The organism is Pseudomonas sp. TE3895 (assembly GCF_056278855.1).
Genome location: NZ_JBWBQE010000001.1, coordinates 5,761,962 through 6,176,361 on the forward strand (window position 1 = coordinate 5,761,962; position 414,400 = coordinate 6,176,361).

The 414,400-nt window shown below is 62.5% G+C and carries 371 protein-coding genes, 1 tRNA gene, 1 other RNA gene and 6 pseudogenes (1 of these 379 running past the window's edge); 157 read left to right on the forward strand and 222 right to left on the reverse strand.

The features are described from left to right. Both ACZ889_RS26060 and ACZ889_RS26065 read left to right on the forward strand, forming a co-directional pair. Window positions 1-386, forward strand: partial view of a Yip1 family protein gene (locus ACZ889_RS26060; RefSeq protein ID WP_003252385.1) — the 3' portion only. Its footprint begins 214 nt before the window's first position; the window shows 386 of its 600 coding nt (coding positions 215-600); its start codon lies off the left edge, out of view; it ends in the stop codon at window positions 384-386. A gap of 131 nt (window positions 387-517) precedes the next feature. Further along, window positions 518-1,012, forward strand: a complete 495-nt coding sequence (locus ACZ889_RS26065) for a SprT family zinc-dependent metalloprotease (protein WP_010952701.1) — start codon at window positions 518-520, stop codon at window positions 1,010-1,012. Window positions 1,013-1,179: 167 nt separating this feature from the next. Here ACZ889_RS26065 and fpr read toward each other — a convergent pair whose 3' ends face one another. Further along, complete coding sequence (fpr, locus tag ACZ889_RS26070; protein ID WP_003252381.1) at window positions 1,180-1,959, reverse strand: ferredoxin-NADP reductase; 780 nt, start codon at window positions 1,957-1,959, stop codon at window positions 1,180-1,182. A 117-nt stretch (window positions 1,960-2,076) separates the two neighbouring features. On the opposite strand from fpr, the gene finR reads away from it, so the two are divergent. After that, window positions 2,077-3,003, forward strand: a complete 927-nt coding sequence (finR, locus tag ACZ889_RS26075; RefSeq protein ID WP_004574844.1) for a LysR family transcriptional regulator FinR — start codon at window positions 2,077-2,079, stop codon at window positions 3,001-3,003. On the opposite strand, the gene ACZ889_RS26080 is transcribed toward finR, so the two are convergent. The 3 genes from ACZ889_RS26080 to ACZ889_RS26090 form a co-directional block, all read right to left on the reverse strand. Beyond that, window positions 3,000-3,365, reverse strand: coding sequence for a diacylglycerol kinase (locus ACZ889_RS26080; RefSeq protein WP_003252377.1), 366 nt, complete (start codon window positions 3,363-3,365; stop codon window positions 3,000-3,002). The genes finR and ACZ889_RS26080 overlap by 4 nt on opposite strands. A gap of 73 nt (window positions 3,366-3,438) precedes the next feature. Continuing rightward, window positions 3,439-4,089, reverse strand: a complete 651-nt coding sequence (gene erdR, locus ACZ889_RS26085; RefSeq protein WP_003252375.1) for a response regulator transcription factor ErdR — start codon at window positions 4,087-4,089, stop codon at window positions 3,439-3,441. A gap of 179 nt (window positions 4,090-4,268) precedes the next feature. Next, window positions 4,269-4,979, reverse strand: a complete 711-nt coding sequence (locus ACZ889_RS26090) for a tRNA-uridine aminocarboxypropyltransferase (RefSeq protein WP_004574842.1) — start codon at window positions 4,977-4,979, stop codon at window positions 4,269-4,271. Between the two features lie 216 nt (window positions 4,980-5,195). Between ACZ889_RS26090 and ACZ889_RS26095 the strand changes: the two genes are divergently transcribed. Beyond that, window positions 5,196-5,615 carry a quorum-sensing-regulated virulence factor family protein gene (locus ACZ889_RS26095; protein ID WP_003252372.1) on the forward strand — a complete coding sequence of 140 codons (420 nt, stop codon included), beginning with the start codon at window positions 5,196-5,198 and terminating at the stop codon, window positions 5,613-5,615. Window positions 5,616-5,629: 14 nt separating this feature from the next. On the opposite strand, the gene ACZ889_RS26100 is transcribed toward ACZ889_RS26095, so the two are convergent. Next, a complete protein-coding gene (locus tag ACZ889_RS26100) occupies window positions 5,630-5,839 on the reverse strand; it encodes a hypothetical protein (protein WP_003252370.1) in 210 nt (69 codons plus the stop codon). A gap of 160 nt (window positions 5,840-5,999) precedes the next feature. Between ACZ889_RS26100 and ACZ889_RS26105 the strand changes: the two genes are divergently transcribed. Then, window positions 6,000-7,118 (forward strand): LOG family protein, encoded by a 1,119-nt coding sequence (locus ACZ889_RS26105; RefSeq protein ID WP_003252368.1) that lies wholly within the window; start codon window positions 6,000-6,002, stop codon window positions 7,116-7,118. A 266-nt stretch (window positions 7,119-7,384) separates the two neighbouring features. Here ACZ889_RS26105 and recX read toward each other — a convergent pair whose 3' ends face one another. From recX to ACZ889_RS26125, 4 genes are all read right to left on the reverse strand, one after another. Continuing rightward, window positions 7,385-7,855, reverse strand: a complete 471-nt coding sequence (recX, locus tag ACZ889_RS26110) for a recombination regulator RecX (protein ID WP_003252366.1) — start codon at window positions 7,853-7,855, stop codon at window positions 7,385-7,387. A gap of 21 nt (window positions 7,856-7,876) precedes the next feature. Next, a complete protein-coding gene (gene recA / locus ACZ889_RS26115) occupies window positions 7,877-8,944 on the reverse strand; it encodes a recombinase RecA (protein ID WP_003252365.1) in 1,068 nt (355 codons plus the stop codon). 103 nt (window positions 8,945-9,047) lie between these two features. After that, window positions 9,048-9,530: a CinA family protein gene (locus ACZ889_RS26120; protein ID WP_180689374.1), complete on the reverse strand. Its 483-nt coding sequence runs from the start codon at window positions 9,528-9,530 to the stop codon at window positions 9,048-9,050. Between the two features lie 56 nt (window positions 9,531-9,586). After that, window positions 9,587-10,654 carry a hypothetical protein gene (locus tag ACZ889_RS26125; protein WP_180689373.1) on the reverse strand — a complete coding sequence of 356 codons (1,068 nt, stop codon included), beginning with the start codon at window positions 10,652-10,654 and terminating at the stop codon, window positions 9,587-9,589. Between the two features lie 184 nt (window positions 10,655-10,838). Here ACZ889_RS26125 and mutS point away from each other — a divergent pair, with 184 nt between their 5' ends. Together mutS and fdxA are read left to right on the forward strand one after the other, a co-directional pair. After that, complete coding sequence (gene mutS, locus ACZ889_RS26130) at window positions 10,839-13,412, forward strand: DNA mismatch repair protein MutS (RefSeq protein WP_003252357.1); 2,574 nt, start codon at window positions 10,839-10,841, stop codon at window positions 13,410-13,412. A 140-nt stretch (window positions 13,413-13,552) separates the two neighbouring features. Next, entirely contained in the window at window positions 13,553-13,876 is a 324-nt protein-coding gene (gene fdxA / locus ACZ889_RS26135; protein WP_003252355.1) for a ferredoxin FdxA, read from the forward strand. A 535-nt stretch (window positions 13,877-14,411) separates the two neighbouring features. On the opposite strand, the gene rpoS is transcribed toward fdxA, so the two are convergent. The 8 genes from rpoS to ACZ889_RS26175 all read right to left on the reverse strand — a co-directional run bounded on the left by rpoS (window position 14,412) and on the right by ACZ889_RS26175 (window position 21,615). Next, a complete protein-coding gene (gene rpoS / locus ACZ889_RS26140) occupies window positions 14,412-15,419 on the reverse strand; it encodes an RNA polymerase sigma factor RpoS (protein ID WP_003252351.1) in 1,008 nt (335 codons plus the stop codon). A 108-nt stretch (window positions 15,420-15,527) separates the two neighbouring features. Beyond that, window positions 15,528-16,385, reverse strand: coding sequence for a peptidoglycan DD-metalloendopeptidase family protein (locus ACZ889_RS26145; RefSeq protein WP_476258040.1), 858 nt, complete (start codon window positions 16,383-16,385; stop codon window positions 15,528-15,530). Window positions 16,386-16,622: 237 nt separating this feature from the next. Continuing rightward, window positions 16,623-17,261 (reverse strand): protein-L-isoaspartate(D-aspartate) O-methyltransferase, encoded by a 639-nt coding sequence (locus ACZ889_RS26150; RefSeq protein WP_003252348.1) that lies wholly within the window; start codon window positions 17,259-17,261, stop codon window positions 16,623-16,625. A gap of 35 nt (window positions 17,262-17,296) precedes the next feature. Then, window positions 17,297-18,046 carry a 5'/3'-nucleotidase SurE gene (gene surE / locus ACZ889_RS26155; RefSeq protein ID WP_003252346.1) on the reverse strand — a complete coding sequence of 250 codons (750 nt, stop codon included), beginning with the start codon at window positions 18,044-18,046 and terminating at the stop codon, window positions 17,297-17,299. After that, on the reverse strand, window positions 18,034-19,092 hold the full coding sequence (gene truD, locus ACZ889_RS26160) for a tRNA pseudouridine(13) synthase TruD (RefSeq protein WP_004574838.1): 1,059 nt from the start codon (window positions 19,090-19,092) through the stop codon (window positions 18,034-18,036). The genes surE and truD overlap by 13 nt, the downstream gene beginning before the upstream one ends. Then, a complete protein-coding gene (ispF, locus tag ACZ889_RS26165) occupies window positions 19,089-19,562 on the reverse strand; it encodes a 2-C-methyl-D-erythritol 2,4-cyclodiphosphate synthase (protein ID WP_476257961.1) in 474 nt (157 codons plus the stop codon). Before ispF ends, truD begins: the two co-directional genes overlap by 4 nt. A gap of 77 nt (window positions 19,563-19,639) precedes the next feature. Then, on the reverse strand, window positions 19,640-20,494 hold the full coding sequence (gene fghA / locus ACZ889_RS26170) for an S-formylglutathione hydrolase (protein ID WP_003252340.1): 855 nt from the start codon (window positions 20,492-20,494) through the stop codon (window positions 19,640-19,642). 8 nt (window positions 20,495-20,502) lie between these two features. Further along, window positions 20,503-21,615, reverse strand: coding sequence for an S-(hydroxymethyl)glutathione dehydrogenase/class III alcohol dehydrogenase (locus ACZ889_RS26175; protein WP_014592131.1), 1,113 nt, complete (start codon window positions 21,613-21,615; stop codon window positions 20,503-20,505). Between the two features lie 107 nt (window positions 21,616-21,722). Between ACZ889_RS26175 and ACZ889_RS26180 the strand changes: the two genes are divergently transcribed. Further along, window positions 21,723-22,619, forward strand: coding sequence for a LysR substrate-binding domain-containing protein (locus ACZ889_RS26180; protein ID WP_003252336.1), 897 nt, complete (start codon window positions 21,723-21,725; stop codon window positions 22,617-22,619). Window positions 22,620-23,077: 458 nt separating this feature from the next. Here ACZ889_RS26180 and ispD read toward each other — a convergent pair whose 3' ends face one another. The 23 genes from ispD to rpsB all read right to left on the reverse strand — a co-directional run bounded on the left by ispD (window position 23,078) and on the right by rpsB (window position 49,221). Then, the gene (gene ispD / locus ACZ889_RS26185; RefSeq protein WP_003252335.1) at window positions 23,078-23,785 is read right to left on the reverse strand and encodes a 2-C-methyl-D-erythritol 4-phosphate cytidylyltransferase; all 708 of its coding nucleotides are present in this window, start codon (window positions 23,783-23,785) and stop codon (window positions 23,078-23,080) included. Then, entirely contained in the window at window positions 23,782-24,063 is a 282-nt protein-coding gene (gene ftsB, locus ACZ889_RS26190) for a cell division protein FtsB (RefSeq protein ID WP_004576849.1), read from the reverse strand. Before ftsB ends, ispD begins: the two co-directional genes overlap by 4 nt. Before the next feature lie 165 nt (window positions 24,064-24,228). Beyond that, window positions 24,229-25,518: a phosphopyruvate hydratase gene (gene eno, locus ACZ889_RS26195; RefSeq protein WP_003252333.1), complete on the reverse strand. Its 1,290-nt coding sequence runs from the start codon at window positions 25,516-25,518 to the stop codon at window positions 24,229-24,231. Window positions 25,519-25,672: 154 nt separating this feature from the next. Next, window positions 25,673-26,518, reverse strand: coding sequence for a 3-deoxy-8-phosphooctulonate synthase (gene kdsA / locus ACZ889_RS26200; protein WP_010952685.1), 846 nt, complete (start codon window positions 26,516-26,518; stop codon window positions 25,673-25,675). Window positions 26,519-26,521: 3 nt separating this feature from the next. Then, window positions 26,522-28,150, reverse strand: a complete 1,629-nt coding sequence (locus tag ACZ889_RS26205; RefSeq protein ID WP_012270851.1) for a CTP synthase — start codon at window positions 28,148-28,150, stop codon at window positions 26,522-26,524. A 267-nt stretch (window positions 28,151-28,417) separates the two neighbouring features. Next, window positions 28,418-29,701 (reverse strand): tRNA lysidine(34) synthetase TilS, encoded by a 1,284-nt coding sequence (gene tilS / locus ACZ889_RS26210; RefSeq protein WP_180689367.1) that lies wholly within the window; start codon window positions 29,699-29,701, stop codon window positions 28,418-28,420. 171 nt (window positions 29,702-29,872) lie between these two features. After that, window positions 29,873-30,820 (reverse strand): acetyl-CoA carboxylase carboxyltransferase subunit alpha, encoded by a 948-nt coding sequence (locus ACZ889_RS26215; RefSeq protein ID WP_003252323.1) that lies wholly within the window; start codon window positions 30,818-30,820, stop codon window positions 29,873-29,875. A 106-nt stretch (window positions 30,821-30,926) separates the two neighbouring features. Next, window positions 30,927-34,451 (reverse strand): DNA polymerase III subunit alpha, encoded by a 3,525-nt coding sequence (dnaE, locus tag ACZ889_RS26220; RefSeq protein ID WP_054888937.1) that lies wholly within the window; start codon window positions 34,449-34,451, stop codon window positions 30,927-30,929. 186 nt (window positions 34,452-34,637) lie between these two features. Further along, window positions 34,638-35,261, reverse strand: a complete 624-nt coding sequence (gene rnhB, locus ACZ889_RS26225; RefSeq protein WP_003252319.1) for a ribonuclease HII — start codon at window positions 35,259-35,261, stop codon at window positions 34,638-34,640. Window position 35,262: 1 nt separating this feature from the next. After that, window positions 35,263-36,390: a lipid-A-disaccharide synthase gene (lpxB, locus tag ACZ889_RS26230; RefSeq protein WP_088513564.1), complete on the reverse strand. Its 1,128-nt coding sequence runs from the start codon at window positions 36,388-36,390 to the stop codon at window positions 35,263-35,265. 1 nt (window position 36,391) lies between these two features. Continuing rightward, window positions 36,392-37,168 (reverse strand): acyl-ACP--UDP-N-acetylglucosamine O-acyltransferase, encoded by a 777-nt coding sequence (gene lpxA / locus ACZ889_RS26235; protein WP_003252316.1) that lies wholly within the window; start codon window positions 37,166-37,168, stop codon window positions 36,392-36,394. After that, window positions 37,165-37,605: a 3-hydroxyacyl-ACP dehydratase FabZ gene (gene fabZ / locus ACZ889_RS26240; RefSeq protein WP_003252314.1), complete on the reverse strand. Its 441-nt coding sequence runs from the start codon at window positions 37,603-37,605 to the stop codon at window positions 37,165-37,167. Before fabZ ends, lpxA begins: the two co-directional genes overlap by 4 nt. A 114-nt stretch (window positions 37,606-37,719) precedes the next feature. Then, window positions 37,720-38,775, reverse strand: a complete 1,056-nt coding sequence (gene lpxD, locus ACZ889_RS26245; RefSeq protein ID WP_003252312.1) for a UDP-3-O-(3-hydroxymyristoyl)glucosamine N-acyltransferase — start codon at window positions 38,773-38,775, stop codon at window positions 37,720-37,722. A gap of 1 nt (window position 38,776) precedes the next feature. Beyond that, the gene (locus tag ACZ889_RS26250; RefSeq protein ID WP_003252311.1) at window positions 38,777-39,280 is read right to left on the reverse strand and encodes an OmpH/Skp family outer membrane protein; all 504 of its coding nucleotides are present in this window, start codon (window positions 39,278-39,280) and stop codon (window positions 38,777-38,779) included. A 44-nt stretch (window positions 39,281-39,324) separates the two neighbouring features. Next, complete coding sequence (bamA, locus tag ACZ889_RS26255; RefSeq protein ID WP_003252308.1) at window positions 39,325-41,685, reverse strand: outer membrane protein assembly factor BamA; 2,361 nt, start codon at window positions 41,683-41,685, stop codon at window positions 39,325-39,327. A gap of 73 nt (window positions 41,686-41,758) precedes the next feature. Then, window positions 41,759-43,111 (reverse strand): RIP metalloprotease RseP, encoded by a 1,353-nt coding sequence (gene rseP, locus ACZ889_RS26260; protein WP_029615616.1) that lies wholly within the window; start codon window positions 43,109-43,111, stop codon window positions 41,759-41,761. A 71-nt stretch (window positions 43,112-43,182) separates the two neighbouring features. After that, a complete protein-coding gene (ispC, locus tag ACZ889_RS26265; protein WP_088513367.1) occupies window positions 43,183-44,373 on the reverse strand; it encodes a 1-deoxy-D-xylulose-5-phosphate reductoisomerase in 1,191 nt (396 codons plus the stop codon). Next, a complete protein-coding gene (locus tag ACZ889_RS26270) occupies window positions 44,370-45,185 on the reverse strand; it encodes a phosphatidate cytidylyltransferase (RefSeq protein ID WP_476257962.1) in 816 nt (271 codons plus the stop codon). Before ACZ889_RS26270 ends, ispC begins: the two co-directional genes overlap by 4 nt. Beyond that, entirely contained in the window at window positions 45,185-45,940 is a 756-nt protein-coding gene (gene uppS / locus ACZ889_RS26275) for a polyprenyl diphosphate synthase (protein ID WP_010952675.1), read from the reverse strand. The genes ACZ889_RS26270 and uppS overlap by 1 nt, the downstream gene beginning before the upstream one ends. 15 nt (window positions 45,941-45,955) lie before the next feature. Beyond that, a complete protein-coding gene (frr, locus tag ACZ889_RS26280; RefSeq protein WP_003252296.1) occupies window positions 45,956-46,513 on the reverse strand; it encodes a ribosome recycling factor in 558 nt (185 codons plus the stop codon). Next, window positions 46,510-47,253, reverse strand: a complete 744-nt coding sequence (gene pyrH / locus ACZ889_RS26285; RefSeq protein ID WP_003252294.1) for a UMP kinase — start codon at window positions 47,251-47,253, stop codon at window positions 46,510-46,512. The genes frr and pyrH overlap by 4 nt, the downstream gene beginning before the upstream one ends. 181 nt (window positions 47,254-47,434) lie before the next feature. Beyond that, entirely contained in the window at window positions 47,435-48,298 is an 864-nt protein-coding gene (gene tsf / locus ACZ889_RS26290; protein ID WP_010952674.1) for a translation elongation factor Ts, read from the reverse strand. Between the two features lie 185 nt (window positions 48,299-48,483). Beyond that, window positions 48,484-49,221, reverse strand: a complete 738-nt coding sequence (gene rpsB, locus ACZ889_RS26295; protein WP_003252287.1) for a 30S ribosomal protein S2 — start codon at window positions 49,219-49,221, stop codon at window positions 48,484-48,486. Between the two features lie 346 nt (window positions 49,222-49,567). On the opposite strand from rpsB, the gene map reads away from it, so the two are divergent. Genes map through dapC form a run of 3 tightly spaced genes read left to right on the forward strand, consistent with a single transcriptional unit; the run spans window position 49,568 to window position 54,321 of the window. Beyond that, complete coding sequence (map, locus tag ACZ889_RS26300) at window positions 49,568-50,350, forward strand: type I methionyl aminopeptidase (protein ID WP_047604494.1); 783 nt, start codon at window positions 49,568-49,570, stop codon at window positions 50,348-50,350. A 41-nt stretch (window positions 50,351-50,391) separates the two neighbouring features. Continuing rightward, the gene (locus ACZ889_RS26305) at window positions 50,392-53,094 is read left to right on the forward strand and encodes a [protein-PII] uridylyltransferase (protein ID WP_476257963.1); all 2,703 of its coding nucleotides are present in this window, start codon (window positions 50,392-50,394) and stop codon (window positions 53,092-53,094) included. A gap of 30 nt (window positions 53,095-53,124) precedes the next feature. Further along, window positions 53,125-54,321: a succinyldiaminopimelate transaminase gene (gene dapC, locus ACZ889_RS26310; RefSeq protein ID WP_003252280.1), complete on the forward strand. Its 1,197-nt coding sequence runs from the start codon at window positions 53,125-53,127 to the stop codon at window positions 54,319-54,321. 119 nt (window positions 54,322-54,440) lie between these two features. On the opposite strand, the gene ACZ889_RS26315 is transcribed toward dapC, so the two are convergent. Continuing rightward, the gene (locus ACZ889_RS26315) at window positions 54,441-56,087 is read right to left on the reverse strand and encodes a Na+/H+ antiporter (RefSeq protein ID WP_476257964.1); all 1,647 of its coding nucleotides are present in this window, start codon (window positions 56,085-56,087) and stop codon (window positions 54,441-54,443) included. 973 nt (window positions 56,088-57,060) lie between these two features. Here ACZ889_RS26315 and ACZ889_RS26320 point away from each other — a divergent pair. The 4 genes from ACZ889_RS26320 (at window position 57,061) to ACZ889_RS26335 (ending at window position 60,168) form a co-directional block, all read left to right on the forward strand. Continuing rightward, on the forward strand, window positions 57,061-57,408 hold the full coding sequence (locus ACZ889_RS26320) for an ArsC family reductase (RefSeq protein WP_176682752.1): 348 nt from the start codon (window positions 57,061-57,063) through the stop codon (window positions 57,406-57,408). A gap of 31 nt (window positions 57,409-57,439) precedes the next feature. Next, complete coding sequence (gene dapD / locus ACZ889_RS26325; protein WP_004574732.1) at window positions 57,440-58,474, forward strand: 2,3,4,5-tetrahydropyridine-2,6-dicarboxylate N-succinyltransferase; 1,035 nt, start codon at window positions 57,440-57,442, stop codon at window positions 58,472-58,474. Between the two features lie 81 nt (window positions 58,475-58,555). After that, window positions 58,556-59,761 (forward strand): cysteine desulfurase, encoded by a 1,206-nt coding sequence (locus ACZ889_RS26330; RefSeq protein WP_476257965.1) that lies wholly within the window; start codon window positions 58,556-58,558, stop codon window positions 59,759-59,761. Beyond that, window positions 59,758-60,168: a SufE family protein gene (locus ACZ889_RS26335; protein WP_003252266.1), complete on the forward strand. Its 411-nt coding sequence runs from the start codon at window positions 59,758-59,760 to the stop codon at window positions 60,166-60,168. The genes ACZ889_RS26330 and ACZ889_RS26335 overlap by 4 nt, the downstream gene beginning before the upstream one ends. 50 nt (window positions 60,169-60,218) lie before the next feature. On the opposite strand, the gene tcdA is transcribed toward ACZ889_RS26335, so the two are convergent. Then, on the reverse strand, window positions 60,219-61,028 hold the full coding sequence (gene tcdA, locus ACZ889_RS26340; RefSeq protein ID WP_003252264.1) for a tRNA cyclic N6-threonylcarbamoyladenosine(37) synthase TcdA: 810 nt from the start codon (window positions 61,026-61,028) through the stop codon (window positions 60,219-60,221). Window positions 61,029-61,147: 119 nt separating this feature from the next. On the opposite strand from tcdA, the gene ACZ889_RS26345 reads away from it, so the two are divergent. The 4 genes from ACZ889_RS26345 (at window position 61,148) to ACZ889_RS26360 (ending at window position 66,226) form a co-directional block, all read left to right on the forward strand. Continuing rightward, window positions 61,148-63,739 carry a glycosyltransferase gene (locus ACZ889_RS26345; RefSeq protein WP_180689359.1) on the forward strand — a complete coding sequence of 864 codons (2,592 nt, stop codon included), beginning with the start codon at window positions 61,148-61,150 and terminating at the stop codon, window positions 63,737-63,739. A gap of 128 nt (window positions 63,740-63,867) precedes the next feature. Next, window positions 63,868-65,019, forward strand: coding sequence for a succinyl-diaminopimelate desuccinylase (gene dapE / locus ACZ889_RS26350; RefSeq protein ID WP_004574734.1), 1,152 nt, complete (start codon window positions 63,868-63,870; stop codon window positions 65,017-65,019). Then, window positions 65,019-65,831: a putative RNA methyltransferase gene (locus tag ACZ889_RS26355; RefSeq protein ID WP_014754288.1), complete on the forward strand. Its 813-nt coding sequence runs from the start codon at window positions 65,019-65,021 to the stop codon at window positions 65,829-65,831. Before dapE ends, ACZ889_RS26355 begins: the two co-directional genes overlap by 1 nt. Window positions 65,832-65,848: 17 nt before the next feature. Next, the gene (locus ACZ889_RS26360) at window positions 65,849-66,226 is read left to right on the forward strand and encodes a hypothetical protein (protein ID WP_003252257.1); all 378 of its coding nucleotides are present in this window, start codon (window positions 65,849-65,851) and stop codon (window positions 66,224-66,226) included. Between the two features lie 122 nt (window positions 66,227-66,348). Here ACZ889_RS26360 and ACZ889_RS26365 read toward each other — a convergent pair whose 3' ends face one another. Beyond that, on the reverse strand, window positions 66,349-66,558 hold the full coding sequence (locus tag ACZ889_RS26365; RefSeq protein ID WP_003252255.1) for a cold-shock protein: 210 nt from the start codon (window positions 66,556-66,558) through the stop codon (window positions 66,349-66,351). Window positions 66,559-66,791: 233 nt separating this feature from the next. On the opposite strand from ACZ889_RS26365, the gene plsB reads away from it, so the two are divergent. The 3 genes from plsB to ACZ889_RS26380 all read left to right on the forward strand — a co-directional run bounded on the left by plsB (window position 66,792) and on the right by ACZ889_RS26380 (window position 70,473). After that, a complete protein-coding gene (plsB, locus tag ACZ889_RS26370; protein WP_180689358.1) occupies window positions 66,792-69,278 on the forward strand; it encodes a glycerol-3-phosphate 1-O-acyltransferase PlsB in 2,487 nt (828 codons plus the stop codon). Between the two features lie 76 nt (window positions 69,279-69,354). Then, window positions 69,355-69,753, forward strand: coding sequence for a YbaY family lipoprotein (locus tag ACZ889_RS26375; RefSeq protein WP_003252249.1), 399 nt, complete (start codon window positions 69,355-69,357; stop codon window positions 69,751-69,753). A gap of 33 nt (window positions 69,754-69,786) precedes the next feature. After that, window positions 69,787-70,473, forward strand: coding sequence for a DUF4197 domain-containing protein (locus tag ACZ889_RS26380; RefSeq protein ID WP_003252248.1), 687 nt, complete (start codon window positions 69,787-69,789; stop codon window positions 70,471-70,473). A gap of 329 nt (window positions 70,474-70,802) precedes the next feature. On the opposite strand, the gene ACZ889_RS26385 is transcribed toward ACZ889_RS26380, so the two are convergent. Beyond that, entirely contained in the window at window positions 70,803-73,868 is a 3,066-nt protein-coding gene (locus ACZ889_RS26385) for an efflux RND transporter permease subunit (protein WP_180689357.1), read from the reverse strand. Between the two features lie 6 nt (window positions 73,869-73,874). Further along, the gene (locus tag ACZ889_RS26390) at window positions 73,875-74,975 is read right to left on the reverse strand and encodes an efflux RND transporter periplasmic adaptor subunit (RefSeq protein WP_010952607.1); all 1,101 of its coding nucleotides are present in this window, start codon (window positions 74,973-74,975) and stop codon (window positions 73,875-73,877) included. A 250-nt stretch (window positions 74,976-75,225) separates the two neighbouring features. On the opposite strand from ACZ889_RS26390, the gene ACZ889_RS26395 reads away from it, so the two are divergent. Next, window positions 75,226-75,867, forward strand: a complete 642-nt coding sequence (locus ACZ889_RS26395; RefSeq protein WP_476257966.1) for a TetR/AcrR family transcriptional regulator — start codon at window positions 75,226-75,228, stop codon at window positions 75,865-75,867. Window positions 75,868-75,953: 86 nt separating this feature from the next. Here the strand turns inward: ACZ889_RS26395 and ACZ889_RS26400 are convergent, their stop codons facing one another. Together ACZ889_RS26400 and ACZ889_RS26405 are read right to left on the reverse strand one after the other, a co-directional pair. Further along, entirely contained in the window at window positions 75,954-76,910 is a 957-nt protein-coding gene (locus ACZ889_RS26400) for an RHS repeat-associated core domain-containing protein (RefSeq protein ID WP_180689355.1), read from the reverse strand. 192 nt (window positions 76,911-77,102) lie between these two features. Then, complete coding sequence (locus ACZ889_RS26405) at window positions 77,103-77,879, reverse strand: class I SAM-dependent methyltransferase (protein ID WP_180689354.1); 777 nt, start codon at window positions 77,877-77,879, stop codon at window positions 77,103-77,105. 104 nt (window positions 77,880-77,983) lie between these two features. On the opposite strand from ACZ889_RS26405, the gene ACZ889_RS26410 reads away from it, so the two are divergent. Further along, window positions 77,984-78,604, forward strand: a complete 621-nt coding sequence (locus tag ACZ889_RS26410; RefSeq protein ID WP_103469414.1) for an energy transducer TonB — start codon at window positions 77,984-77,986, stop codon at window positions 78,602-78,604. Window positions 78,605-78,606: 2 nt separating this feature from the next. Here the strand turns inward: ACZ889_RS26410 and ACZ889_RS26415 are convergent, their stop codons facing one another. The 7 genes from ACZ889_RS26415 to ppc all read right to left on the reverse strand — a co-directional run bounded on the left by ACZ889_RS26415 (window position 78,607) and on the right by ppc (window position 85,931). Further along, window positions 78,607-79,296, reverse strand: coding sequence for an extensin-like domain-containing protein (locus tag ACZ889_RS26415; RefSeq protein ID WP_180689353.1), 690 nt, complete (start codon window positions 79,294-79,296; stop codon window positions 78,607-78,609). Next, complete coding sequence (locus ACZ889_RS26420; protein ID WP_014592159.1) at window positions 79,296-80,126, reverse strand: isocitrate lyase/PEP mutase family protein; 831 nt, start codon at window positions 80,124-80,126, stop codon at window positions 79,296-79,298. Before ACZ889_RS26420 ends, ACZ889_RS26415 begins: the two co-directional genes overlap by 1 nt. A gap of 28 nt (window positions 80,127-80,154) precedes the next feature. Further along, complete coding sequence (locus ACZ889_RS26425) at window positions 80,155-81,024, reverse strand: DUF72 domain-containing protein (RefSeq protein ID WP_476257967.1); 870 nt, start codon at window positions 81,022-81,024, stop codon at window positions 80,155-80,157. 3 nt (window positions 81,025-81,027) lie between these two features. Continuing rightward, window positions 81,028-81,318: a hypothetical protein gene (locus ACZ889_RS26430; protein WP_012053565.1), complete on the reverse strand. Its 291-nt coding sequence runs from the start codon at window positions 81,316-81,318 to the stop codon at window positions 81,028-81,030. A 131-nt stretch (window positions 81,319-81,449) separates the two neighbouring features. Continuing rightward, window positions 81,450-82,124 (reverse strand): tRNA (adenosine(37)-N6)-threonylcarbamoyltransferase complex dimerization subunit type 1 TsaB, encoded by a 675-nt coding sequence (gene tsaB / locus ACZ889_RS26435; RefSeq protein ID WP_084850407.1) that lies wholly within the window; start codon window positions 82,122-82,124, stop codon window positions 81,450-81,452. A 271-nt stretch (window positions 82,125-82,395) separates the two neighbouring features. Further along, entirely contained in the window at window positions 82,396-83,046 is a 651-nt protein-coding gene (adk, locus tag ACZ889_RS26440; RefSeq protein ID WP_004575467.1) for an adenylate kinase, read from the reverse strand. 257 nt (window positions 83,047-83,303) lie between these two features. Then, a complete protein-coding gene (gene ppc / locus ACZ889_RS26445) occupies window positions 83,304-85,931 on the reverse strand; it encodes a phosphoenolpyruvate carboxylase (protein WP_010952597.1) in 2,628 nt (875 codons plus the stop codon). A 181-nt stretch (window positions 85,932-86,112) separates the two neighbouring features. On the opposite strand from ppc, the gene ACZ889_RS26450 reads away from it, so the two are divergent. From ACZ889_RS26450 to lptF, 3 genes are all read left to right on the forward strand, one after another. Next, a complete protein-coding gene (locus ACZ889_RS26450; RefSeq protein ID WP_180689350.1) occupies window positions 86,113-86,457 on the forward strand; it encodes a pilin assembly protein in 345 nt (114 codons plus the stop codon). A gap of 276 nt (window positions 86,458-86,733) precedes the next feature. Next, on the forward strand, window positions 86,734-87,147 hold the full coding sequence (locus tag ACZ889_RS26455; RefSeq protein ID WP_003252223.1) for a DUF4398 domain-containing protein: 414 nt from the start codon (window positions 86,734-86,736) through the stop codon (window positions 87,145-87,147). 50 nt (window positions 87,148-87,197) lie between these two features. Continuing rightward, window positions 87,198-87,989 carry a lipotoxin F family OmpA-related lipoprotein LptF gene (gene lptF, locus ACZ889_RS26460; RefSeq protein ID WP_003252221.1) on the forward strand — a complete coding sequence of 264 codons (792 nt, stop codon included), beginning with the start codon at window positions 87,198-87,200 and terminating at the stop codon, window positions 87,987-87,989. A gap of 140 nt (window positions 87,990-88,129) precedes the next feature. Here lptF and ACZ889_RS26465 read toward each other — a convergent pair whose 3' ends face one another. From ACZ889_RS26465 to ACZ889_RS26535, 15 genes are all read right to left on the reverse strand, one after another. After that, window positions 88,130-88,456 carry a PA3694 family proteiin gene (locus tag ACZ889_RS26465; protein ID WP_003252219.1) on the reverse strand — a complete coding sequence of 109 codons (327 nt, stop codon included), beginning with the start codon at window positions 88,454-88,456 and terminating at the stop codon, window positions 88,130-88,132. Next, window positions 88,453-89,376, reverse strand: a complete 924-nt coding sequence (locus tag ACZ889_RS26470; RefSeq protein ID WP_003252217.1) for an alpha/beta hydrolase — start codon at window positions 89,374-89,376, stop codon at window positions 88,453-88,455. Before ACZ889_RS26470 ends, ACZ889_RS26465 begins: the two co-directional genes overlap by 4 nt. After that, window positions 89,348-90,625: a flavohemoglobin expression-modulating QEGLA motif protein gene (locus tag ACZ889_RS26475; RefSeq protein ID WP_003252215.1), complete on the reverse strand. Its 1,278-nt coding sequence runs from the start codon at window positions 90,623-90,625 to the stop codon at window positions 89,348-89,350. The genes ACZ889_RS26470 and ACZ889_RS26475 overlap by 29 nt, the downstream gene beginning before the upstream one ends. Window positions 90,626-90,764: 139 nt before the next feature. Continuing rightward, the gene (locus ACZ889_RS26480) at window positions 90,765-91,313 is read right to left on the reverse strand and encodes a hypothetical protein (protein WP_476257968.1); all 549 of its coding nucleotides are present in this window, start codon (window positions 91,311-91,313) and stop codon (window positions 90,765-90,767) included. 30 nt (window positions 91,314-91,343) lie between these two features. Next, window positions 91,344-92,048 carry a TetR/AcrR family transcriptional regulator gene (locus ACZ889_RS26485; RefSeq protein WP_003252210.1) on the reverse strand — a complete coding sequence of 235 codons (705 nt, stop codon included), beginning with the start codon at window positions 92,046-92,048 and terminating at the stop codon, window positions 91,344-91,346. Window positions 92,049-92,227: 179 nt separating this feature from the next. Next, window positions 92,228-93,730, reverse strand: coding sequence for a lysine--tRNA ligase (lysS, locus tag ACZ889_RS26490; protein ID WP_476257969.1), 1,503 nt, complete (start codon window positions 93,728-93,730; stop codon window positions 92,228-92,230). A 93-nt stretch (window positions 93,731-93,823) separates the two neighbouring features. After that, window positions 93,824-94,919, reverse strand: a protein-coding gene (prfB, locus tag ACZ889_RS26495; RefSeq protein WP_061405587.1) for a peptide chain release factor 2 whose coding sequence is annotated in 2 segments (ribosomal slippage) — window positions 93,824-94,846 and window positions 94,848-94,919 — 1,095 coding nt in all. Because the reading frame shifts where the segments join, the coding sequence is not laid out codon by codon here. Window positions 94,920-95,056: 137 nt separating this feature from the next. Further along, the gene (wspR, locus tag ACZ889_RS26500; protein ID WP_004575465.1) at window positions 95,057-96,061 is read right to left on the reverse strand and encodes a Wsp signal transduction system regulator diguanylate cyclase WspR; all 1,005 of its coding nucleotides are present in this window, start codon (window positions 96,059-96,061) and stop codon (window positions 95,057-95,059) included. A 51-nt stretch (window positions 96,062-96,112) separates the two neighbouring features. Beyond that, complete coding sequence (gene wspF, locus ACZ889_RS26505) at window positions 96,113-97,126, reverse strand: Wsp signal transduction system protein-glutamate methylesterase WspF (RefSeq protein WP_476257970.1); 1,014 nt, start codon at window positions 97,124-97,126, stop codon at window positions 96,113-96,115. Beyond that, window positions 97,123-99,420 carry a response regulator gene (locus ACZ889_RS26510; protein ID WP_476257971.1) on the reverse strand — a complete coding sequence of 766 codons (2,298 nt, stop codon included), beginning with the start codon at window positions 99,418-99,420 and terminating at the stop codon, window positions 97,123-97,125. Before ACZ889_RS26510 ends, wspF begins: the two co-directional genes overlap by 4 nt. Next, complete coding sequence (locus ACZ889_RS26515; protein WP_180689348.1) at window positions 99,417-100,082, reverse strand: chemotaxis protein CheW; 666 nt, start codon at window positions 100,080-100,082, stop codon at window positions 99,417-99,419. The genes ACZ889_RS26510 and ACZ889_RS26515 overlap by 4 nt, the downstream gene beginning before the upstream one ends. Then, the gene (locus tag ACZ889_RS26520; RefSeq protein WP_476257972.1) at window positions 100,079-101,353 is read right to left on the reverse strand and encodes a CheR family methyltransferase; all 1,275 of its coding nucleotides are present in this window, start codon (window positions 101,351-101,353) and stop codon (window positions 100,079-100,081) included. Before ACZ889_RS26520 ends, ACZ889_RS26515 begins: the two co-directional genes overlap by 4 nt. Then, window positions 101,350-101,856: a chemotaxis protein CheW gene (locus ACZ889_RS26525; protein ID WP_180689346.1), complete on the reverse strand. Its 507-nt coding sequence runs from the start codon at window positions 101,854-101,856 to the stop codon at window positions 101,350-101,352. The genes ACZ889_RS26520 and ACZ889_RS26525 overlap by 4 nt, the downstream gene beginning before the upstream one ends. Before the next feature lie 5 nt (window positions 101,857-101,861). Continuing rightward, window positions 101,862-103,484, reverse strand: a complete 1,623-nt coding sequence (locus ACZ889_RS26530) for a methyl-accepting chemotaxis protein (protein WP_014860537.1) — start codon at window positions 103,482-103,484, stop codon at window positions 101,862-101,864. A 169-nt stretch (window positions 103,485-103,653) separates the two neighbouring features. After that, complete coding sequence (locus ACZ889_RS26535) at window positions 103,654-104,337, reverse strand: tellurite resistance TerB family protein (RefSeq protein ID WP_180689344.1); 684 nt, start codon at window positions 104,335-104,337, stop codon at window positions 103,654-103,656. A 216-nt stretch (window positions 104,338-104,553) separates the two neighbouring features. Here ACZ889_RS26535 and ydcS point away from each other — a divergent pair, with 216 nt between their 5' ends. The 5 genes from ydcS (at window position 104,554) to ACZ889_RS26560 (ending at window position 110,038) form a co-directional block, all read left to right on the forward strand. Beyond that, the gene (ydcS, locus tag ACZ889_RS26540; RefSeq protein WP_003252185.1) at window positions 104,554-105,705 is read left to right on the forward strand and encodes a putative ABC transporter substrate-binding protein YdcS; all 1,152 of its coding nucleotides are present in this window, start codon (window positions 104,554-104,556) and stop codon (window positions 105,703-105,705) included. 150 nt (window positions 105,706-105,855) lie between these two features. After that, entirely contained in the window at window positions 105,856-106,887 is a 1,032-nt protein-coding gene (locus ACZ889_RS26545) for an ABC transporter ATP-binding protein (protein ID WP_180689342.1), read from the forward strand. Window position 106,888: 1 nt separating this feature from the next. After that, entirely contained in the window at window positions 106,889-107,800 is a 912-nt protein-coding gene (locus tag ACZ889_RS26550; RefSeq protein WP_003252181.1) for an ABC transporter permease, read from the forward strand. After that, a complete protein-coding gene (locus ACZ889_RS26555; RefSeq protein ID WP_003252179.1) occupies window positions 107,790-108,596 on the forward strand; it encodes an ABC transporter permease in 807 nt (268 codons plus the stop codon). The genes ACZ889_RS26550 and ACZ889_RS26555 overlap by 11 nt, the downstream gene beginning before the upstream one ends. Before the next feature lie 17 nt (window positions 108,597-108,613). Further along, the gene (locus ACZ889_RS26560) at window positions 108,614-110,038 is read left to right on the forward strand and encodes a gamma-aminobutyraldehyde dehydrogenase (protein ID WP_047604480.1); all 1,425 of its coding nucleotides are present in this window, start codon (window positions 108,614-108,616) and stop codon (window positions 110,036-110,038) included. Between the two features lie 118 nt (window positions 110,039-110,156). Here ACZ889_RS26560 and ACZ889_RS26565 read toward each other — a convergent pair whose 3' ends face one another. The 3 genes from ACZ889_RS26565 to ACZ889_RS26575 form a co-directional block, all read right to left on the reverse strand. Next, window positions 110,157-111,263 (reverse strand): NADH:flavin oxidoreductase/NADH oxidase, encoded by a 1,107-nt coding sequence (locus ACZ889_RS26565; RefSeq protein WP_100774325.1) that lies wholly within the window; start codon window positions 111,261-111,263, stop codon window positions 110,157-110,159. A 248-nt stretch (window positions 111,264-111,511) separates the two neighbouring features. Further along, complete coding sequence (gene recJ / locus ACZ889_RS26570) at window positions 111,512-113,221, reverse strand: single-stranded-DNA-specific exonuclease RecJ (protein WP_180689340.1); 1,710 nt, start codon at window positions 113,219-113,221, stop codon at window positions 111,512-111,514. Window positions 113,222-113,229: 8 nt separating this feature from the next. Continuing rightward, window positions 113,230-113,772, reverse strand: a complete 543-nt coding sequence (locus ACZ889_RS26575; protein WP_003252169.1) for a YaeQ family protein — start codon at window positions 113,770-113,772, stop codon at window positions 113,230-113,232. Between the two features lie 130 nt (window positions 113,773-113,902). Here ACZ889_RS26575 and ACZ889_RS26580 point away from each other — a divergent pair, with 130 nt between their 5' ends. Next, entirely contained in the window at window positions 113,903-115,102 is a 1,200-nt protein-coding gene (locus ACZ889_RS26580; RefSeq protein ID WP_010952569.1) for a CaiB/BaiF CoA transferase family protein, read from the forward strand. A 20-nt stretch (window positions 115,103-115,122) separates the two neighbouring features. Beyond that, window positions 115,123-115,998: a TIGR02285 family protein gene (locus ACZ889_RS26585; RefSeq protein ID WP_476257973.1), complete on the forward strand. Its 876-nt coding sequence runs from the start codon at window positions 115,123-115,125 to the stop codon at window positions 115,996-115,998. A 187-nt stretch (window positions 115,999-116,185) separates the two neighbouring features. Here the strand turns inward: ACZ889_RS26585 and ACZ889_RS26590 are convergent, their stop codons facing one another. The 6 genes from ACZ889_RS26590 to xerD all read right to left on the reverse strand — a co-directional run bounded on the left by ACZ889_RS26590 (window position 116,186) and on the right by xerD (window position 121,747). Further along, complete coding sequence (locus tag ACZ889_RS26590) at window positions 116,186-116,467, reverse strand: DUF3509 domain-containing protein (RefSeq protein ID WP_003252163.1); 282 nt, start codon at window positions 116,465-116,467, stop codon at window positions 116,186-116,188. Window positions 116,468-116,546: 79 nt separating this feature from the next. Then, a complete protein-coding gene (locus ACZ889_RS26595) occupies window positions 116,547-116,966 on the reverse strand; it encodes an ANTAR domain-containing protein (protein ID WP_020192997.1) in 420 nt (139 codons plus the stop codon). A gap of 130 nt (window positions 116,967-117,096) precedes the next feature. Next, complete coding sequence (thrC, locus tag ACZ889_RS26600; RefSeq protein WP_003252159.1) at window positions 117,097-118,506, reverse strand: threonine synthase; 1,410 nt, start codon at window positions 118,504-118,506, stop codon at window positions 117,097-117,099. A gap of 59 nt (window positions 118,507-118,565) precedes the next feature. Further along, window positions 118,566-119,870: a homoserine dehydrogenase gene (locus tag ACZ889_RS26605; protein WP_003252157.1), complete on the reverse strand. Its 1,305-nt coding sequence runs from the start codon at window positions 119,868-119,870 to the stop codon at window positions 118,566-118,568. An 83-nt stretch (window positions 119,871-119,953) separates the two neighbouring features. Then, window positions 119,954-120,697: a thioredoxin fold domain-containing protein gene (locus ACZ889_RS26610; protein ID WP_003252155.1), complete on the reverse strand. Its 744-nt coding sequence runs from the start codon at window positions 120,695-120,697 to the stop codon at window positions 119,954-119,956. A 153-nt stretch (window positions 120,698-120,850) separates the two neighbouring features. Next, complete coding sequence (gene xerD, locus ACZ889_RS26615; RefSeq protein ID WP_003252154.1) at window positions 120,851-121,747, reverse strand: site-specific tyrosine recombinase XerD; 897 nt, start codon at window positions 121,745-121,747, stop codon at window positions 120,851-120,853. Between the two features lie 68 nt (window positions 121,748-121,815). Here xerD and ACZ889_RS26620 point away from each other — a divergent pair, with 68 nt between their 5' ends. Beyond that, the gene (locus ACZ889_RS26620; protein ID WP_476257974.1) at window positions 121,816-123,621 is read left to right on the forward strand and encodes a cation:proton antiporter; all 1,806 of its coding nucleotides are present in this window, start codon (window positions 121,816-121,818) and stop codon (window positions 123,619-123,621) included. A 3-nt stretch (window positions 123,622-123,624) separates the two neighbouring features. Here ACZ889_RS26620 and ACZ889_RS26625 read toward each other — a convergent pair whose 3' ends face one another. From ACZ889_RS26625 to ffh, 6 genes are all read right to left on the reverse strand, one after another. After that, a complete protein-coding gene (locus ACZ889_RS26625; RefSeq protein WP_004575447.1) occupies window positions 123,625-124,032 on the reverse strand; it encodes an acyl-CoA thioesterase in 408 nt (135 codons plus the stop codon). A gap of 94 nt (window positions 124,033-124,126) precedes the next feature. Beyond that, window positions 124,127-124,477 carry a 50S ribosomal protein L19 gene (rplS, locus tag ACZ889_RS26630; RefSeq protein WP_003252148.1) on the reverse strand — a complete coding sequence of 117 codons (351 nt, stop codon included), beginning with the start codon at window positions 124,475-124,477 and terminating at the stop codon, window positions 124,127-124,129. A gap of 42 nt (window positions 124,478-124,519) precedes the next feature. After that, window positions 124,520-125,272: a tRNA (guanosine(37)-N1)-methyltransferase TrmD gene (gene trmD, locus ACZ889_RS26635; protein WP_003252146.1), complete on the reverse strand. Its 753-nt coding sequence runs from the start codon at window positions 125,270-125,272 to the stop codon at window positions 124,520-124,522. 3 nt (window positions 125,273-125,275) lie between these two features. Further along, complete coding sequence (gene rimM, locus ACZ889_RS26640) at window positions 125,276-125,812, reverse strand: ribosome maturation factor RimM (RefSeq protein WP_003252144.1); 537 nt, start codon at window positions 125,810-125,812, stop codon at window positions 125,276-125,278. A 5-nt stretch (window positions 125,813-125,817) separates the two neighbouring features. Beyond that, window positions 125,818-126,069 (reverse strand): 30S ribosomal protein S16, encoded by a 252-nt coding sequence (gene rpsP / locus ACZ889_RS26645; RefSeq protein ID WP_003252142.1) that lies wholly within the window; start codon window positions 126,067-126,069, stop codon window positions 125,818-125,820. A gap of 259 nt (window positions 126,070-126,328) precedes the next feature. Beyond that, window positions 126,329-127,705, reverse strand: a complete 1,377-nt coding sequence (ffh, locus tag ACZ889_RS26650; RefSeq protein WP_003252139.1) for a signal recognition particle protein — start codon at window positions 127,703-127,705, stop codon at window positions 126,329-126,331. Window positions 127,706-128,017: 312 nt separating this feature from the next. On the opposite strand from ffh, the gene ACZ889_RS26655 reads away from it, so the two are divergent. The 3 genes from ACZ889_RS26655 (at window position 128,018) to ACZ889_RS26665 (ending at window position 131,609) form a co-directional block, all read left to right on the forward strand. Continuing rightward, a complete protein-coding gene (locus ACZ889_RS26655; RefSeq protein WP_003252138.1) occupies window positions 128,018-128,827 on the forward strand; it encodes a cytochrome C assembly family protein in 810 nt (269 codons plus the stop codon). A 9-nt stretch (window positions 128,828-128,836) separates the two neighbouring features. After that, on the forward strand, window positions 128,837-130,042 hold the full coding sequence (locus ACZ889_RS26660; RefSeq protein ID WP_003252136.1) for a transporter associated domain-containing protein: 1,206 nt from the start codon (window positions 128,837-128,839) through the stop codon (window positions 130,040-130,042). A 268-nt stretch (window positions 130,043-130,310) separates the two neighbouring features. Next, window positions 130,311-131,609 (forward strand): MFS transporter, encoded by a 1,299-nt coding sequence (locus tag ACZ889_RS26665; RefSeq protein WP_003252134.1) that lies wholly within the window; start codon window positions 130,311-130,313, stop codon window positions 131,607-131,609. A 136-nt stretch (window positions 131,610-131,745) separates the two neighbouring features. On the opposite strand, the gene purT is transcribed toward ACZ889_RS26665, so the two are convergent. The 5 genes from purT to ACZ889_RS26690 all read right to left on the reverse strand — a co-directional run bounded on the left by purT (window position 131,746) and on the right by ACZ889_RS26690 (window position 134,910). Then, on the reverse strand, window positions 131,746-132,927 hold the full coding sequence (purT, locus tag ACZ889_RS26670; protein ID WP_010952557.1) for a formate-dependent phosphoribosylglycinamide formyltransferase: 1,182 nt from the start codon (window positions 132,925-132,927) through the stop codon (window positions 131,746-131,748). A gap of 76 nt (window positions 132,928-133,003) precedes the next feature. Continuing rightward, the gene (locus ACZ889_RS26675) at window positions 133,004-133,471 is read right to left on the reverse strand and encodes a 7-cyano-7-deazaguanine/7-aminomethyl-7-deazaguanine transporter (RefSeq protein ID WP_014592198.1); all 468 of its coding nucleotides are present in this window, start codon (window positions 133,469-133,471) and stop codon (window positions 133,004-133,006) included. Between the two features lie 77 nt (window positions 133,472-133,548). Further along, on the reverse strand, window positions 133,549-133,752 hold the full coding sequence (locus tag ACZ889_RS26680; protein ID WP_012053591.1) for a DUF1289 domain-containing protein: 204 nt from the start codon (window positions 133,750-133,752) through the stop codon (window positions 133,549-133,551). Beyond that, window positions 133,742-134,266, reverse strand: coding sequence for a gamma carbonic anhydrase family protein (locus ACZ889_RS26685; RefSeq protein ID WP_003252127.1), 525 nt, complete (start codon window positions 134,264-134,266; stop codon window positions 133,742-133,744). Before ACZ889_RS26685 ends, ACZ889_RS26680 begins: the two co-directional genes overlap by 11 nt. 44 nt (window positions 134,267-134,310) lie before the next feature. After that, complete coding sequence (locus ACZ889_RS26690; RefSeq protein ID WP_003252125.1) at window positions 134,311-134,910, reverse strand: CoA pyrophosphatase; 600 nt, start codon at window positions 134,908-134,910, stop codon at window positions 134,311-134,313. 123 nt (window positions 134,911-135,033) lie between these two features. Here ACZ889_RS26690 and ACZ889_RS26695 point away from each other — a divergent pair, with 123 nt between their 5' ends. The 4 genes from ACZ889_RS26695 (at window position 135,034) to ACZ889_RS26710 (ending at window position 142,559) form a co-directional block, all read left to right on the forward strand. Continuing rightward, entirely contained in the window at window positions 135,034-135,585 is a 552-nt protein-coding gene (locus ACZ889_RS26695) for an NUDIX hydrolase (RefSeq protein WP_021785719.1), read from the forward strand. 22 nt (window positions 135,586-135,607) lie between these two features. Beyond that, window positions 135,608-136,162, forward strand: coding sequence for a L,D-transpeptidase family protein (locus ACZ889_RS26700; protein WP_003252119.1), 555 nt, complete (start codon window positions 135,608-135,610; stop codon window positions 136,160-136,162). Window positions 136,163-136,322: 160 nt separating this feature from the next. Then, window positions 136,323-138,005, forward strand: a complete 1,683-nt coding sequence (locus ACZ889_RS26705; RefSeq protein ID WP_180689335.1) for a ShlB/FhaC/HecB family hemolysin secretion/activation protein — start codon at window positions 136,323-136,325, stop codon at window positions 138,003-138,005. A gap of 27 nt (window positions 138,006-138,032) precedes the next feature. Continuing rightward, entirely contained in the window at window positions 138,033-142,559 is a 4,527-nt protein-coding gene (locus ACZ889_RS26710; protein ID WP_476257975.1) for a hemagglutinin repeat-containing protein, read from the forward strand. A gap of 163 nt (window positions 142,560-142,722) precedes the next feature. Here the strand turns inward: ACZ889_RS26710 and ACZ889_RS26715 are convergent, their stop codons facing one another. Continuing rightward, a complete protein-coding gene (locus ACZ889_RS26715) occupies window positions 142,723-143,358 on the reverse strand; it encodes a Pr6Pr family membrane protein (RefSeq protein WP_004575440.1) in 636 nt (211 codons plus the stop codon). Window position 143,359: 1 nt separating this feature from the next. Further along, window positions 143,360-143,581, reverse strand: a complete 222-nt coding sequence (locus ACZ889_RS26720) for a VF530 family protein (RefSeq protein ID WP_003252112.1) — start codon at window positions 143,579-143,581, stop codon at window positions 143,360-143,362. A 164-nt stretch (window positions 143,582-143,745) separates the two neighbouring features. Here ACZ889_RS26720 and ACZ889_RS26725 point away from each other — a divergent pair, with 164 nt between their 5' ends. From ACZ889_RS26725 to cmoB, 7 genes are all read left to right on the forward strand, one after another. Continuing rightward, window positions 143,746-145,791, forward strand: coding sequence for a TonB-dependent receptor (locus ACZ889_RS26725; protein ID WP_476257976.1), 2,046 nt, complete (start codon window positions 143,746-143,748; stop codon window positions 145,789-145,791). 295 nt (window positions 145,792-146,086) lie between these two features. Then, complete coding sequence (locus ACZ889_RS26730; RefSeq protein ID WP_180689332.1) at window positions 146,087-147,421, forward strand: carbohydrate porin; 1,335 nt, start codon at window positions 146,087-146,089, stop codon at window positions 147,419-147,421. A gap of 30 nt (window positions 147,422-147,451) precedes the next feature. Beyond that, window positions 147,452-149,863 carry a glucose/quinate/shikimate family membrane-bound PQQ-dependent dehydrogenase gene (locus tag ACZ889_RS26735; RefSeq protein WP_019752450.1) on the forward strand — a complete coding sequence of 804 codons (2,412 nt, stop codon included), beginning with the start codon at window positions 147,452-147,454 and terminating at the stop codon, window positions 149,861-149,863. A gap of 203 nt (window positions 149,864-150,066) precedes the next feature. Further along, entirely contained in the window at window positions 150,067-152,484 is a 2,418-nt protein-coding gene (gene lon, locus ACZ889_RS26740; protein WP_012053599.1) for an endopeptidase La, read from the forward strand. A 151-nt stretch (window positions 152,485-152,635) separates the two neighbouring features. Continuing rightward, window positions 152,636-153,028: a protease inhibitor I42 family protein gene (locus ACZ889_RS26745; RefSeq protein WP_476257977.1), complete on the forward strand. Its 393-nt coding sequence runs from the start codon at window positions 152,636-152,638 to the stop codon at window positions 153,026-153,028. 89 nt (window positions 153,029-153,117) lie between these two features. Further along, window positions 153,118-153,861, forward strand: a complete 744-nt coding sequence (gene cmoA, locus ACZ889_RS26750) for a carboxy-S-adenosyl-L-methionine synthase CmoA (RefSeq protein ID WP_004575434.1) — start codon at window positions 153,118-153,120, stop codon at window positions 153,859-153,861. Next, entirely contained in the window at window positions 153,858-154,814 is a 957-nt protein-coding gene (gene cmoB, locus ACZ889_RS26755) for a tRNA 5-methoxyuridine(34)/uridine 5-oxyacetic acid(34) synthase CmoB (protein ID WP_004575433.1), read from the forward strand. Before cmoA ends, cmoB begins: the two co-directional genes overlap by 4 nt. 69 nt (window positions 154,815-154,883) lie before the next feature. Here cmoB and ACZ889_RS26760 read toward each other — a convergent pair whose 3' ends face one another. Then, on the reverse strand, window positions 154,884-155,087 hold the full coding sequence (locus ACZ889_RS26760; RefSeq protein ID WP_003252072.1) for a hypothetical protein: 204 nt from the start codon (window positions 155,085-155,087) through the stop codon (window positions 154,884-154,886). A gap of 310 nt (window positions 155,088-155,397) precedes the next feature. Between ACZ889_RS26760 and ACZ889_RS26765 the strand changes: the two genes are divergently transcribed. Then, window positions 155,398-156,072 (forward strand): heavy metal response regulator transcription factor, encoded by a 675-nt coding sequence (locus ACZ889_RS26765; RefSeq protein WP_003252070.1) that lies wholly within the window; start codon window positions 155,398-155,400, stop codon window positions 156,070-156,072. Then, on the forward strand, window positions 156,069-157,451 hold the full coding sequence (locus ACZ889_RS26770) for a heavy metal sensor histidine kinase (RefSeq protein ID WP_319902128.1): 1,383 nt from the start codon (window positions 156,069-156,071) through the stop codon (window positions 157,449-157,451). The genes ACZ889_RS26765 and ACZ889_RS26770 overlap by 4 nt, the downstream gene beginning before the upstream one ends. Before the next feature lie 65 nt (window positions 157,452-157,516). Here ACZ889_RS26770 and pdxJ read toward each other — a convergent pair whose 3' ends face one another. The 10 genes from pdxJ to rpoE form a co-directional block, all read right to left on the reverse strand. Then, a complete protein-coding gene (pdxJ, locus tag ACZ889_RS26775) occupies window positions 157,517-158,239 on the reverse strand; it encodes a pyridoxine 5'-phosphate synthase (RefSeq protein ID WP_476258041.1) in 723 nt (240 codons plus the stop codon). Window positions 158,240-158,300: 61 nt separating this feature from the next. Next, the gene (recO, locus tag ACZ889_RS26780) at window positions 158,301-158,984 is read right to left on the reverse strand and encodes a DNA repair protein RecO (protein ID WP_010952537.1); all 684 of its coding nucleotides are present in this window, start codon (window positions 158,982-158,984) and stop codon (window positions 158,301-158,303) included. A gap of 169 nt (window positions 158,985-159,153) precedes the next feature. Further along, window positions 159,154-160,056 (reverse strand): GTPase Era, encoded by a 903-nt coding sequence (gene era / locus ACZ889_RS26785; RefSeq protein ID WP_003252061.1) that lies wholly within the window; start codon window positions 160,054-160,056, stop codon window positions 159,154-159,156. Continuing rightward, window positions 160,049-160,738, reverse strand: a complete 690-nt coding sequence (gene rnc / locus ACZ889_RS26790) for a ribonuclease III (protein ID WP_003252059.1) — start codon at window positions 160,736-160,738, stop codon at window positions 160,049-160,051. The genes era and rnc overlap by 8 nt, the downstream gene beginning before the upstream one ends. A 163-nt stretch (window positions 160,739-160,901) precedes the next feature. Beyond that, window positions 160,902-161,756, reverse strand: coding sequence for a signal peptidase I (gene lepB / locus ACZ889_RS26795; protein WP_003252057.1), 855 nt, complete (start codon window positions 161,754-161,756; stop codon window positions 160,902-160,904). Between the two features lie 5 nt (window positions 161,757-161,761). Beyond that, on the reverse strand, window positions 161,762-163,561 hold the full coding sequence (gene lepA, locus ACZ889_RS26800) for a translation elongation factor 4 (RefSeq protein WP_010952535.1): 1,800 nt from the start codon (window positions 163,559-163,561) through the stop codon (window positions 161,762-161,764). Window positions 163,562-163,741: 180 nt separating this feature from the next. Beyond that, on the reverse strand, window positions 163,742-165,145 hold the full coding sequence (locus ACZ889_RS26805; RefSeq protein WP_374222556.1) for a DegQ family serine endoprotease: 1,404 nt from the start codon (window positions 165,143-165,145) through the stop codon (window positions 163,742-163,744). A 205-nt stretch (window positions 165,146-165,350) separates the two neighbouring features. Then, window positions 165,351-166,316, reverse strand: coding sequence for a MucB/RseB C-terminal domain-containing protein (locus tag ACZ889_RS26810; RefSeq protein WP_121784021.1), 966 nt, complete (start codon window positions 166,314-166,316; stop codon window positions 165,351-165,353). A gap of 12 nt (window positions 166,317-166,328) precedes the next feature. Beyond that, a complete protein-coding gene (locus ACZ889_RS26815) occupies window positions 166,329-166,919 on the reverse strand; it encodes a sigma-E factor negative regulatory protein (RefSeq protein ID WP_047604456.1) in 591 nt (196 codons plus the stop codon). Window positions 166,920-166,952: 33 nt separating this feature from the next. Continuing rightward, a complete protein-coding gene (gene rpoE, locus ACZ889_RS26820) occupies window positions 166,953-167,534 on the reverse strand; it encodes an RNA polymerase sigma factor RpoE/AlgU (protein ID WP_003252049.1) in 582 nt (193 codons plus the stop codon). Window positions 167,535-167,970: 436 nt separating this feature from the next. On the opposite strand from rpoE, the gene nadB reads away from it, so the two are divergent. Further along, window positions 167,971-169,575: an L-aspartate oxidase gene (gene nadB, locus ACZ889_RS26825; protein WP_003252045.1), complete on the forward strand. Its 1,605-nt coding sequence runs from the start codon at window positions 167,971-167,973 to the stop codon at window positions 169,573-169,575. A 121-nt stretch (window positions 169,576-169,696) separates the two neighbouring features. Here nadB and ACZ889_RS26830 read toward each other — a convergent pair whose 3' ends face one another. Together ACZ889_RS26830 and ACZ889_RS26835 are read right to left on the reverse strand one after the other, a co-directional pair. Continuing rightward, window positions 169,697-170,155 (reverse strand): protein YgfX, encoded by a 459-nt coding sequence (locus tag ACZ889_RS26830; protein ID WP_108191194.1) that lies wholly within the window; start codon window positions 170,153-170,155, stop codon window positions 169,697-169,699. Then, a complete protein-coding gene (locus tag ACZ889_RS26835; RefSeq protein ID WP_003252043.1) occupies window positions 170,139-170,393 on the reverse strand; it encodes an FAD assembly factor SdhE in 255 nt (84 codons plus the stop codon). The genes ACZ889_RS26830 and ACZ889_RS26835 overlap by 17 nt, the downstream gene beginning before the upstream one ends. 133 nt (window positions 170,394-170,526) lie before the next feature. On the opposite strand from ACZ889_RS26835, the gene ygfZ reads away from it, so the two are divergent. Together ygfZ and ACZ889_RS26845 are read left to right on the forward strand one after the other, a co-directional pair. After that, window positions 170,527-171,468: a CAF17-like 4Fe-4S cluster assembly/insertion protein YgfZ gene (gene ygfZ / locus ACZ889_RS26840; protein ID WP_409259816.1), complete on the forward strand. Its 942-nt coding sequence runs from the start codon at window positions 170,527-170,529 to the stop codon at window positions 171,466-171,468. A 55-nt stretch (window positions 171,469-171,523) separates the two neighbouring features. Then, complete coding sequence (locus tag ACZ889_RS26845) at window positions 171,524-172,330, forward strand: HDOD domain-containing protein (protein WP_180689326.1); 807 nt, start codon at window positions 171,524-171,526, stop codon at window positions 172,328-172,330. Between the two features lie 65 nt (window positions 172,331-172,395). On the opposite strand, the gene ACZ889_RS26850 is transcribed toward ACZ889_RS26845, so the two are convergent. Beyond that, window positions 172,396-173,775, reverse strand: a complete 1,380-nt coding sequence (locus tag ACZ889_RS26850; protein ID WP_003252031.1) for a sensor histidine kinase — start codon at window positions 173,773-173,775, stop codon at window positions 172,396-172,398. Further along, entirely contained in the window at window positions 173,768-174,439 is a 672-nt protein-coding gene (locus ACZ889_RS26855; RefSeq protein WP_003252029.1) for a response regulator, read from the reverse strand. Before ACZ889_RS26855 ends, ACZ889_RS26850 begins: the two co-directional genes overlap by 8 nt. 200 nt (window positions 174,440-174,639) lie before the next feature. Between ACZ889_RS26855 and ACZ889_RS26860 the strand changes: the two genes are divergently transcribed. From ACZ889_RS26860 to ACZ889_RS26885, 6 genes are all read left to right on the forward strand, one after another. Further along, window positions 174,640-175,929, forward strand: coding sequence for an OprD family porin (locus ACZ889_RS26860; RefSeq protein ID WP_003252026.1), 1,290 nt, complete (start codon window positions 174,640-174,642; stop codon window positions 175,927-175,929). 46 nt (window positions 175,930-175,975) lie between these two features. Then, the gene (locus tag ACZ889_RS26865; RefSeq protein WP_003252023.1) at window positions 175,976-176,956 is read left to right on the forward strand and encodes a Bug family tripartite tricarboxylate transporter substrate binding protein; all 981 of its coding nucleotides are present in this window, start codon (window positions 175,976-175,978) and stop codon (window positions 176,954-176,956) included. A 199-nt stretch (window positions 176,957-177,155) separates the two neighbouring features. After that, window positions 177,156-177,614, forward strand: coding sequence for a tripartite tricarboxylate transporter TctB family protein (locus tag ACZ889_RS26870; RefSeq protein WP_014859157.1), 459 nt, complete (start codon window positions 177,156-177,158; stop codon window positions 177,612-177,614). Between the two features lies 1 nt (window position 177,615). Then, window positions 177,616-179,130 (forward strand): tripartite tricarboxylate transporter permease, encoded by a 1,515-nt coding sequence (locus ACZ889_RS26875; protein WP_003252019.1) that lies wholly within the window; start codon window positions 177,616-177,618, stop codon window positions 179,128-179,130. Then, the gene (locus ACZ889_RS26880; protein ID WP_033725750.1) at window positions 179,123-180,178 is read left to right on the forward strand and encodes an AbrB family transcriptional regulator; all 1,056 of its coding nucleotides are present in this window, start codon (window positions 179,123-179,125) and stop codon (window positions 180,176-180,178) included. Before ACZ889_RS26875 ends, ACZ889_RS26880 begins: the two co-directional genes overlap by 8 nt. A 90-nt stretch (window positions 180,179-180,268) precedes the next feature. Further along, a complete protein-coding gene (locus ACZ889_RS26885) occupies window positions 180,269-181,951 on the forward strand; it encodes a bifunctional metallophosphatase/5'-nucleotidase (RefSeq protein ID WP_476257978.1) in 1,683 nt (560 codons plus the stop codon). 26 nt (window positions 181,952-181,977) lie between these two features. Here the strand turns inward: ACZ889_RS26885 and ung are convergent, their stop codons facing one another. Then, the gene (gene ung, locus ACZ889_RS26890) at window positions 181,978-182,670 is read right to left on the reverse strand and encodes a uracil-DNA glycosylase (protein ID WP_476257979.1); all 693 of its coding nucleotides are present in this window, start codon (window positions 182,668-182,670) and stop codon (window positions 181,978-181,980) included. A 126-nt stretch (window positions 182,671-182,796) separates the two neighbouring features. On the opposite strand from ung, the gene ACZ889_RS26895 reads away from it, so the two are divergent. Further along, window positions 182,797-183,903 (forward strand): enoyl-CoA hydratase/isomerase family protein, encoded by a 1,107-nt coding sequence (locus ACZ889_RS26895; protein ID WP_180689321.1) that lies wholly within the window; start codon window positions 182,797-182,799, stop codon window positions 183,901-183,903. A 44-nt stretch (window positions 183,904-183,947) separates the two neighbouring features. Here the strand turns inward: ACZ889_RS26895 and ACZ889_RS26900 are convergent, their stop codons facing one another. Next, entirely contained in the window at window positions 183,948-184,397 is a 450-nt protein-coding gene (locus ACZ889_RS26900) for a hypothetical protein (RefSeq protein ID WP_014859154.1), read from the reverse strand. A 212-nt stretch (window positions 184,398-184,609) separates the two neighbouring features. Here ACZ889_RS26900 and ACZ889_RS26905 point away from each other — a divergent pair, with 212 nt between their 5' ends. From ACZ889_RS26905 to ACZ889_RS26935, 7 genes are all read left to right on the forward strand, one after another. Beyond that, the gene (locus ACZ889_RS26905) at window positions 184,610-186,091 is read left to right on the forward strand and encodes a sensor domain-containing diguanylate cyclase (RefSeq protein ID WP_180689320.1); all 1,482 of its coding nucleotides are present in this window, start codon (window positions 184,610-184,612) and stop codon (window positions 186,089-186,091) included. Then, the gene (locus ACZ889_RS26910; RefSeq protein ID WP_003252007.1) at window positions 186,084-186,296 is read left to right on the forward strand and encodes a cysteine-rich CWC family protein; all 213 of its coding nucleotides are present in this window, start codon (window positions 186,084-186,086) and stop codon (window positions 186,294-186,296) included. Before ACZ889_RS26905 ends, ACZ889_RS26910 begins: the two co-directional genes overlap by 8 nt. Before the next feature lie 8 nt (window positions 186,297-186,304). Then, the gene (locus tag ACZ889_RS26915; protein WP_180689319.1) at window positions 186,305-186,997 is read left to right on the forward strand and encodes a pseudouridine synthase; all 693 of its coding nucleotides are present in this window, start codon (window positions 186,305-186,307) and stop codon (window positions 186,995-186,997) included. Window positions 186,998-187,340: 343 nt separating this feature from the next. Continuing rightward, window positions 187,341-188,228 carry a (R)-3-hydroxydecanoyl-ACP:CoA transacylase gene (gene phaG / locus ACZ889_RS26920; RefSeq protein WP_003252003.1) on the forward strand — a complete coding sequence of 296 codons (888 nt, stop codon included), beginning with the start codon at window positions 187,341-187,343 and terminating at the stop codon, window positions 188,226-188,228. A 111-nt stretch (window positions 188,229-188,339) separates the two neighbouring features. Next, window positions 188,340-188,413: transfer RNA gene (locus ACZ889_RS26925), tRNA-Gly, on the forward strand. Between the two features lie 210 nt (window positions 188,414-188,623). Continuing rightward, window positions 188,624-190,330 carry a SulP family inorganic anion transporter gene (locus ACZ889_RS26930; protein WP_341782905.1) on the forward strand — a complete coding sequence of 569 codons (1,707 nt, stop codon included), beginning with the start codon at window positions 188,624-188,626 and terminating at the stop codon, window positions 190,328-190,330. Between the two features lie 203 nt (window positions 190,331-190,533). Then, window positions 190,534-191,544 (forward strand): DUF4917 family protein, encoded by a 1,011-nt coding sequence (locus tag ACZ889_RS26935; RefSeq protein ID WP_180689318.1) that lies wholly within the window; start codon window positions 190,534-190,536, stop codon window positions 191,542-191,544. 33 nt (window positions 191,545-191,577) lie between these two features. On the opposite strand, the gene ACZ889_RS26940 is transcribed toward ACZ889_RS26935, so the two are convergent. Both ACZ889_RS26940 and ACZ889_RS26945 read right to left on the reverse strand, forming a co-directional pair. Further along, the gene (locus ACZ889_RS26940) at window positions 191,578-192,792 is read right to left on the reverse strand and encodes a class I SAM-dependent methyltransferase (RefSeq protein WP_014754346.1); all 1,215 of its coding nucleotides are present in this window, start codon (window positions 192,790-192,792) and stop codon (window positions 191,578-191,580) included. 165 nt (window positions 192,793-192,957) lie between these two features. Beyond that, window positions 192,958-193,575 (reverse strand): TPM domain-containing protein, encoded by a 618-nt coding sequence (locus ACZ889_RS26945; RefSeq protein ID WP_180689317.1) that lies wholly within the window; start codon window positions 193,573-193,575, stop codon window positions 192,958-192,960. Between the two features lie 186 nt (window positions 193,576-193,761). Between ACZ889_RS26945 and bglX the strand changes: the two genes are divergently transcribed. From bglX to ACZ889_RS26975, 6 genes are all read left to right on the forward strand, one after another. Continuing rightward, the gene (bglX, locus tag ACZ889_RS26950) at window positions 193,762-196,053 is read left to right on the forward strand and encodes a beta-glucosidase BglX (protein ID WP_476257980.1); all 2,292 of its coding nucleotides are present in this window, start codon (window positions 193,762-193,764) and stop codon (window positions 196,051-196,053) included. 130 nt (window positions 196,054-196,183) lie between these two features. After that, window positions 196,184-197,941, forward strand: a complete 1,758-nt coding sequence (locus ACZ889_RS26955; protein WP_070096161.1) for an ATP-binding protein — start codon at window positions 196,184-196,186, stop codon at window positions 197,939-197,941. Then, a complete protein-coding gene (locus tag ACZ889_RS26960; protein ID WP_003251989.1) occupies window positions 197,935-199,269 on the forward strand; it encodes a sigma-54-dependent transcriptional regulator in 1,335 nt (444 codons plus the stop codon). Before ACZ889_RS26955 ends, ACZ889_RS26960 begins: the two co-directional genes overlap by 7 nt. A gap of 254 nt (window positions 199,270-199,523) precedes the next feature. Then, entirely contained in the window at window positions 199,524-200,843 is a 1,320-nt protein-coding gene (locus ACZ889_RS26965) for an MFS transporter (protein ID WP_003251986.1), read from the forward strand. Window positions 200,844-201,143: 300 nt separating this feature from the next. Beyond that, window positions 201,144-201,509 carry a heme utilization protein gene (locus ACZ889_RS26970; protein WP_180689315.1) on the forward strand — a complete coding sequence of 122 codons (366 nt, stop codon included), beginning with the start codon at window positions 201,144-201,146 and terminating at the stop codon, window positions 201,507-201,509. A 119-nt stretch (window positions 201,510-201,628) separates the two neighbouring features. Next, the gene (locus ACZ889_RS26975) at window positions 201,629-202,234 is read left to right on the forward strand and encodes a flavin reductase family protein (RefSeq protein ID WP_004575149.1); all 606 of its coding nucleotides are present in this window, start codon (window positions 201,629-201,631) and stop codon (window positions 202,232-202,234) included. On the opposite strand, the gene ACZ889_RS26980 is transcribed toward ACZ889_RS26975, so the two are convergent. After that, window positions 202,235-202,501: a hypothetical protein gene (locus tag ACZ889_RS26980; RefSeq protein WP_180689314.1), complete on the reverse strand. Its 267-nt coding sequence runs from the start codon at window positions 202,499-202,501 to the stop codon at window positions 202,235-202,237. Window positions 202,502-202,517: 16 nt separating this feature from the next. Further along, on the reverse strand, window positions 202,518-202,811 hold the full coding sequence (locus tag ACZ889_RS26985; protein WP_003251976.1) for a putative quinol monooxygenase: 294 nt from the start codon (window positions 202,809-202,811) through the stop codon (window positions 202,518-202,520). Between the two features lie 202 nt (window positions 202,812-203,013). Between ACZ889_RS26985 and ACZ889_RS26990 the strand changes: the two genes are divergently transcribed. Further along, window positions 203,014-203,934 carry an AraC family transcriptional regulator gene (locus ACZ889_RS26990; protein WP_003251974.1) on the forward strand — a complete coding sequence of 307 codons (921 nt, stop codon included), beginning with the start codon at window positions 203,014-203,016 and terminating at the stop codon, window positions 203,932-203,934. 136 nt (window positions 203,935-204,070) lie between these two features. On the opposite strand, the gene ACZ889_RS26995 is transcribed toward ACZ889_RS26990, so the two are convergent. Then, window positions 204,071-205,708, reverse strand: coding sequence for a 5-guanidino-2-oxopentanoate decarboxylase (locus tag ACZ889_RS26995; RefSeq protein WP_173881098.1), 1,638 nt, complete (start codon window positions 205,706-205,708; stop codon window positions 204,071-204,073). A 114-nt stretch (window positions 205,709-205,822) separates the two neighbouring features. Here ACZ889_RS26995 and ACZ889_RS27000 point away from each other — a divergent pair, with 114 nt between their 5' ends. Next, window positions 205,823-206,698, forward strand: a complete 876-nt coding sequence (locus ACZ889_RS27000; protein WP_012053627.1) for a LysR substrate-binding domain-containing protein — start codon at window positions 205,823-205,825, stop codon at window positions 206,696-206,698. Window positions 206,699-206,717: 19 nt separating this feature from the next. Here the strand turns inward: ACZ889_RS27000 and ACZ889_RS27005 are convergent, their stop codons facing one another. Next, window positions 206,718-207,332, reverse strand: a complete 615-nt coding sequence (locus ACZ889_RS27005) for an NAD(P)-dependent oxidoreductase (RefSeq protein ID WP_003251968.1) — start codon at window positions 207,330-207,332, stop codon at window positions 206,718-206,720. A gap of 183 nt (window positions 207,333-207,515) precedes the next feature. Between ACZ889_RS27005 and ACZ889_RS27010 the strand changes: the two genes are divergently transcribed. After that, window positions 207,516-208,424, forward strand: coding sequence for a LysR family transcriptional regulator (locus ACZ889_RS27010; RefSeq protein ID WP_047604432.1), 909 nt, complete (start codon window positions 207,516-207,518; stop codon window positions 208,422-208,424). Window positions 208,425-208,656: 232 nt separating this feature from the next. Here ACZ889_RS27010 and ACZ889_RS27015 read toward each other — a convergent pair whose 3' ends face one another. Then, window positions 208,657-209,526: an isocitrate lyase/PEP mutase family protein gene (locus ACZ889_RS27015; protein ID WP_003251963.1), complete on the reverse strand. Its 870-nt coding sequence runs from the start codon at window positions 209,524-209,526 to the stop codon at window positions 208,657-208,659. A gap of 381 nt (window positions 209,527-209,907) precedes the next feature. Here ACZ889_RS27015 and ACZ889_RS27020 point away from each other — a divergent pair, with 381 nt between their 5' ends. Further along, window positions 209,908-211,359: an MDR family MFS transporter gene (locus ACZ889_RS27020; protein WP_476257981.1), complete on the forward strand. Its 1,452-nt coding sequence runs from the start codon at window positions 209,908-209,910 to the stop codon at window positions 211,357-211,359. Window positions 211,360-211,470: 111 nt separating this feature from the next. Here ACZ889_RS27020 and ttgR read toward each other — a convergent pair whose 3' ends face one another. Beyond that, window positions 211,471-212,103 (reverse strand): efflux transport transcriptional regulator TtgR, encoded by a 633-nt coding sequence (ttgR, locus tag ACZ889_RS27025; protein WP_012053630.1) that lies wholly within the window; start codon window positions 212,101-212,103, stop codon window positions 211,471-211,473. 257 nt (window positions 212,104-212,360) lie between these two features. On the opposite strand from ttgR, the gene ttgA reads away from it, so the two are divergent. From ttgA to ACZ889_RS27050, 5 genes are all read left to right on the forward strand, one after another. Then, window positions 212,361-213,515 (forward strand): toluene efflux RND transporter periplasmic adaptor subunit TtgA, encoded by a 1,155-nt coding sequence (ttgA, locus tag ACZ889_RS27030; RefSeq protein WP_014592249.1) that lies wholly within the window; start codon window positions 212,361-212,363, stop codon window positions 213,513-213,515. Window positions 213,516-213,518: 3 nt separating this feature from the next. After that, entirely contained in the window at window positions 213,519-216,671 is a 3,153-nt protein-coding gene (gene ttgB / locus ACZ889_RS27035; RefSeq protein WP_014754360.1) for a multidrug efflux RND transporter permease subunit TtgB, read from the forward strand. After that, on the forward strand, window positions 216,668-218,122 hold the full coding sequence (locus ACZ889_RS27040; protein ID WP_003251955.1) for an AdeC/AdeK/OprM family multidrug efflux complex outer membrane factor: 1,455 nt from the start codon (window positions 216,668-216,670) through the stop codon (window positions 218,120-218,122). Before ttgB ends, ACZ889_RS27040 begins: the two co-directional genes overlap by 4 nt. A 407-nt stretch (window positions 218,123-218,529) precedes the next feature. Continuing rightward, window positions 218,530-219,786, forward strand: coding sequence for an OprD family porin (locus ACZ889_RS27045; RefSeq protein ID WP_014754361.1), 1,257 nt, complete (start codon window positions 218,530-218,532; stop codon window positions 219,784-219,786). 243 nt (window positions 219,787-220,029) lie between these two features. Then, on the forward strand, window positions 220,030-220,554 hold the full coding sequence (locus ACZ889_RS27050; protein ID WP_003251951.1) for an Mpo1 family 2-hydroxy fatty acid dioxygenase: 525 nt from the start codon (window positions 220,030-220,032) through the stop codon (window positions 220,552-220,554). Window positions 220,555-220,607: 53 nt separating this feature from the next. On the opposite strand, the gene pcaC is transcribed toward ACZ889_RS27050, so the two are convergent. The 7 genes from pcaC to pcaR form a co-directional block, all read right to left on the reverse strand. Beyond that, window positions 220,608-221,000, reverse strand: a complete 393-nt coding sequence (gene pcaC / locus ACZ889_RS27055; protein ID WP_003251949.1) for a 4-carboxymuconolactone decarboxylase — start codon at window positions 220,998-221,000, stop codon at window positions 220,608-220,610. 10 nt (window positions 221,001-221,010) lie between these two features. After that, window positions 221,011-221,802, reverse strand: coding sequence for a 3-oxoadipate enol-lactonase (gene pcaD, locus ACZ889_RS27060; protein WP_108078100.1), 792 nt, complete (start codon window positions 221,800-221,802; stop codon window positions 221,011-221,013). 11 nt (window positions 221,803-221,813) lie between these two features. Beyond that, the gene (locus ACZ889_RS27065) at window positions 221,814-223,166 is read right to left on the reverse strand and encodes a 3-carboxy-cis,cis-muconate cycloisomerase (RefSeq protein WP_441253064.1); all 1,353 of its coding nucleotides are present in this window, start codon (window positions 223,164-223,166) and stop codon (window positions 221,814-221,816) included. Window positions 223,167-223,175: 9 nt separating this feature from the next. Further along, a complete protein-coding gene (locus tag ACZ889_RS27070) occupies window positions 223,176-224,465 on the reverse strand; it encodes an MFS family transporter (RefSeq protein WP_180689307.1) in 1,290 nt (429 codons plus the stop codon). Between the two features lie 187 nt (window positions 224,466-224,652). Next, entirely contained in the window at window positions 224,653-225,858 is a 1,206-nt protein-coding gene (pcaF, locus tag ACZ889_RS27075) for a 3-oxoadipyl-CoA thiolase (RefSeq protein WP_172830960.1), read from the reverse strand. A 324-nt stretch (window positions 225,859-226,182) separates the two neighbouring features. After that, window positions 226,183-227,529 carry a 4-hydroxybenzoate transporter PcaK gene (pcaK, locus tag ACZ889_RS27080; protein ID WP_003251942.1) on the reverse strand — a complete coding sequence of 449 codons (1,347 nt, stop codon included), beginning with the start codon at window positions 227,527-227,529 and terminating at the stop codon, window positions 226,183-226,185. A 320-nt stretch (window positions 227,530-227,849) separates the two neighbouring features. Further along, window positions 227,850-228,725, reverse strand: coding sequence for a pca regulon transcriptional regulator PcaR (gene pcaR / locus ACZ889_RS27085; RefSeq protein WP_003251938.1), 876 nt, complete (start codon window positions 228,723-228,725; stop codon window positions 227,850-227,852). Between the two features lie 478 nt (window positions 228,726-229,203). On the opposite strand from pcaR, the gene ACZ889_RS27090 reads away from it, so the two are divergent. Further along, window positions 229,204-229,404 (forward strand): hypothetical protein, encoded by a 201-nt coding sequence (locus tag ACZ889_RS27090; protein WP_003251937.1) that lies wholly within the window; start codon window positions 229,204-229,206, stop codon window positions 229,402-229,404. A 312-nt stretch (window positions 229,405-229,716) separates the two neighbouring features. Further along, window positions 229,717-231,189 (forward strand): inorganic phosphate transporter, encoded by a 1,473-nt coding sequence (locus ACZ889_RS27095; RefSeq protein WP_129932871.1) that lies wholly within the window; start codon window positions 229,717-229,719, stop codon window positions 231,187-231,189. 105 nt (window positions 231,190-231,294) lie between these two features. Here the strand turns inward: ACZ889_RS27095 and ACZ889_RS27100 are convergent, their stop codons facing one another. After that, a complete protein-coding gene (locus ACZ889_RS27100) occupies window positions 231,295-232,770 on the reverse strand; it encodes a helicase HerA-like domain-containing protein (RefSeq protein WP_476257982.1) in 1,476 nt (491 codons plus the stop codon). Between the two features lie 169 nt (window positions 232,771-232,939). Here ACZ889_RS27100 and ACZ889_RS27105 point away from each other — a divergent pair. The 5 genes and pseudogenes from ACZ889_RS27105 to ACZ889_RS27125 all read left to right on the forward strand — a co-directional run. Further along, a pseudogene (locus ACZ889_RS27105) lies at window positions 232,940-233,956 on the forward strand (cache domain-containing protein); the annotation flags it as partial. A gap of 261 nt (window positions 233,957-234,217) precedes the next feature. Further along, window positions 234,218-234,814 (forward strand): annotated as a pseudogene (locus ACZ889_RS27110) (methyl-accepting chemotaxis protein); the annotation flags it as partial. A gap of 167 nt (window positions 234,815-234,981) precedes the next feature. Beyond that, the gene (locus ACZ889_RS27115) at window positions 234,982-236,103 is read left to right on the forward strand and encodes a glycosyltransferase family 4 protein (protein ID WP_180689305.1); all 1,122 of its coding nucleotides are present in this window, start codon (window positions 234,982-234,984) and stop codon (window positions 236,101-236,103) included. Beyond that, window positions 236,096-236,860, forward strand: a complete 765-nt coding sequence (locus tag ACZ889_RS27120; RefSeq protein WP_180689304.1) for a DUF2334 domain-containing protein — start codon at window positions 236,096-236,098, stop codon at window positions 236,858-236,860. The genes ACZ889_RS27115 and ACZ889_RS27120 overlap by 8 nt, the downstream gene beginning before the upstream one ends. Continuing rightward, window positions 236,857-237,849, forward strand: coding sequence for a lysylphosphatidylglycerol synthase transmembrane domain-containing protein (locus tag ACZ889_RS27125; RefSeq protein WP_003251923.1), 993 nt, complete (start codon window positions 236,857-236,859; stop codon window positions 237,847-237,849). The genes ACZ889_RS27120 and ACZ889_RS27125 overlap by 4 nt, the downstream gene beginning before the upstream one ends. Window positions 237,850-238,080: 231 nt before the next feature. Here the strand turns inward: ACZ889_RS27125 and purU are convergent, their stop codons facing one another. Beyond that, window positions 238,081-238,932 (reverse strand): formyltetrahydrofolate deformylase, encoded by an 852-nt coding sequence (gene purU, locus ACZ889_RS27130; protein WP_003251921.1) that lies wholly within the window; start codon window positions 238,930-238,932, stop codon window positions 238,081-238,083. Between the two features lie 284 nt (window positions 238,933-239,216). Here purU and mvaT point away from each other — a divergent pair, with 284 nt between their 5' ends. Further along, window positions 239,217-239,594 (forward strand): histone-like nucleoid-structuring protein MvaT, encoded by a 378-nt coding sequence (gene mvaT / locus ACZ889_RS27135; RefSeq protein WP_003251920.1) that lies wholly within the window; start codon window positions 239,217-239,219, stop codon window positions 239,592-239,594. 72 nt (window positions 239,595-239,666) lie between these two features. Here mvaT and sbcB read toward each other — a convergent pair whose 3' ends face one another. The 3 genes from sbcB to ACZ889_RS27150 form a co-directional block, all read right to left on the reverse strand. Beyond that, complete coding sequence (gene sbcB / locus ACZ889_RS27140; RefSeq protein ID WP_161774402.1) at window positions 239,667-241,100, reverse strand: exodeoxyribonuclease I; 1,434 nt, start codon at window positions 241,098-241,100, stop codon at window positions 239,667-239,669. 57 nt (window positions 241,101-241,157) lie between these two features. After that, window positions 241,158-241,517, reverse strand: a complete 360-nt coding sequence (locus ACZ889_RS27145; protein WP_012053641.1) for a PilZ domain-containing protein — start codon at window positions 241,515-241,517, stop codon at window positions 241,158-241,160. Window positions 241,518-241,640: 123 nt separating this feature from the next. Then, on the reverse strand, window positions 241,641-242,027 hold the full coding sequence (locus ACZ889_RS27150; protein ID WP_003251914.1) for a tol-pal system YbgF family protein: 387 nt from the start codon (window positions 242,025-242,027) through the stop codon (window positions 241,641-241,643). A 180-nt stretch (window positions 242,028-242,207) separates the two neighbouring features. Here ACZ889_RS27150 and pyk point away from each other — a divergent pair, with 180 nt between their 5' ends. Then, window positions 242,208-243,662 carry a pyruvate kinase gene (pyk, locus tag ACZ889_RS27155; RefSeq protein ID WP_003251912.1) on the forward strand — a complete coding sequence of 485 codons (1,455 nt, stop codon included), beginning with the start codon at window positions 242,208-242,210 and terminating at the stop codon, window positions 243,660-243,662. A 125-nt stretch (window positions 243,663-243,787) separates the two neighbouring features. Here pyk and groL read toward each other — a convergent pair whose 3' ends face one another. The 5 genes from groL to ACZ889_RS27180 form a co-directional block, all read right to left on the reverse strand. Then, window positions 243,788-245,428: a chaperonin GroEL gene (gene groL, locus ACZ889_RS27160; protein WP_003251907.1), complete on the reverse strand. Its 1,641-nt coding sequence runs from the start codon at window positions 245,426-245,428 to the stop codon at window positions 243,788-243,790. A 49-nt stretch (window positions 245,429-245,477) separates the two neighbouring features. After that, on the reverse strand, window positions 245,478-245,771 hold the full coding sequence (locus tag ACZ889_RS27165) for a co-chaperone GroES (protein ID WP_003251905.1): 294 nt from the start codon (window positions 245,769-245,771) through the stop codon (window positions 245,478-245,480). A 241-nt stretch (window positions 245,772-246,012) separates the two neighbouring features. Beyond that, entirely contained in the window at window positions 246,013-246,474 is a 462-nt protein-coding gene (locus ACZ889_RS27170) for an FxsA family protein (protein ID WP_003251903.1), read from the reverse strand. 65 nt (window positions 246,475-246,539) lie between these two features. Further along, window positions 246,540-247,271 carry a HugZ family pyridoxamine 5'-phosphate oxidase gene (locus tag ACZ889_RS27175; protein WP_476257983.1) on the reverse strand — a complete coding sequence of 244 codons (732 nt, stop codon included), beginning with the start codon at window positions 247,269-247,271 and terminating at the stop codon, window positions 246,540-246,542. Between the two features lie 82 nt (window positions 247,272-247,353). After that, window positions 247,354-248,364 carry a DUF481 domain-containing protein gene (locus tag ACZ889_RS27180; RefSeq protein WP_129932867.1) on the reverse strand — a complete coding sequence of 337 codons (1,011 nt, stop codon included), beginning with the start codon at window positions 248,362-248,364 and terminating at the stop codon, window positions 247,354-247,356. 164 nt (window positions 248,365-248,528) lie between these two features. Here ACZ889_RS27180 and ACZ889_RS27185 point away from each other — a divergent pair, with 164 nt between their 5' ends. Both ACZ889_RS27185 and ACZ889_RS27190 read left to right on the forward strand, forming a co-directional pair. Continuing rightward, the gene (locus ACZ889_RS27185) at window positions 248,529-248,882 is read left to right on the forward strand and encodes an MGMT family protein (protein ID WP_020191618.1); all 354 of its coding nucleotides are present in this window, start codon (window positions 248,529-248,531) and stop codon (window positions 248,880-248,882) included. Between the two features lie 43 nt (window positions 248,883-248,925). Further along, window positions 248,926-250,473 (forward strand): AmpG family muropeptide MFS transporter, encoded by a 1,548-nt coding sequence (locus tag ACZ889_RS27190; RefSeq protein ID WP_012053644.1) that lies wholly within the window; start codon window positions 248,926-248,928, stop codon window positions 250,471-250,473. A 157-nt stretch (window positions 250,474-250,630) separates the two neighbouring features. Here ACZ889_RS27190 and ACZ889_RS27195 read toward each other — a convergent pair whose 3' ends face one another. The 3 genes from ACZ889_RS27195 to ACZ889_RS27205 form a co-directional block, all read right to left on the reverse strand. Beyond that, window positions 250,631-251,875, reverse strand: coding sequence for an MFS transporter (locus ACZ889_RS27195; protein WP_180689300.1), 1,245 nt, complete (start codon window positions 251,873-251,875; stop codon window positions 250,631-250,633). 210 nt (window positions 251,876-252,085) lie between these two features. Next, window positions 252,086-252,928, reverse strand: coding sequence for a mechanosensitive ion channel family protein (locus ACZ889_RS27200; RefSeq protein ID WP_003251892.1), 843 nt, complete (start codon window positions 252,926-252,928; stop codon window positions 252,086-252,088). 114 nt (window positions 252,929-253,042) lie between these two features. Next, window positions 253,043-253,528 (reverse strand): YajQ family cyclic di-GMP-binding protein, encoded by a 486-nt coding sequence (locus ACZ889_RS27205; protein WP_003251890.1) that lies wholly within the window; start codon window positions 253,526-253,528, stop codon window positions 253,043-253,045. Between the two features lie 100 nt (window positions 253,529-253,628). Between ACZ889_RS27205 and ACZ889_RS27210 the strand changes: the two genes are divergently transcribed. The 3 genes from ACZ889_RS27210 to ACZ889_RS27220 are packed head-to-tail and all read left to right on the forward strand — an operon-like array spanning window position 253,629 to window position 257,182. After that, window positions 253,629-254,546 carry a putative 2-dehydropantoate 2-reductase gene (locus tag ACZ889_RS27210; protein ID WP_054888620.1) on the forward strand — a complete coding sequence of 306 codons (918 nt, stop codon included), beginning with the start codon at window positions 253,629-253,631 and terminating at the stop codon, window positions 254,544-254,546. A 37-nt stretch (window positions 254,547-254,583) separates the two neighbouring features. Beyond that, a complete protein-coding gene (locus tag ACZ889_RS27215) occupies window positions 254,584-256,614 on the forward strand; it encodes a sensor histidine kinase (protein ID WP_180690092.1) in 2,031 nt (676 codons plus the stop codon). Between the two features lies 1 nt (window position 256,615). Beyond that, entirely contained in the window at window positions 256,616-257,182 is a 567-nt protein-coding gene (locus tag ACZ889_RS27220; protein WP_004575125.1) for a cob(I)yrinic acid a,c-diamide adenosyltransferase, read from the forward strand. Between the two features lie 78 nt (window positions 257,183-257,260). Here the strand turns inward: ACZ889_RS27220 and ACZ889_RS27225 are convergent, their stop codons facing one another. The 4 genes from ACZ889_RS27225 to secA all read right to left on the reverse strand — a co-directional run bounded on the left by ACZ889_RS27225 (window position 257,261) and on the right by secA (window position 263,125). Then, window positions 257,261-258,205: a Nudix family hydrolase gene (locus tag ACZ889_RS27225; RefSeq protein WP_180689299.1), complete on the reverse strand. Its 945-nt coding sequence runs from the start codon at window positions 258,203-258,205 to the stop codon at window positions 257,261-257,263. Beyond that, on the reverse strand, window positions 258,202-258,834 hold the full coding sequence (locus ACZ889_RS27230) for a glutathione S-transferase family protein (RefSeq protein WP_054888618.1): 633 nt from the start codon (window positions 258,832-258,834) through the stop codon (window positions 258,202-258,204). The genes ACZ889_RS27225 and ACZ889_RS27230 overlap by 4 nt, the downstream gene beginning before the upstream one ends. A 155-nt stretch (window positions 258,835-258,989) precedes the next feature. Next, on the reverse strand, window positions 258,990-260,207 hold the full coding sequence (gene argJ, locus ACZ889_RS27235; RefSeq protein ID WP_010952461.1) for a bifunctional glutamate N-acetyltransferase/amino-acid acetyltransferase ArgJ: 1,218 nt from the start codon (window positions 260,205-260,207) through the stop codon (window positions 258,990-258,992). A gap of 182 nt (window positions 260,208-260,389) precedes the next feature. Next, window positions 260,390-263,125: a preprotein translocase subunit SecA gene (secA, locus tag ACZ889_RS27240; RefSeq protein ID WP_180689298.1), complete on the reverse strand. Its 2,736-nt coding sequence runs from the start codon at window positions 263,123-263,125 to the stop codon at window positions 260,390-260,392. 372 nt (window positions 263,126-263,497) lie between these two features. On the opposite strand from secA, the gene ACZ889_RS27245 reads away from it, so the two are divergent. Then, a complete protein-coding gene (locus ACZ889_RS27245; RefSeq protein ID WP_003251875.1) occupies window positions 263,498-263,953 on the forward strand; it encodes a DUF721 domain-containing protein in 456 nt (151 codons plus the stop codon). A 47-nt stretch (window positions 263,954-264,000) separates the two neighbouring features. On the opposite strand, the gene lpxC is transcribed toward ACZ889_RS27245, so the two are convergent. The 18 genes and pseudogenes from lpxC to rsmI all read right to left on the reverse strand — a co-directional run bounded on the left by lpxC (window position 264,001) and on the right by rsmI (window position 283,447). Next, window positions 264,001-264,912: a UDP-3-O-acyl-N-acetylglucosamine deacetylase gene (lpxC, locus tag ACZ889_RS27250; RefSeq protein WP_003251873.1), complete on the reverse strand. Its 912-nt coding sequence runs from the start codon at window positions 264,910-264,912 to the stop codon at window positions 264,001-264,003. A gap of 112 nt (window positions 264,913-265,024) precedes the next feature. Next, complete coding sequence (gene ftsZ / locus ACZ889_RS27255; RefSeq protein WP_003251871.1) at window positions 265,025-266,221, reverse strand: cell division protein FtsZ; 1,197 nt, start codon at window positions 266,219-266,221, stop codon at window positions 265,025-265,027. Window positions 266,222-266,276: 55 nt separating this feature from the next. Further along, the gene (gene ftsA, locus ACZ889_RS27260) at window positions 266,277-267,539 is read right to left on the reverse strand and encodes a cell division protein FtsA (protein ID WP_003251867.1); all 1,263 of its coding nucleotides are present in this window, start codon (window positions 267,537-267,539) and stop codon (window positions 266,277-266,279) included. 14 nt (window positions 267,540-267,553) lie between these two features. Next, window positions 267,554-268,423, reverse strand: coding sequence for a cell division protein FtsQ/DivIB (locus ACZ889_RS27265; protein WP_003251865.1), 870 nt, complete (start codon window positions 268,421-268,423; stop codon window positions 267,554-267,556). 5 nt (window positions 268,424-268,428) lie between these two features. Next, a complete protein-coding gene (locus tag ACZ889_RS27270) occupies window positions 268,429-269,385 on the reverse strand; it encodes a D-alanine--D-alanine ligase (protein WP_180689296.1) in 957 nt (318 codons plus the stop codon). Next, window positions 269,382-270,831 (reverse strand): annotated as a pseudogene (gene murC, locus ACZ889_RS27275) (UDP-N-acetylmuramate--L-alanine ligase). The gene ACZ889_RS27270 and the pseudogene murC overlap by 4 nt, the downstream one beginning before the upstream one ends. Then, window positions 270,824-271,903 carry an undecaprenyldiphospho-muramoylpentapeptide beta-N-acetylglucosaminyltransferase gene (gene murG / locus ACZ889_RS27280; protein WP_476257984.1) on the reverse strand — a complete coding sequence of 360 codons (1,080 nt, stop codon included), beginning with the start codon at window positions 271,901-271,903 and terminating at the stop codon, window positions 270,824-270,826. The pseudogene murC and the gene murG overlap by 8 nt, the downstream one beginning before the upstream one ends. Further along, entirely contained in the window at window positions 271,893-273,107 is a 1,215-nt protein-coding gene (ftsW, locus tag ACZ889_RS27285; protein ID WP_003251856.1) for a putative lipid II flippase FtsW, read from the reverse strand. Before ftsW ends, murG begins: the two co-directional genes overlap by 11 nt. Then, window positions 273,104-274,450, reverse strand: coding sequence for a UDP-N-acetylmuramoyl-L-alanine--D-glutamate ligase (murD, locus tag ACZ889_RS27290; RefSeq protein ID WP_180689294.1), 1,347 nt, complete (start codon window positions 274,448-274,450; stop codon window positions 273,104-273,106). The genes ftsW and murD overlap by 4 nt, the downstream gene beginning before the upstream one ends. A gap of 6 nt (window positions 274,451-274,456) precedes the next feature. Continuing rightward, window positions 274,457-275,539 carry a phospho-N-acetylmuramoyl-pentapeptide-transferase gene (gene mraY / locus ACZ889_RS27295; protein WP_003251852.1) on the reverse strand — a complete coding sequence of 361 codons (1,083 nt, stop codon included), beginning with the start codon at window positions 275,537-275,539 and terminating at the stop codon, window positions 274,457-274,459. Continuing rightward, complete coding sequence (locus tag ACZ889_RS27300) at window positions 275,539-276,906, reverse strand: UDP-N-acetylmuramoyl-tripeptide--D-alanyl-D-alanine ligase (RefSeq protein WP_476257985.1); 1,368 nt, start codon at window positions 276,904-276,906, stop codon at window positions 275,539-275,541. The genes mraY and ACZ889_RS27300 overlap by 1 nt, the downstream gene beginning before the upstream one ends. Next, window positions 276,899-278,389, reverse strand: a complete 1,491-nt coding sequence (locus ACZ889_RS27305; protein ID WP_476257986.1) for a UDP-N-acetylmuramoyl-L-alanyl-D-glutamate--2,6-diaminopimelate ligase — start codon at window positions 278,387-278,389, stop codon at window positions 276,899-276,901. Before ACZ889_RS27305 ends, ACZ889_RS27300 begins: the two co-directional genes overlap by 8 nt. Continuing rightward, window positions 278,386-280,131, reverse strand: coding sequence for a peptidoglycan D,D-transpeptidase FtsI family protein (locus ACZ889_RS27310; RefSeq protein ID WP_180690091.1), 1,746 nt, complete (start codon window positions 280,129-280,131; stop codon window positions 278,386-278,388). Before ACZ889_RS27310 ends, ACZ889_RS27305 begins: the two co-directional genes overlap by 4 nt. Continuing rightward, window positions 280,131-280,424, reverse strand: coding sequence for a cell division protein FtsL (ftsL, locus tag ACZ889_RS27315; protein WP_180689292.1), 294 nt, complete (start codon window positions 280,422-280,424; stop codon window positions 280,131-280,133). The genes ACZ889_RS27310 and ftsL overlap by 1 nt, the downstream gene beginning before the upstream one ends. Next, on the reverse strand, window positions 280,421-281,368 hold the full coding sequence (gene rsmH, locus ACZ889_RS27320) for a 16S rRNA (cytosine(1402)-N(4))-methyltransferase RsmH (RefSeq protein WP_003251843.1): 948 nt from the start codon (window positions 281,366-281,368) through the stop codon (window positions 280,421-280,423). The genes ftsL and rsmH overlap by 4 nt, the downstream gene beginning before the upstream one ends. Then, entirely contained in the window at window positions 281,365-281,820 is a 456-nt protein-coding gene (mraZ, locus tag ACZ889_RS27325; protein WP_004575120.1) for a division/cell wall cluster transcriptional repressor MraZ, read from the reverse strand. Before mraZ ends, rsmH begins: the two co-directional genes overlap by 4 nt. A 308-nt stretch (window positions 281,821-282,128) precedes the next feature. Further along, window positions 282,129-282,504: RNase P RNA component class A (rnpB, locus tag ACZ889_RS27330), an RNA gene on the reverse strand. 67 nt (window positions 282,505-282,571) lie between these two features. Beyond that, window positions 282,572-283,447: a 16S rRNA (cytidine(1402)-2'-O)-methyltransferase gene (rsmI, locus tag ACZ889_RS27335; protein WP_003251840.1), complete on the reverse strand. Its 876-nt coding sequence runs from the start codon at window positions 283,445-283,447 to the stop codon at window positions 282,572-282,574. A 186-nt stretch (window positions 283,448-283,633) separates the two neighbouring features. Between rsmI and ACZ889_RS27340 the strand changes: the two genes are divergently transcribed. The 4 genes from ACZ889_RS27340 (at window position 283,634) to ACZ889_RS27355 (ending at window position 287,077) form a co-directional block, all read left to right on the forward strand. Beyond that, complete coding sequence (locus ACZ889_RS27340; protein ID WP_070095543.1) at window positions 283,634-285,451, forward strand: penicillin-binding protein activator; 1,818 nt, start codon at window positions 283,634-283,636, stop codon at window positions 285,449-285,451. Next, the gene (locus ACZ889_RS27345) at window positions 285,451-285,822 is read left to right on the forward strand and encodes a YraN family protein (protein WP_003251836.1); all 372 of its coding nucleotides are present in this window, start codon (window positions 285,451-285,453) and stop codon (window positions 285,820-285,822) included. Before ACZ889_RS27340 ends, ACZ889_RS27345 begins: the two co-directional genes overlap by 1 nt. Window positions 285,823-285,908: 86 nt before the next feature. Beyond that, a complete protein-coding gene (locus tag ACZ889_RS27350; RefSeq protein WP_012053657.1) occupies window positions 285,909-286,502 on the forward strand; it encodes a phosphoheptose isomerase in 594 nt (197 codons plus the stop codon). Then, the gene (locus ACZ889_RS27355; RefSeq protein ID WP_003251832.1) at window positions 286,499-287,077 is read left to right on the forward strand and encodes a BON domain-containing protein; all 579 of its coding nucleotides are present in this window, start codon (window positions 286,499-286,501) and stop codon (window positions 287,075-287,077) included. The genes ACZ889_RS27350 and ACZ889_RS27355 overlap by 4 nt, the downstream gene beginning before the upstream one ends. Window positions 287,078-287,137: 60 nt before the next feature. Here the strand turns inward: ACZ889_RS27355 and ACZ889_RS27360 are convergent, their stop codons facing one another. The 7 genes from ACZ889_RS27360 to rplM all read right to left on the reverse strand — a co-directional run bounded on the left by ACZ889_RS27360 (window position 287,138) and on the right by rplM (window position 292,001). Continuing rightward, window positions 287,138-287,569 carry a ClpXP protease specificity-enhancing factor gene (locus ACZ889_RS27360; RefSeq protein WP_003251830.1) on the reverse strand — a complete coding sequence of 144 codons (432 nt, stop codon included), beginning with the start codon at window positions 287,567-287,569 and terminating at the stop codon, window positions 287,138-287,140. 10 nt (window positions 287,570-287,579) lie between these two features. Further along, a complete protein-coding gene (locus ACZ889_RS27365; RefSeq protein ID WP_003251828.1) occupies window positions 287,580-288,203 on the reverse strand; it encodes a glutathione S-transferase N-terminal domain-containing protein in 624 nt (207 codons plus the stop codon). 116 nt (window positions 288,204-288,319) lie between these two features. Continuing rightward, on the reverse strand, window positions 288,320-289,099 hold the full coding sequence (locus ACZ889_RS27370) for a cytochrome c1 (protein ID WP_176682603.1): 780 nt from the start codon (window positions 289,097-289,099) through the stop codon (window positions 288,320-288,322). Beyond that, window positions 289,099-290,310 carry a cytochrome b gene (locus ACZ889_RS27375; RefSeq protein ID WP_003251825.1) on the reverse strand — a complete coding sequence of 404 codons (1,212 nt, stop codon included), beginning with the start codon at window positions 290,308-290,310 and terminating at the stop codon, window positions 289,099-289,101. Before ACZ889_RS27375 ends, ACZ889_RS27370 begins: the two co-directional genes overlap by 1 nt. Beyond that, window positions 290,310-290,903 (reverse strand): ubiquinol-cytochrome c reductase iron-sulfur subunit, encoded by a 594-nt coding sequence (gene petA, locus ACZ889_RS27380; protein ID WP_003251823.1) that lies wholly within the window; start codon window positions 290,901-290,903, stop codon window positions 290,310-290,312. Before petA ends, ACZ889_RS27375 begins: the two co-directional genes overlap by 1 nt. 262 nt (window positions 290,904-291,165) lie before the next feature. Continuing rightward, complete coding sequence (rpsI, locus tag ACZ889_RS27385) at window positions 291,166-291,558, reverse strand: 30S ribosomal protein S9 (RefSeq protein WP_003251821.1); 393 nt, start codon at window positions 291,556-291,558, stop codon at window positions 291,166-291,168. Window positions 291,559-291,572: 14 nt separating this feature from the next. Further along, window positions 291,573-292,001, reverse strand: coding sequence for a 50S ribosomal protein L13 (rplM, locus tag ACZ889_RS27390; RefSeq protein WP_003251819.1), 429 nt, complete (start codon window positions 291,999-292,001; stop codon window positions 291,573-291,575). A gap of 258 nt (window positions 292,002-292,259) precedes the next feature. On the opposite strand from rplM, the gene ACZ889_RS27395 reads away from it, so the two are divergent. Both ACZ889_RS27395 and ACZ889_RS27400 read left to right on the forward strand, forming a co-directional pair. Continuing rightward, a complete protein-coding gene (locus ACZ889_RS27395; protein ID WP_003251817.1) occupies window positions 292,260-293,300 on the forward strand; it encodes an NADP(H)-dependent aldo-keto reductase in 1,041 nt (346 codons plus the stop codon). A 190-nt stretch (window positions 293,301-293,490) separates the two neighbouring features. Then, a complete protein-coding gene (locus ACZ889_RS27400; protein ID WP_173881439.1) occupies window positions 293,491-294,411 on the forward strand; it encodes a GlxA family transcriptional regulator in 921 nt (306 codons plus the stop codon). Between the two features lie 106 nt (window positions 294,412-294,517). On the opposite strand, the gene zapE is transcribed toward ACZ889_RS27400, so the two are convergent. The 3 genes from zapE to ACZ889_RS27415 all read right to left on the reverse strand — a co-directional run bounded on the left by zapE (window position 294,518) and on the right by ACZ889_RS27415 (window position 297,788). After that, complete coding sequence (gene zapE / locus ACZ889_RS27405) at window positions 294,518-295,612, reverse strand: cell division protein ZapE (protein WP_003251813.1); 1,095 nt, start codon at window positions 295,610-295,612, stop codon at window positions 294,518-294,520. 165 nt (window positions 295,613-295,777) lie between these two features. After that, window positions 295,778-297,127: a tryptophan--tRNA ligase gene (locus ACZ889_RS27410; RefSeq protein WP_476257987.1), complete on the reverse strand. Its 1,350-nt coding sequence runs from the start codon at window positions 297,125-297,127 to the stop codon at window positions 295,778-295,780. Window positions 297,128-297,152: 25 nt separating this feature from the next. Continuing rightward, on the reverse strand, window positions 297,153-297,788 hold the full coding sequence (locus ACZ889_RS27415) for an alpha/beta hydrolase (RefSeq protein WP_004575116.1): 636 nt from the start codon (window positions 297,786-297,788) through the stop codon (window positions 297,153-297,155). Between the two features lie 135 nt (window positions 297,789-297,923). On the opposite strand from ACZ889_RS27415, the gene ACZ889_RS27420 reads away from it, so the two are divergent. Continuing rightward, on the forward strand, window positions 297,924-298,361 hold the full coding sequence (locus ACZ889_RS27420; RefSeq protein WP_003251807.1) for a Z-ring associated ZapG family protein: 438 nt from the start codon (window positions 297,924-297,926) through the stop codon (window positions 298,359-298,361). A 163-nt stretch (window positions 298,362-298,524) separates the two neighbouring features. Here the strand turns inward: ACZ889_RS27420 and ACZ889_RS27425 are convergent, their stop codons facing one another. Next, window positions 298,525-299,721, reverse strand: a complete 1,197-nt coding sequence (locus tag ACZ889_RS27425; protein WP_014859327.1) for a methionine gamma-lyase — start codon at window positions 299,719-299,721, stop codon at window positions 298,525-298,527. A gap of 127 nt (window positions 299,722-299,848) precedes the next feature. On the opposite strand from ACZ889_RS27425, the gene ACZ889_RS27430 reads away from it, so the two are divergent. Continuing rightward, a complete protein-coding gene (locus ACZ889_RS27430; protein WP_003251803.1) occupies window positions 299,849-300,328 on the forward strand; it encodes an Lrp/AsnC family transcriptional regulator in 480 nt (159 codons plus the stop codon). Window positions 300,329-300,413: 85 nt separating this feature from the next. Here the strand turns inward: ACZ889_RS27430 and cysN are convergent, their stop codons facing one another. The 3 genes from cysN to ACZ889_RS27445 form a co-directional block, all read right to left on the reverse strand. Further along, window positions 300,414-302,315: a sulfate adenylyltransferase subunit CysN gene (cysN, locus tag ACZ889_RS27435; RefSeq protein ID WP_003251801.1), complete on the reverse strand. Its 1,902-nt coding sequence runs from the start codon at window positions 302,313-302,315 to the stop codon at window positions 300,414-300,416. Window positions 302,316-302,331: 16 nt separating this feature from the next. Further along, window positions 302,332-303,249 carry a sulfate adenylyltransferase subunit CysD gene (gene cysD, locus ACZ889_RS27440; RefSeq protein WP_003251799.1) on the reverse strand — a complete coding sequence of 306 codons (918 nt, stop codon included), beginning with the start codon at window positions 303,247-303,249 and terminating at the stop codon, window positions 302,332-302,334. Between the two features lie 223 nt (window positions 303,250-303,472). Continuing rightward, on the reverse strand, window positions 303,473-304,231 hold the full coding sequence (locus tag ACZ889_RS27445; RefSeq protein ID WP_003251795.1) for a Nif3-like dinuclear metal center hexameric protein: 759 nt from the start codon (window positions 304,229-304,231) through the stop codon (window positions 303,473-303,475). A 168-nt stretch (window positions 304,232-304,399) separates the two neighbouring features. On the opposite strand from ACZ889_RS27445, the gene algW reads away from it, so the two are divergent. Next, the gene (gene algW, locus ACZ889_RS27450; protein WP_003251794.1) at window positions 304,400-305,560 is read left to right on the forward strand and encodes a Do family serine endopeptidase AlgW; all 1,161 of its coding nucleotides are present in this window, start codon (window positions 304,400-304,402) and stop codon (window positions 305,558-305,560) included. A 171-nt stretch (window positions 305,561-305,731) separates the two neighbouring features. Here algW and ACZ889_RS27455 read toward each other — a convergent pair whose 3' ends face one another. The 4 genes from ACZ889_RS27455 to ACZ889_RS27470 all read right to left on the reverse strand — a co-directional run bounded on the left by ACZ889_RS27455 (window position 305,732) and on the right by ACZ889_RS27470 (window position 309,889). Beyond that, complete coding sequence (locus ACZ889_RS27455; protein ID WP_003251792.1) at window positions 305,732-306,496, reverse strand: amino acid ABC transporter ATP-binding protein; 765 nt, start codon at window positions 306,494-306,496, stop codon at window positions 305,732-305,734. A gap of 10 nt (window positions 306,497-306,506) precedes the next feature. After that, complete coding sequence (locus tag ACZ889_RS27460; protein ID WP_010952426.1) at window positions 306,507-307,604, reverse strand: amino acid ABC transporter permease; 1,098 nt, start codon at window positions 307,602-307,604, stop codon at window positions 306,507-306,509. Between the two features lie 10 nt (window positions 307,605-307,614). After that, window positions 307,615-308,793: an amino acid ABC transporter permease gene (locus ACZ889_RS27465; RefSeq protein WP_064490722.1), complete on the reverse strand. Its 1,179-nt coding sequence runs from the start codon at window positions 308,791-308,793 to the stop codon at window positions 307,615-307,617. A 67-nt stretch (window positions 308,794-308,860) separates the two neighbouring features. Then, the gene (locus ACZ889_RS27470; protein WP_014859324.1) at window positions 308,861-309,889 is read right to left on the reverse strand and encodes an amino acid ABC transporter substrate-binding protein; all 1,029 of its coding nucleotides are present in this window, start codon (window positions 309,887-309,889) and stop codon (window positions 308,861-308,863) included. 332 nt (window positions 309,890-310,221) lie between these two features. Here ACZ889_RS27470 and ACZ889_RS27475 point away from each other — a divergent pair, with 332 nt between their 5' ends. Next, window positions 310,222-310,878, forward strand: a complete 657-nt coding sequence (locus ACZ889_RS27475) for an alpha/beta hydrolase (protein WP_004575112.1) — start codon at window positions 310,222-310,224, stop codon at window positions 310,876-310,878. Between the two features lie 100 nt (window positions 310,879-310,978). Beyond that, complete coding sequence (rhlB, locus tag ACZ889_RS27480) at window positions 310,979-312,421, forward strand: ATP-dependent RNA helicase RhlB (RefSeq protein ID WP_003251780.1); 1,443 nt, start codon at window positions 310,979-310,981, stop codon at window positions 312,419-312,421. 208 nt (window positions 312,422-312,629) lie between these two features. On the opposite strand, the gene moaE is transcribed toward rhlB, so the two are convergent. The 5 genes from moaE to ACZ889_RS27505 all read right to left on the reverse strand — a co-directional run bounded on the left by moaE (window position 312,630) and on the right by ACZ889_RS27505 (window position 316,793). Continuing rightward, on the reverse strand, window positions 312,630-313,076 hold the full coding sequence (gene moaE, locus ACZ889_RS27485) for a molybdopterin synthase catalytic subunit MoaE (protein ID WP_010952421.1): 447 nt from the start codon (window positions 313,074-313,076) through the stop codon (window positions 312,630-312,632). Between the two features lie 2 nt (window positions 313,077-313,078). After that, window positions 313,079-313,324, reverse strand: a complete 246-nt coding sequence (gene moaD, locus ACZ889_RS27490; RefSeq protein WP_047604399.1) for a molybdopterin converting factor subunit 1 — start codon at window positions 313,322-313,324, stop codon at window positions 313,079-313,081. Next, the gene (moaC, locus tag ACZ889_RS27495) at window positions 313,324-313,794 is read right to left on the reverse strand and encodes a cyclic pyranopterin monophosphate synthase MoaC (protein WP_047604397.1); all 471 of its coding nucleotides are present in this window, start codon (window positions 313,792-313,794) and stop codon (window positions 313,324-313,326) included. Before moaC ends, moaD begins: the two co-directional genes overlap by 1 nt. Window positions 313,795-313,989: 195 nt before the next feature. Then, window positions 313,990-315,384, reverse strand: coding sequence for a PhoH family protein (locus ACZ889_RS27500; RefSeq protein WP_003251772.1), 1,395 nt, complete (start codon window positions 315,382-315,384; stop codon window positions 313,990-313,992). 281 nt (window positions 315,385-315,665) lie between these two features. Then, window positions 315,666-316,793, reverse strand: a complete 1,128-nt coding sequence (locus ACZ889_RS27505; RefSeq protein WP_180689286.1) for a polysaccharide deacetylase family protein — start codon at window positions 316,791-316,793, stop codon at window positions 315,666-315,668. Between the two features lie 137 nt (window positions 316,794-316,930). On the opposite strand from ACZ889_RS27505, the gene yaaA reads away from it, so the two are divergent. The 13 genes from yaaA to ACZ889_RS27570 all read left to right on the forward strand — a co-directional run bounded on the left by yaaA (window position 316,931) and on the right by ACZ889_RS27570 (window position 334,674). Further along, on the forward strand, window positions 316,931-317,710 hold the full coding sequence (gene yaaA / locus ACZ889_RS27510) for a peroxide stress protein YaaA (protein WP_180689285.1): 780 nt from the start codon (window positions 316,931-316,933) through the stop codon (window positions 317,708-317,710). Window positions 317,711-318,552: 842 nt separating this feature from the next. Then, the gene (locus tag ACZ889_RS27515; RefSeq protein WP_003251764.1) at window positions 318,553-319,869 is read left to right on the forward strand and encodes a nucleotide sugar dehydrogenase; all 1,317 of its coding nucleotides are present in this window, start codon (window positions 318,553-318,555) and stop codon (window positions 319,867-319,869) included. Window positions 319,870-319,955: 86 nt separating this feature from the next. Beyond that, a complete protein-coding gene (locus ACZ889_RS27520) occupies window positions 319,956-321,437 on the forward strand; it encodes a glycosyltransferase family 2 protein (protein WP_003251762.1) in 1,482 nt (493 codons plus the stop codon). A 37-nt stretch (window positions 321,438-321,474) separates the two neighbouring features. Further along, window positions 321,475-322,641: a PilZ domain-containing protein gene (locus tag ACZ889_RS27525; RefSeq protein ID WP_047604392.1), complete on the forward strand. Its 1,167-nt coding sequence runs from the start codon at window positions 321,475-321,477 to the stop codon at window positions 322,639-322,641. A 10-nt stretch (window positions 322,642-322,651) separates the two neighbouring features. Beyond that, window positions 322,652-324,085, forward strand: a complete 1,434-nt coding sequence (gene algK, locus ACZ889_RS27530) for an alginate biosynthesis TPR repeat lipoprotein AlgK (RefSeq protein ID WP_476257988.1) — start codon at window positions 322,652-322,654, stop codon at window positions 324,083-324,085. Continuing rightward, window positions 324,082-325,560 (forward strand): alginate export family protein, encoded by a 1,479-nt coding sequence (locus ACZ889_RS27535; RefSeq protein WP_003251756.1) that lies wholly within the window; start codon window positions 324,082-324,084, stop codon window positions 325,558-325,560. Before algK ends, ACZ889_RS27535 begins: the two co-directional genes overlap by 4 nt. 22 nt (window positions 325,561-325,582) lie before the next feature. Beyond that, the gene (gene algG, locus ACZ889_RS27540; RefSeq protein WP_003251754.1) at window positions 325,583-327,142 is read left to right on the forward strand and encodes a mannuronan 5-epimerase AlgG; all 1,560 of its coding nucleotides are present in this window, start codon (window positions 325,583-325,585) and stop codon (window positions 327,140-327,142) included. Window positions 327,143-327,155: 13 nt separating this feature from the next. Further along, window positions 327,156-328,595, forward strand: coding sequence for an alginate O-acetyltransferase (locus ACZ889_RS27545; protein WP_476257989.1), 1,440 nt, complete (start codon window positions 327,156-327,158; stop codon window positions 328,593-328,595). Between the two features lie 8 nt (window positions 328,596-328,603). Next, complete coding sequence (locus tag ACZ889_RS27550; RefSeq protein ID WP_180689282.1) at window positions 328,604-329,707, forward strand: mannuronate-specific alginate lyase; 1,104 nt, start codon at window positions 328,604-328,606, stop codon at window positions 329,705-329,707. A gap of 182 nt (window positions 329,708-329,889) precedes the next feature. Then, window positions 329,890-331,347 carry an MBOAT family O-acyltransferase gene (locus tag ACZ889_RS27555; protein WP_047604385.1) on the forward strand — a complete coding sequence of 486 codons (1,458 nt, stop codon included), beginning with the start codon at window positions 329,890-329,892 and terminating at the stop codon, window positions 331,345-331,347. Window positions 331,348-331,358: 11 nt separating this feature from the next. Then, window positions 331,359-332,516 carry an alginate O-acetyltransferase gene (locus tag ACZ889_RS27560; RefSeq protein WP_003251747.1) on the forward strand — a complete coding sequence of 386 codons (1,158 nt, stop codon included), beginning with the start codon at window positions 331,359-331,361 and terminating at the stop codon, window positions 332,514-332,516. Between the two features lie 20 nt (window positions 332,517-332,536). After that, window positions 332,537-333,184 (forward strand): alginate O-acetyltransferase AlgF, encoded by a 648-nt coding sequence (locus ACZ889_RS27565; protein WP_003251744.1) that lies wholly within the window; start codon window positions 332,537-332,539, stop codon window positions 333,182-333,184. Between the two features lie 35 nt (window positions 333,185-333,219). After that, the gene (locus tag ACZ889_RS27570; RefSeq protein WP_003251742.1) at window positions 333,220-334,674 is read left to right on the forward strand and encodes a mannose-1-phosphate guanylyltransferase/mannose-6-phosphate isomerase; all 1,455 of its coding nucleotides are present in this window, start codon (window positions 333,220-333,222) and stop codon (window positions 334,672-334,674) included. Between the two features lie 39 nt (window positions 334,675-334,713). On the opposite strand, the gene ACZ889_RS27575 is transcribed toward ACZ889_RS27570, so the two are convergent. Further along, window positions 334,714-335,166: a hypothetical protein gene (locus tag ACZ889_RS27575; protein ID WP_319902152.1), complete on the reverse strand. Its 453-nt coding sequence runs from the start codon at window positions 335,164-335,166 to the stop codon at window positions 334,714-334,716. Between the two features lie 169 nt (window positions 335,167-335,335). On the opposite strand from ACZ889_RS27575, the gene ACZ889_RS27580 reads away from it, so the two are divergent. Beyond that, window positions 335,336-335,800, forward strand: a complete 465-nt coding sequence (locus tag ACZ889_RS27580) for a hypothetical protein (protein ID WP_004577148.1) — start codon at window positions 335,336-335,338, stop codon at window positions 335,798-335,800. A 31-nt stretch (window positions 335,801-335,831) separates the two neighbouring features. After that, window positions 335,832-336,644: an SDR family oxidoreductase gene (locus tag ACZ889_RS27585; RefSeq protein ID WP_180689280.1), complete on the forward strand. Its 813-nt coding sequence runs from the start codon at window positions 335,832-335,834 to the stop codon at window positions 336,642-336,644. A 234-nt stretch (window positions 336,645-336,878) separates the two neighbouring features. Here ACZ889_RS27585 and ACZ889_RS27590 read toward each other — a convergent pair whose 3' ends face one another. The 4 genes from ACZ889_RS27590 to ACZ889_RS27605 form a co-directional block, all read right to left on the reverse strand. Further along, on the reverse strand, window positions 336,879-338,333 hold the full coding sequence (locus ACZ889_RS27590; protein ID WP_476257990.1) for an efflux transporter outer membrane subunit: 1,455 nt from the start codon (window positions 338,331-338,333) through the stop codon (window positions 336,879-336,881). After that, window positions 338,330-339,391, reverse strand: a complete 1,062-nt coding sequence (locus ACZ889_RS27595; RefSeq protein WP_003251732.1) for an HlyD family secretion protein — start codon at window positions 339,389-339,391, stop codon at window positions 338,330-338,332. The genes ACZ889_RS27590 and ACZ889_RS27595 overlap by 4 nt, the downstream gene beginning before the upstream one ends. Before the next feature lie 28 nt (window positions 339,392-339,419). Next, a complete protein-coding gene (locus ACZ889_RS27600; RefSeq protein ID WP_003251730.1) occupies window positions 339,420-340,961 on the reverse strand; it encodes an MFS transporter in 1,542 nt (513 codons plus the stop codon). A gap of 135 nt (window positions 340,962-341,096) precedes the next feature. Then, window positions 341,097-342,002 carry a LysR family transcriptional regulator gene (locus tag ACZ889_RS27605; RefSeq protein ID WP_003251728.1) on the reverse strand — a complete coding sequence of 302 codons (906 nt, stop codon included), beginning with the start codon at window positions 342,000-342,002 and terminating at the stop codon, window positions 341,097-341,099. Between the two features lie 217 nt (window positions 342,003-342,219). Between ACZ889_RS27605 and ACZ889_RS27610 the strand changes: the two genes are divergently transcribed. Continuing rightward, window positions 342,220-342,672 (forward strand): universal stress protein, encoded by a 453-nt coding sequence (locus ACZ889_RS27610; RefSeq protein ID WP_476257991.1) that lies wholly within the window; start codon window positions 342,220-342,222, stop codon window positions 342,670-342,672. 71 nt (window positions 342,673-342,743) lie between these two features. On the opposite strand, the gene ACZ889_RS27615 is transcribed toward ACZ889_RS27610, so the two are convergent. Genes ACZ889_RS27615 through ACZ889_RS27630 form a run of 4 tightly spaced genes read right to left on the reverse strand, consistent with a single transcriptional unit; the run spans window position 342,744 to window position 347,508 of the window. Next, window positions 342,744-343,604: an efflux RND transporter periplasmic adaptor subunit gene (locus tag ACZ889_RS27615; protein WP_012053682.1), complete on the reverse strand. Its 861-nt coding sequence runs from the start codon at window positions 343,602-343,604 to the stop codon at window positions 342,744-342,746. A 10-nt stretch (window positions 343,605-343,614) separates the two neighbouring features. Next, window positions 343,615-343,815, reverse strand: a complete 201-nt coding sequence (locus ACZ889_RS27620; protein ID WP_003251718.1) for a DUF1656 domain-containing protein — start codon at window positions 343,813-343,815, stop codon at window positions 343,615-343,617. Beyond that, complete coding sequence (locus ACZ889_RS27625; protein WP_003251716.1) at window positions 343,805-345,982, reverse strand: FUSC family protein; 2,178 nt, start codon at window positions 345,980-345,982, stop codon at window positions 343,805-343,807. Before ACZ889_RS27625 ends, ACZ889_RS27620 begins: the two co-directional genes overlap by 11 nt. Then, a complete protein-coding gene (locus ACZ889_RS27630; protein ID WP_476257992.1) occupies window positions 345,979-347,508 on the reverse strand; it encodes an efflux transporter outer membrane subunit in 1,530 nt (509 codons plus the stop codon). The genes ACZ889_RS27625 and ACZ889_RS27630 overlap by 4 nt, the downstream gene beginning before the upstream one ends. Before the next feature lie 192 nt (window positions 347,509-347,700). Here ACZ889_RS27630 and ACZ889_RS27635 point away from each other — a divergent pair, with 192 nt between their 5' ends. Continuing rightward, complete coding sequence (locus ACZ889_RS27635; RefSeq protein ID WP_003251712.1) at window positions 347,701-348,648, forward strand: LysR family transcriptional regulator; 948 nt, start codon at window positions 347,701-347,703, stop codon at window positions 348,646-348,648. Window positions 348,649-348,823: 175 nt separating this feature from the next. Then, a complete protein-coding gene (locus ACZ889_RS27640) occupies window positions 348,824-349,798 on the forward strand; it encodes a 2-hydroxyacid dehydrogenase (protein ID WP_020193821.1) in 975 nt (324 codons plus the stop codon). A 453-nt stretch (window positions 349,799-350,251) separates the two neighbouring features. On the opposite strand, the gene ACZ889_RS27645 is transcribed toward ACZ889_RS27640, so the two are convergent. Continuing rightward, window positions 350,252-351,154, reverse strand: a complete 903-nt coding sequence (locus ACZ889_RS27645) for a DMT family transporter (protein ID WP_180689277.1) — start codon at window positions 351,152-351,154, stop codon at window positions 350,252-350,254. A 185-nt stretch (window positions 351,155-351,339) separates the two neighbouring features. On the opposite strand from ACZ889_RS27645, the gene ACZ889_RS27650 reads away from it, so the two are divergent. Next, a complete protein-coding gene (locus tag ACZ889_RS27650; RefSeq protein ID WP_054889258.1) occupies window positions 351,340-352,215 on the forward strand; it encodes a helix-turn-helix domain-containing protein in 876 nt (291 codons plus the stop codon). Between the two features lie 29 nt (window positions 352,216-352,244). Here ACZ889_RS27650 and ACZ889_RS27655 read toward each other — a convergent pair whose 3' ends face one another. From ACZ889_RS27655 to ACZ889_RS27680, 6 genes are all read right to left on the reverse strand, one after another. Further along, window positions 352,245-354,635, reverse strand: coding sequence for a TonB-dependent siderophore receptor (locus ACZ889_RS27655; RefSeq protein WP_476257993.1), 2,391 nt, complete (start codon window positions 354,633-354,635; stop codon window positions 352,245-352,247). 175 nt (window positions 354,636-354,810) lie between these two features. Beyond that, complete coding sequence (locus tag ACZ889_RS27660; protein WP_476257994.1) at window positions 354,811-355,791, reverse strand: FecR family protein; 981 nt, start codon at window positions 355,789-355,791, stop codon at window positions 354,811-354,813. Continuing rightward, a complete protein-coding gene (locus ACZ889_RS27665; RefSeq protein ID WP_010955272.1) occupies window positions 355,788-356,363 on the reverse strand; it encodes an RNA polymerase sigma factor in 576 nt (191 codons plus the stop codon). Before ACZ889_RS27665 ends, ACZ889_RS27660 begins: the two co-directional genes overlap by 4 nt. Before the next feature lie 5 nt (window positions 356,364-356,368). Next, entirely contained in the window at window positions 356,369-356,695 is a 327-nt protein-coding gene (locus ACZ889_RS27670; protein ID WP_476257995.1) for a DUF3325 domain-containing protein, read from the reverse strand. Then, window positions 356,695-358,272 carry a PepSY-associated TM helix domain-containing protein gene (locus ACZ889_RS27675; protein WP_476257996.1) on the reverse strand — a complete coding sequence of 526 codons (1,578 nt, stop codon included), beginning with the start codon at window positions 358,270-358,272 and terminating at the stop codon, window positions 356,695-356,697. Before ACZ889_RS27675 ends, ACZ889_RS27670 begins: the two co-directional genes overlap by 1 nt. After that, window positions 358,269-358,574, reverse strand: coding sequence for a DUF3649 domain-containing protein (locus ACZ889_RS27680; protein WP_020191458.1), 306 nt, complete (start codon window positions 358,572-358,574; stop codon window positions 358,269-358,271). Before ACZ889_RS27680 ends, ACZ889_RS27675 begins: the two co-directional genes overlap by 4 nt. Window positions 358,575-358,713: 139 nt before the next feature. On the opposite strand from ACZ889_RS27680, the gene ACZ889_RS27685 reads away from it, so the two are divergent. From ACZ889_RS27685 to ACZ889_RS27705, 5 genes are all read left to right on the forward strand, one after another. Continuing rightward, window positions 358,714-359,226 (forward strand): sigma-70 family RNA polymerase sigma factor, encoded by a 513-nt coding sequence (locus ACZ889_RS27685; RefSeq protein ID WP_274147020.1) that lies wholly within the window; start codon window positions 358,714-358,716, stop codon window positions 359,224-359,226. Next, on the forward strand, window positions 359,223-360,149 hold the full coding sequence (locus tag ACZ889_RS27690; protein WP_274147019.1) for a FecR domain-containing protein: 927 nt from the start codon (window positions 359,223-359,225) through the stop codon (window positions 360,147-360,149). Before ACZ889_RS27685 ends, ACZ889_RS27690 begins: the two co-directional genes overlap by 4 nt. A gap of 94 nt (window positions 360,150-360,243) precedes the next feature. Continuing rightward, window positions 360,244-362,568, forward strand: a complete 2,325-nt coding sequence (gene fecA / locus ACZ889_RS27695) for a TonB-dependent Fe(3+) dicitrate receptor FecA (RefSeq protein WP_476257997.1) — start codon at window positions 360,244-360,246, stop codon at window positions 362,566-362,568. A gap of 177 nt (window positions 362,569-362,745) precedes the next feature. After that, a complete protein-coding gene (locus ACZ889_RS27700; protein WP_003251689.1) occupies window positions 362,746-363,093 on the forward strand; it encodes an HPF/RaiA family ribosome-associated protein in 348 nt (115 codons plus the stop codon). Between the two features lie 121 nt (window positions 363,094-363,214). Then, a complete protein-coding gene (locus ACZ889_RS27705; RefSeq protein WP_003251688.1) occupies window positions 363,215-363,505 on the forward strand; it encodes a DUF3509 domain-containing protein in 291 nt (96 codons plus the stop codon). A gap of 3 nt (window positions 363,506-363,508) precedes the next feature. Here ACZ889_RS27705 and ACZ889_RS27710 read toward each other — a convergent pair whose 3' ends face one another. Next, complete coding sequence (locus tag ACZ889_RS27710) at window positions 363,509-363,979, reverse strand: phosphate-starvation-inducible protein PsiE (RefSeq protein WP_003251685.1); 471 nt, start codon at window positions 363,977-363,979, stop codon at window positions 363,509-363,511. Between the two features lie 448 nt (window positions 363,980-364,427). On the opposite strand from ACZ889_RS27710, the gene ACZ889_RS27715 reads away from it, so the two are divergent. The 3 genes from ACZ889_RS27715 to ACZ889_RS27725 all read left to right on the forward strand — a co-directional run bounded on the left by ACZ889_RS27715 (window position 364,428) and on the right by ACZ889_RS27725 (window position 365,643). Then, the gene (locus ACZ889_RS27715) at window positions 364,428-364,670 is read left to right on the forward strand and encodes a hypothetical protein (RefSeq protein WP_003251683.1); all 243 of its coding nucleotides are present in this window, start codon (window positions 364,428-364,430) and stop codon (window positions 364,668-364,670) included. Window positions 364,671-364,762: 92 nt separating this feature from the next. After that, a complete protein-coding gene (locus tag ACZ889_RS27720) occupies window positions 364,763-365,026 on the forward strand; it encodes a DUF3077 domain-containing protein (RefSeq protein ID WP_180689270.1) in 264 nt (87 codons plus the stop codon). A 353-nt stretch (window positions 365,027-365,379) separates the two neighbouring features. Next, window positions 365,380-365,643 (forward strand): YebG family protein, encoded by a 264-nt coding sequence (locus ACZ889_RS27725; protein ID WP_003251679.1) that lies wholly within the window; start codon window positions 365,380-365,382, stop codon window positions 365,641-365,643. Window positions 365,644-365,701: 58 nt separating this feature from the next. Here the strand turns inward: ACZ889_RS27725 and ACZ889_RS27730 are convergent. Continuing rightward, window positions 365,702-366,722: pseudogene (locus ACZ889_RS27730) on the reverse strand (Leu/Phe/Val dehydrogenase). Window positions 366,723-366,846: 124 nt separating this feature from the next. Here ACZ889_RS27730 and ACZ889_RS27735 point away from each other — a divergent pair. Beyond that, window positions 366,847-367,653: a SirB1 family protein gene (locus ACZ889_RS27735; RefSeq protein ID WP_010955280.1), complete on the forward strand. Its 807-nt coding sequence runs from the start codon at window positions 366,847-366,849 to the stop codon at window positions 367,651-367,653. On the opposite strand, the gene maiA is transcribed toward ACZ889_RS27735, so the two are convergent. From maiA to hmgA, 3 genes are read right to left on the reverse strand one after another with little or no spacing between them, the layout of a single operon-like run. Then, on the reverse strand, window positions 367,647-368,279 hold the full coding sequence (gene maiA, locus ACZ889_RS27740; protein WP_476257998.1) for a maleylacetoacetate isomerase: 633 nt from the start codon (window positions 368,277-368,279) through the stop codon (window positions 367,647-367,649). The two genes, ACZ889_RS27735 and maiA, sit on opposite strands and share 7 nt — an antisense overlap. Window positions 368,280-368,291: 12 nt before the next feature. Then, the gene (gene fahA, locus ACZ889_RS27745) at window positions 368,292-369,584 is read right to left on the reverse strand and encodes a fumarylacetoacetase (protein WP_476257999.1); all 1,293 of its coding nucleotides are present in this window, start codon (window positions 369,582-369,584) and stop codon (window positions 368,292-368,294) included. 3 nt (window positions 369,585-369,587) lie between these two features. Beyond that, window positions 369,588-370,889 carry a homogentisate 1,2-dioxygenase gene (gene hmgA / locus ACZ889_RS27750; RefSeq protein ID WP_003251670.1) on the reverse strand — a complete coding sequence of 434 codons (1,302 nt, stop codon included), beginning with the start codon at window positions 370,887-370,889 and terminating at the stop codon, window positions 369,588-369,590. 112 nt (window positions 370,890-371,001) lie between these two features. Between hmgA and ACZ889_RS27755 the strand changes: the two genes are divergently transcribed. Beyond that, window positions 371,002-371,835: an IclR family transcriptional regulator gene (locus tag ACZ889_RS27755; protein WP_180689266.1), complete on the forward strand. Its 834-nt coding sequence runs from the start codon at window positions 371,002-371,004 to the stop codon at window positions 371,833-371,835. On the opposite strand, the gene ACZ889_RS27760 is transcribed toward ACZ889_RS27755, so the two are convergent. The 4 genes and pseudogenes from ACZ889_RS27760 to ACZ889_RS27775 form a co-directional block, all read right to left on the reverse strand. Next, window positions 371,766-374,987, reverse strand: coding sequence for a hypothetical protein (locus ACZ889_RS27760; protein WP_476258000.1), 3,222 nt, complete (start codon window positions 374,985-374,987; stop codon window positions 371,766-371,768). The two genes, ACZ889_RS27755 and ACZ889_RS27760, sit on opposite strands and share 70 nt — an antisense overlap. A gap of 391 nt (window positions 374,988-375,378) precedes the next feature. After that, on the reverse strand, window positions 375,379-376,284 hold the full coding sequence (locus ACZ889_RS27765; RefSeq protein ID WP_180689264.1) for an alpha/beta fold hydrolase: 906 nt from the start codon (window positions 376,282-376,284) through the stop codon (window positions 375,379-375,381). A 176-nt stretch (window positions 376,285-376,460) separates the two neighbouring features. Continuing rightward, window positions 376,461-377,146: pseudogene (locus ACZ889_RS27770) on the reverse strand (LrgB family protein). Next, complete coding sequence (locus tag ACZ889_RS27775; RefSeq protein ID WP_180689263.1) at window positions 377,136-377,522, reverse strand: CidA/LrgA family protein; 387 nt, start codon at window positions 377,520-377,522, stop codon at window positions 377,136-377,138. The pseudogene ACZ889_RS27770 and the gene ACZ889_RS27775 overlap by 11 nt, the downstream one beginning before the upstream one ends. Before the next feature lie 97 nt (window positions 377,523-377,619). Between ACZ889_RS27775 and ACZ889_RS27780 the strand changes: the two genes are divergently transcribed. After that, entirely contained in the window at window positions 377,620-378,501 is an 882-nt protein-coding gene (locus ACZ889_RS27780; protein ID WP_003251658.1) for a LysR family transcriptional regulator, read from the forward strand. 21 nt (window positions 378,502-378,522) lie between these two features. Here ACZ889_RS27780 and ACZ889_RS27785 read toward each other — a convergent pair whose 3' ends face one another. Beyond that, the gene (locus tag ACZ889_RS27785; RefSeq protein WP_003251656.1) at window positions 378,523-378,978 is read right to left on the reverse strand and encodes a flavodoxin; all 456 of its coding nucleotides are present in this window, start codon (window positions 378,976-378,978) and stop codon (window positions 378,523-378,525) included. A 115-nt stretch (window positions 378,979-379,093) separates the two neighbouring features. Between ACZ889_RS27785 and ACZ889_RS27790 the strand changes: the two genes are divergently transcribed. Beyond that, window positions 379,094-379,522 (forward strand): PAS sensor domain-containing protein, encoded by a 429-nt coding sequence (locus tag ACZ889_RS27790; protein ID WP_003251655.1) that lies wholly within the window; start codon window positions 379,094-379,096, stop codon window positions 379,520-379,522. A 59-nt stretch (window positions 379,523-379,581) separates the two neighbouring features. Further along, window positions 379,582-380,199 (forward strand): hypothetical protein, encoded by a 618-nt coding sequence (locus ACZ889_RS27795; RefSeq protein WP_060546326.1) that lies wholly within the window; start codon window positions 379,582-379,584, stop codon window positions 380,197-380,199. Here ACZ889_RS27795 and ACZ889_RS27800 read toward each other — a convergent pair. Beyond that, the gene (locus ACZ889_RS27800; protein WP_060546324.1) at window positions 380,184-381,119 is read right to left on the reverse strand and encodes a MerR family transcriptional regulator; all 936 of its coding nucleotides are present in this window, start codon (window positions 381,117-381,119) and stop codon (window positions 380,184-380,186) included. The two genes, ACZ889_RS27795 and ACZ889_RS27800, sit on opposite strands and share 16 nt — an antisense overlap. Before the next feature lie 220 nt (window positions 381,120-381,339). Between ACZ889_RS27800 and ACZ889_RS27805 the strand changes: the two genes are divergently transcribed. Genes ACZ889_RS27805 through ACZ889_RS27820 form a run of 4 tightly spaced genes read left to right on the forward strand, consistent with a single transcriptional unit; the run spans window position 381,340 to window position 383,312 of the window. Next, complete coding sequence (locus ACZ889_RS27805) at window positions 381,340-381,900, forward strand: putative antibiotic biosynthesis monooxygenase (RefSeq protein WP_003251651.1); 561 nt, start codon at window positions 381,340-381,342, stop codon at window positions 381,898-381,900. A 33-nt stretch (window positions 381,901-381,933) separates the two neighbouring features. Continuing rightward, window positions 381,934-382,671 carry a dihydromonapterin reductase gene (gene folM / locus ACZ889_RS27810; RefSeq protein ID WP_010955293.1) on the forward strand — a complete coding sequence of 246 codons (738 nt, stop codon included), beginning with the start codon at window positions 381,934-381,936 and terminating at the stop codon, window positions 382,669-382,671. Window positions 382,672-382,680: 9 nt separating this feature from the next. Then, entirely contained in the window at window positions 382,681-382,974 is a 294-nt protein-coding gene (locus tag ACZ889_RS27815; RefSeq protein ID WP_003251648.1) for a DUF1244 domain-containing protein, read from the forward strand. After that, a complete protein-coding gene (locus tag ACZ889_RS27820; protein WP_003251646.1) occupies window positions 382,971-383,312 on the forward strand; it encodes a HopJ type III effector protein in 342 nt (113 codons plus the stop codon). Before ACZ889_RS27815 ends, ACZ889_RS27820 begins: the two co-directional genes overlap by 4 nt. 44 nt (window positions 383,313-383,356) lie before the next feature. On the opposite strand, the gene ACZ889_RS27825 is transcribed toward ACZ889_RS27820, so the two are convergent. Both ACZ889_RS27825 and fabV read right to left on the reverse strand, forming a co-directional pair. Continuing rightward, entirely contained in the window at window positions 383,357-384,265 is a 909-nt protein-coding gene (locus ACZ889_RS27825; protein WP_476258001.1) for an alpha/beta hydrolase family protein, read from the reverse strand. Between the two features lie 143 nt (window positions 384,266-384,408). Further along, window positions 384,409-385,620, reverse strand: a complete 1,212-nt coding sequence (gene fabV, locus ACZ889_RS27830) for an enoyl-ACP reductase FabV (RefSeq protein WP_003251642.1) — start codon at window positions 385,618-385,620, stop codon at window positions 384,409-384,411. Window positions 385,621-385,921: 301 nt separating this feature from the next. On the opposite strand from fabV, the gene ACZ889_RS27835 reads away from it, so the two are divergent. Next, on the forward strand, window positions 385,922-387,100 hold the full coding sequence (locus tag ACZ889_RS27835) for an acetyl-CoA C-acetyltransferase (protein ID WP_019752537.1): 1,179 nt from the start codon (window positions 385,922-385,924) through the stop codon (window positions 387,098-387,100). A gap of 436 nt (window positions 387,101-387,536) precedes the next feature. Here ACZ889_RS27835 and ACZ889_RS27840 read toward each other — a convergent pair whose 3' ends face one another. Next, on the reverse strand, window positions 387,537-388,361 hold the full coding sequence (locus ACZ889_RS27840) for a 5-methyltetrahydropteroyltriglutamate--homocysteine methyltransferase (protein WP_180689261.1): 825 nt from the start codon (window positions 388,359-388,361) through the stop codon (window positions 387,537-387,539). A 228-nt stretch (window positions 388,362-388,589) separates the two neighbouring features. Here ACZ889_RS27840 and ACZ889_RS27845 point away from each other — a divergent pair, with 228 nt between their 5' ends. Beyond that, the gene (locus tag ACZ889_RS27845; RefSeq protein ID WP_180689260.1) at window positions 388,590-390,077 is read left to right on the forward strand and encodes a methylenetetrahydrofolate reductase C-terminal domain-containing protein; all 1,488 of its coding nucleotides are present in this window, start codon (window positions 388,590-388,592) and stop codon (window positions 390,075-390,077) included. Here ACZ889_RS27845 and yjiA read toward each other — a convergent pair. From yjiA to ACZ889_RS27860, 3 genes are all read right to left on the reverse strand, one after another. Then, complete coding sequence (gene yjiA, locus ACZ889_RS27850) at window positions 390,037-391,014, reverse strand: GTPase (protein ID WP_476258002.1); 978 nt, start codon at window positions 391,012-391,014, stop codon at window positions 390,037-390,039. The two genes, ACZ889_RS27845 and yjiA, sit on opposite strands and share 41 nt — an antisense overlap. A 77-nt stretch (window positions 391,015-391,091) precedes the next feature. Next, window positions 391,092-391,289: a YbdD/YjiX family protein gene (locus tag ACZ889_RS27855; RefSeq protein WP_003251633.1), complete on the reverse strand. Its 198-nt coding sequence runs from the start codon at window positions 391,287-391,289 to the stop codon at window positions 391,092-391,094. 17 nt (window positions 391,290-391,306) lie between these two features. Further along, window positions 391,307-393,373, reverse strand: coding sequence for a carbon starvation CstA family protein (locus tag ACZ889_RS27860; protein WP_476258003.1), 2,067 nt, complete (start codon window positions 393,371-393,373; stop codon window positions 391,307-391,309). Window positions 393,374-393,550: 177 nt separating this feature from the next. Between ACZ889_RS27860 and ACZ889_RS27865 the strand changes: the two genes are divergently transcribed. Both ACZ889_RS27865 and ACZ889_RS27870 read left to right on the forward strand, forming a co-directional pair. Then, complete coding sequence (locus ACZ889_RS27865; RefSeq protein ID WP_476258004.1) at window positions 393,551-393,913, forward strand: PilZ domain-containing protein; 363 nt, start codon at window positions 393,551-393,553, stop codon at window positions 393,911-393,913. Between the two features lie 263 nt (window positions 393,914-394,176). After that, a complete protein-coding gene (locus ACZ889_RS27870; protein ID WP_003251628.1) occupies window positions 394,177-395,694 on the forward strand; it encodes a nucleobase:cation symporter-2 family protein in 1,518 nt (505 codons plus the stop codon). Window positions 395,695-395,729: 35 nt separating this feature from the next. Here ACZ889_RS27870 and radA read toward each other — a convergent pair whose 3' ends face one another. Further along, a complete protein-coding gene (radA, locus tag ACZ889_RS27875; protein ID WP_003251626.1) occupies window positions 395,730-397,100 on the reverse strand; it encodes a DNA repair protein RadA in 1,371 nt (456 codons plus the stop codon). A 176-nt stretch (window positions 397,101-397,276) separates the two neighbouring features. Here radA and mscL point away from each other — a divergent pair, with 176 nt between their 5' ends. Continuing rightward, entirely contained in the window at window positions 397,277-397,696 is a 420-nt protein-coding gene (gene mscL, locus ACZ889_RS27880) for a large-conductance mechanosensitive channel protein MscL (RefSeq protein ID WP_014592354.1), read from the forward strand. Window positions 397,697-397,971: 275 nt separating this feature from the next. Here the strand turns inward: mscL and ACZ889_RS27885 are convergent, their stop codons facing one another. Next, window positions 397,972-398,748, reverse strand: a complete 777-nt coding sequence (locus ACZ889_RS27885; protein ID WP_003251619.1) for a ferredoxin--NADP reductase — start codon at window positions 398,746-398,748, stop codon at window positions 397,972-397,974. A 215-nt stretch (window positions 398,749-398,963) separates the two neighbouring features. On the opposite strand from ACZ889_RS27885, the gene ACZ889_RS27890 reads away from it, so the two are divergent. Both ACZ889_RS27890 and ACZ889_RS27895 read left to right on the forward strand, forming a co-directional pair. Next, window positions 398,964-399,671, forward strand: coding sequence for an autoinducer binding domain-containing protein (locus tag ACZ889_RS27890; protein ID WP_180689256.1), 708 nt, complete (start codon window positions 398,964-398,966; stop codon window positions 399,669-399,671). Between the two features lie 96 nt (window positions 399,672-399,767). Then, entirely contained in the window at window positions 399,768-400,892 is a 1,125-nt protein-coding gene (locus ACZ889_RS27895; protein WP_010955306.1) for a methyltransferase, read from the forward strand. 105 nt (window positions 400,893-400,997) lie between these two features. On the opposite strand, the gene ACZ889_RS27900 is transcribed toward ACZ889_RS27895, so the two are convergent. The 3 genes and pseudogenes from ACZ889_RS27900 to ACZ889_RS27910 form a co-directional block, all read right to left on the reverse strand. Next, a complete protein-coding gene (locus ACZ889_RS27900; RefSeq protein ID WP_003251614.1) occupies window positions 400,998-401,153 on the reverse strand; it encodes a DUF2474 domain-containing protein in 156 nt (51 codons plus the stop codon). A 9-nt stretch (window positions 401,154-401,162) separates the two neighbouring features. Further along, window positions 401,163-402,170 (reverse strand): cytochrome d ubiquinol oxidase subunit II, encoded by a 1,008-nt coding sequence (gene cydB, locus ACZ889_RS27905; RefSeq protein ID WP_003251612.1) that lies wholly within the window; start codon window positions 402,168-402,170, stop codon window positions 401,163-401,165. A gap of 3 nt (window positions 402,171-402,173) precedes the next feature. Beyond that, window positions 402,174-403,665: pseudogene (locus ACZ889_RS27910) on the reverse strand (cytochrome ubiquinol oxidase subunit I). 343 nt (window positions 403,666-404,008) lie between these two features. Between ACZ889_RS27910 and ACZ889_RS27915 the strand changes: the two are divergent. The 3 genes from ACZ889_RS27915 to trmA all read left to right on the forward strand — a co-directional run bounded on the left by ACZ889_RS27915 (window position 404,009) and on the right by trmA (window position 407,836). After that, a complete protein-coding gene (locus ACZ889_RS27915) occupies window positions 404,009-405,229 on the forward strand; it encodes an MFS transporter (protein ID WP_476258005.1) in 1,221 nt (406 codons plus the stop codon). Between the two features lie 229 nt (window positions 405,230-405,458). Further along, the gene (locus ACZ889_RS27920) at window positions 405,459-406,754 is read left to right on the forward strand and encodes an NCS2 family permease (protein ID WP_003251606.1); all 1,296 of its coding nucleotides are present in this window, start codon (window positions 405,459-405,461) and stop codon (window positions 406,752-406,754) included. After that, a complete protein-coding gene (trmA, locus tag ACZ889_RS27925; protein ID WP_476258006.1) occupies window positions 406,751-407,836 on the forward strand; it encodes a tRNA (uridine(54)-C5)-methyltransferase TrmA in 1,086 nt (361 codons plus the stop codon). Before ACZ889_RS27920 ends, trmA begins: the two co-directional genes overlap by 4 nt. 169 nt (window positions 407,837-408,005) lie before the next feature. Here the strand turns inward: trmA and pcaG are convergent, their stop codons facing one another. Continuing rightward, window positions 408,006-408,611, reverse strand: coding sequence for a protocatechuate 3,4-dioxygenase subunit alpha (pcaG, locus tag ACZ889_RS27930; RefSeq protein WP_003251601.1), 606 nt, complete (start codon window positions 408,609-408,611; stop codon window positions 408,006-408,008). A gap of 10 nt (window positions 408,612-408,621) precedes the next feature. Next, entirely contained in the window at window positions 408,622-409,341 is a 720-nt protein-coding gene (pcaH, locus tag ACZ889_RS27935; RefSeq protein WP_003251597.1) for a protocatechuate 3,4-dioxygenase subunit beta, read from the reverse strand. A gap of 199 nt (window positions 409,342-409,540) precedes the next feature. Here pcaH and ypfJ point away from each other — a divergent pair, with 199 nt between their 5' ends. Together ypfJ and ACZ889_RS27945 are read left to right on the forward strand one after the other, a co-directional pair. Continuing rightward, the gene (gene ypfJ / locus ACZ889_RS27940) at window positions 409,541-410,431 is read left to right on the forward strand and encodes a KPN_02809 family neutral zinc metallopeptidase (RefSeq protein WP_003251596.1); all 891 of its coding nucleotides are present in this window, start codon (window positions 409,541-409,543) and stop codon (window positions 410,429-410,431) included. 171 nt (window positions 410,432-410,602) lie between these two features. After that, complete coding sequence (locus ACZ889_RS27945; RefSeq protein ID WP_003251595.1) at window positions 410,603-412,522, forward strand: methyl-accepting chemotaxis protein; 1,920 nt, start codon at window positions 410,603-410,605, stop codon at window positions 412,520-412,522. Between the two features lie 121 nt (window positions 412,523-412,643). Here ACZ889_RS27945 and ggt read toward each other — a convergent pair whose 3' ends face one another. Beyond that, on the reverse strand, window positions 412,644-414,311 hold the full coding sequence (gene ggt / locus ACZ889_RS27950) for a gamma-glutamyltransferase (RefSeq protein WP_019752545.1): 1,668 nt from the start codon (window positions 414,309-414,311) through the stop codon (window positions 412,644-412,646). Between the last annotated feature and the right edge of the window lie 89 nt (window positions 414,312-414,400).

Consider the following 414,400-nt stretch of genomic DNA (forward strand, 5'->3'; position numbering starts at 1 on the left):
TGAGCATCATGTCCTACCTGGCCATGCTCGCCGGGGTGGCGGTAATGGGCGCGTTCATCCACTGGATGGCCCGCACCTACGATGCCAACCCGTCCATGGCGCAATGCATCGCTTTTGCCACCTACACCGCCACCCCCTTGTTCATCGGCGGCCTGGCGGCGCTTTACCCGCACCTGTGGCTGGGCATGCTGATCGGCACTGCCGCCATCTGCTACACGGTGTACCTGCTGTATGTCGGCTTGCCGACGTTCATGAACATACCGTCGGATGAAGGCTTCCTGTTCTCCAGCTCGGTGCTGGCAGTGGGCTTGGTGGTACTGGTGGCTATCATGGCCGCTACCGTGATTATCTGGGGACTGGGCGTGGGGCCCGTCTACACCAACTAGAACAGACCGAACCAACACTGGGGCATCAACCAGGGGCCGCCGCAAGGCGGCCTCTGGCTGTGCGCTGACCGGTGACTCGGCAAGCCACCTGCGCTTGCGGCATAATGCCTGGTCAGGAGAACCGCCCCGCCATGCCCGAGCAGCTCAAACAACGCGTCGAAACCTGTTACCAGCAAGCCGAAGCCTTTTTCAAACGCCGCTTCCCGCGCCCCGAAGTCAGCTTCAAACTGCGCGGGCAAAAAGCCGGCGTCGCCCACCTGCACGAGAATCTGCTGCGCTTCAACCTGCAGCTCTATCGCGAAAACCAGGAAGACTTCCTGCGCCAGACCGTTGCCCATGAAGTGGCACACCTGGTTGCTCACCAGCTGTTTGGCGACCGCATCCAGGCGCATGGTGAAGAGTGGCAGTTGATCATGCGCGGGGTGTATGAACTGCCGCCCAATCGTTGCCACAACTATGACGTGCAACGGCGCGCAGTGACCCGCTACATCTACCGCTGCCCGTGCCCGCAAAGCGACTTCCCGTTTACCGCGCAGCGGCACAAGCTGGTGCACCAAGGGCGGCGATACCTGTGCAAGCGGTGCCGGGAAGTCCTGGTGTACAGCGGCGAGACGCGGGTCGAATAGATCGGGGGTCGCCTGCACCGGCCCTTTCGCGGGCAAGCCCGCTCCTACGGGGTTTGCGCAATTCCCGGGACGTGCGCTGCACCCGTAAAGGGCTGGAACAGGCAATACACAAATCCCAGGCATAAGAAAGGCGACCCGAGAGTCGCCTTCCTGTACCCGCCTGCGCCTTACTTCTCGACGAAGGCACGCTCGATCAGGTAGTCACCCGGCTCGCGCATGCGCGGGGAGATCTTCAGGCCGAAGCTGTCCAGCACTTCGCTGGTCTCGTCGAGCATGCTCGGGCTGCCACAGATCATCGCGCGGTCGTCTTGCGGGTTGATCGGCGGCAGGCCGATGTCGCTGAACAGCTTGCCGCTGCGCATCAGGTCGGTCAGACGGCCCTGGTTTTCGAACGGCTCGCGGGTCACGGTTGGGTAGTAGATCAGCTTGTCGCGAACCGACTCACCGAAGAACTCGTTCTGCGGCAGGTGCTCGGTGATGAACTCGCGGTAGGCCACTTCGTTCACGTAGCGCACGCCGTGCACCAGGATCACTTTTTCAAAGCGCTCGTAGGTTTCCGGGTCCTGGATGACGCTCATGAACGGCGCCAGGCCAGTGCCGGTGCTCAGCAGGTACAGGTGCTTGCCAGGATTCAGGTCGTCGAGCACCAGGGTGCCGGTAGGCTTCTTGCTGATGATGATCTCATCGCCTTCCTTCAGGTGCTGCAGCTGCGAGGTCAGCGGGCCGTCCGGCACCTTGATGCTGAAGAATTCAAGGTGCTCTTCCCAGTTTGGCGAAGCGATGGAGTAGGCACGCATGAGCGGACGGCCGTTGTCCTGCTGCAGGCCGATCATCACGAACTGACCGTTCTCGAAGCGCAGGCCCGGGTCGCGGGTGCACTTGAAGCTGAACAGGGTGTCGTTCCAGTGGTGCACACTGAGGACACGTTCGTGGTTCATGTTGCTCATCGATGGGGCTCCTGAAGAAAAACGCGCGCGCAAAGCGCACAGTTGCGCAATAGTTTAGGGGCAGCGACAATATCTGTTAACTGGATTATCAAGATATGTGTTATCGGTTATATCGATATGCGATTCACACTCCGTCAAATGCAAGTCTTCGTCGCCGTCGCCCAGCACCAAAGCGTCTCTCGGGCCGCCAGCCTGTTGGCGCTGTCGCAGTCGGCCGCCAGTACCTCTATCACGGAACTGGAGCGGCAATCGAGCTGCCAGCTGTTCGACCGTGCCGGCAAACGCCTGGCCCTCAATGCCCTGGGCCATCAATTGCTGCCACAAGCAGTAGCCCTGCTTGACCAGGCCAAGGAAATCGAAGACCTGCTCAACGGCAAATCCGGTTTCGGCTCACTGGCGGTCGGCGCCACCCTCACCATCGGCAACTACCTGGCCACCCTGCTGATCGGCAACTACATGCAGACACACCCGGAAAGCCAGGTAAAACTGCATGTTCAAAATACTGCGCATATCGTGCAACAGGTCGCGCACTACGAAATTGATCTGGGTCTAATCGAAGGTGACTGCAATCACCCCGACCTGGAAGTTCAGCCGTGGGTCGAGGACGAACTGGTGGTGTTCTGTGCGCCACAGCACCCACTGGCGAAACTGGGCCGCGCCGATATCGAAAGCCTTTCGCAGGAGGCGTGGATCCTGCGCGAACAAGGCTCAGGCACGCGCCTGACCTTCGACCAGGCCATGCGCCATCACCGCGCCAACCTTAATATTCGCCTGGAGCTGGAGCACACCGAAGCGATCAAGCGCGCGGTGGAGTCGGGCCTGGGCATCGGTTGCATTTCACGTCTGGCCCTGCGCGACGCCTTCCGCCGTGGCAGCCTGGTACCTGTGGAAACACCGGAGCTGGACCTGCTGCGCCAGTTCTACTTCATCTGGCACAAACAGAAGTACCAGACCTCGGCCATGCGTGAGTTTCTGGAGCTATGCCGCAGCTTCACTGCGGGCTTTACCCGCAGTGACGAGATCGTGCTGCCGCCGATCGCTTAAAGCAGGATCACTCCCCACACCAGCGCCACCATGGTCAGTGCCACCAACTGTGCGGCGCTGCCCATGTCCTTGGCATTTTTCGACAGCGGGTGGCGCTCCAGCGAAATGCGATCGATGGCCGCCTCCACCGCCGAGTTGAACAGCTCGACGATCAGCCCCAACAGGCAAACGGCGATCATGATTGCCCGCTCGGCGCGGCTGACCGGCAGCCAGAAGGCGATCGGGATCAGCACCACGTTGAGCAGCACCAGCTGGCGGAATGCGGCTTCGCCCTTGAAGGCGGCACGCAGACCGTCCAGCGAGTAACCAGCGGCGTTGAAGATGCGTTTGAGGCCGGTCTGGCCCTTGAATGGCGATGTCATGTGAGTCACTTCACAGCAGAAAGGCCAGCAGACTAGACCGGCTCGGGTCAAAAAAGCGTGAAGCCATGCGCAGTCAGTTGCTGGCAACCGATTCAAGTTGTTGCAGCAGCAATGCAGCCTGGGTCCGGGTACGCACGCCCAGCTTGCGGAAGATCGCGGTCACGTGGGCCTTGATGGTCGCTTCCGACACGCTCAGCTCATAGGCGATCTGCTTGTTCAGCAAGCCTTCGCAGACCATGGTCAGTACGCGGAACTGCTGCGGCGTGAGGCTGGCCAAGCCTTCGCTGGCGGCCTTGGCCTCGGCCGAAACATCGACCTTTTCGAACGCCTGCGGCGGCCACCAGACCTCGCCATCAAGCACCTTGCGTACCGCATCCTGGATCACTTCCAGGGTGCTGGACTTGGGAATGAAACCACTGGCGCCAAACTCGCGGGACTTGACCACCACGGCGGCCTCTTCCTGTGCCGAAACCATCACCACGGGGATCTGCGGGTACTGCCCGCGGAGCAGCACCAGACCGGAAAAACCGTAGGCACCCGGCATGTTCAAGTCCAGCAGCACCAGGTCCCAGTCGGCTTTTTCGCTCAGGCGGGTTTCCAGTTCGGCAATGCTCGCGACTTCGACCAGACGCACATCGGGGCCAAGCCCGAGGGTAACGGCCTGGCGCAGGGCGCCACGGAACAGTGGGTGGTCATCGGCAATCAGGATTTCGTATGTGGCCATCGATCTAAGGATCCTGTTCTGTGCCAGGCACTCGAGTGGAAGGGAAGCGCCCGGCGGGGAATCGGCGCCAAGGATGCCGAGCACGGTCAAGGGAGATCAAGCCAATCGCCCTGCCGTCTCGCCCACCCTGGCTGCCAGCTCCGTCATTATGAACCAAAGCAGGGGTTGTGCCCCTTGGACTATAGGAAGGTATGCAAACGCTGGTGGGTGTCGTCCTGCTCGTCAAGCGGTAGCCGCCGTTTGCCGCTCAGGTAATGCAGGCTGAACACATCAAGGTAAGCATCCAGCGCCTGCGAAGCCTGGCTATCGCCAGCAAGGTCCAGGCACATGGCCGCAACTTCTGCCGTACAGAAATGATCATCGCGCTTGGAGCGCCGCAGGCGGTAGCGCGACATCTGCTCGGCTTGCAGGCTCAACACCGGGAAGCGGTCCAGGTACGGGCTTTTGCGGAACATCTTGCGCGCTTCGGTCCAGGTGGCATCCAGCAGGATGAACAGTGGACGCTTGCCCGGCTCGCGCACCACCTCGCTGACCACCCGCTCCTGGGCAACGAACTCGCCCGGAAAAACGATATAGGGCTGCCAGCGCGGGTCATCGAGCAAGGCCAGCAGGCGCTCGTCAACCGCGGTGCGCAACCAGCCGAAGGCCCAGGTGTCTTCAATCAGGTCGGCAATCAACCAGCCGGTGTTGGTGGGCTTCAGCGGCTCGGTGTCGTGCATCAGCAGGCACACACCTGCGTCAGCCTGCACCCTAGGCTTCCAGGCACACAGGCAATGGGTGGCGATGACCCGGCAATCCGGGCAACGCTCGGCACGCGAGCCACGGGCGATGAAAGGCTTGTTGCTGCGGGCCAGGCGTTCGGCGCGCAGACGCGCTACCGCATGGCTCATGCCGGCAGGCCTCTGGACAGATTGAAAATGGGCACAAGGATGACTCGGAGAAAACAAGGCGGCCAGTCTACCAGAACAGGTGGCAATTGCTGTGCAGCCGGCAATGCGCTCCTTATAATCGGGTTTCTACCGTGCCGGTCCTCGCCACGCGTAATTTTACGGAACGCCGTTGACCCGCGCATGTCAAAGCGCCAGTCATCGAACCAGGAGAGATTCATGCTGCGCCTTATCGCCCCCGCCCTGAGCCTGCTGCTGGCCCTGCCTCTGGCAGCCCAGGCGGCATCCAAGCAGGATTACGACCTGAACACCCTGCTGCAGAAGGTCGCCAAAGAGAGCAGCGTCGGCACCCCACGCGCAATCAACGAGGACATCCTCGATCAGGGTTACACCGTTGAAGGCAAGGCGCTGGTCAACCACCTGAGCGTACGCCAGAGCCACGCAGCACGCATGCAGGCCAACCCTGAGCAGGTGCGCAGCCAGCTAGGCGACAGCGTGTGCCGCAACAACGGCTTCCGCAACCTGATGTCCAAGGGCGCCGTCATGGTCTACCGCTTCACGGTCTACAAGACCAACCAGCCAGTCATGGACCAGGCCTTCGACAACGCCAGCTGCGTGGCCGGCAACAAGAAGAAGTAAGCACAGCGTTAACGCTACACCTTCTCGTCCTCATGAGCGCGCCAGCGCCCTTCAACGGCATCGGCGCGCATCTCCGCCAACAGCGCCTGCAAGTATCGCGACCGACACTCCAGCCCCGACAGCCTGCGGCGGCACTCGGCTTCAAGGCTCAGGTGATGCACCTGGGCCGCGTTCTCCAGCTGCTGGTAGAGCTGCCAGTCCACTTCGATGACCAAGCGATGCATACCGCCACCTCCTGCATCGACACGTTTCACTCTACCAGTTAACCAAACCCGTGCTGCCGATGGCCGCAGGCCGACAGGCGGCTGCGCCGAACACCTCGGCACGATCGGGCGCAAGGGTCTAGATTGAGGTCAGAGGTATTGGTGCAGAAGGAGACGTCGCATGCCTTACCATTCGAATGAACTGCTGTTCAGCCATTTCCGCGACAACAATATCGACCTGAGCAATATCGAAGCACAACTGCAACTGGTTGCCCCCAACAGCCCTAACCTGCCGCTCTACCGCGACATGATGCTGACCATCCTGCGCATGGCCCATGACGACAGCGACCGCTGGAGCGCCAAGATCACCCTGCAGGCCCTGCGCGAACTGGACCAGTCGTTCCGCACCCTGCAGCGCTACAAGGGCCGACGCAAAGTGACCGTGTTCGGCTCGGCACGCACCCCGCTCGAGCATCCGATGTACGCGCTGGCCCGCGAGCTAGGTGCCACTCTGGCGCGCTCCGACCTGATGGTTATCACCGGCGCCGGCGGCGGCATCATGGCGGCCGCCCACGAAGGCGCCGGCAGCGAGCACAGCCTGGGTTTCAACATCACCTTACCCTTCGAACAACATGCCAACCCGACGGTGAACGGTACCGACAAACTACTGCCGTTCCACTTTTTCTTCATCCGCAAGCTGTTCTTCGTCAAGGAGGCCGATGGCCTGGTGCTGTGCCCTGGCGGCTTCGGCACCCTGGATGAAGCGCTGGAAGTGCTGACCCTGATCCAGACCGGCAAAAGCCCACTGGTGCCGGTGGTGCTGCTGGACTCACCGGGCGGCAGCTTCTGGCGTGACTGCCTGGACTTCATCAGCCGCCAGTTGGAAGAAAACCGCTACATCCTGCCCAGCGACCTGAAGCTGGTGCGCCTGGTACACAGCGCTGACGAAGCGGTTGAGGAAATCAACCAGTTCTACAGCAACTACCACTCCAGCCGCTGGCTGAAGAGCCAGTTCGTGATCCGCATGCACCATGCGCTCAGCGAAGCGGCGTTGTATGACATTCAGGAAGGGTTTGCCGATTTGCGCCTGAGTGGCAAATATCACCAGCAAGCGGATAGCAGTGCCGAGCACGAAGTTGGCAATTACAGCCATCTGACCCGCCTTTCATTCGCCTTCAACGGCCGAGATCAGGGCCGCTTGCGTGAGCTGGTGGATTTCATCAACCTGCCGGAGAACTGGGCCAAGCCGCAACCCATGCATACCACGCAGAGGGCCAGGCAGGCGCTGAAAGTGAGTTGAGGCTTCGCTGTAACAGCTCGCGTGATACCTGCAGGAGCAACCTCAGGCTGCTCCTGCACCGGATTGGTTGTTGGACGCAGACCGTCGTAGGAGCGGGTTTACCCGCGAAAGGGCCGGACCTGCTGCCCAATCTCCCCGGCCATTCGCCGCCGCAGCCGCCACCGTATTCGCGGGTGAACCCGCGCCTACAATGGAATGGAGACAGCCTGGGGCATTTGGCAAAACAGATTATCCGCGACGTGCACGTGCCACTGTGGTTTCGAGCGTCAATAATCGTCGAGATCACGCCCGCTGAGCAGACGACCGATCATGTCCATGGGGAACCCACGGTAAGCCAGGAACCGGGTCTGCTGGGCGCGGCTACGCGGATCTTGCGGGCGCTGCCCGGCAAACTTGCGCTGCCACACATCTCGCATACGCTCGCCCCAATTCACCTCGCTTTCACGCAGGGCCTGGTCGATATCTGCACGCGCCAAACCACGCTGACACAGCTCTTCGCGAATACGCGCAGGGCCATAGCCAGAGCCGGAACGATAACGAATGAAACTCTCGAGGTAGCGGGCTTCACTAAGCAGCCCTTCTTCGGCGAGCCGATCGAGTTCAGGCTCGATCAACTCGTCCGAAGCGCCGCGCTGACGCAACTTGCGCGTCAGCTCGACTCGACCGTGCTCACGTCGTGCAAGCAGGTCCATGGCTGTCCGCCGGATGGCGACGGGGGTGTCGAGTACGGCAGACATATTTGGCTATCTACTGCGCAATCAATAACCGGCGTCAGCGTCGGCCATGTCATCGGCATCAGCTTCGGCAGCCGCAGCTTTGCCGGCTTCAGCAGCAGCACCCGCTTTCAGCAACTTCTCACGAATCTGCTTCTCGATCTCGGCACCAATAGCCGGGTTCTCAGCCAGGTACTTGGCAGCGTTGGCTTTGCCTTGACCGATCTTGTTGCCTTGGTAGGCGTACCAGGCACCGGACTTCTCGACCAAGCCCTGAGATACCCCCAGATCAATGATCTCGCCGTTACGGTAGATACCTTTCCCGTAAAGAATCTGGAACTCAGCCTGACGGAACGGAGGCGAGACCTTGTTCTTGACGATCTTGACGCGGGTTTCGCTGCCGACCACTTCGTCGCCTTCCTTGACCGCGCCGGTACGGCGGATGTCCAGACGGACCGAAGCATAGAACTTCAGGGCGTTACCACCGGTAGTGGTTTCCGGGCTGCCGAACATCACACCGATCTTCATACGGATCTGGTTGATGAAGATGACCAGGCAGTTCGCGTTCTTGATGTTACCGGTGATCTTGCGCAGCGCCTGGGACATCAGCCGGGCCTGCAGGCCCACATGCATGTCACCCATCTCGCCTTCGATCTCGGCCTTCGGTACCAGCGCGGCAACGGAGTCGACAATGATCACGTCGACCGCGTTGGAACGCACCAGCATGTCGGTGATTTCAAGGGCCTGCTCACCGGTGTCCGGCTGCGAAACCAGCAGGTCATCGACGTTGACGCCCAGCTTGCCGGCGTACTCAGGGTCAAGGGCATGTTCGGCGTCGACGAAGGCGCAGGTAGCACCGTTCTTCTGCGCTTCAGCGATGACAGACAGGGTCAGCGTGGTCTTACCCGACGATTCCGGGCCGTAGATCTCGACGATACGGCCTTTTGGCAGACCGCCGATGCCCAGGGCGATATCCAGGCCCAGCGAGCCGGTGGAGATGGCCGGAATGCCTTGACGCTCATGGTCACCCATGCGCATGACCGCGCCTTTACCGAATTGGCGTTCGATCTGACCCAGGGCCGCAGCCAAGGCGCGCTTCTTGTTGTCGTCCATTGAAATCCTCACGTGTTCGACTTGGCCCTGACGGCCGGAATACCTGTATAAGTAGCCAGTATTATTCCACAGGCAGACGCCCGCGCAAACCCCTGTCGTCGATTTACTCGGCACCAAGCTGTAACAAGCCGTCTAACGCGGCGATCACCGTCTGTCGGCGCACCGCCTCGCGGTCACCGTCGAACTGCCGACGCTCGCTGAACACCCGGCTACCGTCACCCCAGGCCAGCCACACAGTGCCCACTGGTTTGGCTGGCGAGCCGCCGTCCGGCCCGGCCACACCACTCACCGCCACGGCAAACCGTGCGCCACTGGCAGCCTGAGCCCCACGGGCCATGGCTTCAACCACTTCCTGGCTGACTGCCCCCACCTGACCGAACAACGCTTCAGGCACCCCCAACTGGCGGGTTTTCTGGGCATTGGAATAGGTGACGTAACCGGCTTCGAACCAGGCCGAGCTGCCAGGTATGCGGGTGATGGCTTCGGCAATGCCACCACCGGTGCATGATTCGGCGGTAGTTACCTGCGCATTGAATCGGCGCAGGTGCTCACCCAGGCGGGTGGCGAGCGTGGTGATCGGGTCCATGCAGGGTGCTCCTTGAGGGCGGCTCTCTACCCTACCACCCTGCTTCGGGCTCTGGCTTAGGAAACTTTCAGGCTGGCCCGGGCGATTTCGCTGAACGCCAGTTCGTCACGCTGCCCCAGCCGCGGCAGCCCGTCAGGCCACTCCCGGCTCCAGTCAAAGCCGCCCAGCGTGCGCATGTCCTCGATTGCCGAACGCCACCAGACCACCTTGCACGCGCGCTGGTAGTCATCACCACTCATCACACTGCCGTAGAGCAACTTGCGGCCGATGCCACGCAGTTCCCGGGGTACATGCCTGAGGCTCCATTTCACCGAGAGCCGAGCCAACCACGAGGGCACCGGGCGATGTGCCGGCACCTTCAGGGCCAGACCTGGCATCTTCGAATGAAAATGCTCGCCATGCCGGGCAAAGAAGATTTCTAGAATGGCATGCACGTACTGCTTCATCGCAAAGTAATGGCTGATCACGCCGCGCGCCTCGTTGATCGGCGCGCTATGCAATTCGAAGGAAAAGGCGATCTGCTCGATCGTATGCAAGTCACGGGCATACGGCGTCCAGTCGTCAATCCGGACGATGGCGCGCTCGGCGATGCCAACGTTGTCGCGGGTAAAGCCCATGACACCGCTGTTACACAGCCGCAAGTCATCGGCCGGTGCTTCGCCCGACTCCGCAAGCCCCTCGACGAAGCTGCGGTAATAGCTGCTGCGCGAGGCCTCGGCCCAGCTCATTTCCACCTCGTCGACCAAGAATTGCCCGGTATCGACCTGGCTGAACAGCTTTTGCGGCGACTGCAGAAATACCGTATCGGTATCGATGAACACGGTCTTGTCCGCCCACTGCCCGGCCTGGGCAATGGCGCAGGCCTTGCGCCGATGGGTGTAGCCGCCGTCGCCGGCCCAGGCCTGCAAGGTCTGCTCGTCCAGTGTGATCACTTCCACCGGCCAGCCGGCAAAGGCCTGTGGCTGGTCGGTAAGCACGCGGATCACCGGCAACTCAGCCGGCTTGCAACGAGCCAGGGCGGTAAGGATGCTAAGTTTTGCCTCCAGCTGATAGATCCGGCACTTGCCATAAAGGAGGTAGATCAGCTGTTGCGTTACATAAGGGACAGGGCTGGACACATTCATCTTGCAGATCAGGGCTAGGGGCATTCGTCGAGGGGCGCGCATTCTAGAGGGTTACGCGGTGCAGCTCCACCATTGCCCGCCAGACTGCGCGCATGCCCCAAAGCACGCGCCTGCATCGCAACGAAAAAGCCTGTACCATTACGGGTTTACCATCGCCAACCAGATCCCCCCTGTAAGGCCCTGAATGTCAGATCTTTCCGCACACACACCGATGATGCAGCAGTACTGGAAGCTGAAAAACCAGCACCCGGACCAGCTGATGTTCTACCGCATGGGCGACTTCTACGAGATCTTCTACGAAGATGCGAAAAAGGCCGCGAAACTGCTGGATATCACCCTGACCGCCCGCGGTCAGTCGGCCGGCCAGTCCATCCCCATGTGCGGGATTCCGTTCCATTCGCTGGAGGGCTACCTGGCCAAGCTGGTCAAGCTCGGCGAGTCGGTGGTGATCTGTGAGCAGATCGGCGACCCCGCCACCAGCAAGGGCCCGGTGGAGCGCCAGGTGGTGCGCATCATCACCCCCGGCACGGTCAGCGACGAGGCACTGCTCGACGAGCGCCGCGACAACCTGATTGCCGCACTGCTCGGTGACGAGCGCCTGTTCGGCCTGGCGGTACTGGACATCACCAGCGGCAATTTCAGCGTGCAAGAAATCAAGGGCTGGGAAAACCTGCTGGCCGAACTCGAGCGCCTGAACCCGGTCGAGCTGTTGATCCCCGACGACTGGCCACGGGACCTGCCTGCGGAAAAACGCCCAGGCGCCCGCCGCCGCGCCCCCTGGGACTTCGACCGCGACTCGGCACGCAAGGCCCTGTGCCAACAGTTCGCGACCAAGGACCTCAAGGGCTTCGGCTGCGACAAGCTGACCCTGGCCATCGGTGCCGCCGGCTGCCTGCTGACCTACGCCAAGGAAACCCAGCGCACCGCGCTGCCGCACCTGCGCAGCCTGCGCCACGAGCGCCTGGACGATACGGTCATCCTCGATGGGGCCAGCCGCCGCAATCTGGAGCTGGACATCAACCTGGCCGGCGGGCGCGACAACACCCTGCAATCGGTGATCGACCGCTGCCAGACCGCCATGGCCAGCCGCCTGCTGAGCCGCTGGCTGAACCGCCCACTGCGCGACCTCAAGGTGCTGCAAGCACGCCAGGACTCGATCCGCTGCCTGCTCGACAGCTACCGCTTCGAGAAGCTGCAGCCGCAGCTGAAGGAGATTGGCGATATCGAGCGGATCCTCGCCCGTATTGGCCTGCGCAATGCCCGCCCGCGCGACCTGGCACGCCTGCGCGATGCACTGGGTGCGTTGCCAGAGCTGCAGAACGCCATGACCGAGCTCGAAGCGCCGCACCTGGCGCGTCTGGCGGCCATTACCGGTACCTATCCGGAACTGGCCAGCCTGTTGGAGCGGGCGATCATCGATAACCCGCCGGCGGTGATCCGCGACGGCGGTGTACTGAAAGCCGGCTATGACAACGAACTGGACGAGCTGCTGGCAATCAGCGAGAACGCCGGTCAGTTCCTGATCGACCTGGAAACCCGGGAAAAGGCCCGCACCGGCCTTGCCAACCTCAAGGTCGGCTACAACCGCGTGCACGGCTACTTCATCGAACTGCCGACCAAGCAGGCCGAGCAGGCCCCGGGCGACTACATCCGCCGCCAGACCCTCAAAGGCGCCGAGCGCTTCATCACCCCGGAGCTCAAGGCGTTCGAGGACAAGGCATTGTCGGCCAAGAGCCGCGCCCTGGCCCGCGAGAAGATGCTCTACGACGCGCTGCTGGAAACCCTGATCAGCCACCTGGCACCGCTGCAGGACAGCGCCGCCGCCCTGGCCGAACTGGATGTGCTCAGCAACTTGGCCGAGCGCGCACTGAACCTCGACCTGAGCTGCCCACGCTTTGTCGACGAGCCTTGCCTGCGCATCGAGCAGGGCCGCCACCCGGTGGTGGAACAGGTACTGACCACGCCGTTCGTGGCCAACGACCTGGGCCTGGACAACAGTACGCGCATGCTGATCATCACCGGCCCTAACATGGGCGGTAAATCGACCTACATGCGCCAGACTGCGCTTATCGTGCTCCTGGCCCACATCGGTAGCTTCGTGCCGGCAGCCAGCTGCGAGCTGTCGCTGGTCGACCGCATCTTCACCCGCATCGGCTCCAGTGACGACCTGGCCGGCGGGCGCTCGACCTTCATGGTGGAGATGAGCGAGACCGCCAACATCCTGCACAACGCCACCGACCGCAGCCTGGTGCTGATGGACGAAGTGGGCCGCGGTACCAGCACCTTCGATGGCCTGTCGCTGGCCTGGGCCGCCGCCGAGCGCCTGGCCCAGCTGCGTGCCTACACACTGTTCGCCACCCACTACTTCGAACTGACCGTGCTGCCGGAGAGCGAGCCGCTGGTGGCCAACGTGCACCTGAACGCCACCGAGCACAATGAACGCATCGTGTTCCTGCACCACGTGCTACCCGGCCCTGCCAGCCAAAGCTACGGCCTGGCCGTTGCACAGCTGGCCGGCGTACCGACGGCAGTGATCCAGCGTGCTCGCGAACACCTTGGCCGGCTGGAAACCACCAGCCTGCCCCATGAGCAGCCTGCGGCCCACAAGGCCAAGGACGCGCCACAAGTGCCACACCAGAGCGACTTGTTTGCCAGCCTCCCTCATCCAGCCATCGAGAAGCTGGGCAAGCTGCAGCTGGACGACATGACCCCGCGTCAAGCTATCGAAATGCTATATCAACTAAAGAACCTGTTATAACGGCGCCCATTACAAGCTGGTAGAATCCGCCGCGGTTTGCTGGTGCTGCAGGTTATTAGCCTGGCCTGCAGCCACATACCCGTAAACCGCGCGGCCCTGAGAGGAAGGGCCGCCGCCGTCGCCTGAGGAGAGAATTAGAAATGACCTTCGTCGTCACCGACAACTGCATCAAATGCAAATACACCGACTGCGTGGAAGTCTGTCCGGTGGACTGCTTCTACGAAGGCCCGAACTTCCTGGTCATCCACCCGGACGAGTGCATCGACTGCGCCTTGTGCGAGCCGGAGTGCCCAGCGCAAGCCATCTTCTCGGAAGACGAAGTGCCTTCTGGCATGGAAAACTTCATCGAGCTGAACGCCGAGCTGGCGGAAATCTGGCCGAATATCACCGAGCGTAAGGACGCCCTGCCGGACGCTGAAGAATGGGATGGCAAGCCTGGCAAGATTGCCGACCTGGAGCGCTGATAGCGCCCAGACGCGAAAAAGGCCCTTCGGGGCCTTTTTTGTTTTCCTACGGGCAAAAAAAGGGGCGGTTTGACCCGCCCACATTTTTTTCCGTAGTCCCTGCTTGTCCCAAACATCATCCTGATGAAATCGCTTCTTGCGATGTCCCTGGCCTTCATCCTGAAAGCCTGTGCATGTCCCTGTGCACAGTTCGAATACTAGCGGGTTCAGCCAGGCGAGCAAGCGATGGAGCTTGCAAGGTATTTCCGCGGACACATTTACTCACCGGTGAATAAACCATGCTTTTCAATGGGTTGTAAAAATTCAGCCTTTGGAAACGACTTTGATTTACTGAAGGTTGCATGGAAAGCTTACACAACGAGTAAGTAAAGGCTTACACGCGATGTTACTGGGGTAGCGCGGTACACATTTGATAGGTGTCTTGCCAGGTAGCGTCTGGGCGCCATGCGCCCCGGCAATCTGAAAGGGAACCTCGCTTTTCGCCACAAACAAAAACGCCCCGAGATCATCGGGGCGTCTTTTGTTACAGCGCTAGCTACTGGAACAATGACTCGCTGGACAGACCATTCTTTTCAAGGATCTCACGCAAACGCTTCAGCCCTTCTACCTGAATCTGCCGCACCCGTTCCCGGGTCAGGCCAATCTCCAGGCCAACATCTTCGAGGGTACTGCTTTCATGCCCTCGCAGGCCGAAGCGACGCACCACCACCTCGCGCTGCTTGTCGGTCAACTCACCCAGCCACTGGTCTATGCTCTGCGACAGGTCGTCATCCTGCAGCAGTTCGCACGGGTCCGTCGGGCGGTCGTCGGTCAGGGTATCGAGCAGCGTCTTGTCCGAATCCGGGCCAAGCGACACGTCTACCGAAGACACCCGTTCGTTCAGGCCGAGCATACGCTTGACCTCGGCGACCGGCTTTTCCAGCAAGGTGGCGATTTCTTCCGGCGAGGGCTCGTGGTCGAGTTTCTGCGTCAGCTCGCGCGCGGCGCGCAGGTAGACGTTCAGTTCCTTGACCACATGGATCGGCAGGCGAATGGTGCGAGTCTGGTTCATGATCGCCCGTTCGATGGTCTGGCGAATCCACCAGGTCGCGTAGGTCGAAAAACGGAAACCACGCTCCGGGTCGAACTTTTCGACCGCACGGATCAGCCCCAGGTTGCCCTCTTCGATCAGGTCGAGCAGCGACAGGCCACGGTTCACGTAACGACGGGCAATTTTGACAACCAGGCGCAGGTTGCTTTCGATCATGCGCTTGCGGCCGGCAGGGTCACCCTTTTGCGACAAGCGCGCAAAATGCACTTCTTCTTCCGGCGAAAGCAGCGGCGAGAAACCAATCTCGTTGAGATACAGCTGGGTGGCATCGAGCGCCCTGCTGTAATCGATGTACTTGTGTTGCTTGAGCGAAGAGCCCGATTTGGCCCTCGTCCGAACCGAAGATACAGCAGGTTCGTCTGACACCACATCCGTTTCCAAAACGATACCCGTCTCCATCAGGAGGACGTCATCGTCGATGTCAAACTCCGGCACTTCTTTACTGAGAGCCATTGTTATAATCCTTTGCTGAGTTCGAACTCAGACTCGAGCGGCACCTTTCTCCCTGGCAGCGCTTGAGCCTGTCCCCTCTACATCACAGGAACAGGCCGGGTACAACGGTCAACGACGTGGCAGGAACTGGAGTGGATCGACGGGTTTGCCCTGGCGGCGAATCTCGAAATGCAGCTTCACCCGATCTGTGCCCGTAGACCCCATTTCAGCAATCGACTGCCCTGCCTTGACCTGCTGCCCCTCCCGAACCAACAGCCTGCGGTTATGACCGTAGGCACTGACGTAGGTGTCGCTGTGCTTGATGATGATCAGCTCGCCGTAGCCCCTCAAACCACTCCCGGCATAAACCACCGCACCATCAGACGCAGCAAAAACAGGCTGTCCCAAATCACCGGCGATATCAATGCCTTTATTCAAACTACCGTTTGAAGCGAATTTTCCAATCAGTACACCGTTGGCAGGCCAGGTCCACCCACCTACCGCGCGCTCTGCGGCTGGTACGGTCGCAACCACAGGGGCAGGGGCGGAAGGCGCCGACGTGGCCGGTTTGCTGGTGCTGGCAGGCGCCGTGGCAGTGCTGCCCACAGGCCGCCGCGTGACCGTGGTGCGGCTTGACGAGGACGGGCTGGACACCACCGTGGTGCGGCTGCTGGAACCGCTGCTGAAACGAATCGCTTGGCCCGGGCGGATGGTATAAGGCGCCTGAATGCCGTTGCGTGCAGCCAGCTCCTTGTAGTCCCAGCCATAACGGAAGGCGATGGAGAACAGGGTGTCGCCTGGCTTGACGATGTATTGCCCAGAAGTCACCGCCGGGCGCTTGGGCACGCTGTTGTTGCGGTCGACCACCCGCGCGCTGTTGCTGCTGGTGCTTGAGCAACCCACCAGAAGCGTGCCCATGGCCAATGCAATCACCAGAAGCTTGAAACCCGACCCGTCCTTGCGCTGCCGAATGACTGTGTGACCCACCCGCGCTCCCCTCATGGTGCCGAAAATCGATATGAAGACAAGAAATGCAATATTGTTGCAATTATAACCAAGCCAGCCAGTAATGGCAGACGGGTTCAAAAGACGGGCATAAAACCCCGGTGCACGCTGTGCGTTAGCGCTTCGCACCGCCTGATAGACAGGGCGAAGCGACAAGAATTCGCCACCGGCACAAAAATACACCGCGCCTCATGCCTGCACAGCTCAGATCAACAGGCCTCAGGCCAGAGGCCCATTGAGCAGCGGCACGAAGCGCACAGCCCCCAGTACGCGACGGGAGAATCCATGCTCCTCGCGCACGATCAGCATCAGTTGCTGCGCTTCGCCGGCCGGCCCTACCGGGATGACCATGCGTCCACCGGGTGCCAGTTGGTCGAGCAGTGCCTGTGGCACTTCCGGCGCCACGGCGGTGACGATGATGCCGTTGTACGGCGCAAGCGCCGGCCACCCCTCACAACCGTCACCCCAGCGGAATACCACGTTGCGCAGGTTAAGCTCCACCAGGCGCTCTTTGGCCCGGTCCTGCAGCACCTTGATGCGCTCTACCGAAAACACCCGCTCGACCAGCTGAGCCAGGATCGCCGTCTGGTAGCCCGAACCGGTGCCAATCTCCAGCACCTTGTCCAGCGGCCCGGCCTCGAGCAACAGCTCGCTCATGTGAGCAACCATGAACGGCTGGGAGATGGTCTGGTTGTGGCCGATCGGCAGCGCGGTGTCTTCGTATGCTCGATGCGCCAGCGCCTCGTCGACGAACAGGTGGCGCGGCGTACGACGGATCACGTCGAGCACCTTGGTGTTCGAAACCCCCTCTTCGCACAAGCGCTGTATCAGCCGCTCCCGGGTACGCTGAGAGGTCATGCCGATGCCACGCCGCAGCATATCGTCCTCGCGCATCAGAGCAGGCCCTCCAGCCAACCATCGAGCTGCTCGAAGGCATCATTGAAGGTGCGGTCGAGCTGCAACGGGGTAATCGATACGTAGCCTTGCATCACCGCGTGGAAGTCGGTGCCCGGGCCGCCGTCCTCGGCATCACCGGCCACGGCAATCCAGTAGCCTTCCTTGCCACGCGGGTTGACCACCTTGGTGGGCGCCGCCGCCCGCGCCCGGTGACCGAGACGGGTGAGCTGGATGCCACGGATGTGCTCCAGTGGCAAGTTGGGAATATTGACGTTGAGTACGGTGCGTGGCGGCAACACCAGGCGCGACTGTGCCTCGACCAGACGACGGGCGATATAGGCCGCAGTCGGCAGGTTGTCCGGCTGGCGCGACAACAGCGAGAACGCCAGCGAGGTACCGCCGAGGAAGCGGCCTTCCAGCGCCGCAGCGACCGTTCCCGAATACAGCACGTCATCGCCCAGGTTGGCACCGAGGTTGATCCCCGACACGACCATGTCCGGCGTCTGCGGCAACAGCCCATTGAGCCCCAGGTGCACGCAGTCGGTCGGCGTGCCGTTGAGGCTGATGAAGCCATTGGCCAGGGTCTGCGGATGCAGTGGCCGGTCCAGCGTCAGCGAACTGCTGGCGCCGCTCTTGTCTTGATCCGGGGCGATCACCGCGCACTCGGCATAATCCACCAGCGCAGCGTGCAGCGCGGCGATGCCAGGTGCGGTAACACCGTCGTCATTCGAAATCAGAATACGCATGGGCTGTCCGTCTGCCCTGCCGACACCAGATCCACGACTTCACGCACCACCACGGTGGCGAAGCATCCGGCCGGCAGGACGAATTCCAGTTGCAGGATATCAGGCTCGGGATAATGCCACGTCAGGCCGCCAATAGGGAGCCGCAGAATTCGCCGTTCGTGATCCATGCCCGCCTGGGCCAGCCACTGGCAAAGTGCCGGCTGACGTGCGCCGATAGCGTTTTCCAGCTGGGCAGGCGCACCGCCAGCAGGTGAAGCGCCCTCCCCCCACATCGGGCCGGTTGGATGCAAGTCGAGAATCGCCAGGCGCGGGTCGGCACATTCCGCCTCACCCGCCGGGAAGAAACTGCGGCTGTCGGTGAACGCCAGCAGGTCCCCGACCTGGGCTCGGGCCCAGCTACCGTCAGCGACACGCGCAGCCAGCAACTGATTGAACAGGTAGCTGCGCCCGGCCGAAAGCAGCCGCGAACGCACGTTGCGCTGTTCAGGCAAAGCCTTGCGTGCGGCCCAATCGAGGGCGTCATGGACGTTGCCACCCCCGTGCCCGAAGCGCTGGGTGCCGAAATAGTTGGGCACACCTTGCTGCCTGAGCTGCTCCAGGCGCGCATCCACCGCCTGGTGATCGGCAGCCAGGGCGGTCAGGCGCAAGGTGAACCCGTTGGCCGAATGCGCGCCGCGCTGCAGTTTGCGCTGGTGACGCACCTGTTTGAGCACACGCAGGCTGGCATCCTCGGCACGCGACAGATCCGGGTCGGCCTTGCCCGGCAGGTGCAGGCTGAACCACTGGCGGGTCAGCGCCTGGCGGTCCTTCAGGCCGGCGTAGCTGATGCTGCGCACCGGCACGCCAGCGGCGCGGGCAAGGCGCCGGGCGGCTTCTTCAGTGTTCAGGTCACGCTTCTCGACCCACAGCCACAGGTGCTCGCCTTGGCCGGATAGCGGTATATCCAGAACTTCGTCAACCTGAAAGTCTTCGGCAACCGCTTTGAGGACGGCGGTGCCCAGGGGTTCGCCCGATGCACGCGGGCCCAGCAATTCCAGTTCGGTCATGCTGGCAGCAGCAGGGCGACCGAATGCACGGCAATGCCCTCCTCGCGGCCGGTAAAGCCAAGCTTCTCTGTGGTGGTGGCCTTGACATTGACCTGGTCGAGCTCGACCTGCAGGTCTTCGGCGATCAGCTGGCGCATGGTTTCGATGTGTGGGGCCATTTTCGGTGCCTGGGCGACGATGGTGGCGTCAACGTTGCCGACCTTCCAGCCCTTGGCCTTGACGATGCCGACCACATGGCGCAGCAGCGCGCGGCTGTCAGCCCCCTTGAACTGCGGGTCAGTGTCAGGGAAGTGCTTGCCGATGTCGCCCAGCGCCGCAGCGCCAAGCAAGGCATCGCTCAGGGCGTGCAACAGCACGTCACCGTCAGAATGGGCCAACAGGCCGTATTTGTGGGGGATACGCACCCCGCCCAGGGTAATGAAATCACCGTCGCCGAAACGGTGCACATCGTAGCCGTGGCCAATACGCATAAAAAAAACGCCCTGAATGAGTCAGGGCGTGATTCTACCTGCTTTGCTGCGGGTTTGGCGGCTTTTGGACCAGGGTGTTACACCCGCCCCAGTGCCACCGCATGATGGCGCAGGTGCTCCTCGATGAAGCTGGCAATGAAGTAGTAGCTATGGTCATAACCCGGCTGCATACGCAGGGTCATTGCATGGCCACCTTTGCGTGCCGCCTGTTCCAGCGCTTCAGGCTTGAGTTGCTTCTCGAGGAAGTCGTCACGGTCGCCCTGGTCCACCAGCAACGGCGGGCATTGGCCAGCAGGGGTTTCGGCCAGCAGCACACTGGCATCCCACTCACGCCAGCGCCCACGGTCTTCACCCAGGTAGCGGCTGAAGGCTTTCTCGCCCCACGGACAATCCATCGGATTGCTGATTGGCGAGAATGCCGACACCGAGCGGTAGCGCCCCGGATTGCGCAAGGCGCACACCAGCGCGCCATGCCCACCCATGGAGTGGCCGCTGATGCTGCGCTCGCCCGACGCCGGGAAGTGGGCCTCGATCAGGGCTGGCAACTCCTCCACCACATAGTCGTGCATGCGGTAGTGCTGGGCCCAGGGTTGCTGGGTGGCGTTGAGGTAGAAGCCAGCACCCAGGCCAAAGTCCCAGGCGCCGTCCGGATCGCCCGGCACCTGCTCGCCACGCGGGCTGGTATCGGGGGCAACGATGATCAGGCCCAGCTCGGCGGCCAGACGCTGGGCGCCGGCCTTCTGCATGAAGTTCTCGTCGGTGCAGGTGAGGCCGCTGAGCCAGTAAAGCACCGGCAGCTTTTCGCCCTGCTCGGCCTGCGGTGGCAGGTACACGGCGAACACCATATCGCAACCCAGCACCTTGGAATGATGCCGGTAACGCTTGTGCCAGCCGCCGAAGCTCTTCTGGCAGGAGATGTTATCCAGGCTCATGGCAGACCTCAGAAGTGGATCACGCTACGGATGCTCTTGCCTTCATGCATCAGGTCGAAGGCCTTGTTGATGTCTTCCAGACCCATCGTGTGGGTGATGAAGGTGTCCAGCGGGATCTCGCCTTTCTCGGACATTTCCACGTAGCTCGGCAGCTCGCTGCGGCCACGCACGCCACCGAACGCCGAACCACGCCAAACCCGACCAGTAACCAGCTGGAACGGACGCGTGGAAATTTCCTGGCCGGCGCCGGCCACACCGATGATGACCGACTCACCCCAGCCCTTGTGGCAGCATTCCAGGGCGGCGCGCATCAGTTGAACGTTGCCGATGCACTCGAAGGAGAAGTCCACGCCACCATCGGTGAGGTCGACGATCACTTCCTGGATCGGGCGATCGTAGTCTTTCGGGTTGACGCAATCGGTGGCACCCAGCTGGCGGGCGATTTCGAACTTGGCCGGGTTGATGTCGATGGCGATGATACGCGAAGCCTTGGCCTTGACCGCACCGATCACGGCCGACAGGCCGATGCCACCGAGGCCGAAGATGGCCACGGTATCACCTGGCTTGACCTTGGCAGTGTTGAGTACCGCGCCGATACCGGTGGTGACGCCGCAGCCCAGCAGGCAGACCTTTTCCAGTGGTGCTTCTTTCTGGATCTTGGCCACGGAAATTTCCGGCAGCACGGTGTATTCGGAAAACGTCGAGGTGCCCATGTAGTGGAACAGCTGCTGGCCCTTGTACGAGAAGCGCGTGGTGCCGTCCGGCATCAGGCCCTTGCCCTGGGTGGCGCGGATGGCCTGGCACAGGTTGGTCTTGCCCGAGAGGCAGAACTTGCACTTGCCGCATTCCGGGGTGTACAGCGGGATGACGTGGTCACCCACGGCGAGCGAGGTCACCCCCTCGCCCACCGCTTCGACGATGGCACCGCCTTCGTGGCCAAGGATCGACGGGAAGATACCTTCCGGGTCAGCACCGGACAGGGTATAGGCATCGGTGTGGCAGACACCGCTGGCGACCACGCGCAGCAGCACTTCACCGGCCTTTGGCATGGCCACGTCGACTTCGACGATTTCCAGGGGTTTCTTGGCTTCGAAGGCTACGGCAGCACGGGACTTGATCATCAAAGGTCTCCAGACAGTGGATCGATTCAGTCTTGCAGTGTAATTCAGCGCGTTTTGATGAATAATCAGGCCAAAGACAAAACATTATTGCCACACAGGGATAATCGATGAGCAGCCGATGGGAAGGCATCGACGAATTTGTCGCCGTGGCCGAATCGGGCCAGTTCACTGCCGCTGCCGAACGCCTGGGGGTTTCCTCATCGCACATCAGCCGGCAGATCGCCCGGCTGGAGGACCGCCTGCAAACGCGCTTGCTGTACCGCAGTACCCGCAGGGTAACCCTGAGCGAGGCAGGGCAGACTTTCCTGCAGCATTGCCAACGCTTGCAGGATGGCCGCGAGGAAGCGCTGCGCGCCATGGGCGACCTGGCCAGCGAACCCAAGGGCTTGCTGCGCATGACGTGCGCCGTGGCCTACGGCGAGCGCTTCATCGTGCCGCTGGTGACGCGATTCATGGCGCTGTACCCGCAGCTGCGCGTGGATGTGGAGCTGAGCAACCACACCCTCGACCTGCTGCATGAAGGCATGGACCTGGCCATCCGTCTTGGCCGCCTGGCCGACTCTCGCTTGGTGGCTACCCGCCTGGCGCCAAGGCGCATGTACCTGTGCGCCTCGCCGGCCTATCTTGAGCGCTATGGCCGGCCACACAGCCTGTCGGAGCTGGCGCGGCACAATTGCCTGGTGGGGAGTTCGGACTTGTGGGCGCTACAGCAGGATGGCCGTGAGATCAGCCAGCGGGTACAGGGTAACTGGCGCTGCAACAGTGGCCAGGCAGTGCTGGATGCGGCGCTGCAAGGGATCGGGTTGTGCCAGTTGCCGGATTACTACGTGCTGGAACACCTGAACAGTGGCGCGCTGGTGTCGCTGCTGGAGGCGCACCAACCGCCGAATACGGCGGTGTGGGCGCTGTATCCGCAGCAGAGGCACCTGTCGCCCAAGGTACGGCGGCTGGTGGATTACCTGAAGGAGGGGTTGGCGGGGTTGCCGGAGTATCGTTTCGGCTGACGGGATGTGCTGCATGTACTGGCCTCTTCGCGGGTGAACCCGCTCCTACGACGGCCTGTGTCCAAACACCGGTGTGTGTCTACCGCCGTGTAGGAGCGGGTTTACCCGCGAATACGGTGGCGGCGGCAACGGTGAACGGCGGGTGGAGATTGGCCAGCAGGCCCGGCCCTTTCGCGGGTGAACCCGCTCCTACGACGGCCTGTGCCCAACCACCGATGTGTGTCTACCACCGTGTAGGAGCGGGTTTACCCGCGAATACGGTGGCGGCGTCAACGGTGAACGGCGGATGGTGATTGGCCAGCAGGCCCGGCCCTTTCGCGGGTGAACCCGCTCCTACGACGGCCTGTGCCCAACCACCGGTGTGTGTCTACCACCGTGTAGGAGCGGGTTTACCCGCGAATACGGTGGCGGCGGCAACGGTGAACGGCGGGTGGAGATTGGCCAGCCCAGGAGAACGCTCAGCGTTTACCCGCCCAGCGCTGGCGCAACCATTCGAGATCTTCGGGCCGGGTTACCTTTATGTTGTCACTGCGCCCTTCCACCAGCCGCGGCGCCTGACCGGACCATTCGATGGCCGAGGCTTCATCGGTCACCACCACATCCGACACCAGGCACTCAGCCAGCGCCCGGTGCAACGCTCCCAGGCGGAACATCTGCGGTGTGTACGCCTGCCAGATCGTGCTGCGGTCCACGGTAGCACTCACCCGGCCATGGCTGTCGGCACGCTTGAGGGTATCGCGCGCCGGCACCGCCAGCAGGCCACCCACCGGGTCGTCCGCCAGCTCCGACAACAGCTTGTCCAGGTCGCTGCGCGCCAGGTTCGGCCGCGCAGCATCGTGCACCAGCACCCAGTCGCTGTCCCCCGCCCCCTGGGCATGCAGCACCAGCAAGGCGTTAAGCACCGAGTCAGCGCGTTCACGCCCGCCCGCCGCGCACTGGATGCGTGGGTCGCTGGCGTAGCGCAGGCCAGGCCAGTACGGGTCATCTTCGGCAATGCTGACCACCACGCCCTTAAGCGCTGGGTGGCCAAGAAAACAGTCGAGGCTGTGCTCGAGAAGGGTCTGCCCAGCCAGCTCCAGGTATTGCTTGGGGCGGTCGGCAGCCATGCGGGCACCTACACCCGCCGCAGGAATCACGGCCCAGAAGGCCGGCAAGGTATCGATCATTTTTGTGGCAACTGGAAGAGGGTTTCGCCCTCTTTGACCATCCCCAATTCGTGGCGGGCCCGTTCTTCAACGGTCTCCATGCCTTTTTTCAGCTCTAGCACTTCAGCATCGAGCACACGATTACGCTCGAGCAAGCGCTCGTTTTCGGCATGCTGATCGGCAATCTGCTGCTTCAGTTCGGTCACTTGCGCCAGGCTGCCGTTACCCACCCACAGGCGGTACTGCAGGCCACCCAACAGCAAGAGCAGAACGAGGAACAACCAATAGGGACTGCGCATCACGTTATCCAGGTTAAAAAGGCTGCCGCGTTTTTACTTCGGGGCCTCGAATAGCACGAAGCCTGGCCGAGGCCAGGCTTCGTCGACAGAAACCCGTTAGTACGTAGGAAAGTTCAGTACGAACGTTCCTACAACTTCGGCTGCTGCCTTTTTACCATCTCTTGCTTAGCCGCGAAACTCGGCACGACCGCGGTAAACCGCTTTGGCGCCCAGTTGCTCTTCGATGCGCAGCAGCTGGTTGTACTTGGAAACGCGGTCGGAACGGCACAGCGAGCCGGTCTTGATCTGGCCAGCAGCAGTACCCACAGCCAGGTCGGCAATGGTCGAGTCTTCGGTTTCACCGGAACGGTGCGAGATCACTGCAGTGTAACCAGCAGCCTTGGCCATCTGGATGGCTTCCAGGGTTTCGGTCAGCGAGCCGATCTGGTTGAACTTGATCAGGATCGAGTTACCGATGCCTTTCTCGATGCCTTCCTTGAGGATCTTGGTGTTGGTCACGAACAGGTCGTCACCGACCAGCTGGACTTTTTCACCGATCTTGTCAGTGAGGATTTTCCAGCCAGCCCAGTCGGACTCGTCCAGGCCGTCTTCGATCGAAATGATCGGGAAACGCTCGGTCAGGCCTTTCAGGTAGTCGGCGAAACCTTCGGCGTCGAACGACTTGCCTTCGCCGGACAGGTTGTACTTGCCGTCTTCGTAGAATTCAGAAGCCGCGCAGTCCAGAGCCAGGGTCACGTCGGTGCCCAGCTTGTAGCCGGCTTTTTCGACAGCTTCAGCGATGGCGCCCAGGGCGTCTTCGTTGGATGCCAGGTTCGGGGCGAAACCACCTTCATCACCTACGGCGGTGTTCAGGCCACGGGCCTTCAGGACGGCCTTGAGGTGGTGGAAGATTTCGGTACCCATACGCAGGCCGTCAGAGAAGGTCTTGGCGCCAACCGGCTGAACCATGAACTCCTGGATGTCGACGTTGTTGTCGGCGTGCTCGCCACCGTTGATGATGTTCATCATCGGAACCGGCATCGAGTACTGGCCCGGGGTGCCGTTCAGGTTGGCGATGTGCGCGTACAGCGGCAGGTCCTGGTCCTGGGCAGCAGCTTTGGCGGCAGCCAGGGAAACAGCCAGGATGGCGTTGGCGCCCAGCTTGGCCTTGTTCTCGGTACCGTCCAGTTCAATCATGGCGCGGTCCAGCGCCTTCTGGTCGGAAGGATCCTTGCCCAGCAGCAGGTCACGGATCGGGCCGTTGATGTTGGCGACGGCCTTCAGCACGCCCTTGCCCAGGTAACGGCTCTTGTCGCCATCACGCAGCTCCAGCGCTTCGCGCGAGCCGGTAGAAGCACCGGACGGCGCGCAAGCGCTGCCGATGATGCCGTTGTCGAGCAGTACATCGGCTTCCACAGTGGGGTTGCCACGCGAATCGAGAACTTCACGACCTTTGATGTCGACGATTTTTGCCATTGTTGTAAGCACTCCAGAATTTGACGAAAACAACTTAGCTTAGGAAATTCTTGCCGTTCACCGGGCGAACTTGCTTTGGGCAGGCCTGATGAAGGGAGCCCCTGACCGACTGGTCAGGGGTGGATCGGGCGGTACTTTACCCGAGAAATGAGCTTTACGCGGTTTCTACCGTCGGAAAACTTTTCACCAGGTCGTCCAATTGCTTGAGCTGGACCAGGAACGGCTCCAGTTTATCCAGGCGCAAGGCGCATGGGCCATCGCACTTGGCGTTGTCCGGGTCGGGGTGGGCTTCGAGGAAAAGCCCGGCCAGGCCCTGACTCATGCCGGCCTTGGCCAGGTCAGTGACCTGGGCCCGACGGCCGCCGGCGGAATCGGCGCGGCCACCCGGCATCTGCAGGGCGTGGGTCACGTCGAAGAACACCGGGTACTCGAACTGCTTCATGATGCCGAAGCCCAGCATGTCGACCACCAGGTTGTTGTAGCCGAAGCTCGAACCACGCTCGCAGAGTATCAGCTGGTCGTTACCGGCTTCTTCGCACTTGGCCAGGATGTGTTTCATTTCCTGAGGTGCGAGGAACTGAGCCTTCTTGATGTTGATCACCACGCCGGTCTTGGCCATGGCCACCACCAGGTCAGTCTGCCGCGACAGGAAAGCCGGCAACTGGATGATGTCGCATACCTTGGCGACGGGCTCGGCCTGGTAAGGCTCGTGCACGTCGGTGATCACCGGCACGTTGAAGGTGCGCTTGATCTCTTCGAAGATCTTCAGCCCCTCTTCCATGCCAGGGCCACGGTAGGACGTTACCGACGAACGGTTGGCCTTGTCGAAGCTGGCCTTGAACACGTACGGGATACCGAGCTTCTCGGTAACCCGCACGTACTCTTCGCAGACCTTCATCGCCAGGTCACGGGACTCCAGAACATTCATGCCGCCGAACAGGACGAAAGGCTTGTCGTTGGCGATTTCGATGTTACCGACGCGGATGATCTTCTGGGTCATCGATCAGGCCTTGTTCTTCTGAGCCAGGGCTGCCTTGACGAAGCCGCTGAACAGCGGGTGGCCGTCACGCGGCGTCGAAGTGAACTCCGGGTGGAACTGGCAAGCGACGAACCATGGGTGGTCCTTGGACTCGACCACTTCCACCAGCGCGCCGTCTTCGGAACGGCCCGAAACCACCAGACCAGCGTCCACCAGTTGTGGCAGCAGGTTGTTGTTCACTTCGTAGCGGTGACGGTGACGCTCGGTGATCACGTCCTTGCCGTAGCAGTCGTGCACCTTGGAACCGGCAGCCAGCTGGCAGTCCTGTGCGCCCAGGCGCATGGTGCCGCCCAGGTCGGAAGCCTCGTCGCGGGTCTCGACGGCACCGGTGGCATCGGCCCACTCGGTGATCAGGCCGACCACTGGGTGGCCGCTGTTACGGTCGAACTCGGTGGAGTTGGCGTCTTTCCAGCCCATCACGTTACGGGCGAATTCGATGACGGCCACCTGCATGCCCAGGCAGATACCCAGGTACGGCACCTTGTTCTCACGGGCGTATTGCACCGCGGTGATCTTGCCTTCCACACCGCGCAGGCCGAAACCGCCCGGTACCAGGATGGCATCGGCGCCTTCGAGCAGGCTGGTGCCCTGGTTCTCGATGTCTTCCGAATCGATGTAGCGCAGGTTGACCTTGGTCCGGTTGGTGATGCCAGCGTGGCTCATCGCTTCGATCAGCGATTTGTACGCATCCAGCAGCTCCATGTACTTGCCGACCATGGCGATGGTCACTTCGTGCTCCGGGTTGAGCTTGGCATCGACCACCTTGTCCCACTCGGACAGGTCGGCGCCATTGCACTGCAGGCCGAAGCGCTCGACGACGAAGTCGTCCAGGCCCTGAGCATGCAGCACGCCCGGGATCTTGTAGATGGTGTCGACGTCTTCCAGCGAAATCACCGCACGCTCTTCAACGTTGGTGAACAGCGCGATCTTGCGACGCGACGAAGCATCCACCGGGTGGTCGGAGCGGCAGATCAGCACGTCAGGCTGCAGGCCGATGGAGCGCAGCTCCTTGACCGAGTGCTGGGTCGGCTTGGTCTTGGTTTCGCCAGCGGTGGCGATGTACGGGACCAGGGTCAGGTGCATCAGCATGGCACGCTTGGAACCCACTTCGACACGCAGCTGGCGAATCGCCTCGAGGAACGGCTGCGACTCGATATCACCCACGGTACCGCCGATCTCCACCAGGGCCACGTCGGCATCGCCGGCACCCTTGATGATGCGACGCTTGATTTCGTCGGTGATGTGCGGGATGACCTGGATGGTCGCGCCCAGGTAATCACCACGACGCTCTTTGCGCAGCACGTGCTCGTAGATACGGCCGGTGGTGAAGTTGTTGTTCTGGGTCATGGTGGTGCGGATGAACCGCTCGTAGTGCCCCAGGTCGAGGTCGGTCTCGGCGCCATCGTGGGTGACGAACACTTCACCGTGCTGGAACGGGCTCATGGTGCCCGGGTCGACGTTGATGTACGGATCCAGCTTGAGCATGGTGACCTTCAGGCCCCGCGCTTCCAGGATGGCCGCCAGGGAAGCCGAGGCAATGCCTTTCCCCAATGAAGAAACAACACCGCCCGTGACGAATATGTAGCGCGTCATGAAAAACCCTAGAAGTCTGCGTTAAGGCGGCCAGCGCCGCCGGAGAAAGCGAAGGAAGGCCGAAGCCCCCGATCACCTGCGTCAATCACAGTGCATCTCGAAAAACTGCCGCGTCTGTACAGCCAGGGTATACCCGGCATGGCGTTCGCTCGTCATTTCCAGAATCAGCTCGGCAAAAAACTGCTTGGTAATCGGCAACTCCTGTGTTTTCGCGGAACCCACAGAAGTTGTATCAAGAAGGGAGGGTAGTCTACCGGAATGTACCCTTCAGCTCAAACCTTGCGCGTTCGTCGGTAACTGCCAGTGCAGTTGGCAATCCGCCTGCACCAGCCCGGGCAGGTTGGCCACCGCCAGCAGGCATTCGCCGTGATACAGCAACGGCAGGCGCGAGCGCAGGAAATGCGGCACCTGCTGTTCGTTGAGCAGGCGCTTGAGGTCCCGCCGACCACGGCCGGGAACCTCCAGCATTTCCCCCCCCTGACGGTAGGCAATGCGCAACCCGCTCGGCACGGCTGCGCCAACAAGACGCACGCAACCATTGCCCGGCAACCGCAACGGCCCATCAGGGTCGGGCCAGGCCAGCGAGCCAGCCGGTTGCTGTAGCCAATCACCGCTCAACCACCAGATGCGCCCGTGGCTACGCACCAACCGTCCATCGGCAAGCCGCCAGACTGGTTGGGCATCGGCAGCGGCATCGCGCAGGTCTGCCCAGCCGGCCCAGTGCCGGGTATCGGGCAAACGGGTGCGCTGGCTCAGCCAGTACTGCAAGGCATTGCGCTGACGGGCCGGCGATAACGCCAGCAGGGCGGCCAGGTCGAGGGAATCCAGCCCCGACCAGGCGATGGGCGCCCCCTTGCCCGCAAGCGCCAGATCCTCTTGGGCCAGTTCGTCCAGCAAACCCAGCGCCTCGCCCAGATGCTCTGCTGCCCGGGCGAAGTTCTGGCTGGCCTGTGGCCAACGTTGCTGCAAGTGCGGCATCACTTCGCCGCGCAGGTAGTTGCGAGCGAATTGTGTGTCGACGTTTGACGGGTCTTCGATCCAGGTCAGCCCTTGGGCTTGGGCATAATCCTGCAAATGTTGCCGGGAACAGGCCAGTAACGGCCTGACCAGGCTGCCCTGCCCCAGCGCCCGCTGCCCCGGCATTGCCGCCAGGCCACGCAGGCCGGCGCCGCGCAACAGGCGGAACAGCAGGGTCTCGGCCTGGTCGTCGCGGTGCTGGCCGGTGAACAGGATATCGCCCGGGCCGAGCACTTGCCTGAAGGCGGCATAGCGCGCATCTCGGGCCGCCTGTTCCAGGCTGGCGCCTGGGGAGACCTGGACGTGGATGACCTGGAGTTCAACGTCGAAATTGTCGCAGATGGCTTGGCAGTGGGCGGGCCAGGCGTCGGCAGCGGCTTGCAGGCCGTGGTGGATATGGATGGCGCGCAGCGGGGGGGATGCGTGGTTGCGGGCGTATTCGGCCAGCAGGTGCAGGAGGACGGTGGAATCGAGGCCGCCGGAGAAGGCGACGTGCCAGGTGGGGGCGTTGAGCCAAGGAGTGAGGTTGATCATCTAGCCCTCGCTCGATTCCAGAAAGCATTCGCGGGCATGCCCGCTCCCACACGTACGGCGCAAGCCTCAAGGGCAGCGCAATACCTGTAGGAGCGGGTTTACCCGCGAACACCGGCGAAGCCGGTGCCATCAATCACAAGGGCCGTAAAACGGCCCCGGGGCAAATCAGAATCAGAGGCCGTAGCTCATCAGGCGCTCGTAACGACGGGCCAGCAGCGCATCGTTGTCGAACTTGCCGAGCATGTCCAGCTGCTGCACCAGATCGGCACGGATGCTTTCGGACATCTTGGCCGGGTCACGGTGGGCGCCGCCCAGCGGCTCCTGGATGACCTTGTCGACAATGTTCAGGCTCTTCAGACGCTCGGCGGTGATGCCCATGGCCTCGGCCGCGTCTGCTGCTTTATCGGCCGTTTTCCACAGAATCGAAGCACAGCCTTCCGGCGAGATAACCGAGTAGGTGGAGTACTGCAGCATGTTCAGTTGGTCGCACACGCCAATGGCCAGTGCCCCACCGGAACCACCCTCACCGATCACGGTAGCGATGATCGGGGTTTTCAGGCGTGCCATGACCCGCAGGTTCCAGGCGATGGCTTCACTCTGGTTGCGCTCTTCGGCGTCGATGCCCGGGTAGGCGCCCGGCGTGTCGATGAAGGTCAGGATCGGCATCTTGAAGCGTTCGGCCATTTCCATCAGGCGACAGGCCTTGCGGTAGCCTTCCGGGCGCGGCATGCCGAAGTTGCGACGCACTTTCTCGCGCACTTCACGGCCCTTCTGGTGGCCAATGACCATGACCGGCTTGCCGTCCAGACGCGCAGTACCACCCACGATGGCGGCGTCGTCAGAGAAGTGACGGTCCCCGTGCAGCTCTTCGAACTCGGTGAAGATGTGCTCCAGGTAGTCCAAGGTGTATGGACGACGCGGGTGACGGGCCAGGCGGGCGATCTGCCAGCTGGTCAGGTTGCCGAAGATGCTTTCGGTCAGGGTGTTGCTCTTGTCTTGCAGACGGGCAATTTCATCGCTGATGTTCAGCGAGTTGTCGTTGCCCACCAGGCGCAGGCCTTCGATCTTGGCTTGCAGGTCGGCAATCGGCTGTTCGAAGTCGAGGAAATTCGGGTTCATAGTCATCCGTCTTGGGTCTACGGCCAGGCGGCCGGCCGGTTGATCCGTTTGGCGCCATACCTTAAGGGATCAGGCGCATTCAGGTCGAGATTAAATTTTTGTCGGTTCAACGATATTGCAGGAAGACGTTCTCACGCCCGAACTGGTCACGCAGCGCCTGAATCAGCCCATCGGCCGGATCGATCGCCCACTGCTCGCCAAACTGCAGCATGGCCTTGGCGTCGCTGCCGGTGTACTCCAGCGTGATCGGGCAGGCACCGCGATGGCGGGTGATCAGCTCGCCCAGCCACTTCAGCCGGTCGCCCTTCAGTGCGTCATGCGCCACCTTCAGGCGCAGGCTCTCGGCCAGCTTGGTGCGTGCGTCTTCCATGGTCATCACCTGCTTCACCCGCAGGCGCAAGCCCCCGGAGAAGTCGTCATTGCTGACCTCGCCTTCCACCACCACCATCGCATCGGTCTGCAGCAAGGACTGTGCCGCCATGAAGGCATCGGCAAACAGCGATGCCTCGATCCGCCCGGAACGGTCATCCAGGGTGACGAAGCCCATCTTGTCGCCCTTCTTGTTCTTCATCACCCGCAGCGCAATGATCATGCCCGCGATGGTCTGGGTTTCGCGCGACGGCTTGAGGTCGACGATGCGCTGGCGGGCGAAGCGACGGATCTCGGTCTCGTACTCGTCGATCGGGTGGCCGGTGAGGTACAGGCCAAGGGTGTCCTTCTCCCCCTTCAGACGCTCCTTGAGGGTGAGCTCGCGCACCTTGCGGTGGTTGGCATACACATCGACATCTGCCGCGTCGAACATGCTGCCGAACAGGTCGACATGACCACTGTCAGCGGTGTGTGCGGCCTGCTCGGCTGCCTTGATGGCCTCGCCCAGCGCCGACAGCAAGGTTGCCCGGTTGATGTCGATGTTGGCGTGGTAGGCCTTGATCTCGTCATGGAAGTGCGGGCCAAGGCGGTCCAGCGCGCCACTGCGCACCAGCGCATCAAGGGTACGTTTGTTGACCCGTTTGAGGTCGATGCGTTCACAGAAATCGAACAGGTCCTTGAAGGGACCGCCTTGGGCACGGGCCTCGACAATCGCCTCCACCGGGCCTTCGCCGACACCCTTGATGGCACCAAGGCCGTAGACGATACGGCCGTCGTTGTTGACGGTGAACTTGAAGTCCGAGAAGTTCACATCCGGCGCGTCGAGGCGCAGCTTCATGCTGCGCACCTCCTCCACCAGCACCACCACCTTGTCGGTGTTGTGCATATCCGCCGACAGGACCGCGGCCATGAACGGCGCCGGGTAGTGGGTTTTCAGCCAGGCGGTCTGGTACGACACCAGGCCATAGGCGGCGGAGTGGGATTTGTTGAAGCCGTAGCCCGCGAACTTCTCTACCAGGTCGAAGATGTTACCGGCGAGGTCCGCATCGATATTGTTGGCTACGCAACCTTCGATGAAACCACCGCGCTGCTTGGCCATTTCCTCGGGCTTTTTCTTACCCATGGCCCGGCGCAGCATGTCGGCGCCACCCAGGGTATAACCTGCCATCACCTGGGCGATCTGCATCACCTGTTCCTGGTACAGGATGATGCCGTAGGTTGGCGCCAGTACCGGCTTGAGGCCTTCGTACTGGTAGTCGGAGTGCGGGTAGGCCAGCTCGGCGCGGCCGTGCTTGCGGTTGATGAAGTCGTCCACCATGCCCGATTGCAGCGGGCCCGGGCGGAACAACGCAACCAGTGCGATCAGGTCTTCCAGGCAGTCGGGCTTGAGCTTCTTGATCAGCTCCTTCATGCCGCGCGATTCCAGCTGGAACACCGCCGTGGTTTCGGCCTTCTGCAGCAGCTCGTAGGTCTTGCGGTCGTCCAGCGGGATGAAGTCGATGTTGAGGTCGGGCAGGTTCTTCTTGGCCTGCTCGCGGTTGATGATCTCCATCGCCCACTTGATGATGGTCAAGGTACGCAGGCCGAGGAAGTCGAACTTCACCAGGCCGGCGGCCTCGACGTCATCCTTGTCGAACTGGGTTACCAGGCCACCACCCTCTTCATCACAGGCGATCGGCGAAAAGTCGGTGAGCTTGGTCGGTGCGATAACCACACCACCGGCGTGCTTGCCGGTACCCCGGGTCACACCCTCCAGCTTCAGGGCCATGTCCCAGATTTCACGGGCGTCTTCGTCGCCCTTGAGGAAGTCACGCAGGATTTCTTCCTGCTCGTAGGCCTTCTCCAGGGTCATGCCCACTTCGAAGGGGATCATCTTCGACAGGCGGTCGGCCAGGCCATAGGATTTGCCTTGCACCCGCGCCACGTCACGCACCACCGCCTTGGCGGCCATGGTACCGAAGGTGATGATCTGGCTCACCGCATTACGGCCGTAGGCCTCGGCCACGTAGTCGATCACCCGGTCACGGCCGTCCATGCAGAAGTCGACGTCGAAGTCGGGCATGGAAATACGTTCAGGGTTGAGGAAGCGCTCGAACAGCAGGTCATAGGCCAGCGGGTCGAGATCGGTGATCTTCAGTACATAGGCCACCAGCGAGCCAGCACCCGAACCGCGGCCCGGGCCAACCGGTACGTCGTTGTTCTTGGCCCACTTGATGAAGTCCATAACAATCAGGAAGTAACCGGGGAAGCCCATCTGGATGATGATGTCCAGCTCGAACTTCAGGCGGTCCAGGTAAACCTGACGCTTTTCTTCATAATTGGGCGTGGTCTCTTTCGGCCACAGCACGGCCAGGCGCTCTTCCAGGCCTTCGTGGGACACATGCCGCAGGTAGTCGTCGATGCCCATGCCGTTGGGCGTGGGGAAGTCAGGCAGGAAGTACTTGCCCAGCTGTACCTGGATGTTGCAGCGCTTGGCAATTTCGACGGTGTTGGCGATGGCGTCGGGCAGGTCGCTGAAGAGCTCGGCCATTTCCTCGGCCGACTTCAGGTACTGCTGGTCGCTGTAGCAACGCGGACGGCGCGGGTCATCGAGGGTCCAGCCCTCACCGATACAGACGCGGGTTTCGTGGGCGTCAAAGTCCGTCTGCTTGATGAAACGTACGTCGTTGGTAGCCACCAGCGGGGCGCCAAGCTTGTCGGCCAATGCCACCGCCGCGTGCACGTATTCTTCGTCGCGTGCGCGATTGGTGCGCTGCACTTCAACGTAGAAGCGCTCGGGGAACATGCCCATCCAGTCTTGAAGAAGCACTTCGGCTTCGTCTTGCCGACCCGCCAGCAGCGCCATGCCAATGTCGCCTTCCTTGCCCGCGGACAGGGCAATCAGGCCCTCGCTGGCCGGGGCGATCCATTCACGCTGGAGGATGACCAGGCCGTTGCGCTGGCCATCGGTCCAGCCGCGCGAGATCAGTTCGGTGAGGTTGCGATAGCCCTTGGGGTCCATGGCCAGGAAGCAGATGCGCGACAGCGGGGCTTCCGGGTCGGCACCGGCCAGCCACAGGTCGGCACCGCAGATCGGTTTGATGCCGGCGCCCATGGCCGTCTTGTAGAACTTCACCAGCGAGCACATGTTGCTCTGATCGGTGATCGCGACCGCCGGCATGTTCATCCCGGTCAGCGCCTTGGCCAGCGGTTTGATCCGCACCAGGCCGTCGACCAGCGAGAATTCGGAATGGACGCGCAGGTGAACGAAGGGAACCGACATGGAAGATCCTGTAGCAGAGCTTAACGACAAGGGCGGGATTGTAGCCTAACTAGGGGCTTTTTTTGGGGCTGCTTTGCAGCCCTTCGCGGGCACGCCCGCTCCCACAGGTACGGCCCCGCTACTCAGACCGATGAATCCTGTGGGAGCGGGCGTGCCCGCGAAGGGCCGCAAAGCGGCCCCAATAGGTCAGATAAGGGAATCGGTGACGCCTTCGCGCGCTTCCCAAGCAGCCCGCACCGGGGCGAAGGAACGCCGATGAATGGGCGTAGGCCCAAGGCGCGCCAACGCCTCGAGATGCACCGGGGTCGGGTAGCCCTTGTGCCCGCCAATGCCGTAACCCGGGTAGATCAGTTCGAACGCACTCATCTCCCGATCACGGGTCACCTTGGCCAGGATCGATGCCGCCGCAATGGCCGGCACCTGGCTATCCCCCTTGACCACCGGTGCTGCCGGCACCGCCAGTTTCGGGCAGCGATTGCCGTCGATCAGGGCCAGCTTTGGCGTAATGTGCAAGCCCTCCACTGCCCGCTGCATGGCCAGCATGGTGGCCTGCAGGATGTTCAGGCTGTCAATTTCCTCGACCTCGGCACGGGCGATGCAGAAGCTCAAGGCCTTTTCGCAGATCTCGTCGAACAGCGCCTCACGCCTGGCTTCGGTGAGTTTCTTCGAATCGTTCAGACCGAGAATCGGCCGCGCGGGATCAAGAATCACGGCCGCCGTTACCACCGCGCCGCACAACGGGCCACGACCCACTTCGTCAACGCCGGCGACCAGGTCTTCTACCAGGTTGAAGTCCAGTCCAATTTGCATGTCAGCGGTCCTTGAGCAGGGCCAGTACCGCCTCGGCCGCCTGATTGGAGGCGTCACGGCGCAGGGTGCGGTGAATTTCGTCGAAACGTTCGGTCTGCTGGCTTCCATCGCGCACCAGCGGCGCCAGGGTGTTGGCCAGCGCTTCACTGGTAGCGTCGTCCTGCAGCAACTCGGGCACCAGCTCTCGCTGGGCCAGCAGGTTCGGCAATGACACGTAAGGGCTTTTCACCAGACGCTTGAGAATCCAGAAAGTCAAAGGTGCCAGACGGTACGCCACCACCATCGGCCGCTTGTACAGCAGCGCCTCGAGGGTGGCGGTACCCGAGGCGATCAGCACCGCGTCACAGGCTGCCAAGGCTTGGTGCGACTGGCCATCGAGCAGGGTCAGCGGCAGTTGGCGCCCTTCAAGCATCTGTTCGATCTGGGCGCGCCGCGTGGCGTTGGCGCAGGGCAACACGAAGCGCACACCCGGCACTTGTTGGCAAAGGCGCTCGGCGGCGTCGAGGAACAACGCGCCCAGGCGCCCTACTTCGCCGCCCCGACTGCCCGGCATCAATGCCACCACCGGCCCCTCGCCCAGGCCCAGCGCGGCGCGCGCGGCCGGGCGGTCGGATTCAAGCGGGATGGTGTCTGCCAGCGGGTGGCCAACAAAACGCACTGGCACACCCTGCTCTTCGTAGAACCGCGCCTCGAACGGCAGCAGCGTCAGCATCAGGTCGCAGCCTTCGCGGATCTTCAGCACCCGCTTTTGCCGCCAGGCCCACACTGACGGGCTGACATAGTGCACGGTCTTGATCCCGGCCTGGCGCAGCTTCAGCTCGATGTTGAGGGTGAAGTCAGGGGCGTCGATGCCGATGAATACGTCGGGTTTTTCTTCGATCAGGGTCTGGATCAGCAGCTTGCGGCGCTTGAGCAGCTCGCGCAGACGCCCCAGTACCTCGACCAGCCCCATGACGGCCAGGCGCTCCATGGGGAAATAGGATTGCAGGCCCTCGGCCTCCATCAAAGGGCCGCCAACCCCGATGAACCGCACGTCGGGGTGGCGTGCCTTGAGGGCACGCATCAAGCCTGAACCAAGAATATCGCCACTGGCCTCACCCGCGACCAGCGCTACGCAAAGCTGGGCCATATCAGCGCGTGATGCCGCGAGCGGAGCTCAGGATCGACTGACGGAACAGCTCGACCTCAGGGTGTTGCGTGGCCGGTTCGGCCAGCTCCTTGAGCGCGTCTTCGACGGTCAGGCCCTGACGGTAGACAATCTTGTAGCAACGACGCAGCACATGGATCACCTCGTCGCTGAAACCGCGGCGGCGCATGCCCTCGAAGTTCATGCTGCGGGCTTCGGCGGGGCTGCCGAATACGGTAACGAAGGCCGGAACGTCCTTGCCAATGGCCGTGCCCATGCCGGAAAACGCGTGGGCGCCAATATGGCAGTACTGGTGAACCAGGGTGTAACCGGACAGGATCGCCCAGTCACCCACATGTACATGACCTGCCAACGCCGTGTTGTTGACCAGGATGCAGTGGTTGCCGATGACACTGTCGTGGCCAATGTGGGCATAGGCCATGATCAGGTTATGGTCACCCACGGTGGTTTCCGAGCGGTCCTGAACAGTACCGCGGTGGATGGTCACCCCTTCGCGAATCACATTGTGATCGCCGATCACCAGGCGCGTCGGCTCACCCTTGTACTTAAGGTCCGGGGTGTCTTCACCGATCGAGGAAAACTGAAAGATACGGTTGTGCTTGCCGATGCGGGTCGGGCCTTTGAGCACAACATGCGGGCCGATAACGGTGCCCTCCCCGATTTCTACATCAGGGCCAACGATCGACCAAGGGCCGACCTCGACGCCGTCGGCCAGCTTGGCCGACGGATCGATAATGGCCCGAGGATCAATCGAATTCATAGGGAGCGTTCCGCGCAGGTGATTTCTGCCGAGCAGACCGGCTTGCCATCGACAAGGGCGCGGCACTCGAACTTCCAGATCATGCTTTTACGGCTGAGGAACTTGGCTTCCAGCACAAGCTGGTCACCCGGCAGAACCGGCTGACGGAAACGCAGTTTGTCGGAACCGACAAAGTAGTACAGGGTGCCATCGGCCGGCTTGGCATCGAGCATCTTGAAACCAAGGATGCCGGCCGCCTGGGCCATGGCTTCGATGATCAGGACACCCGGCATGATCGGGTGTGCCGGGAAGTGGCCATTGAAAAACGGCTCATTGATGCTGACATTCTTGTAGGCACGAATGCTCTGGGCCTCGAAGTCCAGATCCGTCACACGGTCTACCAGCAGAAACGGGTAGCGGTGAGGCAGGTATTCGCGAATCTCGTTGATGTCCATCATTTCGGTGGGGAAGCCTGTAATAAGAATAGGGAGCGCAGGTGCTGACCACACGCTCCTTTTGCAATCCAAAGAGGAGCCAGCTAGCGACTGTTCACTCTTGCTCAGGGAATGGTATCAGCCTTCTGATGTCGGCAGGCCACCTGAGGTCACGGTATCGACGCGTTTTTCCAGCTGCTGGAGACGCTTGGCCATGTCGTCCAGGTGGCGGATACGCGCGGCGCTCTTGCGCCAGTCAGCCAGCGGCTGCATGGCAGTGCCGGAAGAATAGGAACCCGGTTCAGTGATCGAACGGGTAACCATGGTCATTCCGGAAACGAAAACGTTATCGCAAATATCGATGTGCCCAACCAGCCCCACGCCACCGGCCAGCATGCAGTGCTTGCCGATGCGCGTGCTGCCGGAGATCCCGACGCAAGCGGCCATGGCAGTGTGATCACCGATCTGCACGTTGTGAGCGATCTGGATCTGGTTATCCAGCTTGACCCCGTCGCCGATCCGAGTGTCGGACAGCGCGCCACGGTCGACAGCAGTATTGACGCCGATCTCCACGTCATCACCAATGGTGACGCCGCCGATCTGCGCAATCTTGCGCCAGATGCCCTTCTCGTTGGCAAAGCCGAAGCCCTCGCCGCCGATCACGGCACCCGACTGGATGACCACACGCTTACCGATGGTCACGTCGTGATACAGCGTGACCCGCGGTGCCAGCCAACCACCTTCACCGACCACACAGCGGGCACCGATGAAGCAGTGTGCGCCGATGCTGACGTTGGCGCCGATGCGCGCACCACTTTCGATGACCGCGAACGGCCCGATGCTGGCGCTGGCGTCCACCTGGGCATCTTCCGCCACCACGGCGCTGGGATGTATTCCCGCCTCAGCCTTGGGTTTGGGATCGAACAGGTGGGAAATCCGCGCGTAAGCCAGGTACGGGTCCGCCACGACCAGGGTATTGCCGGCAAAGCTTTCGGCATCCGCAGCCTTGAGCAGCACCGCGCCGGCCTGGCTGTTATCCAGGTACTTGCGGTACTGCGGGTTGGCGAGGAAGCTCAACTGCGTCGGGCCAGCCTCTTGCAAGGTGGCCAACCCGGTAATCTGCAGCGCCTCGGGCCCCTTGAGGGTAGCTCCGAGTACCTCGGCCAGCTGGCCTAGCGTCATGGTCACACTCATATCAACGGGCTTGGTTCATGCGCTCGATGACTTGGCGGGTGATGTCGTACTGAGGTTTGACATCGATGACCGCACCACGCTCGAGGACCAGGTCGTAGCCGCCCTTCTTGATCACTTCCTCGACAGCACCATCCAGCTTCGGCTTCAGTTGCTTGAGCATGTCGCGATCAGCAACGGCCTTGGCTTCGTTCAGTTCCTTGGACTGGAACTGGAAATCGCGGGCCTTTTGCTTGAACTCGAGCTCCAGGCGCTCACGCTCCTGCTGCTGCATCTTGTCGCCGCCCTTGATCAGGCGGTCCTGGATGCCCTTGGCACTGCTTTCCAGGCTTTTCAGCTTGGTCAGTTGCGGACCGAATTTCTTCTCGGCATCAACCGCATACTTCTTGGCGGCATCCGACTCGAGCAGGGCCATCTGGTAGTTCAGGACGGCAACCTTCATTTCGGCGAAAGCCGGGGTGGCGACCAGCGCCGCGGCCACTACGGCCAATTGAGCCAATTTACGCACGATGCACTCCTGGATAAACCGTTGTCATTAAGCAAGGGCCGACCTTAGAAGGTCTGGCCCAGAGAGAATTGGAACACCTGGGTATCGGCATCGTCCGGCTTCTTGACCGGCATTGCCAGGCTGAAGCTCAGCGGGCCCAGTGCGGTAATCCAGGTCACGCCCAGGCCGACCGAACTGGCCATGCCCGAGAACCCGACCTTCTCGCAATCAGGTTTGTTGCCGCAATTGGTGTCGAACACGTTACCCACGTCCCAGAACACAGAGGTGCGCAGTGAACGCTGGTCCTTGACGAACGGCAGCGGGAACAGCAGTTCGGCACCGCCTTGCACCAGCACGTTACCACCAAACGGCAACGGATCCTGATCCGGGTCGGCGATGGTGCCTGGCTTGCCACCTGCGGCCTCGCCGATGCTCGGGGTACTGCGCGGGCCCAGGCTGCTGTCCTTGAAGCCACGGACGGAGTTGAAACCACCCGCGAAATAGTTCTCGTAGAACGGCAGGCCGGAGGTGCTGCCGTAACCATCACCATAGCCCAGCTCGGTATGCAGGCGCAGGGTGTAGTCGCTGGTGATCGGCTTGAACAGCTGGCCACGGTAGTCAAGCTTGAAGAACGACAGGTCGCTGCCCGGAACGGTGGACTCCAGGGTCAGGCTTTGCGAGTGACCACGGGTGGCCAGTACGCCTTTGTTCAGGGTCGACTCGGACCAGCCGATCGAGGCCTTGAAGTTCAGGAAGTTGTCACCTTCCTGCTCGAGGAAGTCGAAGATCTCGTCAACGGTGTATTTGCCGGTCTTGATCTTGTCCTGCTGCACGCTCAGGCCGTAGGTCAGGCGCGAGGTTTCGCTGATCGGGTAGCCCAGGCTGACGCCGGCACCGTAGCTGTCCACCGCATAGCTGGCAACGTCGACGTCGAGGTCGTCGTAATCGGTGCTGCGGTAGAAGGCGTTGTAGCCCAGGCTGACGCCATCGGCGGTGAAGTAGGGATCAACGAAGCCGAAGTTGTAACGGGTCTGGTATTCCGAACGGGTCAGGCCGATGGATACCTTGTTACCGGTACCGAGGAAGTTGCTCTGGCTGATCGAACCACCCAGGATCAGGCCGGCGCTCTGGGCGAAACCGACGCTGGCGGTGATCGAGCCGGAGGCCTGCTCTTCGACGCTGTAGTTGACGTCGACCTGGTCGTCGGTGCCAGGCACCTGCGGGGTCTCGACGTTGACTTCCTTGAAGAAGCCCAGGCGCTCCAGGCGGGTCTTGGACTGGTCGATCAGGTAGGTCGACGCCCAGCCGCCTTCCATCTGGCGCATTTCGCGACGCAGCACTTCGTCTTCGGTCTTGGTGTTGCCGCGGTAGTTGATGCGGTTGACGTAGGCACGCTTGCCCGGGTCGACCACGAACATGATGTCGACCGTGTGGTCCTGATCGTTTGGTTGCGGCACGCCGTTGACGTTGGCGAAGGTGTAGCCTTCGTTACCCAGGCGGCGGGTGATCAGCTCGGACGTGGTGGTCATCACCTTGCGCGAGAATACCTGCCCCGGCTGCACCAGCAGCAGCGACTTGACCTGGTCTTCCGGCACCTTGAGGTCACCGGACAGCTTCACGTCGCGAACGGTGTATTTCTCGCCTTCGTTGATGTTGACGGTGATGTAGACGTGCTTCTTGTCCGGCGTGATGGACACCTGGGTGGAGGCGATGTCCATGTTGATGTAGCCGCGGTCCAGGTAGTAGGAACGCAGGCGCTCCAGGTCACCGGAGAGTTTTTCACGGGCGTACTTGTCGTCGTTCTTGAAGAACGACAGCCAGTTGGTGGTCTTCAGCTCGAACAGCTGCCCCAGGGTCTCATCATCGAATACGTTGTTGCCAACGATGTTGATGTGCTGGATGGCGGCGACGGTGCCTTCGTTGATCTTGATCTTCAGCGCCACACGGTTGCGCGGCTGCGGCACCACTTCGGCGTCGACCTCGGCCGAGTAGCGCCCCTGGGCCACGTACTGGCGCTGCAGCTCGTTACGCACACCTTCGAGGGTGGCACGCTGGAAGATCTCGCCTTCGGCCAGGCCCGATTGTTTCAGGCCCTTCATCAGGTCTTCGGTGCTGATCGCCTTGTTGCCTTCAATCTCGATGCTCGACACCGACGGGCGCTCGACCACGTTGATGATCAGCACATTGCCATCGCGGCTCAACTGGATGTCCTGGAAGAACCCGGTCTTGAACAGGGAACGAGTCGAGTCCACCAGGCGGCGGTCGTCGGCCTGGTCGCCAACGTTCAGCGGCAAGGCACCGAACACACTGCCAGCGGAAACCCGCTGCAGGCCGTTGACGCGAATATCGGAGATGGTGAAGGACTCGGCGTGAACTTCAGCGATCATCAGTGCGGACATGACCGCAGTTAGCAGCAGACGTTTCATGAAGTCCTTTTATTCCAACTGGCAATAAACAACCTGCCGTCTAAGAACGGCAGGTTCGCAATTGAGCGAAGCTTTATAGTCGACCCAGATCGTTGATCAGGGCGAGCAACATCACCCCTATGACCAAACTGATACCGATCTGAACCCCCCAACCTTGCACCCGATCCGACAGCGGACGACCGCGCGCCCACTCGACCAGGTAAAACAGCAAATGCCCCCCGTCCAGTACTGGAATGGGCAGCAGGTTAAGAACCCCCAGGCTTATGCTCAGGTAGGCCAGGAAATTCAGGAAATCCCCCACGCCGGACTGGGCTGAAGCGCCCGCCACTTTAGCAATGGTTATCGGTCCACTCAAGTTTTTTACCGAGAGCTCCCCGAACAGCATTTTCTTCAGCGATTCAAGGGTCAGGACGCTCATGTTCCAGGTACGCGACAAGCTCTCACCCACCGCATCCAGCGGGCCGTAGCTGATTTCGCGGAGCATGTTGGCAGGCCATTCGCCACCTTTGACACCAGCGCCAAGATAGCCACCGACTGCCTTGCCCTCCCCCTTGCGGGCCAAGGTCACCGGCAGCTCCAGGGCAGCGCCGTCGCGCTCCACTCGCACCATGACCTTGGCATCCGGACGGGCGCGCACGCGGTCGACTACCTGCTGCCATTCGGTCACTGCCACATCATCCAGAGCCAGCAGCTTGTCACCGGTTTTCAGGCCCGCAGCGGCAGCCGGCCCCTTCGGATCGATCTCGGCCAGCACCGGGGTGATCGCCGGGCGCCAAGGGCGCAGCCCCAGGGATTGAATCGGGTCCGGCTCGTCGGCGCCCTTGAGCCAACTGTCCAGCTTGACCTGCAGCTGGCGCTCGGCGCTGGCGCCCTCATCGCGCACGCCAATCTGCAAGGTACCGCTCTCGCCCAGACGACGAACCAGCTGCAAATTGACCGCCGACCAACCGTTGGTCGGCTTGCCATCTACAGAAACGATTTCCTGACCTGCGGTCAGCCCTGCAGATGCTGCCAGGCTGCCACTGTCGACCGCGCCGATAACCGGGCGGACTTGCTGGGTACCCAGCATCGCCAGCACCCAGAAAAACAGGATAGCCAGCAGAAAATTGGCGATAGGGCCTGCCGCGACAATCGCAATACGCTGGCGCACCGACTTGCGGTTGAACGACTGCCCGGCCAGCGCCGGCGGCACATCGCCTTCGCGCTCGTCGAGCATCTTGACGTAGCCACCCAGAGGAATGGCCGCAACAACGAACTCGGTGCCGTGGCGGTCATGCCACCGCAGCAGCGGCGTGCCGAAACCCACCGAGAAACGCAGCACCTTGACGCCGCAGCGGCGCGCCACCCAGAAGTGCCCGAATTCGTGGAAAGTGACCAGCACACCCAACGCCACGAGGGTGCCGATAATCATGTAGAGCGCTGTCATGTCCATCTCCGAATGATGTTCAGCGGGCCGGCATCCTGCCCAGCCCCCTCACGAACCTTGGCGGGCCTGCATCAGCGGCCGTGACGCCTCAGCCACTCACGGGAAAGCTCCCGGGCACGCTGATCGGCGGCAAATACCGCATCCAGCGACGGCAGCGGTACGACGGGTTCCTGGTCGAGTACCTGTTCGATCATACCCGCGATCTCCGGGAAGCGGATGCGCCGTTCAAGAAATGCCTGGACCGCGACTTCGTTGGCCGCATTGAGCACGGCAGGCGCGCTGTTGCCGGCCTCGGCAGCCTGCCGCGCAAGGCGCAGGCAAGGGAAGCGTTGTTCGTCGGGCGCCTGGAAATCCAGACGGGCGATGGCGAACAGGTCCAGAGGGGCAACCCCGGAATCGATCCGTTCCGGCCAGGCCAACGCGTTGGCGATCGGCGTACGCATGTCCGGGTTGCCCAACTGCGCGAGTACCGAACCGTCCACGTAGTCGACCAGCGAGTGAATCACGCTCTGCGGGTGCACCACCACCTCAACCTTGGACGGCACGGCATCGAACAACCAGCAGGCTTCGATCAACTCGAGGCCTTTGTTCATCATGCTGGCCGAATCCACGGAGATCTTGCGCCCCATGGACCAGTTGGGGTGCGCACAGGCTTGCTCCGGAGTCACGTCCAGCAGCGCCTCGACCGGCGTTTCGCGGAACGGCCCGCCGGACGCGGTAAGCAGGATCCGGCGCACACCGACGGCACTCAGGCCACGGGCGTAGTCGCCTGGCATGCACTGGAAGATAGCGTTATGTTCGCTGTCGATCGGCAGCAGCACGGCACCCTTTTGCCGCACCGCCTCCATGAACAGTGCGCCCGACATCACAAGTGCTTCCTTGTTGGCCAGCAACACCTTCTTGCCTGCCTCGACTGCCGCCAGCGTGGGGCGCAGGCCGGCAGCACCGACAATGGCTGCCATCACTGCATCCACTTCAGCGGCCGACGCCACTTGGCAAAGCCCGGCCTCACCTTCCAGCACCTCGGTGGTGCAGCCGGCGGCAGCCAGACCCGCACGCAACCTCACCGCCGCCTCAGTGCTCGGCACCACAGCGAATGCCGGGCGATGACGCACACATAAGGCCAACAGCTCGTCGATGCGCGAATAGCCAGTGAGGGCAAACGCTTGATAACGGTCAGGATGACGCGCAATCACATCCAGCGTGCTCAGGCCAATGGAGCCGGTGGCCCCGAGTACGGTAATACGCTGCGGGCGACTCACATCACACCCCATTCGGCAGCCCACAACAGCACGGCGAAGATCGGGATTGCCGCAGTCAGGCTGTCAATGCGATCGAGCACACCCCCATGCCCGGGCAACAGATTGCTGCTGTCCTTGATACCGGAGCGACGCTTGAACATGCTCTCGGTCAGGTCACCGACCACCGAGGACATCACCAGCAACGCAGCGCCCAACAGGCCCAGCAGGATCTGACCAAAGCCCCAGTCGCGGCTGATGCCGACACCCAGGGTAATCAACAGGCTGACCGCCAGGCCACCGTACACGCCTTCCCAGCTCTTGCCCGGACTGACCTGCGGAGCCAGCTTGCGCTTGCCGAATGCCCGGCCAGAGAAGTACGCACCGATGTCGGCGACCCACACCAGCACCATGACGGACAGGATCAGCCAGTTGCCCAGGGGCCAGTGCTTGAGCAGCACCAACCCTTGCCAGGCCGGCAGCAACACCAGCAGGCCGATCAGCAACCGACAGGCAGCACTGGCCCACAGGTCGCTGCTGCGCGGGTAGGTAAGCACCAGCCAGGTGGCCAGCCCCCACCAGATCACCGCAGCGCCCAGTACCCAGGGCGCCAGTTCCGGAAGGATGTACAGCAGCATCAGCGCCCCCGCGACCACCGCTGCATAGGCAATGCGCAGCGGCTGGGCCATCAGCCCGGCCAGGCGCGCCCACTCCCAGGCACCGAGGGTCACTACGAAGCCGATGAACAGGGCGAAATCCCCGCCATTGAGCAGGAAGAAACCACCCAGCGCGACCGGCAGCAGGATCAGCGCAGTAATGATGCGTTGTTTAAGCATTAAGCACGAGCTCCAGCCTCGACCTGCTCGCTGGTCTTACCGAAGCGGCGCTGGCGCGAAGCGAAATCGGCCAGGGCATTGCGCATGGCCTCGTGTTTGAAGTCCGGCCAGTAGAGGTCGGAGAAGTACAACTCGGCATAGGCCAGCTGCCACAACAGGAAATTGCTGATGCGGTGCTCGCCACCGGTGCGAATGCACAGGTCCGGTAACGGCAGGTCGCCGGTTGCCAGGCAGGTCTGCAGCAGACCCGGGGTGATGTCTTCCGGGCGCAGGTGCCCGGCTTGCACTTCCCGCGCCAGCCGCTGGGCAGCCTGGGCGATGTCCCACTGGCCACCGTAGTTGGCTGCTATCTGCAGAATGAAGCGGTTGTTGCCAGCGGTCACTGCCTCGGCCTCGCGCATGGCGGCCTGCAGCTCAGGATGGAAACGCGAACGGTCACCGATGATGCGCAGGCTGATATTGTTCTCGTCAAGGCGCTTGGCCTCACGGCGCAGCGCCGAGAAGAACAGCTCCATCAGCGCACCGACCTCTTCGGCAGGGCGCTGCCAGTTCTCGCTGGAGAAGGCGAACAGGGTCAGTACCTCGACCCCGGACTTGGCACAGACTTCGATGACCGCGCGAACGGCATCCACACCCGCCTTGTGCCCGGCCACGCCGGGCAGCAGGCGTTTTTTCGCCCAGCGGTTGTTGCCATCCATGATGATCGCGACATGACGCGGCACCGAGGACGGCGCCGCTGGCTTGGTCTTTTCCATTAAAAAACCCCGGCCTTAGACGGCCATCAGGTCCTTTTCCTTGGCTTTGAAGGCAGCATCCACTTCGGCGACGAACTTGTCGGTCAGCTTCTGGATCTCGTCCGCGGCGCGACGCTCTTCGTCTTCGCTGATTTCCTTGTCCTTGGTCAGCTTTTTCAGGTCAGCCAGGGCGTCGCGGCGCACGTTGCGCACGGCCACCTTGGCATCCTCGGCAACACCGCTGGCCTGCTTGGTGTAGCCCTTGCGGGTTTCCTCGGTCAGGGCCGGCATCGGCACACGGATGGTGGTACCGGCGCTGGACGGGTTAAGGCCCAGATCGGAGGTGAGGATGGCCTTTTCGATGGCAGCGCTGAGGTTCTTGTCGTGAGCGACGATCTTCAGGGTGCGGGCATCTTCGACGGTGATCGCGGCGACCTGGTTCAGCGGCATTTCGCTGCCCCAGGCGGTAACCTTGACGCTGTCCAGGATGCTTGGGTGAGCGCGACCGGTGCGGATTGCAGCCAGGTTGCGGGACAGGGCTTCGATGGACTTGCCCATGCGCTCCTGCGCGTCTTTCTTGATGTCGTTGATCATGCTTGGCCTTCCTCGATCAGTGTGCCTTCAGCGCCACCCACCACGATGTTCAGCAGGGCGCCAGGCTTGTTCATGTTGAATACCCGCAATGGCATCTTGTGGTCACGGCACAGGCAGATTGCGGTCAGGTCCATCACACCCAGCTTGCGATCCAGAACCTCATCGTAGGTCAGGTGATCGAATTTCTCGGCATGCGGGTCCTTGAATGGATCGGCAGTGTACACGCCATCGACCTTGGTCGCCTTCAGCACCACGTCAGCATCGATTTCGATGGCGCGCAGGCAGGCCGCGGAGTCGGTGGTGAAGAACGGGTTGCCGGTACCGGCGGAGAAAATTACCACATCCCCGGAGTTGAGGTGACGAATAGCTTTGCGGCGATCGTAATGATCGGTGACACCCACCATGGAAATGGCCGACATGACCAGGGCCGGGATGTTCGAGCGCTCCAGCGCATCGCGCATGGCCAGGCCGTTCATCACGGTAGCCAGCATCCCCATGTGGTCACCCGTGACGCGATCCATGCCGGCCGCGCTGAGCGCGGCGCCGCGGAACAGGTTGCCACCACCGATCACCAGGCCGACCTGGACGCCGATCCCTACCAACTGGCCAACTTCAAGCGCCATGCGATCCAGCACTTTCGGGTCGATCCCGAAGTCTTCCGAGCCCATCAGGGCCTCGCCGCTAAGTTTGAGCAAAATGCGTTTATAGCGAGGTTGGCGACCACTCACCTGCTGAGCCATTGCGAGTCTCTCCTGCGGCGTACTTTTAGAAAATTCGTGCGGGCTGTTTGCAGCCTGCTAACTGTAGCGTGGCACCGCTTCGGTGCCAGCGAAGAGGGAGTCGTATAAACCCCTCCCCGTTTTGACAAAGAGGCTGCGCGCGTGAGCGGGCAGCCTCTTTGGGGCGACAGACGGGGCTGTCTTACTGCTTGGCAGCAGCGACCTGAGCGGCAACTTCAGCAGCGAAGTCGTCGACTGGCTTCTCGATGCCTTCGCCTACTTTGAAGTAGGTGAAGGAAACGATTTCAGCACCGGCTTTCTTGGCCAGCTCGCCAACCTTGATTTCCGGGTTCATGACGAAGGCTTGCTCTTTCAGCGAGGCTTCGGCTTTGAACTTGGTGATACGACCGTTGATCATGTTCTCAACGATGTTTTCCGGCTTGCCGGCGATCTTGTCGGCGTTCAGCTGCAGGAAGACATTCTTCTCGCGCTCGATGGCCTCGGCGGAGATTTCCGACGAATCCAGGAACTCAGGGTTCGAAGCCGCAACGTGCATGGCGATGTTCTTCGCCAGCTCCACGTCACCGCCTTTCAGAACGACGACAGCGCCGATCTTGTTGCCGTGCAGGTAGGCACCGACAACGTCACCCTCAACGCGCACCAGGCGACGGATGTTGACGTTCTCGCCGCACTTGGCAACCAGGGCTTCACGAGCAGCTTCACGCGAGGCGATCAGCGGAGCGGCGTCGGTCAGCTTCTGGGCGAAGGCTTCTTCGAGGCTTTCGGCCACGAAGTTCTTGAAGTCGTCTTGCAGGGCCAGGAAGTCGGTCTGCGAGTTCACTTCCAGCAGGACGGCGGATGTACCGTCGGTCTTGACGGCGATAGCGCCTTCAGCAGCGACGTTGCCAGCCTTTTTGGCGGCCTTGATGGCGCCCGAGGCACGCATGTCGTCAATGGCTTTCTCGATGTCGCCGCCGGCCTTTTCCAGGGCCTTTTTGCAATCCATCATGCCTTCGCCGGTACGCTCGCGCAGTTCTTTTACCAGCGCTGCAGTAATTGCTGCCATTTCAAAATCCTCTTGGAAAGTTTTTCAACCATTCCACCCGTCAATCACGGGCGTTCAATTCTGCAAATCCGCTGTTTTCATTTCAGCAGGCCCATGATGCGGGGCCGATGCTGACAGCAGGATTTCAAGGTGGCAAAAAGGGGGCAAAGCCCCCTTTTTGCGTGCCAAGTAGACGCTAGCGCCTATTACTCAGCAGCAGGTGCAGCCGCTTCTTCAGCGTAAACTTCGGTGCCGCCGGCAACGTTGTTGCGGCCGCGGATGACTGCGTCAGCCATCGAAGTCATGTACAGCTCGATAGCGCGAATGGCGTCATCGTTACCTGGGATGATGTAGTCAACACCTTCCGGGCTGCTGTTGGTATCGACAACGCCGATAACCGGGATACCCAGCTTGTTGGCTTCGGTGATCGCGATGCGCTCGTGATCAACGTCGATAACGAACAGAGCGTCTGGCAGACCGCCCATGTCCTTGATGCCGCCCAGGCTGCGATCCAGTTTTTCCAGGTCGCGGGAGCGCATCAGGGCTTCTTTCTTGGTCAGCTTGGCGAAAGTGCCGTCTTCGGCCTGGGTTTCCAGGTCGCGCAGACGCTTGATCGAAGCGCGGATGGTCTTGTAGTTGGTCAGCATGCCGCCCAACCAACGGTGGTCAACGTACGGCGAACCGCAACGAGCTGCTTGCTCGGCGACGATCTTGCCGGCGGAACGCTTGGTGCCGACGAACAGGATCTTGTTCTTGCCCTGGGCCAGGCGTTCTACGAACGACAGAGCGTCGTTGAACATTGGCAGGGTTTTTTCCAGGTTGACGATGTGGATCTTGTTACGCGCGCCGAAAATGTACTTGCCCATTTTCGGGTTCCAGTAACGGGTCTGGTGGCCGAAGTGCACACCGGCCTTCAGCATATCGCGCATGTTGACTTGGGACATGATAGTTCCTTGATAAGTCGGGTTGGGCCTCCACGTATCCCAATGACCAACCCGCGAATTCTGCAACTCGGGGCACCCAGGTCATCGTGTCGACACGTGTGTGGGTTAAGTGCTGACGGGGTCGTCCCCGAAAGCGGCGCATTTTATACCACAGACCGCGAGCGAACGGAACCCGGATACTGTTGCGTCTGTCAGCACTTTTTGCAGCACCCCGGCTTTCGCGCCAGAATGCCAGCTGTAGACAACAGCATGGCCGCCTTTATCCCGACCGATCGGCGCCCTGCTCTGCTAGAATCCGGCCTTTCCCGTTTGTTCGCGCCGTGCACGGCGCCGTAGAGAGCCTGTAATGACCGTCACCATCAAGACCGCAGAAGACATCGAGAAGATGCGCATCGCTGGCCGCCTGGCCGCCGAAGTGCTGGAAATGATCGAAGAACACGTCAAGCCCGGTGTCACCACCGAAGAGCTCGACCGCCTGTGCCACGATTATATCGTCAACGTCCAGCAGGCCATCCCGGCACCGCTCAACTACAAGGGCTACCCGAAGTCGATCTGCACCTCCATCAACCATGTGGTCTGCCACGGCATCCCCAACGAAAAGCCGCTCAAGGACGGTGACACGCTCAATATCGACGTCACCGTGATCAAGGACGGCTACCACGGCGACACCAGCCGCATGTTCCACGTCGGTAACGTGCCGGTCTGGGCCGAGCGCCTGTCCAAGGTCACCCAGGAATGCATGTACAAGGCCATCGAGCTGGTCAAGCCGGGCTGCCGCCTGGGCGACATCGGTGAAGTGATCCAGAAGCACGCGGAAAAGAACGGTTTCTCGGTAGTGCGCGAGTTCTGCGGTCATGGCATCGGCAAGGTGTTCCACGAAGAGCCGCAGATCCTCCACTATGGCCGCGCTGGCACGGGCATGGAGCTGAAGGAAGGCATGACCTTCACCATCGAGCCGATGATCAACCAGGGCAAGGCCGACACCAAGGTGCTGGGCGACGGCTGGACCGCCATCACCAAGGACCGCAAGCTCTCGGCCCAGTGGGAACACACTTTGGTGGTGACCGCGACTGGCTACGAGATCTTCACCCTGCGCAAGGACGACACCATCCCGCGCACTTCGGCCTGACCGCACCCCGACAGGCCACCCCACGACAGGAACGTGACGCGATGCCCCAGGTGGACCCCGAGCTGTTCGACCGTGGCCAGTTCCAGGCGGAACTGGCCCTCAAGGCGAGCCCCATCGCCGCCTTCAAGAAAGCCATCCGCCTGGCCGGCGAGGTGCTCGACAAACGTTTTCGCGCCGGCAGCGACATCCGCCCGCTGATCGAGGCCCGCGCCTGGCTCGTCGACAATATCCTGCAACAGGCGTGGAACCAGTTCGACTGGGGCGACCAGAGCGGCATCGCCCTGGTTGCGGTGGGCGGCTACGGGCGCGGTGAACTGCACCCGCATTCGGACATCGACCTGCTGATTCTGCTGGGCGCTGCCGAGCACGAGCAGTACCGCGACGCCATCGAGCGCTTTCTGACCTTGCTGTGGGACATTGGCCTGGAAGTCGGCCAGAGCGTGCGCACCGTCGACGAGTGCGCCGAACAGGCCCGCGCCGACCTGACGGTGATCACCAACCTGATGGAAAGCCGCACCATCGCCGGCCCCGAGGCCTTGCGCCAGCGCATGCTGGAAGTCACCAGCACCGCGCACATGTGGCCGAGCAAGGAGTTCTTCCTGGCCAAGCGCGCCGAACTCAAGGCCCGCCACCACAAGTACAACGACACGGAGTACAACCTCGAACCCAACGTCAAGGGTTCGCCAGGTGGCCTGCGTGACATCCAGACGGTCCTTTGGGTGGCCCGCCGCCAGTACGGGACGCTCAACCTGCATGCACTGGCCGGCGAAGGCTTCTTGCTGGAAAGCGAGAATGAACTGCTGGCTTCGTCCCAGGACTTCCTCTGGAAAGTCCGTTATGCCCTGCACATGCTGGCCGGACGCGCCGAAGACCGCCTGCTGTTCGACCACCAGCGCAGCATCGCCACGCTGCTGGGCTACAGCGATGAAAACCCCAAGCGGGCGATCGAACAGTTCATGCAGCAGTACTACCGGGTGGTGATGAGCATCAGCCAGCTGTGCGACCTGATCATCCAGCACTTCGAAGAGGTTATCCTCGCCGATGAGGAAAGTGGCAGCACCCAGCCGCTGAACGCGCGGTTCCGCCTGCATGACGGCTACATCGAGGCCGCCCATCCGAACGTGTTCAAGCGCACGCCATTCGCCATGCTGGAAATCTTCGTGCTGATGGCCCAACACCCCGAGATCAAGGGCGTGCGTGCCGATACCGTGCGCCTGCTGCGCGAACACCGCCACCTGATCGACGACACGTTCCGCACCGATATCCGCAATACCAGCCTGTTCATCGAGCTGTTCAAGTGCGAAATCGGCATCCACCGCAACCTGCGCCGGATGAACCGCTACGGCATTCTTGGCCGTTACCTGCCAGAGTTCGGCCTGATCGTCGGGCAGATGCAGCATGACCTGTTCCACATCTATACGGTCGACGCGCATACCCTCAACCTCATCAAGCACCTGCGCAAGCTGCAATACACGCCGGTGTCCGAGAAATTCCCGCTGGCCAGCAAGCTCATGGGGCGCCTGCCCAAACCCGAGCTGATCTACCTGGCCGGCCTGTACCACGACATCGGCAAGGGTCGCCAGGGCGACCACTCGGAAATCGGTGCAGTGGACGCGCAGAAGTTCTGCGAACGGCACCAGTTGCCGGCCTGGGACAGCCGTCTGATCGTCTGGCTGGTGCAGAACCACCTGGTGATGTCGACCACCGCTCAGCGCAAGGACTTGTCCGACCCGCAGGTGATCAACGACTTTGCCCTGCACGTGGGCGACGAGACGCGCCTTGATTACCTGTACGTACTGACCGTGGCCGACATCAACGCCACCAACCCCAGCCTGTGGAATTCTTGGCGGGCCAGCCTGCTGCGCCAGCTGTACACCGAAACCAAGCGCGCCCTGCGCCGCGGCCTGGAAAACCCGCTGGACCGTGAAGAGCAGATTCGCCAGACCCAGTCTTCAGCGCTGGATATCCTGGTGCGCGAGGGCACCGACCCGGATGACGTCGAGCAGCTATGGGCGCAACTGGGCGATGACTATTTCCTCAAGCACACGGCCGCCGACGTGGCTTGGCACACGGATGCGATCCTGCAGCAACCGGCCGATGGCGGGCCGCTGGTGCTGATTAAGGAAACCACCCAGCGCGAGTTCGAAGGCGGCACGCAGATCTTCATCTATGCCCCCGACCAGCACGATTTCTTCGCCGTGACGGTGGCGGCCATGTCGCAGTTGAACCTGAACATCCACGACGCACGGATCATCACGTCGAGCAGCCAGTTCACCCTCGACACCTATATTGTGCTGGACAACGACGGTGGCTCGATCGGCGACAACCCACAGCGGGTCAAGCAGATTCGCGATGGCCTGACCGAAGCGCTGCGCAACCCCGAGGACTACCCGACCATCATCCAGCGCCGGGTACCGCGGCAGCTCAAGCACTTCGACTTCCCACCGCAAGTGACCATCCTCAACGATGCCCAGCGGCCGGTGACCATCCTCGAAATCACCGCGCCAGACCGCCCGGGCCTGCTGGCCCGGCTGGGGCGGATCTTCCTGGAGTTCGACCTGTCACTGCAAAACGCCAAGATCGCCACCCTCGGCGAGCGGGTAGAAGACGTGTTCTTCATTACCGATGCCGACAACCAGCCGCTGTCAGACCCGCAGCTGTGCAGGCGCCTGCAGGAAGCCATCGTGCAGCAACTGCAGGCCGGCCAAGGTAGCGACACCAGCCAGACCCGCGTGACCTTTTAACGATTAGACGATTGACGAGACCTTGCGCCGATGAACCATGCCTTGACCCAGCTTCAGCCCTATCCGTTCGAAAAGCTTCGCGCCCTGCTGGGCAGCGTGAAGCCTGCGGCGGACAAACGCGCCATCGCCCTGTCGATCGGTGAGCCGAAGCACGAATCGCCGGCGTTCGTTGCCCAGGCCATGGCCGACAACCTCGACAAGCTGGCGGTTTACCCCAGCACCCTTGGTTTGCCAGCCCTGCGCCAGGCCATCGGCCAGTGGTGCGAACGACGCTTTGGCGTGCCCGCCGGCTGGCTGGACGCCGACCGCCACATCCTCCCGGTCAACGGCACCCGTGAAGCGCTGTTCGCTTTCACCCAGGCCGTGGTCAACCGCGCCGATGACGGCCTGGTGATCAGCCCCAACCCGTTCTACCAGATCTACGAAGGCGCAGCGCTGCTGGCCGGTGCCACCCCGCACTACCTGCCGTGCCTGGAAAACAACGGTTTCAACCCGGACTTCGACGCCGTACCGGCCGAGGTGTGGAAGCGTTGCCAGATCCTGTTCCTGTGCTCGCCGGGCAACCCTACCGGTGCGCTGGTGCCGATGAACACCCTGAAGAAGCTGATTGCCCTGGCTGACGAACACGACTTCGTGATCGCCGCCGACGAGTGCTACAGCGAGCTGTACTTCGACGAGGATGCGCCACCGCCAGGCCTGCTGTCGGCATGCGCCGAGCTTGGCCGTAGCGATTTTGCGCGCTGCGTGGTGTTCCACAGCCTGTCCAAGCGCTCCAACCTGCCTGGGCTGCGCTCGGGCTTCGTCGCGGGCGATGCCCAGATCATCAAGCCGTTTCTGCTGTACCGCACCTACCACGGCTGCGCGATGCCGGTGCAAACCCAGCTGGCCAGCATCGCTGCCTGGCAGGACGAGGCGCATGTACGCGCGAACCGCGACCAATACCGGGCCAAGTACGATGCCGTGCTGGATATTCTGCAGCCGGTACTGGACGTGCAACGCCCGGACGGCAGTTTCTACCTGTGGGCCAAAGTACCGGGCGACGATGCCGAGTTCACCCGTGACCTGTTCGAAGCCCAGCATGTGACCGTGGTACCGGGGTCGTACCTGTCGCGTGAAGTGAATGGCGTGAACCCGGGTGCCGGGCGCGTGCGCATGGCACTGGTTGCACCGCTGGCCGAATGCATCGAAGCGGCGGAGCGGATTCGCGCCTTCCTGCAAAACCGCTGATCTGGCAGGGGCCTGTGGGAGCGGGTTACCAGCGCGGCACGGCCGGTGCCATTTACCGCGCTGGATTCTTCGCGGGTAAACCCGCTCCTACAGGGGCTGCAACGCAGCCCTCTTGGGATCTACTTGACTGAACCCAGGTTCGCCTCACTCATATCCAGCTCACCCAGTACTTGCCGCACCACCTCATCCCCCACCAGGTGCTGACGATGCAGGTTATACAATTCCAGCCGCTGCGCCCTCAGGGCACGCAAGCGTAAACGCCGCTCCAGCAAGTCCATCTGTGCGGCCAGGGCCTTGGCTTCGGCACTGTCGTCGTAGCTTTCCAGCTCATCCCGGTATTCAGCCATCAAGCGCGCCTTCAACTCGGTCGCCAACGTTGCCTGCGCAGCATCCTGCGGTGCGTTGCTGTCGATCACCTCTTCTGCCTCCAAGGCATGAATCGCCGCCTCGGCTGTGCGCCGCCAGGCTTCCTGCACCTCTTGGTGCAAGCGCTCGTCAGGGCTCTTGGTCACCCCTCGCAGTAACAGCGGCAGGGCAAGGCAGGCACTGATCAACGACAGCAGAATTACCCCCGCAGCAATGAAGATAAGCAGGTCACGCTCCGGGAACGCTGTACCAGCCCCTATCAGCAACGGGATCGACATGACACCCGCCAGGGTGACAGCGCCGCGCACACCCCCCAAGGTCAGCAACCAGCAGGAACGCGCCGTAGGCATCAGCACCAGTGCCGGCTTGCCGCGCCAGCGACGGACCACGCCGATCGAGCGCCAGATACTCTGGACCCAGATGAACCGCAACACAATCAGTGCGGCAAAGATCGCCACCACGTCCAGGCAGCGGTAGGCCAATGTCGGCCAGAGGGTCGCTTCGTGGCTGACCACAGCCTTGATGATGTCTGGCAACTGCAAGCCCAACAACAGGAAGATCAGGCCATTGAAGGCAAACTCCAGCAACGACCACACACTGCGGTTGAGCAGGCGGGTACTGGTCTGACGCGGCAGCAGGTCGAGCCAGCTCTGCATCATGCCGGCCGCCACCGCCGAGAGAATACCCGAAACGCCCAGGCGCTCGGCCAGCACGTAGGCTGCGAACGGCAGCAGCAACATGAACACCACATGGGTAGCCGGATCGTCCCAGCCCCGGGTGATCATCCACATGCGCAGGCGACCGATCAACCAGCTCAGTACCACGCCCACCGCAAGGCCGCCCAGTGCGACCAGCACGAAGCTGAAGCTGGCGTCAGCCAACGAAAACACCCCGGTGATCGCCGCCGCCAAGGCGAACTTGAAGGTTACCAGGCCCGACGCGTCGTTCATCAGCGCCTCGCCCTGCAGCATGTGCATCAGGGGAGTGGGCAGGCGGTCCTGGGCAATGGCCGAAACGGCCACGGCGTCGGTCGGCGAAAGCACTGCGGCCAGGGCGAAGGCCACCGGCAACGGGATGCTCGGCAGCAACCAGTGGATGAAGTAACCGGCGCCGACCACGGTGAACAACACCAGCCCCACGGCCAGCGCCACTACCGGGCCACGAATGCGCCATAACTCACGCTTGGGGATGCGCCAGCCGTCGGCGAACAGCAGCGGAGGCAGGAACAGGAACAGGAACAATTCGGGGTCAAGGGCTACATGCAGGCCCAGCGTCGGCCACGCCAGCAAGGCACCGGCGGCAATCTGTACCAGCGGCAATGGCAGCGGGATCACACGGCCGACCAGCTTCGACAGGCTGACCAGGGTCAGCAGGATGAGGACGGTGTAGGCGGACTGCATCCGGTAAGGCTTCCTTTGTGAACCAGAAACGACAACGGGGCGAAACATCGCCATTGAAACAATATGTTAGCGGCGATCGGCGAGCTGGGGCCGCTGCACGATAGTCGCAGGTGGCGGTTGAATATGTAACATGATGATACTTAGGTTTGATGGTAGGGCCTGCCTTGAGTCTTGTAGCGCCTTTGAGATCGAGCGTCGCCAGGTTCCCGGCTTAAGACATACAGCGCCTGCGAGATCGAGCGCCGCCAGGTTCCCGGCTTAAGAGATTCAGCGCCTGCGAGAACGAGCGCCGCCCGCGCGGCGCTTCGCGGGTAAACCCGCTCCTACGTTTGTTTCGGGCCAGTATCGCCTGTGCCAGACCCGCGCGACCGCCTTGTTTGTACGACGCGATATCGAGGCGTGCGCCAAGAGATCGAGCGCCGCCAGGTTCCCGGCTTAAAAGATTCAGCGCCTGCGAGAACGAGCGCCGCCCGCGCGGCGCTTCGCGGGTAAACCCGCTCCTACGTTTGTTTCGGGCCAGTATCGCCTGTGCCAGACCCGCGCGACCGCCTTGTTTGTACGACGCGATATCGAGGCGTGCGCCAAGGCGTTCGCGCGCAAATGCCACAGGCATAACTGGCCCGAAACAAACGTAGGAGCGGGTTTACCCGCGAAGCGCCGCGCGGGCGGCGCTCGATCTCAAAGGCGCTGAATCTCTTAAGCCGGGAACCTGGCGGCGCTCGTTCTCACAGGCGCTGAATATCTTAAGCCGGAACCTGGCGGCGCTCGATCTCACAGGCGCTGAATATCTTAAGCCGGAACCTGGCGGCGCTCGATCTCAAACGCGCTACAAGACTCAAGGCAGACCTAACCACGCCCCACCAACCTCCAAGACTTGCACACCCGTGGCGCTCCCAGTCTCGTTCCCGCATAATCCCGCGACTGACATCGAAAAACGGAGAGATTGGGGCAACCTGTATCCCCAATGTACACAATGACCTACACGCTCTACGGCATCAAAGCCTGTGACACCATGAAAAAGGCGCGTACCTGGCTCGAAGACAACGCCATCGCCTACGAATTCCATGATTACAAAACCCAAGGCATCGACCGTGACAGCCTGAACCGCTGGTGCGACGAACACGGCTGGGAAGTCATCCTCAACCGTGCCGGCACCACCTTCCGCAAGCTGGACGACGCCAGCAAGGCAGACCTCGATCAGGCCAAGGCCGTCGAGCTGATGCTGGCCCAGCCGTCGATGATCAAACGCCCGGTGCTCGACCTTGGCGCGCGTACCCTGGTTGGCTTCAAGCCCGACCTGTACGCCGCTGCCCTGGCCTGAGCCCCCACCCTATTTCGCACGAGGTAATCACATGTCCAATACCCTGTTCAGCCTGGCCTTCGGTGTCGGCTCCCAGAACCGCCAGGGCGCCTGGCTGGAAGTGTTCTACGCACAACCACTGCTCAACCCGAGCGCCGAACTGGTTGCTGCAGTAGCCCCTGTTCTCGGTTACGAAGGTGGCAACCAGGCCATCGCCTTCAGCAACGCCCAGGCCGCACAGCTGGCCGAAGCCCTGAAAGGCGTGGACGCTGCCCAGGCCGCCCTGCTGACCCGCCTGGCAGAGAGCCACAAGCCGCTGGTCGCCACCCTGCTGGCCGAAGACGCTGCCCTGAGCTCGACCCCAGAGGCCTACCTCAAGCTGCACCTGCTGTCGCACCGCCTGGTCAAGCCGCATGGCGTAAGCCTGGCCGGTATCTTCCCGCTGCTGCCTAACGTGGCCTGGACCAACCAGGGCGCGGTCGACCTGGGCGAACTGGCCGAGCTGCAACTGGAAGCACGCCTGAAGGGCGAGCTGCTGGAAGTGTTCTCGGTGGACAAGTTCCCGAAAATGACCGACTACGTGGTCCCGGCCGGCGTGCGTATCGCCGACACCGCCCGTGTGCGCCTGGGCGCCTACATTGGCGAAGGCACCACCATCATGCACGAAGGCTTCGTCAACTTTAACGCGGGTACCGAAGGCCCGGGCATGATCGAAGGCCGCGTTTCCGCTGGCGTATTCGTCGGCAAGGGCTCGGACCTGGGCGGCGGCTGCTCGACCATGGGCACCCTGTCTGGTGGCGGCAACATCGTCATCAAAGTCGGCGAGGGCTGCCTGATCGGCGCCAACGCCGGTATCGGTATTCCGTTGGGCGACCGCAACACCGTCGAAGCCGGCCTGTACATCACCGCGGGCACCAAGGTGAACCTGCTGGACGAGAACAACGAACTGGTCAAAGTGGTCAAGGCCCGCGACCTGGCCGGCCAGACCGACCTGCTGTTCCGCCGCAACTCGCTGAACGGCGCGGTAGAGTGCAAGACCCACAAGTCGGCCATCGAGCTGAACGAAGCGCTGCACGCTCACAACTGAGAACCCTGCCGGGTTTGAGGTGTTAAGATCGGGTCTGGCGCCAATGCACCAGACCCGATTTTCATTCCAGGCCTCGCAAACATGTTCCAGCCCTCTCCCTGGCGTGCCGACTTCCCCGCCATCGCCGCCCTGCAACGGCAGCACCAGACCTATCTGGACAGCGCCGCCACCACCCAGAAGCCGCAAGCCTTGCTCGATGCCCTGAGCCATTACTACGGCCATGGCGCAGCCAACGTGCACCGTGCCCAGCATTTGCCAGGTGCGCTAGCGACCCAGGCCTTCGAAACCAGCCGCGACAAGGTCGCCACCTGGCTCAATGCCGCAGACTCGCGGCAGATCGTGTTCACCCACGGCGCCACCTCGGCACTGAACCTGCTGGCCTATGGTCTGGAGCACCGCCTCGAAGCCGGTGACGAAATTGCCGTCAGTGCCCTGGAGCATCATGCCAACCTGCTGCCCTGGCAACAGCTGGCGCACCGGCGCAACCTGCGCCTGGTGGTGCTGCCACTGGACGCCCATGGTCGTATCGACCAGGACCAGGCACTGCAACTGATCGGCCCGCGCACCCGAGTGCTCGCCATCAGCCAGCTGTCCAACGTGCTGGGTACCTGGCAACCGCTGCCAGCGCTGCTGGCCTATGCCCGCGCCCAAGGCGCGCTGACGGTGGTCGATGGTGCCCAGGGCGTGGTGCATGGTCGCCAGGACATGCAGCAACTGGGCTGCGACTTCTATGTATTTTCAAGCCACAAGCTGTACGGTCCGGACGGCGTCGGCGTGCTCTATGGCCGCGCCCAGGCCCTGGAGCTGTTGCGCCACTGGCAGTTCGGTGGCGAGATGGTGCAGCTGGCCGAGTACCACAGCGCCAGCTTCCGTTCCGCGCCCCTGGGCTTCGAAGCGGGTACGCCGCCGATTGCCGGGGTGATCGGCCTGGGTGCAACGCTGGACTATCTGGCCAGCCTCGATGCCCATGCGGTCGCAGCGCATGAAGCCAGCCTGCACCAGCACCTGCTGCGTGGCCTGGGCGACCGCGAGGGCGTGCGGGTATTGGGCGCACCGCAGACGGCCCTGGCCAGTTTCGTCATCGAGGGCGTGCACAACGCCGATATCGCTCATTTGCTGACTGAACAGGGCATTGCCGTGCGTGCCGGCCACCACTGCGCCATGCCACTGCTGAAGGGGCTGGGATTGGAAGGCGCGATACGGGTATCGCTGGGTTTGTACAACGACAGCGATGACGTGCAGCGTTTCTTCGACGCGCTGGACCAAGGCCTGGAGCTGTTGCGATGAGCCTGCCGGAACAGGCGCACCAAGCGCTAGAAGCTTTTCAACAGGGCAAAGGCTGGGAACAGCGTGCGCGGCTGCTGATGCAGTGGGGTGACCGCCTGGAGCCGCTGGCTGATGCCGAAAAGACCGAGGCCAACCGGGTGCATGGCTGCGAGAGCCTGGTGTGGCTGGTGGCGGAGCAGATCGAGGGCGTGTGGCGGTTCAAGGCCAGCAGCGATGCCCGCTTGTTGCGTGGGCTGCTGGCGCTGTTGCTGGTGCGGGTGCAGGGACTGGCCAGTGAGGAGCTGGCCGGGATTGATCTGCGCGAGTGGTTTACCCAGCTCGGGCTGGAACGCCAACTGTCGCCGTCGCGCAGCAATGGGCTGCATGCGGTGTTGCAGCGGATGGCGGAGTTGGCGTCCAACCGCTGAATCGGCGCCGGTTTCTTCGCGGGCCTGCCCGCGAAGAAACCCACGCGGTCTTATTCAGGCTTGACCCGTTCCGACGGCCGGCGCGCTCCAGCCACCAGTTTTTCTATCGCCTTGCTCGCCGCTACCATGCCAAAGGTCGCAGTCACCATCATCACCGCACCAAAGCCACCCGAGCAGTCCAGCCGCACGCCTTCACCGACAAAGCTTTTCTGCAGGCAGACGCTGCCATCCCCCTTGGGGTAACGCAGCTGTTCACTGGAGAACACGCACGGCACGCCATAGTTGCGGCTGACATTACGCGAGAAGTTGTAGTCGCGGCGCAGGGTGGAACGCACCCGCGAAGCCAATGGGTCATTGAAGGTCTTGTTCAGGTCGGCGATCTGGATCTGCGTCGGGTCGATCTGCCCACCCGCGCCACCGGTAGTGACAATGGCAATCTTGCGCCGCCGACACCAGGCGATCAGCGCCGCCTTGGCCATGACGCTGTCGATGCAGTCGATCACGCAGTCGAGGTGCTCGGTGATGTACTCGGCCATGGTCTCGCGGGTGACGAAGTCGGCCACCGCATGCACCGTACACCCCGGGTTGATCGCCCGCAGGCGCTCGGCCATGACCTCGACCTTGGGCCGCCCCACCTGCCCTTCCAGCGCATGGGCCTGGCGGTTGGTGTTACTGACGCAGACATCGTCCAGGTCGAACAGGGTGATCTCGCCCACGCCGCTGCGTGCCAGTGCTTCGGCTACCCACGAGCCCACCCCGCCAATACCGACCACAGCCACATGGGCCTGGCCCAGACGTTGCAGCCCCTGGTCGCCATACAACCGGGCAACGCCGGCAAAGCGTGGATCTTCTGTGCTCATGTTCATACCCCAAAAAACCGGCGCGCATTATATGCCAGTGAACCCTTGGCCTGCATCGTTAGGAAAGAGACTGCCAACCCTGCTTTAATGTCCTATCACTTCCACATGAATGGACGACGATGTCTTCACGTAAATTCGGCCTGAACCTGGTAGTGGTGCTGGCCATCGCCGCACTGTTCACCGGGTTCTGGGCACTGATCAACCGCCCGGTCTCCGCCCCCGCCTGGCCAGAACAGATCTCTGGCTTTTCGTATTCGCCGTTCCGCCTGGGCGAAAGCCCACAGAAGGGTCAGTACCCCACTGACGACGAAATGCGCCAGGACCTGGAGCAACTGAGCAAACTGACCGACAGCATCCGTATCTATACCGTGGAAGGCACCCAGGCCGACGTCCCGCGCCTGGCCGAGGAGTTCGGCCTGCGGGTGACGCTGGGGATATGGATCAGCCCGGACCTGGAGCGCAACGAGCGCGAAATCGCCACGGCCATCCAGCTGGCCAACACGTCGCGCAGCGTGGTGCGGGTGGTGGTCGGCAACGAAGCGCTGTTCCGTGAAGAGGTCACACCGGAAAACCTGATCAAATATCTGGACCGGGTACGCGCAGCCGTGAAGGTGCCCGTGACCACCAGTGAACAATGGCACATCTGGAAGGAACATCCTGAGCTGGCCAGGCACGTCGACCTGATTGCCGCGCACATCCTGCCCTACTGGGAGTTCGTGCCGATGAAGGATTCGGTCGAGTTCGTCCTCGACCGCGCCCGTGAACTGAAGCACCAGTTCCCGCGCAAACCCCTGCTGCTGTCGGAAGTCGGCTGGCCGAGCAACGGCCGCATGCGCGGTGGTGCCGATGCCACACAGGCCGACCAGGCCATCTACTTGCGCACCCTGGTCAATACCCTCAACCGCCGTGGCTACAACTACTTTGTCATTGAAGCCTATGACCAACCCTGGAAGGCCAGCGACGAAGGGTCGGTAGGCGCCTACTGGGGCGTCTACAACGCCGAGCGCCAGCAGAAGTTCAACTTCGACGGCCCCGTGGTGGCGATCCCGCAGTGGCGGGCCCTGGCAGTGGCGTCGGTGGTGCTGGCAATGATCGCCCTGATGGTGCTGTTCATCGATGGCTCGGCCCTGCGCCAGCGTGGCCGTACCTTCCTGACGTTCATCACCTTCCTGTGCGGGTCGGTACTGGTGTGGATCGCCTATGACTACAGCCAGCAATACAGCACCTGGTTCAGCCTGACCGTGGGCGTGCTGCTGGCCCTCGGCGCGCTGGGCGTGTTCATCGTGTTGCTCACCGAGGCCCACGAACTGGCCGAGGCGGTCTGGATACACAAGCGCCGCCGCGAATTCCTGCCCGTGCAGGCCGACAGTGCCTACCGGCCCAAGGTGTCGGTGCATGTGCCGTGCTACAACGAACCACCTGAGATGGTAAAACAGACCCTGGACGCCTTGGCCGCCCTGGACTACCCCGACTACGAAGTGCTGGTGATCGACAACAACACCAAGGACCCGGCCGTTTGGGAGCCACTCAAGGCCCACTGCGAGAAGCTTGGCGAGCGCTTCAAGTTCTTCCACGTCGCGCCGCTGGCCGGCTTCAAGGGCGGTGCGTTGAACTACCTGATCCCGCACACGGCAAAGGACGCCGAAGTGATCGCGGTTATCGACTCGGACTACTGCGTGGACCGCAACTGGCTCAAGCACATGGTGCCCCACTTCGCCGACCCGAAAATTGCCGTGGTGCAGTCACCGCAGGATTACCGCGACCAGCACGAAAGCGCCTTCAAGAAGCTGTGCTACAGCGAATACAAGGGTTTCTTCCACATCGGTATGGTTACCCGCAACGACCGTGACGCAATCATCCAGCACGGCACCATGACCATGACCCGGCGCAGTGTGCTGGAAGAACTGGGCTGGGCCGAGTGGTGCATCTGCGAGGACGCCGAACTGGGCCTGCGTGTGTTCGAGAAAGGCCTGTCCGCCGCCTACGCCCACAACAGCTACGGCAAGGGCCTGATGCCCGACACCTTCATCGACTTCAAGAAGCAACGCTTCCGCTGGGCCTACGGCGCCATCCAGATCATCAAGCACCACGCCGGCGCGCTGCTGCGCGGCAAAGGCAGCCAGCTGACCCGTGGCCAGCGCTACCACTTCCTGGCCGGCTGGCTACCGTGGATCGCCGATGGCATGAACATCTTCTTCACCATCGGCGCGCTGCTGTGGTCGGCGGCGATGATCATCGTGCCGCATCGGGTCGATCCGCCCCTGATGATCTTCGCCATCCCGCCGCTGGCGCTGTTCTTCTTCAAGGTCGGCAAGATCATCTTCCTGTACCGCCGAGCGGTGGGGGTGAACCTCAAGGATGCCTTCGCAGCTGCGCTGGCCGGGCTGGCGCTGTCGCACACCATCGCCAAGGCGGTACTGTATGGTTTCTTCACCAGCAGCATGCCGTTCTTCCGCACGCCGAAGAACGCTGACAGCCATGGGTTGCTGGTGGCGATTTCCGAAGCCCGTGAAGAGCTGTTCATCATGTTGCTGCTGTGGGGCGCGGCGCTGGGCATCTACCTGGTTCAGGGGCTGCCGAGCTCGGACATGCGCTTCTGGGTGGCGATGTTGCTGGTGCAGTCGTTGCCTTATGTAGCAGCGCTGGTGATGGCGTTCCTGTCGTCGCTGCCCAAGCCCGCAGAAAAGGCTGCCGAAGCGCAGCAGGCTTGAAGTTGCCTGGGCTGACCTGTGCAGCCCATTCGCGGGCATGCCCGCGAATGGGCCGTGCTGCCCGAAACCATTTGATATAAGATAACGCCCCTCAGATTTCCCCGCCTTGCCTTGCCCCGGAGTCCCCCATGACGGCCCCTGCCGAGCTCTCGCCTACCCTTCAACTGGCCTGCGACCTGATCCGTCGCCCCTCGGTCACCCCCGTCGACGCCGATTGCCAGGCGCAGATGATGAACCGTCTGGGCGCCGTCGGTTTCCAGCTGGAGCCGATGCGCATTGAAGACGTCGACAACTTCTGGGCCACCCACGGCAGCCAGGACGGCCCGGTACTGTGTTTTGCCGGCCACACCGACGTGGTGCCTACCGGCCCGGTCCAGCAATGGCAGCATGAACCCTTCGAGGCACTGATCGACGCCGACGGCATGCTCTGTGGCCGTGGCGCCGCCGACATGAAGGGCAGCCTGGCGTCCATGGTCATCGCCAGCGAGCGCTTCGTGCAGGACTACCCGAACCACCGCGGCAAGGTCGCGTTTCTGATCACCAGCGACGAGGAAGGCCCGGCTCACCACGGCACCAAGGCGGTGGTCGAGCGCCTGAAAGCGCGCAACGAGCGCCTGGACTGGTGCATCGTCGGCGAACCGTCCAGCACCACCTTGCTGGGTGACGTGGTCAAGAACGGTCGCCGTGGTTCGCTGGGCGCCAAGCTGACCATACGCGGCAAACAGGGCCATGTGGCCTACCCGCATCTGGCGCGCAACCCGATCCACCTGGCCGCCCCGGCCCTGGCGGAACTGGCTGCCGAGCATTGGGACGAAGGCAATGCGTTCTTCCCACCCACCAGCTTCCAGATCTCCAACCTCAATTCCGGCACCGGCGCCACCAACGTGGTCCCGGGCGAGCTGACCGCGCTGTTCAACTTCCGCTTTTCCACCGAGTCCACCGTTGAAGGCTTGCAGGCGCGGGTGTCGGCGATTCTCGACAAGCATGAACTGGACTGGTCGGTCGACTGGGCATTGTCTGGCCTGCCGTTCCTGACCGAACCAGGCGAGCTGCTCGACGCCGTGGCGGCCAGCATCAAGGGCGTCACCGGCCGCGATACCCAGCCCTCCACCAGCGGCGGCACCTCCGATGGTCGCTTCATCGCAACCATGGGTACCCAGGTGGTCGAACTCGGCCCGGTCAACGCCACCATCCACCAGGTTGACGAGCGGATCCTGGCCAGCGACCTCGATCTGCTGACCGAAATCTACTACCAGACCCTGGTTCGGTTGCTCGCCTGATGCTTGCCTGCCCGCTTTGCCAGGCGCCGCTGAGCCGGCTCGACAATGGTGTGGTGTGCCCAGCCGGCCACCGCTTCGACCGCGCCCGCCAGGGTTACCTGAACCTGCTGCCGGTGCAGCACAAGAACAGCCGCGACCCCGGTGACAACCAGGCCATGGTCGAGGCACGCCGCGACTTTCTCGACGCTGGCCATTACGCGCCAGTCGCCCGCCGCCTGGCCGAGCTGGCCGCCGAGCGCCAGCCTGGCACCTGGCTGGACATCGGCTGCGGCGAGGGTTACTACACCGCACAGATCGCCCAGGCCTTGCCGGCCGCCGACGGCTATGCGCTGGACATCTCTCGCGAAGCGGTCAAGCGCGCCTGCCGCCGAGCACCGGCGGTCACCTGGATGGTCGCCAGCATGGCCCGCGTGCCGCTGACCGACGCCAGTTGCCAGTTCATCGCCAGCGTTTTCAGCCCGCTGGACTGGGCCGAGGCCAAGCGTTTGCTCAGCCCCGGCGGCGGCCTGATGCGGGTCGGCCCGACCAGCGGCCACCTGATGGAACTGCGTGAAGTGCTCTACGATGAAGTACGCCCTTACGCCGACGACAAGCACCTGGCCCTGGTCCCTGAAGGCATGGCCCATGCACACAGCGAAACCCTCGAGTTCCGCCTGAGCCTGGCCGCGCCCAAGGCCCGCGCCGATCTGCTGGCCATGACCCCACACGGCTGGCGCGCCAGCGCCGAAAAACGTGCCCGGGTGATCGACCAGCCCGAGCCGTTCGAGGTCACGGTTTCCATGCGTTATGACTATTTCGTGCGCCAAGACTGAGCACACCCGGAGCCCTTATGCGTCAACCTGATATCGAGATCTACCTGAAGGACGCCGACGTCGACCACAAGCAGATTGCCGAGTGGCTCGCCCAGGCAATCGGCCCGTGCACCGAGTGGAAGCAGAAAGGCCAAACCTTCAAATGCCAGGCCGGTAACATTCCGGTCACTTGGTTACCCAAGGCTGTAGGGAAATGGAACAGCCTGTACCTGGAAAGCGACCAGACGCCGTGGGCCGACGACGTTGCCTGCGCCCGCGCCGCATTTGCCGCGCTGGGTGTGGAAGTGCGCTGCGCGCCGGGTGGCTGGGTCGAGGAAGACGGGGAAGAAGATGCCGACCGCTGGGTCCGCATCAGCGCCGACGGTGAAGAGGAAATCACCTGGCGTACATCATGAAACGGCAGGCTTGCTCGTTTCTGTAGCAGCGGGCTTACCCGCGAACACGGGCCACGCCCGTGGCAGCCACCGTGGTGGCTGCTTCGCGGGCAACCCCGCTCCTACGGCTTGAAACCAGAGGCTCAGAGGCCCACTACGTCTTCGGCTTGCAGGCCTTTCTGGCCCTGCACGCAGGCGTACTCCACCCGCTGCCCTTCGACCAGGGTACGATGCCCCTCACCGCGGATCGCCCGATAGTGGACGAACACATCCGCACCACCTTCGCGCTGAATGAAGCCATAACCCTTGGCATCGTTGAACCACTTTACATTCCCAGTCTCACGAGACGACATCTGAACTACTCCGGATTTTTATTGTGAAGATCGCCTTGCAGGCATGAGGTCACCTGCCCCGTGCCAACGCCGCTTGCCGAAATATCCTGCAAGTGGCAGGCCGAGTATATGACACAGAACAAAAAAAATTGATGACGGCGCCGCCGTTGGCCGAATTTTGCTGAACTTACGCCGATACGGCAGACTAAATAGCAGAATACCCACCTGAACATCACACCCAGGGCACACACCCCATGACCCGTTCCCCCCTGCACCGCCTGATCTTCGGCGGCCTGCGTCGCCTGTTGTACCTGTGGGTGCGCTCCGAGACCATCAACCAGTCTTCCATGACCCTCAACCTCGACCGCAGCCGGCCGGTGTTCTATGCGTTGCCCTCGCCCGCGCTCACCGACCTGGCCGTGCTCGACCACGAGTGCACCAAGGCGGGGCTGCCGCGCCCGGTGCTGCCGGTAGCCGTGGGCCCACTGCAGGAACCCGCCGCGTTCTTCTACCTGACCCCCGACCCGGACTGGCTCGGCCGCCAGGACAAAAGCGGCGCCCCGCCCACGCTCGAGCGCCTGGTGGCTGCCGTCAGCCAGCATGCCGAAGAAGATGCGCAGATCATTCCTGTCAGCGTGTTCTGGGGCCAGACCCCGGCCAGCGAGTCCAGCCCCTGGAAGCTGCTGTTCGCCGACAGCTGGGCGGTAACCGGGCGCCTGCGCCGGCTGCTGACCGTACTGATCCTGGGGCGCAAGACTCGGGTACAGTTCTCCGCGCCAATCCACCTGCGCGAACTGGTGCAGCACAACAAAGGCCACGAGCGCACCGTGCGCATGGCCCAGCGCCTGATGCGCGTGCACTTTCGCAACCTCAAGACTGCCGTCATCGGCCCGGATATCTCGCACCGACGCACCCTGGTCAAAGGCCTGGTCCATGCCCCGCAAGTGCGCCAGGCGATTGCCGACGAAGCGCAGCGCGAGAACCTTCCGCTGGCCAAAGCCGAGGCCCAGGCACTGCGCTATGGCAACGAGATAGCCTCGGACTACACCTATACCGCCATCCGCTTCCTCGAAGTGGTGCTCAGCTGGTTCTGGAACAAGATCTACGACGGCATCAAGGTCAACCACATCGAACAGGTGCAGGGCATCGCCCCTGGCCATGAAGTGATCTACGTGCCGTGCCACCGCAGCCACATCGACTACCTGCTGCTGTCGTACCTGCTGTTCCGCAACGGCCTCACCCCGCCGCACGTGGCTGCAGGCATCAACCTCAACATGCCGGTGGTGGGCAACCTGCTACGCCGTGGTGGCGCCTTCTTCATGCGCCGCACGTTCAAGGGCAACCCGCTTTACACGGCAGTGTTCAACGAGTACCTGCACACCCTGTACACCAAGGGCTTCCCGGTCGAGTACTTCGTCGAAGGCGGTCGCTCGCGCACCGGGCGCATGTTGCAGCCGCGTACCGGGATGCTGGCCATTACCCTGCGCAGCTTCCTGCGTTCGTCGCGTACGCCAATCGTGTTCGTGCCGGTGTACATCGGCTACGAGCGCGTGCTCGAAGGCCGTACCTACCTGGGCGAACTGCGCGGCGCCAGCAAGAAGAAGGAGTCGGTGTTGGACATCTTCAAGGTGTTCGGCGCACTTAAGCAGCGCTTTGGCCAGGTCTACGTCAACTTCGGCGAACCCATCCGCCTGGCTGGCTTCCTCGACCAGCAGCAGCCCGGCTGGCGTGAACAGGATCACGGTCCGCAGTACCGACCGGACTGGCTCAACGCTACCACCGCTCGCCTGGGAGAAACCGTGGCCCGCCACCTCAACGAGGCGGCCGCCATCAACCCGGTCAACCTGGTGGCCCTGGCACTGCTGTCCACCAGCCGCCTTGCCCTGGACGAGCGCGCCCTGACCCGCGTTCTCGACCTGTACCTGGCGCTGCTGCGCCAAGTGCCCTACTCGCCGCACACCACCCTGCCCGAGGGCGACGGCCAGGCACTGATCGAACATGTGCGCAGCATGAACCTGGTGGCCGAGCAGAAGGACGCCCTGGGCCGCATCCTATACCTGGATGAAGGCAACGCGGTGCTGATGACCTACTACCGCAACAACGTGCTGCACATCTTCGCCCTGCCGGCGCTGCTGGCCAGCTTCTTCCTCAGCAGTTCCCGCATGAGCCGCCAACTGCTGGGCCAGTATGTGCATGCGCTTTATCCCTATCTGCAGGCCGAACTGTTCCTGCGCTGGACGCCAGAACAGCTGGACGAGGTCATCGACCAATGGCTGGTCGCGCTGGTGGAACAGGGCCTGCTGCGCCAGGACAACGACCTGTACGTGCGCCCGGCGCCCAGCTCGCGGCAGTTCGTGTTGCTGACCCTGCTGGCCCGCACCATCACCCAGACCCTGCAGCGCTTCTACATGGCAACCTCGCTGCTGATCAACAGCGGGCAGAACAGCCTGAGCGCCGAAGCGCTGGAAGACCTGTGCGTGATGATGGCCCAGCGCCTGTCGATCCTGCATGGCCTGAACGCACCGGAGTTCTTCGACAAGACGCTGTTCCGCCACTTCATCCAGACCCTGCTTCAGCAAGGCGTGCTGCACGCCGACGCGCAAGGCAAGCTGGGTTATCACGACAAGCTCGGCGAGCTGGCCGAGGGCGTGGCCAAGCGAGTACTGTCGGCCGAGCTGCGCCTGTCGATCCGCCAGGTGGCCCTGCACCGTGACGACGGGTTGGAAACTTCGACCCTCTAACGGTTCATCGGTCGGCAAAATCCGCTAAAGTCCGTGGGGTTGGCCACAAGCCAGCTCCAAGGACACCGGAGATTCCATGAAAAAGCTCTTTATGCTGTGTTGCGCATCCCTGCTTGCAGCCTGCTCCAGCCAAACCCCACCCAACCAGGCCAGCCTGGACGGTGAAGTCTTCTACCTGCAGCGCATTGCCCTGCCGCCTGCCGCCACCCTGAGCGTGGAACTGCAGGATGTGTCGCTGATGGACGCCCCTGCCGTGACCCTGGCGCGCCAGGCCGGCCCGGTCAAAGGCAACGTGCCGCTGCCGTTCCATCTCACCTATGACCCCGCGCAGGTCAAGCCTGGCCACCGCTATGCGGTGAGCGCGCGCATCGAGCTGAATGGCAAGTTGCTGTTCATCAATACCGAACACCACGGTGTCGCGCTTGATGGCAGTGACCCGCAATCGGTACGCATCAAGGTAGATCAGGTTCGCTGATACCCGTACTCATCCGTTTACAAGGAAAGCTTCATGATCCGCACTTCCCTGCGCTTCACCACCCTGTGCGCCGGCCTGCTGCTGTCGGCCAGTGCCCTGGCCCTGTCGCTGGGCGACCTCAGCCAGAAAGACGCCACCGGCGGCCTGAAAGATGCCCTGACCCAAGGTGCGCAGCTGGCCGTCAAGCAACTGAGCACCCCAGGCGGCTTCAGCAACAACCCGGACGTGCGCATCGAGCTGCCAGGCAACCTGGGCAAAGCCGCCAAGGCGATGAAAATGTTCGGCAAGGGTGAACAGGTCGAAGCCCTGGAAACCAGCATGAACAAAGCCGCCGAGGCAGCCGTGCCGCAGGCCCAGGCGATTCTGGTGGATGCCGTCAAGAACATGAGCGTGACCGATGCCAAGGGCATTCTCAGCGGCGGTGACGACTCGGCCACCCAGTACCTGAACAAGAGCAGCCGCGAGCAGATCCGCGCCAAGTTCCTGCCAATCGTCAAGCAGGCCACCGACAAGGTTGGCGTGGCCCAGCAGTACAATGCCTTCGCCGCCCAGGCCAAAGGCCTGGGGCTGGTCAAGGATGACGCCAATATCGAGAACTACGTGACCGAGAAGGCGCTGGATGGCCTGTTCGAGATGATCGGCAAACAGGAGCAGAGCATTCGCCAGAACCCGGCAGCTGCGGCTACCAGCCTGGCCAAGAAGGTCTTCGGCGCGCTGTAGGAGCGGGTTCACCCGCGAAAGGGCCGGGCCTGCTGGCCAATTTTCACCAGCCGTTCACCGTTGCTGCCGCTACCGTATTCGCGGGTAAACCCGCTCCTACAATGATCGAAAAGCCTGCGCGGTCCTCTGTAGGAGCGGGTTCACCCGCGAAAGGGCCGGGCCTGCTGGCCAATTTTCACCAGCCGCTCACCGTTGCTGCCGCCACCGTATTCGCGGGTAAACCCGCTCCTACACAGATCGGTGGTGGACACGCATCGGAGGTTGGACACAGGCCTTCGTAGGAGCGGGTTCACCCGCGAAGGGAGGGCCAAGCCCTCCCCCTGCGGTCTTCAGCCCTTCTTCACCCTGAACCAAGCCGCATACAACGCCGGCAGGAACAGCAGTGTAAGCACCGTGGCCACGATCAACCCGCCCATGATCGCCACCGCCATCGGTCCATAGAACACACTACGCGACAACGGGATCATGGCCAGCACCGCCGCCAGCGCGGTCAGCACGATCGGCCGGAAGCGCCGCACCGTAGCCTCGATGATCGCCTGCCAGCGCTCCATCCCCGCTGCGATGTCCTGCTCGATCTGGTCCACCAGGATCACCGAGTTGCGCATGATCATCCCCGCCAGGGCAATGGTGCCGAGCATGGCGACAAAGCCGAACGGCTGGCGGAACACCAGCAGGAACAGGGTCACACCGATCAGCCCCAGCGGCGCGGTGAGGAACACCATCACCGTGCGCGAGAAACTGCGCAGCTGGATCATCAGCAAGCTCAGGACTACCACGATGAACAGTGGCATACCGGCATTCACCGATTTCTGCCCCCGTTCGGAGTCCTCCACCGTGCCGCCCACCTCCAGCAGGTAGCCATCGGGCAGCTTGGCGCGGATTTCCTGCAGGGTCGGCAAAATCTGCTTCACCAGCGTCGCCGGCTGCTCCTGGTCGTAGATATCGGCACGCACGGTCACCGTCGGCAAGCGGTTGCGGTGCCAGATAATGCCTTCTTCAAAGCCGTATTCCAGGGTTGCCACCTGCGACAACGCCACGCTCTGGCCATTGTCGGTGGGCAACGCCAGGCTACCCAGGTTGGCCAGCTCGCTGCGCTCCTGGAGGGTGCCGCGCAGCAGGATCTCGATCAGTTCGTTGTCCTCGCGGTACTGGCTGACCGTGGTGCCGATCAGCGAGCTTTGCAGGAAGCTCGCCAGGTGCGAAGTGCTCACGCCCAGCGCACGGGCGCGGTCCTGGTCGATTTCGAGGAACACCGCCTTGCTGGGTTCTTCCCAGTCCAGGTGCACGTTCACCACATGCGGGTTCTCGCGCACCTTGTCCGCCACTTCACGGGCCAGTGCACGGGCCTTCTCGATATGCTCGCCAGTGACCCGGAACTGCACCGGGTAGCCCACGGGTGGGCCGTTTTCCAGGCGCGTGACCCGGGCGCGCAGGTCGGGGAACTGCTGGTCCACAGTGCTGATCAGCCAACTGCGCAGGCGTTCGCGGTCTTCCATCGACTTGGCCAGCACCACGAACTGGGCAAAGCTGGCTGCCGGCAGTTGCTGGTCCAGCGGCAGGTAGAAGCGCGGCGAGCCGGTGCCCACATAGGCCACGTAGTTGTCGATACCGTCCTGCTGCTTGAGCAGCGCCTCCAGCTGCTTGACCCGCTCGGCGGTATTGGCCAGCGAGGCGCCTTCGGCCAGCTTCAGGTCAACCATCAGCTCCGGGCGCCCGGAAGCCGGGAAGAACTGCTGGGGCACGAAGCGGAACAGCAGGAGGCTGCCGACAAAAGCGGCAACGGTCAGCAGGATTACCGTCTTGCGCCGCCGTACGCACCACTCCACCAGCCGTCGCACGCGCTGGTAGAACGGGGTGGCGTATGGGTCTGGAGCATGGCCGTCCTTGCCATGACGCGCCGCATGCAGCTTGGCCAGGTCGGGTAGCAGGCGCTCGCCCAGGTAAGGCACGAACACCACAGCCGCCACCCAAGAGGTCAGCAAAGCGATGGTTACCACCTGGAAGATCGACCGGGTGTATTCGCCCGTGCTGGAGGCCGCGGTGGCAATTGGCAGAAAGCCTGCTGCCGTGATCAGCGTCCCGGTGAGCATCGGGAAGGCCGTACTCGTCCAGGCATAGCTGGCTGCCTTGAGGCGGTCATAGCCCTGCTCCATCTTGATCGCCATCATCTCCACGGCAATGATCGCGTCGTCCACCAGCAAGCCCAGGGCCAGCACCAGCGCGCCAAGGGAAATCTTGTGCAGGCCGATGCCGAAGTAATGCATGGCGGCAAAGGTCATGGCCAACACCAGCGGAATGGCCAGCGCCACCACCAGGCCAGTGCGCAGGCCCAGCGAGAAGAAGCTCACCAGCAGCACAATGACCAACGCCTCGACCAGCACCTGCACGAACTCGCCCACGCCGGCCTTCACCGCCGCCGGTTGATCCGAAACCTTGCGCAGCGCCATGCCGGCAGGCAGGTTATGCGCCAGGCGCTCGAACTCGCCTTCCAGGGCCTTGCCCAGTACCAGGATGTCGCCACCGTCTTTCATCGACACCGCCAGGCCAATGGCATCCTCGCCCATGAAGCGCATGCGCGGTGCAGGTGGGTCGTTGAAGCCACGGTGCACCTCGGCGACATCACCAATCCGGAAGGTGCGATCACCCACGCGAATGGGGAACTGGCGGATCTGCTCGACACTGTCGAAACGCCCGCTCACGCGCAGTTGCAAGCGCTCGCTGGGCGTCTCGAAGAAACCGGCGGTGCTCACCGCGTTCTGCTCTTGCAACGCCTTCTGCACGGCTTCCAGCGGCACGCCGAGGGTGGCCAGCTTGAGGTTGGACAGCTCGATCCAGACTTTCTCGTCCTGCAGGCCGATCAGCTCGACTTTGCCCACATCCTTGACCCGCTGCAGCTGGATCTGGATACGGTCGGCGTAGTCCTTGAGCACCGCATAGTCAAAGCCTTCGCCAGTCAGCGCATAGATGTTGCCGAAGGTGGTGCCGAACTCGTCGTTGAAGAACGGGCCCTGGACCTCCGGCGGCAAGGTGTGGCGAATGTCCGCAACCTTCTTGCGGATCTGGTACCACAACGCGGGGATGTCCTTGGAGTGCAGCGAGTCGCGGGCCATGAAAGTAACCTGCGATTCGCCGGGGCGAGAGAACGAGACGATTCTCTCGTACTCACCGGTTTCCATCAGCTTCTTCTCGATGCGCTCGGTTACCTGCCGCGCCACTTCTTCAGCGCTGGCGCCTGGCCACAGGGTGCGGATGACCATGGCCTTGAAGGTGAATGGCGGGTCCTCGCTCTGGCCAAGTTTGGTGTACGACATGGCGCCAATGGCGGCCAGCAGGATCATCAGGAATAGGACGATCTGGCGGTTGCGCAGCGCCCAGGCAGAAAGGTTGAAACCCATCGGGACTTACTCCTTGGCCGTCAGGTTCACTACACGGTTGCTGCGGTCCACGGGGCGTACCTCCTGGCCCTCGCGCAGTACATGGCCACCAGCGGCAACCACCCAGTCACCCGGGTCCAGGCCTTCGAGCACCGGCACGCTGTCGCTGCCATAAGCCCCCAGGCGCACGGTCGCCCGCTCCAGGCGGCTTTCCTTGTTCACCCGCCAGACATAGGCCTGACCGTTTTCCGCAGTCACTGCCGACAGCGGTACCGCCAGCGGGATCAGCCCGTCCTTGGCGATGAACACCCGGGCGCTCTGGCCCAGCTCAGCCGGTACGGCGGCCGTGGTAAAGGCGATGCGCGCCGCGAACGTGCGCGAGCGCGGGTCGGCGGCCGGTGACAGCTCGCGAATGCGCCCCTGGAAACGCGCCTGCGGGTGCGACCACAGCTCCACGCTCACCGGTTGGCCCACAGCGAAGCGGGCAAACTGCTGCTCCGGCAGGCCGATGGCCACTTCTCGCTCGCCATCGGCGGCAAGGGTGAACACGGTCTGCCCGGCGGCGACCACTTGGCCCACTTCAACCTGGCGCTTGGCGATCACCCCGGCCTGCGGCGCACGCAATACGGCATATTCGGCCTGGTTGCCCGCCACATCGAACTCGGCCTTGGCCTGCTTCAGACGGGCAAGGCCGGCGCGGTAGAGGTTTTCGGCATTGTCGTACTGGGAGTGGCTGACCATCTGCCGCTCCAGCAGCTTCTGGTAGCGGTCGCGTTCGGCGCGCACCAATGCCAGGTTGGCCTCGGCAGCCGCCAGCTGGGCGCGGTTGGCTTCAAGTTGCAGGCGCACGTCCTGCGGGTCCAGCTCGGCCAGCGGCTGGTCGGCCTTGACCCGCTGCCCCTCCTCCACCAGACGCTTGCTGACCTTGCCGCCAATGCGGAAGGCCAGCTCCGGCTCGAAGCGCGCGCGCACTTCGCCGGGGTAACTGTCGGCAGCGGCTTCGGCAGGCTGCGGCTGCACCACCAGCGCCGGGCGAGGCGCGGCGGGTGGGGCGGCTTCCTGACCACACGCCGCCAGAAGCAGGGCAGCGGCGGCGGGCAGAGCGATGGACAAGGCATGGCGCAACATGATGAATCCTTTCGCGGAGTGCACATTTAATATTTGTACTGGCTGGTATATTAAATCAGCGCAACGATGCCGGGAAGGGCATGCGCTGGTTTTTCGACGACCTGGCTGGAGCCCTCTGGCGCCGGTGAGATCAAGCGGCGGCTGAACGCCCACCCTGTCGATCAACTGAACGCTGGCAGGCCGCAGGTAAATGTGAGCTAGTTTTAGCCGTATCGCAGCTGACCCGTTAAGATGGGGATTCTTAAACCAGATGCAGACCAAAATGCTCAACGACGCACCCATCGGCCCAGGCCGGCCAAAGGACCTGGCCAAGCGCGAGGCGATCCTCGAAGCGGCCAAGGCCCTGTTCCTCAGCCTTGGCTACGCCAACACCAGCATGGATGCGGTCGCTGCGGCGGCAGGTGTTTCAAAGCTCACCGTGTACAGCCACTTCACCGACAAGCAGACCCTGTTCTGCTCGGCGGTCATGGCCACCTGCCAGATCCAGTTGCCTGACCTGTTGTTCGAGTATCCCGAGGGGGTACCGGTGGAAGAAGTGCTGCTGACCATTGCCCGCAACTTCCAGGCGCTTATCAGCAGTGACGAAGCGATCAAGCTCAGCCGCCTGATCATGGCCCAGGGCAGCCTGGACCCGAGTTTTGGCGAGTACTTCTACGAGGCCGGGCCCAAGCGCGTGCTCGCAGGCATGGAAGCGCTACTGCGGGGAGCACATGAGCGCGGGCTGCTGCGCATCGACAACCCCTTGAGGGCGGCGGAGCATTTCTTCTGCCTGGTCAAAGGGGCACCGGATTACCGGTTGCTGCTGGGTTGCGCGGGGCCGCTGGAGGGCGATGAAGCCGAGGCGCATGTGCGCGAGGTGGTGGGGGTGTTCTTGCGAGCGTTCCAGCCTTGAAGGGTTGAAGTTACATACCGGCCCTGAAGTTCTGCCTCTGCCTTTCGTGGGCCATCTACGGAAGGCAGAGACAACTACTTAGACCATTAATCCAACAATCTCTGAATAATGCTATGCAACTGTTCAATAATCATGGCGTCTGTCGATGTGCTCATCCCGTCTCGCGTCCTGGCGTTAACCTCTTCCAATTCCGCAAAAGCCCTTTGAATTGCAGACTTCTTGTTGAGTTGCTCCTGTGCCGCCCTTCGTTCCGCCAAAGTTTTTCTGGGCCCGGAAACCGGAGAGGCGCCCGGAATGGTAATCTGCGACTTAGCAGCAATATTGTCAGTCAACGAACTCTCGTTTTGTAGCCAGATCGCATTTTGCTCATCAATCTGGATTTGATTAAAACCCTTCATGAACTGATCATCCGCACCACCTGTCTGCTGAGCGTTCGGAAATAAGGTACTGGTTTGGGCAGCTTGAATTGTGGCGCTTTGAGTCTCTGGAGCGAAAGTCTTCGTTACCTTTGGTGGCTTCGGCTTCAGCCGGAATAGTCTTCTAAAGAACTTTCCGATCCCCCAAAAGTGTCCAGTCGGATCAGTGCGATTAGTGGGGTCTCCCGCGCAGTACGCGTACGCGTTGAAACCACCTGCACCGAATGGGCTCCAACTGTCCGGGCTGCAAAAGCGCATCATGACCGGGCTGAATTGCCTGTAACCATTCCCCAGATGGTAAAGCCCCGAACTCGCATCCAGCCGCTCGCCACTGAAGGCAAGCAACGACAGCAAGCCGCTACCCTGATTGTGATGCCCATAGGGCGAGTAAGCCTGTGATTCCAGGCGTTTCTTTTCATAAATGAGTAGGACCGAGCGCTGCTGGTCGGATGCCGTCAGCATGCTGGACAAGCCCGAGGACTGATGATCTTTCTGAGCCAGCACCAGGTCATTAGCCTGAAAGAAACGCCAGCGGGCATCGCCATTCAATTCAGCAACTATCTTGCCGTTACAGTAAAAAAACTGGCGGCCAGCTTGCCGGGCATAAGGAGCAGGCGACATCAACATTACCCTCCATCAGGATCAAATGTCCGTTAGGATCGCGCCCTTAGCCAACTAATGACTACTGGCAGAAATAACAGGTCATTGTGGGAGCGAGTTTCCCGCGCAGGAGGCGCCGCAGTGGATGGCACCGGCGTTGCCGGTGTTCGCGGCTAAAGCCGCTCCTACAATCGTGCTAGCCGGCCAGATAGGGGCAGGTCAGGCCTTCAAAGCCTTCTTCGGATAGATGTCATACCGGCTCGACTTGCCTTCCAGGCTATGGCTGGGCTTCGGCCCGTCGATGATCGGTGCCTTGCGTGGGCGCTTCACCACCACACGGTGGCTGGCCAGCGCCAGGGCGGCTTCGAGCAGCGCCGGGGCATCCAGGTCATCGCCCACCAAGGGCCGGAACACGCGCATTTCCTTTTTCACCAGGGCGCTCTTGTCGCGGTGCGGGAACATCGGGTCGAGGTAGATCACCTGCGGCGCCTCCCCTTCCCAGGCACGCATGCGCTCGATGGCGTTGCCGGTCAGCAGGCGCATTCGCCCGACAATCGGGCCCACCTCTTCATCCGCCCGCGCCCGCGCCAGGCCGTCCTCCAGCAGCGCGGCAATCAGCGGCTGGCGCTCGATCAGGGTCATCTGGCAGCCAAGGCTGGCCAGCACGAACGCGTCCTTGCCCAGCCCCGCCGTGGCATCCAGCACCTGCGGCCGGATACCTTGGGCAATGCCCACGGCCTTGGCGATCATCTGCCCGTTGCCACCGCCAAACTGGCGGCGATGCGCAGCCTGGCCTTCGACGAAGTCCACACGCACCGGCCCAGGCGCCTGCGGGCCCAGTTGCTGAATCTGCAAGCCGTCGACGCCCACCTGCACAGCGAAGGCGGCGGTATCGTCCTGCAGCGGCAGGCCCAGGCGTTCAGCCCACGCCCTGGCCTGTTGCGCATACTCAGCTGCCATCGCCTCGACCCTGATACCCGTGCCTTGCTCTTCCATCGTTCACACCCGAAAAATCAAACCAAGCCCTTAATGAATCGGCAGCCACGGCCGATACAGGCAATATCCCGCTATTCTGCCAGAGCACAGCGCGCACGACTGCCATGTCAGATACTCTTCCCATCGGCTTGACCTATTTGTCGCCTGTCGGCAACTACAGTCAGCACAACACCCAGGCACTCGGGGGCGTCAGCCACCTGTGGCAGGATTTCTTTGCCCGGGCGATGGCCGAGCAGCAGGAAGAGCCCGTAGACGGCGTCAGCCAGTCGTTCGTGCAGTACGACCAGGACAGCGGTGAACCCATCGGCGGCGCCCGTGCACTGGCCTTGATCGACGCCCAACGCGCCTGCCCGGTGCACGACACCATCGTGGCGCCGCCCGAACCGTTGTTTCTGCCCAAGGCCGAACTTGAAGCCAAGCTGCTGCCGCCCGCCCCCGAGCCGTTCAGCGCCATGGAACTGATCGAGCAACAGCGCCAGCTCGACATCAACAACAGCTGGCTGCGCCCGGTGGTGATGAGCCAGGGTCAGCCGATCGCCGAACCCGGCCCTGGCCCCACGCCACGGTCACTGTTCCTGCCCATCGCCGAGCTGGAACGCAACCTGCTGGACCCGGCCCCGGAACCGTTCGACGACCCCACACTGGCCAAGCAGCAGAATGACCTGGAGTTCGACATCCACTGGGCGCGCCCTGTGGTGCTGAACAACGTGCGCGCTCACGCCTGAGGCTAGCGGCACACCTGCCAGCGCCCCATGTCCAGGTGAAAGTGATTGTGGTGAGCCGCGTTGTAGTCCGGCCCCAGCACCGTGCTGAAGCTCTCGCAAGCCGCCCGCTGCACCCGACGCAGGAATTCGGCCTTCTGCCCACCCGCCTGCCAGTCACGCGCCAGCACGATCCGCTGGCCGTCCTGCAGGCGGAAACCGCTGATGTCCAAGGCATTGGCCGTGGCATGCTGGCTCAAACGGCCCTGCTTGCGGTGGTAGACGTTGCGGCAGGCAAAGCTGCCCAGGTGATCAACCTGCGTCACCGGTTGCCCAAACACTTCCTGCGCCGCCGGCTGCAAGCCATGGTTTTCGAACAGTGCATAGGCCACCGCCAACGGGCAACTGGCCAGAAAGCTGCTGCTCAGCCGCGCCTGGCCGCCCTCGATGCGCCATACGTTCTGCAGTGGGCAGCTGGCCGACGCAGGGCTGTCGGCTTGTGCCCGGTAACGCAGGTGGCTGGTTTCCAGCGCCTGCCGGCACAGCGCTGGGTCATCGCGCAGGCGCGACAGTTTGTAGGGGGTCAGCAGGTTGGGCGGCTGGCGTACGTCCAGCGGCGCCCAGGGGTTCCATGTGGCAGGCAGGCGCCAGCCGAAGTGCCAGGCCAGGCCAGCCACCGTCAGCAGGCCGGCCAGTAGCGCCAGCACTGCCCGCATCAGCGGCGGAACAGGTCGTTCAGTTGGGCAAACGGCATTGCCTGCTCACCGTAGCCGAACGTGCCCTCATCGCGAATTTCCTGCGCGGCCCGGTAGAAGGCCCCGAGTGCAGCACGGGCCAGCGACGAGCCAACGCTGACGCGGCGCACGCCCAGGTCCTGCAACTGGTTGACGCTCAGCGGCACGCCCGCCATGCCCATCAGCACATTCACAGGGCGCGGTGCGACTGCCTGCACCACGGCACGGACTTCCTCCACGGTGCGCAGCCCGGGGGCGTAGAGCACGTCGGCACCGGCCTCGGCATAGGCTTGCAGGCGCAGGATTGTGTCGTCGAGGTCCATGCGTCCGTGCAGCAGGTTTTCTGCCCGGGCGCACAAGGTGAACGGGAATGGCAGGCTTCGCGCAGCCTGCACAGCGGCGCGCACGCGCTCCACAGCCAGCCCGAAGTCATAGATGGGCGCATCACTGCGGCCACTGGCATCTTCGATGGAGCCGCCCACCAGGCCAATTTCGGCGGCACGCAGAATGGTCTGGGCACAGTCTTCGGGCAAGTCGCCAAAGCCGTTTTCCAGATCGGCGGCCACCGGCAGCGCAGTGGCATCGACGATCTCGCCGGCATTGTCCAGTGTATCGTCCAGGCTCAAGGCGCCTTCGGCGTCTGGCCGGCCCAGGCTGAAGGCCAGGCCTGCACTGGTGGTAGCCAGCGCCTCGAAACCCAGGCTGGCGAGCAACTTGGCGGAGCCGGCATCCCACGGGTTGGGGATGACGAACGCGCCGTCGCGCTCGTGTAACGCCTTGAAGGCCTCAGCTCGTAGGGTTTGCACATCCATGGTTCAACCTCCGGCAGTCAGGGAAAGGTCAGAGTAGCCCCAATTGTTCGACCTCAGGGGCGCGCGGCAATTCCGGCAAAGGTGCCAGGCCCGGCAGGCGTGCCATCAGGCGCTGATGGAAACGCTGGGCCAGCGCCGCAGCCAGGCGATTGTCCGAGGTGTGCAGGAAAATATAGGGATTGCGGCCTTCTTCGATCCAGGCGGCGACTTTTTCTACCCAGGGGCTAAGGAAGGTGTGATTGGCCTCAAGTTCCGGATGGCCGATGAAGCGAACCTGCGGGTGCTGGCTGAAGGCTGCCGGACGCGGTGGCACCTTGGGCTTCTTCGACTGCGCATGCAGCACGGCAGGGTCGCGCGAGGTACAACTGAACAACGCACGCGGATCGAGGCAGATACGCTCTACACCGCGTGCGTGCAGCAGGCGATTGAGCAGGCGTTCTTCCTCACCCTTGGCAAAAAAGGCCTGGTTGCGCACTTCCACAGCCACGGGTACGGCAATCTGATCGAGGAAGTGACAAAGCTCACCCAGCCGCGCCGGGCCGAACTGGGCCGGCAACTGCAGCCAGTAGGGTGATACGCGCTGGCCCAGCGGGGCCATCAGCCGAGTGAAGTCGAAGGCAGGCTCAAGCTGGTCTCGCAGGTCGCCTTCATGGCTGACATCCCGCGGAAACTTGGCAGTGAAGCGAAAGTGCTCGGGCATGACCTGCGCCCAGCGGGCAATGGTGCCGGGAGCGGGACGTGCGTAGAACGTGGTGTTGCCTTCGACGGCGTTGAATACCTGGCTGTAGAAGCCAAGCATTTGATTGCTGTTGGCGTCAGCGGGGTACAGGTAGTCGCGCCAGGCGTTTTCGCTCCACGACGGGCAACCGAGAAAATAAGGCAGTGGTGAGGGATTCATCCATCAAATGTACAGGTCGAGCCCCAGTACTTCCATGTCCCAGTCAGTAAAGCCTGCAGTGCTCAGGTAGCTGGCCAGTGCGGTGGCGGTGCGGCGGTCACGGGCGCGAGGGAAAACCATGTCCTGCTGGCGGGCTGGCAGGCCACCACCAGGGCGGCGGGCGGTGGCTTCCTGCGGGGCGGCTTCTGCCTCCTCGATCACCTCGGCATCGTCGATGGCCTCGTCACGCACCGCTGCTTTGCGCGAGATGCGCTTGAGCGGGTAGGACTGCGATGAGAAACCGTCGATACGCATGGCATGAGCACTCAGGACCAATGATGGCAATTTAGCAGCATCAGGGTTCCGTCGCTAATGCTTGAGTGATAACTGGACCACAGATCGCGCAAAAGGTTTTAGCGTGTTCGGCGATAATCGACGAACAGCACTCAGTGCTTCTTGGGCGTGGCTACATTATCGCGCAGATAAACCGGTTGCGCCTGCTCGGCGACGATTGCCTCGCCACGGGCCCAGGCAAAGGTGGCCAGGCTGAGGACGTCGAGGGCGTTGGGCAAGGCACCCGGGTTGCTAGCCGCTACCTGTACCGCCAGGCGCTCGGCATAGCCCCATCCGGTACCGGCACCGAACCACTCGCCATTGCTGCCTGCCGGTAGCGCCACCTGCTCGGGCGGCAACACGGCTTCACGGCCGACCAGGCGCATTTCGCCCGCCGTGGCCTGATAGCAGCCCCAGTACACTTCATCCATGCGCGCATCGATGGCAGCTGCCACCTGCTGCACGCCATGCTCGCGCAATGCACCCTGGGCCAAAGCGGCCAGGTTGGACACCGGCAGCACTGGGCGTTCGAGGGCGAAGGCCAGGCCTTGCACAACACCGATAGCAATACGCACGCCGGTGAACGCGCCCGGGCCACGGCCAAAGGCAATGGCATCCAGCGCATTCAGTGCCACGCCAGAGTCGGCCAGCAGTTGCTTGATCATCGGCAGCAGCTTCTGGGCATGCATGCGCGGGATCACCTCGTAGTGGCTGGTCACCTTGCCGTCATGCAGCAGCGCGACGGAACAGGCTTCGGTGGCGGTATCCAGGGCCAGCAGGGTGGTCATCGAACGGGTATCCAGGTGCGAATGAAAAAGAGCGGCAGTATAGAGCAGCAGCGGCGTTGTGTCCCGAGGGGGCCGCTGTGCGGCCCATCACGCTGATTTCAAAGCCTGCACTGGCCCTGGAGGAGCGACCTTGCGTCGCGAAAAGGGCCGCAAAGCGGCCCCAGGGTTTCAGCGGTATCACACCATTGTCTGGGGCTGCTCTGCAGCCCTTTCGCGACACAAGGCCGCTCCCACAGAAGCGGGCCGTTGTCGAGGTGCGTCAGGCGCCGGATCAGCTCAGGGCTGCCAGGACCTTGGCGGTGATGGCTTCAACCGAGCCGACACCTTCGATGTGGCTGTACTTCGGCTTGCCGCCATTGGCAGCCGACAGCTTCTGGTAGAAATCCACCAGCGGCTTGGTCTGGCTGTGGTAGACCGACAGGCGATGGCGAACGGTTTCTTCCTTGTCGTCGTCACGCTGGATCAGGTCTTCACCGGTCTCGTCGTCCTTGCCTTCCACTTTCGGCGGGTTGTACTGAATGTGGTAGGTACGGCCCGAGGCCAGGTGCACGCGGCGGCCAGCCATGCGGCCGACGATTTCTTCGTCGTCCACGGCAATTTCGACCACGGCATCGATGTCGACACCGGCAGCGACCATGGCTTCGGCCTGTGGGATGGTGCGTGGGAAGCCGTCGAACAGGCAGCCGTTGGCGCAATCAGGTTGAGCGATGCGCTCCTTCACCAGGCTGATGATCAACTCGTCGGAGACCAGCTGGCCGGCATCCATGACTTTCTTCAGCTCCAGGCCCAGCGGGGTGCCAGCCTTGACGGCGGCACGCAGCATGTCACCGGTGGAGATCTGTGGAATACCGAACTTTTCGGTGATGAACTTTGCCTGAGTACCTTTACCGGCCCCGGGAGCTCCCAGCAGAATTACGCGCATCTCGTGCTCCTCAAATTTTTGTATGAAATTCAATGGATTCGGCGACCAGGGCCAAGTCCGGAAAATCGGGTATGACCATAAATCGGTCAGAAGGCTGCTCAAGATACACAGCGCCCGGCAGCCAGACAAGCGTCCCAAAGTTGCAGGAATGCGCCACTTGCGGCTGACCGGGCAGGCGGTTGCGCCAGGCGCAACCACTCTCCCCGTCATAGTGCCGGGCCTGGATGGCACGCGCCAGACATGACCCGGGCTTGCCCTTAGCCGGTGTTGCGCAGCCCGGCGGCAATACCCGCCACGGTCACCAGCAAGGCCTGCTCCAACGGGCTGTCCAGAGCGGCTTCGCGACTGCGCGAGCGGGCCAGCAACTCTGCCTGCAGGCGGTGCAACGGGTCCAGATAGGTATTGCGCAGGCTAATGAATTCCAGTGTCTCGGGGCTGTGCGCCAGTAGCACCGGCTGCCCGGTCAGACCCAGCACTACCTGGCATGACTGCGACAATAGGTCGCGCAGGTGCGCACCTAAAGGACGCAAGTGCGGTTGCACCAGACGTTCGTCGTAGGCCTCGGCAATTTGTGCATCCGCTTTGGCCAGTACCATTTCCAGCATGTCGATGCGGGTGCGGAAGAACGGCCATTGCTCGCGCATCTGTGCCAGCAACTCACCCTGACCTCGGGCCAAGGCATTGGTCAGCGCCGTTTCCCAGCCCAGCCAGGCCGGCAGCATCAGCCGGGTCTGGGTCCAGCCGAAGATCCACGGGATGGCCCGCAGGCTTTCGATGCCCCCGGCGCGACGTTTTGCCGGGCGGCTGCCCAACGGCAGGCGCCCCAGTTCCTGTTCTGGCGTCGACTGACGGAAGTACTCGACGAAATCGGGATTCTCCCGTACCACGCTGCGGTAGGCCTGGACACCATCGGCGGCCAACTGGTCCATCACTTCACGCCAGGCCGGCTGCGGGGGCGGTGGTGGCAACAGCGTGGCTTCAAGCACGGCAGCCAGGTACAGGTTGAGGTTTTGCTCGGCAATGCCCGGCAAGCCGAACTTGAAGCGGATCATTTCACCCTGCTCGGTGGTGCGGAAACGCCCCGCCACCGAACCCGGTGGCTGCGACAGGATCGCGGCATGGGCCGGGCCGCCGCCTCGCCCGACCGTACCGCCACGGCCGTGGAACAGCAGCAGCTCGACCTGATGCTCGGCACAGATACGCACCAGGTTTTCCTGAGCCCGGTACTGCGCCCAGGCAGCAGCCGTGGTGCCGGCGTCCTTGGCCGAATCGGAGTAGCCGATCATCACTTCCTGCGGGCCGCGCAGGCCCGCGCGGTAGCCCGGCAGGCCAAGCAGGCGCTGCATGACCGGGCCGGCGTTGTCGAGGTCGGCCAGGGTCTCGAACAGTGGCACCACGCGCATGGGGCGGGTCAGGCCGGCTTCCTTGAGCAACAGTTGCACCGCCAATACATCCGAGGCGGCACCGGCCATGGAGATGACGTAAGACCCCAGCGAGGCGGCCGGCGCAGCGGCCACTTCCCTGCAGGTCGCCAGCACTTCGGCGGTGTCCGCTTGCGGCTTGAAATGCGCAGGCAGCAGGGGCCGGCGGTTTTTCAGCTCGGCCTGGAGGAACGCGATGCGCTGCTCCTCATCCCAGTCGGCGTAACGCCCCAGGCCCAGGTAATCGGTAATCTCGGTCAGCGCATCACGGTGGCGGGCAGCGTCCTGGCGTACGTCCAGGCGGCCCAGGAACAGGCCGAAGGTCACCGCACGACGCAGGCAGTCAAGCAGCGGCCCCTCGGCGATCACGCCCATGCCGCATTCGTGCAGTGACTGGTAGCACAGCTCCAGCGGCGCGATCAGCTCGCGGTTGTCCACCAGCACGTCGGCACCGGCCGGTTGGTTGCTGGTCAAGGCCGAATGCGCCCATGCGCGTGTCGCACGCAGGCGGTCGCGCAGTTGCTTGAGCACAGCGCGGTAGGGTTCGGCACTGTCGCCAACCTGCTTGCGCAGGGTGTCGTTGGCCTGCTGCATGGACAACTCGGCGGCCAGTGCATCAATGTCGCGCAGGAACAGGTCGGCGGCCATCCAGCGCGCCAGCAGGAGTACTTCGCGGGTGACGGCAGCCGTCACATTGGGGTTGCCATCACGGTCCCCACCCATCCACGAGGCAAAGCGGATCGGCGCGGCCTCCAGCGGCAGGCGCAGGCCAGTGGCCTCCAGCAGGGCCTTGTCGACCTTGCGCAGGTGGCTGGGGATGGCATGCCACAGTGAATGCTCGATCACTGCGAAACCCCACTTGGCTTCGTCTACCGGCGTAGGCCGGGTACGGCGGATTTCCTCGGTGTGCCAGGCCTCGGCGATCAGCCGGCGCAGGCGCTCGCGCACTTGCTGGCGTTCTGCCGGGGTCAGGTCACGATGGTCCTGTGCGGCCAGTTGGCCGGCGATCGCGTCGTACTTCTGGATCAGCGTGCGGCGGGCCACTTCGGTGGGGTGTGCGGTGAGCACCAACTGGATATCGAGCTTGGCCAGTTGCCGGGCCAGGGCATCGTTGCTGTGGCCTGCCTGCTTCAAGCGCCCCAGCAGCTCGGGCAGTACCTGCGCTTCGAACGGCTCGGGCTGGTCGGCGTCGCGGCGGCGGATCAACTGGTACTGCTCGGCCATGTTGGCCAGGTTGAGGAACTGGTTGAAGGCCCTCGCTACGGGCAGCAGGTCTTCTTCGGCCAGGTCCGCCAAGGTTGAGCTCAGCTGCTCACCCGGGCCGCGACGGTCGGCCTTGGCACTGTGGCGGATGTCCTCGATTTTCTGCAGGAACGCATCGCCATGCTGCTGGCGAATGGTTTCGCCAAGCAGCTCACCCAACACATGGACATCTTCACGCAAACGCACATCGATATCGGTCATTGGCGCTCTCTCCGTTGCATCCCTATCAGCCTCAGCGCGCCCTGTGCAGGAGCGAGCGGTATCCCCCAAGAGTGCCCACAGCCGGGCGACGATGGCAAGCCGTGATCGGCCAAACCAAACTAAAGTGAAAGCACAGCACTCCCATGCAGTGCAGCCTTTCCAGGCGTCAACAGAGGTCATCATGAAAATCCGTGAACTCGCCCAGCACTGGGAACAGAATGCCGCCGGTACCCTCAGCCGTACCGGCCATGTCCTGCATCTGGACCTGGAGTCCGAAGCGCGCCTGGCCGCGCTGATCGACATGTACCCCAAGCGCACCGCCGAAGAACTGCTCGGCGAACTGGTCGCCGCCGCCCTTGAAGAACTAGAGGCAAGCTTCCCCTATGTGCAGGGCCGCCAGGTCATCGCCACCGACGAAGAAGGCGACCCGCTGTACGAAGACGTTGGTCCTACGCCGCGCTTTCTCTCCCTGTCCCGCCAGCACCTGCACAACTTGAGCAACACGACAGTCGACAGCGACAAATAATCCTGCGCTTCAGCATTCCGGGCCTGCTCAAGGCCCGGAATACCGCTCCAGCCTGGGAAAGTTCCAGGCAAATCGCACTGACCGATCAGTCAGAAATACTTATTCGATTACGGCGCTTTTTTCTGAACTATTCGAAAAACGTTCGAGTCGGAGCCAATAGCCATCACGCTAAAACCCTGCACACTGCCCTCGTGCACCGTTGAGCTGAAGCGCGCGGTTTTGTCAGGGATTGAGCGATGGACTGCTACGGACATCGTCGTTATCAGGAGTGATCCAATGGAGCTGACCACCATGAAGACCCGCACTAGCCAACTGTCATCCACTCATGTGCGCGGGTTCAAGCTGGCCGCGCTGGCGCTGGGCAGTAGCCTGGTCCTGGCCGGCTGTGCGGGCAATCCGCCCACCGAGCAGTATGCCGTTACCCAGTCCGCCGTGAACTCCGCCGTCAGCGCTGGCGGTACAGAGTTCGCCGCCGTGGAAATGAAAGCGGCTCAGGACAAGTTCAAGCAAGCCGAAATCGCCATGCACGACAAGAAGTACGACGAGGCCAAGCGCCTGGCCCAACAGGCCGAGTGGGATGCCCGCCTCGCCGAACGCAAGGCCCAGGCAGCCAAAGCCCAGAAGGCCGTGCAGGATGCCCGCCAGGGCGTTCAGGACGTACGTGAGGAAGGCCTGCGCAGCGCTCAGTGAGCCCTGCCCCGCCAACCTTAGCCTTCGCACACGATCAAAGGATGAACACTATGCGCAAACACGTCATGATTCCCGCCCTGCTGGCCCTGAGCGTCGGTCTTGCTGCCTGCTCGCACGATCCGAATGCCAACCTGGAATCGGCCCGCACCAACTTCTCCTCGCTGCAGAGCGACCCGCAAGCGAGCAAAGTCGCGGCACTGGAGACCAAGGACGCCCAGGACTGGCTGAACAAGGCCGACAAGGCCTACATGGACCGTGAAGACGAGAAGAAAGTCGACCAATTGGCCTACCTGACCAACCAGCGCGTCGAAGTGGCCAAGCAGACCATTGCCCTGCGCACCGCCGAAGCTGAACTGAAGAACGCCTCGGCCCAGCGCGCCCAAGCCAAGCTGGATGCCCGCGACGCGCAAATCGCCAAGCTGCAGGACAGCCTCAACGCCAAGCAGACCGACCGCGGAACGCTGGTGACCTTCGGCGACGTGCTGTTCGACTTCAACAAGGCCGAACTCAAGAGCAGCGCTTACCCGAACATCACCAAGCTGGCCCAGTTCCTTCAGGAAAACCCGGAACGCAAGGTGATCGTCGAGGGCTACACCGACAGCGTCGGCTCGGCCAACTACAACCAGACACTGTCCGAGCGCCGTGCCAACAGCGTGCGCATGGCACTGGTGCGTGCCGGGGTAGATCCGGCGCGTATCGTTTCCCAGGGCTATGGCAAGGAGTACCCGGTAGCGGACAACTCGAGCAACTCGGGACGTGCGCAGAACCGTCGGGTGGAGGTGACCATCTCCAACGACAACCAGCCGGTGGCACCACGCTCGGTGAGCCAGGTTCAGCGCTAAGGCTGGCTAGCTGAAAGGACAAGCCCCGCGATCGACGCGGGGCTTTCTTTTGCCTGTTCTGGCCTCTTCGCGGGTGAACCCGCTCCTACAGGGGGCAATGAAGTCGTCGCAGGCGCGGGCTTGCCCGCGAAAGGGCCGGCTCACTGTACCTGCTGCGGTGTTTCCTCGCCCATGCAGCGCACCGCGCGCTTGCGGTTGTCCACCAGCACGCCGGTCAGGCCTTTCTGCTGGGTGTCGAACAGCACCAGCACGCCGTCGACGCACTGGGCCACTTGCGGCGCCGGGTCCAGCGATACCTTGTAGTCCTCGCCGGGGATGGTCTTGAGCATGGTGAAGTCCTGCAGCAGCAGGGCATCTTCGGGCTTGGCGAAATGCAGGTAACCGTAATACCACAAGGCCCCCACCGTCACGATGATGCTGCCGACGCCGGTCAGGATCAGCGGGATGGCGTTGCGTTCTTCACTCATTGCTTGTTCTTCTCGTCAGGGAAATTGGGCACTTCGGCAAGCCGCCGCAGGCCGTTGAAATGGCTGGGGTCATCGAGAAACCGCAGCATCACCTGGCGCCAGGTAGGGTCGGCGAAGGTCTGCACGTGCCCCCCCCGGGTCAGTTGCAGCACCCGCGGTGGTGGCGCGTGCTGATACAGGCGGATGCCGTTGTCCATCGGCACCAGGTTGTCGTCGATGCTGTGGAAAAACAACTTGGGCGGGCTGCTCAATCGCTCGATCGAGCGGATCGCGCTGTCGCCGTCCGGCACTAGCCACGACAGCGGAACCTGCAATGGCCAGGTCATCCAGGAGGTGCTGAGCGCAAAGCGCCCCACCGCGCGGTAACTGGCCGGCACACCATCGAACACCAGGGCGCTGAAGCGCTGACGCTGCTCGGGGTGGGCCGCCAGGTAATGAATGGCCATGGCACCGCCCAGGCTCTGCCCCAGCAGTACCAGCGGCTTGCCCTTGACCTCGGGCGCCTGCTCCAGCCAGGCCATGGCTGCAGCAATGTCCTGGTACACCTCCGGCAGGCTCGGCTGGCCCTGAGACAAGCCATAGCCGCGGTAATCGATCATCAACACCTGGTAGCCCTGCTCCGGCAACCAGTAGCTACCCCCCAGGTGCCCTGGCAGGTTACCGCCGTTGCCGTGCAGGTGCAGCACCGTGCCCTTGACCTCGACCCCGGCCTTGGCTGGCAGCCACCAACCGTGAAGGCGGATGCCATCAGCAGTGGTCAGCGTGACATCGCGGTATTCCAGCTTGGCACGCTCCGGGGTGAAGGCCTGACCACGCTCGGGGTAGAACAACAGGCTGCTGCAGCCGCCAAGGCTCAGCAGGGCCAGGCCGAGGACGAGCAGGCGGCAGTGCTCAGAGAATGTTCGCGTAGTCGGCTTCAATGCGATCCAGGCTCAGGTGGTTGAGGAAGTTGGAGAAGCACATCCAGGCCGACAGCGCACTCAGGTCGCGGAACTGTTCAGGCAGGTACTTGGGCGGCTCGACCAACCCTTCTTCGACAAGTTGGCGCAGGGTGCGCATGTCTTCCAGGGTGGTCTTGCCACAGAACAGCAACGGGATCTGTTCCAGTTTGCCCTTCTTCACGGCCAACTGAATGTAGTTGTAAACCATGATGAAGCCCTTGAGGTAGGACAAGTCCTTGGTGAATGGCAGGCCGTTGGGTACCGAGCCGCGGAACACCCGGCTGGCGTTGCTGTAGCTCTGCGCCATCTCGAAGCCCTGCTCGCGGAAGAAACCGTAGACCTGCATGAAGTCTGCACCCTCCTCGACCATGTGGATGGCTCGGGTGCGGTTGGTGAGCTTGCGCAGGCGGCTGGGGTAGGAGGCAAAGGCGATCACCTCCATGAGAATCGCCAGGCCCTCCTGGGTTACCGTCGAGGAGGGCGGGCCCTTGGCCAGGAAGGTGCAGATCGGCTGGTTCAGGCCATTGAGCGTGGTGCCGACATGCACCAACCCTTCATGCACCTCCAGGGCGCGCACATCGCGGGCGTTGAACATGGCATCGGCACGCACCTTGATGTAGTCGGCACCGGCTGCGGCATCGGCGACGATACCGTCGGACTCGAACACGCGAATGGTCCCTTCAGCCTCGCCGAACACGTTGTTCAGCCGGTGCTGGAGGATCTCCACCGCCTCCTTGGCGGTGAGATTCTTTGGCTCATCCTTGAGGTCACCACGGCCATCGATGTTGTTCAGGTAGTCCGACAGCATCAGGCCAAGGTCGGCCAGGGTCGGATCACCGGCGTGGAAAGCATCCGAGGCGGCGCCGTACAGCTCCTGGGAGATCAGGCCGAAGTCCTCGGTACCGCGCGCTTCAAGCATGCGCACCACCATGCGGTATTCGCGGCACATGCGCTTCATGATCTGCCCGACCGGGTTGAACTGGCCCAACTGGCGAATGATGTCGCGCTCGATGCCCTGGAACTCGGCCTTGACCGCGCTGGAGTCGAACGACAGCGGACGCGATTGGTAGTAGGCTCGATCAACCGCCGGCGGCTCCTTGCCCTTGGCCTTGAGAAAGCCCTGGCGGATGTTGTCGTCCCACTTCACCGCGTCCAGGACCCGGATAGGCGTCTGTGCCGCGACGATGCGGTCGGACAGGGCGCGGATGGTTTGCTGGTATTCGTCCACCGGGGACTCCTTTCTAGTACACGAAACCTGTACCGGCCTCTTCGCGGGCAAGCCCGCTCCTACAGGGATATCAAGAAGCCCAGGCCTGGCAAGGCCCCTGTAGGAACGGGATTGCCCGCGAAGAGGCCGGTACAGGCCACTACTTGCTGGAACGCTGGAACCGCGCCACTTCAACGAACAGGTCGGAGTTGGCCGGGTCGTCCAGGTAGGCCAGCACCCGCGCCGCCGGGCTATCGATCAGCACGCCATCGCCGTTGTCGTCCGGCACTTCGGTACTGCGACCGGTCAGTTCCTTGTTGTCCACCGCCTGCTGTACCTGCTCGACATCCAGGTTGTAGACCACCAGCTCCTTGCCGTCGACGATATCGAAGCCGCCAATCAGGAAATTGCCACCCAGGCGCTTGGGCACGCCAGCCGACAAGTACCAGCGGTTGCCATGGCGTGACACGGTGAACACGTACTCTTCAGGCGCCTTGCCCTTGGCGGTGGCCACTGCCTTGTAGGCGTCGCCACCGCTACGGCTGATCACCAGTTTCAACGGTTCTCCCCAGGCGTCCTTGCTGCTCCACTTGCCGAGCAAGGCCTTGGGCGCTGCCTGGTTGCTGGGCAAAGGCTCATGGAAGGTCACCAGACAACCGCCCAGCAGCAGGAATGACAAAGTCAACAACACCACACGCCAGGCTCTCATCAGGTTCTCCTTGAAAAGGTCGTTCTCGGCTCAGGCCGATGCCAGCACCAGCTGCAGGTATCGGGTAAGCATAGCGAGCATCTGCCCATCGGCTTGCGCATTCGCTTGCTTGAGCAGGCCTTGATATTCCAACTGCTCGATAATCGCCGTCAACATCTGTGCATCCTGCTCCGGCTGCCGCGAGCCCACGACCTGCAGCAATTGCCGGGTGCCGTGCAGCAGGATCTGCTCATGAGCGCACACCAGCTCAGCCAGTCGCGGGCACAGCAATGCTTCCTGGCGGAAAGCCTGCTCGGCCATCAGGAAGTCACGGCGGTTCAGCAGTTGCCGCTGAACGTAGTCGGCGGTCATGCGCGCCACCTCGTCAGCCAGCCGCGCCCGGGCCTGCGGGCTGCCATCGCCCTGTGCCAGCAACTGGCGCAACACCACCTCGGTGTTGGCCCACAGCTTGGCCATGTAAGCCGCACTGCGCTCGACGTACTGGGCAAAGGTATCGGTGAGCAGGTCCTCGATGTCCTTGAAGTAGTAGGTGGTGGCCGACAATGGCACGCCGGCCTCGGCGGCCACTGCCCGGTGGCGCACACCGCGCACGCCATCGCGTACGACGATGCGCATGGCGGCATCGAGAATCAACTGGCGACGCTGTTCGCTGCCTTGGCGGGCAGTCTTGCGGCCTTGGTATTGCACGCTTTCGGCGACGGCGGTGGCGATGCCGGCGGCGCCTTGGTCAGGCATGGCGGGTGTCACGGGGGATACCTCATGGGCGGTGTTTCGTCAGTGCTGGCCCCTTCGCGGGTAAACCCGCTCCTACAAGGCCTTTGTAGGAGCGGGTTTACCCGCGAAGAGGCCGGTACTGACAACATAAAGCTTCAGGCAAGAAAAAGCCGCCTCGAAAGGCGGCTCGTTCAGCTCACTCAGGCCTGCGGACGCATGTGCGGGAACAGGATGACGTCGCGGATCGACGGCGAGTTGGTCAGCAGCATCACCAGGCGGTCGATGCCGATACCTTCACCGGCGGTCGGCGGCATGCCGTACTCCAGCGCACGAACGAAGTCGGCGTCATAGTGCATGGCTTCATCGTCACCCGCGTCCTTCTCGGCCACCTGGGCCAGGAAGCGCTCGGCCTGATCTTCGGCATCGTTGAGCTCGGAGTAGGCGTTGGCGATCTCGCGGCCACCGATGAACAGCTCGAAACGGTCGGTAACGGCCGGGTTGTCGTCGTTGCGACGGGCCAGCGGCGACACTTCGAACGGGTACTCGGTAATGAAGTGCGGCTGTTCCAGCTTGTGCTCGACCAGCTCTTCGAAAATCATCACCTGCAGCTTGCCCAGGCCTTCATGGCCCAGCACCTTGGCGCCGGCCTTCTTGGCAATCTCACGGGCGCGGTCGACGCCCTGCAGGTCGGCAGCGGTCAGCTCCGGGTTGTACTTGAGGATCGAGTCGAACACCGACAGGCGTACGAACGGCTCGCCGAAGTGGAAGACCTTGTCGCCGTACGGTACGTCGGTAGAGCCCAGTACCAGTTGCGCCAGCTCGCGGAACAGTTCCTCGGTGAGGTCCATGTTGTCGCGGTAGTCGGCGTAGGCCTGGTAGAACTCGAGCATGGTGAACTCAGGGTTGTGACGAGTCGAAACGCCTTCGTTGCGGAAGTTACGGTTGATCTCGAACACTTTTTCGAAGCCACCCACGACCAGGCGCTTGAGGTACAGCTCCGGCGCGATACGCAGGAACATGGCCATGTCCAGGGCGTTGTGGTGGGTTTCGAACGGCTTGGCTGCCGCACCGCCCGGGATGGTCTGCAGCATCGGCGTTTCGACTTCAAGGAAGTCGCGCTCGATGAGGAACTTGCGGATGTGCGAAATCACCTGCGAACGCACACGGAAGGTGTGGCGGGTTTCTTCGTTGACCATCAGGTCGACGTAGCGCTGGCGGTAGCGCTGCTCGGTGTCGGTCAGGCCGTGGTGCTTGTCGGGCAGCGGGCGCAGCGACTTGGTCAGCAGGCGCACGTTGGTCATTTCGACGTACAGGTCGCCCTTGCCGGAACGGGCCAGGGTGCCTTCGGCGCTGATGATGTCGCCCAGGTCCCAGGTCTTGACCGCGGCCAGGATTTCTTCCGGCAGGGTCTTGCGGTTGACGTAGACCTGAATACGGCCAGTCATGTCCTGGATAACCATGAACGAACCACGGTTGAGCATGATGCGGCCGGCGACCTTGACCGGGATCGCGGCTGCTTCCAGCTCTTCCTTGGTCTTGTCCGCGTATTGCTTCTGCAGGTCGTTGCAGTAGCTGTCGCGACGGAAGTCGTTGGGGAAGGCATTGCCCTTGGCACGCTCGGCGGCAAGTTTTTCCTTGCGCAGGGCGATCAGGGCGTTTTCTTCCTGTTGCAGGTCTTGCGATTCGGTCTTGAGGTCGCTCATGTCGTCATTCTTTCCATCAGGTATTCGTTGCCCGTTCCGGGCAGGGCACGCGCTACCGGCGGCTGGCCAGATAGCGCGGCATGGGGGTGCGAATTACAGGCCCTGCTTGAGGCTCGCTTCCAGATACTGGTCAAGGTCGCCGTCCAGGACTTTCTGGCAGTCGCTACGCTCGACGCCGGTACGCAAGTCCTTGATGCGCGAGTCATCCAGTACGTAAGAGCGGATCTGGTGGCCCCAGCCGATGTCCGACTTGCTGTCTTCCAGCGCCTGCGAAGCAGCGTTGCGCTTCTGCATTTCCAGCTCGTACAACTTGGCCCGCAGCATTTTCATGGCGGTGTCCTTGTTGGCGTGCTGGGAACGTTCGTTCTGGCAAGCCACCACGGTGTTGGTCGGTACGTGAGTGATACGTACTGCCGAGTCGGTGGTGTTCACGTGCTGGCCACCGGCACCGGAGGAACGGTAGGTGTCGATGCGCAGGTCGGACGGGTTGATCTCGATTTCGACCTTGTCGTCGATCTCGGGCGATACGAACACCGCCGAGAACGACGTGTGGCGACGGGCACCGGAGTCGAACGGGCTCTTGCGCACCAGGCGGTGCACGCCGATTTCGGTGCGCAGCCAGCCGAAGGCGTATTCACCCTTGATGTGCACGGTGGCACCTTTGATACCGGCCACTTCACCTTCGGAAAGCTCGATGATGGTGGCGTCGAAACCACGCTTGTCGGCCCAGCGCAGGTACATGCGCAGCAGGATGTTGGCCCAGTCCTGCGCCTCGGTACCACCGGAACCGGCCTGGATATCCAGGTAGGCGTTGTTCATGTCCATCTCGCCGCTGAACATGCGACGGAACTCAAGCTGGGCCAGGTTTTCTTCCAGGCTTTCCAGCTCGGTCACGACGTCGCCGACGGCGCCTTCGTCATTTTCTTCGACGGCCATGTCGAGCAGGTCCTGGCAGTCACCCAGGCCGTTGGACAGCTTGTCCAGGGTCTCGACGACCTGGGCCAGCATGGCACGCTCGCGGCCCAGTGCCTGGGCGTACTCAGGCTTGTTCCAGACGTTGGGGTCTTCCAGCTCGCGGTTGACTTCGATCAGGCGGTCATGCTTGTGATCGTAGTCAAAGATACCCCCGAATTGACTGGGAACGCTCGGTGAGGTCCTTGATGGTGTTCAGGATCGGTTGGATTTCCATGGGCGGGCTACTCGTGCGAATTCGGTGAAAAGCCCGCGAGTATAACCGAGTCCGCAGCATGGCGGCAGACCCGCCGGGCGGTCGTATGTAGATAGGGCAACCTGCGCTCCCACACAGGCCGCGCCGTCTCCAGGAGCTCAGGCGATGCCGACTTGGTTACGCCCACCGTTCTTGGCCAGGTAAAGACCTTTATCGGCCGCCGAAATCAGCTGCCGGCAATGGCTGCCGATAGCCGGAGTCTGGGTGGCCAGGCCGATGCTCACGGTCAAGAACGTATCAGCCGTCGGCGCAGTATGGGGGATGCCAAGGCCCAGCACGGTCTGGCGCAGTTTTTCAGCCACCAGCCGCGCCCCGCCTGGCGAGGTATTGGGCAGCACCAGGGCGAACTCTTCGCCGCCATAGCGCGCCGGCAGGTCGGTCGGCCGCGAGCACGAGCTACGGATGGCTTCGGCCACCTGGCGCAAGGCCTCGTCACCGGCCAGATGGCCAAAGCTGTCGTTGTAGACTTTGAAGTAATCCACGTCGATCATCAGCAACGACAACTGCTGCTGTTCACGCATGGCCCGGCGCCATTCCAGCTCCAGGTATTCGTCGAAGTGCCGGCGGTTGGACAGCCCGGTCAGGCCATCGGAGTTCATCAGCCGCTGCAGCATCAGGTTGGAATCAAGCAGCTGCTGCTGGCTGACGCGCAGGGCACGGTAGGCCTCGTCGCGCTGCAGCAGGGTCAGGTAGGAACGCGAGTGGTAGCGGATGCGGGCCACCAGTTCGATGGTGTCAGGCAGCTTGACCAGGTAGTCGTTGGCCCCGGCGGCAAATGCCGCACTCTTGACCAGCGGGTCTTCCTTGGTCGACAGGACGATGATCGGGATGTCCTGGGTCACCGGGTTGTTGCGGTACTCGCGCACCAGGGTCAAGCCGTCCAGGCCAGGCATGATCAGGTCTTGAAGAATGACCGTGGGCTTGATGCGCATGGCCTGGGCCACCGCCTGGTGCGGGTCGGCACAGAAGTGGAAGTCGATGTTGTCTTCATCGGCCAAGCCACGCCGCACCGCTTCGCCGATCATGGCCTGGTCATCGACCAGCAGCACCATCGCCGAGTTCTCGTTGGTGGTCGCGAAACCTTCGATCGGTAAATCATTCATCATTGTTCACCCGATCACTACCGGCCTGGCGGCGTGATTCAATACATTTCGTCATTTTGCGAAAAATTCAGTCAAGCGCCCGGCTATGCGTTCCAGCGGGCGAATTTCCACCGCGGCATCAATAGCCGCAGCAGCCTTGGGCATGCCGTACACCGCGCTGCTGGCCTGGTCCTGGGCAATGGTCAGAAAGCCCTGCTGACGCATCAGCTTCAGGCCTTGGGCACCGTCGCGGCCCATGCCGGTGAGCAGCACGCCCACCGCATCACCATTCCAGTAACGTGCCACGCTCTCAAAGAACACATCGATCGAGGGCCGGTAGATTTCATTCACAGGTTCGGCAGTGTAGGCCAGTTGGCCGCTCTGTAGCAGGCGAATGTGGTGGTTGGTACCGGCCAGGAGTACCTGCCCTGGCTGCGGCGGTTCGCCTTCACGGGCCAGGCGCACCGGCAGGCCTGCTGCGCTGCTGAGCCATTCGGCCATGCCTGCGGCAAACACCTGGTCCACATGCTGGACCAGCACGATGGCCGCCGGAAACGCTGCCGGCAAACCCTTGAGCAACACTTCGAGTGCTGCCGGGCCACCTGCCGAAGACCCGATTGCCACCAACCCGCGGCGCTGGGAAGCCTCGCGCAGCGGCGCAGCCACCGCCCTTGCGGCAGGTGCACGCTGCTGGCCGACCAGCCAGCCAATATTGAGGATCTTGCGCAGCAAGGGCGCCGCTGCTTCGCGGGCATCGCCAGCGCCCAGCGCAGGCGTGTCGACCACATCGAGAGCGCCATGGCCCATGGCCTCGAATACCCGGTGTACGTTCTGTTTACGGTCGACCGTGACGATGACGATGGCGCACGGGGTTTCGGCCATGATCCGCCGGGTCGCCTCGACACCGTCCATCACCGGCATGATCAGGTCCATGAGGATCAGGTCCGGTAACTGCTCGGTGCAGCGCTGCACCGCCTCGGCACCGTTGCTGGCCACCCACACAACCTGGTGTGCGGGCTCCAGGGCGACCGCCCGGCGCAACGCTTCGACGGCCAGGGGCATGTCATTGACGATGGCGATCTTCATCCCTGAGCACCTCCGATCAGCTCCACCACAGCATCCAGCAACGCATCGTCGTGGAAACTGGCCTTTGCCAAATAGTAGTCGGCGCCGGCGTCCAGGCCACGCCGTCGGTCTTCCTCACGGTCTTTATAGGACACCACCATCACCGGCAACGACTGCAGGCGCTGGTCGCGACGCACCAGGGTAACCAGCTCGATACCGTCCATGCGCGGCATGTCGATGTCGGTGATCAGCAGGTCGAAGTCCTCACTGCGCAGGGCGTTCCAGCCGTCCATGCCATCCACCGCCACCGCCACGTCGTAGCCACGGTTGCCCAGCAGCTTGCGCTGCAGCTCGCGTACGGTCAGCGAGTCGTCGACCACCAGGATGCGTTTGCGGACTACGCCACGGGCTCCGCTGCTGCCGCGTTCGATGCGCTCCAGGCTGCCCGTGCTGAGCAGTTTTTCCACCGAACGTAGCAAGTCTTCGACATCGACAATCAGGACCACCGAGCCATCATCGAGCAAGGCGCCGGAGGAAATGTCCTGCACCTTCCCCAGGCGTGGGTCGAGTGGCATCACGACCAGCACCCGCTCCCCCACCAGCCGCTCCACGGCCACCCCGTACAGCTGCTCGCGCTCACGAATCACCACTACCCGCAAGCTGGCTTCGTCGCTTTGCCCCGCCGGGCGATTGAGCAACTGGCTGGCCGCCACCAGGCCAATATGCCGGCCTTCGTGCCAGAAGTGCTGGCGCCCTTCGATCTGCACGATCTGTTCGGCGGTCACTTCCAGCGTGCGTTCGATATGCGCCAGCGGGAAGGCGTAAGCCTCCCCGCCCACCTCGACCACCAGGCTGCGAACGACCGACAGGGTCAGCGGCACCTGAAGATGGAAGCGACAGCCCTGCCCTGCCACCTGGGTCAATTCGATCGAGCCGCGCAGCTCGCGGATCAAGTGCTGCACCGCATCCAGCCCCACACCGCGCCCGGACACTTCGGTAACCTTGTCACGCAGGCTGAAACCGGGCAGGAACAGGAACGTCAGCAGCTCCGCCTCACTCATCCGCGTCACCGTGTCAGCGGGCGACAGGGCGCGCTCGACGATGCTGCTGCGCAGGCGCTCCAGGTCGATACCGGCGCCATCGTCGATCAGCTCCAGGCTGAGCATGCCCGCTTGGTGCGAAGCCCGCAGGCGGATCACCCCTTCGTCCGGCTTGCCCGCCAGCAAGCGCCGCTCGGGCAACTCGATGCCGTGGTCGACGGCATTGCGCAACAGGTGGGTCAGCGGTGCTTCGAGCTTTTCCAGCACATCGCGGTCGACCTGGGTCTTCTCCCCTTCCACCACCAGCCGCACCGGCTTGCCCAGCGAACGGCCCAGGTCGCGGACCATGCGGCTTTGCCCGGTCAGCACGTCGGCAAACGGCCGCATCCGACAGGCCAGGGCGGTGTCATACAACAACTGCGCACGCTGGCTGGCCTGCCAGCCGAACTCATCCAGGTCGGCCGCCTGCTGCTGCAGAATCTGCTGGGTCTCTGCCAACAGGCGCTGGGTCTGTGCCAAGGCTTCCAGCACCTCGCTGCCCTGCCCCGTGTCTTCCAGTTGCATGCGCAAGCCGTCAAGCGCCTGCATACCTTGGCCGTGCATGCGCTTGAGGCGCTGAAGGGTAGCCAGGTATGGCTTGAGCCGCTGGGTTTCCACCAGCGACTTGCTGGACAGGTCAAGCAGGCTATTAAGGCGGTCGGCGGTGACACGCAGTACCCGCTCGGCACCTTCGCCGGCACGCTTGCCAGCCTTGCGCCGCAGGGCGGGTTCGGGCTCTGGCTCCGGCGGTTCGGCTGGCATTACCCTAGGTGCAGGCGGCAGGGTTGCCAGCGGCGGTTCCGGCGGCACGGATGCCGCCAGTGGCACGACAGGCATGGCAGAGGCGCCCGGGTCGAGCAGGCTGGCCATTTGCGCAAGAAACACCGGCAAGGTCGCCTGCGCCCCGGCATCGCCGGGTGTGGCAATACGCATCAGCAGGTCGGTACCTTGCAACAGCGCGTCAATATGCTCGGCGGTCAGCCGCAGTCGGCCTTCCTGGGCCGCTACCAGGCAGTCTTCCATCACGTGGGCGACACTGACGCCAGCATCCACCCCGACAATGCGCGCAGCCCCCTTGAGCGAGTGGGCAGCGCGCATGCAGGCCTCGAGCTGGTCGGCCTGGGTAGGGTTGCGCTCCAGTGCCATCAGGCCGGCATTGAGCACTTGGGTCTGCGCCTCGGCCTCCAGGCTGAACAGTTCGAGCAACGATGCGTCGCGCATTTGCTCTGGGGTCATGACAGGCTCCGCTGCACGGCAGACAGTAAGTGTTGATCGTCCAGAACCCGCACGCTGCGGCCGCGCCACTGCAGGACTGCGGCGGTGAAGCGTGTGGCGTCCCGGCCACTGCCCAGCAACTGCGGGTCGAGCCGGTGAATACCGTCGATTTCCTCGACAGCCATCACCACCGGCCCGCCTTCGGCGGCCAGAATCAGCATACGTGGCATCGCCCGTGCGCTGCGTTGCTCGGTGGAGCCGGCCTGCACCCCGAGCAAGTCAGCCAGGGACAGACACGGCACCAACGCACCGCGTACATTGGCAACCCCGTGCAGCAGCCGCGAGCGCTGGTGCGGCAATGAATGCACCGCCTGCAACGGGGCGATTTCGGCCAGGCAGGCGGTAGCCAGCGCCAGCCACTCTTCGCCCAGACGGAACAGCAGCATGGAGCGACCGGTGTTTTCCGCGTCCGGCTGCACCGCTGTAGCCTGGTGCTCCTGCACCAGCGCATAGCGGTCGAGCAAGCGCGTGGCCGCAGCGGCATACACCTCGCAATTGCGGCAATGAACATGCCGCTCCAGCAGTGGGCACTGCTTGTCGCCGCGCACGCCAATGCGGTTCCAGCAGTCGTCGATGTGCGCGTCATCCTCGGCGAGCAACTGCATCGCGGATTCACTGTTCATCGTTCAGACTCCCGGCCAGCCCGCGCCGCGCGCTCCTGAAGGCGCCGAGCGCCGGCCAGGTCACCCTGGGCCGCCAGCAAGGCGGCCAGGTGCACCAGCGCCTCGGGGTGCTGTGGTTCCAGGTACAGGGCCTTGCGATAGTGGCTCAGCGCCTGCTGCGCATCGCCTTCGGTATCACTGAGCAACCCCAGCCAGTAGTACACCTGTGCCGACGGCGGGTACTGGCTCAGGTAGCGCTGGCATTCGCTACGGGCCTGCTCGCTGGCACCGGCATTGGCCAACCGGGCAATGTCGGCCAGCAATTCGCTGGCCCCCTCGTGCCTGTGCTCGCGGGCTGGCGCTGGCCTGGCAGCCACCGGCAGCACACGCAGCGAACGCGGCAACGGCACACTGGGCTGCGGATAAACCGGTGCGGGCAACGTCGCGAACGTACGCTTGGCGGGTTGGGCGGGTGCCGCCGCCAAGGGGGGGCTGTCGCCTTCGTGACGCACATAGGCAAACGACTGGGCGATCCCCAATGGACGCATGCCCATGCGTGCCAACAAGCTGCCTTCGGCCGGGCCGATGAACAGCACACCCTGCGGATGCAGCAAGCGCTTGAGCACTTCGAACACACGCTGCTGGGTCGGTACGTCGAAATAGATCAACAGGTTGCGACAGAACACGAAGTCATACAGGCCGTCGCGGCTGGCCAGCGCCGGGTCAAGCACATTGCCCACCCGCAGGCTGACTTGCTGGCGTACCCGCTCATGCAGGCGGTGGCCTTCGTCCAGAGCATCGAAGTAGCGCTCGCGAAAGCCCAGTTCGCTACCCCGGAACGCATTGCGCCCATATACCGCCTGCCCGGCCTTGGCTACTGAACTTGGGCTGATGTCCATTCCATCGACAAGGAATGCCCCTGGCGCCATGCCGGCGTCAAACAAGGCCATGGCCAGCGAATAGGGCTCCTCGCCAGTAGAACACGGCAGGCTGAGTAATCGCAGCGGGCGCGCGCCAGCCAGTTTAGCCAGGCGTTTATGGGCCAGGCTGGCCAGCGCAGTGAAGGATTCGGGGTAACGGAAAAACCAGGTTTCCGGGACGATCACCGCTTCGATCAGCGCCTGTTGCTCATCTGCCGACTGCTGCAGGCGCAGCCAGTAATCGTCCAGGTCCATCGCGCCCGCAGCCACGCAACGTTGGCGCAGCGCGCGTTCGACCATGGGCGCGCCCACCGACTCCACGTCCAGGCCAATACGCTCGCGCAAGAAGCGGAAGAAACGCTGTTCGTTCATGTTGGCATCCCTGTCGGGTCTTGCGTGTACAGCAATTGGTGCACGGTGTCGGGCAGCAGGTCATTGACTTCGATGCGCTGCAGCAGCCCCTGGGCATCCTGGCGCACCGGGCCCAGATAAGGCGCTTCACCGGTGTCCACCCCATAGGGCTGGAACTCGTCCGGTTGGCAACGCAGGGTTTCGGTGGCCTGCTCCAGGATCAGGCCAAGCTGCAGGCCGCCTCGGTAGTGCACCAGCACCAAGCGGGTGCTGGTGCGTTGCTCCGCCGGCTGGCCAAAGCTCAAGGCGGCAAGGTCGATGACCGGAACCAACTGGCCACGATGGGCGAGGATGCCCGCGACCCAGGCAGGTGCCTGGGCGATCGGCTTGAGCGGCTGACGCGGCAACACTTCGATCACCTCGTGCACGCTCAGGGCAAAACGCTGCGCTCTGATGCGAAACTGCAGGTACAACGCCCCCCCGGTGTTCGCCGCCCGCGCAGTGCGCAGTTGCAAGTCGTTCATCGCGGTCAGACTTTGAAGCGCGACACGCCGCCACGCAGGCCCGCGGCCACCTGGCTCAGCTCATCGATGGCATAGCTGGCCTGACGCAGCGACTCGACAGTCTGGGTGCTGGCATCGCTGAGCTGGGCCAGTGCCTGGTTGATCTGCTCGGCACCGGTGGCCTGGGCCTGCATGCCTTCGTTGACCATCAATACGCGCGGCGCCAACGCCTGCACCTGGTGAATGATCTGGCTGAGTTGCTCGCCCACCTGTTGCACCTCGAACATGCCGCGGCGCACTTCTTCGGAGAACTTGTCCATCCCCATGACACCGGCCGACACTGCCGACTGGATCTCGCGCACCATTTGCTCGATGTCGTAGGTGGCCACGGCGGTCTGGTCGGCAAGGCGGCGCACTTCGGTCGCGACCACGGCAAAGCCGCGGCCATATTCACCGGCCTTTTCCGCTTCGATGGCGGCGTTGAGCGACAGCAGATTGGTCTGGTCGGCAACCTTGACGATGGTTACCACCATCTGGGTGATGTTGCTGGCTTTCTCGTTGAGGATACCGAGCTTGGCATTGACCAGGTCGGCAGCGCCCATCACCTGATGCATGGTCTCTTCCATGCGTGCCAGGCCCTGCTGCCCGGAGCCTGCCAGACTGGATGCCTGATCAGCAGCCGTGGTCACTTCGGTCATGGTGCGCACCAGGTCCCGCGAAGTCGCGGCGATTTCCCGCGAGGTAGCGCCGATTTCGGTGGTGGTAGCGGCCGTCTCGGTGGCGGTGGCCTGCTGTTGCTTGGACGTGGCGGCAATTTCGGTGACCGAAGTGGTCACCTGCACCGACGAGCGTTGGGCCTGGGCCACCAGGTTGGCCAGAGCCTCGGCCATTTCGTTGAAGCCGCTTTCGATGGCGCCGAATTCGTCCTTGCGATCCAGGCTCAGGCGCATGCTCAGGTCACCGGAACGCAGCTTGTCGAGGGCATGCACGATACGCTGCATGGGCGCTGTGATAGCGCGCAGCAGCAACAGGCCGCAGATGCCGGCAGCGATGATTGCCAGCAACAGGGAAACCACCATGCTGCCTTTGGCCGTGTTGACCGCGTTGACGATCTCGTTGGTGGCGGCATCAGCAGAGGCCCGATTGTTCTCGATGACTTCATTGAGGTGCTCGCGCCCATCCTTCCAGGCCGGAGTGAGGACCTCGGTGATCAGCCGCTGGGCCTCGTCGTAGTTGCGCTGACCGTACGCATCCAGCACCTGGTTGACGATTTTGAGGTAGCTTTCTTCCAGTTGCACGAAGCTGTCGAAGCGGACCTGGTCGTCTTTGTCCTGGATGGTGGCCTGGTAGCTGGCCATGTATTGCTTCAGCCGGTTATCGAAGCTTCTGAACAGTTCCAGGTCGGCCGAAGTGATTTCACGATGGTTGGACAGGCCCACCAGTTGCTGGCTGGTGACGTAGCTGTCGACCCAGGCGCTGCGGATCATCGAGCTGTAGTAGACGCCGGGAATGCTGTCGGTCCCCACCGCCTCTTCGGCGGTTTCGATAGTCACCAACCGCGAGTAGGCGGCCACGATCATCAGCAGCATGATGGCGATGATCACGGCGAAACTTGCCAGGATCCGTTGGCGCAAGGTCCAGTTCTTCACATTCAGCCCTCAGGAATTCACAACGAGCGGGAAAAATCGCCGAAGTATAGCCCAGAGGTCTTACGGTTTATCGGGCGAAATGCGCGGATTGGGTAAAAGCTGGCAAGGCTTGCCGTGACATTTTCCGCGCTCGGTTCGACAAGCGCAGAAAATGTCCTGATAAGCGCTGCTACTGCGCAACCGCATCCCTCACCTGAGCCTCCAGCTCCTGGCGCAATCCCGGGTCCAGCCGCAGCTGACGTGCCAGCTCGTCCAGGTAGGCACGCTCCATGAAGTTTTCCTGATCGACCATCATCACGCTGGCCAGGTACATCTCAGCAGCCATCTCCGGCGTTTGCGCAGCGCGGGCCACTTCGGCCGGGTCCAGCGGTTTGTTCAGCTCGGCATGCAGCCAGTGCTGCAATTCGCGGTCGCTGTCCAGGCGCGTGAACTCGCCCTCGATCAGCGCCCGCTCGCGCTCGTCGATATGCCCATCGGACTTGGCCGCAGCCACCAGGGCGCGCAGTACCGCCTGGCTGTGCTGCTCGGCCTGGGCCGGCGGCAGGCGGTCTATCGTCTGAGGCTCGGCTGCGGCCACACGCTGGTTTGCCTGCCAGTTGCCATAAGCTTTATAGGCCAGCACCCCCAGCGCGGCGAGGCCACCGTAAGTCAGGGCTTTGCCACCGTACTTGCGGGCCTTCTTGCTACCCAGCAACAGGCCCAGAGCGCCGCCCCCCAAAAGACCGCCCCCTGCTCCGGACAATAACCCGCCAAGCCCGCCTGACGCGCTGCCAGGTTTGGTCGCGCCCCCCTGCTTCTCGAGCATTTGCTGGCCGGATTTGAGGAGTTGATCAAGCAAGCCCCGGGTATTCATTCGCGTGTCTCCACGTAAGAAGATTCAAACGCCAGAGTAAGGCTTGGCCGAGCACACGCCATGCAGGGATTTGCTTCAGGATGTTGCGTTAGCTGGCAAAAAGCCAACTAGACTCGATATCGCCAATACCTCGCACTCACGCACTACGCTTATAACAATTGCTTCACTGCTTGCCTCATGACTGCCCGAACAAGATCGCCAAGAAGAGGGAACACCATGTCAGTGCACAAGACCGCATTGCTCGGCGCCACCACCTGCGCCATGCTGGCCAGCGCCAGCCTGCAGGCCGCCGAAGCGCCCAAGGCCCTGGGGGCCGGCGAGGGGCGCCTGGACATCGTCGCCTGGCCCGGCTACATCGAACGCGGTGAAAGCGACAAGGCCTACGACTGGGTGACCGGTTTCGAAAAGGAAACCGGCTGCAAGGTCAGCGTGAAAACGGCCGCCACCTCGGACGAGATGGTCAGCCTGATGACCAAGGGCGGCTATGACCTGGTCACCGCCTCGGGTGATGCATCGCTGCGGCTGATTGCAGGCAAGCGCGTACAGCCGATCAACACCGCCTTGATCCCCAACTGGAAAACCATCGACCCGCGCCTGCAGAACGGTGGCTGGTATGTGGTCGACAAGCAGGTGTACGGCACGCCGTACCAGTGGGGGCCAAACGTGCTGCTGTACAACACCAACACCTTCAAGCAGGCCCCCACCAGCTGGAGCGTGGTGTTCGAGCCGCAGAACCTGCCCGACGGCAAGCCAAACAAGGGCCGCGTGCAAGCCTATGACGGGCCGATCTACATCGCCGATGCAGCGCTGTACCTGAAGTCGGCCAGGCCCGAACTGGGCATCAAGGACCCGTACGAACTGAACGAGGCACAATACAAGGCCGTGCTGGAACTGCTGCGCCAACAGCAACCGCTGATCCACCGCTATTGGCATGACGCCACGGTGCAGATGAGCGATGTGAAAAACGAAGGCGTGGTTGCCTCCAGCTCCTGGGGCTACATGGTCAATGGCCTCAAGGCCGAGAACCAGCCAGTGGCCTCGACCATTCCCAAGGAGGGCGCGACCGGCTGGGCCGACACCACCATGCTGCACGCCGAGGCCAAGCACCCCAATTGCGCCTACAAATGGATGGACTGGTCGTTGCAACCTAAGGTGCAAGGCGATGTGGCGGCCTGGTTCGGCTCGTTGCCGGCTGTGCCGGCGGCGTGCACCGGCAGCGAACTGCTGGGGGCCGAGGGCTGCAAGACCAACGGCTTTGACAACTTCGACAAGATTGCCTTCTGGAAAACACCGCAGGCCCAAGGCGGCAAGTTCGTGCCTTACAGCCGCTGGACCCAGGACTACATTGCGATCATGGGTGGTCGCTGAGGTTGTCTGAATGCCTGTACCGGCCTTTTCCCGGGCAAGCCCGCTCCCCCAGGTTCTTCACCGCCTGCAAGGGTGGCGCTCCACCTGTAGGAGCGGGCTTGCCCGCGAAGAGGCCGGCACAGGAGACATATTCATACCTGGAGTCCACGCATGCCCCTAGCCGTCCAGTTCACCCAGGTTTCCCGCACCTTCGGCGAGGTCAAGGCCGTCGACCAGGTCAGCATCGACATCATCGATGGCGAGTTCTTTTCCATGCTCGGCCCTTCCGGCTCGGGCAAAACCACCTGCCTGCGCCTGATCGCAGGCTTCGAGCAACCCTCCAGCGGCTCGATCCGCATCCAAGGGGTCGAGGCCGCTGGCCTGCCGCCCTACCAACGTGACGTCAACACAGTGTTCCAGGACTATGCGCTGTTCCCGCACATGAACGTGCTGGACAACATCGCTTATGGCCTGAAGGTAAAAGGCGCGGGCAAGGCCGAACGCTACAGCCGCGCCGAAGAAGCCCTGGCCATGGTGGCCCTGGCCGGCTATGGCGCGCGTAAGCCGGCACAGCTGTCTGGCGGCCAGCGTCAGCGCGTGGCCCTGGCCCGGGCGTTGGTCAACCGCCCGCGGGTGCTGCTGCTCGATGAGCCACTGGGCGCGCTGGACCTGAAATTGCGCGAACAGATGCAAGGCGAGCTGAAAAAGCTGCAACGCCAACTGGGCATCACCTTCATCTTCGTCACCCACGACCAGACCGAAGCGCTGTCGATGTCCGACCGGGTCGCGGTGTTCAACCGCGGCCGTATCGAACAGGTCGACACCCCGCGCAACCTGTACATGAAGCCCAGCACAACCTTCGTCGCTGAATTCGTCGGCACGTCCAACGTGGTGCGTGGCGAGCTGGCCATGCAGCTCAACGGCAGCCTTGCGCCCTTCTCCATCCGTCCCGAACACATTCGCCTGGGCGACCCGGTAGTGACCAGCCATGAGGTACAGGTCAGCGGCGTGCTGCACGATGTCCAGTACCAAGGCAGCGCCACACGCTACGAACTGCAGCTGGAAAACGGTCAACTGCTGGCAGTAAGCCAGGCCAATGACCGCTGGCAAAAGCAGGTGCAGGCCTGGCAGCCCGGGCAACGCCTGCAGGCGCACTGGCCCCGCGAGGCCATGACGGTGCTGCAGGAAACCGAGGGCCGCTGACATGAGCACACTGCGCGCCCTGTCCAACCTGCTGTACCGGCGCCCCAACCTGTACCTGGCACTGCTGTTGATCCCGCCGCTGACCTGGTTCGGCGCGATTTACCTGGGTTCGCTGCTGAACCTGCTGTGGCAGGGCTTCTATACCTTCGACGACTTCACCATGGCGGTGACCCCGGACCTGACCCTGGGCAACTTCGCCGCACTGTTCAACCCGTCGAACTTCGACATCATCCTGCGCACCCTGGGCATGGCGGTGGCGGTGTCGCTGGCCAGCGCGGTACTGGCCTTCCCCATCGCCTATTACATGGCGCGTTACACCAGCGGCAAGACCAAGGCGTTTTTCTACATCGCGGTGATGATGCCGATGTGGGCCAGCTACATCGTCAAGACCTATGCCTGGACCCTGCTATTGGCCAAGGGCGGTGTGGCCCAATGGTTCGTCCAGCAGTTGCACCTGGACGGCCTGCTGCAGGCGGTGCTGGCCGTGCCGGGCGTGGGCGGCAGCACGCTGTCGACTTCGCACCTGGGGCGCTTCCTGGTGTTCGTGTATATCTGGCTGCCGTTCATGATCCTGCCGATCCAGGCCTCGCTGGAGCGCTTGCCACCGTCGCTGCTGCAGGCTTCGGCGGACCTGGGCGCCCGGCCAGGGCAAACGTTCGTGCAGGTGATCCTGCCGCTGTCGATCCCCGGTATCGCCGCCGGCTCGATCTTCACTTTCTCGCTCACCCTGGGCGACTTCATCGTGCCGCAGCTGGTCGGGCCGCCCGGCTACTTCATCGGCAGCATGGTCTATGCCCAGCAAGGGGCGATCGGCAACATGCCGATGGCCGCCGCGTTCACCTTGGTGCCCATTGTGCTGATCGCGGTATACCTGGCCATCGTCAAGCGTCTGGGGGCCTTCGATGCACTCTGAAAAAGCGTCGGCAGGGCTGCGCCTGGCGGCCTGGGGCGGGTTGTTGTTCCTGCACTTCCCGATCCTGATCATCTTCCTGTACGCCTTCAACACCGAAGACGCGGCGTTCAGCTTTCCACCCAAGGGCTTTACCCTGAAGTGGATCGACGTGGCCTTTGCCCGGCCCGATGTGCTCGAGGCAATCAAGCTGTCACTGCAGGTGGCTTGCCTGGCCACTTTAATCGCACTGGTGCTCGGTACGCTGGCCTCGGCGGCGCTCTATCGGCGCAGCTTCTTCGGCAAGGAGAGCATTTCGCTGGTGCTGATCCTGCCCATTGCCCTGCCAGGCATCATCACCGGTATCGCCCTGCTCTCGGCGTTCAAGACGTTAGGGATAGAGCCCGGGGTGTTCACCATCGTAGTCGGCCACGCCACGTTCTGCGTGGTGATCGTCTACAACAACGTGATCGCCCGCCTGAGGCGTACCTCGCAAAGCCTGATCGAAGCCTCGATGGACCTTGGTGCCGACGGTTGGCAGACCTTCCGCTACATCGTCCTGCCCAACCTCGGCTCGGCGCTGCTGGCGGGCGGCATGCTGGCCTTTGCCTTGTCGTTCGATGAAATCATCGTCACCACGTTCACCGCCGGCCATGAGCGCACCCTGCCAATCTGGCTGCTCAACCAGCTCAGCCGCCCACGCGACGTGCCCGTGACCAACGTTGTCGCCATGCTGGTGATGCTGGTGACCATGCTGCCGATTCTTGGCGCCTATTACCTGACCCGTGGCGGAGACAGCGTCGCGGGCGGTGGAAAATGACCCTGGAGGAGTCCCCGATGCAAACGCAGATGCTGATCAATGGCCAGCTGATCGCTGGCCAAGGCCCGGCCTGGACCGTGCTCAACCCGGCGCTGGGCACTGCCCTGGCGCAGATCAACGAAGCCACCGAGGCACAGGTAGACAGCGCCGTGCGCGCTGCCGACCAAGCCTTCGACAGCTGGTCGCAAACCAGTCCTAAAGAACGTTCGCAGGCCTTGCTGGCGCTGGCCGACGCCATCGAAGCCCATGGCGATGAACTGGCCCGGCTGGAATCGCAGAACTGCGGCAAGCCCCTGAGCGCTGCACTGAATGACGAGATCCCGGCGATTGCCGACGTGTTCCGTTACTTTGCCGGTGCTGCGCGCTGCCTGGGCGGCTCGGCGGCTGGCGAGTACCTGCCGGGCCACACCTCGATGATCCGCCGCGACCCGTTGGGCGTGGTGGCTTCCATCGCGCCGTGGAACTACCCGCTGATGATGCTCGCCTGGAAGATCGCCCCGGCCCTGGCTGCCGGCAACACGGTGGTGATAAAGCCGTCCGAACTGACGCCACTGACGGCCCTGCGCCTGGGCGAGCTGGCCCAGGACCTGCTGCCGCCGGGGGTGCTGAACATTCTCTTCGGCCGCGGTCAGACGGTCGGCAACCCGTTGATAACCCACCCCAAGGTGCGCATGGTGTCGCTGACCGGCTCGATCCCCACTGGCGCGCACATCATCAGCGCCACCGCCGACAGCGTGAAACGCATGCACATGGAGCTGGGCGGCAAGGCGCCGGTGCTGGTGTTCGATGACGCTGACATCGATGCCGCCATCGACGGCATCCGAACCTTCGGCTTTTACAACGCCGGCCAGGACTGCACCGCAGCCTGCCGCCTGTATGTGCAGGACGGGATCTACGAGCGCTTCGTCGAGCGCCTGGGTGCAGCAGTAGCGAGCCTGAAACCTGGCCTGCAAGAGGCCGAGGACACCGAGCTGGGGCCATTGATCAGTGCCCAGCATCGCGACAAGGTGGCCGGGCTGGTGCAGCGGGCCATCGCCCAGCCACACATTCGCCTGGTGACGGGTGGCAAGGTGATTGATGGCGAGGGTTTCTACTTCGAGCCGACCGTGCTGGCCGACGCCCTGCAGGACGACGAGATCGTGCGCAACGAAGTGTTCGGCCCGGTGGTTTCGGTCACACGCTTCACAGACGAAGCGCAGGCGCTGGAATGGGCCAACGACTCCAACTACGGCCTGGCCTCATCGGTATGGACCCGCGACACCGGCCGCGCCCACCGCCTGGCGGCGCGCTTGCAGTACGGCTGCACCTGGGTGAACACCCACTTCATGCTGGTCAGCGAAATGCCCCATGGCGGGCAGAAGCATTCGGGGTATGGCAAGGACATGTCGATGTATGGGCTGGAGGACTACACCTGTGTGCGGCATGTGATGATCAAGCATTGAGGAGGCACAGGGGTACGTCGGTAGATTTGTAACGCCAACGAGATCGAGCGCCGCCCGCGCGGCGCTCGATCTCAGCCCCAAACAAAATCCTCGCCAACCCCCAGCAAACTCGACGCCCCTAGTCCCGCAAATCAGACTCGTGAATCGGGTTGGCCCTGCTCGTGGCGCGTTGGTACTGCGCAGGCCAGGTGGCCTTGTTGCCGCCCAGATCGTCATCGGCATGCAGCGGCCAGTACGGGTCGCGCAGCAGTTCGCGGGCCAGGAAGATGATATCGGCCTGCCCGGTGCGCAGGATGTGCTCGGCCTGGGCCGGTTCGGTGATCATGCCCACAGTGCCAGTGGCGATTTCCGATTCCTTGCGCACGCGCTCGGCGAAACGGGTCTGATAGCCGGGGCCGGTGGGGATTTCGGCGTTTACCGAGGTGCCGCCAGAGGACACATCGATCAGGTCCACACCCAAGCCCCGCAGGCGCCGGGCCAGTTCGACGGTTTCATCCGGGTTCCAACCATCTTCCACCCAGTCGGTTGCCGAAACCCGCACGAACAGTGGCAACTCCGGGGGCCAAACCTTGCGCACTGCCTCGACCACCTGCAAGGTCAGGCGGATGCGGTTTTCAAAGCTGCTACCGTACTCATCGCGGCGCTGGTTGCTCAGGGGTGATAGGAACTGGTGCAGCAAATAGCCGTGCGCGGCGTGGATCTCAACCACCTTGAAACCGGCCTTCAAGGCGCGCTCGGTCGAGGCGACGAAGGCGCCAATCACATCCTCAATCTCGTCCTGGCTCAACTCGCGCGGCGCGGTATGTTGCGGGTCGAAGGCGATTTTCGAGGGCCCCACCGGCTGCCAGCCGCCCTCTTCCAGTTTGACGCTACCTGGTTTGCCCAGCCATGGGCGATAGGTGCTGGCCTTGCGCCCGGCGTGGGCCAGCTGGATGCCAGCCACGGCGCCCTGGGCGGTGATGAAGCGGGTGATGCGTTGTAACGGGGCGATCTGCGCGTCGTCCCACAGGCCAAGGTCTTCGGCGGTGATGCGGCCATCGGCGGTAACCGCCACGGCTTCAGTGATCACCAGGCCGGCGCCACCGACGGCGCGGCTGCCAAGATGAACAAGGTGCCAGTCGTTGGCCAGGCCATCGACGGCGGAATACTGACACATCGGCGACACGGCGATGCGGTTGGGCAGGGTCAACTGACGCAGGGTGTAAGGCTCGAGCAGCAGGCTCATGAGGGCACCTCCCAAGGACTCCAATGGTGATCCGGCCTGGACACTCAATTACACGTCCCTGGCCCAGGTCCGGTCATAACTTCAGACTAGACCAGAATGGGTGGGGGGGAGGTTCCATGGGATTTTGGGTGGGGTGTGGGGTGCGGGTGTCAGGCTCTAAGGTGATGTCGCCGGTGAGATCGAGCGCCGCCCTCGCGGCGCTGGATTTCCGCTACACCACAAGAATCAAGGCAAGCCCCGCAAAACCGTCAGCGCGGCTCCATGTGGGCAATCATCAACTGCACAGTTTCATTGCCGCGAAACTCGTTCACATCCAGCTTGTACGCCAACTCGACCCAACGCACGGTCGGGTTCGGCCACACTTCGCGATCGACGCCGAAGGCAATGCCATCCAGCCGTACCGAGCCACACTCGCTCTTGAGCACCACCTTCAGGTGCCGCTCGCCAACCACACGCTGCTCCACCAGCTGGAACACGCCATGGAACAGCGGCTCTGGGAAGTGCTGGCCCCATGGGCCGGCATGGCGCAGGGCCTTGGCCAGGTCGAGGTGGAACTCCTCTACCGCCAGGCTGCCGTCGGACAACAGCCGGCCGGTCAGGTCTTCTTCGCGCAGTTGACGCCGCACTTCTTCGTCGAAGGCCTCGGCGAATGCCGGGAAGTTGCCTTCTGGCAACGACAAACCGGCAGCCATGGCGTGGCCGCCGAACTTGCTGATCAGTTGCGGGTGGCGCGCGGCCACGGCATCCAGCGCATCGCGAATATGGAAGCCCGGCACCGAGCGCGCCGAACCTTTGAGCATGCCGTCGCCAGCATCAGCGAACGCAATGGTCGGCCGGTGGTAACGTTCCTTCAGACGCGAAGCCAGAATACCGATCACCCCTTGGTGCCAATCGGCATCGAACAGGCACAAGCCGTAGGGCATGGACTCGATCGGCAGGTCCTTGAGCTGGGCCAGAGCCTCGCGTTGCATGCCTTGCTCGATGGACTTGCGGTCCTGGTTCAGGTCGTCCAGCTGCTGGGCCATGTCCTGGGCCAGGGTCGCGTCCTCACACAGCAGGCATTCGATACCCAGGCTCATGTCGTCCAGCCGCCCTGCGGCGTTCAACCGCGGGCCGAGGATGAAACCAAGGTCGGTCGAGGTGATGCGCCGGTGATCACGGCGGGCCACTTCGAGAATGGCCTTCAGCCCTGGTCGGGCTCGGCCGGCGCGGATGCGCTCGAGGCCTTGGTGCACCAGGATGCGGTTGTTGGCATCCAGCGGCACCACGTCAGCAACACTGCCCAGCGCCACCAGATCGAGCAGTTCGCCAATGTTCGGCTGTGGCTGTGCCTCGTACCGCCCAAGGCTGCGCAAGCGAGCGCGCAGGGCCATCAACACATAGAAGATCACCCCTACCCCGGCCAGTGACTTGCTCGGAAAGCTGCAGCCCGGCTGGTTGGGGTTGATGATGGCATCAGCGTCGGGCAACTGCTCGCCCGGCAGGTGGTGGTCGGTGACCAGCACCTTGAGCCCGGCGGCCTTGGCGGCCGCCACCCCGTCGACACTGGAAATGCCGTTGTCCACGGTAATCAGCAACTGCGGCTGGCGCTGCAGCGCCACCTCGACGATTTCCGGGGTCAGGCCGTAGCCATACTCGAAGCGGTTGGGCACCAGGTAATCGACATGGGCTGCCCCCAGCAGGCGCAGGCCCAGCACCCCGACGGTGCTGGCAGTGGCACCGTCGGCATCGAAGTCGCCGACGATGAGGATGCGCTGGCGCTGGTCGATGGCTTCGACCAGCAGGTCCACACCGGCCTCGATGCCCTTGAGCTGCTGGTACGGCAGCAGGCGTGCCAGGCTTTTGTCCAGCTCGGCCTCGCTCTGCACGCCGCGCGCGGCGTAAAGGCGGGTCAGCAAGGGTGGCAGGTTACCCAGAAATGGCAGGGTCGGCGGCAGCGGGCGAGGTTCGATACGCATGGGTTGCTTCAACCACGCTCACCGAGCAGCCACTGCAGTTGTACTTCATGCTGGCCACGGTCGTCAGTCACGAATACCGTACCTTCACTGATCATCACGTCCCACTTGATGCTACGCGGCATGTCGGTCGCCAGGGTTTCCAGCACCTCTTGCGGCACAGCGGCAATGCTCAGGTTTTTCAGGTTCTTGACCGCGCTCACCACTTTGCCTTCCCACACTCGCAGGCTGCCGTAAGCCAGCAAGCTGGTGCGTTCGGTACGACGCGAGCACCAGGTCAGACGATCGGCATCAGGCTGGCCAACTTCAATCCAGTGCAGCACGCGATCGTCCAGGCTCTTTTCCCACAGCGCTGGCTCATCGACATCCGACAGGCCGCGGCCAAACGACAAGTTCTCGTTGTACCAGAGCGCGTACGCCAACAAACGAACTGCCATGCGCTCTTCGGTTTCCGAAGGGTGCCGAGCGATCGTCTGTTTGACGCTTTCGTAGACGTTGCGATCAAGGTCGGTGAGATTCAATTCGAACTTGTAGGTGGTGGACGGCTGGGCCATGGTCGACGGGCTTCGTGCAAAAGAAAGTGGCACAGTCTACCCCATCCGCACCTTCCATGCCCCGCAGCAGTACCCGGCGAAACCGACGTGTGATAAAACCACGGCTCTGCCCAACTGCCACGGACACCCCATGTCGACGCCCAGCAAACCCCTCGCCGGCCTTAAAGTTGTCGAACTCGGTACCCTGATCGCCGGGCCGTTCGCCTCGCGTATCTGTGCCGAATTCGGCGCCGAAGTGGTCAAGGTCGAATCGCCCGATGGCGGCGACCCGCTGCGCAAGTGGCGCAAGCTGTACGAGGGCACCTCGCTGTGGTGGTTCGTGCAGGCCCGCAACAAGCAGTCGCTCACCCTTAACCTCAAGCACCCCGAGGGCCGCGATATCCTCAAGCGCCTGCTGGCCGAGGCCGACATCCTGATCGAAAACTTTCGCCCGGGCGTGCTGGAAAAACTTGGTTTGGGGTGGGATGTGCTGCATGCGCTGAACCCGCGCCTGGTGATGGTGCGCCTGTCGGGCTTTGGCCAGACCGGGCCGATGAAAGACCAGCCAGGCTTCGGTGCCGTAGGCGAGTCGATGGGCGGCCTGCGCTACATCACCGGTTTCGATGACCGCCCGCCGGTGCGCACCGGGATTTCCATCGGGGACTCGATTGCCGCCCTGTGGGGGGTGATCGGCGCGCTGATGGCGCTGCGCCACCGGGAAGTCAATGGCGGCCAGGGCCAGGTGGTGGACGTGGCCCTGTATGAGGCGATCTTTGCCATGATGGAGAGCATGGTCCCGGAATTCGATGTGTTCGGTTTCATCCGCGAACGCACCGGCAACATCATGCCAGGCATCACGCCCTCCTCCATCCACACAAGCGCCGACGGCAAGCATGTGCAGATCGGCGCCAACGGTGATGCGATCTTCAAGCGCTTCATGCAGGCCATCGGTCGCGATGACCTCGCCAACGACCCGACCCTGGCCAGCAACGACGGCCGCGACCTGCGTCGTGACGAGCTGTACGGGGTAATCGACCGCTGGGCCAACAGCCTGCCACTGGAGCAACTGATGCAGGTGCTGACCACTGCCGAAGTGCCGGCCAGCCGTATCTATTCGGCCGAAGACATGTTCAACGACCCCCAGTACCTGGCACGCGAGATGTTCCTGCAGGCCAAGCTGCCGGATGGCAAGCCATTCCACATGCCCGGCATCGTGCCCAAGCTGTCGGAAACACCCGGCTCTAGCGAATGGGTCGGCCCGGCCTTGGGCGAGCATACCGAGGCGCTGCTCGGCAGCCTGGGCTACGACGCAGCGGCCATCGCCAGCCTGCGCGCAGCGGGCACGGTCTGATCCTGGCGCTGACCGGTTCCATGTGCGCGCCCCGCTGCCTACGCCACCTGGTCCTGCTCTGCGGGCTGCTACCTGCGTTGCTGTTGCAGCCCGCAAATGCCAAGGAGCACCTCTTCTGGCTGGTACGCGACCTGCCACCGTTCACCATTTTTGATGGCCCGGAAGAAGGCCGGGGGGTCATCGACCAGTTGTTACCGCTGCTGATAAGGCAGATGCCCGAGTACGAACACAGCATCGTGCGGGTCAACCGCGCCCGCAGCCTCCAAATGCTGCAAGACCGTGACACCTTCACCTGCGACCCAACCCTGCTGTGGACACCGGAACGGGCCAAATATGTGCATTTTTCTGTTCCATCGCTGGGCGTACTCAGCGGCGGTCTGGTGTTGCGCAAGGAAAACCAGGCGCTGGTGGCACCCTACCTCGACGGCCAGCAGGTGGACCTGCATGGCCTGCTGAGCAAGGCGCCGCTAAAGCTTGGGATTGTCGCGGAACGCAGCTATGGCACGCAGATTGACAGCATCTTGCGCCAGTTACCCGACAGCGCGCTCAGCCGCCACTACGGCAACGAGGCCACCGCCAACCTGCTGCAGATGCAGCAGTTGGGGCGCCTGCGCCTCGTGCTCGGCTACTGGCCTGAAGTTCGCTACCTGATCCAACAACAAGGCGGGTCACTGGCTGACTACCAGTTTCATACTGTGCAGGGCGTGGATCGCTACCAGTTTCTGCATGTGGGCTGTTCAGACAGCGAATTGGGGCGTGCGGCAGTTGCCCACATCGACCAGTTGCTGCCCACCCTGCGCCGGGATGTGTTGCCAGGGTTGTATGCCCGCTGGCTGGACCTGGCATTGCGGGAGGACTATCTGGAGGAAAGCCGGCGTTTCTTTGAGGACAAATAAGCCTAACCGGTCTGCACGGTCGTTGCAGGAGCAGCCGAGGGATACGTGCCTGCCCAGAAAAAGAAACCCCAGGCGCTGGGGAAGACGCCCGGGGTCAAGCGAAAGCCCTTGAGGACTTCCCGTGACAGCCTTGCCAGCGCCGGAGCAAAGCACTGGCTGGCTGCCCTTACACTGTCTGATAAACCACTCAGGCAAAGGTTCCCTGCGGTTGCTGGCGATGCTGCAATGCTGCGATGACACACGGCTGCAACCGCCCCTCAGCTATCTGCAGGTCTCGGTGCAGGCCGTCCACGAGGTCGATCAGCAGGCGTTGCTCCTGCAATTGGCGCTCGCTAACCGTGCGCCGCAAGGTAATACCTGAGAGAGGGTCGTGAACGGTCAGTTGGCGATTACCACTGGGATCGGCGATGCCGAGGTGGGTCTGATAGGGCGTCAGGGCTTCGTTGAGCAGGCTGCAGATTCTTTCCATCCGGATCACTCGCTGCGTGGTGGGACCTAAAGTAACTGACCAGCAGGCGCCGCAGAAAGTTCGTCAAACCGCGCCCGCTTCAGTGAGCATGCGGGGCTGGCATGACAGTTTGAATACGCCTCCCTGGGCGCACCTGCAGTGTTTGCAAGGCATGCTGCAGGCGTGGCATCGACAGCGGCCAGGGCAACTCGTCGAGCACCCACATGCCGCGCTTTCTGGCCTCTTGGGCAAGGTTTTGACGCGTTGGGGCAGGCTGGCCGACGAACAGCAATGCGCGCGCTCGCTGCTGCTGGGCGAACAGGGCAAGGCCGGCCCGGGCTGGCATGGCGTGGTCGAGGATCAGCAGGTCGGGGCGACGCTCAGCGCAGAGGCAGGCGTCGAGGTCAGCGATGCTCTCGCTGATGCGCACGTTGAAGACGCCTTGGCCGTTAAGGGCCTGGTGCAAGAGGATCTGGTGGGATGGGCGAGCCTGGTGGATCAACACATAGGGCTGGTGCATGAGCCGCTCCTGATGGGAGGACCGGCTAATTTATGCGGGGTGCTCGGCAGGCCGAATAGGATGTTTCTGATAGACCTGAGGGAAAAGGCTGAGACGTTGGGGCTGCCCTGCAGCCCCAAACGCCATGCAGTTACAGCGGCTTGCCGCGGTTGCCGTGCTGGCTGACAAAGCCCTGTACAGCCTTCAGGTCGTTGGCCAGTACCGTGCAACGCTCTTCACGGCTGAACAGGTCGCTGAGGTGCGCGGGTAGCTCCAGCGCCTTGCCCACACCGGCCTTCTCCACCGCGTCCGGGAACTTGACCGGGTGCGCGGTACCCAGCACCACCATTGGCGTGTCCAGGCTGCGGCGGCACTCGCGGGCAGCCTTGACGCCGATTGCGGTATGCGGGTCGAGCACTTCACCGGTGGCGGCGAACACTTCTGCGATGGTCTCGCAGGTTTGCTCGTCGCTGACAGCCAGCGAGTCGAACAGTTTGCGGGCTTCGGTCCAGCGGTCTTGCTCGACGCTGAAGCCGCCACCTTGCTTGAAGTTGGCCATCAGCTCGGCAATCGCACCACCGTTGCGGCCATGCAGGTCGAACAGCAGGCGCTCGAAGTTGGACGAGACCATGATGTCCATCGACGGCGACAGGGTCGCGTGCAGGGTTTCCTTGACGTACTGGTTGCCGCTCATGAAGCGGTGCAGGATGTCGTTGCGGTTGGTGGCGACGATCAATTGGCTGACCGGCAGGCCCATGTTGCGCGCCAGGTAGCCGGCGAAGATGTCGCCGAAGTTGCCGGTCGGTACCGAGAACGCCACCGAGCGCGCCGGGCCACCCAGCTGCAAGGCTGCATGGAAGTAGTAGACGATCTGGGCCATGATCCGCGCCCAGTTGATCGAGTTGACGGCGACCAGGCGGGTGCCCTTGAGGAACGACTGGTCGGCGAAACTGGCCTTGACCATTTCCTGGCAGTCATCGAAGTTGCCTTCGATGGCGATGTTGTGGATGTTGTCGCCAAAGATGGTAGTCATCTGACGGCGCTGCACTTCCGACACACGCTGGTGCGGGTGCAGGATGAAGATGTCGACGTTGTCGCAACGGCGGCAGCCTTCGATCGCGGCAGAACCGGTATCACCGCTGGTGGCACCGATGATGACCACGCGCTCGTTGCGCTTGGCCAGCACATGGTCAAGCAGGCGGCCGAGCAACTGCAGGGCAAAGTCCTTGAACGCCAGGGTCGGGCCGTGGAACAGCTCCAGCACCCACTCGTTGCTGTTCAGCTGACGCAACGGGGCGACCGCAGCGTGGGCGAACTCGCCGTAGGTTTCTTCGAGGATCTTCTTGAAGTCGGCGTCGGCGATGCTGCCTTCGACGAACGGGCGCATCACGCGGAAGGCCAGCTCGTGGTAGGGCAAGCCGGCCCACGAGGCGATTTCTTCCTGGGTGAAGCGTGGCAGGTTTTCCGGCACGTAGAGGCCGCCGTCGCTGGCCAGGCCAGCCAGCAGCACGTCTTCGAAATTCAGGGCCGGTGCCTGGCCGCGGGTACTGATATAGCGCATGGGTGCAAACCTTCGATGCTGGGGCCGGGGCCGCGCGGGCGGCCCGTCGGCAATATTTGTTAGTTGAGCTGCTCGACGCGAATGCGCACAACCTTGCCGACCACGTCCTGCAGGGCTTCCAGGGCGACGATGGCGTCATTGATACGCTGCTCGACCACGCCATGGGTCACCAGGATCATTGGCACCAGGCCATCCTGCTCCTCGGCTTCCTTCTGCATGATCGACTCGATGTTGATACCGCGCTCCGAGAGGATGCTGGCGACCTGGGCCAGAACGCCCGGGTGATCCTTGGCCTGGATGCGCAGGTAGTAGGCGCTTTCGCAGGCTTCGATCGGCAGGATCGGATGGGCCGACAGCGAGTCTGGCTGGAAGGCCAGGTGCGGCACACGGTTTTCCGGGTCGGAGGTCATGGCACGGACCACGTCGACCAGGTCGCCGACCACTGACGAAGCGGTAGGCTCCATACCCGCGCCGGCACCGTAGTACAGGGTGGAGCCGGCAGCATCACCGTTGACCATGACAGCGTTCATCACGCCGTTGACGTTGGCGATCAAACGGTCGGCCGGGATCAGCGTCGGGTGCACGCGCAGCTCGATACCTTCGGCGGTGCGACGCGCCACACCCAGGTGCTTGATGCGGTAGCCCAAGGCCTCGGCGTAGTTCACGTCTGCCGTTGTCAGCTGGGTGATACCTTCGGTGTAGGCCTTGTCGAACTGCAGCGGGATACCGAACGCGATGGACGCCAGGATCGTCAGCTTGTGCGCAGCGTCGATGCCTTCTACGTCAAAGGTCGGGTCGGCTTCGGCGTAGCCCAGCGCCTGAGCTTCGGCCAGCACGTCCGGGAAGGCACGGCCCTTCTCACGCATTTCGGTGAGGATGAAGTTACCGGTGCCGTTGATGATGCCAGCCAGCCAGTTGATGCGGTTGGCCGACAGGCCTTCGCGGATGGCCTTGATCACCGGGATGCCACCGGCTACGGCCGCCTCGAAAGCGACAATCACGCCCTTCTCGCGAGCTTTGGCGAAGATTTCGTTGCCGTGCACGGCAATCAGCGCCTTGTTGGCAGTGACCACGTGCTTGCCGTTTTCGATGGCCTTCAGCACCAGGTCGCGGGCGATGGTATAGCCACCGATCAGCTCGATGACAATGTCGATCTCCGGGTTGCTTGCAACTTCGAACACGTCAGCGGTAATGGGGGTACCGGTAATCTGGCAGTTCGGGTTCTGCGAGCGCATGGCGATCTGTGCCACTTCAATACCGCGCCCGGCACGGCGGGCAATCTCCTCGGCGTTGCGCTGAAGTACATTGAAGGTTCCGCCACCGACGGTCCCCAACCCACAGATGCCTACTTTGACCGGTTTCACTGTGAACTCCCCATTGAACGGCCGACACGTTTGCCGACCGTGAAACTTGCCGTCACCCCATGACGACGGCGTACTGAACTGGATTACTTGGCAAGTGCCAGCTTGGCGACCTGCGGTGCCGGCTGGTAGCCCGGAATGACCTGGCCGCTTTCAAGAACAATGGCCGGCGTGCCGTTGACACCGATCGACTGACCCAGCTGGAACTGCTTGCTGACCGGGTTGGTGCACTTGGCGGCCTTGATTTCTTCACCTTCGACCATTTTGTCCATCGCCCCACGGCGGTCGCTGGAGCACCATACCGCCTGCAACTGCTGGTCACCCGCCGAACCGAGGCCCTGGCGCGGGAAGGCGACATAGCGCACTTCGATACCGCGACGGTTCAACTCAGGCACTTCGGCGTGCAGTTTGTGGCAGTACGGGCAGGTAGTGTCGGTGAACACGGTGATGTGCGACTTGGTCTCGCCTTTGGCAGGATAAACCACCATCTCGGCGGCTGGAATGCCGTTGATGAGCTTGGCGATACCTTGGCGTTCGGTTTTTTCGGTGAGGTTGACCGGCTTGCCGTCCTGGATCTGGAACAGGTAGCCCTGCATCACGAACTGGCCGTCAGCGCTGGCGTACAGCACGCGGCCGCCCTGCAGCTTGACTTCATACAGGCCGTTGAGCGGGCTGCTGGCCACGCTTTCCACAGGCACTTCCAACTCGAGGTTCTGCAACGATTTACGGATGGCCTGCTCGGCACCGGCGTTGCTATCGGTTGCCGCGGCAACGGCAAAGGTACTGGCCAGCGCCAACGCGGCGGCGGCGAAAAACTGGGTCACGCGCATGGGAACTCCTGAAGGCGGACAGGGGCCGGAGGGCGCCACCTGCGGAAAATACGCGGTGACCGTGCGGCCCTTGGTGCAAACCGCTCAAGCCTACCACATCACGCTGCCCGTGAAGGGGGTCGCAAGGACCGGTCGGCGGAACATGAAAAACATTCATCCACGAGGGTGGTGCTGGGCGTGCAACTGCTGCAGGCGCGCCTTGGCGACGTGGGTATAGATCTGCGTGGTCGACAGGTCACTGTGGCCCAGCAGCATCTGCACCACCCGCAAGTCGGCACCGTGGTTGAGCAGGTGGGTGGCGAAGGCATGCCGCAGGGTGTGCGGCGACAGCGGCTTGTCGATGCCGGCAACCCGTGCGTGGTGTTTGATACGGTGCCAGAAGGTCTGGCGCGTCATCTGCTCGCCGCGCTGACTGGGGAACAGCACGTCGCTGGGACGGCCATTGAGCAGTTCGGCGCGACCATCGCGCTGGTAGCGCTCCAACCACACCACCGCCTCTTCACCCATGGGCACCAGGCGTTCCTTGCTGCCCTTGCCCATCACCCGCAGCACACCCTGGCGCAGGTTGACCTGGTCGAGGGTCAGGCTGACCAGTTCGGTAACCCGAAGGCCGCACGCGTAGAGCACTTCGAGCATGGCACGGTCGCGCTGGCCAATGGCTTCGCCCAGGTCCGGAGCCTGCAACAGGGCTTCGACATCGGCTTCGGACAGCGACTTGGGTAGCGGCTTGCCCAATTGCGGCATGTCGACCTGCAGGGTCGGGTCGATGGCCACCAGCTTTTCCCGCAGCAGGTAACGGAAAAAGCCGCGCAGACCGGAGAGGAAACGCGCCGTGGAACGTGGCTTGTAGCCCTGATCCAGGCGCCAGGCCAGGTGATCGAGGATCAGGTCGCGGCCGGCGTCTGGCAGCGATACCGAATGCTCCTGCAGCCAGCCATTGAACAGGGCCAGGTCGCTGCGGTAGGACACGCGGGTGTTGTCGGACAGGCCTTTTTCCAGCCATAGGGCGTCAAGGAACTGGTCGATCAGGGGGTGGTCGAGGGCGGGCATGAAATCTCGGTGGCAAACGACGAAATGGCGCTTAGTCTTTCATAACAACGTCGGCATAGGGAGCCCGCATGAGCGAACAGCAGATCCTTCTGAGTGTGGGCGGCATCGGCGCAGCAGCGCTCGCCTGCCAGTGGCTGGCCTGGCGCCTGAAGCTGCCGGCGATTCTGTTTCTGTTGTTGGCCGGGATCCTTGCCGGCCCAGCGCTGGGATGGCTCGACCCCGAGGCGCTGTTCGGCCCATTGCTGATGCCGCTGGTGTCGCTGGCGGTAGCGCTGATTCTGTTCGAAGGCAGCCTGACCCTGCACCTGTCGCAGTGGCGCGAGATCGGCAGCGTGGTGCATCGCCTGGTCACGGTGGGCGCACTGGTCACCTGGCTGGTGATTGCACTGGCAACCCACTGGTTGCTCGGGTTCGACTGGCCGCTGGCGATTCTTTTCGGCACCTTGACCCTGGTGACTGGCCCCACGGTGATCGTGCCCATGCTGCGCGTGGTGCGGCCAAAGGCAGCGATCGCGAACATCCTGCGCTGGGAAGGGATCATGATCGACCCCATCGGCGCGCTGCTCGCCGTGGTGGTATACAGCTTCATCATCGCCAGCGCCGAGGGTAACGGCCTGAGCCAGAGCCTTATCACTTTTGCCGGTGTGATCTTCTGCGGTACCGCCCTGGGCGCGGCAGGGGGCTGGGTACTGGGGCAAATCATGCGCGAACAGTGGCTACCAGAATATCTGCACAATCTCGCGTCTTTGGCGGCGGTACTGGGCATTTTCATCGCCGCCAACCAGATCGTGCACGAGTCCGGGCTGCTGGCGGTGACCGTGATGGGCATGTGGCTGGCCAACATGCGCGGGGTTGATGTGCGGCAAATCCTGCACTTCAAGGAAAACCTCAGTGTGCTGCTGATATCCGGCCTGTTCATCCTGCTGGCTGCACGCCTTGACCTGCATGCCCTGCTGGGCCTTGGCCCTGCTGTGCTGGCATTGTTGCTGGTGATCCAGCTGCTGGCACGTCCGCTCAACGTTTGGCTGGCCACACTGGGCTCGACACTCAACTGGCGGGAGCGCGCGCTGCTGGCCTGGATTGCGCCACGCGGCATCGTTGCTGCGGCCGTTTCCGCTATTTTTGCCATCCGTCTGCACCAGGCCGGCCACCAGGATGCCTTGCTGCTGGTACCGTTGACCTTCGCGGTTATCATTGGCACGGTGGTACTGCAAAGCGCCACGGCCAGGCCGCTGGCACGCTTGCTCAAGGTCGCCGAACCGGCACCCAGCGGGTTTCTCATCGTCGGTGCCAACGAACCGGCCCGGGCCATCGCCAAAGCCCTTCAACAATTGGGCTGCCGGGTTTTGCTGACGGACTCCAGCTGGGAAAACATCCGCGCCGCACGCATGGACGGGCTCACGACCTACTTTGGCAACCCGGCCTCGCAGCATGCCGACGCCCATCTGGACCTGGTCGGCCTCGGGCACTTGCTGGGCCTCTCTCCCGCCGGCGAAATCAATGCCCTGGCCTGCGCCAGGTTCCGTCATGATTTCGGCCACAGCCGGCTGTTCGTGCTAGCCAGTGGCCTGGAGAAACAACGTAGCGACAAGCATCGGGCGGCCGAAGAACACCGTGGGCATCTATTGGGGGCCAAGCCGATGACCTATCTGCAACTGGCCAACCGTCTGCATCAAGGCGCCGAGCTGTATAGCACCAACCTGACCGAAGGCTTTGGCTGGGATGCCTACCAGGCACTGCATGGCGAACGGGCAAACTTGCTGTTCGCGCGCGATGGCCATGGCTGGGTCCATGTAGCCAGCCCTGATAACCCGCTGCAGCCACAACCGGGCTGGACCTTGGTGGCATTGATCGAGCCAGCAGCGCAACCGTAATGCTCAGGTGCCTGGCAGCACGGGCACCGGGCGCTTGTCCTCGTCGATGGCGACGAAGCTGAACACCCCATGGATCGCCCGTTCACGGCCATCCAGGTACATGTTCTCGACAAACACATCCACCTGCACCTGCAGGCTGGTATTGCCAACCTTGATCACCGTCCCCACCAGCTCGACGATCGAGCCCGCAGGAATCGGGTGCTTGAAATCGATGCGGTCTGTAGACACGGTAACCAATGGCAGGCGGCAGAAACGCGTGGCAGCGATGAACGACACTTCGTCCATCCAGGCCAGGGCGGTGCCGCCGAACAGGGTGTTGTGGTGGTTGGTGGTATTGGGGAACACCGCCTTGGTCACGCGGGTCACCGACAGTTCGGTGCGGCGCTGGATTTCCTGGTCTCGGGTCGTCATGGCAATCACATTTTCGGGGTTTCAAAACGCAAAAAAGCAGCCCGAAGGCTGCTTTTTTCTCGCTAGGCGGCCTCGGCCACCGGGCAAACTGCACTCAGGACAGTTTTTCCTTGATGCGAGCGGCTTTGCCGGACAGGTCGCGCAGGTAGTACAGCTTGGCTTTACGCACGTCACCACGACGTTTCACGGCCAGGCTGTCGATTTGCGGGCTGTAGGTCTGGAAGGTACGCTCTACGCCAACGCCGCTGGAGATCTTGCGCACGGTGAAGGCGCTGTTCAGACCGCGGTTACGCTTGGCGATAACGACGCCTTCGAACGCCTGCAGACGGGAACGCTCACCTTCCTTCACTTTAACCTGAACGACAACGGTGTCGCCTGGTGCGAAGGTCGGGATTTCCTTGCTCATCTGCTCGGCTTCGAGCTGCTGGATGATCTTGTTGGTCATGCTGTGCTCCTAAGATGGATACGCGATCCACCATCGATACGTTTAACTATCGTCCCGCTCGCGGAGATATTCCTCGAGCAGCTTCTTCTCTTCTCCAGAAAGTGAGCGACTTTCCAGAAGATCGGCGCGTCGTTCGAAGGTCCTACCAAGGGACTGCTTCATCCTCCAACGCCGGATATGTGCATGGTTGCCACTTAGCAACACGTCGGGAACACGCTGATCCGCATACACCTCAGGCCGGGTGTAGTGCGGGCAATCGAGCAGACCGTCGGTGAAGGAATCTTCTTCCGCCGAGTCCACATGCCCTAAAGCTCCGGGCAGCAGTCGCGTAACCGCATCGATCAGTACCATGGCCGGCAGCTCGCCACCGGAAAGCACATAGTCGCCAATCGACCACTCCTCATCGACATGAGCCTCGATAAAGCGCTCGTCGATGCCTTCATAACGACCGGCGATCAGGATCAACGATTCCTGCTCGGCCAGGCCTTTGACCGCCTGCTGAGTCAGCTTGCGGCCTTGTGGCGAAAGGTAGATCACCTTCGCCGCTGCTCCGGTCGCCTGCCTGGCGCTAACCAAGGCGTCTTCCAGAGGCTTGATTTTCATCACCATGCCCGGACCACCGCCAAACGGCCGATCATCTACCGTGTGGTGACGATCTGTGGTGTAGTCCCGCGGGTTCCAGCAAGTCACCTGAAGCAACCCTTGTTTCACCGCGCGGCTGGTAATGCCGTACTCCGTGATGGCCGAGAACATCTCGGGGAACAACGTGATGACGTCTACGCGAAGGTTACCCATCGTTTAGAAGTCCGCGTCCCATTCGACCCGCATCACGCCTGCTTCGAGGTCGATTGCCAGCACACATTGCTCCGTATAGGGCAACAGACGCTCGCGATCATCCAGGCTGCCTGCGCAGGGCTTGACCACCATTACATCGTTCGCACCGGTCTCCAACAGGTGATCGACCTTGCCGAACAGTTGTTCGTCCTGGTTGATGACCTTCAGACCTACCAACTGGTACCAGTAGTACTCGTCGGCAGCCAGGTTGGGCAAAAGGCTCCGCGGGATGCAGATTTCGTAACCGCTCAGAAGACGGGCTTCATCGCGATCGTCGAGACCTTTCAGCTTCACGACCAGGCCCTTTTGGGAGCCACGACCGCTGACCAGCTCGACCTGCTTTACCTTGCCTTCGTGCCGAAGCGTCCAGCGTGGATAATCCAACAGGTTTTCAATCGGATCGGTAAAGGAATACACCTTCACCTCGCCGCGAACGCCGTGAACCGAAAAAATCTTGCCAACGACGATGAGGTCGTCAGCCTTTTCTGGCGTCGCGTTCATACTATTCAGGCAGCAGCCTTGGCAGCTTCCTTCAGCAGCTGAGCAACACGCTCAGACGGCTGTGCACCCTGGCTCAGCCAGTAGGTGACGCGCTCTTGGTTGACCGACAGCTTAACTTCGGCGCCAGCAGCGATTGGGTTGAAGAAACCTACGCGCTCAACGAAACGGCCGTCACGGGCGTTACGCGAGTTGGTCACGGTCAGGTGGTAGAATGGGCGCTTTTTCGAGCCGCCACGGGCCAGACGAATGGTTACCATGTGAACATCGTTCCTATAGTCGGTGCTGCAGTTGATACAGCAGCTGGTACTGCAAATCTGAATGCCAAATAGGCACACGGGTGCCCAAAAGGCCGCATATTCTCGGGGAATACACGGACATTTGCAAATGACTTTTTCGGCAAGGCCTCGCCCTGCCGTCCAGATTTGCCGGTTGCGCCGCGAAATTCGCGGCCGTTGCCCCGCTACAGCGGGGGTTCTGGGCGCTTGCCCGACAAAAGGCAAGCACCCGAATCAGGGGTTACAGCTTTGGCATGCCGCCACCTGGCAGCATCCCACCGAGGCCGCGCATCATCTTGGCCATGCCGCCTTTGGCAGAAAACTTCTTCATCATCTTCTGCATCTGCTTGTGCTGCTTGATCAGCCGGCCGATGTCCTGCACCTGGGTACCGGACCCCAACGCAATACGGCGCTTGCGCGAACCGCTGATCAGGTCAGGGTCGCGGCGCTCGGCCGGGGTCATGGAGTTGATGATCGCTTCCATCTGCTTGAACTGCTTTTCGGCCGCGCCCTGGGCGTTGCCCATTTGTGACAGGTTGACCCCGCCGATGCTTGGCAGCTTGTCCATCAGGCCGCCGAGGCCGCCCATGTTCTTCATTTGCTGCAGCTGGTCACGGAAGTCTTCGAGGTCGAAGCCCTTGCCCTTCTTCAGCTTCTTGGCCAGCTTGTCGGCCTTGGCCTTGTCGATGGTCTGCTCAGCCTGCTCGATCAGGCTGAGCACGTCACCCATGCCGAGGATGCGCGAAGCGACGCGGTCGGGGTGGAACGGCTCGAGCGCCTCGGTCTTCTCACCCATACCGATGAACTTGATCGGTTTGCCGGTGATTGCGCGTACCGACAGCGCAGCACCGCCACGGGCGTCACCGTCAACCTTGGTCAGCACCACACCGGTCAGCGGCAGCGCCTCGCCAAAGGCCTTGGCGGTGTTGGCAGCGTCCTGGCCGGTCATGGCGTCGACCACGAACAGCGTCTCGATCGGTTTGACGGCAGCGTGCAGCGCCTTGATCTCGTCCATCATGTCGGCGTCGATGTGCAGACGGCCGGCGGTGTCGACAATGACCACGTCGATGAACTTCAGCTTGGCTTCACGGATGGCGGCTTCGGCGATGGCCACCGGCTTCTGGCTGATATCGGACGGGAAGAAGGTGACGCCGATATCGTTGGCCAGTGTTTCCAACTGCTTGATCGCCGCCGGACGATAGACGTCGGCAGACACCACCATCACGCTCTTTTTCTTGCGCTCTTTAAGAAAGCGCGCCAGCTTGCCGGCGGTGGTGGTCTTACCCGCGCCCTGCAGGCCCGCCATCAGCACGACAGCAGGCGGGGCGGCGTTCAGTGCCAGGTCTTCGTTGGCCGCGCCCATCAGGCTTTCCAGCTCGGCCTGGACGATCTTCACGAAGGCCTGGCCCGGGGTCAGGCTGCGCGACACCTCGGTACCGACCGCACGATCCTTGACGCTGTTGACGAAATCCTTGACTACCGGCAGGGCAACGTCGGCCTCGAGCAGCGCCATGCGCACTTCGCGCAGCGTGTCCTTGATGTTGTCTTCGGTCAGCTTGGCCTTGCCGGTGACATGGCGCAGCGTCTGTGACAGGCGGTCGGTCAGGTTTTCGAACATGGTGATCCTTTCAGGCCCAGTAAAGCCGAGGTTTGTCAGGTGCCAGGGGGGAAATACACACCCGCCGGGCACAGCAAGGCGGCGATTATAGCGAAGTGCAGCGGCGACGCACACCTTGGTAGATATTCGGTGGCTGTGCTGGCCTCTTCGCGGGCGCGCCCGCTCCCGCAGGATCTTCACTGCTTGCAGGCCTGGGCCGTACCTGTGGGAGCGGGCGTGCCCGCGAATGCCCTGACACAACCCTTCAGTCTTCCTAGAGCGGCAGAATCTATGCCAAACTCCGTCTCTTTAAAGGCTCGCCAACCAGGACTTATGGTCTCCTCTCCCAGCCTCATTCCCAACCTGATCGCCGCCGGCCTATATATAGCAGCGGCCATCTACCAGGGCTCTCACCTGGCCCAGGGCCGCAAGGCCGACAAGCGCCTGCTTGGCCTGCTGGGTGCCTTCGCGGTGCTGGCCCAGGCCGGCGCACTGTTCTTCCAGCTGATCACCCCGCTGGGGCTGAGCCTGGACTTCTTCAGCGCCGCCAGCCTAATCGCCGTGGCAGTCATTACCCTGACATTGCTGGCCTGCCTGCGCATACCGGTAGAAAACCTGCTGGTGCTGCTGTTCCCGCTGGGCGCGGTAACGGCACTGCTGGCGCAGTTCGCGCCCCCCGGTACGGTGCCGCTGATCAATGAAGAACCGGGCATCCTTGCGCATATCCTGTTGTCGATCCTGGCCTACGGGCTGTTCACCATCGCGGTGTTCCAGTCGCTGCTGTTGCTGCTGCAGGACCGCCAGCTGAAGAACAAGCACCCGTCCGGGCTGATCCGCAACTTCCCGCCACTGCAAACCATGGAAAGCCTGCTGTTCGGCTTCCTCTGGGCCGGTTGGTGCCTGTTGTCGCTGTCGCTGATCTCCGGCTGGCTGTTCCTCGACAACCTGTTTGCCCAGCACCTGGCGCACAAGACCTTGCTGGCCTGTGTCGCCTGGGTGGTGTTCAGCGTGCTGCTGTGGGGCCGCACCCGCCTGGGTTGGCGGGGCCACATGGCCATCCGCTGGACGCTGGCCGGTTTCTGCCTGCTGATGCTGGCCTATTTCGGCAGCAAGCTGGTTCGCGAATTCATCTTGCATATCTGACGGCCGCCCATGGACACCCTGCCGTACGCACCGCTATTCGGCACTCTGGCACTGGCCCTTTTGTGGTCAGCACTGTTCACCGCCGTGGAGGCTGCCCGCCTGCAGCTCAATGGCGCACTGCGCGCCGGCGAAGACGGCCATCCCGTGCTGCCGGCCCAGGCCTTGGTGCTGTGCGCCAGCCTGGGCAAGCTACTGGTGCTGGGGCTGGCCTGCCTGATGGGCCAGCGCCAGAGCGGCGAGCACGGCTTCTGGCTGGCGGGCCTGGCCGCGACCCTCGCCTTGCTGGTGTTTGCCGAATACCTGCCGCGGCGCCTGGCCCGACGTAACCCGCAGGCGTTCGTGAGCCTTGGCGCCAGCCTGCTGAAAGTGCCTCTCGCACTGCTGCAGCCACTGGCCTGCCTACTGGACGGCGCCGCCAAGCTCATGCTGCGCCCGTTCCGTGCACAGCCCACCGCTGTGGCCCTGCATACGCAGGATGCCGACGACTTTGATGAGGATGAACAGCACGAAGCACCTCGCCATGGCCTGCTCGACGGCCTGCAGTCGTTGGACAAGATCACCGTCAACGACATCCTGGTGCCGCGCAACGAAGTGGATGGCATCAACCTCGACGAGCCGATCGAACGCATCATCGAGCAGTTGATCGTCAGCCGCCACACCCGCCTGCCGGTCTACCACAACGACATCAACCAGGTCGAAGCGATCCTCAACACCAAGCTGATCAGCCACCTGCTGCCCAAGGCCGAGCTGACCCTGGAAGCGCTGCACAGCGCCTGCTACGAACCCTATTTCGTACCGGAAAGCACGCCCCTGCAAATGCAGTTGTTGAACTTCCACAAGCAGCAACGCCGCTTGGGCGTGGTGGTGGACGAGTACGGCGAAGTACTGGGTATCGTCACCCTGGAAGACATTCTCGAAGAGATCGTCGGTGAGTTCGAGGACGAGCAAAGCCTGGAAAACCCGCATGTGCACCCGCAACCTGATGGCACCTTCGTCATCGATGGCACCGCTTCGTTACGCGAAATCAACCGCACCCTGAGCTGGCACCTGCCCTGCGACGGCGGGCCGAAAACCCTCAACGGGCTGGTCACCGAAGCGCTGGAAAGCATCCCGGAAAGCGCTGTTTGCCTGAAGATAGGCCGCTATCGCCTGGAAATCCTTGAAACAGAGGACAATTGCGCCAGCAAGGTACTGGTGTGGACCGTGACCCGATAGCTATACTCGGGTCACGCTTACCCAGCCCCGCCGTCACGCCTGCTACCCGCACCCGGCGCTCCACGGCCAGTCCGCTCCACTGATACGCCCTGCGGTCCTGCGTCAACACCCCGAACAGTACCCGCCCCCGCCCCTACCCCCCTTGGGCCATCGTCAGTCGGGCGCACACAACAAAACGCTCCGGCGTCCGCGTCACCGTGCCTTTTACAGGGCACGCCACTGCGGGCCAAGCCCATGGAGCCGGACCAGACTGTCAGGGACCTATTCAATGACAAGCAGCACTTACGCCCAAGCGCCTGCCACACCCGTCAACTCGCCTGCGCGGGTCGCCACTGCCAGCTTCATCGGCACCGCCATCGAGTTCTATGATTTCTACGTCTACGCCACCGCCGCAGCCTTGGTGATCGGCCCGGTGTTCTTCCCGTCCGGGTCGGGCACCGCGCAAATGCTGGCCGCCTTCCTCACCTTCGGTATCGCCTTCCTCGCCCGGCCACTGGGCTCGGCGTTGTTCGGCCACTTCGGCGACCGCATTGGCCGCAAGTCGACGCTGGTCGCCTCGCTGCTGCTGATGGGCGTATCCACCACCGCCATTGGCGTGCTGCCGGGCTACGACAGCATTGGCGTGTGGGCGCCGATCATTCTCTGCCTGCTGCGTTTTGGCCAAGGCCTGGGCCTGGGCGGCGAATGGGGTGGCGCGGCCCTGCTGGCTACCGAAAACGCGCCGGAAGGCAAACGGGCCTGGTTCGGCATGTTCCCGCAGCTGGGGCCGTCAATCGGCTTCCTGGCGGCCAACGGCCTGTTCCTGACCCTGGCCCTGGTGCTCAGCGACGAGCAGTTCCGTGAGTGGGGCTGGCGCATTCCGTTCCTGCTCAGCGCCGCACTGGTACTGGTAGGCCTGTACGTGCGCCTGAAGCTCGAAGAGAGCCCGGTGTTCGCCAAGGCCGTTGCCCGCCACGAGCGGGTGAAAATGCCGGTGGTCGACCTGTTCTCGAAATACTGGCTGCCAACCCTGCTGGGCGCTGCGGCCATGGTGGTGTGCTATGCACTGTTCTACATTTCCACGGTGTTCTCGCTGAGCTACGGCGTAACCACACTGGGCTACAGCCGCGAAACGTTCCTTGGCCTGCTGTGCTTCGCGGTGGTGTTCATGGCACTGGCCACACCGTTGTCGGCCTGGCTCAGTGACCGTTACGGGCGCAAGCCGGTACTGATCGTCGGCGGCCTGCTGGCGATAGCTTCGGGCTTTACCATGGAACCGCTGCTGACCTCGGGATCGACTGCGGGGGTGGCGCTGTTCCTGGCCATCGAGCTGTTCCTGATGGGCGTGACCTTTGCGCCGATGGGGGCACTGCTGCCAGAGCTGTTCCCGACTCACGTGCGTTATACCGGTGCCTCGGCGGCGTATAACCTGGGCGGCATCGTTGGCGCCTCGGCGGCACCGTTCTTTGCCCAGAAGCTGGTGAGCATGGGGGGGTTGAGCTGGGTGGGGGGTTATGTGTCGGCGGCGGCGGTGATCAGCCTGATTGCCGTGCTGTGCCTGAAAGAGACGCGGGATACCGCGCTGTAAGCCACTGGGGCCGCTTTGCGGCCCTATCGCGACACAAGGCTCCCACAGGGATCGCGTAAGCCTGGAAGCTGCGCGATCCCTGTGGGAGCGGCCTTGTGTCGCGATAGGGCTGCAAAGCAGCCCCAGCACTCTCGGATCAGAACTCGACCTTGACCGCCTGCGAAGCACGAGTCGCCTTGGCCCGCGCCAGTTCGACCGACTCGTCACGCGCCAGGCACACGCCCATGCGGCGGGTACCGTTGATTTCCGGCTTGCCGAACAGGCGAATGGCGGTATCCGGCTCGCTCAGCGCTGCGCCCAGGTTGGCGAAGCTGGTCTGTTGGGACTGGCCTTCGGGCAAGATCACTGCCGAGGCCGACGGGCCGAACTGACGCACCACCGGAATCGGCAGGCCGAGAATGGCGCGGGCATGCAGGGCGAATTGCGACAGGTCCTGGGAAATCAGGGTGACCAGACCGGTGTCATGCGGGCGCGGCGACACTTCGCTGAACCACACCTGGTCGCCCTTCACGAACAGCTCCACACCAAACAGGCCGCGACCGCCGAGGGCATCGGTGACCGCCTTGGCCACGCGCTGCGATTCGGCCAGCGCCTTCGGGCTCATGGCCTGTGGCTGCCAGGACTCTTGGTAATCGCCCTTCTCCTGACGGTGCCCGACAGGTTCAAGGAAGGTGGTACCGCCCACGTGGCGCACGGTCAGCAGGGTGATTTCATATTCGAAGTCGATGAAACCTTCGACAATCACCCGGCCCTTACCAGCGCGGCCGCCCTCCTGGGCATAGTCCCACGACTTCTGCAGGTCAGCATCGCTGCGCAGCAGGCTCTGGCCCTTGCCCGACGAGCTCATCACCGGCTTGACCACGCACGGGTAACCCAGGTCGGCTACGGCCTTGGCGTAGTCTTCATAGGTGTCGGCGAAGTGGTACGGCGAGGTTGGCAGGTCCAGCTCTTCGGCAGCCAGGCGGCGGATGCCTTCGCGGTTCATGGTCAACTGGGTGGCGCGGGCGGTGGGCACCACGGTGAAGCCTTCGTTTTCCAGCTCGACCAGGGTGGCGGTGGCGATGGCTTCGATTTCCGGAACGATGTAGTGCGGCTTCTCGGCTTCGATCACCGCGCGCAGGGCAACGCCATCGAGCATGTTGACCACATGGCTGCGGTGCGCCACCTGCATTGCCGGAGCATTGGCGTAACGGTCGACGGCGATTACTTCGACGCCCAGGCGCTGCAGCTCGATTACCACTTCCTTGCCCAGCTCGCCACAGCCGCAGAGCAGTACACGGGTCGCGGTGGGCGACAATGGGGTTCCGATACGGGTCATTTCAGGTCCTCGAAGGCATCCGGGGCCGCGCCAGGCTAGGCGCCACCCGCTGAAAAAGGACCGCTATTCTACACCATCAACCGGCCACGGCGGCCCGCCGGGCGCGAAATGCCATGGCCAGCCACACCGCCGTTACACCGGCGAACTTCGAGGCCATCGCGGTGCCGATGACTGCCGGGGTCAAAGCGCCGATCATGCCGAAGAAAATGAAGGTATCCACCGGGATGCTCAGCGCCGAACTGAGCCACAGGCGGTCGCGCAGCGGCCGACGGGTGATGCTGAACACCAGCCAGTCGATCAGCTCGGAAATGAAGAACGCAGTGGCGCTGGCCAGGGCGATGGCCGGCTCCGAGGTGACATAGGACAACACCAGTGCCACCAGCATGGCGAACAGGGCGCCATGACCGAAACGGGTCTGCACCATGTCGCGCAGGATGAACACCAGGCCGCCCCAGGCGGACCAGATGATGTCCAGATGCGGGGCACTGGAGAAGGCGTAGTTGATCAGCACTACGCTGCTGATATAGGCAATCAGATAGAACATGGCGGGCTGTCTGTGGGCAAGCCGTACAGATTACCGCTGGGCCGTTCGCGGGTAAACCCGCCCCTACAGGGTTCGCGTCAGGCCTGCAAGATGAGGCCGGCTTCTACTGCCCGTTCATGGCAACGCTTGAGCACCGCCCGGCGCTCGTCGTTGTCCATCCGCCCCCAGCGGCCAATCTCGGCCACGGTACGCTGGCAGCCGGTGCAGATATCCTGCTCGTCCAGCGCGCAAATGCTCACGCACGGCGATGCCACCGGCCGCTCTGCTACATCACTCATCATCAACCACCAACGCTTGCGCATAACGCTGGGCATTATGCACGTAATGTGCAGCACTCGCTTCAAGCATGCGTTTCTGCTGCTCGGTCAGCTCGCGTACCACCTTGCCCGGCGAGCCCATCACCAGCGAACCGTCCGGGATTTCCTTGCCCTCGGCAATCAGTGCGTTGGCGCCGATGATGCAGTGCTTGCCAATGCGTGCGCCATTGAGGATCACTGCGTTGATACCGACCAGGCTGAAGTCGCCCACCGTGCAGCCATGCAACATGGCATTGTGGCCAACGGTCACGCCCTTGCCCAACGTCAGTGGCGAGCCCATGTCCGTGTGCATCACCGTGCCATCCTGCACGTTGCTGCCTTCGCCGATGTCGATCAGCTCGTTATCACCGCGCAACACCGCGCCAAACCACACACTGGCATTGGCTTGCAGGCGCACGTTGCCAATGAGCGTGGCGTTGGGGGCGGCCCAACTGGTGGGGTGGCTCTCGACCCGCAGGTCGCCCAGGCGATATTTCATGCTTGTTCCTCAGGCTGCGACGCAGACGGCGGGGTAGGCCCCGCTCAATTTTCGATGTAACGCTCCGGGGGTTGATGCAGGCTGATACCGGCATCGAACAGCAGGTTGACCAGCTCGACGATCATGATCGCCGACAACCCCCAGATCTTGTATTCACCATAGCGGTAACTTGGCACATACCAGCTACGCCCCTGGTAATCGATACGGTGGGTATGGTCACGCGGGTCCTGCCGGAAGAACTCCAGCGGCACGGTGAATACTGCCGCGATCTCGGCATCATTGGCGCGATACTCGACGAAGTCCGGGATAAGCCCGACGAATGGCGTCACTTTCAGGCCATGTAGCGAAATCAGCGGGCTGAGCGGGCCAATCACCTCCACCAGGCCAGGGGGCAGGCCGATTTCTTCTTCAGCCTCGCGCAGGGCAGTAAAGACCAGGTCCGGGTCTTCCGGGTCGCGGCGGCCACCGGGAAAGGCGACTTCACCACCGTGGGTAGAGAGGCCCTTGGCGCGCAGGGTCAAAACCAGTTCGGGCGCTTCGCTGCGGGTAATGGGCAAGAGGACCGCCGCTTCGGGGAACCGCCTGTCGGTTTCCAATGACGCGGGTTGGTGGTTGCTCATTCGGCGAAGTAGCTCGTCCAGCATTGCGCACGCTCGTATCCAGGTCCTGTGTTGCATCATGCACCAAAGCCGCGAAGCACCCAAGCCCCAGCGCTTGCGGCGGCACGGTGGCCGCGCCAAGATAGCCTTGAACATAAGGAACCACACATGAAATTCTGCAGCGCGTGCGGCCAACCGGTCACTCAGCAGATCCCCGAGGGCGACAGCCGCCTGCGGTACGTCTGCGGCTCTTGCCAGACCATCCACTACCAGAACCCCAACATCGTGGCCGGCGTATTGCCGACCTGGGGCAGCCAGGTGTTGCTGTGTCGCCGCGCCATCGAACCGCGCCGGGGTTTCTGGACCCTGCCCGCCGGTTTCATGGAAAACGGCGAAACCCTCGACCAGGCCGCGCGTCGCGAAACCGTCGAGGAAGCCTGCGCCCGGGTCGGGCCGACGTCCCTGTACCAGCTATTCGATCTGCCGCACATCAGCCAGGTGCATGTGTTCTTCCGCGCCGAGTTGGCGGACCTGGACTTTGCCGTCGGTGTCGAAAGCCTGGAGGTGCGGCTGTTCGAAGAACATGAGATACCGTGGGACGAGCTGGCTTTCCGCACCGTCACTCGCACACTAGAATGCTACTATCGCGACCGCATCGGCCAGCACTACCCCATAGGCCATGAATACCTGCCGCCGATGAACGTTTCGCCACACACCTAAACGCCTTCAGGGATACTGTTACATGCGCTGGTTGCTTGCCCTTTTCTGCCTTTGCGTTACCTCGGTGTCCCAGGCGGCCTTCACCGAAACCATCATCCGCAAGCCCGCGCCGGCAGCGCAAACCCCATCGCCTTCGCAGCAAGCCATGCAACCGTTGATCGACAAGGTACTGGTGATCAAGTCGGAGCGCCGCCTGCAGTTGATCAGCCGCGGCGAGCCGCTGAAAACCTACCGCATCTCGCTGGGCAAGCAGCCCAAGGGCGCCAAGGAACGCGAAGGCGACAAGAAAACCCCCGAGGGCTTGTACTGGCTGGACTGGCGCAAGCAAAGCGACCGCTTCAACCTGGCCATGCACATCAATTACCCGAACATCAGCGATGCCGCCCGCGCGACCCGGGCAGGGGTGAGTGCCGGCAGCATGATCATGATTCACGGCACGCCGATCAACGATGAATACCCGGAATGGTACTTCCATACCCTGGACTGGACGGATGGTTGCATTGCCATGCGCAACCGCGACATGCAGGAAGTGTGGGACTTGGTACGGGATGGAACGCTGATCGAGATCAGGCCTTGATATAGGGCCTTTCAGTACAGGTTGTAGGAACCTTCTCACCACTTTGCGAGAACTTGCCTGACAGTTGCTTAGGCAGGGTACTGCATCCAGGCGAGTGACTTAATTTTTAGCATCCACGCAGACGAGTACGAAAACCGTACATCATTTGCGGGGTGCTTCAATGCCGTGCCTGATTCACCGCATCGCCCATTGGCTGTCGGCCAGTTGCCTGTCAGGCGTGCTGTCCATTCCCCACGTGCTGGCCGACGACCCTGCCAGCCAGCAGTTGCGCGATCAACAGCATGGGCTGCGGCAACTGGAGCAACAGCAGCGGCTGGAGCGCTGGCGGCGCATCTCCGCCCCGACTGAACCGACCAACAGCACTTCCCAGCGACCGCACGATGATCGCTGCTGGGCAGTCGATGGCGTGCGCGTGGCGGGCATGCACCGGCTTTCGAGCTCGGCACTGGCGCCCACCCTCCGTGCGCTCACGCCTGCCTGCATGGGCATCGCCGACATCAATCGGCTGCTCAAAGCCATCACCCAACGTTATGTACAAGCCGGCTACCCAACCAGCCGACCCTACCTGCGACAGCCCCCAGAACAAGGCATGCCGTTGGACATCGTCATTGTCGAAGGCTTTGTCGAAACAATCGAACTGGCAGGGCCCGACCTGCCCCTGTCCCTCTCCAGTGCCTTCCCAGGCCTGCTCGGGCAGCCACTGTACCTGCCCGACCTTGAGCAAGGCCTGGACCAGCTCAACCGCCTACGCGCCTATGAACTGGGCGCCACCTTGCTGCCCGGCGAACTGCAAGGCGGCACCCGCGTGGTCGTGCAGCCGGGCAAGGTTGCTTCACGCTGGCACCTGGACAGCCGCTTCGACAACCGGGGCAGCGAGCTGACGGGCCGCCACCGCGTCAACCTCGGCATTGGCCTGGACAGCCCGCTTGGCCTCAATGATGAGCTGCGCCTGTCGTGGACCCGCACGGTGCTCGATACGCCCGGCCAAAGCCAAGGGATATCGTTGTACTACAGCATCCCCTACGGCGCCTGGACCTTTGCCCTCAGCGCCAGCCAGCTAAGCTATCAAGCCCCACTCCCCTACAGCGACAAGGCTGCCGACGGCAGCAGCAGCTATCAGGGCCTGAGTGTCGAGCGGGTGTTGTGGCGCAACCAGCAAGGCATGCTCAGCGCCAGCGCCCGGCTGGACCGCAAGCAGCTGATCAACCGCAGCGCTGGCGCAGTTATCGTCCAGCAGAGCCCGACGCTGGCCACGGTAGAGGCCGGCCTCAACCTGCTGTGGCTCGAAAATGGCTTGTGGAACGGCTACTTCGGCGTTGCCCAAGGCATTGACGCATTGGGTGCCGACCGCGCGCCCCTGGGTGCTCAACGCCTGCGCCCGGACTTTCGCAAATACCGCGCCAACCTGCTGCACCTGCGTCAGGGCCCGGCACCCAACCCTTGGCGCTGGCAGAGCGAGCTGGCCCTGCAGTACAGCCGCGACCTGTTGCCTGCCGTCGAACAACTGCTGGTCAGCGACGATTCGGCTGTCCGCGGCTTTCGTCTGCACACTTACTCCGGTGCCAGCAGCGCCGTCTGGCGCAATACGTTCAGCCAAGCGCTGCCACTGACCTGGGCCCACCCCTTCGAGATACGCCCCTACATCGGCCTGGACCAGGGCTGGGTTCGCACCGCCGAAGGCAAACCGTCACAGCGCCTGGCCGGGGCCGCCGCAGGGTTGGAACTGAGCCTGCCCGGCAGCCGCCTGCGCCTGGACTACCAACGCGCCTTGTACACCAGTGACCTGCCCCGCCCGCTGCTGGAGCCCGGCTTCTGGGTGCTGGACTGGGCCCTGAACATCTGATTCACCCACAACAAAGAGAACGAGAAAATGCAAACACTCTCGCAGTTACCGCCTGTTCGCCCGGATACCTTGCGCTGGGCAATCTTCCTCGCCGTGCTCGGGCCCAGCGCCGCACTGGCTCAGACAGGACTGGAAGCAGCCAGCGGCCCCGGGGGGACCCCGGTCATCCACAATGGCCACGGGGTGCCGGTGATCGACATCGTGCCGCCCAACGCCAAGGGGCTGTCACACAACCAGTTCATCGACTACAACGTGGCCACCCCTGGCCTGGTGCTGAACAACGCCACCGCAGCCGGGCAGTCGCAACTGGCCGGTGCCCTGGCGGCCAACCCGCAGTTCCAGGGCCAGGCCGCCTCGACCATTCTTAACGAAGTGGTCAGCCGCAACGCCTCGCTGATCGAGGGGCCGCAGGAAATCTTCGGGCGCCCGGCCGACTACATACTGGCCAACCCCAATGGCATCACCCTCAATGGCGGCAGTTTCATCAACACCACCCGCGCAGGCTTCGTGGTGGGCACCCCGCAATTCGAGGAACAACAGCTCAGGTATCTCGATACGCTCACGGCCAGTGGCACCCTGCAGGTACTGGAGCATGGCCAGGGCAATGCCGGTGGCGCACTCGAACTGATCGCACCACGCGTGGACAGCAAAGGCCTGCTCATGGCCAGCGAAACGCTCGACATCACCGTCGGTCGCAACCGTATCGACAGCCGCAGCGGCGAGGTGGTCGAACACCTGCCCAGCCCCTCGTCGAGCATTGATGCCAGCCTGTTCGGCGCCATGCGCGCCGGGCGTATCCGTGTGGTAAGTACCGCCGAAGGCGCGGGTGTGCGTGTGGGGGCCTCGCAGATTCTGGGCGCCGAGGGGGTCGACATCAGCTCGGCCGGGGGCCTGCATGTCAGTGGCAGTGCCGACCGCCCGACCGAGCTGCGCAGCGAGCGCGACGTGCTGAAACTCACCGCTGCCGATGACCTGATGCTTGAAACGGTCGACGGCCAGGCCCCGCGAATCGAAGCAAGGGCGGGCAAGAAACTCACACTGGACGCCAAGACAATCGAGCACATCAAGCACGACAGTGACAGCTGGAACAAGAAGTTCTGGTTCGTCACCCGCGAAACCTACAACAGCAAAACCACCACCACCCACCAGCAGCAACAGGGCAGTCAATTGCTGGGCACTGACAGCGTGCTGTTGCAGTCCGGCGACGACATGCGCATGACCGCAGCGAAGGTGGACGCCGGTAGCGAGCTGACGGTCGACAGCGGTGCCGGCCTGGACATCCTCGCCGGCATCGACAGCAAACGCACCGAACAGCAGGTGCGTCATCGCAAGGACTTATGGCGCGGTGACAGCGATAGCGACCAGCTCAAGGAAACCGCAAAGGGCAGTACCCTGAGCGCCGGGCACATGTCGATAAAGGCAAGCGACAACCTCAACGTGCAGGGCAGCAGCCTGCACAGCCGCGGCGATCTGGCTATCCAGGCAAAACAGGCCGACATCGGCACCACCACCTTGCAGGAACACGGTACCCAACGCGATTACCGAGGCGACCTGGTATCCGGTACATTCTTTGGCGATCGAAAAGGTAACGACACCGAGGGCCAGGTCGTCGCGGGCAGCACCATAACCAGCGATGGCGAGCTCACAGTCAGAGCCGACCAGGTCGCCATCAAAGGCAGTACCGTGTTCGGTAAAAAGGACGCGGTGCTCTACAGCGAGAACGGTTCGCTGGCCATCGCGGCGGACCATGGCAGCACGACCTCCACCCAGCGCACCAGTGACAGTAAGCTGTTCGGCCTGATCGGCAGCACGCACGAAAGCACGGACCGCAAACAGCAGGTACTGGTCAGCGACGTCAGCTCGACCAGCAACCTGCGCCTGGCCAGCGCCGAAGAGATGCGCATCCAGGGCGCCAAGGTTGCCGCTGGCAAGCATCTGCAAGTCGAGGCCAAAGGCGACCTGCTGATTGGCAGTGCGCAATCGGTCGATGAACGCGAAACCCGCGACCAACAACGGGGTTTCACGGCCAGCGCCAGACAGACCCAGGAAACCGAGGATGGCAAGCCCGAGTCTCGCCAATACGCGGCTGGCGTGGCGTATGAGGTCGTGACCACCACCAGCAAGCAGCGCGCGACCAGCCAGGTTGCCAGTGAGCTCAAGGGTGCCTCGGTGGGCATGAGCAGCAGCGCGCACCTGCAGGTCAACGGCAGCAAGGTCCAGGCCACTGCCGGCGACCTCGATGTGCAGGCGCGGGAAGTGACACTGGGGGCGACCCGCAACGACCGTGACGTAGTCACCAGCACCACCGAAAGTGGTGGCGGGCTGACGGTAACCGGTGGCATCGACCGCCTGGGCAGTTTGTTCGAAGGCCATCACAACCGCGAGGTGCAAGCCGAACGCGAAAGCAAGGTGCAGCGCAGCGAGTTGCAGGCCAGCGGCGATCTGAAATTGCGCAGTGATGCACTGCTCACCGAGGCCGCGCACGTCGAGGCCGGCAACACCCTGCAGGTGACCGCCAAACGCATCGACAACCGTGCAGTGCAGGATACCCATGAACATGAACAAAGCCGTGACGACTGGTCGGGTAGCCTGGGCGCCAGTATCGAATACCGCGACCTGACCCGCCCTATCGAACGCCTGGTGCTGGGTGAGGAAGCCGCGCGCTTCCAGCAAGCCTCGCCCGAAGACGCCATGGCACCGCCCAGCGTGGGTGCCGACATGACGGTTGAACACCTCAAGCGCCTGGAAAACCAGCGCCGTGGCATTGCTCAGGTCAGCGAGTTGTCCGCAGCAAAGGTCGAGGTCAAGGCTGACACACTGGCCGACCAGGGCACAGCCTGGCGGGCCAATGCCGGCTCGCTGAAAATCGAGGCGCAGCAGCACCAGGTGAGCGCCGCCGAAAATACCCAGGAAACCACCGTTCAACGCCTGGCCTATGGTGGCGACGCGCGCCTGGACACCAGCACCGGCGAGGACTTGAATGTACGCGCCGCCGGCAAAGGAGGGTCGCTGGATAAAAAGGATATCGCCAGCACCGCCGTGCCCGGCAGCCTTTACGGGCAACAGGGTATCCAGGTACAGCTAGGCAGCGATGGCCGCTACGAAGGGGCCCGCATCGATGGCGGTGAAGGCAGCGTGGTCATGCACAGTGCAGGGTCGTTGGCCCTACCCCAGGCGACCGACCAGGCCGAACAGCAGTCACGCCAGCTCGATGGCAATGCCTGGGCCAAAGTCGGCAACCGCCCGGGCAGCACCGGCGTCGATGGTCGGGGCTATCTGGACCATGGCCAGAAGCTGAGCACGCAGAGCAAGGCACAAGTGGCACAAATCGACGCCAAGGGCGAAGTTCAACTGACCAGCGCCGGCGACCTGTTGCTCGAAGGCACCCGCATTGGCAACCGCGAGGCCAAGGCCGGCGACATACGGGTGCAAAGCGGCGGCCAGTTGCAGGTCAAGGCGGCCAGCAACACCCAGCAGGCCACAGGCGCCAACCTGGGTGGCGGCATGGAGCTGGCGGCCAAGGCTGGCCAGACCCAGGGGGGAGCCATAGGCGGCCACTTCAGCCACGGCAAGCAGGACGAACATGCACGTCAGGCGGTCGATGCCCAGTTTGCCAGCAACGGCACACTGACCCTGACCAGCAGCGCCCGCGAGGACATCGCCCTGCACCTGCAAGGCCTGCAGGCCTCGGCCGAACAGATCACCCTCGACGCCTCGAATGGCGGCATGCTGGTTGAAGCCTCTTCCAGCCAGGAGCGACGCGACAACCTCGACATCTCGGCCGGCGCCGGTTTCAACATGGCCAAGGGCGCGTTGGACACCCGCGGCCTGCATGGCCGGCTCAAGGTAGAGCTCGACAAGCGCGACAACCTCACCTGGAATACCAGTGACCTGCGCGCCGAGCGCATCGACCTGCAAAGCCGCGGCGATACCCGTATCGAGAGTGCCACCCTGGATGCAAAGCACATTGGCGGCACAATCGACGGTGACCTGCGCATCGCCAGCCTCAAGGACAACGTCAACACCCTGAGCGTGAAGGGTGATGTCAGGCTGAGCCAGGAGAAAAACCCGCAGGGCTATGTCAACGCGGCCAAATCGGTGGCTGGCCCGCTGGGAGGCAAGGTCGAGAAAACGGCCGGTTCTGCCCTGAGCAAGGCAGACCCAGGGTTCTCGCCGACCGTCAGCCTCGACGTGTCGCATGCCCAGCGCGACAACGTGGCGCGTCAGACCACGCTTAAAAGCAGCGACGGCATCGACCTGCAGGTCGGTGGCAACGCTCATCTGGTAGGGGCACGCTTGCAGTCGGCCAAAGGCGACGTGAGGCTCGACGCCAACTCGGTCACCCAGGAAACGCTAAGCGGCAATGACTATCGCCGAGACCTGTCGCTCGATGCGTCCAACTCACCGGTGGATCTGGGCACGGCAATCGCCGAGATAGCCAAAAGCAAAATGGCGGCGGATGGGGAAAATGCGCTGGACCTGGGTGTGTTGAGAACCAGTGGGCATAGTCGCAGCGAGCAATGGGCTTCGAGCATGCAAGGGAAGAAGCACTAAGACGCAATCGCGGCCCTGGCAATTTGGGGGCATCAGAAATCTTGTGCCCTGCTGCTGATACCCAGGCACCGCGTGTCCCCCGCTTCCACAGCGAATACCACAGCCCCCTGGGCGTGTGATTGCTCTGTGGGAGCGGGCTTGCCCGCGAAGAGGCCGGTACAGGTCAAGCCAACCTGTGCAGCCCCCGCCACCGATCCAGCCCAAGCAACACCAGCCCTATCCCCCAGAAACCCGCCAGCACCCCAAGGGCGTTGAGCATCACCTGCCCATACCCCAGACTGGCCACATCAATGAACGGATAGGCATACACGCCAATCTCGCTCCCCCGCCACAACGCATAACCAAAGTAGACCGCCGGGTACACCGCCCACACCAGCAAATGCCATAGCCGCAACCTGCCCTTGGGCACCTCGCACCACCAGTACAGGGCATACAGCACCGGCATCACGTCGTGCAGCAACTCGTCCGCCAGCCATTGCCAACCCTGTGGTTGCCACAAATGACGCAGCAGCACGCTGTAGGCCAGCGCCACCAGCACGATACTGGCGGCCACCGCAGAGCTTACCGAGGGCGACAGGAAAAAGCGTTTTCCACGGCCTTCCCGGCCGAATGCGGCATAGCTGAGCACCGTTGCCACCAGGGTATTGGTCAGCACAGTGAAATAGCCAAACACATTGATCAGGCCGCCAATCAGGCTGGCCTGTTCCTGCCAACGCGCCAGCAGTACCAGGTTCACCTGCACGGCCAGGCCGAACCAGCCAAGCACAGCCATGCCGGTCAGCCAAGGGCGACGCGACATGTCAGGCCTGACGCTGCAGCTTCACGTACAGCTGCTCGACCTTTTCCCGCGCCCATGGCGTTTTGCGCAGAAAAGTCAGGCTCGACTTGATGGTCGGGTTGCTCTTGAAACAGCGCACGTCTATGCGCTCGGCCAGGCCCTGCCATTGGTAGTGCGCCACCAGCTCGGTGAGGATCTGTTCAAGGGTCTTGCCGTGCAGCGCGTTGTGTTGGGCCGTGCTCATGCTGTGCTCCGTAGGAAAGATGCGCACCTTACACGAGTGTAGTGGTGGGAGGGATCCGTCAAGTCGACAGAAAAATCGCTGGTCAGAGGCAAAACCTCTGTGATGGAATAGTTATGTTATGTTGTAACACTATAAAAGCCTCTGCCAAGGAACGCCCCATCCCCATGCTGCACACACCGCTTCGCCTCTCCCCCCTTGCCGTCGCACTCTGGCTGGCTGCATCCCCCAGCCAGGCCGTAGAGCTCGAACCCCAGGTCATCACCGCCAACCCGCTGGGTAACCGCCAACTGGCGGCTCCCAGCACCGTGCTCGAAGGCGACAACCTGCTGCAACAGCAGCACGGCAGCCTCGGTGAAACCCTGAACAAGCAGCCCGGTGTCGCCTCTACCTGGTTCGGCCCTGGCGCCAGCCGACCGGTCATTCGCGGCCTGGACGGCGACCGCATCCGCATTCTGCGCAACGGCGTCGGCGCCCTGGATGCCTCGTCGCTGTCCTATGACCACGCCGTGCCCCTAGACCCGGTGACGGTCGACCGCGTCGAAATCGTCCGTGGCCCGGCCGCCTTGCTGTATGGCGGTAACGCCATCGGCGGCGTGGTCAACACCTTCGACAACCGCATCCCGGACTCGCCGATCGAGGGCATCCACGGTGCCGGTGAACTGCGTTACGGCGGCGCGGACACCACCCGCAGCAGCGCCGGCAAGCTTGAGGCCGGTAACGGCGCCTTCGCCCTGCACCTGGACGCCAACAGCCGCCAGTTCAACGACCTGCGCATCCCGGGCTACGCACGCAGCGCCAAGGTGCGCGATGCCGACGAGCCCGGCAGTAAACACCGCCTGGAAAACAGCGACGGTCGCCAGGACGGCGGCGCAATCGGTGGTGCCTACCACTGGGACCACGGCTACGCCGGCCTGTCGTACAGCCGCTACGACAGCAACTACGGCTCGGTGGCCGAGTCCGGCGTGCGCCTGGACATGAAACAGGATCACTACGCCTTCGCCTCCGAACTGCGCGACCTCGACGGCCCGTTCAGCTCGGTCAAGGTAGATGCTGGTTACACCGACTACGAACACAGCGAAATCGAGGAAGGCGAGGTCCACACCACCTTCAAGAACAAGGGCTACGAAGCCCGCATCGAAGCCCGTCACCAGCCGCTCGGACCGGTGGAAGGGGTGATCGGTGCCCAGGTCAGCCGCAACGAATTCTCCGCCCTGGGCGAGGAAGCCTTCGTCCCGCATACCGATACCGACAGCGTGGCGCTGTTCATGCTGGAGCAGTGGCAAGCCACCGAACGCCTGAACCTGAGCCTGGGCGCGCGCATGGAGCACACCCGCGTAGACCCGGACGCCAAAGGCAACGAGAACTTCGTCGACGCCGACAGCGCCAGCAGCTTCAACGCCTTCAGCCTGTCGTCGGGGGCTGTGTACCAGCTCGACCCCATCTGGTCGCTGGCCGCCAACCTCGGCTACACCGAGCGCGCCCCTACCTTTTACGAGCTGTACGCCAATGGCGCGCACGTAGCCACCGGCGCGTTTGAAGTTGGTGACGCCAGCCTGAACAAGGAAAAGGCGATTTCCGCCGACCTGGCGCTGCGCTTCGACAACGGCACCCACAAAGGCAGTGTTGGGGTGTTCTACAGCCACTTTCGCAACTACATCGGCCTGATTGGCACCGGCAACCTGCGTGAGGGCGGGCATGATCACGACCATGACGAGGATGACCACGACCACGATCATGACGACGGCTTCCCGGAATACCAGTACCAAGGCGTGCGGGCGCGCTTCTACGGCATCGAGGCCCAGGACCGCTGGCAGTTGGCCGAGAACCGTTACGGCAGCTTTGCGCTGGAGTTGTCCGGTGACTACACCCGGGCCAAGAACCTGGACAGCGGCGAGCCACTGCCCCGCATCGCCCCGCTGCGCCTGAACAGCGGCCTGGTCTGGGAACTGGACCGCTGGCAGGCGCGGGTAGACGTGCAGCACGCTGCGTCGCAGCACCGCAAACCCGCCAACGAAACCAGCACCGATGGCTACACCACCTTGGGCGCGAGCGTTGGCTACCGCTTCGACATTGGCCAGAGCCAGTGGCTGGCGTTTGTACGCGGCGAAAACCTCACCGACCAGACCGTGCGCTACGCCAGTTCGATCCTGCGCGATATCGCACCGGCGCCGGGGCGCAGTGTGGAAGTCGGGTTGCGTACCACCTTCTGAACCACAAGCGACGAAGATCGGTGTAGGAACGGGTTCACCCGCGAAGACGATGGTAGGTCAACCGGCGCATTCGCGGGTGAACCCGCTCCTACACCGGCCTCGATTAATGACGACTGTTGCCCGTTCAACAACAATCCTCTGCGACAATTTGTCTTTTTTTCTTACAACTTCCCCTATATCCTCCCCGCCGCAAGCTGAAACGCTTCATCGAACAACCTTGTCGCCATATCCATTGAGGGGCTCGCCCTTCGATGCGCTTGCCGTTTTTTCAATAATCAAAAGATAGCGCTATCTCATGTTCCAACTGCCTAAAACCTGTTACATCGGCCTCGCCCTCAGTGCCTTGGCAACCCCCGCCAGCGCCAGCGAAATGTTCGCCAGCGACTCCCCGTGGATGCTCGGCGACTGGGGTGGAACCCGCAGCGAACTGCTGGAAAAGGGCTACGACTTTACCCTTGGCTACACCGGCGAGATGGGCAGCAACCTGCACGGCGGCTACGACCACGACCGCACAGCGCGCTATAGCGACCAGTTCACCTTTGGCAGCCACCTGGACCTGGACAAGATCCTCGGCTGGCACGACACCGAACTCCAGCTGACCGTCACCGAGCGTCACGGCGACAACATCAGCAACGACCGCATCAACGACCCGCGTGTCGGCGGCTTCACCTCCGCCCAGGAAGTCTGGGGCCGCGGCGAAACCTGGCGGTTGACGCAGATGTGGATCAAGCAGAAGTACTTCGACGGTGCGCTGGATGTGAAATTCGGCCGCTTCGGTGAAGGCGAGGACTTCAACAGCTTCCCTTGCGACTTCCAGAACCTGGCCTTCTGCGGCTCGCAGGTGGGCAACTGGGTAGGTGGCATCTGGTACAACTGGCCAGTCAGCCAGTGGGCCCTGCGCGTGCGCTACAACCTTACCTCTGAGCTGTACGCACAGGTCGGCGTCTTCGAGCAGAACCCTTCCAACCTTGAATCTGGCAATGGTTTCAAGCTCAGCGGCAGCGGCACCCAAGGTGCGGTAATGCCGTTCGAACTGGTATGGACCCCACGTATCCAAGGCCTGAAAGGGGAATATCGTGCCGGCTACTACTACAGTAATGCCAAAGCACAAGATGTTCTCAAGGACAGCAACGGTCAGCCGGCCGCCATCAGCGGCGCCGCCTACCGCAGCAGCTCGAGCAAGCACGGCTTGTGGATTGGCGCCCAGCAGCAGGTCACCTCGCTGGCGTCCGACCAGTCACGCGGCTTGAGCGTTTTCGCCAACGCCACCGTGCATGACAAGAAGACCAATGCCATCGACAACTATGTGCAGGCAGGACTGGTATTCAAAGGGCCCTTCGATGCCCGCGCCAAGGACGACATCGGTTTCGCCCTGGCCCGCGTGCACGTCAACCCTGCCTATCGCAAGAACGCCCGCCTGGCCAACCAGGCCGCCGGCCTCTACGACTACGACAACCCAGGCTTCCTGCCCGTGCAGGACACCGAGTACAGCGCCGAGCTGTACTACGGCATCCATTTGGCCGACTGGCTCACGGTACGCCCCAACCTGCAGTACATCCGCCACCCGGGCGGGGTGTCGCAGGTGGATGGCGCCCTGATCGGCGGCCTGAAGATCCAGAGCAGTTTCTAACCCCTTTTTTGACCTGACGGAGAACCTACGATGAGCACTGAAGGTGCGAACCAAGGAAGCCGCTGGCTACCGCGCCTGATTGGCGCGCTGCTGTTGCTGATGGGCCTGGCCCTGCTGGCCGGCGGTATCAAGCTGAGCCAGCTGGGCGGATCGCTGTACTACCTGATCGCCGGTATCGGCTTTGCCCTTTCGGGCATCCTGCTGCTGGCCCAACGCCAGATCGCCCTGGGCCTGTATGGCCTGGTGCTGCTGGGCAGCACCGTTTGGGCCCTGCTCGAAGTGGGCCTGGACTGGTGGCAACTGGTGCCCCGTCTGGCCATCTGGTTCGCCATCGGCGTGGTGCTGCTGCTTCCGTGGGCACGTCGCCCGCTGATCGGCCCGGCCAGCAAAGCCAATACTGCACTGCTCGGCCTGGCAGTGGTCGCTTCGGGCGCTTGCGCGCTGGGCAGCCAGTTCACCCATCCCGGTGAAGTGTTCGGCGAACTGGGCCGCGACAGCAGCGAAATGGCCAGTGCCGCACCGGCCATGCCCGACGGCGAATGGCAGGCTTACGGCCGTACCGAGCATGGCGACCGCTACTCGCCGCTGCACCAGATCACCCCGCAGAACGCCTACCGCCTGGAAGAGGCCTGGCGCATTCGCACCGGTGATCTGCCGACCGAAAACGACCCGGTGGAGCTGACCAACCAGAACACCCCGCTGAAGGTCAACGGCATGCTGTACGCCTGCACCGCGCACAGCCGCCTGCTGGCGCTGGACCCGGACACTGGCGCGGAAATCTGGCGCTACGACCCGCAGGTCAAGAGCCCGACCGGCACCTTCAAAGGCTTTGCCCACATGACGTGCCGTGGCGTCTCGTACTATGACGAAAACCGCTACGTCAGCCGCGACGGCAGCCCGGCGCCGAAAATTACCGACGCAGGCCAGGCCGTGGCCCAAGCCTGCCCACGTCGCCTCTACCTGCCGACTGCAGATGCCCGCCTGATCGCCATCAACGCCGACAACGGCAAGGTCTGCGAAGGCTTCGCCAACCAGGGCGTGATCGACCTCACCACCGGCATCGGCCCGTTCACCGCCGGCGGCTATTACTCCACCTCGCCTGCTGCGATTACCCGTGACCTGGTGATCATCGGTGGCCACGTCACCGACAACGAGTCGACCAATGAGCCGTCCGGGGTGATCCGCGCCTACGACGTGCACGACGGCCACCTGGTGTGGAACTGGGACAGCAACAACCCGGACGACACCAAGCCATTGGCTGCCGGCAAAATGTATAGCCGCAACTCGGCCAACATGTGGTCAATCGCCAGCGTCGACGAAGACCTTGGCATGATCTACCTGCCGCTGGGCAACCAGACCCCGGACCAGTGGGGCGCCGACCGCACCCCAGGCGCCGAGAAGTACAGTGCCGGCGTGGTCGCCCTTGACCTGGCCACCGGCAAGGCACGCTGGAACTATCAGTTCACCCATCACGACCTGTGGGACATGGACGTCGGCAGCCAGCCGACCCTGGTACACCTGAAAACCGACGATGGCGTGAAACCGGCAATCATCGTACCGACCAAGCAAGGCAGCCTGTACGTGCTCGACCGCCGCGACGGTACGCCAATCGTACCGATCCGCGAGATCCCCACCCCACAAGGCGCAGTGGAAGGCGACCACACCTCGCCAACCCAGGCTCGTTCCGACCTCAACCTGCTCGGCCCAGAGCTGACCGAACAGGCCATGTGGGGCGCCACGCCTTTCGACCAGATGCTGTGCCGCATCCAGTTCCGCGAGCTGCGCTACGAAGGCCAGTACACCCCGCCATCCGAACAAGGTTCGTTGGTCTACCCCGGCAACGTAGGTGTATTCAACTGGGGCAGCGTGTCGGTCGACCCGGTGCGCCAGCTGCTGTTCACTTCGCCCAACTACATGGCGTTCGTGTCGAAGATGGTTCCGCGTGAGCAGGTTGCCGAAGGCAGCAAGCGCGAAAGCGAGACCAGCGGCGTGCAACCGAACACCGGCGCACCGTATGCAGTGACCATGCACCCGTTCATGTCGCCGCTCGGCGTACCGTGCCAGGCACCCGCCTGGGGCTACGTCGCCGCCATCGACCTGTTCACCAACAAGGTGGTGTGGAAACACAAGAACGGCACCACCCGGGACAGCACTCCGGTGCCGATCGGCCTGCCGGTTGGCGTGCCAAGCATGGGTGGCTCGATCGTCACCGCCGGTGGCGTCGGTTTCCTCAGCGGCACGCTCGACCAGTACCTGCGCGCCTATGACGTGAACAACGGCAAGGAATTGTGGAAGGCACGCCTGCCAGCGGGTGGCCAGGCTACGCCGATGAGCTACACCGGCAAGGACGGCAAGCAGTACGTGCTGGTGACTGCCGGCGGCCATGGCTCGCTGGGCACCAAGATGGGCGATTACATCATCGCTTACAAATTAGCTGAGTAAGCGACACCGCTCCCGCAGGCTCAACCCTGTGGGAGCGGCCTTGTGTCGCGATTGGCTCGCGCAGCGGCCCCAACGCTCTAGAATGCTGGATGGATGCTGGGGCTGCTGCGCAGCCCAATCGCGACACAAGGCCACTCCCATACCATTGAAACCCATCCCCTCCCGCCCCATCTAAGCACCATAGTCATTCACGCAGGTGCCCCATGAGCGACCAGCAGGATTTCCCGGAACACCCGGACGAACACAGCGAAGTCGAACACACCCTCCAGGCCGAAACCGGCCACGCCCTCGCCCTGCCCGGCCAGCAGCTGCCGGACAAGGTCTACGTCATCCCGATCCACAACCGCCCGTTCTTCCCGGCCCAAGTACTGCCGGTCATCGTCAATGAAGAGCCCTGGGCCGAAACGCTCGACCTGGTGGCCAAGTCACCGGACCACTGCCTGGCGCTGTTCTTCATGGATACCCCGCCAGAGGACCACCGCCACTTCGACACCTCGGCACTGCCGCAGTACGGCACGCTGGTCAAGGTGCACCATGCCAGCCGCGAAAACGGCAAATTGCAGTTCGTCGCCCAGGGCCTGTCCCGGGTGCGCATCCGCAACTGGCTCAAGCACCACCGCCCACCCTACCTGGTCGAAGTCGAATACCCGCGCCAGCCCGCCGAGCCGACCGACGAGGTCAAAGCCTACGGTATGGCACTGATCAACGCGATCAAGGAGCTGCTGCCGCTCAACCCGCTGTACAGCGAAGAGCTGAAGAACTACCTCAACCGCTTCAGCCCCAACGACCCCTCGCCGCTCACCGACTTCGCCGCCGCGCTCACCTCGGCCACCGGCAACCAGTTGCAGGAAGTGCTCGACTGCGTGCCCATGCTCAAACGCATGGAAAAGGTACTGCCAATGCTGCGCAAAGAGGTGGAAGTCGCACGCTTGCAGAACGAGATCTCGGCCGAGGTCAACCGGCAGATCGGCGAGCACCAGCGCGAGTTTTTCCTCAAGGAACAACTCAAGGTCATCCAGCAAGAGCTGGGGCTGACCAAGGACGACCGCAGCGCCGACCTCGAACAGTTCGAACAGCGCCTGGAAGGCAAGACCCTGCCGCCCCAGGCACGCAAGCGCATCGATGAAGAGATGGGCAAACTGGCCATCCTGGAAACCGGCTCGCCCGAATACGCCGTCACCCGCAACTATCTGGAATGGGCCACCGCCCTGCCGTGGGGCGTGTACGGCAAAGACAAGCTCGACCTCAAACATGCGCGCAAAGTCCTCGACCAGTACCACGCTGGCCTCGACGACATCAAGGAGCGCATCCTCGAGTTCCTCGCCGTGGGAGCCTGGAAAGGCGAGATCAGCGGCTCGATCGTGCTGTTGGTGGGCCCGCCCGGGGTGGGCAAGACCAGCATCGGCAAGTCCATCGCCGAATCGCTCGGCCGGCCATTCTATCGCTTCAGCGTCGGCGGCATGCGTGACGAAGCCGAGATCAAGGGCCACCGCCGCACCTACATCGGTGCCCAGCCCGGCAAGCTGGTGCAGGCCCTGAAAGACGTCGAAGTGATGAACCCGGTGATCATGCTCGACGAAATCGACAAGATGGGCCAGAGCTATCAGGGTGACCCGGCATCAGCGTTGCTGGAAACCCTCGACCCCGAGCAAAACGTCGACTTCCTCGACCACTACCTCGACCTGCGCCTGGACTTGTCCAAGGTGCTGTTCGTGTGCACTGCCAACACCCTCGATTCGATACCCGGGCCGTTGCTCGACCGCATGGAAGTGATCCGCCTGTCCGGCTATATCACCGAAGAAAAAATGACCATCGCCAAGCGCCACCTGTGGCCCAAGCAGCTGGAAAAGGCCGGCGTTTCCAAGACCAGCCTCAGCATCAGCGACAGCGCACTGCGCCTGGTGATCGACGGTTATGCCCGCGAGGCCGGTGTGCGCCAGCTGGAGAAGCAACTGGGCAAACTGGTGCGCAAGGCCGTGGTCAAGCTGCTGGAAAACCCCGACGCCAAACTTAAGATCGGCACCAAAGACCTGGAGACCGCACTCGGCATACCGGTGTTCCGCAGCGAGCAGGTACTGGCTGGCAAAGGCGTTATCACCGGCCTGGCCTGGACCAGCATGGGCGGCGCCACGCTGCCGATCGAGGCGACCCGCATCCACACCCACAACCGCGGCTTCAAGCTGACGGGCAAACTGGGTGACGTGATGAAGGAGTCTGCCGAAATTGCCTACAGCTACATCAGCTCCAACCTCAAGCAATTTGGCGGGGATCCTGGTTTCTTCAACGAAGCGTTCATCCACCTGCACGTACCCGAAGGCGCCACGCCCAAAGACGGCCCCAGTGCCGGCATCACAATGGCCAGCGCGTTGCTTTCACTGGCCCGCGACCAGCCTGCCAAAAAGGGTGTCGCCATGACGGGCGAGCTGACCCTCACCGGCCAGGTACTGCCGATTGGCGGCGTGCGCGAGAAGGTGATTGCGGCGCGGCGGCAGAAGATTTTCGAACTGATCCTGCCGGAGCCCAACCGCGGCGACTTCGAAGAACTGCCGGACTACCTGCGCGAAGGCCTGACAGTGCATTTCGCCAAGCGCTTTGCCGACGTGGCGAAAGTGCTGTTCTAGCCTGTACCGGCCTCTTCGCGGGCAAGCCCGCACCTGCACGGGTACGCTATCCCTGCAGGCGCGGGCTTACTCGCGAAAGGGCCGGCACAGGCAACACAAATGTCCTCGATCATCGGTTATCCTCAGGCCATCGCCAGCCTTCGGAGCCACCATGACCTCTCCTCGTCTGCTCGTTCCCCTGAGCTTCGCCCTGCTTTCTGCCTGCGCTCAACAACCCTCGCAGCCTGTTGACCTGGACGCCGAAAGCGAATGCCCAAAGCGCCTGCAGGTCGGTCAGGTCCTCACGCTTACCCTGCCCAGCAACCCCACCACCGGCTACCGCTGGCTGTTACAGAACCCGGCGCCCAACATATTGCAAAGCCTTGGCCCCGAGGTTTACAGCGCGCCTGAAGACACCGGTATCGTCGGCAGCTCGGGCATGTCGACCTGGCGCTTCCAGGCCCGCGCTGCCGGCGAAGGGAACCTGGTATTGGTCTACCAGCAACCCTGGGCCCCGGAAGTGCGCCCGGTGCAGACCTTCAATTGCGCCATTCGGGTCAATTGAACGCACAGCGCTGGTCAGCCAACCATGCATCCCGGCTGCGGTTTGGCTAGAATGCGCCCCCTGCCTATCACCAGCCGCCTGGATTCGCCGTGAGCAAACAACCCGACCGCCTTTTCTCCCAACCCCTGGAGCAGGTGCCCGACTTCGTCTTCAACGAAGACGTCGTACGTGTGTTCCCGGACATGATCAAGCGCTCGGTGCCCGGTTACCCAACCATTGTCGAGAACCTCGGGGTTCTGGCCGCCCGGTTCGCCCAGCCAGGCACCGCACTGTACGATCTGGGCGCATCGCTGGGCGCCGTTACCCAGTCGCTGCGTCGCCATGTGCGCAGCGACGGCTGCAGGGTAATCGCGGTGGATAACTCCGCTGCCATGGTCGAGCGCTGCCGGCAGTACCTCACTGCACAAGATTCGATGTTCCAGGAGTTGCTGCCGGTGCACGTGCTGGAGGCCGATATCCTTGCCCTGCCCTTCGAGCCGGCCTCGGTAGTGGCGATGAACTTCACCCTGCAGTTCATTGCCCCTGACCAGCGCCTTGAACTGCTCGGGCGAATCCGCCAGGCGCTGCTGCCCGGCGGCGCGCTGATTCTGTCGGAGAAGCTGCGCTTCGCCGATGAGCAAGCGCAGGACCTGCTCAATGAACTGCACCTGGATTTCAAACGGGCCAATGGCTACAGCGAACTGGAGATCGCCCAGAAGCGCAGTGCCATCGAAAACGTGATGAAGCCCGATACACTCGAAACCCACCAGGAACGCCTGCGCGCAGCCGGCTTCTCGAAAGTGGTGCCTTGGTTCCAATGCCTTAACTTCGCCTCGTTGATAGCCCTGCCATGATCGATCTGTCTCCCCTCGTCCGCCGCCTGGCGGGCACGCCCCTGGCTTCCTGGTCGCAAGGCCTGCAAGCGCAACTGGACGCCAAGCTGGAAAAGGGTCACGGTGACCTCGACCGCTGGCGCGGGGCGCTGGAAGCCCTGCCCGCCCTGCAACCCAGTGAAGTCGACCTGGTCAACGGGTTGCGTCTGGATTGCGACTGCGACGACGCCACCCGCGCGCAGATGCGCCAGGCACTGATGGGCCTGTCGCCCTGGCGCAAAGGGCCGTTCGACCTGTTTGGCGTACACGTTGACACCGAATGGCGTTCGGACTGGAAGTGGTCGCGGGTCGGCCCGCACCTGGACCTCAAAGGCAAACGCGTACTCGACGTGGGCTGTGGCAATGGCTACTACCAATGGCGCATGCTCGGCGCCGGCGCAGACATGGTGGTCGGGGTCGACCCCAACTGGCTGTTCTTCTGCCAGTTCCAGGCCGTGCAGCAATACCTGCCGGAGTTACCGGCCTGGCACCTGCCGTTCGCCCTGGAAGACCTGCCCGCCAACCTTGAAGGTTTCGATACCGTGTTTTCCATGGGCGTGTTCTATCACCGCCGCTCGCCCATCGAGCACCTGCTGGCGCTCAAGGACTGCCTGGTCAAAGGTGGCGAGCTGGTGCTGGAAACGCTGGTTATCGAGGGCGACGAAAACCAGGTGCTGGTGCCTGAGGACCGCTACGCACAAATGCGCAACGTCTGGTACCTGCCGTCGGTACCGGCGTTGGCCCGCTGGTTGCGCCGTGCCGGCTTCAGCGATGTGCGCTGCGTCGACGTGAGCGTGACCAGCGTCGAGGAGCAGCGCAGCACCGATTGGATGCGCTACCAGTCGCTGAGCGACTTCCTCGACCCGAACGACCACAGCAAGACCGTCGAAGGCCTGCCTGCCCCACGCCGCGCCACCCTGCTGGCGCGCAAATAAAAAAGGCGCCCGCAGGGGCGCCTGAATACACCTGCGGCGAGGAGCCGTCGCGGCGCAGGTGTCGTTACCTCAATCCTTGGCCACCTCACGCGCCTTCTCTTGCGCCTTGCGCTCGCGCTCGGCAACAGCCTGTTGCTTGTCGCCATGCAGACGCTGCTGGTCTTCGCGGAAGGCTTGCCAGAACTGCTTCGAGCGCTCCGCACCGCCCTCGGCATAAACACTGGCGCTGCCCAGGGCAAGGGTGGCCAACAGCAGGTATTTGGTCAGGTTCATCGTGTTTGCCTCGTAATAACCGATCAGACACGGCCATCCTAGCGAGGGCTGGCTAACGGCAAGGTGAGGCGGGGATTACAGTCCTGCAATGTGGCCTTGTGTGGACTGTTCGAACCTCTTCGCGGGTAAACCCGTTCCTACAGGCGCGGGTTTACCCGCGAAGAGGCCCGAACAGACAGCCAGATAACAGCAGAATTACAAATCCGTTATCTGCACCGCAGGCCTTTTTTCATGCCGTAACATTGGAGCGCTTGACCCTGATGTCACTACAGGGTCAAGAATCGCCCCCTTTCAACACACCGAGCCCCCCATGCGCCTACTGATCATCGAGGACGAGCTGCGTACCGCCGACTACCTGCAACAGGGCCTTCGCGAGAACGGTTACGTGGTCGACTGCGCCCACACAGGCACCGACGGCCTGCACCTGGCACGCCAACAGGCCTATGACCTGGTCATCCTCGATGTCAACCTGCCCGAAATCGATGGCTGGACCGTGCTGCAGCGGCTACGTGCCGAATCGGCCACGCGTATCATGATGCTGACCGCCCACGGTCGCTTGGCCGACCGGGTAAAAGGCCTGGACCTGGGCGCGGATGACTACCTGCTCAAGCCCTTTGAGTTCCCTGAGCTACTGGCGCGCATCCGCAGCCTGCTACGCCGCAACGACCAGCAACTGCAGCCCAGCACCCTGCGCGTCGCTGACCTGGAACTGGACCCCGGCCGCCACCGCGCCTACCGCGCCGGGCAGCGCATCGACCTGACCGCCAAGGAGTTCGCCCTGCTGCACCTGCTAATGCGCCAGACTGGCGAAGTGTTGTCGCGCACGCAGATCATCTCGCTGGTGTGGGACATGAACTTCGACTGCGACACCAACGTGGTCGAGGTCTCGATCCGGCGCCTGCGGGCGAAGATCGACGACCCGTTCGACAACAAGCTGATCCATACCCTGCGTGGTGTGGGCTACGTACTTGAGGCTCGCCTTTGAAAAACGCCAGCCTGTCGTTACGCCTGGGCCTGAGCGTGACATTGATGGGCGCCGCACTGGTGCTGCTGCTGGCCTGCCTGGCCGTGTTTGCCCTGGATCACGAACTGGACAGCCGCGCGCGCAAGGATTTGGCGCGCAAGATGCTTCAGGTCGAGCACAACCTGCGTGTCGACCTGCGCAGCGAGGACCTGGGCAGCCGCGCCCATCCACTGCTGGACCTGGTGATGGGGCATGACAACCTAAGCCTCAGTGTGCTGGCTCTCGACGGCCGTCACCCCCACCTGCTCAGCCTCGGCCCGGCCCTGGAATCGCGGGTCGGTGAACTGCACACCGATGCGCGCCTGGCCTTTCACGCCTGGCGTGACAGCGGCGGTAACCAGATCCTCACCGTTACCCGGCTGATGCGCCTGCGCGACAACACCCCTGTCAAGGTAATGATGTCGCTCAACCGCGCCGACGACAACGCCCTGTTGCAAGCCTACCTGCACTCCACGTTGCTCGCTTTGCCACTGCTACTGGTTTTGATTGGTGCGGGGGCATGGTGGCTGATGCAGCGCGGCCTGAAACCATTGCGGCACTTCCGGCGCATTGCCGGGCAGGTGTCGGCCCAGGACCTGCAGCATCGTCTGCCCGCTACCGCCCTGCCGCAGGAACTGGCAGACCTGGCCGGCAGTATCAACGTGATGCTCGACCGACTCGACCAAGGTGTCAGGCAGCTGTCGCAGTTCTCTGACGACCTAGCCCATGAACTGCGCACACCGTTGAGCAACCTGATGGGCAAGGCGCAGGTGACACTGGCCCGTGAGCGGGACAACGCCAACTATCGGGAAGTGCTGGAAGACAGCATCGAAGAGCTGACCCGGCTCAACCGCATCATCAACGACATGCTGTTTCTTGCCCAGGTCAGCCAGCCGCATACGCAGGTTGCGTTGAAACCCTTGGCGCTGGCCGACGATGCAGCGCGGGTTGTCGAACTGTTTGCCTACAGTGCCGAGCTGAAAGAAATTGAGCTACGTGTTCAGGGCTGGGGGACAGCGCTGGGAGACCGGCTGATGTTTCAGCGGGCACTGTCGAACCTGTTGAGCAACGCCATACGGCACAGTCCCGAGGGTAAACCCGTGGCTCTGCGCATCGAACGCTCGGGCAGCGAAGTCAGGCTATCCGTGGAGAACCAGGGGCCGGGTGTGCCTGCAGAGCACCAGTCGCGCTTGTTCGAGCGGTTTTACCGGGTAGGTTCGGGGCGTTCGCGGCTGGAGGGCGGGACCGGGTTGGGGTTGGCGATCGTGAAGTCGATCATGCAGTTGCATGGCGGGCGGGTCGAGGTCAGCAGCTGCCCCCTGGGGCCTACCCGGTTTACCCTGGTGTTTCCTGCCGAGTGATCGGCCGCCTGTGCTGGCCTCTTCGCGGGCTTGCCCGCGAAAAGGCCGGTACAGGCGACCAACAATCAGCGCGAAGCCGCCACGATCAGCGCCTTCATCTCGGCCACAGCAGCCTTGAAGCCGACAAACAAGGCATGCGCCACCAGCGCATGGCCAATGTTCAGCTCATTGATACCCTTGATCGCCGCCACCGCCTCGACGTTGTGGTAGTGCAGCCCGTGACCGGCATTGACGATCAGCCCATGCCCCACGCCAAACGCCACACTCTCGACGATCCGCTTGAGCTCTTCAGCCAATTCGGTGGGGGTTTCGGCATCGGCATAACGGCCGGTGTGAAGCTCGATGGCCGGTGCGCCAACCCGACGCGAGGCCTCGATCTGCCGTTCGTCGGCGTCGATGAACAGCGACACCTCGGCACCGGTACGCGCCAGCCGTTCGACTGCAGCCTTGATCCGCGCTTCCTGGCCTGCCACATCCAGGCCACCTTCGGTGGTCAGCTCCTGACGGGTTTCGGGTACCAGGCAGATGTGCGCCGGGCGAATCTTCTCGGCAAAGGCCATCATCTCTTCGGTGACGCCCATTTCGAAGTTCATGCGGGTCTGCAGCACATCCTTGAGCAGCACAACGTCACGCTCCTGGATGTGCCGGCGGTCTTCACGCAGGTGCACGGTGATGCCATCGGCGCCTGCTTCCTCGGCGTCCAGGGCAGCCTTGACCGGGTCAGGGTAGCGCGTGCCACGGGCCTGGCGCAGGGTCGCCACGTGGTCGATGTTGACGCCAAGAAGCATGCGGTTGCTGTGAGTCACGAAAGGCTCTCCTGAAGATTGAGCCCAACAGCATACGTCCTGATCAGCGCTTGCGAAACAGTTCCCGGCTGACCAGCGGTTTTGCCCCCAGGTGAACTGCCAGTGCCTGGCGCATCAGCCGCTTTGCAGCGAGCAAGGCGCCAGGTGCGTCCCAGTCGGCTTCAGCCAGGGCCAGCAACTCGATCCCACGAAACAGGCCGGGCTGCAACAGCTCGACCCGCTCCAGGCCGGCATCCACGCGCAGGCGATACAGGCCGTCGGCGGCAATCGGCTGGTCGTTGACGTCTTGGTTCAATGAAAACGCATACCCGAGCTCATCAAGCAGCCGCCATTCGAACGAACGCAGCAGAGGTTCCAGCGGGCGGCCTTCAGCCAGGGCCTGCAAGGTCAGGGTGTAGTGTTCGAAAATGGTCGGAAACGGTGCTTCGGCGGGCAGCAGCCGCATCAGCAACTCATTCAGGTACAACCCGCTGAACAGCGCATCGCCGTGAAGCCAGGCGGCGATGCCGGTGCTGTCCATGCGGCTGACATTCTTCAGCTCGCCACGCCCACGCAGCTCCACCTCCAGCGACACGAACGGCCGCACCAGGCTGCCGCCCTTACTGCGCGCGCGACGCAACACGGCACGCATGCGGCCCTGCGGGGTGAAAAAGTCCACCAGCGCGCTGGTTTCCTTGTAGGCTCGGCTGTGCAGTACGTAGGCTGGCTGACCGACAGGTTGTTCCATTAAAAATCACTCGCGCCGAGGGTTGCACTGGCCCTTGTGGGAGCGGCCTTGTGTCGCGAAAAGGGCCGCAAAGCGGCCCCAGATTTTTAGCTTCGCAGCATAAATCGCCGGGGCTGCTGCGCAACCCTATCGCGACACAAGGCCGCCCCTACAGGGACCAGCGCGCGGCTTACAGGTCGCCGTAGCCCAGCGAACGCAGGGCGCGCTCGTCGTCGGACCAGCCGCCCTTCACCTTGACCCACAGGTTGAGCATGACCTTGGAATCGAACAGCACTTCCATGTCCTTGCGCGCCTCGGAACCGATGCGCTTGATGCGCTCACCCTTGTCACCAATGATGATTTTTTTCTGGCCATCGCGTTCAACCAGGATCAACGCGTGAATGTGCAGCACATGGCCCTGCTGCTTGAATTCTTCGATCTCCACGGTGATCTGGTACGGCAACTCCGCACCCAGCTGGCGCATGATCTTCTCGCGCACCAGTTCGGCGGCCAGGAAGCGGCTGCTACGGTCGGTGATCTGGTCTTCGGGGAAGAAATGATCGTTCTCGGGCAGGTGCTTGGCGATCTGTGCTTCCAGCGCTTCAAGGTTGTGCCCCTGCTGTGCGGAAATCGGCATCACCTCGGCGTTCGGCAGTTGCTCTTGCAGCCACTGCAGGTGCGGGATCAGCTCGGCTTTCTCTTCCATGCGGTCGGTCTTGTTGACCGCGATGATCAGCGGGCCGGTGACATACTGCACGCGCTCCAGAACCAGTTGGTCCTCGTCGGTCCACTTGGTACGGTCAACCACGAAGATAACCACGTCGACGTCCTTGAGGGCCGCCGAGGCGTTGCGGTTCATGTAACGGTTCAGGGCCTTGTCGTTGGCCTTGTGCATACCGGGGGTGTCGACGTAGATGGCCTGCACATCACCTTCGGTCTTGATGCCGAGCATGTTGTGGCGGGTGGTCTGCGGCTTGCGCGAGGTAATCGCCAGCTTCTGGCCCAGAATGTGGTTGAGCAGGGTCGACTTGCCGACGTTGGGACGGCCGACAATGGCTACGTAGCCGCAGCGGGTCGGGTTGCTATCAGTCATTGCCATTCTCCACGCCCAGGGCGATCAGTGCAGACGCGGCGGCGACTTGCTCGGCAATACGCCGACTAACGCCTTGACCACGGCTCTTGTTGTTCAGCAGTACCACTTCGCATTCGACGAAGAAGGTCCGGCAGTGTGGTTCACCCTGGATATCCACGACTTCGTAACGCGGCAGCTCACAGCTGCGCGACTGCAGGAACTCTTGCAGGCGGGTTTTTGGATCTTTATTGGTGTCGACCAGTGTCAGGCCTTCAAACTCATCGGCCAGCCAGGCCAGGATGCGCTCCCGGGCGGTGTCCATGTCAGCGTCCAGGTAGATGGCACCAATCAGTGCCTCCAGGGCGTCGGCCAGGATCGACTCGCGGCGAAAGCCGCCGCTCTTGAGTTCTCCGGAACCCAGGCGCAGGTAATCGCCCAGATCAAAACCACGGGCCAGACGGGCCAGGGTTTCACCCTTGACCAACCGCGCACGCAGCCGCGACAACTGGCCTTCGCGGGCCTGCGGAAAACGCTCGAACAGCGCTTCGCCGGCAACGAAGTTGAGAATGGCGTCACCGAGGAACTCCAGGCGCTCATTGTTGCGCCCGGCGTAACTGCGATGGGTCAGTGCCAGGAGCATCTGGTCCTGGTTCTTGAAGGTGTAACCGAGCTTTCGCTCCAGACCGGCAAGGGAAGCACTCATGCGGCCACCCGATCGTTGTTCAACGCGTTGTTCAAATCAACATCCTGAAAGACTGTTTGGCTGTGGTCCGCCGATTGATGTGTGGCGAATCTCCCGATCCCTGAGAACACAGCCTATGTCAGAAATGCATTCGGCGCTGTCTGCTGGACAGCGCCGATGGGTATCAATGGATCAGGCCAACCCGCGACAGGTTGGGCAAGTGGCTGAGTTTGGGCTCTGGCCAGCTCATCCACACCGCGAAGGCCTTGCCGACAATGTTCCGGTCCGGAACCATGCCGTGCAGTTCCTTGGGAATGTTCGGGTCATCCCAGAAACGGCTATCGTTGGAGTTGTCGCGGTTGTCGCCCATCATGAAGTAATGGCCCGCAGGCACGGTCCACTGCTGGTCCGGCGGCATGCGATAACGGCTCATTTCCTTGCGGATCAGGTGTTCGGCCGCGCCGAGCTTTTCCTTGTACAGCTGAGCACTGCCCAAGGTACCCGGCTCGCTGCCCACCAGTTGTTCGGCAACGGGCTGGCCGTTGACGAACAGCCGCTTGTCGTTGGTGTAACGGACTACGTCGCCCGGCAGGCCAACCACACGCTTGATGTAGTTGACATTCGGGTCGCTCGGGTAGCGGAACACCATCACATCCCCGCGTTGCGGGTCACCGACCTCGATGACCTTCTTGTCGATCACCGGCAGGCGAATGCCGTACGAGAATTTGTTCACCAGGATGAAGTCGCCCACTTCCAGGGTCGGTTTCATCGATCCCGAAGGGATCTGGAACGGCTCGACCAGGAACGAACGCAGCACCAGCACGATGAACAGCACCGGGAAGAACGACTTGCCGTACTCGACCAGCAACGGCTCCTTGTTCAGCCGTTCGACCACCGCCATCTCAGGCTGGCTGACGCTGCCCTGATAGTTGGCGATTGCCGCACGCCGGCGCGGGGCCAGGAACAGCAGGTCGATCAAGCCCAGCAGACCGCAGATGAAGACGGCGATGACCAGCAACAGCGGGAAATTTAGCGACATAGGACCTAGCTATCCAACCTGAGCACGGCGAGGAAGGCTTCTTGTGGAATTTCCACATTGCCCACCTGTTTCATGCGTTTCTTACCGGCCTTCTGCTTCTCCAGCAGCTTCTTCTTACGGCTGACGTCACCGCCGTAGCACTTGGCCAGTACGTTCTTTCTGAGCGCCTTGACGGTTGTCCGCGCAATGATCTGGCCGCCAATGGCTGCCTGGATCGCTACGTCGAACATCTGCCGAGGGATCAGTTCCTTCATCTTCTCGGTCAACGCACGGCCTTTGTAGGCCGCGTTGTCGCGGTGCACGATCAATGCCAGGGCATCGACCTTGTCGCCATTGATCAGTACGTCCAGCTTGACCAGGTTGGCCGACTGGTAGCGATCGAAATGATAATCCAGCGAAGCATAGCCGCGGCTGGTGGATTTGAGGCGGTCGAAGAAATCGAGCACCACTTCGTTCATCGGCATGTCGTAACGCACCTGCACCTGGCTGCCGAGGAACTGCATGTCGCGCTGTACGCCACGCTTCTCGATGCACAGGGTGATGACGTTGCCCAGGTGCTCCTGCGGAACCAGGATGGTCGCGGTGACGATCGGCTCGCGGAAGTCGGCCACAGCCGAGACGTCCGGCAGCTTGGACGGGTTGTCGACGACGATGGTTTCGCCGGTTTTCAACTCCAGCTCGTAGATCACGCTGGGTGCGGTGGTGATCAGGTCCAGGTCGTATTCACGCTCCAGGCGCTCCTGGATGATCTCCATGTGCAACATGCCCAGGAAACCGCAACGGAAGCCAAAGCCCAGCGCGTCGGAGCTTTCCGGCATGTACTGCAGCGAGGAGTCGTTCAGGGTCAGCTTCTGCAGAGCGTCGCGGAAATCCTCGAAGTCGTCGGAGCTGACCGGGAACAGGCCGGCATAGACCTGCGGCTGGATCTTCTTGAAGCCTGGCAACACCTCGACCTCAGGAGTCGAGGACAGGGTCAGGGTGTCACCAACCGGGGCACCGTGGATGTCCTTGATGCTGGCGATGATGAAGCCTACTTCGCCGGCTTTCAGATCGGCAGTCTGGGTGTGTTTCGGGGTGAAGACACCGACGCTGTCGACCAGGTGCACCTTGCCGGTGGACTTGACCAGGATCTTGTCGCCTTTCTTGACGCGGCCCTGGCGCACACGCACCAGCGAGACCACACCCAGGTAATTGTCGAACCAGGAGTCGATGATCAGCGCTTGCAGCGGTGCATCGATCTCACCTTCTGGCGCGGGGATGGTGTGCACCAGGCGCTCGAGCACCTCGTCAACGCCCATGCCGCTCTTGGCGCTGCAGGCGACGGCGTCGGTGGCGTCGATACCGATGATCTTCTCGATTTCGTCCTTGACGCGGTCCGGGTCGGCCTGGGGCAGGTCCATCTTGTTCAGGACCGGCATGACCTCCAGGCCCTGCTCGATGGCGGTGTAGCAGTTGGCTACGGACTGGGCCTCCACGCCCTGGCCGGCGTCAACCACCAGCAGTGCCCCCTCACAGGCCGCCAGCGAGCGCGAGACTTCGTAGGTGAAGTCGACGTGGCCGGGGGTATCGATGAAGTTCAGCTGGTAGGTCTTGCCGTCCTGCGCCTTGTAGTGAAGCGTGACGCTGTGGGCCTTGATGGTGATACCGCGCTCACGCTCCAGGTCCATGGAATCGAGCACCTGGGCTTCCATCTCGCGCGCCGACAGGCCACCGCACATCTGGATGAAACGGTCAGCCAGCGTCGACTTGCCATGGTCGATGTGGGCGATGATGGAGAAATTGCGGATATGACTCAAATCACTCACGGGTCAACACTCGAAAAGGCTGCGAGCCGGACGCCCGCCGAAAAATAGCCGGGAATTGTACCTTAAGCTGCTGGGTTATGGGAGATTCCTCTGTCCGACTGTACACAGCAATCATTCCGGCAATTGTGAATATTCATGAAAAAGGGCAGCCAAAGCTGCCCTTTCGCCTTGCGAAACCGCTTATTCAGCAAGCTTGAAGGTGATGAAGCTGGCACGGCCCTGACGCAGCACGCGCATCGACACGGAACGGTTCTTCGGCAGTTCCTTGGCGATTTCGGTGAATTCCTTCGCCGAACCGATAGCCTGGTTGTTCAGATGGCTGATGACATCACCCGGGCGCAAGCCGATCATGGCTGCCGGGCCATCCTGCACTTCCTTGATGACCACGCCACCTTTGAGCTCCAGGGACTTTTTCTGCTCGGCGGTCAGGTCGGCGACCGATACACCCAGGCGGTTGCTGCTGCGCTCGGCGCCACCTTCGGTGCCAGCGCCAATCTCAACGTCGTCATCCGGCAGTGCGCCGACGCTGATGTCCAGGTTCTGGCGCTTGCCGTTGCGGATGATTTCCAGCCTGGCCTTCTCGCCATCCTTGAGGCTGCCAACCAGGTGCGGCAGATCGGCCGACATGACGATTGGCTGGCCGTTCATGCTGAGGATCACGTCGCCCACCTGCAGGCCGCCTTTGGCTGCCGGGCCGTTTTCCAGCACCTGGGCCACCAGGGCGCCCGCCGGCTTGTCCAGGCCAAACGATTCAGCCAGGTCCTTGTTGACCTCCTGAATCACTACGCCCAGCCAGCCGCGGCTGACCTTGCCGTCTTTCTTCAGCTGGTTGGAGACATCAATCGCCACGTCAATCGGGATGGCGAACGACAGCCCCATGAAACCGCCAGAACGGGTGAAGATCTGCGAGTTGATCCCCACCACTTCGCCTTTCATGTTGAACAGGGGGCCGCCGGAGTTACCCGGGTTGATGGCCACGTCGGTCTGGATGAACGGTACGTAGGTGTCATTGGGCAGGGTCCGGCCCTTGGCGCTGACGATACCTTTGGTCACCGAATGGTCGAAGCCGAACGGCGAACCGATGGCCAGTACCCACTCGCCCACCTTGAGCTTCTCGGAGTCACCCAATTTCACCGTTGGCAAATTCTTGCCATCGACCTTCAGCAGCGCCACGTCAGTACGCGGGTCGGTACCCACCAGCTTGGCCTGGAGCTCGCTACGGTCCGACAGGCGGACGATGATCTCGTCGGCATCGGCCACCACATGGTTATTGGTGAGCACGTAGCCATCACTGGAGATGATGAAACCCGAGCCCAGCGACTGCGCCTCGCGCTGGCGGTCGCCGCGCGGCGAGCGCGGCTGCTGGGGCATGTTGCGCTCGAAGAACTCGCGGAACATCGGCGGCAGGCCTTCCAGGTCCGGCATCTGGCCTGCGGCGATTCGGCGGTCAGGCAGCTTCTGCTTGGTACTGATGTTGACCACCGCCGGCGAAGCCTGCTCCACCAGGGTGGTGAAGTCCGGCAGGGCTTCCTCGGCCTGGGCGGTGACTACTTGGCCGAGCATCAGCACAGCAGCGAACATCATTAGGTAGGATTTCAAGCGTGGTATTGACATACGACTCCCGTCACAACGAGCGGTAGTTTGGAAAGACCCCTGCACAACGCAGAAAGGCCAGGCTCTTCAAAGCCTGACCTATAGAAAATTTGCCGATGGATTGCAAATGACAATGCTTTAATTTCATTTCAGCCGTATACCCGCCCACCTTGGCTCGGCACGCAAAAGCGCGCCATTACTGGCGCGCCTGGGCATCCTGGGGGCGCATCGACAGGGCAACGCGCTCTGCCGTACCCAGCGGAATTTCGCCAACCACGGTCACCATCACCTTGCCCTTGGGTGTATTCAGGCGACGCGAGACTGCCGAGGTCGGGCCTAACTGGGTGCGCATGTCGGTGCCGCCATCATCGCTTACTTGCTCGATGAACACCGAAAAACGCGCCAGGCCGTCGTCATACATCAAGCTGCTGACCGAACTGTTGCGCTTGGGATCACGGCGTACCGAGCTGTTGACCAGCTCGAAACCGGGTGGCAGCCAGTCCGAACGCCAACCCGCGACGGTATCATTGCTGCCGGCCGCCACATGTTGCACCGGCTTGCAGCCAGCACCTGGGCGCAGGTCTGCGTCGCTGGGGACATCATCGGTATCGAGACGGGTCATCTGGAAGCGTTCCAGCAACTGCCCCTTGTCGTTGAGCATCAACGAACGCAGCGGCAAACCCGAGTGACGGTCCAGATGCAATTCGAATGCATAGCGATGCTGGTCGCGTGGCGAGAGCGTAATGATCACGGCATCGCGCCCGGCGACCCGTGACTTGCCTGCCACACTCAAATCGTACCAGCCCATCAGTTTCAGCGGATCAAGCACACGCGGCGCGGTATCCGGCGGCGCCGTGACACCGCTGGCCAAGGCCCCGCTGACGCACTCCACCTTGCCATCCACGCGCACGATTTCCTGGGCGGCGCCATCAAGCTGCAACAGCCGCTCGCTGACCTTGCCGTCGTCGACCCTGTGCCAGATGTCGTGGGAGGAGAAACTGCCGTTGCGTTCGTAGACGAACGACCCTTGATAGCTCTGTTTTTGCTCGGCCTGTGCCAGCTTGTTCAACCACTCACTCGCCTCAGGCGAAGAATTGGCCGCCAATGCTGGCACCGTCATGCAGCTGCCAATCAGCAGCGACAGGAGAGGTAGCGCGCGCATGATCCTCCTTACTTAACGGTTTTCCAGGCTGGCGGCGCGGGCATACGGCAATGCGGTTTCAGTGCCCTTGAGCGCAGATTCCTGGGCATGCTGGCGCAGGTAACCTGGCAGACGCTGATCCCAGCCGGCCTGGTTCTGCAGCACGCCATTGGCCATCGGCCCGGTCGGTTGCTCACTGCTCTCACTATAGCCTGCCAAAACGGCCGGGCCTTGCGCTTGTGGCACACTCAGGCCCTGCTGGACAGGCTGCTGGGCAGCAAGCTGTGCACCCGTGATCTCGTCCTGGTTGTACATACGCACACCCGCCAGCACCGCCACGGTAACCGAGGCTGCAACCGCCAGGCGGCCAATGCTGCGCCAAGGGCCTTTCTTGACCTTGGCTGGCACGGCTTCGTCGGCCAGCGCAGCGGACACCGCCGAGGCGATATCCAGGTTAGGCAGCAGCAGCTCCTTGTGCATGGCTGCTCGGGCAACCTGGTAACGCGACCAGGTGGCACGGGTTTCGGCGTCGTCGACGGCGTTCAACACCCGACGCAGTTCCAGTTCATCCGCTTCGTTATCCATCACCGCGGACAGCGATTCCTGCAAAGCTTCACGACTCATGGCGGTTCCTCTCTTGGCGCTGTCGCCGCTGTCTCAGGTTTCCTGCAACAACGGCTGCAGGGCTTTATCTATGGCCTCCCGAGCGCGGAAGATTCGAGAGCGCACGGTACCCACCGGACATTGCATGACACTGGCAATGTCTTCATAACTCAGCCCATCGAACTCGCGCAGCGTCAATGCCGTACGCAGGTCTTCGGGCAGTTGCTGGATGGTGCGATGGACAGTGCCTTCGATTTCATCCCGCAACAACGAGCGCTCTGGGGACTCGAGATCCTTGAGACCATGATCGCCGTCGTAAAACTCCGCATCCTCGGAGCTCACATCACTGTCTGGCGGCCGTCTTCCACGGGACACCAGGTAATTCTTCGCCGTGTTGATGGCGATGCGGTACAGCCACGTATAAAACGCACTGTCGCCGCGGAAGTTGCCAAGCGCACGGTAGGCCTTGATGAAGGCTTCCTGTGCTACATCCTGGGCCTCGTGGGTATCGTGTACAAACCGCACGATCAACCCGAGAATCTTGTGCTGATACTTCAGCACCAACAGATCGAAAGCTCGCCTGTCGCCGCGCTGAACGCGCTCGACAAGCTGCTGATCCTCTTCCTGGGTTAGCATGAACACTCCTCAGTGAACTCGAAGGAGCGTTGCATCAGCCATCGCTCAGGCTTGCAAACATAGACTCGGGCTTTGCGCAAAAGTTCTCCCCTCCAAGCAAGTTTCCTGCAGCCCTTGGTCGGCTTGCACGGAAGACGCGGCGCGGTCACGGCCGGCTACGTCGATAATCAGGTTTCAAATACGCAGGGGTAAAGCCCGGAAAGGCCTGCCGCCCTGCGTCGCCGCGGCAAATTGTGGCGTACGGGCAGCCTTCATAGGATTTCCGGCCATGTCGGAAAGTTCCCACAAAGGTCGTCGCAACCTGGCAGGTGGCATGGAAATTGGCCACCCGGGGCTGCTATAAAGGCATCCCGGCCACGTTTAACGATAGTTTCACAATGCCATCCGCGCGTGACCATTGTGCCGTGCCCCTCCCAAAGATTACTAGTGTCCCGACATGAGCCAACAATTCCAACATGATGTCCTGGTGATCGGCAGCGGTGCCGCCGGTCTCAGCCTGGCACTTAACCTCCCCAGCCACCTTCGCGTTGCCGTATTGAGCAAGGGCGACCTGTCCAACGGCTCGACCTTCTGGGCCCAGGGCGGCGTCGCTGCAGTGCTGGACAACACCGATACTGTGCAGTCGCATGTCGAGGACACCCTCAATGCCGGCGGCGGGTTGTGCCATGAAGACGCGGTGCGCTTTACCGTCGAGCACAGCCGCGAAGCGATCCAGTGGCTGATCGAGCAAGGCGTGCCCTTCACCCGCGATGAGCACTACAGCGTCGACGATGGCGGCTTCGAGTTCCACCTCACCCGTGAAGGGGGCCATAGCCACCGGCGCATCATCCATGCCGCCGACGCTACCGGCGCGGCAATTTTCACCACGCTGCTGGAACAGGCTCGCCAGCGCCCGAACATCCAGCTGCTGGAACAGCGGGTGGCGGTCGACCTGATCACTGAACGCCGCCTGGGCCTGCCCGGCGAACGCTGCCTGGGCGCCTACGTGCTCGACCGCAACACCGGCGAGGTAGACACCTTCGGCGCGCGCTTCACCGTGCTGGCCACGGGCGGTGCAGCCAAGGTCTACCTCTATACCAGCAACCCCGATGGTGCCTGCGGCGACGGTATCGCCATGGCCTGGCGGGCCGGCTGCCGAGTGGCGAACCTGGAGTTCAACCAGTTCCACCCGACCTGTCTGTATCACCCGCAGGCCAAGAGTTTCCTGATCACCGAAGCCCTGCGCGGCGAGGGCGCCCTGCTGCGCCTGCCCAACGGCGAACGTTTCATGCCACGCTTCGACCCACGCGAAGAGCTTGCCCCGCGGGACATCGTGGCCCGCGCCATCGACCACGAGATGAAGCGCCTGGGCGTGGACTGCGTATACCTGGACATCACTCACAAACCTGCAGATTTCATCAAGAGCCACTTCCCCACCGTGTACGAGCGCTGCCTGGCCTTTGGCATCGATATCACCCGTCAGCCGATCCCGGTGGTGCCTGCGGCGCATTACACCTGCGGCGGGGTGATGGTCGACGACTGCGGCCACACCGATGTGCCTGGCTTGTATGCCATCGGCGAAACCAGTTTCACCGGCCTGCACGGCGCCAACCGTATGGCCAGCAACTCGCTGTTGGAATGTTTCGTATACGGTCGCGCCGCCGCTGCCGACATCCAGGCGCACCTGGAGCAAGTGGACATGCCCAAGGCCCTGCCCGGCTGGGACGCCAGCCAGGTGACCGACTCGGACGAGGACGTGATCATTGCGCACAACTGGGACGAACTGCGGCGCTTCATGTGGGACTACGTCGGCATCGTGCGCACCAGCAAGCGCCTGCAGCGGGCCCAGCACCGCATTCGCCTGCTGCTGGATGAAATCGACGAGTTCTACAGCAACTACAAGGTCAGCCGTGACCTGATCGAGCTGCGCAACCTGGCGCAAGTGGCCGAATTGATGATCCTGTCCGCCATGCAGCGCAAGGAAAGCCGAGGGTTGCATTACACACTGGATTATCCAGGGATGCTGGACGAGGCCAAGGACACCATCCTCAGCCCGCTCTGAAAACGGCGTCGCGGCCTTCGCGGGCTCGCCCCCCCCTCCCACAGGAATTTGACTGCCTTGCAGCATTGCGCAGTACCTGTGGGAGCGGGCGAGCCCGCGAAGAAGCTGACCCGGTCTCGATCTATGCCTGGCTCACCTCGGCCCAGCGCCGCCGGCTGAACTTCAATCGCACGCGCAATCGCCGATGCTCATCCGGCCCCAGCGCATCCCCCGGTACGCACTGGCTCTGCCCCAACCACCGCCCCGCCCGCTCAAAGCGCAACACCACCAGCCCAGGCAACGCCACACTATCCCGACACAAGCGCACTGACTGCCACCCACAGGCACGGCTGAACACCTGCCAGCCCCGCACATCACGGCGCAGGCCGACAACCGCATGCTCATGGGTCAACAGAATACGTCGGGGAATGGCCCAGCCAGCGTGGGCCGTACAGGCGGCGACAACAGAAAAGGCCAGCCACCCGGGCAGCGGGCTCGCCCACACGGCAAGCCACGCCAGTACCTGACAAGCCAGATAGGCCGTCAGCAGCAGGCGCGAGCCTTGCCAGCGGCACTCGAAGCACTCACTTGGGCTGGACACGGTCCAGAATGATGCGGACCATACGCTGCAGTTCCGGGTCTTCGGACTCGGTGCGCTCCATGAACCAGCCAAACATGTCCTGATCCTCGCAGCTCAAGAGACGCACGTACAGTTCACGGTCGGTCTCATTGAGGGTGGGGTAGACTTCCTGGGTGAAAGGCACCAGCAGTACGTCCAGTTCCAGCATGCCGCGGCGGCTGTGCCAGAAAAGCCGGTTGAGTTCAGTTTGTTCGACCATGGGGCCCTCCTCGAATGGGCCGCCAGTATACAGCCAGGCGCGCGAAGCGACACCGGGCGTTGGTCTAGTCACCTACCTATTTTGTTACCGGCGTTCTATGATGGCCGCCAGTCTTTAGCCACCGCGATGACCCATGGCCGATTCCGCTTTCTTCTGCCCCCTGTCCCACGAGGGCATCCTCGCCGTCCGCGGCTCCGATGCAGGCAAGTTCCTGCAAGGCCAGCTGACCTGCAACATCAACTACCTCAGCCAGGAACACGCCAGCCTCGGCGCCCGCTGCATGGTCAAGGGGCGCATGCAGTCGAGCTTCCGCATAGTGCCCGAAGGCAACGGCTACTTGCTGGCCATGGCCAGTGAACTGCTCGACGCGCAACTGGCCGACCTGAAAAAATACGCCGTGTTCTCCAAGGCCACGCTGACCGACGAAAGCACCGAATGGGCACGCTTCGGCCTGCAAGGTGGCGACGCTGCACTGCAGGCGCTGGGGCTTGTCGTGCCCGCAGCCGCCGGTAGCACCGTGCGCCATGACGGGCTGATCGCAATCGCCGTGTCCGCCGGCCGGGTTGAGCTGTGGGTGCCGGCGGCTGACGCCGAGCCTGTACGCCAGGCCCTTGCCGCAGCGCTGCCCGAAGGCAGTATCAACGATTGGCTGCTGGGACAGATTCGCGCAGGTATTGGCCAGGTCATGGGCCCAACCCGTGAGCTGTTCATCCCGCAGATGATCAACCTGCAAGCCGTCGACGGCGTCAGTTTCAAGAAAGGCTGCTACACCGGCCAGGAAATCGTCGCCCGCATGCAGTACCTGGGCAAACTCAAGCGCCGCCAGTACCGCCTGGCCCTGGACCAGCAGGCCATTCCGGCCCCGGGCGCCGAGATTTTCTCGCCCACTCATGGGTCGTCGGTTGGTGAAGTGGTCATTGCTGCCAGCAACGGCGCCGGCTGCGAACTGCTCGCAGTGCTGAGCGCCGAGGCGGTGGAAGACGGCAACCTGCACCTGGGCAGCCTCGAAGGCCCGCGCCTGCAGGTACTGACCCTGCCTTACGAACTGGACCGCGACCGGGAAATCCAGCGCTGACCAGCCTGCCCCACCCCTGTGGCGGGGCCGCACCACCACTGCGGTAGACATGCCCATGAACAAGCTGGCCGAGTTGGTTCAAGCACAATTGCTCGACGCCATCGAAAAGGATGACCTGGTCCTGCCAACCCTGCCCGAGGTTGCCTTGAGCATCCGCGAGGCAGCGGAAGACAGCGAGATCAGCGTAGCGGCCCTGAGCAAGGTGATCGGCCGCGACGCGGCCCTGTCAGCGCGCCTGATCAAGGTCGTCAACAGCCCACTGCTGCGTGCTGCGATCGAGGTGACCGACCTGCATACCGCCATCACGCGGCTAGGCATCAACTACAGCTGCAACCTGGCCATCGGCCTGGTGATCGAGCAGATTTTCCATGCCCGCTCGCCGGCAGTCGAGCAGAAACTGCGCGATATCTGGGCCAGTAGCCTGGAAGTGGCAGGCATCAGCTACGAAATCTGCCGTCGCTTTACACCTCTCAAGCCTGACCAGGCCACCTTGGGTGGGCTGGTCAACCAGATTGGCGCGCTGCCGGTACTCATCTATGCCGAAGAGCACAACGAACTGCTGTCCGACCCGGTTTGCCTGCATTACGTGATCGAGCAACTCCAGCCGGTGCTGGGGGACAAGATCCTCAAGGCCTGGGAGTTTCCGGAGCAGTTGGTCCACCTGCCGAGCCAGGTTCATGACCTGGACCGCCAGACTGACAAGATCGATTACATCGACATCGTGCAGATCGCCCGCTGCATCAGTCAGCGCGGGCGCCACCGGCCATTGGCTGCGCTGCCGGCGTACCGCCATCTAGGGTTGCCGTTTGGCACCGAGCTGGAGGTCGATGAACTGCTGGAGGCGCGGAGCATGTTGCGCTGAGCTGTAACAGCCTGCCAGGGCCCTTTCGCAGGTGAGCCCGCGAAAGGGTCGACACAGGCAAACCATCAATCCGCAATAAAACTCACCCGCACCCGCAACCCGCCCTTCTCGCCATCATGCAGGCTCACCTGCGCCAGGTGCGCCCGACAGATCTCGCCAACAATAGCCAGCCCTAGTCCACTGCCCTGCGCACTTCGCCGGTAGAACCGCTCGAACACCCGCTCGCGCTCGGCCTCGGGAATACCTGGCCCATCGTCTTCCACTTCCAGCACTGCCGGCGCCATTACCCGCAAAATCACATTGCCACCCGCTGGCGTATGCGCCAAGGCATTGTCCACCAGGTTGCTCAACAACTCATTGAGCAACGTCGGCTCCCCCTTCAGCCATACCGGCGCCTCGGCCTCCAGCGCCAGCGACACCCCGCGCTTGTGCGCCAATGGCGCCATGGCCATGCCCAGTTCACGGGCCAGCTGGCTCAAATCCAGACGCTGTGCACCGCCCTCGGCGATTGCCCGTGCGCCATTCTCGACCCGCGCCAACGACAGTAGCTGGTTGGCCAGGTGGGTCAGCCTGTCGGTGCCCTGGGCGGCAGACTCCAAGGTCTGCCGCCACTCCTGCGGCTCGGCCGAGCGCAAGCCCAACTCGACACGTGCCTTCAACGCCGCCAGCGGCGTTCGCAGTTCGTGGGCCGCGTCGGCAATGAACTGCGCCTGGCGCTCGAACTGGCCACGCAAGCGCTCGGTAAAGTGGTTCAAGGCGCGCACCAGCGGGCCCAGCTCGCGCTGTACCTGCACCACCGGCAACGCTCGCAAGTCGTCCGGCTGACGTTCCTCCACCGCTGTGCGCAGGCGCTCCAACGGCCGCAACGCGGCACTCACGGCAAACCACACCATCACCAACGCCCCCAGTGCCAGCATGCCCAGGCGCAGCAGGGTATCGGCCATCAACCCTCGGGCCATGCGCACCCGCGCTTCCTCGGTTTCGGCTACGCGAATTTCTGCCATGCCGTTCATGTTCGGCTCGCTGACCGGCTTCAGCAGGCTGACCACACGAACGTCCTGGCCCAGGTAAGTGGCGTTGTAGAACCGTGCCAATGCCGGATAGTCGTCGGTGCGCGGCGTGCCAGGCGGCGGTGGCGGCAGGTTCTCGTAGCCAGAAATCAGCCTTTGCTGGATATCCAGCACCTGATAGTAAATGCGCCCCGCACTGTCATAGGCGAACGTGTCCAGCGCCACGTAAGGCACATCCGCGCTCAACGAACCATCGCGCTGCGACAGGCCAGCGGCGATGGTTCTCGCCGAAGCCAGCAGGGTGCGGTCGTAGGCGGTGTCGGCGGCCTCGCGGCCATTCCAGTAGGCGCTAAGGCCGCTGGCCAGCATCAGCACCACCAGCAACAGCGCCAAATTACCCAGCAAGCGCCCGCGCAGGCTGCCGTTGTCACGCATCGCGGTGCTCAAGCAAATAACCCAGACCACGGAAAGTGACGATGGCTACGGGGTGCCCGTCGAGCTTCTTGCGCAGGCGGTGAATGTAGATTTCGATGGCGTCAGGGCTGGCTTCTTCGTCCAGGCCAAACACCTGGGCAGCCAGCTGCTCCTTGCTCATCACCCGGCCCGGGCGGGCGATCAGCGCTTGCAGCACACTCTGCTCGCGTGAGGTCAGCGTCAGGTTGTCATCACCGAGGGTGAAGCGCCGGGTGTCCAGGTCATACACCAACGGCCCACAGCGTTGCTGTCGCTCGCCACCGAGCACACTGCGGCGCAGCAAGGCCTTGACCCGCGCTTCCAGCTCGGTCAGCTCAAACGGCTTGGCCAGATAATCGTCGGCGCCCAGGTTCAGGCCATGGACCCGGTCCTTGACGTCGCTGCGCGCAGTCAGCATAAGCACTGGCAAGGTTTTGCCACGGCCTCGCAAGCGCGCCAGTACCTCAAAGCCGTCCATGCGCGGCAGGCCGACATCCAGCACGGCCACGGCGTATTCCTCACTGGCCAGCGCCAAGTCGGCAGCCACGCCGTCATGCAGCACATCTACGGTCAGGCCATGGCTTTTCAAGGCCAGGGCCACGCTTTCGGCCAGTTGCAGGTGGTCTTCGACCAGTAGCACACGCATCGGATTCTCCCGGCTCGGGTGGGGCGGTGGCGCGGAGTGTACCGCTGTCACCACGCCTGTGAAGCCCCTCGTGACAAACCTTTCACGCTGAAAGGTTAGCGAAAGGTTCGTTGCCTAGCATCGCACCACGGTCGCCCTTCGCGCCGAAAAAAGCACCAGCAAGGTGCAACGAATAAGAACAATAAACGGAGTCATCGACGATGCTGTCATTGCAGCCGCAGGCGTTCGCGCCTACCCGTTCCTTTGCCGCACGCCCCTCAGCCATCGCCAGCGCCCTCGCGCTTGCCGGTGTCGCCCCGATGAGCCAGGCCGCCTTCTTCGAAGACAGCACGGCCACCTTCGAAACCCGCAACATGTACTTCAACCGCGACTTCCGCGACGGCACCAGCGCGCAGCAATCCAAGCGCGATGAATGGGCCCAGGGCTTCATCCTCAATTTCGAGTCTGGCTACACCGATGGCACCGTGGGCTTTGGCCTGGACGCATTGGGCATGCTCGGCATCAAGCTCGACTCCAGCCCCGACCGTACCGACAGCGGCCTGCTGCCGACCCACGATGACGGCAAGGCTGCCGACGAATACTCCAAGCTGGGCCTGACCGGCAAGGTGAAGATCTCCCAGACTGAACTCAAGATCGGCACCCTGATCCCCGAACTGCCGACCCTGCAGCCCAACGACGGGCGTATCCTGCCGCAAACCTTCGAGGGCGGCCTGCTCACCTCCAAAGAGATCAAGGGCCTGACCTTCACCGGTGGCCGCCTGGACAAGGCCAAGGACCGCAACGACACCAACTGGGAAGACCTGGCGCTGAACAACAAGAACGGCCGCTTCGGTGGCAGCTTCAGCGCTGACAACCTGGCCCTGGGCGGGCTCGACTACCAGTTCACCGACCGCATCACCGGCAGCTACCACTTCGCCCAGCTCGACGATATTTACCGCCAGCACTTCATCGGCATGGTCGCCACCCAGCCATGGGGCCCGGGCACCTTGGGTGCCGACCTGCGCCTTGCGATCAGCGACGACGCCGGTGCAGCCAAGGCCGGCAACATCGACAACACCACCGTCAACGGCATGCTCAGCTATGCCCTGGGCGGGCACAAGGTCAGCGCCGCCTGGCAGCAGCTGTCTGGCGAAAGTGCCTTCCCGTATGTGGATGGCGCCGACCCGTACCTGGTCAACTTCGTCCAGATCAACGACTTCGCCGGTGCCGACGAACGCTCCTGGCAGGCGCGCTACGACTACAACTTCGCCGCGCTCGGCGTACCGGGCCTGACCTTCATGACCCGTTACATCAGCGGTGACAACGTCAGCCGTGCTGCCGGTGGCGAAGGCAAAGAGTGGGAACGCAACACCGAACTGAAGTACGTGGTACAAAGCGGCCCGTTGAAGAACGTCGCCGTGCGCCTGCGCAACGCCACCTTCCGCTCCAACTTCGCCCGTGACGCGGATGAAGTGAGGCTGTTGGTCAGCTACAGCGTGGCGCTGTGGTAACCCCATAGCGGTAATCCAATAACAACAACGCTCACGGAGATCGACGATGACCTTTTCACTGCGCCGCCTCGTCCTCGCTACCGGCTGCCTGCTGTTGGCCGGCAACGCCCTCGCTGCAGAACCGAAACGCCCCGAATGCATCGCACCCGCCTCCCCTGGCGGTGGCTTCGACCTGACCTGCAAGCTGGTGCAAAGCGCACTGGTACAAGAAAAAATCCTCAGCAAGCCGATGCGCGTCACCTACATGCCCGGCGGTGTCGGCGCGGTCGCGTACAACGCCGTGGTCGCCCAGCGCCCGGCAGACGCCGGCACGCTGGTGGCCTGGTCCAGTGGCTCACTGCTTAACCTGGCTCAGGGCAAATTCGGCCGCTTCGACGAAAACGCAGTGAAATGGCTGGCTGCCGTCGGCACCAGCTACGGTGCCATCGCAGTGAAGAGCGACTCGCCCTACAAGACCCTTGATGACCTGGTCGCAGCGCTGAAGAAAGACCCGAGCAAGGTCGTGATCGGTTCCGGCGGTACCGTCGGCAGCCAGGACTGGATGCAGACCGCGTTGATCGCCAAGGCCGCAGGCATAAACCCGCGCGACCTGCGCTACGTGGCCCTGGAGGGCGGCGGCGAAATCGCCACGGCATTGCTGGGCGGCCATATCCAGGTCGGTTCTACCGACATTTCCGACTCCATGCCGCACATCCAGAGCGGCAACATGCGCATCCTCGCGGTGTTCTCTGAAAACCGCCTGGACGAGCCGGAAATGAAAGACATCCCTACTGCCAAGGAGCAGGGCTACGACATCGTCTGGCCGGTGGTGCGCGGTTTCTACCTGGGGCCAAAAGTGAGCGACGAGGACTACGCCTGGTGGAAGGCCTCGTTCGACAAGATGCTGGCCTCCGAGGACTTCGCCAAGCTGCGAGACCAGCGCGAGCTGTTCCCGTTCGCCATGACCGGCGAAGAGCTGGACGGCTATGTGAAGAAGCAAGTGGCTGACTACAAGGCACTGGCCAAGGAATTCGGCCTGATCCAGTAAGCCTGTCGAACTCACCACCACCCCTGTGGGAGCGGCCTTGTGTCGCGATCGGGCGCGAAGCGGCCCCTGGCACAGCCGATACGATGCTTCGGACAGATCGCATCGGCAGGTTTAGCGGCCGCTTCGCGCCCGATCGCGACGCAAGGCCGCTCCCACAGGATGTGCATCTCACTTGAGCAATCCCAACGAGGATTCCCCAATGATCCTTCAACGCATTTTCGCCCTGGCTCTGCTAGTGGTGTGTGCCGCCCTGGCCGTGATGGCCTGGCCCTATCAGGCTGCATTTTCCTATGAACCGGTGGGCCCGCGCGCTTACCCGTTGTTAGTGCTAGGCCTGATGGGGCTGGGCCTGCTGTACCTGTTGTTCCGCCCAACGCCCATCGTGCGCAAGGATGACGAACCGGAACTGGACCGCGAGACCCTGATCAAGATCACCGCCTGTGTCGGCCTGCTGATCGTCTTCGCCGCCACTTTTGAAGCGCTCGGCTTCATCCTCAGCGCTATCCTGGTCGGCCTGCCCATGGCTCGGCTGTACGGTGGCCGCTGGCTGCAAAGCGCCATTGTGGTGGCCGGCATGAGCATTTTCCTCTACTGGCTGTTCGACCGTGTGATGGACGTGCCACTGCCCCTTGGCCTGCTGAGCGTACTGGAGAACTGACATGGATACCTTGAGCTACCTGGGCCAGGGCTTCGGCATTGCCCTGTCCCCTTACAACCTGGTCACCGCCCTCTCCGGCACCTTGATCGGCACCGTGGTCGGCCTGCTGCCGGGCCTGGGCCCGATCAATGGCGTGGCCCTGCTGATCCCCATCGCCTTTGCCCTCGGCCTGCCGCCGGAATCGGCGCTGATCCTGCTGGCGGCGGTGTACCTGGGCTGCGAATATGGCGGGCGTATCAGCTCGATCCTGCTGAACATCCCGGGCGAAGCCTCGACCGTGATGACAACCCTGGACGGCTACCCGATGGCTCGCCAAGGACTGGCAGGCGTCGCGCTGTCGCTGTCGGCCTGGAGTTCGTTCATCGGCGCCTTCATTGCCACCTGCGGCATGGTGCTGTTCGCCCCGCTGCTGGCGAAATGGGCCATCGCCTTCGGCCCGGCGGAGTACTTTGTGCTGATGGTGTTCGCCATCGTCGCGCTGGGTGGCATGGCCGGTGACAAACCACTGAAAACCTTCATTGCCGCTCTCATCGGCCTGTTCCTGTCGGCGGTCGGCATCGACGCCAACAGCGGCGTGTACCGCTTCACCGGTGACAGCGTGCACCTGGCCGACGGCATTCAGTTCGTGGTGCTCGTGCTGGGCCTGTTCTCCATCAGCGAAATCCTCCTGCTGCTGGAAAAGACCCACCATGGCCACCAGGCGGTCAAGGCTACCGGCCGCATGCTGTTCAACTTCAAGGAAGCGGCCTCGGTGTTCCTGGTCAACATCCGTTGCGGCCTGCTCGGTTTCATCATGGGTGTTCTACCCGGCGCCGGCGCAACGCTGGCCAGCGCCGTGGCCTACATGACCGAGAAACGCATGGCCGGGGAAAGCGGCAAGTTCGGCAAAGGCGATGCCCGTGGCCTGGCAGCGCCGGAAACGGCCATTGGTGCGTCCTGCTGTGGCGCCCTGGTCCCGATGCTGACCCTGGGCGTACCGGGCTCTGGCACCACGGCTGTGATGATCGGCGCCCTGACCCTGTACAACATCACCCCTGGCCCACTGCTGTTCGAACAGCAGCCAGATATTGTCTGGGGCCTGATCGCCTCGCTGTTCGTCGCCAACATCATGCTGGTGATCCTCAACATCCCGATGATCCGCATCTTCACCCGCATCCTCGCCGTGCCAAACTGGGCGCTGGTGCCGGTGATCGCCATCATCACCGCGATCGGTGTGTACGCCGTGCATGCCACCACCTTCGACCTGTTCCTCATGGTCGGTATCGGCATCATGGGCTACATCCTGCGCAAGCTGGACTTCCCTCTGTCGCCGATTCTGCTGGGCTTCATCCTCGGCGGGCTGATGGAGCAAAACCTGCGTCGGGCGCTGTCGATCTCCAACGGTGAACTGGGCATCCTCTGGTCCAGCCCGATCAGCATGGGCGTCTGGGCGCTGGTAGTGCTGATGCTCGCCCTGCCGCTGCTGCGCATCTGGCGCAAACGCAGCCTGCAGCGCCGGGCCCTGGCCGATGCCTGATCGGTCGTTGCCATTGTTCGTCGCGACCGGGCTGGTCGGCCTTGCTGGCGGTTTTGCCGCCAGCAAGGTCGGCTGGCCTTTGCCATGGATGGTCGGCTCATTGCTGGCGATCATCCTGGTGCGCTGCCTGACGCGTTGGCAGCTGTCGGAAATCCCCAACGGCCGCAAGTGTGGGCAGTGGATCATCGGCATCGGTATTGGCCTGCACTTCACCCCCGCGGTGATCGAGCAAGTGGCCAGCCATTTCGCGCTGATCTGCTTCGGTGCGTTGTTCACCACCCTGTCCAGCGTGATCAGCGTATGGCTGCTGCGGCGAACCGGTGAAGACCGCGCCACCGCGTTCTTCGCCAGCATGCCTGGCGGTTCGGGCGAGATGGTCAACCTTGGGGCGCGCAATGGCGCGGTGCTCAGCCAGGTGGCGGCAGCGCAAAGCTTGCGTGTGCTGGCAGTGGTGCTGTGCGTGCCGGCGCTGTTCAAGTTTCTGCTGGGTGACGGGGTACCACTGAACCACACCGGTAGCGTGAGCTGGGGCTGGCTGGCGTTGATTGCGCCCTTGGGCGTTGCCGTTGCCTTGCTCTGGCAGCGCTTGCGCCAGCCCAACCCCTGGCTGTTCGGGCCATTGCTGGTCGCGGCTACGGTCAGCCTGGCCGGCAACCTGCAGATCGCCCTGCCCAACGGCGCCAGCCAGATCGGCCAGTGGCTCATCGGCAGCGGCCTGGCCTGCCACTTCAACCGCGCGTTCTTCCGCCGCGCACCGTCGTTCCTGGGACGCACCTTGATGGCCACGGCGTTGTGCATGGCGATTGCCGCCAGTGCCGCGTGGGTGCTGAGCATGATGACTGCACTGGACTTGCGTTCGCTGACACTGGGGATGATGCCTGGCGGGATCGCCGAAATGAGCCTCACGGCCGAAACGTTGCAATTGTCAGTGCCGCTGGTGACCGCGCTGCAGGTGATGCGCCTGATCCTGGTGTTGTTTCTTGCAGAACCGCTTTTCCGGTTGTGGGACAACAGGTATTCAAGCGGCAAGCCCCCTGAAGATAGATAGTTACCACTTGCCCAATGCCCGGATGAATAGAGTCGGATTGCTGCCCTGATCGCCAGCAAACCCACACTTCCCGGCATTCAAGAGGTAATGATGAAAGTCCGTCTTTCTTGCAACTATCGCTCGGCTATTGCCTGGGCATGCCTTGCCATCAGCGCAGGCAGCCTTGCCGCAGAGCCACCTGCCCCCGTCCAGATCAACGTCGTGGCTATCAATGATCTTCACGGCTACCTGGAACCCAACCCCCAGGACTACGCCGGCGCGCAAGGCGCTACCCGCCTGACCTACGGCGGCATCGCCACACTCGGTGCCATGCTCGATGAGCTGCGAACGCAGGACCCCGATCTGCTGTTCATCGGGGCTGGCGACTTGATAGGGGGCAGCCCCGCCATTTCTGCGCTGTGGGCTGACGAACCTGTGCTTGAGGCCTTGAACGCGATGGGCATGATTGTCAGCGCATCCGGGAACCACGAACTGGATGCAGGCAAGGCCGAGTTTCTTCGTCAGATCCACGGAGGATGCGAGTCAACGCGCCCTGAAAAGGCCTGCACGTTTCGCGGCAATTATCCAGGAAGTGGCTTCCCTTACATAGCGTCCAACCTGATCAATACCACCACGGGCGAGCGCTTGCTACCGGCCTATCACATTGAGCAGGTAAAAGGGGTCAAGATAGCGTTCGTCGGAGCTGTGCCGCGCAACATGGAAAAAGTGGTCTCGGCCAGCGCATTCGCAGGGCTCAAAGCCACGGATGAAGCGCAAGCCATCAATGACGTGATTCCAGAGCTCAAGGCCAAAGGTGTCAATGCAATCATTGCGGTCATGCACCAGGGAGGGGATACCGTCGAGCCGTTCGACACGCAGGATTGCAGCCAGCTGAATGGCGCGATCGTCGACGTGGCGAAGCGGCTGGATCCTGCGGTAGATGCTGTCATCAGCGGTCACTCGCATGCCAGCTATCAATGCAAGGTGGGTGACCTGAGCATCACTCAGGCGGGCAAATACGGCCACTTCCTGACTCAGTTGAAGTTGCAGGTAACGCCGGGCACCCATCACGTCACGAACATCACCGCCCGCAATATTCCTGCTGACCCACAGAACTACCTGCCGAATGCCAAGTTGACGAGTTTGCTGGAGGAAGTGCGTCAGCGGTCCGGGGAAAAATTGCTCGAACCCATAGGACGCATCTCGACGGCAGAACTTGACCGCAAAGAAAATGCCGCCGGTGAAACAACCTTGGGGAACCTGGTCACGGATGCCCAATTGGCCATGACCCAAGCGTTTAATACCCAGGTTGCCTTTCTCAACCTGGGTGGGCTGCGCAGTGATCTTATCCAGCCTGCCGATAGCGACCTGACCTACGAACAATTATTCGCCGTACAACCGTTCAATAACCCACTGGTGGTTCAGGAACTGACAGGCAAGCAGATTACCGAACTGCTCAACCTTCAATGGAACAGGGGCAGTTTCAATCCGCTGCAAGTATCGAAGGGTTTTCATTATGAGTGGGATGGTTCACGGCCTGTCGGCAGCCGTGTCGTCGAGGGCAGTGTGCGTCTTCACGGCAAACCCGTTGAGCCGTTGACCCATTATCGCGTCGTCAGCAACCTGTTCCTGGCCGATGGTGGCGGTGGCTTGGCCACTTTCAAAGAAGGAAGGCGACGCCAGGACACCGGCATCTCCGACCTGGAAGCCTTGGTGGCGTATGTACGCCAGAACCATGAGCGGGGTATTGCAATTGGCCAGCGCAGCGAGCCGCGCATCAGCATGACGCCCTGAGCGATTGCGTACCCCACCCCGGTTTCTCACAGCGGGGGCAGTGCCCAGTCGATGGGCCCGAGCCCCCGCTGCTCGAGGAAGCTGTTGGTACGGCTGAAATGCCCGCAACCGATGAACCCGCGATACGCCGACAGCGGCGAAGGATGGACCGACTTCAGTACCAGGTGCTTGGTACCGTCGATCAGCTTCTGCTTGCTCTGTGCATGCGCCCCCCATAGCAGGAATACCACGTTCGGGCATTGCTCACTGACCACCTGGATAATCCGGTCGGTAAAAAACTCCCAGCCTTTCTTGGCATGCGACGCGGCATTGGCGCGCTCGACGGTCATGGTCGTGTTGAGCAACAGAACGCCTTGTTCCGCCCAGCTCTGGAGGTAGCCGTGGCTGGGGATCGGGATGTTCAGGTCGCGCTGCAGCTCCTTGTAGATATTGACCAGCGACGGTGGCGTGGCCACGCCCGGTTGCACCGAGAAGCACAAGCCATGGGCCTGCCCCGGCCCGTGATACGGGTCCTGACCGAGGATGACCACCTTCACCTGGTCCAGCGGTGTCGAATTGAGCGCATTGAAGATCAGCGGCCCTGGCGGGTAGATTTCCTTGCCAGCAGCGTACTCGCCACGCAGAAATTCGCGCAGCTGGTGCATGTAAGGCTGGTCGAATTCACCGCGCAATGCGGCCTTCCAGCTGGGTTCGAGTTTGATGCGATCGTCGTCAGTCATGGGGCCTTCCATAAACAATGGCGCGACACTAGGTAAGCCCTTCGCGCTTGTCAAACGATCCGACCGACGACCGGCATGATTGGCCAGGCAAGCCATACTTGAGCGATGACTTGCGAGAGGTAGTCCATGACCATTCACTGCGAGGTACTCACCGGCGTCGATGGCGCCCGCATCGGCATCGCCACCCTGGATGCGCCCAAGGCGCTCAATGCCCTGACCCTGCCGATGATCGAAGTGCTGGGCGAACAACTGCATGCCTGGGCCCGCGACCCGGCTATCGTCTGCGTGCTGCTGCGCGGCAACGGGGCAAAAGCCTTTTGCGCAGGCGGCGATGTACGTGCGCTGGTGCAAGCCTGCCGCGACCACCCCGGCAGTGTCCCCCCGCTGGCGGCCTCTTTCTTCGCCGCCGAATACCGCCTGGACTTTGCCCTGCACACCTACCCCAAACCGTTACTCTGCTGGGGCCATGGGCATGTGCTGGGTGGCGGCATGGGGCTGCTGCAAGGCGCCAATGTACGTATCGTCACACCCAGCAGCCGGCTGGCCATGCCGGAAATCAGCATCGGCCTGTACCCTGACGTAGGCGCCAGTTGGTTCCTGGCCCGGCTGCCGGGCAAGCTGGGTTTGTTCTTCGGCCTGACCGGCGCGCCGATCAACGCCCGCGATGCCCTTGACCTGGGCCTGGCTGACCGTTTTCTGGGCGAGCACCAGCAAGAGGCCTTGATCGAGGAGTTGCTGCAACTCAACTGGCAGGAGCAGACCGCCGTACAACTGAACAGCTTGCTCAAGGCCGAGCAGCATCGTGCCTGCGCCGAGCTGCCTGATGCCCAGTGGCTGCCACGACGGCATGTGATCGATCAGTTACTCGACGTGGCGGATGCGGCTTCAGCCTGGCGCGCGCTGGAAAGGCTCAAGCAGCATGACGACCCATTGCTGGCAGATGCCGGCCAACGCCTGCATGAGGGTTGTCCGCTGACGGCGCATCTGGTCTGGGAGCAAATCCGCCGGGCGCGGTACCTCTCGTTGGCGCAAGTGTTCCAGATGGAATACAGCATGAGCCTGAACTGTTGCCGCCACCCTGAGTTCAGTGAAGGCGTGCGTGCTCGCCTGCTGGACAAAGACAACCAGCCGCGCTGGCACTGGCCTGATGTGGCGCAAGTGCCGGCGGCGGTAGTCGAGGCGCATTTTGCCAAGGCGTGGGAGGGACGCCACCCATTGGCGGATGTGGGTTAGCCTGCTGCTGCGGGGGCTGCTTTTCAGCCCCCGCCTCCGCTCAGCTAGCGCTGCCAGTTTCCTCCTCGCCCCTGCCCGCCCCGCCCGTCCCAGCGCCCGCGGTCGTCAACCTGCCGATTGGAGTGCCGGTCGCCCTGCCGGTAACGCTGGCTGTCATTGCGATAGTCATGGCGATCCCGGTCCTGCCGGTAGTCTTGCCGCTGGCGATTGCCGTAGTCATAGCGCGGGTTGCCATGCCACTGGTTCATCCTCGGCTGCGGATAGGGCCGGTAATGGGGCACAGGGGCCGACCGATTGTAGTAACGGGGAGCAGGCTGATAGTAGTAGCGCGGCGCAGGCGCTACATAGTACCGGTCATAGCGGTAATACCCCGGCGCCACATAGCGGTCGGTGGAGTAGTAGTCCGAACGGTAGTAGCCCCCGCGTTCATAGTACGGGGCGCAGGCCGAAGTCATCAGCCCCAGCAGGGCGATCAACAGGATTCGATAGGACATGGCGGCCTCCTGGACCGCTGGAGTGCCCGAACAGCGGCGCTGGCGAGCGTCGATACGAGATGCGTCAATCGACATTGACTAAGACAACGGCGCGCAGGTGCAGTGCCATTTCTGCAATAACTTGATACAGCTGAAATAACCCTGAAAAACTTGCAGTCATTTGTCGGCCATCTCTCTAGAATAAGCGGCTCGGCACACATCACGGGAAGATCATGCCCTTACGTTCCGCTCTGTTCTCGCAACGCTCGCTGATCGTTACCCTGCTCGTGTTACTGGCCTGCGGCTTCCTGGCCACCTCGCTGCTCAGCTACTTCTCCTCTCGCAGCGCCATCCGCGACGGCATCATCAATACCGAATTGCCGCTGACCTCCGACACTGTCTACTCGGAAATTCAGAAAGACCTGATCCGCCCGGTACTGATCGCCTCGATGATGGCCCAGGACACCTTCCTGCGCGACTGGGTGCTGTCCGGCGAGCAGGATACCGAACGCATGACCCGTTACCTGAGCGAGGTCATGGGCAAGCAGGACATCTTCACGTCCTTTTTCGTGTCCGATCGCACGCGGACCTACTACCAGGCCAAAGGCGTGCTCAAACACGTCGAACCGGGCACCTGGCGTGATGCCTGGTATTTCCGTCTGCGTGAACTCAAGGCCCCTTATGAGATCAACGTCGACCTGGACATGGCCAACCAGGACAGCCTGACCGTGTTCATCAACTACCAGGTGCACGACTACCAGCAGCGCTTCATCGGCGCGGCAGGCGTAGGGCTGAGCGTATCGTCGGTGGTCAAGCTGATCGATCAGTACCAACGCCGCTACCAGCGCGCGGTGCTATTCACGGATGCCAAAGGCAAGGTGCTGTTGACCGGCTCCGAGGGTGGCCCGCATGGTTTGCAAGTCGGCCAGTCACTCAGCGACAACCCTGAGCTGAGGGCCATGCTGGCCGAGCAGTGGGTGCCAGGCGAAGGCAGCCACGAGTACCATGACAGCGAAAAGCACAGCCACTTTCTCAACGTTCGCCACCTGCCCGAACTGGACTGGTACCTGTTGGTGGACAAACGCGAAACCGGCGTCCTCGACCGCATTCGCCACGCGCTGTACCTGAACCTGGCGATCTGTACGATGATCACCCTGGTGGTGCTGGCACTGGTGCATGCCATGGTCCGCCGCCACCAGGCCAGCACCGAAGCCTTGGCCACGCTCGACAGCCTCACCGGCTTGCACAACCGGCGCAGCTTCGACCTGCTCGCCGCCCAGGCGCTGCGAGAAGCCCGGCGCGACAGCAGCCCTCTGGTGGCCTTGCTGATTGATCTGGACCACTTCAAGGCACTGAACGACAACCACGGCCACCTGGCAGGTGACGAAGTGCTACGCCAATTCGCCAATGTGCTGCAAGGCAGCCTGCGTCAGTCAGATATACTGTGCCGCTGGGGCGGTGAGGAATTCATCGTGCTGCTGCGCGAAGCTGAAGGCCGCCAGGCCATCGAGGTGGCGGAAAAGATCCGGCGACGCACCGAACAGCTGACCTTCAGTTACGACAACCAGCCGCTGCGACTGACCACCAGCATCGGCCTGAGCAGCCTGCAACCGGGGGACACCCTGCACGCCCTGCTGACCCGCGCCGACCGCGCGCTTTATCGTGCCAAGCAGGCTGGCCGCAACCGCGTCTGCAGTGAAACCCGCCATGAATGACAAGCAACACTGCCCCGCTTGCGGTGCCCTCAACCAGTGCAGCCTGGCCGACCCACGCCGTGCCACCCAGGCGTGTTGGTGCTACAGCGTGACCATCGACCCGGCCGTGCTCCAGGCCCTGCCCGATGAACTGCGTAACAAGGCCTGTCTGTGCCCGCGCTGCGCCGCCGTTGAAGAACAGCTCCGTCCATCCGCTGCCCACTGATCGTTGCCATGCGCCTTGACCGTTTCCTCGCCAACCTGCCCAGCTACAACCGCCAGCAAGTTCGTCTGATGCTGGCGCAACGCCGCGTGCGGGTGGACGGCAAGGTCGCCAGTGACCCGCTGACCGACGTGCGTGAATTCAGCCGCGTAGAGCTGGACGAGCAACTGCTGCAGGCCGGCCGTCCGGCCCGCTACCTGATGCTGTACAAGCCCACTGGCTGCGTAAGCGCCACCCACGACCCGCAACACCGTACCGTTCTCGACCTGCTGCCCACGGCGTTGCGAGATGACCTGCACATAGCCGGGCGCCTGGATTTCAACACCACCGGCCTGATGATCCTGACCAACGATGGCCAGTGGTCACGGCGCCTGACCCAGCCTGCCACAAAGCTGCCCAAGCATTATCTGGTGGACACCGAGGACGAGATTGGCGAGCACTATGTGGCCAAGTTTCGCGAGGGTTTCTATTTTGCCTTCGAAGACCTCACCACCCAACCAGCCCAGCTGGACATCCTCGGCCCCCACCGAGCCCGGCTGGCGATCGTCGAGGGGCGGTACCACCAGGTCAAGCGCATGTTCGGGCACTTCAACAACAAGGTGGTGGGGCTGCATCGGGAGAGCATGGGGGCGATCCGGCTGGATCCGGGGTTGGCGCCGGGAGAGTATCGTGAACTGACGGCCAATGAGATAGCCACTGTCTAGGCCGTGACAGACAGCCCGTGTCGTCATACGACCGCTCAGCGACAAAAGTCACATTACTTACCGAACGGCACTTGCGCGATCCCCAACCCACTGCTTGAATCCAAATCGTCAGTCTGCATGTGACTACCAAGTCACACCTGCAGGCGATGACACTTTTTGCCGGCCACCCAAAGCCTAGATGCCTTGGGGCACGGCAAATTGCCCGCCAAAAACAATACCGTCGACGCAAGTGCCAAGGATCGACACAGGGCCCCCGGATTATCTTCAGGCAAATGCCTACCTGTCATAAAGAACGTGCACCCTAGGTGACGCGAATACCCTTTTTGCGCCAGGAGTCGATGACATGAGGCCAGAAATCGCTGTACTTGATATCCAAGGTCAGTATCGGGTTTACACGGAGTTCTATCGCGCGGATGCGGCCGAAAACACGATCATCCTAATCAACGGCTCGCTGGCCACCACGGCCTCGTTCGCCCAGACGGTACGTAACCTGCACCCACAGTTCAACGTGGTTCTGTTCGACCAGCCGTATTCAGGCAAGTCCAAGCCGCACAACCGTCAGGAACGGCTGATCAGCAAGGAGACCGAGGCGCATATCCTCCTTGAGCTGATCGAGCACTTCCAGGCAGACCACGTGATGTCTTTTTCGTGGGGTGGCGCAAGCACGCTGCTGGCGCTGGCGCACCAGCCGCGGTACGTGAAGAAGGCAGTGGTGAGTTCGTTCTCGCCAGTGATCAACGAGCCGATGCGCGACTATCTGGACCGTGGCTGCCAGTACCTGGCCGCCTGCGACCGTTATCAGGTCGGCAACCTGGTCAATGACACCATCGGCAAGCACTTGCCGTCGCTGTTCAAACGCTTCAACTACCGCCATGTGAGCAGCCTGGACAGCCACGAGTACGCACAGATGCACTTCCACATCAACCAGGTGCTGGAGCACGACCTGGAACGTGCGCTGCAAGGCGCGCGTAATATCAACATCCCGGTGCTGTTCATCAACGGCGAACGCGACGAGTACACCACAGTCGAAGATGCGCGGCAGTTCAGCAAGCATGTGGGCAGAAGCCAGTTCAGCGTGATCCGCGATGCGGGCCACTTCCTGGACATGGAGAACAAGACCGCCTGCGAGAACACCCGCAGTGTCATGCTGGGGTTCCTCAAGCCAACCGTGCGTGAACCCCGCCAACGTTACCAACCCGTGCAACAGGGGCAGCATGCATTTGCCATCTGAGCGGCTCGGCGCCTTGTAGCAAATACCCGCAGGCCACGGGGCGCCGACAAGCTTTTTTATAACTTGGGCTTCTAATTCGCTGAAGGTTCTGGTAAAAAGTCGAGCTCAGATGCGGGTATAGTTTAGTGGCAAAACGAAAGCTTCCCAAGCTTTAGTTGAGGGTTCGATTCCCTCTACCCGCTCCACATCGCATTCCCGCATGGCGTTCCAGCAACGTCATCGCAGTCAAAAGGAGCCTTGGCTCCTTTTTTCGTTTTTCACCCTGCCTTGACCTGGCCCATGGCCATTTACCCACCGATCCGCTTCAATGCGCATCGGGCCTTTGCGTGTGCAAGCGAAACGGCTTGTGGCGGATAGGCTCACTGGATTCGTGAAACCATTCGAAAGGACAACGCATGTTTCTCTCCCGCTGGCTACCGGGCCTTGCCAACCTGCTGCACTACCGCCGTGAATGGTTCCACGCCGATCTGCAAGCTGGCCTGTCGGTAGCCGCGATCCAGATTCCCATTGCCATTGCCTATGCGCAGATCGTCGGGCTGCCGCCGCAATATGGCCTGTACGCCTGTGTGCTACCGATGATGGTCTACGCGCTGATCGGTAGCTCGCGCCAGCTGATGGTCGGCCCCGACGCCGCCACCTGCGCGATGATCGCCGGTGCCGTGGCACCGCTGGCCCTGGGCGACCCGCAGCGCATCGTCGAACTGTCGGTGATCGTCACCGTGCTGGTCGGCGTGATGCTGATTGCCGCGGGCCTGGCGCGGGCCGGGTTCATCGCCAGCTTCTTCTCGCGGCCGATCCTGATCGGCTACCTCAACGGTATCGGGCTGAGCCTGATCGCCGGGCAGCTGTCCAAGGTGGTGGGCTTCCAGATCGAGGGCGACGGTTTCATCCTCAGCCTGATCAACTTCTTCCAGCGCCTAGGGGAAATTCACTGGGTCACATTGATCATCGGCCTGGCCGCCCTGGGCCTGCTCATCTGGCTGCCACGGCGCTACCCGCGCCTGCCCGCAGCCCTCACGGTAGTGGCGCTGTTCATGCTGCTGGTTGGCCTGTTCGGCCTTGACCGCTTTGGCGTCGCCGTCCTTGGGCCGGTACCTGCAGGCATCCCGCAACTGGCCTGGCCACACAGCAACCTGGCGGAAATGAAGAGCCTGCTGCGCGACGCCCTGGGTATCGCCACCGTCAGCTTCTGTAGCGCCATGCTTACCGCACGCAGCTTTGCCGCCCGGCATGGCTATGCGATCAACGCCAACCACGAATTCGTCGCCCTGGGCGTGAGCAACCTGGCGGCCGGGGTTTCCCAGGGCTTTGCCATCAGCGGTGCCGACTCGCGCACTGCAGTCAACGACATGGTCGGTGGCAAAAGCCAGCTGGTGGGCATCATCGCGGCACTGGTGATCGCCCTGATCCTGCTGTTCTTCACCGCGCCCATGGCCTGGATCCCCCAGGCTGCGCTGGGCGCCGTGCTGCTGATGGCAGGCTGGGGGTTGATCGACATCAAATCGCTGGGGCATATCCGGCGTCTAAGCCGCTTCGAGTTCTGGCTGTGCCTGCTGACCACGGCGGGCGTACTGGGCCTGGGCGTGCTGCCCGGCATCGTGTTTGCCGTGACCCTGGCGATCCTGCGCCTGCTTTACAGCATCTACCAGCCCACCGATGCCGTACTGGGCTGGCTGCCGGGCACCGAAGGCCAGGTCGACATCCGCAAGTTCAAGGACGCCCGCACCGTGCCTGGCCTGGTGGTGTACCGCTTCGACGACGCCATCCTGTTCTTCAATGCCGACTACTTCAAGATGCGCCTGCTTGAAGCCGTGCAAAGCCAGGACCAGCCTAAAGCCGTGCTGTTCGATGCCGAAGCGGTAACCAGCATCGATGTCAGCGGCATCGCCGCCCTGCGCGAAGTGCGCGACACCCTGGCGGCCCAAGGCATCTTCTTCGCCATCGCCCGCGCCCGTGGCACTTTCCTGCGCATGTTGGTGCGCTCGGGGATGGCGCGGGACATGGAAGAAAAACTGCTATTCGGCTCGGTACGCGCGGGGATTCGTGCGTACCGCGTGTGGCGCAACCGAAACCGCAGTGTGCAAGTGACCGAACAGGGTTGAGCGGCTTTCATCCTGTTCAACGTGCTGCGCCTGTGCTGGCCCTTTCGCGGGTAAACCCGCTCCTACATGGACTTGTAGGTGCGGGTTCACCCGCGAAAGGGCCAGCACAGGCAACACAAAACCTCGCCTTGACACCAACCCTCGCACACCTCGCATGACATGCTAAAGTCGCCCCGTTCCCCGCACCACCCAACGGATCCAGCATGCCCGCACTTGATGCCACCCTTACCCCCTGGCCAGAACTCGCCGCCCGCCATCCCTGCGACGCCCTGCTGCTGGGCAACGGCGCCAGCCGCGCAGTATGGAAGCCGTTCGGCTACTTCTCGCTGTTCGAGCAAGCGCAACGCGCAGGCCGCAAGAAAGGCCTGGCGGTCAGCGACCAAGCACTGTTCAAGTCCTTGGCCACGGAACTGTTCGAGCCGGTGCTCAGCGCCCTCAACACCACCGTGCGTACCAATGCCGCCCTGGCCATCAACTCCACCGCGCCGCTGAACCGCTACTACTCGATCAAGGAAGCGTTGATTCACGCCGTGCGCACGGTGCATCTGCCCTGGCCGCTGATGCCGAAGGCCACCCTGGCAACCCTCAATCAGGCCCTGCGCGGCTATCGAAGCGTCTACACCAGCAACTACGACCTGCTGCTGCCATGGGCCGTGCAGCACGCCCCGAGTGGCTTCGCCGAACTGTTCGACGAACAAGGCTATTTCGACGTGCGACGCACCGGCAGCGAAGGTACCCGGGTACTGCACCTGCATGGCGGCCTGCACCTGCTCAAGCTGCCCGACGGCACCACCCGCCAGCGCAGCGCTGAAAGTGCCGAACTGCTCGATGGGTTTGCCGTGAATATCCCGGGTGAAGTACCGCTGTTCGTCAACGAAGACCGCAGCGACGAGAAACTGCGCGCTATCCGCAACTCGGACTATCTGAGCTGGTGCCTGGGGCAGCTGGCGCAGGAAAACCAAGGGATATGCCTGTTCGGGCAGCATCTGGACAGCAGTGACCGGCACCTGCTCGACGCTGTGCGCCAAGCCCGTCCGCAACAGCTATCCATTGCCATTAGGCCGCTGGGCGAGGCGTCGGTGATCAATCAGAAGCAGCATTTTGCAGATCGTTTCGGGGATTTGCCGGGGACGGCGCTGCATTTCTTCGATGCCAGCACCCATCCGTTGGGGCAGGCAGCATTGGCTATCGAAGTGCCCTCTGCTCAGCGCTGACAAGGTGCCCGGCAGGCGTACCGGTGGGTGGCGTCAGAGCAACCCATCCGCGCGCAACAACGTTTCCAGGCAATGCTCCTGCACCCCATAGAACGCCTTGAGCTGGGCAATCTTCTCCAGCAACGCCCCGTTATCCCCCGCCTGCCGACGCTTCACCGCAAGAATCATCTTGTTCTTGTTGGTGTGTTCCAGCGAGATGAACTCGAACACCTTGGTTTCATAGCCACAGGCTTCCAGGTACAGCGCACGCAGGCTGTCGGTCAGCATTTCGGCCTGCTGGCCCAGGTGCAGGCCATACTGCAGCATGGGTTGCAGCAACCCTGGGCTGTGCAATTGCGGGCGGATCTGCTTGTGGCAGCACGGCGAGCACATGATGATCGCGGCGTTGCAGCGGATGCCGGTGTGGATGGCGTAGTCGGTAGCGATGTCACAGGCATGCAAGGCGATCATCACCTCGATGGCCTCAGGCACCACACTGCGCACATCACCACACTGGAACTCCAGCCCCGGGTGGTCGAGGCGTGCGGCCGCGGCGTTGCACAGGTCGACCATGTCCTGGCGCAGCTCCACGCCGGTGACCTGTGCGTCACGGCCCAAACTGTTGCGCAGGTAGTCATGCATGGCAAAGGTCAGGTAGCCCTTGCCCGATCCGAAGTCGGCCACCCGCAGCGCCTGTTCCGTCGACACCGGTGCATTGGCCAGGGCGTGATCGAAGACCTCGATGAATTTGTTGATCTGCTTCCACTTGCGTGACATGGACGGGATCAGTGCGCCTTGTGCGTCGGTCACACCGAGGTCGCGCAGAAACGGCCGCGACAGCTCCAGATAACGCTTCTTCTCGCGATCATGCCCGCTGCCCGCATCGGCCACGCGCGGTGCCTGGGCACCGTGGCGCTGGAGCATCGGTTTGCCCTTCTTGCTGAAGGTCAACTGCACTTCGCCGTCAGCATCGAACAGGTGGGCATTGCGGAAGCTGTCCGGCAGCAGTTCGGCAACCAGCACCTGGGCCTGGTCCAGCGGCAGGTTGCGGGTGATGTCGCGGGTCTGGTGGCGGTAGACCAGCGACAGGCACGGCTGGCCCTTGACCTGCAACGGCTTGGCAATGATCCGTTGCAAGGTCTGGTCGGCACCGACATGGCGCGCCAGCACCAGCTTGACCAGGGTTTCGCCGTGAAGGGCGGCGTTCAGCAGGTCGAGAAACTGAGCGCGCGCATCCGGCGCGCAAGAGGCAGAAGTACTGGCGGACATGAAAAAGGGGGCCTTGGGAAGCGGAACGCCTATTCTAACGTGCCGCAAGCACCCTGTGGGAGCGGGCTTGCCCGCAACACCGGCAAAGCCGGTGGCAGACACCGTGTCGACTGATTCGCGGGCAAGCCCGCTCCTGCAGGGAATCCAGCAAGGCTGGGCGCTCCTTCAATCGAGAATCACCAAGCGGTTGGGCAATTCGTTGCGTGCATGGGTTGGCGGCACGTGCTGGCTAAGCAGCTCGCCACACGCTTCGATGCACTCGACAAAGCCCTGCAAGGTGCGGCCCTGGCGCACCTGCTCGGCCAAGCGGGCACCGATGGCCGCGCGGGCTTGGGCATCCAGGCAGTGCTCGATACCCCGATCGACCAGGATCTCCACATGCCGCTCCGCCTCGCTGACGAAAATCAGCACGCCCGTGGCGCCTGCTGTGCGCTGCAGGTTCTGCTCGCGAAACTGCTGGTGGGCCAGGCGCGAGGCTCGCCAGCGGCGCAAGGCACGGGGGATCAGCCAGTCGGCCAGGCGCGGGTTGCGCAGCAGCAGGCACAAAACGACGAACAGCAGCACGTTGCCCATCAGCACGCCACGCACGCTGGGCCAAGCCAGCAGCCAGTGCAACAGACCGGGCACGGTCAGTGCCAGCACGGCGGCCCACAACAACGGCCAATACGCATAATCGTCGGCACGACGGGCAAGCACCGTCACCAGTTCGGCATCGGTACGCCGCTCGGCACGGGCAATGGCTTCGGCAATCTGCCGCTGATGGTATTCGTCGAAGGGGGTCATGCCGTCGGTCTCTTGAGCGTTCTTATAGTTGTTATCCCGGCATTCGGGGCTTCATCCGCAGGCGACATATTCAGGCATAATCCGCCGCTGGAAGAATTGCCTGCAAATCGTACAACAATAGCCGCCTGAAAACTTCGGTCGCGCACGTATCACCGTGGATACGGCAGAGGCCCCACAACGGAATTGATGATGAAACTGTCTTTGCTGGGCCTGGCCATGGGCCTTGCCAGTCAGGCGGCCCTCGCCGCCCCCACCGCCCCGCCCCTGCAGGACAAGCAGGCATTCATCGAGCATCTGATCAGCCAGATGACCGAAGCCGAGAAAATCGGCCAGTTGCGCCTGATCAGCATCGGCCCGGAAATGCCCCGCGACAAGATCCGCGAGGAAATCGCCGCCGGCCGTATCGGTGGCACCTTCAACTCCCGCACGGCCCCCGAAAACCGGCCGATGCAGGACGCGGCCATGCGCAGCCGACTGAAGATCCCGATGTTCTTCGCCTACGACACCGTCCACGGCGAGCGCACCATCTTCCCGATCGGCCTGGGCATGGCCGCTACCTGGGACATGGAGGCCGTCGCCAAGGTCGGCCGCACCGCCGCGATCGAAGCCTCGGCCGACGCCCTGGACATGACGTTCGCGCCAATGGTGGATATCGCCCGTGACCCGCGCTGGGGCCGCACCAGTGAAGGTTTCGGCGAAGACACCTACCTGACCTCGAGAATCGGCCAGGTAATGGTGCGCTCGTTCCAGGGCAGCAGCCCGGCCAACCCCGACAGCATCATGGCCATCGTCAAGCATTTCGCCTTGTATGGCGCCGTGGAAGGCGGGCGCGACTACAACACGGTCGATATGAGCCTGCCGAAAATGTACAACGACTACCTGCCACCCTATCGCGCCGCGCTCGATGCGGGTGCCGGTGGCGTGATGGTGGCGCTGAACTCGATCAACGGCGTACCGGCCACCTCCAACACCTGGCTGATGAACGACCTGCTGCGCAAGGAGTGGGGCTTCAAGGGCGTGACCATCAGCGACCACGGTGCCATCCAGGAGCTGATTCGCCACGGCGTCGCCCGTGATGGCCGTGAAGCCGCCAAGCTGGCGATCAAGGCCGGCATCGACATGAGCATGAACGATACCCTGTACGGCGAAGAGCTGCCGGGCCTGCTGAAGTCCGGCGAGGTGACCCAGCGCGAGCTGGACCAGGCGGTGCGTGAAGTGCTGGGTGCCAAGTACGACATGGGCCTGTTCAAGGACCCGTACGTGCGCATCGGCAAGGCCGAAACCGACCTGAAGGACTACTACGGCAACGACCGCCTGCACCGCGAAGCTGCGCGTGACGTGGCACGCCGCAGCCTGGTGCTGCTGGAAAACCGCAACCAGACCCTGCCGCTGAAAAAGGCCGGCACCATTGCCTTGGTCGGCCCGCTGGCCGATGCCCCGATCGACATGATGGGCAGCTGGGCCGCCGACGGTAAACCCGTCCACTCGGTGACCGTGCGCGAAGGCTTGCGCCGCGCCGTGGAAGGCAAGGCCAAGCTGGTCTACGCCAAAGGCTCCAACGTCACGGGTGACAAGGCGATACTCGACTACCTGAACTTCCTTAACTTCGATGCCCCGGAAATCGTCGACGACCCACGCCCGGCTGCCGTGCTGATCGATGAAGCAGTCAAGGCAGCGAAGCAATCCGACGTTGTGGTAGCAGTGGTCGGCGAGTCCCGCGGCATGTCCCACGAGTCGTCGAGCCGCACCACCCTGGAGATCCCGGCCAGCCAGCGCGAGCTGATCAAGGCGCTCAAGGCCACCGGCAAACCGCTGGTGCTGGTGCTGATGAACGGCCGGCCGATGTCGATCGGTTGGGAGCGCGAGCAGGCCGACGCCATCCTGGAAACCTGGTTCGCCGGCACCGAAGGCGGCAATGCCATCGCCGACGTGCTGTTTGGCGACTACAACCCCTCCGGCAAGCTGGCCATTACCTTCCCACGGTCGGTGGGGCAGATCCCGATGTACTACAACCACACCCGCATCGGCCGGCCGTTCACGCCGGGCAAGCCGGGCAACTACACCTCGCAGTACTTCGAAGAACCCAACGGGCCGCTTTACCCGTTCGGCTATGGCTTGAGCTACAGCAGCTTCGAGCTGTCGGGCCTGAACCTGTCGAGCAAGGATCTCAAGCGCGGCGATACGCTGGAAGCCAAGGTAACGGTCAAGAACACCGGCAAGGTTGCAGGCGAGACGGTGGTGCAGCTGTACCTGCAGGATGTGTCGGCATCGATGAGCCGCCCAGTGAAAGAGCTGAAAAACTTCCAGAAGCTGATGCTTGAACCGGGTGAAACCCGCACGTTGACCTTCCGCATCAGCGAGGACGACCTGAAGTTCTACAATGGCCAGTTGCAGCGGGTTGCCGAACCAGGGGAGTTCAATGTCCAGGTAGGGCTGGACTCCCAGGCGGTGCAGCAGCAGAGCTTTGAATTGCTTTGACTGAAAAAGGCCGCCTGTTCCGGCCTTTTCGCGGATAAAAGCGCGCCTACAGGTGCTGCAGAGTACCTGTAGGCGCGGGTTTACCCGCGAAGAGGCAGGCCCCGATCTCCCACCACCGGATCCGCCCCCGATGCCCTTTTCCTTTCGCGCCCTGCGTCTGGGGCTGATCACCCTGCTGATCGTGCTGGGTACCGCACTCAGCGCCGGCTGGGCCATGCACCAGGCCAAGCGCCAGGCCATGGAAGACGACGCCAAGCGTGCCAGCCAGCAACTGGGCCTGTACGCCAACGCACTGCACACCCTGATTGATCGCTACCGTGCCCTCCCCGCCGTGCTGGCGCTAGACCCGGAGCTGATCGCAGCCTTGCGCGGCCCGGTCGACGAAAAGGTTCAGAACGCCCTGAACCTCAAGCTCGAACGCATCAATGGCGCCGCCAATTCCTCCACCCTCGAGCTGCTCGACCGCACCGGGCTGGCCATTGCCGCCAGCAACTGGCGGCTGCCCAGCAGCTACGTCGGCTCCAACTACGGTTTCCGCCCCTACTTCAAGCAAACCCGCAACCAGGGCAGTGGCCGCTTCTATGCCGTGGGCGTGACCAGTGGCGTGCCGGGCTACTTCCTCGCCAGCGCGGTGAACGACGAGCATGGCCGGTTCCTTGGCGCCATGGTGGTGAAGCTGGAGTTCCCCGAGCTGGAACGCGAATGGCGACAGGGCAACGATATCCTGTTGGTCAGCGACGCCCGCGGCATCACTTTCATCGCAAACCAGGACGGCTGGCGTTACCGCGAACTTCAGCCGCTCAGTGGCGCCGACCGTGCCGAGCTGGCCGAAACCCGTCAGTACGACAAGCAACCGCTGGTGCCGCTACACCATCAGGTGCTGACGCGGTTTGCCCCCTACAGCACCCTTAGCCGCGTGCAAGGCCCCGAGGGTAGTACCGAGTACCTGTGGGAAAGCTTGCCGCTGGAAGGCGAAAACTGGACCTTGCACCTGCTGCGCAAACCGCAGGTCGCTGCCGACGGCCGTAATGCCGCGCTTGGCGCCGCCGCCGTCTGGCTGAGCCTGGTGTTCGCCGCCCTTTTCGTCAGCCAACGCCTGCGCCTGGCACGCCTGCGCCAGCGCAGCCGGCAAGAACTCGAACGCCAGGTCGAAGAACGCACCCGCGAGCTGCGCACTGCCCAGGAAGGCCTGGTGCAATCAGCCAAGCTCGCCGCTCTCGGGCAGATGTCGGCGGCCATGGCCCACGAAATCAACCAACCGCTGACCACCCAGCGTATGCAGCTGGAAACCCTGCGCCTGCTGCTTGACCATGGTCGCCATGACGAAGCGCGGCAAGCGCTGGAGCCACTGGAACAGATGCTCACGCGCATGGCAGCACTTACCAGCCACCTGAAAACCTTTGCCCGCAACAGCCCGATGGGCCTGCGCGAACGCCTTGACCTGGCAACCGTGGTCGACCAGGCCTTGCACCTGCTGGAAGCGCGCCTTCGCAACGAAGAAGTGGAAGTGGCGCTGTACCTGGCACGCCCGGCCTGGGTACGCGGCGATGCCATCCGCCTGGAGCAGGTGCTGATAAACCTCCTGCACAATGCACTCGACGCCATGCTCGACAAGCGTTACAAACGCCTGGAGATCCGCATCGAACCCGACGGGGAGCTATGGCGCCTGAGTGTGCTCGACTCGGGTGGCGGCATTGCCGAAGCCGACCTGGCCAAGGTCTTCGACCCGTTCTTCACCACCAAACCGGTGGGGGAAGGGCTAGGGCTGGGCCTGGCCATTTCCTACGGCATCGTCCACGAGGCCGGCGGCCAGCTGCGGGCCGAAAACCTGCCTGGCGGCGCGCGCCTGAGCCTTACCCTGCCCCGTGACCTGGAGCCTGTATGTTGAATTCGGTGATCGTCGTCGATGATGAAGCCAGTATCCGCACTGCTGTCGAGCAATGGCTGAGTCTGTCTGGCTTCAGCGTGCAGTTGTTCGCTCACGCCGAAGCGTGCCTGGCACACCTGCCGCAGCACTTCCCTGGGGTGATCATCAGCGATGTGCGCATGCCGGGCATGGATGGCCTGCAATTGCTCGAACGCCTGCAGGCGAACGACCCCGACCTGCCCGTGATTCTGCTGACCGGTCACGGTGATGTACCGATGGCGGTAGAAGCCATGCGCATGGGGGCCTATGACTTCCTGGAAAAACCCTTCACGCCGCAAGACTTGCTGGGCAGCCTGCGCCGCGCCCTGGAAAAGCGCCAGCTGGTACTTGAGAACCGCCGGCTCCACGAGCAGGCCGACCTCAAGTCACGCCTGGAAGTCACGCTACTGGGCATGTCCCAGGGCCTGCAACAGCTGCGCCGGCAAGTGCTGGACCTGGCCGGCCTGCCGGTGAACGTGCTGATTCGCGGTGAAACCGGCAGTGGCAAGGAGCGGGTGGCCCGCTGCCTGCACGACTTTGGCCCCCGTGCCGCCAAGCCCTTTGTAGCCCTTAACTGCGCAGCCATCCCCGAGTCGTTGTTCGAGGCCGAACTGTTCGGCCATGAGAGCGGCGCCTTCACGGGCGCCCAGGGTAAACGGATCGGCAAGCTGGAATATGCCAACGGTGGCACCGTGTTCCTCGACGAAATCGAGAGCATGCCACTGGCCCAACAGGCCAAGCTGTTGCGGGTGATACAGGAGCAGAAGCTGGAGCGCCTGGGGGCCAACCAGAGCATCAGCGTGGACCTGCGCATCATTGCTGCGACCAAGCCCGACCTGCTCGAGGAGGCTCGTGCCGGGCGCTTCCGCGAAGACCTGGCCTACCGCCTGAACGTGGCCGAATTGCGCCTGGCACCGCTGCGCGAGCGGCGGGAGGACATACCGCTGCTGTTCGAACACTTTGCCCGTGCTGCAGGTGAAAAGCTGGGTCGCACCGCCCCGCCGCTATCGGCTGCACAGCTGGCGCAGCTGCTGTCACATGACTGGCCTGGCAACGTGCGTGAGCTGGCCAATGCGGCGGAGCGGCATGCGCTGGGGCTGGGTTCGCCAAACATCGAGGTGGCACCTGCCGGGCAGTCGCTGGGCGAGCAGATGGAAGCATTCGAGGCGCAATGCCTGCGTGCGGCCTTGCGTCAGCATGGGGGCGAGATCAAGTCGGTGATGGAGGCGTTGCAACTGCCGCGGCGCACCCTTAACGAGAAGATGCAACGGCACGGGCTGGTGCGCGAGGATTTTGTTGGGCAGGAATGAGCGGAAATCCGCTTATGACCTGCACCTGGTAGGCAAAAAACCGCTTATCACGTCGAGATTCCGGGCTGCTTTGCAGCCCTTCGCAGGCAAGCCCGCTCCCGCAATGGGCAGCGCAAGCCCCACTACTGTGCCGGTTTTGGGGTATTGGATGCCCTGAAATGAATCAGCCCGCCCCCATTTGGCACACCTTCTGCAATTGCCTTGGCAAGCTGCGCCACGGCGCGCTCCACAAAAACAACGAGAAGGTATCCCTGATGGATAACGCCACCTCCCTGCCCGCCGGGGCGGCCACCGCGCCTGCCGCAGAAAAAACCACCGCCAGCCGCCTGAAGTCGATTTTCAGCGGGTCCATCGGCAACATGGTCGAATGGTACGACTGGTACGTCTACGCCGCATTCTCGCTGTACTTCGCCAAGGCCTTCTTCCCCGCCGGCGACTCCACCGCACAACTGCTCAATACCGCTGCGATCTTCGCCGTGGGCTTCCTCATGCGCCCGATCGGTGGCTGGCTGATGGGCCTGTACGCCGACCGCAAGGGCCGCAAGGCCGCGCTGATGGCGTCGGTACTGCTCATGTGCGCAGGCTCGCTGGTCATCGCCCTGACCCCAGGTTATGAAACCATCGGCGTCGCCGCACCTGTCCTGCTGGTCATCGCGCGCCTGCTGCAGGGCCTGTCGGTGGGTGGTGAATACGGCACCTCGGCCACCTACCTCAGCGAGATGGCCAGCAAGGAGCGCCGTGGTTTCTTCTCCAGCTTCCAGTACGTGACCCTGATCTCTGGCCAGCTCATCGCCCTGGCGGTCCTGATCGTCCTGCAACAGACCCTGACCACCGAGCAGTTGTACGCCTGGGGCTGGCGCGTGCCGTTCGTGATCGGTGCGCTGTGCGCCGTGGTGGCCCTGTACCTGCGTCGCGGCATGGAAGAAACCGCCTCGTTCACCAAGAAGGAAAAGGCCAAGGAAAGCCTGATGCGCACCCTGCTGCGTCACCCCAAGGAGCTGATGACCGTCGTTGGCCTGACCATGGGCGGCACCCTGGCCTTCTACACCTACACCACCTACATGCAGAAATACCTGGTCAACACCGTGGGCATGAGCATCAGTGACTCGACCACCATCTCGGCCGCCACGCTGTTCCTGTTCATGTGCCTGCAGCCGGTGATCGGTGGTCTGTCCGACAAGATCGGCCGCCGTCCGATCCTGATCGCCTTCGGTGTGCTCGGTACCCTGTTCACCGTCCCCATCCTCAGCACCCTGCACACCATCCAGACCTGGTGGGGTGCGTTCTTCCTGATCATGGCCGCACTGATCATCGTAAGCGGCTATACCTCGATCAACGCCGTGGTCAAAGCCGAGCTGTTCCCTACCGAGATTCGCGCCCTCGGCGTGGGCCTGCCGTATGCCCTGACGGTGTCGATCTTCGGTGGCACCGCCGAATACGTGGCCCTGTGGTTCAAGAGCGCTGGTATGGAGAGCGGCTTCTACTGGTACGTCACCGCCTGTATCGCCTGCTCGCTGCTGGTTTACGCGACCATGAAAGACACCAAGCAGCACTCGCGGATTACCACTGAGTAACGCTGGCCTGGCAGTACTAAAAGGGGCGCTCCATTGCATGGAGCGCCCCTTTTCTATTCAGACTTTTCCTTCTTAACGCCCTATTAATTCCACCTTATCAAGCTGCAATGGCTGGCAGAACGTTGGCGCCCGCGCGAACGCTCCCAAGCCAGCCTCGCGGCCTGAAGCACGACATACGCGCCCAAATACATCGAACATATAGATTATTAAGCGCTATTTTTTGCGCTTTTTAATCAAATTATTCGGCGTAGGATTAAACCCATAGAAACAAACAACTCACAAACCCCTGGAGCAACGACCATGAAAAACAAACTGATCCTTACCCTGGCCCTCTCGGTTTTCGCAGCTGGCGCCTTCGCCGAAGATGGCTTCGACCGGACCGACGCTCACACCTTTGCCGCAGTTCAAACCCAGTCGCCCAGCTACGCTGAAGACGGCTTCGACCGCACCGGCGGCCAGCGCTTCGCCGAAGACGGCTTCGACCGCACCGGTGGCCAACGCTTCGCCGAAGACGGCTTCGACCGCACCGGCGGCCAACGCTTCGCTGAAGACGGCTTCGACCGCACCGGTGGCCAACGCTTCGCTGAAGACGGCTTCGACCGCACCGGTGGCCAACGCTTCGCTGAAGACGGCTTCGACCGCACCAACGCGCACCGCATCAGCTGATACCTGATTGCGAGCACCCAGCCCGGCTTCGGCCGGGCTTGATCATTTGCACGCGAGCTCAGGCTTGGCACACTAGGCACCTTGTCCACCAGGAGGTAGGGCCAACAAGCCCAGCACAGATGTATTACTACGAACCCGCCAAAGGCCACGGCCTGCCGCACGACCCGTTCAATGCCATCGTCGGTCCCCGCCCTATCGGCTGGATCTCCTCTCAGGACCGCGAAGGCCGCCTGAATCTGGCGCCTTACAGCTTCTTCAATGCGTTCAACTACATCCCACCGATCATCGGTTTCTGCAGCGTCGGGCGCAAAGACAGCCTGAACAACATCGAGCAGACCGGTGAGTTCGTCTGGAACCTGGCCACCCGCCCACTGGCCGAGCAAATGAACCTGAGCTGCGCACCGGTTGCTGCCGAAGTGAACGAATTCGAATTGAGCGGCCTCACTGCCGCACCGTCTAGCATCGTCAAGGTGCCGCGCGTGGGTGAAACGCCGGTAGCCTTCGAGTGCAAGGTCAGCCAGATCGTCCAGCTCAAGCGCGCCGACCAGCAAGAGGTGCCCAGCTGGCTGATCCTTGGGGAAGTGGTGGCGGTGCACATTGCCGAGCACCTGTTGAACAACGGCATCTACGATACCGCTGCCGCCGAGCCGATCCTGCGTGGGGGTGGCCCGGCGGATTACTTCGAGCTGGGCAACCTGTTCAAGATGGCCCGGCCGCCGGCCTGATCACCAGACCAGCTCACCCTCTTCGCTGACGCCCTGCAGGCGTTGCAGCTCGGCGGTGGCCGCTTCGTCGGCGGCCACAGCGCCCTTGAACACCTGCCCGTCGAGAACCTTGTGAAAACGCGGCGCACCGCCCATGCCCAAGGCTTTGACTGCGATGGCCGCGTAGTAGCCGCCACCTTCCACCGGCACCATCGCCGATACCGCTTCGAAATGAGTGAATTCCCTACGTGCCATGTTGTTGTCCGCGTGATTGAACAAGGGCGTCACTTTACCTCATCCACGCTCAATCGAAGGTATGCAAGTCCAGGCTGCTGACCACCTGAGCCTGCACCAGCTCACCGAACACCTCCAGTGTCGGTGAAGCAAAGTAGCCACTCATCGCCTGCTGGTCCTGCCAGCTTCCGCTGAGCAACCACAGGTCAGCATCAGCCTGAGAACGCTGCACGGTGAAACTCAGGCATCCCGGTGCACGCAGCGAGGGCTCGAGCAGGTCACGCAGGCGCGCGCCCAGCTCTGCCGAGCGCCCGCTGCTGGCACGGATGAAAGCAAGGTGGGTGACCGGTTGTTTAAGGGTCATTGCACAATCTCCTTGAAGCAGGCGGACGGAAAAGCCAGGCTGCCAAGGTTAGGCGCTCACCCGCGCGGCGCGTTAGGCCATTACTGCATGTCGATTGCCTGATCCTGCAGCGCGGCAGGATCAGGCAATCGACATGCAGCTTTCGACTAGCGCCCGTCTTTGCCCAAACCTATGCTGCGTCGGTCAGCAGAGGAAAGCCATCATGACCACCGCCACGTCCACCGAACCGACCCTGGAACTGCAGCGCCTGGAGCTGGCCGAGCTGATCAACCGCCACGCGGGCGAGCCCTATGGCCCAGCATCGGCCATCGATGACCTGTACCTGGTGCGTTACACCGAAAATGTGCGTTCTGTACCCACCCTGGCGCAGCCTGCCCTGTGCATCCTTGCCCAAGGCAGCAAAAGCCTGTTCCTGGGTGACGAGCAATACGCCTACGACCCACTGCATTACATGGTCGTTTCGGTAACCTTGCCACTGAGTGCCGTGAGGCTGGATGCCAGCCCCGAGAACCCAAGCCTGGGCCTGCGCATGGACCTGGACCCGGCCGAGATCAGCCAGCTGATCGCCGAGAGCGGACCGATGCTGGTACCCAATCGACCTTCCGGCCGGGGTTTGTATGTGGAAAGGACTGATGCCGCGTTACTCGATGCCCTGCTGCGGTTGCTGCGGCTGCTGGACACCCCCCGCGACATCGCAATGCTGGCGCCGCTGTTCCGCCGCGAGATTCTCTACCGCCTGCTGCGTGGGCCGCAGGGTTACCGGCTGTATGAAATTGCCTTGGCCAACAGCCAGACCCACCGGGTTTGCCAGGCCATCACTTGGCTCAACAACAACTTCCAACAGCCGCTGCGTATCGAGGACCTGGCGCGTGAGGTCAACCTCAGCACCTCGACCTTGCACCACCGCTTCAAGGCCGTGACCTCGATGAGCCCGCTTCAGTACCAGAAGCAACTGCGCCTGCAAGAGGCGCGGCGGCTGATGTTGAACGACGGGCTGGAGGCGGCGGTGGCGGCTTATCGGGTGGGTTATGAAAGCCCGTCGCAATTCAGCCGTGAATACAGCCGGCTTTACGGCGCGCCGCCAATTCGCGATGTGGCTCGGTTGCGGGCTACTGCGGTCTGAAGCTCAACACTCGCCTGCACCGGCGCTTTCGCGGGTAAACCCGCTCCTACAGGTTTTTGCACACATGCGAAAATTGCGTGGCACCTGCAGGAGCGGGTGAACCCGCGAAGCGGCCGCTACAGGCAATCGCAATGCTTCAACCCAACACCGCGGCCTGCCACTGATTCTGGTCCACCTGAATCAAGGTCGGCCCCTTGCGCTCCACCGCTTGCCCGAGCGCGGCCTGCAATTGGGCGATATCGGCCACGTTCTCTGCTGCCGCGCCCAACGCCCGCGCCACGCCGATGAAATCCGGGGTATGGATATCCACCCCGACCGGCTCGATCGCCCGATTGACCATGTATTTCTTGATTTCCTCGTACCCCTGGTTATTCCACAGCAGCACGATCAGCGGTACCTGTGCCTCCACTGCACTGGCCAGTTCCGGCAGGGTGAACTGCAAACCACCATCACCAATCAGGCACACCGCCGGAGCGCGTTCGACGGCCTGCTCGGCACTGCCCAACCAGGCGCCCATGGCTGCTGGCAACGCGTAACCCAAGGTGCCGTAACCGGTCGAGGCGTTGAACCAGCGGCGTGGCTGCTCCATGTCGAGTGTCAGGTTGCCGGTGTACACAGGTTGGGTCGAGTCGCCCACCAGAATGGCTCTAGGCAGGCGCTCCAGTATGGCGCTCAGCAAACGCGTCTGGCTCAGGGTGGGCTGGTCCCAGTCTGCCGCCAGGACCTTGCGCAGGTCGGCCACGCGGGCCACGCCCCAAGTGCTTTCGTGCACTGGCTGCGGCTGGGCTTGCAAGGCACCGAGCAGCGCTTCGGCTGCCAGCTCGGCATCGGCTACCAGCGCCAGCTCCGGCAGATAATTGCGCACGGTCTGGTCCGGGTCGATGTCAATGCGCAGCAGACTGCCCGGGATCTCGAAGCCTCCCTTGAAGGTCACGTCATAATCGGTTTCGGCCAGTTCGGTGCCGATCGCCAGCACCACGTCAGCCTCGGCCACCAGCGCCCGTGTGGCGGGTAACGACTGGGTCGAGCCGATCTGCAATGGGTGGCTGGCTGGCAGCAAGCCTTTGGCATTGATGGTCAGCGCCACCGGGGCCTGAAGGTGTTCGGCCAGGCGTGCCAACGCAGCGCCCGCAGCCAACGCCCCGCCACCGGCCAGAATCAGCGGCCGACGTGCACTGGCCAGTCGCTCAGCCATCTGCGCCACTGCCTGCGGTGCAGCCCCTGCCCGACTGCCCCGTACAGGGCGGCCCGGCAGCAGGAAGTCGGCCGGTTCAACCAGCACATCCAGCGGGATTTCGATATGCACCGGGCGTGGCCGGGCACTGTCGAACACGGCAAATGCCCTGGCCAGCACCTGCGGCAAGTCGGCTGCACTCATCAAGGTGTGGGAAAACGCCGCCACACCCGATACCAGCGCGGCTTGGTTGGGCAGTTCGTGCAGCTTGCCACGGCCACCGCCCAGCTGGTCACGGGACTGCACGCTGGAAATCACCAGCATCGGGATCGAGTCGGCATAGGCCTGGCCCATGGCAGTGGTGATATTGGTCATGCCCGGGCCGGTGATAATGAAGCACACCCCGGGTTTACCGCGGGTGCGCGCATAGCCGTCAGCCATGAACCCGGCACCTTGCTCATGACGCGGGGTGATGTGGCGAATGGAAGAGCCCGCCAGGCCACGATAGAGCTCCACGGTATGTACACCGGGGATGCCGAAGACATGATCGACGCCATAGCCTTCAAGGAGTTTGACCAGTACTTCGCCGCAGGTTGCCATCAGGGGTCACCATGAATCGTGTTGGGGTATGCCCTTATTGGACCCAAGCCACGGCTATCGCCACAATGTAAAAAAACACATACTAGCCATGTCCTGTGATCATGGCTTACTGCAATGAAACGCCTCCCGCCCCTGCCTGCCCTGCACACGTTTCTGGTCACCGCCCAGCACTGCAACTTCACCCGCGCCGGGCAGCAGTTGCACATCACCCAGGGCGCTGTCAGCCGCCAGATTGCAGCACTCGAAGAACACCTCGGTTATGCCCTGTTCAAGCGCGAGGCGCGTGGGTTGAGCCTGACCCGTGAAGGCCTGGACTGGCTGCCGCGGGTGCAGCAGGTGTTCGCCCTGATCGAACAAGGGGTGCGCGAGGTGGGTGAGCACAGCACTACCCTGCAGCTCAAGGCACCCACCTGCGTGATGCGTTGGCTGCTGCCGCGCCTGATGGAGTGGCAGGCACTGCGCCCGGATGTGCCGGTTGAGCTGACCACGACCGTGCAGCACGGGGTGGATTTCCGTCGCGAGGGCTTCGATGCCGCAGTGGTCTACGGCGATGCGCCGAACCACGGGCTGCAGGTGCGCAAGCTGTTTGATGAGCAGCTGACCCCGGTGTGCGCACCGTCACTGCGTGAAGGGCCAGTGCCGTTGCAGCAGGTGGAAGACCTGGCCAGGCACATGCTGCTGCATCCCTCGCGGGATGAACACGACTGGCGGTTGTGGTTGCAGGCGGCTGGAGTGACGCTCGCCACGCATGGGCCTAAACAACATTTCGAGACACTGGACATGGCGATGGCCATGGCCTCGCAGGGGACAGGGGTGGCGATCGGCGATTGGTCGCTGATTGGCGATGACCTGCGCGGTGGGCGGTTGTGCATGCCGTTTGCGCTGAAGGTGCTGACAGGCAAGGGGTATTACCTGGTGAGCCAGGCCAGGAGCTTACCGCCGGGGCTGCTGGAATTGCTGGACTGGCTGGAGGGCCAGGCCAGCCTGTGACGGCCCTTTCGCAGGCGACTCAATAGCCGACTGTGAACCGTTGCCGCGAGTGCTGCGGCTTCTCCAGCTCATCCAGCATGGCAATCGCATAGTCGGCAAACGTGATCCAGCTCTTGCCGTCCGCACCGATCAACAGATGATCCTTGCCCAGCGTATAGTGACCTCTGCGCTCACCCTCAACGAACTCAGCCGAAGGCGAAAGGAAGGTCCAGTCCAGGTTCGGCTCGCGCCGCAGCGCCTCCAGAAAACGCACGCCGGCACTGGCCTCGGCTTTATACGCCTCCGGGAAATCCGGGCTGTCGATCACCCGGTGCCCTGACGGCAGCAACAAGCTACCGGCGCCACCCACCACCAGCAGGCGCTTGACCCCGGCGCGCTTCACCGGCTCGATGATGGCGTGCGGCTCCATTGTCGAGAAATGCGCGGCACTCAACACAGCGTCCATACCTGCGACCGCTGCCTGCAGGGCCGCGCTGTCCGTGGCATCCAGCGACTTGACGGTCACACCCTCACGCCCTTCAAGCGTGGAAGGGTCGCGGGCTATGGCCAGTACACGGTGACCACGGCGCAGGGCCTCTTCCAGTAACTGGCTGCCAGCGCGGCCAGTGGCACCGATGATTGCGATCTTGCTCATGAAATACTCTCCATCAGTTGAACGAAATGACTACCCTTGGCGACCTTCGCCGCCAGCGCCAGGGCTCTCGTCTGCTGGCTTCGGGTAACGCCTTCCGGCAAACAATGCGCACAGCTTAGTTACCCGATTCGTCACAAAAAATGCGATGCTCAGACATAGTTTGTTTCTGAAATCGGGCAAATCATGGATCGCCTCAACGCCATGCGTGTATTCGTCACAGTCATCGACCTGGGCAGCCAGTCGGCGGCGGCGGATTATCTGCAATTATCGCGGCCGGTCGTGTCGCGCTACCTGGCAGAGTTGGAAGACTGGGTTGGCACGCGGCTGATGCAGCGAACCACGCGCAAGCTCAGCCTCACGGCAGCCGGCCAGGAAACCCTGCCTCGCTGCCGGCAACTGCTGGAACTGGCCGGCGACCTGCAGGCCGCCGTGCAGCAGCCGGAAGACGCACCAAGGGGGGCACTGCGTATCAGCGTCAGTACCTCATTCGGCCAGGCACAGCTGGTGGATGCAGTGGCCGCCTATGTGCGGCGCTTTCCTGACGTGAAGGTAGAACTGCAGATGCTCGACCGCACCGTCAACCTGGTGGACGAGCGCATCGACCTGGCCATTCGCACCAGCAATGACGTGGACCCCAGCCTCATCGCCCGGCGCCTGAGCGTGTGCCGCTCGGTCGTGTGCGCGGCACCGGCCTACCTGAATGAGCGAGGCACGCCGCAACGGGTTGAGGAACTGAGCCTGCACAACTGCCTGACCCATGCCTACTTCGGACACAGCTTGTGGCATTTCGCGGTAGCCGGCCAGCAGGTCGCCGTGCCCGTATCCGGAAACATCAGTGCCAACGAGGTGATGACCCTGCAAAGGGCTGCGCTGGCTGGCGCCGGTATCACCATGCTGCCAACCTACCAGGCCGCAGACGCCATACGCCGGGGTGAACTGGTGCGTCTGCTGCCCGAGGCCAAACCGCGTGAACTGAACCTGAATGCGGTGTATACGTCGCGCAAACACATGCCGGCGACCTTGCGCAGCATGCTGGATTTCCTGGTGCAGCATTTCAAGGACGAACCGGCGTGGGATCGGGATCTATACTAGTGGCGTACACCCCTATCGCTGTCACGGGAGGTGAGCACCATGGGCATCAAATCCAGAAGAGTCGCCCTTGTCATGGCCCTTACCGCAGTCGCAGGGCTGTATGGATCAGCCTGCTGGCGCGCCGAACTGCTACGCAGCCAGCCCAGCGTCGCCAATAGCTGCGAGCAGGCACATTGCGTGCCTCACAGTGCCACCTTGAGCGCCGTCCGTTGAATGGACGGCGCCCTGCTGATCACTCTTCGACGCTCATGTATTCCTTGGCCCAGCGAATGTAGTCTTCAGGCTGGGTGTAGGTGTGCGAGAGTTCGGTGGCACTGAGGTTTTCCGACTTGTTCTGCCGACCACGCTGCAGCCGCAGGCAGTCGTAAGTGGCCTTGATCGCGGCAAAGTAAGCCGCATGGCCATCGACCACGATGCGCACGCCCAGACGCGCCAGGCGCTCGTCATCGCGCAGGTTCGGGTTGCCATAGGTGACCAGCATCAGCGGCACGGTCAGGTGCTCGGCAATCTGCTCGAGCTGCTCGAAGTCTTTGACCCCGACCATGCAGATGCCATCAGCGCCCGCCTTCTGGTAGCTCTGGGTACGCACGATGATTTCTTCGGTACTGAGTACGCCCGCGTTGGTACGGGCAATGATCGACAGGGACGAATCGACTCGTGCCTCCAGCGCCGCGCGGATCTTGCCAACGCCCTCCTCGACCGGGATCAGGTCAGTGGACTTGCGCCCGAACTGGGCAGGCAGCAGGGTGTCCTCGATGGTCAGTGCGGCCACACCGGCGCGCTCCAGTTCGATCACCGTGCGCATCACGTTCAGTGCGTTGCCATAGCCGTGGTCGGCGTCGGCCAGTACCGGCAGTTGCGCGACCCGACCAATGCGGGTGGCCTGCTCGACGAACTCGCTGAGGGTGATCAGAGCGAAGTCTGGAGCAGCCAGTACCTGCAACGAAGCGACCGAACCGCCGAGGATACCGACTTCGAAGCCCAGGTCTGCGGCAATGCGTGCCGACATCGGGTCGAACACCGAGGCAGTGTGGAAACACGAACCCGAAGCGAGCAGCTCGCGGAAGGCAAAACGCAGATCTTGGTGGGAAGCCTTGGGCATGATCACTCCGCAAAAAAGTTGAAATTTGAACGGTAACTACCGACCCCTGTAATCGGGTCTACCTGACCTGTTCCAACCGTCGCCATCTGGGCGGTCATGCTCGACATGCAGGCAGAGGAATAAAAGGTGTGGGAGACAGCGGACTGAAAAACCTGAGTCAATATGCTGCACCAACCTGGTGCAAGCCCCGGATTTCAGCCTCTGTGGCATACCAACGATATCACGCAGCCATGCAGCACTGGATGAATGCGCCAATGCCGATCTTGCATAGGGGATGCAGATAGTACATAGGAAGCTACCTAACTCAGGTTACAATCCGAGGGCTTCTGTGAGAGCAGGCTTGCCCGCGAAGGGGCCGCCATAGACAAACAAGGTATTCCCGTGACCGCCGCCCTGCCCCCCACCGCCCTGCGCAACGTGCTCACCGCCCTGATGCTGGCCATCTTCCTCGGCGCACTGGATCAGACCATCGTCGCCGTCTCGCTGCCCGCCATCTCGGCGCAGTTCAGCGATGTCGGCCTGCTGGCCTGGGTCATCTCCGGTTATATGGTGGCCATGACCGTGGCCGTGCCGATCTACGGCAAACTGGGCGACCTTTACGGCCGGCGCCGGATGATCCTCACCGGCATCAGCCTGTTCACCCTGGCCTCCATTGCCTGCGCCATGGCCCAGGACATGCCGCAACTGGTGCTGGCCCGGGTACTGCAGGGTATCGGCGCAGGCGGGATGGTCTCGGTGAGCCAGGCAATCATTGGCGACTTCGTGCCCCCACGCGAACGCGGCCGCTACCAGGGCTACTTCAGCAGCATGTACGCTGCGGCCAGCGTGGCCGGGCCAGTGCTGGGCGGCTGGTTGACCGAGTACCTGTCGTGGCGCTGGGTGTTCTGGATCAACCTGCCGCTGGGGCTGGTCGCCTTGTGGGCCATTCGCCGTGCGCTCGCTGACATGCCGGTGCAGCGTCGCGAGGCACAGGTGGACTACCTTGGCGCCATGCTGTTGATTCTCGGCCTTGGCAGCCTGCTGCTGGGCATCACCTTGGTGGGCCAGGGCCACGCCTGGGCCGACCCGGCCGTGCTGGCGCTGTTCGGCTGCGCCCTACTGGGCCTGGCGCTTTTCATCGCACACGAACGCCGCTGCCCAGAGCCGCTGCTGCCGCTCAGCCTGTTTGGCAACCGTGTGGCAGTGCTGTGCTGGGCGGTGATCTTCTTCGCCAGCTTCCAGTCCATTTCCCTGACCATGCTCATGCCCTTGCGTTACCAGGGCATTACCGGCGCCGGTGCCGACAGCGCCGCCCTGCATCTGCTGCCGCTGGCCATGGGGCTGCCCATGGGCGCCTTCACAGGAGGCCGGATGACCAGCCGGACCGGGCGCTACAAGCCACAGATCCTGGCCGGTGCACTGCTGATGCCAGTGGCCATTTTCGCGATGGCACTGACTCCGCCGCAATCAGCGTTGCTCAGTGCGCTGTTCATGCTGCTGACCGGTATAGCCTGCGGGCTGCAATTCCCCACCTCACTGGTGGGCACACAAAGCGCGGTGGCCAGCAGGGACATCGGCGTGGCCACCAGCACCACCAACCTGTTCCGCTCGCTGGGCGGAGCCATGGGCGTAGCGTGCATGTCCAGCTTGTTGCTGGCACTGCTGCATCAGGGTGGTTTCGAACTGTCGGGTAATCCGTTGCTGGGGAGCTTGAAGGCCGCAGAGGTAGACCTGGTGACTCAGGGGCGGTTGCTGGAGACGTTCCGGCAGTTGCTGATGGGGAGTGCGGTCGTCGCGGTGCTGGGACTGTTCGCGGCATTTGCTTTGCCTGACCGGCAATTGCGCGGCCGCTGAAGGTTGCACACGCGCTGCCGCCTTGTGGTGCGAACAGCTGCAAGGCGGCGGCGACCTTAATCTCCCCTTAACACAAAGGGGAAACACTCCCTCACAATCCTTAACAAAGTGTCATTTGCGCAGAGCCGGGCTCAAGCGCAGCATATCCAGCCCGGTGTCGACCCATTTTTCGACATCACCCAACAGATCGACACTGTCAGGCAGCAATAGCCAGCGCCCGATCAGGCCATCGACATAGGCAAACATGGCCACCGCCGCGCGCTCGACATCCAGCTCGCCAGGCAACTGGCCCCGGCGTACGGCATTGGCCAGCGCCAGGGTGATGCCCTTGTGGCAATCCAGCACCGCACTCTGGCGCTGCTGGCGAATTTCACACATGTCATCGGTGAACTCGCACTTGTGATGCAGGATTTCATTGATACGACGGGTTCGGGCATCGAGCACCAGCTCGTTGAACACTTGCAACAGCAGCTTGCGCATGCAGCCAAGCGGGTCGAGTTCATCCTCGCTTTCGCTCGCGCGCGCCAAATGGTCATGGGTCTCGCGCAGGCTGTCGAGCAACGCCTGCACCAGCTCGGCCTTGTTGTTGAAGTGCCAGTAGATCGCCCCCCGCGTCACACCCGCCAGTTCGGCGATGTCGGCCAGGGTGGTTCGCGCGACCCCGCGCTTGTAGAAGGCCCTTTCCGCCGCCTCGATGATCTGGGCACGGGTTTCCTGGGCTTCTTCTTTGGTTCGACGGACCATGGCAGTACAACCTCATCTGGCCCGAACGCGCAGCGCGTGCGGGGAACGCTCCGGGGGCACCTCTGCCGGGGCCTCTCGGATGAGCTAATCAAGCGCTGAGGCAGTACCTGAGTACCACCCAGCAGTATTTACAAACAACCATGAATGTAAGTATATTCCTTAGCAAGCTATTTATCCACCGGATAGCATTTTTTCCAGATCAAGATCTCTTCCATTACTCTTGAGCGTCTCCCTGCTCCAGCGACCCGAGGATCCTCATGCAATTCAAGCCAGCCGTTACCGCTCTGGTTTCCGCCGTCGCCCTGGCAACCCTGCTCAGTGGCTGTAAGAAAGAAGAAGCAGCGCCAGCGGCGCAGGCTCCTCAGGTCGGCGTCGTGACCATCCAGCCGCAAGCCTTCACCCTCACCTCGGAATTGCCGGGGCGAACCAGTGCCTACCGCGTCGCCGAAGTGCGCCCGCAGGTCAACGGCATCATCCTCAAGCGCCTGTTCAAGGAAGGCAGTGAGGTCAAGGAAGGCCAGCAGTTGTATCAGATCGACCCTGCCGTGTACGAAGCCACCCTGGCCAATGCCAAGGCCAACCTGCTGGCTACACGCTCACTGGCCGAACGCTACAAGCAACTGATTGACGAACAGGCCGTCTCCAAACAGGAATACGACGACGCCAATGCCAAACGATTGCAGGCTGAGGCTTCGCTCAAGAGCGCACAGATCGACCTGCGCTACACCAAGGTTCTGGCGCCGATCAGCGGCCGTATCGGTCGCTCTTCGTTCACCGAAGGTGCACTGGTGAGCAACGGTCAGACCGACGCCATGGCCACCATCCAGCAGCTCGATCCTATTTATGTCGACGTTACCCAGTCCACCGCCGAGCTGCTCAAGCTGCGCCGTGACCTAGAAAGCGGCCAGTTGCAGAAGGCTGGCAACAACGCCGCCTCGGTTCAGCTGGTGCTGGAAGACGGCAGCCTGTTCAAGCAGGAAGGCCGCCTGGAATTCTCCGAAGTCGCGGTTGACGAGACCACCGGCTCGGTGACCCTGCGCGCGCTGTTCCCCAACCCCGATCACACCCTGCTGCCAGGCATGTTCGTGCATGCGCGGCTCAAGGCCGGGGTCAACGCCAACGCCATCCTGGCACCGCAACAAGGCGTGACCCGCGACCTCAAGGGCGCACCCACCGCCCTGGTGGTCAACCAGGAGAACAAGGTTGAACTGCGCCAGCTCAAGGCCAGCCGCACCTTGGGTAGCGACTGGCTGATCGAGGAAGGCCTCAACCCGGGTGACCGCCTGATCACCGAAGGGCTGCAGTACGTGCGCCCAGGCGTCGAGGTGAAGGTCAGCGATGCCACCAACGTCAAGAAGCCGGCCGGCCCTGATCAGGCCAACGCGGCGAAAGCAGACGCCAAAGCGGAGTAAACCATGTCGAAGTTCTTTATCGATCGCCCGATCTTCGCCTGGGTGATCGCCTTGGTGATCATGCTGGTCGGGGCCTTGTCTATCCTGAAGCTGCCGATCAACCAGTACCCCAGTATCGCGCCGCCGGCCATCGCCATCGCCGTGACCTACCCGGGCGCCTCGGCGCAAACCGTGCAGGACACCGTGGTGCAGGTGATCGAGCAGCAGCTCAACGGTATCGACAACCTGCGTTATGTGTCGTCGGAAAGTAACTCCGACGGCAGCATGACCATTACCGCCACCTTCGAACAGGGCACCAACCCCGACACCGCGCAGGTACAGGTACAGAACAAGCTGAACCTGGCCACCCCGCTGCTGCCGCAGGAAGTGCAGCAGCAAGGTATCCGCGTCACCAAAGCAGTGAAGAACTTCCTGCTGGTGATTGGTCTGGTCTCCGAAGACGGCAGCATGACCAAGGACGACCTGGCCAACTACATCGTCTCGAACATGCAGGACCCGATCTCGCGTACCGCCGGTGTGGGTGACTTCCAGGTGTTCGGTGCGCAGTACGCCATGCGTATCTGGCTCGATCCGGCCAAACTGAACAAGTTCCAGCTGACCCCGGTCGACGTCAAGACCGCTGTGGCCGCACAGAACGTGCAGGTGTCTTCCGGCCAGCTCGGCGGCCTGCCAGCCCTGCCGGGCACCCAGCTGAACGCCACCATCATCGGCAAGACCCGCCTGCAAACCGCCGAGCAGTTCGAGAGCATTCTGCTCAAGGTCAACAAAGACGGTTCACAGGTGCGCCTGGGTGACGTCGCCCAAGTAGGCCTGGGGGGTGAAAACTACGCCGTCAGCGCCCAGTTCAACGGCAAGCCGGCTTCCGGCCTGGCGGTAAAACTGGCAACCGGCGCCAACGCCCTGGACACCGCCAAGGCACTGCGCGAGACCATCAAAGGCCTGGAACCGTTCTTCCCGCCGGGGGTCAAGGCGGTATTCCCGTATGACACCACCCCCGTGGTCACCGAATCGATCAGCGGCGTGATCCACACCCTGATCGAAGCCGTGGTGCTGGTGTTCCTGGTGATGTACCTGTTCCTGCAGAACTTCCGCGCCACCATCATCACCACCATGACCGTACCGGTCGTATTGCTGGGTACCTTCGGTATCCTTGCCGCCGCGGGCTTCAGCATCAACACCCTGACCATGTTCGCCATGGTCCTGGCCATCGGCTTGCTGGTGGACGACGCCATCGTCGTGGTGGAGAACGTCGAGCGGGTCATGTCCGAAGAAGGCTTGCCACCCAAGGAAGCGACCAAGCGCTCGATGGAACAGATCCAGGGCGCCCTGGTGGGTATCGCCCTGGTGCTCTCGGCCGTACTGCTGCCCATGGCGTTCTTTGGCGGCTCCACGGGTGTGATCTACCGGCAGTTCTCCATCACCATCGTCTCGGCCATGGGCCTGTCGGTACTGGTTGCGCTTATCTTCACCCCGGCGCTCTGCGCAACCATGCTCAAACCGCTGAAGAAGGGTGAGCACCACACCGCCAAAGGCGGCTTCTTCGGCTGGTTCAACCGCAACTTCGACCGCAGCGTCAACGGCTACGAGCGCAGTGTAGGCACCATCCTGCGCAACAAGGTGCCATTCCTGCTGGCCTATGCGCTGATCGTGGTCGGCATGATCTGGCTGTTCGCCCGCATCCCTACCGCGTTCCTGCCAGAAGAAGACCAGGGCGTACTGTTCGCTCAGGTGCAGACCCCGGCCGGTTCCAGTGCCGAGCGCACGCAGGTCGTGGTCGACCAGATGCGTGAATACCTGCTCAAGGACGAAGCCGATACCGTATCGTCGGTGTTCACGGTCAACGGTTTCAACTTCGCAGGCCGCGGCCAGAGCTCAGGCATGGCCTTCATCATGCTCAAACCCTGGGATGAACGCTCGAAGGAAAACAGCGTGTTCGCCCTGGCCCAGCGCGCCCAGCAGCATTTCTTCACCTTCCGCGATGCGATGGTGTTCGCCTTCGCCCCGCCAGCGGTGCTTGAACTGGGTAACGCCACCGGCTTCGACGTGTTCCTTCAGGACCGCGGCGGTGTCGGCCACGCGAAGTTGATGGAGGCGCGCAACCAGTTCCTGGCCAAAGCTGCGCAGAGCAAGATCCTCAGCGCCGTGCGCCCGAACGGCCTGAACGATGAACCGCAGTACCAACTGACCATTGATGACGAACGTGCCAGCGCCTTGGGCGTGACCATTGCCGACATCAACAACACCCTGTCGATTGCCTTGGGTGCCAGCTACGTCAACGACTTCATCGACCGTGGCCGGGTCAAGAAGGTGTACATCCAAGGCGAACCAAGCGCGCGGATGAGCCCGGAAGACCTGCAAAAATGGTACGTGCGCAACGGCGCAGGCGAGATGGTGCCGTTCTCCTCCTTCGCCAAAGGCGAATGGACCTACGGTTCGCCGAAGCTGTCGCGTTACAACGGTGTCGAAGCGATGGAAATCCTCGGTGCACCGGCGCCTGGTTACAGTACCGGTGAAGCCATGGCCGAGGTCGAGCGCATTGCAGGCGAGCTGCCGAGCGGTATCGGCTTCTCCTGGACCGGCATGTCCTACGAGGAAAAACTCTCCGGCTCGCAGATGCCGGCGCTGTTCGCCCTCTCGGTGCTGTTCGTGTTCCTGTGCCTGGCGGCCCTGTACGAAAGCTGGTCGATTCCGATCGCTGTGGTGCTGGTGGTACCGCTGGGTATCATCGGTGCGCTGATCGCCACCAGCCTGCGCGGCCTGTCCAACGACGTGTACTTCCTGGTTGGCCTGTTGACCACCATCGGTCTTGCGGCGAAAAACGCCATTTTGATCGTGGAATTCGCCAAGGAGCTGCACGAACAAGGCCGTAGCCTGTACGACGCAGCGATCGAAGCGTGCCGCATGCGTCTGCGCCCGATCATCATGACCTCGCTGGCGTTCATCCTGGGCGTGGTGCCGTTGACCATCGCCAGCGGCGCCGGCGCCGGCAGCCAGCACGCCATCGGTACTGGCGTGATCGGCGGTATGATCAGTGCGACCGTGCTGGCTATCTTCTGGGTACCACTGTTCTTCGTCGCAGTGTCGTCGCTGTTCGGCAGCAAAGAGCCGGAAAAAGACGTCACCCCTGAAAATCCACGTTATGAGGCTGGGCAATGACCAAGTCTTTGTTGTCCCTGGCGGTAACCGCTTTCATTCTTGGCGGCTGCTCGCTGATCCCTGACTACCAGACCCCAGAGGCGCCGGTGGCTGCGCAGTGGCCGCAAGGCCCTGCTTACTCGCCGACGCAATCGGCGGATGTTGCCGCTGCTGAACAGGGCTGGCGCCAGTTCTTCCACGACCCGGCGCTGCAACAGCTGATCCAGACCTCGCTGGTCAATAACCGCGACCTGCGCGTCGCGGCGTTGAACCTCGACGCCTACCGTGCGCAATACCGCATTCAGCGCGCCGACCTGTTCCCGGCGGTTTCGGCCACCGGCAGCGGCAGCCGCCAGCGTGTCCCGGCGAACATGTCGCAAACGGGCGAATCTGGCATCACCAGCCAGTACTCGGCCACCTTGGGCGTCAGCGCCTACGAGCTGGACCTGTTCGGCCGCGTGCGCAGCCTGACCGAGCAGGCCCTGGAAACCTACCTCTCCAGCGAGCAGGCGCGTCGTTCCACGCAAATTGCCCTGGTCGCCAGCGTGGCCAACGCCTACTACACCTGGCAGGCCGACCAGGCCCTGTTCAAGCTGACCGAAGAAACGCTGAAGACCTACGAGGAAAGCTACAACCTCACCCGTCGCAGCAACGAAGTCGGCGTGGCCTCGGCCCTGGACGTCAGCCAGGCGCGTACCGCCGTGGAAGGCGCCAGGGTCAAGTACTCGCAGTACCAGCGCCTGGTTGCCCAGGACGTCAACAGCCTGACCGTGCTGCTGGGCACCGGCATTCCTGCCGACCTGGCCAAGCCGCTGGAGCTTGATGCCGACCAACTGGCCGAAGTACCGGCCGGCCTGCCATCGGATATCCTTCAGCGTCGCCCGGACATTCAGGAAGCCGAGCACCTGCTCAAGGCTGCCAACGCCAACATTGGTGCAGCCCGCGCAGCGTTCTTCCCGAGCATCAGCCTGACCGCGAACGCCGGCAGCCTGAGCCCCGACATGGGCCACCTGTTCGCGGGCGGCCAGGGCACCTGGCTGTTCCAGCCGCAGATCAACCTGCCGATCTTCAACGCCGGTAGCCTGAAAGCCAGCCTGGACTACTCGAAAATCCAGAAGGACATCAACGTCGCCAAGTACGAAAAAACCATCCAGACGGCCTTCCAGGAAGTCTCCGATGGCCTGGCGGCACGCAAGACCTTCGAAGAGCAGTTGCAGGCCCAGCGCGACCTGGTGCAGGCGAACCAGGACTACTACCGCTTGGCCGAACGCCGTTACCGCATCGGGATTGACAGCAACCTGACCTTCCTCGATGCCCAACGCAACCTGTTCAGTGCCCAGCAAGCGCTGATCGGCGACCGCCTGTCGCAGCTGACCAGCGAGGTCAACCTGTACAAGGCGCTTGGCGGTGGCTGGTACGAGCAGACCGGGCAGGCCAACCAGCAGGCATCGGTGGAAACACCGAAAGGCTGATCGGCCTTGTTACAAAAGTAGAAAGCCCACCCTTAGCGGTGGGCTTTGCTTTTTTACTGCCTGTGCCGGCCAGTATCCCCTGGCGATTCACCGTCGCAGCCACCACCGTATTCGCGGGTGAACCCGCTCCTACACGGATCGTGTGGCGGACACATACGGTGGTTGGGCGCAAGCCGTTGTAGGAGCGGGTTTACCCGCGAAGAGGCCGCCCCAGGAGAGTTATTAACCAAACGGAACATTCCGTTCGATTATCGCCCCGTTCCGTTTGCGGCGAATTGCCTCACCCCCGCACTACCCCGCACCATCCCCCCACGCAACGTTACCCAAGTTCATCAAAAACACCCGCACCTGCAGGCCCGATCCCGCAGTGCACCGGCTCGACCATAAAAACAAGAGATCCACGACAGATGAGCATTTCGCTACCCGCACGTCAGCTGCTGCCTGGCCTGTTGGCCATGTCCTGCGCCCTCCCCGCATTCGCCGCCAACGAAGGTGGTTTCATCGAGGACGCCAAGGCCACCCTCAACCTGCGCAACTTCTACATCAACCGCAACTTCGTCGACCCGGCCCACCCACAGGGCAAGGCCGAGGAATGGACACAAAGCTTCATCCTCGATGCCCGTTCCGGTTTCACCCAGGGCACGGTCGGTTTCGGCGTGGACGTACTGGGCCTGTACTCGGTCAAGCTCGACGGCGGCAAAGGCACCACCAACACTCACCTGCTGCCCGTGCATGGCGACGGCCGCCCGGCCGATGATTTTGGTCGGCTGGGTGTGGCGCTGAAGGCCAAGCTGTCCGAAACCGAGCTCAAAGTCGGTGAATGGATGCCGGTACTGCCAATCCTGCGTTCGGACGATGGCCGCTCACTGCCGCAAACCTTCCGCGGTGGCCAGCTGACCTCCAAGGAAATCGCCGGCCTGACCCTGTACGCCGGCCAGTTCCGCGGCAACAGCCCGCGCAACGATGCCAGCATGGAAGACATGTCGCTCAACGGCAAAGCCGCCTTCACCTCCGACCGTTTCAACTTCGGCGGCGGTGAGTACACCTTCAACGACAAGCGCACCATGATCGGCCTGTGGGATGCCCAGCTCAAGGACATCTACCGCCAGCAATACCTCAACCTGACGCACAGCCAGCCGCTGGGCGACTGGACGCTAGGCGCCAACCTGGGCTACTTCATCGGCAAGGAAGATGGCGCCGAACGGGCCGGCAAGCTGGACAACCGCACCGCCTCCGCCTTGCTTTCGGCGCGCTACCAAGGCCACACCTTTTACGTTGGCCTGCAGAAGGTCAGCGGCGACGATGCCTGGATGCGGGTCAATGGCACCAGTGGCGGTACCCTGGCCAACGACAGCTACAACTCAAGCTTCGACAATGCCAAGGAGCGTTCCTGGCAGGTTCGCCATGACTTCAACTTTGCCACCGTCGGCGTACCCGGCCTGACCCTGATGAACCGCTATATCAAGGGTGACAACGTCACCGTGGGCAGCGTGGACGATGGCAAGGAATGGGCGCGGGAAACAGAGCTGGCCTATGTGGTGCAGTCGGGCAGCTTCAAGGACCTGTCGGTGAAATGGCGCAACTCGACCATGCGTCGCGACTTCAGCACCAACGCGTTCGATGAGAACCGCTTGATTGTGAGTTATCCGCTGAATCTTCTGTGACTCAATTGGCCTCTTCGCGGATAAACCCGCGAGGAGGCCAGACGCCTCCTCAAATGACCTGAAGCCATAAAAATCCATGCCCCTTTTTTGAAGGCATGATTTGCAACAGCTTGATGAAATCCCTGCCATGAATTTGCCAGTGCACGCTGCCGCCATTCGCTGAGCTGATGATGGTGGTGACTGCAGGCTATCCTGATCACTATCAGGTACAGGTGAAACAAAGCAGAACAGGGAGGCACAACAATGAAAACCCTCGTCGACCACCTGAGCCAATACGCCAACTACCACCGCGATCCGCGCAATATCGCCACCCACTTCGTCGGCATCCCCATGATCGTGCTGGCAGTCACCATCCTGCTTTCACGCCCAGGCTGGGAGATAGCTGGCATGTGGCTGTCCCCTGCCCTGGTGGCAGCGGCGGCGTCTGTGTGGTTCTACTTGCGCCTGGACCTGCGCTTCGGGCTGGTGATGGGGCTGTTGCTGGGCCTGTGCCTGTGGGTCGGTGAGGCGCTGGCAGTACAGTCGACAACGCTATGGCTCGGCGCCGGGCTGGGAGCGTTCGTGGTGGGCTGGATCATCCAGTTCATCGGCCATTACTACGAAGGCCGCAAACCGGCATTTGTTGACGACGTGAGTGGCCTGATCATCGGGCCGCTGTTCGTGGTGGCGGAAGCTGCGTTCATGCTGGGCCTGTGCCCGACCCTGAAGCGCGCCGTGGAAACCAACGCCGGCCCGATTGCCATGCGGCAAAAAAAGGCATCGGTGTAAAGGCCATTCGCGGGCAAGCGCCCTGTTGCAGGGGGCTTGCCCGCGAACACGGTTTACTGGCGCGACTCTACGCCAAGTTCATCCCACACCGACTCAGCCATGTGGAACGTGGCATTGGCCGCCGGAATGCCGCAGTAGATCGCGCTCTGCATCAGCACTTCCTTGATCTCGTCGCGGGTCACACCATTGTTGGCCGCCGCACGCAGGTGCAGCTTCAGCTCGTCGTTGCGGTTCATGCCAATCAGCATGGCGATGGTGATCAGGCTGCGGGTATGGCGCGGCAGCCCCGGGCGGGTCCAGATGTCACCCCAGGCGTGGCGGGTGATCATTTCCTGGAACTCGCCATTGAAGTCGTTGAGCTTCTCCAGGCTGCGGTCCACGTGGGCATCACCCAGCACTGCGCGGCGCACTTGCATGCCAGCGTCGTAACGTTGTTTCTCGTCCATGGCGTTGTCCTCAGTGAGCCAGCAGGAAATCGAGCACGCGGCGGCTGAAGGCCTCGCCAATCTCGACATTGGACAGGTGCGCCGCCGGGAAGTCGACGTACTCGGCACCTTGGATACCGGCCTGCATGAAGCGGCCATGCTCAGGGGTGGTAACCACGTCTTCCGTACCGGCAACGATCAGCGCGGGCACCTGGATACGGCCCAGTTGCTCACGATAATCAGCGTCACGTACTGCTGCACAGTTGCCTGCGTAGCCTTGCGGGCTGGTTTGCGCCAGCATCTGGCAGATACGCTGGGCCTGCTCCGCCTGTGCCTGGGCAAAGCCCGGGGTGAACCAGCGGGCGATAGAGGCATCGCGCAGGTCGATCATGGCCTGCTGGCCGCCTTTGAGTACCGTGTCGATACGGGTGTTCCACACCTCGTCGTTGGCGATCTTGGCGGCCGTGTTGCACAGGGTCAGGCTGTGCAGGCGCTCACCTGCATGGATACCCAGCCACTGGCCGATCAGGCCTCCCATCGACAGGCCGACGAAGTGAGCCTTTTGAATGTCCAGGCCATCGAGCAGGGCCAGCACGTCGCGGCCCAGCTGTTCGATGCTGTAAGGGCCTTCAGTGACCAGCGATGCGCCGTGACCACGGGTGTCATAGCGCAGCACCCGGAAGTGCTGGCTCCAGAGCGGAATCTGGGTGTCCCACATGCCCAGGTCGGTACCCAGCGAGTTGGACAGGACCAGCACCGGGGCGTCATCCGGGCCATCGATCTGGTAATTCAAAACGCCATCAGCCAGTTGCAAGTGCGCCACAGCGGTCTCCTTCAGGCAGTGAAACGTTGATGTTCGGACACGGCGCGCGCCACCCAGACGCGGGCCTGGCCCAGGTAATGGGCAGGGTCGAGCAGACGATCGAGTTCTTCGCCAGACAGCTCGGCGCTGACCTGCGGCTCGTCACCCAGCACGGCACGCAGGTGCCGCTGTTCGGCCACCGCGCGCTGGCAGCATTGTTCCAGCAGGTGGTGGGCACGGTCGCGACCCAGACGCTGGGCGAGGACGATGCTCACCGCTTCGGCCAGCACCAGGCCTTGTGTCAGGTCGAGGTTACGGCGCATGCGCGCGGCATCCACCTCCATGCCCTCGGCAATCACTTGAGCCTGGCGCAGGGCGCCAGAGACCAGGCAGCAGATATCCGGCAGGGTTTCCCACTCGGCATGCCATAGGCCCAGGCTGCGTTCGTGTTCCTGAGGCATGGCTGCGAACAGCGTCGACAGCAGGCCCGGCACGCGGGTCGCGGCACCGATCAACACGGCGGCACCCACCGGGTTGCGCTTGTGTGGCATGGTCGAAGAACCACCCTTACCCGGCGCAGAAGGCTCAAATACCTCCCCCGCCTCGGTTTGCATCAGCAAGCTGATATCACGGCCGAACTTGCCCAGGCTGCCGGCAACCAGGCCCAGTACCGAGGCAAACTCCACCAAGCGGTCGCGCTGGGTGTGCCAGGGCTGCTCGGGCAGGGACAGCTTGAGCTGTTCGGCCAGTGCTTCGGCCACCGGCATCGCCTTGCTGCCCAGGGCCGCCAGGCTACCCGAGGCACCGCCGAACTGCAGGACCAGCAGACGCGGGCGCAGTTCCTGCAGGCGCTGACGGTGGCGGGTCAAAGCACCCAGTACACCGGCCAGTTTCATGCCCAGGGTCACCGGGGTGGCGTGTTGCAACCAGGTACGACCCACCAAGGGCGTATCGGCGTGCTTCAAGGCCTGCTGCGACAGGGTATCGGCCAGCTTGCCGAGGTCGGCCTCGATCAAATCGAGGGCATCGCGCAACTGCAGAACCAGACCGGTATCCATCGCATCCTGGCTGGTGGCGCCAAGGTGCACATAGCGCTCAGCCTCAGGCACGCCGGTGGCGATCACCTTGCCCAACGCTTTCACCAGCGGAATGGCCGAGTTGCCCGCGGTGGCGATGGCATTGGCCAGCGCGCCAACGTCATAGCGCTCGGCCTGGCATGCCGCCTCGATGGCCGCTACCGCGCTGTGCGGAACCAAACCGGCAGAGGCTTCGGCACGGGCAAGCGCGGCTTCGAAATCCAGCATGCCCTGCAGGCGGCCTCGGTCTGAGAAAACCTCGCGCATGGCCGGCGCGGTGAAATAGGCGTCGAACAGTTGGTTGCTCATGCAGCGTCCTTAATCATCATGGTGCAGGTACGCCGCCTGCTTCGGCAGGCGCAGGCTGAACAGGAAGGCAATCGCCATCATCGCCGTGACGTACCAATAGAAAGTGTTTTCCATCCCCAGGGTTTTCAGACCCAGGGCCACATACTCGGCCGAACCGCCGAATGCTGCGTTGGCCACCGCGTAGGCCAGGCCAACACCCAGTGCACGCACCTGCGGCGGGAACATCTCAGCCTTCACCAGACCGCTGATCGAGGTGTAGAAACTGACGATACACAGGGCCAGGCTGATCAGCACGAAGGCCATGATCGGGCTGGTCACGGTTTTCAGCGCCATCAGCAGCGGCACGGTGCACAGGGTACCGAGGCCGCCGAACAGCAGCATCGAATTGCGCCGGCCGATACGGTCGGACAGCATGCCGAAGAACGGCTGCACCACCATGAACAGGAACAACGCCCCGGTCATCACGTAGCTGGCGTTCTTGGCGGTCATGCCCGCGGTGTTGACCAGGTACTTCTGCATATAGGTGGTGAAAGTATAGAAAATCAGCGAGCCACCTGCGGTGTAGCCCAGTACCGTGATGAACGCCGCTGCGTGATTGCGGAACAGGCCTGCGATAGAACCTGCATCCTTGTCATTGCGGGCTTCGGCGCTACTGGTCTCGTGCAGCGAACGGCGCAGCATCAGCGAGATCAGGGCGGCGATGGCGCCCACCACGAAGGGAATGCGCCAGCCCCACGCCCGCAGTTCATCTTCAGTCAGCAGCTGTTGCAGGATCACCACGACCAGGACCGCCAGCAACTGGCCGCCGATCAGGGTGACGTACTGGAACGAAGCAAAGAAGCCGCGCTGCCCACGCAGTGCCACTTCACTCATGTAGGTGGCCGTGGTGCCGTATTCGCCCCCTACCGACAGCCCCTGGATCAGGCGGGCCAGCAATAGCAGCGCCGGGGCCCAGGTGCCGATGCTGGCATAGGTGGGCAGGCAGGCGATCATCAGGGAGCCGAAGCACATCATCAGCACCGAGATCATCAGGGAGTTCTTGCGACCATGGCGGTCGGCGAGGCGGCCGAAGATCCAGCCACCAATGGGGCGCATCAGGAAGCCTGCGGCGAATACACCTGCCGTGTTCAACAGCTGCACGGTGGGATCGTCGGAGGGGAAGAAGGCCGGGGCGAAGTAGATCGCGCAGAAGGCGTAGACGTAGAAGTCGAACCATTCCACCAGGTTGCCTGATGAGGCACCGACAATAGCGAAAATGCGCTTGCTGCGTTCTTCGCCGGTGTAATAGGTTGAGGTCATGACGGGTTTACTCCTGGAGGGTCCTAGGTAGTTCTAGACATACCTAGTAACACACTCGTTCCGCTATCTGGCTGGCAATTGGCCTTGTGTCTCACAGGACAGGCCTCTTCGCGGGCAAGCCCGCTCCCACAGGTGATTGCGTGGATCCCTGTAAGAGCGGGCTTGCCCGCGAAGCGGCCGGTACAGGTCAAACCCGCTCGATGGCCAGTGCCAGACCTTGGCCAACGCCCACACACATGGTCGCCAGGCCTTTACGCCCGCCACTCTTCTCCAGCTGGTGCAACGCAGTCAGTACCAGGCGTGCACCGCTCATGCCCAGCGGGTGGCCCAGGGCAATGGCACCGCCATTAGGGTTTACCTGGGGCGCATCGTCAGCCACACCCAGCTCACGCAGCACCGCCAGGCCTTGGCTGGCAAACGCTTCGTTAAGCTCGATCACGTCGAAATCGCTTACCGCTACCCCCAGACGCTCGGTCAGCTTGCGCACCGCCGGCACCGGGCCAATGCCCATGACACGTGGCGCAACGCCGCCGCTGGCCATGCCCAGAACGCGGGCACGCGGGGTCAGGCCGTGTTTCTTCACCGCTGCGGCCGAGGCCAGGATCATCGCCGCAGCACCGTCGTTCACGCCCGAGGCGTTGCCGGCGGTGACCGTCTTGTCCGGGCCGTTGACCGGTTTGAGCTTGGTCAGCGCCTCCAGCGTGGTTTCCGGGCGCAGGTGTTCGTCACGTTCGACGATGATTTCGCCCTTCTTGTGAGCGATACGCACCGGCACAATTTCTTCGGCAAAGAAGCCGGCAGCCTGCGCAGCGGCAGCCTTCTGCTGGCTGCGCAGGGCGAAAGCGTCCTGGTCAGCACGCGAAACCTGATAGTCGTCGGCCACGTTGTCGGCGGTTTCCGGCATGGAATCCACACCGTACTGGCTCTTCATCAGCGGGTTGATGAAACGCCAGCCAATGGTGGTGTCTTCCAGCTTCATGTTGCGCGAATAGGCGCTTTCAGCCTTGCCCATGACGAACGGGGCGCGCGACATCGACTCGACGCCACCGGCAATCACCAGTTCCATCTCGCCGCTGGCGATGGCGCGGAACGCGGTGCCGATGGCATCCATACCCGACGCGCACAGGCGGTTCAAGGTGACGCCCGGGATGCTTTCCGGCAGGCCGGCCAGCAGCAGTGCCATACGGGCCACGTTGCGGTTGTCTTCACCGGCCTGGTTGGCGCAGCCGAAGAACACTTCGTCTACCTGGTCCCACTGCACGCCAGGGTTGCGCTCGATCAGCGCCTTCAGCGGCACGGCTGCCAGGTCGTCGGCCCGCACGCTGGCCAGGGCGCCGCCAAAGCGGCCGATCGGGGTACGGATGGCGTCACAGATGAATACGTCGTGCATCAGGCTTCTCCTGCCAGCTGGCCATGCTCAGCGGCGGTACGGGCGTCGAGGTCACGCATGGCGGACGGCTCGATTGGGGTGGGTGTGGAAATGGTCTGCGCGTGGCATTTGGAGGCTCCTGGTCAGGGTGCTTCGATGAACCCAGATTAAGGAGACTGGTGGGCACCTTACAATCCGATAATCGACTATTTGTGCGATTAACGAACCATTTGTTGCGCAACTGCCCACGCCCACCACAGGGCAGCTGTGCGCCCTGATCCGCAGCACAATGCCGCACCAGTCGGCGCGGCGTTGTGCTGCGAATGGGCCGTAACGCGGCCCTCGCCCTCAGGTTGCGTCGGCGTGGCTGACCAGCCCTTTGACGACCACACCCACAGTCGCCAGCGCTGCCGGCACCAGCAACGCCGTCAGCACCTGCTCGAAAGTCCAGCCCAGGCCCAGCAGCGTTGCACCACTCCAGGCCCCAAGAATCGCACCAAAGCGGCCAATACCCAGCATCCACGATACACCTGTGGCACGGCCCTGAGTGGGATAGAAGCGCGCCGCCAGCGATGGCATTGCCGACTGCGCACCGTTCACACACATACCGGCAACGAGTACCAGCGTAGCTAGCACGGTGATGTTGCCCAGGCTCTGCCCCACTGCGTAGGCGAACACCCCGGCCAGCAGATAGAAAATGCCAATCACCTTGTGCGGGTTGAAACGGTCCATGGCCCAACCCACTCCGACTGCACTTAGCACTCCGCCAAACTGGAACAGCGCGCCGATGAACGCCGCCTGCTCCATGCTCGCGCCGCTGTCACGCATCAGGGTTGGCAGCCAGCTGGTCAGAAGGTAGACGATCACCAGGCCCATGAAATAGGTCAGCCACAGCAACACGGTGCCCAAGCCATAGGTGCCAGAGAAGATCACCGCGAACACGTTGCGCGCAGCCACCGCCTTTTGCTCAGGCACACTGAAACTGCCTGCCTCGGCCACCACTTGCGGGGCGATTGGCGACAAGGTCTTGCGCACCTTGTCGGTGCCGCGGTTGCGCACCACCAGGAACCGCGCCGACTCCGGCAGCCAGACCATCAGCACCAGCGCCAGCAGCAACGGCAGCACGCCACCGATGACCAGCAGGCTGTGCCAGCCGTAGGCCGGGATCATCTTGGCGGAAATGAAGCCACCACCCGCCATGCCCAGGTTGAAGCCACAGAACATGCTGGTCACCAGCAGCGACTTGAGGCGCTCCGGGGTGTATTCGGACAACAGCGTGGTAGCGTTGGGCATGCCTGCACCCAGGCCCAGGCCAGTCAGGAAGCGCAGTACCAGCAACTGGTCGACGTTGGTGGCATAGGCCGAAGCCAGGCTGAAGCCACCAAATACCAGCACCGCCCCCACCAGCACGCCTTTGCGGCCGAAACGGTCAGCCAGCGGCCCGGAGCCCAGGGCGCCGAACACCATGCCGATCAACGCGGCACTCATGACCGGCCCAAGGCTGGCGCGGTCGATCCCCCACTCTTGCGACAGTGCCGGGGCGATGAAACCCATGGCAGCAGTGTCCAGGCCATCGAGGAAGACGATCAGAAAGCACAGCAGCACGACTCGCCACTGATAGCGGGACAGCGGCTGCTGATTGATGAACGACTGAACGTCGAGGCTTTTGCCGACGTTGGTTTGCGCTTGATTCATTATTGTTATCCAGAATGTGGGGCACAGTCAGGCCATTGCACGCGGGTAACCGGTACAAAGGCGATGATTGGGGTATATGGCCTGGGTCAGCCTGGATACAACGGTACTGCATGCGGGTGCGGCCGCAGCAGCGAGGTGACAGTATTCATGCGTAAGTGCCTCTTATGTTTTTCTTGTTCGGTCGGCTAGCCGACCGTTGCGAGAGACATTAATCAGCGGGCCGGGGTGAAGCAATTCACCCGGCACGACACTGTGCGTTTATCGCACAAGAAACGGTTTTGCCTGTTCTGATCCGGGGCCGCAACGTGCTCCCTGCGGCCTCAACCAAACAACTGATGGCAAAGGTCTCGACTGGCTGCCAGTAAAATCGGCAAGAACCGCTGCTCCAGTTCACTGCGGGTCACCCGTCCAACATGGGTACTGACGTTCAACGCAGCCAACACCTGCCCCGAAGCGTCATACACCGGCACGGCAATCGATCGCAGCCCCTGTTCCAGTTCCTGGTCTACCACGCACCAGCCCTGGGCGCGCACCTGCTGGATGCAGGCGAACAACGATTCGGGGTCATTCAGGGTGCGGCTGGTGCGCGCTTTGAGATCAGCACGTTCCAGATACTCACGCAGGCTGGTGTCGTCCATGGCCGCCAGCAGAATGCGCCCCATCGACGTGCAATAGGCCGGCAGGCGCCCGCCCACCGACAGATCGACCGAGATCAGCCGCTCGACCGTGGCCGAACGGGCTATATAAAGGATGTCGTCGCCCTCGAGGGTGGCCATGTTGGCCGCCTCATGCAGCTGGTCGCTGATGCGATCCAGGTACGGCTGTGCAGAAATTGCCAGCGGCGTCGACGACAGGTAGGCATGCCCCAGGGTCAGCACTTTGGGCAGCAGCGAATAGGTACGCCCGTCGGTGGTGGCGTAACCCAGCTTGATCAACGTGTGCAGGCAACGGCGCACCGCTGCGCGAGGGATTTCAGTACGGTGGCTGATCTGGGCGATGGTCAGGTGGCGCTTGCGCTCCTGGAATGCCTGGATCACGGCCAGGCCACGTGCCAGCGAGGTCATGAAGTCCGGGTCACCGGTAAAGGCCTGGATGCGCTTGGCCGGGGAAGCCACGATCGGCGGCGCCATGGCAGCCGAAGCAGGTCGCGCCACCTCTGCATTGCCGGAATCGTTGCCCAGGGTTTCGTCACTCATCGCACACCTCAAAAAAAACACCGGTTCGTGCGATTATCGAACAAACGGCCGATAATCGCAATTGACCGCCGACACTTTTGCTTATACCTTTCTCATGCCACTTGTGGCTTCTTTGGAGAGACTGGTCAGGTACCCACCGTAGAAGTCCCCAGGCAACGGCCTCGCCTTTCGGCGAGGCCGTTTTTCATTACGGCCCGCCCTGACATTGCAACGAACTTCTATCCGTCATTCCTTTCTAACTTGTACGAAAGGTCCAAACTGTTCGCGGGCACATCCTGCTATTTACGCCAGATGATGTCAGGGCTGAGTAAATTAACGATGATCGGCGAATTATCGGTTGCTATAATCGATTGCGCAGGCCCTCCGCTTACCGTGGTCATGGAACCTTCCGCTTTATCAAGCCGTTGCGGCCAGCAAGGCAAAATGCATGTTGCACAATGCATAACAACAGTCATTACACTTATTTCAGGTACTGCACGTGACGAAAGATGAACTGCGCGCGGAACTCGAGCGCCAGGCTGAACGTTACAAGGATGTTTATGGTGGCGAAGTCACCACTTACGCCGCACAACCGGATCCGGAACGCAAACCCTGGCGCAAGCGTGCCAGCGTTCGTGACCAGGCCTTCAGCCAGGAACTGGAACGCATCGAAAAAGAACTGCGCAGCGACAACCCCTGAGCGTCGGGGCCCCCTGCGCGTCGTCGCCCGGCCTCCCCGGGCGAGGTCGATCTTTACTGTCTGGCCGATGATGAAATGGAATCACACAAATTTCATACAGGCGTTTGAATTTTTGCGAAATGGATTTTTCTCAAGATTTCGGCCTTTTTTCGCCCTATTTTGTGATTTTTAGCCGCTATCTACCTCCCGTACCGCCCCCCTCTGCATGGCGCGCTTGCACCATGAAGACTGCCATCCGCCTGTTGCAGGTGCATCGATTGCCAAGGTTTTCTGGCATAATCCCGCCCCCCTAAGACCCGCCAGACAACCTTCATGATCGATTTATTCAGCGGACTGGATGCCTGGGTGTTGGTGAGCCTGCTGCTCGCCTTGACCTTCGTACTCGCCTTCGAGTTCATCAATGGCTTTCATGACACCGCCAACGCGGTAGCTACCGTCATCTATACCAAAGCCATGCCACCGCACCTCGCCGTGTTCTTCTCCGGCGTGTTCAACTTCCTTGGCGTTCTGCTCGGCGGTGTAGGGGTGGCCTATGCCATCGTGCACCTGTTGCCGGTAGAGCTGCTGATCAATGTGAACACCGGCCACGGCCTGGCCATGGTCTTCTCGTTGCTGGCTGCGGCCATCACCTGGAACCTGGGCACTTGGTACTTTGGCATCCCCGCCTCCAGTTCGCACACGCTGATCGGCTCCATCCTTGGTGTCGGCCTGGCCAACGCCCTGATCAACGACATTCCGCTGGGCGACGGCGTCAACTGGCAGAAAGCGATCGATATCGCCATGTCGCTGGTGGTCTCGCCAATGGCCGGCTTCGCCGTTGCTGCCCTGGTGCTGATCGGCCTGAAATGGTGGCGCCCGCTGTCGAAGATGCACAAAACCCCGGAACAGCGCCGCAAGCTCGACGACAAGAAGCACCCGCCCTTCTGGAACCGTCTGGTCCTGGTGGTTTCCGCCATGGGCGTGAGCTTCGTGCACGGCTCCAACGACGGCCAGAAAGGCATCGGCCTGATCATGCTGGTGCTGATCGGTATTGTGCCGGCCAAGTTCGTACTCGACCTGAACAGCACCACCTACCAGATCGAACGTACTCGCGACGCTACCCTGCACATGAGCCAGTTCTACCAGCGTAACGCCGCCACCCTGGGCGAGTTCCTGGCACTGGGCAAGGCCAAAGCCAGCGATCTGCCGGAGCAGTTCAGTTGCAACCCGCAGCAGACCGAGCCGACCATTGCTGCGCTGCAGACCTCGCTGAAAGGTGTGACGGACTACCACAGCCTCGATGCCGAGAAGCGCGTTGAAGTGCGCCGCTATTTGTTGTGCCTGGATGACACGGCGAAGAAGGTTGGCAAGCTGCCAGGCCTGGACGCCCGTGAAAAATCCGACCTTGAAAAACTGCGCAAAGACCTCACCGCCACCACCGAATACGCCCCGTTCTGGGTGATCGTGGCCGTCGCCCTGGCCCTCGGCCTGGGCACCATGGTTGGCTGGAAGCGCGTGGTGTTGACGGTGGGCGAGAAGATCGGCAAACAAGGCATGACCTATGCCCAAGGCATGTCGGCACAGATCACCGCAGCCTGCGCCATCGGTATGGCCAACGTATTCGCCCTGCCGGTGTCGACCACCCACGTGCTGTCGTCCGGCGTGGCCGGCACCATGGTCGCCAACAAAAGTGGCCTGCAAGGCGGCACCGTGAAGACCATCCTGCTGGCATGGATCCTGACCCTGCCTGCCTCGATGGGCCTGGCGGCCGGCCTGTTCTGGCTGGCGTCCAAAGCCATTGGCTGAGTGACACCGCAATGAATGAAGGCGCCCTCGGGCGCCTTTTTCATAGCCGTTATGCCTGCCGAAGCAGCCTTGTGCTACCAAGGGTATGGGCGCAGCGCAGGAAGACTACCTTTTCTTGCCCCCTAACAACGACCCCATCAACCCGCGCACCAACTGCCGCCCCAACTGGTTAGCGGCCTGGCGCACTGCTGACTTGATCGCCTGCCCCGCTGCACTCTGCAAGAACTCACCCGCCTTGTCGGCAAAACTCTCTTCATCCGCCTTCGGTTGCGGCGCCGGTTCCACCGGCTCGCCCTTACGCTGGCTCAGCATTTCATACGCTGACTCACGGTCCACCGGTTTGTCATAGCGCCCCGCCAATGGCGACGCCGCAATCAGCGCACTGCGCTCAGCCGCACTCAGTGGCCCGATACGCGACTGCGGCGGTGCAACCAGCACCCTCTGCACGATGGCCGGTGTGCCCCTTTCTTCCAACGTTCCCACCAGCGCTTCGCCAATACCCAGTTCGGTAAGCACCGCCAGGGTGTCGAATGTTGGGTTGGGACGGAAACCATCGGCTACCGCCCGCAGCGACTTCTGCTCCTTGGCCGTGAACGCCCGCAAGCCGTGCTGAATGCGCAAGCCCAACTGGGCCAGTACCGCGTCAGGCAAGTCACCCGGCGACTGGGTAACGAAATAGACCCCCACCCCCTTGGAGCGGATCAGCCGGACCACTTGCTCAAGACGGTCCTGCAGCGCCTTGGGCGTGCCGTTGAACAGCAAGTGTGCTTCATCGAAGAACAGCGCCAGCACCGGCTTGTCGGCATCACCGCGCTCGGGCAACTGCTCGAACAATTCGGCCAGCAGCCACAACAGGAACGTCGCGTACACCTTGGGTGCCTCGTGCACCAATCGGCTGGCATCGAGCAGGTGGATACGTCCACGGCCATCCGGATCAGGGCGCAGCAGGTCCTCCAGTTGCAATGCCGGCTCGCCAAACAGTGCCTCGGCGCCCTGCTGCTCCAACGTAGCGAGCCGGCGCAACAAAGCCTGGGTGGAGGCCGTGGTCATCAGCGCGCTGTCTTCGCCGAGCAGCTGCGGGTTGTCCTTCAGATGCGCCAGCAGGGCCTTGAGGTCTTTGAGGTCCAGCAGCAGCAGGCCTTCGCGGTCGGCCACCTTGAATGCTGCATACAGCGCCGCCTGCTGGCTGTCGGTCAGCTCCAGCAAGTTGCCCAGCAGCAGCGGCCCCATTTCACTTAGGGTGGTGCGCAGCGGGTGGCCCGACAGCCCGGCGATATCCCACAAGCTCACCGGGTAGGCCTTGGGCGTATGCCCCAGCCACGGCATGCCGGCGATGCGCTCAGCCACCTTGCCTTGTGGCGCACCAGCAGCCCCCAAGCCACAGAGGTCGCCTTTGACATCGGCGGCGAACACCGCTACCCCCGCGTCGCTGAACACCTCCGCCAGGTGCTGCAGGGTGACGGTCTTGCCAGTACCGGTTGCGCCAGCTACCAGACCGTGGCGGTTGGCCAGGCGCATTGCTTGCCCGACTGGCTGGCCATCCGGGCCCGCGCCTACAACGATGGTCGAAAATTCCGACATCTCTTTAATCCTCTGCTCAAGCTTTAGCTTAATTCGGCCGATACCTGTGGGTGTTATTCGCCTTAATTAGAGAGGAACAGCCGAAAAGGGACTTTTCGGGATGTTGCACAACCTACGGCTCCACTCGTGCGAACGCCTGATATAAAACCTTAGCGGAACCGATTACGCCATGAACAAAAGCCTTCGTTTCAGCCACAAGATTCTTTTGGCGGCATCACTGATCGTGATACTCGCCTTCAGCCTTTTCACCCTCTACAACGATTACCTCCAGCGTAATGCGATCCGCGAGGACCTGGAAAACTATCTGGCTGAAATGGGCACCTCCACGTCGACCAACATTCGCAACCTGTTCGAGGGCCGGATAAAACTGGTGGAGAACCTGGCGCAGAACATTGCCCAAGACCCAGCCAACGCCGAAACCCTGATGGGTCAGAATGCGCTGATATCCAGCTTCCTCACGGTCTACCTGGGCAAAGTCGACGGCGGTTTCAGTGTGCGCCCGGACGCGAAGATGCCCGACGGCTACGACCCGCGCACCCGCCCTTGGTACAAGGACGGCATGAACGCCAGCGGCGCGACGCTGACCGAACCCTACATCGACATGACCACCAACAAGATGGTCATCGGTATCCTCAGCAAGGTATCCAGCAGCGTGGGCGTGGTCGGCGGCGACCTGGCCCTGGACGGCCTGGTGCAGATCATCAACTCGCTGAACTTCGGCGGCATGGGATACGCCTTCCTGGTCAACGACCAGGGCAAGATCCTGGTACACCCGGATAAGGATCTGGTCATGAAGTCGCTGTCGGACCTGTTCCCGCAGCGCACGCCGAAGCTGACCGGTGAGCTGACCGAAGTGCAAAGCGAGGGCCAGACCCGCCTGCTGACCTTCAGCCCGATTACCGGCCTGCCGTCGGCAAACTGGTACATCGGCCTGTCGGTGGACAAGGACAAGGCCTTCTCGATGCTCAGCACCTTCCGCACCTCGGCGGTGATCGCCACGGTGGTGGCAGTGGTGATCATCATCGGCCTGCTCGGCTTGCTGATCCGCGTGTTGATGCAGCCGCTGCACACCATGACCCGCGCCATGGAAGACATTGCCGAAGGTGAAGGCGACCTGACCAAGCGCCTGCACATCCACAACCACGACGAATTCGGTGTCCTCGGCAACGCCTTCAACCGCTTCGTCGAGCGCATTCACAGCAGCATTCGCGAAGTGTCCTCGGCCACCGAGCAGGTCAACGAAGTAGCCCTGCGGGTGATCAGCGCTTCGAACTCGTCGATGACCAACTCCGACGAGCAGTCCAACCGCACCAACAGTGTCGCCGCCGCCATCAATGAATTGGGCGCTGCGGCTCAGGAAATCGCCGGCAACGCCGCCCAGGCTTCGCAGCACGCAAGCTCCGCGCGCCTGTTGGCCGAAGAAGGCCAGCAAGTGGTCGAGCGCAACATTGCCGCGATGAACCGCCTGTCCGACCTGATCGTCACCTCCAGCGCGCACATCGAAACACTGAACAGCAAGACCGTGAATATCGGCCAGATCCTGGAAGTGATCACCAGCATTTCCCAGCAGACCAACCTGCTGGCGCTGAACGCCGCCATCGAAGCGGCCCGCGCCGGTGAGGCCGGGCGTGGCTTTGCCGTGGTCGCCGATGAGGTGCGCAATCTGGCGCACCGCACCCAGGAGTCGGCGCAGCAAGTGCAGACCATGATCGAAGAGCTGCAGGTCGGTGCCCGCGAGTCGGTCGACACCATGGACCAGAGCCAGCGCCACAGCCAGGACAGCATGCAGATCGCCAACCAGGCGGGTGAGCGACTGGACAGCGTTACCGTGCGCATTGGCGAGATCGACGGCATGAACCAGTCGGTGGCCACTGCTACCGAAGAGCAGACCGCCGTGGTCGAGGCGATCAACATGGACATCAACGAGATCAACATGCTCAACCAGGAAGGTGTGGAGAACCTGCAAGCGACCCTGCGCGCCTGCTCCGACCTCGAGCAGCAGGCTGGCCGCCTGAAGCACCTGGTGGGCAGCTTCCGTATCTGATAGAGCTACACCTTCGCCTGGCGCAGCCTCTGCGCTGCGCCAGGCATTGCGCACTCCCCTCCTCTCAAACCGATCGAACAAACTATCCTTCTGATAGGTCCACCTTTAGGCGTTTCATCGCCGGCCATTCAACGCCGGATGACAGACCCGAAGACGATCCCGGAGGGATGCTGATCGTGCATATCGCCGACATCACCATGTTCTACGCCCCGGCCAGCGGTGGCGTACGTACCTATCTTGATGCCAAACATCACCGTCTCGACGCCATTCACGGCGTACGCCACAGCCTGTTGATTCCCGGTGCCAGCGCCCAACACGGCGATGGCATCTATCAGGTACCTGCGCCGCCCTTGCCGTTTGGCAAGGGCTACCGCTTTCCGGTACGCCTGGCCCCCTGGTGCAATACACTGCGCACGCTCAAACCCGACTTGATTGAAGTTGGCGACCCCTACCTGACCGCCTGGGCGGCGCTGGAAGCGCGGCGCCAGCTCGACGTGCCCGTGATCGGTTTCTACCATTCCGACCTGCCGTTACTGGTCAGCAACCGCATGGGCAACTGGTTCGCACCCAATGTCGAGGCCTACGTCAGCAAGCTATACGGCAATTTTGATCGGGTACTGGCCCCCAGCCAGGTGATGGCCGACAAATTACGCCGCTTGGGCGTGCGCGATGTCCATGTGCAGCCGCTGGGCGTTGACCTTGCCACTTTCCACCCCTCCCGGCGCGACCCACATGTGCGTGCCGAACTGGGCATTGCCGACACCAGCCGCCTGTTGATCTTTGCCGGCCGCGGCTCGCGGGAAAAGAACCTGCCGGTGCTGCTTGACTGCATGCAGCAACTCGGCGCCCCCTACCACCTGTTGCTGGTGGGCTCGAACATGCCGGCCAGCGTGCCGCCCAACGTCAGCGTCATCGATCACTTCTGCCCGGCTGCAGAGGTGGCCCGGCTGATCGCCAGCGCCGACTTGCTGGTGCATGCAGGCGACCAGGAAACATTCGGCCTGGTCATTCTCGAAGCCATGGCCAGCGCCACACCCGTGGTGGCCGTGCGCGCCGGTGCGTTCCCTGAAATCATCAACGAACAGTGTGGCCGCCTGTGCACGCCCAACGATGGTCGGGCCATGGCGTGCGCCGTGCGCGAGGCGTTCGAGGCGGGTATCCGCGAGCTCGGCGTGCAGGCCCGTCACCATGTAGAGCAACATTATTCATGGGATAACGTGGTAGCTGGCCTGCTACAGCACTACCAGGCCGTGCTCGGCCACCAGCCGCAGGTGCGCGCCCATGCTTGAGCCCTCCGCCAGCCAGCGCAGCCTCATGCTGGTGTTGCACGATGTTGCCCCGGAAACCTGGCCGGACTACGAACCGTTCGTAAGGGCCGTGGACGCGCTGGGCAACGTGCCAATGACATGGCTGGTGGTCCCGGACTTCCATCGACGTAATCCGCTGCACCAGGCACCTTCGTTCTGCCGTCTGCTGGACGAACGCCTTGTCAAAGGCGACGAACTGGCGCTTCACGGCTATGCCCATGCTGACGAAGGCCCCGCACCGCACAGCCCCATCGACTACTTCATGCGGCGCATTTATACCCATGAAGGCGAGTTCTACGGCCTTGATGAGAACGAAGCGCTTACCCGGCTACAGGAGGGCCTGGCGCTGTTCGAGGACCAAGGGTGGCCTGTGGCAGGGTTTGTCGCACCGGCCTGGCTCATGAGCCAGGGCACGCGGCAAGCGCTGTGCCGCCTGCCACTGAAATACACCAGTACACCGCAGCATCTGTACCGCTTGCCAGACTTTACGGCCGTTGATGCGCCAGGCCTGGTATGGAGCGCCCGGAGCGCATGGCGTCGCAAACTGTCCCGCACGCTGTGCGACTGGCAATGCCAGCGCTGGCGGGGCGCGAGCACGTTGCGCTTGGGGCTGCACCCTGTAGACATGCGCCATCGCTCATCCCGTGACTATTGGTTGCGCACGCTGGAGAGACTGTTGAAGGATGGCCGCGAACCGCTGACCAAATCTGCCTGGCTGGAGCGCCAGGGGGCAGCATGAAGCGCTGGGCCTGGCTGGCGCTGGCATTGCTGGGGGCAGCGCTGGTGCCAGCGTTGCTGGGTGGTAGCGAGCTGCTGCCGAGGCTGAGCCGGTTCGACCCGCACCTGCTGCTCATGCTGCTAGGCATGATTCTGTTGTGCTGGGTCATCAATGCGCTGCGCCTGCGCCTGTTGCTGGGTGAGCAGGCAAAACAGTTGAGCCATGCTCGCAGCCTGGGCGTTGTCATGGCCACCGAGTTTGCCATCTGCACCACCCCTGGCGGCAGTGGTGGGCCGCTGACCCTGATGGCCCTGCTGGCGCGAGACCGCATCCGCCCGGCGCGCAGCGGCGCCGTTTTTGCCATGGACCAGCTGAACGACCTGGTGTTCTTCTTCTGCGCAATGCTGGCGATTGCCGGCTACGCGCTGTTCCACAGCCTGGGCCGCAGCCAGGAAAGCATGTTGCTTGGCAGTGCGTTACTGCTGTGCACAGCGTTGGCCGGGGTGATCGGGCTGTTGCGCTACCGGCGCCCGATAATGCGCATGAACGGCAGGCTGTTGCAGCGCATGGGGATGGGCCAGCCGCGCAAACGTCGCTGGGCGCGCAAACTGCTGCACTTCGTTGCAGCACTGGCGCAGACCTGGCGCCTGCCCAAGCGCAGGCTGAGCCTGGTGTTCACCCTGACCTGCATCCACTGGGGGCTGCGCTACAGCGTGCTGTACCTGGTGTTGCGGGGCTTGGGGGTAGACCTGCAGTGGATTCCCAGCTTCCTGGTGCAGATGCTGTCGCTCAGCGCCGGCCAATTCAGTCTGCTGCCTGGCGGGGCCGGGGCCGCCGAGCTGACGTCTGCCAGCCTGTTGACACCCTTGGTGGGCAGCTCGACCGCAGCTGCGGCAATCCTGATATGGCGGGCAGTTACTTACTACTTTTATCTGCTGGCTGGGGGGCCGGTGTTTGTGTGCCTGCTGGGACGTCCGTTGCTGGAGCGCTGGCGGCGTCAGGCGGGTTGAGCTGTTGCCAGAGTTCGGCGGCGCCGGGGAAGTCGGTGCCATCCGTGTCATCCAGGGCTTCAGGGTCGTAGCGGGCCAGGCAGCCTTCGCCAAGGATCGGTGGAGGTGAGGCGACGGGGTTGTTGCGTTGCTTGGTCATTGCCGTTTCACCCAAGATTGCCGGGGCGCTCTGCGCCCCTGTCGCGACAGGGCTGCGCAGCAGCCCAGCACCTCACAGCAAGCCGGACGGTGTCAGTCGAACACCACAGTCTTGTTACCATGCACCAGCACACGGTCTTCCAGGTGATAACGCAGGCCACGGGCCAGCACCATCTTCTCCACATCACGGCCAAAGCGGACCATGTCCTCGATGCTGTCGGCATGGCTGACACGCACCACATCCTGCTCGATGATCGGGCCGGCATCCAACTCTTCAGTGACGTAGTGGCACGTCGCGCCAATCAGCTTCACCCCACGCAGGGCAGCCTGGTGGTAAGGCTTGGCGCCGACGAACGACGGCAGGAAGCTGTGATGGATGTTGATCACCTTCTCGGCATAGTCCCGGCACAGTTGTGGTGGCAGGATTTGCATGTAGCGGGCCAGCACCACGACGTCGGCGGCATGCTCCTGCACCAGGCGCGACACTTCGGCAAAGGCCGGGGCCTTGTCTTTGGGGTCGACCGGAACATGGAAGAACGGAATACCGTGCCACTCGACCATGCTGCGCAGGTCGTTGTGGTTGGAGATGACGCAAGGGATCTCGCAGTCCAGCTCATCGGTGTGCCAGCGGTGCAGCAAGTCTGCCAGGCAGTGCGACTCACGGCTGGCCATCAATACCACGCGTTTTTTCTGAGCCGAGTCGGTAATGCGCCAGGTCATGGAGAACTCTTCGGCGATCGGCGCAAACGCCTCACGGAAGGCTTCGATACCGAACGGCAGCGATTCAGCGCGGATTTCATGACGCATGAAGAACCAACCGCTCTGCTCATCGGAGTGGTGGCTGGCTTCGTTGATCCAGCCATTGTACAAGGCCAGGAAATTACTGACTTTCGCCACGATGCCTACACGGTCGGGGCAGGCGATCACCAGACGATAGGTGCGCATGAATGAGACTCCAGAACTTCGCAAAGGCGCCTATTCTAGCGGCCCGCCAGAAAAAACGCAGTATTGATCGCTGCCGCGATTGCATATGCAGGCCCGAAAACGCCACACGGGCGCTGCCTGACAGACAAGAGGAAACGCACGGGGCATATGTAAAAATTTGTTCACGTAGAGAAATGCTGTCACAGCTTAATTAACAGTTAATTGCCCAATCTTATGTTTACTTGCGAGTAGGGGCTGTCTATTATTGCCCCACACATTTCTGAACACGCATTAAGGAACACTCCATGTCCCTGATCAACGAGTACCGCGCTACCGAAGAAGCCATCAAGGAACTTCAGGCCCGCCTGGCCAATCTGTCGCAGGATGACAAGCTGAAGAAAGAACTGGAGTTCGAAGGCAAACTGCGCACACTGATGGGCGAGTACTCCAAGTCGCTGCGCGACGTGATTGCCCTGCTCGATCCAGAATCGAAACTGAGCAAGGCACCTCGTGGTTCGGTCAAGACTACCGCCACCAAGCGCGCACGCAAGGTCAAGCAATACAAGAACCCGCACAACGGTGAAGTGATCGAAACCAAAGGCGGCAACCACAAGACCCTGAAAGAGTGGAAAGCCACTTGGGGCGGCGATGTGGTTGAAAGCTGGGCAACCCTGCTGGACTGATTATCCGCATACGCCTCTTGCTTCGCACAACAAAAACGCCGGCACACTGCCGGCGTTTTTGTTTACCGGCCATCAGCCGATTGAATAGTGCTCCTGCAATTGTCGAGCATGCAGTTGCCAGGCCTCCAACACTCGCCTGCCCGCCTCGTCGGCGCCCTCCCAGGCTTGCTGGCGTGCCTGTTCGAAGTCGCCCAAGGTATTCGGCGCGCCCCACTGCGGGTCGCTCAGGCGTTGCTGGCAGAAGCCATACCAACGTTGCCGCTCTTCGGGGGTCAAGGTTTCAGGGAAGTTACGTGCCCGGTAGCGGAACAACAGCTCCGGCAAACGCGGATCATCGAACATCCATTGGCCATGGCTCAACTGCGCCGGTTCCAGCGCACGAACTTGCTCGCATAAGCGCCGGTCGCGGTCACCTATAAAACCCTCATACAACTGCTGTTCCGGGTCCTCGCTCGGAGCGAACTCGTCCTTGCCATAGATGTGCTCCAGCTTTTCTTGCCATTGCGCCTGTTGATTGGCCAATTGTTCGCCGCGCGATTGTAACAACGTCAAGTCCAGGCCCAATCGTTGTTGATCGACCGGGCGCAATACCGACAGCGGCGCCACTACCGGGCAACGATTGATCTGCACCAATTTGAGCGGTACCGGTAATTCACCTTCAGCCAATTCATCATGCCGGGTGTACAAGCGCTGACGCAAAACTTCAGCACTTTCCCGCAGTAACGGTAGGGTTTCCTGATGCAGGTCGCAGACAATCAGTGCATTGCGATTACGCGGGTGCCAGGCCAGTGGCAATACGACCCCCAGGTAATTGCGCGCCGCCGAAAAACGCCCGGATATATGCACCAGTGGCTGCAACAGACGGATCTGCTCCATCACTTTATGCTTGCTACGCAGTTGAAACAGCCAGTCATACAACTTGGGTTGTTTCTGCCGAATCAGGCGAGCCAAGGCAATGGTTGCCCGCACGTCGGAAAGCGCTTCGTGGGCATGACCGTGGTCAATGCCATTGGCCTTGCTCAGCAGCTCCAGACGCAGGCTGGTGCGCCCGTCCTGCTGCGGCCATTCAATGCCTTCCGGGCGCAGGGCATAGGCGGTGCGCACAATGTCGATCAGGTCCCAGCGGCTATTGCCTCCCTGCCATTCACGGGCATAGGGGTCGAAAAAGTTGCGGTAAAGGCTGTAGCGGGTCACTTCATCGTCAAAGCGCAGGGTGTTGTAGCCGGCACCACAGGTACCCGGTTGCGCCAGCTGGGCGTGCACGCGAGTCATGAACTCGGCTTCGCACAGGCCCTGCTCCGCCAACAGTTGTGGCGTGATGCCTGTCACCAGGCAGGCCGCCGGGTGCGGCAGGATGTCGTCCGACGGTCGGCAATAAAGGCTGATTGGCTCGTCGATTTCGTTGAGGTCGAAGTCAGTGCGCACGCCGGCCACCTGCAGCGGCCGATCGCAGCGCGGGTTGATGCCGGTGGTTTCATAGTCGTGCCAGAAAATGCTGGAGGTCACGGGGTCGTCCTGTATCGAGGTCGACCCGATTCTAGCGCGATTCTGAAAAATGAACGTTCAGACGGGAGCGTTCGCGGGGCGGAAACTGAAATAGTCGCGCAACGAACGTACGAAATCATCGTACTCGCGCGGAGACTGCAGCAGCATGAAGCCCGAATCGTAGTGCCCAGGCGTCTGGTCCTCGCGGCACCACAGGCAACTGGCCGTGAGGTTGACGAACTGGTGCCCGCCGCCAGGCAGGGGCATACGCAGTTGCAGCTCGTAATCAGGCCCGACCAACACGGGCAGCTGGCTGATGACCATCAACCCATTTTCAGAGGCATTGCCTAGCTGACCGATCTCCTGACCGGTAAAGCGGTTGAACACCTTGAGGACACAAGGTAGCTGATGACGTTCGATGTGGCGCTTGTTAAACATGATCGCGAGTGTATTCCGTACCTGATGCCAGGAATACTAGGTACTGGCGGTTGTTGTAACAGCTGAGTTACAGATTAGCGCAGCACGCGCAGCAAATCCCGTGAAATAAACCACACCTTTGTGTTAGCGCCAAGGTACGGTCGTCACCGGATTGGCCACGGCCGTTTCTGCGCCGCGCAAATGGCCGAGTTTTTCCAGCGTCTGCAGGCGCGCTCGGGCGCGATAGGCATATTCGTTGCCCGGGTACTGCTGGATCAGGTACTGATAGGTTTGCGCCGCGTCCACGTACAACGCCTGGCGCTCCAGGCACTGGCCGCGCAGCAGTGACACTTCGGGGTGGATGAACGGCCGGGCACGGCTGGTGCGATCAACCTGCGACAGTTCGAGCATGACCCGTGCGCAATCGCCGCGGTCGTAGGCGCGGTAGGCATTGTTCAGGTGGTGGTCCATGGACCAGCGGGTACAGCCGACGGCGCTGGCGGCCAAGGCTAAAACGATCAGGGCTCGCATGGGGATCTCCTTTGATGCCAGTGTATCGGCGTTTGCCTGCAAATCTTCACACCCTTTTGCAAGGATACCCTGCCCCGTTCAAATGCCACCCTGCCTTGGTCGCAGGTAGTGCAACGGAACAATGACTACAGCGAGATTCAGGAGTAGCCTTTCGCTGCGCTTCACTATAGGAGTCTGTGCATGAGCATCCGCCGCACCAAAATCGTCGCCACCCTTGGCCCCGCCAGCAACTCGCCGGAAGTGATCGAACAACTGATCCTCGCCGGCCTGGACGTGGCACGTCTGAACTTCTCCCACGGCACGCCGGACGAGCACAAGGCCCGCGCGCGCCTGATCCGTGACATCGCCGCCAAGAACGGCCGCCATGTTGCACTGCTGGGCGACCTGCAGGGTCCGAAGATCCGCATCGCCAAGTTCGCCAACAAGCGCATCGAACTGAAGATCGGTGACAAGTTCACCTTCTCCACCGCCCACCCGCTGACCGAAGGCAACCAGGACATCGTCGGTATCGACTACCCCGATCTGGTCAAGGACTGCGGCGTTGGTGACGAACTGCTGCTCGACGATGGCCGCGTGGTCATGCGCGTCGAAACCGCCACTGCAGACGCCCTGCACTGCGTGGTGATCATCGGCGGCCCACTGTCGGACCACAAAGGCATCAACCGTAAAGGTGGTGGCCTGACCGCGCCGGCCCTGACCGAAAAAGACAAGGCCGACATCAAACTGGCTGCGGAAATGGACCTGGACTACCTGGCCGTTTCCTTCCCGCGTGACGCCAGCGACATGGAATACGCGCGCAAGCTGCGTGACGAAGCCGGCGGCAGCGCCTGGCTGGTGGCCAAGATCGAACGCGCCGAAGCGGTGGCCGATGACGAGACCCTCGACAAGCTGATCGCCGCCTCCGACGCTGTGATGGTTGCCCGTGGTGACCTGGGCGTGGAAATCGGCGACGCCGAGCTGATCGCTATCCAGAAGAAGATCATCCAGCACGCCCGCCGCAACAACAAGGCCGTGATCGTGGCGACTCAGATGATGGAGTCGATGATCCAGAACCCGATGCCGACCCGCGCGGAAGTGTCCGACGTGGCCAACGCCGTGCTGGACAACACCGATGCGGTGATGCTGTCGGCCGAAAGCGCCGCCGGTTCCTACCCGATCGAAGCTGTCCAGGCCATGGCACGCATCTGCCTGGGTGCAGAAAAGCACCCGACCAGCCAGAAGTCCAGCCATCGCCTGCACACCACCTTCCAGCGCTGCGACGAAAGCATCGCCTTGGCGGCCATGTACACTGCCAACCACTTCCCGGGCGTAAAGGCGATCATCGCCCTGACCGAAAGCGGCTACACCCCGCTGATCATGTCGCGCCTGCGTTCGCATGTACCGATCTTCGCCCTGTCGCCGCACCGCGCCACCCAGGCGCGCGCCTCGATGTTCCGTGGCGTGTACCCGATTGCCTTCGACCCGGCCGCGCTGCCGGCCGACAAGGTGAGCCAGGCGGCGGTCGACGAACTGCTCAAACGTGGCCTGGTGGAGCAAGGTGACTGGGTGATCCTGACCAAGGGTGACAGCTACCACACTATCGGTGGCACCAACGGCATGAAGATCCTGCACGTCGGTGATCCGCTGGTCGGTTGATCCACTCGTTTCACAGCACAAGGCTCAAGCGCAGCCTTGTGCTGCGAAGAGGCCCCGACAGCAATAAAAAAAGCCCCGGTTCTCGCGAACCGGGGCTTTTTGATGGTGCAGGGGGTAAGGCTGGCTTACATCATGCCGCCCATGCCACCCATGCCGCCCATGTCAGGCATGCCAGCAGCTGGCTTGTCTTCCGGCAGGTCGGCAACCATGGCTTCGGTGGTGATCATCAGACCGCCGATCGAAGCAGCAGCTTGCAGCGCCGAGCGAGTAACCTTGGCTGGGTCCAGGATGCCCATCTCGATCATGTCGCCGTATTCACCGGTAGCAGCGTTGTAGCCGAAGTTGCCCGAACCTTGCTTGACCTTGTCAGCAACCACGCTTGGCTCATCACCGGCGTTGGCAGTGATCTGGCGCAGCGGGGATTCAACAGCGCGACGCAGCAGCGCGATACCGACGTTCTGGTCTTCGTTGTCGCCTTTCAGGTCGACGATGGCCGCCAGGGCGCGAACCAGGGCAACACCACCGCCAGGCACCACGCCTTCTTCAACGGCTGCACGGGTAGCGTGCAGGGCGTCTTCAACGCGGGCTTTCTTCTCTTTCATTTCAACTTCGGTGCCGGCACCGACCTTGATCACGGCAACACCGCCAGCCAGCTTGGCCAGACGCTCTTGCAGCTTCTCACGGTCGTAGTCCGAGGAAGTTTCTTCGATCTGGGCACGGATCTGCTTGACGCGTGCTTCGATCTCGGTGTCAGCGCCAGCACCGTCGATGATGGTGGTGTTTTCCTTGGACAGGATGACGCGCTTGGCGTTACCCAGGTGCTCCAGGGTAGCGGTTTCCAGGGACAGGCCGATTTCTTCGGAGATGACCTGGCCGCCAGTCAGGACGGCGATGTCCTGCAGCATGGCCTTGCGGCGATCGCCGAAGCCTGGAGCCTTGACTGCAGCAACCTTGACGATGCCGCGCATGTTGTTGACTACCAGGGTAGCCAGCGCTTCACCTTCAACGTCTTCGGCAACGATCAGCAGTGGGCGGCCGGCCTTGGCAACGGCTTCCAGAACTGGCAGCAGCTCACGGATGTTGGAGATTTTCTTGTCGACCAGCAGCAGCAGTGGGCCTTCCAGCTCGGCAACCATGGTGTCCGGCTTGTTGACGAAGTACGGCGACAGGTAGCCGCGGTCGAACTGCATGCCTTCTACGACGGACAGTTCGTTTTCCAGGCCCGAGCCTTCTTCAACGGTGATCACGCCTTCTTTACCGACTTTTTCCATGGCTTCGGCGATGATTTCACCGATGGAGTTGTCGGAGTTGGCAGAGATGGTACCTACCTGGGCGATGGCCTTGGAGTCGGCGCATGGCTTGGACAGGTTCTTCAGCTCGGCAACAACGGCAGCAGTGGCCTTGTCGATACCGCGCTTCAGGTCCATCGGGTTCATGCCGGCAGCGACGGCTTTCAGGCCTTCGTTGACGATGGCCTGAGCCAGAACGGTAGCGGTGGTGGTGCCGTCACCGGCAGCGTCGTTGGCCTTGGAAGCAACTTCCTTGACCAGCTGGGCGCCCATGTTTTCGAAAGCGTCTTTCAGCTCGATTTCTTTGGCGACGGAAACGCCGTCCTTGGTGATGGTCGGCGCGCCGAAGCTCTTGGCCAGTACCACGTTACGGCCTTTCGGGCCCAGGGTCGCTTTTACCGCGTCAGCCAGAACGTTGACACCAACCAGCATTTTCTTACGGGCGGAATCACCAAATTTTACGTCTTTAGCAGCCATGATCGTTTAATCCTTGAAAAACTTTGGAGTAACGGGAAGTCGGGGGAAATCAGCCTTCGACAACGGCGAGGATTTCGTTCTCGGCCATGACCAGCAGGTCTTCGCCATCGACTTTCACGGTGTTGCTGCCCGAGTACGGGCCGAAAACCACTTTGTCACCCACTTTCACGGCCAGCGCGCGAACTTCGCCGTTGTCCAGGACGCGACCGGTGCCGACGGCTACAACTTCGCCGCGGTTTGGTTTTTCAGCGGCCGAACCCGGCAGGACGATACCGCCAGCGGTTTTCGATTCTTCTTCGCTGCGACGGATGACTACGCGGTCATGCAGAGGACGAAGTTTCATTGTCGATCTCTCCCAAATTGTGGTTTTCATCGGCCGGTTCGACACCGGCGGTTTTGATGCTGTCCGGCGTTGCCGGGGGTGGCCCGCTGTGAGCGAACCACCTGTGTAATGTCTGGTGTTGCCACCAGAAACCTTGCGGTGACCACATACATGAGGCCGCCACATCCAATTACAAGGCTCGAGATAGAAAAATTTTCATCAGGCCAAAAAAACCGGGGCCGCTTGCGCGGCCCCGGTCCTTTTACTTGTCGCGGCGCTCGTACTCGCCTTCGATCACGTTCGGGCGGTGGCCGCCATCACGCGGCTGCGCCTGGAAGGGGTCATCCTGGAATGCACGCTGGCGCATGGCCTGGGCCTCGGCACGCTCGCGCATCTTGCGCGCCGCCAGGCGGCGGGTGAATGGCAGCAGGCACAGCACACCCAGCACGTCGCTGATGAAGCCGGGCAGCAACAACAGGCCACCACCCACGGCCAGCATCATGCCCTGGAACATGTCCTCGGCGGGCAACTCACCGCGCTGCAGGCTTTCACGGGCGCGCAATGCAGTCGCCAGGCCGGCCACCCGCATGACCAGTACACCCAAGGCGGAGCCGGCGATGATCAGCAGCAACGCTGGAAAGAAACCGATTGCCGCGCTGACCTTCACGAAGACGAACAGCTCCAGCACAGGAAAAATCAGAAACAGCAGTAGAAAAGCACGCATCAAGGGTTCCTCGACGGAAGATAACCTTCCAATAAGACCTCAAATGGATGCCTGCGCTCCAGATTTCAACCCTCGGCTTGCATCACAAGCGGCCAATTGTCGGCGCGAGCCAGCAAAACCAAGGCCTCGCGGACTTGTGTCGGCGTGTTGCAAGTAGTGGGGAAAGGCAACCAGTGCACGGCCTGGCCGATGCGCAGGTGCATGCCTTCACTGTCTACCCCAACCATCTGCGCCGGTACGTGCTGTGGCAACCCGGTCAATTCGACGTAGTGGGCAATGGCACTGGCGTGATCGCTGTTCATGTGTTCGATCATGCTCCCCTCGGCCTTGCCCGCGAACGGGTTGGCCAAGGTCACATGGTCAAGCCAGTGGATCGCACCGAAGCCGCCGATGTAGCGGTGGCGCACCGGTTGCAGCACCCAGAAATCGAAGTCGTGGGCCTTGTGGTAGTTGGCCGCATCCGGGAAATAGCGGTAATAGCGTTCGGCGGCGGCCTCGATGACGGCCTCGTCGACCAGCTTGTGCGCTTCGGCCATCACCGTCAGGCGCCCTACCGCCTGCACATCCTCGGCCTCGCGCTCACCCACCAACAGCGAACACTTGGGGTCCTTCTGCAGGTTGTGGGTGTGCTGGGCAATACGGCTGATCAGAATCAGCGGGTTGCCCTGGGCGTCCAGGCAGTACGGCACGACCGAACCGAAGGGGTAGCCAGGCATCGACCTGGAATGTGTCGAAAGCACGCCGCGGTACTCCTTGAGCAGCAGTTCCCGGGCGGGGCGAATGGCGTTGGTACTCACTTGAGGGCGGCTCCTGGCGGACGGGTTGGGGACAAGATAAGCATTATCAGCTGCCTGTGCCACTGACCTGCATCCAGACGCCTTACCAGGTAACGCCGAAGCCCGCGGTATAGCGTGTCTTGTCCAGGTCACTCTCACGCGTGCCGGTGATGATATCCTTCTCCGCCTTGAGGTTGAGCGAGGCCCACTCGGTGACCTTGTAACGCAGGCCAACCTCGGCATCCAGCGAGTAGTCGGCCACGCCACCCAGCGGCTTGGCGAACTCGCCGTTGGTGAACAGTTGCACGTTCTTGCCGATCAGGTAGCGGGTGTAATCCCACTTCACGGCCGCAGAATAGAAATTATCCTTGCCGCCGTCCCGATACTCGAAATCAGTGCGGTTGATCAGTGAGCCCAGCGAGAACGCACCCAGCTCATCGTCCCAGAACTGGTAACCCGGGCCGGTACCCACGGTGCGCTGGCGGGCCAGGTCTTCGATGTGATCGCGCTTGTATTCCGCACGCCCCTGCCAGAACCACTTATCGGTAATGAAGCGGTCCAGCGCGTACTCGGCGCTCCAGTTGTTGGTGGTGGTGACGTCGTCCTTGGTCTCGCGGTTGTACTCACCCTCGGCGTTGTGTCGCCAGCGGCCATGGCGGGCAGTGGTCTTGAAGCCTACGTCGTAATCGTCGGTGTCGTTCTCGGCGCGCTTGTAGTCCAGCGCCACGTCGACATTGCCTTTCCACACGAAATCCTCGACCAACGGCTTGGGCTTCATGATCTGCTCGATACTGGCCAGCTCCACCGTCTTCGGTGCCTCGCCATTGGCCAAGGTCACCTTGCCTGGCTCTGCCGCCTTGAGCGACTTGGCTTTCTCTCCGCTGTAGGCGTCCTGCTTGACCAGCATCTCCTGGTCGCTTTCCAGCGTCTGGACCTGTTTCCAGTCCAGGGCGATGGACCCGCCATAAGGGGTTTCCAGCAGCAGCTTGCCGCCGTCGAATACCTTGATCTTGCCACTTAGCCGGTCACCGTTCTTCATCCACACAGTGTCGGCCAACACCGGAGAGGCACACAGGGAAACAGCAAGAAGGCACAACAAGGATCTAGAATTCATAAACGGGCTTTGTTTGCGGACTATGGGTTCGATTTGACGAAAAAGCCGGGCATTATCCAGATACCCACGACCAGAGCAAGGACAGACCGGGAGTATGCCGTTGAGTTCAACTCTCATTTACCAGACCACCGGTCCGGTTTCATCTGCAGCCCAAGGCGGGCGAGATGTCTGATGGATATGAGCACGCCCTTGATTCGGCCGAGGGCCGACGAACGGCGCTGTATTCAGTACTGGGCCAAGTGCCACCCGGCAAGGTGGTGAGCTATGGCCAACTGGCCGAACTGGCCGGGCTTGGCCGTGCGGCGCGCTGGGTGGGGCGTACCCTGGGGCAGTTGCCTGCAGACACACGCCTGCCTTGGCACCGGGTGCTCGGTGCAGGTGGCCGGCTGAGCCTGCCGCTGGGCACCCCGTCGGGCGATGAACAAAGGGCGCGGTTACGCGGGGAAGGTGTGAATGTAAGCAACAATCGTGTGGATATGACGCGCCATGGCTGGCGCCCAATGGAGCACAGCGGTTAGAGTGCGCGCTTTGTTTTCGAAAACTTGAGGCAGATGTTGGCCCATGCCCCGTAAAACCTGGCGCGCTGCGCTTGCTGCCTATGCCAGCCCGTCAACATTGGTACTTTTGCTACTCGGTTTCGCCGCCGGCCTGCCCTACATGCTGGTGTTCTCGACCCTGTCGGTATGGTTGCGCGAAGCCGGCGTTGCCCGTGAAACCATCGGTTATGCCAGCCTGATTGGCTTGGCCTACGCCTTCAAGTGGGTCTGGTCACCGCTGCTCGACCAATGGCGCTTGCCGCTGCTTGGCGGCCTCGGGCGCCGGCGTTCGTGGCTGCTGTTGTCGCAAGCGCTGGTGGTGATCGGGCTGGTCGGCATGAGCCTGTGCGACCCGCAACAACACCTCTCCTGGCTGATTGCCATGGCCGTACTGGTGGCTTTCGCCTCGGCTACCCAGGACATTGCTGTCGACGCCTACCGCCTGGAAATCGCTGACGACCAGCGCCAGGCCGCGCTCGCAGCCAGTTACATGGCCGGCTACCGGGTGGCTGCCTTGCTCGCCACGGCCGGTGCCCTGTTCTTCGCCGAGTGGTTCGGCTCTACCGGCTTCAGCTACCTGCACAAGGCCTGGGCCGGCACGTACGTGATGTTCGGGGTGATGATGCTGCCCGCCCTGTTCACCACGTTGGTCATGCGCGAACCACCAGTGCCCATGCGCACCCAGCTGTCGGCAGCGCGCTACGGGCTGGTGCACCAGATGGCTTCGGTGTTCGTGCTGATCATCCTGCTGGTCTCGGTACCGGCCAGCTTCACCCAGATGTTCAATACCGGCTGGTCCAGCGTGGTCTCCGGTGATGCCACGCCGCTGGACCTGCTGCTGGAAGACCGAGCCTTCCTGCGCCTGATCCTCTACGTGCTGCTGACCTGGGCCTGCCTGTCGAGCCTCGGCCGTCGCGGCCTGGCTCCCGTGCTGACCCCGATCAACGACTTCATCACCCGCTACCGCTGGCAAGCTCTGCTGCTGCTGGGCCTGATCGCCACCTATCGCATGTCGGACACGGTGATGGGGGTGATGGCCAACGTGTTCTATATCGACATGGGCTTCACCAAGGACCAGATTGCCAGCGTCAGCAAGATCTTCGGCCTGATCATGACGCTGGTCGGCGCCGGGGTTGGCGGCCTGCTGATCGTACGCTTCGGCATCATGCCCATCCTGTTCATTGGCGGCGTAGCCTCTGCCGGCACCAACATCCTGTTCCTGATGTTGGCTGACATGGGGCCGAACCTGGAAATGCTGGTGGTGACCATCTCACTGGACAACTTCAGCTCCGGCATGGCTACCTCGGCCTTTGTCGCCTACCTGTCAAGCCTGACCAACCTGAAGTTCTCGGCGACCCAGTACGCGCTGCTCAGTTCGATCATGCTGCTGTTGCCGCGGCTGATCGGCGGGTATTCGGGCGTAATTGTGGAGAAGTTCGGCTACCACGACTTCTTCCTGATCACGGCGCTGCTGGGGGTGCCTACGCTGATCCTGATCGCCCTGCAGTGGCATCAGGAAGCCGGGCGGGGGACGCCGGTGGCGGACGACCACTCGGTGGCTGAGCGGCCCTGAAGCTTTGTATTGCCTGTGCTGGCCTCTTCGCGGGTAAACCCGCTCCTACAAGGCGGCGCGGCCCTGTGTAGGAACGGGTTTACCCGCGAAGAGGCCGGGCCGCGTTGCCTTGTAGGAGCGGGTTTACCCGCGAAGAGGCCGGCACAGGCAATACCGATTATCGAGCTACAGCCCCTTCCCCAGGCCGCCCACCCACCACAAACCACAGCGGCCACAGCGCCAACGCCCCCGCCACCCCCGCCGCCAGGGCAAAATGTAGCAAGCTGGCACCGGCGCCAATCATCGCCAGCAGCGCACCGCCGAGCCCCAGCAAGGCAATGGTGATCATCCCCAGCATGGCCGAAACCAGCCCCTTGCTCTGCTCACTGGAGAACAGCGTCATGCGGTACAGCACCGCATTGGCCACGCCCAACCCCAGCGCGTACAGCGACATGCCGGCCACCACACTGGTCACGCTCGGCCAGCGCCAAGTCGCCAGCACCATCAGGCACAGGCCAGCCAGGTATGGCCAGAGCGCGCCACGCACCAGGGCTGGCAGCGGGTAGCGATCGGCAATACGGTTGATGATCAGGTTACCGAGGATCAGGCCGCCAAAGACCGGCAACTGCCACAAGGCATACTCCAGGGTACTCAATCCCTCATCGTGAATCAGCAGCACCGGCGACAGGCCAATCCAGCCAATCAGCGGCAAGCCGACCAACCCAAGGGCAGCGCTGCCTGCAACGAAGGGGCGGTTGCCCAGCAGCTGGCCATAGCCCGCCAACAGTGGCAGCAGGTGAATAGGCGTGAACGCCAGCCGCGAACCGTCACGGCGCTCCACGCCCAGGGTTTCCGGCATCAGCCGGTACAGCAGCAGCCAGGCCAGCACCGCGCCGATGGCGAACGCCACGAACAGCCAGCGCCAGTCCAGCCATTGCAGCAGCAAGGTGCCCACCAGCGGCCCGAGCAGGGGCGACAGCAAGGCGATGTTGGCCAACAGGGCCATCATGCGTACGGCATCAGCCTCGCTGAAAGCCTCGTTCAGGGCTGGGTAGCTGACGGTGACCACAAAGCCCAGGCCAATGCCCTGCAACAGACGCAACAGGTTGAACAGGCCGATGTCCTGGACCCAGAAGGTAGCCAGGCAGGCCAGGCCAAAGAATGCGCAGCCGACCAGCAGCAACGGGCGCCGTCCATAACGGTCGGCCAACGGGCCGATCAGCCATTGCAGTACCACGCCCCCCAGCAGGTACAGGTTGAGGGCATGGGGTATGTATTCGGGGCTGGCGTCGAGGTCGTTGACCACGACAGGCATGGCCGGCATCACCGCATCGCTGGCCAGGTAGGTCAGCAGTTCGAACAGGGCCAGGGTCAGGCCGAACAGCAAGGCACGCAGAGGGGTGATATACAGCAATGGTTTCATGATGGCGTATCGGGTGTGGCGGGCGGGGTCACGCTATATGCCAGAAATGGCTGGAAATTGCTGTGAGCAAGTGTAATCAGGGTCGGAAAAAGCTGGGGCCGCTTTGCGCCCCTTCGCGGGCAAGCCCGCTCCTACACAGAACACGCATGTCCTCGTAGGCGCGGGCTTGCCCGCGAAGGGGCGCAAAGCGGCCCCGGCTTTAACGCGGTATTACTGCGTTGCAGTCTCCTGCACCACGCGAATAACCCGCTGCGGAAACGGAATATCGATCCCTTCGGCCTTCAACCGGTCACGCGCATACTCGTTGAGCATGAACATCACATCCCAGTAATCGGAGGTCTTGGTCCACAAGCGCAGCGATACGGTGATCGAGCTGTCGCCCAGCGTCGACACGACCGCCTGCGGTGCCGGGTCTTGCAGAACACGCGGGTCCTTTGCCAGCTCCAGCAACACATTGCGGGCCTTCTGCAGGTCCGCCTCGTAGTCAACGCCCACATCGAACACCACCTTGCGCGTCGGCTGGCGGTTGGTGTTGGTAATGATGCCGTTGGACAGGCTGCCATTGGGCATGATGACCGTCTTGTTGTCACCGGTGCGCAGCACGGTGTGGAAGATCTGGATACTGTCGACGGTGCCGGCAACGCCCTGCGCCTCGATCCAGTCACCGATACGGAACGGGCGGAACATCAGGATCAGCACACCACCGGCGAAGTTCGCCAGGCTGCCCTGCAAGGCAAGGCCGATGGCCAGGCCTGCGGCACCGATGGCGGCGACGAACGAGGTGGTCTCGATGCCGATCATCGAGGCCACGCTGACCAACAGCAGCACCTTCAGCACAATGTTCGCCAGGGTACTGATGAAGCCCTGCAGCGCCAGGTCGGCGTTGCGCAGGCCAACCAGCTTGCCGAGGCGGGCGCTGACCTTGTTGATGATCCACCAGCCAACCGCCAAGGTCAGCAGTGCCAGCAGCACACGGCTGCCGTATTCCATGATCAAAGGGATCCACGTCTGGGATTGGCGGACGAGCTGGTCGACCTCAGCGTTCAAATCCATATTCATCTCCTGATGCCGAGTGGCAAGTACACGGTAGAACAGGCCGCGCGTGTTATTACGCAACCCCGGCCCCCATGGACATCATTTGGCCATCGGGGTTCCGGCCCCCCCGCATCAGTCGCGGAAGTTGTTGAACTGCAGCGGCATGTCGAATTCCTTGGTGCGCAGCAGGGCAATCGCTTCCTGCAGATCGTCACGTTTCTTGCCGGTTACCCGTACCTGCTCACCCTGGATGGCGGCCTGTACTTTCAGCTTGCCATCCTTGATGGTGGCAACGATCTTTTTTGCCAGGTCCTTGTCGATGCCTTCGCGGAACTTGGCTTCCTGTTTCTTTTCCTTGCCAGAGGCGTAGGGGTCCTTGGTTTCCAGGCACTTCACGTCGATCTTGCGCTTGACCAGTGCAAGGCGCAGGATCTCCAGCATCGCCTCGAGCTGGAACTCTTCCTCAGCAGTGAGCATCACGGTCTGCTCTTTGTCCTTGAACTCGAAGGTGCCTTTGCCCTTGAGGTCGTAGCGGCGGTCCAGTTCCTTGATGGCGTTGTCGACCGCGTTCTGCACTTCGTGCTTGTCCAGTTCCGATACCACGTCGAACGAAGGCATGGTTGTTCTCCCAAAATAAAAGCGCGCTCAGGCTGAAGATGGAGCGCGCTGGGTTTGAAGGTTAAAATGCGGGCTCATTATAACGGGTTGCGAAACGCATATGAGCAGCACCTGGCATATTCTCGGCGCCGGTAGCCTTGGCAGTCTGTGGGCCTGCCGGCTGGCACGCGCCGGCAAGGCTGTGCGCCTGATCCTGCGTGACGGACAACGGCTGCAGGCCTATCAGCAGGCCGGTGGCCTGACCCTGGTCGAGCAGGACCAAACCCGGCGCTACGCCATACCGGCCGAAACGGCGCAAGCGCAAGGCCCGATCCACCGGCTGCTGGTGGCCTGCAAGGCCTATGACGCTGCCCCGGCGATTGCCGGTCTAGCACCTCGGCTGGCCGAGAGCGCCGAAGTGCTGCTGTTGCAGAATGGCCTGGGCAGCCAGGATGAAGTCGCCGACCTGGTGCCGCACGCTCGCTGCATCTTCGCCTCCAGCACCGAAGGCGCCTTCCGCGAGGGGGACTGGCAAGTGCGTTTTGCCGGCCATGGCTTCAACTGGCTAGGCGACCCACGAAGCCCCCTGCTCCCCGCCTGGTTCGATGACCTGCACGAGGCCGGTATCCCCGCTGAGTGGACAGTAGACATACTGACCCGCCTGTGGCGCAAGTTGGCGCTCAATTGCGCCATCAACCCGCTGACCGTGCTTCACGATTGCCAGAATGGCGGGCTGCTGGGGCACCTAGGTGAAGTGCAAGCCCTGTGCGTCGAACTGGCCCGACTGCTGCGCCGTTGCGGCCAGCCGCAAGCAGCCGAGGGGCTGGACGAAGAAGTGCAGCGGGTAATCCTCGCCACCGCAGCCAACTACTCTTCCATGTACCAGGACGTGCATGCAGGACGACGCACCGAGTTGCACTACCTGCTCGGCCATGCTTGCCGCGCTGCGGGCCGTCATGGCCTGCAACTGCCGCAGCTGGAACACCTGCTGCAGCGCTTGGTCGAAAACCTGCGCGCGCGTGGTTTGCCCTGCGACTGACGCGGCCCTTCAACCGGATACGGACATTGCCTTGCCCATGACCTTGCGCCAACGCCTGGAAAACCTCCCGGTCGGGCAGAAGCTGCTGGCGGCCCTGCTGGTATTGCTGGTGACCATCTTGCTGATGGCCAACCTCACCTTCATCAGCGCCGCCTACTGGATCACCCAGGAAAGCATGGCGCCCCAGGCCATGCACACCATCGGCCGGCTGGTGGCCAATCCACAGCTTGCAGCCCGCGCCGGCGACACCCCGGACACGGCCCGTGCCCTGCTCAAGGAACTGGACAGTTACACACCGCTGCGCGCCGCCGCCATCTACGGTGGCGATGGCCGAATGCTGGCGCAGTTGCAGCATGGCGAGCCGCTGGCCCTGCCCAAGCGTTTTCGCAACATCGACGGCTGGCGCCTGATGGAGTTTCGCAGCACTCAGTTGATCCGCATCCCCCGCGATGCCAACCCACCGGCACATTTGCTGTTGGTAGCCAGCAGCGAACTGCCCACGGCCTTCTACACCGGCACACTCAGTGCCAGCCTGGGCATCCTGGTGTTCAGTATCCTGCTATGGATCGTCATCGCCCGGCAGATCAAACGCCTGATCACCCAACCGATCAACCAGCTTGAGGAACTCAGCCGCCAGGTTACCCGCGAAGAGAGCTACGCCTTGCGCGCCCAACGCGGCAATGATGATGAAATCGGCAGCCTGGCCGAGGCCTTCAACACCATGCTGTCGCGCATCGAGGCCCGCGAGCAGCAGCTCAAGAGCGCCCGCGACGAGTTCCAGAGTGCCTACGACCAGGCTCAGGGCCTTGCCGAAGAAACCCGCCACACTAACCGCAAGCTGGAACTGGAAGTACAGGTACGCAGCAAGATCGAGAAAAAGCTCACCGGTTTCCAGAACTACCTCAACAGCATCATCGACTCGATGCCCTCGGCACTGATTGCCCTCGACGAACAGCTCTACGTGACCCAATGGAACCACGAAGCCACGGTGCTTTCCGGCACGCCACTGGACGAGGCACTTAACCAGCCGGTGTTCATTGCGTTCGAGCCGCTGAAGCCGTTCCTCCCGCAACTGAAGGAAACCGTGGAAAAACATCGAGTGGCGAAGATCGAGCGGGTAACCTGGCCCAAGGGCGACGACCTGCGCCACTACGCCCTGACCTTCTACCCACTGACCGGCGGCGGCGGGCGCGGCGTGGTCATTCGTATCGACGACATCACCCAGCGTCTGTCATTGGAAGAAATGATGGTGCAATCGGAGAAAATGCTCTCGGTCGGGGGTCTGGCTGCCGGCATGGCGCACGAAATCAACAACCCGCTGGGCGCTATCCTGCACAACGTGCAGAACATTCGCCGGCGCCTGTCGTCCGACCTGCCGCGCAACCAGGAACAGGCCGAAGAGCTGGGCATCGACCTGGCCACGATCAACCGCTACCTGGACAGCCGCGAGGTGCCGCAACTGCTCGACGGCATTCAGCAGGCCGGCGCCCGGGCGGCGAAGATCGTCACCCACATGCTCAGCTTCAGCCGCCGCAGCAACCGCCAGCTGGTGCCATGCGAGCTGCCGGCACTGATCGATCAGGCGCTTGAAATTGCCGGCAATGACTTCGATCTGGCCATCGGCTTCGACTTCAAGGGGCAAGCCATCGTGCGCCAGTTCGACCCCGACCTGGGGCCGGTGCCATGCACCGCCAACGAGCTGGAACAAGTACTGCTCAACTTGCTGAAGAACGCAGCCCAGGCCATCCACCAACGCCCGCAACCCAGCGAGCCCGGACGCATCACACTGCGCACCCGGCTAAACCCGCCATGGGCGGAAATCCAGGTCGAAGACAACGGCGTCGGCATGCCCGAGGCGGTGCGCAAGCGCACCTTCGAGCCGTTCTTCACCACCAAGGAAATCGGCCAGGGTACCGGGCTGGGCCTGTCGGTCTCTTACTTCATCATCACCAACAACCACAAGGGGCAGATGGAAGTGCAATCCACGCCAGGCCAAGGCACCTGCTTTACCCTACGCCTGCCCCTCACCCAGCCGGCAGCGGCGGTGCCGGCCAGAACGGAGCAATGACATGGGCTACCGCCTTTCGAAGATCTATACCCGCACCGGCGACAAAGGCGAAACCGGCCTGGGCGACGGCCGTCGGGTGCCCAAGGACCACCCGCGGATCGAAGCGATTGGCGAGGTGGACAGCCTGAACAGCCAGTTGGGGTTGCTGCTGGCGGGGCTCGCCGAGCATGGGCTGAATGAAGTGACCACAGTGCTGGCGCCGTGTCAGCACCGCTTGTTCGACCTGGGTGGCGAGCTGGCGATGCCCAGTTACCAGGCGTTGACCCTGGCGGAAGTGGAACGCCTGGAGGCGGCCATCGATGTGTGGAACGAAGAGTTGGGGCCGCTGAAGAACTTCATTCTGCCCAGTGGTTCGGCGCTGGTGGCGCAGGCGCATGTGTGCCGCAGTCTGGCGCGCAGTGCAGAGCGCCGGTGTCAGCAGTTGAATGCCATGGAGCCGCTGGAAGGCGTTGGTCTGGCGTATATCAACCGGCTTTCCGATCTATTGTTCGTGGCGGCGCGGATCATCGGGCGGCGCCAGGGGGTGGCTGAGGTTTTGTGGCAGCCCGCCGAGAAACCCAAAGGCTGATACTTCTGGGGCTGCTTTGCAGCCCATTCGCGGGCAAGCCCGCGAATGGGCCCCGCAGCGGCCCCTGTTACAGGAGACTCAAACCTCGGGCCAGAACGCCCGAATCCCGGCTACACCCTGTGCCCCGGCTTCCCCGGCCTGCTCGCGCTCACCCGGCCCTACCCCACCCAGCAGGTAAACCGGCTTGTTGAACCCGGCAATCAACCGCTGCGCCTCATCCCATCCCAACGGCACCGCCTCTGGGTGAGTCTGGGTCGCCTGCACTGGCGACAGGGTGACAAAGTCCACGCCCATCTGCTCAGCCAGCGCCAGCTCTTCGGCACTGTGGCAGGATGCCGCCAACCAGCGCTCCTTGGGGAACGGCCGGCCCCTGGCGGCGTACTTGCGCAGCTGCGCGGCCGTCAGGTGCCAACCGGCCGCCGGGAAATCACCCAGCCATTCCAGTGGCCCTTTAAGCATCAGCTGCGCCTTGCCCGCACACAACCCGACCGCATCCACCGCCACGTCGCGGTACTTGGGGTCGTACATGTCCGGGGCACGCAACTGGATCAGGCGAATACCATTGGCCACCGCCTTCTGGATGCCCTTGAGCATTTGCGGCACTTCCAGGCCGTCCGGGGTGATCAGGTACTGGTCCGGCAGGCGCGCAGCGGCGACGATCGGCTTGTTGGCCTCGGGGAATTCGTACTGCGGCAAATCGCGCGGGGCAACCCACTCCAGCGGCTGGCCTTCGGCACCATGGGGTTCGCCAGTGAACGCTTCGACCTCGCGCACGTCCAGCAGCACCTGCTTGTCCGGGTAGTCATGGCTGACCTTGATCAGCGCACGCGACCGGCTTACCTCGATGCCCAGCTCCTCGCGCAGCTCGCGGGCAAGCGCCGCTTCGACGCTTTCGCCTTCTTCCACCTTGCCACCGGGGAACTCCCACAAGCCGCCCTGGTGCTGGGTATCGGCACGGCGTGCGATCAGAATACGGCCATCAGCACCGCGAATCACGGCAGCTACTACATGAATCCGTTTCACGCTTCACGCTCCTCCAGGCCTGCCTGTTGCCATGCCTGGAAGGCTGGCCATTGATAAATGGTCTCGATGTAGGCTGCCGCCTCGGCGGGGACTTCTACGCGGTAGGTGCGCAGGCGCACGGCCACCGGGGCAAAGAAGGCATCGGCCAGGCTTGCCTTGCCGAACAGGAACGGGCCGCTGTCCTTGGCCACCAGACGGCATTCGGACCACAGCGCAACGATACGGTCGATGTCGATTTGCACGTCCAGCGGCACGCTGTCCAGCGCCTGGTCGCGCGACAAGTCGAACGGCATGGCGCCGCGCAGGGCAAAGAAGCCGCTATGCATCTGCGCACAGGCCGAACGGGCCTGGGCACGCGCCGCCACATCGGCAGGCCACAGCTGGGCTTCGGGATGGCGTTCGTTGAGGTATTCGGCAATGGCCAGCGAGTCAGCGATCACACCGTGCTCGCTCATGAGCAGCGGCACCTTGCCGGTGGAGGAGAAAGCGAGGATGCGCTGGCGGGTATCAGGCTGGTTCAGCTTGATCAGGGTTTCTTCGTAGGGCACGCCAGCCAGCTCGAGGGCCAGGGCGCCACGCAGCGACCAGGAGGAGTACAGCTTGTCGCCGATGATCAGGTGATAGCTCATGGTTCGGCTCCATCAGGTTTGTATTGCAAAACCCGCAGGCCGCTGCGCGGCCTTTCGCGGGCAAGCCCGCTCCCACAGGGACCGCACCGCTCCTGCAGGCATTGCAACACCTGTGGGAGCGGGCGTGCCCGCGAAGAGGCCTTCGGATCAGTAGATCAGGTACGGTACTCGGCGTTGATCTTCACGTACTCGTGGGACAGGTCAGTCGTCCAGATGGTTTCGCTGCACTGGCCACGGCCCAGTTCGATTCGGATGGTGATCTCTTCCTGGGCCATCACTGCCGAACCCTGCGCTTCGGTATAGCTCGGGCTGCGGCCGCCTTTGCTCGCAATGCAAACGCTGTCCAGGTAAACATCGATCAGGCTCACATCCAGCTCCGGTACACCGGCACGGCCTACGGCAGCGAGGATACGGCCCCAGTTCGGGTCGGAAGCGAACAGCGCGGTCTTGATCAGCGGCGAGTGGGCCACGGCGTAGCCGACGTCCAGACACTCCTGGTGGTTACCACCACCGTTGACTTGCACGGTCACGAACTTGGTCGCGCCTTCGCCGTCACGGACGATGGCCTGGGCCACTTCCATGCACACTTCGAACACGGCCTTTTTCAGCGCTTCGAAGAGCGCGCCGCTGGCTTCGGTCACTTCCGGCAAGTCGGCCTTGCCGGTAGCGATCAGCATGCAGCAATCGTTGGTCGAGGTGTCACCATCGATCGTGATGCGGTTGAACGACTTGTTGGCGCCGTCCAGCATCAGGTCCTTGAGTACCTTTGGCGCCACCTTGGCGTCGGTAGCGATGTAGCCCAGCATGGTCGCCATGTTCGGGCGGATCATGCCTGCACCCTTGCTGATACCGGTAACGGTGACGGTCACGCCATCGTGCTGGAACTGGCGGCTGGCCCCCTTGGGCAGGGTGTCGGTGGTCATGATGCCGGTAGCGGCCTCAGCCCAGTTGTTTTCCGACAGGTTGTCGAGGGCGGCCTGCAGCGCGCCTTCGATCTTTTCGACCGGCAGCGGCTCGCCAATCACGCCGGTGGAGAACGGCAGTACCGACTCGGCCGGTACGCCAGCCAGTTCGGCCAACTTGGCGCAGGTGCGCTCGGCGGCGGCCAGGCCTGGCGCGCCGGTGCCGGCGTTGGCGTTACCCGTGTTGGTCAGCAGGTAGCGCACGGTGCCCTGTACACGCTGCTTGGACAGGATCACCGGCGCGGCGCAGAAGGCGTTGAGGGTGAACACGCCAGCCACGCTGGAGCCTTCGGCACAGCGCATGACCACCACATCCTTGCGCCCCGGGCGCTTGATACCGGCAGAAGCGATACCGAGTTCAAAACCCGGAACCGGGTGCAGGGTGGGCAAAGGACCAAGACCAACAGCCATTAGAGCGCTCCTAGAAAAAACGATGATGTCGAAAAAGGGGCCGCTTCGCGCCCCATCGCGACACAAGGCCGCCCCCACAAGGATCGCGCCCGTTCATGGACGAGCGCGGTACCTGTGGGAGCGGCCTTGTGTCGCGAAAGGGCCGCAAAGCGGCCCCAGGCTTGTACAACGTAAGGTTCAGATCACTCGATCTGACCATGGCAATGCTTGAACTTCTTGCCCGAACCACACCAGCACGGCTCGTTGCGGCCCAGCTTCTGGTCATTGCGTACTGGCGCCGAGGCTACCGCTACTTCGGCACCCTCCTCGCTCAGTTGCTCACTTTCCAGGCCCGGTGCAGCGGCGTGCTGGAATTGCATGCGACTCGCCAGCTCTTCGGCCTCGCGGCGCAGGCGGGCTTCTTCTTCGGCCGGGTCTTCGCGGCGAACCTGTACGTGCGACAGCACGCGGATGGTGTCGCGCTTGATCGACTCCAACAGCTCCTGGAACAGGCTGAACGACTCGCGCTTGTACTCCTGCTTCGGGTTCTTCTGCGCATAACCACGCAGGTGAATACCGTGACGCAGGTGGTCCATGGTCGACAGGTGGTCTTTCCACAGGTCGTCCAGTACACGCAGCAGAATCTGCTTCTCGAAGGTTCGCAGGGCGTCGAGACCGGCCTGGTCTTCCTTCTCGGTGTAGGCCGTGGTGATCTCGCTCAGCAGCTTCTCGCGCAGGGTCTCTTCGTAGAGGTGATCGTCCTCGTCGAGCCATTGCTGGATCGGCAACTTGATGGCGAAATCGCTGGCCAGCGAAGCCTCCAGGCCGGCTACGTCCCACTGCTCTGGCAGCGACTGCGGCGGAATGTGCTGGCTGATGGTAGCGTCCAGTACTTCCTTGCGGAATTCGACGATGGTGTCGCCAATGTTGTCGGCGGCCAGCAGGCTGTTGCGCATGTGGTAGATCACCTTGCGCTGCTCGTTGGCGACGTCGTCATATTCGAGCAATTGCTTACGAATGTCGAAGTTGCGGCCTTCGACCTTGCGCTGGGCTTTCTCGATAGCGTTGGTGACCATGCGGTGCTCGATGGCCTCGCCCGACTGCATGCCCAGTGCCTTCATGAAGTTCTTCACCCGGTCAGAGGCGAAGATGCGCATCAGGCTGTCTTCCAGCGACAGGTAGAAGCGGCTGGAGCCCGGGTCGCCCTGACGACCGGAGCGGCCGCGCAGCTGGTTGTCGATACGGCGCGATTCGTGGCGCTCGGAAGCGATTACATGCAGGCCACCCGTCTCGATCACTTGCTGGTGACGCTTCTGCCAGTCGGCCTTGATCTGGGCGATCTGCTCGGCTGTCGGGTTTTCCAGGGCAGCCACTTCGGCTTCCCAGTTACCGCCCAGCAGGATGTCGGTACCACGGCCAGCCATGTTGGTGGCGATGGTCAGTGCACCTGGCGCGCCTGCTTGCGCGATGATCTCGGCTTCCTTCTCGTGATACTTGGCGTTGAGCACCTTGTGGTCGATCCCTTCCTTTTTCAGGAGGTTGGACATGTGCTCGGAAGTTTCAATGGTCGCGGTACCCACCAGCACCGGGCGGCCCAGCTTCATGCTTTCCTTGATGTCGGCGATGATCGCGGCGTATTTCTCGTCAGCGGTCAGGTACACCAGGTCGTTGTAGTCCTTACGCGCCAATGGCTTGTTCGGCGGAATGACCATCACGTTCAGGCCATAGATCGACTGGAACTCGAACGCTTCGGTGTCGGCGGTACCGGTCATGCCGGACAGCTTGGTGTACAGGCGGAAGTAGTTCTGGAAGGTGGTCGAAGCCAGGGTCTGGCTCTCGGCCTGGATGTTCAGGTTCTCTTTTGCCTCGATGGCCTGGTGCAGGCCCTCGGACAGGCGACGGCCCGGCATGGTACGGCCGGTGTGTTCGTCGATCAGCAGAACCTGGCCGTCCTGGACGATGTACTCGACGTTGCGGTGGAACAGCTTGTGTGCACGAAGACCGGCGTAGACGTGTGTCAGCAAGCCCAGGTTGTGCGCGGAGTACAGGCTCTCGCCTTCAGCCAGCAGGCCCGCCTGGGCCAGCATCTCTTCGATGAACTGGTGACCGGCTTCGTTCAGCTCCACCTGGCGACTCTTCTCGTCGATGGTGAAGTGGCCTTCCTGGGTGACCTGGCCTTCGACCTCTTCAATGTGCTGGGTGAGGCGCGGGATCAGGCGGTTGATCTCGATGTACAGCTTGGAGCTGTCCTCGGCCTGACCGGAAATGATCAGCGGGGTACGCGCTTCGTCGATGAGAATGGAGTCGACTTCGTCGATCACGGCGAAGTTCAGTTCACGCTGGAACTTCTCGTCCTGGCTGAACGCCATGTTGTCGCGCAGGTAGTCGAACCCGAATTCGTTGTTGGTGCCGTAGGTGATGTCGGCTGCATAGGCGGCGCGCTTTTCTTCCGGCGGCTGGAAGGCCGAGACGATACCGACCGACAGACCGAGGAATTCGTACAGCGGGCGCATCCAGTTGGCGTCACGGCGCGCCAGGTAGTCGTTGACGGTGACCACATGCACGCCCTTGCCGGACAATGCGTTGAGGTAGACGGCCAGGGTACCGACCAAGGTCTTGCCTTCACCGGTGCGCATTTCTGCGATCATACCCTCGTGCAGGGTCATGCCGCCGATCAGCTGCACATCGAAATGGCGCATGCCCATGACGCGCTTGCCGGCCTCACGGGCAACGGCGAAGGCTTCGGGCAGCAATTGGTCCAGTGTCTCGCCTTTGGCCAGGCGCTCCTTGAACTCTGCAGTCTTGCCCCGCAGTTGCTCGTCGGAGAGGGCCACCATCTTCTCTTCGAAGGCATTGACGATACTCACCGTCTTGAGCATGCGTTTGACTTCACGCTCGTTCTTGCTTCCAAAAAGTTTTTTTAACAAAGGCGCAAACATATCGGCAGGATCTTCCACACGTAGGGATGGAGGGCGGCCCCATGAGTCGCCCGTGCAGCCCATAGGCCGCATGCGAACGAGCATTCTACCCGGAAACGATGGTGAGGAAAGTGGTGGATTTCCACGATGCTGATACAGCGTTTTGGCAGGGGCCTGTTTTAGATAGGGGCATTTTCACTGAGTTCAAGGCTTGGCAACATGAAAGCTATCGAGAACCAGTCTTGTCTTTGGCTGCCTGTGCCGGCCTCTTCGCGGGTGAACCCGCTCCTACAAGATACCGATAGCCCTGGCAGGAGCGGGTTCACCCGCGAAGAGGCCGGCACAGGCAACGGAGATGTTAGACTGTGCCCACGTCACCTCACGCGTACCCCCATGGCCTACAAACCCTCCCCCGCCCAGCCGCCCTCCGCCCTGCTGCGCCAAGTGCGCCCGCTGCGCCTGCTGCTGAACCAGGCCGAGCGCCTGGAGCACTTGCAGCGCCTGCTGGAAAGCCAGTTGCAACCGGCTGCCCGCGAGCACTGCCATGTGGCGTCCTGGCGCGATGGTACTTTGTTGCTGGTGGTTACCGACGGCCATTGGGCAACCCGCCTGCGCTACCAGCAGAAGCGCTTGTTGGCGGCACTGCAGGCCATGGAAGCATTCGGCAACCTCAGGCGCATCCTGTACAAGGTGCAGCCGCCGCTGGTGCCGGCCAAGCGTGGCGGGCATGCTGCCGAGCTTTCGAACAGCGCGGCCGAGAGCCTGCGCGACACCGCCGAGGGCATTACCGACCCCAAACTGCGCGCAGCACTGGAACGGTTGGCCGCCCACGCCCAGGGCAAGCCATAAAAAAGGCCACCCGAAGGTGGCCTTAATGAACTAGAGAGTGTTCGAACTTACACGGCCGCAACAGGGCGCATGTACGAGATCGGTGCCGTGCTGGCATCTTCGAAAGTGACCACTTCCCAGGCATCGGTTTCAGCAATCAGCTTGCGCAACAGCTGGTTGTTCAGCGCGTGGCCGGACTTGAAGCCCTTGAACTCGCCGATCAGGCTGTTGCCCAGCAGGTACAGATCGCCGATGGCGTCGAGGATCTTGTGCTTGACGAATTCGTCTTCGTAACGAAGGCCGTCTTCGTTGAGCACGCCGTCCTCATCGACCACGATGGCGTTCTCGACACTGCCACCCAACGCAAGGTTGTGCTTGCGCAGGTACTCGATGTCACGCATGAAGCCAAAAGTACGCGCGCGGCTGACTTCCTTCACGAACGACGTGCTGGAAAAGTCGACGCTGGCGCTCTGGGTCCGGTTGCGAAGCACCGGGTGATCGAAATCGATCTCGAAGCTCACCTTGAAACCTTCGAAAGGCAGGAACGTGGCGCGCTTGTCGCCCTCCTCCACGGTTACCTCACGCAGGATGCGGATGAACTTCTTGGCTGCGTCCTGTTCTTCCAGGCCGGCAGACTGAATCAGGAATACAAAAGGACCGGCGCTGCCATCCATGATCGGCACTTCCGAGGCGGAGAGCTCGACGTAGGCGTTATCGATGCCCAGACCCGCCATAGCGGAGAGCAGGTGCTCGACCGTATCGACCTTGACGTCACCGTTGACCAACGTCGTCGACATGGTTGTCTCGCCGACGTTGGCCGCACGCGCAGGGATCTCGACCACAGGGTCGAGGTCGGCGCGGCGGAAGACGATGCCGGTGTCAACAGGTGCAGGCTTGAGGGTCAGGTAAACCTTCTCCCCGGAGTGCAGACCGACACCTGTGGCACGGATGGTATTCTTCAGGGTGCGTTGTTTAATCATGGCATTGGCCGCTTCAGCGCAAATTGCGAACAGGTATCAACAAAGGCTGGGGATGATAACAGACCCAACCTTTGATGAATACCAATCACCTTTATACCCCTGATAAATTCCATTAATCAGCCTGACGACGCAGGAATGCCGGGATATCGAGGTAGTCCAGGTCATCCTGAGGGTTCAGTTTAGCGGCTGCGGCAGCACCTGCATGCGCCTGGTTGCGCATGACGGTCGGGCGCTCCAGGTCACGGTAGTTGACCGCTGGCTGCTCCTGGCGCACCGGCGCAGGATTGGACGCTTCATACGCCTGCTGGGCAGTCTGCAGGGTATTGTCGACCACCTTCACAGGCTTCTCGATGCGTGCGCCCAGACCAGTGGCCACCACGGTCACGTGCAGTTCGTCACGCATGTCCGGGTCGATCACGGTGCCGACCTTGACCATCGCGTGGTCGGAGGCGAAGGCTTCGATGATGCTACCCACGTCGGAGTACTCACCCAGCGACAGGTCCGGGCCTGCGGTGATGTTCACCAGGATACCGCGGGCGCCCTGCAGGTTGACGTCTTCCAGCAGCGGGTTACGGATAGCTGCCTCGGTGGCTTCACGCGCACGGTTCGGGCCGCTGGCGCAGCCAGTACCCATCATGGCCATGCCCATTTCACCCATCACGGTGCGCACGTCGGCGAAGTCGACGTTGATCATGCCTGGGCGCTTGATGATGTCGGAGATACCGCGTACGGCACCGGCCAGTACATCGTCAGCCTTGGCGAAGGCGGACAGCAGGCTGGCATCCTTGCCCAGGATGGTCAGCAGCTTCTCGTTGGGGATGGTGATCAACGAGTCGACGCTTTCAGCCAGCATGCGGATGCCTTCATCGGCGATCTGCATGCGCTTGCGGCCTTCAAACGGGAACGGACGGGTCACCACTGCGACGGTGAGGATACCCATTTCCTTGGCCACTTCGGCAATGATTGGCGCTGCACCGGTACCGGTGCCGCCACCCATGCCGGTGGTGATGAACACCATGTTGGTGCCCTGCAGCACTTCAGCGATGCGCTCACGGTCTTCCAGCGCGGCCTGACGGCCGACTTCCGGATTGGCACCGGCACCCAGGCCCTTGGTCACACCCGTGCCCAATTGCAGGATGGTGCGCGCGCCAATGTTTTTCAGCGCCTGGGCATCGGTGTTGGCGCAGATGAATTCCACGCCTTCGATGCTGCTCTTGACCATGTGATTGACGGCGTTGCCGCCACCACCACCAACGCCGATCACTTTAATGACCGGACTTTGCGGGACGTTGTCTACGAGCTCGAACATTTTCCCTCTCCTTACAGTTCTCTAGTTGTTGCGCCTACCACTACTGCTTTGAAACTTAGAAGTTGCCCTGGACCCACTTCTTGAAGCGTTCAAGCACTGGGGCCTTCGGTTCATCGCCATAGCTGTTGCTGCTGCTGTTGCTGTTACCGGTCAGGGCCAAGTCCTCGGACTGCTTCAGCAGGCCGTAGGTGAGCAAGCCCACACCAGTGGAATAGATCGGGTTGCGCACCACGTCGCTCAGCCCCCGAACGCTGTGCGGCACGCCCAGGCGTACCGGCATGTGGAAGATTTCCTCGGCCAGTTCGACGGCGCCTTCCATCTTCGCGGTGCCGCCAGTGAGGACGATGCCGGCGGGCACCAGGTCTTCGTAGCCGCTGCGGCGCAGTTCGGCCTGGATCAGGGTGAAGAGCTCGTCGTAACGTGGCTCCACCACCTCGGCCAGGGCCTGGCGCGACAGCTCGCGCGGTGGGCGATCGCCCACGCTTGGCACCTTGATGGTCTCGCCAGCGCCAGCCAGTTTGGCCAAGGCACAGGCGTAGCGGATCTTGATTTCTTCGGCGTACTGGGTCGGGGTCCGCAGGGCCATGGCGATGTCGTTGGTCACTTGGTCGCCAGCAATCGGGATGACCGCCGTGTGGCGAATGGCGCCCTCGGTGAAGATGGCGATGTCGGTGGTGCCGCCACCGATGTCCACCAGGCACACGCCCAGCTCTTTTTCATCATCGGTCAGTACCGAGTAGGCCGAAGCCAGCTGTTCGAGGATGATGTCGTCGATTTCCAGGCCGCAGCGGCGCACACACTTCTCGATGTTCTGGGCGGCGTTGACGGCGCAAGTGACCACGTGAACCTTGGCTTCCAGACGCACGCCAGACATGCCCAGCGGCTCGCGCACGCCTTCCTGGTTGTCGATCACATAGTCCTGCGGCAAGGTGTGCAGCACGCGCTGGTCGGCCGGAATCGCCACGGCCTGGGCGGCGTCGAGTACGCGCTCCAGGTCGGCCAGGCTGACCTCGCGGTCACGGATGGCAACGATGCCGTGGGAGTTCAGGCTACGGATGTGATTACCGGCCACACCGACGAACGCCGAGTGGATACGGCAGCCGGCCATCAGCTGCGCCTCTTCCACGGCGCGCTGGATCGACTGCACGGTGGACTCGATGTTCACCACCACGCCTTTTTTCAGGCCACGGGACGGATGGGTGCCGATCCCGACGATTTCCAGGGTGCCGTCTTCGCCCACTTCGCCCACCAGCGCCACCACCTTGGAGGTGCCAATGTCCAGCCCGACGATCATTTTGCCGCTATGCGCGTTTGCCATGGTCCTGCCTCTCTCTAATTCTTCGCAACGGCGGGTTGGGCCGTCGTCGGTGCAATCGGTTCCCGCCAACCAACGGCAAGTCCGTTGGAATAACGCAGATCAATGCGGGCGATAGTGGTGATCTGGTCTTTGAGTGTCTTGTCGTAAATGGCAATGAAACGGCGCATCTTCTCCACCAGATGATCGCGCCCCAGCAGCAACTCGATGCCTGGCCCGGCACTGCTCGCACCGGTGGTCAGGAACCAGCTGCCTCGCTCGCGCAGCTCCAGGCGAGCGATGGAAAAGCCCAAGGGGCGCAGCATCTGGCTCAATACCTGATACTGCTGCATGACTTGTTGCTGAGCACGCTGCGGCCCGGCCAGCTGCGGCAGGTGCTCATAGTTGGCCAGCTCGCGCGGGGTGAAAGCCTGACCCTGGTTGTTGAGCAGGGCTGCGTCCCCCCAGCGTGCCACCGGCAGCTGCTCTTCAAGGCGGATCACCACCTCGTCGGGCCACACCCGGCGCACTTCGGCGTGGGCGATCCACGGCATCTGCTCGAGCTCGGCCCGCATCGCCGGCAGGTCGACGCTGAAGAAGCTCGCCGCCACGTAGGGCGCGATACGCTGCTGCACCGACTGCTGGCTGATGTAGCTGAGGTCGCCCTGCACATCGATCTTGGTGATCGGGCGGTCGGCGTACGGCATCAGGCGAATGGCGCCCTCGTAGGCACCAAAGCCGGCCGCCACCAGCAACACCGGCCACAGCAAGCGCTTGAGGCCGCCCAGGCTTGGCCGGGGCAGGCGCGCCGATACGGGCTCGTCGGCCACCAGCCGGCTGGCACCACGCGGCACCGGCTTGCTACGGCCGGTAACGGGTTGCTGCTGACGTATCATCGCGCCTTGCATGGTTATTAACCTCGCGTCGCCACGCTTTCGGCCAGGATTGCCAGCACCAGTTGCTGGAAGTCCAGGCCAGCCGCGCGGGCCGCCATGGGCACTAGGCTATGATCTGTCATGCCTGGTGCAGTGTTGACTTCGAGCAGCCAGAACTGGCCCTGCTCGTCCTGCATCACGTCCAGCCGCCCCCAGCCTTCGATGCCAATGGCATCGCAGGCGCGCGCGGTCAGGTCGATCAGTTCCTGTTCCTTGACGCTATCCAGCCCGCACGGGATGCGGTACTGGGTATCGTTGGCGATGTACTTGGCGTCGTAGTCGTAGAACACGTGCGGCGTACCCAGGGCGATCGGCGGCAGCACCTGGCCGCGCAGTACCGCGATGGTGAACTCCGGACCGTGGATCCACTGCTCCACCAGTACCTGGGAATCGTATTTGGCGGCGTCCTGCCAGGCGGCGACCAGTTCCTGGGCGCTGTTCACCTTGGCCATGCCGATGCTAGAGCCTTCATGGGCGGGTTTGACGATAAGCGGGAAGCCCAGTTCCGTACTGGCCTGCAAACAATCGCTTTCGCTCGCCAGCACCGCGTGGCGTGGCGTGGGAATGCCCAGGCTCTGCCACACCTGCTTGGTGCGCAGCTTGTCCATCGCCAGCGCCGAAGCCAGGATGCCGCTGCCGGTGTAGGGGATGCCCAGGCACTCCAGCAAACCTTGCATACTCCCGTCTTCACCGCCACGGCCGTGGAGGATGATGAAGGCGCGGTCAATCTTCTCGCTCTGCAGGCGTGCGAGCAGGTCGTCACCGACGTCGATGGCAACCACGTCGACGCCGGCAGTGCTCAGCGCATCGATCACTGCGGCGCCGGATTTCAGCGACACTTCACGCTCGGCGCTCTTGCCACCGTACAGCACGGCGACGCGACCGAACGCCTTGACGTCCAGGGTCGAGTGCAGCTTGTCGTAGGCGCTGGTCATTTCGACTTCTCCTGCTTGGCGCCTGCGAACAGCGGGCTTTTCATCAACTGGGGGGCCAGGCCGCCGACATCACCGGCACCCTGGCAGAGCAGGATGTCGCCAGCGCGCAGCAGTGGCTTGACCAGCGGTGCCAGTTTCGGCGCCGCGCTCGATGTAGATCGGGTCCAGCTTGCCGCGCTGGCGGATGCTGTGGCACAGCTGACGGCTGTCGGCACCGGGGATCGGCTCTTCGCCGGCCGGGTAGACTTCCATCAGCAGCAGCACGTTGGCATCGCCCAGCACCTGGACGAAATCGTCGTACAGGTCGCGGGTGCGGCTGTAGCGGTGCGGCTGGTAGACGATCACCAGGCGGCGGCTTGGCCAGCCACCGCGCACAGCCTTGATCACCGCCGCCACTTCGGTGGGGTGATGACCGTAGTCGTCGACCAGCATCACACTGCCGCCTTCGACCGGCAGCTCGCCGTATACCTGGAAGCGACGACCGACACCCTGGAAGCCGGACAGGCCCTGGACGATGGCCTCGTCAGTAATGCCTTCGTCAGTGGCGATGGCGATGGTCGCCAGGGCGTTGAGCACGTTGTGGTTGCCGGGCATGTTCACCGAAACCTCCAACGGCTCGCGATCACGGCGCAGCACGGTGAAGTGGGTCTGCATGCCCTGCTGACGCACATTGATGGCGCGGATGTCGGCCTCTTCGCTGAAGCCGTAGGTCACGGTCGGGCGCTTCACCTGCGGCAGGATCTCGCGAACCACCGGGTCGTCCAGGCACATCACCGCCAGCCCATAGAACGGCAGGTTGTGCAGGAACTCGACGAAGGTTTTCTTCAGCTTGTTGAAGTCACCTTCGTAGGTCGCCATGTGGTCGGCGTCGATGTTGGTGACAACCGCGACCATCGGCTGCAGGTGCAGGAAGCTGGCATCGCTTTCGTCTGCTTCAGCGATCAGGTAGCGGCTGGTGCCCAGCTGCGCATTGGTACCGGCAGCGGTAAGGCGGCCGCCGATAACGAAGGTTGGGTCCAGGCCACCGGCGGCGAACACTGAAGCCAGCAGGCTGGTCGTGGTGGTCTTTCCGTGAGTGCCGGCAACGGCCACGCCATGGCGGTAACGCATCAGCTCGGCGAGCATCTCGGCACGCGGCACTACCGGAATGCGCCGCTCCAGGGCGGTGGCAACTTCCGGGTTGGCCGGGTTGATGGCGCTGGACACCACCAACACATCGGCGGTGGCAGCGTTCTCGGCGCGGTGGCCGACGAAGATCTCAGCGCCAAAGGACTCCAGGCGCTCGGTCACCGGCGAGGCTTTAAGGTCCGAACCGGACACTTCATAGCCCAGGTTCAGCAACACTTCGGCAATACCGCACATGCCCACGCCGCCGATGCCGACGAAGTGAATGCGGCGAATACGGCCCATCTTCGGCTGGGGCATGGCTTTCTGGCTCTCAACCATGGGCCACCTCCAGGCAGATATCGACCACGGCGCTGGTTGCAGCAGGTTTGGCCAGGCGCCGTGCGGTGCCGGCCATGACGTTGAGTTTCTCGGGTTGCATCAGCACCTCGTTCAGGCGTTCAGCGAGTTGCGCTGCGCCAGTTGTCGCTTGTGGCATCAGGAAGGCAGCGCCTTCGCGGGCCAGATATTGGGCGTTGTGGGTCTGGTGATCGTCGATCGCGTGGGGCAAAGGCACCAGCATCGAAGGCAGGCCTGCTGCCGCCAGTTCGCTGACAGTCAGGGCACCGGCCCGGCACACCACCAGGTCGGCCCAGCCATAAGCTTGGGCCATGTCTTTGATGAAAGGCTCTACCTGAGCCTCGACGCCCACCTCGTGATAACGCTCGGCGGTGATCGGTGCGTGCTGCTTGCCGGCCTGGTGGAACACCTCTGGCCGCAGCGCCGCGGGCACTTCAGACAGGGCCTTAGGCAACAATTTGTTCAATGGTTCCGCACCCAGGCTGCCACCCAGCACCAACAGGCGTGCGCGGCGCTCGCCCAAGGGCGTGCGTTGCGCGTCCATGAAGAGCTCCGGACGCACCGGGTTGCCGGTGGTGCGACGTTTGTCGCTGGCCTCGAAGGTGTTCGGGAAAGCTTCGCAGACCCGCGCCGAGAGTGGCACCAACAACCGATTGGCGGTACCGGCCCTGGCGTTCTGCTCATGGATCACCAGTGGCACGCCGCACAGCCGCGCGGCCACGCCGCCGGGGCCGGTCACATAGCCGCCAAAGCCCAGGACACATACGGGCTTGAGCTGGCGAATGATGCGCCGTGCCTGCAGTACGGCCTTGACCAACGTGAAAGGCGCCTTGAGCAACGACAGCTTGCCCTTGCCGCGCAAGCCGCTGACCTGAATCAGATGCAATGGCAAACCCGCCTGTGGCACCAACTCGTTCTCGATGCCACGCGGGGTGCCCAACCAGTGCACGCTGTAACCGCGCTTCTGGAACTCACGGGCGCAGGCCAGCGCCGGGAATACGTGCCCCCCGGTGCCGCCGGCCATGATCAATACATTTTTGCCTTCAGCGGCCATGACTGGTCTCCTCGGCAAAATCGCTTTCGCTGAATTCGTGCTCCTCACTGCCCAGATGCGTGCGGCTCTCCCACTCGATGCGCAGCAAAAGGCCTACGCAGGCGCAGCAAATCACCAGCGAGCTCCCCCCGTAACTGAGAAACGGCAGGGTCAGGCCCTTGGTCGGCAGCAGGCCGACGTTCACACCGATGTTGATCAGGAACTGGCCAATCCACAGGAAAGCCAGGCCGAACGCCATGTAGGCGGCAAAGAACTGTTTGGCTTTTTCGGCCCACAGGCCGATGTACAGGGCGCGCACGGTGACGAACACGAACAGCGCGACGGTCAGCAGCGAGCCGACCACGCCCAGTTCTTCCGCCAGGACCGAGAACACGAAGTCGGTGTGCGCTTCAGGCAGGTAGAACTGCTTCTGCACGCTGTTGCCCAGGCCAACGCCCAGCCACTCGCCACGGCCGAAGGCGATCAGTGCCTGGGTCAGCTGGTAGCCGGAGCCGAACTGATCGGCCCAGGGGTCAGTGAACGTAATAAGGCGCGCCATCCGGTAGGGCTGCGCCTGAACCAGAACAAATACCGCCAGCACCGCCAGCACCACCATCAGGCTGAAGCGGAACAGCCCCACCCCTCCCAAAAACAACATGGCCGCCGCCGCGCCCATCATCACCACCGTGGCGCCGAAGTCCGGTTCCATCAGCAGCAAGGCGGCCATGGGCAGCAGTACGATGAACGGCTTGAAGAAGCCCATCCAGGTTTCGCGTACCTCGGTCTGTCGGCGTACCAGGTAGCCGGCCAGGTAGATAACCACGAACACCTTGGCGATTTCCGAAGGCTGCACGTTGAAGAAGCTGAAACCGATCCAGCGCATGGAGCCGTTAACCTCACGGCCGATACCCGGCACCAGGACCAGTACCAGCAGGCCGAAGGCGCCAAGCAGCATCATGAAGCCCATGCGCTGCCAAGTGGCGATTGGCACCAGCATGGTTGCACCACAGGCCACCAGGCCAAGGAACACGTACACCAGATGGCGGAACATGTGATACAGCGGGTTGCCGGACTGTACAGCAGCCACTTCCGAGGAGGCCGAAGTGATCATCACCAAGCCCAGGCCCAGCAAGGCCAGGCAACCGGCGAGCATCGGGAAGTCCAGGTCGACGCCACGGCCGCTGATCAGCGGCGACGGGTAGGGTTTGAAGATGCCGAAGATCATGCGAGACCTCCCGCTGCCTGGGCGAACAGACGCCCCCGTTCCTCGAAGTTCTTGAACATGTCGAGGCTGGCGCATGCTGGCGACAGCAGCACGGCATCGCCGGCCTGGGCCAGTTCGGCACACTGCTGTACAGCATCGTCAAGCGTCTTGACCCGAACCAGTGGCACGGCATCGCCCAAGGCCTCGGCCAGGCGCTCGGCATCACGGCCGAGCAATACCACGGCGCGGCAGAAACGCTTGACCGGCTCGCGCAGCGCGGTGAATTCAGCACCTTTGCCATCACCACCGGCGATCAGCACCAACTTGCCTTCGATATCGGCGCCCAGGCCTTCGATGGCGGCCAGGGCTGCACCGACGTTGGTGGCCTTGGAATCGTCGTACCAGTTCACGCCATTACGCTCGCGTACCCACTGGCACCGGTGGGCCAGGCCACCGAATTCGCGCAGGGCCTCGAGCATGGGCTCGAACGGCAGGCCGGCAGCATGCCCCAGGGCCAGCGCCGCCAGGGCGTTGCTCTGGTTGTGAGCACCGCGAACCTTCAGTTCACGCGCCGGCATCAGCGTCTGGAACTCGAACGCCAGGTATTTTTCACCGTCCACTTCACGCAGGCCAAACGCTTTGAAGTCGGGCGAGTTGAGGCCGAAGGTCCAGCATGGTCGGCCTTCCACCGGCAGCGGCCGGCTCAGGGCGTCCTGGCGGTTGACCACAACCTGGCGGGCACCGCGGAAAATCCGGTGCTTGGCCAGGTGGTAGGCCGGAAGGCCGCTATAGCGGTCCATGTGGTCTTCGCTGATGTTCAGAACAGTCGCCACTTCGGCGTTGAGCTGGTCAGTGGTTTCCAGCTGGAAGCTGGAAAGCTCCAGCACGTACAGCTCGATGTCATCGGCCAGCAGGTCGAGCGCCGGGGTACCGAGGTTACCGCCCACGGCCACGCGTTTGCCGGCCTTGGCGGCCATTTCACCGACCAGCGTCGTGACGGTGCTCTTGGCGTTGGAACCGCTGATGGCAATGATCGGCGCCTTGGCATGGCGAGCAAACAGCTCTATGTCGCCAGACAGCTTCACGCCACGCGCGGCCGCCTGCTGCAAGGCCGGCGTGGCCAAGGCCAGACCGGGGCTCACGTACAACTCGTTGGCGCGGCACAGGAAGTCCACGTCCAGTTCACCACAGCGCACTTCCACCTGCGGGTAATCACGGCGCAGGGTTTCCAGTTCCGGCGGTTGCTCGCGGGTATCGGCGACCGCAAAGGCAATGCCCCGGCTCGCCAGGAAGCGAACCAGGGACATGCCGCTCTTGCCGAGGCCGACAACGATGCGGAATTGGTCGGAAGCGATCAAAGACACGCTCATCTACCTCAGTTTCAGGGTTGCAAGGCCAATCAGTACCAGGATCACGGTGATGATCCAGAATCGGACGATCACCCGGGGCTCTGGCCAGCCCTTGAGTTCAAAGTGGTGGTGGATCGGCGCCATGCGGAACACGCGCTTGCCGGTCAGCTTGAAGGAAGCGACCTGGATGACCACCGACAGGGTTTCCACCACGAAGATGCCGCCCATGATGAACAGCACGATTTCCTGGCGCACGATGACGGCGATGGTGCCCAGCGCGGCGCCCAGCGCCAGCGCGCCGACGTCACCCATGAACACTTGCGCCGGGTATGTGTTGAACCACAGGAAGCCCAGGCCGGCACCGATCAGCGCGCCGCAGAACACGATCAGCTCGCCCGAGCCCGGCACGTAGGGGATCAACAGGTACTCGGCAAACTTCACGTTACCCGACAGGTAGCAGAAGATGCCCAGCGCGCCGCCGACCATCACCGTCGGCATGATTGCCAGGCCGTCAAGGCCATCGGTGAGGTTGACCGCGTTGCTCGAGCCGACAATGACGAAGTAGGTCAGTACGACGAAGCCGACGCCCAGTGGAATGGTGACATCCTTGATGAACGGCAGGATCAGCGTGGTCTCGACGCTGGTTGGCGCCGTCTTGTACAGGAACACTGCCGCCGCCAGGCCGAACACCGACTGCCAGAAGTACTTCCAGCGGCTTGGAAGGCCACGGGAGTTCTTTTCGATCACCTTGCGGTAGTCATCGACCCAGCCAATGGCACCGAACGCCAGGGTGACGATCAGCACAACCCATACATAGCGGTTGCTCAGGTCGGCCCACAGCAAGGTGCTGACGGCGATGGCCGACAGGATCAGCGCACCACCCATGGTCGGGGTGCCGGACTTGGACAGGTGCGATTGCGGGCCGTCGTTACGCACGGCCTGGCCGATCTGGCGAATTTGCAGGGTACGGATCATCCAGGGGCCCAGCCACAGCGCCAGGGACAATGCGGTCAGTACGCCAAGAATCCCGCGCAGGGACAGGTACTGAAAGACCGCAAAGCCTTTGTGGAACTGTTGCAGATACTCGGCCAACAGCAGCAGCATTAATGTTTCTCCCCGCTGGCACCGCACAATGCCGCTACGACGTTTTCCATCGCAGCGCTGCGCGAGCCCTTGATCAAGATAGTGGTGTCACTGGCATTCTCGGCGCTAACCGCATCGATCAGCTCAGCTTGAGTAGCGAAATGGCGGCCATTGGCGCCGAACGCCTTGACCGCATGTGTCATGTTGGAACCCACTGCGTACAGGGCGTCGACCTTGCCACGCGCGTAGTCACCCACCTGACGGTGGCCTTCTTCCGCCCATTGCCCCAATTCGCCGATATCCCCAAGCACCAGAACGGTGCGTCCGGAAAAGCCGGCGAGTATATCAATGGCTGCGCACATAGAGGTGGGATTTGCGTTGTAACTGTCGTCGATTACCCGTACCCCGTTCGGCGCGATCTGCGCCACGGTACGCCCCTTGACCGGTTGCACCGCAGCCAGGCCGGCGGCGATGCCGCTCAGGGTCAGACCAACGGCATGTGCAGCGGCGGCGGCGGCCAAGGCATTGCTGACGTTGTGTTCACCCAGCACATTGAGTTGCACCGCTACCGTTTCACCGGCGCCATGCAGGGTGAAGGACGGGCAGCCACGGGCATCGCGACCAATGTCTGACGCGTGGAAATCGGCCTTCGGGTTGCTGCGTGCGAAACTGACAACCTTGTGCGCACCGGCACGCGCCTTCCAGATATCAAAGGCTTTGTCGTCCAGGTTGAGAATGGCAATACCGCCTTCGCCCAGGCCTTCGAGAATCTCGCCCTTGGCTTCGACGATCTTGTCCGGGCCGCCGAATTCGCCAACGTGGGCAGTACCGGCATTGTTGATAATGACCACCTGCGGTTGTGTCAGGCCCACGGTGTAGCGGATTTCGCCAATGCGCGAGGCACCCAGCTCGATCACTGCTGCGCTGTGCTCCGGTGCGATCTCCAGCAGTGTCAGCGGTGCACCGAGGTCATTGTTCAAGTTGCCGCGGGTAGCGTGCACCAGGCCACGGGTACGCAGGATGCTGGCGAGCATTTCCTTGACCGTGGTCTTGCCGCTGGAACCGGTAATGGCCACTACAGGCTTGTCGAAAGCCGCGCGGTTCAGGGCGCCGAGCTGACCCAGTGCTACCCGGCAATCCTTGACCAGCAACTGCGGCAGGTCGACACCGGCCACTTCACGCTCGACCAGGGCAGCCACTGCGCCTTTGGCTTTCACATCCGCCAGGTAGTCATGACCATCGAAACGCGGGCCGGCCAGGGCGACGAACAGTTGCCCGGCGCTGACACTGCGGCTATCGATGCTGACGCCGGTGAACGTGGCGTCGCCACCGATGTGTTGACCCTTCAGTGCTGTGGTCAGCTGGCTGAGTGACAACGGCTTAAGCATGTGGAGCCTCCCAGGCTGCAAGTGCCTTTTCGGCTTCGGTCAAATCGGAGAAATCATGGCGCTCGCCATTGATCTCCTGGTAATCCTCGTGCCCCTTGCCGGCCAGCACGATCACATCGTTGGCAGCGGCGGTGGCAATCAGGTGCGCAATGGCTTCGCCACGCCCGGCGACGAACTCGACGTCGTCAGGCCTGGTGAAACCGGGGCGAATGTCATCGAAGATGCGCGACGGATCTTCAGTGCGCGGGTTGTCGTCGGTGACCAGTACGCGGTCGGCCAGGCGCTCGGCCACTTCGGCCATCAGCGGGCGCTTGCCGCGATCACGGTCACCGCCGCAGCCGAACAGGCACAACAGTTTGCCATGAGCGTGCGGGCGCAGGGCCTCGAGTACTTTTTCAAGTGCATCCGGCGTGTGCGCATAGTCGACCACCACCAGCGGCTTGTCGCCGCCACCCAGGCGCTGCATGCGGCCTACCGGCCCCTGCAGGTGCGGCGTGACCTTGAGGATCTCGTCCAGCGCATAGTCCAGCGCCAGCAGGGTCGCGACAGCGGCCAGCATGTTGCTCAGGTTGAAGCGACCCAGCAGTTGGCTGCGCAAGATACGCTCACCTTGGGCGGTGACGAGGGTGGCGCGCACGCCATCGTCACTGAATACGGCTTCGCGGCAGAACAGCGAGGCTTCAGGGTTTTCCAGGCTGTAGCTCAGCAGCCGGGTTTCGATATGGTCGACACTCGGGCGACGCGCAAAGTCGGCCGCCAGACGACGACCAAAGTCGTCATCCAGGTTGACCACCTGGCAACGCAGGCTCGGCCAGGCGAACAGCTTGGCCTTGGCGGCCTCATAGGCTTCCATGCTGCCGTGATAGTCGAGGTGGTCGCGGGACAGGTTGGTCATCACCGCGATGTCGAATTCCAGTGCGGCAACCCGGCCTTGCTCCAGGGCATGGGAAGACACTTCCATGGCCACGGCCTTGGCGCCGCCTTTCTTGAGGTCGTTGAGGGTCGATTGCACGGCAATCGGGTCGGGCGTGGTCAGACGGCCGCTCTGCAACTCGCCGTAGAAACCGGTCCCCAGGGTGCCAATCAGACCGCAGCGCTGGCCAAGCAGGTCGAGCGCCTGGGCTACCAGTTGGGTAACGCTTGTCTTGCCGTTGGTGCCGGTCACGCCGACCAGATTCAACTGGCGGCTCGGTTCACCGTAGAAGCGCCCGGCGATGTCTGACAGCTGAGCGATCAGGCCTTTGACCGGAATCAGCGGCGCATCGGTCAGCGGCAGCACGTTGGCACCCTGCTCTTCGTAGGCCACGGCGGCAGCGCCACGGGCCAGGGCATCGGCGATATGCTCGCGGCCATCGACCTTGGCACCCGGCACCGCCAGGAACAAGTCACCCGGGCGCACATTACGGCTGTCCAGGGTCAGCTCACGAATCAATGGATCACGGCTGGCGTGGGCGAAAAGTTTGCTTAATGGCATTGTCATCATCCACGCCCTCCCTTGGCGGCTGCTGCATTGACTTGTGATGGCACGGCGGGTGCAGGTGCAGGTGGCGGCAGGTTGTCTGGCGGCACGTTCATCAGGCGCAGGGTGCCGGACATGACCTTGCTGAATACAGGCGCCGATACCAGACCACCGAAGTAGCCGCCCTTGCCCGGCTCGTCGATGACCACAACGATGGCGTAGCGCGGGTCGCTCATTGGCCCGAAGCCGGCGAACAGCGAGCGGTAGGCGTTTTCGGTGTACCCCTTGGCACCCACGGTGGCCTTACGCGCGGTGCCGGACTTGCCGGCCACGTGATAGAACGGCACCTGGGCACGGAAGACGCCGCGCGGCGCTTCGATCACCTGCTGCAGCATGCCTTGAACGGTTTCGGCGACATCCTTCGGAATGGCCTGCACGGCTTCCGGCGTCTTGTCGACCTTGATGATCGACAGCGGCACCATCTTGCCGTCGTTGGCCAGCGCCGCGTAGGCATGCACCAACTGCAGGGCAGTCACCGATACGCCGTAGCCATAGGACAGGGTGGCGGTCTCGGCCTTGCGCCACTCACGGTGGTTGGGCAGGTTGCCGACACGTTCGCCCGGGAAACCAAGGCCGGTGTACTGGCCCAGGCCGACCTGGGACATGACCCGGTAGATGGCCTCGCCGCCGATGTCGAAGGCGATCTTGCTCATGCCAACGTTACTGGAGTTGATCAGGATGCCGGTCAAATCAAGAATCGGGCCCTCGCTGCGCGACACGTCCTTGATGGTGTAGCGGCCGATCTGCAGGCTGCCAGGGTACACCTCGACCTTGTCGGTAGGCTTCCAGCGGCCGCTCTGCAGCGCCGCACTCATGGAGATCGGCTTGACCGTGGAGCCCGGCTCGAACACGTCGATGATCGCCCGGTTACGCATGGCCGCCGGGAACATGCTACGGCGGTTGTTGGGGTTGTAGGTCGGCTGGTTGACCATGGCCAGGACCTCACCGGTCTTGACGTCCATGATCACCAGGCTGCCGGCCTTGGCGTCCTGTTCGGCAATGGCATTGCGCAGCTCGCGGGTAGCCAGGTACTGCAGGCGCAGGTCTATCGACAACGCCAAGGTCTTCCCGGCCTTGGCGTTCTTGGTTACCTGAATGTCCTTGATCAGCCGGCCGCGCCGGTCCTTGATCACCTGGCGCTTGCCGGGCACACCGGCCAGCCACTCGTCATAGGCCAGCTCCACCCCTTCACGACCGTGGTCGTCGAGGTCGGTAAAGCCGACCATGTGTGCAGTCACATCACCGGCCGGATAGAAGCGGCGGAATTCTTCCAGGCCGTACACACCAGGCACTTTGAGGTCGAGCACGTGCTGGCCCTGCTCGGGGGTCAGCCCCCGGACCAGGTAGATGAACTCTTTGTTGGCCTGCTGGGTCAGGCGCTCGATCAACTGCTGCGGGTTTTGCCCCAGCGCAGCGGCCAATTGCGGCCAGCGCTCCTTGGAGGCCTGCATCTCTTTGGGGTTGGCCCACAAGGTGGTGACCGGGGTACTCACGGCCAACGGCTCACCGTTGCGGTCGGTAATCAAGCCGCGGTGCGCCGGGATGGGGATGTGACGCAGGCTGCGTGCATCGCCCTGGCCCTTGAGGAAGTCACGGTCAACCACCTGAAGGTCGATGATGCGCCAGCAAATGGCGCCGACCATGATCGCCAGCAAGCCGATCACTACGCGGAAGCGCCACGGGTAGAGTGCGCCTTCGAGCTTCATCATGGCGCCACCATCCGGACTTCGTCAGCTGATGGCACGCGCATCTTCAACTGCTCGGAGGCCAGGCTCTCGATGCGGCTGGCAGCAGTCCAGGTACTCTGCTCAAGAATCAGCCGGCCCCATTCGGCCTGAGCCTTGTCGCGCTCGTTCAATTCACCGTACAGGGTGTTGAGCAGTTGACGGTTCCAGTGCGCACTGTAGGACACGGCAACGGCCGAAACCAGCACGCCGACGAACAGCAAAAGCATCAGGAAGCTTCCGCTTGGCAAGGGCTTGGCAAGTAGCCTGCTCACCGCAGCTTCTCCGCCACGCGCATCACGGCGCTACGCGACCGCGGGTTGGCCTTGAGCTCGGCCTCGGAGGCGAACTGAGCCTTGCCGATGAGCTTGATTTTCGGCTCGAAGACCTTGTGCTGAACCGGCAGGTTGCGCGGCAGGTTGTCGGCCTCACCCTTCACCAGCTTGCGCATGAACAGTTTGACGATACGGTCTTCCAGCGAGTGGAAACTGATGACCGCCAGGCGACCACCGACTTCGAGCGCATCGAGCGCAGCCTCAAGGCCAGCCTCCAGGTCGCCCAGCTCGTTGTTGACGTGAATGCGAAGGCCCTGGAAGGCACGGGTAGCCGGGTTCTTGCCCTTTTCCCATGCCGGGTTAGCCACTTTGAGCACCTCCGCCAGGTCGGCGGTACGGGTGAAGGGCTGTTTTTCACGGCGCTCGACCACTGCACGCGCCATGCGCCCGGCAAAGCGTTCTTCGCCGTACTCCTTGAAGACGCGGGCGATTTCTTCCACGGGCGCAGTGGCGATGAACTCGGCGGCACTGATGCCCTGATCCGGGTTCATGCGCATGTCCAACGGGCCATCATTGAGGAAGCTGAAGCCACGCTCTGGGTCATCCAGTTGCGGCGAGGACACGCCCAGGTCCAGCAACACACCACTGACCTTGCCGTGCAGGCCGCGCGCTGCCACTTCTGCACCCAGCTCGGCAAAACTGCGCTGCACAATGACAAAGCGGCCGTCTTCGGCCGCCAGCGCTTGCCCCGTGGCAATCGCCTGTGGATCTTTGTCGAAGCCCAAAAGCCGCCCTTGCGGCCCAAGCTTGCTGAGAATCAGACGGCTGTGTCCGCCACGGCCGAAAGTGCCGTCCAGATAGCAACCGTCGGCGCGCAGGGCCAATGCCTCGACAGCTTCGTCGAGCAGGACGGTAATGTGGTTGAAGCCGCTATCTATGGTCACAGGATCAGGTCACGCAATTCGTCGGGCATGGCGCCCGGTTGTTGAATAGCTGCAAGGTCAGCTGCCGAAACCGCGTTCCAGGCATCTTCATCCCACAGCTGGAATTTGTTCAGTTGCCCCACCAGCATCGCCTTCTTGTCGAGCTTGGCGTACTCACGCAGGCGGGGCGGCACCAGGAAACGCCCACTGCCATCGAGCTCCAGGTCAACCGCATTACCGATCAGCAAACGCTGCAGGCGGCGGTTTTCCTCACGCAACGATGGCAAGGCACGCAACTTGGCTTCTATCTGTTCCCACTCATCGAGGGGATAAACACACAAGCAGGGGTCTACGGCGTCAATGGTCACGATCAGTTGGCCATTGCAACGTGAGTCGAGCTCGTCACGGTACCGGCTCGGCATGGCGAGACGGCCCTTTGCATCGAGGCTGACGGCGTTGGCTCCGCGGAACACGGCTGTGATTCCCCACAATGTTAGCTTTTTTGTGTCAGAAAACCCACTTCATCCCACTTTCTGCCACTTGCGCACACTATAGGAATCCGCCCGCAGCACCGTCAAGGCACGTTCATAAGGAAAAGCCTTACAGGACCGAGATTTAGCGCAACAACGGAATGTGGAAGGACTGCCAGAGAGAGAAAAACACGAGAAAAATCAAACCCACGCAAACGAATGGAGTTCGAAGTTAAAGTAATTTATTAAGAGTAAGATTTTTTCGGTATTACCAGAGAGGATCTGCTATCGATTCAAGCAGGGAAAGAAAGGTGGAGAGTCGATCTGTAAGCCGGGTTTTGTCGAGGACAGTCATTCCTCTACGACGGCCATCACTGGACGCCTCTAGCAACCTACCCGGTTCCGACGCGGGCCACGCCTGATGGAACCCTATTTGGTCTTGCTCCGAGTGGGGTTTACCTAGCCACGAACTGTTGCCAGCCGTGCGGTGCGCTCTTACCGCACCTTTTCACCCTTACCGGCACCGAAGTGCTTAGGCGGTTATTTTCTGTGGCACTTTCCGTAGGCTCACGCCTCCCAGGCGTTACCTGGCACTCCGCCCTATGGAGCCCGGACTTTCCTCCCCCTGCTGCTCACACAACAAAAAGTTGCGGAACAAAAACAGGCAGCGACTGTCCGATCGACTCTCCGCCGCCAAGGTTACCGACACGCGGGCGCAAGAACAAGCGCTAACGCCATTTATATCAAACTGCCACTATTCGGCTTTCTGCTTTTCAAGGGCCAGTTGATACAACAGGTTCTTGCGCACCCCGGTAATTTCCGCTGCAAGCGCCGCCGCCCGCTTCAGTGGCAACTCAGCCAATAGCAGGTCGAGCACGCGCTGTGCTTCTGCACTGATGGCCTGCTCGCCCTCCGGCGCACTCCAGCCGCCGACCAGCACCACGCATTCACCGCGCTGCTGATTGCTGTCGCCGGCTACGAAGGCGCGCAACTCAGCCAGCGGCAAGCCCTTTAGGGTCTCGAAGGTCTTGGTCAGTTCGCGCGCCAGCAACGCCGGACGATCACCACCAAATACCGCCTCCATGTCTTCAAGACACTCCAGGATGCGATGCGGGGCTTCATAGAAGATCAACGTGCGCGGCTCTTCCCTCACCTGCTCCAGGCGCGCCCGGCGCCCTGCCTGCTTGGCCGGCAGGAAGCCTTCGAAGATGAAGCGGTCCGATGGCAGGCCTGCCGCCGATAGCGCGGCGATCAAGGCACAGGCGCCCGGCACCGGCACCACGCTCACCCCCGCGGCCCGCGCCTGACGCACCAAGTGGTAGCCCGGGTCGGAAATCAGGGGCGTGCCGGCATCAGAGACCAGCGCCACATTTTCACCCGCCAGCAGCTTGGAGAGAAAACGCCCGCCCTCGTCACGCTCGTTGTGCTCATGACAAGCGGCCAACGGCGTATCAATGCCAAAGTGTTGCAGCAGACGGATCGAATGACGGGTGTCTTCGGCGGCGATCAGCGCCACGTCCGCCAGCACCTTCAGCGCCCGGGCGCTCATGTCGTCGAGGTTGCCGATGGGGGTTGCCACCACATACAGCGTCCCCACCGCGGATTTCGAAGCCCCTGCCACATCAGTCACTGCGCACACCTGTCATTCGGATCAAAGGCGCCATTGTAGCCCGAGCGCCTGCAACAGGGCGCAAAGAAACTCGCCGGCGATCAGGAACACGCCGCCTATAGTGAAGGATCGACACAGCAACATCGCGCCCCGGCCAGTGCTTGGGTACAATTGCCGGCCAACTTGATCGAGTAACAGGACCTTTACATGATCGCTTGCCTGCGGCTGCTCACAGCCCTCTGCCTCGCCGCCCTGCTGGCAGCCTGCGCCAGCTCGCCCTCATCCAGCCTGGGCGAACTGCCACGCACCCCGGATGCCAGCATCGAGCAACTGCTCGAAAAGGCCGCTTCCAGCAAGTCTGCGGAAGACGCCGCCCTGCTGCGCCTTAGCGCGGCCGACCTGGCCTACAAGCAGAAGGACTTCCCACGCGCCGCACGCATTCTCGAGCAGGTCCCGCTGGACACGCTCAAGCCGGCCCAGCAAGTGTTCGCCAGCACCCTCGCGGCGGAACTGGCCATGAGCCGCAACCAGCCCAAAGCAGCGCTGACCGCCCTGGCCCACCCCAGCCTGCAGCGCCTCGCAGAACTGCCGGCAGAACTGCAAGCGCGCACCTACAGTGTGCACGCCGCCGCGCTCGAAGCCGATGGCCAGGCCCTGGCTGCCGCACAGCAGCGCATTCTGCTGGCCCCGCTGCTTGGCGGCCAGGCCGCCAGCACCAACAATGACGCCATCTGGGCCTTGGTCGCCTCGCTGCCTGCAGAGCAACTGCAGCAGCCAACCAACGATCAGACCCTGGCTGGCTGGACCAGCCTGGCCTTCGCCGTGAAAAGCGCTGGCACCCTGGAGCAGCAGCAAGCGGCCATCGAAGCCTGGGTCAAACAGCACCCGGACCACCCTGCCGCCCAGCAACTGCCGCTGGCCCTGACCAAGCTCAAGGAGCTGGCCAGCCAGCCGCTGACCAAGATCGCCCTGCTGCTGCCTCAGGAAGGCCCGCTGGCCGGCGTAGCCCGCGCCCTGCGCGATGGCTTCATGGCCGCCCACTTCCAGGCCCAGCAAAGCGGCCAGCCAGCGCCTGCGGTGCAGGTGTTCGACAGCTCGCGTATCGGCTCGCTGGACGACTTCTATCGCCAGGCGCAAGCCGCCGGCGTGCAACTGGTCATCGGCCCGCTTGAAAAACCATTGGTCAAACAACTGGCCGCCAAACCACAGCTGCCGATCACCACGCTGGCCCTGAACTACGCCGACGCTGGCCAGAAGGCGCCGCCACAACTGTTCCAGTTCGGTCTGGCGGCCGAAGACGAAGCCCGTGAAGTGGCCCGCCGCGCCCGCGCCGATGGCATGGTCCGCGCCGTAGCCCTGGTGCCGAGCGGCGAATGGGGTGACCGTGTCCTGGCCGCCTTCCGCCAGGACTGGGAAGGCAATGGCGGAACCCTGCTCGCCGCCCAGCGCATCGCCCAGCCGGTCGCCCTGGCCCAGCAGATTGCCGACCTGTTCCAGCTGCGCCAGAGCGAAGGCCGCGCCAAGAGCCTGCAAAGCACGGTGGGCGGCAGCATCGCTGCACAACCGTCGCGCCGCCAGGACATCGACTTCATCTTCCTCGCCTCGACCCCACAACAGGCGCAACAGATCAAGCCGACCCTGAACTTCCAGTACGCCGGTGATGTGCCGGTCTATGCCACCTCGAACCTGTACAGCGCCAGCGGTGACATCAACCAGTACAATGACATGAACGGCATCCGCTTCTGCGAAACACCGTGGCTGCTCGACACCAGCAACAGCCTGCGTCAACAGGTTGTGCAGCAGTGGCCGCAAGCCGCTGGCAGCCTCGGCCGCCTGTATGCCATGGGCGTTGACGCCTACAGCCTGGCGCCGCGCCTGGGCCAACTGAAAGCGCTACCGGACAACCGCGTCCTTGGCCTTTCGGGCAGCCTGAGCATCAATGCCAACCAGCGCGTCGAACGCCAGCTGCCTTGGGCCGAGTTTAGCGGCGGCCAGGTCAAGCGCCTGCCTGATACCGCGCGCTGATGGCCGCAGCATCGCCTACCCGTGCCGGGCAAGCGGCAGAAACCCAAGCCCTTGAGTACCTTCAGGGGCAAGGGCTGCAGTTGCTGGCGCGCAACTGGCGATGCAAAGGCGGCGAGCTTGATCTGGTCATGCTCGACGCCGATACAGTAGTATTCGTCGAAGTCCGCTACCGGTTGCACGCGGGCTTCGGAGGCGCCCTCGACAGCATCGACGGGCGCAAGCAGAAACGGTTGGTGCTTGCCGCCAGCCTGTTCCTGCAGAAGGAGGCCCACTGGGGCAACTACCCCTGCCGCTTCGACGTAGTCGCCCTGCAGGGTAGCCACCATGCAGGCAGACCGCTTCAATGGCTGAAAAACGCCTTCGAATGCTGAACCCACTTCGTTTTTTTTGCTCTATGTATCGCGGGCTGGTCGTTGTTGCGCGTAGCAAAGGCCACCGCCCCATTTAAGGTCACCAGATGGACATGCAATCCCGAATTCGCCGGCTGTTCGAGGCCAGCATCGAAACCAAGCAACAGGCAATGGACATCCTGGCACCGCACATCGAGCAGGCCAGCCTGGTCATGGTCAATGCGTTGCTCAACGAGGGCAAGATGCTCGCCTGCGGCAACGGCGGCTCGGCCGGTGATGCCCAGCACTTTTCATCGGAGCTGCTCAACCGCTTCGAGCGCGAGCGCCCCAGCCTGCCAGCTATCGCGCTGACCACCGACAGCTCGACCCTGACCTCGATCGCCAACGACTACAGCTACAACGAAGTCTTTTCCAAGCAGATCCGCGCCCTGGGCCAGCCCGGTGACGTTCTGCTGGCGATCTCCACCAGCGGCAATTCGGCCAACGTGATCCAGGCAATCCAGGCCGCACATGACCGTGAAATGATTGTCGTAGCATTGACGGGTCGCGACGGCGGCGGCATGGCTTCGCTGCTGCTGCCCGAGGACGTGGAAATCCGCGTGCCTTCGACAGTTACCGCGCGTATCCAGGAAGTCCACCTGCTGGCGATCCACTGCCTGTGCGATCTGATCGACAGCCAACTGTTCGGGAGTGAAGAATGACCCCTATGCGCCTCGGCCTGATGGCCCTGACCCTGTGCCTGAGCGTCACTGGTTGCAGCTCGGTACTCACCTCTACCCGCAATTCGCCGATCGAGGACGATCGCGGCACGCGCACCATCGGTAGCAAGATCGACGACTCGCTGATCGAGACCAAGGCTGCCGTGAACATTTCCAAAGCCAACCCAGACCTGGACAAGGGCTCGCACATCGTTGTCAGCAGCTACAACGGCATCGTCCTGCTGGCCGGGCAGACCCCACGCGCCGACCTCAAGAGCCTCGCGGAGCAAACGGCCAGCCAGGTCCAACGGGTCAAGAAAGTACACAATGAGCTGCAAGTGATGCAGCCCTCCTCCATTCTGGCGCGCAACAACGACGCCTGGCTGACCACCAAGATCAAGACCCAGATGCTGACCGACAACGCCGTGCCCAGCTCGCGCATCAAGGTGATTACCGAAAACGGCATCGTCTATCTGCTGGGTCTGGTCACCCGCCAAGAAGCCAACTCGGCCACTGCCGTGGTGCAGGGCGTGTCGGGCGTGCAGAAGATCGTCAAGCTGTTCGAGTACATCGATTGACTCAGTGATTGCCTGGACAGGCCAAACAAAAAAGGCGATCCATCTGGATCGCCTTTTTTGTTACTTGACCACTTTCAGGCTTGGCCGGCCAGTCGGACGCGGCGGCTGCCCTCCATCGTCTGGCGGGCCATCGTCATCCGGCTGCACATCATCGTCTTCGAGCTCGTCGCCATCCATCGAAGACGGCTCCAGCTCGAAGACCATACCCTGGCCATTTTCGCGGGCGTAGATACCCAGGATTGCACCAACCGGCACGAACAGCGAGTGAGCCACACCACTGAAGCGGCCCTCGAAGCTGACTGCGTCATTGTCCATGTGCAGGCTACGCACGGCACTTGGCGAGATATTCAAGACGATCTGGCCATCACTGGCGAAACCATCCGGCACCTGAACTTTCGGGAATTCGGCATTGACCAGCATATGGGGCGTGCAATCGTTGTCGACGATCCACTCGTACAGTGCTCGAACCAGATAGGGGCGACTGGAGTTCATCAACGGCTCCTTAAAGCTTGCGCATTTCACGTTCTACGGAGGACAGGCTCGCCTGAAAAGGCTCGCGGGCGAACTGGCGCTCCATGTAATCCAGCAGCGGCTTGGCTTGCCGCGGCAATTCGATACCCAACACCGGCAAACGCCAGAGTATGGGCAATAGACAGCAATCGACCAGGCTTTGCTCATCACTCATGAAGCAGGCGAACTCGCCAAACAACGGCGAGACCCCGGTCAGGCTTTCGCGCAAGGCCTTGCGCGCTTCGGTTCGGGCAGCTTCACTGCTACGCGGGTCAAGCACGGTATCGGCCAAGGCACACCAGTCGCGCTGGATGCGGTGCATCAGCAGACGGCTGTTGCCACGCGCAACCGGGTATACCGGCATCAGCGGCGGGTGCGGGTAACGCTCCTCGAGGTATTCCATCACCACGGTCGATTCATACAACGCCAGGTCACGGTCGACCAAGGTCGGCACGCTGCCATAAGGGTTGACCTCGGCCAGCTTCGGCGGCAGGCGGGCGGGATCGACATCGATCAACTGCACGCTGACGCCCTTCTCGGCCAGAACCAGGCGCACCCGATGAGAATAGTGATCAGCGGGATCGGAATAGCAGGCTAACCTGTTGGTTGCGCCCATGTAGCGGCTCCTCGCACGGATGCTTGTGCAACTTTAAATGAAAACGCGCCCGGGGTGGCCTGGCAATACTGCTAGGCCACCCCGGGCGCGTTCAACAACCAGAAACTACTGCGTGATCAGTGCACGTCCTTCCAGTATTCACGCTTGAGCAAGTAGGCGAATACGAAGAAGAAAGCCAGGTACAGCAACACATAGGTGCCGATGCGCTGGCTTTCCAGTTTGACTGGGTTGGCCGAATAGGCCAGGAAGGTCACAAGGTTCTTGACCTTCTCGTCGAACTGCTCGGTCGTCAGGGTACCGGAATTCGGCGTAATGGTCAGCTGATCGCAAGCTTCATGGGTCAACGGGCTGCCGGTCAACGGGTCGAATTGCTTCTTGCCATCGACCACCGTCTGCACCTGCTTGCAACCCACCACCTGGTTACCTTGCAGACCCACCAGCACGTTAGGCATGCCGACGTTCGGGAACACCTTGTTGTTCACCCCGTATGGGCGCGATGGGTCCTCATAGAAGCTGCGCAGGTAGGTGTAAAGCCAATCGGTACCGCGCACGCGGGCGACCAAGGTCAGGTCGGGCGGCGCGGCACCAAACCAGGTCTTGGCGTCGCTGGGCTTCATGCCGATCTGCATGTGGTCACCAATCTTGGCGCCCGTGAACACCAGCTTCTCGAGCATCAATTCATGCGGGATACCCAGGTCATCAGCCACCCGCTCGTAACGCTGGAACTTGGCACTGTGACACCCCATGCAATAGTTGGCGAAAGTACGCGCACCGTCCTGCATGGCGGCCTTGTCAGTCAGGTCGATATCGACCTTGTCCAGCTCCAGGCCAGTTTCGGCAGCGAAGGAAAAGGCAGGCATCACTGCCAGCAAAAATACTGCAATCAACTTTTTCATCAGCCAGTCACCCTTTCCGGAACCGGTTTGGTCTTCTCAAGCCTTGTGTAGAACGGCATCAGCAGGAAGTAGGCGAAGTACAGCACCGTGCATACCTGCGACAACAAGGTACGCCCAGGTGTCGGTGCCAGTACGCCCAGCACGCCGAGGATGACGAAGGCCACGCAGAACACCAGCAGGAAGACCTTGCTGATCCAGCCCTTGTAACGCATGGAACGCACTGGGCTGCGGTCGAGCCAGGGCAGTACGAACAGCACGGCGATGGCCGCCCCCATGGCAATGACGCCCATCAGCTTGTCAGGCACCGCACGCAGGATTGCGTAGAACGGTGTGAAGTACCACACCGGCGCGATGTGCTCTGGGGTCTTGAAGGCGTTGGCCTGCTCGAAGTTAGGTTTCTCGAGGAAGTAACCGCCCATTTCAGGGAAGAAGAACACCACAGCGCAGAACACGAACAGGAACACCACCACGCCGACAATGTCTTTGACGGTGTAGTACGGGTGGAACGGAATACCATCCAGCGGAATACCGTTTTCGTCCTTTTTCTTCTTGATGTCGACGCCATCAGGGTTGTTCGAACCCACTTCGTGCAAGGCGAGGATGTGCAGTACCACCAGGCCAAGAATCACGATTGGCAGGGCAACCACATGCAGGGCGAAGAAGCGGTTCAGGGTGATGCCCGAGATCAGGTAGTCACCACGGATCCACTGGGTAAGGTCATCACCGATCACCGGGATGGCACCGAACAGCGAGATGATCACCTGGGCGCCCCAGTACGACATCTGCCCCCATGGCAGCAGGTAGCCCATGAACGCTTCAGCCATCAGCGCCAGATAGATCAGCATGCCGAACAGCCAGACCAGCTCGCGTGGCTTCTGATAGGAGCCATAGAGCAGGCCGCGGAACATGTGCAGGTAGACCACGATGAAGAACGCTGACGCCCCCGTGGAGTGCAGGTAGCGCAGAATCCAGCCGTATTCCACGTCGCGCATGATGTACTCGACCGAGGCGAACGCCTCTTCCGCCGAGGGCGTGAAGCTCATGGTCAGCCACACGCCGGTCACGATCTGGTTGACCAGCACCAGCAATGCCAGGGAGCCGAAGAAGTACAGGAAGTTGAAGTTCTTGGGTGCGTAATACTTGCTGAGGTGGTCTTCCCACATCTTGGTGGCGGGGAAGCGAGCATCAATCCAGTCCATGAACTTGCTCATCATGCGTTCTCCTGGTCGACGCCAATGACGATGATCTCGTCCGACTCATAAGAGTGCGGTGGCACGGGCAGGTTGAGAGGCGCTGGCTGGGACTTGTAGACACGGCCAGCCAGGTCATAGTGAGAGCCGTGGCATGGGCAGAAGTAACCACCTACCCACTTCGGCCCAAGGTCGGCGGGCGCCACCTCTGGTCGGAAGGTGGGCGAGCAGCCCAGGTGCGTGCACAGGCCGACGAGAATAAGAATTTCCGGCTTGATCGAGCGAACCTCAGGGTCGACGTACGCTGGCTGTACCGAGGCCTTGGACTCGGGGTCGGACAGGTCACCCGTGATTTTTTTCAGATTGCCAAGGATTTCCTCCGTTCGCCGCACGATGAATACGGGCTGGCCACGCCACTCGGCCACCATCTGCTGCCCCGCCTCGACCTTGGCGATGTTGACCTTCACCGGTGCACCCGCGGCTTTCGCCTTGGCACTGGGAAACCATGACCCCACGAACGGTACCGCAGCCCCCACTGCCCCCGCCGCCCCGACCACGGATGTCGCGGCTACGAGGAAGCGGCGCCGGCCTGCGTTGACGCCGTCATTGCTCATTCAGTCCTCTCCCATCAGCTTGCTTGGCCAGTTGGACCTGGCCTGTACTTAGGTTGTGTCAATGGCACTAAAAATTGGCCGCCATGGTAAGAAACAAATCCACACACTGACAAGGTGATTACCCCGGCAAGGGCGACAACCCACGCTTTGCTTGATCTACGTCTATGCGACAAGCGGCCACTGACTGCTGACAGGTTAGTTCAAGGCTAAAAAAAAAGCCCGGTTCCAAGGAACCGGGCTTTTTTCGACTGCCGAAGCGGTATTAACGCTTGGAGTACTGAGGACGCTTACGCGCTTTACGCAGACCCACTTTCTTACGCTCAACTTCACGAGCGTCGCGGGTGACGTAGCCAGCACGACGCAGAGCGCCACGCAGGGTTTCGTCGTATTCCATCAGAGCGCGGGTGATACCGTGACGGATCGCACCGGCCTGACCGCTGACACCACCACCGGAAACGGTGACGTAGATGTCGAATTTCTCAACGGATTCAGTCAGCTCGAGCGGCTGGCGAACAACCATGCGAGCGGTTTCGCGACCGAAGAACACGTCCAGAGAACGGTTGTTGATGGAAATGTTACCAGTACCCGGACGCAGGAATACGCGAGCGGTTGCGGTCTTGCGACGGCCAGTGCCGTAATTTTGAGTCGCCGACATAATGAACTATCCCGTTAGATCTTCAGTTCTTGAGGCTGCTGAGCAGTGTGTGGGTGAGCAGCACCCGCGTACACTTTCAGCTTGCGGTACATGTCGCGACCCAGCGGGTTCTTAGGCAGCATGCCTTTGACCGCAGTTTCGATAACACGCTCAGGGGCCTTGGCGATCAACTTCTCGAAGTTGATTTCCTTGATACCGCCTGGGAAACCGGAGTGGGAGTAGTACATTTTGTCGGAAGACTTGGCACCAGTCACACGAACCTGCTCGGCGTTGATAACGACGATGTAGTCGCCGGTGTCAACGTGAGGGGTGTATTCTGGTTTGTGTTTGCCACGCAGACGGGTAGCGATTTCGGTAGCCAGACGACCCAGGGTCTGGCCAGCGGCGTCGACTACGAACCACTCGCGCTTTACTGTTTCCGGTTTAGCAGTAAAAGTTTTCATTCTCTAAAGCCTCAGAGGCCGCCCAGCGAAAAATAGACGGCGAATCTTACTGGATAGTGCACAGCTTGCCAAGGGCAAGCGCGCAGCCGAACACAGACGCTTTTGGGGGCTCGGGTCGGGCACGCCAATGTTCGACGGGGTTCTTCCTGCGTGATGGTGCATCACTTCCGCCACGCGGAGAGGGGCTGAATTATCCAGATTGCGCGAAAAATTTCAACCTGCTTTGATTGGCTTCTATCGCCAAGGAGTGAATAACCGATGGAATACCGCCAGCTCGGCCGTACCGACCTCAACGTCAGCGCCCTGTGCCTGGGCACCATGACCTGGGGCGAGCAGAACATCCAGGCCGAGGCCTACGAGCAAATTGCCCGGGCCAAGGCCGCCGGGGTCAACTTCATCGACACCGCCGAGATGTACCCGGTCCCTCCCCGCCCGGAGACCTACGCGGCCACCGAGCGCATCATCGGCAACTGGTTCCGTGACCATGGCGACCGCGACGCGTGGATCCTGGCCAGCAAGGTTGCAGGCCCGGGCAACGGCATCAGCCATATCCGTGACGGGCAGCTCAAGCACAACCGTCAGCACATCGTCGCGGCACTGGACGAAAGCCTCAAGCGCCTGCAGACCGACCGCATCGACCTGTACCAGTTGCACTGGCCAGAGCGCAGCACCAACTTCTTCGGCAAGCTGGGCTACCAGCACCTGCCGCAGGATCACTTCACCCCACTGGAAGAAACCCTCGAAGTGCTCGACGAGCAGGTGCGTGCGGGCAAGATCCGCCACATCGGCCTGTCCAACGAAACGCCGTGGGGCACCATGAAGTTCCTGCAGTTGGCCGAGAGCCGGGGCTGGCCACGGGCGGTATCGATTCAGAACCCGTACAACCTGCTCAACCGCAGCTTCGAGGTGGGCCTGGCAGAAGTAGCCATACGCGAGCAGTGTGGCCTGCTGGCCTATTCGCCGCTTGCCTTCGGCATGCTCTCGGGCAAGTACGAGAACGGCGCACGGCCGGACAATGCACGCCTGACCCTGTTCAGCCGCTTTGCCCGTTACTCCAACCCACAGACCGTGGCGGCCTGCAGCCGCTACGTGCAGCTGGCCCGCGAGCACGGCCTGGACCCGGCGCAAATGGCCCTGGCGTTCGTCACCCGACAGCCGTTCGTGACCAGCAACATCATAGGTGCCACCAGCCTGCAGCAGCTGGACAGCAACCTGGCCAGCCTTGAACTGAACCTGAGCGCCGATCTGCTGACAGCGATCGAAGCCATTCATCAGGAGCAGCCCAACCCGGCGCCTTGAGCCAAACACTGCGCCCCGCTTCGCGCCGCTGTTACATGGGGTAGACACAATCGCCAAAAAATAAGACGATCCAGCCGGTGATTGACCACTCTACCCTATAAGAACAATGACAATGATGTTTACCCAACCCTCAGCGTCGCTGCGGCGCGTCAGCATCCTGGCCATTGACAAGGTGTTCGCTTCGACCTTGATGCAGGCCAAGGACTTCTTCCACCTCGCCAGCCTACGCTATAGCAAGCAGCTGGGCCTGGGCTTGCAGCCCATGTTCGACATCCGCCTGGTGAGCCCCGACAGCCAGCCCGTGGACAGCTTCAGCAATGTGCAGTTACCGGTTGACGGCGGCCTGGACGACGCCGATGTGATCATCCTCCCGGCCTACTGGGATGATTTCGACAACTTGCTGCAGCGTTACCCACAGGTGCTGCCGTGGTTGCGTGAACAGCACGCGCGTGGCGCGGTGCTTTGCGCCGAGGCCAGTGGTGTGTTCTGGCTGGCCGAATCCGGCCTGCTCGATGGCAAGGAAGCGACCACCTACTGGCGCTTCTTCAACAGCTTTGCCGAACGCTTCCCGAAGATTCGCCTGAACCAGGACAAGCACCTGACCGATGCCGACAATATTTATTGCGCCGGCGGTGCAACCTCGGCCTGCGACCTGTACATCTACCTGATCGAACGCTTCTGCGGTGCCAACGTGGCCCGTGCGGTGTCCCGCGATATCCTCTACGAAGTGCAACGCAACTACACCCCGGGGCGCATGGGCTTTGGCGGACAGAAGCTGCACCAGGACCTGATCATCCTGCAGATCCAGCACTGGCTGGAGGAACACTTCGCCGACAAGTTCCGCTTCGAGGATGTGGCCCGCAACCACGGCATGAGCATCCGCAACTTCATGCGCCGCTTCCAGGGCGCAACGGGTGACAAGCCGCTGCATTACCTGCAACGGTTACGCATCGAGACAGCCAAGGGGTTGTTGTCGAGTACGCGCAAGAGCATCAAGACCATCAGTTACGAGGTGGGGTATGACGATGCCAGTTTCTTTGCGCGGCTGTTCCGCCAACACACCGAGTTGTCGCCGAACCAGTATCGGCAGCAGTTCATGCAGGAAGCCTGAAAGGCTTCCAGAGCGGCAGGTTTCGAGCTTGAAGCGACAAGGAAAAACCAGAGCGGATCGCGCATTGCCCTGAACTTTCCTTGTCGCCTGACGCTTGCCGCTGCCGTCAGGGCTTGTGTGCGCGCGCCAGGAATTCGTGCGATTGCATCTCCAGCAACCGGCTCAGGGTGCGCTGGAACTCGAAGCTCAGACGCCCACCGGTATACAGGTCCTTCAACTCCACCTCGGCCGAGATGATCAGCTTGACGTTGCGATCGTAGAACTCGTCCACCATGTTGATGAAACGACGGGCGATGTCGTCGGTGGTGACGCCCATCTGCTCCACGTTGCTCAGCAATACGGCGTGGAAGATCTTGCCCAGCTCAATGTAGTCGTTCTGGCTGCGCGGCCCGTCGCACAAGGCGCGGAAGTCGAACCAGGCGACGTCGTCGCAAGTACGCAAGGCATTGATCGGGCGGTTCTCGATCATCAGCACGTCGTTTTCGATCGCCTGGGTGCACTCAGGGGTGAGCGCCTTGAAGCTGGCGCGCATGCTCTGGTGCGCCGCGTCATCGAGTGGGAAGTGGAACAGTTCAGCCTGCTCCAGGTGACGCAGGCGGTAGTCGACCCCGCTATCGACGTTAACCACGTCGGTGTACTGCTTGATCATGGCGATGGCCGGCAGGAAGCGCGCACGCTGCAGGCCGTCCTTGTACAGGCCGTCCGGCACGATGTTGGAGGTGGCCACCAGCGACACGCCATTCTTGAACAGCTCTTCCATCAAGGTGCCGAGGATCATGGCGTCGGTAATGTCCGACACGAAGAATTCGTCGAAGCAGATCACCTTGGCTTCTTCGCTGAAGCGCTTGGCAATGAGGGTCAGCGGGTTCTTCTCGCCCTTGAGGGTTTTCATCTCCTCGTGCACACGCTTCATGAAGCGGTGGAAGTGCGTACGCATCTTCTGCTTGAACGGCAGCGCTTCGTAGAAGGTATCAACCAGGTAGGTCTTGCCTCGCCCCACCCCACCCCAGAAGTACAGGCCCTTGACCGGGGTCTGCTCCTTCTTGCCGAACAGCTTGCCGAACACGCCCGGCTTGTTGTTCTGCGCGTGCACCAGGTCGTCGTACAGGCGCTGGAGGTGACGCACCGCAGTTTCCTGCGCCGCGTCATGGAAGAAGTCGGGACGTTTCAGATCTGCTTGATAGCGTTCTAAGGGAGTCATGATTCGTTAGCGAGGCAACAAAAAACGGGCCGTCACTGTAGCGACAGGCCCGCTTAATGGCAATCAGTCTGTGGGAGCGGGCGTGCCCGCGAACACCGGCAAAGCCGGTGCCATGCACCGCGGCGCCTGTTTCGCGGGCACGCCCGCTCCCACCGTTTGGCAGCCTCAGTCCTGCTGAGGCGCCAAGGCTTCGTTCAGGCTCTGAATGGCAGCATCACGGGCTTCGGCGCTGTCGAACTGCGGCCCGTCGGCAACCTGCTCGCCATTGAGCCACAGGCCGAAGCTCAGGCCTTCGACGCGGACATCGGCCTCGCCACCCTGCTGCAACTGCTTGCTCACGGCGCCAGCACTCTTGCCGTCGGCGAAGCTGCGCGACAACAGCAGTTGCTCGCCATCAGCGGCCAGCAGGCGGAAGCGGAAGCTGCCGTCTTCATCACGGAAGCTGACAAAACGCGCGCTCTTGGTGGCTTTTTTCTTCACTTCGGCGGTGGCCTGCACGCTGCTGCGGAACGAACGCAGGCCAACGGCCTCGCGCAGCTGCTCGAGGAACGGCGTGGCGATCTTGCGGGCCTTGGCAGCGCCGGCCAGCAGGATGTCTTCCAGGTCCGCCGGCCGCGCGATCAGCTGGTGATAGTACTCACGCTTCTCGGCCAGTTGGCCGTCCAGCAGCTGGAACAGGCGCTGTTTGGCATCGCCCCAGCCCAGGCCCTGCAGCAGCTCTTCGCGGAAACTGGCGCACTGCTCAGGCGTCGAGAAGGCCTGGTACAGGGTGAACAGGTGCGCGTTGTCCGGGTCTTTCGCCTCACCCGGCGCGCGCGAATCGGTGACGATGCGCGAGATGGCGTCTTTCATGTCCTTGGCGCTGGTGAACAACGGGATGGTGTTGTCATAGCTCTTGGACATCTTGCGCCCGTCCAGGCCCGGCAGGGTCGCCACGCTTTCTTCGATCACAGCCTCCGGCAAGGCGAAGAAGTCCTTGCCTTGACCGAACAGATGGTTGAAGCGCTGACCGATATCGCGGGCCATTTCCACGTGCTGGATCTGGTCACGACCGACCGGCACCTTGTTGGCGTTGAACATCAGGATATCGGCGGCCATCAGCACCGGGTAGCTGAACAGGCCCATGGTCACGCCGGCGTCCGGGTCTTCGCCGTTCTCGACGTTCTTGTCCACCGAGGCCTTGTAGGCATGCGCACGGTTCAGCAGGCCTTTGGCAGCAACGCAGGTCAGCAGCCAGGTCAGTTCGGGGATTTCCGGGATGTCGGACTGGCGATAGAAGGTCACCTTGTCCGGGTCCAGGCCACCGGCCAGCCAGGTGGCGGCGATTTCCAGGCGCGAGCGCTGGATGCGCAGCGGGTCGTCGCACTTGATCAGGGCGTGGTAGTCGGCCAGGAAGTAGAACGAGTCGACACCGGGCTGCTGGCTGGCACGGATCGCCGGGCGGATGGCGCCGGCGTAGTTGCCCAGGTGCGGAGTGCCGGTGGTGGTGATACCGGTAAGAATGCGCGTGGTCATGGGTGTTCGCTTATTCAGGCTTGGCTCAGTTCGAAAGGCGCGGCAGCAGCAGATCCTTCAGATCGGTCAGCTTGCCATGGAAGAAGTGTCCGCATTCTGCCACTTTCAGCAGCTCATGGGGACGCGACAGGCTGTCGGACCATTCGTAAACCAGCTGCGGCGCGACGACTTCATCGGCGTCCGGCTGCACCACGGTGAGCGGGCAGCGCTGCGGCAGCGGGAATTCGGCGGTCAGGCGCATGACCGCCGGGGCGATCATGAACAGGTGCTGCAACTCGACGCCTGCCGTTTCAAGGCGCCCGGCCAGGCTGGTGGCAACGAAACCACCGAACGAAAAGCCCATCAGCACCAGCGGTAGCCCGGGGTGCCTGGCACGCAGCCATGCTGCAGCGGCCTCGGCATCGGCCACTTCGCCAGCGCCCATGTCGTGGCTGCCGGCGCTCTGGCCGACGCCACGGTAGTTGAAACGCAGGGTCACATAACCGGCATCACGTGCAGTGCGCTGCAGGGTCGAGACAACCTTGTTGAGCATGGTGCCGCCCTGGACCGGGTTAGGATGGCAGATCAGCACCGCGCCACGGGCTTGCGCCACGTCCAGGTACAACGCTTCCAGCTGGCCGCTGGGGCCATCGATGAACAAGGGGGTTTCGCGGACAAGCAAGGCACTACTCCGTGACCTCGGGAAGGGTCGATTCGTCTAGGTGTGAAATTCTGTTCTGATTTGCGATCGCTCGCGGTATACAGCGCAGGTCTGAGCCGTTAACGTAAAGCAAAGCCGTTTATAGAGGAAGGACTCGTGGAACTCTCGCTCCTTGTTTGGTTGTTGCCAACCCTGGCCCTGGTCATCGGTGTGGCAGTCGGTTTCATTGTTGCCCGCCTGCTGCCCAATGCGGCCCCGAGCAACACCCAGCGTCAACTGGATGACATCCAGAAGCGCTTCGACAGCTACCAGAACGAAGTGGTCACCCACTTCAACAGCACCGCCATGCTGGTCAAGAAACTGACCCAGAGCTATCAGGACGTACAGGATCACCTGGCTGAAGGCGCCAACAGCCTGGCCCTCGATGACGTCACCCGCCAACGCCTGCTGGCTGCGCTGCACTCCGATGCACCGCAAGGCCCGCGCGACCGCCTGACCCCACCTAAAGACACCGCCGAAGTGCCGCGCGACTATGCGCCGAAAGTGCCTAACTCGCCGGGCATGCTGGATGAGAGCTACGGGCTCAAGCGTTGATCTGCTGAACATGCAAAAGGCCTCGCAAGAGGCCTTTTTTATGGGCTGGATTCACTGGCCCCCTTCGCGGGCACGCCCGCTCCCACAGGTACACCACAGCATTTGAAACCTGTGAAACACCTGTGGGAGCGGGCGGGCCCGCGAAAGGGCCAGTGCAGGCAACCTAACAGCAGGCCTGCAATGCCTGTTCGACATCTGCCAGCAGGTCCTCCACATCCTCCAGCCCCACCGACAGACGCACCAACCCCTCCGATATCCCGTGATGCGCCCGCTCCTGCGGCGTATAGCTGGAATGCGTCATGCTCGCCGGATGCTGCGCCAGCGACTCGGCATCCCCCAGGCTCACCGCCCGGGCAAAGAGCTGCAGCGCATTCATGAAGCGACGCCCCGCCTCAATGCCACCCTTGAGCTCAAACGCAATCATCCCGCCAGGCAAACGCATCTGTCGCTGGGCCAACGCGTACTGGGCAAAAGACGGTAGCCCCGGGTAATGAATCAATTCCACCTGCGGCTGCCGAGCGAGAAACTCGGCCACCTGCTGGGCATTGGCGCAATGCCGGTCCATGCGCAGGGCCAGGGTCTTGATACCGCGCATCAGCAACGCCGCGTCATGCGGTGACAGCACCGCGCCGGTCATATCCTTCAGCCCTTCCAGGCGGATACGGTCTACCAACGCCTTGCACCCCACCACCAACCCGGCAGTGATATCGCCATGCCCACTGAGGTACTTGGTTGCCGAGTGCACCACCAGGTCCGCCCCCAGCTCCAGTGGCCGCTGCAGGTACGGCGTACAGTAGGTGTTATCGACCACCACATGCACATCATGCCCCCGCACTGCCTCCACAACCGCCGCAATATCCACAAGCTGCATGTTGGGGTTGGCCGGTGTTTCGAAGTAGATCATCCGTGTTTTGCTGCTGATCGCCGCTTTCAGGGCCTTGGCATCGTTGAGATCGACATGGCGAACTTTCACCCCGAACTCACCAATACCGTGGTGCAGAAAAGCGAAGGTACAGCCATACAAGGTGCGTCCGACAATCAGCTCATCCCCAGGCCTTAGCAGGGTCCAGAGGGTTGAGGTAATCGCGCCCATCCCCGAGGCCAACGCCAACCCCGCTTCACCGCCCTCCAGCGAAGCCATGCGCTGCTCCAGCAAGGCCAGCGTGGGGTTGGAAATGCGGCTGTAGAAATGCCCAGGCTCCTCCCCGGCGAAGCAGGCAGCACCGTACTCGACAGTGGGAAAGGCATAGGTAGCCGTCTGGTACACCGGTGGCACCAGGGCGCCACCATGGGAAAGCGGGTCATAGCCATGATGAATGGCCCGCGTGGAAAAACCGGTGTTGTGGTGGGAGTCGCGCATGGCAACAGCCTCTTGTGGTTTGCTATAAGCTTATGCCACCGAGCTGCCCGATTTTTTCCAAAATAGCCTACGCATACACGTGCTTGCTGGAACAAAAACAATAATCAACGGACCAGGAGGGCAAAAAATGCCTTCAAGCCTCGACCGCACCGACCGCGCCCTGCTCGCCGCCTTGCAGGACAATGCCCGTCTCACCGTTGCCGAACTCGCCGACCAGGTGGCACTGACCACCTCACCCTGCTGGCGACGGGTCAAGTTACTGGAGGAAAACGGCTACATCACCGGCTACCAGGCCATCCTCTCGCCCAAGTCGCTGGGGTTTGGCGTGACCGCGTTCGTCAGCATCATGATGGACTCGCACACCAAGGACATGGCGCTGGCGTTCGAACAGCGCCTGATGGAGATCCCCGAGATCGTCGCCTGCCACAACATCTCCGGCCGCTATGACTTTCTGCTGGAGATCCTGGCACGGGACCTGGAGTCGTTTGGCGAATTTACCCGGGAAGTGCTGCAGCGCTTGCCGGGGGTGAAGGAGATCTATTCGAGCTTTTCGTACAAAGCGGTGAAGGAAAGACGGGTGATACCGGTGTCGGAGAAACATATCTGAGACGGATCTTTCCGAGTATTGAGAAGGATCCTGAACGCGAGACAAAAAACCCCGCCGAAGCGGGGTTTTCCTTGCAGGCTAGCGCTTAGATCGCGCCACGCTGACGCAGCACGTCCAGCACCTGTTTCACGCCTTCGTCCACGCTGGTGGCCTGGGTGTCGATCACAAGATCAGCATCCAGCGGCACATCGAACGGGAAGCTTTCACCCGGGATGTTGTCGCCACCGGCAGCGTACAGGCCTTGCGGGTCACGCTCGCGGCAAACCAGCGGCGAGGCCTGGACGTAAACGGTCACCAGGCGTTCCTTGCCGATCAGCGCCTTGGCCTGTTCGCGGCCTTCGGCATCCGGGGCCACGAACGCAGCCAGGGTGAGCATGCCGGCTTCGTTGAACTGGCGCGCCACATGGGCAGCGCGGCGCCAGTTCTCGGTACGGCCAGCGCGGTCCTGTGGCAGGCCCTTGTTCAGGTCGTGACGCAGGTTCTGGCCATCGAGCACGTACACCGCACGGCCCATGTCGAACAGCTTGCGCTCAACGGCATAGGCCAAGGTGCTCTTGCCAGCACCCGACAGGCCGCTGAACAGCACGGTGGCTGGCTGCTGGCCGAAGCGCAGGGCGCGCTCTTCGGTGGACACGTGGGCCTGCTTGCCATGATGGCCGGTGCTGCCGTGTGGCAAGACTGGCGGGGCGATGATCATGCCGGCGCCAACGGTGCCGTTGGTCAGGCGGTCGATGACGATGAACGCACCGGTGGTGCGGTTGCTGTCGTAACCGTCGAGGGCGATCGAGGTGTCCAGGGCTACCTTGACGCGGCCGATCTCGTTCAGCTGCAGCGCGCTGGCAGCGCCCTGCTCCAGGGTGTTCACATCGACCTTGTGGGTGATGCTGGCAATCGAGCCTGGCACGTAGCTGGTGGCACGCTTGATGTCGTATTTCTTGCCCGGGAGCATCGGCTCCTCGGCCATCCACACCAGCATGGCGTCGAACTGGTCGGTGACCGGCGGGACGTTGTCGGCATGTACCAGCAGGTCGCCACGGGAGATGTCGATCTCGTCTTCCATGGTCAGGGTCACGGCCTGGCCTGGGCCAGCGTTTTCCAGTTCACCTTCGTAGGTGACGATGGACTTGACCCGGCTGCTCTTGCCCGACGGCAGCACGACAATCTCGTCACCTTTGTGCACCACGCCACTGGCGATGGTGCCCGCGAAGCCGCGGAAGTTCAGGTTGGGACGGTTGACGTACTGCACCGGGAAACGCAGGTCGGTGAAGTTGCGGTCGGCCGAAACCTCGACGGTTTCGAGGATTTCCATCAGCGTCGGGCCGGCGTACCACGGCGATTGCTCGCTGTGGTTGACCACGTTGTCACCCTTGAGCGCCGACATCGGCACGAAGTGCAGGCTGCTCGGGGTCAGGTTGATGGCTTCGGCAAACTTCAGGTAGTCGGCCTTGATCGACTCGAAGACGCCTTCATCGAAGCCCTTCAAGTCCATCTTGTTGACCGCAACCACGATGTGCTTGATACCCAGCAACGACGCGATGTAGCTGTGGCGACGGGTCTGGGTCTGCACACCGTAGCGGGCATCGACCAGGATGATCGCCAGGTCGCAGGTGGACGCACCGGTGGCCATGTTGCGGGTGTACTGCTCATGGCCCGGGGTGTCGGCGATGATGAACTTGCGCTTGGCGGTGGAGAAGTAGCGGTAGGCGACATCGATGGTGATGCCCTGCTCGCGCTCGGCCTGCAGGCCATCTACCAGCAGCGCCAGGTCGACTTCTTCGCCGGTGGTGCCGACTTTCTTCGAATCGCGGGTGATGGCCTCGAGGTGGTCCTCGTAGATCATCTTCGAGTCGTGCAGCAGGCGCCCGATCAGGGTGCTCTTGCCGTCATCCACGTTGCCGCAGGTGAGGAAACGCAGCAGTTCTTTACGCTCGTGCTGAGCCAGATAAGCGAGGATATCTTCGCTGATCAAATCGGATTGGTGCGACATGGAGTAACCCTGAAAATTAGAAGTAGCCCTGACGTTTTTTGTCTTCCATGGAACCGGCGCCATCGTGGTCGATGACCCGGCCCTGGCGCTCGGAAGTGCGCGTCAGGAGCATTTCCTGAATGATGTCGGTGAGCGTCTCGGCTTCCGACTCGACAGCGCCCGTCAGCGGGTAGCAGCCGAGGGTACGGAAACGCACCTTCTTCTTGACGATGCGGGCTTTTTCTTCCTCGGAGAGATGCTCGAGGATGCGCTCGTCGTCGATCATGATCAGGGTGCCGTTCTTCTCGATGACTTCACGCTCGGCGGCGAAGTACAGCGGCACGATCGGGATGCCTTCAAGGTAGATGTACTGCCAGATGTCCAGTTCGGTCCAGTTCGACAGCGGGAAGACGCGGATCGACTCACCCTTGTTGACCTTGCCGTTGTACACGTTCCACAGCTCGGGGCGCTGGTTCTTCGGGTCCCAGCGGTGCTTGCTGTCACGGAACGAATACACACGTTCCTTGGCCCGCGACTTCTCTTCGTCGCGGCGCGCACCACCGAAGGCAGCGTCGAAACCATGCTTGTCCAGCGCCTGCTTCAGGCCCTGGGTCTTCATGATGTCGGTGTGCTTGGAACTGCCATGGGTGAACGGGTTGATGCCTTGCGCCACACCCTCGGGGTTGACGTGGGTGATCAGCTCCAGGCCCATTTCCTCGACCATCTTGTCGCGGAAGCTGTACATCTCCTGGAATTTCCACTGGGTGTCGACGTGCATCACCGGGAACGGCAGCTTGCCCGGGAAGAAGGCCTTGCGCGCCAGGTGCAGCATCACGGCGGAGTCCTTGCCGATCGAGTACAGCATCACCGGGTTGTCGAACTCGGCGGCCACCTCGCGGATGATGTGGATGCTCTCCGCCTCCAGCTGTTTCAAGTGCGTCAGTTTGTCGACCATGGCTACTCACGAAAAACGATCTTATGGACGGCCTGCGGGCCGTGTTCGAGCGAGCCACTTTATCACAGCAGCTGCTTCTATTTAGGAGGCTGGCTAGATCGAAAAAGTCTAACGATATGACTGGGGGTTTGGGCTGGCAGGGCCGGCCTCTTCGCGGGTGAACCCGCTCCTACGAGGCCCGCGCGTAGGAGCGGGTTCACCCGCGGAGAGGCCGGCCCTGCCATCAGATAGGATTCGGGCAATCGATGAACAGGTGCTCCACGGCAAACCGTCGTGCCAGGTAATCGCCCAGCGCCTGCACCCCGTAGCGCTCAGTGGCATGGTGCCCGGCAGCAATGAAGCTGACGCCATTCTCGCGCGCACTGTGGTAGGTCTGCTCGGACGCCTCGCCGGTCAGGTACAGGTCGACCCCGGCGGCAATCGCCGTGTCGATATAGCCCTGCCCGCCGCCGGTGCACCAGCCCACCCGGCGGATCATTTCATTGCCTTCGACCAGCAACGGCTCACGCCCCAGCACCTCTTGCACCCGCCGGGCAAAATCGCGCGCGGTCATGGGTTCGGCGAGCGAACCAATCAGCCCGACCACTTTGGGGTTTTCCGGGTCTAGCGGCCCTTCGACAGTGATCTCCAGTTGCCGCGCCAGCTGCACATTGTTGCCCACGTCCGGGTGCACGTCCAAGGGCAGGTGGAACGCCAACAGGCTTATATCGTTATTCAGCAAGGTCTTCAGGCGACGCTGGCGAATGCCGGTGATGCACGGGTTCTCGCCCTTCCAGAAATAACCATGGTGCACCAGCACCAGATCGGCCTCGGCCTCGACGGCGGCATCCAGCAATGCCTGGCTGGCGGTAACACCACTGACAATACGGCTGACCTGCGGCCGGCCTTCGACCTGCAGGCCATTTGGGCAATAATCCTGGATCTTCGCGCTGCCCAGGTAACGCTCGGCTTCCTCGACCAGGGTGTTTAGAGCGACGGCCATGAAAATCTCCTCGAAAACTGCGCTTTTCTCGGGCACAACGCCTGACGAACGCCCGTATAATGCCGGCCATTATGGGCCGTCGCTGTCACTGGGGGAACCGGTGTATGATCGCGCGCGCTCATGCCCCACTGCCAGGCCGCTGGCCCCTGCTCTTTCCAGGATTCGTTCATGTTCAAGGCTTTGCGTTACTTCGGCTGGCCCCTGCTTACCGGCATACTGATCGCCATGCTGATCATCCAGCGTTTTCCGCAGTGGGTCGGGCTGCCCAGCCAGGACGTCAACCTGCAGCAAGCGCCACAGACCACGCGGATCATGCAAGGCCCGGTGTCGTACGCCGACGCCGTGACCCTGGCCGCCCCGGCGGTGGCCAACCTGTACACCACCAAGGTGGTGAACAAAAGCGCCCACCCGCTGTTCGAAGACCCGCAGTTCCGCCGCTTCTTCGGCGATAACCTGCCCAAACAGCGCCGCTGGGAATCAAGCCTGGGTTCGGCGGTAATCATGAGCCCAGAGGGCTACCTGCTAACCAACAACCATGTCACCAGCGGCGCCGACCAGATCGTCGTAGCCCTGAAGGATGGCCGCGAAACCCTGGCCCGCGTGATCGGCAGCGACCCGGAAACCGACCTGGCGGTGCTGAAGATCGACTTGAAGAACTTGCCGGCGATCACCATCGGCCGTTCCGACACCATTCACATCGGCGACGTGTCGCTGGCCATCGGCAACCCGTTCGGCGTCGGCCAGACGGTGACCATGGGCATCATCAGCGCCACTGGCCGCAACCAGCTGGGGCTGAACAACTACGAAGACTTCATCCAGACCGACGCGGCGATCAACCCGGGCAACTCCGGTGGCGCGCTGGTGGATGCCAATGGCAACCTGATCGGCATCAATACCGCGATCTTTTCCAAGTCTGGTGGCTCGCAGGGCATCGGCTTCGCCATCCCGGTAAAACTGGCACTGGAGGTGATGAAGTCGATCGTCGAACACGGCCAGGTGATCCGTGGATGGCTGGGTATCGAAGTACAGCCACTGAGCCAGGAGCTGGCAGAATCGTTCGGCATGAAGGACCGCCCAGGCATCGTGGTGGCGGGTATCTTCCGCGAGGGGCCAGCGGCCAAGGCCGGGCTGCAACTGGGTGACGTGATCCTGAGCATCAATGGCGAGCCGGCCGGCGACGGGCGCAAGTCGATGAACCAGGTTGCGCGGATCAAACCCAACGAGAAGATCACCATCGAGGTGATGCGCAACGGTCAGCAATTGAAGCTGATCGCCGAGGTGGGGCTGCGGCCGCCGCCGGCGCCGGCTGTAACGCAAGAAGAAAAGTAAGGTGAGGCCTTAAGCCGTTCCGCAACCCTGTGGGAGCGGCCTTGCGTCGCGATGGGCCGCCTAGCGGCCCCAAAATTTCAGCTTCGCAGGGCATATGCCCGGGGCCGCTTTGCGGCCCATCGCGACGCAAGGCCGCTCCCACAGTTGGCCGAGTCTGCTGCCGCTACTGCATCAATGCAGGATCTGGCTGAGGAACAACTTGGTCCGGTCACTGCGCGGCCGGTCGAAGAAGTCATCCGGCGCGGCCTGCTCCACAATCTCGCCCTTGTCCATGAAGATAACCCGGTTCGCCACGGTACGGGCAAAGCCCATTTCGTGGGTCACGCAGAGCATGGTCATGCCATCCTCGGCCAGGCCCACCATGGTATCGAGCACTTCCTTGACCATTTCCGGGTCCAGTGCCGAGGTCGGTTCGTCGAACAGCATGATCTTGGGCTTCATGCACAACGCGCGGGCAATGGCCACACGCTGCTGCTGGCCGCCAGACAACTGGCCAGGGTACTTGTGTGCCTGCTCCGGAATCCGCACACGCTCCAGGTAGTGCATGGCAATTTCCTCGGCCTTGCGCCGTGGCATCTTGCGCACCCACATCGGCGCCAGGGTGCAGTTCTCCAGAATGCTCAGGTGCGGGAACAGGTTGAAGTGCTGGAACACCATGCCCACCTCGCGGCGGATGGCCTCGATCTGCTTGAGGTCGTTGGTCAGCTCCACGCCATCGACCACGATGCGCCCTTGCTGGTGCTCTTCCAGGCGGTTAAGGCAGCGGATGGTGGTGGACTTGCCCGAGCCGGACGGCCCGCACAGCACGATGCGTTCGCCCTGGCGCACGTTCAGGTTGATGTCCTTGAGCACATGGAACTGGCCGTACCACTTGTTCACACCCTGCATCTGGATGATGCCTTCGGGGCCAGCAGGCTGCTTGATCGCTTCACTCATTTCGAAACTCCTAACGCTTGTGGCCAGTGTCCAGCTTGCGCTCCAGATGCATGGAGTAGCGGGACATACCGAAACAGAAAATCCAGAACACCAGGGCGGCGAACACGTAGCCCTCGGTGGCCATGCCCAACCAGGCAGGGTCTGCGGCTGCTTGCTTGACGCTGTTGAGCAGGTCGAACAGGCCGATGATGATCACCAGGCTGGTGTCCTTGAACAGGGCAATGAAGGTGTTGACGATGCCGGGGATCACAAGCTTCAGCGCCTGCGGCAAGATCACCAGCCCCATCGAGCGCCAGTAGCCAAGGCCCATGGCCGCGGCGGCTTCGTACTGGCCCTTGGGGATGGCCTGCAGGCCGCCGCGCACCACCTCGGCGATGTACGCCGACTGGAACAGGATCACACCGATCATCGCCCGCAGCAGCTTGTCGAAGCTCATGCCTTCTGGCAGGAACAACGGCAGCATCACCGACGACATGAACAGCACGGTGATCAGCGGTACGCCTCGCCAGAACTCGATGAAGGTCACGCACACCACTTTCACGGCCGGCATCCTCGAACGCCGGCCCAGTGCCAGCAGGATGCCCAGCGGCAAGGCGCCGACGATGCCCACGGTGGCGATCACCAGGGTCAGCATCAACCCGCCCCACTGGCTGGTCGGCACACTTTCCAGGCCCAGATACCCCCCGTGCAGCAGGGTATAGGCCAGTACCGGGTACAGCACCAGGAAGCCCAGGCCGTAGAAGGCTTTGCGCGGGAAACGCTTGATGAACAGCGGGGCGGCGCCGAGCACGGCAAGCCACACGGTCAGGTCCACACGCCAGCGCAGTTCAGTCGGGTAGTAGCCGTACATGAACTGGCCAAAGCGCTGCTGCACGAACACCCAGCAGGCGCCTTCCTTGGTGCAATCGGCGCGCGTGGTGCCAACCCAGTTGGCATCGATCAACGCCCACTGCAGTAACGGCGGCACGATCAGCCACACCAGGTAAATGGCGAACAGGGTCAACAGCGTGTTGAGCCAGCTGGAGAACAGATTGGCACGCATCCATGCGAGCACGCCGACGGTTTTCACCGGTGGCGGCATATCGGGTTTGAAAACATGGGCATTCACGGGCGTATCCTCACCGCTCGATCAGCGCAATGCGCTTGTTGTACCAGTTCATCAGCAGCGAAATGCTGATGCTGATGGCGAGATAGACACTCATGGTGATGGCGATCACCTCGATGGCCTGGCCGGTCTGATTGAGCACGGTGCCGGCGAACAGCGAGACCATCTCCGGGTAGCCGATACCGGCCGCCAGCGAAGAGTTCTTCGCCAGGTTCAGGTATTGGCTGGTCAGCGGCGGAATGATCACCCGCAGCGCCTGGGGAATGATCACCTTGCGCAGGGTCGGGCCCTCGCGCAGGCCCAGCGAGCGCGCGGCTTCGGTCTGGCCATGGCTGACCGAACGGATGCCGGAACGCACGATTTCGGCGATGAAGGCTGCCGTATAGATAGTCAGCGCCAGGGTCAGCGCCAGCAGCTCGGGGATCAGCACCCAGCCCCCGACGAAGTTGAAGCCCTTGAGCTGTGGCATATCCCAAGTTACCGGGCTGCCGAACAACAGCACGCTCAGGCTCGGAATGGCGATGAACAACAGCAGCCCCGCCCAGAACTTGTGGAACGGCACGCCCGTCTCGTTGAAACGCTTGTTGGCATAGCGCACCATCACGGCAATAGCGGCAATGGCCAGCGCCAAAGCCACCACAAATGGCCAGAAGCCATCAGCCATGGACGCGCCAGGCATGTTCAAGCCACGGTTGCTGATGAAGAACATGTCCTGGATGTTGATGCTGCCCCGCGGCCCCGGCAGGGTCAGGAACACGGCGAAATACCAGAACAGGATCTGCAACAACGGCGGAATGTTGCGGAAGGTTTCCACATAGACGGTCGCCAGTTTGTTGATCATCCAGTTCGGTGACAGGCGAGCCACACCGATGATGAAGCCCAGTATCGTCGCCAGAATGACGCCGATGAAGGTCACCAACAGCGTATTGAGCAGGCCGATGACGAACACCCGCGCATAACTGTCGGATTCCACATAGGGGATCAGGTGCTGGGCGATACCGAAGCCGGCACTGCGGTCGAGGAAGTCGAAGCCCGAGGTGATGCCCCGGTGTTGCAGGTTGGTTTGCGTGTTGTGGAACAGGTACCAGCCCAGGCCGACCACGAAGACGATCGTGAGGATCTGGAACAGCCACGCGCGCACACGCGGATCGTTAAGGGACAAGCCCTTGGGTGCGCCGATTTGATTTTGCATGAAGTGCCCCGGACAGTAGGGATTCGAACAGCCTGCGGCGGCGGAATGCCGCCGCAGGATGCAGCCATCAGCGCACTGGAGGCGCGTACTGGATGCCGCCGTTGTTCCACAGGGCGTTCATGCCACGGTCGATCTTCAAGTCAGTGCTCTGGCCCAGGTTCTTCTCGAACACTTCGCCATAGTTACCCACTTGCTTGACGATCTGCACTACCCAGTCTTTGGGCAGCTTGAGGTCCTTGCCATACTCGCCATCCGCACCCAGCAGTCGGGCGACATCCGGGTTCTTGGTGGCCTTGGCCTCGGCCTCGACGTTCTTGGAAGTGATGCCCGCTTCTTCGGCATTGAGCATGGCGAACAGGGTCCACTTGACGATGCTGAACCACTCCTCGTCGCCTTTACGCACTACCGGGCCCAGTGGCTCCTTGGAGATGGTTTCCGGCAACACCACGTAGTCGGTCGGCGCAGCCAGCTTGGAGCGCTGGGCGAACAGCTGCGATTTGTCCGAAGTCAGCACGTCGCAACGGCCAGACTCCAGCGATTTGGCGCTCTCGTCAGAGGTGTCGAAGGTAATCGGGGTGTACTTCAGGCCATTGGCACGGAAGAAGTCCGACACGTTCAGCTCGGTGGTGGTGCCGGCCTGGATGCAGATGGTCGCGCCATCAAGCTCTTTGGCGCTGGAAACGCCGAGCTTCTTGTTGACCAGGAAGCCGACGCCGTCATAGTAGGTGACACCCGCGAACACCAGGCCCATGCCGGCATCACGCGAGCTGGTCCAGGTGGTGTTACGCGACAGTACGTCGACCTCGCCCGACTGCAGGGCAGTGAAGCGTTCCTTGGCGTTGAGCTGGCTGAACTTGACCTTGGTGGCATCACCGAACACGGCGGCGGCCACGGCGCGGCAGACATCGGCATCGATGCCGACGATCTTGCCCTGCGCATCAGGTACCGAGAAGCCTGGAAGACCGTCGCTCACGCCACACTGGACGAAGCCCTTCTTCTTGACCGCATCATAGGTGGCGCCGGCCTGGGCAGTGCTCACGGCGCCCAGCGCGGCGGCAGCGGTCAGGACTGCCAGGGTGGTTTTCAACATCTTCATTCACAACCTCCAAATCGCTCTTGTTGTATCGAGCCGGAATTGCACCGCACCCTTTTGAGGCGTATCCGACCCGTATTGGCTTGTTATTGGGTCAATTGGCGCAATGGACTGTTCTGTGACAGCCTTCGCGTGCAGAGGGTGTTACCGTCACGGCCTGCCCTTTGCATCACAGGTGTAGTTGCAAACCGCGTACCAAATTTTCTGGCTGTAGCGTTTAAGCGCTCGTCAAGTAGGAAAAGTTGTATCGTTGCGACATTCTTTTTCCGACAATCATTTCCGGTGCTTTCTTTTCACGCACGCCATAACAAGACCCGCACACTTTCGGAGCAGTCATGACCAACCCGCTGATTCTCGAACCACAGAAAACCGCTGACGCCTGTGTGATCTGGTTGCACGGTCTGGGGGCCGACCGTTACGACTTCCTACCTGTGGCCGAATTCATGCAGGAGCGCTTGCTCAGCACTCGCTTCATCATGCCCCAGGCACCGACCCGCCCCGTGACCATCAACGGCGGCTATGCCATGCCCAGCTGGTATGACATCAAGGCCATGACCCCGGCCCGTGCCATCGACGAAGCGCAGCTGGAAGAATCTGCCGAGCAGGTGGTTGCGCTGATCAAGGCCGAGCAGGCCAAAGGCATCAACCTGTCGCGGATCTTCCTGGCCGGCTTCTCCCAGGGCGGCGCGGTGGTGCTGCACACTGCCTATATAAAGTGGCAGGAAGCACTGGGCGGGGTGATCGCCCTGTCCACCTATGCCCCCACCTTCAATGACCAGCACCAGTTGAGTGCCTGCCAGCAACGCACCCCGGCCCTGTGCCTGCATGGCGTGCATGACTCGGTGGTCATCCCGTCCATGGGCCGTACCGCCTTCGAGTACCTGAACACCTGGGGCGTCGCTGCCCGCTGGTACGAATACCCGATGGAACACGAAGTGGTGGTCGAAGAACTGAACGATATCCACGACTGGCTGAGCAAGCAGCTGCAATAGGCAGCCTCGCTTGTAGTTGTGGGCGTATTCCGCTACGCCGCGCCCGGATCTTGCATTACACTGCCCGGCGTACATTCCTTAATCAGTTGATGAGACGACCGTGCTCAAAGCACTCAGAAAAATATTCGGCAAGGGAGAGGCCGCGCCACAAGCCGCCGCTCCTGCTGCCAGCGTGACGCCGGAAGCCCGGCCCGCGGCAAAACCGGCCGCACCACATGCCAACCCCGCCCCCAAGGCTGAGCAACCTGCCGCCGCGACGCCACCTGCCGAACAACCGGCCAAGGACAAACCGCGCCGCGAACGCAAGCCCAAGCCGCAGGCCAGCCTGTGGAAGCCCGAGGACTTCGTGGTCGAGCCACAGGAAGGCAAAACCCGCTTCCACGACTTCAAGCTGTCCAACGAGCTGATGCACGCCATCCACGACCTGGGCTTCCCGTACTGCACGCCAATCCAGGCGCAGGTCCTGGGTTACACCCTGCGTGGCCAGGACGCTATCGGCCGGGCCCAGACGGGTACCGGCAAGACGGCCGCCTTCCTGATCTCGATCATTTCCCAGTTGCAGCAGACGCCACCGCCTAAAGAACGCTACATGGGCGAACCGCGCGCGCTGATCATCGCCCCCACCCGCGAGCTGGTGGTGCAGATCGCCAAGGACGCCGCTGCCCTGACCAAGTACACCGGCCTGAACGTGATGAGCTTCGTCGGTGGCATGGACTTCGACAAGCAGCTCAAAGCCCTGGAAGCGCGCCACTGCGATATCCTGGTGGCTACCCCGGGCCGCCTGCTGGACTTCAACCAGCGTGGTGAAGTGCACCTGGACATGGTCGAGGTGATGGTGCTTGACGAAGCCGACCGCATGCTCGACATGGGCTTCATCCCCCAGGTCCGCCAAATCATTCGTCAGACACCGCCGAAAAGCGAGCGCCAGACCCTGCTGTTCTCCGCCACCTTCACCGACGATGTGATGAACCTGGCCAAGCAGTGGACCACCAACCCGGCCATCGTCGAGATCGAGCCGGAGAACGTGGCCAGCGAAACGGTGGAGCAGCACGTGTATGCGGTGGCCGGCAGCGACAAGTACAAACTGCTGTACAACCTGGTGACCCAGAACAAGTGGGAACGGGTGATGGTGTTCGCCAACCGCAAGGACGAAGTGCGGCGCATCGAGGAAAAGCTGGTACGCGACGGTATCAATGCCGCCCAGCTGTCGGGCGACGTGCCGCAGCACAAGCGCATCCGAACCCTGGAGAGCTTCCGCGAAGGGCGCATCACCGTGCTGGTGGCCACCGACGTGGCCGGGCGCGGGATCCATATCGATGGCATCAGCCACGTGATCAACTTCACCCTGCCGGAAGACCCTGACGACTACGTGCACCGCATTGGCCGTACCGGCCGTGCCGGCACCAGTGGTGTGTCGATCAGCTTTGCCGGTGAGGATGACTCGTATCAGCTGCCGGCGATCGAAGCGCTGCTGGGGCGCAAGATCAAGTGCGAGATGCCGCCGGATGAACTGCTCAAGCCGGTGCCGCGCAAGCATCACTGACCTTCAGCGGGCTACACGCCCCCTGTGGGAGCGGCCTTGTGTCGCGATTGGGCCGCGCAGCGGCCCCGGGATTTCGGCTTTGATGCGCAGATTGTCGGGGGCCGCTACGCGGCCCTTTCGCGACACAAGGCCGCTCCCACACGGATGGCGCCAGCTTTCAGAAATTGAGCAAGACAGTTGCTCCCACAAAGGATCAGCGGCGCCTTGATTACCAGCGGCCCGCCGCATCCTGGTCACTCTGCCGCCCCTCCACCCACCTTGGCCCTTCCTGAGTATTCTCCTTCTTCCAGAACGGCGCCCGGGTCTTCAGGTAGTCCATGATGAAGTTGCAGGCATCGAACGCCGCCTGCCGATGGGCACTGGCCACCCCCACGAACACAATCGGTTCGCCCGGTTCCAGCGCACCGATGCGGTGCAGCACCTCCACTTTCAAGAGCGGCCAACGCTGCTCGGCCTCGACCACGATCTTGGCCAGGGCCTTTTCGGTCATGCCCGGATAGTGTTCGAGGAACATCCCCGCCACTTCGCGGCCATCGTTGAAATCCCGCACATAGCCGACAAAACCGACCACCGCGCCCACGCCCACATTGGCTGCATGCATGGCATTGGTCTCAGCCCCCGGGTCGAACGCGCCTTCCTGCACTCGTACAGCCATGTTCAGCCTCCGGTCACCGGTGGGAAGAACGCCACTTCATCGCCCTCTTCCAGCGGTTCATCGAGCTTGCACAGCTCTTCGTTGCGCGCGCACATCAGGTTCTGCTCGGCCAGCACTTCATACTGCCCGCCCTTGGCAACCAAGGCTTGGCGCACATCATCGAGCACCTTGAACGCCCCCTCCACCCGCTCGGCATCCACGCCCAACAGTTCGCGGTAACGGGCGAAGTACATCACGTTGACCTTCATCACGCCTCCACCTTGTAATGGCCACTCTTGCCACCGACTTTTTCCAGCAGGCGCACCTGCTCGATGACCATACCTTTATCCACAGCCTTGCACATGTCATAGATCGTCAGCGCGGCCACGCTGGCGGCGGTCAGCGCCTCCATCTCCACACCGGTCTGCCCGGCCAGCTTACAGCGGGCGACGATGCGAACGGCGTCCTGCCCCTCGGCGCTGAGCTCGACCTTGACGCTGGTGAGCATCAGCGGGTGGCACAGCGGGATCAGGTCGCTGGTTTTTTTCGCCGCCTGTATCCCGGCAATGCGCGCCACGGCGAACACGTCACCCTTGGGGTGCTCACCGTCGACGATCATCTGCAAGGTCTGCGGCAACATGCGCACCCGCGCCTCGGCGGTAGCCTCGCGCTCGGTCACGGCCTTTTCAGTGACGTCGACCATGTTGGCCCGCCCCTGGGAATCAAGATGTGTCAGCACTGCTCTGCTCCTGTGAAGGGATTTCGCAGTGTAAACCTGTGGGTCAGGTTTGAGCAGAGGTATGTGTCGGCAGGTTTGGCCTCTTCGCGGGCACGCCCGCTCCCACAGGAGCTCCATGGCCTCGAATCAAGTGGAGATCCTGTGAACGGGCGTGTCCACGAAGAGGCCGGGCAGTAATCTGCCCGGCTACAGGGTTTACAAATGAGACTCGGCGTACTCGGCCAGCACCGAGCGAGGCACGCCCTGCAGGGTGATGTGCACGCCGTGGGGGAAGTCCTTGAAGCGCTCGGTCAGGTAGGTCAGGCCCGAGCTGGTCGCGGACAGGTAGGGGGTGTCGATCTGCGCCAGGTTGCCCAGGCAGACCACCTTGGACCCGGAGCCGGCACGGGTGATGATGGTTTTCATCTGGTGCGGCGTCAGGTTCTGGCACTCGTCAATCAGGATCAGGCTCTGCTGGAAGCTGCGGCCACGGATGTAGTTCAGCGACTTGAACTGCAGCGGCACGCGCTCAAGGATGTATTCGACGCTGCCATGGGTGCTTTCGTCATCCATGTGCAAAGCTTCGAGGTTGTCAGTGATGGCGCCCAGCCACGGCTCCATCTTCTCTGCTTCGGTACCCGGCAGGAAGCCAATCTCCTGGTCCAGCCCCTGCACGCTGCGGGTGGCGATGATGCGCCGGTAGCGCTTGCTGACCATGGTCTGCTCGATGGCCGCAGCCAGTGCCAGGATGGTTTTACCGGAGCCGGCGGCGCCGGTCAGGTTCACCAGGTGGATATCCGGGTCCAGCAGGGCAAACAGCGCCAGGCTTTGGTGAATGTCGCGTGGTTTCAGGCCCCAGGCTTCCTGGTGCAGCAGCGGCTCCTGGTGCAGGTCGAGCAGCAGCAGTTCGTCGTCACGAATGCCCTTGATCCACCCGACGAAGCCCTGCTCATCGATGATGAACTCATTGACATGCACGGCTGGCAGGTTGTCGATCATCTGCACCCGATGCCAGGTGCGGCCGCGCTCCTGGCGGGTATCGACCTTGCTCACGCGGTCCCAGAACGAGCCGGTGACCGAATGGTAGCCCTTGGACAGCAAGGACACGTCATCGACCAGTTGGTCGGTGCTGTAGTCCTCAGCCGCTATACCGCAAGCGCGCGCCTTCAGGCGCATGTTGATGTCTTTGGTGACCAGCACGACGTCCAGATCGGTGCGCCGGGCCCGGACTTCGAGCAACTGGTTGATGATGATGTTGTCGTTGAGGTTTTCCGGCAGCAGCTTGTTCGGCTCGTTGCGCGGGGTCATCAGGATGGACAGGAACCCCTTGGGGCCGCTCTTGTTTCGCTGGATCGGTACGCCCTGCTCGACATCGCTGGGCGAAGCGTCACCGAGGGTCTGGTCTATCAGGCGGATGGCTTGCCGGCATTCGGCGGCGATGCTTTGTTTGCCGGTCTTGAGCTTGTCGAGTTCCTCCAGCACCGTCATCGGGATGGCGACATGGTGCTCCTCGAAGTTCAGTAACGCGTTAGGGTCGTGAATCAGGACGTTGGTATCGAGCACATACAGGATTGGCTTGCTGGAGGAAGGGTTGCGTCCTTGGTCATCCATACTCGGTCACCTTATGTCGAAGCCACACGGCGTGGTCTGTTACGCCGCAGAGTGACTGCCGCTGTTCCCGTATCCGCGTTGTTACGGGCGGGAAGCGAACCTGGCTAGGTGGGCCTGGATGACGCCACCTGTGCTGCAGGAATCGGCTGTCTGGTTTCTTCATACCGCAAAAACCATGACCGAAAAAAGCATTTTTACGCATTTTTGAAGTTTATTTTTCCGATTGACGAAGAGGCCTTGGCGCCAGCGTCAGAGGGGACTACGCTCAAAAGTCATACCCTTTATTCGCGGTATCCATATTCCCGGCAATCCTCCCAGCCGATGCCGCTTTGCGCGGTATTGCGCAGCAGCCATTCCACCGCCGGCTGCGCCTTGGGAAGGCTGTCATGAAACTGGATCACGCCCTTGCGCCACAACAGCATCAGGGTCAATACGCGCTGTGCGGACCCCTCTGCGCTCAATGCACCGTCATCCTGGGCATCGATGTCCCACAACGATACCCGCAACTGCTGGCGGGCCATGAACGCTTCGCCGTCAGCCCGGCGCTGGCCATAAGGAGGGCGGAACAGCGGCACATACTGCTCGGGCAGATCAGCCTGCACCCGCGCCTGGCTGCGCCGCAGCGAATCCTGCCAGTCGGTCCACTGCGCATGGGAGCGGTATTCCCACCCCTGGATACCCACGCACTGCCCGCCATAGAGCTGGCGCAAGGCATTTGCCGCCGCGCCATCACGGCGTTGCTGCAAACGGTTACCGAGCGTGAAGAACGTGCCTTCGAGCTTTTGCCGGCGCAGGTAATCGGTGAGTAGATCCGTACTGCCCCCCTCGGGCCCAGGCCCGCCGACAAAGGTCAGCAGGAACATGCGGTCGTTCAGTTCGTCACCCTTGCGCTCACGCGAAGACAACCGCTCGATTTCGCTGCTGGTCTGCGGCAGCAACGCCGCCTTGCGCAGTTGCTCGTCCAGGTAGCGGACATGGAACTGGTGGCTCGGTTCGATCCAGCCGGTATAGAACGCACCGACATCGGCAGCGAACGTCGCCGCTTGTGTACGCAACTCCGCCATGGACGTAACCGGGTAGCAGAATGATGCATCCTGCTCACAACTGCGCTGCGCCTGTTGATAACCCTCCCACAACCGCTGCCACATGCGCGCCCGAACCTGGCGCACCTTCTGCAGGTTGATCTGCCGCAGCCCCAGCCGGGCCGCCAGGCTTGCGTCATCCAGCAACTCGCTTTCGTGCAGCACTTGGGCGAACGACAGGATTTCTGCCCGAGAGGCCACATCGAACAGCGCCGGGCTGTCCAGCTGTTCGGGCCACAGGCTGCGGTCCAGGCTGACCTGAGGTGAAGGGGCGGCTTGCACGGCCAGGCTCAGCAGCCCGGCCAGCAAGGCAGAAGCAATGCGCACAGTGGAAGGCTCCGCAACGGCAAAACGCGAACTATAGCGCCTGCACCGACCATGGGCTGTGACTATCGTCGCCATAGTTTGGACTTGTACCGCCCACCCCGTAGAATCCTCGGCCAACGATGCCAGGAGCCGACCCGATGCTGACGGTGATTTCCCCCGCCAAGACCCTCGACTACGACACCCCGCCAGTGACCGAGCGTTTCACCCTGCCCCAGTACCTGGATGAATCCCAGGCCCTGATCCAGCAACTGCGCGAACTGTCGCCGGCGCAGATCAGCGAGCTGATGCACCTGTCCGACAAGCTCGCCGGCCTGAATGCGGCGCGCTTTGGCAGCTGGACCCCAGACTTCACCCCGGCCAATGCCAAGCAGGCGTTGCTGGCGTTCAAGGGTGACGTGTACACCGGCCTCGATGCCGAGAGCCTGAGTGACGACGACTTCAGCTACGCTCAGGACCACCTGCGCATGCTCTCGGGCCTATATGGCCTGCTGCGCCCGCTCGACCTGATGCAGCCCTACCGCCTGGAGATGGGCACCAAGCTGGCCAACGCCCGCGGCAAGGACCTGTACGCCTTCTGGGGCACGCGCATCAGCGAATGGCTGAACCAGGCCCTGGCCGACCAAGGCGATGACGTGCTGTTGAACCTGGCCAGTAACGAGTATTTCAGTGCAGTGAAACGCAGTGCACTGAAGGCCCGGGTGATCAACGTCGACTTCAAGGACCAGAAAAACGGCCAGTACAAGATCATCAGCTTCTACGCCAAGAAAGCCCGCGGCATGATGAGCCGCTTCGTCATCCAGCAGCGCATCAGCACCCCGGAACAGCTCAAGCAGTTCGATGCTCAGGGGTACTACTACAGTGACGAGCAGTCCAAGCCGGACCATTTGGTGTTCCTGCGCGATCACCCCTCGGAGTGACCCTGTAACGCCCCTTCACGGCCAAACCCGCTCTTACAGGTAACGCGCTACCCGTAGGAGCGGGTTCACCCGCGAAGGGGCCAGCAGCCCCCACCCCCTCTCCGCCCTGCAACAGGGCACGCTGCAAACCGCCATAACGCCATTAATCCGACGCCAAAAATCCAGCACGCCCACCTTTATCGCCAAACGACATAAGACCGTTCATACCTTTTTTGACGAATTCTGAAAAAATTTTTCAGATGCTGGCATAAAAATATCTCGCAACAGTTACGTCCTTCATACACGGGGGTGAAACACCCGCGTGCTATCAATTTGAAACTGTCCACAACTGAATAAATATTTAGAAATCTTTCATTCGAGCGAAACCGGCTCCGGAACTTCTACCAAAGGCAATCGCTCATAGTGCCGTAACGATTGTCCTGCCTACGGGCTGTGAGAGATGACTTACAGATGACAGCGGCGGGTATCCACTGCCCGCCATAAGAAATTCGACAGGTATCACGGAACCCCCCGAAGACCTTGTCCATGCAGGAGAGACGCGTCCCTTACAAATCGTCCTAGTGGTTGATTTCAAAGGATTTATTCACTTGAAAAAACAAGCACAGCAACGCGCCAAGTAGCGCATTGCAATAAAGACGGCTGCATTTCAGGGCACGTTTTTTAATGAATGGCTATTGAGTGCCAACTTTGAGCGCATAACTTTTTGCGTTCCGGATTTATTTTGCCTGCGCTCGGCGAAGTGTGCATTCGCCATGGATCCGTGCGCCCGAAAACTGTTGTTAATCAACCCAGCCCGGCTCTCTGCGGAGGCGTCGGCGTGATAAACACATGAGGTGATAGCGATGCGTATCAGCATCTTTGGTTTGGGTTATGTGGGTGCAGTCTGTGCAGGCTGCCTGACGGCGCGTGGCCATGAAGTGATCGGTGTGGACGTGTCCAGCACCAAGATCGACCTGATCAACCAGGGCAAGTCGCCCATCGTCGAACCTGGCCTGGAAGCACTGCTGCAACAGGGCATCGCCAATGGCCGCCTGCGCGGCACTACCGACTTCGCCGAAGCCATCCGTGCCAGCGATGTGTCGATGATCTGCGTGGGCACCCCCAGCAAGAAAAACGGCGACCTGGGCCTGGAGTACATCGAGTCCGTGTGCCGCGAAATCGGCTACGTGCTGCGTGACACCACCCGCCGTCACACCATCGTGGTGCGCAGCACCGTGCTGCCTGGCACCGTCAAGAACGTGGTCATCCCGATCCTGGAAGATTGCTCGGGCAAGAAGGCCGGCGTCGACTTCGGTGTGGCGGTCAACCCGGAATTCCTGCGTGAAAGCACCGCCATCAAGGACTACGACCAGCCCCCGATGACGGTCATCGGCGAACTGGACAGCGCCAGCGGTGACATCCTCCAGGCCCTGTACGAAGAACTCGACGCCCCGGTCATCCGCAAGCCGATCGAAGTGGCCGAGATGATCAAGTACACCTGCAACGTATGGCACGCCACCAAGGTCACCTTCGCCAACGAAATCGGCAACATCGCCAAGGCGGTGGGCGTCGATGGCCGCGAGGTGATGGACGTGGTCTGCCAGGACAAGGTCCTCAACCTGTCCCAGTACTACATGCGCCCTGGCTTCGCCTTCGGCGGCTCTTGCCTGCCCAAGGACGTACGCGCCCTCACCTACCGCGCCGCCAGCCTCGATGTCCGTGCACCGCTGCTCGACTCGCTGATGCGCAGCAACGAATCGCAGGTGCAGAACGCCTTCGAGCTGATTGAAGCCCACGACAAGCGCAAGGTCGCCCTGCTGGGCTTGAGCTTCAAGGCCGGCACCGACGACCTGCGCGAAAGCCCGCTGGTGGAACTGGCCGAGCGCCTGATCGGCAAGGGCTACCAGCTGGACATCTACGACGAGAACGTCCAGTACGCCCGTGTTCACGGTGCCAACAAGGACTACATCGAGTCGAAGATCCCGCACGTGTCGTCGCTGCTCAACGCCAACTTGCAGCAGGTGATCGACAACGCCGACATCATCGTCCTCGGCAACCGTGACGAGCAGTTCCGTGCGCTGGCCCTGCAAGCGCCAGCCGGCAAGCAGGTGATCGACCTGGTCGGCTTCATGAACAAACCGACCAGCACCACCCACCGTACCGAAGGCATCTGCTGGTAAGTGCCCGGCCGGGCAGCGATGAGGCACTCGACAAGAGCCGCCTCCTCGCTGCCCACCCTTTCCCGAATTCTCGACGGATGCTGAACATGCAAAGGCTCCAGACAGTGCTGTTGCAGTGCGCCGGGTGGCTGCTCTACATGAGCCTGCTCATGCTGATCGCCCTGGCCCTGCCAGCTGATATCTTCGACTCGCAGTCGAAGCACTTCATCTTCCTGGTCGGCGCAGTCGGCATCTGGCGCTACTCCATGGGCGCCACCCATTTCATCCGCGGCATGATCTTCCTCTACGGCGTGTACCCGTACCTGCGCCGCAAGGTGCAGAAAATGGGTAACGCCACCGACCCGTCGCATGTCTACCTGATGGTCACCAGCTTCCGTATCGAAGCGCTGACCACCGCCCAGGTGTACAGCTCGGTGATCCGCGAGGCGATCAACTGCGGCTTCCCTACCACCGTGGTCTGCTCGCTGGTGGAAATGTCCGATGAACTGCTGGTGAAGAGCCTGTGGGCCAAGTACAACCCGCCGGCCCACGTGAAGCTGGACATCGTGCGTATCGCCGGTACCGGCAAGCGTGATGGCCTGGCCTACGGCTTCCGCGCCATCTCGCGCATGCTGCCGGACGAGAACGCCGTGGTGGCGGTGATCGACGGTGACACCGTGCTGGCCGACGGCGTGGTGCGCAAGACCGTGCCGTGGTTCAAGCTGTTCCCCAATGTGGGCGGCCTGACCACCAATGAATTCTGCGAAGTGCGTGGCGGCTACATCATGAGCGAGTGGCATAAGCTGCGCTTCGCCCAGCGCCACATCAACATGTGCTCGATGGCCCTGTCCAAGCGCGTACTGACCATGACCGGGCGCATGTCGATGTTCCGCGCCAGCGTGGTGACCAACCCCGAGTTCATCGCCGACGTCGAAAGCGACTCGCTGATGCACTGGCGCCTGGGCCGCTTCAAGTTCCTTACCGGGGACGACAAGTCCAGCTGGTTCAGCCTGATGCGCCTGGGCTACGACACCTTCTACGTGCCGGACGCCGCCATCAACACGGTCGAGCATCCGCCGGAAAAAAGCTTCCTCAAGGCCAGCCGCAAGCTGATGTACCGCTGGTACGGCAACAACCTGCGGCAGAACTCACGGGCACTGGGCCTTGGCCTGCGTCGCCTGGGGCTGTTCACCAGCATCGTGTTGTTCGACCAGCGCGTGTCGATGTGGACCAGCCTGCTGGGCCTGACCGTGGCGGTGATCGCCAGCCTCAAGTTCGGCATGGCCTTCTTGCTGGTGTACCTGCTGTGGATCGGCATCACGCGCCTGATCCTCACCATCATGCTGCTGTGCTCAGGCCACAACGTAGGCCCGGCCTACCCGCTGATTCTCTATTACAACCAGATCATCGGCGCGCTGATGAAGATCTACGTGTTCTTCCGCCTCGACAAGCAGTCGTGGACGCGTCAGCCCACTGCCCTCAAGCGTGACCTCGCCAGCTTTCAACAATGGTTCAACACCTGGTCCTCACGGACCATGACCTTCTCGGCTGCCAGCATCTTCGTTGCTGTGCTGTTCATGGTCGTGTGAGCCCAACCCGGATCGGATCTAACAGGAACAAACCACCATGAATACCGCCGTGAACGTCAATGTCGTGCATGAGTCCGAAGCCCAGCGCCAACACGCCCGGGTACGCATTCCCGCCAAGCTGCGGTTCCTGGACGCCCAGCGCCAGGTCCACGAAGTCAAGGTCGAAGACCTTTCTGCCGGCGGCCTGAGCTTCCACGCCAAGCAACCGCAGTCGGTGGGCGATGTGCTGCGCGGGCGCCTGCAGTTCGTGGTCGACAACCTGGGCCTGTCGATCGACATCGAGTTCCAGGTGCGCTCGTACAACCCGGACAATGGCCGTATCGGTGCGCAGTTCCAGAACCTTGAACCTCGCGACATCGCCACGTTGCGGCACATCATCACCAGCCACCTGTCGGGTGAGCTGATCAGCATCGGCGACGTCCTCAGCACCCTGCAGCGTGACAACTTCACCAAGGCGCGCAAGCAGAAGGACGGTGGGTCGGGCCTGAGCGCCTTCGGCCGCTTCAAGGCAGTCACCGTCACACTGGGCGTGTTCGTGGTCGGCGTTGCGGCCTTTGGCTTCGTCGCCAAATCGTTGTATGGCATGTATTTCGTCAGCCACGCCGAAGCCGGTGTGGTCGCAGTGCCAACCACCAACGTCACCATGCCGCGCGACGGTACCGTAAGCAGCCTGGTCGAAAGCGGTGGGCAGATCGCCAAGGGCGCGCCACTGGCCAGCTTCACCACCAGCATGCTGGACATGCTCAAGGGCAACCTTGAAGACGCACAGCTGGAGCCGGCGAAGATCGAGGAGCTGTTCGGCAAGCAGCTGTCCGGTACCCTCACCAGCCCCTGCGATTGCGTGGTCGCGCGCCAGTTGGTGGACGACGGCCAGTACGCCGCCAAGGGCCAGCCAATCTTCCAGCTGATCCCACGCACCACCAACCCGATGGTCGAGGCGCGCTTCAGCTACCGCCAGTTCGACGAGGTCAAGCCGGGTACCCGGGTCAACTTCCAGGTGGCCGGCGAAGACGAAGTGCGCACCGGCCAGATCGTCAGCAGCGCCAGCCTCAACAGCGAAGACCTGTCCTCCGACATCCGCGTGCAGATCAAGCCAGACAGCGGCCTGCCCGCCGAACTGGCCGGCCGCCCGGCCTCGGTCAACAGCGACCGTGGCCCCTCGCTGAACTGGCTGATCGACAAAGCCGTGGCCCGTGGCCTGTGAGGGACGGACAATGATCTCTGATACCTACAAGGTCCGCGTGAACCTGGGATTGTGTGCACTGGCCGCCGCCATCACCCTGGCCGGCTGTGCCGGCCTGCCCGACCAGCGCCTGGCCAACGAGGCCATGAAGCGCGGTGACACGGCATTGGCCGAGCGCAACTACAAGGCGCTGGCCGACCTGGGCTACAGCGAAGCGCAAGTCGGCCTTGCGGACATCAAGGTGGCCACCCGCGACCCCTCGCAAATCAAGGAAGCCGAAGCCACCTATCGCGCTGCAGCCGCCACGTCGCCACGCGCCCAGGCGCGCCTTGGCCGCCTGCTGGTGGCCAAGCCGGACAGCACCCAGGCCGAGCGCGAAGAAGCAGAGACCCTGCTCAAGCAAGCGGCCAGTCAAGGCGAAAGCAACACCCTGATCCCACTGGCGATGCTCTACCTCAGCTACCCGCAGAGCTTCCCCAAGGTCAACGCGCAGCAGCAGATTGACCAGTGGCGCGCCGCCGGCAACCCGGAAGCGGGCCTGGCCCAGGTGCTGCTGTACCGCACCCAGGGCACCTATGACCAGCACCTGGGCGAAGTGGAAAAGATCTGCAAGGCGGCGCTCAACAGCACCGACATCTGCTACGTCGAACTGGCCACCGTGTACCAGAAACGCGGCCAGGCCGACCAGCAAGCCGCCCTGCTCGGCCAACTGAAGGCCGCCTACGCCCGTGGCGCAGTGCCGGCCACCCGGGTTGACAGCGTGGCCCGTGTGCTGGCCGACCGTAGCCTTGGCCAGACCGACGAAAAAACCGCCAAGGACCTGCTCGAGCAAGTAGCCCCGGCCAACCCGGCGTCCTGGGTCAGCCTGGCACAGCTGGTATACGACTTCCCCGAACTGGGCGACACCGACCAGTTGATGGCCTACATCGACAAAGGCCGCGAAGCTGAACAGCCACGCGCCGAACTGCTGCTGGGCCGTCTGTACTACGAAGGCAAAACCCTGCCAGCCGACGCTCAAAAAGCCGAGCACCACCTGCAAGCCGCTGCCGAAGCCGGTGAGATCAGCGCCCATTACTACCTGGGCCAGCTTTACCGCCGCGGCTACCTGGGCAATGTCGAGCCGCAGAAAGCCGTCGACCACCTGCTGGCCGCCGCCCGTGGCGGGCAGAACAGCGCCGACTATGCCTTGGCTCAGCTGTTCAGCGAGGGCCACGGCATCCGCCCGCAACCGGGCAACGCCTGGGTGTTCGCCCAGCTGTCGCAGGCCAACCCGACGCCGCAATCAGCCGAACTGCTGCAGCAGCTCGACCAGCAACTGACACCTGATCAGCGCAACCAGGCCCAGCAACTGCTGGACCAGGAAAAGCGTGCACGCGGCAGCCTGGCGCAGGGCGCGAATAGCACCCTGGCCCTCGAAGCCCTGCAAGACGACGAAAAAGAAGTAGACGGTGAGGACTCGCTATGACGCTCAATCCCTTCGTGAAAGCCGGCATCGGCCTGAGCTTCGCCCTGCTGTGGTCCTGCCCGACCCTGGCGGAAATGACCGCTGAAAAAAACTTCGGCCTGGACGTGAAAATCACCGGCCAGTCGGAAGACGACCGTGACCTGGGCACCCGCTCTGGCGGCGACGTCAACGGCCTGGGCCTGGATCTGCGCCCGTGGGTGTACGGCGAGCGCGGTAACTGGAGTGCCTACGCCATGGGCCAGGCAGTCGCTGCGACCGACACCATCGAAACCGACACCTTGCGCCAGAACGACGACGGCACCAGCACCGACACCGGCGACGACAGCCGTCAACCAGACAAAAGCTACCTGGCCATGCGCGAGTTCTGGGTCGGCTACAGCGGCCTTACCGCCTACCCAGGCGAGCAACTGCGCTTCGGTCGCCAGCGCCTGCGCAGCGACGATGGCATGTGGCGCGATACCAACATCGAAGCGCTGAACTGGACCTTCGACACCACGCTGCTCAAGGCCGACCTGGGCGTCGCCCAGCGTTTCAGCGAATACCGCACCGATCTCACCGAACTGGCGCCGGAAGACAAGGACCGCACCCACATCTACGGCAACGTCGCCACACAGTGGACCCCTGGCCACTGGGTTGGCCTGCGCGCTCACCACACACATGACAGCGGCAGCCTGAAGAACCCCGGCGAAACGGTCGACGCGCTGGACAAGACCCGCACTGGCGACCTTACCTGGCTGGGCCTGGAGGCCAACAGCGACGCCTACAACTGGCGCAACGACCACACCGTGAATTACTGGGGCAGCGTCACCTGGCTGACCGGTGACCGCGACAAGCTGAGCACCCAGCAGGTGGGTGACGACCAGGTCGCCACCGGCAAGCAGAGCGGTGACGTCAACGCCTGGGCAACCGACCTCGGTATCCGCCTGCGTCTGGACCCGCAATGGCAGGTCGGCGCCGCGTACGCCCGCGGTAGCGGCGGCGGCGGCGATGACGGTTCGAACAACTTCGAGCAGACCGGCCTGGAGAGCAACCGCTCCAACTTCACCGGCACCCGCTCGCGTGTGCACCGCTTCGGCGAAGCGTTCCGCGGCGAGCTGGGCAACCTGCAGGCCGCCACCCTGTTCGCTTCGTGGCAGCTGCGTGACGACTATGACGCGAGCCTGATCTACCACAAATTCTGGCGGGTCGATGGCAACCAGAACATCGGTTCCAGTGGCATCAACGCGGTGGTCAACGACAACGGCGTGAATCGCCCGCTGGTCGATGGCGAAAAAGACCTCGGCCAGGAAATGGACGTGGTCGTGACCAAGTACTTCAAGCAAGGCCTGCTGCCGGCTTCGATGAGCCAGGCCATCGACGAGCCGTCAGCCCTGGTGCGCCTGCGTGCCGGTGTATTCAAGCCGGGCGACGCCTACGGCAAGGAAGCGGACTCGTACATGCACCGCGCCTTCGTCGACGTCATCTGGCGCTTCTGAGGCCGGTAGGGGACTGACCGTGATGAACCTTCACCCGCACTTACGTCACAGCCTGTTGGCCAGTGCCTTGCTGCTGGCAAGCGGCCTGGCCACTGCCGCAGAGCCCCAGGTGATCGCCAAGGAGCTGCAGCAGGCCAAGACCTATACGGTGGCCAGCGCACCGATCGAGCCGCTGCAGATGGACCCGCCAAAGCTGCCCGACCTCACCGGTTTCACGGCCGAGGCGGTGCAGAAGAAAATCGACCGCCGCCACAAGGGCAAGGTCAGCCTGCGCCGTATGTTCCAGGAGGACACCCTCAAGGAGTTCGTTGGCGGCGACAACAAGGCCGCCGAGTGGGTGCAGCGCCAGCACGGCATCCCGCAGGCGATCTTCGTCGATGACGGCCATGTCGACCTGACCGAGTTGAGCAAGAAGGTACCCAAACAGTACTTCAGCGAAGTCGAGCCTGGGGTTTACCTGGCACGCCTGCCGATCGTGGTCGGGCAAAAGGGCATCCTCGAGATCGACGGCAAGGTCAAACAGCTGCGCCTGTCCCAGGAGGGCGGCGCTTTTCTGGTCAATGACGGCAAGCTGTTCGTAACCGACACCCAGGTGACCGGCTGGCGGGAAAAGGACAACGGCCCGGCGACCTTCCGCTCGCCCAAGGAATTCCGCCCGTTTCTGCTGTCTTGGGGCGGTACCGAGACCTATATCGTCAATACGAAGATGGCCAGCTTCGGCTACGCCAAGTCCAAGTCGTATGGCGTGAGCATCTCGCAGTACACGCCGAACATGGCCAAGCGCATGGGCCGCCCGGAGCCCACCGGCTGGATCATCGGTTCGGAGTTCAGCGACATGTGGTACGGCTTCTACTGCTACGAAACCCAGGACTTCGTGATCAAGGACAGCACCTACCGCGACAACATCGTCTACGGCATCGACCCGCACGACCGTTCGCATCGCCTGATCATCGCCGGCAACACGGTGTACGGCACCAAGAAGAAGCACGGCATCATCGTTTCGCGTGAGGTCAACGACAGCTGGATCATCAACAACAAGAGCTACGACAACAAGCTCTCGGGCGTGGTGATCGACCGTAACAGCGTCAACAACCTGGTGGCCTACAACGAGATCTACCGCAACCACACCGACGGCATCACCCTGTACGAAAGCGGCGACAACCTGATCTGGGGCAACAAGCTGGTCAACAACCGCCGCCACGGCATCCGCGTGCGCAACAGCGTGAACATCCGCCTGTACGAAAACGTCGCCATGGCCAACGGCCTGGTCGGCGTATACGGCCACATCAAGGACCTGTCCGACACCGACCGCGACATCGCCCTCGACCCGTTCGACACCAAGGTGTCGCTGATCGTGGTGGGTGGCGAGCTGTCGGCCAACGGCTCCGGCCCGCTGTCGATCGACTCGCCGCTGTCGGTCGAGCTGTACAAGGTGTCCATGCTCGCCCCGCGCAAGGCCAGCGGCATCAGCCTCAATGGTGTGCTGGGCGAGCGCCAGGACGAAATCCTCGACCTGCTGGTACGCCAGCAGAAGGCTGTGCTGATCGACCCGGTCGAACGCCAGACCGAAATGATCGATTAAGGAAGCCCAGACCATGACTCCACACCTGATGAAACTGCTGGGCCTGTCCGCCGCCCTTCTGGCAATCAGCCAGGGCGTGCGCGCCGAAGACGTCAAGGCCCCGACCTTCAACGCCGAGCCCTGCTGCCAGTTGTGCCCTGAAGCGCACGATGCCAGCCGCTACACCACCCGCTATCAGCAAAACTTCACCACGCTGGTGCAGGCCCAGGGCGACTGGCTGTTCCGCACCCGTGAAGACCTGCGCACCGAGTTCAACACCACCCCAGCCGGCTACAAACGCCTGCAGCAAGTGCACGACGCGTTCAAGAAACGTGGTGTGGAACTGGTGGTGGTGTACCAGCCGACCCGTGGCCTGGTGAACCGCAACATGCTCAACCCGGCCGAAAAAGCCGCGTTCGACTACCAGAAGGCCCTGGGCAACTACCAGGCCATGCTCAAGCGCTTCGCCAGCATGGGCTACAACGTGCCCGACCTGTCACCGCTGACCAACGAGCAACTGGCCGCCGCTGACCAGGGCAAGGACTTCTACTTCCGTGGCGACCAGCACTGGACGCCGTACGGGGCCGAGCGCGCGGCGAAGATCGTGGCCGACACCGTGCACAAGATGCCGGCCTTCGAAGGCATCCCGCGCAAGGAATTCGAGACGAAGAAGTCCGGGCGCATGGGCAAGACCGGCACCCTGCACAACGTTGCCGGCCAACTGTGCGGCACCAGCTACGCCGTCCAGTACATGGACCAGTTCGCCACCGAGCCGAAAGGCGCGAGCGGTGGCGACGACCTGTTCGGTGACAGCGGCAATGCGCAGATCACCCTGGTCGGTACCAGCCACAGCGGCAAGAACTACAACTTCTCGGGCTTCCTCGAGCAATACATCAGCGCCGACGTGCTCAACGTCGCTTTCCCAGGCGGTGGCCTGGAAGGGTCGATGATCCAGTACCTGGGCAGCGAGGAATTCCAGAAGAACCCGCCGAAGATCCTGATCTGGGAATTCTCCCCGCTGTACCGCCTGGACCAGGAAACCATCTGGCGGCAAATCCTTGGCCTGCTCGACGACGGCTGCGACGACCGCCCAGCCCTGATGAGCGCCAGCACCACCCTCAAGCCTGGCAAGAACGAGCTGATGGTCAACGGCAAGGGCGGCGTGATCAAAGACCTGATCAACCGCAACCTGCAGATGGACGTCAAGTTCGAAGACCCCTCGGTGAAGGTGTTGCAGGCCACCCTCTGGTACCTCAACGGCCGCCATGAGGACATCAAGCTGGAAAAACCGGAAACCTCCGACACCGACGGCCGCTTCGTCTTCCAGATGCGCGAAGACGAGGACTGGGCCAGCCAGAGCCTGCTGGCGTTCGAGGTACAAGGGCCGGAAAGCGGCACCCAGAAGGTCGAAGCCAAGCTCTGCAAACGCAACAACTTCGCCGTGCCTGCGCAGACCGCGCAGGCTGGCCAGTGAGGCGACCCATGACCATTTTCAAGCGAATTTCCAGCCCCGCCCTGCTCGCGTTGGCCTTGTTTGGTGGTGCCGCGCACGCCGCGCTGGTACCGCCGCAGGGTTACTACCAGGGGATCGAAAAGCTCAAGACCGGTGAGGGTAACTTCCGCTGCGAAGCGGCGCCCAAGCCATACACCGGCCCGCTGCAGTTTCGCAGCAAGTACGAAGGCTCGGACAAGGCACGGGCAACGCTCAACGCAGCCTCGGAAAAGGCCTTCCGCACGTCGACCGAAGACATCACCACGCTGGAGAAAGGCGTGAGCAAGATGGTCGGCCAGTACATGCGCGACGGCCGCCCGGCGCAACTCGACTGCACCCTGACCTGGCTGGGTACCTGGGCACGCGCCGGTGCATTGCTGTCCACCGACTACAACCATACCGGCAAGTCGATGCGCAAATGGGCGCTGGGCAGCATGAGCGGTTCATGGTTGCGGCTGAAATTCTCCAACTCGCAACCGCTGGCGGCACACCAGGCCGAGGCCGACCTGATCGAAAAATGGCTCAGCCGCCTGGCCGAGCAGACTGTGCGTGACTGGAGCGACCTGCCGCTGGAGAAGATCAACAACCACAGCTACTGGGCGGCCTGGTCGGTCATGGCTACCGCCGTCGCCACCGACCGTCGCGACCTGTTCGACTGGGCCGTGAAGGAATACAAGGTTGGCGCCAACCAGGTGGATGACCAAGGCTTCCTGCCCAACGAAATCAAGCGCAAGCAGCGCGCGCTGGCTTATCACAACTACGCCTTGCCGCCGCTGGCGATGATTGCCAGCTTCGCCCAGGCCAATGGCGTCGACCTGCGCGCCGAGAACAACTTCGCCTTGCAGCGCCTGGGTGAAGGCGTGCTGGCCGGCGCCCGCGATCCCAGCCACTTCAAGGCGCGCGCGGGCAAGAAACAGGACATGACCGACCTCAAGGTCGACAGCAAGTACTCCTGGCTCGAGCCCTGGTGTGCGCTGTACCACTGCGTCGGCGACACGCTTGAGCGCAAGCACGACATGCAGCCGTTCAACAGCTTCCGGCTGGGGGGCGATGTGACCCGGGTCTATGACCCGAGTGCAGAGCGTAAAAAGTAACACCATCCCTGTAGGCGCGGGTTTACCCGCGAAGAGGCCGGGCCTGCCATCTGCGGTGCCTTGTGCCGGCCTCATTCGCGGGTAAACCCGCTCCTACGGGGGACTAGGTATCTCCCACCATTTCGTGGGGGGTTTGGGGGGCGCTTTGCCCTGGATGCTGTGAACAAATTAGGAGAACCGGGATGGTCTTCTCGTCCAACGTGTTCCTGTTCCTGTTCTTGCCGATCTTCCTCGGCCTGTACTACTTGAGCGGGCAACGTTATCGCAACCTGCTGCTGCTGGTCGCCAGCTACATCTTCTACGCCTGGTGGCGGGTGGACTTCCTGGCACTGTTCGCCGGCGTCACCCTGTGGAACTACTGGATCGGCCTGAAAGTCGGTGCCGCCGGTGTGCGCACCAAGCCTGCGCAGCGCTGGCTGCTGCTCGGCGTGGGTGTCGACCTGGCGATCCTCGGCTACTTCAAGTACGCCAACTTCGGCGTCGACAGCCTGAACGCGATCATGACGTCGTTTGGCCTGGAGCCATTCATTCTGACCCACGTGCTGCTGCCGATCGGTATCTCGTTCTACATCTTCGAGTCGATCAGCTACATCATTGACGTGTACCGCGGTGACACCCCGGCTACCCGCAACCTGATCGACTTCGCAGCGTTCGTGGCGATTTTCCCGCACCTGATCGCAGGCCCCGTGCTGCGCTTCAAGGACCTGGTCGACCAGTTCAACAACCGCACTCACACCCTGGACAAGTTCTCCGAAGGCTGCACCCGCTTCATGCAGGGCTTCATCAAGAAAGTGTTCATCGCCGACACCCTGGCCGTGGTCGCCGACCACTGCTTCGCCCTGCAAAACCCCACCACGGGCGATGCCTGGCTCGGCGCCCTGGCCTACACCGCACAGCTGTACTTCGACTTCAGCGGCTACAGCGACATGGCCATCGGCCTGGGCCTGATGATGGGCTTCCGCTTCATGGAAAACTTCAAGCAGCCCTATATCAGCCAATCGATCACCGAGTTCTGGCGGCGCTGGCATATCAGCCTGTCGACCTGGCTGCGCGACTATCTGTACATCACCTTGGGCGGTAACCGTAAAGGCACCTTCAATACCTACCGCAACCTGTTCCTGACCATGCTGCTGGGCGGCCTGTGGCACGGTGCAAACTTCACCTACATCATCTGGGGCGCCTGGCACGGCATGTGGCTGGCCATCGAGCGCGCGCTGGGCCTCGACACCAACCCGCAGCGCTTCAACCCGGTGAAGTGGGCCTTCACCTTCCTGCTGGTGGTGGTCGGCTGGGTGATCTTCCGCGCCGAAAACCTGCAGGTGGCCGCCCGTATGTACGGCGCCATGTTCAGCTTCGGCGACTGGCAGCTGTCGGAGCTCAACCGCGCCCAGCTCACCGGTCTGCAGGTGGCCACCCTGGTCATCGCCTACCTCACCCTGGCGTTCTTCGGCCTGCGCGACTTCTACCGCAATGCCAGACCGACGCCCAAGGTGGCCCCGGTGCAGGTCAACGCGGACGGCTCGATCGGCCTGGACTGGACCCGGGTGATGACCCGCGCACTGATCCTGCTGCTGTTCGTCGCCTCGATCCTCAAGCTTTCGGCGCAAAGCTACTCGCCGTTCCTTTACTTCCAGTTCTGAGGTTGATGACCATGACCCGGACATTACGCATCACCTACTCCCTGTCGTTCCTCGGCCTGCTGGTCGGCATGGGCGCCTGGTCCACCGGTGGCCTGCAGAGTTTCCAGCGCACCGAGCAGATGACCCTGCTCAACGGCAAGCTGGCCAAGGCCGCCGAGACCCACTACGACGCCGAGTTCCCGATCAAGCGCCTGGGCACCAACTTGTGGGCGGCCATGGACTTCAAACTGTTCAACGAAGGCCGCCCGGGTGTGGTACTGGGCCGCGACCAGTGGTTGTTCAGCGACGAAGAATTCAAGCCCACCGCCGGTGCCGAGCAATTGATGCAGGAAAACCTGGCACTGATCCGTGGCGTACGCGACACCCTGCAGCAACACGGTAGCCAGCTGGTGCTGGCGATCGTGCCGGCCAAGGCACGGGTCTACGCCGAGTACCTGGGCAAAGAGCGGCCTGCCAGCCTGCATGACGACCTGTACAACCAGTTCCATGCCCAGGCACGCCAGGCCAACGTGTTCGCACCGGACCTGATGGCACCGATGGAGCAGGCCAAGGCCCGCGGCCAGGTATTCCTGCGTACCGATACCCACTGGACGCCTATGGGTGCCGAAGTGGCGGCGCAGGCGCTGGCCGAAGCGGTCAGCCGCCAGAGCCTGCTCAATGGCGACCCACAAGCCTTCATCACCGAAGCGGGCAACACCGCCCCCTACAAGGGCGACCTGACCAACTTCCTGCCACTGGACCCCTTGTTCAGCAACCTGCTGCCGGCCCCGGACAACCTGCAGAAACGCACCACCCGGCCGGTCGATGCCGAGGGTGACGCCGGCGACGCGTTGTTCGCCGACAAGCAGATCCCGGTTGCACTGGTAGGCACCAGCTACAGCGCCAACCCGCACTGGAACTTCCTCGGCGCGCTGCAGCAGGCCCTGCGCAGTGACGTCGCCAACTACGCCGAAGACGGCCATGGCCCGCTGCTGCCGATGCTCAAGTACCTGCAAAGCGATGCCTTTAAAAACGCCGCACCACAAGTGGTGGTGTGGGAATTCCCCGAACGTTATCTGCCAATGAAAAACGACCTCAGCAGCTTCGATCCGCAGTGGATCGCGCAGCTGAAAAACTCCCGTAAATCCGAAGAAAACCTGGCCTTGTCGTCCACCCGGACAGACCACTGACTGATAGAGAGGAAACGCACATGACTACCAAGACTTCCATTGCCAAAGCCCTCACCCTCGCGGCCGGCCTTTCCCTTGCTTCGATGCAGGCCTTCGCCGGTGCCGACGCCGCACTGTATGGCCCAAGTGCGCCGAAAGGCTCGACCTTCGTACGCCTGTACAACGCGACCAGCGCACCCGCCGCCGCGTCGGTCGGCAACACCCAGATCAAACAGGTTGGCGCACAGGCCAGCAGCGATTTCAGCTTCCTGCCAGGCGGCGACTACACCGCCCAGGTCGGCGGCAAGAGCGTGCCGGTCAAGCTGGCCTCGGACAAGTACTACACCCTGGTCAACAGCAACAGCGGCAGCCCGAAGCTGATCGAAGAACCACCGTTCAAGAACAAGCAGAAAGCCCTGGTGCGCGTGCAGAACCTGAGCGACCAGCAACTGACCCTGAAAACCGCCGACGGCAAGACCGAAGTGGTCAAGCCGGTGGCCGCCAACGGCCGTGGCGAACGCGAAATCAACCCGGTCAAGGTCAACCTGGCGCTGTACCAAGGAGACAAGAAAGTGGGTGACGTGAAACCCGTCGCCCTGGAGCGCGGCGAAGCCGCAGTGCTGTACGTAACGGGTTCCGGCAACGCCTTGTCGCCGGTGTGGGTAACTCGCCCCGTGGCTAGCAACTGATTCCCCTGCCTCTCAACGACTATTGGAGAAACATGATGATCCCGGTAATTCTTTCTGGTGGTAGCGGTTCCCGTCTGTGGCCTCTGTCGCGCAAGCAGTTCCCCAAACAGTTCCTGGCCCTGACCGGTGAGCACACGCTGTTCCAGCAAACCATCGAGCGCCTTGTATTCGAGGGCATGGACACCCCGATCGTGGTCTGTAACAAGGACCACAAGTTCATCGTCCAGGAGCAACTGGCCGCACTGAAGCTGGAAACCCAAGGCATCCTCATGGAACCGTTCGGCCGCAACACCGCGCCGGCCGTGGCCATGGCTGCCATGAAGCTGGTCAACGAAGGCCGCGACGAGCTGATGCTGGTGCTGCCTGCCGATCATGTGATCGATGACCAGAAAGCCCTGCAACGTGCCCTGGCCTTGGCCACCGTGGCCGCCGAGCGTGGCGAGATGGTGCTGTTCGGCGTGCCGGCGACCAAGCCGGAAACCGGCTACGGCTACATCCGTTCCAGCCAGGATGCGCTGCTGCCCGAAGGCGTGGCGCGGGTTGCGCAGTTCGTCGAGAAGCCCGACGAAAAACGCGCCGCAGAGTTCGTCCAGGCCGGTGGTTACTTCTGGAACAGCGGTATGTTCCTGTTCCGCGCAAGCCGCTTCCTCGAAGAGCTGAAAAAGCACGACGGCGACATCTACGATACCTGCGTACTGGCCCTGGAGCGCAGCCAGGAAGACGGCGATGTCCTGAGCATCGACGAAGCCACCTTCGCCTGCTGCCCGGACAATTCCATTGACTATGCGGTGATGGAGAAAACCCAGCGTGCCTGCGTGGTGCCGATGTCGGCGGGCTGGAGCGATGTAGGCTGCTGGTCGTCGCTGTGGGAAGTGCACGAGAAAGACGACAACGGCAACGTCACCAAGGGCGACGTGGTGGTTCAAGACAGCCGCAACTGCATGATCCACGGCAACGGCAAACTGGTGTCGGTGATCGGCCTGGAGAACATCGTGGTGGTCGAGACCAAGGATGCCATGATGATTGCCCACAAGGACAAGGTCCAGGGCGTCAAGCAGATGGTCAAGACCCTCGACGAACAGGGCCGCACGGAAACCCAGAACCACCTGGAAGTGTATCGCCCGTGGGGCTCGTACGACTCGGTGGACATGGGCGGCCGCTTCCAGGTCAAGCACATCACCGTCAAGCCGGGCGCCAGCCTGTCGCTGCAGATGCACCATCACCGCGCCGAGCACTGGATCGTGGTATCCGGTACCGCCGAGGTGACCTGCGACGAGAACGTGTTCCTGCTGACCGAAAACCAGTCGACCTATATCCCCATCGCTTCGGTGCACCGTTTGCGCAACCCGGGCAAGATCCCGCTGGAGATCATCGAAGTGCAGTCCGGCAGCTACCTGGGCGAGGATGACATCGAGCGCTTCGAGGATGTGTATGGGCGCACGTCCACCCCCATCGAGCGCGGCGTTTCGGTGAAGACCATCGCGCAGTAAATGCTGACTCGCCCCTGGGCTGACCAGGGGCGAGCCTGCTTATTCAACGCTTGGGGCTATGACGTAGATGTCGAATGGGCCACCCACCACCTTGAAAGGTCGCTGCAAATCATCCTCCCCTTCAAATTCGAAGGATTCAGCCCTGATGCTTGTGGCAGTCATTTCGAGTTTCCGGATACGCCCGGATTTCGCATAGCCGCCATAGGTTGTGCCGCGCTTGTGAACAAGCGCCCGGTTCGCCTCACCCCCGATAACGACATCCCGCACGCCCTCCTGTAGTTCCAGATCGAAGTCAATGTAGACGTCCGCATCTTCGGCCTGCCCCTTGTACGCGTACAACCACGCTGATTTTTCAGCGCTCCCGTAGTCCACGCCCTCGGAAACGAAATCCTCCTTTTGACCCGCGAGGCTGATGACAGCCGTAACGTTGCCCTTGGCAGGCGTTTTTTTCATTTCTTGCACAGGTTTTTGCTCAACCGATGTGTCACTCATGGCCATGCTCCTTTTGAATAGGCATGGCGGAATCTAGAATGGATGTACCCTTTCCACTACTCGCAGTATTGCCAGGTCTGGCTTCTGGCATAGTTGCTCACCGGTTACCTGACCGCTGGGTTTTAGATAGGCTGTAGCCATCCCTGCGCGCGAATGAGGCGATTACGCGATGCTGATCGGTGCCCTGCTGATCCTCACCTGGCTGGTGTTGTTGTTGCGTTACCCAGCCAAGGCTCTTCCCATCTCCCTGGCGGCCGTGTTTGGCCTGGGCCTGGTGGCCTTGTTCGTGGTCTGGCAAGACAGCCGTGAAAGCAGTCGACTGGCACGCCTGGACCTGCGCCTGACCTACGCCCCCGAACACTGCCCCGCCGACCGTGCCTTGCAGGTACGCATGAAGAACGGCAACGACGTGCCGCTGACCGAACTGCGCTGGCGCGTGGCAGCGTACGCACCGGGCGATACCGTGAACCTGGCCGAGAACACCTACAATGCACCGCGATACCGAGGGCCAGGTGAATTGCAGCCGGGGGCCGAGTGGCATGACTGCCTGCCATTGCCGCCGCTGCGTTCCGGCTATCGGCCGCAGACCCTGGAGTTCCGGGCAGAGCACCTGCAAGGTACGTTTGCCAATTGATGTGTTTCCTCCATGACAACAGGCCCCAACCATGCCCACCGTCCTGATCACCGGTTGTTCCAGCGGCATCGGCCGCGCCCTGGCCGACGCTTTCCGCGATGCCGGCCACCATGTCTGGGCCACCGCTCGCAAGCCTGAGGATGTCGAGCAGCTGAGTGCCGCCGGCTACACAGCCCGGCAGCTGGATGTAAACGATGGCGAGGCGCTGGCCCGCCTGGCAGAGGAACTTGAGACCCTCGATATCCTGATCAACAACGCCGGCTACGGCGCCATGGGCCCACTGCTCGATGGTGGCGTCGACGCCCTGCGCCAGCAATTCGAAACCAACGTCTTCGCCGTGGTCGGCGTTACCCGGGCGCTGTTCCCGCTGCTACGCCGCTCACGCGGCCTGGTGGTGAATATCGGCAGTGTATCGGGCGTACTGGTCACGCCATTCGCCGGCGCGTACTGCGCCTCGAAGGCGGCTGTGCATGCCCTGAGCGATGCCTTGCGCCTGGAGCTGGCGCCGTTCGGTGTGCGGGTAATGGAAGTACAGCCGGGTGCAATTGCCTCGCAGTTCGCCAGCAATGCCCAGCGCCAGGCTGAGCAGGTGCTGGCGGTAGACTCGGCGTGGTGGCCTTTGCGTGAGCATGTGCAGGCGCGGGCGCGGGCATCGCAGGACAAGCCAACGTCGGCGGCGGTATTTGCCCAAGGCGTGCTGGCAGCAGTCGGCAAGTCGCCGGCGCCCGCAGTGGTACGTTTGGGGAATGGCAGTACAGCCTTGCCGCTGATGGCACGGTTGCTGCCGCGGCGGTTGCTGGACTGGGCGCTGCGCAAGCGCTTTGGCCTGCTGCGCCCGCTCTGAGTGATCGCCTGCCTGTACCCGCGAAAGGGCCGGGCCTGCAGGCCAATTTTCACCCGCCGTTCACCGTTGACGCTGCTACCGTATTCGCGGGTAAACCCGCTCCTACACACACGCATCGGTGGTTGGACACAGGCCGCTGTAGGAGCGGGTTTACCCGCGAAGAGGCCAGTACAGGCTGTAAAGCATCATGCCATGGACCGCAGTACCCCGCCCTCCAGATGCTGCGCGTCCTCTCTAACCGTGAGCATTCGGCGGCGGCTCATCAAACGCCTGCCAGCCTCCACCCAGCGCCTTGTAAAGCCCCACCAGCGCCTGAGACACCGCCGCCGAGCTGTCGATCCATTGCTCCTCGCTGGCCAGCAGCGCGCCTTGCACCGTCAGCACATTGAGAAAGTCCACCGCCCCTTCCACATACTGGCGCTGGGCGGTTTCCAGGGCGATACGGTTTTGCCGCACGGCCTCGGCAAGGTGATCACGGCGCAACTGACTGGCGTTGTACAGGCGTAGCACATCGTCAATTTCATGCCAGGCCCCCAGCACCACCTTGCGATAGTTCAGCGCGGCTTCCTGCTGTTGCGCCTCGCGCAGTTCCAAGGTGCCCTTGAGCCGGCCGCCTTCGAAAATTGGCAGCGACATCTGTGGACCGAAGGCAAACCGGCGCGCATCCCAGCCACCGAAATCCGACAGCTGCATCGCCTGGAAGCCGACACTGCCCGACAGGCGGATACTCGGGTAGAAATCCGCCTTGGCCACGCCAATGCTGGCAGTGGCGGCATGCAGGCGGGCCTCGGCCTGGCGGATGTCCGGGCGGCGCTCGGCCAGTTCGGACGGCAAGCCGATGGCAAACTTCTGCTGCGGCGCAGGCAGCTCGCCGCCTGGCAGCAATTCGGCCTGGAGGCTGCGCGGCGGCTCGGCAGCGAGCAGGCTGAGGGCATTGATCAGGTCATCACGCCGCGCTTCCAGGCTTGGCAGACGCGCTTCGATAGACGCGACCTGGGCGCTGGCCTGGGCCACATCCAGGCGCGTGGCAACGCCTTCGGCCTGGCGGTCCTGGGACAGCTTCAGGCTGTGCCGGGCGACCCTGAGGTTATCCTGCGTCACATCGAGGGTGTGCTGCACGGCACGCAGCTGGATGTAATTGCCGGCGGTTTCCGAAAGCAGTGCCAACAGCACACCGCGGCGGTCATTCTCGGCCACTTCGACCGTGGCATCGGCAGCCTCGACCTGACGCCGCACACGGCCCCACAGGTCCAGTTCCCAACCAGCCACCAGGTCGCCCTGCCAAAGGTTGAAGGCTTCTTTCCCGGCTTTGCCGGACGGATCGCTCAAGCCATCGGCGCTGTTACGAGCGCGGCTGTAACCGGCGTTCACGTCCACCGACGGTACTTCGTCGGCAGCCAAGGTACTGCGCAGGGCACGGCTTTGCAGCAGCCGCGTGCTGGCCATCTGCAGGTCGAGGTTGCGTTCAGCAACGCGCTGGATCAACGCGCTCAGGCGGGCATCGTGGAACGTTTCCCACCAGCGCAGTTCAAGCGGTTCGGCCTGCGGCTGGCTGGCCGCCGCCTCGCCTTGCAGCGGCGCCCACTGCTGCGGGGCCTGGCTATCTGGGCGCAGGAAATCCGGGCCCAGGGTGCAACCGGTCAGCAGCACAGCCAGCAGCAAAGGGCTCAAGCGTAATCCCGGTTTCATCGCGCGCTTACCTCTTTGCCGTCCAGCTTGTCGCCACGCGTGTCGATGGTGGCTTCGACCGACATGCCCACACGCAGGCGGGTGAGCAGTGGCTGGCCATCATCGAGAACGATCTTGACCGGAATGCGCTGCACCACCTTGGTGAAGTTGCCGGTGGCGTTGTCTGGCTTGACTGCGGCAAAGGTTACGCCGGTAGCCGGGGCAATGCTTTGCACATGGCCTTGCAGGGTTTCGCCGGAGAAGGTGTCGACGCTGATGCGCACCGGCTGGCCCGGCTGTACGTGGGTCAGCTGGGTTTCCTGGAAGTTGCCGACCACATAAGCCTGCTGCAACGGCACCACCGACAACAAGCGGGCGCCCGGGTTGACGTAGGCCCCCACGCGCAGGGCGCGTTCGCCGACCATACCGTCCACCGGCGCTGTGATGCGGGTGTAGGACAGATCGAGCTGGGCCTTTTCCAGGCCTGCTTCGGCACGCTTGAGCTGGCCATCGGCGCTGGCCACTTGAGCCGTGAGGATGTCCACCTGCTTGCGCGCCGCCACCCGCGCAGCTTGAGCGTTGGCCAGGCGAGCACGGGCTTGATCGACCGCGCTGCGCGCCTGCTGGGCGTTCTGCACGGTACCCGCGCCCTGCTCGGCAAGGCGGCTGTAGCGGTTGACTTCATGGTCGGCGAACGCCGCTTCAGCCTGGGCCGCCTTCACTGCCGCTTCGGCCTGGGCAATCAGCGCGTCCTGGCGTTCAAGCGTGGCGCGGGCATCGGCGCTTTGTGCCTGGGCTACCAGCAACTGCGCCTGCGCAGCATCCAGCGCGGCCTGGTAGTCACGCGCGTCGATGGTCGCCAGCAACTGGCCAGCCGTGACCTGCTGATTGTCTTCCACCAGCACTTGCTTGATGAAACCGGCGACTTTGGGCGCGACCACGGTGTAGTCGGCGGTCACATAGGCGTCATTGGTGCTCTGGCGGTGATCGCTGCCAAACATCCAGGGGCCGACGATGCCGGCCAGGACGGCCACGGCCAGCACCGAGCCGATGAAAAGGGTTTTGCGGTTGTTGGTCATTTCAATGGTTCTCGAAATCATCCAGGGCTCAAGCCACCGCACGCGGCGGATAGACCCGGGTAGGCACGAAAGGAATCAGGCAGATCAGGGCCACGGCGATACAGGCCAGCACCAGATAGAGGTCAGCTGAGGTCAATACCTGCGCCTGGTCGTGAATGCGCTTGGCCAGGCCGGCGGCGTTGCCGTCGACCAGCGGGGCGTTGCCCAGGCTGTCCACCAGGTGATTGGAATGGAAGTGCCGGCGCAGGGTGCCAAGAACATCCAGCAGGCCACCGGCGATGACGGCGGCCAGGCCCTTGACGGTGTTGAACCAGCTGGAGGCGAACGGGCCCTCCTGCGGGGTCATGCCATTGGTGGACAGCATCAGCAACGGCAGCACTGCCATCGGCTGGCCGAACACCTGCAGCAGGTAGAACGGGTAGAAGTCGCCACGGATCCACTCGCTGGTTAGCAGGCTGCTGCCAACACAGGACACCGCCAGCATCGCCAGGCCAATGCCCAGCACCCAGCGGCAGTCCACTGCGCGGATGTTGCACAGCGCCGCCGTCAGCGGCAGGGCGATCAGTTGCGGCATGGCCACCAGCATCATCAACGGGCTGGTCTGCGCTGGGCGGTAGCCCTGGATCTGCGCAAGGTAGGCCGACGGGATGCTGCCCACACCCGAGAGCACGATCAGCACACCGGCCAGGGTCACCAAGGCGAAACTCAAGTTGCGCCGCTGCAACAAGCGCAACTGGAAAAACGGCAACGGCTCGGACCACTCGTTGTACATGAACAACACCAGCAACAGCAGGCCACCGCCCAGCAGCCAGCAGATCAGCGGCGAGTCGAACCAACCCCAGCGGTCGCCCAGCGACAGGCCCAGCACAGTGCAACTGATGGCGGGCAGGCCCAGCAGTACGCCCCGCCAGTCGAACTGTTTGAAACGCTCCAGGCGCAGCGGGTCCTGCGGCAGCCCCCAACCTACGCAGACCATGGCCAGCAGCGAGGGCAGGATGATCTGCCAGAACGCCCATTGCCAGCCGACGTATTCGGTCCACAGCCCCGCCAGCGGCGTGCCAAGGTTGGGGCCAAAGGTGGCGGTCAGGGCGTAGCAGGCCAAACCATAGACCTTGATACCTGGCGGCAAAAAGCGCAGGGCCACGCTCATCAACATCGGCGGCAACGCGCCAGCGGCAAAGCCCTGCAGTACACGCAGCAACATCAGGCTGTGCAGGTTGGGGGCGAACGGTTGCAGCAGGCCAAGCACGGCGAACAGACCAATAGCGCTCATGGTGAAGCGGCGCAGCGAGAAGGTCGTCGCCAGCCACGGCGCAAAGGCCATGGCCGAGACCGAAGCGGCGCTGTACACCGCCAGCAACCAGGCACCTTCGTCGGCACCGATGCCCAGGGCGCCGCGGATATCGGCCAGGGAAATCTTGGTTACCGACTCGTTGAGGCCGGCGCACAGCACAGCCAGCAATACACCGAACAACCCGACCACTACCTGCAGGCCGAACGCCGCCTGCACGGGCGCAGCCGGCGCGGGGGCGGCGGCAATGGCGGCAGACGGGGCGGACAGGGAACTCATGGGCAGACATCTCCGGCAACAAATTTGCGACCGGAGCAAGTCTAAAAAGGTCGAATGCTTACGAAAACTGACTTGTTGGCAGTTTTATATTGCGTCAAACGCAATCGGGCAACGGATGCGCACGTGCCACACGCCTCAAGGGTCCATCCTGCCGCACGCCTTCAACGTCTGCCGCAGCCAGCGATGGGCCGGGTCGTTATCGAACCGCGGGTGCCATGCCTGCATGACATTGACCTTTTCCAGTGGCACGGGGATCTCGAAGGACCTCAATGGCAGTTTCAGCCTGTTCACACTGTTCAGGATATTGGCGGGTATCGGCAAGATCAGGTCCGAGTCCGGCAGCGAAAACATCGCGGAGTGAAAACTCGTCGTGATCAGCGCTACCCGGCGCTCCACCTTGTAATTGGCCAGTGCCACGTCGATAGGCCCATTGGCACGGCCACGGCGTGACACGCTGATGTGCGGGTAGGCGGCGAAGCGCTCAGGGGTGATCTCGTCATCGAAAACCGGGTGCCCTTCACGCGCCAAGCCCACGAAGTAGGTGTTGAACAGGCTCTGAACCTTGATTTCGGGGCCCAGTTCAATGGCTGAACTGATGATCAAGTCGATTTGCCCATTGCGCAGCACCGCATCATCGTCGCCGCTGCCCTCCGGCACGAAACGCAGCACCGTATGCGGTGCCTGGGCCAGCATCATGCGCAACAGCTGAGCGCCATACAGGGCGATGAACAGGTCATTGGTGCGGATGTTGAAGGCACGGTCCAGGTTCACCAGGTCGACATCGTCGCGACTGCGAAATACCTGCCCGGCCTGCTCCACCAGGCCATGCACCTGCTCGCGCAAGGCCAGCGCACGCGGCGTCGGCACCAGGCCACGGCCGGCCCGCACCAGGATCGGGTCACCCAGCGCTTCGCGGATACGCCCCAGGGTCCGGCTCATGGCGGCCGGGCTCAGGTTCATGCGTTGCGCCGCACCAACCACGCTGCCCTCGTCGAGCAAGGCATCGAGGGCGACAAGCAGGTTCATGTCCGGAAGTTGCATGGCCGTTTTCCGTTACAGCTGTGGGAAATGTGATGTTATCAGGTTGATGGATTGCACCGGACGCAATGCGCTTGTGCGTGGTGGGCCATTTATTCAGGGAAAGGATTGGGTCAAGAATGATGCATGGCAGGTTCGGCCCTTTCGCGGGTAAACCCGCGCCTGCGTTGGTCTACGCGAAGAGGCCGCCCCAGCCCCCCAAATACATCAAGGATCCCGCATGCCCAGCCCCGTCCTGATCGCCATCGACGCCTCCCCCGCATCTGCCGCCCTGCTTGCCCTCGCCCGCCGCTACTGCCGCCCGGGCGAGCACGAACTGCACGTGCTGCTGGCCATCGATTCGACCTTCGCGGTGCACGAGCAACCCGCGCCCTACACCGCCGAGGAACGGGAAGAATACCCCGCCGCCTGCGAAGAACAGCAGCATGCCGACCACGCCGTAGCCGAGGTCGTGCGCGAACTGCAGCAAGCCGGCTTCGCCAGCCAGGGCTGCATGGTGGCCGGGCTGCCGGTTGAAGCGATTGTGGCCAAGACGCAGGAATTGAACTGCGAGCTGATCATCATGGGCCACCGCCACCTGTCGCGGCTGGGGCGGTTACTCGACCCGTCGATCAGCGCGAAGGTGATTGATCAGGTCGAAGTGCCGGTGTTGGTGGGGGCGGCGAGTGCATGATTGGAGCGATGTGCCGCCTGTAAGATCGAGCACCACGCGAGCGGCGCTCGATCAGTCTGGCGACCTGCCTCTCAAGGCGAACTCGGCTTCACCACCACCGTACAGGTCGTCCCCGCCGCCAGCAAAAACCCTTCCGGCACTTCATCGATGTGAATGCGCACCGGCACCCGCTGTGCCAGCCGCACCCAGTTGAAGGTCGGATTCACGTCGGCGATCAGCTCGCGGCTCTGTGGGTTGTCACGGTCGTAGATGCCGCGGGCAATGCTCTCCACATGCCCCTTGAGGCGCTCGCCGCTCATCATCTGCAATTCGGCCTGGTCCCCCACCTTCACATGCGGCAGCTTGGTCTCCTCGAAGAATCCGTAAACCCAGAACGAATTCTCGTCGACCACCGCCATCACTGCTTCGCCGGTACGCGCATAGTCGCCCTTGTGGATATTCAGGTTGGTCACGTAGCCGTCCACCGTGGCCACGATGTGGGTGCGCTTGAGGTTCAGTTCGGCAGCAGCCAGTTCGGCCAGGGCCTGCTGGTAGTCAGCCTGGGCGGAATTGGCGATGTTGCTGGCGTCGTCGCGGTTTTCCTTGGAGATCACCAGGTTGTCCATGTCGGCACGGCGCTTGGCATTGACCTTGCGCATTTCCCAGGTGGCCTTGCGCGAGGCGACCAGCGCCTTGGCCTGGTCGACGGCCAACTGGTAGTGCTCAGGGTCGATCTGGATCAGCAGGTCGCCCTTCTTCACCCGCTGGTTGTCCTTGACCGGTACATCCACCACGTAGCCGGGCACGTCGGCAGCGACGTTGATGATGTCGGCACGCACACGGCCATCACGGGTCCATGGCGTGGTCATGTAGTGCAGCCACAACTGGCGACCGATGGCCACGGCAGCGACCAGCACCAGCAGGGTGGCGATCAGGCTGAAGAACTTTTTCATCGAAGGATTCTCACCAGTAGACAGACAGCGCCATGGCGCCGAACAAGCAGACGAACAGGCTCAGGCGCAGCAACGCCGGGTGCCAGAAGAAGCGGTAGCCATCATGGCTGGCAATGAACCGGTCCAGGCCCCAGGCCAGGCCCAGGGCAAACAGGAACATCAAGGTCATGGTGGGCATGTACACGCCATGGAAGGCGATCTCACGGGGCATGGTGCAGTCCTTTCGCCGGTGCCAGTGGCGACTGTGGGTCCAGCAGGGAAGTACGGATGAAGTGCAGGTAGCTTTGCACGCGGCGCAGCACCGAGGTGTCGAAGTGCCGGGCGAATGGCTCGTCGGTGGCCTGCACGCGGGCGATGGCGTGGTCCACTGCCACCAGTGCGCGTTCGTGGTTGCTGGCGCTGGGCTGCAGGAACAGCCGGGTCAGCGCACGGCCCATGACACGGATTGCCTGGCGCCAAGGCTGCGACTCGGCATAGGCCGGGTGCACCGGGGCGCGGGCTTGCTCCTTGCGCAGCTCGATGACGGCGTGGCCGATCTCCAGCACGGTGAACATCCAGCCCATCAGCTGGCTTTGCACCTGCGGCTTGCCGGCCGCCAGGCCATAGGCCTGGTGCAGCAGGTCGCGGGTGCGGCTTTCGAAGGCCGAGCCCAGGCCGCGCAGGCGGCCGCTGATCGCGAACAGCACCTGCTCGCGCAACGCCTGCTCAAGGCGGCTCCACAACCAGCGGCTGTTGGGCGGCAGGATGATCGCCCCGGCGGCGGCACAGACGAACATGCCGATCACCATGCCGATGTAGTCGTTGATGAAGGTGTACGGGTCATAAACGGTGAGGTTGTTCGGCACCGAGCCAATCGCGAAGAACACCAGCAGGCCGATGCCATAACCGGCGTAGGCAGGGCGCGACGAAAGAAAAGCGCCCAGCACGAACACAGGCGCCAGCACCATGCACAGCAGCGGGAAACCGTCGATCCAGGGGAACACGAAGAAGGTTTCGAAGAAGCCGACAAAAGCGCCGATGGCCGTGCCGCAAGCCATCTGGAACGACATGCGCTTGGGGTTGGGTGACGCTGCCGAAAGGCATACGGTGACCGTGGCGATCAGGGTCATCATGGCGCCGCTGGGCCAATCGCTGAGCAGCCAGTAACTGCCCAGCAGCAACAGCACTGCCGAGGCGCGCACACCGGCCGCCAGCGATACCAGCCAGCTGGTCTGCGCCACGTAGGGCTCGTCCCACTGCTCGCGCTCGTGCTTGTGCGCGGCCAGCGAGGCATGGGTTTCGGCGTAGCTCAACATCTCGTCGACGAAGCGGTACAGCAGCTCGAACGCGGTGTGGAAATCGAGCAGGTCGGATTCGCTGGGGTCCGTTGCCAGGTACTCAGCCCGCAGCCCCCGCACCTGGGCCTGCAGGCCTTCCTTGTAGGCGGCCAGCTCCAGGGTCAGGCGCAGCGCATCGGCGTCAGTCAACGCCCGGCCCACATAGGGCTGCAGCAACTCCACAAGGGTGTTCAGGCCCGGTTCGATGGCACTGACGATCTGCAGCGGGCCACGGGCACGCAGGCGCTCCAGCAAGCGGTGCAAGGCATTGAAGCGGGTGGTGATGGCCATGAACTCGCTGTTCATGCGCACCAGCCGGCCACTGCGACGGCGCATGTGCGGGTCTTCGAAAGCGGTGACGTTGCGCAGGCTCTCGAGGCCCACTGCCTCTGCCACGAAGCGCACGTTGCTGCTCTCGAAGCGGTCCTTTTGACTGTCGCCACGCAGGGCCTCGACCACCACCCCGGCAAACACGCCAAAGCGCTGGTACAGGGCGTTGCGCATTGCGGCACTGGCCGACTGCGGCAGGATCGCGGCACTGACGAAGGTCGACACCAGAATACCCAGGGCGATTTCCAGCGCCCGCCATACCGCTGCCATGAACGCCTGGTCGGGGTGTTGCAGCACCGGCAGGCCGATCATCGCTGCGGTGTAGCCGGCCAGCACGAAACCATAGGCGCGGAAGGTGCGGTAGCGCATGGCACCAGCCGAGCACAGGCCCACCCAAAGGGCCAGGCTGGGCAGAAACAGCTCGGTGTTCTGCGGAAAGATGGCAATCAGCGCCACCATCATCGCCGAACCCGCCAGGGTGCCGAGCACCCGGTAGAAGCTTTTCGCGAACACATGCCCGCTTTGCGGCTGCATGACGATGAAAACAGTGATCATCGCTGTACGCGGTTGCGGCAGCTCCAGGCGCATGGCCAACCACAAGGTGATGAACGCGGCGGCCAGCACCTTGAAGATGTACACCCAGGTCACGCCGTCGGTGCGTGCCCAGGCAAAGAAGCCCCGCCGCCATTCCAGGCTTTGCAGCCAGCGCACGGGCAAACTGGAAGTGCTCATTCGGCGTTATCCGGCTTCTTGTCGAAAATGGCCAGGGTGGCCGGGGTCTTCGGTGCTGCCTGGCGTTCCTCTTTCGGCACATCCTGACCAGCCTGCAGGCCACCACCCAGGGCGGTGACCAGCTCGGCATGGGCAATCAGGCGGGCGGCCTGCACCTGCTGCTGCACCTGCTGCTGGCGGAACAGCAAGGTCTGCGCGTTGAGTACGTTCAGGTAGTCGGTAAGGCCGCGCTGAAACGCGACCATGGCGATGTCGTAGGTTTTCTGCGCGGCAGCAACCGATTCGGCGGCGAAGTGCGACTGTTCTTTCATCGACTCGCGGCGGATCAACTGGTCGGAGATGTTCTTCAGTGCACCAACCACGGTCTGGTTGTAGCGGGCCACCGCCACGTCATACCCCGCCGAGGCCACGCCCAGTTCTGAGCGCAGGCGCCCACCGTCAAAGATCGGCAAGCTGATGGCCGGGCCGACGTTGTAGTTGAACTTGCGCCCGGTCAGGAATTCCAGCGGGCCACCGCCGGTGGCCATGAAGCCCAGGCTGCCGACCAGGTCGACGTTGGGGAAGAAGCCGGCGTGAGCGACGTCGATGCCACGCGCCTGGGCAGCCACCTGCCAGCGGCTGGCAACCACATCAGGCCGCTGGCCAACCAGTTCGGCGGGCAGGTTCGAAGGCAGTTTCAGCGGCGCGGCCAAGGCCAGGGCCGGGCGCTGCAACTGCGCGCCTTCCCCCGGGCCCTTGCCGGCCAGTGCGGCCAGCTGATTGCGGGTCAGGGCAATTTCTTCGTCGAGGCTGTCGAGCTGACGGTGGGTTTCCGGCAGCGGCGCTTCGGCCTGGCTGACTTCGAAGTGGGTGCCGATGCCGGCATCCAGCCTCCGCTTGGCCAGGGCCAGGATCTGCTCCTGCTGTTCCAGTTCGGCCTTGACGATATCGCGCTGGGCAAAATGCAGGCTCAACTGGATGTAGGCACGCACCACATTGTTCTGCAGTTCCAGCTGCGCCTGGCGGGCTTCGGCCACGCTCATGTGCGCCTGGTCCACGGCCTGCTCGCTGGCATTGCGTTCACGGTCCCACAAGTCGAGGGCGTAGCTGAAGCCGATGGCAGCGTTGTTGTCCCAGGTGTTGGCACCGGACAGCGCGCCAGGGCCATAGAACTGGTCTTCCGGCCAGTTGTGGCGCTTGAGCGTGGCCTGGCCGTTGGCCTGGAGCTTTTCCGCCGACTCGACCACACCGGCCATGGCCTTGGCTTCGCGCACCCGCGCAGCGGCCATGGCCAGGCTTGGGCTACCGGCCAAGGCCAGGGTAACCCAGCGGTCCAGCTGTGGGTCACCATAGGCGTGCCACCACTGCTGGTCGGGCCAGTGAGCGTCGGTCGCGGCTTCGCGAATGGCCGCGTCGGTGGTCAAGGTATTGGCTTGCAGCGTCTTGCTTTGCGGGGCAATGCCCCAGGTTCCGATACAGCCGCTCAAGGTGAGGGCAAGGGCACAGGCACTGAACGCCTTGAGCGTTCTGATGATGCGACGCGGCACAGCTGCGATTTCCCGAGGAAGAGGTGAAGGGGGCCGGGCAATTCTAGGGGGCGGCAGCACTGGCGATAAGCACAGATTCCTGCGAATCTTTGTTACCAAAACAGCGATAATCCGCCTTTGGTCGAAGGCAACTTTTTCTCTTTTCCAAGTTACTTCGTGACACAATTTTGTCCTCTACCTCGAGAGTGACCCATGGACACCCTGCAAAACATGCGTGCTTTCAGTTGCGTAGCCCAACTCGGCAGCTTCACTGCCGCTGCGGCGCAACTGGATACGACCACCGCGAACGTGTCGCGGGCGGTCTCCAATCTGGAAGCCCATCTGCAAACAAGGCTGCTCAACCGTACCACCCGCCGCATTGCGCTGACCGAAGCCGGCAAGCGCTACCTGATGCGTTGCGAACAGATTCTTACCTACGTCGAAGAAGCCGAGGCCGAAGCCAGCGACGCCCATGCGCGCCCGGCCGGGCAGTTGAAGGTGCATTCGATGACCGGGGTCGGCCAGCACTTCGTGGTCGATGCCATCGCCCGCTACCGCGAAACGCACCCGGACGTGACCTTCGATTTGACCATGGCCAACCGCGTGCCCGACCTGCTCGACGAGGGTTATGACGTCTCCATCGTGCTGGCCACCGAACTGCCCGACTCGGGGTTCGTTTCGCAGCGCCTGGGCATCACCTACAGCATTGTCTGTGCCTCGCCCGCCTACATCGCCCAGCATGGCGTGGCGCACAAGCCTGCCGACTTGCTCAAGCACGCCTGCCTGCGCATGGTCAGCCCGGTCATACCGCTGGAGAAATGGCTGTTCGATGGCCCGGAAGGCCAAGAGATGGTCAACATCACCAGTTCGCCGTTCATGGTGAACACCGCCGATGCCATGAAGACTGCGATCCGCAGTGGCATGGGCGTAGGCGTACTGCCGATCTATTCGGCTATCGAGGGCCTGCGGGACGGTAGCCTGGTACGGGTGCTGCCCGAGTATCGCCTGCAGGAGCTGAACCTGTATGCCATCTATCCATCGCGGCAGTATCTGGATGCCAAGATCAAGACCTGGGTCGAGTACCTGCGCAACTCGCTGCCAGAGATTCTTGCCGCGCATGAGGCAGACCTGAAAACCCATCAGGTGCTGATCGCCAACTAAAAAGCTGCTGCAATGCGGGGGCGGACAATGGTAGGTTGCTAACCATTGATTTCGCCTGTTCCGGCCCCTTCGCGGGCAAGCCCGCTCCTACAAGGCACCGCGCCCCCCCGTAGGAGCGGGCTTGCCCGCGAAAAGGCCGGCACAACCCCACCCCGCCTTGCAGAGAAGTTGCCCGATGAAAAAGACCGTCCTGGCCTTCAGCCGTATCACCCCGGCCATGGCCGAACGCCTGCAGCAAGACTTCAACGTGATCCTGCCCAACCCCAAGCTCGGCGACATCAGCGCCCAGTTCAACGAAGCCCTGCCCGAAGCCCATGGCCTGATCGGCGTTGGCCGCAAGCTCGGCCGGGCGCAGCTTGAAGGTGCGGCCAGGCTAGAAGTGGTGTCCAGCGTGTCGGTCGGCTATGACAACTACGACCTCGACTACTTCAACGAGCGCGGCATCGCCCTGACCAACACCCCCGACGTGCTGACCGAAAGCACCGCCGACCTGGGCTTCTCGCTGATCATGGGCTGCGCCCGGCGCACCGCCGAGCTGGATGCCTGGACCAAGGCCGGCAACTGGCAGGCCACCGTGGGCCCGGCCCACTTCGGCAGCGATGTGCATGGCAAGACCCTGGGTATCGTCGGCATGGGCAACATTGGTGCAGCAGTGGCACGCCGTGGCCGCTTTGGCTTCAACATGCCGATCCTGTACAGCGGCAACAGCCGCAAGACCGCGCTGGAGCAGGAGCTGGGCGCGCAGTTCCGCAGCCTGGATCAGTTGCTGGCCGAAGCCGACTTCGTGGTCATCGTGGTGCCGCTGTCCGATGCCACCCGCAAGCTGATTAGCAGCCGCGAGCTGAAGCTGATGAAGCCGAGTGCGTTCCTGATCAACATTGCCCGTGGGCCGGTGGTGGATGAGGCGGCGCTGATCGAGGCGCTGCAGGCGGGCACCATTCGCGGCGCAGGCCTGGATGTGTACGAGAAAGAACCGCTGAGCGACTCGCCGCTGTTCAAGCTGCCCAATGCGCTGACCTTGCCGCACATTGGCTCGGCCACTGCCGAAACCCGTGAGGCCATGGCCAACCGGGCGATCGACAACCTGCGTGCGGCGCTGCTGGGCGAGCGGCCGCGGGACCTGGTGAACCCGCAGGTGTGGAAGGGCTGACCGTTTTGGAGTGCCTGTGCTGGCCCCTTCGCGGGTAAATCCGCTCCTGCCATTTGGAGTGCCTGTGCTGGCCTCTTCGCGGGTAAATCCGCTCCTACCATTTGGAGTGCCTGTGCTGGCCTCTTCGCGGGTAAACCCGCTCCTACGATTTGGAGTGCCTGTGCTGGCCCCTTCGCGGGTAAACCCGCTCCTACCATTTGGAGTGCCTGTGCTGGCCTCTTCGCGGGTAAACCTGCTCCTACGATTTGGAGTGCCTGTGCTGGCCTCTTCGCGGGTAAACCCGCTCCTACGATTTGGAGTGCCTGTGCTGGCCTCTTCGCGGGTAAACCCGCTCCTACGATTTGGAGTGCCTGTGCTGGCCTCTTCGCGGGTAAACCCGTGCCTACAAAGGGTGTGCACTGCCCTGTAGGAGCGGGTTTACCCGCGAAAGGGCCGGCCCAGGCAACCCATCACCTATTTGGCTACCACAACACCCCCAGCCACCCTAGCCCGGGGCTTGCGAAACACCAGCACATTCCCCGCCATTACCGCCACCAAGCCAAGCAAGGCCGGCGCCGTCCACTGATAACCCTCGGCCACCGCCGACACATTCAACGCCACCAACGGGAACAGCACCGTGCAGTAAGCTGCCCGCTCCGGCCCCATGCGCCCGACCAAGGTCAGGTAGGCAGTAAACGCAATCACCGACCCCGGCACCACCAGGTACAGCAGCGAACCGATATAGCGCGCATTCCACTCCATGCTGAACGGTACGCCGCTGACCACACAGAACACCGCCAGCATCATCGCCCCATAGACCATGCCCCAGGCATTGGTCGTCATCGGCTTGAGCCCGGCCTTCTGCTGCATGCTCGACAGCAGGTTGCCCGCCGAGAAGCACAGCGTGCCGAACAGGGCTAAACCAAGGCCGTACAGGGTTTCGCGGCTGGCTGCGTGATGCGACAGCTCCGGCCAGAACAGCAGGCCCAGGCCAAGCAAGCCCAAGGCACCACCGCCAAGCACATTGCTGGCGATTTTCTGGCCGAAGAAAATGCGAGCGTTAAGCGCGTTCCACAGTGTCGCGGTGGAGAACACCACCGCGATCAGGCCGCTGGCGATCCACTGGCTGGCGCTGAGGAAACAGATGAAGTTGACGCAGAACAGGCACAGGCCCTGGGCCAGGCAGATCTGGTGGCCACGGCGGTTCATGGGTTGCAGCCGGCGGGTAAGCAACAGGAAAGCAAACAGGATCAGCCCGGCCAGGGCGAAGCGGTAGACGATCGACACCGGGATCGCGACCACACCCAACTGGAGTTTCAGGGCGATCCAGGTGGTGCCCCAGATCAGGACGGTGAGCAGGTAGAGTGACAGGTTCATGGTGGCGGTTCCTTGGGCCTCTGGAAATCGGTGCCCGGCGCTTCGCGGGTAAACCCGCTCCTACAGGGATCACCAGTGTTCTTTCGATCAGCCTCTGTCTGCTTGCACGAACTTGCGCTTTTCTTGCGCCGGTAGCTGTCACTCGATCCAGGGCGCAGTAGGATGGCAGGCAAGAGGACCTGCCAATGACGCCACTCACCCAGTTGCAAGTGTTCAACGCCATGCATGCCTCGCCCAACGCCAGGCTGGAGCTGAGCGCGCACCTGGGCGACGGACTGGCGGCAGCGTTGTGGAGCAACCGTGACGATGCGCGCGACTACCAGGCGCCTAGCCATCACACCCTGTCGTGCTACATCGCCGACGGCACCGGCACCTTCCGCCGCCAGCGCCCGGCCGACAAAGGTGCGCCCGACAAGCTGTGCGTGATGCCGGCCGGGCAGGAATCGAACTGGGTCGTCAATGGCGCGATCCGCCTGGCACACCTGTATATCAGCGAGGCGCAGTTCGCCCTGGGCTGTGTACGCCTGCTCGACCGGGAACCGCGCGAGCTGCAACTGCAGGAAGCGACCTTTCTGGACGACCCGCAGCAGGCTGCCCGCTTCCGTCAATTGATCCAGCTGGACTGGGACGAGCCCGGCGAGCGCCTGCTGGCCAGCAGCCTGGCGCACGAGATCGTTGACCATGCGCTGCTCAGCCAGGTCGGGTTGCGCCAAGGCCTGCGCCTGAAAGGCGGGCTGGCGCCAAACCTGCGCCGACAGCTGGTCGACTACCTCGAGGCACACCTGGACCAGCCCATCACCCTGGAAGAGCTGGCGCTGCGCTGCAATTTGTCCGAATACCACTTTGCGCGCATGTTCCGCGCCAGTTTCGGGCTCCCGCCGCACCAGTATCTGCTGGCCCGGCGGCTGCACCGGGCGTGCCAGTTGTTGCGGCTGGGAGTAATGCCGCTGGGGGAGATTGCCTTGTTGTGTGGGTTTGCCAGTGCCAGCCATTTCAGCAACCGGTTTCGCCAAACCCTGGGGGCCACACCTGGCGAATACCGCAAGGCCTTTTTCATCTGAAACCAGGGCCGCTCTGCGGCCCCATTTGCCTAGAACTCGAAGGTGCTCGACAAACTGACCTGCCGCGCATCGCCAATCGCCACAAAGTACTGGTTCACCGCCGAGCTGTAATACACCTTGTCGAACAGGTTCTTCACGTTCAGTTGCAGGCGCACGTTGTGTTCGTCGAGTTTGGTTTCATAAGTGGCAAACGCATCGGCAACGGTATAGCTCGGCAGGTCGAAGGTATTGGTCGCGTTACCCGAACGCTCGCCCACATAACGGGCGCCGGCACCGAAGCGCAGCCGGTCCCCCCCAAACAGGCTGCCAAAGTCATACACCGCCGACAGCGAGCCGCTGTGCCGGGCCACGTTCTGCAGGCGATTGCCCTCAAGATCAGGGTCCTTGGTGACCTTGGCATCGGTCAGTGCATAGCTGCCGATCAGGCTCCAGCGCTCGCTGATCTGGCCGGTCACGTCGAGTTCCACACCGCGTGAACTGACCTCACCCGCATTGCTGTAGACCGTCTCGCTTGTGACGGCGTCAAAGTTCGAGACCAGTACATTGCGCTTGGTGATATCGAACAATGCCAGGGTGCCTGTGATGCGGCCTGGCATGTCGAGCTTGGCGCCCAGCTCCCACGACTTGCCCTCCTCAGGTGCCACCGAGGAGTCGAGCACGACATTGCCGGTCAGCGGCGCGATGGTCGAGTTGGGCTTGAACGACTCGCTGTAGCTGCCATAGAACGAGAGCTGGTCGTCGACTTTGTAAACGATACCGGCGTGGGGCACCCAAGCCTGGCCACTGATGTCGGTATTGGCCTTGAACGGGCGACCGCGGCCAGCGTACTGGTCGTACTGCTGGAAACGCGCACCTGCTACAAGGATCCAGTGCTCATCGAGGTGCAGCGCGTCCTGCACGAACAGCGCATCGGTGCGCAGCTTGTCGGTCTGGTCGCTGTCGCCGGCTCGTACGTTGGTGCCCTCCACTTCCTGCCCGTAGACCGGGTCCAGATAACTGAACGTGGACTGTGGTGTCTGGCGAATCAGGTCACCGCGAAAGATCTTGCGGTCTTCATGGTCGATGCCGAACAGCAGGTCATGCTGCATCCCCGCCAGCTCGACATTGCCATTGAGGCTCAGGGTCACGAACTGGTCACGGCTCATGGCGTTGTGGGTGCCGTCGATGCTGCGTGTCAGCGTGCCTTGGGTTTCGTTGACGCCGGTCACGCGAACCTGGCTGGCATCGTAGGTCTCACGATTGAAGCTGTAGCCGAAGTGCAGCTTCCAGTCATCGGCCAGCTGATGGTCGACTTCCAGGCGATACAGGTCGGAGCGCCCTTCCATGTCGTTGAACGGCTCGTCCAGGCGGCGCGTGGCAGGGATGTTCAGCGGGTGGCCGTTGTTGCCGAACGCGGTGCCACGGTCAAAGGGATAGAGAAACTCACGGTGCTCGTAGGCCAGCACCACCTGGGTGTCTTCGCCCAGCCAGGCCAGCGACGGCGCCACCAGCGATTCGCGGTGCACGCCGTAGTTGCGCCAGTAGTCCTCGTCTTCGTGGTCGACGACCAGGCGGTAGGCGAAGTTGCTGTCACCCAGTGCGCCCGTGCTGTCGAGCCCGCCACCGCTGCCGTTCTTGCCGCTGCCATAGGTCGAGCCGCGCACGGTCAGGGCGTTGTACTGCTGCAACTGCGGACGCTTGCTGACCACGTTGATGACCCCACCCGGGTCCTGGATACCGTACAGCAGCGAGGCAGGGCCCTTGAGCACTTCGACCCGCTCGGTGCTGGCGTTGAGGTTGCGACCCTGCACCACGGGCATGCCATCGCGCATGATCGAGCCGTCGCGGTTGTCGCCGAAGCCACGTTTCATCACCGTGTCGGATGTGCCGCCGAAGTTGTTGCCCTGGGTAATGCCGCTGACGTTGGCCAGGGCGTCATCAAGGTTGCGCGGGGCCTGGTCGCGGATGACCTGGGCCGGTACCACGTTGATTGCCTGGGGGATGTCCTGGTTCGGGCCCTGCCCGCGCATGATCGAAGCGCTGGCCGGGGGCTGGTAGCTGTAGTCGTCCAGTTGCGAGGTCACGGTGGTGGCCTGCAGGCTGAGGGCACCGGAGGTGTCTGCAGGTTCGAGGGTCAGGGTACGTGCGTCGACGCGGCGCCAGGCCAGCCCAGCGTTGCCCAGCAGTTGTTGCAGCGCCTGCTCGGCGCTGAACCGACCCTTCAGCGCTGGCGCTTGCACGCCCGGCAGCTCGAGGGTGTAGACCACGCTCTGGCCAGTGGTGCGGCTGAAGGCGTTCAGGGCCTGGGCCAAGGGTTGGGCCGGCTGGGCGAAGGCATAGGCCTGCAGCTGCTCGGCCGCGCTTGCCAAGGGGGCGACAGCGAAGGCCGGGAGCGCAGCAAGGCCGAACCAGAGAGGGACGCAACGCGGGGAGAACTTCATGGACGCTGACCTGTGAGGGGGTGATTATTGCGAATCAATCGCACTTTCACTCATTACACGGATGCCACGTGCTGTTACCTCACCTGTGCCTGGAAATATTTTTGTTGTGGCGACCTCTTCGCGGGTAAACCCGCTCCTACGGGGGGGTTACCCGTGAAGAGGCTGGCACAGGCAACTACCGAATCAGGGTCAAACGCCCCAACACGGTCTGCCGTGAAAAACCCATCACCTTGCCCAGCGAATCCAGCGCCAGCAGCGGCTCGGCCACCGGGAAGCTGCCGCTGACCTTGCGCTGCCCCAGGTCACCATCGAGCAACAGGATACGCCCCGGGTAATATCGCCCAAGGTCTTCGATCACCTGCGCCAGCGGCACCTGGTAATAGTTCAGCCACCCCTGGCGCCAGGCCAGGCGGTTGTCACTGTCCACCGCCAGGGTGTCGCCTACCCTGCCTGCGCGGTAGGTCAGCTGCTGGTTGGCAGTCAGTTCTCGCGCCACAGTGCCCTGCGCGGGGCTGACGCCCACACGCCCACTGCGCACCGTCACCTGGGCACCCTCGCCTTGCTCACGCACCTCGAACTGGGTGCCGAGCACCCGCACTTCGCCGCCGGCAGCTTCCACCAGGAACGGCTCACCGGTATGGATAACCTCGAAGAACGCCGCGCCATGCAGCAACCGCACACGGCGCTCACCCTGGGCGAAATCGACCGCAATGGCGCTACCGGCATCAAGCGTCACCTGTGACTGGTCGGCCAAGGTCACCTGGCGAATCTGCCCGGCACTGCTGTAGTCCGCCTGCAGGTCCTGCAACCAGTACCCCGGGTGCCAACCACCAGCGACGCCCACGGCCAGCACCAGGCAGGCTGCCATCGCCAGCCCTGCCACCCGCCGCCAGCCGCCACGCGCCGGTGGTCTGGCCATGGCATCGAGGTAGCGCTGCAGGGCGTCCTGTTCTTCGTCCGCCAGCCGCGCCGCCGGGGCGGCGCTTTTCTGCCAAAGCACCTGGGCCTGGTCGTAGGCTGCGCGGTGTGCGGGGTCGGCCAGCAACCAGCGCTTGAATGCCGCCCCTTCGGCTTGCCCGGGTTGCTCGTTGATCCGGTTGAACCATTGCAGGGCAGCCTGAAACTGCGCTTCGGTGATCGGCGGTAAACGGCTCATCGACGGGCGCTCCCTGGCCGGCGTGGGGTGGACGCGGGCTCGGCAACACTCGCCTTGCACGCTTCGAGGGCGCGCATCATATGCTTTTCCACGGCGCTCTGTGACAGCTGCATGGCTTTGGCGATCTCGCTGTACTTGCAGCCGTGAATGCGGTTGAGCAGGAAGATCTGCCGGGTGCGCTCGGGCAAGGCACGCAAGGTGGCCTCGATACGCTGCAAGTCGTGGTCGACCTCCACGGCCTGCTCAGGGGCCTGGGCCAGGCTCGCCTCGCTCACCGGCACAGCGGCTTCGGCCACGCGTTCGCGGCTACTTTCGCTGCGCAGGTGGTCTATGGCCAGGTTGCCCGCGCAACGCAGCAGGTAAGTGTCCAGCGCCTCGACCTTGACCTCGGGGCGACGCCAGAAACGCAGGAACAACTCCTGGACCAGGTCCGAAGCGGTGGCGCGGCAGCCGACCCGACGGCTTACCAACGCCTCCATACGCGCACGCTGGGCCTGGAACACCTGGACGAAACGTGCACGTGCGCCTGCGCTGTCAGCGTGAGGTTCGATGATATCCCCTGGCTCGCTCATGGGGGTTACACGGCAAACACTGCGAGCATCGGGCCCAGCACCACGCTGGCGGCGGCCAGGCCCAGCAGCAGACGAGGCTGGTACGGCAGGCCGAACACCCACAGTGTTACCCCGGCCATCAGCACCGCGGTCCACTCCACCAGGCCGAGGGCCCAGCCACGCTGGTGCACGCTGAGCACCAGCGACAGTATCAGCAGCAGCCAACCTGCGACACGCAACAGGTGCAAGTGGCGCGGGCGCGGCTTGCGCCCGAGCAAGTCGCTGAAATGCTTTTCCATCGCCAGGCACAGGGCAACGAAGCCTGCAAAGGCGATCAGTGCGTTACCCAGCATCAGCTCGCCCCTACCGTTTCAATGCTCGGCTTTTTTGTCGAACGCGCGGCGCGCTTGGCTACGGGCATGGGGCTGGCCAGCATCTTGCGGGCCAGCCAGGCCAGAAACAGGCCGGTCCCCAGGGCTGTCAGATCGAAGCCGGCCATGGCCCAGTCGCCCTCCAGTACCGAATGGTTCAAGCCCCGGTCAGTCGTCAGGCCATTGAGCAACGGCAGCAGGACGAAGGCCAGCGCACCCAGCGCCAGTTGCTCGCCCCAGGCCTTGCGCCCGCTACGCAGCACGGCGTGCACCAGCGACAGGCCCCAGGCGATGAAGAAAGCATTCACCTCCCAGTCGGCCCGGCCTTCGACAGCCATGGGCACCAAGCGGTTGGCCCAGAAGAAGCTCGCCACCGCCAGCAACAAGCCACTCATGCTGGTCATATTGAGCACTTCGACCAGGCGCAGCTCACTTGGCACAGCTCCACTCTTGGCGTGCTTGAGCTGGCGCTTGCCCAACCACATCACCAACCCGGTACCAATCACCGCAGTACCGGCCACGCCAAAGAAGAAGTACAGCCAGCGCAGCCAAGGCCCGGCAAAGTTACCCATGTGCAGGCCGGCGAAACTGAAGGCGGTCATCATTACCCCGCTCTCTGGCTTGCCTTGGCTCAACAGCGCACCACTGGCCCCATCGAATGTCCAGTTGGCGCTACGCCGATAAGCCACGTGGTCGGCTGCCGATTGGGTGAAGGTGACGCGGGCATTGCTGTCGCCCGGGTTCTGCACCTGGATGTTGCCGACACGCGCCCCCGGCTGCAGCGCCTGCACCTTGGCGTACAGGCTCGGCAGCGCTACCAGCGGCGTGGCCACCTGGGCCGCCTTGGGCGCATCGTTGCGGCCAAACAGGTCGTTGAAGTACTTGTCGGTGTCATTGCCGTAGCTGGCCATGATGCCCGCCGGCATCACCATGTACATGAACAGCACCAGGCTGCTGTAGCTGATCATCAGGTGAAACGGCAGCACCAGCACGCCGATGGCATTGTGCCCGTCCAGCCAGGAACGCTGCCCCTTGCCAGGGCGGAAGGTGAAGAACTCCTTGAAGATCTTCTTGTGGGTAATGATGCCGGTGACCAACCCCAGCAGCATGATGAAAGCGCAGAACGTCGAGAGCCAACGGCCAACCGGGTAAGGCATCTGAAGCTGGAAGTGAAAGCGGTAGAAGAACTCACCACCGCGGCTGTCACGTGCTTCCACCGGCTGGCCGGTCTGGGTATCGAGGGTTTTCCTGACGAAGCCACGCGGGCCGCCACTGGGGTCGCGGTAGCCCACACTCAAGGCGGCCTCCCGTTCGTTCGGCATGCGAATGAACCAGGTACTCGAATGCCCTGCATTGTCCTGCAGGTAACGTTGAGCGACTGCCAGGCTATTGATCGGGTCCAGGGCATGGCTGCGCACTTCAGGCTGCGACCAATGAGTGATTTCTTCCTTGAAGTACGACAGCGTGCCGGTAAGGAAGATGGCGAACAACAGCCAGCCGAAGATCAGGCCGGTCCAGGTGTGCAACCAGGCCATGGCCTGGCGGAAGCCTTCTTTCATGGGTTTTTCATCCAGTAGGCAACGCCGCTGATCACACCCAGCAGCAGGCTTGGCGCCAATACGCCCAACCAGGCACGCCAGGCGCTGCGGCAGGCGAAACACCAGATGAACGCCAGCAGGTAGAAGACGAACGACAGCAGCAGGCCGGTGAGCGTGGCATCAACCTTGGGCAACGGCGCCACCAAGGCAATACAGACACTGGCCATCGACGCCAGCAAGTAGCCGCCCAGCAGCGCGGCCAGGCTGCGTGAGGCAACGCCCAGCCGGTAACTGAGCGGGAGGCCGGCGGTTTTGCGCGTCATGGCGAAGGTCCGGGCGTTTTCGGGGTTGCAATACTAATGATTTCAATTCTCATAAGCAAAGCCTGCTGACAGGTGACGATTGCCGAAACAGACGGCCACCCATACAATGCGAACAATTCTTACTACCAGTTGCGCTGTCATGCGCCGGAGTATCACGGTGACCAGCGCGCTTACATCGACGGTCGAAGGCCTTTACCACGAACACCACAATTGGCTCACCGGCTGGTTGCGTCGCCGTCTGGGCTGCCCGCACAGCGCCGCCGATCTGGCCCAGGACACCTACATGCGCCTGCTCCAGGCGCGCGAGGCGCCCCAGTTGGTGGAGCCGCGTGCGTTTCTTGCCACCGTAGCCAAACGCGTATTGTGTAACCACTTCCGCCGCCAGGAACTGGAGCGTGCCTACCTGCAAGCGCTCGCACAGGTACCGGAAGAGGTCGCGCCGTGCGAGGAACAGAAGGCGATCATCTTCGAGACATTGCTAGCGCTCGACCACTTGCTGGACGGCCTTCCACCGTTGGTCAAACGCGCCTTCCTGCTGGCCCAGGTCGACGGCCTGGGCCAAGGCGAAATCGCCCGCGAACTGGGCATTTCGCTGGCCACGGTCAAGCGCTACCTGAACAAGGCAGCCATGCGCTGCTACTTCGCGCTGTGAACGCCTCGTTTTCCCCGCTGGTGGCGGAACAGGCCGTGCATTGGTTGATCGAGTCGCAAGGTGATGACTTCGGCCAGGCGCAACAGCTGGCGTTCGACCACTGGTTGCAGGCCGACCTGGAGCATCAGCGGGCCTGGGCGCATATCCAACAGGTCAACCAACGCTTGCGTGGGGTGTCCTCGCCGGTGGTGCACGCAACGCTGCAAGCCCCGCAATCTTCAGCCCGGCGTCGGGCGCTCAAGGCCTTGCTGCTGGTCGGTGTGGCCAGTGCCACGGGGCTTGGTCTGCAACAGCACAACCCCCTTCCCGGGATGATGGCCGACTACCGCAGCCCGGTCGGTCAGCGCCGACGCATGCAACTGGGCGACGGCAGCGTGCTGCAACTCAACACCCGCAGCGCCGCCGATGTGCGTTTCGACGGGCAGCAGCGGTTGGTGCACCTGTTCGAGGGCGAACTGGCACTGCAAGTGGCCAGCGAAGCACGGCCGCTGCAGCTACGTACTGGTGAGGGTGTATTGTACCTGGATAGCGGGCGCTTCAACGTACGCCAGTTCGACGGGTATAGCCTGGTGTCGGTGTTCGAAGGCGGGGCCAGCGCACATGGGCAGCCGCTCATGGCCGGGCAACAGGCACGCTTCACCGGCACCTGGCGCTCGGTGTCGGCACTCGACCGCAATGTCGGCGCCTGGGTCGACGGCATGCTGGTGGCCTCGCAGATGCGCCTGGCAGACTTCCTTGCCGAACTTGGGCGCTATCGCCATGGGCAGTTGGGGTGCAGCGAGCAGGTTGCCGACTTGCGCATTTCCGGGTCGTATCCGCTGGATGACAGTGAGCGCATCCTGCAAATGCTGGAAGTGGCGTTGCCGGTGCGTGTGAAGCAGTTCACCCGCTACTGGGTGACGGTCGAGCCCAAAATCAGTTAGCGCCAGCAAAGGCGAAATATTTTCATATCGACTGAGCCATTTTCCCGACCTCGCGTGACAGACATGGCAGAAGCCCTCTCTCAGGACCCGACCCATGCCGTTGCGCCCCAGCCCGTTCGTTCACGCCCTGCTGCTCACCACCCTCCTCGGCCTGGCCATGCCCGCCGCCCAGGCCGAAACCCGCAGCTACCACATCGCCGCCGGTTCTCTTGAAGACGCCCTCAACCAGTTCGGCCGCGAAAGCGGTGCACTGATCTCGTTCGGCTCGCAACTGACCCAGGGCATGAGCACTCAAGGCCTGGACGGCCAGTACGACACGCGCCAGGGGCTGGACGCCCTGCTGCGCGGCAGCGGCCTGCAAGCACGCCAGGAAACCGACAACGCGTTCAGCCTGCAACCCATCACAGCCCCTGCTGCCGGCGCAGCAGTCGAGCTAGGCGCCTCCACCGTGGTCGGCGACTGGCTGGCCGAGGCGCAGCAGGACAACGTATTCGAGCACCCCGGCGCCCGCGACGTAGTGCGCCGCGAGGAATTCGAACGCAACGGTGCTACCACCGCCCGCGAAGTGCTCAACCGCATCCCCGGGGTCAACGCCCCCGACAACAACGGTACCGGCAGCCATGACCTGGCGCTGAACTTCGGCATCCGCGGCCTCAACCCGCGCCTGGCATCGCGCTCGACCGTGCTGATGGATGGCATCCCGGTGCCCTTCGCGCCGTACGGCCAGCCGCAGCTGTCGCTGGCCCCGCTGAGCATGGGCAACATGGACGCAGTGGACGTAGTGCGCGGTGGCGGCGCGGTGCGCTACGGCCCGCAGAACGTCGGCGGCATCGTCAACTTCGTCACCCGGGCGATCCCTGAACAGGCCACGTTCAAGGCCGCCATGCAAAACCAGATCAGCCCGTCTTCGAGCCACGACGGTTTCAAGAACAGCGCCAACCTGCTGGTCGGTGGCACCAACGACAACGGCCTGGGCGGCGCCCTGTTGTACTCCGGCACCCGCGGGGGTGACTGGCGCGAACACAGCGACACGCAGATCGACGACCTGATCCTCAAGGGCAAGCTGCAACTGGACGAAGCCAACAGCCTGCACGCCATGGCCCAGTACTACGAGGGCGAGGCCGACATGCCCGGCGGCCTGAGCACCGCCGATTTCGATGCCGACCCGTACCAGTCCACGCGCCTGAAAGACAAGTTCTGGGGCCGCCGCACCCTGTTCAACTTCGGCTACGACTACAAGCAGGATGACCGCCAGTTCAGCGTCAACAGCTTCTTCACCAAGACCCTGCGCAGCGGCTACCTGGACCAAGGCAGCTTCGTCTCGCTGTCGCCACGCGAGTACTGGGTGCGTGGCATCGAAACCCGCTTCTCGCAGGGCGTGGCCCTGGGTGACAGCTGGCACGAGCTGGGCATCGGCTACCGCTACGTCAACGAAGCCGGCCACGAACTGCGCTTCCGCGAGCCGGTGAACGGCAGCCTGCCCACCACCGCCAGCCGCAACGACCGCGACACCCGTGGCAGCACCGAAGCCCATGCCATCTACCTGGATGACCGCATCGACATCGGCCGCTGGACCATCACCCCGGGCGTGCGCTACGAGATGATCGACTCCGAGCAGAGCAACAAGCTCAACGGCCAGCGCTACCAGGGCAGCTACAACACTGCACTGCCAGCCCTGAACGTGATGTACCACCTGACCGACAGCTGGAACCTGTACGCCAACACCGAAGGCTCGTTCGGCAGCGTGCAGTACAGCCAGATGCCCAACCGGGTCAGCAGTGGCGAAGTGAAACCGGAAAAAGCGCGCACCTGGGAAGTGGGTACCCGTTACGACAACGGCGACTTGCAGGCCGAGATCGGCGCGTTCCTGATCAACTTCGACAACCAGTATGAAAGCAACCAGACCAACGACTCGGTGATCGCCCGTGGTGAAACCCGCCACCAGGGTATCGAGACCAGCGTCCGCTATGCGCTGGACGGCCTGAGCCCGGCCTTGGCCGGCTTCGACGTGCACGCCAGCTATGCGTTCGTCGACGCCACCATCCGTGAGGACGGGCCGAACAAAGGCAACCAGGTGCCGTTCTCGTCGCGCCACAAGGGCAACCTGGGCGTGGGCTACACCGAGGGCCCTTGGCAGCTGAACCTGGACGGCAGCTTCCAGAGCAGCCAGTACGCCGACAACGCCAACACCAGCACCGAAAGCGCCGATGGAAGCACCGGGCGCATTCCGGGCTACATGCTGGTCAGCACCCGTGCCGGGTACGATTTTGGCCCGCAGTTGTCGAACCTCAAGGTGGCAGTCGGGGTGAAGAACCTGTTCAACCGCGAGTACTACACGCGTTCTTACGATGACAACAACAAGGGCAAGTATGTGGGTGAACCACGTACCTTGTATGTGCAGACGTCGGTGGAATTCTGACCGGTAGCAAATGGGGGCCGCTTTGTAGCCCCCTTTTGCAACAAGAAATTTATTTTCAAAAAGGGCTTGAATTCATTCCGCAGTTGCCTGACCTTAGAGTCAAGAGGCGCAGAAATTCCAAGGGTCTCAAGGGCCTAGGCGCGTCTCCATGCGAGCAAGCTGAATAAGGATTGAATCATGCAAATCCAGGTCAACAGCAGCAACGATTTCGACGGTAACGCCCGGCTCGACCAGTGGGTCCGCAGCACACTGCAGAACTCGCTGGAACGTTACGAAGAAGACCTCACCCGCATCGAGGTTCACCTGCGCGACGAGAACGGCGTCAAGCCCGGACCGCATGACAAACGCTGCCAGATGGAGGCTCGCCCGAAAGGCCACCAACCGATTTCCGTGACCCACACCGCCAGTTCGCTGGACCAGGCAGTCGACGGTGCCGCCACCAAGCTCAATCACGCGCTGGAGCACTTCTACGGCAAGCTGCGCAGCAAGCGCGGCGTCTTGGAACTGAGTGACCCGGACGCCTGATCGGCAATGCAAAACGCCCGGCCTTGAGCCGGGCGTTTTCGTTTGTGCCGATCAATGGCGCTGAACCAACGTGCGAACGTCCCGGTCAACCTCTGCATTCACTCAACGCAGAAGCAAGACCATGAACAACCCATTCGAACGAATCAGTGCTGCATTCGCGCCCGAATACCGGGTGAACCTGAGCATTGCAAACCTCGACGGCAGTATCATGCTGACCCTGTCCGACGACGCCGGCGTGGTCGCCAAGCGCCTCATCACCCCGGCCCAACGCAACGACCCGGTGCGCCTGCAACGGGTGATCGACAGCATCCGCCTGGGCCTTGCGATCGAACTCAGCCAGAACCCCCTGCAAGTGCTGGCCGCGCTGACCCGTGACGCCCGCCACGAGCCGCGCCATTTCATTGCCAACTGAGGGCTACTTGCCCTCCTCCACTGCCTTGCCGTTGGCGTCCAGCACCTTGGTCGAGGGGTAGCGGTACGAAGCGTAGCGCACCACCAGGATCGAGAACGCCAGCAGCAGGATGCCGCCGCACAGGTACAACAGCCCTTCATCGGGTGCCTTGTGGTGCGAAACATCGCCGATCAGCAGGCGAGTGAGCGCGGTGATTGCCACGTACAGCAGGAAGCGGATCGGCATGTGGTTGGTCTTGAAGTAGATCCCCACCATCGCCCCCAGCTCCAGGTAGATGAACAACAGCAGGATGTCATCGACACTGATCCCGCCCTTGCCCAGCATGTCCAGGAACGTCACCACCGCCGCGTAGGCGGTGATCGCGCCAATGCCGAACAGCGCCAGGTAATGGAACGCCTCGACGCACAGGTTGCCCAGCGAGTCGGCCGAGCCGTGCAGGCCCTTGCGCAGTTTTTCTGCCCATTTGATGTTCACGATGTTCCATTCCCCGATACGTCTTTAAGGATGATGCGTCGCTGATGTGACGCTTGTGCCATGCAGTTAAAGGGCCAAGCCCCTGTCTTGGAAGGCGACCGATTGCCGCAAGACACCTTGAGGCGTGGCGCATTGCAAAAAAGCACGCCGTGCTTGGGGAAAAATCAGATTTAACCCCTTCCTTGTAGGGCATTTCCCAAAGATACTCCCTGCCATTGTGGCGTTCGGGCATGCGCACTAGTCTGGGGTCGTCGCTGCCAATCAGCGACCGGCTTTGACAGGCCGCCCTGAACTAACCACATGGCTTTGCCTTTATGGCAGCTGTCATGGGGCACCTCGTGTGCGCCGGCTTTTGGTTCTGTTCACCGGTCTGTCAACCCATGTACAGCTGCCGCCTCATTGTTTGACAGCAGGAGGTGGTGGCCCCAACTTTGAACAGGCCTTCACCATGCTGAAAGTAGTTCCCGATCCACCCCATAACCCCCATTCCCTCGAAGACACCCTGATCCAGGCCACCGACTACGCGTTGTGCGCAGCCACCGTGGTGCATCAGGCGTTGCTGCTTCAGCCCAAGTCACCGGTTTCGATCCTGATGATGACCTCGATGCATGAGCTGGAGGCGCTGCGGGCTCTGCTTGAGTCGGCACTGGTTCAGGTGCAGATGCACGCTGAGCCCAGGACTTCGCACTAAGGCTGGTTAATGTGCCGGGAGGGCCGGCCTCTTCGCGGGCTCGCCCGTGAAACGGGCGGCCAGGCACTCGAGAAACTTCAGGGGATTGAACAATGACAACAGAAGACACCCAATTCACCGTCGGCAAGACCACTTTCTATCAAGGCGAAAACAGCACCCATCCACTGTTCCGCATCGAGCCCGGCATCCCCTGCAGGGACGCCCGCGAGCAGTCGTCGGAATTGATGGGCTATGTGCGTGAATTGACCATCACTGGCCTGATGGAGGAGAAGCTCATGATGATATGGGCCGCCCATTATCTGAGTGCCATGGCCAAGGCGCTGATGGATGATGCCGAGTTGGGCATGAAGCAATGAGGATTTCGCTTCAGGTTGGATGAAGGCCTCTATGTGTTTGCCGCAGCAGTTTCAGCGCCTGTGAGATCGAGCCCCGCCCGCGCGGCGCACCATTGTAGGAGCGGGTTTACCCGCGAATAGGCCGGACCTGCCGGCCAATATCTCCCGGTCATTCACCGTCGCAGCCGCCACCGCATTCGCGGGCAAGCCCGCTCCTACATCTGTTTGGCCAATTGTTCCTGGCAAAGGTGCGCGCGCAGCGCTCGGTCTGTGCCACGCTACAATTTCTGCTTGCGAACCAACCAGCATTGCCATTACTGTATATAGATACAGTAAACCGCAACACAACCAGCAAAAAGGCATAGAGGTGATGAATGGCCGTCGAAGTGGTGTACCGCAGCAGCCGCGACCCGGAGCGCTTGTTCATGGATAAGGCCGAAGCAGACCGTCACGACAAAATGCTCGAACTGGCCGAGCGCCTGGCCGAAGTGCTGCACAAGGCGGTGCCGTCGCTGACCGAGCAGCAGGTCGAGGAAGCCGGTATCTACATGGCGAAGAACCGCGATGTGTTCGCCCGGGCGTTCAAAAGCCAGCCGGATGCGTTGGCCGAATTGCTTGAGGGTACTGCTGCCGAGTGATATCGCCCGAGGTGTGCGGGTTTACCGGCGAAGTGGCCAACAACGCCATCAGCAACCTTCAGCCATACAACAACCGCTCCGCCAACATCTGCGCCACCCTTGCCGGCGAACGCTTCTCCGCCTGCGCATGGCCAAACACTTCGGTCAGCCGTGAAGGAATCCGCGCCAGGTGCGCAGTAATGGTGCGCTGGTCTTCGCCACGGTGGGTGAGTGCCACATAGATCAGCCCACCGGCATTGATCACGTAGTCAGGTGCATACAATATGCCGCGCGACTCCAGCTGGTCTGCCACCTGCAAGGTCGTCAGCTGGTTGTTGGCCGCCCCCGCCACTGCCGCACAACGCAGTTGCATCACGCTCTGCCCGTTCAGTACCGGGCCCCACGCCGCAGGGTGCAAAGATATCGCAAGGGGTACTGATCAACGCATCGTTGGTCACCGGTTTGGCATCGAACTGCTCCATCGCCAGCCGCACCCGCCCCGGGTCCAGGTCGCTGACCAGCAGCTCCGCGCCCACCGCATGCAGTTGCTCCGCCAGTGCATAACCGACATTGCCCAACCCCTGCACCGCTACCCGCAAGCCTCTCAGGTCATCGCTGCCCAGCCGGAACGAGGTTGTGGCACGTATGCCCGCGAACACCCCCATCGCCGCATGTGGCGATGGGTCGCCCGACGCAGTGGTGCTGGTCACGTAGGGCGTGCTGTGGGCAATGCAGTCCATGTCCAAGGTCGAGGTGCCACTGTCCACGGCGATAATGAAGCGGCCATGGAAGGTATCGATGAAGCGGCCAAAGGCCTCGAACAGCGCGGCGCGGTTTTCCACATGCGGGTTGCGCATGATCACCGCTTTGCCACCCCCCATCGGTAAGCCGGCCAGTGCTGCCTTGTAGCTCATGCCCTGGGCCAGGCGAATCGCGTCGGTCATGGCGCTTTCGTCATCGGCATAAGGCAGGTAGCGGCACCCCCCCATGGCCGGGCCCAAATGCTCACTGTGGATTGCCACAACGGCTTTCAGGCCCGTAGGCGGGTCATTGAACAGGTGCAGTGACTGGGTACGGGTGCTTTGCATCAGCGCGAACATCGACCGGCTCCCCTACGAGGTGCTCCTTCCAGTATAGGCACGGCCTCAGCCTTGACGCCGCCGCCGGACCACTGGACGAAACCACGCGCCACGGCTAATACTCAAACGTGTGTGGAGATGCCCCATGAAGCCACGTCAAGCCTGCCTGGCCTGCCTGGAACGCGAGCCTGTCGACCTGCTGGAAGCCGCATTGTGGATTGCTGCCGAGCACGACCCGGGTGTCGAGCCCGCGGCCAGCCTTGCTGCGCTGCACGACCTGCAGCGCGAGATAAGCGCCAACCTGCCGATGCTTCCACTATGCGAACTGGCCCAGCCACTGCTGCGCCAGCTCAATGCGCTGGGCTTTCAGCAGGATGAATATCACCCCTTGCGCCCCCATGCGGCGATGATGGACAAGGTACTGCAGCGCCGCCGCGGCCAACCACTGACCCTGGCCATCCTCGCTTTGGAACTGGCCAGGCGCCTGTCCATACCGCTGGAGGGTGTGGGCTTCCCTGGCCATTTCCTGCTGCGCGTACCGGGTGCCGACCACCTGCTCGATCCCTGCGGCGGCCGGCGCCTGTATCCCAGCGACTGCCGCGAATTGCTGGCGCGCCAGTTCGGCCCGCACCTGGCGCTGACAGCCGAGCACCTGCGCAGCGCCAGCCCGCTGCAGATGCTGCAACGCCTGTCACGCAACCTGCGCCAACTGCACATCAGTAACGACAACCACCTGGCGGCATTGATCGATTCAGAGCGGATCATGCAGTTGGGCCCGGTGCAGGTGAGCGACTACATGACCCGCGCCTCGCTCTACCATCATCTGGATTGCCCGCAGGCCGAGCGCTTCGACCTGGAGCATGCATTGCTGCTGACGGAAGACCCGGTCCAGCGCCTGAAGCTGTCCGAGCGAATCGGCAAGCTTCCGGCGGCGAACCGTTCACTTCACTGAGCCGGGCTGTCCGGCTGCTGGGCGGGATGGGCCTTGGCGAACGCCGGGTGCGCGGCCGCCAGTGCGGCAACCCGCAGGATGCGCGGGAAGCTGTCGAGGTCGATGTTGAAGCGTTCGGCCGCGTACAACTGCGGGATCAGGTACACATCCGCCAGCCCAGGCGTGTCGCCAAAGCAGAAACCGTGATCGCCAATCAGTTGCTCCACTGCCGCGAGCCCTTGGCTGATCCAGTGGCCGATCCACTGGTTGACCTGCCCCTCATCCTGACCGGCCTGGCGCAGCCGGTTGAGGACGCTGACGTTGTGCAGCGGATGAATGTCGCAACCAATGATGGCCGCCACCCCACGTACCTTGGCCCGTTCCTCGGCTGTGGCCGGCAGCAACGCAGGCTGTGGATAAACCTCTTCCAGGTACTCGATGATCGCCGGCGACTGCACCAGCACCTCACCACCGTCGGTGCGCAAGGCCGGTACGCGGCCCTGCGGGTTGACGGCTACATAGCCCTCGCCGCGCTGCTCACCCTGCAGCAGGTTGACCGGCAGGGACTGGTAAGCCAGCCCCTTCAGTGCCAGGGCGATGCGCACCCGGTAGGACGAGGTGGAACGGTAATAGGTGTACAGCTCCATACCCCTGCCTCCTCAGTTGGCTGCGATGACCGTGCCGCGGCACTCACCGAAACCGATGCTGGCCACGCCGTCACGTGTGCAGCGGGCACGCAGGATGATTTCGTCGCCGTCTTCGAGGAATTTGCGCACCTCGCCGCTGGCCAGCTCGACCGGCAGTTTGCCGCCTTCGGTGATCTCCAGCAGGCTACCGAACGATCCCGGCGTGGCGCCCGACAGCGTGCCCGAACCGAACAGGTCACCTGGCTGCAGCTGGCAGCCGTTGACGCTGTGATGCGCCACCAGCTGCGCCACGGTCCAGTACATGCTGCGGGTGTTGCTCAGGGTCAGGCGGTGCGGGGCAATGCCCTGCTCACGCATGCGCTCGGTCAGCAGCAGCACTTCGAGTTCGATATCGAATGCACCGCTGGCCTGGTCGCGCTTGTCCAGCAGGTACGACAGTGGCTGCGGGTCGCCCTCCGGGCGCTCCGGCTGGGCGCAGCGGAACGGCTCCAACGCTTCGGCGGTGACTACCCAGGGCGAAATGGTGGTGATGAAGCTCTTGGACAGGAACGGCCCCAGTGGCTGGTATTCCCACGCCTGGATATCGCGCGCCGACCAATCGTTGAGCAGGCACAGGCCGGCTACGTGCTCGGCGGCATCGCTTACCGGAATTGCCTGGCCCATGTCATTGCCCTGGCCAATCCAGATACCCAGTTCCAGTTCGTAGTCCAGACGAGCGCAAGGGCCGAAGCTCGGCTCGGTGTGCCCGGCCGGCAGGGTCTGGCCCTTGGGCCGGCGCACGTCGGTGCCGGACGGCCGGATGGTGGAGGCGCGGCCGTGATAACCGATCGGCACGTACTTGTAATTGGGCAGCAGTGGGTTGTCGGGGCGGAACAGTTTGCCCACGTTCTTCGCATGCTCGATGCCAACGTAGAAATCGGTGTAGTCACCGATCTGCGCCGGCACGTGCAACTGGCAGTCACTGGCCAGGAACAACGCCGGCTTCAAGGCCGCCTGGTGTTCGCTGTGCTCATCGAGCAGCACCTGCAAACGCTCGCGCAGGGCTAAGCGGGCATTGCGACCCAAAGCGAAGAAGGCGTTCAAAGCCCCGCCGCGGGTGGCTTCAACGGCGGCCTTGGCCGCCCCGTCGAACAGGCCGGCGGCCAGCACCGCCTCTAGGTCGAGGATCGCGTCGCCGATCGCCACGCCACAGCGCCTGGCTTCACCCGGCCGGCTGAAGATGCCCAAGGGCAGGTTCTGCAGCGGGAAGTCGCTGTGCCCGTTGGCGTGCTCGACCCAACTACGGGCATTGGCAGTGTGGTTCATGGGTTATCTCCGGTTCGGGTTGAAGGTGCTCGGCAAGGTCGCCCAGCAACTATCGTAGTCGGCCTGCAATTGCGGGCATTCAAGGGCTTGCAGGCTCGGGCGCAACACCTGGCTGGTCTCGAACATGAAGGCCATGGTGTTGTCGATCTTGTGCGGCGCCAGGTCAGCGGCAATGGCCTTTTCACAGGTTTCAGCGTCGGGGCCATGGGCACTCATCACCCCGTGCAACGAGGCACCACCCGGCAGGAAGCCCTCGGCCTTGGCGTCGTAGGCGCCATTGATCAGGCCCATGAACTCGTTCATCAGGTTGCGGTGGAACCATGGCGGACGGAAGGTGTTCTCGGCCACCATCCAGCGTGGCGGGAAAATCACGAAGTCCATGTTGGCCATGCCATGCACGCTGGTTGGCGAGGTGAGCACGGTGAAAATCGAGGGGTCCGGGTGGTCGAAGCTGACTGTGCCGATGGTGTTGAAGCGGCGCAGGTCATACTTGTACGGCACGTTGCTGCCATGCCAGGCCACAACGTCCAGTGGCGAGTGCTGCAGCTCGCAAGCCCAGTGTTCACCCAGGAACTTCTGTACCAGTTGCACCGGGCCTTCCGCTTCTTCGTAGTGGGCCACGGGCGTGAGGAAGTCGCGGGGGTTGGCCAGGCCGTTGCTGCCGATCGGGCCCAGGTCCGGCAGGCGCAGCGGCGCACCGTGGTTTTCCGCGATATAGCCACGGGCCTGGCCGTCGAGCAGTTCGACGCGGAACTTCATGCCACGTGGGATCACCGCAATTTCCAGCGGTTCGACCTCCATCACGCCCAGTTCGGTGGCGATGCGCAGGCGGCCCTGTTCCGGCACCAGTAGCAGTTCACCGTCTGCGTTGAAGAACACCCGCTCCATGGACCGGTTGGCGCAGTAGATGTAGATGCTCACGCCAGCCGGTTTTTCCGCTGCGGCGTTGGCAGCCATGGGCAGCCAACCTTCGATGAAATCGGTCGGTTCAGCAGGAATCGGCTGCGGGCTCCAGCGCAGGCGGTTGGGGTTGATGCCACCCAGTGGCCCGCCGAGCGGCTGGCGCGCCAGGCGCTCGAAGCGTGGGTGCAAGGCAGAAGGGCGAATGCGGTACAGCCAGGTACGGCGCAGCTCGCTGCGGGCCATGGTGAACGCCGTGCCCGACAGCAGCTCGGCATACAGGCCATACGGGGCCTTCTGCGGGGAGTTCTGCCCGACAGGCAGCGCCCCGGGCAATGCTTCGCTGGCGAATTCGTTGCCGAAGCCGCTCAGGTAGTGAAGGTCGGGCGACGTGTCGCGGTTCATCGATGCCTCCGGATTTTGTTTTTATCGTAATCAGATTACGAATAACGTAATTTGCTCCGCTCAAGGCGTCAAGCTATAAAGGCGACACGATAAACCCGGAACCTCCCCTCCCATGGCCAAAGCCAGCTCCCCCACCGACACCGGCAAGCAGAAGGTCCGCTCGGCGGAAGTCGGCACCGATATCCTCAAGGCCCTCGCCGAACTCTCACCCTCGACGTCACTATCACGCCTGGCCGAGCACGTGCAGATGCCTGCAAGCAAAGTGCATCGCTACCTGCAAGCGCTGATTGCCAGTGGTTTTGCCGAACAGGATGCGGCCACCAACCATTACGGGCTGGGGCGTGAGGCACTACGGGTGGGGCTGGCGGCGCTGGGCAGCATCGATGTGCTCAAGGTGGCGGCAATGCCGTTGTCGCAGTTGCGAGATGAGCTCAACGAAAGCTGCTTCATCGCTGTGTGGGGCAACCAGGGGGCCACGGTGGTAAGCATCGAACCTGCCGTGCGCGCAGTCACCGTGGTGACCCAGATCGGTTCGGTGCTGCCGTTGCTCAGCTCGTCCACCGGGCTGGTATTCGCCGCCTACCTGCCCGAGCGAGAAACCCAGGAGCTGCGCGACAGGGAACTGGCCGCTTTGCAACAAACCGCCAGTGACTACCACACACTGCTGGCCGGCATCCGCGAACAGGGCCTGCACCATGTGCATGGCCTGCTGATGCCGGGGGTGGATGCGCTGTCGGCGCCGGTATTCAACGCCATGGGGCAGATCGCCGCGGTGATGACCGTGGTCGGGCCGACGTCGATCTTCCATGCCGATGAACATGGGCCGGCGGCGCAGCGCCTGCTCACGGCCGCACGAACCGTGAGCTGGCGCATGGGTTATGCGGGCAACCCACACTGCGCTTCGACGTCTAGCGTTTCCTCCTCGACGAGCCAGAGCAGTTCCTGAGAGAAGCCGTCATAAAGGGCGGGCGCCACCTCACTCACCAAATCGCCGTAGTCATCGCATAGCCGCCCGATCACACGTGAGAATGCCGTGGGCTGCGACACTTCTGCCCGGGAAAGCACGGTGATGTATTTCTGTGCGGCACCGAACAGCCGCACCAAGACCCCCGTGGAAGCCACCGTTCCTGCAACCCCCGCCGCGAACGACAGCAAGGCGGCGGAGCGGTCGCCATCGCTCCATGCGATGGCCCCGGTGACGAAGGACCTGGCCGCACAGAACAGCCCGACGGCCATAGCCGCCGGCGGAAACGGCACGGTGAGGATGCCGGCCAGTACGATCCCCCACTCTACCACCACGGCCGAAATACGCTCGGCAGCGTCGGCGCTGTCTTCAGCGGCTTCGTTGATCATCCGCCTGATACGTTTCTCCAGGTCCTGGACAGGATCCCCGATACGCCCGGTCTCCCCTATCGGCGGCCGCACGCCCCTGCCTCGGGCAACGGCGTCCAGCACCACCTCAATGCCATCCCCGGCGCGCAGTTGCTCTTCGATCAATGCGTTCAAGCGCGCCTGGTTCGATAACGGCACGCGGTCTTGGCAATAACCTGCCAAGTCGTGCTCACGCCAAGTCCTTGCCAGCTCGCTGAGGGTCCGCAGCGTGGGGCCTTGCTCGATTTCTGGCAGATAGACCAAGGGCTCAAGCTCGCGGTCACGTGCATGCTTCAGCAGGTAGGCACCTTGAACAGGGCAATCGTCCATCCACAACGGATAAAGGTTGCACGCCGCGTCGATCGAGGTCCCCGAAAAGCTGTCGATCACCGACTCCAGCCACTGCGCATGGCGGCCCGACAAGCTGCCCTGAAGTTTCTCGCTGAGCACTGCACGTCTGATCTTCAAAGCGAAGAGCGTGCGATAACACTGCCTGAGCCTTTCATATTCCGGCCTAGAGCGGTCGAGTAACTGGGCTTTCACTTCTTCGATGTACTTGTTGCCCAGGTCGGCAGCACGGATGTAGCCCCCCAGCAGCGCCGGGCTCAGGTGCGAGATATCCTGGCCGGTAGCCGAGGTGATGCGGGCAAAGCCGGAAAAATTGTAATACGTGGGGTACCCTTTGATGACGGTCTGCGTCAGTGTGCGGAAGGCATCCTCTTCCAGCGCTATCAATACCTGATCCGGGTTGATTGGGCCGCCGCGATTGCCCGGGTATGAATTGACCTTTTCCGTCACCTGTCGATGGGCGAAGGTGCGAAAGCTCGGCATCTTCATCAGCGACTGATACCTGGCCTGCGCCAGCTTGAGCAGTTGGTCGATATCAACCAGTGCCTGCTGCTCGGTACGACTGGCCTTGATGAACCAGCTTGGCGTGGTGGCCTGTTGATCCTCGATCAGGGCAATGATCTTGCGCTTGGCCAGAGCTTTGAGCACATCCGGCCACTGCTGGGACTTGATCGGCGCGAGCGTCACGCTGTGCATGGACCAGTCGGTGGGTAGCAGCTCGACCTTGCGCAAATGGCGTTTGAGCGAATCATGCTGGGCCCGCGAGCATTGCCCCAGCAGGTACTCACTGCCTACCGGCCACAAGGTCCAGCTACCGATTTCGAGCGCCATTTCCTGGAGTGAGTCGAAAAGATGAAAATCGCCTCCTGGTGCACCAGGGGCGTAGAGCAAGTACTGATCGCCCTGCACCAGGCACAGCAGATCCTTCAAGGGCGTTTGCGCACCATCGAGGCAAACCAGACCGGCGCTGACATTGGCCTGCATTTTCCCCAGGCGTGCGTGGTGCAACAGATCGAACGCCGCCGGGTGAAAACCCTGATGACGAGCGGCCTGATTGGCCAGCGCCAGCCGCGCATCAAGCACCTCGCACAGTGCGGCCATGGTCAAAGCGTCGTCATAGAGCGTACGGATCTGTTTGACGTAGTTCACGCGCAAATCCAGTTTTTCGATCACGCTCTGGATAGAGGTACTCCCCAACAATGAACGGTGCCGCTCCCCCAGGACTTCGACCTTGAGCTGGCCCCCGCTGTAGCCACCACTCAACGCCCAATCGAGCAGGGTGTGTTTCATCACCTGCTCAGGGTCATCGACGTGACTGACACACACGCGTACCTGCTCGGGGTCGATATCCAGGCCAAGGGCTTGCTTGACCTGTTTCTTGGCGAAGCTGCGCAGGTCGCGCCATTGCGCCAGACGCTCGGTGCAACGCTGCTCCTTCACCTGCAGGTCATCTTCCAGTTGTCGATAGGCTTGCAGTTCCTCGCCCTGCATGAACCGCCGCCATTCGGGCAGCAGGCTGGTGCGGTACGCTCGCACATGCCGCGTCGCACGTTTCTGCAGCGCAGCCACCAAAGGCTCAAGCCGAGCCGCACTGTCGAGCTGGGCCAGACGCCGCGCGTCATCGACCTTTACCCGTAGGCTGCGCTGGGTGGCCTTAAGCTGGAAAGCCCGCAGATCACGGATGAAGTACCTGTGAAGTGGCACTTGCAGCGGCACGAAATCGAGTGTCAAACCCTCTGTAGACAACGCCGCCCGCTCTTGCGAAGACAACAGCCAACGCAACGGGCTGCCTTCAGCAAAGGCTGGGGCGAGTGCGCTGGCTGCGCGCGCGCGTTCAGTGTCGAACCAGCAACCGCTGGCCAAGCTGTAAATCAGAAAATCCGCAGGTGCGTCCGGGTTCTGTTCGAGGTCATGACGGCTGGCAACGACACCCGGCAAACGAAAACGCAAATCTCCGGCAACCAGATACACCTCATGCTTGTTTATGTCCCCGTCCTGCTCAAGGGCCTCGATACCGGCTTCCCAGGCCTTGAACGTAAGAGCCTTGAGGCGCGTTTCAGCAAACATCAGCTGGATCAAATGGGACGCCAGGGTAAGTGGTTTCAAACTTAATCTGGACTGTTGCTCCCACCACTGGTCAAGAACCGACTGCCTTTGCGGCACAAGCGACTCGACAACCGCCAACGGCAAACGCTTCTGCTCGGTGAACTGTTGTCGATGCGCCTCCGGCATCAGGCTGCCTAATTGCGCAACCGCAGCCATCAGCTGTTGCAGCTCCTGGGCGTGGGCCATCATGGCCTTCACCTGTTCTTTCACAGAGCGTGCACCTGTGCACCCTTCACCGAAATCAGGGCTGCCGAGATTGAAATCGAAAGACATGAACTGCGCTCCAAAAACAAGGAGGCAGCAGAGTGAACGGATGATAAAGGCAATAGCGCAGGGAAGCTTACCCAGCACTTGGCACTGTTGCCTGAAACGTAAAGGTGAATGTCGGCAGAAGCTATTTTTCCTAACGGATCAAGCGCTTATTCTTGACTCACTGGCCGGCTTGAAGGGCTCTCCCCCCCGCCTTTCAAGCCTGCGAGGTTCACCGACGTAGATTTTGAAGCTCCTTGATCTGACGTCTCGATTGGCCGCTGCGGCTTGCAGCGGCCTTTTTTTTGAAATCTGAAAATGCATCCTGGCGGTCAGGTGACCGTCAAGACTTTCAGCGCCGTTGAGATCGGGCGCCGCCCGGACGGCGCCCGACCTCATCGGCGCTGAAACCTCGTCATGACCACGCCACTTTCGGCGGGTAGAAGCTCAGCGGCTGCTCACGAAAGGCCAAGTAGTGGCGCAGCACCTGCACTGGCGCTTCGGTATGCGGGTAATGGCCAATGCCCAGTAACTGCACAGTGTCCGGCTCCGGCACCAGTTGCCGGTAGCGCTCAAGCATGTGCGCGCCGGAAAGCGGGTCGACCACGCCATTGATCAAGCGCAGCGGCACGCCTTTACGTTGCATCGCCCCGACCCAGCGTTCGCGGTGCAACCTGCGCTCCGGCATGTAGCCCACCAGCTTGTGCAGGATGCGCGTGCCCCGGTTGGCAGCGATCAGGCTCCAGAAATCATCCAGCGCGCTTTCACTGGGATGCGTGCAGGGGCCATAGACCTGGATCACGTTACGCACCAGGTCGTCACGCCCGAACGAACGCCCGACCAGCCAGCCAAACCGGCTGAGCAGCAGCTTCTGGATCAGTAGCATGCGGCAGCTTTCGGGGAACAGCCCGCTGTTGAGGAACACGCAACTGGCAATGTCGGCACGCTGCTCATGGTGTCGCGCCAGCAGTTCCTGAGCCACGCTGCCGCCGTAGTCGTGGGCCAACAGGTGCACTGGCTGCGCGACCTGCAGATGGGCAAGCAATGCCTGCTGCAGGTCTGCTTGCTCCATCAGGCTGTAAGTGTGATCGACGGGCTTGTCCGAATCACCAAAGCCAAGCATGTCGCAAGCGATCACCCGGAAACGTTGGCTAAGAGGGCCCCACAGGTAGTGCCAGTCCCAACTGGCGGTGGGGAAACCGTGTAACAGAAGCAGAGGCTCTCCTTGCCCTGCGGTCCAGTAGCGGATGCTCTGGCCCCGGAACATGAAACTCTGTGACCGGGTACGCCAGACGCACAATGGAATCTCGGCCATAGGCATCAGATGGGTCCCGGTGTAGTGGTGTTGGCGGAATAGGGCAAGGCTGCGTTCATTGCATGTCACCTCGGCACTTACATGTGCTCTCTATGTCGAGGCAAAGTCTAGCCAGCAGCCCATTGGCTGGAACTTGCGTTGCCAGCCAGCTTGATGACTGAGCGAGTCAGTGGCACGAACGGTCAGAGCAGCAAGGCCAACAACGGCGCGCGAACAGGTTGAGCAGCCCGGTCAGGACCATCACCAGGCCGGCCACCGAGCCTTCCTCACGGCCCACTTCCTGCGCCCGGCTGACCCCGGCACCATGCGCGCCAACACCGAACAGCGCCCCCCGTGCCAACGGCGTACGCAGCGGCAACCAACGCAACAGCACACCGCCGAACATGGCACCGAGCACGCCGGTGAACATCACGAACACCGCTGTCAGTTCTGGCACCCCACCCAAGTCATGGGCCAGCGGCATGGCAAATGGCGTGGTGATCGAGCGCGGCACCAGCGACAGGCTGGTTGCGCTGTCCAGCGCCAACAGGTGCGCCAGCCCCCAGGAGCTGGCGATCGAGGCACTGCTGCCGGCTACCATGCCCACCATCAGGGCCGGCCAATGGCGCGCCAGCATGGCCCGCTGCTGCCAGATCGGCACTGCGAAGGCTACGGTCACCGGGCCGAGCACGCCCATCAACCAGTGGGTGTTGCGCGCATACTCGGCATAGGCCGTATGCAGCGGCACGGCCACAGCCAGCAGCAACACCGGTACCAGGATCAACGGCGACAGCAGGTAGCGCTTGCTACGCCGGTACAACCAACGGCTACCCAGGTAAGCCAGCAAGGTCAAGGCCAACCAGAACAGCGGCATGGGTTCAAGGCTCACGGCGCAGCCTCCAGCGGCACACCAGCTCCACGGTCATGGCGGTCACTACCATCACCATCAGCGTGCTCACGGCAATCACCAGCAAGATGCGCCAGCCCTCTTCACGGATCAATGCGCCATAGTCGAGCAGGCTCATCAGCGCCGGGATGAAGAACAACAGCATCTCAGCCATCAGCCAGCCGGCCCCCAATTGCAGCGTGGCCGGTTTGAGCACACCCGAAGCGAACAGTATCAACAGCAGTGCCAGGCCCATCACACCACCGGGGATTGGCCAGCCCAGCCAACTGGCAATCTGACCACCAAGCAGGAACAGGGCACAGAGAACCGCCAGCTCGACAAGCAGGCGCAGGGCTTTTTTCAATAATGCAGGTTTCATGGGGGGGTTCCTCGACAGGCCCTCATTTTAGGATTTGGCTGCCTAGGCCAGAAGCGAATTGTTAGACTGCTCACCATTCCAAAATGGAATTCGAAGCATGGAATTCAAACAACTGCGCAGCTTCATCGAAGTGGTGCACCGCGGCGGTTTTACCCAGGCGGCACAGACCCTGCACATCAGCCAGTCGGCCGTGAGCAAGCAGGTGGCCCAGCTTGAGCAAGATGTGGGCCAGCCGCTGCTGGAGCGCCAGGCGTCGCACCTGCACCTGACCGCTGCCGGGCGCATCGTGCTGGAGCGTGGCGAAGCCCTGCTGCGCCAGCGCCAGGCGCTGCTCAACGAGCTGGACGATCTCAGCCAGATGGAGCGTGGCGAACTACGCCTGGGCTTGCCGATGCTTGGCAGCGACACGTTGTTCGCCGGCTTGTTCGCCGAGTACCGGCGGCGCCATCCGAACATCGCCATCCAGCTGCTTGAAGGCGGCAGCCGCAACGTCGAACAGGCCGTCAGAAGTGGCGAACTGGAACTGGGCGGCTGCTTGACGCCCACCGACGAGGCATTCGACTACCAGCCCTTCTGCAACGAACCGCTGGATGCCTTGCTGCCGGCTGGCCATGCCCTGGCGGGCCTGGACGCCGTGGGCCTGAGGCAACTGGCCGATACACCGTTCCTGCTGTACCAGCGCAGTTTCGTGCTCAACGACCGGCTGCTGAAGGCGTGCCAGCAGCAGGGCTTCACCCCCAAGGAAGGCGGGCGCAGCGGCCAGGCGGATTTTTTGGCGGCGCTGGTGGCAGCGGGCCAGGGCGTGGTGATGCTGCCCCGGGTGGTGGCAAAAGCGCTGGAGCGCCCCGGGGTGGTGCGTGTGCCGTTGAATGCGCAGGAGGATTTGCGTTGGGATATCGCGTTTATCTGGCGACGCGGCGCCTACCTGTCACGGGCGGCGCAGGCGTGGTTGGCCTTGTTGCGCGAGCCCCATGGCTAACACGCCTGCGCAGATGCCGGGTCAGGCGTTCAGTGCGCTCGCCAACTCAGCCAGCCAAGGCTCGGCATCCGCCTCCGGGGTCACGGTCTCGCTCGCATCCAGGCGCAGCATTGGCTGCACCTCGCGCACGCCCAGCTCGGCGAACAGCTCACGCATCTGCTCGCCACCCCCGCAATAGGTATCGCCATAACTGGAGTCGCCCAGCGCGATCACCGCACCAGGCAGGCCGCGCCAGGCCGCGGGCAGTGTGTCACGAAGTGTGCTGTACAGCGGCATGAGGTTGTCCGGCAACTCACCCATACCGGTGGTCGAGGTCACGGCCAACAAGGCGTCGGGGGCAAAACCCTGAAGATCCTGAAGGGTGGCACGCGCAGCATGCCAGGCCTCGAAACCCGCCGCCTTGAGTAGCGATTCAGCGTGACGAGCGACTTCTTCGGCGGTGCCATAGACCGAGCCGGAAATAATGGCGACTTTCATCGGGTAGAGGATTCCGAAACTGAGTGAAAACGTAGGATACTAGCATTCAACGCTGGCAAAAGGCCGCCGTTACCAAAGTCGCCATCTTCCGTTTTCCTTCACCTATGGCCCGGACATGATCAACGCGCAATTGCTGCAATCGATGGTCGATGCGTCCAATGACGGCATCGTGGTTGCCGAAAAGGAAGGCGACGACACTATCCTGATCTACGTGAACGCCGCTTTCGAATGCCTCACTGGCTACAGCCGTGACGAGATTCTCTATCAGGATTGCCGGTTCCTGCAGGCTGACGACCGTGACCAGCTCGGCCGCGCACGCATCCGCAAGGCCATGGCCGAAGGCCGCCCCTGCCGCGAAGTACTGCGCAACTATCGCAAGGATGGCAGCGCCTTCTGGAACGAGCTGTCGATCACGCCGGTGAAGAGCGACTTCGACCAGCGCACCTACTTCATCGGCATCCAGAAGGACGTCAGCCGCCAGGTCGAACTGGAACGGGAGCTGGCGGAACTGCGCGCTCGTCCGAAACCCGACGAACGCGCCTGAACCAAGTCCGCCACGCACGGTCAATTCCGTTGAAGAAATCGCCACCACCGAGTTCGATCATGCAAGCAGACGCGCTCCTGACCCAGGACGAGCTGGATTTCATACAGAACATGCAGCATTCGCCACAACTGAACCTGGCTGACACCATGTCGAGCCTGCTGGTCAATGGCGACCGCCGCATTCAAAGCTTGCTTACGCGGCTGGTGGCTAATGAGCAGGTGACCTTGCAGGCCCAGTTCAACAACCAGCAGATCAGTTTCCCGCTGCAGCTGGTAGAGGACGAGTTCCACGCCCTGCACCTGCAGCTGGGTTCACCGGAAATCTACGAAGACGGCCCCATGCTGCGCCCATGGCGCTTGTCGCTCGACCAGCCCAGCGCTCTGCTCAACGCCCATGACGAGGCAAGCGGCCTGTGGGTGCGCGAGATTTCCTTCAAAGGCGTGCTGCTGGAAGTCCGTGATTTGCCAACAGCACCCGCCCGCTTCGAGCTGCGCTTCGCCCCGGGCGGCATCACCCCGATCGAACTGCATGGTGTGTTGGGCCGGCGCATCGGCACGGACCTGGCTGCCTACGACCTCGGCCAAAGCCCAGCCGAAGAAATCGAACGCCTGCGCGACTACATCCTCCAGGCCCACCGCCACGCCCACCCTGAGCTGCACACTCAAGTATCGAGCTGACGGGCCAGAAACTGCCGCAAGCGCTGGCGCATCACACTGCCCTGCGCGCCCAGGCAGGCTACAGGGCTGCCAGCCAGGCTGTGCTGTACCGCTTCCGCCGCTTCACCGGCCAGTAACAACGGGCATTCCAGCATCGACGCCAGGCGCTTGAGGTGCCGGGTGAGCTCTACTGTGGGCGACGGATGGGAAAACAGCACCAAGGCGTCCGGCTTCAGCCGTTCGCAGACCAGCGCAAGCTCTTGCAGCGGCTGCCCGTTCGCCAGCGGGATCACGCGTATTTCATCGCTACCCAGGATCAGACTGGTTACCAGTAACTCAAGCTCATGGCACTGCCCCGGCAATGGCGCCACCAGCACGGTGCGGCTACTCGGCACACGGGCCAGCTGCAAGCGGGCGAAAACCCGACCGCGCAGAAACTGATCATAGAACAGCCATTCGCTGGCCTGCCCATAACCGCCTTGCCGGACTACCATGTCATGCCACACCGGCATGAACACATTGGCGAAAACCTGGTCCAGGGTGCTGGCCGCGAACACCTCGTCATAAAGGCGATCCAGGCCCGCCACGTCGAAGTGCTGTACCGCCAGGCGAATCTGGTTTTGCCAGCGCAAGCAGGGGTCCACCGCGCCGCCGGCCTGCCCGGAGAGAGCATGGCCGCGAGCAAGAATGCTGCCCACCTTGCTGACCGCCACGCCGCGCTCCAGCCAGCCGAGGATACGGCGGATTTCATCGATATCAGCCTGGGAATACAGGCGGTGACCACTGTCGGTACGGATGGGCTGGATCAGCCCATAACGGCGTTCCCAGGCACGAAGGGTCACGGCGTTGACACCGGTCAAGCGTGACACTTCACGAATCGGAAACAGCTCCTGCTGCTCGAAACTCGCATCGATCACCGGTTTACGTCCCTGTTCGTTCATGTGCACGAAGTACCCTGAGTGCGAAGAAACTGAGCACATAGCTTACTACGACTGTGTCGGTCTGTTGGTGCCACCGTTTGCCAGCTGAGCGTTGCCGAAGATCGCAACTGCGCGATAATGCGTGCCCGATTCTTGCATGCACGACTGCGTCGCCCACCACCCCGGGCCACACAGCCAAAGGGGCCAGCTACCCGCCAGCCCCGTTGCCAGGAGATACACAATGTCTACCCCACCCGTCACCCTCATGGTGTCGCGCCGCGCCGCCCATGGCCGCTACCAGGACCTGCTGGCCTGGCTGCACGAAGGCGAACAGCTGGCCACCGACTTCCCTGGCTACCTCGGCTCGGGCATCCTCGCCCCGCCCCGGGATGGCGACGAATTTCAGATCATCTTCCGCTTCAGCGACGAGCCGACCCTGCATGCCTGGGAGCACTCCGCCTCGCGTCGCGCATGGTTACAACGCGGCAACGGTCTGTTCGAGCGCCCCAAAGAGGCGCGCGTTAGCGGTATCGACGACTGGTTCGGCACCAACAGGGTGCAAAAACCGCCACGCTGGAAACAGGCCGTGGCCATCTGGCTGGCGTTTTTCCCTGTCTCGCTGGCCTTCAACCTGGTGTTCGGCCACTGGTTGACGGCACTCGACCTCGTGCCCCGGGTACTGCTCAGCACCCTGGCCCTGACGCCGGTGATGGTGTACCTGTTCATCCCGCTGTCCACCCGCCTGCTGGCCAGTTGGCTACAGGCCTCCCCGCCCGCTGCTGGCGCCTTGCGCAGCCGCTGAGGCCAGGCCATACAACAGGTAAACAGTTCGGGTATGCTGGGTGGCAATCAAAGGACAGACAAGTTGACCACCCCGAACATGAACAGCCCCATTCTCGTTACCGGAGCCAGCCAGCGTGTCGGGCTGGCCCTGGCCCTCGAACTGGCACAGGCCGGCCATACGGTGGTCAGTGCCAGCCGCAGCATCCAGCCGCAGGCAGCCCACCCCAACATCGTGCAGTTTCAGGCCGACCTGTGCCAGGCGGGCGACCGCCAGGCGCTGATCGATCACCTGCACGATCGTTACGACGGACTGCGCGCCATCATCCACAACGCCTCGCTATGGCTCGACGACGGCCTCGACAACCTCGAGACCATGTTCCGGTTGCACGTCGAAGCGCCCTACCACCTCAACCTGGCCCTGGGCGACCTGCTGGCCAAGGTGGAAAAGGCCGACATCATCCACATCTGCGACGAAACCTCCTCGCGCGGCAGTAAAAGCCACATCGGCTACGCCGCCACCAAGGCCGCGCTGCAGAACATGGTGCTGTCATTCGCCGAAAAATATGCGCCCAAGGTGCGTGTGAACGGTATCCTGCCCGGGCTGCTGATCCTCAAGGAAGGGGGTGACGACGCCTACCGCCAGCAAACCCTGAAAAAGGCCCTGCTGGAGTTCGAACCCGGCGCCGGCCCGCTGATCGAGACCGTCAAGTACCTGCTCGCCAGCCAGTACAGCACCGGCAGCCAGGTGGTCATCAACGGTGGCCGCCACCTGAAGAACCGCATGACTTGAGAGAAGACCATGACCCCACAACAACAGCTCGAGCTCGAGGCCGCCGCGTTCCGGCGCCTGGTCGAACACCTGCAAAAGCGCACCGATGTACAGAACATCGACCTGATGAACCTGTCCGGTTTCTGCCGCAACTGCCTGTCCAAGTGGTACAAGGCCGCCGCTGACGAGCGTCAGCTGGACCTGAGCCTGGATGATGCCCGCGAAGCGGTGTACGGCATGCCCTACGCCGAGTGGAAAGCCCAATACCAGAAAGAAGCCAGCGCCGAACAACAAGCGGCGTTCGAAAAAGGAAAAACCTCGTGACTGACCTGAATACCCTGCGCGCAAGCCTGGCCAGCGGCCAACATGTATTTGCCGATACCTTGGCGTTCATTGCCGACAACTACAGCTACCAGCCGCAGGCCTTCAACAACGGCGGCGTGGAGAATGCGGCAGGGCAGAACGAAGGTTCGTGCAAAACCCTGGGCCTGGCCTTGCTTGAAGGGCTGAGCGACCAGGAAGCGCTGCTGGCCTTCGGCGAGCACTACCGTGATGTGGTGGCCACGCCTGAGGGCAGCGACCATGGCAACATCCGTGCACTGATCAAACACGGCCTGGCGGGTGTGAAGTTTGCTGCGCAGCCGCTTGCGCGCAAGGCTTGAGATTGCCGGGGCCGCTTTGCGGCCCCACGATCCTGCGCCCACCATCAATCCATGATGGTGCCAGGCCCCCCACCTTCCAGCCTCCCCTGCCGCAACCACTGCAAGGCCACCGGCCACAGGCTTTCGCGAAACCGGTCATGGAAAAATGCGAAATGGCCAATTTCCTCGGCCGAGATATCCACAGGTGCAATGCGCAGGTGCTTTCGCTCGGCACCCTGTAGATAACCCAACAAACGCTCGGTCGCCGCCACGGTCCCGAAAGGGTCGTCCGTCAGACTGATGGCCAGCGTCGTCGCACGCACCTGGGCGAACGGTAGCGCCGCCAACGCCCGCCCGCTGGGGCGGTGCTCATAACGTGGGGTACGCGTGGTCCAGTCGTGCACCACGCCGGATGGCGTGTCTTCCAGCCAACCCAGGCGCTTGCCGGGAAAGTAGCCGAATACCCGGGTCAACAGCGGCATGACCACATGCCACTTGCCGAACAGCTGCCAGCGCTGGTTGGCCGCGTAGTCGCGCCAGTAGGCGAACTGCGCGCCAACCATCACGACCCGACGGAGCTGGCCAGCCGACGGTGCCAGGCCTACTGCACAACCGCCGAAACTGTGCCCCACCACGTCCACCGGCTGACCTGGGAAATGCGCTGCCGCATGCGCCAGCATGGCTTCAAAATCCAGCCGGCCCCAGTCGCTCCAGGAGGCCTGGAAACCACGCAGCGACGCCGGCCGGGATTCGCCGATGCCACGGTAGTCGTAGGTCAGCACATCGCAGCCGTGGGCGAACAGGTAGTCGGCAAAGCGGGCGTAATAGCGGCAGCGTACCGACGTGGCAGCGTTGATGATCACCAGCGGGCGCTGGGGGTCAGGTTGGGCGTGGCGCCAGCAGAAGCCGCCGAGGCTGTATCCGTCGGCCGCGGGGTGGCGAAATGGGGTAGCGGGTTGGATGAGGCTACTCATGGCGCATTTCCTGTTGTTGTGCGCCAAAACTAGCAAAGATTTTGTAGCTTGTACTGGCCTCTTCGCGGGTGAACCCGCTCCTACAGGGGGAGAACCTGTGGGAGCGGGCTTGCCCGCGAAGAGGCCGGTACAGGCTTACCCGATTACAGCTCGACGCAGTCGAACTTCACATCGGTGGCCACGTCTTCGTCGTAGTTGACGTCAGCGCGCTCGAAGCCGAACAGGTTGAGGAACTGCTTCTTGTAACCGGCGTAGTCAGTCAGCTCGAACAGGTTCTCGGTGGTCACCTGTGGCCACAGGGCCTTGCAGGCGTTTTGCACGTCGTCACGCAGTTCCCAGTCGTCCAGGCGCAGGCGCCCCTTCTCGTCGACCTCTGCCGGCGCACCGTCGGTACGGTACATACGGTCGCGGTACATGCGGTCGAGCTGGTCCTGGGTGCCTTCGTGAACACCTTTCTCCTGCATGATCTTGAAGACCATCGACAGGTACAGTGGCATCACCGGGATGGCCGAGCTGGCCTGGGTAACCACCGACTTGAGCACCGCCACATTGGCGCCGCCTTTCACTTCACCGGCCAGCTTCTGGTTCAGACGCAGGGCAGTTTCGTCCAGGTCCTGCTTGGCCTGGCCCAGTGCACCGTGCCAGTAGATTGGCCAGGTGATATCGCTGCCGATATAGCTGAAGGCCACGGTGCGAGCGCCTTCGGCCAGTACATTGGCGCCAGCCAGCGCATCGATCCACAGCTGCCAGTCCTGGCCACCCATGACGGTGACGGTATCGGCAATTTCCTGCTCGGTGGCCGGCTCGATGCTGGCCTCGATGATGGTGTCCTTGTTGGTGTCGATGGCGGTCGACTTGTATGGCTGGCCGATCGGCTTGAGTGCCGAGCGAATGACTTCACCGGTCTGCGGCAGCTTGCGCACGGGCGAAGCCAGCGAGTAGATGACCAGGTCGACCTTGCCACCCATTTCGTTCTTGATCAGCTCGATGACCTTGGCGCGGGCTTCGTCAGAGAAGGCGTCACCGTTGATCGACTTGCTGTACAGGCCCTCGGCCTTGGCGAACTTGTCGAAGGCGGCAGCGTTGTACCAGCCAGCAGTGCCGGCCTTGGTCTCGGTGCCTGGTTTTTCGAAGAACACGCCCAAGGTGTCGGCCTTGAAGCCGAAGGCCGCCGTGATGCGGGCAGCCAGGCCGTAGCCGCTGGAAGCACCGATGACCAGGACCTTCTTCGGGCCATCCTCGCGTACGCCCAGCTTGCGGGTGGCTTCGATCTGGTCACGGACGTTGAGCTCGCAGCCCTTCGGGTGAGTCGTGGTGCAGATGAAACCGCGAACCTTAGGATGAATGATGGCCAATGTCTGTACCTCGTCAGGTTTATGCCAGGAAAGCGCCGCTTGGGGCGATTCCGATTGATCAGAGGGTGAGACTACCCCCGCAGGTTATCCGACACATATTACGGGGTGATCAGAGGGATGCAAAACCAGAGTTCTTCTGTGCAGGAAGGACATGGCTGCTTGAAATCCAGATTGGCGGGTTAGAACGCCGGGCACCCATTGATTTGCTTTTCACATCAATCCGAAAGAAAAACAAACTTAACAAATAAGCCAATCCCGCCGATGCTGGCGGCACTACGCCCATTGCACGGAGAACAACAACATGAACGACGTGGTGATCGTCGCCGCAACCCGCACCGCCATCGGCAGCTTCCAGGGCGCCTTGGCCACTGTGCCTGCGGTCGACCTCGGCGCCGCCGTGATCAAGCAACTGCTGAAACAAACCGGGCTGGACCCGGCGCAGGTCGACGAAGTCATCCTCGGCCAAGTGCTCACTGCCGGTGCCGGTCAGAACCCGGCACGCCAGGCAGCGATCAAGGCTGGCCTGCCCTTCAGCGTACCGGCCCTGACCTTGAACAAGGTCTGCGGCTCGGGCCTCAAGGCCCTGCACCTGGCCGCCCAGGCGATCCGCTGCGGCGATGCCGAGGTGGTGATTGCCGGTGGCCAGGAGAACATGAGCCTAGCCCCCTACGTGATGCCCTCGGCCCGCACCGGCCAACGCATGGGCCATGGCCAACTGATCGACAGCATGATCACGGACGGCCTGTGGGATGCCTTCAATGACTACCACATGGGCATCACTGCCGAAAACCTGGTGGACAAGTACGGCCTCAGCCGTGAGCAGCAGGATGCCTTTGCTGCCGAATCGCAGCGCAAGGCAGTGGCAGCGATCGAGGCCGGCCGTTTCGACGCTGAAATCACCCCCATCGTGCTGCCGCAGAAAAAGGGCGAGCCCAAGGTTTTTGCCCGTGACGAGCAACCACGCCCGGACACCACCGCCGAGTCCCTGGCCAAACTGCGCCCGGCCTTCAAGAAGGACGGCAGCGTCACCGCAGGCAATGCCTCCAGCCTGAACGACGGCGCCGCCGCCGTGCTTTTGATGAGCGCAGCGAAGGCCAAGGCGTTGGGCCTGCCGGTGCTGGCGAAGATCGCCGCCTATGCCAGTGCCGGGGTAGACCCCGCGATCATGGGTATTGGTCCGGTTTCGGCGACCCAGCGTTGCCTGGACAAGGCCGGTTGGCAACTGGCCGAACTGGACCTGATCGAAGCCAACGAAGCCTTTGCCGCCCAGGCGCTGGCCGTGGGCAATGCGCTGGCATGGGATGCCGCGCGGGTTAACGTCAATGGAGGAGCGATTGCCCTGGGCCACCCGATTGGTGCTTCCGGGTGCAGGGTGCTGGTGACCCTGCTGCACGAGATGATCAAACGGGATGCCAAAAAAGGCCTGGCGACCTTGTGCATTGGTGGTGGGCAAGGGGTGGCGCTGGCCATCGAACGTTGATTGATTCAAGCAGGCCCGGCCTCTTCGCGGGGAAACCCGCGCCTACACTGATCGGTGACGGACACACATCGGTGATCGGGCGCAGGCCGTCGTAGGAGCGGGTTTACCCGCGAAAGGGCCGGGCCTGCTGGCCAGTTTCCACCAGCCGTTCACCGTTGCAGCCGCCATCGTATTCGCGGGTAAACCCGCTCCTACACTGATCGATGATGGACACACATCGGTGATCGGGCGCAGGCCGTCGTAGGAGCGGGTTTACCCGCGAAAGGGCCGGGCCTGCTGGCCAGTTTCCACCAGCCGTTCACCGTTGCAGCCGCCATCGTATTCGCGGGTAAACCCGCGCCTACACTGATCGATGATGGACACACATCGGTGATCGGACGCAGGCCGTCGTAGGAGCGGGTTTACCCGCGAAGAGGCCGGCACAGGCAGCAACTGTTCAAGCCGCGACTCGGTCCTGCTCCAGCGAAGCGGCGAGCACCGCCACTTCCTGGCACTTCTGCACGGCCAGGTCCACTGGGCTTTCCAGCAACGAACAGGCCGGCGCCAACCACAGCCGCTCACCCAGGCGTTCATGGGCTTCGTGCAGCAGCCCCAGGGTCTTGCCCAGATCGCAAGGCGAGGCGTTGCGACCGTCGACCAGGCCCAGCGACAGTACCTTGTAGGCCGGCAGGCGGTCGAGAATGGTCTGGTACTGCTCGGGCGCCTGAACCAGATCGACGTGCAGGCCATCAACCGGCAGGTTGGCGGCCAGGCCGAGGTTGCCTTCCAGGCCGCCGAAGTACGTGGCGATCAGCTTCTTCAACGGTGCGCGTTGAAGGATGTTGTAGACACGTTCATAGGCATTTTTCCAATCCTGGGGCAGGTCCTGGGCGAGGATGGGTTCATCGATCTGCACCCATTCAACGCCATGGTCGGCCAGGCGGTTGAGAAGCTGGTCATACACGGGCAGCAGGCGGTCAAGCAGCTCCAGCTTGTCGAAGTCACCGCCCACGGTCTGGCCCTGCCACAGGTAGGTCAAGGGGCCGATCACCACCGGCTTGACTGCATGACCCAGAGCCTTGGCGTGCTCCACTTCTTCGAACAGTGGTTCCCAGTTCAGAACCAACGGCTGATCGCCTGCGCTAAGCACGTGGCTGTCCCAGGCGAAGTCGCCGACCGGCACCAGCTCGATGCCAGCGTCTTTCTGCACCTGCCAGTGGCGGGCACGCAGCTCGCGGTCACGGCCGATGTGTGGAAAGCCCAGGTTATGTGCCAGTGCCATGTCTTGTCCCTTCAGCATGCTTGAATGAATAAGGGGGATTCTCCGGCTGACGGGGTATTGAGACAAACTCATTAAATTTGAGATGAACCCAAGAAATCTTCATGATCATGCTGTCATGGTCTTCGCGCCCCATGTCTCATTCAGATCACCACCTTGCGCATCCGGACATGACCCGGCTCGCCTTCTGCCGCACAATGCCACCCTGACCACACCAGGTGCCCGGCCAACATGAGCCTGCTGAAAACCGCCCTGCGCGAACAGAACTTCGTCTGTGTCATGGAGTTCGTCCCCAAGCCTTCCGCAGAACGCTTTGCCGCCATGGAAGCGATCATGGCCCGTGCGCACCTGTGCGGCTGGCCTATGACCGTGGCCATCGGTGATCGTGTCGGCAGCCCGCTGGACATGTCACCGCTGGACGCGCTCGCCTCGTTCAGCAACCCGGTGCCTGCCCTGCCGCATTTTTCAGGCAAGGATCGCGAACGCCACCACCTGCTCGCCCAACTGCAGCGCATGGACGCCGCCGGGCTCGACCAGCTGTTACTGCTGACTGGCGACCGCCTGCCCGGCCATGAACCTGGCCAGCGCCCGGTGCGTTATCTGGAATCGGTCGCCGCCCTGCAGGTTGCCCGCCAGGCCTGCCCGCACTGGCTGCTGGGTGCGGCGCTGAACCCGTTCAAGTACCACGAGGAAGAAGGCGGCGCCCAGTACTTCAAGGCCGAGAAAAAGCTCGCAGCGGGGGCTGACTTCCTCACCTTGCAACTGGGCTTCGATGCCGCCAAGCATCAGGAAGCCATACACTGGATGCGCCGCCAGGCCACACCCAAGCCCATGCTGGCCTGCCTCATGAGCCTCACCCACGGGCGCGCGGCGATGCTGGACCACGTGGCCGGCGTGACTGTCACGCCCTCCATGCGCGACATGCTCGAAGCGGAGACGGCGCAGTCCAAGGCCTTTGCCCAGGCGCGCAGTGTTGACCGCCTGGCCTTGCAGATCATCGGTACAAAGCTGATGGGGTACGCCGGTGTGCACCTGTCAGGGGTTCACACACTCGAACAGTTGCTGGCCCTTGAGACCCGTATCGAGCACTGGCAATCCCAGGTTCAGTCCCTGGAGCAATGGGCACCGGCCTGGCACGCCAGCTGGCAGATGCCTGGCCTGCCGGCGGTGACCTTCCATCCGCCACAGGCTGGCTGGCGCCTGGACGAGTCACGGGTCGATGCCTCATTCAAGGAAAAAGCCCGCTATCACCTGATGCATGGCATGCATTCACTGCTGTTCAGCCGGCGCAACGGCCTGAGCAAGGCCTTCGGCTGGGCAGTGCGCCAGCCTCTGTGGGCAACACGCGCTGGCGCACACGTGCTACACACGCTGGAGCGCAGTGTGAAGCGCCCCCTGGTGGGTTGCGACACCTGCGGCCGTTGCCGCCTGGAAGACACCTTGTATATCTGCCCGGAAACTTGCCCTAAAGGCCTGGCCAATGGCCCTTGCGGCGGAACCGCCCTGAATCGCTGCGAGTTCGGCGACCGCGAGTGCATCCACAGCGTCAAGTACCGCACCGCCAAAGCCGTGCGGCAAACCGCTGTGCTGACCGAGCGCCTGATCCCGTGCATCGAGGTCGAAACCCGCCACCGCAGCTCATGGCCGCAGTGGTTCGCAGGGCAGGCGCCGCAGCGGCTCAGCCCGCAGCCATTGCCTCGAAGCCAGCCCGAATCGTAGCCTCGGGCAGTTCATCGGCAATGAACACCATCACGCTCTCGCGTGCTTCGCCTGCAGCCCACTCGGCGTCCCAGTCGAAGCCATAAAGCTTGAGCACGCCCTGAAACACCAGCTTGCGTTCCTCGCCGGCAATGTTCAGCACGCCCTTGTAGCGCAGCAGCTGTTTGCCGTGGGTTTCCAGCAGCTCGTTCATGAAGCTGCTGAGGCGGTCGATATCCAGCGGGGTTTCGGTACGCAGCACCATCGTGGAGATACGGTCCGGGGTGGCAGGCTTGAGCACCGGTCGCAACATCGGTTTCAGGTTCACCCCAAGGTCGGGGTTGAGGTTGAAACCGCGCACATCCAGTAATTCAGCCAGGTCGATGCAGCCGTGTTCGACTACACGGATCGCAGCCCTGCTATTGATGCGGGCCAGGCGTTCGCGCAGGGCTTCAACCGCAGCGGGCTCGACCAGGTCGGTCTTGCTCAGCAGCAGACGATCGGCAAAGCCGACCTGGGCCTGAGCGATGGTCTGGGTCAGGTGCAGTTCGGCATGCGCGGCATCGACAAGGGTGATGATGCCGTCGAGGATGTAGCGCTCACGCAGCTCCTCGTCGATGAAGAACGTTTGCGCGACCGGCGCCGGGTCGGCCAGGCCGGTGCATTCGATCACCAGGCGATCGAAGGCGATTTCCCCCGCATCCAGGCGTTCAAGCAGCAGGTAAAGAGCGCGAGTCAGGTCGCCATGGATGCTGCAGCATACACAACCGTTGGCCAAGGTCATGACCTGCACCGGCTGGTCACCCAGCAGTTGGCTGTCGATGCCGGCCTCGCTGAATTCGTTTTCGATCACGGCGAGCTTCAGGCCATGCTCGGCCTTGAGCATGTGCTTGAGCAAGGTGGTCTTGCCGGCACCGAGGAAGCCTGTGAGGACGGTTACGGGAATGGGCGTCTGCACGCAAAATACTCCTGAATCTGAAAATGACTGTGGGAGCCGGTTACCCAGGCTCCCACAGGTTTACACGTACCGCAGGCTCAACAGCACTTGGGCCCGGACTTGCCACCGTAGCGTGCTTCCTGGCGTTCGCGGAAGAACGCCTCGTAGCTCATCACCGGCTTGTCCGGATGCGTTTTCTGCATGTGTTCGACATAGTTGTCGTAGTCGGGCATGCCGACCATCAGGCGGGCTGCCTGCCCCAGGTATTTGCCCAGTCGACCCAAGTCGTTGAACATGATTGCAGTCCTCTCGATTACGCGTCAGGCAACGCCTGGAACGGGGTTTCCTTGTCGCTGCGTTCTTTGCGGCCCAAGGCGGCGTAGCCGACCTTGATGGCGAAGAACAGGATGCTGAAGACCACCAGCAGGAACAAGATCGTCAGGCCCGCGTTGGTGTAGGCGTTGAAGATCACGTGCTGCATCTGCCCGATGTCCTTGGCCGGGGCCAGTACCTGGCCGGCGTCCAGCGCAGTGCTGTACTTCTTGGCCAAGGCCAGGAAGCCGACAGCCGGGTTGGGGTCGAACAGCTTGATCAGGCCTGCAGCCGTGGTGCAGATCAGCAGCCATACGGCCGGCAGCAGGGTGACCCAGATGTAGCGCTGACGCTTCATCTTGATCAGCACCACAGTACCGAGCATCAAGGCGATACCGGCCAGCATCTGGTTGGAGATACCAAACAGCGGCCACAGGGTGTTGATGCCACCCAGCGGGTCGATGACGCCCTGGTACAGCAGATAGCCCCAAAGTGCCACGCAGCCAGCAGTGGCAAGCAGGTTGGCCCCCCACGATTCAGTGCGTTTGAGTGCAGGCACGAAGCTGCCCAGCAGGTCCTGCAGCATGAAGCGCCCGGCACGGGTACCAGCGTCTACCGCAGTGAGGATGAACAGCGCCTCGAACAGGATCGCGAAGTGGTACCAGAAGGCCATGGTGTTTTCACCTGGCAACACCTGGTGCAGGATCTGCGCGATACCGACCGCCAGGGTGGGCGCACCGCCGGCACGGGCCAGAATGGTGTGCTCGCCGATGTCACGGGCAACGGCTTCGAGCTGCTCGGGTGTAATCAGGAAGCCCCAACTGCTGACGGTCTGCGCCACCGACGTGACATCGGTACCGACCACTGCAGCCGGGCTGTTCATGGCGAAGTACACGCCCGGTTCGATCACCGAGGCCGCAACCATGGCCATGATGGCGACGAACGATTCCATCAGCATGCCGCCGTAGCCGATATAGCGGGCGTTGGTTTCGTTATCCAGCAGCTTGGGGGTGGTCCCCGAGGAAATCAGCGCGTGGAAGCCGGACACCGCACCACAGGCAATGGTGATGAACAGGAACGGGAACAGGGTACCCTTCCACACCGGGCCCGTACCGTCGGTGAACTGGGTCAGCGCCGGCATTTTCAGCTCGGGAGCGATGATCAGGATACCGATGGCCAGGCCAAGGATCGTGCCGATCTTGAGGAAGGTCGACAGGTAGTCACGCGGCGCCAGCACCAGCCACACCGGCAGCACGGCGGCGACAAAACCGTAGCCCACCAGCATCCAGGTGATCTGCACGCCGGTGAACGTGAACGCCGGGCCCCACACCGGGTCTGCAGCGATCACGCCCCCCAGCCAGATCGAGGCCAGCAGCAGTACCACGCCAACGACCGAGATTTCGCCAATACGGCCCGGACGGATGTAGCGCATGTAGATGCCCATGAACATCGCGATCGGGATGGTCGCCATCACCGTGAACATGCCCCATGGGCTTTCGGCCAGGGCCTTGACCACGATCAGTGCCAGCACCGCGAGGATGATGATCATGATCAGGAAGCAGCCAAACAGGGCGATGGTGCCCGGGATTCTGCCCATTTCCTCGCGCACCATGTCGCCCAGCGAGCGCCCATTGCGGCGGGTAGACAGGAACAGGACCATGAAGTCCTGCACCGCACCGGCCAGCACCACGCCGGCGATCAGCCAGAGCGTGCCGGGCAGGTAGCCCATTTGCGCGGCGAGTACCGGCCCGACCAAGGGGCCCGCGCCGGCGATGGCAGCGAAGTGGTGACCGAAAAGAATGTGTTTGTTGGTCGGAACGTAGTCCAGGCCGTCGTTGTTGAGCACCGCCGGGGTGGCACGGCGCGGGTCGAGTTGCATCACCTTGGTGGCGATGAACAGGCTGTAGTAACGATAGGCGACCAGGTAGATGGCCACTGCCGCGACCACGATCCACAAGGCGTTGATCGCCTCGCCGCGACGCAGGGCAACCACACCCAGTGCGCAGGCACCTATGACTGCCAGCGCCAGCCACGGAATATGGCGTAGCAGGCTATTATTGTTGTTCATGGTTAGCTTCCAGCTGGTGGATTGGAAAGACCGCCCACCGAGTCTAGGGCCAGTCAAGCGGCATTGCCACACTTGCTTCGTTCTAGAGCCTCTGCGGCCAGATTGCAGTACCTGATGCACATGCAACTCTAACTATAGTCAGGATGACACCTGATGACCTATTCGAGGATCCATGCCATGAGCGATCATGACGAACGCCGCCGCTTTCAACGCATCGACTTCGATGCCCCCACCGAGCTGCGCCAGGGGCTGAAACGCTGGCCTGCAAAACTGCTGGACCTTTCACTCAAAGGCTTGCTGATCGAACGCCCCGCAGGCTGGGATGCCGACCTGACCCAGGACTTCGACGCCATCATCGAGCTGGACGAGGAAACCCGTGTGCAGATGCAGGTCGAACTGCGCCACGAAGAACCGGACCGCCTGGGCTTCATCTGCCTGTACATCGACCTCGACTCGATGAGCCATTTGCACCGTCTTGTGGAATTGAACGTGGCTGACAGCACCGAAATGATGCGTGAGCTGCGTGAACTCATCGAATAATAAAATCTCTTAGCTAGCTAATAGCCTTCCCGCCTGGTGTTTCTTGTCTACCCAGACAGCTTTAAGCCTGGGTAGCGTTGCTTTGTACACACCCTTCTAATACAGCTTCTGCCAAGTTGGTACGCCTTCTGCATTGGGTTTTAACACACCCTGCGGCCGGATCTGTTCGCGCTCCGATCAAAATATTGTATACAATTCTTGTGGCAATCATTTGTAGGAAGTGTCTACAGTAGCGGCACAACAATAAACAGAGAGCCTGCTCCATGACTACGTCCCCTAGCACGTCTCCCGCCAAGCGACCCGAGGATGAAAACCTCGGTCTTGGTGCCAACCTGGCCTATGGTCTGCAGCATGTGCTGACCATGTATGGTGGGATCGTCGCAGTACCCCTGATCCTGGGGCAGGCCGCGGGCCTGAATGGTGCCGAAATCGGCATGCTGATCGCCGCATCGCTGTTCGCCGGTGGCCTTGCCACCCTGCTGCAGACCCTTGGCCTGCCGTTCTTCGGTTGCCAGTTGCCACTTGTGCAAGGCGTGTCGTTCGCCGGTGTGGCGACCATGGGTGCGATCCTGAGTAGCGAGGGGGGCGGTGGCCTGCCAGGGGTGCTCGGCGCGGTCATGGCTGCGTCGCTGATCGGCTTTCTGATCACACCGGTGTTTTCGCGCATCACCAAGTTCTTCCCGCCGCTGGTGACCGGTATCGTCATCACCACCATCGGCCTGACCCTGATGCCGGTTGCTGCACGCTGGGTAATGGGTGGCAACAGCGCCTCGCCGGAGTTCGGCAGCGTGGCCAACATCGGCCTGGCCGGGCTGACCTTCGCCATCGTGCTGCTGCTGAGCAAGCTTGGCAGCGCAACCATCTCACGCCTGTCGATACTGCTGGCCATGGTGGTCGGCACGCTGATCGCCTGGGCATTGGGCATGACCGATTTCAGCAAGGTCGGCGAAGGCCCGATGTTCGCCTTCCCCACGCCTTTCCACTTTGGCATGCCGGAGTTCCACATCGCCGCGATCCTGTCGATGTGTATCGTGATCATGGTCACCCTGGTGGAAACGTCGGCCGATATCCTCGCCGTGGGTGAGATCATCGACACCAAGGTGGACTCCAAGCGCCTGGGCAACGGCCTGCGCGCCGACATGGCATCAAGCATCCTGGCGCCGATTTTCGGTTCATTCACCCAGAGCGCGTTCGCCCAGAACGTCGGCCTGGTGGCCGTGACTGGGGTCAAGAGCCGCTACGTGGTGGCTACCGGCGGCGTGATTCTGGTGGTACTCGGCCTGCTGCCAGTCATGGGCCGGGTGATTGCCGCCGTGCCTACCCCGGTACTGGGCGGCGCCGGTATCGTGCTGTTCGGCACCGTGGCGGCCAGCGGTATCCGCACCCTGTCCAAGGTCAGCTACAAGAACAACGTCAACCTGATCATCGTCGCGGCCTCGCTGGGCTTCGGCATGATCCCGATTGCCGCGCCGACCTTCTACCACCACTTCCCGAACTGGTTCGAGACCATCTTCCACTCCGGCATCAGCTCGGCGGCGATCATGGCCATCCTGCTGAACCTGATCTTCAACCACTTCACCACCGGCAACTCGGAAAACCAGTCAGTGTTCGCTGCAGCCTACGAGCGGACCATCCAGTATTCGGACATTTCCGCGCTGCGTGATGGGGACTACTTCAAAGATGGCAAGCTGTTCGATGCCGAAGGTAACGAAGTGCCGATGCTGGAACTGGACGAGCATGGCAATGAAACGGTCAGGCGCACGGCCGTTGCCGAGCACTGACTGATTGCAGGAGCGAGCTTGCTCGCTCCTGCACACTATTCGAACAATGCATCCAGCGCCTGTTCCAGGCGGGTAACGGCAATCACCTGCAAACCCGCAGGCGCTTCTTTCGGCGCATTGCCCTTGGGTACGATGGCACGCTTGAAGCCGTGCTTGGCCGCTTCCTTCAAGCGCTCCTGACCACTGGGCACCGGCCGTACCTCGCCCGACAAGCCAATCTCGCCAAACACCAGCAAACCGTGGGCCAGTGGCCGGTTACGCAAGCTGGACATCACCGCCGCCAGCAGCGCCAGGTCCGAAGCCGTTTCCAGCACCTTCACTCCGCCGACCACGTTGAGAAACACATCCTGGTCATGGGTCGGGATACCGCCATGGCGGTGGAGCACCGCCAACAACATGGCCAGGCGGTTCTGGTCCAGGCCCAAGGTTACCCGCCGCGGGTTGGCCAGATGGCTATCGTCGACCAGCGCCTGCACCTCGACCAGCATTGGCCGGGTACCCTCCCAGGTTGCCATCACCACGCTACCCGGCACCTCTTCCTGAGTACGGTTGAGGAAGATCGCCGACGGGTTGGATACCTCCTTGAGACCACGATCGGTCATGCCGAACACGCCCAGCTCGTTGACCGCGCCAAAGCGGTTCTTGACCGCCCGCAGCAAGCGCAGCCGGCCATCGGACTCACCTTCGAAATACAGCACCGTGTCGACCATGTGCTCCAGCACCCTTGGGCCAGCCAGCGAGCCTTCCTTGGTCACGTGGCCGACCAGAAAGATTGCCGTACCGCTTTGCTTGGCATAGCGCACCAGCAACGCTGTGCTTTCGCGCACCTGGGCCACGCCGCCCGGGGCCGATTGCAACTGCTCGGTGAAAATGGTCTGGATCGAGTCGATCACCATTACCCGCGGCTTCTCGACCCGCGCTGTGGCAATGATCGTCTCGATGCAGGTTTCGGTCATCACCTTGAGCTGGTCCTGGGGTAGGCCCAGCCGCCGCGAGCGCATGGCCACCTGCTGCTGCGACTCCTCCCCCGTGACATACAGTGCCGGCATGCCCACGGCGATGTTGCACAAGGTCTGTAGCAAAATGGTCGACTTGCCGATGCCGGGGTCACCGCCAATCAGCACCACCGAGCCATCCACCAAGCCGCCACCCAGCACGCGGTCCAGTTCGGTGCTGCTGGTCGTGAAACGCGGGATTTCCTCGACACTGACTTCGGCCAGGGTCTTGATCTGCGCTTGCTGTCCTGTCCAGCCAGCGCGGCCGCTACTGGGTGCAGCAGCGCCGCCGCTTTCGATCATGGTTTCGACCAGGGTGTTCCAGGCCCCGCATTCGCCGCACTGGCCGGCCCATTTGGGGAAGGTCGCGCCGCATTCGGTGCAGCCATACAAGCGCTTGGCCTTGGCCATGGGTGGGGTCTCCTGGAAAAATTCGCCATGATAACTGAGCAGGACGTGTCTCGAACGCCTCGAGATGCGACAAAACTATTCGTTCTAACTGCAGTCAGTAGCCCTGAACACAACGCATGAAGCGTTTAAGTGGCTTACACTGCGTTAACCTCACCTTTTGTTACAAGGAACCAAACATGGGCGTGCTCAACGAGTTCAAGGCTTTCGCAGTCAAAGGCAATGTCGTCGACATGGCGGTCGGTATCATCATCGGCGCGGCCTTCGGCAAGATCGTCTCGTCCTTCGTCGGCGACGTGATCATGCCGCCACTGGGCCTGCTGATCGGTGGCGTGGACTTCAGCGACCTGGCCATTACCCTGAAGGCTGCCGAAGGTGACGTGCCAGCGGTGATGCTGGCGTATGGCAAGTTCATCCAGACCGTGATCGACTTCCTGATCGTGGCCTTTGCCATCTTCATGGGCGTGAAGGCGATCAACAAGCTCAAGCGTGAAGAAGCCGTGGCACCGACTACGCCGCCTGTGCCTTCGGCTGAAGAGACGCTGCTGACCGAAATCCGCGATTTGCTCAAGACGCAGAACCAGAACCGCTTGCCTTGAAATTGCCGGGGGCGCTGTAGGAGCGGGCATGCTGGCGAAGAATCCAGTGCGGTGGATGGCACCGGCTTCGCCGGTGTTCGCGGGTAAACCCGCTCCTACACGGCGGCCTGTGTTAAACCTCCGATGTGTGTCCACCACCAATCTGTGTAGGCGCGGGTTTACCCGCGAATACGGTGGTGGCGGCAACGGTGAACGGCGGGTGGAGATTGGCCAGCAGGCCCGGCCCTTTCGCGGGTAAACCCGCGCCTACAGGCCCCACAACGGCCGCAATGGTCTTACCAGTAGTTCTCGACTGCCACCTGCCCGGGCCGCTTGCTCAGGCTCAATTGCAGATCGCGCGCCTTGAGGACCTTGCGGGTTTCGTCGATCATTTCCGGGTTGCCGCACAGCATCACACGAGAATGCTCCGGCGACAGTTCAAGCCCTGCCGCCCTCTCCAGCTCGCCATTCTCGATCAACGTCGTAATCCGCTGATTCAACGCCCCAGGGTGTTGTTCACGGGTCACCACGGGAATGAACTGCAACTTGCCCGCGTACTCGGCCAGGTAATCGCGCTGTTCCAGCCCGGCAATTTCATCCACATAGGCCAGCTCCTTCGCTTCGCGCACTGAATACACCAGCTTGATGCTGTCGAAGCGCTCCCAGGCCTCAAAGTCCTGGAGGATAGACATGAATGGCGCAATGCCGGTACCGGTAGCCAGCAGCCACAGGTCACGACCACCGACGAAGCGGTCGAGGGTGAGGAAACCGAACGCCTGGCGGTCGATCAGCAACGTATCGCCTGCACCCAAACGGCTCAGCTCACTGGTGAACTCACCACCTGGCACCACGATGGAAAAGAAATCCAGGTGCTCGTCATGGGGGGCGCTGACCATGGAATAGGCGCGCCACACCACACTACCATCGGCCTTGGTCACACCTAGCCGGGCGAATTGGCCGGAACGGAAGCGGAACCCCGCATCGCGCGTAACCCGCAGGCTGAAGAGGTTCGGCGTCAGTGGCTGAACGTCAAGCAGTGTCTGGCGAGTGAACTTTTCGGCGCTAGCGGTCATATCGGGCTCCAGGGTTGGCGTGTGCACAGTGTCGCCTAAAGTGGCCAGGATAAAAACCACCGCTTTGTAGGGCCTCATCAAGGGTGATCGTGCCGAACTCGCAGAAAATCCTGTTCGCTATAACAAAAAAATCCCAACAGGATGGTAGGTCTTTTCCTACAATCATCCGGGTACTCAAACGGATTGGATCCTGTGCACCCGAAGGAGTGTTTCAGATGCTTCACTGGAAACCCGAGTATCTTCATGCGTTCGTCAGCGAACGCAGCCCGCAGAAGCTATTCGACATTGCAGTCCATCTGGCTCAGGACCTGGACATGGATTACCTTGGGCTGAACATCCGCATTCAGATCGCTACGCAAACGCCAAGGCTGTACCTCTACAGCAACTACCCAAGTGAGTGGATCGAGCGCTACCAGCGCGACGACTTCTACAAGCTGGACCCGGCAGCGAACCTGAGTCACAGCTCGACGATGCCGGTGCTGTGGACCGATGACCTGTACAAGGAAGCCCCGCAATTTCGCGAAACGGCCTGCCTGCATGGCTTGCGCCACGGCTGGACACAGTCGCTTCACGATCAGCAGCACAACGAGAGCCAGATCAGTGTCGCTCGGCCAAACGGCCACATCGATATGCTCGAACTGTACGACAAAGCCGGCAGTGTGCAGTGGCTGTGCCACACCCTTCACGCGGTACTGGGCGAGCACCACCTGAACGCGCTATGCCCACCCCAGCCGAAAATGAGCGAGCGTGAACTGGAAGTGCTGAAATGGTCTGCCGCCGGCAAGACCGCTGCCGATGTTGCCTCCATCCTCTCGCTGTCGCAAAGCACGGTAAATTTCCATATCCGCAGCGTGATCACCAAGACCAACGCAGCCAACAAGGCCGGAGCCATTGCCATTGCCGCCTTGCGTGGCTGGATCTGATCTTCGAACCTGCGACCTCGGGCAAAGCCCTGTAGAATCGCCCGGCAAAGCCCGGAGCGAACCGCAACGGGCAGTTTCGTACCCGAGCCAGACGCCATGCCCCTGTTGACCACCCCCTACGCCGAACTCGACCTGATCCGCCAGCCGGAGCAGGCCAACGACCCGTTGCAGGCCTTCGATGCCGCCGACGAGTACCTGCTTGCGCAGCTACACGATCAGGCACCCGACGCCAATTGCCGGGTACTGGTGCTCAATGACAGCTTCGGTGCACTGGCCGCAAGCCTTGCGGGCCAGCTGCAGGTGGTCAGCAGCGGTGACTCGCACCTGGGGCACCTGGCCCTGGAAAAGAACCTGGCGCGCAATGGCCTGCCGTTCGACAGTGTGCCGTTCGTACCGGCCAGCGAACACTGGCAAGGCCCGTTCGACCGGGTGCTGGTGCGTGTGCCCAAGACCTTGGCCCTGCTCGAAGAACAACTGATCCGCCTGCAAGGCCAGTTGGCACCCGGTGCGCAGGTGATTGCAGGGGCGATGATCAAGCACCTGCCGCGGGCGGCCGGCGACCTGATGGAGAAGTACATCGGCCCCGTACAGGCTTCGCTGGCACTGAAAAAGGCCCGTTTGCTGACAGCAACGGTTGCCGAGCGGCCGCTCGCCAAGTCCCCCTACCCCAGCTGCTACCGCCTCGACGCGCCGGCACTTGACTTGGTCAACCACGCCAACGTGTTCTGCCGTGAAGGCCTGGATATCGGGACGCGGGCGTTCCTCCCGCATCTACCACGCAACCTCGGCCGTGCGCGGGTGGCAGACCTGGGCTGCGGCAACGGCGTGCTCGCGATCGCCAGCGCCCTGGCCAACCCGGAGGCCGAGTACACCCTGGTCGACGAGTCGTACATGGCAGTGCAATCGGCGCAGGAGAACTGGCTGGCAGCGTTGGGCGAGCGCCCGGCGACCTTCCTCGCGGCCGATGGCCTGGCCGGGCTGGAGAAACAGTCGCTGGACGTGGTGCTGTGCAACCCGCCGTTCCACCAACAGCAGGTAGTAGGCGATTTCCTCGCCTGGCGCATGTTCCAGCAGGCGCGTGAAGCGCTGGTGGTAGGTGGGGCGCTGTACATCGTGGGTAACCGGCACCTGGGCTATCACAGCAAGCTGGCGCGGTTGTTCCGGGGGGTGGAGCAGGTGGCGGCAACGCCCAAGTTCGTCATTCTGAAAGCCCGCAAGTAGGCGCGCCACCGTCCCCGTAGGCGCGGGCTTGCCCGCGAACACCGGCAACGCCGGTGCCATCTAGCGCGTTGCCTGCTTCGCGGGCAAGCCCGCTGCCGCTCTTTATCAGTGTGTGGTCAGGCCCGCCGCCCCCATGAACAGCCGCATCACCCAGGCCGCCACACCCAGCGCTGCGACGCTCATCGCCCAGATCAGCAACAGCCAACCCAGTCGCTGCCACAACGGTTTCTTGTCTTCCAAACCATGCTTGCCAGCCATCATGCGGCCCTCCTAGTGGTAGCCGTCTTCGTGGGTCACCTTGCCGCGGAACACGTAGTAGCTCCAGAAGGTATACATGAGGATAAACGGCAGGATGAACAGGGTACCCACCAGCATGAAGCCCTGGCTTTGCGGTGGCGCTGCGGCATCCCAGATCGAAATCGACGGCGGGATGATGTTAGGCCACAGGCTGATTCCCAAACCGCTGTAGCCAAGGAAGATCAGTACCAGCGTGAGCAGGAACGGCGTGTAGTGCGCGTTGCGTGCCACCGCTTTGAGCAACCCGTAGAAGGTCACCAGCACCAGTAGCGGTACCGGCATGAACCAGATCAGGTTGGGCATGCTGAACCAGCGGTCGGCAATCTGCGGGTAGGCGATGGGCGTCCACAGGCTGACGATACCGATCACCACCAGCAGCACCAGCGCCAGCGGCCGGGCCATATCGTGCATCTTCTGCTGCAACGGCCCTTCGGTCTTCATGATCAGCCAGGTGCAACCCAGCAAGGTGTAGGCCACGATCAACCCCAGCCCGCAGAACAGGCTGAATGGTGTCAGCCAGTCCAGGGTGCCACCGGCAAAATGCCGGTCGACCACCTTGAACCCCTCCAGGAACGCGCCCAGCGCCACACCCTGGAAGAAGGTGGCGATCAGCGAACCCCAGATAAAAGCCTTGTCCCAGATGTGCCGCTTGTCGGCCTTGGCCTTGAAGCGGAACTCGAAGGCCACGCCTCGGAAAATCAGGCCGATCAGCATCAGGATCAGGGGCAGGTACAGGGCCTCGAGGACCACGGCATACGCCATCGGGAAGGCACCGAACAGTCCGGCACCGCCCAAGATCAACCAGGTTTCGTTGCCGTCCCATACCGGCGCGACAGTGTTCATCATGACATCACGGTCCTGCTCGCCCTTGACGAAGGGGAAGAGCATGCCGATCCCCAGGTCGAATCCGTCCATCACCACGTACATCATGACGCCGAAGATGATGATCACGGCCCAGATCAGTGGAAGGTCGATACCCATGGTTCAGTTCCCCTCGTTCAGGCTGGCAGAGGTGGCCTCGCGGCCATCATCGGCGGCGGACAAAGGCCGTGCCGGCGTGCGTTTCTGGCCTGGGCCTCCCGGTGTGTGCTCGTCACCCTCGCCGGTCTGCGGCCCTTTGCGTACCAGGCGCATCATGTAGCCAAGGCCGGTGCCAAACAGGGCGAAGTACACCACCACGAACGCCACAAGGGTGAAGCCGAGCTGGGCGTAGCTGTGGTTGGAAACACCGTCCGCCGTGCGCATCAGGCCGTACACCACCCAGGGCTGGCGGCCAATTTCGGTGGTGAACCAGCCGGCCAGCAGCGCGACCAGCCCGGATGGGCCCATCCACAGGGCCACATGCAGGAACGGGCGTGAACTGTACAGCGTGCCGCGTTTGCGCAACCACAGGCTCCACAGGCCAACGAAGATCATCAGGAAACCAAGCCCGACCATGATCCGGAACGACCAGAACACAATGGTCGAATTAGGCCGGTCCTCGGGCGGGAACTCCTTCATCGCCGGCACCTGCTTGTCCAGGCTGTGAGTCAGGATCAGGCTGCCGAGCGCCGGGATCTCGATCTTGAACCGGGTAGTCTCGGCCTCCATGTCGGGAATGCCGAACAGGATCAGCGGCGTCGGCTCACCGGGCACGTTCTCCCAGTGGCCTTCGATCGCGGCAATTTTCACCGGCTGGTGCTTGAGGGTATTGAGGCCGTGGAAATCGCCGATCACTGCCTGAATCGGGGCGACGATCAGTGCCATCCACATGGCCATCGACAGCATCTTGCGCACGGCCGGGTTGTCACGCCCGCGCAGCAGGTGCCAGGCCGCCGAGGCACCGACGAAGAACGCGGTGGACACGAACGCGGCAGTGGCCATGTGCATCAGGCGGTAGGGGAAGGAGGGGTTGAACACCACCGCAAACCAGTCCACCGGCACCACCCGACCATCGATGATCTCGTGACCTTGCGGGGTTTGCATCCAGCTGTTCGAGGCGAGAATCCAGAAGGTCGAGACCAGCGTACCGAGCGCTACCATCACCGTGGAGAAGAAGTGCAGACCACGGCCGACGCGGTTCCAGCCAAACAGCATGACGCCCAGGAAGCCGGCTTCGAGGAAGAACGCAGTCAGTACTTCGTAGGTGAGCAGCGGGCCGGTGACGGCGCCGGCAAAGTCGGAGAAGCGGCTCCAGTTGGTGCCGAACTGGTAGGCCATGACCAGGCCGGAGACGACGCCCATGCCGAAGTTGACGGCGAAGATCTTCGACCAGAAGTGATAGAGGTCACGGTAGACCTGGTTGTGGGTCCGCAGCCATAGGCCTTCGAGGACTGCCAGGTAGCTGGCCAGGCCAATGGTGATGGCCGACACGGTAAAGGCAAACTGCATTCGGGCGAGCTCTAAGGCCAATGGTGATGGCCGGGAACAGGATGTGGAACGACACGGTAAAGGCAAACTGCATTCGGGCGAGCTCTAAGGCTTCTATTCCGAACATGGTGCTTCCTCTTCAGATAATCCGGCGGCCGGGCTTGTGGCCCCGTCGCCCACTGCCCCCACTGGGTCGAGTACGGCGTGTTTGAATTGTTCTGTTCGATCGCAGGGATTCCGGCCAGACGGCCATTTCATTGATCTGGAACGATTGACCCAGATCAATTAATGCTAGGAAGCATAGTCCCGAATGGCCCGGTGGGCCGTGTGGTGGATTGCCGCGTGACCTGTTGCCTCACCCTCTTTAATTAACAGTGGAAAAGTGCCGACCCGAGCAAACAGTAACCGTTTGTTACAAACAGGTGATACGCTGCGCACCCCCTCTACTGCGCCGAGGCCCCTGGTTTCCGATGTCCGATTCCGCACCGCAGTTGTTGCGTCACCATCGTCCTTTTCTGGCCTTCTGGCTGGCCCGCGTGTTCACCGCCAGCGGCTTCCAGATGCTCACCGTGGCCATCGGCTGGCACCTCTACCAATTGACCGGCAACGTACTGGACCTGGGCCTGGTCGGCCTGGTCGAGTTCGCCCCACGGGTGCTGTTCATGCTGCACACCGGCCATGTCGCCGACCGCTATGACAGGCGCAAGGTCGCCGCCCTGTGCCAGAGCCTTCAGGGGCTGATTGCCCTGGCGCTGGCGGTGGGCAGTGCCACCGACAACGTCACCCGCGAACTGATCTTTGCCCTGGCCTTCCTGCTCGGCGCCAGCCGCTCATTCGAAATGCCGGCAACCCAGGCGTTGTTGCCCAATGTGGTACCGGCCGGGCTGTTCCCGCGGGCAGTGGCGGCGTCGGCCTCGGCCACCCAGTCGGCAACCATCGTGGCGCCGGCGGTGGGCGGTTTCCTGTATGCCTTTGGCAGCATGTGGGTGTACGGCCCGACGGTGGCCTTGTACGCCATTGCCTGCGTGCTGACCCTGAGCCTGCAGGCGCGCGGCCAGGTCGCACAGCGCGGGCGCGCCAGCATCGAATCGTTGCTGGCCGGCATCCGCTTCATTCGCAGCCGGCCCGACATCCTCGGCGCCATCTCGCTGGACCTGTTCGCCGTATTGTTGGGCGGAGCCACCGCGTTGCTGCCGGTATTTGCCAAAGACATCCTGCTGACCGGGCCGATGGGCCTTGGCCTGTTGCGCTCGGCGCCAGCGGTGGGGGCGTTGCTGATGTCGCTCTGGCTGGCGCGCTTCCCGTTCCAGCGCAACGTCGGGCGGACGATGTTCACTGCGGTCGGGATGTTCGGCGTGGCGACCATCGCCTTCGGCCTGTCGACCTCGTTCTGGTTCTCGCTGGCGGTACTGGTGGTACTGGGTGCGGCAGACATGATCAGCATGGTCATTCGCAGTTCGTTCGTGCAGCTGGAGACACCGGATGAAATGCGTGGGCGGGTCAGCGCAGTGAACGGCTTGTTCATCGGTGCCTCGAACCAGCTCGGTGAGTTCGAATCGGGGGTGACCGCGCACTGGTTTGGTACAGTGCCGGCGGTAGTGCTGGGCGGGGTGGGCACCTTGGTGGTGACCGGGGTGTGGATAAAACTGTTCCCTACCCTGGCCAAGCGGGATCGGTTGCATAACGGGTGATGCGTCACCCGTGCCGGCCTGTTCGCGGGCAAGCCCGCGCCTGCAGGGGACGTTACCCGCGCAGGACCAGAAAAACCCATTCCCCAACGGCCATAGGCCCCCGCCATGCATGCTGGTATCATGCGCGGCTTTTTTCCTCCCCACACAAAACCACAGCATCCGGTACGGTCTGTGCTTTGCTGATGGGGTCGATACATTCATGGCGCCGGGGGCGCCTTGGGGAGCGGGCATGCTGGAAAGGCTGTTTCAACTAAGAGCACACAACACCAACGTGCGCACCGAGATTCTCGCGGGCGTCACCACCTTCCTGGCCATGGCCTACATCCTGTTCGTCAACCCGAGCATCCTCGGCGAGACCGGCATGGACAAGGGCGCGATCTTCGTCGCCACCTGCCTGGCAGCAGCCATCGGCTCCGCCACCATGGGCCTGATTGCCAACTACCCGATCGCCCTGGCACCGGGCATGGGCCTGAACGCGTTCTTCACCTACACCGTAGTGCTGCACATGGGCCACACCTGGCAGGTGGCACTGGGTGCCGTGTTCCTGTCGGCGGTGATGTTCTTCCTGCTGTCGATCTTCCGCATCCGCGAGTGGATCGTGAACAGCATCCCGCTGCCGCTGCGTTCGGCGATTGCCGCCGGCATTGGCCTGTTCCTGGCATTGATCGCCCTGCATAACGCCGGCATCGTCGTCGATAACCCAGCCACTTTGGTGGGCATGGGCGACCTCAAGCAGCCTTCGGTGATTCTCGCCACACTGGGCTTCTTCCTGATCGTCGGCCTTGAGTCGCTGAAAGTGCGCGGCGCGGTGCTGATCGGCATCCTGGCCGTCACCGTCGCGTCGATCGCCATGGGCGTCACGCCGTTCGGCGGGATCGTGTCGATGCCACCTTCATTGGCACCCACCTTCCTGCAGCTGGACATCGCCGGTGCCCTCGACGTGGGCCTGATCAGCGTGATCTTCGCGTTCCTGTTCGTCGACCTGTTCGACAACTCCGGTACCCTGATCGCCGTGGCCAAGCGCGCCGGCCTGATGGGCAAGGACGGCCACATGCCGAAGATGGGCCGCGCCCTGATCGCCGACAGCACCGCCGCCATGGCCGGCTCCCTGCTGGGCACCTCGACCACCACCAGCTATATCGAGTCCGCTGCGGGCGTGAGCGCCGGTGGCCGCACCGGCCTGACGGCCATCGTGGTTGCTGTGCTGTTCCTGCTGGCGCTGTTCTTCGCCCCACTGGCCGGTAGCGTGCCCGCCTTCGCCACCGCTCCAGCGCTGCTGTTCGTCGCGGTACTGATGGCCTCGGGCCTGGCGGAAATAAACTGGGACGACGTCACCGAAGCCGCACCGGTGGTGGTAACTGCCTTGGCCATGCCGCTGACGTACTCGATCGCCAATGGCATCGCCTTCGGCTTCATCGCCTGGACCGCCGTCAAACTGATTTCCGGCCGCCGTCGCGACCTGAACCCGGCCCTGGTGATCCTTTCCATCCTGTTCGTCATCAAGCTAGGCTGGTTCAACGCATGAGTGCTGCTTTCGACCCCTCCTCCTACGCCACCCAACTGGATGCCAAAGTGGCCCGGCTGCGCGAGCTGCTGGCACCGTTCGGTGCGCCGGAACCGGCTGTTTTCGACTCGCCGCGCGAGCATTACCGCCTGCGCGCCGAGTTCCGCCTGTGGCGCGAGGATGGCCAGCGCCACTACGCCATGTTCGCCCCGGGCGAGAAGCACAAAGCAATCCTGATCGACGATTTCCCCATTGCCAGCGAACGCATCAACGCGTTGATGCCACGCCTGAAGGCAGCCTGGCAGGCCAGCGAAGAACTGGGCAACCGCCTGTTCCAGGTGGAGTTCCTCACCACCCTGGCTGGCGATGCGATGATCACGATGTGCTACCACCGCCCGCTGGACGAGGCCTGGGAAGTGGAAGCACGGCAACTGGCTGAAGCGCTGGGGGTGAGCATCATCGGCCGCTCCAAGGGCAAGCGCCTGGTTATCGGCCGCGACTACGCGGTGGAAAAACTCGATGTGGCTGGCCGCGTGTTCAGTTACCGCCAGCCGGAGGGTGCGTTCACCCAGCCCAACGGCGCAGTGAACCAGAAGATGCTCAGCTGGGCCTTCGAGGCCATGGGCGAGCGTGAGGATGACCTGCTGGAGCTGTATTGCGGCAACGGTAACTTCACCCTGCCGCTGGCCACGCGCGTACGCCAGGTGCTGGCCACCGAAATCAGCAAGACATCGGTCAATGCCGCACTGAGCAACCTCGACGAGAACGCTGTGGATAACGTGCGGCTGGTACGTTTGTCGGCAGAGGAGCTGACCCAGGCACTGAATGAGGTGCGGCCGTTCCGGCGCCTGGAAGGCATCGACCTGAAGAGTTATCAGTTCGGTACCGTGTTCGTCGACCCACCGCGTGCGGGGATGGACCCGGATACCTGCGAGCTGACCCGGCGTTTCGAGCGCATCCTGTACATCTCGTGCAACCCGGAAACGCTGGCAGCGAACATTGCCCAGTTGCAGGACACCCACCGCATCGAGCGCTGTGCATTGTTTGACCAGTTCCCGTATACCCACCATATGGAGAGTGGGGTTCTGCTGGTTCGGCGCTGATCGTTGTATTGCCGGGGCTGCTTTGCAGCCCATTCGCGGGCAAGCCCGCTCCTACATTGATCGGCGTACAGCCCGTTGCTCGGCGTTCAGCCCATTGCTCGGCGTAAGCAGATCGTTGTAGGAGCGGGCTTGCCCGCGAATGGGCCGCAGAGCGGCCCCAAGCGTCACCTCAGAAGTCGAAGAAAACGGTCTCCCCTTCCCCCTGAATACGGATATCAAAGCGGTACGCCGTCTTCCCATCCACTTCGCAACGCTTGGCAATCAAGGTTTCACGCCGCTGCGGCTGCTCGATCAGGTTGAGCACCGGGCACTTGGCATTGGCCTGGGCCTCATCATCGAAATACAGGCGCGTGTGCAGGTGGATGTTGATGCCACGGGCAAACAGGCTGATGTTGATGTGCGGCGCCATCGGCACGCCCGCAGCGTTGTTCACCACACCCGGCTTGACCGTGTGCAGCGTCCACTCACCGGCATCGAAGGTCGTGGCGGTGCGGCCGAAGCTGTTGAAGGCGTTTTCCAGGTTGTAGGCATCCTGGTACTCGCCGTTGGCGTCGGCCTGCCACACTTCCAGGAACGAGTCGCGCACCAGGTGGCCATTACCGTCATACACCTGGCCGAGCAGCAGAATGTGCTCGCCTGGCGCGTCTGGCTTGGCCAGGCGGTTCCAGATTTCCTGATCGCGGGTCGGGTTGCCGGCCGCTTCCAGGGCCAGGCCGATGTGCACGTAGGGGCCGGCAGTCTGCGAAGGGGTTTCCGGCAGCAGTTCGATTGGCATGGCGGGGTCCTCAGCAGTTTTCGAAGTGGGTCTTGCGCTGGCCGCGCAGCACGATGTCGAAGCGGTAGGCCAGGCAGTCCATCGGGTTGGCGTTGCTCATGTCGAGCTTGGCGATCAACTGCTGCACGGCTTGCGGGTTGGCGATCGACTTGACGATCGGGCACATCGGAATCAGCGGGTCACCTTCGAAGTACAGCTGGGTGATCAACTTGGTGGCGATCGATGGGCCGCTGATGGCGAAGTGGATATGCGCCGGGCGCCAGTCGTTCGGGCCGTTGCGCCATGGGTACGGGCCCGGCTTGATGGTGCGGAAGCTGTAGTAGCCGTCACGGTCGGTCAGGCACCGGCCAACACCACCGAAGTTCGGGTCCAGCGGCGCCAGGTAGCGGTCGTTCTTGTGGCGATAGCGGCCGCCGGCGTTGGCTTGCCACATCTCCACCAAGGTGTTCGGCACAGGCTTGCCGTACTGGTCGACGACACGGCCGGCAACGATGATGCGCTCGCCGATTGGCAGGCCACCGTTATTGAAGTTCAGCAGCAGGTCATGGTCATGGGCGCCGAAGCCCAGGTGGGAAAAATCCGGACCAGTGGTTTCGCTGATCGACTGCGGAATACTGACCAGTGCCTGGCGCGGCGAGCGGGCAATGGACGTCTTGTAGTCAGGCGTAAGGGCTTTGGGGTGCCAGTTGCGATCACGGATCACGAAGCGGCTGTTGTCCTGGGCGGGCATGCCGGTTTCCTCTCTTGGAATTATGAGAACGCCTGAGTGTGGCAGGCGGACTTACAGTTTCCGGCAGGTCGCGGGCGATGAACATTGAAATCGACCCCTTGATACATAACCAAATGGTTATGGATAAACACCTCGGCCTGACAGGTTCCACCTTCGTGAACTAATCTTTGTCTTCTTGTTTCACGCTCGGAGAGCATTCATGGAATGGCGAAAAGGCCGACGCAGCGACAACGTGGTCGATGCCCGAGGCGAAGGTGGCGGCGGCGGCATGCGTTTCGGCGGCGGCAAGGGGCTGGGGCTTGGGGCAATCCTGCTGATCGTCGGCATCGGCTGGCTCACCGGGCAGGACCCGTTGCAGATTCTTGGCCAGCTTGCCGGGCAGATGGAGCAGCAACAACAGCAGACGGCGCCCAGTGGTGCGGGCGGCAAGGCGCCACCGGCCAACGACCAGCAAGCCGAGTTCGTCGCCTCGGTTCTGGGTGACACCGAAGACACCTGGAAAGCCCTGTTCGCCGAGGCCGGCAAACAATACCGTGACCCCAAACTGGTCCTGTTCAGCGGCCAGGTCAATTCGGCCTGCGGATTTGCCTCGGCAGCGGTTGGGCCGTTCTATTGCCCGGCGGACCAGCGGGTGTACCTGGACATGTCGTTCTTCCGTGAAATGGAAACCCGCTTCGCTGCAGCTGGCGACTTCGCCCAGGCCTACGTGATCGCCCATGAAATCGGTCACCATGTGCAGACACTGCTGGGCGTTTCGGCCAAGGTCGACGCCGCACGACGCGCCGGCCAGCGCATGGAGGGCGACAACGGCCTGTTGGTGCGCCAGGAGTTGCAGGCCGACTGTCTGGCCGGGGTATGGGCATACCAGGCGCAGAAACGCCTGAACTGGCTGGAGCCAGGCGATGTCGAGGAAGCGCTGAATGCGGCCAATGCCATTGGCGACGACCGCCTGCAGCAGCAAAGCCGCGGGCGCGTAGTGCCAGACTCGTTCACCCACGGTACCTCGGCGCAGCGGGTGCGCTGGTTCAAGGCCGGGTTTGCCGAAGGTGAAGTGAACCGCTGCGACACCTTCAGTGCACGCACCCTCTGATACCCGGTGCAACAGGGACCGAGTGAGACCGCTTGCTGACATTTTGCTGAAAAAGCGTTTCAGCTTCCCCAATCATGGCCGATAACCCCTGCACGAATCAGCGGGCATCCAGAACAAAAACGCCTGGCGATCGAAGATCAAGAGAGCGAAATCAACTTCTGGAGAGCGTGCATGAACAGCTGGTTCGCCAACATCAGCGTCAACCTTAAACTCGGCCTGGGCTTCGGCCTGGTGCTGGTCCTCACTGGCCTGCTGGCCCTCACCGGCTGGACCAGCCTGGGCAGCCTGATCGACCGTAGCAACTGGATGGGCGATATTGGCCAGTTGAACAAGGACCTCACCGATCTGCGCATTGCGCGCCTGCAGTACATGATCGCCAACGGCGACGATACCGCCGCCGCCAACACCCTGGCCAAGCTGGACGCATTCAGCAAGCAGCAGGCCTACCTGGCCACCACCTTCAAAAGCCCGGAGAACGTCAAGCTGCTGGGTGAGCTTGGCGATACCATCAGCGCCTACAAGCTGTCGCTGAACAAGATGCGCCAGGGCTACGACGCCACCCGCGCAGCGCGCGTTTCCATGAACAGCTCGGCCATCCGCGCCGACCAGGCCATGGATGCGCTCAGCCAGGAGGTGATGGCTCGCCCCGAGGCTGACAGTGCGCGCCTGGCCCAGTACCAGCTGATCAGCAAGGCCCGCCAGCAATTGCTGCAGGTACGCATCGATGTGCGTGGCTACATCGCCGAGAACAGCAGCGCCAACGAGCAGGCCGCCCTGCGCCAGCTGGATGCAGCACTGGCCGATATCGACAACCTCAAGCGCCAGCTGCCTAGCGAAGACGCGCGCCTGCAACAGTTCGAAAACGCAGTACTGGCCTATCGTGACGCCGTACGCCAGTTCCGCGACGCGGTTGCCAACATCACCACCTCGCGCGCCGAAATGACCGTGCAGGGTGCCGACATCGTCAAGCGCAGCGACGCGTTGTACCAGATCCAGCTAGAGCGCCGTGACATCGAGAGTACCCAGGCCCGCAGCCTGCAGGCCATCGCCACACTGCTGGCGCTGCTGGTCGGCGTGCTGGCGGCGGTGCTGATCACCCGCCAGATCACGCGCCCGTTGCAAGACACCCTGGTGGCCGTGGAAAAAATCGCCAGTGGCGACCTTACCCAGCACATGCGCGTCACCCGCCGTGACGAACTGGGCGTGCTGCAGCAAGGCATCGCGCGCATGGGCACCACCCTGCGCGAGCTGATCAGCGGCATCCGCGATGGCGTCACCCAGATTGCCAGCGCCGCCGAAGAGCTGTCGGCAGTCACCGAACAGACCAGCGCGGGCGCCAACAGCCAGAAAGTCGAGACCGACCAGGTGGCCACCGCCATGCACGAAATGGCCGCTACCGTTCAGGAAGTGGCGCGCAATGCCGAGCAGGCCTCACATGCAGCTACAGGTGCCGATGACGAAGCCCGTGCCGGCGACCGCGTGGTGGGCGAAGCGATTGGCCAGATCGAACGCCTGGCCGAAGACATGCACCGTTCCACCGAGGCCATGAACCTGCTGCAGCAGGAAAGCCAGAAAATTGGTAGCGTGATGGACGTGATCAAGTCGGTGGCCGAACAGACCAACCTGCTGGCGCTCAACGCAGCGATCGAGGCGGCGCGTGCCGGCGAGGCAGGCCGTGGCTTTGCCGTGGTTGCCGACGAAGTGCGCGGCCTGGCCCAGCGCACGCAGAAGTCTACCGAAGAAATCGAAGAGCTGATTGCCAGCCTGCAGCACGGTACCCAGCAAGTGGCGAATGCCATGCAGGGCAGCCGTACCCTGACCGACAGCAGCGTCGAACTGGCGCGAAAGGCCGGATCATCGCTGGAGAGCATTACCAGTACGGTATCGAGCATCCAGTCGATGAACCAGCAGATTGCTGCGGCGGCAGAGCAGCAGAGTGCGGTGGCTGAAGAGATCAGCCGAAGCATCCTGAATGTGCGTGATGTGTCAGAGCAAACCGCAGCAGCCAGTGACGAGACGGCAGCGTCGAGTGTGGAGCTGGCGCGGCTGGGTGGGCAGTTGCAGACACTGGTCAGCCAGTTCCGCGTCTGACCTTTGCGGCCCTTTCGCGATTCAAGGCCGCACCCCACATTGATCGACGTACGCAGGTCCTCGTGGGAGCGGCCTTGTGTCGCGATAGGAGGGCAAAGCCCTCCCGGCGTTCTGACAGGTACTACTTGACGATCATCCCTACCCCACGCCCACGTGGGTCGGAAGCGGTCTCAAGCTTCGCCCCATCGACGCGGATCGCCTGGATGTCGCCCATCTCCCAGCCCTGGTCCTCCAGCACATAGCCCATCTTCTTCAGCTCATCAGCTACCGGCCCGGTCAGTGGCGCATAGCTGTCGAAGTAAATGGTGTCCTTGGGCAGCAACTGATGGTGCACGCGCTGCGCCGCCACCGCCTTGTCCAGCGGCATGCCGTAGTCGTACAGGTTGTTCATCACCTGGAAGATCGAGGTAAAGATCCGTGAACCACCCGGGGTACCGATTACCAGCTCGACCTTGCCATCGCGGGTCATCAGGCTGGGGCTCATCGACGACAGCATGCGCTTGCCTGGTTCGATCGCGTTGGCATCACCGCCGACCACGCCAAAGGCGTTCGCCGCCCCCGGTTTGGCGCTGAAATCATCCATCTCGTCGTTGAGCAGGAAACCAGCGCCCTTCACCACCACACCACTGCCATAGTCGAGGTTGAGGGTGTAGGTATTGCTGACCGCGTTGCCCTGCTTGTCGACGATCGAGAAATGCGTGGTCTGGTGCGGCTCAAGGCCCGGCTTGACCTTGTCGGTGTCGGAAATGGCCTTCGGGTTGACTTGGGCTGCGCGCTTGGCCAGGTAATCCTTGGCCACCAATTGGTCCACCGGAACCTTGGTGAAGGCCGGGTCGCCCAGGTAATCGGCGCGGTCGGCGAACACCCGCTTCTCGATCTCGGCCAGCAGGTGGATGTACTGCGCCGAGTTATGCGCCACCCCTTTAAAGTCGGCCGCGCGGTCTTCCTTGATGCCCAGCAACTGGGCAAGCGCCACACCGCCTGAGCTCGGCGGTGGCGCGGTATACACCACATTGCCACGCCAGCTCACGGCCATCGGTTCACGCCATACCGCCTTGTAATCCTTGAGGTCATCTTTGGTAATCAGGCCTTTGTCAGCCTGCATCTGCGCCACCAGCAAATCGGCGGTCTTGCCTTGATAGAACTCGCTCACGCCCTTGGCGGCTATACGCTCCAGGGTCTGGGCCATTTCCGGCTGCTTGAACAGCTCGCCGACCTTCATGTTGCCGAAGTAATCGTTGAAGTTGGTCGCCGTCTTGAACATGCCTTGGGCATCGTTGCGGTACTGGTACTGCTTTTCCGCCACCTTGAAGCCATTTTTCGCATAGCCGATGGCCGGGGTCAGCAACTCGCTCCAGGGCAGCTTGCCGAACTTCTGGTGCGCCTCCCACAGGCCCATTACCGTACCGGGTACGCCTGCGGCGCGTGCCCCGACCAGGCTGAGGTTCTCGATGACCTCGCCCTTGTCGTCCAGATACATGTTGCGCGTGGCGGCCTTGGGCGCGACTTCGCGGTAGTCGAGGAAGTAAGGCTTGCCATCGACAAACAGGGTCATGAAGCCGCCACCGCCGATATTACCGGCCTCTGGGTAAGTCACCGCCAGGGTGAAGGCGGTCGCTACTGCCGCGTCCACCGCGTTGCCGCCCTTTTTCAGAATATCGGCGGCCACCTGTGCACCATATTGATCGGGGGCGGCCACCGCGCCGCCCTCCAGGGTGGCGGCGTAAACTGAGGAACAGCTCAGGATCGCGGCTGCGAGAGCCAGATACTGGAAAGGGACAATACGCATGACACTTCCTTGGTGTTGTTTTTGTTGAGCAGTCAGTAAGGCCGAAGCGCTTCGACTGTGCAATCAACCGTCGGAAGTTTCGCCGCCTG

Coding starts and splice junctions, on each gene's coding strand:
- ACZ889_RS26510 (WP_476257971.1), bottom strand. CDS start 99,420: ATGACCCCAGAGCAAATGCGCGACGCATCGTTGCTCGAACTGTTCAGC.
- ACZ889_RS26175 (WP_014592131.1), bottom strand. CDS start 21,615: ATGATCAAGTCCCGTGCTGCCGTAGCCTTCGAAGCCAAGAAACCCCTG.
- ACZ889_RS26595 (WP_020192997.1), bottom strand. CDS start 116,966: ATGCACCAGCCCTATGTGTTGATCCACCAGGCTCGCCCATCCCACCAG.
- ACZ889_RS26940 (WP_014754346.1), bottom strand. CDS start 192,792: ATGTCCGCCAGTACTTCTGCCTCTTGCGCGCCGGATGCGCGCGCTCAG.
- ACZ889_RS27070 (WP_180689307.1), bottom strand. CDS start 224,465: ATGACCTCAACCTATTACACCGGCGAAGAACGCAGCAAGCGCATTTTC.
- ACZ889_RS27115 (WP_180689305.1), top strand. CDS start 234,982: ATGCTGATCGTGCATATCGCCGACATCACCATGTTCTACGCCCCGGCC.
- ACZ889_RS27560 (WP_003251747.1), top strand. CDS start 331,359: ATGACCCGGACATTACGCATCACCTACTCCCTGTCGTTCCTCGGCCTG.
- ACZ889_RS26585 (WP_476257973.1), top strand. CDS start 115,123: ATGTGCGCGCCCCGCTGCCTACGCCACCTGGTCCTGCTCTGCGGGCTG.
- surE (WP_003252346.1), bottom strand. CDS start 18,046: ATGCGTATTCTGATTTCGAATGACGACGGTGTTACCGCACCTGGCATC.
- ACZ889_RS27580 (WP_004577148.1), top strand. CDS start 335,336: ATGCTGATCGGTGCCCTGCTGATCCTCACCTGGCTGGTGTTGTTGTTG.
- ACZ889_RS27445 (WP_003251795.1), bottom strand. CDS start 304,231: ATGGCCGTCGCTCTAAACACCCTGGTCGAGGAAGCCGAGCGTTACCTG.
- ACZ889_RS26900 (WP_014859154.1), bottom strand. CDS start 184,397: ATGTCCTATCGAATCCTGTTGATCGCCCTGCTGGGGCTGATGACTTCG.
- argJ (WP_010952461.1), bottom strand. CDS start 260,207: ATGGCTGTTGGTCTTGGTCCTTTGCCCACCCTGCACCCGGTTCCGGGT.
- ACZ889_RS27150 (WP_003251914.1), bottom strand. CDS start 242,027: ATGCGAGCCCTGATCGTTTTAGCCTTGGCCGCCAGCGCCGTCGGCTGT.
- ACZ889_RS27625 (WP_003251716.1), bottom strand. CDS start 345,982: ATGAGCACTTCCAGTTTGCCCGTGCGCTGGCTGCAAAGCCTGGAATGG.
- ACZ889_RS27815 (WP_003251648.1), top strand. CDS start 382,681: ATGACCCCACAACAACAGCTCGAGCTCGAGGCCGCCGCGTTCCGGCGC.
- ACZ889_RS26565 (WP_100774325.1), bottom strand. CDS start 111,263: ATGAGCCTGCTGCTCGAGCCTTACACCCTGCGTCAGTTGACCCTGCCC.
- ACZ889_RS26120 (WP_180689374.1), bottom strand. CDS start 9,530: ATGGACCCGATCACCACGCTCGCCACCCGCCTGGGTGAGCACCTGCGC.
- ACZ889_RS26855 (WP_003252029.1), bottom strand. CDS start 174,439: ATGCGTGTGCTACTGGTCGAAGACCACCTGCAACTGGCCGAAAGCGTG.
- pcaH (WP_003251597.1), bottom strand. CDS start 409,341: ATGCCCGCCCAGGACAACAGCCGCTTCGTGATCCGTGATCGCAACTGG.
- ACZ889_RS26480 (WP_476257968.1), bottom strand. CDS start 91,313: ATGAGAGCCTGGCGTGTGGTGTTGTTGACTTTGTCATTCCTGCTGCTG.
- ACZ889_RS27615 (WP_012053682.1), bottom strand. CDS start 343,604: ATGAAAAAGTTCTTCAGCCTGATCGCCACCCTGCTGGTGCTGGTCGCT.
- moaE (WP_010952421.1), bottom strand. CDS start 313,076: ATGGCTGTACGAGTGCAGGAAGGCGCGTTCGACCCGGGGGCTGAGACC.
- ACZ889_RS26580 (WP_010952569.1), top strand. CDS start 113,903: ATGTCGACGCCCAGCAAACCCCTCGCCGGCCTTAAAGTTGTCGAACTC.
- ACZ889_RS27675 (WP_476257996.1), bottom strand. CDS start 358,272: ATGAAAGAAGGCTTCCGCCAGGCCATGGCCTGGTTGCACACCTGGACC.
- ACZ889_RS27550 (WP_180689282.1), top strand. CDS start 328,604: ATGACCATTTTCAAGCGAATTTCCAGCCCCGCCCTGCTCGCGTTGGCC.
- ACZ889_RS26380 (WP_003252248.1), top strand. CDS start 69,787: ATGATCCGCACTTCCCTGCGCTTCACCACCCTGTGCGCCGGCCTGCTG.
- ACZ889_RS27760 (WP_476258000.1), bottom strand. CDS start 374,987: ATGTCTTTCGATTTCAATCTCGGCAGCCCTGATTTCGGTGAAGGGTGC.
- ACZ889_RS27735 (WP_010955280.1), top strand. CDS start 366,847: ATGAAGCCACGTCAAGCCTGCCTGGCCTGCCTGGAACGCGAGCCTGTC.
- folM (WP_010955293.1), top strand. CDS start 381,934: ATGCTGGGTGGCAATCAAAGGACAGACAAGTTGACCACCCCGAACATG.
- ggt (WP_019752545.1), bottom strand. CDS start 414,311: ATGCGTATTGTCCCTTTCCAGTATCTGGCTCTCGCAGCCGCGATCCTG.
- ACZ889_RS27185 (WP_020191618.1), top strand. CDS start 248,529: ATGTCTGATGGATATGAGCACGCCCTTGATTCGGCCGAGGGCCGACGA.
- ACZ889_RS27400 (WP_173881439.1), top strand. CDS start 293,491: ATGCAGGCCAAGGACTTCTTCCACCTCGCCAGCCTACGCTATAGCAAG.
- ACZ889_RS26970 (WP_180689315.1), top strand. CDS start 201,144: ATGAAAAACAAACTGATCCTTACCCTGGCCCTCTCGGTTTTCGCAGCT.
- ACZ889_RS27665 (WP_010955272.1), bottom strand. CDS start 356,363: ATGAGCGAGCCAGGGGATATCATCGAACCTCACGCTGACAGCGCAGGC.
- erdR (WP_003252375.1), bottom strand. CDS start 4,089: ATGGCCACATACGAAATCCTGATTGCCGATGACCACCCACTGTTCCGT.
- tcdA (WP_003252264.1), bottom strand. CDS start 61,028: ATGAGCACAGAAGATCCACGCTTTGCCGGCGTTGCCCGGTTGTATGGC.
- groL (WP_003251907.1), bottom strand. CDS start 245,428: ATGGCTGCTAAAGACGTAAAATTTGGTGATTCCGCCCGTAAGAAAATG.
- trmA (WP_476258006.1), top strand. CDS start 406,751: ATGAGTGCTGCTTTCGACCCCTCCTCCTACGCCACCCAACTGGATGCC.
- ACZ889_RS26545 (WP_180689342.1), top strand. CDS start 105,856: ATGCCCCTAGCCGTCCAGTTCACCCAGGTTTCCCGCACCTTCGGCGAG.
- ACZ889_RS27170 (WP_003251903.1), bottom strand. CDS start 246,474: ATGCGTGCTTTTCTACTGCTGTTTCTGATTTTTCCTGTGCTGGAGCTG.
- finR (WP_004574844.1), top strand. CDS start 2,077: ATGCGATTCACACTCCGTCAAATGCAAGTCTTCGTCGCCGTCGCCCAG.
- yaaA (WP_180689285.1), top strand. CDS start 316,931: ATGCTGACGGTGATTTCCCCCGCCAAGACCCTCGACTACGACACCCCG.
- ACZ889_RS26700 (WP_003252119.1), top strand. CDS start 135,608: ATGCGCTGGTTGCTTGCCCTTTTCTGCCTTTGCGTTACCTCGGTGTCC.
- ACZ889_RS26995 (WP_173881098.1), bottom strand. CDS start 205,708: ATGGCAACCTGCGGCGAAGTACTGGTCAAACTCCTTGAAGGCTATGGC.
- ACZ889_RS26880 (WP_033725750.1), top strand. CDS start 179,123: ATGCCTGATCGGTCGTTGCCATTGTTCGTCGCGACCGGGCTGGTCGGC.
- ACZ889_RS26105 (WP_003252368.1), top strand. CDS start 6,000: ATGCCTTACCATTCGAATGAACTGCTGTTCAGCCATTTCCGCGACAAC.
- ACZ889_RS26935 (WP_180689318.1), top strand. CDS start 190,534: ATGCCCGCACTTGATGCCACCCTTACCCCCTGGCCAGAACTCGCCGCC.
- mraY (WP_003251852.1), bottom strand. CDS start 275,539: ATGCTGCTGCTGTTGGCCGAGTATCTGCAACAGTTCCACAAAGGCTTT.
- ACZ889_RS27590 (WP_476257990.1), bottom strand. CDS start 338,333: ATGAAACCGGGATTACGCTTGAGCCCTTTGCTGCTGGCTGTGCTGCTG.
- xerD (WP_003252154.1), bottom strand. CDS start 121,747: ATGCCCGCCCTCGACCACCCCCTGATCGACCAGTTCCTTGACGCCCTA.
- fpr (WP_003252381.1), bottom strand. CDS start 1,959: ATGAGCAACATGAACCACGAACGTGTCCTCAGTGTGCACCACTGGAAC.
- rpsB (WP_003252287.1), bottom strand. CDS start 49,221: ATGTCCCAAGTCAACATGCGCGATATGCTGAAGGCCGGTGTGCACTTC.
- ACZ889_RS27845 (WP_180689260.1), top strand. CDS start 388,590: ATGAGCCTGCTGAAAACCGCCCTGCGCGAACAGAACTTCGTCTGTGTC.
- ACZ889_RS27570 (WP_003251742.1), top strand. CDS start 333,220: ATGATCCCGGTAATTCTTTCTGGTGGTAGCGGTTCCCGTCTGTGGCCT.
- ACZ889_RS27005 (WP_003251968.1), bottom strand. CDS start 207,332: ATGAGCAAGATCGCAATCATCGGTGCCACTGGCCGCGCTGGCAGCCAG.
- ACZ889_RS26465 (WP_003252219.1), bottom strand. CDS start 88,456: ATGAGTGAAGAACGCAACGCCATCCCGCTGATCCTGACCGGCGTCGGC.
- ung (WP_476257979.1), bottom strand. CDS start 182,670: ATGACTGACGACGATCGCATCAAACTCGAACCCAGCTGGAAGGCCGCA.
- ACZ889_RS27375 (WP_003251825.1), bottom strand. CDS start 290,310: ATGAGCAAGTTCATGGACTGGATTGATGCTCGCTTCCCCGCCACCAAG.
- purU (WP_003251921.1), bottom strand. CDS start 238,932: ATGCGCACCTATCGTCTGGTGATCGCCTGCCCCGACCGTGTAGGCATC.
- ACZ889_RS27555 (WP_047604385.1), top strand. CDS start 329,890: ATGGTCTTCTCGTCCAACGTGTTCCTGTTCCTGTTCTTGCCGATCTTC.
- dapE (WP_004574734.1), top strand. CDS start 63,868: ATGACGGCCCCTGCCGAGCTCTCGCCTACCCTTCAACTGGCCTGCGAC.
- ACZ889_RS27785 (WP_003251656.1), bottom strand. CDS start 378,978: ATGAAAGTCGCCATTATTTCCGGCTCGGTCTATGGCACCGCCGAAGAA.
- ACZ889_RS27200 (WP_003251892.1), bottom strand. CDS start 252,928: ATGGATTTGAACGCTGAGGTCGACCAGCTCGTCCGCCAATCCCAGACG.
- plsB (WP_180689358.1), top strand. CDS start 66,792: ATGACCCGTTCCCCCCTGCACCGCCTGATCTTCGGCGGCCTGCGTCGC.
- ACZ889_RS27805 (WP_003251651.1), top strand. CDS start 381,340: ATGTCTACCCCACCCGTCACCCTCATGGTGTCGCGCCGCGCCGCCCAT.
- ACZ889_RS27345 (WP_003251836.1), top strand. CDS start 285,451: ATGGCCGCAGCATCGCCTACCCGTGCCGGGCAAGCGGCAGAAACCCAA.
- ACZ889_RS26405 (WP_180689354.1), bottom strand. CDS start 77,879: ATGGAAGAGCAAGGCACGGGTATCAGGGTCGAGGCGATGGCAGCTGAG.
- ACZ889_RS27645 (WP_180689277.1), bottom strand. CDS start 351,154: ATGAACCTGTCACTCTACCTGCTCACCGTCCTGATCTGGGGCACCACC.
- thrC (WP_003252159.1), bottom strand. CDS start 118,506: ATGCGCTATATCAGTACCCGCGGCCAGGCACCGGCCCTGAATTTCGAA.
- ACZ889_RS27780 (WP_003251658.1), top strand. CDS start 377,620: ATGGAATTCAAACAACTGCGCAGCTTCATCGAAGTGGTGCACCGCGGC.
- ACZ889_RS26725 (WP_476257976.1), top strand. CDS start 143,746: ATGCTGCACACACCGCTTCGCCTCTCCCCCCTTGCCGTCGCACTCTGG.
- ACZ889_RS26885 (WP_476257978.1), top strand. CDS start 180,269: ATGAAAGTCCGTCTTTCTTGCAACTATCGCTCGGCTATTGCCTGGGCA.
- ACZ889_RS26095 (WP_003252372.1), top strand. CDS start 5,196: ATGCTGCGCCTTATCGCCCCCGCCCTGAGCCTGCTGCTGGCCCTGCCT.
- ppc (WP_010952597.1), bottom strand. CDS start 85,931: ATGACCGATATCGATGTGCGTTTGCGTGAAGATGTCCATGTGTTGGGT.
- ttgR (WP_012053630.1), bottom strand. CDS start 212,103: ATGGTCCGTCGAACCAAAGAAGAAGCCCAGGAAACCCGTGCCCAGATC.
- maiA (WP_476257998.1), bottom strand. CDS start 368,279: ATGGAGCTGTACACCTATTACCGTTCCACCTCGTCCTACCGGGTGCGC.
- ispF (WP_476257961.1), bottom strand. CDS start 19,562: ATGCGTATTGGCCACGGCTACGATGTGCACCGTTTCGGCGACGGTGAT.
- ACZ889_RS27860 (WP_476258003.1), bottom strand. CDS start 393,373: ATGAACAACAATAATAGCCTGCTACGCCATATTCCGTGGCTGGCGCTG.
- algK (WP_476257988.1), top strand. CDS start 322,652: ATGATCTCTGATACCTACAAGGTCCGCGTGAACCTGGGATTGTGTGCA.
- ACZ889_RS27565 (WP_003251744.1), top strand. CDS start 332,537: ATGACTACCAAGACTTCCATTGCCAAAGCCCTCACCCTCGCGGCCGGC.
- dapC (WP_003252280.1), top strand. CDS start 53,125: ATGAACCATGCCTTGACCCAGCTTCAGCCCTATCCGTTCGAAAAGCTT.
- rplM (WP_003251819.1), bottom strand. CDS start 292,001: ATGAAAACTTTTACTGCTAAACCGGAAACAGTAAAGCGCGAGTGGTTC.
- cysD (WP_003251799.1), bottom strand. CDS start 303,249: ATGGTCGACAAACTGACGCACTTGAAACAGCTGGAGGCGGAGAGCATC.
- ACZ889_RS26965 (WP_003251986.1), top strand. CDS start 199,524: ATGGATAACGCCACCTCCCTGCCCGCCGGGGCGGCCACCGCGCCTGCC.
- ACZ889_RS26365 (WP_003252255.1), bottom strand. CDS start 66,558: ATGTCGTCTCGTGAGACTGGGAATGTAAAGTGGTTCAACGATGCCAAG.
- ACZ889_RS26485 (WP_003252210.1), bottom strand. CDS start 92,048: ATGCCTGACCAAGGCGCCGCCGGCATCGCCACCGCCGTCGCCGAAAGC.
- ACZ889_RS26870 (WP_014859157.1), top strand. CDS start 177,156: ATGATCCTTCAACGCATTTTCGCCCTGGCTCTGCTAGTGGTGTGTGCC.
- ACZ889_RS27790 (WP_003251655.1), top strand. CDS start 379,094: ATGATCAACGCGCAATTGCTGCAATCGATGGTCGATGCGTCCAATGAC.
- fghA (WP_003252340.1), bottom strand. CDS start 20,494: ATGAGCCTGGATAACATCTCCTGCCAGAAGAGCTTCGGCGGCTGGCAC.
- lpxB (WP_088513564.1), bottom strand. CDS start 36,390: ATGGCCCAGCTTTGCGTAGCGCTGGTCGCGGGTGAGGCCAGTGGCGAT.
- ACZ889_RS26395 (WP_476257966.1), top strand. CDS start 75,226: ATGCAGACCAAAATGCTCAACGACGCACCCATCGGCCCAGGCCGGCCA.
- ACZ889_RS26850 (WP_003252031.1), bottom strand. CDS start 173,775: ATGCGTGACAACGGCAGCCTGCGCGGGCGCTTGCTGGGTAATTTGGCG.
- rimM (WP_003252144.1), bottom strand. CDS start 125,812: ATGAACGCGACGCCAGAAAAGGCTGACGACCTCATCGTCGTTGGCAAG.
- ACZ889_RS27610 (WP_476257991.1), top strand. CDS start 342,220: ATGCCCAGCCCCGTCCTGATCGCCATCGACGCCTCCCCCGCATCTGCC.
- ACZ889_RS27300 (WP_476257985.1), bottom strand. CDS start 276,906: ATGCTTAAGCCGTTGTCACTCAGCCAGCTGACCACAGCACTGAAGGGT.
- ACZ889_RS27855 (WP_003251633.1), bottom strand. CDS start 391,289: ATGTTCAACGACTTGGGTCGACTGGGCAAATACCTGGGGCAGGCAGCC.
- ACZ889_RS26305 (WP_476257963.1), top strand. CDS start 50,392: ATGCCCCAGGTGGACCCCGAGCTGTTCGACCGTGGCCAGTTCCAGGCG.
- ACZ889_RS27230 (WP_054888618.1), bottom strand. CDS start 258,834: ATGAGCTATCACCTGATCATCGGCGACAAGCTGTACTCCTCCTGGTCG.
- tsaB (WP_084850407.1), bottom strand. CDS start 82,124: ATGACCACCCTGCTGGCCCTGGATACCGCCACCGAAGCCTGTTCCGTC.
- secA (WP_180689298.1), bottom strand. CDS start 263,125: ATGTTTGCGCCTTTGTTAAAAAAACTTTTTGGAAGCAAGAACGAGCGT.
- ACZ889_RS27865 (WP_476258004.1), top strand. CDS start 393,551: ATGAGCGATCATGACGAACGCCGCCGCTTTCAACGCATCGACTTCGAT.
- ACZ889_RS27015 (WP_003251963.1), bottom strand. CDS start 209,526: ATGCCCAAGGCTTCCCACCAAGATCTGCGTTTTGCCTTCCGCGAGCTG.
- ACZ889_RS27350 (WP_012053657.1), top strand. CDS start 285,909: ATGGACATGCAATCCCGAATTCGCCGGCTGTTCGAGGCCAGCATCGAA.
- ACZ889_RS26450 (WP_180689350.1), top strand. CDS start 86,113: ATGAAAATCCGTGAACTCGCCCAGCACTGGGAACAGAATGCCGCCGGT.
- ACZ889_RS27395 (WP_003251817.1), top strand. CDS start 292,260: ATGGAATACCGCCAGCTCGGCCGTACCGACCTCAACGTCAGCGCCCTG.
- ACZ889_RS27430 (WP_003251803.1), top strand. CDS start 299,849: ATGCCTTCAAGCCTCGACCGCACCGACCGCGCCCTGCTCGCCGCCTTG.
- ACZ889_RS27145 (WP_012053641.1), bottom strand. CDS start 241,517: ATGTTTAACAAGCGCCACATCGAACGTCATCAGCTACCTTGTGTCCTC.
- ACZ889_RS26525 (WP_180689346.1), bottom strand. CDS start 101,856: ATGAACGACTTGCAACTGCGCACTGCGCGGGCGGCGAACACCGGGGGG.
- mscL (WP_014592354.1), top strand. CDS start 397,277: ATGGGCGTGCTCAACGAGTTCAAGGCTTTCGCAGTCAAAGGCAATGTC.
- ACZ889_RS27095 (WP_129932871.1), top strand. CDS start 229,717: ATGATCGATTTATTCAGCGGACTGGATGCCTGGGTGTTGGTGAGCCTG.
- lon (WP_012053599.1), top strand. CDS start 150,067: ATGAGCGACCAGCAGGATTTCCCGGAACACCCGGACGAACACAGCGAA.
- ACZ889_RS26915 (WP_180689319.1), top strand. CDS start 186,305: ATGCGCCTTGACCGTTTCCTCGCCAACCTGCCCAGCTACAACCGCCAG.
- rpoS (WP_003252351.1), bottom strand. CDS start 15,419: ATGGCTCTCAGTAAAGAAGTGCCGGAGTTTGACATCGACGATGACGTC.
- algW (WP_003251794.1), top strand. CDS start 304,400: ATGTTCAAGGCTTTGCGTTACTTCGGCTGGCCCCTGCTTACCGGCATA.
- recO (WP_010952537.1), bottom strand. CDS start 158,984: ATGGAACAACCTGTCGGTCAGCCAGCCTACGTACTGCACAGCCGAGCC.
- ACZ889_RS27795 (WP_060546326.1), top strand. CDS start 379,582: ATGCAAGCAGACGCGCTCCTGACCCAGGACGAGCTGGATTTCATACAG.
- map (WP_047604494.1), top strand. CDS start 49,568: ATGACCGTCACCATCAAGACCGCAGAAGACATCGAGAAGATGCGCATC.
- rseP (WP_029615616.1), bottom strand. CDS start 43,111: ATGACAGCGCTCTACATGATTATCGGCACCCTCGTGGCGTTGGGTGTG.
- ACZ889_RS27125 (WP_003251923.1), top strand. CDS start 236,857: ATGAAGCGCTGGGCCTGGCTGGCGCTGGCATTGCTGGGGGCAGCGCTG.
- ACZ889_RS27640 (WP_020193821.1), top strand. CDS start 348,824: ATGAAAAAGACCGTCCTGGCCTTCAGCCGTATCACCCCGGCCATGGCC.
- tsf (WP_010952674.1), bottom strand. CDS start 48,298: ATGGCAGCAATTACTGCAGCGCTGGTAAAAGAACTGCGCGAGCGTACC.
- lpxC (WP_003251873.1), bottom strand. CDS start 264,912: ATGATTAAACAACGCACCCTGAAGAATACCATCCGTGCCACAGGTGTC.
- ACZ889_RS27465 (WP_064490722.1), bottom strand. CDS start 308,793: ATGCAAAATCAAATCGGCGCACCCAAGGGCTTGTCCCTTAACGATCCG.
- ACZ889_RS26735 (WP_019752450.1), top strand. CDS start 147,452: ATGAGCACTGAAGGTGCGAACCAAGGAAGCCGCTGGCTACCGCGCCTG.
- cydB (WP_003251612.1), bottom strand. CDS start 402,170: ATGGGTATCGACCTTCCACTGATCTGGGCCGTGATCATCATCTTCGGC.
- ACZ889_RS26835 (WP_003252043.1), bottom strand. CDS start 170,393: ATGGTCGAACAAACTGAACTCAACCGGCTTTTCTGGCACAGCCGCCGC.
- pcaC (WP_003251949.1), bottom strand. CDS start 221,000: ATGGACGAGAAACAACGTTACGACGCTGGCATGCAAGTGCGCCGCGCA.
- petA (WP_003251823.1), bottom strand. CDS start 290,903: ATGAGCAATGACGGCGTCAACGCAGGCCGGCGCCGCTTCCTCGTAGCC.
- ACZ889_RS27545 (WP_476257989.1), top strand. CDS start 327,156: ATGACTCCACACCTGATGAAACTGCTGGGCCTGTCCGCCGCCCTTCTG.
- bglX (WP_476257980.1), top strand. CDS start 193,762: ATGATGAAACTGTCTTTGCTGGGCCTGGCCATGGGCCTTGCCAGTCAG.
- rnc (WP_003252059.1), bottom strand. CDS start 160,738: ATGAGTGCTTCCCTTGCCGGTCTGGAGCGAAAGCTCGGTTACACCTTC.
- ACZ889_RS27825 (WP_476258001.1), bottom strand. CDS start 384,265: ATGAGTAGCCTCATCCAACCCGCTACCCCATTTCGCCACCCCGCGGCC.
- wspR (WP_004575465.1), bottom strand. CDS start 96,061: ATGAATGATTTACCGATCGAAGGTTTCGCGACCACCAACGAGAACTCG.
- fecA (WP_476257997.1), top strand. CDS start 360,244: ATGCCGTTGCGCCCCAGCCCGTTCGTTCACGCCCTGCTGCTCACCACC.
- ACZ889_RS26610 (WP_003252155.1), bottom strand. CDS start 120,697: ATGCGCGTGACCCAGTTTTTCGCCGCCGCCGCGTTGGCGCTGGCCAGT.
- ACZ889_RS27670 (WP_476257995.1), bottom strand. CDS start 356,695: ATGCTGGGTAACGCACTGATCGCCTTTGCAGGCTTCGTTGCCCTGTGC.
- ACZ889_RS26765 (WP_003252070.1), top strand. CDS start 155,398: ATGCGCCTACTGATCATCGAGGACGAGCTGCGTACCGCCGACTACCTG.
- ACZ889_RS27800 (WP_060546324.1), bottom strand. CDS start 381,119: ATGAACGAACAGGGACGTAAACCGGTGATCGATGCGAGTTTCGAGCAG.
- ACZ889_RS26815 (WP_047604456.1), bottom strand. CDS start 166,919: ATGAGTCGTGAAGCTTTGCAGGAATCGCTGTCCGCGGTGATGGATAAC.
- ACZ889_RS26215 (WP_003252323.1), bottom strand. CDS start 30,820: ATGAACCCGAATTTCCTCGACTTCGAACAGCCGATTGCCGACCTGCAA.
- ispD (WP_003252335.1), bottom strand. CDS start 23,785: ATGATCGATACCTTGCCGGCCTTCTGGGCCGTGATTCCTGCGGCGGGT.
- era (WP_003252061.1), bottom strand. CDS start 160,056: ATGACTGATAGCAACCCGACCCGCTGCGGCTACGTAGCCATTGTCGGC.
- ACZ889_RS27915 (WP_476258005.1), top strand. CDS start 404,009: ATGTCCGATTCCGCACCGCAGTTGTTGCGTCACCATCGTCCTTTTCTG.
- ACZ889_RS26205 (WP_012270851.1), bottom strand. CDS start 28,150: ATGACGCGCTACATATTCGTCACGGGCGGTGTTGTTTCTTCATTGGGG.
- ACZ889_RS26845 (WP_180689326.1), top strand. CDS start 171,524: ATGAACAAGCTGGCCGAGTTGGTTCAAGCACAATTGCTCGACGCCATC.
- ydcS (WP_003252185.1), top strand. CDS start 104,554: ATGTCAGTGCACAAGACCGCATTGCTCGGCGCCACCACCTGCGCCATG.
- ACZ889_RS27410 (WP_476257987.1), bottom strand. CDS start 297,127: ATGACCACGCGCATTCTTACCGGTATCACCACCACCGGCACTCCGCAC.
- ypfJ (WP_003251596.1), top strand. CDS start 409,541: ATGGAATGGCGAAAAGGCCGACGCAGCGACAACGTGGTCGATGCCCGA.
- ACZ889_RS26665 (WP_003252134.1), top strand. CDS start 130,311: ATGACAAGCAGCACTTACGCCCAAGCGCCTGCCACACCCGTCAACTCG.
- ACZ889_RS27840 (WP_180689261.1), bottom strand. CDS start 388,361: ATGGCACTGGCACATAACCTGGGCTTTCCACACATCGGCCGTGACCGC.
- ffh (WP_003252139.1), bottom strand. CDS start 127,705: ATGTTCGAAAACCTGACCGACCGCCTGTCACAGACGCTGCGCCATGTC.
- pcaK (WP_003251942.1), bottom strand. CDS start 227,529: ATGAATCAAGCGCAAACCAACGTCGGCAAAAGCCTCGACGTTCAGTCG.
- ACZ889_RS26945 (WP_180689317.1), bottom strand. CDS start 193,575: ATGACCCCCTTCGACGAATACCATCAGCGGCAGATTGCCGAAGCCATT.
- ACZ889_RS27725 (WP_003251679.1), top strand. CDS start 365,380: ATGGCCGTCGAAGTGGTGTACCGCAGCAGCCGCGACCCGGAGCGCTTG.
- ACZ889_RS26905 (WP_180689320.1), top strand. CDS start 184,610: ATGCCCTTACGTTCCGCTCTGTTCTCGCAACGCTCGCTGATCGTTACC.
- mvaT (WP_003251920.1), top strand. CDS start 239,217: ATGTCCCTGATCAACGAGTACCGCGCTACCGAAGAAGCCATCAAGGAA.
- ACZ889_RS26080 (WP_003252377.1), bottom strand. CDS start 3,365: ATGACATCGCCATTCAAGGGCCAGACCGGCCTCAAACGCATCTTCAAC.
- lysS (WP_476257969.1), bottom strand. CDS start 93,730: ATGAGCGACCTCAAGACCGAATCGCAAGACCTGCAACAGGAAGAAAAC.
- ACZ889_RS26720 (WP_003252112.1), bottom strand. CDS start 143,581: ATGAGCACGGCCCAACACAACGCGCTGCACGGCAAGACCCTTGAACAG.
- ftsB (WP_004576849.1), bottom strand. CDS start 24,063: ATGCGCAGTCCCTATTGGTTGTTCCTCGTTCTGCTCTTGCTGTTGGGT.
- ACZ889_RS26575 (WP_003252169.1), bottom strand. CDS start 113,772: ATGGCCCAGCCGTCCACCACCTACAAGTTCGAATTGAATCTCACCGAC.
- ACZ889_RS27620 (WP_003251718.1), bottom strand. CDS start 343,815: ATGCCCCGTGAGATCGCCTTCCATGGCGTGTACATGCCCACCATGACC.
- ACZ889_RS27895 (WP_010955306.1), top strand. CDS start 399,768: ATGCCCCTGTTGACCACCCCCTACGCCGAACTCGACCTGATCCGCCAG.
- ACZ889_RS27210 (WP_054888620.1), top strand. CDS start 253,629: ATGAGCAGCACCTGGCATATTCTCGGCGCCGGTAGCCTTGGCAGTCTG.
- ACZ889_RS26375 (WP_003252249.1), top strand. CDS start 69,355: ATGAAAAAGCTCTTTATGCTGTGTTGCGCATCCCTGCTTGCAGCCTGC.
- ACZ889_RS27270 (WP_180689296.1), bottom strand. CDS start 269,385: ATGACCAGCGCCTACGACAAGCTGCACTCGACCCTGGACGTCAAGGCG.
- ACZ889_RS27040 (WP_003251955.1), top strand. CDS start 216,668: ATGACCAAGTCTTTGTTGTCCCTGGCGGTAACCGCTTTCATTCTTGGC.
- ACZ889_RS27045 (WP_014754361.1), top strand. CDS start 218,530: ATGAGCATTTCGCTACCCGCACGTCAGCTGCTGCCTGGCCTGTTGGCC.
- ACZ889_RS26520 (WP_476257972.1), bottom strand. CDS start 101,353: ATGAACGAACAGCGTTTCTTCCGCTTCTTGCGCGAGCGTATTGGCCTG.
- frr (WP_003252296.1), bottom strand. CDS start 46,513: ATGATCAACGACATCAAGAAAGACGCGCAGGAGCGCATGGGCAAGTCC.
- ACZ889_RS26150 (WP_003252348.1), bottom strand. CDS start 17,261: ATGACCTCTCAGCGTACCCGGGAGCGGCTGATACAGCGCTTGTGCGAA.
- ACZ889_RS27700 (WP_003251689.1), top strand. CDS start 362,746: ATGCAAATCCAGGTCAACAGCAGCAACGATTTCGACGGTAACGCCCGG.
- ACZ889_RS27720 (WP_180689270.1), top strand. CDS start 364,763: ATGACAACAGAAGACACCCAATTCACCGTCGGCAAGACCACTTTCTAT.
- tilS (WP_180689367.1), bottom strand. CDS start 29,701: ATGATCAACCTCACTCCTTGGCTCAACGCCCCCACCTGGCACGTCGCC.
- ACZ889_RS27165 (WP_003251905.1), bottom strand. CDS start 245,771: ATGAAACTTCGTCCTCTGCATGACCGCGTAGTCATCCGTCGCAGCGAA.
- ACZ889_RS26655 (WP_003252138.1), top strand. CDS start 128,018: ATGGTCTCCTCTCCCAGCCTCATTCCCAACCTGATCGCCGCCGGCCTA.
- phaG (WP_003252003.1), top strand. CDS start 187,341: ATGAGGCCAGAAATCGCTGTACTTGATATCCAAGGTCAGTATCGGGTT.
- ACZ889_RS27680 (WP_020191458.1), bottom strand. CDS start 358,574: ATGACGCGCAAAACCGCCGGCCTCCCGCTCAGTTACCGGCTGGGCGTT.
- ACZ889_RS26320 (WP_176682752.1), top strand. CDS start 57,061: ATGACCTACACGCTCTACGGCATCAAAGCCTGTGACACCATGAAAAAG.
- pyrH (WP_003252294.1), bottom strand. CDS start 47,253: ATGGCTCAGCAGGTGAGTGGTCGCCAACCTCGCTATAAACGCATTTTG.
- ACZ889_RS27050 (WP_003251951.1), top strand. CDS start 220,030: ATGAAAACCCTCGTCGACCACCTGAGCCAATACGCCAACTACCACCGC.
- ACZ889_RS26705 (WP_180689335.1), top strand. CDS start 136,323: ATGCCGTGCCTGATTCACCGCATCGCCCATTGGCTGTCGGCCAGTTGC.
- ACZ889_RS27520 (WP_003251762.1), top strand. CDS start 319,956: ATGCAAAGGCTCCAGACAGTGCTGTTGCAGTGCGCCGGGTGGCTGCTC.
- ACZ889_RS27765 (WP_180689264.1), bottom strand. CDS start 376,284: ATGCCTATGGCCGAGATTCCATTGTGCGTCTGGCGTACCCGGTCACAG.
- ACZ889_RS26860 (WP_003252026.1), top strand. CDS start 174,640: ATGCTGTCATTGCAGCCGCAGGCGTTCGCGCCTACCCGTTCCTTTGCC.
- ACZ889_RS27195 (WP_180689300.1), bottom strand. CDS start 251,875: ATGAAACCATTGCTGTATATCACCCCTCTGCGTGCCTTGCTGTTCGGC.
- ACZ889_RS26360 (WP_003252257.1), top strand. CDS start 65,849: ATGCGTCAACCTGATATCGAGATCTACCTGAAGGACGCCGACGTCGAC.
- ACZ889_RS26555 (WP_003252179.1), top strand. CDS start 107,790: ATGCACTCTGAAAAAGCGTCGGCAGGGCTGCGCCTGGCGGCCTGGGGC.
- ACZ889_RS27220 (WP_004575125.1), top strand. CDS start 256,616: ATGGGCTACCGCCTTTCGAAGATCTATACCCGCACCGGCGACAAAGGC.
- ACZ889_RS27585 (WP_180689280.1), top strand. CDS start 335,832: ATGCCCACCGTCCTGATCACCGGTTGTTCCAGCGGCATCGGCCGCGCC.
- ACZ889_RS26730 (WP_180689332.1), top strand. CDS start 146,087: ATGTTCCAACTGCCTAAAACCTGTTACATCGGCCTCGCCCTCAGTGCC.
- ACZ889_RS27100 (WP_476257982.1), bottom strand. CDS start 232,770: ATGTCGGAATTTTCGACCATCGTTGTAGGCGCGGGCCCGGATGGCCAG.
- ACZ889_RS26660 (WP_003252136.1), top strand. CDS start 128,837: ATGGACACCCTGCCGTACGCACCGCTATTCGGCACTCTGGCACTGGCC.
- dapD (WP_004574732.1), top strand. CDS start 57,440: ATGTCCAATACCCTGTTCAGCCTGGCCTTCGGTGTCGGCTCCCAGAAC.
- ACZ889_RS26180 (WP_003252336.1), top strand. CDS start 21,723: ATGAGCAGCCGATGGGAAGGCATCGACGAATTTGTCGCCGTGGCCGAA.
- ftsA (WP_003251867.1), bottom strand. CDS start 267,539: ATGGCAAACGCGCATAGCGGCAAAATGATCGTCGGGCTGGACATTGGC.
- ACZ889_RS27920 (WP_003251606.1), top strand. CDS start 405,459: ATGCTGGAAAGGCTGTTTCAACTAAGAGCACACAACACCAACGTGCGC.
- mutS (WP_003252357.1), top strand. CDS start 10,839: ATGTCAGATCTTTCCGCACACACACCGATGATGCAGCAGTACTGGAAG.
- purT (WP_010952557.1), bottom strand. CDS start 132,927: ATGACCCGTATCGGAACCCCATTGTCGCCCACCGCGACCCGTGTACTG.
- pcaR (WP_003251938.1), bottom strand. CDS start 228,725: ATGAGTGACGAAACCCTGGGCAACGATTCCGGCAATGCAGAGGTGGCG.
- ACZ889_RS26330 (WP_476257965.1), top strand. CDS start 58,556: ATGTTCCAGCCCTCTCCCTGGCGTGCCGACTTCCCCGCCATCGCCGCC.
- ACZ889_RS27900 (WP_003251614.1), bottom strand. CDS start 401,153: ATGATGGCTGGCAAGCATGGTTTGGAAGACAAGAAACCGTTGTGGCAG.
- rpsP (WP_003252142.1), bottom strand. CDS start 126,069: ATGGTAACCATTCGTCTGGCCCGTGGCGGCTCGAAAAAGCGCCCATTC.
- ACZ889_RS26590 (WP_003252163.1), bottom strand. CDS start 116,467: ATGGAAAGAATCTGCAGCCTGCTCAACGAAGCCCTGACGCCCTATCAG.
- ACZ889_RS27245 (WP_003251875.1), top strand. CDS start 263,498: ATGGCCTACAAACCCTCCCCCGCCCAGCCGCCCTCCGCCCTGCTGCGC.
- pdxJ (WP_476258041.1), bottom strand. CDS start 158,239: ATGCTTCTTGGCGTCAACATCGACCACGTGGCGACCCTGCGCCAGGCC.
- recA (WP_003252365.1), bottom strand. CDS start 8,944: ATGGACGACAACAAGAAGCGCGCCTTGGCTGCGGCCCTGGGTCAGATC.
- radA (WP_003251626.1), bottom strand. CDS start 397,100: ATGGCCAAGGCCAAGCGCTTGTATGGCTGCACCGAATGCGGCGCGACC.
- rpoE (WP_003252049.1), bottom strand. CDS start 167,534: ATGCTAACCCAGGAAGAGGATCAGCAGCTTGTCGAGCGCGTTCAGCGC.
- ACZ889_RS27595 (WP_003251732.1), bottom strand. CDS start 339,391: ATGACCAACAACCGCAAAACCCTTTTCATCGGCTCGGTGCTGGCCGTG.
- ACZ889_RS26760 (WP_003252072.1), bottom strand. CDS start 155,087: ATGAACCTGACCAAATACCTGCTGTTGGCCACCCTTGCCCTGGGCAGC.
- pyk (WP_003251912.1), top strand. CDS start 242,208: ATGAGCATCCGCCGCACCAAAATCGTCGCCACCCTTGGCCCCGCCAGC.
- ACZ889_RS27685 (WP_274147020.1), top strand. CDS start 358,714: ATGCGCCGGAGTATCACGGTGACCAGCGCGCTTACATCGACGGTCGAA.
- ACZ889_RS26385 (WP_180689357.1), bottom strand. CDS start 73,868: ATGGGTTTCAACCTTTCTGCCTGGGCGCTGCGCAACCGCCAGATCGTC.
- ACZ889_RS26865 (WP_003252023.1), top strand. CDS start 175,976: ATGACCTTTTCACTGCGCCGCCTCGTCCTCGCTACCGGCTGCCTGCTG.
- ACZ889_RS27010 (WP_047604432.1), top strand. CDS start 207,516: ATGGATCGCCTCAACGCCATGCGTGTATTCGTCACAGTCATCGACCTG.
- adk (WP_004575467.1), bottom strand. CDS start 83,046: ATGCGCGTAATTCTGCTGGGAGCTCCCGGGGCCGGTAAAGGTACTCAG.
- ACZ889_RS27775 (WP_180689263.1), bottom strand. CDS start 377,522: ATGAAACCTGCATTATTGAAAAAAGCCCTGCGCCTGCTTGTCGAGCTG.
- ACZ889_RS27310 (WP_180690091.1), bottom strand. CDS start 280,131: ATGAAGCTCGAAGGCGCACTCTACCCGTGGCGCTTCCGCGTAGTGATC.
- ftsZ (WP_003251871.1), bottom strand. CDS start 266,221: ATGTTCGAGCTCGTAGACAACGTCCCGCAAAGTCCGGTCATTAAAGTG.
- lpxA (WP_003252316.1), bottom strand. CDS start 37,168: ATGAATTCGATTGATCCTCGGGCCATTATCGATCCGTCGGCCAAGCTG.
- ACZ889_RS26425 (WP_476257967.1), bottom strand. CDS start 81,024: ATGAATCCCTCACCACTGCCTTATTTTCTCGGTTGCCCGTCGTGGAGC.
- ACZ889_RS26715 (WP_004575440.1), bottom strand. CDS start 143,358: ATGTCGCGTCGCCCTTGGCTGACCGGCATGGCTGTGCTTGGCTGGTTC.
- algG (WP_003251754.1), top strand. CDS start 325,583: ATGAACCTTCACCCGCACTTACGTCACAGCCTGTTGGCCAGTGCCTTG.
- fdxA (WP_003252355.1), top strand. CDS start 13,553: ATGACCTTCGTCGTCACCGACAACTGCATCAAATGCAAATACACCGAC.
- ACZ889_RS27755 (WP_180689266.1), top strand. CDS start 371,002: ATGGCCAAAGCCAGCTCCCCCACCGACACCGGCAAGCAGAAGGTCCGC.
- ACZ889_RS27265 (WP_003251865.1), bottom strand. CDS start 268,423: ATGCAAGGCGCGATGATACGTCAGCAGCAACCCGTTACCGGCCGTAGC.
- ACZ889_RS26895 (WP_180689321.1), top strand. CDS start 182,797: ATGACCATTCACTGCGAGGTACTCACCGGCGTCGATGGCGCCCGCATC.
- ACZ889_RS26695 (WP_021785719.1), top strand. CDS start 135,034: ATGAAATTCTGCAGCGCGTGCGGCCAACCGGTCACTCAGCAGATCCCC.
- ACZ889_RS27365 (WP_003251828.1), bottom strand. CDS start 288,203: ATGGGCGCAACCAACAGGTTAGCCTGCTATTCCGATCCCGCTGATCAC.
- ACZ889_RS26515 (WP_180689348.1), bottom strand. CDS start 100,082: ATGAACAGTGAATCCGCGATGCAGTTGCTCGCCGAGGATGACGCGCAC.
- ACZ889_RS27475 (WP_004575112.1), top strand. CDS start 310,222: ATGACCAACCCGCTGATTCTCGAACCACAGAAAACCGCTGACGCCTGT.
- ACZ889_RS27660 (WP_476257994.1), bottom strand. CDS start 355,791: ATGAGCCGTTTACCGCCGATCACCGAAGCGCAGTTTCAGGCTGCCCTG.
- trmD (WP_003252146.1), bottom strand. CDS start 125,272: ATGGGTAACCTTCGCGTAGACGTCATCACGTTGTTCCCCGAGATGTTC.
- ttgB (WP_014754360.1), top strand. CDS start 213,519: ATGTCGAAGTTCTTTATCGATCGCCCGATCTTCGCCTGGGTGATCGCC.
- ACZ889_RS26100 (WP_003252370.1), bottom strand. CDS start 5,839: ATGCATCGCTTGGTCATCGAAGTGGACTGGCAGCTCTACCAGCAGCTG.
- ACZ889_RS27500 (WP_003251772.1), bottom strand. CDS start 315,384: ATGGATGACCAAGGACGCAACCCTTCCTCCAGCAAGCCAATCCTGTAT.
- ACZ889_RS26975 (WP_004575149.1), top strand. CDS start 201,629: ATGTATTACTACGAACCCGCCAAAGGCCACGGCCTGCCGCACGACCCG.
- ygfZ (WP_409259816.1), top strand. CDS start 170,527: ATGGCCGATTCCGCTTTCTTCTGCCCCCTGTCCCACGAGGGCATCCTC.
- cysN (WP_003251801.1), bottom strand. CDS start 302,315: ATGTCGCACCAATCCGATTTGATCAGCGAAGATATCCTCGCTTATCTG.
- ACZ889_RS26560 (WP_047604480.1), top strand. CDS start 108,614: ATGCAAACGCAGATGCTGATCAATGGCCAGCTGATCGCTGGCCAAGGC.
- ACZ889_RS27515 (WP_003251764.1), top strand. CDS start 318,553: ATGCGTATCAGCATCTTTGGTTTGGGTTATGTGGGTGCAGTCTGTGCA.
- ACZ889_RS27655 (WP_476257993.1), bottom strand. CDS start 354,635: ATGAAGTTCTCCCCGCGTTGCGTCCCTCTCTGGTTCGGCCTTGCTGCG.
- ACZ889_RS27870 (WP_003251628.1), top strand. CDS start 394,177: ATGACTACGTCCCCTAGCACGTCTCCCGCCAAGCGACCCGAGGATGAA.
- ACZ889_RS26420 (WP_014592159.1), bottom strand. CDS start 80,126: ATGGATGTGCAAACCCTACGAGCTGAGGCCTTCAAGGCGTTACACGAG.
- recX (WP_003252366.1), bottom strand. CDS start 7,855: ATGTCTGCCGTACTCGACACCCCCGTCGCCATCCGGCGGACAGCCATG.
- ttgA (WP_014592249.1), top strand. CDS start 212,361: ATGCAATTCAAGCCAGCCGTTACCGCTCTGGTTTCCGCCGTCGCCCTG.
- uppS (WP_010952675.1), bottom strand. CDS start 45,940: ATGGAAAAGACCAAGCCAGCGGCGCCGTCCTCGGTGCCGCGTCATGTC.
- moaD (WP_047604399.1), bottom strand. CDS start 313,324: ATGAAGGTCAACGTGATGTACTTCGCCCGTTACCGCGAACTGTTGGGC.
- ACZ889_RS26355 (WP_014754288.1), top strand. CDS start 65,019: ATGCTTGCCTGCCCGCTTTGCCAGGCGCCGCTGAGCCGGCTCGACAAT.
- ACZ889_RS26810 (WP_121784021.1), bottom strand. CDS start 166,316: ATGCGCGCGCTACCTCTCCTGTCGCTGCTGATTGGCAGCTGCATGACG.
- ACZ889_RS27525 (WP_047604392.1), top strand. CDS start 321,475: ATGAATACCGCCGTGAACGTCAATGTCGTGCATGAGTCCGAAGCCCAG.
- ACZ889_RS26680 (WP_012053591.1), bottom strand. CDS start 133,752: ATGATGAGTGATGTAGCAGAGCGGCCGGTGGCATCGCCGTGCGTGAGC.
- ACZ889_RS27180 (WP_129932867.1), bottom strand. CDS start 248,364: ATGAATTCTAGATCCTTGTTGTGCCTTCTTGCTGTTTCCCTGTGTGCC.
- wspF (WP_476257970.1), bottom strand. CDS start 97,126: ATGAAGATCGCCATCGTCAATGACATGCCCCTGGCCGTCGAAGCGTTG.
- eno (WP_003252333.1), bottom strand. CDS start 25,518: ATGGCAAAAATCGTCGACATCAAAGGTCGTGAAGTTCTCGATTCGCGT.
- ACZ889_RS27215 (WP_180690092.1), top strand. CDS start 254,584: ATGACCTTGCGCCAACGCCTGGAAAACCTCCCGGTCGGGCAGAAGCTG.
- rnhB (WP_003252319.1), bottom strand. CDS start 35,261: ATGCAAATTGGACTGGACTTCAACCTGGTAGAAGACCTGGTCGCCGGC.
- ACZ889_RS27600 (WP_003251730.1), bottom strand. CDS start 340,961: ATGAGTTCCCTGTCCGCCCCGTCTGCCGCCATTGCCGCCGCCCCCGCG.
- cmoB (WP_004575433.1), top strand. CDS start 153,858: ATGATCGATCTGTCTCCCCTCGTCCGCCGCCTGGCGGGCACGCCCCTG.
- ACZ889_RS26065 (WP_010952701.1), top strand. CDS start 518: ATGCCCGAGCAGCTCAAACAACGCGTCGAAACCTGTTACCAGCAAGCC.
- ACZ889_RS26390 (WP_010952607.1), bottom strand. CDS start 74,975: ATGTTGCGCCATGCCTTGTCCATCGCTCTGCCCGCCGCCGCTGCCCTG.
- dnaE (WP_054888937.1), bottom strand. CDS start 34,451: ATGTCGGTTCCCTTCGTTCACCTGCGCGTCCATTCCGAATTCTCGCTG.
- ACZ889_RS27705 (WP_003251688.1), top strand. CDS start 363,215: ATGAACAACCCATTCGAACGAATCAGTGCTGCATTCGCGCCCGAATAC.
- ACZ889_RS27715 (WP_003251683.1), top strand. CDS start 364,428: ATGCTGAAAGTAGTTCCCGATCCACCCCATAACCCCCATTCCCTCGAA.
- ACZ889_RS27425 (WP_014859327.1), bottom strand. CDS start 299,721: ATGCGCGACTCCCACCACAACACCGGTTTTTCCACGCGGGCCATTCAT.
- ACZ889_RS26685 (WP_003252127.1), bottom strand. CDS start 134,266: ATGAAATATCGCCTGGGCGACCTGCGGGTCGAGAGCCACCCCACCAGT.
- ACZ889_RS26930 (WP_341782905.1), top strand. CDS start 188,624: ATGTTTCTCTCCCGCTGGCTACCGGGCCTTGCCAACCTGCTGCACTAC.
- ACZ889_RS27835 (WP_019752537.1), top strand. CDS start 385,922: ATGAACGACGTGGTGATCGTCGCCGCAACCCGCACCGCCATCGGCAGC.
- lpxD (WP_003252312.1), bottom strand. CDS start 38,775: ATGAGTGTGACCATGACGCTAGGCCAGCTGGCCGAGGTACTCGGAGCT.
- ACZ889_RS26675 (WP_014592198.1), bottom strand. CDS start 133,471: ATGTTCTATCTGATTGCCTATATCAGCAGCGTAGTGCTGATCAACTAC.
- ACZ889_RS26410 (WP_103469414.1), top strand. CDS start 77,984: ATGTCAGATACTCTTCCCATCGGCTTGACCTATTTGTCGCCTGTCGGC.
- ACZ889_RS26315 (WP_476257964.1), bottom strand. CDS start 56,087: ATGCAGTCCGCCTACACCGTCCTCATCCTGCTGACCCTGGTCAGCCTG.
- ACZ889_RS27945 (WP_003251595.1), top strand. CDS start 410,603: ATGAACAGCTGGTTCGCCAACATCAGCGTCAACCTTAAACTCGGCCTG.
- ACZ889_RS26535 (WP_180689344.1), bottom strand. CDS start 104,337: ATGAATACCCGGGGCTTGCTTGATCAACTCCTCAAATCCGGCCAGCAA.
- ACZ889_RS26335 (WP_003252266.1), top strand. CDS start 59,758: ATGAGCCTGCCGGAACAGGCGCACCAAGCGCTAGAAGCTTTTCAACAG.
- ACZ889_RS27605 (WP_003251728.1), bottom strand. CDS start 342,002: ATGCAACTTCCGGACATGAACCTGCTTGTCGCCCTCGATGCCTTGCTC.
- ACZ889_RS26710 (WP_476257975.1), top strand. CDS start 138,033: ATGCAAACACTCTCGCAGTTACCGCCTGTTCGCCCGGATACCTTGCGC.
- ACZ889_RS27535 (WP_003251756.1), top strand. CDS start 324,082: ATGACGCTCAATCCCTTCGTGAAAGCCGGCATCGGCCTGAGCTTCGCC.
- ACZ889_RS27370 (WP_176682603.1), bottom strand. CDS start 289,099: ATGAAAAAGTTGATTGCAGTATTTTTGCTGGCAGTGATGCCTGCCTTT.
- ACZ889_RS26875 (WP_003252019.1), top strand. CDS start 177,616: ATGGATACCTTGAGCTACCTGGGCCAGGGCTTCGGCATTGCCCTGTCC.
- ACZ889_RS27205 (WP_003251890.1), bottom strand. CDS start 253,528: ATGCCTTCGTTCGACGTGGTATCGGAACTGGACAAGCACGAAGTGCAG.
- ftsW (WP_003251856.1), bottom strand. CDS start 273,107: ATGATCTTCGGCATCTTCAAACCCTACCCGTCGCCGCTGATCAGCGGC.
- ACZ889_RS27635 (WP_003251712.1), top strand. CDS start 347,701: ATGGACACCCTGCAAAACATGCGTGCTTTCAGTTGCGTAGCCCAACTC.
- ACZ889_RS26985 (WP_003251976.1), bottom strand. CDS start 202,811: ATGACCCTTAAACAACCGGTCACCCACCTTGCTTTCATCCGTGCCAGC.
- ACZ889_RS27355 (WP_003251832.1), top strand. CDS start 286,499: ATGACCCCTATGCGCCTCGGCCTGATGGCCCTGACCCTGTGCCTGAGC.
- ACZ889_RS26805 (WP_374222556.1), bottom strand. CDS start 165,145: ATGATGTTCGCTGCTGTGCTGATGCTCGGCCAAGTAGTCACCGCCCAG.
- ACZ889_RS27885 (WP_003251619.1), bottom strand. CDS start 398,748: ATGACCGCTAGCGCCGAAAAGTTCACTCGCCAGACACTGCTTGACGTT.
- ACZ889_RS26690 (WP_003252125.1), bottom strand. CDS start 134,910: ATGCTGGACGAGCTACTTCGCCGAATGAGCAACCACCAACCCGCGTCA.
- ACZ889_RS26125 (WP_180689373.1), bottom strand. CDS start 10,654: ATGAATGTGTCCAGCCCTGTCCCTTATGTAACGCAACAGCTGATCTAC.
- ACZ889_RS26955 (WP_070096161.1), top strand. CDS start 196,184: ATGCCCTTTTCCTTTCGCGCCCTGCGTCTGGGGCTGATCACCCTGCTG.
- truD (WP_004574838.1), bottom strand. CDS start 19,092: ATGACCGAACTGGAATTGCTGGGCCCGCGTGCATCGGGCGAACCCCTG.
- bamA (WP_003252308.1), bottom strand. CDS start 41,685: ATGAAACGTCTGCTGCTAACTGCGGTCATGTCCGCACTGATGATCGCT.
- ACZ889_RS26270 (WP_476257962.1), bottom strand. CDS start 45,185: ATGCTTAAACAACGCATCATTACTGCGCTGATCCTGCTGCCGGTCGCG.
- lepB (WP_003252057.1), bottom strand. CDS start 161,756: ATGTCGCTAAATTTCCCGCTGTTGCTGGTCATCGCCGTCTTCATCTGC.
- recJ (WP_180689340.1), bottom strand. CDS start 113,221: ATGCGTATCGAACCTCGCCCGCTGCCGCCGACCCTGCCATTTCTGGGT.
- rpsI (WP_003251821.1), bottom strand. CDS start 291,558: ATGTCGGCGACTCAAAATTACGGCACTGGCCGTCGCAAGACCGCAACC.
- ACZ889_RS26990 (WP_003251974.1), top strand. CDS start 203,014: ATGACCACCGCCACGTCCACCGAACCGACCCTGGAACTGCAGCGCCTG.
- murG (WP_476257984.1), bottom strand. CDS start 271,903: ATGGCCGCTGAAGGCAAAAATGTATTGATCATGGCCGGCGGCACCGGG.
- ACZ889_RS26345 (WP_180689359.1), top strand. CDS start 61,148: ATGTCTTCACGTAAATTCGGCCTGAACCTGGTAGTGGTGCTGGCCATC.
- ACZ889_RS26625 (WP_004575447.1), bottom strand. CDS start 124,032: ATGACGACCCGAGACCAGGAAATCCAGCGCCGCACCGAACTGTCGGTG.
- ACZ889_RS27360 (WP_003251830.1), bottom strand. CDS start 287,569: ATGAACTCCAGTCGCCCCTATCTGGTTCGAGCACTGTACGAGTGGATC.
- ACZ889_RS27190 (WP_012053644.1), top strand. CDS start 248,926: ATGCCCCGTAAAACCTGGCGCGCTGCGCTTGCTGCCTATGCCAGCCCG.
- fahA (WP_476257999.1), bottom strand. CDS start 369,584: ATGAACCACACTGCCAATGCCCGTAGTTGGGTCGAGCACGCCAACGGG.
- ACZ889_RS27000 (WP_012053627.1), top strand. CDS start 205,823: ATGAAACGCCTCCCGCCCCTGCCTGCCCTGCACACGTTTCTGGTCACC.
- ACZ889_RS26430 (WP_012053565.1), bottom strand. CDS start 81,318: ATGCGTATCGACGGTTTCTCATCGCAGTCCTACCCGCTCAAGCGCATC.
- ACZ889_RS27340 (WP_070095543.1), top strand. CDS start 283,634: ATGATCGCTTGCCTGCGGCTGCTCACAGCCCTCTGCCTCGCCGCCCTG.
- ACZ889_RS26910 (WP_003252007.1), top strand. CDS start 186,084: ATGAATGACAAGCAACACTGCCCCGCTTGCGGTGCCCTCAACCAGTGC.
- ACZ889_RS27650 (WP_054889258.1), top strand. CDS start 351,340: ATGACGCCACTCACCCAGTTGCAAGTGTTCAACGCCATGCATGCCTCG.
- ACZ889_RS26400 (WP_180689355.1), bottom strand. CDS start 76,910: ATGTTGATGTCGCCTGCTCCTTATGCCCGGCAAGCTGGCCGCCAGTTT.
- lptF (WP_003252221.1), top strand. CDS start 87,198: ATGCGCAAACACGTCATGATTCCCGCCCTGCTGGCCCTGAGCGTCGGT.
- ACZ889_RS26415 (WP_180689353.1), bottom strand. CDS start 79,296: ATGCGGGCAGTGCTGGCGCTACTGGCCGGCCTGCTGACGGTGGCTGGC.
- fabZ (WP_003252314.1), bottom strand. CDS start 37,605: ATGATGGACATCAACGAGATTCGCGAATACCTGCCTCACCGCTACCCG.
- ACZ889_RS27470 (WP_014859324.1), bottom strand. CDS start 309,889: ATGAAGATGTTGAAAACCACCCTGGCAGTCCTGACCGCTGCCGCCGCG.
- ACZ889_RS27575 (WP_319902152.1), bottom strand. CDS start 335,166: ATGAGTGACACATCGGTTGAGCAAAAACCTGTGCAAGAAATGAAAAAA.
- hmgA (WP_003251670.1), bottom strand. CDS start 370,889: ATGAACCGCGACACGTCGCCCGACCTTCACTACCTGAGCGGCTTCGGC.
- ACZ889_RS26745 (WP_476257977.1), top strand. CDS start 152,636: ATGACCTCTCCTCGTCTGCTCGTTCCCCTGAGCTTCGCCCTGCTTTCT.
- ACZ889_RS27305 (WP_476257986.1), bottom strand. CDS start 278,389: ATGATGACAATGCCATTAAGCAAACTTTTCGCCCACGCCAGCCGTGAT.
- rplS (WP_003252148.1), bottom strand. CDS start 124,477: ATGACCAACAAGATCATCCAGCAGCTCGAAGCCGAGCAGATGAGCAAG.
- ACZ889_RS26550 (WP_003252181.1), top strand. CDS start 106,889: ATGAGCACACTGCGCGCCCTGTCCAACCTGCTGTACCGGCGCCCCAAC.
- nadB (WP_003252045.1), top strand. CDS start 167,971: ATGAGCCAACAATTCCAACATGATGTCCTGGTGATCGGCAGCGGTGCC.
- kdsA (WP_010952685.1), bottom strand. CDS start 26,518: ATGACCCAGAAGATCATCCGCGTCGGTAACATCGAAATCGCCAACGAC.
- ACZ889_RS26455 (WP_003252223.1), top strand. CDS start 86,734: ATGGAGCTGACCACCATGAAGACCCGCACTAGCCAACTGTCATCCACT.
- ACZ889_RS27120 (WP_180689304.1), top strand. CDS start 236,096: ATGCTTGAGCCCTCCGCCAGCCAGCGCAGCCTCATGCTGGTGTTGCAC.
- pcaG (WP_003251601.1), bottom strand. CDS start 408,611: ATGCCAATCGAACTGCTGCCGGAAACCCCTTCGCAGACTGCCGGCCCC.
- ACZ889_RS27455 (WP_003251792.1), bottom strand. CDS start 306,496: ATGAGTGAAGCGATCAAGCAGCCTGCTGGCCCCGAAGGCATCATCCAG.
- ACZ889_RS26090 (WP_004574842.1), bottom strand. CDS start 4,979: ATGAGCCATGCGGTAGCGCGTCTGCGCGCCGAACGCCTGGCCCGCAGC.
- zapE (WP_003251813.1), bottom strand. CDS start 295,612: ATGACTCCCTTAGAACGCTATCAAGCAGATCTGAAACGTCCCGACTTC.
- ACZ889_RS26620 (WP_476257974.1), top strand. CDS start 121,816: ATGAGCGAACAGCAGATCCTTCTGAGTGTGGGCGGCATCGGCGCAGCA.
- ACZ889_RS26960 (WP_003251989.1), top strand. CDS start 197,935: ATGTTGAATTCGGTGATCGTCGTCGATGATGAAGCCAGTATCCGCACT.
- ACZ889_RS27065 (WP_441253064.1), bottom strand. CDS start 223,166: ATGAGCAACCAACTGTTCGACGCCTATTTCACCGCGCCGGCCATGCGC.
- ACZ889_RS27890 (WP_180689256.1), top strand. CDS start 398,964: ATGCTTCACTGGAAACCCGAGTATCTTCATGCGTTCGTCAGCGAACGC.